Here is a 456,146-nt window from a genome sequence, read left to right on the forward strand (position 1 = left end):
ACTGCTTCGGCTGTGGTGCCCACGGCAACGCCCTGCGGTTCCTGATGGAGTACGACAAGCTGCGCTTCCCCGAGGCCGTCGAGCAGCTGGCCGGCCGGCTCGGCCTGGAGGTGCCCCGGGAGGGGGCCGATGACCCCCGGGCCCAGGCCCGCGAGCGCAAGCGCAAGGAAGGGGTCAACCTGCTGGAACTCTCGGCCAGCTACTTCCGCGAGCGGCTGAAGATGCCGGAGGGCGAGAGCGCCCGCCGCTACCTGGCGGATCGCGGCCTGTCGCCCGAGGTCCAGCAGACCTTCGGCATCGGCTGCGCGCCGGCCGGCTGGGAGGGGCTCAAGCGCCACCTCTCCGAGCGCGGCATCGCCGAGGCGGTGCAGATCGAGTACGGGCTGCTGGTGCATCATGAGGACAGCGGACGTACCTACGACCGCTTTCGCGACCGGGTGATGTTCCCGATCCGCGATATCCGCGGCCGCACCATCGCCTTCGGCGGTCGGGTGCTGGGCGATGCCAAGCCCAAGTACCTCAACTCCCCCGAGACGCCGGTGTTTCACAAGGGGCGCGAGCTCTACGGCCTCTATGAGGCGCGCCAGGCCGATGCGCGCCTCGAGCGGGTGGTGATCGTCGAGGGTTACATGGACGTGGTGGCGCTGGCCCAGTTCGGCATCCGCAACGCCGTGGCGACGCTCGGCACCTCCACCAGTGAGGAGCACCTGAGCCGGCTGTTCCGCATGGTCGGCGAGGTGGTGTTCTGCTTCGATGGCGACCGCGCCGGCCGCCAGGCCGCCACCCGGGCGCTGGAGACGGTGCTGCCGCAGATGATCGACGGTCGCCAGGCGCGCTTCATGTTCCTCCCCGAGGGGGAGGACCCGGACACCCTGGTGCGCCGCGAGGGGCCGGCGGCCTTCGAGGATCGCATCACCTGCGCGAGCCCGCTGTCGGAGTTCCTCTTCGATCACGCGGCCGAGGGGCGCGACCTGGGCACGATCGAGGCGCGCGAGCGCTTCGCCAGCCAGGTCCTCGCGGCCATCGGCAAGCTCCCGGAGGGGGTGCTGAAGTCGCTGCTGCTTGGCGAGCTCTCGCGGCGCACCGGCGTCGACCAGTCGCGCTTCGAGGCGCTGGTCGCCCCCGCCGAGGCGCCTGACGAGCCCCCCCTGGCGCCGGAGCCCGAATGGCGCCCCGAGGACGAATGGCGTCCCGAGGACGAGGGGCATGAGGCGCGTCCGACGCCGGGCAAGGGGCAGCGCTCGCTCGGCCTGATGGGTCGCGTGCTGCAGCTGCTGGTGCACGAGCCGCGCCTGGTGGAGCGCCTGCCCGAGGCGGGCGACTGGTACCCCGAGGCGGACCCGGAGGCGCGGCTCTGCCGGGAGGTCGAGCGGCTGCTGCGGGCGGGGCGCTACCGCAGCGCCCAGGTGCTGCTGGCCCACTTCCACGGCACGCCCGAGGGGGAGCGGCTGGCCGCGCTGGCGCGCCGGGAGCTGCTGATTCCGCCCGGGGCGAGGGCCGCCGAGCTGGACGGGCTGGTCGAGCACTTTCAGCGCCATCGGCTGCGCTCGTCGCGACAGGAGGAAGTCGATGCCCTGCTGTCCAAGCAACAGAGGGGGGAGCGTCTCTCCCAGGAGGAGCGGCAGCGGCTGATGACGCTGCTCGCCGACCCGAGAGGGTAGGGTCGAGGCGCAAGCGCCGGCGTGGCGGGGGTTGAATTTTCTCCCACCACCACTACATACGGAGGAAGCTGCCTTTGGAAGGCGCAACCTCACAACCTAACACACCTGAATGACCGCGCAAATACACCGAACTGGCAGGATGGCGGTCTTACCCGCTATACTGTCTGGCTTATCGAGTTTTCACCGCCTCAGTACTTCAGGTGCTTCATTCTTCTTCGTCGAGATAGGGTTTCTATGGCTGGAAATGCGCAGCAGCAGTCACGTCTGAAGGAGTTGATCGCGCGCGGCAAGGAACAGGGCTTCCTGACCTATGCCGAGGTCAACGACCACCTTCCCGAGGATATCGCCGACCCGGATCAGGTGGAAGATATCATCGGCATGATCAACGACATGGGCATCAACGTCGTCGAGGAAGCCCCCGATGAAGATACCCTGATGATGTCGGACCACTCCACCGACGAGTCGGCCGCCGAAGAGGCGGTTGCCGCGCTCGCCGCGGTGGAGAGCGACGTGGGTCGGACCACCGATCCCGTGCGCATGTACATGCGCGAGATGGGCACCGTCGAGCTCCTGACCCGCGAGGGCGAGATCGAGATCGCCAAGCGGATCGAGGAGGGGACCCGCGAGGTGATGTCGGCACTGGCCTTCCTGCCCGGCGCGGTCGACTCCATCCTCGAGGCCTACGATGCCACCCAGGACGAGGAGGCGCCGGGACGTCTCTCCGACCTGTTCTCGGGGTTCATCGATCCCGATGAGGGGATTCCCGGCGTCGCGGAAGCGGAAGTGCCCGAGGAGGAGCCCCGCGACGAGGCCGAGAGCGACGGCGAGGACGACGACGAGCCCGAGGCGGAGGAAGAGAGCGTCGGCGGTCCCGATCCCGAGGAGGCTCGTGCGCGCTTCGAGCAGATTCGCGAGCAGAATGCCGCGGCCCAGGCGGCCATCGAGGCCCATGGTCGCGCCTCGAAGGCGGCCCAGGAGGAGCTCACCCGCCTGGCGCAGCTGTTCTCGCCGATCAAGCTGGTGCCCAAGCACTTCGAGCGCCTGGTCGGTCAGGTGCGCATCAGCGTCGAGCAGGTGCGCGCCCAGGAGAAGGCCATCATGCAGCTCTGCGTGAAGAAGGCCAAGGTGCCGCGCAAGACCTTCATCAAGGCCTTCCCGGGCAGCGAGTCGCGTCTCGAGTGGATCGACGAGTTTGCCGAGGCCAACCCGAAGTACGCCGCTCGCCTCGAGCCGCTGCGCGTCGACATCCAGCGCTCCCAGCGCAAGATCGCCTTCGAGGAGGAGATGATTCAGCTGGCGGTGACCGAGATCAAGGAGGTCAATCGTCGGCTCTCCATCGGCGAGGCCAAGGCGCGCCGGGCCAAGAAGGAGATGGTCGAGGCCAACCTGCGTCTGGTGATCTCCATCGCCAAGAAGTACACCAACCGCGGCCTGCAGTTCCTGGACCTGATCCAGGAGGGCAACATCGGCCTGATGAAGGCCGTCGACAAGTTCGAATACCGTCGCGGCTACAAGTTCTCGACCTATGCCACCTGGTGGATCCGCCAGGCGATCACCCGCTCGATCGCCGACCAGGCCCGCACCATCCGCATCCCGGTGCACATGATCGAGACCATCAACAAGCTGAACCGCGTGTCGCGGCAGATGCTGCAGGAGATGGGCCGCGAGCCGACCCCCGAGGAGCTCGGCGAGCGTCTCGAGATGCCCGAGGACAAGGTCCGCAAGGTGCTCAAGATCGCCAAGGAGCCGATCTCCATGGAGACGCCCATCGGCGACGATGACGACTCCCACCTGGGCGACTTCATCGAGGACGGCACGATCCTGCTGCCCATCGACTCGGCCACCGGCGAGGGGCTCATCGAGGCCACCCGCAACGTCCTCGGCGGCCTCACCGCCCGCGAGGCCAAGGTGCTGCGGATGCGTTTCGGCATCGACATGAACACCGACCACACCCTCGAGGAGGTCGGCAAGCAGTTCGACGTCACCCGCGAGCGGATTCGCCAGATCGAGGCCAAGGCGCTGCGCAAGCTGCGTCACCCGTCCCGGTCCGAGCCGCTGCGCTCCTTCCTCGACGAGTAAGCCGCTGGCGTAGGGCATCGGCCCCCGCTCACGACGACGCCCGCAGCCATCGGCTGCGGGCGTCGTCGTTTGGAGGACGTCGTCGTTGAGGAGGGAAAGAGCTGTCTCAGTCGGCCTTGAGATGGCGCCAGCGGCGCACCAGCAGCACCAGCTCGACCATGGCGATGCACAGCAGGGTATAGCCGAACAGCTCGGTGACCTCCTCGGCGGCGTCCTTGAAGGTGCGCAGGTAGGCGTCGCCGAGGATCGCCTGCCACATCTCGCTGCGCCCGAAGAGTCGGGAGTAGACGTAGGTGGTCAGGAAGCCCGCGGCGAACAGGCCGAACGAGAAGCTGTTGGCGTAGCGCGCGAACTCCCGGGCGAAGGCGTGGCGGCCGCGGATCACCACGAACAGGATGGGCAGCAGCAGCAGCGCGACCAGCGTCTGCCAGGCGCCGTCGAACACCCCGGCATCCAGCCAGGCATCCTGCTCGCGAATCAGCGAGGCCAGCGGCAGGGCGAACAGCAGCAGGGAGACGTGAGGCAGTCGCGGGCTCGTCAGGCGCACGTAGAGTGCCAGGCCGGCGCTGACGGCGAGCAGCAGCGACTGGGTGGGCTCGACGAAGCCGCGCTCGGAGAATCGCTGCCCCTCGAGGCCGACCGCCTCGAGCAGCACGCCCTGCATCAGCAGGCCGATCAGGACGATATAGAGCAGCGCGCGCAAGCAGGTGGCGCGAAAGTCGATGGGCGCGGGCAGTTCGGGGGGGAGGTGGCGTGGCATGGGCGTCTCGGGGCGAATCACATTCATTGGTGAATGTATATGATACTAGGGTCGCCCGCGGCTGCCTATCGATTCCGAGGCCTCTATTCCGTCCCGTCCGGGGCGCGGCGGGCCTCCTCGACGATCCAGTCGTGCACCGCCGCGACCCGGCGGTCGTCCAGCGCTCCCGGCGCATGGGCGATGCCGTAGCGCATGCCGGTCGGCACGCGCTCGGCGAAGGGCGCGATCAGCGCGCCGCTGCCGAGCTCGCCGCGGATCAGGGTCTGGCGGGCGATGGCCACCCCCATGCCGGCGATGGCCGCCGCCATGGTCAGGTGGTGGCGGTTGAAGGTGTAGCCCCGGCGCAGGTTGAGCGGCGGCGCCGCGATGGCCTCGAGGTAGCGCTCCCACTCGGCATGCTCGTGGCTGCCCCGCCAGGCCGTGACGTCGTGGAGCAGCGGGTACCAGGCCAGGTCCTCGGCCCGCCGCAGCGGCGGCCGGCCGCGCAGCAGGGCGGGGGCGCAGACCGGGAAGATCCGCTCCTCCATCAGCGGCGTGATGGCGAGCCCCGGGACCTGGCCGTCGTTGAGGTCCAGCGCCAGGTCGAAGTCGCCGTCGCGCAGCGAGACGCTGCTGTCCTCGGCGGTGACGTGAAGCTCGATGTCGGGGAAGCGCGCCTGCAGCCGCGGCAGGCGGGGCATCAGCCACTTGTGCAGGAAGGAGGGCACCGAGCGCAGCCGGATCACCCCGCTCATCACGCCGCTGCGCAGCCGCCGCACCTCCAGGCCCACCGCCTGGTAGGCCTCGTCGACCACCGCCGCCAGTCGTCGCCCCTCCTCGGTCAGCTCCAGCCGGCGCGGGCGACGGCGAAACAGCTTGAACCCCAGTCGCTGCTCCAGCTGCTTGATCTGCTGGCTGACGGCGCCGGTGGTCACGTGCAGCTCCTCGGCCGCGCGGGTAAACGAGAGGTGTCGGGCGCTGACGGCGAAGACCTTCAGGCCGGCATGGGTCTGAGCATTGAGGTGCGAGTTCATGGTTTAGTCATTCTATACCATAGGCCAGATATTCTCGATTGTCGGGGCGTGACTCCCCCGCCATGATGAGGCCATCTATCGGCAGGCGTCGAGTGGCTTTAGTTTCACTGTCTGATGAGCGATCAGGCGGCCGCTGGCCCTGGGGGACCGAACATCGATCCGCCGGAGCGCCTGACCGCCGGCTCAGACACGAGGCATCACCATGGCAATCAGCGTCTTCGACCTGTTCAAGATCGGCATCGGGCCGTCCAGCTCCCATACCGTCGGCCCCATGCAGGCGGCCTATGACTTCGTCCAGGCGCTCAAGCGCCAGGAGCTGACCGAGCGCGTGGCGCGCATCGAGGTGCACCTGCACGGCTCGCTCTCCGCGACCGGCAAGGGGCACGGCACCGACCGGGCCGTCATCATGGGCCTGATGGGCGAGCGCCCCCAGCTCATCGACCCGGCGATCGTCTCGCCCTGCATCGAGGAGCTGCTCGAGTCCCAGGCCCTGATGCTCGACGGCCGCCTGGCGATTCCCTTCCGCTGGACCCGCGACCTGCAGTGGCACGACGAGAGCCTGCCCTACCACCCCAACGCCATGACCCTGGTCGCCCACGGCCACGCCGAGGAGCTCTACCGCAACGTCTACTACTCGGTGGGCGGCGGCTTCGTGATCGACGAGGCGCAGGCGGCCAGCGGTGAACTGGACGCCGACACCACGGCGCTGCCCTACGACTTCAACAGCGCCGGCGAGCTGCTGGCGCTGTGCCGACTGCACGGCCTGCGCATCAGCGAGCTGATGATGGAGAACGAGAAGGCCTGGCGCAGCGAGGCCGAGGTGCGCGCCGAGCTGTGGCGGATCTGGGAGGCCATGCAGGCGTGCGTCGAGCAGGGGCTGGCCGCCGAGGGCGTGCTGCCCGGCGGGCTCGAGGTGCGTCGCCGTGCCGCCGCCCTGCATCGGCGCCTCGAGGCCATGGACGACGACCAGAGCCTGATCGCCTCGACCTTCTCGGCGATGGACTGGGTCAACGTCTTCGCCCTGGCGGTCAACGAGGAGAACGCCGCCGGCGGGCGCATGGTCACCGCGCCGACCAACGGCGCGGCGGGCATCATCCCGGCGGTGCTGCACTACTACATGAAGTTCCAGCCCGAGGCCGACGAGCGCTGCGTGGTCGACTTCCTGCTGACCGCCGCCGCGGTGGGCATCCTGTGCAAGAAGAACGCCTCCATCTCCGGCGCCGAGGTGGGCTGCCAGGGCGAGGTCGGCTCGGCCTGCGCCATGGCGGCGGCGGGGCTGACCGAGGTGCTGGGCGGCTCGCCGGGCCAGGTGGAGAATGCCGCCGAGATCGGCCTGGAGCACAACCTCGGGCTCACCTGCGACCCCGTGGGCGGGCTCGTGCAGGTACCCTGCATCGAGCGCAACGCCATCGCCTCGGTCAAGGCGATCAACGCCGCCCAGATGGCCCTGCGCGGCGACGGCGAGCACTTCATCTCGCTGGACAAGGCGATCCGCACCATGCGCGATACCGGCGCCGACATGCAGGAGAAGTACAAGGAGACCTCCAGGGGAGGGCTGGCGGTCAACGCCATCGAGTGCTGATGGCCCGCGGCTCGGTGTGAAACAGGCGCGATGTCCCTCGGGGCATCGCGCCTTTTTTGTTGGGCCGCACTTTGCCTGAACATGATTTGCAAGCTATTGATAGCGCAGGCGTCTACACCATTGGTCGAGTTCCGGCCTTCTCCTGTTGCCCCGCCGCCCCCGCTCCTCTAGCTTACGTTAACGTAAAGTGAAGAGTGTTCTCCGGGGCCGCGTGATGCGCCATCACGGACCCTCGATGCCGGCACCGCCACAACAACGACAACGGCCGACAACAACGACAACAGCATCCACGGCGGATCGCGCCAGCGATCCAGAGAGGACCCACCATGACCCAGGAGTTCATACTGGAAACTCGCGGGTTGACCAAGGAGTTTCGCGGCTTCACCGCCGTGGACGACGTCAATCTGCGGGTCCGGGAGGGGCACATCCACGCCCTGATCGGTCCCAACGGGGCCGGGAAGACCACCGTCTTCAACCTGCTGACCAAGTTCCTGCCGCCCACCCGCGGCGAGATCCTCTATCGCGGCAAGCCGATCACCAGCATGCGGGCCAACGAGATCGCCCGGCTCGGCCTGGTGCGCTCCTTCCAGATCTCGGCGGTGTTCGCCCACATGACCGCCATGGAGAACGTGCGCGTGGCGCTGCAGCGCCGCCTCGGCACCTCCTTCCACTTCTGGAAGTCCGAGAAGAGCCTCGAGCACCTCAATGAGCGCGCCGTCGCGCTGCTCGACGAGGTCGGCCTCAGGGAGTACGCCGACGTGCTCACCGTGGAGATGCCCTACGGGCGCAAGCGGGCGCTGGAGGTGGCGACCACCCTGGCGCTGGATCCCACCCTGATGCTGCTCGACGAGCCGACCCAGGGCATGGGCGCCGAGGACGTCGACCGCATCGTCGAGCTGATCCGGCGGGTCTCCAAGGGGCGTACCGTGCTGATGGTGGAGCACAACCTCAGCGTGGTCAGCCGCCTGTGCGACCGCATCACGGTGCTGGCCCGCGGCAGCGTGCTGGCCGAGGGCGACTACGACGCCGTCTCCCGCGACCCGCAGGTCCGGGAGGCCTACATGGGCAGTGATGCCGCGGCGCAAGCAGAGGAGGCCAGCGCATGAGCCAGGCGGCAACGACACTCGGCCAGACCCCGATGCGGGACGGCGCCGAGATGCTGCGCATCAGCGACCTGCACGCCTTCTACGGCGAGTCGCACATCCTGCACGGCGTCGACTTCGACGTGAAGCGCGGGGAGCTGGTGACCCTGCTGGGGCGCAACGGCGCCGGGCGCAGTACCACCCTCAAGGCGATCATGAACATGGTCGGCCATCGCACCGGGTCCATCGTCATCAATGGCACCGAGACCCTCGGCGTGAAGCCGCACCGCATCCCGCGGCTCGGCGTGGGCTACTGCCCCGAGGAGCGCGGCATCTTCTCGAGCCTCGACGTCGAGGAGAACCTGCTGCTGCCGCCCACGGTGCGCAGCGGCGGCATGGGGATCGACGAGATCTACGCCATGTTCCCCAACCTCTACGAGCGGCGCCGCAGCCAGGGCACCCGGCTCTCCGGCGGCGAGCAGCAGATGCTGGCCATGGCCCGCATCCTGCGCACCGGCGCACGGCTGCTGCTGCTCGACGAGATCACCGAGGGGCTGGCCCCGGTCATCGTCCAGGCCCTGGGCGAGGTGCTGATCAAGCTCAAGGAGCGCGGCATGACCATCGTGCTGGTGGAGCAGAACTTCCGCTTCGCCGCGCCCCTGGCCGACCGCCACTTCGTGATGGAGCACGGCCGCATCATCGAGGAGATCAGCGCCGCCGAGCTGCCCGCCCGGCGCGAGCACCTCAATACCCTGCTGGGGGTCTGACGGCCTCGCCGTCGCGTCCCCGGCCGCCAGCCGCCAGCCGCCAGAGCCACCACCCGCAACGACAACGATCCGTATCGACAACAACAACGGCCCCACCGGGCCACGGAGATGATCATGACCTTCCATCACAAGACGCTCGCCAGCAGCATCGCCCTCGCCGCCGCCACCCTGGTCACCGGCAACGCCCAGGCCCAGATGAGCGACGACGCCGTGCGCATCGGCTACCTCGCCGACATGTCCGGCACCTATCGCGACCTGGCCGGCCCCGGCGGCCTCGAGGCGCTGAAGATGGCCGTCGAGGACGTCGGCGGCGAGGTCAACGGCGTGCCCATCGAGGTGTTCAGCGCCGACGACCGCAACAGCGCCGACGTGGGCGCCAACACCGTGCGCGGCTGGGTCGACCAGGAGAACGTCGACCTGGTCGCCGGCATGGTCGCCTCCTCGGTCTCCATCGCCGTGAGCAAGGTGCTGGAGGAGGCGGGGGGACTGGCGATCATCTCCGGCTCCGCGGCCTCGAGCATCACCAACGAGCACTGCACGCCCAACCACCTCCACTGGGTCTATGACACCTACCCGCTGGCCAACGGCACCGCCAAGGCCGTCGTCGACCAGGGCGGCGAGACCTGGTTCATGCTCACCGCCGACTACGCCTTCGGCCACGCCCTGGAGGCCGATGTCAGCGCGGTGGTGGAGGCCAACGGCGGCGAGATCGTCGGCGGCGTGCGCCATCCCTTCCCGACCAGCGACTTCTCCTCCTATATCCTCCAGGCCCAGGGCTCGGGCGCCGACATCGTCGGCCTGGCCAACGCCGGCTCCGATACCGTCAACGCCATCAAGACCGCCAGCCAGTTCGGCCTGACCCAGACCGGCCAGCAGCTCGCGGGCCTGCTGATCTTCCTCAACGACGTCCACGCCATGGGCCTCGAGGCGACCCAGGGCCTGCTGCTCACCACCGGCTGGTACTGGGACATGGACGAGGCGTCCCGGGAGTGGGCCGAGCGCTACTTCGAGCGCGTGGGCCGCATGCCGACCATGGTCCAGGCCGGCGTCTACTCCAGCACCCTGCACTACCTCAACGCCGTCGAGGCCGCCGGCACCGACGAGGCCCAGGCGGTGCGTGCCCAGATGGCCGAGACCCCCGTCGAAGACTTCTTCGCCCGCAACGGCCGCATCCGCGAGGATGGCCGCATGGTCCACGACATGTACCTCGCCGAGGTGAAGTCGCCGGAGGAGTCCACCGGCGAGTGGGACCTCTACGAGATCAAGAGCACCATCCCCGCCGAGGAGGCCTACCGCCCGCTCGCCGAGAGCCAGTGCAAGCTGGTCAAGAACTGAGCGAGCCGAGGCAGGGCGGCGGCCGCGGCCGCCGCCCCCTGACGGGAGGAGCGTGACATGACGATGATATTCGGGGTGCCGTTGGCGGTGTTCATGGGCCAGCTGATGCTGGGCCTGATCAACGGTGCCTTCTATGCCCTGCTGAGCCTGGGGCTGGCGGTGATCTTCGGGCTGTTGAAGATCATCAACTTCGCCCACGGGGCGCAGTACATGCTGGGCGCCTTCGCGGCGATGCTGGGCCTTCAATACCTGGGCATCAACTACTGGGTCGCGCTGCTGCTGGTGCCGCTGGTGGTGGGGACCCTGGGCGTGGTGATCGAGCGGCTGTTCCTGCGCCGCATCGCCCACCTCGACCACCTCTACGGGCTGCTGCTCACCTACGGCCTGGCGCTGATCTTCGAGGGCACCCTGATCAACCTCTTCGGGGTCTCGGGGGCGAGCTACCCCACCCCGGAGGCCCTGCAGGGCGGCCTGAACCTCGGCTTCATGTTCCTGCCGACCTACCGCGCCTGGGTGCTGGTGGCGGCGCTGGTGGTGTGCGGCGGCACCTGGTTCATCATCGAGCGCACCCGCCTCGGGGCCTACCTGCGGGCCGGCACCGAGAACCCGGCGCTGATGCAGGCCTTCGGCGTGAACGTGCCGCAGCTGATCACCCTGACCTACGGCTTCGGCGTGGCGCTGGCCGCCTTCGCCGGGGTACTGGCGGCACCGCTCTATCCGGTCTCGCCGACCATGGGCTCGAGCCTGCTGATCGTGGTCTTCGCCGTGGTGGTGATCGGCGGCATGGGCTCCATCCTCGGCGCCATCATCACCGGGCTCGCCATGGGCCTGATCGAGGGCCTCACCAAGGTCTACTACCCCGAGGCGGCCAACACCGTGATCTTCCTGGTGATGATCCTGGTGCTGCTGCTGCGCCCCTCGGGACTCTTCGGCAAGGAGGCATGACGTGATGGCCACGACCCAACCCCTGACCCCCGCCATGCAGCGCCAGCGCAGCGCGCGGCGGCGGCGCAACCTGCTCTACCTGGTGCTGCTGGGCCTGGCCCTGCTGGCCCCGCTCGCCATCTACCCGGTGTTCCTGATGAAGGTGCTGTGCTTCGCGCTCTTCGCCTGCGCCTTCAACCTGCTGCTGGGCTATGCCGGGCTGCTCTCCTTCGGCCATGCGGCCTTCCTGGCCACCGGCGGCTACTTCACCGGCATCATGCTCTCGAGCTACCCCGGCCTGACGCCGGAGGCGGGCATCCTGATCGGCACCCTGGCCGCAGTGGTGCTGGGCACCTTCTTCGGCGTGCTGTCGATCCGCCGCCAGGGGATCTACTTCGCCATGGTGACCCTGGCGCTGGCGCAGATGGTGTTCTTCTTCTTCGTCCAGGCGCCCTTCACCGGGGGCGAGGACGGGCTGCACGGCGTGCCGCGCGGCGAGCTGTTCGGACTGATCAGCCTCTCCGACAACCTGCCGATGTACTACTTCGTGCTGGCGATCTTCGTGATCGGCTTCGCGATCATCCAGCGCACCGTGCACTCGCCCTTCGGCCAGGTGCTCAAGGCGATCCGCGAGAACGAGCCCCGGGCGGTCTCGCTGGGCTACAACGTGGACGCCTACAAGCTGGTGGCCTTCGTCATCTCCGCGGGCCTCGCGGGGCTCGCCGGCTCCACCAAGACGGTGGTCTTCCAGCTCGCCTCGCTGACCGATGCCCACTGGCACATGTCCGGCGAGGTGATCCTGATGACCCTGCTGGGCGGGGTGGGCACGCTGTTCGGCCCGGTGGTGGGCGCGGGCCTCGTGGTCAGCCTGCAGACCCAGCTGGCGCAGTCGCCGCTCGGCAACTGGGTGAGCGTGATCCTCGGCGCGATCTTCGTGATCTGCGTGCTGAGCTTTCGCAGCGGCATCGTCGGCGAGATCGACAAGCTGGTGCGCAAGAACTTCAAGTAGGCCCCGGCCATGCCGACGGCGGGCGCCCCTCGGGGCGCCCTTTTTTGGTTCATCGCACTGTGCCGCTTCTGGCGTCAGTGTCGCTGGCCTCGGTGTCGCGGGCGTCTCGGGACGCGCCCGCGAGGCCTTGCTCGCCGCGCCGTCACGGGCTCAGCGCCTCGGTAGCCGATCGGGCAGGCGCTCGACCAGGAAGTCGATGAACTGGCGGATCTTCGGCGAGCGGTGGCGATGGCGCGGGGTGACCGCCCAGACCGCGCTGTCGTCGTGACGGTAGGCGTCGAGCACGCTGATCAGCTCGCCGCTCGCCAGGTGGGGCTCCACGTAGTAGTCCGGCAGCTGGGCGAGCCCCAGGCCCTTGAGGGCGGCGTCCAGCAGCGCCGGTCCCGAGTTGCTCTCCCAGGGCCCCGTGACCCGCACCTCACGTCTCACCCCCGCCACGGCGAAGCGCCAGTGGTCCCGGGAACCGATCAGGCAGCGGTGGTGGGTGAGCTCGGAGAGGGCGTGGGGCTGGGGGCGGTGGGTGAAGTAGGCGGGCGAGCCCACCACGTACTCGCGTCGCTCGCAGAGCCGCCGGGCGACCAGCGAGGAGTCCTCGAGGGCGCCCAGGCGCACGGCGATGTCGAAGCCCTCGTCGATGATGTCCACCTGGCGGTTGGTCAGGTGCAGGCGTACCTCCAGCTGGGGGTGTCGGGCCATGAAGTCGTTGACCAGCGGCGCCAGGTAGCGCTCGCCGAAGGTGGTGGCGCAGGTCAGGCTCAGCAGGCCGATCGGGCGTTCCTGGAGGTCCTTGATCGCGGCCTCGGCCTCGTGGAAGCCCTCGACCAGGTGGCGGCAGTGCTGGTAGTAGACGCGACCGGCCTCGGTGAGGCGGATCCGCCGCGTGGTGCGGTAGAGCAGGGCGGTGCCGAGCTGGTTCTCGAGCTGGCTGACCAGCCGGCTGACGTGGGAGCTCGAGACCTTGAGCCGCTCGGCCGCGGCCTTGAAGGCGCCCAGGCGCACCACCTCGACGAAGGCCTCGACCCGATCCCAGCGCTGCATGATGCCTCCTGTCGGCGTGATTGTTGCTGTGTGACAATAATGTCCTGCGTTTGATGCAGTTTATCCCGGCAGGGCGAATTGCCTAGACTGTCGTCAGGCTCAACACACATCGAACGAGGAAGATGCCATGAAGTCTCGCGCTGCGGTCGCCCTGGAAGCCGGCAAGCCCCTGGAACTGGTCGAGATCGACGTCGAGGGCCCGAAGGCCGGCGAGGTGCTGGTCAAGATGGCCGCCACCAGCGTCTGCCACACCGACGCCTACACGCTCTCTGGCGCCGACCCGGAGGGCAACTTCCCGGCGGTGCTGGGCCACGAGGGTGCCGGCATCGTGCAGGAGGTGGGCGAGGGCGTGACCAGCCTGCGCCCCGGCGATCACGTCATCCCGCTCTATACCGCCGAGTGCGGCGAGTGCAAGTTCTGCCTCTCCGGCAAGACCAACCTGTGCGGCGCGGTGCGCGCCACCCAGGGCAAGGGCGTGATGCCTGACGGCACCTCGCGCTTCTCGCTGGACGGCAAGCCGCTGCACCACTACATGGGCTGCTCGACCTTCAGCGAGTACACCGTGCTGCCCGAGGTGTCGCTGGCGGTGGTCTCCAGGGAGGCGCCGCTCGACAAGATCTGCCTGCTCGGCTGCGGCGTGACCACCGGCATCGGCGCGGTGATGAACACCGCCAAGGTCGAACCGGGTTCGACGGTGGCCGTCTTCGGCCTGGGCGCCATCGGCCTGGCGGTGATCCAGGGCGCGCAGATGGCCAAGGCCAGCCGCATCATCGCCATCGACGTCAATCCGGAGAAGTTCGAGCTGGCGCGCCAGTTCGGCGCCACCGACTTCGTCAATCCCAAGGAGCATGGCGCCAGCATCCAGGAGGTGATCGTCGACATGACCGACGGCGGCGTCGACTACTCCTTCGAGTGCATCGGCAACGTCAACGTCATGCGCCAGGCGCTGGAGTGCTGCCACAAGGGCTGGGGCGAGTCGGTGATCATCGGCGTCGCCGGGGCCGGCGAGGAGATCTCCACGCGGCCGTTCCAGCTGGTCACCGGCCGGGTCTGGAAGGGTTCCGCCTTCGGCGGCGTCAAGGGCCGCACCGAGCTGCCGGGCTACGTCGATCGCTACATGAAGGGCGAGATCAACATCGACGACTTCATCACCCACGACATGCCCTTCGAGAAGATCAACGAGGCCTTCGACCTGCTGCACCGGGGCGAGAGCATCCGCACCGTGCTGCACTATTGACAGGCGCCCGGTGCCGCGCCGTTGATAGGCGACCGGTGCCGCGCCGTTAACAGGCGCCCGGTGCCGCGCCGTTGACCGGCGCCCGGTGCCGTGCCATTGATAGGCGCCCGCTGCCGCGCCATAGATAGGCGCCCGGTGCTGCGCCGTTGACAGGCGCCTGATGCCGCGCCCGCGTCGAGACGCGGGCGCCGCCCCATCGATCGGTGGCCGGCTCGCCCGGCCGACAAGGAGTGTGATCCCATGACCATGACCGAACATCTCGAGCTGGTCTCGGCCAACAAGAGCCACGGCGGCTGGCACAAGCGCTATCGTCACCGCTCCCGGGCGCTGGACTGCGAGATGACCTTCGCCATCTACCTGCCGCCCCAGGCGGAGACCGAGCGCGTGCCGCTGATGTGGTGGCTCTCGGGGCTGACCTGCACCGACGAGAACTTCATGCAGAAGGCCGGCGCGCACCGGGTGGCGGCCGAGCTCGGCATCGCCATCGTCTGCCCGGATACCAGCCCCCGGGGTACCAACCTGCCGGGCGAGGACGACAGCTACGACTTCGGCAGCGGCGCGGGCTTCTACGTCAACGCCACCCGGGAGCCCTGGAAGCAGCACTACCGCATGTACGACTACGTGGCCGAGGAGCTGCCCTCGGTGGTGCGCCAGCACTTCCCGGTCAATGGCCGCGAGTCGATCAGCGGCCACTCCATGGGCGGCCACGGTGCGCTGATCCTGGCGCTGCGCCGTCCCGGCCACTATCGCGCCGTGTCCGCCTTCGCCCCCGTGGTCAATCCCAGCGAGTGCCCCTGGGGGCAGAAGGCCTTCGCCGGCTACCTGGGCGAGGACCGCGGGCTCTGGACCCAGTACGACGCCTGCGAGCTGGTGGCCCGCGGGGCCTCGAGCCAGCCGCTGTTCATCGACCAGGGCGAGGCCGACGACTTCCTCGAGGAGCAGCTCTGTCCCGAGCGCCTCGAGGCCGTGTGCGCCGAGCACGACCACCCGCTGACCCTGCGTCGCCAGCCTGGCTACGACCACAGCTACTACTTCATCGCCACCTTCATCGAGGATCACCTTCGCTACCATGCCGAGCGCCTGAAGAAGCGCTGAGCCCCGAGCCCGCGTCACCCCATGATCGCCTGCCTCCCTTCGGGGAGGCAGCCTCGTTATACTGCCCGTCATTCATGACGAGGCGAGGCGCGCGATGGCCCAGCGAGGCGGACGATGAGACGGGAGTGGCAGCGGTGGGCGTGGCGGGTGCTCTGGCGCACCCTGCTCGGCTTCGTGGTGGCGTCCGTGGTGCTGGTGCTGGTGCTGCGCGTGGTGCCGGTGTTCGGCTCCATGGTGATGGTGGAGCGCAAGGTGCAGGCGTGGAGCGCCGGGGAAGCTCTCGACCTCCGCCACCAGTGGCGGCCCTGGGCGCGCCTCGCCGACTCCGCCAAGCTGGCGGTGATCGCCGCCGAGGACCAGCGCTTTCCCGAGCACCACGGCTTCGACCTCGTGCAGCTGCGCCAGGCCTGGGAAGCCAGCCGCAACGGCGGCCGCCTGCGCGGTGCCAGCACCATCAGCCAGCAGACCGCCAAGAACCTCTTCCTGTGGACCGGGCGCAGCTGGGTGCGCAAGGGGCTGGAGGCCTGGTTCACGCTGCTGATCGAGGCGCTCTGGCCCAAGCAGCGCATCCTCGAGGTCTACCTCAATATCGTCGAGTGGGACAGCGGGGTGTTCGGCCTCGAGGCCGCCGCCCGCCACTACTTCGGCATCTCCGCCGGCGAGCTGAACGCCTATCAGGCCAGCCGCCTGGCGGCCATCCTGCCCGATCCTCGCGGGCGCGACGCGGCGCGCCCCGGCCCCCTGGTGGAGCGGCGCAGCGCCTGGATCCGCCAGCAGATGCGCAATCTCGGTGGCACCCGCTTCCTCGAGCGGCTCTAGGCGCGCCGTGCGCCCCGACCCTTGACGACCAGCACCACCCCGGCAATGGCGATGGCCATGCCGACAAGCGACAGCGGCGGCAGGCGCTCGTCGAACAGCCACCACGCCTCCAGGGCGGTCACCGGGGGCACCAGGTAGAAGAGGCTCGCCACCCGCGACGCCTCTCCGCGCCGGATCAGCGCCATCAGCAGCAGGATGGCGCTGATCGACAGCACCAGCACCAGCCAGCCCAGGGTCAGCACGAAGGTCGAGGTCCACTCGATCTGGCGCGTCTCGAACAGCCACGCCCCCAGTCCCATCAGGGTGCCGGTGGCGAGGTACTGCACCACGGTGCCCCCGAGCAGCGGCATGCCGGTGCAGAAGCGCTTCTGGTAGAGGGTGCCCAGGGAGATGCCCACCAGCGCCACCATCACGCTCGCCAGGGCGCCGAGGCCGAAGCCCTGGAACAGCGCCTCGCCCGGATCGAGCTTGCCGCCCAGCACCAGGGCGATGCCCACCAGGCCCAGTACCAGCCCCAACCACTGCACGGCGCCCAGCCGCTCGTTTAGCAGCGGCCCGGCGAGGGCGGCGGTGAGCAGCGGCTGCAGCCCCACCAGCAGGGCCGTCAGGCCCGCCGGCATGCCCTGGTAGATGCCGTAGAAGACGCCCCCCAGGTAGGCGCCGTGCACCAGCAGCCCCGAGACCGCGATGTGGCCCCACAGCGTCCGTCCCCGGGGCCAGTCGGCCCGCATCACAAGGATCAGCGGCACCAGCAGCGCCAGGGTCAGCGCGCTGCGCACGAAGAGGAAGGTGAAGGGCTCGGCATGGGGCAGGCCGAACTTGGCGCCGATGAAGCCGGTGCTCCACAGCGCCACGAAGAGGAAGGGCATGGCGGCCAGTGCGGCCTGGCGGTGACGTTCCGATGTCATGAAAGATCGTCCAGGTGGTGAGAAGGCGGGTGGGAGCGAGCATCATCCCGGGCCAGCGCCCGGGATGCCAACCGTGGGGCTCGTGCTTTGGTCGTAGGCGTCGGGCCGACGGGAAATTGGTCAGACCAGAGTTTTGCCAATGCCGTCAAGGAATTGCCTCGTCTTGACCGCTGGTCTGACCAGCAAGATCGGTCGGATTGCGTTGAAACGCCGTATTGGCGACGGGCAAGCGTTTCGCTAGCTTTCGCCAGGGAAGACGTTTCCATATCAGCGTCCTCTTCTCAACACGCTTCGGGTCTCGACCCCGGGTCCACCGGGACGGTGAGGCCGGCCTGCCGGTCGATCGCCGACTGTCGGCTGGCCGGCGGACCCGGGGACGACAACAACAAGATCCGGCCATCGCCCGACAGCGGGCGGGCCACACCACTAGGAGTCCATGCCATGCAGGACGACAAGCAGCCGTCATCTTCCTCCTCCGTCGATCGCCAGGGCGCCCGGGATGCCTTCCAGCGCCCCGATCGGCGCAACTTCCTGAAGGCCGCCGCGGTCGGTTCCGCCGCCGCCGTCGCCGCGCCCTGGATCGGCAACGTCCAGGCCCAGTCCGGCATCCGTATCCGCATGCAGTCGTCCTGGCCGCCGGGCACCCCGGGCTATCGCATCTTCGAGCAGTGGGCCGCGGGTGTCGCCGAGGCCACCAGCGGCGAGGTGACCATCGAGCCCTTCCCGGCGGGCGCCGTGGCCGGGGCCTTCGAGGTCGCCGATGCCGTGCGCAACGGGGTGCTCGACGGCCAGAACTGGTTCACCGTCTACTGGCCGGGCAAGATGCCGGCCGGCGTCTTCCTCACCGCCTACCCGATGGGGCTGTCGCTGCCCCACCAGTGGGACATCATGTTCGGCGCCTATGGCGGCTTCGACCTGGCCAAGGACCTGTATCGCAAGCAGGGCCAGGAGCTGCTGGGCTATGTGCACCACGACATGAACCTGATCCACTCCAAGAAGCCGCTGCGCAGCTTCGACGACTTCCAGGGCGTGAAACTGCGCATGCCGGGCGGCATCGTCGCCGAGACCTTCGCCGCCGCCGGCGCCCGCACCACCCTGCTGCCGGGCTCCGAGGTCTATCCGGCGCTGGAGAAGGGCACCATCGACGCCGCCGACTACACCGGCGCGGCCAACAACTACGAGCTGGGCTTCTGGCAGGTCGCCGACTACATCATCATGGGCCCGCCCTCCACGCCCTGCCTGCACCAGGCCGTCGACCTCATGGATATCTCGGTCAACCGCCGCGTCTTCGAGCGCATGTCGCCGCAGACCCAGGACCTGATGCATGACCTGGTGGCCGCCTACTCCCGCGAGCACTACGCGGCGATCCAGAAGGCCAACGCCGAGGCCTGGCCGAAGTTCCGGGAGAAGGGCGTGGAGATCATCCACCTCAGCGAGGACGACGCCGATCGCTTCCGCGAGATCGCCGTGCCGCTGTGGTTCAAGTGGGCCAACAAGGACCCGGACGCCGCGCGCCTCTTCAAGGCACACCTCGACACCATGATGGACCCGGCGGTGGCGCTGATCACCCCGGAAGACATCAAGGACTACGAGCTCAACCTCTGATCCGCCCCGTTCGCCCGTGCCGGGGGTATCGTCCCCGGCACGGGCGTGAGCACGATCTTTCCCGCATCCCGTCGACTCGATGATCCGTTGCCATCGCCGGGAGGCGATGGCGTCGCGGAGGAGCCTTCATGAATCTTGAGATTGATTTCGTCCTGCCACACTGGCTCTACTGGTCGGTGCTGGCGCTGCTGCCCCTGGTGGTGATGATCTGCGTCGACCGCAGCTTCCGCCGCGGGGGGCGCATTTCCGGCGGCGACACCGCCGAGGTGCCCGCCGGCGAGGAGGCCGAGGTCGCCTACCGGCCGCCCGGCAACCTCTTCACCACCGTCGTCGACCGCATTTCCGGGTTTTCCGGTCGCTACGTCGCCTACTGGGCGCTGGTCGCGCCCTTCGCCTTCGCCTACGAGGTGGTGCTGCGCTACGCCTTCAACTCGCCGACCAACTGGGTGCACGAGTCGATGACCCTGATGTTCGGCATGCAGTACCTGGTCGCGGGCGCCTTCGCCCTGCGCGAGGGGGGCCATGTCCGCGTGGATATCCTCTACCAGCGCGCTCGCCCCCTGAACAAGGCGGCGCTGGACCTCACCACCTCGGTGTTCTTCTTCATCTTCACCGTCGCGCTGATGATGACGGGCTGGAAGTTCTTCTCCCAGTCGGTCAGCGACGAATACTTCTTCGGTGCCAGCTACGCCAACGAGACCTCCTTCACCGAGTGGGCCATCCAGTTCTACCCGGTCAAGTTCATGCTCTTCTTCGGCGCGCTGCTGCTGCTGCTCCAGGGGTTCGGCCAGCTGGTCCGCGACGCCCAGTCCTTCCGCTACCACTGGCGGCTGCACGACGGCGGCCGGACCTTCGCCCGCGTGCTGCTGGTCATCGCCGTGGTGCTGGCGGGCTGGACGATCTTCGAGATGGTCAACGTCGCGGTGACCGACTACGAGAGCCTGGCCGGCAGCCTCGAGAACAGCCTCGGCACCGTGGGCATCGGCGGCCTGACCCTGGTGATGTTCGGCGCCCTGATGGTGGTGCTGGTGGCGGGCCTGCCGCTGGCCTTCGTGACCGGTGGCCTGGGGGTGGTCTTCCTCTACCTGGTGGGCGATCAGTTCATGCTCAACCTGATGCCGTCACGCATCTTCCCGATGATGACCAACTACCAGCTCTCGGCCATCCCGCTGTTCATCTTCATGGCCTCGGTGCTGGAGAAGGCCGGCATCATCGAGGAGCTGTTCGACGTCGTCTACAAGTGGATGGGCGGCCTCAAGGCGGGCCTCGCGATTGCCACCATCATCGCCTCCACGCTGCTCGCCGCCATGGTCGGCGTGATCGGGGCCGCGGTGGTGACCATGGGCCTGATCGCCCTGCCGGCGATGCTCAAGCGGAATTACAACCCGGAGATCGCCATCGGCTCGATCATGGCCGGCGGCACCCTGGGTATCCTGATCCCGCCCTCGATCCTCGCCATCATCTACGGCGTCATCGCCCAGCAGTCGGTGGGGGAGCTGTACCTGGGCTCGCTGATCCCCGGCCTGCTGCTGGCCTTCATGTACGGCTTCTACTGCTGGATGCGCGGCACCCTCAACGTCAAGATGGCACCGCCGATGCCGGTCGAGGACCGGGTCGACATGAAGGAGAAGCTGCGCCTGCTGCGCAACATGCTGGCGCCGATCATCCTGGTGATCCTGGTGCTCGGCATCATCTTCACCGGCATCGCCACGCCCGTGGAGGCGGCCGGCATCGGCACCTTCGGCGCGCTGATCGTGGCCGCCATGCACCGGCGCCTGACCTGGCCGAACCTGCACGCCGCCTGCATGACCACCCTGGTCGCCTCGGCGATGGTGATGTGGATCATCTTCGGGGCCAGCATCTTCGTCGGCTTCTACATCCTGCAGGGTGGCCAGCAGTTCGTGCAGGAGCTGATCTCCGGCGCCGGCCTCGGCCCCTATGCGGTGCTGGCGCTGATGATGGTGCTGCTGGTGGCGCTGGGCATGTTCCTCGACTGGGTCGGCATCCTGCTGCTGGCCGTGCCGATCTTCGTGCCGCTGATCCAGGGCCTCTCCTTCAATGGCGTGTTCGGGCTGCCCGGGGTCGACCCGGCGGACGTCTCGCTGTGGTTCGGCGTCATCTACCTGGTCAACATGCAGATGTCCTTCCTGAGTCCGCCGTTCGGCTATGCGCTCTTCTACATCAAGGGGGTGTGCCCGCCGCACATCACCATGGCGCAGATCTTCAAGTCCTCCTTCCCGTTCCTGGGCATCCAGGCGCTGGGGTTGATCCTCGTGATCATGTTCCCGGCACTGGTCACCTGGCTGCCGAACCTGGCCTACGGCTAGCGGCTCGACCCGCGGCCCCACGGGCTGTCACACTGCGCGGCGCTCCCCGAGGGAGCGCCGCTTTTCAAACCGTTACACGACAGTGCTGAACCCTCGCGGCGATCACTCGTCAGAGCGGGGTGCACACACAAGATCCTCAGGAGGTATTCATGCAACGGATGACTGCACTGTTCTCGGCCGCACTGCTCTCGCTCGGCCTCGCCGCCACCCAGGCCCAGGCCCAGCAGGAGACCGCCGCGAACAGCGCCGACCAGCCGCAGGCCGCGACCGCAGCCCAGGACTTCTCCGACGCCCAGCTCCAGCAGTTCGCCGACGCCTCCAAGGAGATCGCCGTGATCTCCCAGGAGTACACCAAGCAGCTGCAGGCCGCGGAAGGTGAGCAGGCGCAGCAGGACGTGCGCAAGGAAGCCAACGACGAGATGGTCAAGGCCGTCGAGGAGAGCGGTCTCGAGGTGAATACCTTCAACGCCATCGGCCAGGCGATCCAGCAGGATCCCGAGCTGATGCAGCGCGTGCAGGAGATGGCCAAGGCCGGCAACGCCGACGCCGACCAGGCCTCCTGATCCGCGCCCGATGCTCGCGGCCGGCGTCCCGGCCGCGAAGGTGCCTCGCAGGGCCGTCCCGTGCCGCACGGGACGGCCCTCGTCGTTGGGGCGGGACGCACCGGTGGCGGCTTTACAGCGCCGTCGGGCCATTCCAGACTTGACGCATTCTCACCGCGCGGAGTCAGGGACATGGATGTGGAACTGCTGGAGATCCGCCAGCACATGGGGCGCTTCCCGCCCTTCGAGGGGCTCTCCGACGACCTGCTCGACGAGGTGGCCGGCCAGGTCGAGGTGGCCTACTTCAAGGCCGGCAGCGACGTCCTGACCCTCGACCAGGAGGTGCACGACTTCTGCTACATCCGCAGCGGCGCGGTGGAGGTCTATCGCCGCGGGGGCGAGCTCTACAACCGCCTCGGCGAGGGCGACATCTTCGGCCACTTCAGCCTGCTGCGAAACCGCCGCGCCCGCTTCCCCGCCAAGGCGATGGAAGACACCCTGATCTACTTCATCCCCGAGGCGGTCTTCTACCAGCTCTGCGAGGCGGACGAGCACTTCGCCGACTTCGTCGAGGTGGAGCGCCCGCGGCTCGAGTCGACGGTGGAGGAGCACAAGAAGCAGAACGACATGATGATTACCCGGGTGCGCAAGCTGGTGTCCCGCTACCCGGTGATGGTGGAGGCCAGCACCACCGTCCAGGAGGCCGCCCGGCTGATCAGCGACTACCAGGCCTCGGCGGTGCTGGTGCTCGACGCGCCCGGCGACAACCCCCGCTACACCTTCCGCGACAGCGAGGGGCGGGCCTGGCAGGTCAAGGGCATCCTCACCGACAGCGACTTCCGCACCCGGGTGGTGGCCGAGGGGCGTCCCGCCGACACCCCGGTAGGGGAGGTGATCGCCCACCAGCTGATCGCCGTGCAGTCCGACGAGTCGGTGCACGAGGCGATGCTCTGCATGCTGCGCAACAACATCCACCACCTGCCGGTGATGCACCGCCGCTCGCCGGTCGGCATCGTCCACCTCTCCGACATCATCCGCTACGAGACCCAGTCGAGCCTCTACCTGGTCAGCAACATCTTCCACCAGTCCAGCAGCGAGGGGCTCGCCCGGCTGACGCCCGACGTCAACGCGGCCTTCGTGCGCCTGGTCGAGGAGGGCGCCGACTCGCGGATGATCGGCGTGGCGCTCTCCACCATCGGGCGCAGCCTGTCGCGGCGCCTGCTGGAGCTGGCCGAGGCCGAGCTGGGGCCGCCGCCGGTACCCTACTGCCTGATGGCCCTGGGCTCCATGGCGCGCAACGAGCAGTCCATCGTCACCGACCAGGACAACGCCCTGGTGCTCTCCGACGACTTCGACCCCGAGCAGCACGACGACTACTTCCTGGCGCTCGCCACGCGCCTGAGCGACGGCCTGGCGGCCTGTGGCTACGCCTACTGCAAGGGCGACATCATGGCCACCAACCCGCGCTGGCGTCAGCCGCTCGCGGTCTGGAAGCGCTACTTCCGCGAGTGGATCCAGGAGCCCACCCCGGAGCGGCTGCTGCACAGCTCGATCTTCTTCGACCTGGACACCGTCTTCGGCGACAACCCGCTCGTCGAGCAGCTCCAGGACCTGGTCGCCGAGCTCGCGCCCAGGCACCCGCGCTTCCTCGCCTCCATGGCGCGCAACGCCCTGGGCCGCACCCCGCCCTTGGGCTTCTTCCGCACCTTCGTGATGGAGAAGGACGGCAAGCACAACAACTCGATCAACCTCAAGCGCCGGGGCACCGCGCCGATGGTCGACCTGATCCGCGTCCACGCCCTGGCCTGCGGGTCCCGCGCCCAGAACAGCTTCGAGCGCCTGGAGGACATCGATCGCACCCAGCTGCTGGCCCCGGGCGTCAGCGACCGGTTGCGCTACGCCCTGGAGTTTCTCAGCATGTCGCGGATTCGCCACCAGGTGATCGACCTGCAGCATGAACTGGCGCCGGACAACAACATCGAGCCGGAGAACGTCTCCGACACCGAGCGCCACAACCTCAAGGATGCTTTCCAGGTGCTGAGCAACGCCCAGAAGTTCCTCAAGTTCCGCTACCCCATGCCGTCGCGGTCGCGCTGAGATGCGCCTTCCCCGAGGCAGGCGCCCCCCGGCGGTGCCGGGCTGGCCGGAGTACCTGGCGAAGCGGGCCACGCTCGCCCAGGACCCCCTGCTGGCGCGCTTCTTCGCCACCGGGATGCCGGGGCCGGAGACGCCCATCGGCGAGGCGCCCATGGTCGCCCTGGACATGGAGACCACCGGGCTCGACGAGCGGCGCCACGCCATCGTCAGCATCGGCCTGGTGCCCTTCACCCTGGGGCGCATCCACCTGGCCGAGCGGCGCTACTGGGTGCTGCGCCCGCCCCGGCCCCTGAACGCCCAGTCGGTGACCTTCCACCACATCACCCATTCGGACATCGCCGGCGCCCCCGACCTCAACGAGATCCTCGAGGAGCTCCTCGCGGCCATCGCCGGCCGCCTGATGGTGGTTCACTACCGCCATATCGAGCGCCCCTTCCTGGAGGCCGCGGTGAAGGCGCGCCGGGGCGAGGGGCTGATGTGCCCGGTCATCGACACCATGTCGCTGGAGGCGCGCTGGCATCGTCAGTCGCTGCTGGCGCGCTTCAAGCGCTGGATCGGCCGGCCGCCGGCCTCCATCCGCCTCTACGACAGCCGTGCCCGCTACGGCCTGCCGGTCTACTCGGGCCATCACGCCCTGATCGACGCCCTGGCCACCGCCGAGCTGCTGCAGGCCCAGGTGGCCACCCACTTCACGCCCGAGACGCCGGTGGGCGAGCTGTGGAGCTAGCCTGATCCCGCCCCGAGAGGCCGGTGGAGATCCCGATGCCAGACATGACATCCAGACACGAAGAAGGCGGCCCGAGGGCCGCCTTCTTCGTGTTGGCCGGCGCGTGCCACCGGGCCGCGCGCCGGGATGAGCGTGGCCGTCAGGCGCCGCGGGGCTCGCTCATCAGGCCCTTGACGATCGCGTAGCAGCCCACCAGCAGCACGATGGTGAAGGGCAGGCCGGTGGTCAGGGCGGCCGTCTGCAGGGCGCCGAGGCCGCCGCCGAGCAGCAGCGCGATGGCCAGCGCCCCCTCGATCAGCGCCCAGAAGATGCGCTGGGGCTTCGGCGCATCGACCTTGCCGCCGGCGGTGATGGAGTCGATCACCAGCGAGCCGGAGTCGGAGGAGGTCACGAAGAACACGATGACCAGCACGATCCCGACGAAGGAGGTGATCGTGGTCAGCGGCAGGGTCTCGAGCATGGTGAACAGCTGCAGCTCGAGCGCGGCATCCTGCACCTTGGTGATGCCCTGGTTGACCACCTGGTCGATGGCGGTGGTGCCGAAGGCGGTCATCCACACCACCGAGGCCAGCGACGGCACCAGCAGCACGGCGATCAGGAACTCACGCACGGTGCGGCCGCGGCTGACGCGGGCGATGAACATGCCGACGAAGGGCGACCAGGCGATCCACCAGGCCCAGTAGAAGGCGGTCCAGCCCTGGCTGAAGTTGGCATCCTCGCGCCCGAAGGGCATCGACAGCGCGGGCAGGTTCTGCACATAGCCCAGCAGGTTGTCGAACACGCCGGTGGCGATCATCAGCGTCGGGCCGACGGCGATCACGAAGGCCAGCAGCAGGAAGGCCAGCGCCATGTTGATCTGCGACAGGCGCTGCACGCCCTTGTCCACCCCCAGCATGATCGAGCCCAGCGCGACCACGGTGATGCCCATGATCAGCAGGATCAGGGTGGTGTTGGTGTCGGGAATGCCGAACAGGTAGTGGAGACCCGCGGACGCCTGGGTGGCGCCGAGGCCCAGCGAGGTGGTCAGGCCGAACAGGGTGGCGAAGACCGCCAGGATATCGATCACATGGCCCGGCCAGCCCCAGACGCGCTCCCCGAGGATCGGGTAGAAGATCGAGCGCATGGTCAGCGGCAGGCCCTTGTTGTAGGCGAAGATCGCCAGCGACAGGCCGACGATGGCATAGGCGCCCCAGGGGTGCAGGCCCCAGTGGAAGATGGTCGCGGCCATGGAGAGATCGATGGCGGCGGCCTGATCGCCCGCGGCGGCGCCCAGCGGCGCCCAGTCGGTGCGCACCCCGTCCTCGACGGTGGTGCCGCCCATGGCGGTGCCGAAGTGCGTCAGCGGTTCCGAGACGCCATAGAACATCAGGCCGATGCCCATGCCCGCGGCGAACAGCATCGCGAACCACCCCAGGTAGCCGAAGTCGGGCGTGGCGTTGGCGCCGCCGATGCGTACCCTGGCCAGTGGCGTGAAGATCAGCACGATCGCCAGCACCACGAAGACGTTGGCGCCCAGCAGGAAGACCCAGCTCAGGTTGGTGGTCAGGAAGCTGAACATCGCATTGAAGATCGGCTCCATCTGGTCCTGGAGGGCCAGGGTGGTGATCACGAAGAACAGGATCACCAGCGAGGAGAAGAGGAAGACCTTGCCGTGCAGGTCCACGTCGATCCCCAGGGGGGATGCGGTGATGTTGTCCTGACCGATCACGTAGTCGGTATCGATCAGGTTGGCCGCGCCTTCGGGCGCCGGAATCCCCTCGATGCCGTTGTCTTCCGGCACCTTGGGGTTGCCGTCGTTGGGTTGTGTAGCCACTAGACGTCTCCCTTGCGGTTATCGATGGGTGTGAGTCTTGTCGCGGTTACTCGCCGGCGCCCGGGCGCACCAGGAAGACCGAGGCCTTGGTGTGCGTCGCCACCTTGCCCCCGTGGGAGGGGATGACCGCATCCACGTGCTTGGGCGGATGGGTCGGCATGACCACCAGGTCGGCCCCCACCTCATCGATGGCCTTGATGAGGTCGTCGTCGAGGTCGGCGATGGGGTCGGGGCTGACGATGGTGTGGGTGCTGACCGGCTGGCCGTGGACCTTGGCGCGCTCCTGGGCGAAGGCCTCGAGCTTCCGGGTGTACTCCTCCGGCGTGCGGGCCACGGCGCCGGGCGTGGCGGCGGTGATGCCGACGTAGCAGACTTCCGCGCCGTAGTGCTTCGCCTGGTCGGCGACGATCCTCAGCGATGGCTCGATCACGTCGAGGTGGGCCAGGTCCACGGGGACCATGATCTTCTTGAACATGCCTGCGCTCCTCCTGATGGGGTCGGCTGTCTTCACGTCAAGTGTGGACGGTCAAGGGGGTTTGGGCTCGGGCCGCTTTCAACGTAGCCTGCCGTCGATCGGCGCCTAGCCTACACCATCGGCCTATCAAGCGTCTGCGAATCGCGACAAGACGTGTGTCCAACAGGGCATTTTAATCAAGTGAGAGGCGTCTGATAACCGCGGGGCATCGCCCGGGGCCGGGCCCACCAACGACAGGGGGGGAGCCCGGCTGGGCTCCCCCCCTGGTCGCTCAGGCGTCAGCGGGTGACGATGCGGCGCGCATCAGCTCTCCGCCGGCAGCCACGCCTGCACCACGTCCTGGTTCTCCTCGACCCACTGCTTGGCGTTCTCGTAGGGGTCGGAGTCTTCCTCCTGGTTCATCAGCATGACCTCGCCCATCTGCTCCGGGGTCCACTCGAAGGCGTCCAGGATGGCGTAGGCCTCCGGCATGTCCTCCTCGAGCCCCTGGCGCACCACGGTGTCGATCTCCTCGGCGCCGCCGTAGACGTTCTGCGGGTCCTCCAGGTACTTGAGATCCCAGCGGGCGAACATCCAGTGCGGCGTCCAGCCGGTCACCACGATCGGCTCGCCGTTGTCGATGGCGGTCTGCAGGGCCGCGGTCATGGTGGCGCCGCTGCCGCTCTGCAGGTCGAGGTCCAGCTCGTAGGCGTCGATCACGTCCTCGGTGAGGCCCATCAGGCCGGCGCCCGGATCGATGCCGGTGATCTTGCCGTCCAGCGCGTCGGCGTGGTCGTTCAGGTCGGGGATGGCCGTCATGTCGCTATCGGCCGGCACCACCAGGCCGAGCTTGGTGCCCTCGAGGTTGGCACCGAGGTTCTCGATCTGGTCGCCCAAGCGCTCGTAGTAGTCGGCGTGGGTGGTCGGCAGCCAGGCGGTGGTCATGGCATCGGCGTCGCCGGTGGCCACGGCCTGCCACATGGCGGCGGCGGACAGCGAGGTCATCTCGACATCGAAGCCGGCCTGCTCCAGGACGGCACGCATCACGTTGGTGGAGGCCACGGCGTCGGACCATTCGACGTAGGAGAGATGGACGGTGCCCTTGTCCTGGGCCTGGGCGGTGGCCACGGTCAGGCCGGCGCCGGCGATCAGGGCCAGGCCGGCGAGGCGCGTCAGTTGCTTCGGCATTGTCACTGCTTCCATGTGGGGTGTGCTCATAAGGATGCTGAGACTGCCCGGCAGTTGCAAACGTGGCCGTCAACGGCGGTGCCGTGTGCCCGGGGAGTCAGCATCAGGCCAAGAGAAAGGGGAGAGCCCGGTCGGACTCTCCCCCTCTCATTCAGGCGTTTCAGGCGTCACGGGGTGACGGCGCGGCGGCGGATCAGCCTTCCGCCGGCAGCCACGCCTGGACCACGTCCTGGTTGTCCGCGACCCACTGCTTGGCCACCTCATAGGGGTCGGCGTCCTCGGCCTGGTTCCCCAGCATGACCTCGCCCATCTGCTCCGGGGTCCACTCGAAGGCATCCAGGATGGCGTAGGCCCCCGGCAGATCCTCTTCCAGGCCATCGCGAGCGATGGTGTGGATCTGCTCGGCACCGCCGTAGACGTTCTTCGGGTCCTCGAGGTACTTGAGGTCCCAGCGAGCGAACATCCAGTGCGGGGTCCAGCTGGTGACCACGATGTCTTCCTGGTTGTCCAGGGCGCTGTCCAGGGCGGCGGTCATGGTGGCGCCGCTGCCGCTCTGCAGGTCCATCTTCTCGAGATCGTAGTCCTCGACCACCTGCTCGGTGAGGCTCATCAGGCCGGCGCCCGGGTCGATGCCGGTGATGGTGCCGTCGAAGGTGTCGGCGTTGGCGTCGAGCTCGGCGATAGAGTCGACGTCGGTGTAGGCCGGCACGACCAGCCCCAGCTTGGTGCCGTCCAGGTTGACGCCCAGGTCGACGACGTCATCGCTGACCCGCTCCAGGTAGTCGGCGTGGGTCGTCGGCAGCCAGGCGGCCACGATGGCGTCGGCATCGCCCGATGCCACGGCCTGCCACATGGCGGCGGCGGAAAGGGAGGTCATCTCGACCTCGTAGCCGGCCTGCTCCAGCACGACGCGCACGACGTTGGTGGAGGCGACTTCGGAGGCCCACTCCACGTAGGCCAGCTCGACGGTGCCCTTCTCCTCGGCCTGAGCGGTGCCGGCCACGAGGCCGGTGCCGGCGATCAGGGCGAGGCTGGCGAAACGGATGCGGCGGCTAAGCGGTTGCTGAGTCATCTGTTGTCCTTCTTTCGCGTGTGAATCGAATAGCCTGAAGCGCCACCCCCATGCTTTCAAGGGTGGCGCCTCCACGACAGGCGTCGCGTTATCAGCCCTTGCGGCCCTTGCGCAGCGACTGCGTCACGCGGTCGAGCAGCATGGCCAGGATCACCACGGCGATGCCGGCCTCGAAGCCGTCGCCCGGACGCAGGCGCTGGATGGCGCGCCACACCTCGCTGCCCAGGCCGTCGGCGCCGATCATGGCGGCGATCACCACCATGGAGAGGGCCAGCATGATGGTCTGGTTGATGCCGGCCATCACCGTGGGCAGCGACAGGGGCAGCTGGACCTTGAGCAGCTTCTGGCCGCGGGTGGCACCGTAGGCGTCGGCGGCCTCGATCAGCTCCTTGGGTACCTGGCGGATGCCCAGGGTGGTGAAGCGGATCGCCGGCGGCATGGAGAAGATCACCGTGGCGAAGATCGCCGACACCGAGCCGATGCCGAAGAAGGGGATCGCCGGGATCAGGTAGACGAAGGCCGGCATGGTCTGCATGAAGTCGAGCACCGGCATGATCGCCCGGTAGAGCCGCTCGGAGAGCGCCGCGGCGATGCCCACCGGCAGGGCGATGACCACCGCGACCAGGGTGGCGATCACCACCAGGGTCAGGGTCTCGATCATCGGGTCCCAGAGATCAAGATTCCAGATCAGCGCCATGCCCAGCGCCGCGCCGATGGCCAGGCGATGGCTCGACACCCACCAGCACAGGCCGACGATGATCAGCAGCAGGGCCCAGGGCGGCAGCCAGAAGAGGGCGTCGTTGAGCCCATCGATGCCGGTCTGGGTGACCCGCGAGATGCCGCGGGTGACGCCGGAGTACTCGGTGGTCAGCCAGTCGAGACCGCCTTCGATCCACTGGCCCAGGGGGATGCTCGGGATTTCGATAGCCATTACTTGTCTCCTGCCTGTGCCAGTTCATCGAGGACCGCGCCCTTGACCACCACGCCCTTCAGCCGCTTGTCGGCGTCCACCACGGCGATGGGGAAGCTCTTCTCGCTGAACATGGCGAAGAGGTTGTGCAGGGGCTCGTCGGGGCTGACGGTGCGGAAGTCCTGGGTCATCAGCTCGCGGATGTGGTCCTTGCCCTGGGTGGCGGCCTGCTCGAGGGCATCGACCTCGACCAGGCCCAGCAGGGTGCGGTCGCGTCCGGTCACGTAGATCGAGTCCAGGCCGTGCTCGCTCATCTTGCGCAGCGTGGTGCGCGGGCCGTCATCCTCGCGGGCGGTGGCCCGCACCGGGCGCATGGCGTGCTCGGCGGTGAGGATCTTCGACATGTCGACGCCCTCGATGAAGCGCTCGACGTACTCGTCGGCTGGGTTGGTGAGGATCTCCTCGGGCGTGCCGATCTGCACGATCTCGCCATCCTTGAGCAGGATGATGCGGTCGCCGATGTTGAGCGCCTCGTCCAGGTCGTGGGTGATGAACACCGTGGTCTTCTGCATGCGGTGCTGCAGCTCGAGCAGCTCCTGCTGCATGTCGCCGCGGATCAGCGGGTCCAGGGCCGAGAAGGCCTCGTCCATCAGCAGCACGGTGGAGTCGTTGGCCAGCGCCCGGGCGAGACCCACGCGCTGCTGCATGCCGCCGGACAGCTGGCTCGGGTAGGCGTCTTCCCAGCCCTCGAGGCCCACCTGCTTGAGCGCCTTCTTGGCGGTGTCGGTGCGTTCGGCGGCCTCCACGCCACGGATCTCGAGGCCGAACTCGGCGTTCTGCTGGACCGTGCGATGCGGGAAGAGGGCGAAGTTCTGGAACACCATGGAGAAGTGCCGGCGACGACACTCGAGCAGTGCCTTGTCCTCCAGCTGGGGGATGTCCTCACCGTCGATGATGATCTCGCCCTCGGTGGGCTCGATCAGGCGGTTGAGGCAGCGAATCAGGGTCGACTTGCCGGACCCGGACAGCCCCATGATCACCAGGAGTTCACCCTCGTAGACATCGAAGTCGATGTTGGACAGGCCCAGCGTCTGACCGGTCTTGTCGAGGATCTCGGGACGCTTGAGTCCCTGGTCGCGCAGTTCGAGGGCCTTCTTGGGCTGGTTGCCGAAGACCTTGCTCAGGTTGCGCACCCGAATCTTGACGTTTCGATTCTCGTTCATTGGCTCTGCCTTTTGTCGGCTCCCGCCGGACGGCGGGGTAGGCCGAAGGGTCGAGTGAAGTGACGCAAAATTAAGACGTAACTGTGCCATACGGTACCGTTGACCGCGGCATCAGGTGACGAAGAGGTGCGATCTACCCTAGCGGTATTTGAATGGCCATTCAAATATAACCCCGTGTAAGGCTAAGCGAAATTAGCCTTTGAGGGCCCGAACAGGGTGGGCAGGAGCCTCAAACCTTAGCAAAAAAAGTGCCCGGATGTGCCCGGCGGGAGGGCGACTTTCGTCGAATGCGCGTCCCACGAGACGACACGGCGCCGGGGGGAAAGGCCCGGGCGGCGGCGCCTGGACGGAGGCGTGGCGATATCACTCGTCGGGTTCCGGCCGCAGCCGGAAGAGGCCGCCGTCGGCGCTGTCGCTCAGCAGCAACAGGCTGCCGTCGGCGGCCAGCCGGACATCGCGGATGCGGCCGATCTCGCCCTCCAGGATCACCTCGCGCTCGACCACGTGATCGCCCGCCAGCGCGAGGCGCACCAGGCGTTCGCTGCGCAGCCCCCCGGCCAGCAGGTCGCCGCGCCAGGCGGGGAAGGCATCGCCCGTGACCTCGGCCAGTCCCGAGGGGGCGAAGCGGCCGGCGAAGACGTGAACGGGGTCGCGCATGCCCGGCGCGCTGTCGCGTCCGATGGGCTGGTTGGTCACGTAGTCGTTGCCGCGGCTGACCTCGGGCCAGCCGTAGTTCTCGCCCGCCACCAGGCGGTTGAGCTCGTCGCCGGTGCGTGGGCCATGCTCGGTGCTCCAGGCGGTGCCGTCCGCCGTCACGGTCAGCCCCTGGGGGTTGCGGTGGCCCAGGGTGAAGATCTCGTCGAGCACCGCCGCATCGTCGACGAAGGGGTTGTCCGCCGGCACGCCGCCGTCCTCGGTGAGGCGCACGACGCTGCCGGTGTGATCGCCGCCGTCCTGGGCGCGTGGCGGGCGGCCGCGCTCGCCGATGCTCATCAGCAGGGTGCCGTCCGGGCGCCAGGCCAGCCGCGAGCCGAAGTGGTGACGGGTCGGCGCGAAGCGGTTCTGGACGAAGAGCGTCTCCAGGTCGACCAGGGCATCGCCCTCGAGGCGCCCGCGGGAGAGGGCGGTGGCATAGCCGTCGGGCCCCGCCCGGCTCCCGGTGAGATAGACCCAGTCCTGGCCGGTCCCTTTGCCAAAGCCCGGGTGCAGGACGACATCCAAGAGCCCGCCCTGGCGTCCGGCGGCGACGTCGGGCACCCCGGCGAGCCGCGTCATGCGGCCGTTCGGGGCGAGGCGCACGAGCCGCCCCGGGCGCTCGGTGACGAGCCAGCCGCCGCCCGGCAGCTCCGCCACCGCCCAGGGGTGCTCGAGCCCCGAGGCGATGCGCTCCAGGCGCAGCGCCTGGTGCTCGGTCACCAGGCTCTCGGCGATCACCTCCGCGGCGAGCGCCGGCCCGGTGAGGGCGAGTCCGGTGATCCAGGCGCCCGCGAGGCGCAGGACGGCGGCAAGCGAGGGGCGAAAGCGCGGCATGCGGGGGCTCCTGGGCGACGGTCATCGGGCGGGGTTTGGTGGGCGTGCGCCTCGCTGCCTCGCGGCCGTCGTGATGCGGCCACGGAGCCTGAGGGTGCGGCAGCCGGGAACGGCGCCGGGAAATAACGGCCCTGTGGCGTGGCCAGGCATGGCGCGACGGACAGGGCCAAGGATCGAAACGCCCGCCTCGTGAGGATAGGTCGGCGGGGGGCGGAAGAGCCAGGACGGATCAGGCCGCCGTCGTCGGCGCGCGCCAGGCCGCGGGCGCCGCGCGGCGCAGGGTATCGAGCAGGGCGGCGACCCGCCGCGGCTGGTGGCCGTAGGCCGAGAGCAGGGAGACCGGCAGCGGCGCCGCCTGCCACTCGGGCAGGCAGGGCACCAGCTCGCCGGGGTGGTGGGCCTCGCGCTGCTCGACCAGCCAGTGGGGCAGCAGGCCGATGCCCCGCCCGCGGGCGATGGCGTCGACATGCAGCAGCGTGAGATCGACGTCCAGCCGCGAGCGCGGCGGGCGAAAGTGCACGCTGCCCTGCGCGGCGTGATGGAGCCATAGCCCCCGGCGGCTGTGGCCGAGCAGGTCGATCCAGGCGTGTTCGGCCAGTGCCCGGGGGTGCGACGGCACGCCGTGGCGGTCGAGGTAGTCCGGGTGGGCGTAGAGCCCGCGCGTCAGCTGCCCGAGCGACTCCGTCCTGAGTTCCGTGGGCGGCACGGGGCCGAGCCAGACGTGCAGGCGGTGGCTGTCGGGGATTCGGGGCGCGACCTCCCGGGCGTGCAGGGAGAGCTCCACGTCGGGATGGCGCGCCAGGAAGGCGTCGATGACCGGCGCCAGCCAGCAGCGGGCCAGGGCGCCATGGACCTCCAGGGTGAGGTGGCCGCTGATCGTCTCGGAGAGTTCGGCCAGGGCCTCGCGGCTGCGGCTGGCCAGGGCCAGCATGTCGCGGCAGTAGTCATGGAACAGCAGCCCCGCCTCGGTGGGAATCAGCCGGTTGGCCTGACGACGCAGCAGCGGCTGGCCCAGGCGCGACTCCAGCTGGCTGATGCGTCGGCTCAGGGTCGACTTGGCCAGGTCCAGCTCGCGGGCACTGAGGGTCAGGCTGCCCGTCGCCATGACGGCGTCGAAGGCCGTCAGTTCGTTGAAGTCGTGCATGCTCGGGCCCTGGAACGGAGCGTGCCGCGGCGGCCGCTCCGGCGTGATGGGGAGATGGAGTAAGAATGAAAACGTTTATCTTATGATATTGAATCTCGTTAGTGAAGGGGCCCGGCGATGCCGGGCCCCGCGAGCGGGCCTATCCGTCACGGCGACGCCGGCTCAGAACGCGTAGCGGGCGGAGAGCCACAGCCGGCGCCCCTCCTCGCTGTTGGCGTAGGCGTTGCCGTACTCGTTGCCATTGTCGTAGGCGCGGTAGTCGACGAAGTCCTTGTCGAGCAGGTTGTAGACGGTGGCGCTGAGGGTCACGCCGTTCGGCAGCGCATAGCTGCCGCCCAGGTGGAAGAGCGCGTAGGCCTCGAAGTCGCCCAGGTCGGCGAAGGAGGGGGCACCGCGAACCCGCTCGCGGGCGCGGTAGCGCTCGCTGCGATACTCGCCGGAGAGCCAGGTGCTGAGTCGCTCACTGGCCTGCCAGCGCAGGGTGGCATTGACGGCGTGTTCCGGCGTGTCGGTCAGCGGCTCGCCCGCCTCGTCGCCGCTCTTCTGCTCGCTGTCGGTGTAGGTGTAGTTGGCGTTCAGGTGCCAGGCCGGGGCGAGCCGCAGGCGGGTCGAGAGCTCGAGGCCCCGGGTCTCGGCCTCGTCGACGTTGATCTCCTGGGCATAGACCCCGTCCGGGATCCGCGGGTCGCCGCTGACGGCGATGTCCGGCCCGGCGGCGATCTTGTCGTCGAAGCGGGTATGGAAGAGGGTGGCGCTGGCCATGAAGCCGTCGCCGTCGTCGAACTGGGCGGAGAGCTCGCTGCTGGTGCTGGTCTCCGGCTCGAGGTCGGGGTTGCCGATGGTCAGCACCGTGCCCTGGCCGGTCACGCCATTGATGCCGGCGTGCAGGGCGTTGAGGGTGGGCGTCTTGTAGCCGCGGCTGACGCCGCCCTTGAGCGTCCACTGGGGTGTGGCGCTCCACACCAGGTAGCCGCGGGGGCTGAACTGGCTGCCGAAGGCATCGTGATGATCGTAGCGCCCGCCCAGGGTCAGCGCCCAGTCGTCGGCGAGCCACCATTCGTCCTCGGCGAACAGCGCCCAGGTGGTCTGCGTGAACGCCTCGGTGGCCAGGCCGTCGGTCAGTTCGGCGTCCATCCACTGGCCGCCGACGGTGGTGACGTGATCGCCCAGCGGCATCACGAACTTGCTGTCGAGCACGGTGTGGGTGGTCTCGAGCTCGCGGGCGTCGCCGCCGACGATCTCCGGGAAGGCCGCGTAGGGCACGCCGACGGCGCCGGGGATGGTGCGCCCCACGGTCTCGGTGGTGTTGCGCATCAGGCTCGATTCCAGGGTGCCGGCGGCGAAGCGTCCGGTATGGCCGATGGCCAGCTGCTCGCGCTCGAAGCGCAGCTCGTCGGCGTAGCCCTTGGCCTGGCCGGGATCGGGCTCGCAGCTCCGGGTGCGGCCATCCAGGGTGCCGAGCTGGCAGTCGTCGTTGGTGTACGCCTGGCGGCTGGCCTCGGCGTCGAGCCACAGGTCGTGATCCTCGGTCGGGGTCAGGCTGAGTCGGCCGCCCAGGCTGTAGACGTCCCCCTCCACCGGGCTCGGGCCGCGCTGGCTGACCGGCACCTCGGTGCCATCCGCCTCCGTGTAGGTCAGGCGTGAGGCGTCACGCTCGAAGAGGCGCCCGCGGACCTGCAGGCCCAGGGTGTCCTCGACCAGCGGACCGCTGGCATAGAGGCTGGTGGCGCGGCTGTCGCCGTAGGCGTCATGCTCGTTGAGCGTGGTCTCCGCCTCGACCGTGCCGCTCCATTCGCGGCCGACCCGTCGGGTGATGATGTTGATCACGCCGCCCATGGCGTCGGAGCCGTAGAGGGTCGACATCGGCCCGCGGATGACCTCGATGCGCTCGATGCTCGACACCGGCGGAAAGAAGCTGGTGGCCGTCTCGCTGAAGCCGTTGGGGGTGACGCTGCCGGCGGTGTTCTGGCGACGGCCGTCGATCAGTATCAGGGTGTAGTCGCTGGGCAGGCCGCGAATGCGGATGTTGCGACCGCCGGTCTTGCCGACCTGGCCGCCCACGTCGACCCCCTCCACCCCGCGCAGCGCGTCGGCGAGGCTCGTCACGCGCTTCTGTTCCAGCTCCTCGCGGGAGATCACCGAGATGCTGGCCGGCGCCTCGCTCATGGCCTGCTCGAAGCCGGCGGCGGTGACCACGATGTCGTCGAGGTGGGCGCTCTCCTCGGCCAGGGCCGGCAGGGCGGTGGTGGCGGCGGCCAGTGCCACGGCGCGGGACAGGGCGTGGGGGGCGAGAGAGGACATGGGACTCCTTGAATGATAGTGATTATCAATGGCAAGGAATTCTAAAGAAGAATGATCCTCATTTGATGCGAACTCTCCCGAAACATCACGTTGCGCATGGCGCAACGGCGCGCGAGGTGACTGGGTGATGGTGCAGGGGTGATGACGAAGGGGGGGATGGCGAAGAGGGTGATGGCGGAGACGGAGGGCGGGCGACGGAGGAGTCTCGCCTGGGGGTTACGCCCGAGGGACAACGACGCGACAGGCCCGGTCGATGGCCGGGCCTGTCGAATCACCAAGGGGCGCGAAGGCGCTACTGGTTGGCGGCGTCCTGGGTCTTCTCGCCGACGTTCTCCAGCGCCTTGCCGATGCGATCCAGGGCGCGCGAGGCGCCTTCCTGGGTGCTTTCCCAGGCGCTGGCGGCGCCCTCCTTGGTCCGCTCCCAGGCCTGCTGGGCGCCCTGGCGGGCGTCCTGCCACCAGTCGTTGGTGTAGGCCGGCTGCTCGGCGAGCTGCGCCTCGTTCAGGTCGACGTTCACCCGGTACTCGATCGCCTCGAGGTCGTGTCCGTTCTGGGTCTCGACGGTGAACTTGCCGGCCTCGATGACGAACTGCTGGTTCCCCTTGAGGTCCAGCAGACTGCCGGTGTCGATGACCAGGGCCCGCACCGTCATGTCGTTGTCGAGCAGGATATCCTCGACCTCGCCGACCTGGGCGCTGCTGCCGGTGGCGTAGACGTCGGCATCGAGCAGCTCATCGGTGGAGTAGAGGCCCTGGGGAGCGGCCGAGGCGGCGCCGGAGACGGCCAGGCCGCCGGCCAGCAGGGCGCCCAGGGTGGCGCGATGGATGGCGCGGTTCAGGGGCTTTCCATGGATCATGCGGTCTCTCCTTGTTCAACGTCGTGAAGCGTCGTCGGTCGCGCGGCGTGCCGAGACGCCGTGCCTCTTTGTCACGGGGGAGGCCGCCCGGGTTCACTCGGGCGCGGTAACGGACTGTTACGGCGTGCGCCCTATCGCGGCGCGCCCTGGCCCATTAGGGTGATCGGCACATCCCACGAGAGGAGGCCTCCTCATGGTCAAGGCGAGCATCCGCCAGCAGGGCACCATCCACTGCTTTCCCGCGGGCCTGCGGGACGCGAAGGGCCGGCTCGTGAACGCCGAGGTCTCGGCGGTGGCCTACGACGGCAAGCGGCTGCTGATGGCCAGCGACAAGCCGATTCCCGGCGAGGCGCGCTCCGCCTGCTTCGCCCTGCCGATCGACGACCAGGGCCCCGACGACACCCGCCTCGACTACTTCACCCAGCCGCTGATCAAGCGGGCCGAGAAGTATGAGGACTTCGCCCTCACCGCCGACGGCCGCCACGTGCTGGCCACCACCGGCTTCGACCGCATCGACGACGAGAGCCACGCGCTCAACGACTACAACCATCTGCTGATCTGGCCGCTGGGCGAGCCGGACCGGGTGCAGGTGGTGGATCCCGATCCCCGCGACGGCGTGGAGGGATCGCTGGAGCTGCGCGGCAAGCTCGGCGGCGCCATCGGCTTCTCCTACTACAAGATCGAGGGACTCGCGGCGATCCCCGGCGAACGCGGCGACGGCCTGCTGCTGTTCGGCATCCGCGAGCAGGGCAACGCCCATGACGACTTCGCCTACGTCAGCCGGGTGATTGGCGCGCACTACCGGATCAGCGAGCGCGGCAACCTCGAGTTCCTCGACGAGATGCGCGAATACTTCGCCTTCGATCCCGATCGCCACGAGGGCGTACGCTTCGCGTGCGGGCTCTCGAGCCTCGAGTATGACCCCTACCACGCCCGGCTCTACCTGCTGACCAGCTTCGAGACCGAGCAGGACGGGGCAGAGCAGATCGGCGGCTACCTGTGGGAGCTGAGCCTCGAGGAGTTCCGTGCCGGCGAACCCCCGCGGCTGGTGACCACCCCGGAGGGCGACCCGCTGGAGTTCGAACACAAGGCCGAGGGGCTGGCCGTGCTCGACCACGACCGCCTGTTCGTCGCCTACGACAACGACCGCCACATGGGGCTCGGCAGCGTGGACGAGCGCGACGAACGCCACGCCTGCGAGGCGCCCTATACCATCCTGAACGTGGTCGGCGGCTGATCCGTTCCCAAATGCGCTGCGCCGAGGGTGGTATCGCCCTCGGCGCTGGCCTCGCCCATCGGCTTTCGCTATCATACGGCGGCGCCGTTCGGCGTTTCCGGAAAGGGCCTATAGCTCAGTTGGTTAGAGCAGGGGACTCATAATCCCTTGGTCGCAGGTTCGAGCCCTGCTGGGCCCACCAGTTCTATCCTCGAGTTTCCATCTCCAAGTACGGCCCGCCAGAAGCGTATCTGACGGCTGTCATCACGTTCAGTGAACGCCGATGCAGTGGCCGCTCACGATGCCCTCTCTCACTCATGCCCGTGACGCCTCGTGGTATCACTGGCGGTCTTCGCCCTCGGCCGGCATGCGCATGGCTGGCATTTTCGCGGCAATGAGGCACGATATGCGCATACAGGGTTCGCCTGCGCGGAGCGCAGGGTGAACCGAGGCCGGAGGCCCGTTCTGTGTCGGGTGCCGGTTCGTCGCTCCGTGGCCAGCTCGTCTACGCCGCGGTCAGAGGGAGGGGGTCATGCATAGCAAGGACGACGGTGATCGAGTCGATGGCATGCTGTGTCGAATGACGCATCAGGCGCTGCTGCTGCTGGATGAGGCGGGATGCGTCCTGCAGGGCAGCCAGGCGGCCTGGGCGCTGATCGGCGTGACCGAGGCCAATGCCCGGGGCCGACGTCTCGCGGAAGTCCTGCCACGCCGCGATGTCGAGTCGGCGGACGACGATGACGAGTGCCTCGACGCGGCCAGGCGGCGGGTCGGGGAGGTGAGCGACCGTCGGCTGCGGTGCCACCGCGATGACCGCCGCTTCTGGTTGGACATGCGCGTCGAGTACCTGCCGCCGGGAGGCGGGAGCCCCGGGGGCTTCGCGATCACCCTGGCGGACGTGACCGATCGCCTCGAGGCCGAGGAGCAGCTGCAGGACAGCCTGCGCATGCTGCACGATGCCGAGCAGACGGCGGGCCTCGGGCATTGGCGAATGGACCTGTCCTCCGAGACGATCACCTGGTCCCCGGGGGTCTACCATATCCACGGTTTCGATCCGCAGCAGGCGGTGGAGCTCCAGGACGCCATCGGTTCCTACATTGCCGAGGACAGGCCCCATATCGAGCAGCTGATCGCGGACGCCATCGCGAGACAGCAGGGCTTCGCCTTTCGCGCCTCGCTGCGTCGTCCCGATGGCACGCTGCGCATGGTGGACGTCAAGGGCAGTGTCGAGACCGACGATCAGGGGCATGCCGTGGCGCTCTTCGGGGTCATCCACGATCGTACCGCCGAGAACCTGGCCACCCGCCAGCTGATCGCCGCGCGTGATGAGGCGGTCAGGGCCGCCGAGGCCAACATGATGCTGTTGGCCACCATGAGTCACGAGATCCGCACCCCGCTCAGCGGGATCATCGGCATGATCGACGCCCAGCTGGCGGGCGATCGTGACGAGGACCGGGAGCAGTCGCTGCGGGCCATGCAGGCGGCCTCGCGCAGCCTGATGGTCTCGCTGAACGACGTGCTGGACCACGCCAAGATGGAGAGTGGTCATTTCGAGCTCGACAACACGGCCTTCGACATGGCCGAGGTGCTGCACGCCACGGCCGACCTGTTCCAGGCCAGTGCCCAGGACAAGCGGCTGGTGCTGCAGCGCGAGGTCCACGGCCCCATCGGCGTCATCGGCGACCCCGCCAGGCTGCAGCAGATCGTGTCGAACTTCCTCAGCAATGCCATCAAGTTCACGACGCGCGGCTCGGTGCGACTGTCGGTCAGGGAGGAGGGCGATGATCGGCTGCTGATCGAGGTCATCGACACCGGGATCGGCGTCGCTCCCTCGGTGCAGGAGGCGCTGTTCACCCCCTTTCATCAGGCCGACCGCTCCATCGCCGGGCGTTTCGGTGGCACGGGGCTGGGGCTCTCCATCTGCCGCCTGCTGGCGGAAGCCATGGGCGGCACCGTGGGCGTCGAGAGTCAGGTCGGGGTCGGCAGCCGCTTCTGGCTGCGCGTCACGCTGCCCCGGGCCAGGATCTCCCAGGAGGCGCAGCCGGACTTCTCGCGTGCCGAGGTGCTGCCGCGCGTGGCGGGGCGGCCCCCTCACGTGCTGGTGGTGGACGATGCCGAGACCAACCGGTTGATCGCCGAGGGTTGCCTGAGGGCTATCGGCGCGACCTGCGAGGAGGCCTGCAGCGGCCTCGAGGCGCTCGAGAAGCTGTGTGCGTCGTCGTTCGATGCGGTGCTGCTGGATAACTCCATGCCGCTCGTCGACGGTGCGACCTGCCTTCGCCTGATACGCCAGCTGCCGACGCCCCTCGCGCATCTTCCGGTGCTCGGGTATACCGCGGGCCGGGAAGCGGACAACGCCACGGGGCTCGATGCGTCGGTCCTCGACGGGACCCTGGGCAAGCCGCTCGACCGCGACCGCCTGCTGGATCTGCTGGCCCCGCTGCTGGAGCGCTGGGCCCGGGATCGCTGTTCGGCCGAGGCGCCGCTCTCCCCCGAGGCAGCCGCGGCCGCCGAGCGCTGCCTGGACGCGCTGATCCCCGCGCTGGGAGAGAAGGAGACGGCACCGGCGCATCGGGCCCTGGCGGCACTCCGGGGGCTGGGGCAGTCGTCGCACGGCGGGGCGCTGCAGCAGCTGGCCGCCTTCGTCGAGGAGTGCCTGGCGGAGCTGGACGCCGCCCTGGCCCAGGCGCTGCTGATGGCCGTCAGGCAGCGGCTGGTCCGCCTTCAGGGGCGGGAGGACGGAGCCCGCGGAGGGGGCGTCGCATGAGCGGTTCGCCGGCCGATGCCGAGACGATTCGGCGCCTCGAGCGCCGCCTGCGCCGTTCCGAGGCCGCGCGGGAAGAGGCCGAGGAGATCCTCGAGCGCCGCAGCCGCGAACTGCTCCGGGTCAATGACCAGCTCATGGCCCGGGAGAGCGAGCTGCGGCAACGCCTCGACAGGGAGAGCCAGTATCTGCTGCGCGCCCAGCGCACGGCACGCATCGCCAGCTTCCATCGCGATCGCGGTCAGCGACTCTCGACCTCGCCGGAATTTCACCGGCTGCTGGGCCTGGATCCCGGGATCCGGCCCGACGAGCAGGCGCTGCTCCGCCATATCCATCCCCTGGATCGTGAGCGCGTGCGGCGCCAGGAGGCCGAGTTCTATGCCTCCGCCGCGCCCGGGGTCGATCACGGCTATGAATTTCGCATCCTGCGTCACGGCGAGACGCGCTGGATGCGCTGGAACATCTGCCGAGAGGATGACGCCGACGGGCGCTTCAAGTCGCTCTTCGGCACCGTGCAGGACATCACCGAGCAGCGGGCGTCGGATCGCCGGGCCCGGGCGCTGGCGCTGATCGCCGATCGCCGGGTCCGCCAGCTGGTGCGCCTCAGCAAGGAGCTGCAGGCGAGTCGTCAGGCGGTGGAGGAGGCGTTCTACGCCAAGGCCGATTTCCTGGCCGCCATGAGCCACGACATCCGCACGCCGCTCAACGGGCTGCTGGGCATGATCGATCTGCTGTCGCTGGGCGAGCTGAACCCGGCCCAGGCCGAGCGACTCGGCGTGGCCCGTGAGGCGGCCCACCAGCTGCAGCGCCATATCGAAGAGATCGTCGACATGGCCCACGCCGATGACGGGGCGCCGGGGATCTCGCTGCAGGAGGTCGAACTGCGGCGCTACTTCGACGGCCTGCTGCAGTTCTGGCGCTACGGGCACGAGCGCATCGGCCGGCGCCTGTCGCTGGAGCTGGCAGCCTCGGCGCCGGAGCGCCTGGTCACCGACCCCACCCGCCTGCGTCAGCTGATGGATGCCTTCATCGAGCGGCTCGGGGAGGGGAGCGCGCCGATTCGCCTGATCGTCGCGACGGAGGATGCGTCCCTGCGCATCGACATCGTCAGCGCCATGGACGGGCGCGTGCTGCAGGAGCGCCGGGATCGTCGCCGCGCGCTGCTCGAGCGCTGGGCGGCGTCGATCGAGGCCGTCGTCGCGCCCTGCATGGCGGCGGGCGTGACCGGGTTCACGCTGCGTCTCCCGCTGCGCCACGAGGTGCCGAACGCCCCCCGCGAGGCGGTGCCGGGCGATGCGCCCGTGCCGGCCACGCCGCTGCCGGATCGGGTTTTCGGCGAGCAGGCGCGCCCGCGGCTGCTGGTGGTCGACGACATCGAGACGAACCGGGTCGTGCTGTGCCAGATGCTCGAGGTGATGGGGTGCGACAGCGACATCGCCTGCGATGGGCGAGAGGCGGTCGACAAGGCGCTGAGCGAGCACTTCGATGGCGTGCTGATGGATATCCTGATGCCGCGGATGTCGGGGCTCGAGGCGGTCGCGGAGCTGCGTCGCCACCCGTCGCTGGCCGCCTTGCCCATCGTTGCGATCACCGCGCACACCAACCGGGAGGAGCTCGGCGAGCTGACCCGCCAGGGCTTCTCGGCCGCGATGGCCAAGCCGGTGGATCGTCAGCGCCTGGCGGCCATTCTGCTGGAGCAGCTGAGCGGCGAGCCCGGCCCTGCCGCGGATCGCCCCCCGGCCCCCTCCGACGCCCTCGAGGCGGCTTCATCGCGCCCTGCCGTGGCGGAGACGCCGGCCTCGGCTCCTGCCGTGGACGAGGCGCACTTCCAGGCGATCTTCACCTCGCTTCCCCCGGCACGCCGCAAGATGCTGCTCCAGGCGGTCGTCGACGATATCGAACGCCTGGTGGCGGAGGTGGTCGCCGCCCATCGGCTCGGCGAGCGCGAGCCGCTGCAGCGGGCGGCTCATAGCCTCAAGGGCGTCGCCGGGAATGTCGGTGCCTTCCCCCTGATGGCCACGGTCAATGCCCTTCGCCATGCCGAACCCGAGCGGGCAGGTGCCCTGCTGGCGGTGCTGGAACAACAGAGCGCGGACGCGATCGTGCGCGCCCGCGAGCTGTTCGAGTCCCTGCCGACCTGAGGCTCAGTAGGCCCCGCGGCTGGTCAGCACCGCCGGTACCGTGCGCAGCATCAGCGCCAGGTCGTGGAAGACGGATTTCCGGCCCAGGTACTCGATGTCCATGGTCACCTGGCGCTCGAAGGGGATGTCGGCGCGCCCCGAGACCTGCCAGGTGCAGGTGATGCCGGGCTTGCCCGCCAGGCGCTGCCAGCTGCTGCCAGCGTAGGTCACCACCTCGTCGGGCAGGGCCGGGCGGGGGCCGACGATCGACATGTCGCCGCGCAGCACGTTGATCAGCTGCGGCAGTTCGTCCAGCGAGGTCTTGCGCAGCCAGGCCCCGATGCGCGTGATGCGCGGGTCCCGCTTCATCTTGAAGCACACGCCGTCGCGCTCGCTCTTGGCCAGCAGCTCGGCGCGGCGCGCCTCGGCGTCCTGCACCATGGAGCGGAACTTGAGCATCGTGAACGGCTTGCCCTGGGCGCCGATGCGCCGCTGGGCGAACAGCGCCGGGCCCCCGTCCTCGCCGCGAATGGCCAGCACGATCAGCGCCAGCAGGGGCGAGAGCAGCAGCAGGGCGGTGCCGGAGATGGCGATGTCCAGCGCTCGCTTGGCGGCGGCATGGGCGACGTGGGTGGGCCGGCGCGCGGCGAGGCCCTGGCCGATGGCGTGGGTCATGAAGGTGACATTGCCCAGCAGGTAGCGCCTGGCGAGGCGACGCGGCTCCTGGGCCAGCCGCCAGAGCCACTCGCCGCCCAGGCGGCGCAGCAGGGCGGGGGCGCGCGACACGTTGCCCGCGTAGTAGTCGAACAGGCCGCCGACCCCCAGGGCCACGGGGGCATTGAGGACCGCGCGATGCTCGGCGATCCACGCTTCCTGGAGCGGCACGCCGAAGCCGACGAACAGCAGCGCCGGCCGGGCCGCGTTGATCCCCTCGATGATTCGCGGGGTATCGTCGGCCGCGAAGTAGCCGTGCTGGGTACCGGCCACGATCAGCCCGGGGAAGCGCCGCTGCATCTCCTCGGCGGCGCGCCGGGCGGTGCCGGGACGGCCGCCCAGCAGGTAGATGGAGAGCCCCTGCCTGGCGGCCCGCTCGCAGAGCATCGGGAAGAGGTCGGTGCCGTTGAGGTTGTCGCCGAGGGAGACGCCCGCCAGGCGAGAGGCCAGGCGCATGCCCGACCCGTCGGGCAGCAGCAGATCCGACTGGCGCAGGTGACCGCGATACCGGGCATCGGTGCGGGCCACGTTGACGCAGTGGGCATTGACGAAGTTGACGACGGCGCGTGCCGGCTGCGTGGCCAGCGCCATGATGCGCGACACGGCCTGGGCCCGGGAGGCGTTCACCAGCGGCAGCCCGAAGAGGCGAGTGGTGGGGAGCGCCTCCCGCCCGGGAGCGACGAAGTCATGGAGCCCGCGGCGAGAGGAAGTGGCGTCGAGGTGGCGAAGGGTATCGGTGAAGACGGTCATGGCAGGCTCCAGCGCGTCGTAGGGTGGACTGCCCATCCCGTATCAAGAACCGTGCCAGTTTTTTTATTTCTTTAATAACAGTGACTTGCGTCTTTGTCCTCGCGGCGTGTCGCGGAAGATTTGCAATCTGCAATGAGGAATGCGATGTCGCGTTGCGTTACGCGATGCAACCGGGGCCGCCATGATGCAGATCGCTCAGGGTGAGTGTTCAAGTTATTGATAAAATTAGAAATGGTGAGGTTGGCCCGGAAATTGAATAACCGTTTCGGTCCCTGATCCCCCGGAGAGCACCATGAACCCTGCCCACCTGATCGCCCGCTGCCGTACCGCCGATATCGGCCAGCTGCTGAGTGGACTCGCCGCCTTCGGCGGGGCCGAGGTGGCGACGCGGCTCATCCGGATCGCCAGCGTGGTCGTCATCGCCCGGCAGGTCTCGCCGACCATCATGGGCGTTGCCGCCCTGGCGCTGAGCCTGTTCGAGGTGGTGCGGGTGCTGGCCAACGCCGGCATCGGCCAGCGCATCATCGCCGAGTCTCCGGAGCAGCTGGCGGCCACCTGCAACACCGCCCATCGCCTCTTCTGGGTCTGGTGCCTGGGCGTGAGCCTGATCCAGCTCACGCTGGCGGCCGTGCTACACGCCTTCGGCATGGGGGAGATCGCGGCGATGCTGGCGGTGCTCTCCGGGGTCTACCTGTTCATGCCCGCGGGACTGGTCCAGGTCTTTCTGCTGATGCGTGACGGCCGCTTCGGCATCATCGCGCGGATCACCGCCGCTCAGGCCATCGCCGATCAGCTGCTGACGCTCGCCTTCGTGCTGCTGTGGCCCAGCGCCTGGGCCATCGTCCTGCCCAAGCTCGTCACCGCCCCGCTGTGGCTGCTGCTGGTACGCCGGGCCAAGGCCTGGCGGCCGCAGGCGGCGGCCGGGCTGACGCCCTGGCGGTCGTTTCTCGGCTTCGCCGCCGGCGTGCTGGTCTCCGAGCTGGTCAACGTCGGACGCACCCAGCTCGACAAGCTGCTGGTCGGGGCGCTGTTCGGCGTGCAGGCGCTGGGCATCTACTACTTCGCCTTCAACGCCGGCCTCGGCATCACCACGTCCTTCATCACGGCCCTGGGGCAGGTGCTGTTCCCCTACATCAGCGCGGCCCAGGCCGCCTCGAGCCGCGCCCGTCGCTGCCGGCAGGGGCTGTGGCTGGGGCTGGGGCTCTTCCTTCCCGTGCTGGCGCTCCAGGTCGGCCTGGCCCCCTGGTACGTGCCTCTGGTGTTCGGCGAGCAGTGGCGGGAAGCCGCGCCCCTGGTCTCGGTCCTGGCACTGGGCGCGGTGCCGATGATCTTCGCCGCCGTGGCCAGCGCCTGGCTGCGTGCCCAGCGCCGCCCCGGCGTCGAGGCGCTGCTCAACAGCGTCGCCGCGGCCGCGGCGCTGGGCGGGTTGACCCTGTTCGCGGGACTCGGCCTCATGGCATCGGCATGGGCCTACGTGATCGGCCTGGCCCTGGCGCTGATTCCCGCGTCGATCCATCTTCTGTCGGGGCGTGAAGGCATCGCGACCCTGGCCGTTTTCCAGAGGGCCTCCGCATGACGTCGCCAAGATTCTCCGTGGTCATCCCCGTCTACAACGGGGGCGAGGCGATCGATGCGACCCTGGGCAGCGTGCTGGACCAGCGCGAGACGGACTTCGAGGTCTGGCTGGTCAACGACGGCTCGACGGACGACACCCTCGAACGGCTCACTCGCTGGCAGCGGCGCGACGCGCGCATCCATGTCATCGATCAGGCCAACGGCGGCGTGGCCCGCGCCCGCAATGCCGGTGCCGCGCATGCCCGCGGCGAGCTGATCGCCTTTCTCGATGCGGATGACCTGTGGGCGCCTGACAAGCTCGAGGCGCACGCGGCCTTTCACGAGCGGCATCGAGGCGTCGAGATCAGCTATGCCCGGATCGCCTTCCTGCATCCGGACGACCCCGGGCTGGAGGCCGCCCGGACCCACTCGACGGTGCCGACGGGGGCGCTCGCCCTCGAGCAGGCGCTGGGGGAGAACCCGGTCTGCACCACCTCCAACCTGGTGGTCACCCGCGCGTGCTGGCAGGCCAGTGGCGGCTTTCGCGAGGGCATGCAGCACGCCGAGGATCAGGAGTGGCTCGCGCGGGTGATCGCCGGCGGGGCAAGGGCCGTCGGGCTGCAGCGCGTGCTGGTGGGGTACCGGCTCTCCACGGGAGGACTGTCGGCCGATCTGCCCGCCATGTACGCCGGCTGGCGGCGGCTGAGCGAGGAGTATGCCGAGGGCTTCGACGTGGCGGCGGCGCGGGCGCTCTACTGTCGCTACCTGGCGCGCCGTGCGCTGCGCGCCGGCGGCTCCTCCACCCAGGCCTGGGGCTTCGCGCTCGAGGGCCTCAAGAGCTCGCCCGGCGCCTTCCTGAAGGACAGGCGGCGGGGAGCGCTGACCGTGATCGGCGCGCTGGTCAGCCCGCTGCTGCCCAGGGCGGCGCGCATGCGCCTGTTCGCCTAGGGCGCCACCCCGGGGCCGGGAAGGTGGGCGATCGTTGCACTTTGCAAAGGCGCCCGTCGCCGAATTGCAGCCTGCATCGCATTGTGGTGACAGGTCGCACGTCGGCGGACGTGGCTATTCGTTATCCTGCTGTTTCTTAAAGAAAAAATAAGTTGGCACGGTTCTTGGAATGTAGATGGCGAACCGCAGCGCTTTCCCCTTTCCAGGAGCCTTCCCATGAGCCACCCCATCTTCTCCGTCGTGATGCCGGTCTACCAGGTCGAAGCCTTCGTCGGTGAGGCGATCGCCTCCGTGCTGGAACAGACCTTTCGTGATTTCGAGCTCATCATCGTCGACGACGGTGGGAGCGATCACAGCATGGAGATCTGCCGCGGCTTCAGCGATGAGCGGATCCGTATCGTCACCCAGCACAACCGTGGCCTGGCCGGCGCGCGCAACACCGGCATCGCCGCCGCCCGCGGCGACTACATCGCGCTGCTGGACTCCGACGATCGCTGGCACCCCACCAAGCTCGCCCTGCACTTCATCCACCTGCGGGCCAGCGGCGAGGTCGACGTCAGCTATGCCGGCTCGCGGCTGATCGATGCGGCGGGGCGCCCCCTGGGGATCGAGCAGCGGCCGCGCCTGACCGGCATCAAGCCTCACCACGTGCTGATGAGAAATCCCGTGGGCAACGGCTCGGCGGCGGTGATCCGCCGCTCGGCGCTGGATCGTGTCGCCTTCCCTCACCCCCGCGAGCCGGAGCGTACCTGCTGGTTCGACGAGAGCTTCCGCCAGTCCGAGGACATCGAGCTGTGGCTGCGGATGAGCGCCGGCGCGGGCTGCGTCTTCGAGGGCATCGAGGGGAGCCTGACCGACTACCGCATCCTCGGCGGTGGCCTGTCGGCCAACATGGTGCGCCAGTTCGAGAGCTGGGAGCGGGCCATCGACAAGGCGCGCGACTACGCGCCGGCCCTGCTGGCGCGCTACGGCCGCCGCGCCAGGGCCTATCAGCTGCGCTACCTGGCCCGCCGCGCGGTGCAGCTGGGCGACGGCGGCTTCGCGGTGTCGTTGATCGGCCAGGCCTTCGCCGCCAGCCCCTCGATCCTGCTTCGCGAGCCGCTCAAGACGCTGGAAACCACCCTCGGGTCGCTGGCGGCACGCTGGCTGCCGCGCCGGGCCTTCCGGGCGCTGGCGGCGCGCCGTCTCGGTGCCGGAGCCGCGGCATGACGCCGATCAGGGTGGTGCACCTGCTGGACGACGTTGCCCCCGGTGGCGTCACCCAGGCCCTGGCGATCTACGACCATCCGGGGCTCGCCGACCTGGTGACCTCGCGGGTGGTCCAGGTGGTGCCAGACCGGCCCCGGGTGCCGCGGCTGGAGGCCGATGTCATCCTGACCCACTTCCCGCCGCGCTGGCGCGCCCTGCCGTTCCTCGCCGCCCTGCGCGCCCGCTACCCGCGTGCGCGCCTGATCCACGTCGAGCACAGCTACACCGGGGCCTGGGAGGCGCACTGCGTGCCTCACCGGCGGCGCTTTCGCACCATGCTGCGTCTCGCCTACCGGCTCTTCGACGACTTGGTGGCGGTCTCCCACGGCCAGCGGGCGTGGCTGGAGCAGGCGGTGGGGATCCCCGGACGCCGCCTCCGCGTGATCTCCCCCTGGAGCGACGTGCCCGACCTGGCGGCGATCACGCCGCCGGACGAGGCGCGCCGGCGGCCGCTGGTGGTCGGCGCCTACGGGCGCTTCGCCGAGCAGAAGGGCTTCGATCGGCTGATCGAGGCCTTCCGGGGGCTCGACCCTGAGCGCTACACGCTGCTGCTGGGTGGTTTCGGCCCTCAGGAGGCGGCCCTCAAGGCCGCCGCGGCGGGCCTGCCCCATGTGCGCTTCGTCGGCCCGGTGTCGGATCGCGCGGCCTTCCTCGCCCGGTGCGACGTCATCGCGGTCCCGTCCCGCTGGGAGGCCTTCGGGCTGGTGGCCACGGAGGCACGCCAGGCGGCGCGGGCCCTGCTGGTGGCCGATGTCGATGGCCTTCCCGAGCAGCTCGGCGAGGCGGGGCTGCGAGTCGACTTCGCCTCCCCGAGCGGACTCCAGGATAGCCTGGCCGCGCTTAGCGAGCGCTCCCTGGCGGAGCTGGGCAGGAGGGCCCGCGCCTCGGTGGCCGGCCTGACCGAGGCGCGCCTCGACGCCTGGCGCCGCCTGCTGAGCGCGGATGCCTGACGCGTCATCCTCAGGACGCCGGCGTTGAGGCATCTCGAGCGGCGACGGCGAGTCGGCGCTTCCGGGAGGCGGTCCTCGCGGCCACGCCGACCAGCAGCAGCGCCGGCCAGTAGAGGTAGCTCAGGATCTCGAGGTTCTCGCCGAAGCTGTAGAGCGTCAGCAGCAGCAGCATCGACAGGGCGACGCGTCCGACGGGGTGCGTGAGCGAGAGCCGCGCCGCCATCCACAGGCTCGCCAGCAGCGGAAGGAGCAGGGCGAACAGGCCGGTGATGCCCTTCACGAACAGCAGGCCGAACCAGCTGTGGTGGCTGCCGATGGGCATGTACTCCACCAGGTGGGGGCCGTTCTCCACCACGCCGTGGCCGAACCAGGGCGCCTCGTTGCGCCAGCGCTCCACCGCGATCCTCCCCAGCGCCGCGCGCACCCGGCTCGAGTCGGCCCGCGCACCAACGAAGCGTGCGATCGCCTGGTCCAGCAGCATCTGCAGCTGCGGTGCGAAGAGCCCCAGCCCCAGTATCGCGGGCGCGGCGGTGAACCAGGTCCAGGGCCGGCGCAGCTGGCTGATGCCGAAGGCCAGCGGCCAGACGATGGCGAGCGCGACCAGCGCCAGGCGCGACTGGCACAGCAGGGCCATCATCAGGCCCGCCCCCACGCCGATGATCTTCCAGCCCAGGTGTTTCTCCTCCAGCGCGCACAGGATGTGCACCACGGCGACCATGCCGGCCGCCGGCGCCCAGGGGGCGAAGAACTGCCAGCGCGGCACCCCCGTGCCGGGCTCCAGGGTGTAGAGGATCACGGCGAAGTACTCGGGCCCCGAGCCGCCCACGATCTTCAGCGGCGAGACGTAGAGCAGGCCCGGCAGGCCGATGAACGGCGCCACCAGAAACAGCGGCAGCAGAATCAGGGTCTGCAGCCCCAGCCGGCAGACCGCGCGGTAGATCACCTCGGGGCGGATGGCGAGCACCGCGCCGGCGAAGGGGAACAGGGCGATCAGCGCCCACCCCTTGGCCCAGCCGATGGAGGACTTGATGGTCTTGCCCAGCCCCAGCCCGTTGAGCACATGGCCCACGATAAGGATCAGCAGCATGGCCAGCATGCCGACCAGCCACAGCAGGATGGTCGGATGCAGCGGCGGCGGCCGCTGGTGCTGGGGCAGCGCGGGGCCGAGGTAGAGGGTGACGGCGGCCATCAGGCCCAGGATCCAGGCCAGTGCCGGTCCGGCGATGTACAGGCCACCGAACGCCCAGAGCAGCCAGGTGCTCTGGATCGCCACCGAGATCAGCTTTTCGGCAGCATTAGCTGGATAAGGGGTTGGCGCAGCCATAGCAGCAGGAAGCCCATGGTGACGAGGATCGAAGCCACCACCGCTCCGGCGACGGCCAGCAGGGTGGAGGGCGAGGAGGGGCCCCGCGGGAGCGAGGGGAACTCGAAGGTCTGCACCAGGGGGTAGGAGGCGAAGGGGTCGGCCTTGTTGGTGTCCAGGCGCGCCAGGGCGGAGGAGAACACCGCCTCGGCGACGCGCTGTTCGCGCAGCAGGTCGGTCAGCTCGGCGGCCTTCTCCACCAGCGCGTTCGCCTCATCGCTCTGCTGGGCGATCTGCTCCCGGACCTCCGCCAGCGCCGCCTGGGCGCCGGCGCCGCTGCCCGCCGTGCGCATCAGCTCGTCGAGCAGTCGCTCGCGGCCATCGCTGACGGAGAGGTCGGCGAAGCCGAGCAGGGTCTCGGGAGACAGCGGGGTCAGGGCGGTGCCACGCTGCACCAGCGACTGGCGCAGGGTACGGCGCTGGGCGCTTAGCTCGGTCAGCGTCAGGTGCTGCTCGCCCAGGGTGGCGCGCGCCTGGGTCCAGTCGGCCAGCACGCCGGCATAGCGGGTCAGCAGCGACTGGAACAGCGGGTCGGCGCGCAGCAGCTGGGCGCTGCGCGCCTCGTCCAGGGAGATATCGAGCATCTCGCCGAGCCGGCGGGCCTGGGCCTCACTGCGCCGCACCGCCTGGCGGAACTCGCGTTCGCTGCCCTGCAGGCCGTCGACCACGTTGAGGCGCTGGTGGAACTGGTCCAGGGTCGCGAGCCCCGTCGTGCCCTGGAACTCGAGGACCCGGCGCTGCGCCTGCTGGAGCTTCTGCTCCAGCTCGTCGAGCCGCGCGAGGTCGGCGGCCTCGCGCTTCGCGGCCTCGTCCTGACGCAGGCGCTCGAGGCCCGACAGGAAGGCGAGCCGGAGGGCCTCCAGGCGCTCCTGCGCCTGCTCGGGGCTGGCCCCGCGCATCGACACCATGATCAGGTTGGTCTGATCGACCAGCTTGACGGTCGGCTCCGGCAGGATCTCGGCGTCCTCCTCCAGCCTGGTCGCCCCCTGACGCAGGATCAGGTCCGCGCCGAGCAGGCGCTTGTAGTTCTGCGTCGGACTGAGCGAGGGACTCGAGAAGGCCGAGGTCGTCTGCGACGTGGCCTGGCCGATGGACTCGAGGTTGATGGAGCCGCCCGTGCCGGAGCCGGGCAGGATCAGCGTCATCGAGCTCTTGTAGCTGACGGGCGCCAGGATGAGGTAGAGCGCCACCAGCCCCCAGATCACGATCAGGCAGGGCAGCAGGGAGAAGGCATAGCGCCGGTAGCGGCCGGCGGAGGGCAGGCCGTCCCGCACCAGGTACCAGAACCGCTGCAGCCGGCGAGGCTGTGTCGAGGTGTCTTCGCTCATTGTGCCAGATCGTCGATCAGGATGGCGGTCGCCGCGGAGCCGAGCGCCTCGCCGAACAGGGTGATGGCGTCGCGCGCGTTCATGGCCCGGCTGTCGTAGCAGGCGATGGCGTCATTGGGCATCAGGTAGGGATTGATGCGGTCCCGCTGGGCATGTTCCAGCATCGCCTCGATATCGCGCTGGATCACGACGCTGTGGCCGTTCAGCGGATTGGCGGAGATCAGCACGGCCTGGCGATGCGCGTTCATGGCCGACCCGCCGATGCAGTTGGCGGAAGCCAGGCCCTGCAGCAGCCGCGTGCCGTAGGGCAGGCTGCTGGCCTCCTTGCCGATGGCCGAGCTGGCATTGCTGGCGGCGGGCCGAGACAGGTTCGACAGGTAGACGCGGATGCCGGGGGGCGTCAGCGGGCTCGGGCGCACCAGTCGCTCATCGAAGCACGCCGTGCTCGGCACGATGACGCGGTCGCCCGGGGAGAGGCGAACGTCGCCCAGACGCGTGCCGTCGAGCAGCCCGCTGAGGTCCAGTTCGGTCCAGCGCTGGCCACGTACCACCCGGATGCGCGTCAGGTCGGCATCGGGCCGCGCGCCCCCGGCGGCGCGAATGGCGGCCGCGACGCTGCGTTCGCTGTTGGCATCGCCGCTGGCCGGTCCCTCGCGCTGGCCCACCAGCGTCTCCCTCGCGCGCTCGCCGATGCGCACCGTGCCGGCCTGGAAGACGGCGCCGCTGACCGGCACCGAGAGGCCGGCGCTTTCCATCAGCGATACGTCGACGACCCTCGGCAAGGGGCGAACCAGGCCGGCCTCCACCAGCCGCTCTGCCAGCGTCGTCTCGACCTGGCGAAGGGTCTTGCCCCGGGTGTCCAGCGGCGCGAGGCCGGGCAGCTCGAGGCGATCGTAATCATCGATCACGTAGGCGCGGGAGAGGCGGCCGTCATCGCCGACCACCTGAATGCGCAGCCTGTCCCCCGGGCCCAGCGTGTCCCCCTCCCGGCGAAGGTCCATGGCCGGGACGTAGTCGAGCGCCGGGTCCACCTGCGCGGGTCGCCCGGGCACGCACTGCTCTCGAGTCGTCTCGAGCTCCGCCTGCTGGGGCATCCACCGCGCCTCCGCCCGGTTGTCGGGGGTCGGCGCCGAGGCGCAGCCGGTGAGGACCAGGCCGAGGATGATCGTGCCGAGGATCGCCCGAGCCCGGCAGACGCTATCGTCCATGCGCTTTCTCCCTCCATTAGAAGACTACTGTAGTAGATTGAATACAAGATTCGGGCCAAGAGGGAAGAAGTATCTCCTTCTGCGAAGTGATCGCTCCGCGTGGCGTCCCGGAGCGTGGCGGCAGACGGGGGGTGAGACCGGGAAGGCGACGGGGCGCCTGACCCGGGGCGGGCGATGGCGCCGGTTCATCGCATTCTGCAACGCCAATCGTTGCAGAATGCCTCTTTTTCGTTGCACTTTGCGAGTGTCGGAGGAAGGCATCCCGGCGTACCGGGGCTCGCGACCTGGCATCTTTCTTGCTTGACCAGTGACATGCATCACGTCACCGGAAACATGCGGGCGTCGTCGTGTGCCGCGGGCGGCACGACAGGCGGTCCGCCAGTGCCCGGTCGATACACCTGTTGAGGGAGCGACTGCCATGAAAGGGATGATCTTTGTCGAGCTGATGAACTTTATGGACGAGAGCTTCGGGGCGGACTTCACCGAGCGCGTCATCGAACAGGCCGACTTGCCCAATGAAGCCGCCTTTACCACGGTGGGCAACTACCCGAGCGAACATGCGGGGGCCCTGGTGGAGGCGGCCTCCCTCCTCGCCGATGCCGACGCCGCCGGGCTCTGTGAGGCCTTCGGGCGCTACCTGTTCCAGCGTTTCGAGGTGCGCTTCCCCCACCTGCTGCATCGTTACGCCTCGGCTCGCGAGTTGCTCGATCACGTTCAGAGTCATATCCACGAGGAGGTCAAGGTCATCTATCCAGGCGCCACGCCGCCGTCGGTGACGACCCACGAGTGCGAGGGGGGATTCATCGTCGCTTACCGCTCCCATCGCGCCTTCGCGCACATCGCCTTCGGTCTGGTTCAGCAGTGCATCGTTTTCTATAGTGAGCACAGTCGCGTGGAGTGGTGTCCCGACAGCGTGTCGGATCAGGCGCGCTTCATCATTCGTCCAGGGACAGACAGCGATGCGATATGAGTGAAAGTACCTATGTGCTGATCATCGAGGACACCGTGTCGCTGGCGCTGACGTTCGCGGGTCAGCTCGAGGCCGCGGGCTGTACCGTGGAAATGGCCGACTCCGGGGCCGAGGCACGCCAGCAGCTGACGCGATCCCCACGGCCCTTCGACGTCATCCTGCTGGACCTCAACCTGCCCGATGGCGACGGCCTGGAGCTGCTGGAATCGACGCCGCAGATGGCGCGAGACACCAGCGTCGTGGTGATTACCGCCGATGGCTCCATCAGTCGCGCGATCCAGGCCATGCGCTCCGGCGCCTATGACTTCCTGGTCAAGCCGGTGGCGCCGGAGCGCCTGACCACCACGGTGGTTCGTGCCGGTCAGCATCGGATGCTCGAGCGCGAAGTGCAGGTGGCGCGCCGGATCAAGAAGCGCGATCGCTTCCAGGGGTTCGTCGGCGGCTCCGATGCCATGCAGGTGGTGTATCGCGCCATCGAGAACGTCGCGAACTCCCGGGCCACCGTGTTCGTGACCGGGGAAAGCGGGACCGGCAAGGAGGTGACGGCGGAGGCGATCCATGCCATCAGCCAGCGCAGCAAGGGCCGTTTCGTGGCCATCAACTGTGGCGCCATTCCCGAAAACCTGCTCGAGTCGGAGCTCTTCGGCCACGTCAAGGGCGCCTTCACCGGCGCGCTGGACAACCGCGTCGGGGCCGCCAAGGAGGCCGACGGCGGCACCCTGTTTCTCGACGAAATCTGCGAAATGGAGCTCAAGCTCCAGGTCAAGCTGCTGCGCTTCCTGCAGACGGGCATGATCCAGCGCGTGGGGAGCTGCCGTCCCGAGGCGGTCAACGTGCGTGTCGTCTGCGCGACCAACCGCGATCCCGCCGCCGAGGTGCAGGCCGGCCGCTTCCGGGAAGACCTGTTCTACCGCCTCTCCGTGCTGCCCATCGAGCTGCCGCCCCTGCGTGAGCGCGGCGATGACGTGGTGCTGCTGGCACAGGCCTTCCTCGATCGTTTCGCCGCCGAGGAGGGCAAGGCGTTCGATCCCCTGGATGCCGCCGCCGTCGATCAGCTCCGGCGCTATGCGTGGCCCGGCAACGTGCGGGAATTGCAGAACACGATGCGCCGCGCGGTGGTCATGAATCCCGGGCCGGCGCTCTCGCTGGCGCCGCTGCTGCCCCGGGAGGCGAGCCCGGTGCCCCAGGCGACGCCCGCGAGCCCGGGAGGCCTCGGCGCCGTGCCCTCGGCCGCGCCTCCCCTCGACGGGCCATCCGTGGACCCGGAGGCCGCCTTCGATGGCATGACGCTTGCCCAGATCGAGCGGCGGGTGATCGAGCGGGCCATCTCGTTGAATCACGGCAGCGTCCCGGGCGCCGCCCGCGCGCTGGCCGTCAGCCCCTCGACGCTCTATCGGAAGCTCGAGCGCTGGTCGAGCGAGGCCACCGTCGATGGCTGAGTCGCGAGGGCCGAGGAGCTTCACCGCTGACCAGGGAGAGCGACATGATCACTGAGCCCGGTGGCAAGGCCAGGGTACTGGTGGTGGGCGGAGCCGGCTACATCGGCTCCCACATGGTCAAGCGGCTGACGCGTTCGGGCTACGCCGTCACGGTGCTCGACAATCTCTCTCGAGGCCATCGCGATGCCGTGAGGGGCGCCGAGCTGATCGTCGGAGACCTGGGGGACCGTGCGCTCCTCGACCAACTGCTCTCGTCGACCGCCTTCGATGCGGTGATGCATTTCGCCGCCCTGATCGAGGTGGGCGAGTCGGTGCGCGACCCCTCGGCCTTCTATCACAACAACGTGGTGCAGACCCTGGCGTTGATGGATGCCATGGTAAGACACGGGATCCCGCGTTTCGTCTTCTCGTCGACCGCCGCGGTCTACGGCATGCCCGGCGAGGGGGACCTGGACGAGACCCTGCCCTGCGATCCCATCAATCCCTATGGCAATACCAAGTACCTGGTCGAGCGGGCGCTGGAGGACTATCGGCGTGCCTACGGGATGCAGGCCGTCTGCCTGCGCTACTTCAATGCCGCCGGCGCCGACCCCGACGGGGTGCTCGGAGAGCGGCACGAGCCCGAGAGCCACCTGATTCCGCTGGTGCTGCAGGCGGCGTCGGGGCGCCGCGAGCGGATCGATGTGTTCGGTGACGACTACCCGACGGCCGACGGCACCTGCGTGCGGGACTTCGTCCACGTCGAGGACCTGTGTCGCGCCCATGAGCTGGCCCTGGAGCGCCTGCTGGCGGGGGGCGAGAGTGAGACCTTCAACCTCGGCTGCGGTGTCGGCTACAGCGTGCTCGAGCTGATCCGGACCGCCAGGGAGGTCACCGGTTGCGAGATCGAGGTCGCGATCTGCCCCAGGCGGCCGGGCGATCCCGATCGCCTGGTGGCCAGCATCGCCAAGGCCGAGCGGGCTCTCGGCTGGACGCCGACCCATGACTTGCGCGATATCGTGACCCATGCGTGGCGGTTCGAGAACCGCCATTTTCTGGGACGCTAGCCGCATCCCTCGCGTCGGCCACGCTTCCTCATGGCGGGCATCCAGGCGTGGGGCCTTCCGTCTGCCTCACGTGCCTCTCCTCTCCTAGAGCACCCATCCGGGCAGCACCACCACGGCGCCGAAGGCCGCTACGCCGGCCGCGACCGGCCAGCCGAGAGTGCGCGTGCGCCACCACACGGCCAGCGTCGCGAGCACGCCGATCCCGGTCGCGAGCCAGGAGATGGCGTCCGGCGCCTTCGGCACCAGCGAGGTGCCGAGCACGGCGGCGATCATCAGCGGCCCCAGGATGCCGAGCCACTGGGGCAGGGCGTCGACGCCGTCATCCTGCTCGAGCCGCCTCAGGCGACGCCGCATCCACAGCATCGGCAGCAGGCGCAGCAGCAGGGTACCGACGGCCGAGGCGAGCACGGCGATCCACATGGCGCTACTCATGACGGCCTCCTGTGGCCGCGGGGCGGCACTTCACGGCCTGGAAGCACAGCGCCCCGCAGGCGGCGGCGAGAGGAATCGCCAGGTTGGTGAAGCCCGCCACGGTCAGCGCGAGGGCGCTCAGGATGGTCAGGACCAGGGCCAGGCTCCAGCGACGGGAGGTAAAGCGGGGCACCACCAGCACGAGGAAGAGGGCCGGCAGGGCGAAGGGCATGATCTCGCCGACCAGCGGCCAGCGCGCGATCAGCTCCTCGCCGGCCAGCGCGCCCAGGGCGGTGCCGGCGATCCAGCTCGCCCAGGCGAACAGGGAGGCGCCGGTGAACCAGCCGAGCCGCTGCGCGTCCGGCAGCTGCGGCAGGCGGGTGTGCGCCAGGGCGAAGACCTGGTCGGTGAGGGCATGCATCAGCCAGGGCCAGGCGCGGCTCGCCGTCAGCCAGGGCGCCAGGTTGGGGGCATAGACCACGTGGCGCACGTTGATCAGCAGCGTCATGACCACCACCAGCCACAGCGGCGAGCCGGCGGCGGCCATGCCGACGAACAGGAACTGCGAGGCGCCCGCGTAGACCAGGGCCGAGATCAGTACCGCCTCCTGGGCGCTGAAGCCGGCCTGGATGGCGACCAGCCCGAACGAGATGGCCACCGGCACGTAGCCGCCGAGCAGGGGGATCGCCTCGCGCACGCCGGTGAGCCAGGGGCGCGGGGACGAGGAGACGGCCTGGTGGCTCATCGCGGTACCTCCCCGTGGTAGACCACGCTGACCAGCAGGGTGGCCCCGTCGTCGCCGGCGCGGTAGCAGTGCGTCCGGTCGGCGGGGAAGGTCAGGGTGTCGCCGGCGGTGAGCCGACGGGTCTCGCCCTCGGGCCCGGCCTCGAGGTGGCCGCTGATCAGGGTCAAAGACTCCCGGGTGCCGGGGGTATGCGGCTCGGCGACGCGGGTGGTGAAGGGCGCGCAGCGCATCCAGTAGGCATCGACCTGGGGGGTGTCCTTGCCCTGATCGATCAGGCGCACCTCCACGCCATCCTCGCCGAGGGGGACGGCGATGGGCGCGACCAGGGTGCCGAAGGGCACCTTCAGCTGCACCGCCAGGCGCCAGATGGTGTCCAGGGTGGGGTTGCCGTTGCCCTGCTCGAGGCGCGACAGGTTCGACTTGGCGATGCCGGCGGCCGCGGCCAGCTGCGACAGCGACCAGCCCTGGGACTTGCGCAGGGACTGCAGGTGTTTCCCCAGCGTGCTGAGGGAGAGGGTATCCATGACAGGCGCTCTCGCTGTTCCATTGAGAGAACGTTCTATATAGAGAACGATTGCCTGTCAACTCGCTGTCGGGGCATCGGCCCCGGCAGACTGCGGCCTGGCATGACGGGGGGCAAGCCGTGCTTCCCCCGCCAACCGGCCGGCGGCGGCGTGCTACCGCGCCCCGGGCGCGGCTGGTAGGCTTGAGGCTTCCCGTCTGCTTCAAGTATCCGCCTGCCATGGAAATTCCCCATCAGCGCCTGATCTATTTCCAGCTGACCGTCGAGACGGGCTCGATCCGCGCCGCGGCGGCGCGGCTTGATATCGCGCCCTCGGCGGTGAGTCGCCAGATCGCGCTGCTGGAGTCGGCGGTGGAGGCCACCCTGCTGGAGCGGCGCCGCGACGGCGTCTGTCCCACCCCGGAAGGGGAGCTGCTGCTCGACTACTGCCATCGCCGCACCCGCCTGGATCGCCACTTCAGCGATGCCCTGGACGCCTACCAGCGCCTGGAGACGGGGCAGATCACCCTGCGCGTGGGGGAGGGCTTCGTCGGCGACCTGATCGGTCATCCGTTGCGCGAATTTACCGAGAGCCATCGCGGCATCCGCCTGAAGATCGACACCGGCAGCACCCGGGAGATCATCGAGGCGGTGGTCAACGATGAGGCGGACATCGGCCTGATGTACCACGAGCAGGTGCATCCACACCTGCGCTTCTGGCAGTCGACCCGCCAGCCGCTGGTGCTGCTGATGGCACCGCAGCATCCGCTGGCTCAGCAGGAGCAGGACCCGATCACTCTGGCGGCGCTGGCCGACCATCCCCTGGCGCTGTGGCACCCGGGGCACGGCGTGCGCGAGCTGGTCGACCTGGCGTTTCGCGAGGCCAGCCAACCGCTCGCGGTCGGCATCCAGACCGGCTCGCTGGAGGTGCTCAAGCACTCGGCGCGGGCCGGGCTCTGCGCGACGCTGCTGCCGCGCTTCGCCGCCGCCCGGGAGCTGGAGGAGGGCTCGCTGGTGGCCCGCGACGTGGTGGGCAAGCACTTCACCCAGGCTAACGCGCACATGGTGACCCGCGTCGGCCGGCGCATGCCTCGGGCGGGGCTGCAGCTGCTGCGCCATCTGCAGCACTGGATGCGCGCCTTCCGATGCGACGGCGCGTCCCCCGACACCTGAGCGCGACCGCGACCGCGACCGCGCCCGGGCCGCCGGGCGCTCAGGGCGTGAAGGAAGGATTAGCGCTAGATCTTGATGTCGTAGTCGACGTACTTGTGCATCAGATCGTCGTAGGTGCCGTCCTGCTTGATCTCGCGCAGCGCCTCGTTGAACTGCTCGGCGAGGGCCTCGTCGCGCGGGTGGAAGGCGACCGCGACGCCGTGTCCGAAATAGCGCTTGGGCTCGCGGATCAGCGGCGAGCTGGTAACGATGCCGCTGCCCTCGGCGTCGACGTCCAGCGCTGAGAGTGCCAGGGGGTAATACATGAAGGCGGCGTCGAGGCGGCCCGTCTTCACGTCAAGGGCCAGGTCCTCGCCGGTGGTGTAGCGGCGTACCTCGACGAGATCGCCGTAGGTGTCGGTGATGTAGTTGTCGCGGATGGTGCCGCGCTGCACGCCCACGGCCAGGCCCTCCAGGGCTTCGCGGTCCTCGATATCGACCTCGCGGCCCGCCTGGGTCACCCAGACGCTGGGGTTGCTGTAGTAGGGCTCGGAGAACAGCACCTTGTCGCGGCGCGCTTCGGTAATCGCCATCGACGACATGATGGCGTCGTACTTGCGGGCCATCAGGCCGGGGATGATGCCGTCCCAACTCTGCTCCACCCACTCGCACTCGCGCTCGATGCGCCGGCATACCTCCTCGCCCAGCTCCACCTCGAAGCCGGTCAGGGTGCCGTCGGGCAGGCGGTACTCGAAGGGCTCGAAGGGGATATCCACGGCGAGCTTGAGGGGATCCTCGGCCTGGGCGGGCAGGGCGATCAGCAGGGTGGCCAGGGTGGCCGCGAGGCCGGTGGCGGGTCGAAACATGGTCGCTTCCTTGTGGTTGTTATGAGAGTGGCGGTTGTTAGGGGCGTGGCGGTTGTTATATGAGGTGTTTCGAAAGTTACCACGCCTCCCGTGGCGGTACCACGGGAGGGCGATCGATGCCGACGCTTATCGGGCGCGCTCCGGGGCGGCCTGGCCGTCGCCGTAGCCCATGGCGGCGGTGGCCTGGGCGGCGGTCTCCACCCAGACGCTGCGCGGCAGGGTGTACTCGCGGAGGCCGTCGAGGCCGCTGGAGCGGCCGTAGCCGCTCTCGCCGAGCCCACCGAAGGGCGACATCACGTTGATGGTCTTGTAGCTGTTGACCCAGACGGTGCCGGCGCGCAGCTGGTGGGCGATGCGCAGGGCCCTGGCGGTGTCGCGGCTCCATACCGCGCCGGCCAGACCGAAGCGGGTCGCGTTGGCGAGCGCCACCGCCTCCTGCTCGTCGCGGAAGGTCATCACCACCAGCACCGGGCCGAACACCTCCTCGTTGGCGATGGTCATCTCCGGGGTGACGTCGGTGAGGATGGTGGGCGCCAGGAAGTAGCCGTCGGCGGTCTCCGCCGGCAGGCCGGCGGGCGCCTGGCCGCCGGTCAGCAGGGTGGCGCCCTGGGCGAGCGCCTCCTCGATCAGCGCGTGGACCCGCCGGTACTGGGCGGCGTTCTGCAGCGGCCCCATGCGGGTGGCATCGTCGGTGGGCAGCCCCACGGCGATCGCCTCGGCCGCGCGGGCCAGGCGCTCGGTGAAGGCGGGCAGCAGGCTCTCCTGGAGCAGCAGGCGCGAGCCCGCCACGCAGCTCTGTCCCGCCCCCGCGAAGATGGCGGCCTGGGCGCCGGCGACGGCGTCGTCCAGGGCGGCATCGTCGAACACGATGTTGGCGGACTTGCCGCCCAGCTCCAGCACGCTCGGCACCAGGCGCTGGGCGCCCGCCTCGGCGATGCGTCGCCCGGTCTCCGGCGAGCCGACGAACACCAGCTTGGCGATGTCCGGGTGGGCGGTCAGCGCCTGGCCGGTGGTGTGGCCCAGGCCGTTGACGATGCCGATCAGGCCCGCCGGCAGCCGGCCGCCGCGCTCGACCAGCATGGCGATCAGTACCGAGGTCAGCGGGGTCAGCTCCGAGGGCTTGAGTACCGCCGCGTTGCCGGCGGCGAGCGCCGGGGCGAGCTGCCAGCCGCAGGTGAACATCGGCGCGTTCCAGGGGGTGATCTGGCCGACCACACCGTAGGGGATGCGCTGCACGTAGTTGAGGTGGCTGGTGGGCACGTCGATCACCTCGCCGTGCTGCTTGTCGCACCAGCCGGCGTAGTACTCGAACATCTCGCGCACCTTGGCCACCTCGCCGCGACAGTCGCCCACCGGCTTGCCGGCGATCAGGCTCTCGAGCCGGGCGAGGGCCTCCTCGTGGCCCTCGAGGCCGCGCGCGGCGTCCTGCAGGCGGCGGCCGCGCTCGCTGGCGCTCAGTGCCATCCACTCGGCCTGGGCGGCGGTGGCCGCCTCGATCGCCTGCTCGACCAGGGCCTGGCCGGCGTCTTGGTAGCTCAGCAGCGGCGCGCCGGTGACGGGATCGATCAGGGGGATCGCCTCGCCGTCGCCCGGGACGAGGCGGCCGGCGATCCAGTTGGCGGCCGGGGCGGCGGGATCGATGCCGTAGGCGTCGAGCAGCGGGGCGATGGCGTCACGGGCGCGCTGGGTCAGGGTGTTGCTCATGATGAGGTCTCCTCGGAATATGCGGTGGTCGCGGACTGTTGGGCGTTGGCGGCGTAGCGCCGGGCGGCGTCGAGCAGCGAGCGGGTGATGGCATTGAAGTCCTCGCTATCGGGCAGGCTCTCGGCGTCGGCGTGCCAGGCCTCGACCACCGTGGCGAGCAGCCCCTCGGGCATCGCAAGCTCGCCGGCGGTCTGGCGGGCCAGGCGCAGGTCCTTGCGCATCAGGCCCATGGTGAAGCCCGAGTCGAAGCCCTCGGAGAGGATCCAGCGCGGGAAGTTGACCTCGCTGACGGCGCTGCGCCCGGAGCCGCTGTTCAGGCCCTGCAGGCAGGCTTCGGGGTCGACGCCGGCGCGGCTCGCCATGGCCACGGCCTCGGCGGTGGTCAGCAGGTGGGCGGCGCACAGGTAGTTGTTGGCGAGCTTGACCACGTGGCCGCTGCCGGGACCGCCGACGTGGGTGGCCCTGGCCGAGAGGGCGTCGAGCACGGGTTGAAGCCTTGCTACGGTGGCGGCGCTGCCGCCCAGCAGCATGCCGAGCTGGCCGCTGATGGCGCCGGCCGGGCCGCCGCTCACCGGGGCGTCGAGCCACTCGAGACCCTTGGCCTCGACCTCCGCGGCGAGCCGGCGGGTCACGCCAGGGTCGCTCGTCGAGGTGTCCATGATCACGCTGCCGGCCGGCGCGAGGTCGAGCAGGCCCGGGGATGCCTTCAGCACGCGCTCGACGTGGGCCGAGGTGGGGAGTGACAGCAGGTAGACATCGCTCTCGCCCAGGGCCTCCGGGGGCTGGGTGGCGATGCCCTCGTCGGCGAGGCGGTGGCGGGCGTCGGCGTCGATGTCGCTGCCCTGCACGGTGAAGCCGGCGCGATGCAGGGTCAGGGCCATGCCGCGGCCCATGTTGCCGAGGCCGATGACGGTAACGGTGAGAGTCATGAGGCGCTCCTCGAGTTGGTCGGTAGCGAAGGGGGCGTCAGGGAAAAGACGCGGCGGTCGGGCGCAGGGGGGCCGACCCGGCCGGGCGGAGCGTCCGGCCGGCCAGGCAGGCGTGAGGGGGCGGCGCCGCTCGGCGGGGAGCGGCGGGAATCAGCCCGCGGGGGGAGCGCCGAGCAGCTGGCGCACCAGCGCTACCCAGTAGTCGACGCCGAGCGGGGTGAGCCGGTCGTCGAAGTCGTAGTGGGGGTTGTGCAGCGCCGCGCTCTCCTCGCCGTTGCCGAGCCAGATATAGGCGCCGGGGCGGGCGTTGAGCATGAAGGCGAAGTCCTCGGAGGCCATGCTCGGCGGCAGGTCGCGGTGGACCCGGGTGATGCCGGGCAGCGACTCGAGCGCCGCGGCGCAGCGCTCGGCGTGCTCGGGCACGTTGATGGTCGCCGGGTAGCGGGGCTGGTAGTCGAGATCCGCGCTCAGGCCGTGGAACTGGGCCAGCGACGCGACGGCCTCCTCGAAGCGCCCCTGCAGGTGCGCGCGCAGCGGCTCGTCGAAGCAGCGCAGGGTGCCGCGCAGCTCCACGGTCTCGGGAATGACGTTGAAGGCGTCGCCGGCGTGGAACTGGGTCACGCTCAGCACCGCCGTCTGGTGGGCCGGCGTCTCGCGGCTGATCAGCCCTTGCAGCTGGGTGACCAGCTGGCAGGCGGCGAGGATCGCATCGGTGCCCAGGTGCGGCATGGCGGCGTGGCAGCCGTGGCCGGTGAGGGTGAGGGTGAAGACGTCGAAGGCCGCCATCACCGCGGTGTCGTGCACCGCCGCCTCGCCGACGGCGAGCCCCGGCCAGTTGTGGACGCCGTAGACGGCCTCCATGGGGAAGCGCTCGAAGAGCCCCTCCTCGACCATCACCCGGCCGCCGCCCTCGCTCTCCTCGGCGGGCTGGAAGATGAAGTGGACGCGGCCGGCGAAGTCGGGGTCGCGGGCCAGCCGACAGGCGGCGCCGAGCAGCATGGTGGTGTGGCCGTCGTGGCCGCAGGCGTGCATCTTGCCGGGCACCTGCGAGGCGTGGTCGGCGTCGTTAAGCTCGGTGACGTCGAGGGCGTCGATGTCGGCGCGCAGGCCGATGCTCGGCCCCGGCCCGCGCCGCCCCTCCAGGGTGGCGACGATGCCGGTGCCGCCGCCGAGGCCGGTGACGATCTCGAGGCCCGCTTCGGTGAGGCGCTCGGCGATGCGCCGGCTGGTGCGGTGCTCCTCGAAGGCGGTCTCCGGGTGTCGGTGGAAGTCCTGGCGCCAGGCACGCAGGGTATCGGCGTCGGGGTAGGTGGTCTCGGTCATGGTCGGGCTCACAGCAGCAGGTCGGCGATCAGGGCGGAGGCGAGGAAGGTGCCGGTGAAGACCAGCATGGCGATGATCACGAGCTTCCAGCCCGCCTGGCGGAACATGCCGAGCTCGCGGGGCGTCAGCGCCAGGCCGGCGTAGGCCAGCACCGGGGTCACGATGGCCAGGAAGTTGACGGCGGCGAGCTGCTCGGTCAGCCAGGCGCTGCCCGGGAACCAGGGCAGCGTCATCACGATGCTGACCAGCGACACCCAGGCGACGCCCGGCAGGTAGAAGGGGGCGAAGCGCGTGATCACCAGGCCGATCATGGTCATGGCGTAGAGGATCAGCATGCCCGGCAGGGCGGTAAGCAGGTCGGTGCCGTTGACCGTGTTGGCCACCCAGCCCACCGCGCAGGCCGCGGCCATGGCCAGGGCGGTCTTCGGCAGGTCGCGCTCGGGACGCTCCTCCTGCGGGGCGTCATCGACGCTCGGCGCGCCGGTCACCTGGGCGCCCACGGCCTGCACGCGGCGCTTGCCGGAGAGCAGGCCATAGAGCTTCTCGGCCAGCGGCAGGGCGATGAACAGCGACAGGTAGAGGCCGGTGGCGTAGGTCATCAGGTTGCTGGCGCCGGCGAAGGCCATCAGCTCGTCCTTCAGCTCGGGCAGGGTGCCGGCGATGGCCGCCGAGCAGGCCGCGACCATGCTGCCGCTGCCGACGCCGCAGGCCATGGCCAGGGCGCGCGGGTCGAAGAGCTCCAGCGAGGTGAGGTAGCCGGCCATCAGCGCGAACCACAGGGTGCCGAACATGGTGCCCACCACGTAGGTGCCCATCACGCCGACGCCCTCCGGGCCCTTGAGGCCGTACTTGTCGGAGATGACGGCGATGTTGGGCTCGCGGGCGATGGAGTAGGTGGCGCCGATCGCCTCGCGGCCCATCTTGAACACCAGCACGGCCAGCGGCATGGCGATCAGCATGGTGCCGAGGTTGCCGAGCTCCTGGAGGATCAGCGCGGGACCGGCGTCGATCAGGTCCTCGATGGCGGGACCGATGGTCGAGCCGAAGCGGGCGATGAACGGCATGATCGACAGCAGGATCAGCGGGCCGGCGGCGTGGCTGACGCGGGCGGGCACGAGCTTGCCGGCGGTGCGCGTCACGTTGGGGTTGAGCAGCACCCCGAGGATGAAGGCGTAGAAGAGCGGCAGCAGCAGCAGGGTGCCGGGGCCCAGCGGGAGGCGCTGGATGCCGATGAGTTCGGAGAGCAGGGCGGTCATGACGACCAGCGCATGCAGGCGCCAGTCGAGCAGGCTGGAGAGGGACATGAAGCATCCTTTATCGGTTGGCATTGTAGTTGTGCTGGATCAGCATCGTCGCCACCCGAGTATTGGTAACTCTCCTGCGCTAATGAAAGATGGATCGTGTACTGATTTTTAGATGCCTCGCCTAGGACGCGCTGTGCCGCTCCGGCGCATCGCGTCCTTCGTCTGGCGACGCGTCGCCGCGGGGCACGCCCGTCAGGGCGTCGCTCGAGACCACGCGATCCCGGCCCGCCGTCTTGGCGCCGTAGAGGCGCCGATCGGCGCGACTGTAGAGGTGCTCGAAGCTGTCGTCATGCCGGGCCTCGCTCACGCCGATACTGACCGTGATTCGGTGGTCGGCGGCCGCGTCCGGCAGCGCCATGGCGCGGGTGGCGGCGAGGATGCGCTCGGCGAGCTGCCGCGCGGCGCGACGGTCGGTGTTCGGCAGCAGCACCGCGAACTCCTCGCCGCCCATGCGTGCCACGGTATCCAGGCCCCGCACCTGCTGACGGAGGGTCTCGGCGAACGAGGAGAGCACCGCGTCCCCGACCGGGTGGCCGTAGGTGTCGTTGATGTACTTGAAGTGATCCAGGTCGATCAGCATCAGGGCGAGCGGCGAGGGGTGGCGACGGCGGCGGGCGAACTCCCGTTCGGCCACCTCCTGCAGGCGTCGTCGGTTGTAGAGCCCGGTCAGCATGTCGGTCTGGCTCTGGAGGCGCATCATGTCTCGCTGGCGCTGCAGGCGCAGCATCATCAGCATCACCGCGCCGACGGCGGCCAGCACCATCACCAGCAGGCCGATCACCGCCAGGGTGAGCCGCCGCATCAGCTGGCGCTGTCCGGCGGAGGCGTTCTGCACCAGCAGGCTGAGCTCGCTGTAGCTCCAGGCGAGCCCCACCTCGATCTCGAAGCCGAGCTCACGCAGCGCATCGATCTCCTCGGCGTCGAGGCCGTCGCGTCGCGCCCGGGAGAAGCGGGTCAGCAGGGTCTCGACCCGTTCCTTCATCAGGCTCATCTCGTCGAGCAGCGGCGTGAAGTCCTGGGGGGGGAGGTCGCTGCGCAGGATCTGTACCCGGAGATTCATGATGCGCCGGGGAATGCGCAGCAGCAGCTCGGCCAGCTCATCCTGGTGGGCGTGGTGATCCGGATGGTCATCCTCGAGCCGCGCCAGGGCCATCAGCAGTTCCTGGGGATCCGACTGGGAGCGGACCACGTCGGCGACCATGGAGGTGTAGTCGGCGCCGACATGCTGGCGCGCCTGGACGGCGTAATACGCGATCGCCACGGTGCAGACCGTGGCGATCAGCCCGAAGGCCAGCAGCAGGCGACGGCGAAGCGCCTTCACCGGGAGCGTCGTCATCTGGCGCGGATTTCCTCGAGCGCCCAGATCCAGCGGTCCATCGGCACCGAGCCGTCCAGGACGGCCTCGGCGTCCTCGGGCACCACCAGCATCAGCGGGCCGAGTCGGTCCACGCCGATCGGCTCGCCGTCGAGCCGGGTCGCCAGCAGGTAGGCCTTCTCCTGGCGCTGGGCCTGGCTGAGGAAGGTGGTGTAGCCGTCATCGGCGATGAAGCGCACGCGCCGGGCGTCCTCCAGGCCATGCTGGGCCAGGAAGGCATCCAGCCAGACGCCCGAGAAGCGCCCCTCGGGGCCCTCGGGGTGCTGCATCCGGATGTGGTGCAGATCGCCGGTGGCCTCGATCGCGTCAAGCGAGAGCGTCTGGCGGTCGCTGCCCTGGGTGAGGGTCAGGATCGGCGCCTCGGTGGCGATGTCGTCCGAGGCCTGGCTACCCATGGCCAGCAGCAGGCAGAGCATCGGAAGAAGGCGCCGCAGAGTCGCCGGGAGAACGCGGTCGAGGCGGCGGGAGGACGGGAGGGTAGGCATGGCGTCGGCACTTCCTGAGTGAACGTGGGCGGTCCCGGTGTCCCATTGTTGGATGCCGGTTACGAAGTGTATCCAGAGGCTCCCACTATCTTAAATGCCGCCGATCTTGTCCATCGTCAGGCGCGATGTTGCCTCAACGCTATCAGACTGAAGAGTGAGCCGTTGATTCATGTTGAGGGTGGTAAACGTCATACCCTGACGGGGCGAGCTGCGGCGGGGTGAGCGAGGGGCGTGGCGATGGCAGGCATCGCCGAGGGCCCGCGGCCCCGTGGCGAGCACGGGACCGAGGCGGAGGGGGCATCCGTCACCCCCGGGCGTTCTCCTCGCGGCGACAGGCGGCCGCGGTGAACAGCACGTCGGTGGAGGAGTTCAGGGCGGTCTCGGTGGAGTCCTGCACCACGCTGATCACGAAGCCGATCGCCACTACCTGCATGGCCACGTCGGTGGAGATGCCGAACAGGTTGCTGGCCATGGGAATCAGCAGCAGCGAGCCGCCGGCCACGCCGGAGACGCCGCAGGCGGCCAGCGCCGAGACGATGCACAGCAGCAGGGCGGTGGGGAAGTCGACGCCGATCCCCAGGGTATGGGCGGCGGAGAGCGTGATCACGGTGATGGTGATGGCCGCGCCGCACATGTTGATCGTGGCGCCCAGCGGAATCGAGATGGCGTAGGTGTCGGCGTGCAGCCGGAGGCGCTTGCAGAGCTCCAGGTTGACCGGGATGTTGGCCGCCGAGCTGCGCGTGAAGAAGGCGGTGATGGCGCTGCCGCGCAGGCAGGTGAAGACCAGCGGGTAGGGGTTCTCGCGGGTCTGCCAGTAGACGATCAGCGGGTTGGTGACCAGGGCGACGAACAGCATGCAGCCGACGATCACCGCCAGCAGGTGGCCGTAGTCGAGCAGGGCGCTCATGCCCGACTCCGCCAGGGTGTTGGCGACCAGGCCGAAGATGCCCAGCGGGGCGAAGCGGATCACCAGGCGCACGATGTTCGAGACGGCCTCGGAGAGGTCGCCGAGCAGGGTGCGGGTGGCATCGCTCGCCTGGCGCAGCATGATGCCGAGGCCGATGGCCCACACCAGGATGGCGATGAAGTTGCCCTCCATGAGCGCCGTGACCGGGTTGGCGACGGCGTTGAGCAGCAGGTTTTGCAGGATCTCGATGATGTCGCCCGGCGGGTTGCCGCTGACCTCGGGGCGATCCAGCGCCAGGGTGGTGGGGAACGCGAAGCTCGCCGCCACGGCCACCAGGGCGGCGACCAGGGTGCCGATCACGTAGAGCACCATCACCGAGCGGATATGGGTCGGCTGCCCCTTCCGGTGGCCGGCGATGGCCGCGGTGACCAGGACGAACACCAGGATCGGGGCGACCGCCTTCAGCGCGGAGATGAACAGCTCGCCCAGCAGCGAGACCGATTGGGCGGTGTCCGGTGCGAGGGTGGCGAGCAGGATGCCGCAGACGATGCCGATGGCGATCTGGGGGATCAGCCCCAGTCGCATCAGCGGGCGGCCGAGGGTGTGCAGGGTGGCGATCATGGAGGATCTCTCGGGCATTGTAATGGGCGGACAGACGCCCCCGGCCGGGACGGGGGCGTCTGCGTGTCGCGCGCGATTCTAGCAGCAATCACTGCCGGGATGGATGAAATATCTGTCCAGAGAGGAATTGGCAGATGTTATGGCTGTATGGGGCCGGGCGGCGAAAAAAAGCGACCCCGCCCGGAGGGGCGGGGTCGCGGGGCGTCACGATAAGCGCGCCCGGGGTGAGCGCGTCGCGGGGGAGGGCGTCAGGCGGGGAGCCGCTCGGCCACGGCGTCCAGGAAGCCCTGCATGTCGACGAGGGTCTCGGCGGCCGGGTCGGTGGTCTTGCCCTTGAGGTCGCCGGTGATGACGCCGTCGGCGACGGTGTCGATCAGCGCGGCCTTGAGGCCGATGGCGTAGTCGACCAGGGCCGCGTTGGCCTCGCGCCCGCCCAGGGTCTCCAGGGCGTTGGCCACGGCGAAGATCAGCGCCGAGGAGTTGAAGTGCGCCTCGCGGCCGTCGCTCTCCAGGTACTTCAGGTAGAGGTCGTGGGCGGTGCCGTGGGGCGCCTCGAAGAGCATGGTGCCGTTCTTGCTCTCGATGATCGAGCTGGCGGTTGCGAGGCTGCCGCCGAGCGCCGCGGAGATGTCCGAGAAGATATCGCCGTCGAGGTTCTGCGCCGGGTAGAGGGCGTTGCGGGGCGGATCGGTGATCATCTTGATGAGCTGACGCGAGGGCCGCATGATCATGAACGACGGGGGCGGGGTGTCGGCCTTGGCCAGCTCCCGGCGCACGTCGGTGATGGCGGTGCTGAAGACGTCGTCGTACTCCATGTACTCGCGCTTGAGGCCGAAGTAGACCTCCTTGTCCTTGTGCGAGGCGTCGCGGAACACCTGGGTGACCCAGTCCTTGATCGCCTCGTGGTCGTTGGACATCAGCAGGATCGGGTCGCCCTGCTTGACGTGGCGGGCGTGCTTCTCCTCGCCGTCGACCACCACCTTGAGGATGCCGTTCTCCAGGGCGGGGGCGTTGTAGCTGCCGTACTGGTCGCCGCCGCCGGCGCTCATCCGCGACAGCGAGACGTGGGCCTTGCGCTTCGGGATGCCGTGGACCTTGAGCTCCTCGACCAGCTTGTAGAGCTTGCGGCCGGTGGTGTTGTCCGGCACGCCCCACAGCGCCCGCTCCGGCGGGTTGGCGACGAGGCGCGCGGCCTGGGCGTCGATCAGCTCGTAGTGGTAGGCGAGCCCCAGTGCCTCGACCTGGGCCTGGTAGTGCTCGCGGTAGATGTCCTCGATGGCGGCCCGCATCACGCCGTCGTAGCCGGCGATCACGGTGTCCTTGAGCCCCAGGTAGATGTCGCGCTTCTCGTCGATGGCGCGCTGGAAGAAGCGGTGCGCCCAGGCCTTGACGTCGTCGATGTCGTTGGTGGCGAGCAGCCAGGGGTCGCCCTTCTTCACCTCGCGGCGGTGCAGCTCCACCGGGTCCCCGCTCTCCCCCACGAACAGCAGCTTGACGATGCCGGTGGCGCTGGAGAGCTCGTTGAAGCTGTCCTTGATGCCGCCGCCGTCCATGGTCTCCACCTCGATGTCGCGGCCGATCCACTCCGGGGTGTTGAACTCCAGGTTGCGGAACTGGATGTCCTCCCGGGTGATGTTGCCGCCGATGCCCTTGCGGATGGCGCCGTTGGGCGACTTGGTGGCCAGCGGGTGCAGGGTGGTGCCGTCGAGCTCGGGATGCTTGGCCAGCAGCTCGCCCAGCTGGGCGCGATTGACGGTCATGCCGGCGTTCTTGACGCCCACGCCGTGCTGCTTGAGGGCCTCGATGGCGTCGATCACCGCCTGGCCGTTGGTGACCAGGCGGTTCTCCGCGGTCAGGTCGATCTCCACGAGGTCGACGTCCAGCCGTGAAGTGACGAAGGTCTCGAGGATGCGTTCGAAGGCGACCTGGGCCATCTCGTCGCCGTGCAGGATGACCAGGGGGGCGGACACGTTGATCTTGCTGCTCATCACGCTTCCTTTGGTTGAGGTGATGGGGTGAAAGGCGTCACGGACGCGCATAGGGTACGCCTGCCATCGATCCTCTGCCAGAGATCGCCCCGCGACGGCGCGCGTCTCCTGACCGAGATCATCCCCCGCCTCGGGGCCCGAGCAGGATGAGGCCGGCACCCGCCAGGCAGAGGGTCGCGCCGGCGAGGTCCCAGCGGTCGGGCAGGCGCTGCTCGACCAGCCACAGCCAGGCCAGCGAGGCGGCGATGTAGACGCCTCCATAGGCAGCATAGGCGCGTCCGGCATAGTCTGCCCCGGAGAGGCTCAGCAGCCAGGCGAAGAGCGCCAGGCTGGCGAGCCCCGGCATCAGCCAGAGGGCCGTCCTGTCCAGCCGCCACCAGGCCCAGACGCTGAAGCAGCCGGCGATCTCGGCCAGGGCGGCGGCGACGTAGATCGCCAGGGTACCCATCTCAGTGCTGGCCCTCGGGGTCGGCGGCCCAGCGCTCGTCGGGATGCACCTCGTTGGCGGGCAGCACCGGATCGTAGCCCTCGGCGCGCAGCGCGGCGATCACCTCGCGGGTGTGGTCGCTGCCGAGCGTCTCCAGGGTCGCCTCCACCTCGGTGGCACGCAGCGAGAGGTCGGTGAAGGTGCGCTGGTGGGCGATCTGGATGACGTTGGCGCGCTGTGCGGCGAGCAGCCGGGTCAGCTCGGCCAGCGAGCCGGGCACGTCGGGGATGCCGACCCGCACCCGCACGATACGACCGGAGCGCACCAGGCCGCGCTGGATCACCGAGGAGAGCGCCAGCATGTCGATGTTGCCGCCGCACAGCACCAGCCCCACCTTGCGGCCCCGGTAGCGCGCCGGGTCGCTGAGCAGGGCGGCTAGCCCCGCGGCGCCGGCGCCCTCGGCCACGCTCTTCTCGATCTCCAGCAGCATCAGGATGGCGCGCTCGATCTCGGGCTCGTCCACCAGCACGATGTCGCTGACCAGCTCGCGCACGATCTCCCGGGTCAGGTGACCGGGCTGCTTGACCGCGATGCCCTCGGCCAGGGTGGCCAGGCCGCAGTGGATCTCCTCGCCGGCCAGCGCCTGCTGCATGGCCGGGAAGCGTCGGGTCTGCACCCCGATCACCTCGATGTCGGGCTTCAGGGCCTTGGCCGCCACGGCGTTGCCGCCGATCAGCCCGCCGCCGCCGATGGGGATCACCAGGCAGTCCAGGTCGGGGGCCGCCTCGAGCATCTCCGGGGCGATGGTGCCCTGGCCGGCGATGACCCTCGCGTCGTCGTAGGGATGCACGAAGACCAGGTCGCGCTCCTCGGCGAGGCGCTGGGCGTAGGCGCCGGCCTCGTCGACGCCGTTGCCCTCCAGGTGCACCTCGGCGCCGAAGTCGCGGGTGTTGCGCACCTTGAGGTTGGGGGTGTGGCGGGGCATGACGATGGTGGCGTGGATGCCCAGCCGGGCGGCGTGGTAGGCCACCGCCTGGGCATGGTTGCCGGCGGACATGGCGATCACGCCTCGGGCGCGCTCCGCCGGCGTCAGCGACAGCAGGTGGTTCAGCGCGCCGCGCTCCTTGAAGGAGGCGGTGAACTGATGGTTCTCGAACTTGATGTAGACCTCGCAGCCGGTGAGCCGGGAGAGGGTCGCGGAGTGCAGGCAGGGGGTGTGCTCCACGCTGCCCTCGAGGCGGGCGGCGGCCTTGCGGATGTCGTCGAGGGTCACGCTCATGGGAAGATCGTCTCCGTGATCTGGGGATCGTGGTCGGGATCGTTGTCGGGATCTCCGGGGCGGTCGGCGCCTGCCGGATGGGGCAGGCGCGCCGCCAGCGCGAACACGTGGGGATCGTCCACGCCGAGTTCGCGCAGGGCCCGGGCCAGGTTGACCAGGTAGTCGCGGTTGGGGCCGCTGGGGCCGTGGGCGGCGGCGATCTGCTCGGCAATGGCGTCGAGGGGCGCGTCGCCGAGAAAGGCGGCGTTCTCCTCGGTGGCCAGGTACAAGAGCCCCTCGGCGCTCGTCGGCCGGTCGCCGTCGTCGAAGTGCAGCCGGGTCAGCTCGCGCAGGTAGCCGTTCTTCTCGCGCACGTCCAGCGGGCCCAGCACCTCCGGGGCGATGCGGTAGGCCATGCCGTGGCAGATCGCCCCCGGCCGACGCACCAGGGTAGCCACCCGGCCGGGGGCCTCGGGGGTGCCGCGGTGGTCGTGGGAGCCCTGCCAGAAGCGACGCTCCCAGCCGTGGATATGGGCGCGGCGACGCTCGAGGAAGGGGAAGTCGGCCTTCCAGATCAGCGAGCCGTAGCCGAACAGCCAGAGCGCCTCGTGGCCGTCGAAGTGGGTCATGCGGCGGTTGCGTGCCGTGGTGTCGTGACTCATGGGCGGGGCGAACGGGGTCGGTGGATGAACGCTCCATGATGCGTCGACCGGCCGCACTTGTCGAAGCCCGACGGCCGCCGGCCGCCGGCCGGTCGGCGTCGACGACGCTGCGCGCCGGGGGTAAGGTGTCGGGCGTTCGGTGCCTGCCCGCGTCGGCGGGTGCCGTGCCGCTGTTCGGTGCCGTTGTTCAGCGTGGCCGTTCAGCGTGATCGTTCAGTGTGGTCGTTCAGTGACAGGGAGCAGGGATGGAGACGCTATTGTTGGCCCTCTCGACGGGGCTGGGCCTGGGGCTCTCGCCCTGGGCCCCGGGAACGCTCGGCGCGCTGCTGGGTCTGCCGCTCGCCTGGTGGCTGCTGGGGCGCTCGCGACGAATGCAGCTCGCCCTCACGGCGGCGCTGATGGTGGCGGCGATGCCGGTCTGCCATCAGGCCGCGAGCGCGCTGGGCCTCAAGGACGACGGGCGCATCGTGCTCGACGAGATCGTCGCCTTTCCGGTGGCGGTGCTCGGCCAGGCCGCGGCTCGCCACCCCGCGGCCCTGGCCGGGGCCTACGTGGTCTACCGTGGCTTCGACATCGCCAAGCCGGCGCCGGTGAGCCGGGCGGAGACGCTGCCCGGCGGCATCGGCATCGTGCTCGACGACGGCGTGGCCGCGGCCATGACCTGGCTGATCATGGCCGCAGGGCTCTCGCTCTGGCGCCGCCGGCGCCCCGGGTGAGGCCGACTCACCCAGGCCGGCGGGGGCCCGGGTCGCCGGATCGCCGAACCGTCGGAACGCCGAACCGTCGGAATGCCGGGCCGGCAACGCGCACGCCGAGGCCGCGGGCGTCGCGCTGGCCGCTGCGCTACCATGTCGCCCTTTCCCTCGGCCGTTCCCGACCATGATCCGAGCGCTCCTCGCTCCTCTCCGTCGTCGACCGGCCGCGCGGCGAGGGCGTGCGTCCTCATGACCCTTCGAGCGAGACTCCCATGAGCAATGCCTCCATCAGTTGCCCCTCCCTCCGACAACGGGCGCAGGATCGCTATCGCGCCGTCTGGCGCTGGCACTTCTATGCCGGGCTGATCGTCCTCCCGTTTCTGATCTCCCTGGCGATCACCGGTGCCCTCTATCTCTTCCACGACGACATCGATCGCTGGTGGCACGCCGACCTGATGACGGTCGAGGCCCGCGAGACGGCCATGGTGGATCCGAGCGTCCAGCGCGACGCGGCGCTGGCCGCGGTCGATGGCGAGGCGTTTCGCTACGTGCCGCCGGCCGGCGAGACCTTCGCCGCCGAGGTCGACGTGAGCCGCCCGGACGGCAGCCGGGTGGCGGTGTTCGTCGATCCCCATGACGGCGAGGTGACCGGCCAGATGCCCTACCGGGGCACCGTTATGTGGTGGGTGCGGCAGCTGCACAGCCTCAGCCTGTTCGGCGACAACGCCAGCCTGCTGATCGAGATCGTCGGCGGCTGGAGCATCCTGCTGGTGCTGACCGGCCTCTATCTGTGGTGGCCGCGGGGCCGGCGCGGGGGCGTGGTGACGGTGCGCGCCAGGCCCGGCAAGCGGGTGTTCTGGCGCGACCTGCACGCGGTGACCGGGCTCTTCGTCGGCGGCGTCATCCTGTTCCTGGCCGTGACCGGCATGCCCTGGTCGGCGCTGTGGGGCAGCAAGGTCAACGAGCTGGCCAACGGCCACAACTTCGGCTACCCGGACGGCGTGCGGGTCAACGTGCCGATGTCCGACGAGCGCCTGGCCGAGCGCGAGGCCACGACCTGGTCGCTGGAGCAGGCGCAACTCCCGATCTCCGAGGTCAATGCCGGCGCGGCCGCGCCGATCGGCCTCGACCGCGCGGTGGCGATCTTCGATGAGCTGGGGCTGGCGCCGGGCTATGCGGTCAACCTGCCGGCCGGACCGACGGGCGTCTACACCGGCTCCGCCTACCCGGACGACCTGAGCCGACAGCGCGTCGTGCACCTCGACCAGTACCGCGGCGAGGCGCTGCTCGACATGCGCTATGCCGACTACGGCCCGCTGGGGCGCGGCCTGGAGTGGGGCATCAACGTGCACCTGGGCCAGCAGTACGGCCTGGCCAACAAGCTGATCCTGGCCCTGGCCTGCGCCGGCATCGTGCTGCTGTGTGTCTCCGCGGCGGTGATGTGGTGGACGCGCCGCCCGACCGGGAGGCTCGGCGTGCCGCCGACGCCCTCCGACCCGCGGCGGCTGCGCGGCGTGCTGGCGCTGCTGGCCATCGGCGGGGCGATCTTCCCGCTGGTCGGCGCCTCGCTGATCCTGATGGCCGCGGTGGATGCGCTGGTGCGGCGCCGGACGGCCGCCCGGCGAGCGGTCTCGGTCTAGTCCGTCTCTGCCTCATCCTTGCCCGGGGGCGGCGGGAAGCGCACGTCGAACCCCCTGGCGTCGAGCTGGCGGATGTCGCTGGGGCGGCCCTCGGCGTCGAGCTCCACCAGGCCGATGCCGGCGCCGTTCCAGAGCCTTTCCCCCGCCTTGGCCCGATCGGGGTCGCGCGGCGAGACCACCATGCGGCGACGCTGGGTGAGCCAGTTGAGCGGCGAGCGTGGCGCATAGAGCCAGCGGTTCAGTCGGTCGAACCAGTCGAGCAGGGTGTCGGGGAAGGCGTTCTTCACGCCGCTGGAGGTGATCTGCCAGAGTCTCGGCCCCTCGCGGCGATGGCGGATGTGGATGTCGTAGGCGAAGGAGTAGTGCACGTCGCCGGAGAGGATCACGTAGTGGCCCGGGGTGCGGGAGTGGCGGAAGATGTTCATCATCACGCTCGCCGCGCCGCGGTGGGCCATCCAGTTCTCGGCATCCACCAGCAGTGGCCGGCCGGCCAGGGTGAAGAGCCGCTGGATGGTCTCGATCAGCTTGACGCCGAACATCGGCGCCGGCGAGACGATCACCACCGACGCCGCCCCCATCACGTTCTGCTGGAGCTCCGAGAGCGCCTCCCAGTCCATCAGGCCGGAAGGGCGGGTGGGGCTTCGCTCGCTGCGCCAGCGCCGGGTGCGGGTGTCGAGGATCACGAGCTTCGGGTCGCCCTCGACCTCGACCTCCCAGCCCTGGAAGCGCAGCAGCCGCTCGAGCACCGCATCCTGCTCCCCGGCGGGCAGCCAGCCCGCCTGGTCGGCGGCGCGCTCGAGCAGCGCGGCGGCGTCGTCGAGCGGCGCGGCCAGGCGTTCCGGGTCGTTGCCCCAGCCCTGGCAGAGCAGGTAGGCGAGCAGGGCGTTGCCGATGATCCGCTTCGAGAAGGGGTGGCCGTAAGCGGTGCTTTCCCAGTCCGCGGTGAGGTTCCAGTCGTCGGTGATGTCGTGGTCGTCGAAGATCATCAGCGAGGGCAGGTGGGCCATCACCCGGGCGGCGGCGGGCAGGCCCGCGGCGAAGCGCTCGATCACCGCCCGCTCGGCACGAAAGCGTTCGGCGTGCGTCTCGTCCAGCGCCGGCGCCTCGAGGTTCACCAGGCGCCACGGGGTCGGCGACCAGGCGAGCAGGTACAAGGCGATCACCTCGGCGAAGCTCATCAGGTGGTTGTGGGCGTTGGCCGAGGTGAACACCGGCTTGCGCGCCCCGCCGAAGAAGCCTTTGCGCACCTTCTCGCTGCTCTCGGCCTCGGGCAGCAGCGCCTCGCGGCGATAGTAGCTCGCGGGGTCGGCGTAGAGCGCCTGGCTGTCGGCCACGGTGGCGCCCTCCAGGGTCTCGTCGAAGAGCCCCAGGCGACGGATCAGGGCATGGATGGCGACCAGCATCGGGCCGGCCACGTCGTCGGTGTAGACCTGGTCGCCGGTCATCAGCAGCCAGGCCGGCCAGGCCTCGGGCGAATCACGGCGCTCGGCGAGCCAGGCGTCGGCGCGCACCAGGCCGTCCGCGCCCTCGTGATGGGGGCGCCGGCAGGAGCCGTGCATCAGCCGGCCGTGGCGCTCGGCGAGCACGAAGCTGGGGTGCGTGGCGCCCTCGTGCAGCAGGTGGGGCGCCCAGTCCGCTATGCCGGTCGAGCCCGCCTCGCCGGGGAGCTTCAGGTCGTAGTCGATGCGCACGCCCCGGGGCAGGGGCGTGTCGAGGCGGACGTCGATCAGGTGCAGCCAGGCATCGCGCCCCAGCGGCAGCCGCCGCAGGCGCGAATCGTTGAGCGTCAGCCGGCGCGGCGTGTGCCCGACCGGGTGCAGCATCAGGCTCGGTGCGAGGGGTCGCGAGCCCACCAGCCAGATCACCAGGCGCTCCGCGCTCAGGCGACGCAGGATGGGGCCGGCGAGGACCTCGGGCAGGGGGGCGGTGTCGGAGGGCATGACAGTCCTTTGCATCGATGAGCCGTGGCGGCCGAGTTCTCTGGTCGTGGTCGAGTCAACCGACTAGGCTGGCGGCGACAAGGTTCCCCTTGTTCCCTTCCCTCGATGGAGACCCCGACCATGATCGTGATGCTGCTCGGCCTGCTGATCTTTCTCGGGACGCACTCGGTGCGCCTCCTGGCCGACGACTGGCGAAGCGCCCGGATCCAGCAGGTGGGCGCGCTGCCCTGGAAGGCGGCCTACTCGGCGGTCTCGCTCCTCGGCCTGGCCCTCGTGATCTGGGGCTACGGCCAGACCCGCCTGGACCCGGTGTGGGTCTGGCAGCCGCCGCTGGGCCTTCGCCATGCCGTCGCGCTGCTCATGATACCCGCCTTCGTGCTGCTGGTGGCGGCCTATGTGCCGCGCAACCACCTCAAGACGAGGCTCGGCCATCCGATGATCCTGGCGGTCAAGCTGTGGGCCTTTTCCCACCTGCTGGCCAACGGCCGGCTGTCGGAAATCGTGCTGTTCGGCGCCTTCCTGCTCTGGGCGGTGGCCGACTTCCGCGCGGCGCGTCGTCGTCCCCGGCCACCGATCGCCGCCCCGAGCGCGCTCGGCACCGCGGCCACGGTGGCGATCGGCCTGGTCGCCTACGGGATCTTCGCTCTCTCCTTGCACGCCTGGCTGATCGGCGTGCCGGTAATCTGATCCTGCCGGATCGGCCTCCATCGCGGCGTCATCTTCTTATCATCGTTCTCTCACTTTCTCGTCACGCGGTGAAAATAAGGTTTGACCTGCCCTCGCTGAGGGCGCACTATGCGTGCAGTTGGTTAGCAATTGGAACGTCCAAGCGGTCATCGAAAGCTCATAGCGTCGATTTCCCGGTGAAAGTTTCTTGTTTTACCCACTGCAACTCGGGTATTTCCCGGCACAATCTCACGCTATTCGAGGAATTCGATCATGGCTACCGGTACCGTCAAGTGGTTCAACGACACCAAAGGCTTCGGCTTCATCTCTCCGGACGATAACGGCGACGACCTGTTCGCCCACTTCTCCGAGATCCAGGCTGACGGCTTCAAGTCCCTGCAGGACGGTCAGAAGGTCTCCTTCGACGTCACCCAGGGCAAGAAAGGCCTCCAGGCTTCCAACATCAAGGCCCTCGACTGATCGTCGACCGACCGTGATGTGACTGCCTGACGGCAGTCGGAAAAGGCCCGCGAACGCGGGCCTTTTTGCGTGGGTGGTATCGCGATCTTTTATTCTGAAAACTTATTTCTAGATTTCCAAAAATAACTTTTTAGAATAACTGGCGGCGGTCACAATGAAGGTCGTTTCGTCGCGACCGGATCCTCCCATGCCGCTGGATGCCTGGCTTTCCCTGGCCATCGTCATCGCCGTCTTCCCGCTGATGGCCCTCTCCCGCGTCGGCCCCGACATCGTGCTGCTCGGTGCGGTGATCCTGCTGCTCACCCTCGGGGTGATCGAGCCGGCCCAGGCGCTGTCGGGCTTCTCGAGCACGGGGCTGTTCACCGTGGCCTTCATGTATGTGCTGGTGACCAGCATCCGCGAGACCGGCGGCATCGACCTGATCCTACGCCACGTGCTGGGGCGGCCGCGCACCGAGGGCCGGGCGCTGCTGCGCCTGCTGCTGCCGGTCGCCTCGCTCAGCGCCCTGCTCAACAACACGCCGGTGGTGGCGACCTTCATCCCGGCGGTGCTGAGCTGGAGTCGCCGGGTCCGCGTGCCGGCGCACCGCCTGCTGATGCCGCTGAGCTTCGCCTCGATTCTCGGCGGCACCATCACCCTGTTCGGCACCAGCACCAATCTGGTGGTCCACGGCCTGCTGGTCGACCGCGACCCCTCCCTGGCCATGGGGCTGTTCGACATCGCCTGGGTCGGTGTGCCGGTGGCCGTGGTGGGGCTGCTCTACTTGCGGCTACTGGCGCCGCGCCTGCTGCCGGCGCGGCGGGGCGCGGCCTCGGCCTTCGACAATCCCCGCGAGTTCACCATCGAGATGGAGGTGGCCCCCGAGGGGCCGCTGGTGGATCGCACGGTCGAGGAGGCCGGCCTGCGCCACCTGCAGGCGCTGTTCCTGGTCGAGATCGAGCGCGACGGCAACGTCGTCAGCGTGGTGGGGCCCGGCGAGCGCCTCAAGGGCGGCGACCGGCTGGTGTTCGCCGGGACCCGCGAGGGTGCCGTGGAGCTGCAGCAGATCCGCGGGCTCGTGCCGACCCGCCAGGGCGTCTCGAGCCTCGAGAAGGACTTCAAGGAGCGTCGACTGGTGGAGGCGGTGGTCTCCGGCCAGTGCCAGTTCATCGGCCGGCGCATCCGCGACGGCCACTTCCGCACCCTCTACGGGGCGGCGGTGCTGGCGGTCTGTCGCGGTGGCGAGCGGGTCGCCGGCAACCTCGGCCAGATCCGCCTGCAGCCCGCCGACGTTCTGCTGCTCGAGGCGCGCCCGCCCTTCATCGAGCGCCACCGCCAGTCCCGGGACTTCCTGCTGATCAGCACCGTCAACGGCGCCGCGCGCCCGGTCCACGAGAAGGCCTGGCTGGCCTGGGCCATCCTGGCGGGGGTGGTGGCGCTGGCGAGCCTCGGGGTGATGAGCCTGATGAAGGCCGCCATGCTCGGTGCGCTGCTGGCGCTGGCCACCGGCTGTTGCTCGGTCGGCGCGGCGCGGCGTGGGCTCGACACTCAGGTGCTGCTGACCATCGCCGCCTCCTTCGGGCTGGGGGCGGCCCTGGAGAGCTCGGGCGCCGCGGCCACGCTGGCCGGTCTGGCGCTGTCGCTCGCGGACGGCAATCCCTGGCTGCTGCTGGTGGGGAGCTACCTGCTGGTGGCGCTGCTCACGGAGCTCGTCACCAACAACGCGGCCGTGGTGATCGCCTTCCCGGTGGTGATGGCCGGGGCCGAGAGCCTGGGGGTGAGCCCCATGCCCTTCGTGGTGGCGGTGATGTTCGCCGCCTCGGCGAGCTTCCTGACGCCGATCGGCTATCAGACCAACCTGATGGTCCATGGTCCAGGCGGCTATCGCCTGGGCGACTTCCTGCGCCTCGGCGGCCCCCTGAACCTGCTCATCGCCCTGGTGGCGCTGACCCTGATCCCGTGGGTCTGGCCCTTCTGAGCGCGCTCGCCGCCGGGCGGCGTTTGCGGTAGGGTGTCGTCCTTCGACCGACCCGATTTCCGGCCCTGGAGGCGACTTCATGAACCATCCCGGCGAACTGATCATCGAGCCGAGGAACGGCCAGCCGGCCGATGCCTGCGTCATCATCCTGCACGGCCTGGGCGCCGACGGCCGTGACTTCGAGCCACTGGTGCCGGCGCTCTCCCTGCCCGACGATGCCGCGGTGCGCTTCATCCTGCCCCATGCGCCTCGCCTCCCGGTCACCGTCAACGGCGGGATGACCATGCCGGCCTGGTACGACATCAAGGAGATGAGCCTCGATCGCCAGATCGACGAGCCGCAGCTGCTGGCCTCCGCCGAGCGCATCCAGGCGATGCTGCGCGAGCAGATCGAGCACGGCATCGACAGCCGCCGGATCATCCTGGCGGGCTTCTCCCAGGGCGGCGCGGTGGCCTACCAGGCGGCGCTCTCCTTCGAGGCGCCGCTGGGCGGCCTGCTGGCGCTCTCCACCTACTTCGCCACGGCGGACAGCGTGACCCTCGCCGAGGGCAACCGCACCCTGCCCATCGAGGTCCACCACGGCAGCTTCGACCCGGTGGTGCCCGAGTCGCTGGGCCGGGCCGGGTACGATCGCGTGCTCTCGCTCGGCTATCCGGCGCACTACCGCCGCTACCCGATGGCCCACGCGCTCTGCCCGCAGCAGATCGGCGATATCGGCCGCTGGCTGGGCGAGCGTCTCGCGCGCTGAGCGGGCGCCGGCCATGCCCGATCGCGACGCCCGCCTGATGGCCGGCTGGCGATGCCGATTCATCCGCCGAAGACCCTGGCTCGCCGCTCCGGCGTGCCGTCAGACCGAGCGGCATGTGGTCACGACCATCCTGGGCTAGGCTGTGTGAGGGAAGAAGGGCGCAAGATCCTTCATCGGCACGCGGGGACTCCCGGGGCGGTGGGCATGGGACGCATCAAGGATCACTGGCGACACTGGGTGTCGTCCGGGCAACAACGGGCCTCGCTGGCCGCGTCGTTGCTGGACGGCTTCCCGGGCGTGGCGATGCTCGTCAATGGAGACGGCGTCATCCTCTATGTCAATCCGGGTTTCGAGCGCTACAGCGGTCACCCGGCGCACACGATGCTGGGCCGTCGCATCACCTGCCTGGACGTGGACCCGCTGCACGGCGATATCGGTCGTGCCCTGGCGCACAGTGTGACGCGACGTGCCGCCTGGCGCGGGGTGTTGACGTGTCGCCGGGCCGATGGGCGGGTCACCCACCAGCAAGGTGTCTTCCAGCCGCTGGAGACGCGCTCCGGGGATCCGCTGCGCCTGCTGGTGACCCTGCAGGACATTACCGCGCTGCACCGAGGCGCCGTCGACGATCATCACCGGCTCTCCGCCCTCCAGGACACGGTGGACCGGCTGCCCGGCGTGGTCTTCCAGCTTCGCCAGTCGGTGCGCGGCGATCTCGCGTTTTGCTACCTCAGTGCCGGACTCCAGGCGCTGGCGGGCCTGTCATCGCGGGACGCGATGGAGAGCGCCGAGACGCTGCTGGCGAGGATTTACGACGAGGATCGCCAGCGCCTCAACACCTCCCTGGCCCAGTCGGCGGTGAGCCTGGCGCCCTGGTCGCTGGAGTTCCGTCTCGCCCAGGGTGACGAGGTCCGCTGGCTCGAGGCGCGGGCCACGCCCCGGCGGCAGCGGGATGGCGATACCCTGTGGGACGGCGTGCTGCTGGACATCACGGCGCGCAAGGAGGAGGAGCAGCGTACCCAGACACTGGTCCGTACCGATATGCTCACCGGGGTGCTCAATCGTCGCGCCTTCTTCGACTACGGCGAGGCCGTGCGGGCCCTGGCCGCGCGCCATGGGCGGTCGGTACCCCTGGCCATGCTCGATATCGATCACTTCAAGCGGCTCAACGATACCCACGGCCATGCCGCCGGCGACCTGGCCCTGCAGGCGTTCGCCACCACCTGTCGCGACTGCCTGCGCCCCTACGACCTCTTCGCGCGCATCGGCGGCGAGGAGTTTGCCGTCATGCTGGTGGATACCTCCCCGGAGGAGGCCCTGGGCGTGCTGGACCGCCTGCGCAGTGCGGTGGAGGCGCTCGAACTGGATGTGCAGGGCGCATGCCTGAGGGTCACGGTGAGCCTGGGGCTGGCGGTGATTCCCCCGCAGGGAAGCCTCGACTTCGCGCTCTCCCAGGCCGATGCCGCGCTCTACCGCGCCAAGCGCGAGGGCCGCAACCGCCTCATCGTGGCGCCGGGCTATCCCACGGCCCCTGAACGCCTGCGTTGATCGGTGGTCCGACGGCTGGAGAAACCTCGCCGAGACCGGCAGGATGGGGATTCCCTACACCGCAACACGAGGAGCCATGCCATGTCGCTATCGGAAGACTTTCGCCTTCCCGTCGCCTGCCCGAGTTGCGGCAGTCACCTGATGCGCGTCTCCAGCGTCAAGAATCCCGATGATCAGGTGCACTGCGCCTCCTGCCACCGCTTCGTCTGCCTGTGGCACGAGGCGCAGGCCGTCGTGAAGAAGGGGCCCGGCAGCGAGAGCGAGGCGCTGATCGAGAAGGCGGTGAACCGCGGCGCCTGAGGCGTTACCCAAGGGCGGAACATCGTCGGGGGAACGAGGCCAGCGCGTGGTCGACCATCGCCAGGCGAGCCATGGCGAGGCGCACCATCACCCGGCGTACTTTCTCCTGGCGTACTTTCTCTCGACGTACGTTCTCTCGACGTACCATCGGGAAGGGCCGGGCCGTGAGGCGCCGGCCCTTCATCGTTTCCGGTCGTCGAGTGACTAGAGCAGCTCCTCGCCGGCCAGGGCCAGGCGCGAGCGCTCGACGCTCTTGAGGGTGACGTGTCCTGCGTGGGGCCAGTCGCGGAAGTTCTGTACCACCGCCGCCATGCCGCAGGTGTTGGCGGTGAGGTAGGGCGTGTCGATCTGGCCGACGTTGCCGAGGCAGACGATCTTGGTGTTGCGCCCGGCCCGGGTGATCAGCGACTTGAGCTGCTTGGGGGTGAAGTTCTGCGCTTCGTCGATGATCAGGAAGGTATCGTTGAGGGTGCGCCCGCGCATGAAGCCGGGGGCGCGGATCTGCACCCGTGAGCCCAGCAGCTGACGAGTGGCATCCTGGTTCCAGGTGCTGCTGCCGTCGTGCTCGTCGCGCAGCAGGTTGTCCATGTTGTCGTGGAAGGCGCCCATCCAGGGCGACATCTTCTCCTCCTCGGTACCGGGCAGGAAGCCGATGTCCTCGCTCATGGAGATCGGCGCCCGGGTGAAGACGATGCGCTCGAAGCGCTTGCTGTCCAGGGTCTGCTGGAAGGCGGCGGCGAGCGTCATGAAGGTCTTTCCGGTGCCGGCACTGCCGGCGATGGTGACCAGGTCGATCTCGTCGTCCATCAGCAGGTTGAGGGTGAAGTTCTGCCGGCTGTCGTGGGCGTGCACGCCCCAGACGCTGGCGCCGTGGCGGTAGTTGGTCAGCAGCTCCAGGTGGGCGTGCTTGGGGCCCATCTCGCGGACGATGGCCTCGAAGCTGGCGCCCTCGTCGCTGTCGGAGACCAGCATGCCCAGGTGCCACTCGCGGGGCATCTCGCCGGCGAGCCGGTAGACGACGCGATGCGCCTGGCGCTCGACCTTCACGTCCGCCGCGAGGCTGTCCCACAGCCCGCTGCCGTCGTGGCCGGCATCGGGGTAGATGCGGGCGCCGTCGGTCATGGCGTCGCTGTCGTCGAAGGCGCGGTCGGTGAGGTAGTCCTCGACCGGCACTTCCAGGGCCGCCGCCTTGACCCGCAGGTTGATGTCCTTGGTGACCAGGATCACCGAGGCGTCGGGGCGCTCGTCGCGCAGCCGACAGGTCTCCGCCAGCAGGCGGTTGTCGGGGCTGTCGTCCAGCGGGTCGAGGGATCTCAGGTCGTGGTAGCAGAGCAGGCGCAGGCGGCCCTCGGGGCCGACCAGCCGCGGGATGGGAATGCCGTCGCGAATCTGGTCGACGTCGACGTTGGCGGTGAGGTCCGAGAGGGTGCGGCTGACTTGGCGGGCGGTGCGGGCGATCTCGCGGATGCCGTTCTTGTGCTTGTCGAGCTCCTCGAGCACGGTCATGGGGATCACGACCTCGTGCTCGTCGAACTGGTAGAGGGCGGCGGGGTCGTGGATCAGGACGTTGGTGTCCAGCACGTAGAGCCGGGTGGCCTTCTTGTCGATGCGTACCATCGGCGCAGTTCTCCTGGTGTCATGGTGTCGACACTGCCGGCGCGCGATGTCAGGGAGGTGACAAGGGCGCAAGCGCTGTCGTCCCGCTTGGTCTCTGTCGTCTCACCTCCTGGTGGCCTGCTGATGAAGGCCGGCGAGGGGCATACGGATCCCCCCCGCCTGGCCAGTACTGACTCAGACGCTAGAGTCGTGGCCTGGTTCGAGCATGGACGCCGTTGGCCGGCGCTGCAATGCAATATCATGATGAGCCATCAACGCTGGCTCAGCGAGCGGACTCGACCTCCTGGAAGATGTGCTCCATATCCAGCGTGGAGTGCTCGCCCAGCGCCGCAAAGTGATCGGCCAGCCAGGCCTCGGTGGCCTCGCGCCCCAGGTCGTACAGATGGCAGAGGAAGGCCCATTCGGCATTGAGCTTGCTGGATACCGAGAGGTGCGACAGCGGCTCATCCCCGCTGAGGTGGTGGAGCCTGGCCTCGCCGTAGCAGCCGATGTCGATGTCGTGCTCGCCGAGAAGCTTCTGCAGCGTCGCGATCATGCGCACTTCCTTGATCAGGGCGGCATTGAAGGTGATCTCGTTGAGCCGGTTGAGGATGTCGGCGGCGCTGGTGGGCAACTCCTCACGGCGCATGGGCGTGATCTGCACCAGCAGGATGTCGCCCGCCGTGCAGTCGTGCAGCAGGGGCGAGAGCGAGGGGTTGCCCATGTAGCCGCCGTCCCAGTAGGCCTCGCCGTCGATCTCCACGGCCTGGAAGACGGTGGGCAGGCAGGCCGAGGCCATCACCGCATCGAGACTCATCTCCTCTCGGGAAAAGATGCGCTGCTTGCCGCTGCGCACATTGGTGGCAGTGACGAAGAGCTTGAGCCGCTCGCAGGCTCGCACTCGATCGAAATCGACCCGCTCGGCGACGATGTCGCGCAGCGGATTGAGATTGAAGGGGTTGAAGTGGTAGGGCGAGACCAGCCGGCTCATCAGGTCCAGGGCGATGTAGCCGGGGGAGTGGTCGAGGCTCCAGTTGCCGGTCATCACGTCCAGCGGGGTGCGGCGCACGGGGCTTGCCATGCCGGCTCGGCTCACCGCTTGCCAGAAGTCACGTAGCGCCTGTCGGGCGGTCGCCTCGTCGCCGCGGGTCAGGGCGTCGGCCATCACCACGCCGTTCATGGCCCCGGCACTGGTGCCACTGATGCCCTCGATCTCGATGCGTTCATCCTCGAGCAGGCGGTCCATCACACCCCACGTGAAGGCGCCGTGGGCGCCGCCACCCTGCAGGGCCAGGTCGAGCCGTTTTCTCTTGCTCATGTCCGCTCCCTCGGTCGTCTAGACGGCACGCGACTGCCTGACGTCACGCCCAGCATAATGCTCGATCGGGGCAGCGGCCAGTCGGCCAATATCTCGCTTTACGACTGCTTTCCCTTCATGAACAGCGCCCTCTTGCCGATAGTGGTCGACGCCTCGTCGGCTGGCTCGCAGGCACTGTAACGTTCGTGAATCACTTTGCTGAGTATGTCTAACCAAATGTTTTTCAAAAGAATAAAAGCGCTATCGGACTTTTTCTCCAGTGCCATGTTCAGCTCACGGAGCACTCACGGTTCTGCAACAAATGGACGGGCGCATCGGTCTGCTGTCTTGGAAGTCCAAGAAATTTATTAATTTGTCTCTTTTACAGTTGCTTACATCGGCGACGCGTCGCCGTTGGCACAGTTCATGCTCATGGCAATACGACTGCGAGCGGGAAGCGTCATTCAAGGGGGTCCAGTACCGGCAAGTCATGGACGCTGGCGCAAGTTCGCAGGCTGCAGCAGACACAACAAATGGAGACATGATCATGAAAAAGCATCTTGTACTCGCGGGTACGCCCCTGCTGGCTCTGGTGTTGGCCATCTCCACGGCGCACGCCAACCCCGGGGTTGGGTATGCCGAGGGTGATGTTGACCAGCAGGTGGACTCGACCGCAAGGGCGGTCGGTGGAAACAGCGGCCATGCCAACGGTGGTGACGGTACCGGTCGGGGCGTTGGTGGACATGCCAATGGAGGAACCAACACCGACGACTCCAATGATGACGAGTCTTCCGGGGCCAATGGCGGCACTGGTGGCTATGGCGCTGGTACCGGCATGGGCGGAGCCGGCGGCTCCACCGGTCGTGGCGGCGACGCCTGGGCCATGAGCGAGTCTCATAACACCTCCACCAACGTCATTTCGATGCAGGAGATGAATTCCGAGGTCAGTGGCATGGCAATCACCATCTATGGTGGCCAGGGCGCCCGTGGTGCTGCCGGTGGCTACGGCGGTGAGGCTTATGCGGAGAGCTTCGGCGAGGGCACCGGCGGCGATGGCGGCGATGGCGACGGTGGTGATGGCGGTCTCGCCAGGGCGCACGTCGGCATGGCAGGCGATGGCGGTGATGGCAACGGCAACGGCACTGGCACCGGTACCGGTACCGGTACCGGCGGACACGCTAACGCCAATAACGCCGATACCTACGCCAATGGCGGAGCGGCCGACGGCTATGCGTCTGTCGATGCCGGTGACTTCGACGACGACAACACCAACGATGCCGCCAACGACAGCACCAATGGTGATGCCAACGCCAGCTCCGCCGCGGCGGGTGGCACCGCGGGCTCCGGCACTGGCACCGGATCAGGCACCGGGTCAGGCACTGGCACCGGTGGCGCTGGCGGTAACGGCGGCACGGCCACGGCAGCCAGCGGCAACGGCGGCGCCGGCAACGGCGGCGGCGGTGGCATGGGTCAGGGCACTGGCGGCAATGCCTATGCCTATGCCGGTAACGGCGGCGCCGGCGGCGACGGCGGCGACGGCGGGGCAGCCAGTCTGGCCACCGGAGCAGCCAACGTCTCCGTGGGAGGCGGTGTGTTCGGTGGTATCAACAACATGAACGTGTCCACTGGCCTTTACAACTCCCAGCTGTCCGGCACCAGCGTGGCGGCTCACAGCAACGTGAGCATCGGCAACTGATCCGGAGCGCATGACGCGTTGAGACGACGCAAGCGTCGGGAGCCGGTGGGGGACACTCCACTGGCTCCTCGATCAAGTGTCCCTGTGGTCGCCGTTCGGGAGTTCACGCCATGAATCACGTCATCACATGCACGACCATCAGTTCCTACCCCGCCCGTAGCCGTCATCGCCGTACGACGCCGATGGCCTTCCTCCTGGCGACGCTGCTGCTGGCGGGGGCATCGAGTAGTCAGGCGGAGACGAGGACCTCCCTGTACCACGAAGCCGCCGTCGTTGGAGGTGGCATCGGTGAACGGGTGAGTGAAGGCTTCGCGGCCATGGAGCGGCTGGATCTCTCCGCGATGGAGGACAGCAGGGCCCGGGAAGGGCAGATGACCGTCAACGTCAACACTGTCAAGAGCGTCCAGAAAATGCAGGCGTCGGTGAACGACACCTCATTTGATGTCGGGGGCAACATGGTGTCGGGGAACATCACCTTCGCGCCGGAAGCGCTGGGCAGCTATAGCGGCACCGGCATCTTCAGTGCCGTGACCGGCAACGGCAATTCCATCAACAGCGCGGTGGGCATCAGCGTGTTCATCGCCAACTGACACGATGCACGTCCGTTGCACGACGCGCCCACCGAGGAACCATTCGCCATGAGTGTGCATCGACACGTCTATTGCGGGCTGGCATCACTGCTGCTCATTGCGGGCAGCGTGGAGGCCCTTGCCGGTCAGGTCTCTATCGCCAACCGGTTCGGCAACTTCCAGGTCGAGGCCAAGAGCCTGCAGGAGAAAGGCTGGGATCGGGTGATTCGACAGCAGTACGACTATAGCTGCGGGTCGGCCGCCGTGGCCACCCTGCTGACGTACCACTACCAGCGCGACACCTCCGAGGCCGAGGTCTTCGAGACGATGATTCGTGCCGGCGATGCCGAGCAGATTCAGCGTCACGGGTTTTCCATGCTGGACATGAAGCGCTATCTGGATCGCCGCGGGCTCAACGCCGACGGCTTCCGGATCTCGCTGGATGATTTCATTCGCGTCGGCGTTCCGGCCATCACCATGGTGAATACCGGAGGCTACAAGCACTTCGTCGTCGTCAAGGGTATCGATGACGACAATATTCTGGTGGGAGATCCCGCTGTCGGGACGCTGGTAGTGCCTCGCGAGCAGTTCGAGCAGCTGTGGAGCGGGACGGTCCTCGGTGCTCGTGCCGAGATCGAAGTGGCCCGCCGGCATTTCAATCATGATCAGGACTGGGCCGTGCGCCCTGACTCTCCGCTCGCCAGGGGCGTGAATCGCTCGAGCGTCGGTGCCAGCCTGCTGACCCTGCCCGCCTACAACGAGCTGGGGCGTTAACGAGGAGATGGCACGATGAACTCTCGAGCTTTGGGAGGAAGGAGGGCGAGCCGGCTGGGCGTCGCCCTCGTGACGGCGCTATGCCTAACGGCGGTCTCCCAGGCGGAGACGCTCTCTTCTGGAGGGCCAACCATGGCGCTCCAACGACAATCGCTGTCCTCGCTCCAGGACGCGGACAGGCTCTATGCCGAGGTCTCGCGTTCTCGGGGTGCTCGGGATGGTTTCCACCGCGGGGCGGTGATCGCGGATGATGAGATGGGCCAGATGCGTGCCGGCTTCAACTTCGGAGGACTCGACGTGGACTTCGGCGCTCGTCTTCAGACCCTGATCGACAACCGCGTCGAGCTGGTGTCCGTTGTGAACTTCACCCGGGCAGGGGCCAATATCGTCTCCCAGACCTTCAGTGATCCTGGCGGGAGCGCGATGCAGGTGGGCAACGGTGCCGTCTCGGTGACCGACGTGACGCCTGTTGGGGTGAATCTGGCGGGCCTGGCCGATTTTTCGGGGATCGCCTTGAACGATACCAAGGGGTTCACCACCGCCCTGCATAATATCACCCGGGACGCCATCGTCAGCGGCGTGGTCAGCAACGCCTCGGGGCGAGATATTCAGCAGCGTCTCGATATCAATGTTCGGCTCAATAACCTCGGTGCCCTGGATGCGGCCAGGAAACGGGCTGCGATAGTGGAGTCCTTCTCCGGTATCCTGCGTTGATATCGGCTATCCCATTTTTATGTCATCGGATGAGAGTACAACACGAGGCTGCTCTTGCGGGGCAGCCTCGTTGTTGTCATCTGCTCATTGCTTGTTGCGATGCGTGTCCATTCCTAGAAGACGTTCATGCCGATGGGCATGCGCAGGGTCAGGGTGGTATCCGGGGCATCCTCGGTAATGCCGAGCTCGAGCCCGAGATTGACGTTCACGTCGGGGCTCAGCGCGTAGTTCCAACCCAGCAGCAGGGACCCCACGTTCAGTGTCTGCGATTCTACCCGGGTCGTGCTGCCATTGTCTGTGTTCACGTATTCGGTCTTGGTCTTGCCGATGAAGTCATTCTTGTAACCCAGGGTGAACGACGTGCGAGGATTGATCGCATAGGCCATGCCGAAGCTCAGGCGTACCGCGTCGCCCGGATCGACGTCGCCCACAACAACATTGACGGGACTGCCATCATTATCCTCGCCAGATAGATTCTGGTTAACATTATCTTCGAGATGAAAGACATAGCCCAGGTTGGCGAAGTAGACCGCCGGCGCCGAGGGCAGCAGCATGGTGATGCTGGGTTCGATCGAGTGAAAGCCGGTGCCGGTCGAGAGCTCCAGCGGGTTGCCCGAGCTGTCTCGATCGATATCGAAGGGGCCAGTGCCGGTGGTGCTCTTGTAGCGCAGGTTGCCGATGAAGAAGGGCATGCCGTTTTGCCCGCGGTTCAGCTGATAGTGGGCCGCCAGTTCGATGTCGCCCAGGCCGTCGCCGGAGAGTTCCCGGTCGAGGCTGAAGACATCATCTTGGCTATCCTCGATGGGGACGTTGACCCTCTCGTTCTCGTCCCGATAGACGTAGGGCACCTTCATCTCGAGCTCCAGTCGGTCGGTGAAGCCCAGGCGGCCGGTGAGAGACGCCGTGTAGTTATCGCGGTCGACGTCCTGGGCCGTGAATACCCCGATCAGCAGCGTGCTGAGCACGCTGACCCCTTCGAAGGTCATGCGGTTGATGCTTTCGTGCGAGTACTGGAATTCGGGCTCCAGAATGAGCCGGCCCTTGGGCGTGAGCACCCCTCCGTACTCGGCGGCGGCCTGGACCTGTGGCCGTCGTGCCTCCTGTGCTTCGGGTTCCTGGCCCACCGGTTGGATCTGAGCGTTCTGTGCTGCCTCCTGGGCTAGGGCCGGCAGGCAGGCAACCATCGTGAGAAGGCCCGCAGCATAGCGGATGGTGGTGTTTCCTGAGCTCATGGCTTCCGTCCTGTTTTCTTGTTGCTTGTCAGGCGCCTCACCGGCGATGCCTCGAGACGCACAGTGATCCCCGTTGCTTGGACCCATTCCCCCTGGGCTTAGCCGACATTCTCCGGCACGAACCGGTCTCGACTAATGTTCAGGTTAGTTGAATCGTCTTGGATGTCGACGGAAAGTCTGATGCCGACTCATCCTGGCCGCCGTTCCTGTCGATGCCATGTTTCTCGAGCAGTCGATACAGGGTGACCCGAGAGATGCCGAGCTCGCGCGACGCGTGCAGTATCTTGTGCTTGTTGCGCGCCAGCGCGGCCTTGATCGCTTCGCACTCTGCTGTATCGCGGGCCTGCTGCAGGGAATCGGCGTCCCGTGAGTGTCCATTGCGCCGTTCCAGCCCCAGGTCGCCGGGGCTGATCAGGCGATGCTCGCACATGATCATGGCGCGCCTGACCCGGTTCACCATCTCGCGGATGTTTCCCGGCCAGCGATGCTGTTGCATCACCACCAGGCTGTCGTGACGGAATCCTCGCACCTTGATCGGCTTGTCGTCGGAGAAGCGGTGAAAGAAGAAATTGGCCAGTGGCTCGATATCTTCCGGGTGCTCCCTGAGCGCGGGCGTCTGCACCTGCAGGACATTGAGCCGGTGGTAGAGGTCTTCCCTGAACTCCCCCTTCTCGACGGCCTGCTCGAGATCGACATGGGTCGCCGCCAGTACCCTGACATCGACGGGGATCTCCTTGAGTCCGCCGACACGAAACACCGTCAGGGTTTCCAGGAACCGCAGCAGATTGACCTGCATGTCCAGGGGAAGGTCGCCGATCTCGTCCAGGAAGAGCGTGCCGTCCTGTGAATTCTCGATGATGCCGGGCTTGCGCTGATTCGCGCCGGTGAAGGCGCCCTTTTCATGGCCGAAGAGCTCCGACTGGATGAGTCCTGCGGGCAGCGCGCCGCAGTTGACGACGTTGAAGGGCCCGTGACGACGCGACGAGAGATCGTGAATGGCCCGAGCCGTGAGCTCCTTGCCGGTGCCGGACTCTCCCGTGATCAGCACGGGGGCGTCGAAGGCGGCCACCTTGTGGATGGTGCGGTAGAGATGCTGCATGACCGGCGTATCGCCCACCATGCGCAAGTCTCCATCATGACAGCCCGCTCGGCAGGCGTCGTGTTGGTCCTTGAGCTTGGCCATGCCCAAGGCGCTCTCCAGGAGCACGCTAACGCTGCGGGCGTCGAGAGGAGCTGCCAGATAGGCAAAGCAGTCGCTATAGATCATATCGCGAGCCTTGTCGCTGAGCCGGTCGATATTCTCCACCAGCACGACCCAGTGAAGGGCTGAGAGCCCGGGGTAGCGTTCCAGCTCGAGCGGAAAGGAGTCGGCTCCTTCCCTGAGAAAGATCAGCCCTATCTTGCAGTCATTCTTGCCGATGAACCCCAGCGCCTCTGTGAGATCGTCGGCCTGGAAAATCGACCAGTCATGGTGGGGGAGCTCCTCGATGATGGCCTGAAACAGCAAGTGATTGCCGATGGCCATGATCTGCCGAGATGATTCCATCATCCGTTGTCCTTTGGGTTGTTCCTGGCAACCATCATTGATGGTGATCAGGGCCCTGCGAAGCCTGTCGTCAGTCGCGGGTATAGTCCCACTTGTCATCATCCCGCAGTGAACCGCATGATTTCCGTCATGTCTCTCCGGGACATGAACATGCCCGCGCCCAACACTGACAGAAGAAGACACGGGGTGTCGTATCGACGACTGCATGATCGCTCACCGGCGCCTGCCGTTCCCAGTGTTGGCGGCTCCCCGTTGATTGTAAAGTCATGTTACAGAGCGGTTTGCGGTCGGTGCTTTTGGAGTGGCTTCTTATGTACGAGAAATCATCGATTTATCATGGGGTTGAATCATCAATGGGAGATGATTCTGAGTGCACGTCAGGCCATTTTTATCATGAAATTGGTACTCGATGCTGACAGGAATAGTCGGCTTAATTCTTGGGTAGGAAGAATCATCATCCCCGCCTATTAGCGGGCCCATCTCGCCGACATGCGTCGTCTCCGAACACATGCATCATCGGGTTTGGCGCGGTACACCTGGGACTGGCTCGTGTCGTTCCACCGACCGGACCGGCTAGGTGTCGTGGAGCGACGCTGTTGCCATGCGGACGGGGTCTCGGTCGACACGCGTGTGCTGTGCTCGACACGCGTGTCGCTCTATGCGGGGCGCGGCGTGGGCACTGCGGCCACCCGTGGCGCAGGTCAGTCGGGAAAAGCTCGCTCGATGAGGGGAGATCCGTGGTGGCGGGAAAGGAGGGCTACTCCACGTCCACGGGGGGCGTGGGGCGAATCAGGATCTCGTTGACGTCCACATGCGCCGGTTGACCCAGGGCATAGATCACCGCGTTGGCGATATCGCGATCCTCGAGGGCGTACTCCGGCGGCTCATCGAAGAATGGGGTGTCCACCATGCCGGGCTCGAGCAGCGTGACCCGAATGCCGCTGCCGCGCAGTTCTTCCCGAAGGTTGTAGCCGATGCCGGTGACCGCCCACTTGGTGGCGCTGTACATGGAGCCGGGAATGGTGGCCCGGCCGGCGGCAGAGCCCGTCAGCAGCACCTGGCCGCGACTGCGGCGCAGCGCCGGCAGGGTCGCCTGCAGGGTCAGGCCCACCCCGTAGACGTTGGTCAGGATCATCTCGCGCCAGGCCTCGTGGTCGGCGCCGCTGAAGCCGCCCGGCGAGCCGCCGCGCCCCGCATTGGCGAACACCGCATCGAGGCGCCCGAAGCGCTCCAGGGCCTGTTCGACCATGGCCTGCTGCTCCTCCAGGGAGGTCACGTCGCAGCCGACGGCGAGGACGTTTTCCGGACCCAGCTCCTCGGCCAGGGCCGTCAACTTCTCACGGCTGCGGGCCGCCAGCACCAGCTTGTAATTCTCTCGGGCGGCGGCCCGTGCCGTGGACGCGCCGATGCCGCTCGACGCCCCGGTAATCAACAATACCCGATCTCTCATCGTCCTCTCCTGTGCCTGTGCCTGTGCCTGTGAGTCGTGAGTCGCCAGTCTCCAGCATGCCCAGTCCCAGTCATGGCGGCAATCTCTCCGCTCAACGCACCGCCATGGGCTCATGGCAGTGTGGCCGGGAGTGGCGCCTGCCGTCAGATCATCGGCGGGGGTGGCCTCAGTTCATGGCCAGCGGCGCCCCGCCGCGGTCGCAGCGCAAGAAGTCCGAGCTTGCCAGCCACGCCGGGTCGGGGTAGTAGGTGAAGAGGTACTGATCCTCCTTGAGGCTGTCGATCAGCGGCGTCGCCACGTCCTGGCGAACCGCCGGACAGCCGTGGCTGCGGCCGAGGCGACCGGTCTGCTCGATGAAATCCTCGCTGACGTAGTCGGCGCCGTGGATGACGATGGCGCGCTCGTAGGCCAGGTCGTTGACGCCGGGTTCCAGCCCCTCGAGCCGCAGGGAGTAGCCGTTGCTGCCCTGGTAGCTGTTCATGGTGCGAAACAGCCCGATGCTGGACTGGTGACTCTCCGGGACGTTGGAGAAGCGGCTGGCCATGGCATTGCCCGAGCCCTGGCCGTGGGAGACCAGCTCCCTGAACAGCAGCTGCCGATTCTGAAGGTCGAAGACCCACAGGCGCGGCTCGCTGGAGGGCAGCGAGAAGTCGATCACCGCCAGCCGCTCGGCGTTGGGGTCGGCGCAGGAGAGCGCGCGGGCCGCCAGGCGCATCACCCGGGCATCGGCGTCGGGTGCCAGCCGCTGCAGGGCCTGGGCGAGGGGGCCCGGGGACGCAGGGGGCGCCGCCTGCGTGTCCTCGCTGGCCGGGGCAGGGAGGGCGTTCAGCAGCAGGGCGACAACGAGAAGCGCGCCGGGCAGCCATCGGCGCGGGGCGAGGATCGGCATTCGGGAAACCTGTCGGGTGGGGCGCGGCCGGCTCGACCTCCGTGCCGGGGCGCCGCGGTGATCGCGCAAACGGGCGAGCGGCTTCCCTGCGGCTCGGGATCAGACACTATGATGATGTGAAGCATCATAATGAACCAGCCACCGACATCAACCTTGCGGAGGTCGCCATGTTCCGGGCCATTGGATGGATTCCGCGAGGTCTCGCGGTGGTGATCCTGCTGAGGTCGATCGCCTCGGCGCCGGCTGAGGCGGAAGCGGACTCCCTGACCGAGCACCTCGCCGAGCGCCTGGCGCAGCAGTCGCCATCCCTGCGGGCGTTCTATGCGGTCCGTGATGGACGGCCGGCCTGGCAGGAGGCTGCCACCGTGGCGGCCCTCGCCAACGCCCTGCATACCCTCGACGCCGACGGCCTGACGCCCCAGGACTATCGGCCGGATACGCTGGTGGCCGCGCATCGCCAGGCCCTCGAGGCGACGAGTCCACCGGAGGCGCGGGTGCGCTTCGAGCTTCGCGCGAGCCAGACCCTGTTGACGGCCCTGCGCCACCTGCAGCGCGGCAAGGTGGACCCCTATCGCATCGATCCGGACTGGGAGGTGCCCATCGCGGCGCCCCCGCTGGACCTTGCCGAGATCTCGCAGTCGGTCGACACCCGGGCGTTCGACCGGGCCTTCGCCGCGGCACGCCCCTCGGCGCCGCCCTACCAGCGCTTGCGAGCGAGCCTTGCGCGCTACCGGCACATCGCCCGACAGGGGGGCTGGCCGATGATGCCGCCCCGCCCGCGGTCGCTGCGCCCGGGGGAGGTCCATGACGATGTGCGGCGGCTGCGCGAGCGCCTGGCGCTGCTGGGGGAGCTGGAGGTGATGGCGGGAGAGCCGTGGTCCGATCCCGCCTCGATGCCGCCCGATCCGCGCCGCTATGACGAGCGTCTGGTCGCGGCCGTGGAGCGCTTCCAGCGCCGCCACCTGCTGGAGGTGGACGGCATCGTCGGGCCCCGCACGCGCTCGGCCCTGAACGTCCCCGTGACCACGCGCATCGACCAGATCCGCGTCAACCTGGAGCGCGCGCGCTGGCTGCTCCACGGCCTGCCGGACTCCTTCGTGCTGGTCGATATCGCGGGCTACCGGATCCGCTACTTCCGCCCGGACGGCGGCGTCTGGCGCTCGCGCATCGTGGTGGGCCGGCCCTATCGCCGCACCCCCTCGCTGCGCTCGCAGATCACCCACCTGACGATCAACCCCACCTGGACGGTGCCGCCGACCATCCTGCGCGAGGACGTGCTGCCCCGGGTTCGTCGCCACCTCGGCTACCTGTGGGAGCAGGACCTGATGGTGCTGAGTCCCTCCGGCCGACGCCTCGACCCGCGGGACGTCGACTGGTGGCGCCCCGGCAACGTCATCCTGCGCCAGCGTGCCGGCCCCCGGAATGCCCTGGGGCGCGTGGTGTTGCGCTTCCCCAACCGGCACCTGGTCTACCTGCACGACACCCCGGCCCAGGGGCTCTTCGAGCGCGAGCAGCGCGCCTTCAGCTCGGGCTGCATCCGCGTGCAGGGGGTGCTAGAGCTCGCCCAGCAGCTCTTCGACGACACCGGCACCGACGCCCGGGTCGGCGCTCTGGTCGCCGCCGGTCGCACCCGCAATATCGACCTGGCGCGTTCCGTGCCGGTCATCCTGCACTACTGGACGGTGCACCCGGACGAGGCGGGCCGGCTGGTCTTCCGCCCCGACATCTACGCGCGTGACGGGGCGCTGCTCGAGGCGTTGGACGCGCCTCTCGCTCCCTAGGTGACCCCTGCCTGTGCGCCTCGAGCCAGCCACCGACGGTCTGACGACCTGGCATCTCGTCTCCTGCGTGGTCGGGCGCAGGTGACACGCCGAGCGGCCAGGGTCACGCCTGGAGCATCACCTCGTCGCCCTCGAGGCGCACCGGCCAGGTGCGCAGGCGGATCGCCTCGTCCTCCAGGCACTGGCCGTCGTCGAGGCGGAAGTGCTGCTTGTAGAGCGGCGAGGCCACCACCGGCTCGCCCCGGGCGTCGCCGACGATGCCGCGGGCGATGACGTTGGCGCCGGAGAAGGGATCGCGATGATCCACGGCGTAGAGCTCGGTGGCGTGGCCAGGCAGGTAGAAGAGGGCCACCTGGGCCGTGCCCTCGGCGGTCTCGATCCAGGCGGCGACGCCGGAGTGGGCCACCAGGTCGGCGCGGGTGCAGAGGGTCTGCCAGGTCGGGGTCATGGTCGGGGCTGCTGCGGTTGCGGTGGTCATGGATATTCCTCGGGAGCGAATGGCCAGGTATCAATGGCGGTCGACTCTCCGGCGACAAGCCACGCGAGGGCGCTATGAACCCATCCCTGGGCGCTACTTTGGCCATCCATGGCCAAAAACCCCTCGCTTAGGCTTGTCCCCGGCGTCGATCCCGCTATCGGAAGCGCGATGCCTTACGCGGGTCTCAACTGGCCGCGCTCTTCGGTGACGATGATGTCCGGGTCGGGGCGCGCATCGTTGACGAAGCTGCGGAAGCGCTTGAGCTTCTCAGGATCGTTGATGGCGCCCGCCCACTCGCACTCGTAGTTGTTGATCACGGTCTGCATCTGGGCCTCGAGCTCCTCGTTGATTCCCAGGCTGTCCTCGAGCACTACGGCCTTGAGGTAGTCGAGGCCGCCCGCCAGGTTCTCGCGCCACACCGAGGTGCGCTGCAGGCGGTCGGCGGTGCGCACGTAGAACATCAGCAGGCGGTCGATGATCGCGATCAGCTGCGCGTCGTCGAGGTCGGTGGCGAAGAGCTCGGCGTGGCGCGGGCGCATGCCGCCGTTGCCGCACACGTAGAGGTTCCAGCCGTGCTCGGTGGCGATCACGCCGATGTCCTTGCTCTGGGCCTCGGCGCATTCGCGGGTGCAGCCGGAGACGGCGAACTTGAGCTTGTGCGGCGAGCGAAGGCCCTTGTAGCGATGCTCGAGCCGGATCGCCATGCCCACGCTGTCGGCCACCCCGTAGCGGCACCAGGTGCTGCCGACGCAGGACTTCACGGTGCGCAGCGACTTGCCGTAGGCGTGGCCGGTCTCGAAGCCGGCCGCGATCAGCTCGCCCCAGATGTCGGGCAGGTCCTCCAGGCGGGCGCCGAACAGGTCGATGCGCTGGCCGCCGGTGACCTTGGTGTAGAGCCCGTATTCTTGCGCCACCTGGCCCAGCACCACCAGCTTGTCCGGGGTGATCTCGCCGCCCGGCACCCGCGGCACCACCGAGTAGGTGCCGTTCTTCTGCATGTTGGCCATGAAGGTGTCGTTGGTGTCCTGCAGCGGGATGTGCGCGGCGTCGGTGATCGGCTCGTTGAAGCAGGAGGCCAAGATCGAGGCCACCGCCGGCTTGCAGATATCGCAGCCCAGGCGATGGTCGTGGGAAGCGCCATGCTTGTCGATCAGCTCGCCGAAGGTCCGGATGCCCTCGACCCGCACGATGTCGTAGAGCTCCTGGCGGGTGTGGGCGAAGTGTTCGCAGATCGAGGTGTCGACCTCCACGCCGCGGGCCTCGAGCTCGTGGTCGACCACGTTCTTGAGCAGCGCCGCGCAGCCGCCGCAGCCGGTGCTGGCCTTGGTCTCGGCCTTGACCGCGCCGAGGTCCATGGCGCCGGCGTCGAGGCTTTCGCAGATCGCGGCCTTGGTGACGTTGTGGCACGAGCAGATGGTGGCGTCGTCGGGCAGGGCGTCGGCGCCGAGCGTCGGCGCGCCCTCGGAGGACGGCACGATCAGCGCCGCCGGATCCTCCGGCAGCTCCAGGCCATTGCTGTAGTACTGCATCAGAGTGTCGTAGGCGTCGTTGTTGCCCACCAGCATGGCGCCGAGCAGCTTCCTGCCGTCGCCGGAGACCACCAGCTTGCGGTATTCCTGCTTGAGCTCGTCGAGGTAGCGGAAGGTCCGGGCGCCGGGGCTGCGGCTGCCGTGGGCGTCGCCGATGGCGCCCACGTCGACGCCGAGCAGCTTGAGCTTGGTGCTCATGTCGGCGCCGTCGAAGGTCAGCTCGCCGCCCAGCAGGGTGTCGGCGGCGGCCTTGGCCATCTGGTAGCCGGGGGCCACCAGGCCGAAGATGCTGTTCTGCCACAGCGCCACCTCGCCGACGGCGAGGATCGCCGGGTCGCTGGTCAGGCAGCGGTCGTCGATCACCACGCCGCCGCGCTCGCCGATCTCCAGCGCGCAGTCGCGGGCCAGCTGGTCGCGGGGGCGGATGCCGGCGGAGAACACGATCAGGTCGGTCTCCAGCACCTTGTCGTCCTGGAACACCATGCGGTGGCGGCTGGCCTGGCCGTCCTCGATGTGCTGGGTGGCGCGGTCGGTGAGCACCTGCACGCCCAGCGCCTCGATCTTCTCGCGCAGCAGCTCGCCGCCCTCGGCGTCGACCTGCATCGGCATCAGCCGGGGGGCGAACTCGACCACGGCGGTGTCGAGATCCAGGCCGCGCAGGGCGTTGGCCGCTTCCAGGCCCAGCAGGCCGCCGCCGACCACCACGCCGGTGGTGGCGTCCACGGCCGCCGCGCGGATGGCGTCGAGATCGTCCAGGGTGCGATAGACCAGGCAGTGGTCGCGCTCGTGGCCGGGAATCGGCGGCACGAAGGGGAAGGAGCCGGTGGCCAGCACCAGCCGCGCATAGGGATAGCGGCCCCGCTCGGTGATCACCTCGCTGGCGTCGCGATCGATGGCGGTGACCTCCTCGGCGAGGCGCAGCTCGATGCCGTGCTCGGCGTAGAAGTCGGCGTCGCACAGGGCCAGGGACTGGGCGTCCCGGCCGGCGAAGTACTCGGACAGGTGAACGCGGTCGTAGGCGCGGTGGCGCTCCTCGCCGAACACCGTGATGCGGTAGTGCTCGGTGGCGCCGCGTTCGATCAGCTGCTCGACCAGATGATGGCCGACCATGCCGTTGCCGATGATGATCAGCGGGGGAGTTGCTTGGCTGGGCGTGTTCATGCGGCTTCCTCCTGCGGGGAGCGGTCCTGGGCGTGGGGCGTGGCGGGATTCGGTGCTTCGGCCTTCGTGGCGTCGAGCAGGGCCCTGGCATCGGCCGGGCCGAACAGCAGCGCCTGACGGCAGGCGTCGAGATGGCGGCCGGACAGCGCCTCGGCGAAGTACCAGGGGCCGGCGGCGGTATCGCCGTAGAGCACGGCGCCCTCGAGGCGGCCGTCGCGCAGCAGCAGCCGGCGATAGTCGCCGTGTTCGGGGTCGTGGTAGGTCAGCACCTCGTGGTCGACGTCGGGCTCGATGGGGCCGAAGGCGTACAGCGAGATGCCGCTGACCTTGAGCTTGGTCGCGGTGGGCGCTTCCACGTAGCCCTCGACGTCCTCGCCGGCCAGCCGGGCGGCCAGCACCTCGACCTGGCGCCAGATCGGCTCGACCAGGCCATAGGTGCGGCCCTCGAACTCGCAGCATTCGCCCAGGGCGTGGATGGCCGGGTCGCTGCTGGTCAGGCGGTCGTCGACGCCGATGCCGCGGTGGACCTCGAGGCCGGCCCGGCGACCCAGTTCGACGCTGGGCGCGATGCCGATGGCCAGCACCACGCAGTCCGCGGGCAGCCGGCGGCCGTCGGCCAGGCGCACGGCGCAGACGCGGCCCCGGCCGTCGTCCTCCAGGCGTTCCAGGTCGGCGCCGGTGACGATCTCGAGCCCGCGGCCCTCGAGCTCGGCCTGGAGCAGGCCGGCGGCGGTGGCGTCGAGCTGGCGGTTCATCAGCCGCGAGGCACGCTGGAGCACGCTCACCGACATACCGGCACGCGCTCTTTTGCGTAGCCCCTCGGCGGCCTCCAGGCCCAGCAGGCCGCCGCCGATCACCACCGCGCGGCCGCCGCGCTCGGCGGCGCGGGTCAGGGCGGCGGCGTCGTCCAGATCGCGGAAGGCGTGCACGCCGTCGAGTTCGAGGCCGTCGACCGGCGGCAGGGCGGGGGTGGAGCCGGTGGCCAGCACTAGGCGATCGTAGGCGATCTCGCGGCCGCCGACGGTGGTCAGGCGGCGGGCGGCGCGATCGATGCGCTCGACCCGTTCGCCGAGCACCAGCTCGACGCCGCGCTCGGCGTACCAGTCGGCGTCGCGCAGGGTCAGCGCCTCGCGTTCCATCTCGCCGGCCAGCAGCGGCGACAGCAGGATGCGGTTGTAGGCGGGGCAGGCCTCCGCGCCGATCAGGGTGATGCGGCGCGGCGCGCCCTCGCGCTGGACCAGCGCCTCGACCAGTCGCTGGCCGGCCATGCCGTTGCCGACGATCACCAGGTGATCGACGGGCGCCGCGGGCGATGGCATGGGGCCATCGGGCAAGGCGACGGTTGTCGGGTCATCGGGACTCATCTCGGATTCCCTCCATAAACGCAGAAGACGCCTCGACGCTCCCCGGCATTGGGGAGCGTGGAGACGTCTTCGTCTGGACTTCGAGGTGCGATCGCCGTTGACCGCCGAAGGGCCGGGCCCTCCGTTCTCGCCTGTTCCTATCAAGGTTCGGGCCAGGACAGGGTGAAAGTCAGAAAACTCAGAAAGTTAAATAATCATCGCCGGGCGATGACCGCCGCCGGGGCGGCCCCTGACGGCGCCGTCATGCACGCTCCTGGTGCGTCGCGGCATCGAAATGCACGGGGCTGTAGCAGGCCTCGACCACGCCGCGCCGGAGGGGGACGTCGAGCTGGCGGGCCAGGTGGTCCACGACCCTTGCCATCTCGCCGACCTCCGGGCGCAGCCCGGTGAGTCGCTGTGCCACCGGCGGCTCGCCCAGCGGCAGCGTCGACAGATGCTCCAGGGCGCGATCCAGATAGGGCGGCAGGGCCAGCCAGCCCCGGGCCTGGCGGCGGTGCTCGGGCGCCTCGGCCAGCCAGTCGGCGGCGGCGACCAGGGCGCGGATCATGGCCGCGAGGGTGGCGGGGTGGCGCCCGGCCCAGTCGCGGGTCACGCCGAGCATCTTCTCGGGATGGTCGGGCCACAGCTGGGCGCCGGTGGCGACGACATGCCCGCCGCCGCGCTGGGCGGCCTGGCTGCCCCAGGGCTCGCCGACGCAGAAGCCGTCGATGCGCCCCTGCTCGAGGGCCTCGACCATGCGCGACGGCGGCAGGGCGACCAGCTCGACGTCGCGATCGGGGTCGAGGCCGCCCAGGGTCAGCCAGTCGCGCAGCTGGTAGTGGTGGCCGGAAAAGGGATGGACCATGGCCAGCCGCGGACGTGGCGCGCCGCGCCGGCGCAGCCGCTCGGCGAAGTCGCGGGCGTTGACGGCTGGGTCCCGGCCGCCGGGCGAGCCGTCGAGGGGCGTCGCCATGCCTTCCGCCCAGTAGGACGACAGCACCAGGGTATTGCCGTTGCGGCCGAGCACCAGCGGCGCCAGGACGTCGCAGGGCGGCCCGGAGGCGCCGAGGCTCATGGCCAGCGGCAGCGGGGCCAGCAGCTGGGCGCCGTCGAGCATGCCGGCGGCCAGCTTGTCGCGCAGGGTCGACCAGGCGCTCTCCCGCGACAGCGTGACGTCGAGCCCTGAGGCGGCGAAGAAGCCGCCTTCCCGAGCGACGATCGGCAGGGCGGCGTCCAGCAGCGGGACGATGCCCAGGGTCAGTCGGGGACGCTCGGGGGCATGGGGCATGCTCATAGGCCTTTCTCCAGTCCTTCGAGGATATCGATCACGTTGCCGGCCACCTCGCCGATGCGCTGGCCGCGGTCCATGGCCAGCTTGCGCAGCGTCTGGTAGGCCTGGGGCTCGTCGCAGTCCTGGTGCTTCATCAGCATGCCCTTGGCCTTCTCGATGCGCTTGCGGTCGGCGAGCTGGGTGCGGGTGCGGTCGAGCTCCTGGCGCATCGACTGGAAGGCGTCGAAGCGGGCCACGGCGACCTCGAGGATCGCCCGGACCCGGGTCGGCACCAGGCCGTCGACCACGTAGGCGCTGACGCCGGCCTTGAGGGCGGCCTGCATGGAGTCAGGGTCGTGCTGGTCGGCGAAGAACACCACCGGCCGCGGGTTCTCCCGGTTCAGCTGCGACATGCTGTCGAGGGTGTCGCGGTCGGGGGATTCCATGTCGATGATGACCACGTCGGGCGCGTGTCGCTCGACCATGTCGTTGAGGCTGGCCGGGCTCTGCAGGTGGCAGATCACTTCGTGCCCCTCCTGGCCGAGGGCCTCCTCGACCATGGCGGCGCGCACGCTCTCGTCGTCGACCAGCAGGATTCGCAAGGGCTGGGGCATGGCATAGGGCTCGTGATGGGGAAACGGTCAGGCCCTGTTCATGCAAGAGCCATTCCAGCCGCATCGGCGCCGAGCGTCGGTGGTGCATCGGTCGCCGGCGCCGTCCTTTTGCACCACGAAGGAGCGGAGCGGGGCAAAAAATGCCGCCGGCTGGTGCGGGCAAGATCGCCGAGACGGCCGCGATGGCTTGAGTGCCGACGCTTTCCTTCCGCCTGGCATGCCGTTTGCTTTTCTCATGGAAAGACATTCCCGAGTCGCCACGGCGGCGACTCACGGCAACGACGCCCACCCCCGTGCCCACCCGGCATGGCGGTGGGCGTCGTCGTGTCGGGACCATGATCGAGGAGAGCAGCATGCAACAGGCGCGCACCACCTGCCCCTACTGCGGCGTCGGCTGCGGCGTCACGGCCGACATCGAGGACGGGCATATCACCGGCGTGGAGGGCGACGGCGACCACCCGGCCAACTACGGGCGGCTGTGCGTCAAGGGCTCGGCGCTGGCCGAGACCCTGGGCGATCACGGCCGCCTGACCCGGCCCCGGGTCGACGGCGTCGAGGTCGACTGGGACACCGCCCTCGAGGCGGTGGCCGGCCGCCTCCAGGCCACCCGCGAGCGCGCCGGCGATCACGCCGTGGCGGCCTACCTGTCCGGCCAGCTGCTGACCGAGGACTATTACGTCGCCAACAAGCTGTTCAAGGGCTTTCTCGGCACGCCGCATCTGGATACCAACTCGCGGCTGTGCATGGCCTCGGCGGTGGCCGCCTACAAGCGCTCGCTGGGCGCCGACGCCGTGCCGTGCAGCTACGAGGACCTGGAGGAGGCCGAGCTGGTGGTGCTGGTGGGGTCCAACCTGGCCTGGAACCATCCGGTGCTCTATCAACGCCTGCGCACCGCCAAGAGTCGCAATCCGCTGATGCGGGTGGTGGTGATCGACCCGCGGGTCACCGACAGCTGCGAGATCGCCGACCTGTACCTGGGGCTCAGGCCCGGCAGCGACGCCCGGCTGTTCACCGGCCTGCTGGCCTGGATGGCCGACAAGGGCCGGCTCGACGACGTCTATCTGGGCAAGCATACCGACGGGCTCGACGCGGCCCTGGCCGCGGCCCGCGAGGACGACGTGTCCATCGCGGCCATCGCCGCCGACTGCGACGTCGACGCCGAGCGGCTGGAGACCTTCTTCTACTGGTTCGCCAGCCAGCTGCACGTGGTGACCCTCTACTCCCAGGGCATCAACCAGTCGTCCAGCGGCACCGACAAGTGCCAGGCGATCATCAACTGCCACCTGGCCGGCGGCAAGATCGGCCTGCCCGGCGCCGGGCCGTTCTCGATCACCGGCCAGCCCAACGCCATGGGCGGCCGCGAGGTGGGCGGGCTGGCCAACCAGCTCGCCGCCCACATGGACTACGACTCCCCCGGCGCGCGCGACCGCGTGACGCGCTTCTGGGCCACCGACCACCTGACGCCGACCCTGCCCGAGGCGCCTGGGCACAAGGCGGTGGCGCTGTTCGAGGCCATCGAGCGCGGCGAGATCCAGGCGCTGTGGGTGATGGCCACCAATCCCGCGGTCAGCCTGCCCGACGCCAATCGGGTGCGGGCGGCGCTCGAGACGTGCCCGCTGGTGATCGTCTCCGAATGCATGGCCGACACCGACCTGCTGCCCTACGCCGATATCGTGCTGCCGGCCTCGTCGTGGTCGGAGAAGGACGGCACCGTGACCAACTCCGAGCGTCGGATCTCGCGCCAGCGCGGGATGCTGCCGCCGCCGGGCGAGGCGCGCCACGACTGGTGGATTGTCTGCGAGGCGGCGCGCCGGCTGGGTTTCGGCGAGGCCTTCGACTACGGCCATCCCGGCGAGATCTTCGCCGAGCACGCCCGGCTCTCCGGCTTCGAGAACGCCCCCGGGCAGCCGGGCCACGAGGCGCGGCCGTTCGACATCTCGGCGCTGGCGGGGCTCGACCGCGCCGGCTACGACGCCCTGGCGCCGATCCAGTGGCCGGTGACCGCCGAGGCCCCCCGCGGCACCGCGCGGCTGTTCGAGGACGGTCGCTTCGCCACCGCGGACGGCCGGGCCCGGCTGCTGCCGGTGCGTCCGCGCGGCCCCGAACAGGCGCTCAGCGCCGCGCGTCCGCTGCGCCTCAACACCGGCCGGGTGCGCGACCAGTGGCACACCATGACCCGCACCGCCCGGGCGCCGCGGCTGATGAATCACCGCGCCGAGCCCTTCATCGAGATCACCCCCGAGGACGCCGCCGCCTTCGGCGTCGGCGACCAGCAGCTGGCGCGGCTGACCGGCGCAGGCGGCGAGTACCGCGCCCGGGTGCGGCTGACTAAGGGCCAGCGCCGCGGCGAGGCCTTCGTGCCGATGCACTGGACCGACCGCTTCACCGGCGCGGCGCGCACCGGCGGCCTGCTCGCCGCCCATCTCGACCCGATCTCCGGCCAGCCCGAAGCCAAGCACGGCGCGGTGAGCCTGGCGCCGCTGGCGGTGGGCTGGGAGGCGACCCTGCTGATCGCCCCGGGCGAAGCCGGCGACTTCGAGGGGCGCGACGACGGCGCCTACTGGGCGCGCATCCCGCTGGACCACTGCCAGCGCTGGCAGCTGGCCGGCGGCGAGCCGGACGATGCGCCGCGCGACTGGCTGGCCTGGGTGCGGCAGTGGCTGCCCACGGCGCCGAGCCTGTGGAGCGATGACCCGGCCGGCGGTCGGCTGCGCGCCGCGGGGCTCGAGAACGGCCGGCTGCGCTGGTGGCTGATGGTGGCGCCGCCCGCCGAGCTGCCGGGGCTTTCCTGGCTCGATGCGCGCTTCGCCGAGGCGACGCTCGAGGGCGACGTGCGTCGCCGGCTGCTGGCCGGCTGCGACGCCGGCGAGGCCGATGCCGGCCCGCTGGTGTGCAGCTGCCATCAGGTGGGCCAGACGACCATCGTCGAGGCCATCCGCGCCGGCGACGCCAGCGTCGAGGCGCTGGGCGCACGGCTCGCCTGCGGCACCCAGTGCGGCAGCTGCATTCCCGAGCTCAAGTCGCTGGTCGAGGAGCATGCTCCGGACACCGTCGACGCCGGCGCCGATGCCCAGGCGCTCGATTCCACGACACAAGAGGAGAGTGGCCATGCGCGCTCCGAGCAAGCCAAGATCCCCGTTCGCGTCGCCTGATGCCCTGCGCCGCGGTTTCTCTGCCCTGGCCCGGCTGGGCTCGGCCAGGCTGGGCCTGTCGCCGCGTGGGAGGGCCGGTCGCGTCGGCGAAGCGGACGATGACGCCGCGCGGGTCTCGCGGCGCGGCGAGTGTCGCCCCGGGCGGGTCCATCTGGTCGGCGCCGGCAGCGGCGACGTCGAGCTGCTGACGCTGAAGGCCGCGCGGCTGCTGGCCCAGGCCGATGCCGTGGTCTATGACCGGCTGGTCGGCGAGGAGGTGCTGGCGCTGATCCCCGCCGGCCGCGAGCGCTACTACGTCGGCAAGGCCAGCGGCCACCACAGCGTGCCCCAGGACGAGATCGGCGCGCTGCTGGTGACGCTGGCGAGGCAGGGCAAGTCGGTGGTGCGTCTCAAGGGCGGCGACCCCGGCGTGTTCGGCCGCATGGGCGAGGAGCTCGCGGCCCTGGCCGAGGCCGACGTCCCGGCGGAGATCGTGCCCGGCATCACCGCCGCCTCGGCGGCCTGCGCCTCGATGGGCATTCCGCTCACCGACCGCGCCCACGCCCAGCAGCTGCGCTTCGTCACTGCGCAGCTGTGCCGCGAGGGCGGCGCGCCGGATTGGCAGGCGCTGGCCCGCCGCGACGAGACCCTGGTGTTCTACATGGGGCTGGCCAAGGTCGAGGCGATCTGTGCCGGGCTTCGTGGCGCCGGTCTGCCCGACGACTGGCCGATCATGCTGGTGGCCAACGCCAGCCTGCCCGAGCAGGCCGCCTTGACCGGCACCCTGGCGGACATGCCGGCGCGCCTCGCCGAGACGCCGCTGCCGTCGCCCTGCCTGATCGTGGTGGGCAGCGTGGTGCGCATGGTCGAGGCCCACCCGGCGGCCATGGCGCGGTCTGAGGCCGGCCCATCCCGGGCGTGACGTTGGCGGCCTTGCCCGGTCAGTCGTTATCGTTGAGGGTGGCGTCCAGAGTCAGCAGCGCCGCCTGCCAGGAGGCGGCATCGGCGGCGGCATCGTAGGCCAGGGGCAGGTCGTGCTGGGCGGCGAAGGCATCGGCCTCGGGGTTCGTGAAGCCGTGACTGGCCCCCGGATAGTTCGTCACCATGACGTCGGCGCCCTGGGCCTTGAGCGCCCCGGCCATCGCCACCAGGTCGTCGCGCGCCACGAAGCCGTCCTCGGCGCCATTATGGATGCGCACGCTGCCCTCGAAGGCCTGGGGCATGTTCACGGCCACCGTCGGCACCCCGTGAAAGCTGATCGCGGCCTCGAGCGGCATGCCGGAGAGCGCCATGTTCATCACCACGCTGCCGCCGAAACAGTAGCCGATCGCCGCCATGCCGCCATCGGCCACCGCCGGATGCTCCCCCAGCCTGGCCATCGCGGCCTCGAGCCTGGCGCGTGCCGCCGGCCAGTCCTGCATCACTCGGCTGGAGAACTCCTTGGCCTCGGCGGGGTGTCCCGCCAGCTTGCCATCGCCGTACATGTCAACGGCCAGGGCCACGAAGCCGAGTGCTGCGAGCTGATCGGCCCGCGCCCGGGCATAGCCGTCCAGTCCCCACCATTCGTGCACCACCAGGACCGCCGGCTGTGGCTGGTCGATGCTGGCATTGCGTGCCAGGTAGCCCTGATAGGTGGTGCCGCCGGTGGCATACTCGAAGACCTCTCCGACCACGCGGGGCCCGGACTGCAGGGCGACCTGCTCCGCCTTGGGCGAGGAGGCGGGCTCGTTCTGGGCCTGAACGCCGATTGCGCCCGTGAACAGGCATGTGCCCAGGCATGCCAGGGTGAATAGGTGTCGCATCAGGGGGTCTCCTTGCCTGTGATCGGGGTCGTCCTCGACATCCGTCGCCTTCGCTCATACCTGCGTTCTTACCATAGCCAGCCCGGAGGTCGAGCGTCACGCGTTTTGTCGCCAAGAGGTGTCGGTGGTTTCCCGGGCGGCGCGCGCCCGCCAGCGCAAACGCCATCGCCGCGGTGAGGCGGCGATGGCGTGGCGAGGGAAGTGGGGCGTCCCTGCCCCCGGAGCGCTGGCTCAGCGCAGCGACAGGGCCGCCGAGGGCGCCGCCCCGGCGGCGTCCTGGTAGGCGGCGTTCTCCTCGGCCTCGACCGCGGGGGAGAAGCGCACCACCAGGGCGCACAGCGAGGCGATGATGACCGCGATGCCGAGATAGAACAGGCCTTCCTGGTAGGTCAGGGCCTCGGAGCGGAACAGGAAGCCCGCCGCTACGGCCCCGGCGTTGCCCCCGGCGCCGACGATGCCGGCCACCGCGCCCAGCGCCTTCTTGTTGACGAAGGGCACCACGCCGAAGGTGGCGCCTTCGGCCATCTGCACGAAGAGGCTGAACACCAGCATGATGCCGATGGCGAGCGCCAGCACCTGCATCTGGGAGAAGAACAGCAGCGCGATGCCCTCGCAGAGCATGGCGATGAACAGCCAGCGCACCCGGCCCTTGAGGCCGGCGTTGCGGGCGAATAGATCGGAGAAGACGCCGCCCAGGGTGCGGGCGAAGAGGTTCATCAGGCCGAACAGGCCGGCAATCAGGCCGGCGGTGGCCAGCGTCAGGTCGAAGTTGTCGAAGAAGTAGATGGCGGCGATATTGTGGAGGGTCAGCTCGACGCCGAAGCAGGCGGCATAGACCACGAACAGCGCCCAGACGCGGATGTCCTTGGCGGCGGTGGCGAAGCTCGCGGCCATGCCGTGCTCGCCATTGGCCTCGGGCAGCTCGCCGCGGGCCCGTAGCTCGTCGAAGTTGCCGTTGGGGGCGTCCTGGGTAAACAGGTAGTAGGCGATGCCGGTGAGGAACAGCACCACGCCGGGCACCACCATGGCTAGGCGCCAGCCGAGGGTTTCGCTCACGCCGAGCATCAGGATGCCGGAGAAGATCAGGGGCATCAGGATCTGGGTGGTGCCGCCGCCGAGGTTGCCCCAGCCGGCCGAGGTGGCATTGGCGGTGCCCACCACGTTGGGCGCAAACATCACCGAGGTGTGGTACTGGGTGATGACGAAGGAGGCGCCGATGGCCCCGATGGCCAGGCGTGCCAGGAAGAAGGACTCGAAGCTGTCGGCGAAGCCGATGCACATCACCGGCACCGAGCCCAGGCACAGCAGCCAGGTATAGGCGCGGCGCGGGCCGATCTTGTCGCACAGCACCCCGATGGCCAGGCGCACGATCACGGTGATGGCCACCGAGGCGATGATGGTGTTGCCGATCTGGGTCTTGGTCAGGCCGAGGTCGTCTCGCACCACCGCCATCAGGGGGGCGATACCGAACCAGCCGAAGAAGCAGATGTGGAAGGCGAACCAGGAGAAGTGGAAGGCGCGCATCTGCGGCGTCTTGCCGTTGAACAGACGTATCCTGTTGGCCTTGTTTTGGATTTCCATGGGGCATACCTCGTCGAATGACGTTCGAACACACGATCTCTTGGGCCTTCGCCGTTGAAGGTCGGGTCCGACGCACTCGTACCCCGGGGGCCTGGTCTACGTCTGGCACTCTCTGTCATTGACTATGCATAAGCAGGGCCATGCCAGGAAGATGTCTTCTTTTTCAGTTCTTTGAGGACTTCTTGGGCGATGGGCGAGCCGGCATGGAGCGCGAAATGGTGCATGTCAGCCGGCTCTGCCGGGTCCCTGCCCCGGCGTGGTGCCTCTTCGCATGGAGGCGCGGCGGTCCCAGCCGAGGGGGAGGAGGCGGGCGCCGGTACTGCGAAAGGCCAGGCAGGCTCCCGGTGCGCCAGGGCTCGAGGGGGCTTTCCCTGGTCGCCTGTCACGCGTAGCCCTTCGCCTGCAGGCGGAACAGCCGCGCGTAGCGGCCGCCCTCGGCCATCAGGCTCGCATGGTCGCCCTGTTCGAGGATCTCGCCGCCGTCGATCACCAGGATCCAGTCGGCGGCACGGACCGTCGAGAAGCGGTGGGAGATCAGCAGGGTCATGCGGTCGCGGCTGTGCTCGCGGAAGTCGGCATAGACGGCGGCCTCCGCCGCGGCGTCCATGGCCGCGGTGGGCTCGTCGAGCACCAGGATGTCGGCGCCCTCGCGCATGTAGGCCCGGGAGAGGGCGATCTTCTGCCACTGGCCGCCGGAGAGCTCCTGGCCGCCCTTGAACCAGCGGCCCAGTTGGGTGTGGTAGCCGCCCGGCATCTCGGCGATGAAGGCGTCGGCCAGGCCGCGGCGCGCCGCCTCCTGCCAGCGTGCCTCGTCGCCGAAGGCCTCGACGTCCCCGGCGCCGAGGTTCTCGCCCACCTTCATCTGGTAGCGCACGAAGTCCTGGAAGATCACCCCGATGCGCCTGCGCAGCGTGGCGATCTCCCAGTCGCGCAGGTCGCTGCCGTCGAGCAGGATGCGCCCCTCGGTCGGCTCGTAGAGCCGGGTCAGCAGCTTGATCAGGGTGGTCTTGCCCGAGCCGTTGGCGCCCACCAGGGCGAGGCTCTCGCCCGGCTGCAGGTGCAGCGAGACCCCTGCGAGCGCCGGCGTCGTGCTGCCCGGATAGGTGAAGCCCACGCCCTCGAAGCGGATGCCGTCGCCCGGCCGCGCGCCCTCGGTCAGGGTGCCGCCCTCGGTGGGCACCGGCTGCTCGAGGTACTCGTAGAGGTTCGAGAGGTAGAGGTTGTCCTCGTACATGCCGCCGATCGCCGTGAGGCTCGCCGAGAGCGCCGCCTGGCCCTGCTTGAAGACCATCAGGTACATGGTCATCTCGCCCAGGGTCAGCGCGCCGGTCACGGTCTCCACCACGACCCAGGCGTAGGCGCCATAGAAGGCGAGGGTGCCCAGCAGGCCGAGCAGGAAGCCCCAGGTCTCCCGGCGGAGGGTCAGGCGTCGGTCCTCGTCGTAGAGGGTGTCAAAGATCGTCCGGTAGCGATCCAGCAGCAGCGGCTCCAGGCCGAACAGCTTGACCTCCTTGATGCTGTCCTCCCGGGCCAGCACCGTCTCCAGGTACATCTGCATGCGGGTCTGGGGGGAGCGCCAGCGGAACAGCCGGAAGGCGTCCCCCGAGAACTTGGCCTCCGAGACGAACACCGGCAGGGCGCCGATCACCAGCACCAGGATCGCCCAGGGCGAGAACTGCACCAGCAGCACCCCGAAGCTCGCCAGCGAGATGGCGTTCTGGGCCAGGCCGAAGGTCTTGTTGACCAGGCCCAGCGGGCGCGTCGAGGCCTCGCGGCGGGCGCGGGTCAGCTTGTCGTAGAACTCGGAGTCCTCGAACTGCGCGAGCGACAGGGTGCCGGCCTTCTCGAGGATCATCACGTTGACCTTCTGGCCGAGCAGGGCGCGCAGCAGCGACTGCTGGGCGGCCAGGCCGCGCTGGGCCAGGGCGATGGTGGCGATCACCCCGGCCTCCGCCAGCACGTAGCGCAGCACTCCCCACCACTCGACGCGGCCGGTCTCGCGATGCAGCGCCATCGCCGCGACCACGGCGTCGACGATCAGCTGGCCGATCCAGGCCGCCACCGCCGGCAGCACGCCGGCGACCAGGGTGCAGAGCGCGAGCCCCAGGGTCAGCGGCCGCGAGGTCTGCCAGACCAGCGCCAGGGCGCGATGGCTGTAGCGAAAGACGCCGAGGAAGCTGGCGAGCATGCCGCCCGGGCGCGGCGCGGAGGAGGCGGGTGCATGAGGTGAGGACAAGCGCGTGGCTCCTGGCAGTGGAAGGGGTGGGGGCGTCAGACCAGCGGCGAGACCCGCCGGGGCTCTTCCTCGAGCAGCGCGGCCAGCCGGCATAGCCCCTCGTCGAGCCGGTCGCGCTCCGCGGGCGGCGTCACGCAGATCCTCACCGCCTGGGGGGCGGGCTGGCTGCCCACGCAGAAGGGATCGGCGCCGAGCAGGGTGACGCCGCGCTCGGCGGCGCGCGCCACCACATCCACCGCCCGCCACGGCTCGGGCAGGCGCAGCCAGGCGTGGAAGCCGCAGGGGTGGGCGATGATCTCATGGCCTTCAAGGCGCTGGGCGAGCAGGTGCTGGCGCGCGGCCACCTCCTGCCACTGCCACGCGATCAGGGTATCGGCCTCGTCGCCGGTCAGCCAGTCGACGGCGGCGTGGGTCATCAGCGCCGGCATCGCCCAGCACTGGGCACGTAGGGCGGCGGTGAGGCGCGGCATCAGGTTGCTCGGCGCCCGCAAGGCGCCCAGGCGCAGCCCCCCGGCGAGCAGCTTGGAGACGCTGAAGATGTAGAGCGCGCGCTCCGGGGCCAGCCGATAGAAGGGCGTGCCGCGGGTCGCGGCGGTAACGAACTGCACGCCGTCCTCGAGCAGCAGCAGGTCATGGCGCCGGGCCACCTCGACGATCGCCTGGCGCCGCGCCTCGCCCATCCGCGCGCCGGTGGGGTTGTTGTGCTCGGGCATGACGTAGAGCAGGCGGATGCGCTGCTGCTGGCAGAGCCGTTCCAGCGCCTCGGGCCGGATGCCCTCGTCGTCCATCGGCACCGCCACGTGCTTGAGGCCCAGCTGGCGGCCGGTGGCGATCATGCCGGGGTAGGTGAGGGCCGCCGAGGCGACCGCCTCGCCGGGCTGCACCAGCGCCTGCAGCGCCAGGAAGTCGGCATGCTGGCCGCCGGCGGTGAGGATCAGCTCCTCGGCCGACATCGGCAGGCCCTGGCGGGTCAGCCAGTCGGCCAGCGCCTCGCGGCAGGCCGGGCTGCCCTGCTCGGAGGGGTAGGCCAGGGCGGCCTCGACGGCGGACGGAGAGTGGCTGAGCCGCGACAGCACCCCGGCGAGCTGCTCGGCCCGCCAGGGGTGGGGGATCGGCACGCTCAGCGAGAGGTCGATGCTGCCCGCCTCCGCCCGGGAGAGGTGGTGGAAGCGGGGCGCCTCGGGGGAGGCCGAGCGTACCCGGGTGCCACTGCCGACCCGGGCCTCGACCAGGCCGCGGCGCTCGGCCTCACGGTAGGCGCGGGTGATGGTGCCGACGGTCACCTTGAGCGCATCGGCCAGCAGGCGCTGGGGCGGCAGGCGCTCGCCGGGGGCGAGGGTGCCGGCAGCGATGTCGGCAGCCAGCTGGTCGACCAGCGCCTGGTAGCGCGGGGTGTCGGCGCCCTCGAGGTCGGGCAGCCAGCGGCAGCGCGCGCGGGCCTGGGCCTGGATGTCCATGGGCGACTCTCCAGCGGATGACGATAGCGGCATGCGCACGGCCTTCGCCGCATGACCGGGCGCGGGCAATGTCTGGGTGACAAAGCGCTCCTTGAACGGCGATGCGGACGACGCATACTGGGATTGTGCGCGCAATTCCCGCCTCTGTCAGGCGGTTTGCGTGAAATTGTACCCCTGCAATCGTCGTTCCTCGCCCCGCCTCGACGCGCTCCCCGAACCCAAGGAGTCCCCATGACCCTCCCGCTGCCCGAGCTGCTTGCCCTGGTCGGCCCGATGATCCTGTTCGCGATCAGCATGTCCGCCACGCCCGGTCCCAACAACATGATGCTGACCGCCTCGGGCGCCAACTTCGGCTTCCTGCGCACCCTGCCGCACATGCTCGGCATCTCGATCGGCGTGATGGGGCTGATGGGCGCCGTGGCGCTGGGGCTCGGTGCGCTGTTCGAGCAGTGGCCGCCGCTGCAGCAGGGGCTGAAGCTCGTCGGCAGCGCCTACCTGCTGTGGCTGGCCTACCGGATCGCTACGGCGCCGCCGCCGAGCGGCGAGGGCGCCGATGCCCGGGCGCGGCCGCTGACCTTCTGGCAGGCCGCGGCCTTCCAGTTCGCCAATCCCAAGGCCTGGGTGATGGCGATCTCGGGGATCGCCTCCTTCACGCTCTCCGGCGATGCCTTCCTGGCCTCGGCGGTGGTGGTGATTGCGGTGATGGGCATGACCAACCTGCCGTCGATCGCGCTCTGGGCGGGCTTCGGGGTGGCCGTCGGCCGCCTGATGACCACCCGGCGCCACTGGCGGATCTTCAACGCCGTGATGGGCCTTCTGACCGCGGCCTGCGTGGTGATGATCCTCGGCTGAACCGGCTCCAGACGACCGCGCCCCGCACGAGGCGGGGCGCGGGGGCGTCGATGGCGAGGGGCGATCAGCCCTCGTCGTCATCCTCGGCCGACGGCTCGGTACTCGCCACCACGGCGCCGGTCTCGCCGCTCGCCAGTGCCGCCAGCATCGGCTCGGCCTGGCGCTGGAAGGCCACCAGGCGCTCGCCCTCGAGGCTCTGGTTGTCCGGCAGGGCGACCTTCATGGCGTTCACCTGTCGGTTGTTGACCAGGACCTCGTAGTGCAGGTGCGGTCCGGTGCTGCGGCCGGTGTTGCCGGAGAGGGCGATGCGCTCGCCCATGGTGACGCGCTGGCCGTTGCTGACCATCGGCCGGGAGAGGTGCAGATAGCGGGTCTTGTAGCCGTTGTCGTGGCGGATCACCACATAGCGGCCCGCCGCCGGATGGTGGCCCACCTTCTCGACGCGGCCGTCCGCCGGGGCGTGCACCGCGGTGCCGATCGGCATGGCGAAATCGGTGCCCTTGTGGGGGCTGATGCGGCCCGTGACCGGATGCAGGCGCCTGGGATTGAAGTGCGAGCTCAGCCGGTAGCGGCCCTCGAAGGGGTAGCGGTTGAAGGCCGGGTCGAGGCTGTCGCCCTCCGGGGTGTAGAAGCGGTTGTCGTCCGGGTTGCGCACCACGGTGAGGTTCATGCGCGCGCCCTCGTAGGCCACCGCGAGCACGCGCGGGTCGAGGCTCTCGCCGTCGATGATGTCGGACTCCACCAGCACCTGGAAACGATCGCCGCGACGAGTGTCGCGGCGAAAGTCGAGTTTCTTTTCCAGGACGCGGGAGAGCTCGGCGACCTCGGCGCTGGTCAGGCCGGTGGCCTTGGCCGATCGTGCGAAGCTGCCGCTGATGGTGCCGGCGAACAGGCGCTGGGTCGCTTCCCCGGCGCGCTCGATGGTGGCGACCTCGAAGGCATTCTCCTGGCGCTCGATGAGGTAGCCGTCGCGGGCGTTCTTCATCATCCTCAGGGCCAGCAGGTCGCCCTGCTCGTCGAGCTGGTACTCGAAACGGTCGCCGACCCGCCAGTGGGTCAGCAGGCGCGGTTCGGGAAGCGTGTCGATCAGGCCCATCACCTCGCTGTAGCCCATCTCGAGATGCTCCTGGGCCATGATCGCGAAGGTGTCGCCGCTCTGCACGGTATAGGTCTGCCACTGCGGGACGTAGGGCTCGTTGGCGGCGATCTCCTGATCGAGGACGATCGGGCCCTCGTCGAACAGCGCCAGCTCGTCCTCGCTGACCTCCTCGTAGGAGGTGGCATCGGCCACCACGCCGTCCTCGAGCTCGAGCATGCCGGCGGCGATGGTGCCGATGACCATGGCCATGTGCTGGGCGCCCTCGTCCAGGCGCACCGCGTCGTCTTCGGCATCGGCCTCGGCACCGCGCGGGGCGGGGCCCGACGCGGCGGGCATGGCGAGGGTCTCGGGCACCCCGGTCTCGGTCCGCTTGGCGCGTGCGGCCTCGATGAAGTCGACGTCGATGATTTCCGAGGCGGTCAGCGAGGAGATCGGCACGTGGCCGCGCGTCGCGTCCAGCGCCTGGTTGGCCCTCGCCAGGGCGCCGCTCACCGCGTCGCGCCTGGCATCGAGGTTGGGCAGGCCGGGGCTGGCGTCGGCCTCGAGGGGAACGTGCACGGTATCGAGCGACTGGCGATCACGTTGAACGTCTTCGAAGGTGGTGAGGACCTTCTGGGCTCCCAGCACGGTTACCATGGTGGCGACGGGTAACAGCAGCAGTTTATGGGTGCGGGGTAGCGAATGAAGGATTCGCATCATGGGAAGTAAGGCCGTGACAGTTGAAGAGGAAATAACGGAAAAATGGCCTTAGAACCATACTCGATGATGTATGAGATGCCTAGTCTGTACGGATATACAGAAAGGCCCGCTCGAGGCGCCAGGGCGGCGGTCCTCGAGCGAGCTTGTGGGGCGTGAACGCCGTTGTCTTAAGCGTATTGAATAGTGCGATGCGCGGATTTTCAACCCGCGCGTGAGCGATCACTCGGCGAGGGTACCCTCGCGGTAGTCCCGAAGCGCCTGATCCAGCTCCTCCTGTCGGTTCATCACGAAGGGGCCGTAGTGGGCGATCGGTTCGCCGTGCGGTTCGCCACCGAGCAGCAGGGCCTCTCCGCCCTCGACGCCGGTGAGGCGCAGCGCGTCCCCGTCGCCCAGGCGCGCGAGCTGCCCCGTCTCGACGCGAGTGCCGGCGACGTCCAGGCTGCCCGAGAAGACGTAGACCAGCAGCATGGTGGCGGGCGCCGCCAGCTCGAGCGTGCCGCCGGACGAGAGCCGCGCATGGGCCACGGCCCCCTGGCCGGCCAGCCGCGCCAGGGGACCGTCGACCCCGTCGCCGGCGAGGGTCTGCCAGTGGCCGCCCAGCGCCGTCAGTGAGGCGCGGTCACCGCTCAGCCGCGGCATCTCCTCGGCACGCACGTCCCGGTAGGTCGGGGCGCTGAGCTTGTCCCTGGCCGCCAGGTTCAGCCACAGCTGGAAGGCATGGAGCCCCCGGTGGTCGGTCAGCGGCATCTCGGAGTGGATGATGCCGCGGCCGGTGTGCATCCACTGGGCATCGCCCGCCTGGATGGTGCTCGCGTGGCCGAGGTGATCCTCGTGGGTCAGGCCGCCGTGGATCAAGTAGGTCAGGGTCTGGATCCCCCGGTGGGGATGCGGCGGGAAGCCGCCGATGTAGTCGTCCGGCCGGTCGGAGCCCAGTTCGTCCAGCATCAGGAAGGGATCCAGTCCGCCGTCGAAGTCGTGCAGGCGCTGGATCTTGACGCCGTCGCCATCCTGGCTGGGCCGGGTGTCCCTCAGGTGCATGACCTGCCGGGTGGTCGCGGGGGTGGTCATGAGCGTGTCTCCATCAGCGGTGGAATGCGTGATCGGTGGAAGGCATGACTGGCATTCTAGGTCGTTTTTTTCGAAGATTAAGCGCAATGTTTCGCCGTTCACGTTCGAGGAATTCGAAATGTCCCGTGTCACTCTGGCCCAATGGCAGATGCTGGCCGCCGTGGTCGATCATGGCGGCTTCGCGCGTGCCGCCGAGGCCATCCACAAGAGTCCGTCGACGCTTAACCATGCGGTGCACAAGCTGGAGCAGCAGCTCGGCGTGAAGGTGCTGGAGCCCGTGGGGCGTCAGGTGCGGCTGACCGAGGCCGGCGCGATGCTGCTGCGACGCGCCCGCCAGCTGATCGAGGGCGCCGAGGCGCTGGAGGATGTCGCCGGCAGCCTGGCCGAGGGGCTGGAGGCCGAGGTGGTGCTGGCGGTGGACCAGGTGTTTCCGTCGGACGCCCTGGCGCGCGCGCTGGCCACCTTCTCGGCGGCCTTTCCTCATGTGCGAGTCCAGCTCCACGAGACGGTGCTCAACGGTGGCATCGAGATGCTCTACGACGGCAGTGCCGACCTGGTGGTCTCCGGGCTTGCCGCACAGGGCTTCCTGGGGGAGCCGCTGGTGACGGTGCGCTTCGTCGCCGTGGCCCACCCCGAGCACCCGCTGCATGGGCTTGGCAGGACCCTGGATCTGCGCGACCTGGTGCAGCATCGCCAGCTGGTGGTGCGCGATTCGGCCCAGCGGCAGTCGCTCGACTCCGGCTGGCTCAAGGCGGAGCAGCGCTGGACCGTGAGCCACCTGGAGACCTCCATCGACATGGTGAAGCGCGGCCTGGGGTTCGCCTGGCTGCCGGAGACCCGCCTCGGCGAGGCGCTCACCGTCGGGCAACTCGTGCCGCTGCCGCTGGCCGCCGGCGGTATCCGCGAGATTCCGGTGCAGCTGATCCATCGCGACCGAGACCGTGCCGGGCCGGCCACCCGAGCCCTGGCCCACCATTTGCAGGAGGCCGTCACGACCTGTGCTCCTGGCGCGGATGGCTGAAAAAATCGAATGGTTTGACGGAAAAAGTGCGCTTGAGCTTCAATTTTATGGAATTAAGCTGGGCCCATCGCATTTCAACCGAGGAGGCCGAGATGGGGCTCTTGATCGACGGGCAGTGGCACGACCAGTGGTACGACACCAAGAAGCATGGCGGCGAGTTCGTGCGGGAATCGGCGAAGCTTCGTGACTGGATCTCGCCCGAGGGTTCTCCGGGGCCCCAGAATCAGCCGGGTCTGCCGGCCGAGGCGGGGCGCTATCATCTCTATGTCTCCCTGGCCTGCCCCTGGGCGCACCGCGTGCTGATCATGCGACGCCTCAAGGGCCTGGAGGGGCTGATCGGCGTCTCCCACACCAGCCCGCTGATGCTCGGTCAGGGCTGGAGCTATCACCGCGAGGAGGGCGCGAGCGGTGACGACGTGAACGGCGTGGACTACCACCACGAGCTCTATACCCTCACCGACCCGCACTACACCGGCCGGGTGACCGTGCCGGCCCTGTGGGACAAGCGGCAGGGGCGCATCGTCAACAACGAGTCGGCCGAGCTGGTCCGCATGTTCAACGGCGCCTTCGACGGCCTCACCGGCAACCGGTTGGACCTCTATCCGGCCGACCTGCGGGAGACCATCGACGCCGTCAATGCCGACGTTTACGAGCACGTCAACAACGGGGTCTACAAGTCGGGCTTCGCGACCGATCAGGGCGTCTACGAGAAGCACGTGATGGCGCTGTTCGACGCCCTGGATCGCCTCGAGGCGCGCCTCGACACGCACCGCTACCTGGCGGGGGAGTGGCTGACCGAGGCCGATATCCGGCTGTTCACCACCCTGGTCCGTTTCGACGCCGTCTATCACGGCCACTTCAAGTGCAACCTGCGGCGCATCGAGGACTACCCGAACCTCGCCCACTACCTGCGCGAGCTCTACCAGTGGCCGGGCATCGCGGAGACGGTGGACTTCGATCATATCAAGCGCCACTACTACTACAGCCACGACACCATCAACCCGACCCGCATCGTGCCCGCCGGTCCGCGCCTCGACCTCGAGCGGCCCCACGACCGCGAGCGCCTGCCGGGGCAGGGTATCCGCGAGAAGGGGTAAGCGACTGTCGCGGGTAGCGTGATCCTGGCAGGCGGAGAGCGGCGCTGGGGACAGAGCGAAGCGGAGGTCTTTTTCCAGGGATGGAAAAAGTAGCGCCCAGGGATGGGTTCACAGCGCCTCCGCGCAGCCTGTCGCCAGGAAAGCCGCTCGCTACTTCTGCCGCGCCAGCCAGCACAATGGGCGCGGCTTCGGCCTCAGCGGTGTTGGTTCTTGGCCAGCCACCGATCCAGGGCGTTGGCGAACTCGCGACGATCGGCGTCGGAGTAGCCGCTGGGGCCGCCGGTGTGTTCGCCGCTGGCCCGCAGGGTCTCCATGAAGTCCCGCATCTGGACCCGCGCGCGGATGTTGTTGGCATCCAGCGCCTCCCCGCGGGTGGTCATCACCCGCGCCTCGCGCTCGATCGCCTCCAGGGCCAGCGGCAGGTCCGAGGTGATCAGCAGGTCGCCTTGCTGGATGCGCTCGACGATCTCGTTGTCGGCGGCGTCGAAGCCCTGGCTCACCGCCAGGCCCTTGACCCACTTCGAGGGCGGCAGCGGCACGGCGTGGTTGGCCACGAACCAGGTCGGCGTGGCGGTGCGCTCGGCGGCGCGGACGATGATCTCGCGGGCTGCCCGGGGGCAGGCGTCGGCATCGACCCAGAGGCTCGGCATGTAGGGCTCCTGAAGGGGGGAACGAATAAGGCTGGCCAGGTCATCGCGACGATGGTAGCATGCGCGCTCCTCGCATGTGTTGACCCCACCATCATGACGACGCGACCTCCCCCGACGGGCGAGGCAAGCGCCGAAGCGGGAAGCCCAGCCACCTGTGCATCATGCATCAAGAGCTGCGCCTCACGCGTTCGAATTGTGTAGATGGAGCGCCACCGAGATCCGCCACCCGGGCGAGATCGGCGCCAACGGTCGCCACAGCGGCTCATGCGGCCATCGATTGCGATGGCATGGGCCGAATGCCAGGTGCGACCGGCGTCCCCGACTCCGATTTACGCTCTGCTCCGCCGCCTTCGGGCCGACGGTCGGCAGGGTGCCTTGATGGCTTTACCGCGTCAGGGGCGCCACCGATGTTACCTGCCGGCGATGCCGGCCTATTAAGGTGTGATTCATGACCTCGACTTCTGTCGTCTCGCCGAGCTTCGGCGAACTGGCCCTGCTGCCTGCCGTTCTTTCTGCTGTTGAATCCCAGGGGTACACCACCCCGTCGCCGATCCAGGCGCAGACCATCCCCGCGCTGCTGGAAGGTCGCGACATGCTGGGCCAGGCCCAGACCGGTACCGGCAAGACCGCGGCCTTCGCCCTGCCGCTGCTCTCGCGCCTCGAGCTGACGCGCCGCGAGCCCCAGGTGCTGGTGATGGCCCCCACCCGGGAACTGGCCCAGCAGGTGGCCGTCTCCTTCAGCAAGTACGGTCAGAACCTCAAGGGCCTGGAAGTCGCCACCCTCTGCGGTGGCCAGGAATACCGCGAGCAGCTCTCCGCCCTGCGCCGCGGCGCCCAGGTCGTGGTCGGCACCCCGGGCCGCATCATCGATCACCTGGATCGCGGCAGCCTGAAGCTCGACGGCCTCTCCGCGCTGGTGCTCGACGAAGCCGACGAGATGCTGCGCATGGGCTTCATCGACGACGTCAAGCGCGTGGTCGCCGACACCCCCCAGAACGCCCAGCGGGTCTTCTTCTCCGCGACCCTGCCGACCGAGATCGAGCGCATCGTCAACCGCTACCTCGTCGACCCGGTCAAGGTCTCCATCGCCGCCAAGGTCGGCACCGCGGCGAGCATCGACCAGCGCATGGTGCGGGTCGACGGCGGCGCCAAGCAGGAGGCGCTGGCGCGCATCCTCGAGGTCGAGCCGGTCGATGGCGCCATCGTCTTCGTGCGCACCCGGGCCGCCTGCACCACCCTGATGGAGCAGCTCTCCGCCCGCGGCCTGAGCGTCGCCAGCCTCTCCGGCGACCTCGACCAGAGCCTGCGCGAGCGCACCATCCAGCGCCTCAAGCGCGGCAAGGTCGACGTGCTGATCGCCACCGACGTGGCCGCCCGCGGCCTCGACGTGCCGCGCATCACCCACGTCATCAACTACGACCTGCCCCAGGATGCCGAGGCCTACACCCACCGCATCGGGCGTACCGGCCGCGCCGGCCGCACCGGCGTCGCGATCACCTTCGTCGGCTTCCGCGAAGGCCGCAAGGTGGGCTGGCTCGAGCAGGCCACCGGCCAGAAGATGAGCGAGATGGCGCTGCCCGACGAGAAGGCCATCCGCGCCCATCGCGACGAGATGTTCCACCAGCGCGTGGTGGCCGCCCTGACCGCCGGTGCCGACGAGCAGCGTGCGCTGATCGAGCGCCTGGTCGAGGAGGGTCACGACCCCATCGAGCTGGCCTGCGCCTTCTCGCGCATGGCGCGTGCCGACGAGCCGCCGATCGGTCGCCTGCAGGCGCCCCGCGCCGAGCGCAACAACGACCGCCACGCGCGTGACGGCAAGCCGAAGCGTCGCGACAGCGCGCCGCGCGAGGGCATGACCCGCTACCGCGTCGCCGTGGGCCACCAGGACGGCGTCAAGCCGGGCCAGCTGGTCGGCGCCCTGGCCAATGAGGGCGGCATCGAGGGCAACCGCATCGGTCGCATCGACATCCGCACCGCCTTCTCCGTGGTCGAGCTGCCGAGTTCGCTGCCGGAGAGCATCCTGGCCAAGATGGCCCGGGCCCGCGTCGCCGGTCGTCCGCTGGAGATCAGCGAGGACAAGGGCGCGCCGGAGCGGGCGCCGCGTCGTCGCCGCGACGACGATGGGCCGGTGAAGCGTCGCGAACGGGCCTGAGCCCTGAAGCGTCGCCGCCCGGGGTGAAGCCCCGGTTCGGCAGGCGTCCGTGACCATGGCAGGCCGGGGATCTCCCCGGCCTGCTTGTCGTTGATGAGATCGAAGGAAAGAGGAGGAACACGAGCATGTGGAAGCGCTTACCGTTCCGGCTGCGGGGCTACCTGATCACCATGACCGGGGTGCTGCTCCTCTCGCCGGACGCCCTGCTGGTCAAGGGGACCAGCGTCTCGCCTGTCACGTTCCTGTTCTGGCGCGGCCTGCTGCTGGGCATCGTGCTGCTGCTGATCGCCCTGGCGCGCTACGGCCACCGCCTGCCCGAGGCGATCCGCGCCTGCGGGCCCGCCGCCTGGTGGTGCCCGCTGGCCTTCGCCGCCAGCGGCTGGGCCTTCGTCATCGCCAACCGCTTCACCTCGGCGGGCAACGTGCTGGTGATGATGAACCTGGCGCCCCTGGTGGCCGGGCTGATCGGCCTGGTGTTCTTCCGCCAGCGCCTGCGGCGCCAGACCTGGGTGGTGATCGCCCTCTGCGTCGCCGGGGCCAGCCTGATGGCGGCCGGCGAGATGGGCCAGGGCAGCCTGCTGGGGCTCGGCGTCGCGCTGTTCGTGCCGATCTCCATCGCCATCAATACCACCGTGGCCAGCGCCCAGAAAGGCGAGCGGCGCCGCGGCATCGACACCACGGTGATCCTGCCGCTGGGCTGCCTGGCGATGCTGCTGCCGGCCGTGCTGGGCGGCGGGGCGACCCTGCCGCCGGCAGAGGACGTGCCGCTGCTGGCGATCATGGCGCTGTTCCTGCCGGCGGCCTACTTCCTGATCCAGACCGGAGCGCGCTACCTGCCCGGCGCCGAGGTCAGCCTGGTGCTGCTGCTGGAGACCCTGCTCGGCTCGCTGCTGGTGTGGTGGTGGGTCGGCGAGGTGCCGACCCGGCTGGCGCTGATCGGTGGCGCCATCATCGTCGTCACCATGATGACGAGCTCGCTGCGCGACCTGCATCGCCAGCGCCGCAAGGCAGCCGGCGGGGCCCCGGACATCGGGCGCATCCAGCAGCAGGCCGTCGAGGAGGAGGCATCCAAGGGCGACGCCGCCGAGGCGTCATCCCGCTAGTCGACGGGCCGCTCGGCATGCCAATACAAGCGCCCCCGCACCGTCCGGTGCGGGGGCGTTTTGGTTGGCGCTTTAGCCAATCAGCTAAGGTTCAGGCGACGCTTGCCGGGCGCACCAGCTGCTCGGCGAAGCGGGCGATCAGGGCGCCGGCCTCGGGGGTGGGCGTGACCGCATCGAGCCGCGCCTCGGGGTCGTCGCCCTGGTCGGCGAGGGCCGCGCGCTGGTGGGCGAGGTAGGCCCGCATCACGGGGGGGCTGAACTCCGGGTGGAACTGCACGCTCCACTGCCGCGGCCCGTGGCGCAGCGCCTGGAAGGGGTCGTGGTCGTTGTCGGCCAGCACCTGGGCCCCCGGCGGGGCGGTGAGCACCGACTGGGAGTGGGTCAGCTGGGCGGTGAAGGTCGCCGGGAGGGCGCCGAACAGCGGGTCCGTCTGCCCTGCCTCGGTGAGGCGCAGTCGGCGGGTGCCGACCTCGCGGCCGGCCGGGTGGTAGCCGCTCACTCCGCCGAAGGCCGCCGCCATCAGCTGGTGGCCGTAGCAGACGCCGAGCATGGCGACGCCGCGCGCGCGGGCCTCGACGAGCCAGGGCTTGAGCGCCTCGCTCCAGGGTTCGGCGTCGCTGACCATGGCGTGGGAGCCGGTGATCACCACGCCGTCCCCGGCGGCCGGCACCGGCGGGACGCCCTCGTGGCGGGCATCGTGGACGGTCAGGGTGAGCGCATCGCGCGCCTCGGCCAGCGGGGCCAGGGCGGCGAGGAAGAGGTCCTCGAAGTCGCCGTGGTCGCGGACCACGTCGGCGAAGCTGTCTCCGGTCTTGAGGATCGTCAGGCGCGGCATGGGGGCTCCGGGCAGGGGCGGGAAGCCGGCATTCTACTGCCGCCGCAGCCGCTCGCCCAGCGCCGCCATGAACTGCGCGCCCGCCTCGAGCTGCTCGCGGTCGATGTACTCGTCGGGCTGATGGGCCTGGCCGATGCTGCCCGGCCCGCAGATCACCGTGGGCAGCCCTTCGCGCTGGAACTGGCCGGCCTCGGTGGCGTAGGCCACGGCCCCGGTGGGGCGCTCGTCGAGCAGCTCGCGGCAGAGCGCCAGCACCTCGGCATTGTTGTCGTCGGCGAGCGCCGGCACCGTGGTGTTGAGCGCCTCGGTGACGATGCCGGCTTCCGGCGCGCGCGTCTTCATCTCGGCCTCGAGCTCGGCGGCGGTGGCGTTGACGCGCTCGAGGAGTGCCTCGAAGCGATCGCTCGGCAGGTGGCGGATCTCCCACTCGAACGTGCACTCCCGGGCCATGATGTTGATCGCCGTGCCGCCGGCGATCTTGCCCACGTGCAGGCTCGAGTGCACCACATTGAAGGCCTCGTCGACCCGGCCCTCGGCCTTGAGCTCGGCCATCACGTCCTCGATGCGGGTGACCAGGCGCGCGGCGACGTGGATCGCCGAGACGCCCTGGTTGACCTGGCTGGAGTGGGAGGCGCGGCCGGTGACGGTGGTGCGCAGGTTGGTGGCGCCCTTGTGGGCCACCACCGGGTGCATCAGGGTCGGCTCGCCGACGATCACCGCCGATGGGCGCGGGTGGTCGGCGAGGAGCCGCTCGATCATGCGCGGGGCGCCGACGCAGCCCACTTCCTCGTCGTAGGAGAGGGCGAGCCAGATCGGCGTGTCGAGCTCGAGGGTCGTCCAGCGCGGGACTTCGGCCAGGGCGCAGGCGAGAAAGCCCTTCATGTCGCAGGTGCCCCGGCCGTAGAGGCGCCCGTCGCCCTTGTCGGTGAGCGTGAAGGGATCGGTGGACCAGGGCTGGCCGTCCACCGGCACTACGTCGGTATGGCCGGAGAGCACCACGCCGCCGGCCACGTCGGGCCCGATGCGCGCCAGCAGGTTGGCCTTGCTGCCATCGTCACTCTCGACGCGCCAGTGCTCCACGCCATGCTCGTCCAGGTAGCCCTCCACGAAGGCGATCAGGTCCAGGTTCGAGTCCCGGGAGACGGTGGCAAAGCCCACCAGGCGGTTCAGCAGCTCGGCGGCATTCATGGCGCGCTCCTTACAGTAATCGGCAGTAATCGGCAGTGATCGGCAGTGATCGTGGCCCGAGCCTATCACGGGCGGCCGGGGCGATATGACCTCCGCCCTCAGGCGGAGGCCAGCCGGTAGCCCTGGGCGGTCAGTCGCTCAGCGAGGGCGGCGATGTGCGCCGGGCTCACCTCGCAGCAGCCGCCGACGATGGTGGCGCCCTGGGCGATCCAGCGGCAGGCGTGTTCGGCATAGCCCTCAGGCCCCAGGTCCTCGCGGGTCTCCAGGCCTTCGACCGTGCCGCCGGGGGCGAGGTCGGCCGCCGCGGTGAAGCCGTTGGCGTAGCCGCCGAAGGGTACGTCGAGGTCGCCAAGCTCGCCCATGGCGGTGGTGAGCGCCTCGGGCACCGAGCAATTGACCAGCACCGCCGCGGCGCCGGCCGCCACCACCGCCCGGGCGGCCTCGGCCAGCGGCTCGCCGGAGCGCAGGCGGGTGCCGTCGCCGTCGCTCACGGTGAAGGCGACCCATACCGGGATGCCCCGCGCCACGGCCGCGCGGGTCGCCGCCAGCGCCTCGCGGGCAAGCGTCATGGTCTCGCAGATGAAGAGGTCGACCCCGTCGGCCTGGGCCTCGACCAGCCGGCCGTAGTCGCGCTCGCAGGTGGCGTCGTCCGGCACCAGTTCGTGGTGGTAGCTCGCCACCAGCGGCGGCAGGCAGCCGGCGATGCGCACTGCCCGGCCGCTCTCGTCGCGGGCCTGGCGGGCGGCCCCCAGCGCGGCGGCATGGAGCGGCGCGAACAGGGCGGGGTCGCCGTCGCGGGCCAGGCGCTGCGGTGTGGCGCTGTAGTTGTTGGTGGTGATGATCCGGGCGCCGGCGTCGATGAAGTCGCGGTGCACCGCGGTGACCAGCGCCGGTTCGTCCAGCATCACCTGCGCGGACCACAGCGGCGTGACGGGGCGCTCGCTGCGCCGCCGGAGTTCCTGTCCCATGCCCCCGTCCAGCAGCACGATGCGGTGTTCTTCAGCGCTCATTGGGTCACTGTCCCTCTGTCGACATGGCCATGGTGCCGCCGGCTCTGCGGCGGCACCTGGACCCTAGCCGTAAATGGCGAGCCGCTCAAGAGGGCAGCGGGGCGTCATGCCCTGCGCTGGTGCAGCCGGCGGCGGAAGAGCGCCAAGGGGGTGAGCTCGCCGCGCAGCCACGGCCCGAGCAGGCGCATGGAGAGGGGGATGAACACGAAGACCATCACCGGGGTGAGCATCAGGGTGGCGATCAGCACCCGTGGCAGCAGGGGCAGCGGGGCGAGCGCCTCGCCGAACAGCGCCTGGAACGCCAGCGAGACCGGGAAGAAGGCCAGCCAGATGGCGATCGCCTGCTTCCAGCGCGGCGGCGCCTGGCCGGTGGCGTCCTGGAACCAGCCCTCCAGGCCGGTGGCACGGTGCTCGTGGGGCGCCTCGAAGAGCCCCTCGCCGCGGGCCAGCCAGGCGCGGCGCGAGGCGGAGTGCTCCCAGGTGGCCAGGGTCTCGGCGTCGCGGAAGCGGAAGATGATCTGGTACTCATCCTCGCCCGGTGGCGGAGCCAGCACACCGGAGCCCAGGTAGCCGGTGAAGTCGCAGGCGAGCTCGCGGCCCTCCTCGAGCCAGGCGGTGAAGTCGCGGTAGCGGCCGCGGGCCACGCGGCGCGCCACCATCAGGGTAACCGGATCGGATGACATCAGGTTTCTCCTTGTTTGGCCCGGCGCCCGGGTAGGGCGCCGTGATCTCTCGGGCCGGGTAGGCCCTCGTGATCTATTAAGCAATAAGCATACCAGGTTATAGGCATACCAGATGCCCTCTTGGTGCAGGTTGATCACCTGTGTGAAGGCTCGATAGGCAGCGGTTTGCCCTGCCTGAAGGGGCGCGACTGGCGAGCGAGCCGACAGGCCGCCGCGGCGCCGACGAAATTGCAATCTCGCTGCCAGCAGGCATCATGAGGGGTTCAGGGCGCACGCTTTCCCGCCAGCTCGTTATCCCGTCAGGTCAGGATCCGATGACATCAGCGCTGCCTCACCGCCATGGGCGACTCATCGAGCCGGATAGCCACGTGCAGGGCTTTCGCAAGGCGCGCGATGCGCGTCGCACCGAGCTGGCGGAGGACTATGTCGAGCTGATCTCGGACCTGATCGCCGACGCCGGCGAGGCCCGGCAGATCGATATCGCGCGTCGCCTCGGCGTCGCCCAGCCCACCGTGGCCAAGATGCTCAAGCGCCTGGCGGAGGAGGGGCTGATCGTCAAGCGCCCCTACCGGGGGATCTCCATGACCGAGGCCGGGGAGCGCCTCGCCGCCGAGAGCCGGCGGCGCCACCGCCTCGTCGAAGCCTGCCTGCGCAAGCTGGGGGTGAGCGCCGAGACGGCTCGACTCGATGCCGAGGGCATCGAGCACCACGTCAGCGGCGAGACCCTGGCCGCCCTCGAGCGCTTCCTCGACGAGGGCTGACACGCCGTCGCGCAGCGAGTCAGGGCGTCGACGGCATCCCTCGCGGCACCCCAGCACGCCATCGCGTCCATGTTGAGAAGGGCACTATCGGGTCGATAAGAAATGTATACTCTGCTGAGATATAGCAAAGGCTATATTGTCGACGGTGATCACGTTCACGGAGAGGGCATATGAGACGCTGGAAGAGCACACTCGGCCTGCTGGCGCCGCTGGCGCTGAGCGGGCAGACCATGGCGGCCGAGCCGCCGGTGACCACCGTGACCACCATTGGCATGATCGCCGACGTGGCCCGCGAGGTGGGCGGCGAGTGCGCCGACGTCTCGGCGATCATGGGGCCCGGGGTCGATCCCCACCTCTACCAGGCGAGCGCCCGGGACGTGGCGACCCTGCAGCAGGCCGAGCAGATCTTCTACTCCGGCTACTCCCTGGAGGGCCAGCTCGGCAACGTGCTGGAACGCTTCGCCGAGATCACCCCGACCGTGGCGGTGGCGCCGTCGTCCATCGACACGGCGAGCCTGATCACCGTGCAGGACGTCTATGGCATCGACCCGCACCTGTGGATGGACGCCTCGCTCTGGGCCCAGATCATTCCCACCCTGGCCGACGCCTTCGTCGAGGTGCGTCCCGACTGCGAGGCCGACATCCGCGCCAACGCCGAGGCTTACGCCACCCAGCTTGAGGCGCTGCACGGGTGGATCGAGGCGAGCATCGCGACCATTCCCGAGGAGCAGCGCATCCTGGTCACCGCCCACGACGCCTTCAACTACTACGGTCGTGCCTACGGCATCGAGGTCGCCGGCATCCAGGGCATCAGCACCGAGACCGAGACCGGCGTGGCGGACATCCGCCGCATGACCCAGGTGGTCATCGAGCGCGAGGTGCCCGCGGTGTTCGTCGAGAGCACCATCAACCCGCGCACCGTCCAGGCGGTGATCGACGCCGCCCGGGAGAAGGGCCACGAGGTCGAGATCGGCGGCCAGCTCTACTCCGATGCCATGGGCGAGGCGGGCACCGTCGGCGGCACCTACATCGGCATGCTCCACGCCAACACCCGGCACATCGTCGAGGCGCTCGGCGGCGAGCCGGTTACGCTGCCCGCGCCCCTCGCGGACTGGGCCGAGCGCTGGGAGATCCCCGCGGACTGACCGCCGTTTTACCTATCACTGCCCCTGGAACCGCCATCCCGCGGGAGAGCCCATGTCGACCACGCTTCACGAACCGGATCTGGCCCTGCACGTCGAGGACCTGACCGTCAGCTACCACAGCAAGCCGGTGCTGTGGGACATCGACTTCGACGTGCCGCCCGGGGTGATGGCGGCCATCGTCGGCCCCAACGGCGCCGGCAAGAGCACCCTGATCAAGAGCGTGCTGGGGCTGGTGCCCACGGTGGCGGGCCACGTCACCCTGCACGGCCGGCCCTACAAGGCCCAGCGCCGCCGGGTGGGCTACGTGCCGCAGCGCTCGAGCGTCGACTGGGACTTCCCCACCACCGCGCTGGACGTCGTCACCATGGGGCTCTATGGCCGGCTGGGCTGGCTGCGCCGCCCCGGCCGCCGCGAGCGCGACGAGGCGATGGCGGCGCTGGAGCTCGTCGGCATGGCCGACTTCGCCCGCCGCCAGATCAGCCAGCTATCCGGCGGCCAGCAGCAGCGGGTGTTCCTGGCCCGGGCGCTGGTGCAGAAGGCCGACGTCTACTTCCTCGACGAGCCCATGGCCGGGGTCGACGCCACCACCGAGCGCGCCATCGTCGACATCCTTCGCCGCCTGCGCGACGAGGGCAAGACGGTGATCGTGGTGCACCACGACCTGCAGACGGTGCGCAGCTACTTCGACTGGCTGCTGATCCTCAACGTGCGGGTCATCGCCCAGGGGCCGGTCGCCGAGGTCTACACCGCCGAGCACCTGCGCCAGGCCTACGGCGGCCAGATCGCCCTGCTCGACCAGGCCACCTTCCCCGCCGGGGACGCGGCCGCCGAGCCCGCGGAGCGGGCCGAATGAGCGTCGTCGAGCTGCTCTCCGACTACACCATCCAGAACGTCGTCGCCGGGGCGGCCCTCTTGGGGCTCGTCAGCGGGGTGCTCGGCACCTTCGCGGTGCTGCGCCGCCAGAGCCTGCTCGGCGACACCATGTCCCACGCGGCGCTGCCCGGGGTCTGCCTGGGCTTCATCATCGCCGGCACCCGGGAGATCGGCAGCATCCTGCTCGGGGCGCTCGCCACCGGGGCGCTGGCCGCCCTGGTGATGCTGCTGCTGACCCGCATGAGCCGGCTCAAGACCGACGCCGGCCTCGGCATCACCCTGAGCGTCTTCTTCGCCATGGGCGTGGTGCTGCTGACCCATATCCAGGGCATGAACAACGCCTCCCAGGGCGGCCTCGACGCCTTCCTGTTCGGCCAGGCGGCGGCGACCCTTCGCTCCGACCTGTGGATCATGGGCGGCATCACCGCCGTGGCCCTCGCGCTGGTCGCGGCGCTGTGGAAGGAGTTCAAGCTGGTCTCCTTCGACCCCGAGTTCGCCACCTCCCTGGGCATGCCGGTGGCCTGGCTCGAGGTGCTGCTCACGGTGATGGTGGCGCTGGCCGTGGTGGTCGGGCTGCAGATGGTCGGGGTGGTGCTGATGGCGGCGATGATCATCGCCCCGGCGGTGGCCGCCCGCCAATGGAGCCGCCGCCTCGAGGACATGGTGCTGCTGGCCGCGCTGATCGGCGTGGCCGGCGGCATCTTCGGCGCGCTGTTGAGCGCGCTCTCCCGGGGGCTCGCCACGGGGCCGCTGATCATCCTCAGCGTCTCCGGCGTGGTGCTGGTGTCGATGACCCTGGCGCCGGAGCGCGGTTTCCTCTGGGAGGCGCTGCGCCGGGTGCGCGCGCGGCGCCGGCTGCGCCATCAGCAGGTGCTGACCACCCTCTACCGGCTCGCCGTGCACCACGACGACCCGGTCTACCGCACGGAGCAGGGCATGCTCGACACCTACCACGGCCTGCGCACCCGCGCCGTGCTGCACCAGCTCGAGCACCGCGGCCTCGCCGCATGGCAGGCCTCGCCGCCCGGCGAGCCGGGCCCGGCCCGGCGCTGGGTGCTGACCCCGGCGGGCATCGCCGAGGCCGAACGGGTGCTGGATGCCCTCGGCCGGGAGGACGCCTGATGCTCGCCGCCCTGCTCGACAACGTGCCTCTGCAGATCATGCTGGTGGGCGCCCTGGTGGGCATCGCCTCCACCCTGGTGGGCACCTTCCTGGTGCTGCGCGGCACCAGCATGCTCTCGGATGCCATCGGCCACTCCATCGTCTTCGGCATCGTCATCGTCTGGCTGATCACCCATCAGCAGAGCGGCCCGGTGCAGATCCTCGGCGCCGCCCTGGCGGGCGTGCTCACGGTGTTTCTCACCGAGCTGTTGGTCAGCACCCGGCGGGTCAAGAAGGACGCCGCCATCGGCCTGGTCTTTCCCGTGCTGTTCTCGATCGGCGTGCTGCTGCTCAACCTCTACGCCCGGGACGTGCACATCGACACCCACACCGTGCTGCTCGGCGAGATCGGCTTCGTGTGGCTCGATACCGTGACTCTCGGCGACTACCGGGTGCCGCGCTCGCTGCTCTCCATGGGCGCCATGACGCTGCTCAACGCCGCCTTCGTGGCGCTGTTCTTCAAGGAGCTCAAGCTCGCCACCTTCGACGAGGCGCTGGCCAAGGCCCTCGGCCTGGCGCCGGGGCTCTTGTTCTACGCGCTGCTGCTGCTGACCAGCGGCACCGCCGTGGCCGCCTTCGACGCGGTGGGGGCGGTGCTCTTCGTCGCCTTCGTCATCGTGCCGCCCTCGACGGCCTACCTGCTCACCGACCGGCTGTGGCTGATGTTCCTCTACGGCATCGCCGTCTCCATCGCCTCGAGCGTCAGCGGCTACGCCCTGGCGGTGGCCTGGGACGTCTCGATCGGCGGCATGATGGCGGTGATGACCGGCGTCTTCCTGATGCTGGCCTTCCTCGCCGGGCCGCGCTACGGCGTGGTCGCCCAGCTGCTGCGCCGCCGCGGCCAGCGTCGCCACAACGAGATCCGCACCCTCGCCGTGCACCTCTTCAACCATGAGGGCGAACCGGAGCAGGGCGAGGAGAACGTCATCCGCGCCCTGCGCGACCACCTGCGCTGGGACGCCGCCAAGGCCGCCCGGGTGGTGCAGCGCGGCAGCGACCAGCGGCTGATCGTGCGCGAGGGCGAGGCCCTGCGGCTCACCTCCCGCGGCCGCGAGATGGCTAGGGAGATCCTCGACCCCAGCGGCCGCCGCTCCGCCTGATGCCTTTCCTCGCGGGCTAGCTCCACTCCTTGTGGGAGCGGTGCTTGCACCGCGAATTGCGCCGCAGGCGCCTGAAGTGCCAACTCGCTTCGACATGTTTACGGAGTGCGTTTGTTTTCGACACGTCACATGGATGTGTCGATGCAGTAAACATGTCGACCAGACATGTTTAAAAAATCCGTTTCCTTCGACATGTCGGTTGGAGTTGTCGATGCCATCGACACGCGCTCACGACCCGCCATATCCAGCAGCGATTGCCCCAGGGGCTACAGCCTCGAGCCGGTAGCCGTATTGCCCTTTAAGCAACCTCGTAGGGTGACAAAGCTAGTCCTCAGCCCGCTTTGGTGTCAGCCTTCATGGCTGCGCCCCCATCCCCCCACGAGCGACAAGAAGCGAGAAAACGGCATGAGCGACGCCACCCCAGTTCCTTCGGTTTCCCAGTGGCTGCGCTACTGGCGCAACTCCCTGGCGGACGCCGAGAGTGGCCGCGGGGCCCTCGGTGAGAAGGAGCTCAAGGCGCTGAGCCCGGTGGAGACGGCCGTCTACAGGAACGGGCGGATCCCGTCGTCGGCCCCGCTGCTGGCCGAGCTGTTCGAGGGCGAGCCGGAGGAGACGCGGCTGGTGCGCGTGGTGCTGCGCCCCGCCGTCTACCGCTCGCGTCAGGAGCATGGCACGCAGAAGCAGGCCCTCTACCCCGAGGTGGTGACGCCGCTGACCTGCGTGCTGTGGGTCTCCCGCCAGGGCGATATGCTGCCGGCCGAGCCGCCGGTGATTCCCCGGGACCTGCTGAGCCCCCAGGCCGACGATCGCTTCACCCTGGGCGAGGTGGAGGCGCAGGACCGGCTGTTGACCCGCGAGGCGGTGAGCGTCTGGTCGGAGCAGGAGGCGACGGCACTGCTCGAGGGAGAGGGCGCCGAGCGCCACGAGATACTCTGGCAGGCCTACTATCGCGTCTCGCGCCGGCTGTTCGAGCAGCTGGTCGACCTCGAGCGCCTCAGGAGCGGCTTCGAGAACCTGGGCGAGGCGCGCCTGCTCAAGGTGGAGCCCCAGGCCAAGGGGGCGGCCCGGCATATCCTCAATCTCTATGACTGGCTCGGCGCCACGCCCCGGGCATGGCCGCTGCTGGAGCGCTATGCGCTGGCATGCCCGGAGGCGCAGTATCGCCCCTGCACCGAGGCGCTGGCTCGGCTGGATACCCGTCTGGGGCATGCCAACACCGCCTATCCCCTGGCCCGCGCGCAGCGCGATGCCCTGGCGCAGGCCATGGCGATGGAGGAGGGCGAGATCCTCGCCATCAACGGGCCACCGGGTACCGGCAAGACCACCTTCGTGCTCTCCGTGGTGGCCTCGCTGTGGGTCGGGGCGGCGCTCGAGGAGGCCGAACCGCCGCTGATCGTGGCGGCCTCGACCAACAATCAGGCGGTCACCAACATCCTCGCGGCCTTCGCCAAGGACTTCGAGGAGGGCGACGGCCCCCTGGGCCGCCGCTGGCTGCCGGGCGTCGACAGCTACGGCGGCTTCTATCCGGCCCGCAGCCGCGAGGACGAGGCCGCCAGGGAGTACCAGACCCCCGCCTTCTACCGCCGTCTCGAGCGCCCCGACTACCTCGAGGGCGCCGAGGGGACCTTCCTGTCGCGGGCCCGGGCGGCCTTCGATGACGAGGCCCTGCAGGACGTGCCCTCGGTGCGTCGACGCCTGCATGGCGAGCTAGTGGCGATGCGAGACCGGCTGGTCGACATCCGGCATCGCTGGGACACGCTCAGCGAGCTGGCGGAGCGCCTGGGCGAGGACGCCGAGGCCAGGCAGCAGGAGGCACGCCGCACGCTCGCGGCGCTGGAGGAGGAGCGGGACGCGATCGAGGCAGCGCTGCGGCAGTGGAAGCGCTTCTGCGCCGACGAGTCGCTGTGGCTCTCGCTGCTCAGCATCCTGCCGCCGGTCGCGAGGCGTCGCCGCCTGCAGCGTGAGCTCTTCATCGACGAGTCCCTCGACGAGCGGGCCAGGGCGATCATCCACGAGGCCGCCCAAGCGTCTCCGGAGGCGGCCCTGCGGGCCTGGCTCGAGGAGCGTCAGGCGCGCGGCGAGCGGCTGCTCGGGGACATCGAGGAGCGCCAGGCGCTGCTGGAGGAGCGCGCCGCCGAGGCCGCGCGGCTGCGCACCCTGCTGCCGGCGGACGTCGCCCCCGACGATCTGGCGGCCATCGACGCGTCGCTGGATACCTCCCTGCGCTACTCGCTGTTTCGTCTGGCCGTCCACTACTGGGAGGCGCGCTGGCTGGAGGACTGTCGTGCCCAGGCACGGGTGCTGGCCGAGGAGGCCCAGCGAGCCGAGAAGACCGGCCTCAAGGCGGTACGTCCCCGCTGGCGTCGGCGCATGAAGCTGACCCCCTGCATCGTCTCGACGCTGCACTCTCTACCCAGCCATATGATGCACTCGGTGTACGAGGGGCCGGATCGCTATCGCCAGGAGTACCTGGAGAACGAGATCGACCTGCTGATCATCGACGAGGCGGGCCAGGTCGCACCCGAGGTGGCCGGGGCCTCCTTCGCGCTGGCCAAGCGCGCCCTGGTGATCGGCGACGTGCATCAGATCCAGCCGGTCTCCACCCAGGTCGAGGCGGTCGACGTGGGTAACCTTCGTCATCAGGCGCTGTTGGAGTGCGTCGAGCACTACGATGAACTTCGCGAGACCGGGCGCAGCGTGGTCGACGGCAGCGTCATGCGCATCGCCCAGCAGGCGAGCCGCTACCGCTACCTCGACGAGGCCGAGCCGGGCATGTTCCTGCAGGAGCATCGGCGCTGCCTGACTGCGATCATCGCCTACTGCAACGACCTCTGCTATCGCGGCCTGCTGCTGCCCAGGCGGGAGACGCCCCCCAGGGACCCCACCTGGCCGCCGTTCTCCTATGTACACGTCGACGGTCGCGTCGAGTCGCTGCCCTCGGGCAGCCGCATCAACCGGCAGGAGGCCGAGACCCTCGCCGAGTGGTTGGCCACGCATCGCGGCGCCCTCGAGGAGCGGCACGGGGCGCCGCTGCAGGAGATCGTGGGGGTGGTGACGCCCTTCAAGGCCCAGGCCCTGCTGATCCAGGCGGCGTGCCGCACCCGCGATATCCCGGTCGCGGGCGACGAGCGCGCCGTGACCGTCGGCACGGTGCACGCCCTGCAGGGAGCCGAGCGCCCGGTGATCCTCTTCTCGGCGGTCTACTCGCGTCACGACGACGGCGGCTTCATCGACCGTGACCCCTCGATGCTCAACGTGGCGGTGTCGCGCGCCAAGGACAGCTTCATGGTGTTCGGCGACATGGACGTGATTGCGGGGGCCGCCCCCGGCTCGCCGCGCCACCTGCTGGGCCGCTACCTGTTCGCCGACGAGGACAACGCCCAGGCCTTCACCATCGATCGCGCGCGCCCCGACCTGCTGGCGCTATGCCGTTCGCCGCAGGTCATCAACGACGCCGAGGCGCACGACCGCTGCATCCGCCAGCTGCTGGAGCGCGTGCGCCTGCGCGTGGCGCTCGTCTCGCCGTGGATCTCCCTCGAGCGGCTGCGCGAGACCGGGCTGCTGCAGTGCCTCACACAGGCGGTCGAGCGTGGGGTGGAGGTCAGCGTCTATGTGGACCACCACTTCAACACCACCAGCGCCAACCGGACGGATGCCCAGAAGGCCGCCCGGCTCGACCAGTGCCGGGACGCCCTGCAGGAGGAGGGAATCAGGGTGCGGGTCGTTAAGGGGGTGCACAGCAAGCTGATCATGGCCGATGATCGCTTCATATGCGTGGGCTCCTTCAACTGGGCCAGCGCCGCGAGGAGCGGGCCCTACAAGAACATGGAGACCTCCATGCTCTACAGCGGCAATCTCTGCGAAGAGATCCAGCTCCAGCTCGAGGCCCTGAACCACCGCGCCCTGCCGGACGCGCGTCACGAGTCGCTCGGCTTCGCGGAAGAGGGGGGCGGTCAGGTGTAGGGCCCCGGATGATTAGTTAGATCAGTGTTCTCGATTGATGGGTAGGATCAAATCAATTGGCAGGCGCTTCGATAGGGCCACTTGAGCGTTTATTCGGGCGCTCGGCTCGGACAGCTTTCTCGTCCCTCCCCAATTGGCGTGAAGAGCTCTGCAAGAACTGGCGGGTAGGCCTCGTCCTGGACATAGCCTGGCGTTTCTTCGTACCAGTAATGACCAAGCATCGTGCTCCCACGTCCGGTCGTCCAAGTGCAGGTCAGCACCAGCGCTCCTTCTGCACGCAAGGTACTGAAGGCGCCGGGAAAGGCCTCGGCTATGGGGTCGTTAGGCATGATCACTCTGCGCAAGATTTCAAATTCCGATATTTCGCCGAGGCTCTGTCGGGTAAGCTGGCCAGGCTCCTTGCGGGTAAGGAACCGCATTTGCAGGGGCCAGTTATCGCGGGCGTCTTTAGGGAGCGGTGGTTCGAAGTCGTCGGGAACGGCGTTCTCCCAATCGATTGTGGTGTAGACACCCTGCGTCCAGCGCCGTGCCCCTTCTGGCGCGGCAGCAACCGTACCACCGGTCGCGCAATCGACCTCCACGCTGCCCCAGCTCCGTGAGGTAAACTCGGGGCGACAAACCTCGTCGGGGATCAAGAACGTTCCCCAGGCCGCGCGGTAGACGCAGTCGGTACGTCCGTCGTCACGCGGGTTTTCTGCGACAAGGCAGGCCGTTGGCTTCTCGCGGTAGGACTCACGCGGATCGCCTGCTCGAAAGTGCTGAGCGGTGCACTCAAAGACGGCGTCTCCGCCGGGCAGCGCGGTAATGCGGTGGATGGGGCTCGCGCCCGCGAACGGGTCGCTGGCGAGCGCGTCGACCGTTGCTTGCGGTGGGGAAAGGCGGTATAGCGTGTCGACATAGCAACCGCACCAGGCGGCGTCCTTTTCCGAGAAGGCTTTGCGGTTACAGTTCCTGATGATCTCGCGATAGGCACCGCCCTCCGCCGTATCGGCGGGCGGCAGTCTGGCAGACCGGAACATTCGGCCAGGTGCTCCGCGGCCGAAATCTCGTAATCCTTCAGCCAGATGCCTTGCCTGAGGAGAGTTGCAGCCATAGCGGTCGAGAAAAAGCGCCACATCCCACCGCGCATCCGGCGATGGCAGTACACCCAAGTCTCTTCGCGCAGCCGAGGCGTCGTCACACATTGCCTGTGCCTGATCGCGCGTCATGGAACCGGAGGAGTCCCAACTGCAGGCGTTAGAAGCATTGATCCCGAGAATCGCCACCCAGCCTGCCTGCAAGATCTCGCTGTCCGATAGGTTGCCTGACTGGAACCGTTCGAATAAGTCAGCGGCGGAGGCAAAGATATAGGGCAGCGCCTCGTGCGATACACTGTCGAGTCCGAGCGCAGGACAGGCGGCTGCTAGGTCGGCCAGCGAGGTTGCCCAGTAGCGGGTGTTGTCGAGGCCGCGCGCCGGCGCCCTATTGAACCGTTCGGCGAAAATCTCGGGCAGAAAATCGGGGCGGCGATACCCGGAAGGGTCGAAATCGGGGAGTTCAGCGGCCCGCTCTGATAAGCGCTCGGTCCAGCCGCGCGGTATCGCCCCATCATCGATCGTCAAGATGCGCGGGCCTTCAACGGTCGCACCCTGCTGGGCGACAGCAGGTGCCGCGCTAAGCTGAGCGAACGCAACAGTAGGGATCCACAGCATGAGCAGAGTCAATTGACCGACCATGCGAGTGATCTCCGAGATGATAATGAGAATAAGCTAGCTTGCGGCAACTAACCCTGCAACCTCACCCAGAGTTACATCGCTTCGACACTGGCAGCAGCTGAACGGTTGGCTATTGGAAGACTTCTTGGCCTGGCTGATAGTGTTCCCCGAGCGTACGCCGTGCTGCCGTTGCACCGGGCAGAGTGTCTTGGTGCTGGAGATGGTCATTACCTTCGAACGGGTGACCGGTTAGCAGGTGCCGTATCGCATTGCCCCGCGCCGCGAGGGCGATCTTGCCGTCCTCTGGGCCGACGCAGCCAAGGCCGAGCTGGCACACCGTGCGCGGCTAGTGGCCAACCAGCTTCGCCCGACTGGTGCCGTTGCCGAGCGGCTCCACCTGGATCTGCACCGGGATGCGTTCGTGCATCTCCTGCACGTGGGAGATCACGCCCACCCGGCGGCCCAGCGCCTGTAGGCCGTCCAGTGCCTCCATGGCCAGCGCCAGGGATTGCGGGTCGAGGCTGCCGAAGCCCTCGTCGATGAACAGCGATTCGATGGTGAGCTCGCCGGAGGCCATGGAGGCGAGCCCCAGTGCCAGGGCCAGCGAGACCAGGAAGGTCTCGCCGCCGGAGAGCGAGTGCACCGAGCGGCGCTCGTCGCCCATGTCGACGTCCACCACCAGCAGGCCCAGGGGGCTGCCGCCCCGCACCAGCCGGTAGCGGCGGCTAAGGCCGCTCAGGTGCGCGTTGGCGTGCTCCAGCAGCTGCTCGAGGTTGTAGGCCTGGGCGATGCGCCGGAAGGCCTTGCCGTCGGCGGAGCCGATCAGCTCGCTGATCTGGCCCCAGCGGCGGAACTCGGCCTGGGCGGCCTCCAGCTCGGCCTGGCCGGCCTTGCGCCGCGCCCGCTTGCGATCGTCATCGCTCAGGGCGAAGGCGGCGGCGTCGCGGGCTTGCTGGGCCTCGTCCAGGCGCGGGGCCAGGTCGGCCTGGGCCTCTTCCAGGGCCTCCCGACGGCGGCGCAGCTCGTCGGCCACGGCGTCGCCGAGCAGCGCCTTGTCGCGGTCGTCTTCGCGACTCACTTCCTCGGTCTCCTCGATCAGGCCTTGGTCGCGGCGATGGCGCAGCAGGGCGTCGCGGCGCTCGGTGAGGGTGGCGGCGGCGCGCTGGTGGGCCTGGTCGGCGGCCTCGATCTGCCGCTCCTCGTCTAGGGCCGCCTCGTCGGACTGGGCGAGCAGCCGCGTGAGGGTGGCGTCGGTCAGCTCGGGGTGCGCCGCGCGCCAGTCGGCAAGCTCCCGGGCGAGGGTGTCGCGCTCCCGGTGAAGCCCCTCGAGCCGCTCGGCCTCGTGCTCGACCCGCTGGGCGAGGCGCTGCTGCGCCTGCTGGGCCGCGTGCCAACGCGCCTGGGCGGCGTCGCGGGCCTGGCGGGCCTGCTCCTGGCGAGCGTCGAGGTGCTGCTGCCAGGCGTCCGGCGAGGCGTGCTCGCCGAGCCGGGCGGCGAGTCCGCGGGCGAGTGTCTCGCGTTCGTCGCGCAGCGGCGGCAGCCGCTCGTCCAGCTCGGCCAGGGCCGTGTCGGCATGCTGCCTCTCGGCTTCCAGGCGCGCCAGGGCGACATGGCCCTCCTGCAGCGCCTGCTCCAGCGGGGCGAGCTCGGCCTCGGCCCGGGCCAGCTCGTCCAGGCGCTCTCGCGCCTCGCGGCGGCGGGTCTCGCTCGCCTCGCGCTCGGCCTCGAGCCACTCCTTCCGCTCGCTCGCATCATTGGCGGCGAGCTCGTGCTGGAGGGGATGCGCCTCCAGGGCCTCCCGGGCGGCGTCGCGCTGCCGCTCGGCCGTTTCATTGTCCTGCCGGTGGCGGGCGAGGGCGGCCTCCACGGCGCGATACTCGCCGAAAAGCTCGTCGCGTTTCTTCTGGGCCGCGTCGCGCGCCTCGCGAGCCGCGTCGAGCTGGCGGGTTTCCTCCGCCTCCTGGGCCTCGAGCTGGGCGGCCTCCGGCGTGGCCGGCGGGTGCTGCCGCCAGGGGTGATCGTGACCGCCACACACCGGGCAGGGCTCGCCCTCGACGAGGGCCTCGCGCAGCCGCGCCACGCTCTCGCTGCGCACGGCGCGGCTGCGATCGATCAGCGCGCCGACGCTGTCGAGGTGGACCTGTGCGCGGTCCAGGGCCTGGCGGGCGCTCTGGCCTTCGGTCAGCAGCGTGTTCCTGCGGGTCTCGTCGTCGCCGAGCCGGCGGGTGAGTTGGGCAAGCTCCTGCTCCGCACGGCCAAGCTCCTGCCAGCGACTGGCGAGCTCGCCCAGCGCCAGGTGGCGCCGGGCCGCCTGGTCGTGTTCTTGCTGAGCGGCCTGGCGAGCGGCATCGAGGCGAGGGTGAGTGCCCACCAACCGCTCGAGGGTCGAGCGCCAGTCGTCGCGCTGTCGCTGACGCGCCTGCTGGGCCTCGCTGGCCGAGCGGTGCGCCTGGCCCAGCCGCTCGGCCTCGGCCTGATGCCGGCTGCGGGCCGCCTCCAGGTCGGCGAGCTGCTTCTCGTGGGTGGCAAGGCGCTGGGCCTCCTCCCGGGCCTCGCGCAGGGCGGGCTCGGCCTCGCGGCGCGCCGCGGTGGCCTCGGTCAGGGCGCGCTCGCGGGCATCAAGGGCCTCGCGGGCCTCGGCCTGCTCGCGCTCGGCGTCGGTGAGCGCTCGCTTTGTCTCGGCGTGGCTCGTTTCCAGACCGGCGATCTCGTCGGGCAGGGCGGCCCGGCGGGCCAGCGCATGGCGCTGCGGGGCGATCAACCGGCGCCACTCGCGGTCGGCGCGCGCCTCGGCCAGCGCCTGCCAGTCGGCCTCGGCGCTCTGCTGTTGGGCCAGGCCCTGGCGATAGGCCTCGTGCAGCCGGGCATCGTCGTCGTGCCAGCGGCACCGGGCCTGGAGCGATGTGGCCTGGCCCTGCAGGTCAGTGAGCGCTCGCTGGGTGGCCTCAGCCGCCTGCTCCAGTTCGGCCCGGGCCTCGGGCTCGGCGGGCCGGTCGTCGGCGAGCCTGGCCTCCAGCGCCTCGACGGCCTTCCTGGCGGTGCTCGCGCGCCGGTAGGCGGCCATGGAGATCGCCGAGTACTCGGCGGTGCCGGTGAGGCGCTCGAGCAGGTCGCTGCGTTCGTTGTCGTCGGCCTGGAGGAAGGCGGCGAACTCGCTCTGGGCGAGCAGCACGGCGCGGGTGAACTGGTCGAAGGTGAGCCCCAGGCGCTCCGGCAGCAGGCGCTCGAACTCGCGCTTCTGGGTGGTGAGCAGGCGGTCGTCGTCGAGGTCGCGCAGCGACTGCTCGGCCTTCTGCAGCTTGCCGGCGACCTTCTCCCGGGCGCGGCGCACCGCCCAGCGGGCGCGGTAGCGCCGCCCGTCGCGGCCCATGAAGTCCACCTCGGCGTAGCCGCTCGCCGTGCCGCGGCGCAGCAGGGTGCGCGGGTCGCTGGTGGTCAGGGTGGAGTCCGGAGTGTCGTCGACCTGGCTGTCCCGGGCCGGCGCCTGGCGCAGCCGCGGCGTGCCGCCGTAGAGCGCCAGGCAGAGCGCATCGAGCAGGGTGCTCTTGCCGGCGCCGGTGGGGCCGGTGATGGCGAAGAGGCCGGCATCGCACAGCGGCGCGGCGGTGAAGTCCAGCGCGAGCGGGCCGGGCAGCGAGGCGAGGTTCTCCAGACGCAGGGCGAGGATCCTCATGACGTTACCTCCTCGTCGCCGTCGAGCACGTCCTGGCAGAGCCGGTCGAAGTCGGCGAGCACGTCCGCCTCCGGCGGCTCGCCCCAGCGGTCGGCCCAGGTGCGCTCGAAGAGCTTGCGCGGGCCGAGGCTCTCCAGGTCGATGCGGGCGGGGGCATCCTCGCCCTCGACCCGGGGCAGGCGACGCTCGAGGCGCAGCAGGCGCAGCGCCTTGCCCTCGAGCGCCGCCTCCACCCGGGCCCGCAGGTCGGGCATCGGGGCCTCGAGTTCGACGCGCACCTCCAGCCAGGGCCAGCGGTCCCTTGGTTGCTCTGGATCGTCCTCGAGGGCCTCGAGCTCGGCCAGCACCCGCTCCAGCGGCGCGGGGCCGACGCGGTGCATGGCCACCGGGCGGGGCACGGGGAGCGCCTCGGTGGTGGCCAGGGCCTCGCCCTCGAGCACCACCTCGACCACCTGATGCGGATAGCTGACCTCGCTGAAGTCCAGCGGCAGGGGGCTGCCGCTGTAGCGAATGCGCGCCTCGCCGACCTGCTGGGCGCGGTGCAGGTGGCCAAGCGCCACGTAGGCGATGTCGTCCGGGAAGAGGGCGGCGGAGATCGACTCCTCGCCGCCGATGACGATGGGCCGTTCGCTCGCCTCTGAGACGGCGGCGCCGTGCAGGTGGGCGTGGCTCATCGCCACCAGCGCCTGGCCGGGCTCGCGACGGGCGCGGGCGGCCTCGATCAGCCGGGTGTGCACGCGGTTGATGCCGGTGACGTAGTCGTTGGGCGCGCCGTCGTCCTCGTCATCGCCCATGTCGGCGCGCATGCCGGCGCCGGTCACCTCGGCGGGTCGCAGGAAGGGCAGCGCCAGGCACCAGGCACGGGTCGCGCCTTCGGCGTCGGTGAGCGGCACCAGCAGCCGCTCGGCATCGAGGTCGCCGTCGTCCTGCCAGTAGACCCGGCCCAGGGCGTGGGTGTTGAGCCTTCGCATCAGCGGGGCGGGCAGCTCGATGCGGTTGCCGCTGTCGTGGTTGCCGGCGATCAGCACGATCTCGAGGCCCGGCAGGCGCCGGTGGGCGTCGACGATGAAGTCGTAGAGCAGCGCCTGGGCGGCGAGCGACGGGTTGACCACGTCGAAGATGTCGCCGGCCACCAGCAGGGCGTCGGCGTCGCGCTCGACCAGAGTATCGAGTAGCCAGGTGAGGAAGGCGCGGTGCTCGGCGTGGCGCTCCTGGCCGTGGAAGCTCTGGCCCAGGTGCCAGTCGGCGGTGTGGATCAGTCTCAAGGTCGGCTCCCCGGTGGTCCGTCACGCGGCAAAAGCCGTAGTCTAACCCGAGCGATGCCGACACTTCAGGGAGCCCCGATGCCCGACACCCCCTTGCACGACTGGAACCTCGCTTCGCGGGAGGCCATCGCCCTGCAGAAGCGCCTGGCGGGATGCGTGGAGCGGGAGGATCGCCTGGACCCGGTGCGCCACCTCGCCGGCGTGGACATCGGCTTCGAGCAGGACGGGGCGATCACCCGGGCCGCGGTGGTAGTGCTGGCCTGGCCGCCGGCGGCCGAGGGCACCTTCACGGTGGTTGAGCGGGTGGTGCATCGCGAGCCGACCCGCATGCCCTACGTGCCGGGGCTGCTGTCGTTTCGCGAGGTGCCGGCGGCGCTCGGTGCCTTCGAGAAGCTCACCACCCGGCCGCAGCTTGCCATGGTCGACGGCCAGGGCATCGCCCATCCGCGGCGGATCGGGGTGGCCAGCCACCTGGGGCTGTGGCTCGACCTGCCGACCATCGGCGTGGCCAAGACGCGGCTCTGCGGCCGCCACGACGAGCCCGGCCCCGCGCGAGGCGACTGGACGCCGCTGGTGGACGGCCCGGACGACGAGACGATCGGCGCGGTGCTGCGCTCGCGGGCGAAGGTGAAGCCGATCTTCGTCTCGCCGGGGCATCGGGTGTCGCTGGCCACCGCGCTCGACTGGGTGGTGGCCTGCCTGGGGCGCACCAAGCTGCCGGAACCGACGCGGCTGGCCGATCGGCTCGCTTCGCGGCGTGACTTCAAGAAAGGGAAGTGACAAGAGGAGCCCGGTCTGCCGCCGACAGGTCTGCGAGAGGGCGCTGTAAACCCGTCCCTGGGCGCTACCGACGCCATCCATGGCGTAGGACCCTCTCTTCGACCTGTCCCCGGCTTATCACTGCGTCGTGGCACCGTGGCTTGCCAACGGCGGTCGGGCGGCGGACCATGGCGGCCCCTTTCCAGCCTGGATGAGCGCCCATGACCGCCAATCGCCCCGATCCCCTCGCGGCCACCCGCGCCTGGGTGGAGACCTTCGTGGTCGCCCGCGACGTCTGCCCCTTCGCCGGCCGCGAGGTGGCCCGCGACAGCATCCGCACCGTGGCGGTGCCGGCCCGCGACCGCGAGGCGGCGCTGCTGGCGCTGTTCGACGAGTGCCGCCACCTGGAGGCGAATCCCGAGGTGGAGACGACCCTGCTGGTGCTCACCGAGGGGCTCGAGGACTTCGACGATTACCTCGACCTGCTCGAGATCGCCGAGGCGCTGCTGGCCGATCAGGGCTACGAGGGCACCTTCCAGCTGGCGAGCTTCCATCCGGACTACGTCTTCGCCGACGCCGAGCCGGACGATCCCGCCAACTTCACCAACCGCTCGCCCTGGCCGATGTGGCACCTGCTGCGCGAGGCGGGCCTGGAGCGGGCCCTCGCGCATCATCCCGACCCCGAGGGCATCCCCGCGCGCAACGTCGAGGCGATGCGCGAGCTGGGCCATGAGGCGCTCGCCGAGGCGCTGGCCCGGCTGCGCGGCTAGGCTCCCGTCGCTCTTGCCGCCCGCCGCCCGTCGCTCGATAGGCCCGCGGCTAGACGATATCCAGCGGCGGCTTGAGGCTCGGCGGCGGGAAGGCGGCATCGAGGCGCGCGCGGCTCGCCTCGTCCAGCTCGACGCACAGGGCGGCGGCGTTCTGGGCCACGTGGTCGAGGCCGGTGGCCTTGGGGATGGCGATCACGTCCCGGGTGGCATCGCCTTGCTGGCCGCGGACGGGGCGGATCGCCCAGGCCAGCAGCAGCTGGGCCGGGGTGATGCCGAGCGCTGCGGCGATATCGGTCACCTCCGGGTGAGTGAGCAGGTCTCGGCGCAGCCCGCCGGCCTGGGCCAGCGGGCAGTAGGCCATGGTGGGGATGCCGTGCTTTCGCTGCCAGGGCAGCAGCGAGTGCTCGATGCCCCGGGAGCCCAGGTGGTAGAGCACCTGATTGACCGCGCAGGCGTCGCCGCCGGGCAGGCTCGTGAGCGTGGCCATCTCGTCGACATCGAAGTTCGAGACCCCGAAGCGGCGGATCTTGCCCGCGTCGCGGAGCCGCTCGAAGGCCTCCAGGGTCTCCGCAAGCGGCACGCCGCCGGGCCAGTGCAGCAGGTAGAGGTCGAGGTGGTCGGTGCCCAGGCGCGCAAGGCTCGCCTCGCAGGCGGCGATGGCGCTGTCGCGCCCGGCGTTCCAGGGGTAGACCTTGGAGACCAGGAAGGCCTGGTCGCGGCGCCCCTGGAGGGCCTCGCCTACCACCTCCTCGGCGCCGCCGTCGCCGTACATCTCGGCGGTGTCGATCAGGCGCAGGCCGCACGCCAGGCCGTGCTGCAGGGCGTGCACCTCGTCGCGGCGCGGGGCCAGCCCCTCGCCCATGAACCAGGTGCCCTGGCCGATGGCCGGCAGCGTGACGGCGGGCTCGTGGTCGGTCGCCGCGAGGGTGACGGAGGGCGTGCTCGACATGGGATCTCCTGTTTCTGGAAGTGTTTTCCAATGATTCTGGTGGCACGCCGTCGACGATACCATCGTGCGGTGTGGCCACGGGCGGCCCTGCGGGGCTATGGTGTAGTGGCTTGCCTGATCGAACCCCTGACCGACGAGGAGAACACATGACCATCAAGAATACCGCGACCGCACAGTGGAAGGGCGGCCTGAAGGATGGTGGCGGCAGCCTGTCCACCGGCAGCGGCACCCTGAAGGACGTCTCCTACGACTTCCGCAAGCGCTTCGAGGGCGCCGAGGGCACCAACCCCGAGGAGCTGATCGGGGCCGCCCACGCCGGCTGCTTCTCCATGGCGTTCTCGCTGGTGCTGGGCGAGGCCGGCTTCACGGCGGACAGCATCGACACCGAGGCGACCGTGACCCTGGACCCGGAGAGCCTCTCCGTGACCGCCGTGCACCTGGTCACCCGCGGCAAGGTGCCGGGCGCCGACCAGGCGGCCTTCGAGGAGGCGGCCAACGGCGCCAAGGAGAACTGCCCGATCTCCAAGCTGCTGAACGCCGAGATCACCCTGGACGCCAAGCTCGAGAACTGAGTCAAGGGGCAAGGGCCCGTCGCCACGGCCGGTGTCAGCGGCGCGGTGGCGAATGAGGAATGCAAGGGGGCCGCCTTCGGGCGGCCCCCTTGCGTGTGGGCACGTGGGAGCGGATGGGCATGGGGCGCGCTCAGGTCGAGCCGGCGTCGGCCGTCTGGGGGGCGGGGCGTCGGACCCGACGGCGACGGGCGGCGTCCACCAGGGCGCGGATCAGGCGCTGCTGGGGGCGGTTGAAGATCAGCCATTCGGGGTGCCACTGCACGCCGATCAGGAAGTCGTGCTCCCGGGACTCGATGCCCTGCACCAGGCCGTCGCGGTCCCGGGCGACGATCTCGATGCCGCGACCGGTCTTCTGCACGGCCTGGTGATGCAGGCTGTTGATGCGGCACCAGGTGACCTCGAGGATGCGGTAGAGCTGGCTGTCGGCGACGATGTCCACGGTCTTGCGCGGCAGCACGGTGCGCCGGCGCTTGAGCCCCTCGTGGGTGGTGTAGATGTCCGGGTCGAGGGTGCCGCCCAGGTGCACGTTGATCAGCTGGGCGCCGCGGCAGATCCCGAGCGTCGGCGTGCCCCGGGGGATGAAGCGTTCCAGCAGCTCCAGTTCCAGCTCGTCGCGCTGGGGGTCGACGCGCACGTCCAGGTGCATCTCTGCGTCGTAGAGGTGGGCCTGGATGTCGTCGCCGCCGCCGATGATCAGGCCGTCGAGGTGGTCGGGCACCGGGCGCGAGGGCGAGAGGCGCTGCGGCCGGCCGCCGTGGCGCCACACGGCGAACCAGTCAAACCACCAGGCGATCCGGCTCTTGGCGTCGGAGGTGGTGATGCCGATCAGCGGGCGCGCCTGACTCATTGCCGTGCCACCCAGCGGCGCAGGCGGATCAGCCAGCGGCGGGGCGCCGAGGGCCGGTGGCGGGCCAGGAACTGCGCGCCGCGCTCGGCCAGGGTCTCCGGGGCGGCGGCCAGCCGCTCAACCTCGAGCCAGCGGTTCCACTCGGTCACCGCGCCCCAGCCCGGCTCCGAGAGCTGGGCGTTGGGCAGCCGGTAGTGGAAGGTCGGCCGCGGCTTGACGAGCCGGTTCTGCAGCAGCTCGTGGGGAAAGTCGGGGGCGAGATGGGCGAACAGCGGCAGCATGTCCAGCTCCCGGTTGCGGGTCGGATTGTCTTCCAGGTAGTCGGCGATCAGCGTCTCGAGGTCCGGGGCGTAGTCCGGGTCGAGGATCTTGAGGGCGTAGGCCCGGGGGAAGGGGTTGGCATGGGGCAGCACCTCCCGGGTGATGTCGACGTGGATCTGCTCGCGCAGCCAGGCGGCGGTGAGCAGGTAGGCGCGCAGGTGGGCCAGCAGGCTGTCGACCCCGAGGCTCGGTACCTCCGGGTTCAGGTGCAGGCCGAAGCCGTAGAGCAGGCTGGCGTCGCTGCCCTTGGCACCGTGCTGGCGCAGCGCCTCGAAGAGTGCGTCGAGCTCGTCCAGCTCGTCCCAGGGCACCGGCGGGCAGACGATCTCGGTGGGTACCAGGCCCGTCACCATGTCGCCGATCAGCTCGCGGGTGCGCGCGTGGAACTCCCGGCGCATGCGCTCCCACTCGCTGTCGAGGGCGTCCTCGGCGGCCATCCGCGCCTGGTCGGGGTGGGCGTACTGGGTGTCGAGCTCGATGCCGAAATCGCCCCAGCGGCCGTCGACGACCTTGAGCCGGTGGGGGCTCAGGACCTCGATCTCGCCGCCGAACAGCGACTGGACCAGCTCGGCGGTGCGCTGCGGGGGCAGGCCAGCGAACTCGATCTCCACCCCGATGCGCCGCGTCTTGCCGTCGGCATTGCGGGGTGCGGGTGGCGGTTGCGGCGTCATGACGGCATCCTGTAGGGCATGTTGTCGGCAGCCTAACATACTGCCTCGAGAATCACGGACGCGACGACCGTCGCGTCCCCCTGCCAGTGGAGAGGGAATCTTGCCTGTAGCGCACCGGATGTACGTTGTCTTTCGCGGCCTGCTGGTCTGGCTGCTGCTGTCGGTGCTGCTGCTGCCCGCGGTGTCGTCGGCCCAGGGCCTGGCGCTCTCCGGGCTCACCAACGGCGGTGAGCAGGCGGGCACCCACGACCCCGAGGCCTTCCAGGCCTCGCTCGACGAGGTGATCGCCACCCTGGAGAACGACGCCCAGCGCCAGGCGCTGCTCGAGAACCTGCGCCAGCTCCAGCAGGCCAACGACGCGGCCGCCGAGCAGGGCGGACTGACCCGGCCCCAGGGCCTGCTCGGGGCGCTGGCGGAGACCATCACCGAGCTCGGCGAGCAGGCCGAGTCCGGCCACTCGCCGATGGATGAGTGGCGCCAGCAGCTGCGCCAGGGCTGGACCGACCTGGTCGACCTGGTGGTCCAGACCGGCAACACCGAGCTGCTGCGCTTCGTCATCGAGTTCGCCGTGCTGCTGGCCATCTGGTCCGGGCTGCTGGTGATCCTGATCGCCCTGGGGCGCAAGTTGGCCCTGCGCCGCGGCTGGCCGCTGGACCTGCCCCGGGAGCCCCGCGGGTGGCTGCTGGCGGTGCACTTCCTGCGTCGCATGCTGCCCTGGGCGCTGGCCTTCCTGTTGGTGCTGGGCATCGCCCAGCTGGTGCCGCCGAGCGCCGGGCGCACCGCGACCCTGGTCACCGCCTACGTGGCCCTGTGCGGGCGCACCCTCTCGGTGGTGGTGGAGACGGTGATCTCGGTGTTCACCAGCGGCCATCGCTACACGGCGGTGCAGATCCTGCAGCACCGGAGCCTGCGCACGCTGTTCGTCATCGGCGCGCTGATCGCGCTGGGCGATGCCTTCAACTCGGCGCGGCTCTCGGGGATCATCGGCGCCGACCTGGCCGGGCTGATGTCGATCCTATCCAACATGCTGGCGGCGTTGATCAGCGCGCGCTTCATCATCCGCTTCAAGCGTCCCATCCAGCACCTGATCCGCAACCGCCCCTACACCCTGCGCCGCGACCGGGGCAGCATCGGCGAGGTGATCCGGCTGGTCGGTGGCCTGTGGCACGTGCCGGCCATGCTGCTGGTGGGCGGCTCGCTGCTGGCCATCTTCATCACCGTGGGCGACGTGGGCACGGCCCTGGCGCGCTCGATCATCTCGGCGTCCCTGCTGGTGCTGACCCTGGTGGTCACCGGCCTGATCCGCCGCCACGGGCAGCGCCGCTCCCAGCAGCGTCGCCAGAGCGACTACCGCCGTCGCCTGGAGCGCTTCGGCTACGCGCTGGCCCACGTGCTGGCCTGGATCGCCTTCGCCGAGCTCTCGCTTCAGGTGTGGGGCGCCTCGCTGATCGGCATCGGCCAGCAGGGCGTGGCCAGCGTGCGCATCGGCCAGGCGCTGCTGGCGATCGGCTTCACCCTGCTGCTGGCCTGGCTGACCTGGATCTTCGCCGACACCGCCATCCAGCGCGCCCTGACGAGCCCGGCCCGCGCCCGGGGGCGGCGGGTCAACCTGGCCCGGGCCCAAACGATCACGCCGATGATCCGCAACATCATCTTCGCCACCATCGTGATCATCGCCGCCATCGTCGGCCTGGCCAACCTCGGCGTGAACGTCACGCCGCTGCTGGCCGGTGCCGGTGTGATCGGCCTGGCCATCGGCTTCGGCGCCCAGACCCTGGTGCAGGACCTGATCACCGGCATCTTCATCCTCATCGAGGACTCGCTGGCGGTGGACGACTTCGTCAAGATCAACGGCCACATGGGCACCGTCGAGGGGCTGACCCTGCGCACCGTGCGGCTGCGCGACCTGGACGGCATCGTGCACATCATCACCTTCAGCCGCATCGAGTCGATCCATAACATGTCGCGCCAGTTCGGCATCGCCCTGATGCGCATCCGCATCCCCTACGACATGAAGATCGACGACGCCACCACCCTGGTGCAGGAGACGGCCCAGCAGCTGCGCCAGGACCCGATGATGCGCCACCACATCTGGTCGCCGCTGGAGATGCAGGGCATCGACAGCTTCCAGGACGGCTGCGCCATCCTGCGCATGCGCTTTCGCACCGCGCCGGAGATGCAGTGGGACGTGGCGCGCGCCTACAACCTGCTGCTCAAGCAGCGCATGGAGGAGCTGTCGGTCGATCTCGGCGTGCCGCGGCTCAGCGTCAGCATGGAGGGCCAGGGTGGCGGCCGCCTGGACGGCACCGGCGAGGGGGCCGAGGGGCGCGACGCCAGCGGCCGCCGGCCCGGCGAGGCGGGCGCCGCCGATCCGGGGCGGGAGACCAGCGCCCGGGGCGCCGCCCCGGATCCGGGGTAAGCCGGCGTGGCGACCCACGAGGTCTCGGTCGAGCGCCGCGACAGCCTGAACCTGCGCATCGCCCGGGTGCTGCGCGAGGAGAGCTCGCACCGGCTCGACGTCTATCTCTTCGTGCCGGCCGAGCTCGGCCTCAACGCCCATGTGCTCTCGGAGGAGGCGTTCTACCACGGCGCGATCCACGTCAAGCGCACCTACTACAGCGATCGCCACCGGCTGCCGCTGGTGATGAGCCGCCTGGCCGGCAAGCGCCTCGACGCCGACCAGTACCGCCTCGGGCTGAGCCTCTACGCCTACCAGTACGTGGTGGCGCTGGAGCGCTCGACCCAGTCGCTGCTCGACGAGGCCCGGCGCACGCGCAAGGCCGAGAAACGGGCCGGCGACAGGGCCGGCGACAGGGCCGGCGACAGGGCCGAGGCGCCCGAGGACCCGCGTCGCGCGAGCGCCTCCGAGGAGGACGCGGCCCAGGCCGGGCGGCTGCGCGACCAGCTCGAGGAGACCCTCGAGCTCTCCCGCGGCATCCTGCGCCGGCTGCGCCGGCAGGAGCCGAGCGACGAGAGCCTGCACCGCTACTACGCCAACATCGACAACTACCTCTCCTGGTTCACCGAGCAGCGGCTGCTGGAGCTGATCGCCCACCTGCCGCGGGGCTACGGCTATCGCGAGATCCGCCAGCGCCTGCTCGATGTCTGCCGGGCCGAGGACGCGCATCGCCGGGCGCGCGAGTACAACGCCGAGCGGGTCACCCGCGACCCGACCCGGATGTCCAACAAGATGCGCCTGCTGCGAAGGCTCATCGAGTATCCCGTGACCCTCAAGCAGCGCAGCCAGGAGCTCGGCGGCGCCGAGGAGAAGGCCGTGAAGGCGCTGGCCACCGCGGTGGTGATGGTCTTCGTCTCCCTGGGCCTGCTGGAGGCGCGGGCGGCGCTCGGCGACATCACGGCGCTGTTCGTGATGGTGCTGGCGCTGATCTACGCGCTGCGCGAGGTGTTCAAGGACGACCTGCGCATGACGCTGTGGCGCCTGCTGCGCCGCGGGCGACCCAAGTGGCGCCGCCAGTACCTGGATGCCCACAGCAACGCCGTGCTGGGGCGCCAGCTCGAGTGGTTCGACTACCAGCGCTATGCACGCCTCGACGAGGAGATCCGTCGGGTACGCAAGCGCAACATGGCCCAGCGCGAGGAGGTGGTGCTGCACTACCGCTCGAGCTCACGGATGTCGCCTACCCGCTTCTTGAGCGGCTACGACCGTACCCGGGAGACCCTGACCCTGGATCTCTCGCCGCTGGCGCGGCTGATGAGCAAGGGCAGCCACCACGTCTACCGGCTCGAGGAGAAGGGACAGGTGGTGCGCGAGCCGGTGGAGAAGCGCCACCTGATCAACCTGGTGATCCGCGAGGTGGAGGGCAGCGGCCCGCCGCTGCTGCAGCGCTGGAAGATCGTGATGAGCCGCTCGAAGATCGTTGACGTCGAGCTGGTGCACGAGGAGGGGCCGGAGGCGGATTCCTGATGCGCCTCGGCCGAGCGGGCGGTGGCTCGCTCGGCCGAGGGGCCGGGGGGCCGGCTCAGCGGCTCAGGTGCTCGGGGGCAAGGTTCTCGGGGCCGAAGGAGTCCGGCAGCAGCGCTTCCATGTCGTAGTCGCGCAGCAGGCGACCCTCGGCGTCGACCACGCGGATGCGGGTCGCGGGGGTGGCGAACTCGCGGATGCGCTGGCGGCAGTCGCCGCAGGGCGTGCAGAGGTGCGCCCCCGGGCCGATCACGTAGACCTCGCGCAGCTCGCGCTCGCCGGCGCTGACCAGGGCGGCGATGGCCGAGGCCTCGGCGCAGAGCCCCTTGTAGTGGGCGACCTCGACGTTGGCGCCGGCGTAGCGGGCGCCGCTCTCGCCGATCACCAGCGCGCCCACCGGATGATGCGAGTAGGGGGCGTAGGCGCGCTCGCGCACCGCGATCAGCGCCGTGACGATCTCCGCTTCGATCTCGCCGTTCATGCCTCGTCCTCCTGGGTGGCGTCGTCGCGCAGCACGCTGTCCAGCGCGATCTGCATCATCTCGTCGAAGGTGCTCTGGCGCTCGGCGCTGGAGAGCGAGTCGCCCTTGAGGATGTGGTCGGAGACCGTGCAGACGGTGGCGGCCCGGGCGCCGAACTCGGCGGCCACCCCGTACAGGCCGGCGGCTTCCATCTCCACGCCGACGATGCCGTAGCGCCTGAGCAACTCGGCGGTCTCCGGGCGCGGGTCGTAGAAGAGATCCGCCGAGAAGAGGTTGCCCACCTTCACCGGCACGCCGAGCGCCGCGGCCGCGTCCACCGCATGGCGGGTCAGCGCGAAGTCGGCGGTGGCGGCGAAGTCCATGCCGGCGAAGCGCGTGCGGTTGACGCCGGAGTCGGTGCAGGCGCCCAGCCCGATCACCACGTCGCGCACCGCCACGTCGTCGCGCACCGCGCCGCAGGAGCCGACGCGGATCAGGCGCTTCACGCCGTACTCGGTGATCAGCTCCTTGGCGTAGATCGATACCGACGGGATGCCCATGCCGTGGCCCATCACCGAGATCGGCCGGCCCCGGTAGGTGCCGGTGTAGCCGGACATGCTGCGCACCGTGTTCACCTCACGGGCGTCCTCGAGGAAGGTCTCGGCAATGTAGCGGGCGCGCAGCGGGTCGCCGGGCATCAGCACGGTATCGGCGAAGTCGCCGGGTTCGGCGTTGATATGGGGGGTCGCCATCACAAGGCTCCTGTGTCGGCAGGGGGGAGGAAGCGCTCACCGTCGTCCATGGGGGGAAGGCCCAGGTGCGCCGACAGGCTCTGGCCGATGTCGGCGAAGCTCGCCCGCACACCCAGCGAGCCGGGGGCGAGCCCGGCGCCGAGCGCGAGCACCGGGACGTGCTCGCGGGTGTGGTCGGTGCCGGCCCAGGTGGGATCGCAGCCGTGGTCGGCGGTGAGGATCAGCAGGTCGTCGTCGCCAAGCCTGTCCAGCACCTCGGGCAGCCGGGCATCGAAGGCCTCCAGGGCGGCGGCATAGCCCGCCACGTCGCGGCGGTGGCCGTAGACCATGTCGAAGTCGACGAAGTTGGTCATGATCAGCGAGCGCTCGCCGGCCTCTTCCATGGCGGCGAGGGTCTCGTCCATCAGGGCGTCGTGGCCGCTTGCCTTGACCGTCCGGGTGATCCCGCAGTGGGCGTAGATGTCGGCGATCTTGCCGATGGCGACCACCGTGCCGCCGTCGTCATCGAGCTTCTGCAGCACCGTGGGGGCGGGCGGCTCGACGCTGTAGTCGCGGCGGTTGGCGGTGCGGACGAAGCTCGCGGCGTCGTCGCCCGTGAACGGCCGCGCGATCACCCGGCCGATGTTGTAGGGCTCGAGCAGCCGCCTTGCGATCTCGCAGACCTCATAGAGGCGCGCCAGGCCGAAGGCCTCCTCGTGGGCGGCGATCTGGAACACCGAGTCCGCCGAGGTGTAGACGATGGGCTTGCCGCTCTCGACATGGGCCTCGCCGAGCCGGGCGATGACCTCGGTACCCGAGGCGTGGCAGTCGCCGAGCACGCCGGGCAGCCCCGCCTCGGCGATCAGCGCCTCGAGCAGTACGGCGGGGAAGCTCTGCTCTCGGTCGGGGAAGTAGCCCCAGTCGAAGCGCACCGGCACGCCGGCGAGCTCCCAGTGGCCGGAAGGGGTGTCCTTGCCCGAGGAGAGCTCCCGGGCGTGGCCGTAGGCGCCGACCACCTCGTCCGGCACCGCGACGCCCTCGGCCCAGTGGCCGGTGCTCTCGCGGTGGGCGTGGAAGAGCCCTAGCCGGGCGAGGTTCGGCAGCGCGAGCGGGCCGCGCGAGGGCGAGTCGGCGCACGCCCGGGCGATATGGCCCAGGGTGTCGGCGCCGGCGTCGCCGAAGCGAGCGGCATCCGGCGTGGCGCCGATGCCGAAGGAGTCGAGGACCAGCACGATGGCGCGGCTCATGGCACCTCCCGACGGATCACGTCGTGGGTCAGTGGGGGCGGGGTGACTCGCGCGTCGCCAACTCGCATGGCGTCGCGCAGTTGTCGCCCGGCGGCTTCAGCATCGTCCACGCTGGCGGCGTGGACCAGCGCCAGGGGACGGTCGGCGTCGACGGCCTCGCCCAGCGAGGCGATGCGCGACAGCCCGACGGCGGGGTCGATGGCCGCCCCCGGGGTGCGGCGCCCTCCGCCGAGTGCCACCACGGCCAGCCCCAGCGCCCGGGTATCGATGGCCTGGACGCGGCCGGGGCGCTCGGCGTGGATGGCGCGCACCACCGGGGCCTGTGGCAGGTGGGCGGCGGGGCGCTCCAGCAGGTCGCTCGGGCCGCCGAGGCCCGCCACCATGCGCGCGAAGCGCTCGGCGGCCGCCCCGGAGGCCAGCGTCGCGTCCAGGCGGGCGACGGCGGCCTCCCGAGAGTCGGCGAGGCGGCCGGCCACCAGCAGCTCGGCGGCGAGCCGCCGGGTGACCTCGAGCAGCCGCCCGTGGCGCTTCTCGCCGCTCAGCAGGCGGATCGCCTCGTGCACCTCGAGGGCATTGCCGGCTCGCGGGGCCAGGGGCTGGCTCATGTCGGTGACCAGCGCCGTGGTGCGGGTGCCGGCGCGGCTCGCCACCTCGGCGATGGTCGTGGCGAGTTCTCGGGCGGCCTCGGCGGTGGGCATGAAGGCGCCGCTGCCCACCTTGACGTCCATCACCAGGCCCTCGAGGCCGCAGGCGAGCTTCTTGCCGAGGATCGAACTCACGATCAGCGGCAGCGACTCCACCGTGGCGGTGACGTCGCGCACCGCGTAGAGGCGGCGGTCGGCCGGGGCGAGGTCGGCGGTCTGGCCGATGATCGCCACGCCGACTTCCTTGACCAGTCGGCGAAAGGTGGCGGTATCGGGGCTCACCGAGTAGCCGGGGATCGCCTCGAGTTTGTCCAGGGTGCCGCCGGTGTGGCCGAGGCCACGCCCCGAGACCATCGGCACGTGGCCGCCGCAGGCGGCGACCCAGGGCCCGAGCACCAGCGAGGCGAGATCGCCCACGCCGCCGGTGGAGTGCTTGTCGAGCACCGGCCCCGGGAGGTCGAGCCCCGACCAGTCGAGCACCTCGCCGGAGTCGCGGATCGCCTCGGTCAGCGCCACCGTCTCGTCGGCGTTCATGCCCTTCAGGAAGATCGCCATGGCGAGCGCGCCCACCTGGGCCTCGGAGAGCCGGCCGTCGGTGATGCCTGCGACCAGTTCCCCGATCGCCGCGCGGTCGAGCACCCGGCCGTCGCGCTTGGCCCGGATCAGCTCCTGGGGGAGCATCAGTAGCCGTCCTCGGGGGCGGCATTGCCCTCGAAGGCGCCCAGGGTGAGCAGCAGGTCGTCGAGCAGGCCCGAGGCGCCGAAGCGGAAGTGGGCCGGGGTGATCCAGGCCGGGCCCATCAGCCGCGCGGCGAGCTCGAGGTAGGCCTGGGCCTCCTCGGCGGTGCGCACGCCGCCGGCGGCCTTGAAGCCGACGTCGCGGCCGCTGTCGCGGATCGCGGTGAGCATCACCTCGGCGGCCTCGAGGGTGGCGTTGATCGCCACCTTGCCGGTGGAGGTCTTGAGGAAGTCGGCGCCGCCCTCGAGGGCCAGCTCGCTGGCGCGGCGGATCATCGCCGGGTCCTTGAGCTCGCCGGTCTCGAGGATCACCTTGAGTACGGCGTCACCGGCGGCCTGCTTGCAGAAGGCGACCAGCTCGCGGCCGGTCTCCTCGTCGCCGGCCAGCAGGGCGCGCCAGGGGAAGACCACATCGACCTCGTCGGCGCCGGAGGCCGCGGCCTCGCGGGTCGCCCGGGCGGCGGCCATGATGTCGTCGCCGCCGGCGGGGAAGTTGCTGACCGTGGCGACCTTGACGGTGCCCGCCAGGCCGTGGGCCTTCAGCGCGCGACAGGCGGTGACCACGAAGTCCGGATAGACGCACACCGCGGCCGGGCTGCCGGCGGGTGTCTTGGCACGCTGGCAGAGGGCCTCGATGGTGGCGTCGGTGTCGTCGTCGTTGAGGCTGGTGAGGTCCATCAGCGCCAGGGCCTGGCGGGCGGCCTGTTGCAGTTCGGTCATGGGAGCTCCGGTACGGCGAGAGAGTTCGCGTGGGGGGTGACGGGTCGAATGGGTGTCGGGCGCCGGGGCGGCCGGCGGGCCGTCGCCGCCCGTGACGGTGCGGGCGGCGACGGCGCGGTCAGGCGGCGGCCAGGGCCAGGAAGAAGCCGGCCAGGGAGGCCGACATCAGGTTCGAGAGGGTGCCGGCCAGCACCGCCTTGAGGCCGAAGCGGGCGATCTCGTGGCGGCGACTCGGGGCGATGCTGCCCAGTCCCCCGAGCAGGATGGCGATCGAGGAGAGGTTGGCGAAGCCGCACAGCGCGAAGGAGAGCACCGCCATGGTATGGGGCGTCATCACCTGCCCGGTGGCGGCCACCACCTGGTCGCCGTCGAGGTAGGGCGCCAGGTTGATGTAGGCCACGAACTCGTTGACCACCAGCTTCTGGCCGATGAAGGAGCCGGCCAGCGTCGCCTCTTCCCAGGGCACGCCGAGCAGGAAGGCGAGCGGCGAGAAGAGCCAGCCGAGGATCAGCTCCAGGCTCAGCGACTCCATGCCGAACCAGCCGCCGATGCCGCCGAGCATGCCGTTGAGCAGGGCGATCAGGCCGATGAAGGCGAGCAGCATGGCGCCGACGTTGGCCGCCAGCATCAGGCCGGAGCTGGCGCCGGCCGCGGCGGCGTCGAGCACGTTGCTGGGATGGTCCTCTTCCTCGTCGAGGCGCTCCTCGGCGGCGGAGACGCTGTCCTCGGGCGTCTCGGTCTCCGGCATCAGCAGCTTGGCGAACAGCAGGCCGCCCGGGGCGGCCATGAAGGAGGCGGCGACCAGGTACTCCATGGGAATGCCCAGCGCGGCGTAGCCGGCCAGCACCGAGCCCGCCACCGAGGCGAGCCCGCCGCACATCACCGCGAACAGCTGCGACCGGGTCATCCTGGCGATGAAGGGGCGGACCACCAGCGGCGCCTCGGTCTGGCCGACGAAGATGTTGGCGGTGGCAGAGAGCGACTCCGTGCGCGAGGTGCCCAGCGCCTTCTGCAGGGCGCCGCCGAGGATCCGGATGATCCACTGCATGATGCCCAGGTAGTAGAGCACGGCGGTCAGCGAGGAGAAGAAGATGATCACCGGCAGCACCTTGAAGGCGAAGACGAAGCCCGAGGCCTCGACGTCGGCCAGCCCGCCGAACACGAAGTCGATGCCGTCGTTGGCGTAGAGCACCACCTGGCTGACGGCGTCGGAGACGGTGGCGAGCACCGCCTGGCCCACCGGTACGTAGAGCACGAAGGCCCCGATGCCGGCCTGGATGGCGAAGGCACCCAGCACGGTGCGCAGGCGAATCGCGCGGCGGTCGGAGGAGAACAGCAGGGCGATGGCGACCAGGGTCACCATGCCGACCACGCTCATGAAGAGGGTCATGGGGCACCTATCCGATGGGGCGGCCTGGAGGGCAGGCATCCGGGTGAATGTGACGCGTGAGTGTGCGGTGAAATTTATCACATTCAGTGTTATTTTTTTAACATTTTCAGCTCACGCGAGCCGTTTTCCAGGGGCGGGAACGGCGCCGGACACCGGCCACGAGGAGAGCCTCGCAGATGAACGAACGCAGCGCCCGGCGCCTCGCCCGGCTGAGCGAGGCCCTCGCCCAGGGTGGCAGCCTGCGGCTTTCCGAAGCCGCGGCGCTGTGCGGCGTCTCGCCGATGACCATCCGCCGCGACCTGGCCGCCTCCGAGGGCGGGCTGCAGCTGATGGGGGGACATCTGGTGCGCAGCGACGATCCGCGCTATGCGCCGGTCTACGACCTGGCCGCCCAGCGGGATCGCCACGCCGCGGCCAAGCGCCGCCTCTGCCGGCGGGCGCTCGAGCGCATCGCCCCGGGCGATACCCTGTTCATCGACTGCGGCACGACCCTGATGCCGCTCGCCGCCAGCCTGCCCCGGGACCAGTCGCTGACCGTGGTGACCTATGCCCTCAACGTGGCCGAGGTCGTGAGCGGGCTTGCAGGCGTGCGCCTGATCCTGCTGGGGGGGCTCTATCACGGCTCGTCGCGCTCCTTCGCCGGCGAGGAGATGGACACCGCCATCCGCCGGCTCGGCATCAACCAGGCCTTCCTCTCCGCCGCCGGCGTGCACGAGCGCCAGGGCCTGACCTGCTTCCATTTCCACGAGGTGGCGCCCAAGCGGGCGGCCATCGCCACCGCGGCGAGACGCCTGCTGGTGGTGGACGAGAGCAAGCTCGGGGTCATCCGTCCGATGCGCTTCGCCGCCCTCGACGACATCGATGAGATCATCACCGACGCCCCGAGCGGCCCCACCCGAGGGCGTTCGCCCGGCGCTGAGGGCGGTCGCAGAGGTCGCGGAAAGCTGTCCGGCGTCAAGGCAGCGGAGGTAAAGGATTGCTAACTTGAAAGGTGAGTCAGCGTAAACCATCACCGCCTTTCGTCTGGAGAGCGCCCTATGCAAGCCGCAGATGTCATGACGACCAACGTGATCACTGTCACGCCCGAGTGCGAGGTCGGCGAGATCGCCAGCCTGCTGCTGGAACACGGCATCAGCGCCGTGCCGGTGGTCGATGCCGACGATCGGGTGCTCGGCATCGTCAGTGAAGGGGACCTGATGGCTCGGGTCGAGCCGGAGGAGAATGCGCATCGCTCCTGGTGGCTCAGGATCTTCAGCGGCGGCGGCGACGCCGTGGACTACGTGAAGACCCACGGGCGCAAGGCGGGCCAGATCATGACGCCCGACCCGCTCACCGTGGGTGAGGACGAGTCGCTGCACCACATCGCCTCGCTGCTCGAGAAGCGCCGCATCAAGCGGGTGCCGGTGGTCCGCGACGGCAAGCTGGTGGGCATCGTCAGTCGCTCCAACCTGCTGCGCGGCTTCTCCGTGGCTCGCCAGCCGTCCGCTGGTGACGACGACCGCGCCATCCGCGACGCCATCCTCAAGGAGGTCGACGAGAACACCGGGGTGCTGGTGGACCGCCTCAACGTCATCGTCGCCGACGGCAAGGTGCAGCTGTGGGGGCTCGTCGAGAGCAAGGAGCAGCGCTGGGCCGTGCAGGTCGCCGCGGAGAACATCGACGGGGTCAAGGAGATCGAGAACAACCTCGGCTTCGTGCCGCGGGGCGTGGGGGCGGTCTGACCCCGCGCGAACCACGCGCCCGCGCCTGAGGTGCTGGCGCGATAGACAATGCGATATCAACGACAGCGGGGCGGCCATCTGGCCGCCCCGCTGTCGTGTCGGTGTCGCTCCGTCGCGCGCTACGCCTCGGCGGCCCGCACCTTGCCGAGCGCCGCTTCCAGGCTCTCCAGGGTGCGCTCCGGGTGGTGGAGCTTGTCGAGGCCGAACAGGCCAATGCGGAAGGTGCGGAAGCTATCGCCCTCGTCGCACATCAGCGGCACGCCGGCGGCGACCTGGACGCCAGCCGCGAGGAACTTGGCGACGATCGCCTCGTCGTCGGTGTAGCTGACCACCACGCCCGGCGCCTCGAAGCCCGGCGCGGCGACGCTCTGGTAGCCGTGCCTGGCGAGCATGTCGCGCACCAGCCGGCCGACCTCGCGCTGCTCTTCGCGGACCCGGTCGAAGCCGTACTGACGGGTCTCGTTCATCACGTCGCGCAGCTGGCGCAGGCCGTCGGTGGGCAGGGTGGCGTGGTAGGCATGCCCGCCGCCCTCGTAGGTCTCCATGATCGAGAGCCACTTCTTCAGGTCGCAGGCGAAGCTGGTGCTGGTGGTCTCCTCGATGATCTCGCGGGCCTGGCGGGAGAGCATCACCATGCCGCAGCAGGGACTGCCGCTCCAGCCCTTCTGGGGGGCGCTGACCAGCACGTCGACGCCGACGTCCTGCATGTCGACCCAGAGGGTGCCGGAGGCGATGCAGTCGAGCACCAGCAGGCCGCCCTCGTCATGGATGGCGTCGGCGATCTTCTGCAAGTAGTCGTCGGGCAGCAGCATGCCCGAGGAGGTCTCGACGTGGGGCACGAAGACGATGTCCGGCTGCTGGTCGCGAATCGCCTCGACCACGTCCTCGATGGGCGGCGGCGCGAAGGGCGAGGTCGCCTCGTTGTCGTCCACCCGGCGGGCCTTGAGCACGTTGACGTCGGAGGGGATCTTGCCCATCGACAGGATCTGGCTCCAGCGGTAGCTGAACCAGCCGTTGCGGATCACCAGGCACCGGCGGTCCTTGGCGAACTGGCGCGCCACGGCCTCCATGGCGAAGGTGCCGCTGCCGGGCACGATCACCGTCGAGTGCGCGTGGTAGACCTCCTTCAGCGTGGCGGACACGTCGCACATCACGCCCTGGAAACTCTTCGACATGTGGTTCAGCGCGCGATCGGTATAGACCACCGAGTACTCCAGCAGTCCATCGGGGTCGACGTCGGGTAGCAGTCCGGCCATTACGGTCTCCCTGTTGTGGTGCGGGCCTTTGCGTATGCCTCAGAGCATATTCGCAATCACGTCGTCAGGCCAGCCGGCCTCCGTGCCCCGAAGCGGCTCAGCGCCCGCCGGCGGCGGCGGGCTGGGCGGCGTCCGACAGCGCCTCGCGATTGATGGCGGCGATCTGCTCGGCGGCACGCTGCAGCGCCGGCAGGCACTCCATCGCCTTCTCCCGGGTCATGCGCATGATCGGCGACTGGATGGCCAGGCCGGTGTTGGAGAGCCCGTCGGGATTGGGGGCCAGCACCGCGATGCACAAGAGCCCCGGCAGGAACTCCTCGTCGTCGAAGGCGTAGCCCTGGCGCCCCACGGTCTCGATCTCGGCCTCGAGGGCCTCGGGATCCACCAGGGTGTTGCGGGTGAAGCCCTCCAGCGTCAGGTCGTTGAGCAGCCGCCGACGCTGGGCGGGCGCCATCTGGGCCAGGAAGAGCTTGCCGCTGGCCGAGCAGTGCACCGGCACCCGGGACCCGGGATGCAGGTAGAAGCGCAGCGGCGCCGAGGTCTCCACGCGATCGAGATAGAGCACCTCGCCGCCGGAGAGCGCCGTGATGTTGCAGCTCTCGCCGACCTCGTCGACCAGCTTGCGCAGGACCGCATGGCGGGCTCCGTGCACGGTGTCGTTGAGCAGCAGGGACTCGGCCAGGCGGCGCAGGCGGCTACCCTTGCTGTAGTGGCGGCCGTCGGCCTCGCGTTGCAGCATGCCCGAGGTCTCGAGCTGCTGGAGCATGCGGTGCAGGGTGGGCTTGGGCAGGCCGGTCTCGTCGACCATGCCCTGCAGCGTGAAGAACTGGTCCTTCCCTGCGATCACCTCGAGCAGGGCCAGGAGGCGTTGGGCCGGCGTATCGCCCTCGAGGCGAGGCATCTCGGATTTGGTCGTCATATGGGCTCTCCCTTTGGTCCCAAGGTAATTTGTTCCTGAAAAGAAATCAATTTGTACCGTTTTATGGAATTTTGTTGACGGGCTGCCGGAGGAGCGCTACTTTTTGATCAGGTTCCAGATATCGGAACCTTTGGTATCAAAAAAGTGGTATCAAAAGAGCAAAGGCACCACACAATAACGCGATGGCGCCCACGCCAGATCCGACACCCAGCGCTCCCATGGAGGTTCCCATGAGCACCGACAACACCGCAGACACCCGCCAGGTCGTGAAAGGCAAGCAGAAGATGACCCCCTCGGAAGCCTTCGTGGAGACCCTGGTCGCCAACGGGGTGACCGACATGTTCGGCATCATGGGCTCGGCCTTCATGGACGCCATGGACATCTTCGCCCCGGCCGGCATCCGCCTGGTCCCGGTGGTCCACGAGCAGGGCGCCGCGCACATGGCCGACGGCTATGCTCGCGTCTCCGGCCGCCACGGCGCCGTGATCGGCCAGAACGGCCCCGGCATCTCCAACTGCGTGACCGGCATCGCCGCGGCCTACTGGGCGCACAGCCCGGTGGTCATCGTGACCCCCGAGACCGGCACCACCGGCATCGGCCTGGGCGGCTTCCAGGAGTGCCACCAGCTGCCGATGTTCCAGGAGTTCACCAAGTACCAGGGCCACGTGACCCACCCGGCGCGCATGGCCGAGTACACCGGTCGCTGCTTCGACCGCGCCATGTCCGAGATGGGCCCGACCCAGCTCAACATCCCGCGCGACTACTTCTACGGCGAGATCGAGTGCGAGATTCCCGAGCCGGCGCGCCTCGACCGCGGCCCGGGCGGTACCAAGACCCTCAACGAGGCTGCCGAGCTGCTGGCCAACGCCAAGTTCCCGGTGATCGTCTCCGGCGGCGGCGTGGTGATGGCCGATGGCGTCGAGGCCTGTAAGGCACTGGCCGAGCGTCTGGGCGCGCCGGTGGTCAACAGCTACCAGCACAACGACTCCTTCCCGGCCAGCCACCCGCTGTGGTGCGGTCCGCTGGGCTATCAGGGCTCCAAGGCCGGCATGAAGCTGATCAGTCAGGCCGACGTGGTGGTGGCACTGGGCACCCGCCTGGGGCCGTTCGGCACCCTGCCGCAGCACGGCATGGACTACTGGCCGAAGGACGCCAAGATCATCCAGATCGACGCCGACCACAAGATGCTGGGCCTGGTGAAGAAGATCGCCGTGGGCATCTGCGGCGATGCCAAGGAAGCCGCCGAGGCGATCACCGAGCGCCTGTCCAGCCGCGACCTGGCCTGCGACGCCACCAAGAGCGAGCGTGCCGAGCAGATCGCCAGCGAGAAGGCCGCCTGGGAGCGCGAGCTCGACGAGTGGACCCACGAGAAGGACCCGTTCAGCCTCGACGCCATCGACGAGGCCAAGGGCGAGACGCCGTTCTCCGGCGGCGAGTACCTGCACCCGCGCCAGGTGCTGCGCGAGCTCGAGAAGGCCATGCCGGACGACGTGATGGTCTCCACCGACATCGGCAACATCAACGCCGTGGCGCACAGCTACCTGCGCTTCGAGAAGCCGCGCAGCTTCTTCGCCCCGATGAGCTTCGGCAACTGCGGCTACGCGCTGCCGACCATCATGGGCGCCAAGGTGGCCGCACCGGAGCGTCCGGCGATCGCCTACGCCGGTGACGGCGCCTGGGGCATGAGCCTGATGGAGATCATGACCGCGGTGCGTCACGAGATCCCGGTGACCGCGGTGGTGTTCCACAACCGTCAGTGGGGCGCCGAGAAGAAGAACCAGGTCGAGTTCTACAACCGTCGCTTCGTGGCCGGTGAGCTGGACAACCAGAGCTTCGCCGAGATCGGCCGGGCGATGGGTGCCGAGGGCATCACCGTGGACCGCCTGGAGGACGTGGGTCCGGCGCTGAAGAAGGCGGTGGACATGCAGATGAACGAGGGCAAGACCTGCGTCATCGAGGTCATGTGCACCCGGGAGCTGGGCGACCCCTTCCGCCGCGACGCGCTGAAGAAGCCGGTGCGCCTGCTCGAGAAGTACCAGGACTACGTCTGATCGATAGGTGCTGCAAGGGTTCCCCCGGCGTTGCCGGGGGCTTTTTTGTCTGAGGACTGCCGCACCATGCGGCAGGCACGAGAGGCCATCGCATGAAAGCCTTGAATCAGATTCTCGAGCGCGCACGCCGCGATCCCCGGCGCATCGTGCTCTGTGAGGGTGAGGACGAGCGCATCCTGCACGCGGCCGCCAAGGCGGCGGAGCAGGGCATCGCCAAGGTCCTCCTGGTGGGCAGCCGGGCAAGCATTGCCGCGGCCGCCGAGCGCCACGGGGTCGACCTGGCCGCGGTCGAGGTGATCGACCCGGCCGACTCGCCGCTGACCGACGAGCTGGAGCGGGCGCTGCTGGCCCTGCGCGAGAAGAAGGGCATGACCCCGGAGCAGGCCGCGACGGCGATCCGTGAGCCGCTCTGCTTCGCCAACATGTTGGTCCGCGAGGGGCACGCCGACGGCACCGTGGCCGGCGCGGTGAACACCACCGCCGACGTGGTGAGAAGCGCCATTCAGCTGCTGGGGCTGGCCCCGGGCAGCAAGCTGGTCTCGAGCTTCTTTCTGATGATGCTCTGCAAGCCGTTCCATAGCCTCAAGGGCGGCATGATCTTCTCCGACTGCGGCCTGGTCATCGAACCCGACGCGGGCGAGCTCGCCCAGATCGCCATGGCCGCCGCCGACAGCGCCCAGGCGCTGCTCGACGAAGACCCCCGGGTGGCCATGCTGTCGTTCTCGACCAGCGGCAGCGCCCGGCACGGCAACGTCGACAAGGTCGTGCAGGCCGCCCGCGAGGTGAAGGCCGCCCGGCCGGCGCTCGCCATCGACGAGGACGTGCAGCTCGATGCCGCCATCGTGGCCGAGATCGCCGAGCGCAAGCTGCCCGACTCCAGGGTCAAGGGCAACGCCAACGTGCTGATCTTCCCGGACCTCGAGGCCGGTAACATCGGCTACAAGCTGGCCGAAAGGATCGGCGGTGCCGAGGCCATCGGCCCGCTGCTGCAGGGCCTGGCCAAGCCGGCCAACGACCTCTCCCGGGGCTGCAGCGTCGACGACGTCTTTCATGTGATCGCGGTGACCACGGTGCAGGCCCAGAGCCTGTCCGCCGCCGCCGAGTCGTGAGGGACATCGCCGGTCGCGCCCCGCGGTCCCGGGGGCGCTGAGGATGGAGCTCGGAGGACTCGCGGCGACGCTCGCCATCATGGCCGTGGCCGGCTACCTGCACACGGTATCCGGCTTCGGCCTCGGCATGATCGTGATGGGCGCCGCCGGAGGGCTCGGCGTGGCCTCGGTGCCGGTGCTGGCCGCGGTGGTCAGCCTGGTGACCCTGGTCAACAGCGCCGTCGCCCTGCCGGGCAGCGGGCGCAGCCTCGGCGCACCGCGGATCCTGGCGCTCGCCGTCGGCATCGCGCCCTCCATCGTGCTGGGCGTCTGGCTGCTGTCGTGGCTCGACGCCACCTTCACGGCACTGCTCACCCTGCTGCTGGGGGCCCTCGTGCTCTCCGGGGGCATCAGCATCGGCCTGCAGCCGCAACCCCGCCGCGCCGAGTCTCCCCCCTGGTCCTTCGCCGTGAGTGGCGCGCTGACCGGCATGTGCGGCGGGCTCTTCGGCGTCCCCGGGCCGCCGGTCATCTATCACTGCTATCGCCAGCCGCTGCCGCTGGAGACGATCCGCCTGCTGCTGATCCTCTGCTTCGCGATCACCTCCGGGGTGCGCACCCTCTACGTCGCCAGTCAGGGCGGGCTGACCGCCGATGTCTGGCAGCTGGCCCTATGGTCGATGCCGGTGGTCGGCGGCGCCACCTGGCTCGGGCGTCGCTATCCCCTGCCGTGCTCCGCCGGGCTGATGCGCCGGCTGGCCATGCTGACCCTGGTCGGGCTCGGCGTGGCGATCCTGCTCAAAGGTACCTTTTTGCTGATCACGGGCTAGCATTATTGGCGCGGCCCTGGCATATTACGCCGCCTTTTTTCAGGGCAAGGACGAGACCCGTGACGACGCCTGCCGCGAGGGAACGCCGTCAGGGCGAGCCGGGCCGAGGCCCGGCACACGGAGTCATCGTCTGTCCGCTCGTCCCATCATGCGCCGGCCGGCGCGTGGCCGCGTTCCATTCCCCGATCGATTCGCGTCAGGAGGGGAGCCACACAGGATCGACAGCACCATGACCCTCGAGGTACTCCTCTCCTTCATCGCCATCGCCGCCATCGCCGGCTACTTCCAGACGGTCACCGGCTTCGGGCTGGGCATGATCGTGATGGGCGCCACCAGCGGACTGGACGTCGCGCCCGTGGCCTCGGTGGCCGCGGTGGTCAGCCTGATGATGCTGACCAACAGCGCGGTGGCCCTGCCGGGCAAGTTGAAGCATCTCGACAGGGCCGTGGTCCTGGCGACCGTGCTCGGCATCGTGCCGGCGACCGTGATCGGCGTGCTGCTGCTCGAGCTGATGAGCAGCCGTGCCGAGAGCGTGCTGCGCATCGCCCTGGGGCTGCTGGTCTGCTACGGCGGGCTCAGCCTGGTGCTGCGCCCGCGCCAGCGCGAGACCCTCTCCTCGCGGATCAGCTTCTTCATAAGCGGCGTGCTGTCGGGACTCTGCGGCGGGCTCTTCGGCATCGCCGGGCCGCCGGTGATCTACCAGTGCTATCGCCAGCCGCTGAAGCCGGTGGCGATCCGCAACATGCTGATCCTGCTCTTCGCCTGCACGTCGAGCATGCGGACCCTGTTCGTCGCCGCCACGGGCGGGCTCAACCTCGAGATCCTGGTGCTGACCGCCTGGGCGATTCCCGCCGTGGCGGTGGCCACCTATGCCGGTCGGCGCTGGCCGCCCCGGCTCTCACCGCTGGCCATGCGCCGCATCGCCTTCGTGACGCTGATGGTGATCGGCGGCGGGCTGATCGCCACCGAGCTCGTCTGAGCCTCACGCTTCCCCCATGAGGGGCTGCCGTGAGTGCTGCTGCCAGGCCTCGAGTCCGGCCTCGAGGTAGGGCAGGAAGCGCTGGCAGTGCCGGGAGGGCGGGTGAAAGCGCGAGGTGATCAGGGCGATCTCCAGGTCGATGGCCGGTTCGAAGGGGACGACCGTGACCCGGCAATCGCGTCGCTTGAGAAAGCTGTCGGCCGATACCGGATCGACCAGGGCATGGCCCAGGCCCGCATTGACCAGGCTGATGGCCGAGGGAAACAGGTGGGTCTCGATCACGGCCCGGCAACGTGCCCCCTCGGCGCGAAAGGCATCCCTCAGCTTCAGGGTGCTCTGATGATGCTCGTTCAGGGTGATCATCGGCCGGTCGTGAAGGTCCTTCGGGGTGATCACGCGGCGCCTGGCCAGCGGACTCTCGGGCGGCAGGGCGACGTGCATGCGCAGCCGATAGGGCGTGACCTCCAGTTCGTGCAGGTCGTCCTGGGTCTCGATGACCCCCAGGTCGAACTGGCCTTCGGCCACCCAGTCGTGAATCTTCGTCGAGCTGAAGGTCTGCAGGGAGAGCTGGCTGTCGGGATGGTCACGCAGATAGTCCGCCATGATCTGGGGCATGGCGGTGGGGGAGAGCCCCGGCATGCAGCCGAGGGTCAGCTTGCCGGCCTGGCCCTGACGCAGGCCCTCGGAGAGCTCGCCGAGGTGCTTGACCGACGCCAGCACCTTGTCGACCCCCTCGGCCAGGTGCTGCGCCTCGGCGGTCAGTTCGGTGCCGTAGTGGTTGCGCCGGAAGAGCAGGAAGCCGACTTCCTCCTCGAGGTTCGCGATCGCGGTGCTGACCGCCGGCTGGCTGAGTTCCAGCCGGCGCGCCGCCTTGGAGAGGCTGCCGGTCCGCACGACCTCCTGGAAGATCTGCAGCTGCCGCAGGTTGTGGCGTATCTTCATGGGGTGGGGTCTAAATTGTAGTTATGACTTCATAGGTTTGCTTCAGTTGTCTTTATAGCATGAAGCGAAGAAGCTGACCGCACCTACAACAGAAACAAAGGTGTCCCCTCCATGAACTCGATCGACCTCCTGGGTCTTCTCGTGTACTTCGCGATACTGATCGTGATCGGCTATCGCAGTGCCAAGAAGGTCTCCGACAGCTCGGACTTCGCCGTGGCCGGCAACAAGATCATCTGGCCGGTGCTCTTCGCCACCCTGGCCGCCTCCTTCCTGGGCGGTGGCGCCTCCATGGGGCGTGCCGGCAAGTCCTTCGACGAAGGCTACGCCTTCATGTTCGCGGCCTCGGCCTTCCCTATCGCCACCGTGCTGGCCGGGCTCTATATCGCGCCGCGCCTGAAGCGCTACACCAACGCCCAGACGGTGGGCGACATCATGGCGCATCACTTCGGCAGCAGCGCCCGGCTGTTCACCGGTATCTTCTCGCTGGTGTTCTGCATCGGCATCCTCGGCGCCCAGGCGCTGGCCGTGGGTACCGTCTTCCATGCCATCCTCGGCATCGAGGTCTCCACCGGCATCCTCATCGGCATGGCGGTGGTGCTGCTCTATTCCACCGTCGGCGGCATGTGGGCGGTGATCCAGACCGACGTGGTGCAGTTCCTGATGCTGGCGATCTTCCTGCCGATGACCATGTTGATCGGCATCAACGACCTGGGCGGCCCCGCCGCGCTGGTGGAGCGACTGCCCGAGGCGCACTTCAGCATCATGGGCGACTACTCCATCGGGATGTTCGTGAGCCTCTTCATTGCCTTCCTGCTAGGCGAGACCCTGGTGCCGCCCTACACCCAGCGGGCCCTGTCGGCGCCGGACTCGCGCCACGCGCGCATCGGCTACACGGTGGCCGGCGGCTTCGGCTTCCTGTTCTACTTCGTCAGCGCCACCATCGGCCTGATCGCCCTGGTGCTCTACCCGAACATCACCCCCGACCAGGCCATGCCGACGCTGATCCGCGATGCCCTGCCGATCGGCATCACCGGCCTGGTGCTGGCCTCCCTGCTGGCGGTGGTGATGTCCACGGCGGACTCCTACCTCAACTCGGCGGCGGTGATCTTCGTCGGTGACATCTACAAGCCCTTCATCGAGCCCGACGTCAGCGAGACGAAGCGGCTGTGGATCGAGCGCGTGGTCAACCTGTTGATCGGCCTCGGGGCGGTGGTCTTCGCCCTCTACGCCACCTCCATCGTCGATGCGCTGCTGATGAGCTACGCGCTCTGGGCGCCGACCATCCTGCTGCCGTTCGTCTTCGCCGTGCTCTTCGACCTGCGCTGCTCGCGCTCGGCGATCGCCGCCATGCTGGCCGGGGCCCTGGTGACCATCCTCTGGAAGTGGGGACCCTTCGACCTGCAGGCCGCCACCGGCCTCACCGCCCTGATCGCCGGTGTGATCGCCAATATCGCGGTGTTCACCCTCGTCTATCGCCGCTTCCGCGCGGTGCCCGACGCCCCGGCCCCCTACGCTCAGTGAGGAGACGACCATGACTGCCTATGCCTTCGCCCTCTATGCCGTCAGCGCGATCAGCGTGATCGCCGCCGTCGGGGTGGGAATCGCCTCCTGGCGTTTCTATCGCGACAACTGAGTGGCACCCGCCAGGCCCTGTTCAGGGCCTGGCCTCGTCGACTCACGCCATGTCGCACTACCGCCTGCCGTCGACCATCCCCCCGCTTTCATCGATCACGTCATCGTAGGACTCGAACCGGACCATGGCCCTCATGTCCGGTCCGGGCCCGACGCCTTTAGAAGGATCAACGGAAATGAATCACCGCATCCTGCCCGGAGGTCAGCGCTACACCGACACCCCGCTGGGCGTGCTTTGCCTGGAGTCCTGGTTTGCCAAGCCGCTCGGCCACCTGCGCCATCCCCGCAGCTTCGACTACCCGGTGGTCTACGAGGTCATGGAAGGGGTCGACATTCCGGGGCTGTTGCACCATCCCGGCGATGAACTGCTGGAGCTGCTGATCGATCGTGCCCGTTTCCTCGAGGAGGGCGGTGTCCGGGTCGTCTCCGGAAGCTGCGGCTTCATGGCTCGCTATCAGCGGCAGGTCGCCGAGGCGGTCTCCGTGCCCGTCGTGCTGTCGAGCCTGACCCTCCTGCCCTGGCTCGAGATCGTGCATGGCCCGTCGGCCCGACTGGGCGTCCTGACCGCGGATGCCGACGCCCTCGGGGAGGCTCACCTGCGCGGCGCCGGGCGTGCCTCGGGGACCGACGGCCTCGGCATCGAGGGGCTGCAAGCGGCGCCCGAATTCCGTGAGGTCATCCTGGAGGGACGACGCCATGATCTCGACATGGCGCTCATCGCCGAGGAGGTGGCCGCGGCCACGCGTCGCCTGATGGCGCGAGGCCCCCTCGAGGCCATCGTGCTGGAGTGCACCGACCTCTCCGCCTTCGCGGACGTGGTCAGGGAGGTCTCGGGCCTGCCGGTGTATGACATCGTGCAGGCGATCGACCTGGTGGTCGCGGGCCAGCCCAGTCCCTCGACCCGTCGGGAGTGCCGCCCATGACCAGCGTTGCCGTGATCGGCGCGGGGATCGTCGGGCTCGCCGTCAGCCATGCCCTGCGCGCGCGAGGGCACGAGGTCAGGCTCGTGGATCCCGAGCCGCCGGGGGAGGGCACCTCCTTCGGCAACGCCGGCCTGATCGCCAACTACGCCACGGCGCCCATGGCCAGCCCCGAGACCCTTCGCCAGCTGCCGGCCATGCTGGCCCGGTCCGACCGTTCCATCGGCATCGATCCGGGCTACACGCCGGCCCTCGCCGGCTTCGGCTGGCGGTTCCTGCGTGCCGCGAGGCCGGCACGCTTCGCTCGTCACAAGGCCGACCTGGTGCAGCTGATCGATCGGGCGATCACGGGCCAGCATGCGCTGCTCGATGCGCTCGGGGGCGAGCGGCTCTATCGGGCCGCCGGCTGTCTGCAGGTCTTCCGTGACGCGCCCTGTTCGCCGTCGGCCCTGGACGCCATGGCCGCGGCCAAGCGCGCTGACGGCGTGGCCTGCGAGGCGCTCGGTCCGGCGGACGTGCTGGGGCTGGAGCCCGAGCTGAGTGCCGAAGGGCTCGGCGGCGCCCTCTACTTCCCCGAGACCCGTTCGCTGCGCGACCCGCTGAACTTCAGCCGGTGCCTGCATCGGGCCCTGGAGGGCGAGGGCTTCACCCATGTGTCCGCTCGCGTCGAGGCGCTCACGCCGCTCGCCACGGGAGGCTGGCGGCTGCAGGCCGGCGAGACCCGCCTGGAGGTGGAGCGGGTGGTCCTCTGTGCGGGCATCGCCAACAACGATCTGCTCCGGTCGCTGGGCATGCGCCTGCCGGTGGTCAGCGAGCGCGGTTACCACGTGATGCTGGAGACGCCGCTGGCCCTCAACCGGCCGGTCGGCTGGCTGACCCACCATTTCTATGCCACGCCGATGCAGGAGGGGATACGGCTGGCCGGGACCACCGAGTTCTGCCCGCCTGGCAAGGCGCCGAACGGACGCCGCTGGTCGCGGCTCGCCGACTGGGGCACGACGCTGTTCGGCCGCCCGGTCGAGGTGGCCAAGGAGTGGGTGGGGGTTCGGCACTCGACGCCGGATGGCCTGCCGGTGATCGGCGAGGTGCCGGGGCAGCCGGGGCTGATGCTGGCCTTCGGGCATGGGCATCTGGGGCTCACGCTGTCGGCCGAGACGGGACGTCTGGTGGCCGGCCTGGTCGATGGCGAGGCACTGCCCGAAGACGCCCAGGCACTCTCGCCACAGCGCTTCCTGAACGCGTCCTGAGCGGGGCAGGGGCCGCCGAGCGGCGCTCGGCGGCCCCAGTGGCGTGGCTCAGCGGTCGTGGTCGCAGAGCCGCCAGACGCCCTCCTCGAGGGGCAGCAGGGCGGCGATGGCGGCGGTGGCGACCACGTGGGTGGTCTCCTGCACGGGGTCGTGGACGTTGAGCCCGCCGTGCACCACGCGCACCTCGGCGCGGCCCCGGGGCAGCTCGGCCGCCACCACCTCTGTGTCGACCCGGTCGGGGGCCTGCACGCCGATGGTCACCTGGACCCGCATCTCGCGATGGTCGATGCCCAGCGACTTGAACAGCACGATGGAGGAGTGGTGCAGGGCATCGTGCACGGCGCGGCAGGCCGCCTTGGTGTAGTCCTCGCCGTAGAGGTCGTTGCCGGTGCCCATTTCCAGGATGATGCGTCGCTCAGTCATGATCGGGCTCCATGTCGAAGGAGACGACGATGGCGGCGTTGGCGATCACGCTGGTGCCGCTGCCGTCGGGTTTGTCCACGTCCAGCCCGCCCTTGACCAGGCGCACCGTCGGCTGCCCGTAGGGGAAGATGCGAAGCAGGGCCGCCGGGTCGACGGCGGCGGGGTCCTGCACCCCGATCTCCACGTCGATCAGCATGGCCTCCTTGGGGAAGCCGAAGGCGTCGGCGACGTTGAGCGAGTTGTGCCACAGGGCATCGCGGATCGCCCGGGCGGCGGCCTCGGTATAGTTGCGGCTGCGGATCGAGGTGCCCATGCCGAACTGGGTCACCATGCGGGTCTTGGCCATGCGCTCTCTCCGTCGTCAGTCGCTGTCGTGGTGGCGGATCACGAAGTGCTTGGTGGTCGTCTCGATCACTTCCCAGTAGCCGCGGAAACCGTCGGGAATCAGGAAGGCGTCGCCGGTGCGGTAGGTCTGGGCGCTGCCGTCCTCGGCGATCAGCCGCACGTGGCCTTCGAGGATGTAGCAGAACTCGTCGCGACCGGTGAAGGCGTGCCACTTGCCGGGGGTGCTGGTCCAGGTGCCGGCGATCAGTCGGCCGTCGGGGCTCTGAAAGTTCAGCGTGGCGTCGTGGTGCGGGTCGCCCTCGACCACGCGGTCCGGCAGGTCGGCCAGGCGCCGGTGGGTTTGCGTCTCGGGATCATGGCCGATGTCGATGACCTTGACGGGCATGGGGCTCTCCTCTGGAAGATCGGGCGTCGAGGATCAGCGCCGGTGGCGGCCGCCGATCAGCTCGACGATCTCGTCGAACAGGTGGGTATCCAGCGCCTGGGCCATGTCGGTGGCCAGGCAGCGGCGGTAGAAGGGGCTCAGGTCCAGGCCCACGCCGAGGCCGAGCACCTCCACCTGGCCCTCGCGGGTGCGCCGGGCGACGACCTCCTTGAGGTGGTTGTCCAGGTAGTAGGGATCGTTGGCCAGGTTGGTGGCGCTGTCCGCCGGGCAGCCGTCGGAGATCACGATCAGGATGCGGCGCTTCTCGGGGCGGGCGAGCAGGCGCTCGCAGGCCCAGTCCACCGCCTCGCCGTCGATCCCCTCGCGGAACAGGTCGGGCTTGAGCAGCGCGGCGATGTCGGTGCGCGCGCGTCGCCAGCTGCGCTCGGCATCCTTGAACACCATGTGGCACACCTCGTTGAGGCGGCCCGGGCCACGGGGGCGGCCGCCGCTCATCCAGGCCTTGTAGGCGCGGCCGCCGTTCCAGGCGCCGGTGGTGAAGCCGAGCAGCTCGGTGCTCGCCCCGATCATCTCCAGGGCGCGGATCAGGCTCTCGGCCATCAGGGTCACCGGCACGATGTGGTGCTTCATCGAGCCGGAGCAGTCGATCAGCAGGCTGACGGCGCAGTCGGTGCCGAGCTTCACCTGGTCGCGATAGAAGAGGCGGCGCTCGGTGGGCGAGCTGACCAGCTGGGCGAGGCGCCGACCGTCGATGCGGCCCTCCTCCTCGCCGAAGGCGCGGCCGTCGACGCGCGGCTCCCAGAGCACGCTGCCCAGCCGACGGGCCAGGCGCGGCAGGTTGATGGCCTGCTCGGCGGTGGCCTGGTCGAGCGTCTCGCGGTACTCGCGCAGCAGGGCGCGGCGCACCAGGCTGCCCGCTGCGACCTCGCGGTCGAAGCGGGTGGTGAAGACCCGATAGGCCAGGGCGGCGTCCTCGAAGGTCTTGCTGTGCCCGGTGGTGGCGGCGGCGACCCCGTCCTCGTCGCCCTCGCCATCCTCGAGGTCGAGCAGCAGGGCGAAGGCGTCGCTGGGCGCCTCTTCCGGCTCCTCGTCGTCGTTCTCGCCGGCCTGTTCCCGCTCGTCGCGAACGCGTTTGCCGACGATCCGGGCGATGGCCAGGGCGTGCTCGGCGTAGGCCGCCTGGTCGTGGCGCTGGCGGCGCAGGCCGTAGAGCGCCGTGCCGAGCGCGCGCACCAGGGAGGCGCGGGTGCCCTCGATGTAGTCCTCGGTCTCCTCGAGCACCGGTTTGGCATTCAGCCGCGACCAGCACATCTGGGCCACGGTGTAGAGCAGCAGGCCGATGCTGCCCTCGGTGAGCCCGGAGCGGTAGAAGGCCCGCGACCAGTTCTCGAAGCGCTGCACCAGGTTGTCGGCCATGCCGGGCATGTCGTCGGGGACACGCGTCTCCACGCGCAGCTGCTCGAGCAGCTCGAAGACCAGTCGCTCGACCGGATCCTCCGGGCGGTGCGCGTGGTGCAGGGCCGGATCGGAGTGCAGCAGGCGCAGGGCCATGCCGTCGGCGGCGGCCCGGCAGTCGGCGAAGTCATCCTGGGCGGGATCGACGCGCAGGTGTGGCGCCAGGGTCGACAGGCGCGATTCGCCCCGGTAGAGGCGCCGGCCGCGGTAGTGCAGGTCGGCCTCGCCGGTCAGGGCGCGCAGGCTGGCCGCGCACAGCTCCTCGATCCGCTGTTGGCGGCGCGCCTGCTGCTGGGCGCTCAGGGTCATGAGGCACTCGCCTCCTTCATCCAGGATTCGTCGAGTTCCTCGCCGAAGCAGCGCTGGTAGTATTCGGCGACCAGCGGCCGCTCGGCCTCGTCGCACTTGTTGAGGAAGGAGAGCCGGAAGGCCAGGGCCGGATTGCGGAAGATCTCGCAGTTCTCGGCCCAGGTGATCACCGTGCGCGGCGACATCAGGGTCGAGAGGTCGCCGGCGGCGAAGCCCTGGCGCGTCAGGTTGGCCACCGCCACCATCGAGGCGATCAGCTCGCGGCCCTTCTCGGTGTCCTTGCTGGGCACTCGGCCGAGCACGATGGCCGCCTCCTCCTCGCGGGGCAGGTAGTCGAGCTTGGCGACGATGTTCCAGCGGTCCATCTGGGCGTGGTTGAGCACCTGGGTGCCCTGGTAGAGCCCGGACAGGTTGCCCAGCCCCACCGTGTTGGCGGTGGCGAACAGCCGGAAGTAGGGGTGCGGGTGGATGACCCGGTTCTGGTCGAGCAGCGTGAAGTGGCCATCGCGCTCGAGGATGCGCTGGATGACGAACATCACGTCCGGGCGGCCAGCGTCGTACTCGTCGAAGATCAGCGCCACCGGGCGCTGCAGCGACCAGGGCACGATGCCTTCCTGGAACTCGGTGACCTGCACCCCGTCGCGGATCACGATGGCGTCCTTGCCCACCAGGTCGAGGCGGCTGATATGGCCGTCCAGGTTGACCCTCATGCAGGGCCAGTTGAGGCGTGCCGCCACCTGTTCGATATGGGTCGACTTGCCGGTACCGTGCAGCCCCTGAACCATCACCCGGCGGTTGCGGGTGAAGCCGGCGAGGATCGCCAGGGTCACGTCGGGGTTGAAGCGATAGGCCTCGTCGACCTCGGGCACGTACTCGTCGCGCCAGCTGAAGGCCGGGACCTCGAGATCGCTGTCGATGCCGAAGAGGTCGCGCACCGACACCTGGATGTCGGGCTGGGCATTCATGGGGTCTGTCATCACCGTCTCCTCGGCCCGTGGGACCGTTGACCTTGGGCGTCCCTGATCGAAACCGCTGGCAGGGGACGTCGCTGCCGGAGCGTACGCTGAGCATAGATCAGTTTCGCAAAAAGAATCAAATTGTATCGTTTTATGGAATTTGTCCTTGACGGGGGGTGCCTGGCTGCCTAGAGTCTCTCCGTATTCCGGAAGCCGGAATAAATCATCTCATATAAGACAACCCGGATGACGGGCTCGGAGGACACCCCATGAGCACCCAAGACACCACAGATACCCGCCAGGTCGTGAAAGGCAAGCAGAAGATGACCCCCTCGGAAGCCTTCGTGGAGACCCTGGTCGCCAACGGGGTGACCGACATGTTCGGCATCATGGGCTCGGCCTTCATGGACGCCATGGACATCTTCGCCCCGGCCGGCATCCGCCTGGTCCCGGTGGTCCACGAGCAGGGCGCCGCGCACATGGCCGACGGCTATGCTCGCGTCTCCGGCCGCCACGGCGCCGTGATCGGCCAGAACGGCCCCGGCATCTCCAACTGCGTGACCGGCATCGCCGCGGCCTACTGGGCGCACAGCCCGGTGGTCATCGTGACCCCCGAGACCGGCACCACCGGCATCGGCCTGGGCGGCTTCCAGGAGTGCCACCAGCTGCCGATGTTCCAGGAGTTCACCAAGTACCAGGGCCACGTGACCCACCCGGCGCGCATGGCCGAGTACACCGGTCGCTGCTTCGACCGCGCCATGTCCGAGATGGGCCCGACCCAGCTCAACATCCCGCGCGACTACTTCTACGGCGAGATCGAGTGCGAGATTCCCGAGCCGGCGCGCCTCGACCGCGGCCCGGGCGGTACCAAGACCCTCAACGAGGCTGCCGAGCTGCTGGCCAACGCCAAGTTCCCGGTGATCGTCTCCGGCGGCGGCGTGGTGATGGCCGACGGCGTCGAGGCCTGTAAGGCGCTGGCCGAGCGTCTGGGCGCGCCGGTGGTCAACAGCTACCAGCACAACGACTCCTTCCCGGCCAGCCACCCGCTGTGGTGCGGTCCGCTGGGCTACCAGGGCTCCAAGGCCGGCATGAAGCTGATCAGTCAGGCCGACGTGGTGGTGGCACTGGGCACCCGCCTGGGGCCGTTCGGCACCCTGCCGCAGCACGGCATGGACTACTGGCCGAAGGACGCCAAGATCATCCAGATCGACGCCGACCACAAGATGCTGGGCCTGGTGAAGAAGATCGCCGTGGGCATCTGCGGCGACGCCAAGGAAGCCGCCGAGGCGATCACCGAGCGCCTGTCCAGCCGCGACCTGGCCTGCGACGCCACCAAGGCCGAGCGCGCCGAGCAGATCGCCAGCGAGAAGGCCGCCTGGGAGCGCGAGCTCGACGAGTGGACCCACGAGAAGGACCCGTTCAGCCTCGACGCCATCGACGAGGCCAAGGGCGAGACGCCGTTCTCCGGCGGCGAGTACCTGCACCCGCGCCAGGTGCTGCGCGAGCTCGAGAAGGCCATGCCGGACGACGTGATGGTCTCCACCGACATCGGCAACATCAACGCCGTGGCGCACAGCTACCTGCGCTTCGAGAAGCCGCGCAGCTTCTTCGCCCCGATGAGCTTCGGCAACTGCGGCTACGCGCTGCCGACCATCATGGGCGCCAAGGTGGCCGCACCGGAGCGTCCGGCGATCGCCTACGCCGGTGACGGCGCCTGGGGCATGAGCCTGATGGAGATCATGACCGCGGTGCGTCACGAGATCCCGGTGACCGCGGTGGTGTTCCACAACCGCCAGTGGGGCGCCGAGAAGAAGAACCAGGTCGAGTTCTACAACCGTCGCTTCGTGGCCGGTGAGCTGGACAACCAGAGCTTCGCCGAGATCGGCCGGGCGATGGGTGCCGAGGGCATCACCGTGGACCGCCTGGAGGACGTGGGTCCGGCGCTGAAGAAGGCGGTGGACATGCAGATGAACGAGGGCAAGACCTGCGTCATCGAGGTCATGTGCACCCGCGAGCTTGGCGACCCCTTCCGCCGCGACGCGCTGAAGAAGCCGGTGCGCCTGCTCGAGAAGTACCAGGACTACGTCTGATCGAACCTCCAACCGAACGTGCTGCAACGTGTTTCCCCCGGCCTTGCCGGGGGTTTTTTTTGGTTCTTCGCAGATCAGCGTGAAACAGGCAGGGCTTGAGGCGAGGGCTGGATAGAGAAACGGCGGTGAATCCGAGTAAGCTGATATTCGCCAAAACGTCAGCCTACGGACACCGCCGTTGCCATGGATGCTACCCCGCTCAGCCTGTTCTGGAAAGGGTTCACTGTCGCCCACCACGAGTTCCTGGATCCTCAGACGCTACGGCTCCAGTTGGAGCCCGATGACCTGACCCCGCCTGTCTGCAGCGGCTGTGACCACGCCTGTTGCCTGGTCCATGACGTGCATCGCCGGCGCGTCCGCGAGGCGCCGCTGCTGATCTACCGAGTGGAGCTGGATGTCCCGGTGCGGCGCCTGCGCTGCCCGACCTGTGGTCCGACACGAGAGCGCATCGACTGGCTACCCGGGCGCTCGCCGGTCACCACCACACTGCGCCAGTGGGTGGAGCGCCTGGTCACGTTGCTGCCGATCCGGCATGTCGCGGATCTGGTCGGCTTGCACTGGCATACCGTCAAGACCATCGACAAGCAGCGCCTGCAACGCGACCTGCCGGCACCGGATCCGACACGCTTGCGGCGGCTGATGATGGACGAGTTTGCCCTGCACAAGGGACACCGCTACGCCACCGTGGTCGCCTGCGCCGACACTCAGCAGGTGGTATGGATCGGCGAAGGCCGCTCCCGCGAGTCGATCCGCCCCTTCTTCGCGTGGCTGGGCGAGGCACGAGAGCTGATCGAGGCCGTGGCCATGGACATGAACTCGGCCTTCGATTGTGAGGTGAAGGACCAGTGCCCCAACGCCGAGGTGGTCTACGACCGCTTCCACGTGGTGGCCAAGTACGGGCGCGAAGTGATGGATCGGGTACGCGTCGATCAGGCTAACCAGCTGCGCGACGACAAGGCGGCCCGCAAGGTGATCAAGGGCAGTCGTTGGCTGCTGCTGCGCAACGCCGACAATCTCAAGCCCGAGCAGGCGGTGAAGCTGGAGGAGCTGCTGGCGGCCAATGCGTCACTGACCACGGCGTACCTGCTCAAGGATCAGCTCAAGACCCTGTGGTTTGCCGACGACGAAGCCACCGCCCGAAACGCCTGGCAGGAGTGGCATGCCATGGCGACCAGCAGTGGCATCGAGGCCTTGGAACGTTTCGCCAAGCGGTTGGTCCCGTACCTCGAAGGGATCCTGTCCAGCGCCCGGCACCGGCTGAACACCAGCGTGCTGGAGGGCATGAACAACCGGATCAAGGTCATCAAGCGGATGGCCTACGGGTATCGCGACACGGCGTACTTCTTCCTGAAGATCCGTGCCGCATTTCCCGGCAAAGTGCGATGAACCTTTTTTTTGCCCGTCTCACGGCACTCGCGCCGGGATCTTCGTCGTGGCCGCCCTGGTCCAACCGCCGGGATGCATCTGGCGCTAATGCCCCCTCGGCTTTGGCAGTACGCTGGATTCGTTCGCGGCCTATGTGCCGCCGTGATGCCTCAACCGCATCCGTTATCCGAGACAGACTCAACAACCATAACCCTCAGGAGCCCGACATGAGCCAACCGACTACCGCACTCCTCGAAGCCTTCAGCGACGCCCTGAACCGTCACGACATCGATGCCGTCATGAGCATGATGACCGACGACTGCGTCTTCCACGCCATCGCCGGCCCGGAGCTGCAGGGCAAGAGCTTTGTCGGCCAGGCCGAGGTCCGCCAGGGCCTCGAGAACGCCTGGAAGACCGCCCCCGACGCCAGCTGGACCGATGCCGAGCACCACGTGATCGGCGACAAGGGCTTCACCGAGTCCACCTACCAGGGCACCACCACCGATGGCGTGCGCTCCGAGGCGCGCATGATCGATGCCTTCACCTTCCGCGACGGCAAGATCGCCGTGAAGAACGCCTTCCGCAAGAACCGTCCCCCGGTCAACGCCTGATCGCTTCGGGTTCGAGTAAGGCATCTAGACTGTGAGGAGTCCGATCATGGAGACAACAATGCCAAGAAGCAGGGCGGAGACCGAGGCGACCAGTACCTCACCCTCCCAGCCATATGATCCGGCCTATGACCCCCTGAAGAGCACCACCCCGGGGGCGGGTCGTGACTATGCGCCGACCTACTGGATCGGCACCGCCGGCGAGCCGCCGGCCGATGACGGGCCCATCACCCAGGACACGGACGCCGATGTGGTCATCATCGGCTCCGGCTTCACGGGGCTGACGGCGGCGATCTTCCTGGCCCAGGAGTACGGCATCAAGGCCACGGTGCTCGAGGCCAACCGCGCCAGCTGGGGCTGCTCGACCCGTAACGGCGGCCAGGCCCAGTGTGCCTCCGGGCGCCTCAAGCGCTCCCAGTGGATCCAGCGCTATGGCCTGGACACCGCCCTGAAGCTGCATCGCGAGTGCCTCGACGGCATGGCGACCTTCAAGGAGCTGATCAAGGACATCGACTGCGATCCCCAGCCCGGCGGCCATCTCTATGTGGCCCATCGCGACAAGGTGATGCCGACCCTCGAGAAGGAAGCGAAGCTGCTGCGCGAGACCTTCGACTACGACGCGCGGATCCTCGATGCCGACACGGTGAAGCGTGACTGGATCGGCGATCAGGAGGCGGCCGGCGCCATGCACGAGCCGGAGGGCATCGGCATCCACGCCGGCAAGCTGGCCTTCGGCTACCACCGCAAGGCTCGCGCGCTGGGCGTGAAGATTCACCCGGCGAGCCCGGTGCAGGGCTTCGAGACCCGCGGCGGCGTGCACTACCTCAAGACCCCGGGTGGGGTGGTCAAGGCACGGGCGGTGGGCATCGCCACCGGCGGCTACACCTCCCAGAGCCTGCATCGCGAGCTCAAGAACCGCCTGCTGCCGATCCTCTCGAACTCCATCGTCACCCGGCCGCTGACCGACGACGAGATCGAGGCCTGCAGCCTGCGTACGCGCCAGGTGATCACCGATACCCGGATCCTGCGCCACTACTACCGCCTGCTGCCGGACAACCGACTGCAGATCGGCAGCCGCAGCGCCATCACCGGCCGCGATGCGCCGCAGAAGAAGTACGAGTCGATGCTGATCGGCGATATGCACCGCAAGTTCCCGACGCTCAAGGGGGTCGACATCGACTACTCCTGGTGGGGCTGGGTGGACGTCAGTCACGACATGATGCCGCGCATCCATCAGCCCGATGCCAAGGAGACGGTCTACTACGCCCTGGGCTACGGCGGCAACGGCGTGATGTACTCGGCCCAGGCCGGTAAGCGCCTGGCGCAGTGGATCGCCGGGCACGGCCAGGAGCTGGACCTGCCGATCTTCACCTCCCGGCTGCCGTTCCCCAACCTGCGCGAGAAGGTCGAGTCCGAGGCGTTCGCCCCCTTCCGGCGCTTCGGCCAGCGCTTCCTCTACCGCTGGTACCACCTGAAGGACGAGGTGATCTAGGCATCATCTTGCCCAGCGATTGAAGCCGCCCTCGGGGCGGCTTTCTTGTGGGCGGGGACATCGAGCGGGCGGTGTCGAGATGGCCTGAGGAGAGCGCTGTTCAGGCGGCGGTGACCGCCTGCGGAATCAGCGCCGCCAGCCGCTCGATGCCGGCCTCGATGCGGTCCTCGGGAATCGCCGAGAAGCCCAGCCGGAAGTACTCGAGGTGGGGGCCGTCGAAGAAGTGGATGTCACCGCACTCGATCAGAATGCTCTGCTCGGCGGCCAGGCGGCGCAGCGCGTGGCAGTCGAGTCCCTCGGGGCCCTTCACCCAGAAGCACGAGCCTCCATAGGTCGAGGGGACGAAGGCGTGGGGCAGGTGCCGGGCCAGCGCCTCGTTCATGCGCTGCCAGCGGCTATGGAACACCTGGTGGATCTGGCGCAGCAGGGCATCGTGATAGCCGCGATCCAGGAACAGCGCCACGGCGCGCTGGTTGTTGGTGGGCGGGTGGCGCAGCATCAGCCGCCGTAGCGCCCTGGCCTCGCGGATCAGCGCCGGTGGGCCGACCATGTAGCCCAGTCGCAGGCCCGGCGCCAGGGTCTTGGAGAGGCTGCCCACGTAGATCACCCGGTTGTGGCGATCCAGGCTCTTCAGCGCCGGCGTGGGATTCTCCAGGTAGTTGGTCTCGCTCTCGTAGTCGTCCTCGATGATCAGGAAGTTGTCGACCTCGGCCATGTCGAGCAACTGGCGGCGTCGCTCCAGCGGCATGGTGACCGTGGTCGGCGCCTGGTGGCTCGGGGTCACGTAGAGCAGCTGGCAGTCGGCGATGTCGGGGTCGAGGCGCATGCCCCGGTCATCGACCGGCAGCAGGTGGATGTCGTCGGTGAAGGTGCGGGCGATGTTGTAGACGTCGACGTAGCCGGGATTCTCCATCCCGAAGCGCCGGCCGGCCTTGAGCAGCAGCATGCAGGTGATCCAGAGCGCCTGCTGGGCGCCGACCGTCACCAGGATCTCCTCGGGCTTGGCCCATACGCCCCGGCGCGGCAGCAGCCGCTTGTGGATCTGGTCGATCAGCAGCGGGTCGTCGTCGTTGAGGTGGTCCACCGACCAGCTGCGGATCGCCGGCACGCTCATCGAATCGCGGCTGCACTCCCGCCAGTGCTGGGTCGGGAAGAGCTCGGGATCGATCTGGCCGTAGAGGAACGGAAACTCGTAGCGATGCCAGTCGCTGGGCTTGTTGATGGTCTGCTGCCGGGAGGGGTGCATGGTCAGCAGCTCCTCCCAGGGGAGGCGCTCGGCGTCGATATCGTTCAGCCGTACCGGCTTCTCGGCCCGCCCCTCGAGGATCTCGGGATTGACGAAGTAGCCGCTGCGCTTGCGGGCGATGAGGTAGCCGTCATCGAGGAGGTGCTCATAGGCCAGCATCACGGTGTTGCGGGCGACGTGCAGTTCCTTGGCCAGCTTGCGGCTCGACGGCAGCGCCTTTTCCAGGGGCAGGTGACCATCGAGGATGGCGCGGGCGATCTGTTCCCTGAGCTGGCGTTGGAGGCTTTCCGGTCGGTCGGGGTCGAGGTGGAAGAGTAGCTCGATCATTTGGGGCTCAGGCCAAGATGCCACGGGTCGCCATCAAGCGCCGCGGCAAGGGAAAGTAACAGCCCGACGATCATGCCAAGGACATGTCAGGAATGCCAGTGGATTATTCCGCCCTCGGGGCCGTGCCCGAGGGCGGCGTTCACGCCTCCCGGGCGGCCCGGACGCGGCAGCGATGCAGCTTCAGATTGCTCTGATGGGACACGGGGTCCAGGGTGCCATCCGTGAGGTCGTTGACCGATCCCCAGGGGTGGAAGGGTTGTCGTGTGTCCCAGCCGATGGGGATGAAGATCACGTCCGGATGAATGCCCGAGGTCACCCAGGCCCTGGCCTCGAGGCGGCCCTGGGGAGACTCGACGATCAGCAATTCACCGTCCCGGATGCCCTTGGGAGTCGCCTTGTCGGGGTGAATCTGGCAATAGAGATCCGGCCACATTTCCTGGGCCTGCCAGAAGTAGTGCGTCCAGGAATGAAAGTGCGACGCGGTGGGGCGTCCGGTCACCAGCTGGGTGTCCCACTCCGTCCCGTCGTCTTCCGTCGATGCTTGCAGCGAGACGGCGTCGGCCAGGGTGGGAGAGTGGAAGAAAGGCGATGTCTCGGCGGCACGATCCTCGAGAACGACCCCCGGATGACCGGCGTTTGCTTCCGCCTCGGTGTAGAAATAGGGCAGCGACGACAGGCCCAGTGCGCGGAACTTCGCCTCGATCGTCGGGTTCCAGAACTCCAGCTGCCCGCTGGGCGTGGGGAAGCGCTTGCCCGGCTCGCAGCCGAAGGCGGTCGTGCCTTCCAGGTAGAGCGTATCTGGCTCGGTAGCGGTCTCTTCCGCCACGGGGATGCGGACCCAGCGATAGGGGGTGGAGGTCAGGCGCTTCATGGTCACGCCCTTCAGTGACGGGGTGGCTTGACGCAGCACCTCGTCCCAGAAGACCGCGGGGTCCTTGTAGCGCTCCTGGAGCACCGACTGGTAGCCCAGTCGCTTGCCGAGCTCGATCCAGAACCAATGGTCCGAGCGGGCCTCCCCGGGAGGGTCCATGAGGCGGTCGTTCCAGACGATTCGCCGGTCTTCCGCCAGGCGGCTGATGCCCCCCTTCTCCACCCCGGTGGCGGCGGGCAGGACATAATCCGCCAGCGCCGAGGTCTCGTTGAAGAAGAGGTCCATGTGCACCAGCAGGTCCAGGGAGCCCAGGGCCTCCTTGACCCGCTGCTGGTCGGGCCAGTGCGCGGCGGGATTGTTGCCGGTGATCAGGCCGCGAATGGCATAGGGCTCGCCGTCCAGCATGCCCTGCAGCCACCGGCGAGGGCTATTGCCCAGCGCCGGGCGATCGATCGGTGACCGGTGATCCTCCGGGACCTGGACGCGTCCCCAGTCCGGTTCGGAAGCCACATTGAAGTAGCCGCCTCCACGGCGTCCCCAGTTACCGGTGATGGCGGCCAGGAACATCAAGGTCCGGTTGGCCTGTGTCCCGTTGCTGTGCTGGTTGATGCCGCGGCTGGCAAAGATCATGCAACCATCGGCATGGGCGATGTCCCTGGCAAGCTGCCGAATGTGCCCGGCGTCGAGGCCGGTGAGATCACTGGCCCAGTCGACGGTGTAGCCTTGCGCCTGGATGAAATCTCGCCAGACTTCCCAGCCCGCGACCCACTCTTCGCAGAACGGGCGATCATGCCAGCCTTGACGGAAGATCTCATGGATCAGCCCCAGCGCCAGGGCCATGTCGGTGCCGGGACGGATGGCCAGCCAGCGATCGGCCTTGCTGGCGGTAGCGGTCAGCCGAGGATCGATGACCACCATCCCGGCGCCGCGGCGCAATCGCCAGTCATTGACCATGCCGAAGTTGACCGGCCGCGTCTCGGCCTGGTTGTCGCCGAAGTACACATGCAGGTCGGCGCTGCCGATATCCTCCGGCGTGTAGACATTGGGCTGACAGGTGGAGCCCAGGGTCAGCTCCAGGGCGACGACCTTGCTCGCATCGCAGAACGGCTCGGTGGTCAAGAAGTTCGGTGTTCCCCACAGCTGGGTGAACATGGGAACGAAGCCCATGATGTTGAGCACCCCGGTGCGGGTGCCCATGTGGATGGCCAGGGCCTCGCTGCCCTGGCGCTCGCGGATGGCCAGCAGCCGCTTGGCGATGTCATCCAGGGCCTCCTCCCAGCTGACGCGTTCGAACGTCTCGCTGCCGGGGGGGCCGCGGCGCCGGAGGGGGTGAGTCAGGCGACTCGGATTCCGGTAGAGCTGCAGCGTCATCTGTGACTTCGCGCAGATACGACCCTGGAAAACGGGGTCCTCGTCGTTGCCGAGGATGCGGACTACCTCGCCGTCCTTCATGCCGAACTTCAGGGTGCAGCCGTTGAAGCAGATATTGCAGCCGCCCGGCTTGATCTCGTCCGGCTGCTCATCGTCGACCTTGCGGTAGGGGATCTGGACCCACTTCGAGGTGGGGGCTGCCCCCGAGGGAGGTGCCCCCTGAACGGCCGGCGGGTGCTTGTCGACCAGCGGGTCCTTGGGGGCCGCGCCTCCCACATCCACGGCGCGATCCAGATAGAGCGTGGACGGGCCCTGCAGGAAGTGGTCGTGGTCGCGAATGGGCTTGTCGGCCTCATGGGCCAGGTTCACCAGGTCCTCTCGCTTGCCGAAGGTGATGGCGCGGGTCGGGCAGACGCTGGCGCAGGCGGGCATCTCGCCGCGGGCGCGCCGGGGCGCGCAGAGGTCGCATTTCACCGCGTGATTGTCCACCGGGTCATAGCCCATGGCGCCGTAGGGGCAGGCCAGCACGCACTCTCCGCAGCCGGTGCAGAGCGACTCATCGACGCTCACCACCCCGGTGTCCGGATCCTTGCTCAGCGCCTTGGGAACCACCGGACAGGCCCTCAGGCAGGCCGGGCGTTCGCACTGCTGACAGGTCACGGTCAGGAAGTCCAGCTCGGGCAGCGAGGGATCGCCCAGCCACATGACCTTGTTGCGATACTCATCGGGACCGAGGCCGTTGACCTGCTTGCAGGCGGCCTCGCAGCTCTTGCAGCCGGTGCAGCGCTCCAGATCGATGCTCAGGCATAGCTGGCTCATGTTTCTCCTCCCCATGTGGCCAGGTGCCACCAGTAGATAGCGTCATCGCCCGCCACATAGCCGGCGAAGAAGGTCACGAGCACCAAGTGAAGGACGATGCCTGCCAGGAACAGGCAGGCCGCGAGGATATGCAGGCGACGCCACATCGACAGCGGACGACCGGCGCGGCGACGCGCCCCCACCAGGCGAGCCTCCCGAGACGCCAGGCGCACATAGCGACACGTCAGCAGGGGATGCCTCACGGCATGGCGCAGGTTGGGCGAGAACAAGGCCTCGCTGGCCTGGGGATCGAGACGCGTCAACAGACGGCTCTTGGCCGCGATCACCTCGGCGAGTTCACGGCGCGTTGCATCCGTGACGGTGAAGCTGGATTCCCGCGAGCCGAACTGCCGGGAAAACTGCCGGGACAGAAAGACCCGCGCCACGACGCCCTGAACGATCAGGAACACCAGGAGCAGATAGAGCACGCCTGGCGTGCTGAACAGGTCTCCAGCGGCGACATGCAGGCTGATGAAGATGAAGCCGGCCATGCTGGCCAGGACGTGGGCGGCAAACCAGCGGGGCGGGCTGACCGACAACGGGCTGCGCTTGGCAAGACTGAACAGCAGGGGCGTCATGAGCAGACACCCTCCGGCCACGGCCGACAGCTGAAGCCAGGGCGTGCCGGGTCGGTCCCCCAGGGCCCCGGAGAGTTGCAGGATCAGTGTGAGGACAAGGACGCAACCGATGCCGGCGAGCCCTTGCAGCAGTCGCCGGTGGCCGATTCTGGGCGGCGCGGCGTGCCGTCCTTCGAGGGATGTGAGTAAGGGCATGGTCGTGAAACGTCTCTCGGAGTGTCTGGCGTGAGGTCAGGGGGAGGAGGGCGGAGGTCGGCCATGGGGCTCGGCAATGTGGTCATTGCGCGTTGAGCCCCAGGCCGGTGGGATCAGGCGGAGACCGTCTCAGTCGAAGAGTTCCGGTAGCCAGATCGCGATCTGGGGGAACAGGAAGACGAGGCCCAGGCCGAGCAGCTGCAGCATCACGAAGGGACCCACGGATCCGTATACATCACTCCAGCCGACGTCCTTGGGCAGGATGCTCTTGATCCAGAACAGCACGAAGCCGAAAGGCGGCGTCAGGTAGGCAATCTGGATGTTGACGATGAAGAGGACCCCGAACCAGATCTTGTCGACGCCCAGGGCCTCGATGATCGGCAGGAAGAGGGGGGTACACAGCATGATGATGGCCCAGTCATCCATGACCATCCCGAGCATGAGGATGATCAGCATCATCAACAACAGGATGCCAGTGGTACCACCAGGCATGGCGAGTACCATCTCCGTGATCAAGTCCTGACTTCCCAATGTATTGAAGACATTGAGAAAGATGCTGGCCCCGATCAGGATCCAGAGCCCCATGCCCGTCAGCTTGACGGTGGTGCTCAACGAGTCCTTGAACACTTTCATGGTCAGGCGACCGTTCGCCATGTTGATCAACAAGGCGCTGGTGGCACCGAAGGCCGCGGCCTCGGAGGGCGTGGCGATCCCTCCCCAGATGGTGCCCAGAACGATAACGATCAGCAGGATGAAGGGCCAGATCCCGACCAGGGAGCGCAACTTTTCACGGCGGGAGAACTTCTGGTCGTCAGGCAGTGCCGGTCCCATGACCGGTTGATACTTGCAGCGTAGCCAGATGTAGATGGTATAGAAGACGGCCAGCATCAGTCCCGGAAGCAGGCCGGCCAGAAAGAGCTTGCCGATGGAGGCGTTTGCCAGCAGGCCATAGAAGATGAAGGGCACGCTGGGAGGAATGAGAGCACCCAGTGCACCGCCCGCCCCAATGGCGCCAATCGCGATCTTGCGATTGTATCCGTACTTCATCATCGAGGGATAGGCGATCTGGCCCATGGTGATCGTCGCCGGAGGGGTGATGCCGGTGACCGCGGCAAAGATGGTACTGACTTGTACGGTACCGATGGCGAGGCCGCCAGGGACATGGCCGATCAGTTTATAGACGGCTTCATAGGCGGCGTCTGCAATGCCTGAGTAGCGGATCAGGCTTCCCATGAACAAGAAGAGGGGCACCGTGACCAGCACCGAGTTCCAGGGGGTGGAGTAGAAGGCACTGGGAATGGCCAGCAAGGCATTCGGGTCGATCACGGCAGCGAACACAACAGCCGTGCCGCCCAGCGCGAACGCAACGGGTAACCCCAGGAACAAAGCGCCAAAGAGGCACACGAAGTAGAGAAGCGTTATGAGTTCAAGGCTCATGAGGTAACCTTATTCTTGGAGATTGTCGGGCTGCCTTGTCAACAAACTGTCCCGCGAGTAGGCCTTCGTTGGATGGTTCAGACGTCAAGCACTGGTTCCCTAGCGTTGGCCGAGCGCAGTGGTCGGTGTCCTGGTGCCAGATGCCGCACTCCGGCCTCGCCGCGAGGCGCTGTCAGTAAAATCCCGATCTTCAAGCGACAGCCAAAAGATCGGGAGTGTGAGTCGCCCTATGGCAGGTCTGCTGAGTCTTTCAGGACTCAGTAGTATCCCTTGTCCTTCATGAACTGCTTGAAGATCTCCACGCCCTGGGCATTGCGTTCAGAGGTCGCCGCCACCTTGGGCCAGACTTCGTTGATGGAGAACTCACGCATCCTCTCCACCTCTTCGTCCGAGAAGGTGATCACTTCGCCGCCCTCGTCCTTCAGGGACTGAAGTGCGATATCGACCTGATCGGCATGCAGTTGGCTCGTCTCGAAGTAGGTGTCCTTGAACACGCCCTCGATCTGTTCGCGCTGCCAGTCGGTCAAGGCATTCCAGGCGTCGAGGTTGACGAAGGTTTCCTGATGCTGGGCAGGGTTCCAGCCCGGCTGGATGGCATAGTCGACGACTTCATCGAACGACATGTCGTCGATACCGCCGGTGTCCCAATAGGTGCCTTCGATCGTGCCGAGGCGAATGGCCGTATAGATGTCGCCGGCGCCCATGGAGACCGCCGTTCCGCCCAGCGCCTCGTGAAACAGCGCCTGAGGGCCACCGGCACGCATCTTCTTGCCCGCCAGGTCCTCGAACTTCTCGACGGGGAACTTGGTGAACATGGCGTTCGTGCCCTGGTCGGTCCAGCCGATCCAGTGGAGGTTGCGCTCATGGGCCGCCTCCTGCACGAGATCACCGACTCGGTAGTCCTCTCCCCACATGACCTCCCAGGCCTCTTCAGGGCTGTTGGCCCCCATCGCCAGGCCGAACGCCAGCATGCCTTCGGGCAGGTCGCCACCATAGACCGACGCCCAGCCGGCGTACCCGTCGGTCATGCCGGCGGCGGCTGCCATGAAGGCTTCGGAGCCGCTGGTCAGTGAGCCGGCAGGCATCAGCTTGATCTTCACCGTCCCCTCAGTCGCCTCCTCCACTGCCTCGATCCATGGAATCAGGCCGTTGTCCCAGCCGGCATCCGACGAGTCGAAGGCGGGCTGGAAGGTCCAGGTGGTGACCTCGTCCGGGGGGCCATCCTCTTGCGCCTGGGCGACGGAGTGCGTAAAGGCCATGACCCCTGCACAGATCAAGGTCTTGGCGAAAATGGTATGTTTTGTAGTTGTCATGTGTTCTCTCCTTTTTCTACCTTTCTGCGGGTATCGCGGCTGTTGTCGCCGTCGAATTCGTTGTTATTTATTCTTTCGAACCTTTGATAACGGTCTTAACATCCTGGACGAATTGCTGGATCACTATCAGAAGTACGACACATGCGGCCAGGGGGATCACGGTTTTCACCGGATAGATCGGAATGGGAATGGCCGTGGGTGTTGTCTGGTTGAACTTAATGGACAACAGGGCGGCATCCATTCCCTTCCAAATCAGTACGCCAAGAAAAGCGAAAGTCAGTGAGGAGGTGATGATGTCGCAGATTGCCTTCTTTCTGGCGGAGAACTTCTCGTAGAAGAGGTCGAGCTTGATAAAGGCGCCATGCTTCAGGGCATAGGCTCCCCCCATGCAGGCGATAAGCACCATGGCGGCCTGGATGGTGGCGCCGATCCATTGGGATGCGGAATTCAGGGCATATCTCAGGAAGACATCCGTGACGCCGAAGATCATGCAGTAGAGAATCAGCAGGGAACCAATCAGGCCCATGATCTCGGCTATTGAATTGATGATCTTGTCGTAAATCTTGCCTATCACTTTTTCAGCTCCTTGTTGTTATTTGCTTGAGTGAGCTTTTCGGCTTGCTGAGTTTTACTTGCTTCTTTCTGACCCGGTCGCTCCGGTGTCAAGTTTCCTGTCCATTTCTATCCAGCTTCTTATGCCATGAATCCTAGCCTACGGAGGGAGAATTTGACAGGGATAGGGCCAGTTGCGCTCCGGTGATGGTGCCAGAATCAGGGTTGTCGACAATATTGGGCATTCGCCGGGTGCCCGGGCATGGCGGAGGCGCCGTCCTTTTCGACACGCTTTGCCCTGTTATAGGGCATTTCCACCCGGTGGATTGCCGTGATGCGCTCTTATCGCCCATTGGGTAAACGGGGCCAGCTACCGATCGCCGGGCTGGACCAATCGATGTCGAAAGACTGGCTCTAGTGACCCTCGAGGGGAGGGCGTAGAACGTGATGGACAGGTTACGGTGAATGCCCCGTATCCCCACGACAGGCGACGGATGAGATCGCGAAGTCGAGGCAGACACGGTGAGAAACACCATCATCTCACCATGAATTGTCGCCTGACGCCGCCTTCCCGGACGACCCGCTCGCCGTCATGCAGGATCGCCTTGCCCGGGGCTGGCATCCTGCCTTTCCGACAATAACAAGCAGTGGAGATCACAATGCGAATCCAGAAACACCTCCTCCCCATGGCAGTATCCGCGGCTACCCTGGTCCTGAGCGGTCAAGCCATGGCCGAGACCTGGAAGATGGCCCTGGGTGACGCCGCGGGCGGCACCCAATACGAACTGGGCACGACCTTTGCCGATCTCGTCGAGGAAAAGACCGGGGGCGAGGTCACCATCGATCTGTTCCCCAACGGCCAGCTGGGCAGCGAACAGGACACCGTCAACAATGCCAGCATGGGGCTGCTCGACCTCTCGGTGCTGGCCATCAACAACATCACGCCGTTCTCGCCCACCGTGGGCGTGATGACCCTGCCCTACGTGATCCAGAGCCCCGAGGATGCCAAGACGCTGACTCAGGGCGAGGTCGGCAAGGAACTGACCGAGAACACCATTCGCGACGCCGGCGTGCGCATCCTGGGCTGGGCCTACTCCGGCTGCCGCCGACTGACCAACTCCGCGCGTCCCGTGGCCTCCCCCGAGGATCTCGACGGCCTGGTGATCCGGGTGCCGAAGAACGAGATCATGATCGCCGCCTACCAGTCCTGGGGCATCAACCCCAACCCGCTGGCCTGGTCCGAGACCTTCACCGCGCTGCAGCAGGGCGTCGTCGACGGTCAGGATAATCCCTATATCACCATCGACGCGATGAAGTTCTACGAGGTCCAGGACCACGTCACCGAGAGCTGCTACGTCTTCTCGATGGAGCCGCTGATCATCAGCGAGGGCAAGTTCCAGAGCCTCAGCCCCGAGATGCAGGAGCTGGTGCTGGAAGCCGGTCAGGAAGCCACCGACCACAGCTACGACTATCTGCTCGATACCGAAGCCTCCATCAAGGAACGCCTGGTGGAAGAGCACGGCATGGAGATTACCCAGCCTGCCAACGACGAGCAGGAGTGGATCGAGATGGCCACCAGCATCTGGCCCGACTTCTACGACAGCATCGGCGGCAAGGAGAAGCTCGACGAAGTGCTCGCCGTCCTGGGTCGCGATCCCGCCCCGCAGCAGTAACCACGACCACCTCGGCATGCAGTGTCACCCCGCACCGGCCCCGGCCGGTGTGGGGAGCTGCCCATCGGGAGTCTGATCGCAAGGGGCCACTCTCATGAAATCGCTTCTCTTCAAGATCATCGACAACCTGGAGAGCGTCCTCTGTCAGCTGCTCCTGGTGTCCTTCGTCTTACTGCTGTTCGCCCAGATCGTGCTCAGGAACCTCTTCAGCTATTCGCTGCCCTGGGGCGATGAGCTGGCGACCTACGCCTTCGTCTGGTTCGCCTACCTGGGGGCGGTATACGCCACCAAGATGTCGGCGCACAACCGCGTCACCTTCCAGTTCAAGTTCTTTCCGCGCTGGGTCGAGACGTTCTGCAGCGTGCTCACCGACCTGATCTGGATCGGCTTCAACGCCGTCTTCATCTACCTGAGCTACGACTTCGTCTTCAACAAGATGAACCTCTTCTGGAAGTCCCAGACCCTGGGCATTCCGATGAAATACTTCTACCTGATCCTGCCCATCGCCTTCGTCGCCATGACGCTGCGAATCCTGCAGAACAACTACCTGAAGTTCGTCAAGAAGGTGGACCTCGTGGACCCCGAGTCCCGGGAGGTCGAGAAACTCAAGCACAACGACGACGCGGCGGGTGACGGCCCGACGCCGCGGGAGCACTGAGTATGGATGCCTCGATTATCTACATACTGTTCGGCACCTTCTTCCTGCTGCTGATCCTCGGCGCACCCATCACGGTGTCGCTGGGTGTCGCGGCCCTGACGACCTTCCTCAGCCTGGGCGAGAACCCCATGGCGTTCGTGCAGATCGCCTTCACCTCGGTGGGTTCCTTCCCGCTCATGGCCCTGCCGGCGTTCATCCTGGCCGGGGCGCTGATGGAGGCCTCCGGCATCTCCAAGCGCCTGGTCGACATCGCCGAGGCCTTCGCCGGGCCGGTGACCGGCGGCCTCGCCGCGGCGACGGTGTTTGCCTGCATGTTCTTCGGCGCGATCTCCGGCTCCGGGCCGGCGACCACGGCGGCGGTGGGCATGCTGATGATTCCGGCCATGGCCAATCGCGGCTACGACCGCGGCTACGGTTCGGCCATCACCGCCTCCTCGGGCGGGCTCGGGGTGGTGATCCCGCCCTCGATCCCGATGGTGATCTTCGGCATCTCCGGCATGGGCCTGCAGCCGCCGCCCGAGGCCGTCGCCGAGCATGGCGCCTTCCAGACGCTGTCGATTCCCAAGCTGTTCATCGCCGGCATCCTTCCGGGGGTGGTCATCGCCGGTTGCCTGCTGACCATCAACTACTCCATCTCGAAGAAGCGCGGCTATCGCGGACTGACCGATCACTGGTCCTGGCCGCAGATCCGCGGCACCCTGCGCAAGGGCATCTGGTCGATGCTGGCGCCGATCATCATCCTCGGCGGCATCTACAGCGGGCTCTTCACCCCCACCGAGTCGGCTATCGTCGCGATCTTCTACACCCTGATCGTGGGGGTCTTCCTGCACCGGGAGCTGGCCTGGAAACCGGCCCTGCGCACGCTGCAGACCACCACCTGGATCACCGGGAGGGTGCTGCTGATCCTCTTCACCGCCACGGTGTTCGGTCGGCTGCTGGTCGAGCAGCGGGTCCCCGCCATCATCGCCGAGGCGATGCTCGGGTTCACCGACAGCATCTACCTGATCTGGGCGATGGTCATCTTCTTCCTGCTGTTCGTGGGAATGTTCATGGAGACCCTGGCGGCGATCATGATCCTCACCCCGGTGCTGCTGCCGATCATGTACATGCTGGGCATGGATCCGGTGCACGTGGGCATCGTGGTGGTCTGCGCCCTGGCCATCGGCTTCCAGACGCCGCCCCTCGGGGAGAACCTCTTCGTCGCCTCGGGCATCGGCGGCGCCTCGATCGAGGAGATCTCGCTGAAGGCACTGCCCTTCGCCGCCGGCTCCATCGTGGCGCTGTTCATCATCGCCTACTTCCCGCAGATATCGCTCTGGCTGCCCCGCGTGATGGGCTACTAGTCGCGGTCGATCGCTGATATCGGCGCGGCGGCCTGGCCGCCGCGCCCAGGAGGACTCAACATGACGCATGGCATCCGTCGCATCCTCTGCTGTGTGGGGCTGCGCAACGACTGCGATCCGGTGCTGGGCCGGGCGGTGGACCTCGCCCTGGCCACCGGCGCCGAGCTCTATGTGCTGCACGCGGTCAAGTCACTCTCCGACGATGTGCTCAACACCCTCAAGATCAACATCCAGGATCGCCAGGCCCTCGAGACCCTGATGACGCAGCGCCTCGACGAGGCGCATCGGGAACTCGACCGGCGCCTCGACGCCTTCTGGGCCCGCCATCCCGAGCGTCGCGCCGCCCTCGGCGAGCGCGAGGTGACGCGCAGCGTGCTCGAGGGCTATCCCGCCTCGGTGATCAGCCACTACGCCACGCGCATCGGCAGCGACATGATCGTCATGGCGGCCAACAAGCGCAGCTTTCCCGCCTCCTACTCCGGCAAGGTCACCAAGGGGGTGATCAAGCGCGCCAAGGTGCCTGTCGTCGTCGTGCCACCGGGCAACTGACGCGACGCTGCCGCCGATGTCGCGTCGCAGGATCACCGCGATGGCTCGCCTGGCACAACGGCTCGCCGCATGACAAAAGGCGCCGCTCCTGAACGGGAGCGGCGCCTTCTTTGTCACGTGACACCGCCTGGCCGCGAGGCGAAGGTCTTTCGTTGGAAAGGATTTCCATTCGTCAATCATCCCTTGGTCCATGTGGCCCAGTGTCAGGAGACAACTGGTCCTATTCAGCCCTCGGGCGTCGCTCTACTGTTACGTGCTGGAATTCTTATGGAGGGGGAGGCGCCAGGCAGAGTACCTTATGGCGGGTATTTTCCGCGCGCCTTCGCTTCGCCGACCCGCTGTGCCATCCGCGCAGTCGGGTCGGGTGAGACAAGAACAAGCGTGATCAAGAGATTTCGACGAGATGCCTGACAAGACAGCCATCGCTGCGACAACACGGCATCTCAAGGACGTTGGAGAGACGACATGGAACCATCCAATACACTCAAGAAATGCCTGAAGCCGCACTGGGTATGGGCCATCGCCTTCGGCTCCGCCATCGGCTGGGGAAGCTTTGTCTTGCCGGCGGACTGGATCGCCATGGCGGGCCCGATGGGCGCCATCATCGGTCTGGCCATCGGTGCGCTGCTGATGATCGTGATCGGCGTCAGCTATGGGTTTCTGATCAAGATCTTTCCGGTGGCCGGGGGAGGGTTTTCCTACGCCTACCTGGGGTTCGGGCGGCGGCATGCCTTCTTCTGCGGCTGGTTCCTGACCCTGGGCTACATCTCCATCGTGGCATTGAACGCCTCGGCGCTGGCGCTACTGGCGAAGTTCCTGGTGCCGGAGATCGCGACCTTCGGTGAGATGTATACCATTGCCGGCTGGGAGGTGTATTTCGGCGAAGTGGCCATCGCCAGCCTGGCGCTGATTCTCTTCGCCTGGATCAATGTCCGCGGCGGCAGCCTCTCCGGCAAGAGTCAGTTCGTCTTCTGCATGCTGCTGGTCACCGGCGCACTGCTGGTGGCGACCGGGTTGCTGGTGTCGCCGTCCACCTCCTTCGATAATGTGGTGCCCCTGTTCCAGCCGGACAAGGCGACCTGGTCGGCGATCTTCTCCATCGTGGCGATCGCCCCCTGGGCCTATGTGGGCTTCGACAGCGTGCCCCAGGCGGCGGAAGAGTTCGACTTCTCGCCGGCCAAGGCCTTCACCCTGATCGTCCTGGCCCTGGTCATGGCGGCCGTGCACTACTCGATCCTGATCGTCGCCACCTCGATCGCCATGCCCTGGACCGAGCTCGTGGCCGGCTCGCCGGTGTGGGGCACCGGCGAGGTGGTTCAGGGGGTGCTCGGTAACCTCGGGCTGGCGGTGCTGGCGGTGGCCTTGCTGATGGGCATCGCGACCGGACTCAACGGCTTCTACATCTCCACCAGCCGGCTGCTGTTCGCCCAGGGGCGCGCGACCTTCCTGCCCGAGGTCTTCGCCCGCCTGCATCCCGTTTACGGCACGCCGTCCGCCGGCATCCTGTTCACCTGTGGGGTCTGCCTGCTGGCGCCCTGGTTCGGTCGCGAGGTGCTGCTGTGGATCGTCGACATGGCCGCGACCGGGGTGGCCATCGCCTACTTCTATTGCTGTGCCGTGGCCTACAAGTGCTTCAAGTGGTCGCCGGCCGGCAAGGGAGAGGATTACGAGGGCTGTGTCTCGCCCTTCAAGAAGGTGCTGTCGCTGCTGGGAGCGCTGAGCAGCCTGCTGTTCCTGTCCCTGCTGCTGATTCCCGGCTCGCCGGGGGCGCTCGGGCTGCCGTCCTGGATCGCCCTGATCGGGTGGGGCGCCCTGGGCATCGTGCTCTACGCCGCTCGCCGCTTCCATATTCATGGTATCCCCAAGCAGCAGCTCGATCGCTTGATCCTGGCCGCCGGCGAGGGGTAGGACGGCCTGCCTTCCCGCCTCGGCCGTGGAGGCCGGGGCGCCGGCCCGGGTATGGCACTCGGGCCGGCATGGCCGAGCCGGCTGGCTCGGTCTCCCTTCTAGAGACTCTCCTCGAGTTCCGCGGCGATCTGGCGCATCAGCGGGGCCCACTCCAGCAGCGAGTCGATGGAGTGGCGCAGCCGTGGTGCGTGGACCGCGAGCGTGGCCTGCATGTGGCCCACCTGATCGAAGATCGGCACCGCGATCGCGACCATGCCCTGGAGAAACTCCTCGTTGTCGGTGCTGAGGTTATCCCGGGCGATCTGGACGAGCTGCTCCTCCAGGGTCGCGAGCGACGTGATGGTATAGGGCGTATGCGCTTCCAGCGTCAGGGTCGAGAGCAGCGCACGGCGACGGTGGGGCGGCATCAGGGCCAGAAACAGCTTGCCACTGGCCGTGCAGTGCAGGGGAAGGCGTGAGCCTGGGGTCAGCTGGATCCGTACCGGCCAGTTGGTCTCCACCCGGTCGTAGTAGAGCAGCTGATGACCATCGAGCAGCGACAGGTTGCAGGTCTCGCCGACCTCCCGGGCCAGGCGCTCCAGGAGCAGCCGGCGCGGTGCCTTCAGGCTCTCGTTGGCCAGCGTGCCCATGGCCATGCGGTGCAGGCGCGGTCCGGGCAGCAGGTGTCGGCCGTCGAGTTCCCGGGTGACCAGCTGTTCCTCCTCGAGCTGCTTCAGGAGCCGATGGATGGTGGGCTTGGGGATCTCCAATCGCCGGTCGAGGTCCGCGGCACTGATGGCATGATCTGCGGTGGCGATCTCCTCGAGCAGGCTGATCGCTCGCAGGAGGGTGGTGTTGGGAGGGGATTCTTTGGGCATGATCACTCCTTGCGGCGAGCATTCTGGCGATGGCCGTCCCGATAATAACGCAGCAGGTCCGTGAGGACCTGCTGCGTGTCGGTGAGGTCACAGGTTGACCAGGAACATCGACAGTGGGGGCCACAGGGAGATGGCCAGCCAGCAGGTGATCAGCGCGATGAAGTACGGGATCACGAACTTCACCAGCCGGAGATAGGGAATCCCGGTGATGCTGCTGGCGACGTAGAGGTTGAGGCCGAACGGCGGGGTCACGAAGCCGATGGCCGCCCCGACCAGGAAGATCACCGAGAAGTGGATCGGATCCACGCCCGCGTTCTGGGCAATCGGTGCCAGGATCGGTGCCAGGATGATGGTCACGGGCAGGCTTTCCAGGATCATCCCGGCCAGCAGGATCATGATCATGCAGGCGCCGAGGATGACATAGTAGTTGCCGAGCCCGTTCAGGAAGCCTTCCAGGATCTGGCCGGCTCCCAGCACCGACAGCAGCTGCTGCATCACCACCGAGATCGCGATGAGCGGGGCCAGCATGCCGGCGATCTGTCCCGAGCGCAGCATGATCGAGGGCAGCCGCACGATGCTGATCTCCCGGGTGATGATCAGGCCCGCGATCAGGGTGAAGCCGACGGTGATGGCGGCGGCCTCGGTCGGCGAGAACTTCCCGGAATAGATGCCGTAGAGCACCACGCCGATGGTCGCGAAGCCCAGGTAGGCCTTGCGTGCGAAGCCGGCGCTTTCCTTGATCTTGAAGGGAATCAGGGTGCCCCAGCCGTGGCGACGGGCCACCAGGTGGCAAGCCACCATCATCCCCAGCACCATCATCGCCCCGGGGATCATGCCGGCAATGAACAGGTCGCTGATCGACAGGTTCATCATGAAGCCGTAGACGATGAAGATGATGCTGGGCGGGATGATGATCCCGACGGTACCGCCGGAGGCCGCGGTGGCCGCCGAGAAGCGATCATCGTAGCCGTTCTTCTTCATCTCGGGCTGCATGATCGAGCCGATGGTCGCCGTGGTCCCCGCATTGGAGCCCGAAATGGCCGCGAACAGGCCACAGGCCCCCAGCGTCGCCATGCCCATGCCGCCCCGCAACCAGCCGAGCACCGAGTAGGCGAAGTCGGAGAGTCGCTTGGCGATCCCCGCCGCATTGATCAGGTCACCCGTCAGGATGAACAGCGGCAGGGCCAGCAGGCCGAAGAAGCTCAGTCCCTGGAAGAGGGTGACGCCGATATTGGCCAGGGTGAAGTCGATGACCAGGCTGGTGCCCACGACCCACAGGCCGATGACCAGGAAGATCGGCACGCCCAGCAGGAAGAAGAGGGTAACGCCTGTCGTGATCAGGCCGATAAGAAGACCGTCTGTCATGATATGTCCTCCTAATCCATTATCGAGGGTTGGAGGTTGAAAGGCTCACGCAGGCGGTAGCGTTGCCAGTCAGCGTAGAGATTCTGCAGCACGCGATAGATGATCAGCACCCAAGCGGTCGGCGTGGCCAGGTAGAACCACCACTGCATGACGTTGTCGGTGCCCGGCACGATCGCGAAGTTGTTGTAGGCCAGCTGGACCTGATCGATGGTGAAATGGATCACCATGGCCCCGAAGCCGATCCACAGCACGGCATCCAGGATGAGGCACAGGAACTGGCCGGTATAGGGCAGCCGCATGCGAATCTCGTTGAGCGACAGGTGCGTGCGATTCTTCACGTTGAGCGACGCGCCGAACCAGGTCAGCCAGAGGAACAGCAGCACGGGGATGCTGGTGCTCCAGGGCGCCTGGAGGCTGAAGAAGAAACGGCGAATGACCTCCACGAAGATGATGCCGGACATCCCGGCGTAGGAGAGCAGGATGATGCACTTCTCGATGTTCTCATCCAGCCAGCGGAGGGGAACCAGCCACCGAGTGGCTGGTTGCGCATGTTGATAGTTGTGGTTTGCCATCATGAGCCTCCGATTCAGCCTTTCCACCAGCGCTGAGGCTTCACATTGACGGCCGCCATGTCACGGGGGATCTCGCGGGCAATGCCGTGAATTTCCTTGTAGATGTCCACGCCGCCGGCCCAGCCGTTCAGGCGCTCACGCCACTGCTCCCAGGGCCCCGGATTGAACTCCGGCGAGCACAGCTGCTCGGCCTTGCTGCGCTCCTCGTCCGACAGAGGCGCCACCCGGACGTTGTTCTGGGCGAAGACCGTGTTCTCGCCGGGGTGCTCGGTGGCCCCGACGATCTGGTAGCGACCGGCCTCGTTCATGCCCTGTGTGAAGATCTGGGCACAGTAGGCCGACTCCATGACCTGCTCCTGAAGCTCGCTGCCGAGGCTCTCGAACTTGGAGAGGTTCATGGCGGTGTGCTCGGTGCCGGCAAAGAAGCGCAGGTCGACCGCCTGGGACACCACCGGCGCCATGCCCGCGTAGGCCACCGCGCTCATCCAGGTCTCGGCGCCATCCAGAAGCCCCTGGCGCAGCCCGTCCAGCGTCTCCTCCCAGGCCACGGGCACGGGGTTCAGCCCCAGCTGCTCCATCGCGATCCGCCCGAGCTGGGTGCCGGTCACCCGGTTCTTGGTGCCCTGGAGCTGCTCCAGGCTGGTGATCAGCGGCTGGTCCTGGTACTTCAGGCCCAGCATGATGCCGCGCAGGTCACAGTGCGTGAACAGGAACTGCAGGTTGTGGCGCTGGCGAAGCGGCTCGCGCAGCAGGGTTTCGCTACGCTTGTCGTAGAAGAAGTGAAACATCGACGCGACGCTCGGGAACATGTAGGCGAAGTCGAGGATGTTGAGGTAGGGCGCGCCCCCCGCGGAATTCTGCGTCGAGGCCGAGAAGATATCGACGATGCCCTGTTGGGCCTTGCTGACGCAGTCGAGCTGGTTGCAGACCTCGTTGCTGCCCATGAACTCGACGCGAATCGCGCCGTTGGTGCGCTCCTCGAGATCGCGGGCAAAGAACAGCTGGCCTGATTTCTGGATGTCCAGGTTGCGCTCGTTGAAGCCCGAGGCGCCGAAGCGCAGCTGGAATTTCGGTTCGGTCTGGTAGCGACGCTGCTGTTCGCCCTCGGCGGCACGGGCCAGGCTGCTGGCGGTGAGGCCGGCGCCCAGCCCGGAGGCGGCGATCAGCGTGGAGGTCAGGCCGAAGCGGCCCGAGATATTCAGAAAATCCCGCCGGGATACGTTATGGATCGGTGATTTCATGAGCAGGGCTCCCGCATTGTGTTTGGATTTCTGGTGGGATGCTGAGTGGCGTTTGCCGGCCTCCACGCGGCGCTGACTGGGCGAGCGTGCGAGAGGCGCAGGTTCAACCTAGGCTAGCCGACGATATCTTTCAAGACTTTTCGAGACTAAAAATATCGTTATTGACAGGATGGGGGGTTGGGGGCAAAACTAGTGAGACAAAAAGTATCATTATGGTGAATCTGCAATGAAATCAACAACTAATCAGCAAGATACCTTCGATTATGTCGTCGTCGGGGCCGGTTCGGCGGGTTGCGTGCTGGCCAACCGGCTCAGCGAGGACCCCTCGGTGAGGGTCCTGCTGCTCGAGGCCGGGGGCGCCGACTGGAACCCCTGGATCCACGTGCCCGTCGGCTATTTCAAGACCATGCACAACCCCGCGACGGACTGGTGCTACCTCACCGACGAGGACGCGGGCATCAACGGGCGTCGCCTGCAGTGGCCGCGAGGCAAGGTGCTGGGGGGCTCGAGTTCGCTCAACGGGCTGCTCTACATCCGCGGCCAGCGCGAGGACTATGACGACTGGGCCGCGGCCGGCAATGAAGGTTGGGATTACGACTCGATCCTTCCCTATTTCAAGAAGTCCGAGTGCCAGGAGCGCGGCGCGGACGCCTACCACGGCGTGGACGGCCCGCTGAAGGTCTCCGACCTGCGGCTGCGCCGCGAGATCGCAGAGCGCTTCATCGAGGCGGCCAAGGCGGCGGGGATTCCCGAGAACCGTGACGTCAACGGGGCGACCCAGGAAGGCGTGGGCTACTTCCAGCAGACCTCCTACAAGGGCTTTCGCTGCTCGACCGCCAAGGCCTTCCTGCGGCCGGCCCAGAAGCGCCCCAACCTGACCGTCATCAAGCGCGCGCACTGCCAGCGGCTGCTGCTCGAAGGCAAGCGGGTCGTGGGGGTCGAGTATCGCCGTGGAGAGCAGCTGGCGCGGGTCCGGGCCAACCACGAGGTGCTGCTCTCGAGTGGCGCCATCGGCTCACCGCAGATCCTGCAGTGCTCCGGTATCGGGGATCCCGAGCACCTCAAGTCGGTGGGCGTCGAGTGCCAGCATGAACTGCCCGGGGTAGGGGAGAACCTCCAGGATCACCTGCAGGTCCGCCTGGTCTTCAAGACCCGCTGCCGCACGCTCAACGACGAGGTGCGACACCCGCTGAAGAAGCTGGCGGTCGGCACCCAGTACGTGCTGACGCGCACCGGGCCCCTGACCCTCGCCGCCAGCCAGGTGTGCGTGTTCACCCAGTCCCGGGAAGGCCTCGATCGCCCGGATATCCAGTTCCACATGCAGCCGCTCTCCGCCGACAAGCCGGCCGAGGGGGTTCACCCCTTCTCGGCCTTCACCTCCTCGGTCTGCCAGCTGCGTCCGACCAGCCGCGGGTCGATTCGCATCACCAGCCCCGATCCCGCCGTCTATCCCTCGATCCAGCCCAACTATCTGAGTACCGAGGAGGACTGCCGGGTGGCGGTGGATGCCATCAAGGTCGCGCGGCGGATCGCCGAGCAGTCGCCGCTGGCCTCGGTGATCACCGGGGAATACGTGCCGGGCACGCAGTTCCAGAGCGACGAGGAACTCCTCGAGGCGGCTCGTCAGTACAGCCAGACGATCTACCACCCGGCCGGGACCTGCAAGATGGGCCACGACCCCATGGCGGTGGTGGACGACCAGCTGCGCGTGCACGGCCTGGAGGGCCTTCGGGTGGTGGACGCGTCGATCATGCCGGTGATCGTCTCCGGCAACACCAACGCCCCGACCATCATGATCGCCGAGAAGGCCGCCGACATGATCAAGGCCGCCCGCAGCGAGCAGGCGAGCCACTCGACGGTGGCGTGAGCGTTGGCCTCAAGGGCGGCCGGCAACTGGTCCTAACCCCGCTTGCCCCGCCCCGTCACCATGGTGCCCAGGCCGGCCGGCGGGATAGGCCGCGGCCGGCACCGGCGTCCCGAGAGGGCGTCGTCGGCACGCCTGCCGAGCGCCAGTGACTCCCCATTCCAACAATGAAGGGCCGAGGCCGTCGCCGGATGCGACGCTCGTCCCATAGCTTAATCGAGGTGGCGATATGACTCGTCGAGACGCCGACGCGGCAACCGATCCGTCGACCCTCCAGGCTGACAAGCGGGTCCTGCCCCGTCGCCTGGAACCCCTCCAGCGTGTGCTTCCCGGGCTGATGATCTGCGTCACCATCGCCCTGGCCACGACCTTCATCGCCGACCACTATGGTGGCCCGACGCTGCTCTATGCGCTGCTGTTCGGCATGACCCTGCACTTCCTCTCCGAGGAGGGCAAGTGCCTGGCCGGCGTCGAGTTCGCCGCCAAGAAGGTGCTGCGCATCGGCGTGGCGCTGCTCGGCGTGCGCATCACCATCGAGCAGGTCGCCGAGCTCGGCATCGGGCCGGTGCTGACCGTGGTCTGCGGGGTGATGATGACCATCGCCCTGGGCGCCCTGCTGGCGCGCCTGCTGGGGCTGGACAAGGACATGGGCCTGCTGACCGGCGGCTCGGTGGCGATCTGCGGCGCCTCGGCGGCGCTGGCCCTGTCGGCGGTGATGCCGCGCCACGAGAATCACGAGCGCAACACCATCATGACGGTGGTGGGGGTGACCACGCTCTCCACCATGGCGATGGTGATCTACCCGCTGATCGTCGGGGTGCTGGGCCTCGGCGATACCGAGGCGGGGATCTTCCTCGGCGGCACCATCCATGACGTGGCCCAGGTGGTCGGCGCCGGCTACATGATCTCCGAGGGCACCGGCGACGTCTCCACCTTCGTCAAGCTGCTGCGGGTGGCGATGCTGGTGCCGGCGGTGATGGTCTTCATGTTCCTGTTCCGTCGCGAGCGGCGCCAGGAGGAGGGCTCCAGCAAGGTCCCGATGCTGCCGACCTTCCTGGTCGCCTTCGTGGCGCTGGTGATCATCAACAGCCTCGGCTGGATCCCGCCGGTGGTCACCGAGGGCTTCACCGACCTGTCGCGCTGGTGCCTGGTCACGGCCATCGCCGCGCTCGGCATCAAGACCTCCTTCCAGAAGCTCGCCGTGGTCGGCTGGAAGCCGGTGGTGCTGATGGTGGCGGAGACCGTCTTCCTGCTGCTGCTGGTGCTGGCCTTCATCTACTTCGGCGTGGCGAGCATCTGATCACGCCCTGACGGCAGCCCACCATTCGCGGGCGCCCCCTCGAGCGATCGAGCGGGGCGCCCGCGGCGTTTGGGGCCAGCGGCCTGCGCCGGGCGCGGCCTCAGGCCGTCGCGGCGGCCTGGATGGCGGTCAGGGCGATGGTGTAGACGATGTCGTCGACCCGCGCGCCCCGGGAGAGGTCGTTCACCGGCTTGTTGAGCCCCTGCAGCATGGGGCCGACGCTGACCACTCCGGCACTTCTCTGCACCGCCTTGTAGGTGGTGTTGCCGGTATTGAGGTCGGGGAAGACGAAGACGGTGGCGCGACCGGCCACCGGCGAGCCCGGCGCCTTCTGGCGGCCGACGCTCTCGATGGCCGCGGCGTCGTACTGCAGCGGCCCGTCGATGCAGAGCCCGGGGTCTCGCTCCCGGGCGAGGCGCGTCGCCTCGCGCACCTTGTCGACGTCGGCGCCGTGGCCGGAGGCGCCGGTGGAGTAGCTGATCATCGCCACCCGCGGCTCGATGCCGAAGGCCGCGGCGGAGCGGGCGCTCTGGATGGCGATCTCGGCCAGCGCCTCGGCGTCCGGATCCGGGATCACCGCGCAGTCGCCGTAGACCACCACCTGATCGGGCAGCAGCATGAAGAAGATCGACGACACCTGGCGATAGCCCGGCGCCGTCCTGATCAGCTGGAAGGCGGGGCGCACGGTGTTGGCGGTGGTGTGCACTGCCCCCGAGACCAGCCCATCCACCGCGCCCTCGGCGAGCATCATGGTGCCGAGCACCACGCTGTCCTGGAGCTGGTCCGCGGCGGTCAGGGCGTTGAGCTTGCCGGGGCGACGCCTGACCATCGGCTTGACGTAGGCGAGGCGCTGCTCGGCCGGATCGAGGATCTCGAGCTCCTCGGGGAGCGTCAGGCCGCGGCGCCGAGCCACCGCCTCGACCTCCTCGCGCCGGGCCAGCAGCACGCAGCGGGCGATGCCGCGCCGCTGGCAGATCACCGCGGCCTCCACGGTGCGCGGCTCGCTGCCCTCGGGCAGCACGATGCGCTGGCTCGCCTGCTGGGCCAGCCGCACCAGCCGATGGCGGAAGGCGGCGGGGGAGAGCCGGCTCGGGTAGCCGCGGCTGAGGGTCTCCTTGAGCCAGCCCAGGTCGAGGTGGTCGGCGACGAAGCGGGTCACCTGCTCGGCCCGCTCCGGGTCGTCGATGGGGATGTCGTTGGCCATGCGGTCGAGCTGCCGGGCCGTCGTGTAGCTGTCGGACTCCACGGCCAGTACCGGCAGGCCGCTGGCCAGCGCCGGGCGGCAGAAGTCGATCATCGCCTCCTTTGGCAGCTCGCCGTGGGTCAGCAGCAGGCCCGCGAGCGGCACCCCGTTCGTGGCCGCCAGCGAGGCGGCGAGCAGGATGTCGTCGCGATCCCCCGGGGTGACCAGCAGCCGCCCGGCACGGAAGACCTGCAGGGCATGGGAGGCGCTTTGCGCACACAGGCTGGTGCCCAGTACCCGGCGTCGGTCGGCCTCGCCCTGGTGGAGGATGCGGGCCTGGAGGGCCCGGGCGACGTCGAGCACCCGGGGAGCGGAGAGGGTGGCGTGCCAAGGCACCGCGCCGATCAGGTGGAAGCGGTCGTCGTCCAGCGCCGGCAGGTGATGTCGCAGGCGCGCGAGCTGCGGGTCGTCGAGCCCGCTCGTGGGGTCGGGCGCCGCCAGCGGCGCGGTGGCCTCCTCGTCGGGGTGCGGGCGCAGGCGCATCAGGATGCAGCCGAGGGTGCGCGGGGAGTCGACGCCCCCGAAGGGCTGGGCGTGGAGGTCGAGGCGCTCGGCCAGGTCGCGCGGGTCGCTCAGGTCGCCGTCGGCCACCAGGATGACCCGCGCGTTCAGGGCGTGGGCCAGCGCCTCGTTGAGCCGGCTCGCATAGCTGCTGTGGGGGCTGGGCGCGAGTCCCTCGATCACGACGAGCTCCGGGGCGTCGCCCGCCGCCGGCAGGGCGACCCGGGTGTGGCGCTCTACCGTCTCCTCCATCAGCTCGTCGGCGCGCTCCTCGCGCAGCAGGCGCTCGAGGCGCGCCTGGGGCAGCGGCGGGGGCGGGGCGAGGCCCAGGGTGCTGGCGGCCAGGGCGCAGGAGCGGTCGGGCCCCTGGCCATTGATCTCGTCCTGGCGGAACGGCTTCATGAAACCGGCCTTGAGCCCGAGGGTGTCCAGGGCGCGGAGCAGGCCCAGGCAGGCCGAGGTCAGGCCGACGCCGCCGTCGGTGGGCACCAGCAGCAGGTTGCGGGGTTCGGGACGCCGGTCCCTCGAATGGCCACCGTGGCGATCACGTCGTTTCATGGGGAACGGCCTCTTCCTGGAGCAGCTGGCGGGTTTCCTCGGCGATGCGCCCCTCCTCGTCGGTGGGAATGACCCACAGCTCGGGCGCCTGGTCCTCCCGGCCGGGATCGATGCGGCCCTCGCGGCCGCCCACCGCCGCGGCGTTGGCCGAGGCGTCCACGCGCAGGCCGAAGTGGCGCAGCTGCTCGACGACCCGGGCGCGCACCGCGCTGTCGTTCTCGCCGATGCCGCCGGTGAAAACGACGCCGTCCAGGCGCGGCAGGGCACAGGTGAGGCCCGCCATCGACTTGGCCAGGCGGTAGCAGAAGACCTCGATGGCGAGCTCCGCCCCCGCGTGGTGCTCGGCGGCGGCCTGGTGCAGGCGGCGCATGTCGTTGGAGAGCCCGGAGAGGCCGAGCAGGCCGCTCTCCTTGTTGAGCAGGGTGTCGATACGCTCCAGCGACCATCCCAGCTGGCGGGCCAGGTGGAGGTGCAGGCCGGGATCGACGTCGCCGCTGCGGGTGCCCATCACCAGGCCCTCCAGCGGCGTCAGGCCCATGCTGGTGTCGACGCTCGCCCCCTGCCACACCGCGCAGGTCGAGCAGCCGTTGCCCAGGTGGGCGATCAGCCAGCCGCCGTCGCGGCGCTCGCTCAGGGCCGCGACCCGCGCGCTTACATAGGCGTGGCTGCTGCCGTGGAAGCCGTAGCGGCGGATGCCGTGGCGGCGGTAGAGGGTATCCGGCAGGGCATAGCGATAGGCGCGCGGGGGCAGGCTCTGGTGGAAGGCGGTATCGAAGACCGCCACCTGGGGCAGGTCGGGGAACAGCGCCTCGGTGGCCGCCAGGCCCGCCAGGTTGGCCGGGTTGTGCAGCGGCGCCATGGCCACGGTGGCCTCGATGGCGCGCTTCACGGCGGCGTCGATGCGGGTGGCGCGGGTGAAGCGCTCGCCGCCGTGGACGACGCGATGGCCCACCGCCCCGGGGCGCTGCCCCTCGAGGCCCTCGAGGATCGCCGCCATGGCCTCGACATGGCCGGCTCCGTGCAGCGGACGCGAGAAGGTGCGCCCGTCGCTGTCCACGCCGACGAGGCGGGCGTCCTCGTCGCCCAGGCGCTCGGCCAGGCCGGAGAGGCGCGGCGCGCCGGGGGAGGCGGGCACCAGGGCGTACTTGATCGAGGAGGAGCCGCAGTTGATGACCAGTACCGGGTCGTTCATCACACATCCTTACGACAGCGTGGGGCGCCGGGCGAACGCGCGTCGGCGAGCGGGCGGGCACGGCGCCTGATGCTCGCGAAATTAACACGTTGCGCGATGTGAAACAGTGACGTAGATCGCGAACGGCGATGCCGTCGCGGCGCATCTTCTTGCCCCCTATCGCGACCCACCGCCTCGAGCATTGCACCTTGGTCTAAGCTGTACCAGAATGAAGCGGTGAATGAAAACAGTGTTTTCTAACTGGAGAGCTGCCATGAAGACCCTCACGATCTCTGCCGTCTCCACCGCCCTGCTGCTGGCCGGCACCAGCGCCCTGGCTCAGGGCAGCCCGATGACCTACGACCCGAGCCCCTACCTCGGCGGCGACGCCCTGTTCTGGGAGCTGGATCCGGACCGCGGCCCCGGCAAGGCCGACAGCACCGGCCTGCGCCTGCGCGGCGGCGTGGCCTTCAACGACTACTTCGCCCTCGAGGGCCACCTCGGCGGCGGTGGCTCCGACGACGGCGTCGAGCTCGACTACCTGGCCGGCGCCTATGCCAAGGGCATCCTGCCCATCACGCCGGACTTCCGCCTCTACGGCCTGGCCGGTTTCACCGAGGTGGACTTCGATGTCGACGACGAGACCGGCTTCTCCTGGGGCGGTGGCGCCGAGTTCGACGTGGCCCCGAACCTCGCCCTCGGGGCCGACTACGTCCGCTACCTGGACGAGTCGAACTACACCTTCGACGCCGCGAGCGTCGGGATGACGTTCCGCTTCTAAGCGCCGGGCGCACGTTCGCCGCGCCATGCAAAAAACGCCCCCGCTGACTAACCGGCGGGGGCGTTTGCGTGTGTATAGGGCAGCTCGCGACCGTCACGGACGGTGACGGTCGCGGCGTTGCCTCAGACCTCCTGGTAGATCTCGGCCCCCTCCTGGCGGAACTTCTCGGCCTGCTCCTGCATGCCTCGCTCCACCGTCTCTCGTTCTACCAACTCGGGGTTGCCGTCGATGCCCTTGTCCTTGGCCTCGCTCTTCAAGAACGAGTCGCGGACCTCCTGGCTGATCTTCATCGAGCAGAACTTCGGCCCGCACATCGAGCAGAAGTGCGCCACCTTGGCGGAGTCCTTGGGCAGGGTCTCGTCGTGGTACTCCCGGGCGGTGTCGGGGTCGAGGCCGAGGTTGAACTGGTCCTCCCAACGGAACTCGAAGCGCGCCTTCGACAGCGCATTGTCGCGGCGCTGGGCGGCCGGGTGACCCTTGGCGAGGTCGGCGGCGTGGGCGGCGATCTTGTAGGTGATGATGCCGGTCTTGACGTCGTCCTTGTTGGGCAGGCCCAGGTGCTCCTTGGGCGTGACGTAGCAGAGCATGGCGCAGCCGTACCAGCCGATCATGGCAGCACCGATGCCTGAGGTGATGTGGTCGTAGCCCGGCGCGATGTCGGTGGTCAGCGGCCCGAGGGTGTAGAAGGGCGCCTCATCGCACTCGGTGAGCTGCTTGTCCATGTTCTCCTTGATCAGGTGCATGGGCACGTGGCCGGGGCCCTCGATCATCACCTGGACGTCGTGCCGCCAGGCGATGCGGGTCAGCTCACCGAGGGTCTCGAGCTCGGCGAACTGCGCCTCGTCGTTGGCGTCGGCCACCGAGCCCGGGCGCAGGCCGTCGCCCAGCGAGAAGGCGACGTCATACTGCTTGCAGATCTCGCAGATCTCCTCGAAGTGGGTGTAGAGGAAGCTCTCCCGGTGGTGGTAGAGGCACCACTTGGCCATGATCGACCCGCCCCGGGAGACGATGCCGGTGACCCGCTTGGCGGTCAGCGGCACGTAGCGCAGCAGCACGCCGGCGTGGATGGTGAAGTAGTCCACGCCCTGCTCGGCCTGCTCGATCAGGGTGTCGCGGAACACCTCCCAGGTCAGATCCTCGGCCACGCCGCCCACCTTCTCCAGCGCCTGGTAGATCGGCACGGTGCCGATCGGCACCGGGGCGTTGCGGATGATCCACTCCCGGGTCTCGTGGATGTTCTGCCCGGTGGAGAGGTCCATGATGGTGTCCGAGCCCCAGCGGATGCCCCAGGTCATCTTGTCGACCTCGTCCTCGATGGAGGAAGTGACCGCCGAGTTGCCGAGGTTGCCGTTGATCTTCACCAGGAAATTGCGGCCGATGATCATCGGCTCGGACTCCGGGTGGTTGATGTTGCAGGGGATGATCGCCCGGCCGGCGGCCACCTCATCGCGCACGAACTCCGGGGTGATCTCCTCGGGCAGGCGCGCGCCGAAGCCCTGGCCGGCGTGCTGGTGGCCGAGGATGCGCTCGACCTCCTCGGTGCCAGAGTACTTTGCAGAAAGCGCCTGGCGACGCTGGTTCTCGCGGATGGCGATGAACTCCATCTCCGGGGTGACGATGCCCTGGCGGGCGTAGTGGAGCTGGGTGACGTTCTTGCCTGCCTTGGCGCGACGGGGCGTGCGGGTCAGGTCGAAGCGCAGGTTGGCGAGCATCGGGTCGTTGGCCCGGCGGCGGCCGTACTCGGAGGTCGGCCCGTCGAGAAGTTCGGTGTCGCCGCGCTCCTCGATCCAGGCGCGGCGAAGCTCGGGAAGGCCTTGTCGCAGATCGATCTCGGCGTCGGGGTCGGTGTAGGGGCCGGAGGTGTCGTAGACCAGCAGCGGCGGGTTGGCCTCGTCCTCCCCGGAGGTGCGGGTCGGCGAGAGGCTGATCTCGCGGAACGGGACCCGGATATCGGGGCGCGAGCCCGTGACAAAGACCTTGCGCGAGCCGGGCAGCGGCTGGATGGCGGCCTCGTCGACGCGGGCGCTCTCGGCGAGGAAATGGGCGGTCTTGCTCATGGTGTTCTCCCTTGGATTGTCGGGGTCTTGTGCAGGGAGGACACAGGTGGGAAGGACAGGGGCCGGGTGCCGGGAGGCACGCGGCCTGTCGCTTGATCCCTACGCTGGTCCTAGCCAGTTCAGGTTCAACGGGATCCATGCTGGCAAGCGCATGGTCTCAGCCGTCATCAACGGCGCCCCGTCAAGCGTGGTGGTGCCCGCCGTGATGGCGGGCCGTGTCATCATCTTTTATCTCGTTTATCTAGCCCGGGGCCGATCCGGGGGCAGCTGATTCACTCGGCAGATATCTCTCAGTCCGCGCGATCCAGCCCCATCTGCCAGAAGTCGATCTCGAGCCGGGTGGCGTCGCGGAACACGTCGGTGAGCTGGGCGAAGCGCGCCGGCGTCACCTCCGCCAGGCGGGCGTCGAGCCAGGCGCGCTCGTCCGCCATGGCCTGCTGGTACGCCTCGCTCTCGTACATGGCGATCCAGGCGTCATAGGGGTTCGCCGCGCCGCGCACCGTGGTGGCCCGGCCGCTGAGCCAGCGGGCGATCTCGCCGTAGCCGACCAGGCAGGGGGCCAGGGCCACGCGCAGGTCGAGCAGGTCGCCACGGTGGCCGGTGTCCAGCACGTAGCGGGTGTAGGCCATCGTCGCGCGGGCCTCGGGCAGGCGCGCCAGGTCCTCTTCGGTGATGCCCCAGCCGCGGCAGTACTCAACGTGCAGCCCCAGCTCCACGTCGACGATGGTCTTCATGCCCTCGAAGGCGTGGCGAAGCTCGCCCAGGTCGCGGCTCTTGTAGGCGGCCAGGGCGTAGGCCCGGGCGAAGTGGATCAGGAACAGGTAGTCCTGCTGGAGATAGTGGCGAAAGGCGCCCTCCTCGAGGGTGGCGTCGCCGAGTCGGCACACGAAGGCGTGCTCGATATAGTCCCGCCAGTCGTTCTGGCTGGCCGCGGTAAGGTCGTCGAAACGGTAGCCCATCATGCCTCCGGTCAAGGGGCGATCCGGAAGCGGGGCGGGAGAGGGTGGCCAGGGGGAATGCCGGCAGGGCACTGGTCACCGCTTGATTCCTACGCCGGTGCTAGCCGGATCAGGTTCCACGGGACCAGCGCTCGGTGTCGTCCGTTGTCTCGACACCCTGCGCCATCTCAGCCGGTTCTACCGGCACCCCGTCAAGCGAAGTGCCTACTCTAGCATCCCGGCGAGGATTTACCAGCCGTCGCCGAGTCTTGCCTGGTCTCAGTATAGCCGGAAGCGCTTCCAGCCGGGCCTTCCCTCGGCCTCCTCGGGGGTCTTGCGATAGCGCTTGTACTCCCACTGGTACTGGACCGGGTCCAGGGCGATGGTCGACTCCACGCAGGCGTTGACCCCGGCGGCCGAGACCGCCTCGTCGGGGTCGTGGACCCGCTCGTCGGCGGCCAGGAAGTGCAGGGCGTAGCCCCGGCCGGGCAGGCGCAGGGCGACGCCGGTGACGACCCGCGCCTCGGTGCGGGCCACCAGCTTGGGCAGCAGGGTGGCGGTGTAGGCGGGCCGGCCGAAGAAGGGCGCGAAGACACCGCTGCCCCAGCTGGGCACCTGGTCGGGCAGGATGCCCACCGCCTCCGAGCGCTTGAGCGCCTTGAGCAGCGCGGCCACGCCGCGGGGGTTGGTGGGCACCAGGCGGGCGCCGCGGCGCTCGCGGCCCCGGCGGATGACCGGGTCCAGTCCGGCGAGCTTGGGCGGCTCGTACATGGCGGTGAAGGGGAAGTGGCCGGAGAGCCAGAAGTTCAGCACCTCCCAGTTGCCGAAATGGGGCGCCAGTACGATCACGCCGCGCCCCTGGGCACGGGCCTCGTCCAGGAGCTCGCGGCCGTGCACCTCGACGATCGATGCCTCGACCCGCTCGGGGTCGCCCATCCAGGCGAAGCCGAGCTCCAGCATGGTGGCGGCGGAGTGGGTCAGGCTCGCTCGCGCCATCCGGCGCCGCTCGGCGTCACCGCGGGAGGGGTAGGCCTCGGCCAGGTTGATGCGGGTGACCCGGCGCTCGCGGCGGCTGACGCTTTCGACCAGCGGGCCGATGACCCGGGCCAGTCGCCACAGGGTGGTCAGGCGTCGGTTCGCGAGGCCGTGCCATAGGGTCGCGATGGCGCGAGCCTGAAGGGCCGGCAGGTGGGAGTCACCGTCGCTCATGGCTCACACCCACCAGGTGTCGACGTTGTCCGGTGCCCGCTTCTCGTTGAGCGCCTTGAGCCCCTTCACGCAGCGGATCACCAGCCACACCACGGCGGCCAGCCAGGTCAGAAAGCCGATCAGCACCAGGGTGAGCAGGCCGGAGACGCCGAAGAACAGCAGGGCCAGCCAGAAGGTGCGAATCTGGTAGCGGTAGTGCTCGTCGAGCCAGTGGGGCCCGTTGCCGCGGTAGACGTAGGCGATCACCACGGCCACCAGCGAGGTCAGCCCGCCGGTGACCATGCCGGCCAGGTGCAGCACGTAGACCACGATGGGAATGGTCGTGTCGGGGGCGCCGCCGGGCTCGGCGACGGCCCGGTCGTCTTCTCGGGGGAGGGGATCGTTCATGGCTCGTCCCTGATGGTGGCTTGGCTGGGGCCAATGATACCGACCGGGGCCGACAATGACACCGGGTCGCCCCGGTCGCGGTCCCAGGCCGGCGGCGGCGTCAGGGAGCGCTGGCGGGCTGCGGCTTCACGGGGCGGCTGATCTCGATGAGGTTGCCGTCGGGGTCGCGCAGGTAGAGCGAGCTGAGCTCGCCCGTGGCGCCCTGGCGGGGCACCGGGCCGAGCTCCACCTCCACGTCCAGCGCCTCCAGGTGACGCTGGACCTCGTCCAGCGGCAGCAGGCTGCGCACGCAGAGATCCACGCTGCCGGGGGTCGGCGTGGCGGCCCGGGGCACGATGTCGGTGGCGGTCCAGTGCAGGCGCAGGGCCATGTCGCCCAGCATCAGGTCGACGCGTTCACGGTCGCGGTAGCGGACCTCGAGCCCCAGGACGCGGGAGTAGAAATCCACGGCGCGGGAAATGTCGGTCACGGTGATGACCAGGTGGTCCAGACCTGACAGCATGCATGTCTCCTCGGAATGATGGCCTGGCAAGAGAATACGATGATGCTGATCTGTCCGCTATGCGCGTCGGTCGATACCGCGCCCTTTCACCGCGACGCCCGGCGCGACTATCAGCGCTGCGGCCGCTGCGCGCTGGTCTTCGTGCCGCCGGCCCAGCGCCTCGACCCCGCGGCGGAGCGGGCGGTCTACGACCAGCACGAGAACTCCCCCGACGACCCCGGCTATCGGCGCTTCCTGTCGCGGCTCTTCGACCCGCTGCGCGAGCGGCTCGCCCCGGGCGCGCCCGGCCTCGACTTCGGGTCGGGCCCCGGGCCGACCCTCTCGGTGATGTTCGAGGAGGCCGGCCACCCGATGGCCATCTATGACCCCTTCTTCGCGCCCGACGAGGGCGTCTTCGCGCGTCGCTACGCCTTCATCACCGCCACCGAGGTAGTGGAGCACCTCTTCGCCCCCGGCGAGGAGCTCGTGCGGCTGGTCGACCGGCTCGAGCCCGGCGGCTGGCTGGGGCTGATGACCAAGCGCGTCACGACCCGCGAGGCCTTCGCCGACTGGCACTACATCCTCGACCCCACCCACGTCTGTTTCTTCAGCGAGGCGACCTTCATCTGGCTCGCCCGGCACCACGATCTGGGCGTGCACTTTCCCGCCGACGACGTGGTATTGCTGCAGCGGGGGGCATCGGGCCAGGTTCGATAACCTGCCGTTATCATGAGGAAAAAAGCCGCCAATCGGCCTCGCCGAGGGGATTGGCGGCGCTTGGCGGCGGGCGTATATTCGATCCTGCGAGTCCCTGCTGCCCGGCCGCGGCGGCGCCCTTCCATCCCGTTCGTTGCGAGTTTCGCCCATGTCTCGGCAGCTGCTGCTCATGGCCCTGGCACCCTTGCTGGGGCTCTTCATTTTGGGGATCGGCAACGGTTTCCTGGCCACCGTGATCACCCTGCGCCTGGACGCCGCCGGCGAGTCGCCGGTGGTGATCGGCTGGGTCTCCTCCGCCTACTTCGTCGGCCTGGCATTGGGCGCCATGCTCAACGATCGGCTGCTGCTGGCGATCGGCCATATCCGCGCCTACGGTAGCTTCGCCTCGCTGGTGGCGGTCACCGTGCTGCTGCAGGGGCTGGTGGACGAGCCCTGGGCCTGGTTCGCGCTGCGCCTGATCGGCGGCTGGGCCACGGTGGGGGTCTACCTGGTCATCGAGAGCTGGCTGCTGGCCTCCGGCGATGCCGGGGTGCGCGGTCGCCTGCTGGCGCTCTACATGATCGCCCTCTACGCCGCCGGCGTGCTCGGCCAGCTGCTGCTGGGCATCACCGAGGCGATGGGCGGGTCGGCCTCGTTCATGGTGATCGGCCTGCTGGCCTCGCTCTCGGTGCTGCCCATGGCGATGATCCCGCGGGTCTCGCCGCTGATCGAGAAGGCCGAGCCGCTCTCGCCGCTGCGCCTGGTCACCCTGACGCCCACCGGGGTGATGGGCAGCTTCGGCTCGGGGCTGGCGGTGGCCGCCGCCTACTCGCTGCTGCCGCTCTACCTGCAGCGCACGGGGCTCTCCGTCGACCGGGTCGGCCAGATGATGGCGGTGGTAGTGCTCGGCGCCATGCTGCTGCAGTACCCGGTCGGGCGCTGGTCGGATCGCCACGACCGCCAGCTGGTGCTGATCCTGATCGGCGCCTTCTGCACCCTGATCTCTGCGGCGGTGATCTGGCTGCCGATGAACGTGTCGGTACTGGCGGTGCTGCTGTTCCTGCTCGGCGGCGGCATCTTCTCGCTCTATCCGGTGGCGGTGGGGCACGCCGCCGACCGCGCCCCGGCCGGCGCCCTGGTCCCCATGAGCCAGGGCCTGCTGATGATCAACGCCGTCGGCTCGGCGGTGAGCCCGCCGCTGGCCTCGCCGTTGATGAGCCTCGCCGGCGATACCGGCCTGTTCTGGGCCTTCGGCGGACTGGGGCTGTTCCTGGTGCTCTTCTTCGGCTGGCGGCGCAGCGTGCGCCCGGCGCCGCTGCCGGTGGCGCCGTTCTCCGCCACCACCCCGATGTCCTCGGTGGGCGCCGAGCTCGCCGTGACCGAGGAGTGGGTGCAGGGCGCCATCGGGCACGAGCACGTGGAGGATCTCTCCGATGCCGTGCCGGAGGTCGAGGTGGCCGAGCCGCTGGTGGGCCCGCCGCCGCCCGACGAGCCGCACATCGTCTACTTCGAGGAGCCCGAGCCCGAGCCGGTTCCGAGCCAGGCGGAGCTGGAACTGGAGTGGGAGCCCGTCGAGGGGCGTTGAGGGGCGTTGAGGAGAGGGGCGACCTTGGGCTAATGGCCAACGAAAAGTAGGGAATCTACTATCGTGGCTATCATTTTTCCTAGAGGTGCCCCCATGACGCCCTATGCCGCTCCCGTCCGCGATCTCCGCTTCGTGCTGGAGGAACTGCTCGAGCACGGCTCGCTGGCCCTGCCCGGCTTCGAGGAGGCCAGCCCCGACCTGGTCGAGGCGGTGCTCGAGGAGGCGGCGAAGCTCGCCGGCGACGTCTGGGCCCCGCTCAATGCCAGCGGCGACCGCCAGGGCTGCACCCGCCGCCAGGACGGCTCGGTCGGCGTGCCCGATGGCTTCATCGAGGCCTACCGCGCCTACGCCGAGGGCGGCTGGAACGGCATCGGCGTCAGCGAGGCGCGGGGCGGCCAGGGCCTGCCCGAGGTAGTGGCGAGCGCCGTGCAAGAGATGCTCCACGGCGCCAACATGGCCCTCGGGCTCTGCCCGATGCTCACCGCGGGCGCCATCGAGGCGCTGGCCCACCACGGCAGCGAGGAACTCCAGGCCCGCTACCTGCCGAAGCTGGTCGAGGGCACCTGGACCGGCACCATGAACCTCACCGAGCCCCAGGCCGGCTCCGACCTCTCCAAGGTGCGTACCCGCGCCGTGCCCCAGGAGGACGGCAGCTATCGGCTCTTCGGCCAGAAGATCTACATCACCTGGGGCGAGCACGACGCCGCCGAGAACATCCTGCACCTGGTGCTGGCGCGCACCCCGGACGCCCCCGAGGGCAACAAGGGCATCTCGCTGTTCCTGGTGCCGAAGTATCTGGTGGGCGAGGACGGCGCGCTCGGCGAGCGCAACGACGTCACCTGCGCCTCCATCGAGCACAAGCTGGGCATCCACGGCTCGCCGACCTGCACCCTCGCCTTCGGCGAGCACGCCGGCGCCATCGGCTACCTGGTGGGCGAGCCGGGGCGCGGCCTCAACCACATGTTCACCATGATGAACGAGGCGCGCCACAAGGTCGGGGTGCAGGGCATCGGCGTGGCCGAGCGTGCCTGCCAGCACGCCTTCGCCTACGCCCTGGACCGCGTGCAGGGCAAGCGCCCGGCGCACCGCGGCGGGGGCGAGTGCCCCATCGGCGACCACCTGGACGTGCGGCGCATGCTGCTCTCCATGCGTGCCCGCACCGATGCACTGCGCGCGCTGGCCCTCACCTGCGCAGCCCAGCTCGACGTGGCTCGCCACGCCGCGGAGGAGGGCGAGCGCCAGGCCGCCCAGGCCCGGGCCGAGGTGCTGATCCCGGTGGTCAAGGCCTTCTCCACCGACCAGGCCGTGGAGATCGCTTCCCTCGGCGTGCAGGTGCACGGCGGCATGGGCTTCATCGAGGAGACCGGCGCCGCCCAGCTGCTGCGCGACGCGCGGATCGCGCCCATCTACGAGGGCACCAACGGCATCCAGGCCCTGGACCTGGCCGGGCGCAAGCTGCAGCGCGACGGCGGCCGGGCGCTGGGGGGGCTGATCGACGAGGTGGAGGGCACCGCCCGGGCGCTGTGTGCCGCACCTGGCCTGGCGCCGCTCGGCGAGGCGCTGGCCGCCGGGGCCGCCGACCTCACCGCGGTGCTTGCCGTGCTGCTCGAGCAGGGCGGTGATCCCGAGCGCGGCCCCGATGCCGTCCAGGCCTACGCCACCCCCTTCCTGAGCCTCGCCGGCCACGTGCTCTGCGCCTGGCAGATGGGGCGCTCGGCGCTGGCGGCCACCGCCGCCCGCGAGGCCGGCAGCGACGACCCCTTCTACCAGGCCAAGCTGGCGAGCGCCGACTTCGCCCTGCGCCAGTGGCTGCCCGTGGGGCGCGCCCAGCGCGCGGTGATCGAGGCCGGCATGGAGAGCCTCGTCGCCTTCGCGCCTGGTGCCCGGTAAGTCTTGCGTCCTCAGCCTCCCCGTCGCCGGCCCCGCGCCGGCGACGAACCAACGGAACCCCGTGGAGCCCATCATGACCCAGAGCATCTTCGAGCAGGGCCTGCCCCAGACGCCGGCCAACCACGTGGCGCTCTCGCCGCTGACCTTCATCGAGCGCAGCGCCAGCGTCTACCCGGACTACCCGGCGGTGGTGCACGGCGAGACCCGCCGCACCTGGGCCGAGACCTGGACGCGCTGTCGGCGTCTCGCCTCGGCGCTGGAGCGCCGCGGCATCAAGCCCGGCCAGACCGTGGCCGCCATGCTGCCCAACGTGCCGGCGATGTTCGAGGCGCACTTCGGCGTGCCGCTGGCGGGCTGTGTGCTCAACACCCTGAACATCCGCCTGGACGCCGACGCCATCGGCTACATGCTCGAGCACGGCGAGGCCAAGGCCGTGCTGGTCGACCCCGAGTTCGCCGATGTGATCGAGGCGGCGGTGGCCGGGCTTGAGCACCCGCCGCTGCTGATCGACGTCGACGATGCGCTCTTCGAGGGCGAGGCGCGCCGCATCGGCGAGGTGGAGTACGAGGCCCTGCTGGCCGAGGGCGACCCCGACACCGCCTACGTGCTGCCCCAGGACGAGTGGCAGGCGATCTCGCTCAACTACACCTCCGGCACCACGGGCAAGCCCAAGGGCGTGGTCTACCACCATCGCGGCGCCTACCTGAATGCGGTGAGCAACATCCTCGAGTGGGCCATGCCCCACCACCCGGTCTACCTGTGGACCCTGCCGATGTTCCACTGCAACGGCTGGTGCTTCCCCTGGACCCTCGCCGCCCGCGCCGGCGTCAGCGTCTGCCTGCGCCGGGTCGATCCGAGGAAGGTCATGGACCTGCTCGCCGACGAGGGGGTGACCCACTTCAGTGGCGCGCCGATCATCCTCAACGGCCTGGTCAACCTGCCCGACGAGCAGAAGCGCGACTTCGACCACCCGGTGAAGGTCACCACCGCCGGCGCCGCGCCGCCTGCCTCGGTGATCGCCGGGGTCGAGGAGCTCGGCATCGAGGTGACCCACGTCTATGGCCTGACCGAGGTCTACGGCCCGGTCACCGTGTGCGCCTGGCGCGAGGCCTGGAACGCGCTGTCCCTGGAGCAGCGCGCCCGGATCAAGGCCCGCCAGGGCGTGCGTTACCACATGCTCGAGGCGCTCTGCGTGGCTGACCCGACCACCCTCGAGCCGGTGCCCAGGGACGGCGAGACCATCGGCGAGATCCTGATGCGCGGCAACAACGTCATGAAGGGCTACCTCAAGAACGAGGCGGCCACCGAGCAGGCGCTGGAGGGCGGCTGGTACCATACCGGCGACCTGGCGGTCTGGCACCCGGACGGCTACCTCGAGATCAAGGACCGCTCCAAGGACATCATCATCTCCGGGGGCGAGAACATCTCCACCATCGAGGTGGAGGACGCCGTCTACTCGCATCCGGCGGTGGAGGAGGCCGCGGTGGTGGCCAAGCCCGACGAGAAGTGGGGCGAGACGCCCTGCGCCTTCGTCAAGCTCAAGGTGGGGTACGGCGAGGTCACCGAGCAGGAGATCATCGAGCACTGCCGCAAGCACCTGGCCCGCTTCAAGGTGCCGAAGACGGTGATCTTCACCGAGCTGCCCAAGACCTCCACCGGCAAGATCCAGAAGTTCGTGCTGCGCGACGAAGCGCGCAAGCAGTAATCCGACAGGATGCACGGTTCAGTGCCTGCAGCGAGAGGCGTCGGGAACAGGCCGAAGAGGAGGTCTTTTGCCAGGGAAGGCAAAGGTAGCGCCCAGGGACGGGTTTACAGCGCCTCCTTGGAGGTCTGTTGCCGGAAATGCCTCGAGCGAGCCGTACAATTGCAGTGGTCCTGCCAATCACACCTAAGGAGAGTGCAATGAGTGAGCAACCGATCGGCGTGGTCGGCGCCGGTACCATGGGCCAGGGCATCGCCCAGGTGCTGGCGGCGAGCGGCTTCGAGGTCAAGCTCTACGACGTCGCCGACGAGCAGCTCGGCCGCGCCACGGCGGCCATCGACAAGGGGCTTTCCAAGCTGGTGGCCAAGGAGAAGCTCGGTGAGGCCGACAAGGCGGCCGCCATGGCGCGCCTGGACACCACCACGGCGCTCGACGCCCTGCGCGAGTGCGAGGTGATCATCGAGGCCGCGCCCGAGCAGCCCGCGCTCAAGGAGAAGCTCTTCCGCGACCTGAGCCGCCTTACCCACGACGCGATACTGGCCTCCAACACCTCCTCGCTGTCGCTGACCCGCCTGGCGGGTGTGTGCGAGCGTCCCGAGCGGGTGGTCGGCATGCACTTCTTCAATCCGGTGCCGGTGTTGAAGCTGGTCGAGGTGATTCGCGCCGAGCAGACCAGTGACGCCACCGTGGCGCGCATCGAGGCGCTGGCCGAGGCGCTCGGCAAGACCGCCGTGCCGGTGGGCGACTCCCCGGGCTTCGCGGTGAATCGCCTGCTGGTGCCGATGATCAACGAGGCGGCCTTCCTGGTGCAGGAGGGCGCGGCCACCCCCGAGGCCATCGACGAGGCGATGAAGCTCGGCGCCGCCCACCCCATGGGGCCGCTGGCGCTCGCCGACCTGATCGGCCTGGACGTCTGCCTGTCGATCATGGAGGTGCTGCAGGACGGCTTCGGCGATCCCAAGTACCGCCCCTGCCCGCTGCTCAAGCGCATGGTCGATGCCGGTTACCTGGGGCGCAAGTCCGGCCGCGGCTTCCACGTCTATCAATAAGGCGCCGGCGATGGGCGCCGGAACGCGAGGCCGTCGAGGAGGCGCTGTGAATACCTCCCTGTACGCTACCGACGCCTTCCCTGGCGTAGGACCTGCTCTTCAGCCTGCCCCCGGCGCCCCTTTACTTTACGGGTAGCCGGCCCCGACAAAAGAGGGGATTGCCGCCCAACCAAGCGTTCGCTAGGGTTGGGCGGTCTGCTATCAATAACGCCTACCCCCCCCCCCAACAACAATCCCAGGAGCCCTTCCATGAGCGAGACCCTGATCGAGGTCGCCGACAACGCCGGCGTCGTGCGCCTGACAATCAGCCGCCCCAAGGCGCTGAACGCCCTCAACAGCGCCGTGATCGGCGAGCTGGCCAGCGTGCTCGACGACCTGGAGCAGCGCGACGACCTGCGCGCCGTGCTGATCACCGGGGCCGGCGAGAAGTCCTTCGTCGCCGGCGCCGACATCGCCGAGATGCGCGACAAGACTCCGGAGCAGGCCCGCGCCTTCGCCGGCCAGGCGCTCAAGACCATCAAGCGCCTGGAGACCCTGCCGGTGCCGGTGGTGGCGCTGGTCAACGGCTTCTGCCTCGGCGGCGGCTGCGAGCTGGCCCTGGCCTGCGACTGGGCGGTGGCCAGCGACAACGCCATCTTCGGCCAGCCCGAGGTGCTGCTCGGCGTGATCCCCGGCTTCGGCGGCACCCAGCGCCTGCCGCGTCGCGTCGGCCCGGCCATGGCCATCGACCTGGTGACCACCGGCCGCAAGATCGATGCCCAGGAGGCGCTGCGCATCGGCCTGGTCAATCGCGTCATGCCCCAGGACGAGCTCGAGGCCTACGCCGAGGAGCTCACCAAGCAGCTCGGCGGCAACGGCCCCGAGGCGGTGCGCGGCGCCAAGCAGGCGGTCCACGACGGCCTCGACCAGGACCTCGACAGCGCGCTGGCGCTGGAGACCAGCCTGTTCGCGCTCTGCTTCGCCGGCGAGGAGCAGCGTGAGGGGATGAGCGCCTTCGTCGAGAAGCGCAAGCCGAACTTCTGAGCCCGCGCTTCCCGCCGCCATGAAAACGGCCGTGACGCTCGCGTCACGGCCGTTGTCGTTTAAGCCGGGCTGAGCGTGTGGCCGACCGCTCAGCGCAGCGGCTCGACCCCCTGGCCCGAGAGCTCCGGGAAGTCGTCGTGCATGGTCAGCGGCTCGACGTGCTCGCGGGCCGCCAGGTACTCGGGCCGCCGCGTGGGCGCCGCATAGGGCTCCTCCAGGGTGTTGTCCACGCTGTTGTAGACGAAGAACAGGTTGGAGCGCGGCCAGGGCGACATGTTCTCGTTCGAGGCGTGCAGGGTGTTGCACTCGAAGAGCAGCAGCGAGCCCGCCGGCCCCTTGGGCGCCTGGATGCCGCCATGCTCGGCGAGCCGCGCCAGGGCCTGCTGGTCCGGCACCCCGACCTGCTGGGCCTTCAGCGACTGCTGCCAGTTGGCCTCGGGGGTCTCGCCCAGGCAGGGCACGAAGTGGCGATGCGAGCCGGGAATCAGCATCAGAGGGCCGTTGAACTCGTTGTTGTCGGTCAGCATCAGCGAGGCGCTGACCGCACGCATGCCCGGCATGCCGTCCTCGGCGTGCCAGGTCTCGAAGTCCGAGTGCCAGTCGAAGCCGCTGCCCTGGAAGCCGTACTTGTCGTTGATGCGCGATTGATGAATGTAGACCTCGCTGCCCAGCAGCTGGCGCACCATGCCGAGGATGCGCGGGTCGCGGGTCAGGCGGTCGAAGTGTTCCGAGAAGCGGTGCATGCCGAACACCGAGCGGATGGCGCCGCTGCTGGGGTCCTGGATGACCTGCTCGGAGCGCATCAGCGCCTCGTCCCTGGCCATCTCCTTGAGCTCCTCGAAGAACGGCTCGATGCGATCCCGCGAGAAGAAGCCGTCGAACCAGAGGAAGCCGTCCCGTTCGTAGCGCGAGAGCGCGACCTCGTCCAGCGGGCCCTCCCAGCGACGCTGGTTGCGGGCATGCACCACCGGCTCGCGGCGGGGCAGGGGGGCGCGGTGGTGGTTCAGCCGGGTGGGATAGGGATCTGCCAACATGAGAAAACCTCCTCGTGAAGTCAGTTGCACTAAACCCGCCGTACCATGTTCAGTAAATCGAATATGACTTCAACCCCCGACCGGCCGGGGCGGGGCGATCATGCCGCCCGGGAAGTCCCGCCGGCGCGGTGTTGGCCGGCCCGTGGCGCGATCGCCCGGGTCGCCTTGCGTTGGGCATAGACTTATGGATAATCGCGACCGCAAACGTTTGCGTCCTACGCTGAAGCTCATTATCGCGATACCTCGCCTGGATGTGTCATGAAACGCCACGGCCTTCTGAATGCCCCCCTCGCCACGCTCATCGCCGAGCTTGGCCATACCGACACCCTCGTGATCGCCGATGCCGGGCTGCCGATTCCCCCGGGCGTGCCCCGGGTCGATCTGGCGCTGCGCCCGGGCCTGCCCGGCTTTCTCGAGGTGTTCGATGCGCTGGCCGACGAGCTCTGCCTGGAGGGGGTGACCCTGGCCAGCGAGCTCGCCGAGGTGAGCCCCGACCTGCATGACCGGCTCGCGGCGCGCCTCGATGCCCTGGACGCCCGGGAAAAGGCCCCGCTCACGCGCACCCGCGTCTCCCACGAGGCCTTCAAGGGGCTGGTGCCCGAGGCGCGCTTCGTGGTGCGCACCGGCGAGTGCACGCCCTTCGCCAACGTCGTGCTGCGCAGTGGGGTGCCGTTTTGAGTGCCGCGGAGAAGCCGATCGAGGCCGCGCAGCCGCGCATGGCGCTGCAGGGGATCGGCAAGTCGTTCGGGGCGGTCACCGTGCTGCAGGACGTCGACCTGGACCTCTATGCCGGCCACGTGCTGGCGCTGGCCGGGGAGAACGGGGCCGGCAAGTCGACCCTGATGAAGGTGCTCAGCGGCGTCCACCAGGCCGACGCCGGCGTGATCCGGCTGCACGGCCGCGAGGTGCGCTTTACCACCCCGCGCCAGGCCATGGACGCCGGCATCGCCATCATTCACCAGGAGCTCAACCTGGTGCCGACCCTCTCCGCCGGCGAGAACATCTTCCTCGGCCGCGAGCCGCTCACCGCCTGGGGCAGCGTCGACTGGCGCCGCCTGTTCCGCGAGGCGGCGGCGCTGCTCGAGGAGCTCGAGCAGCCCATCGACCCGCGCGCGCCGGTCTCCGAGCTGAGCATCGGCCAGCAGCAGATGGTCGAGATCGCCCGGGCGCTGTCGCTGGATGCCGAGATCATCGTCATGGACGAGCCCACCGACGCCCTGACCGACGTCGAGACGGCGGTGCTCGAGCGGGTGGTCGCCACTCTGCGCGCCGCCGGCAAGTCGCTGGTTCTGATCACCCACCGGCTGGCCGAGATCTTCCGCATGTGCGACGACGTCGCCGTGCTGCGTGACGGCCGCCTGGTGCATCAGGGCCCCACGGCGGAGTCCAACGAGGATCGGCTGATCCAGCAGATGGTCGGCCGGGAGCTCGCCGACCGCTACCCCTATGAGCCGCCCGAGGCCGGCGACGTGGTGCTCGAGGTCGAGCACCTGGCGGCGCCGGGCGTCGACGGCGTCTCCTTCACCGCCCGCGCCGGCGAGGTGCTGGGCTTCGGCGGCCTGATGGGCGCCGGGCGCACCGAGATGTGCCGCGCCCTGTGCGGCGACGTGGCGCGTCGCGGCGGGCGGGTCCGGGTCAAGGGACGCGAGGTGCGGTTCGCCTCGCCCCGCCAGGGCCTCGAGGCGGGCCTCGTCTACGTGCCGGAGGATCGCAAGCAGTCGGGCCTGGTGCTCGATCACTCGGTGGCCGACAACATGTCGCTGACCGCGCTGCCGGCGTTCTGTGGCCCGCTGGGCGTCGTCCGCCACGGCCGCGAGCGCCGCGCCATCGACCACTACATCGAGGCCTTCCGCATCAAGCTGAGCGATGCCGGCCAGCCGGTGACGACCCTCTCCGGCGGCAACCAGCAGAAGGTGTCGCTGGCCAAGGCGCTGATGCCCGAGCCCGAGATCGTGATCCTCGACGAGCCCACCCGCGGGGTCGACGTCGGCGCCAAGCGCGAGATCTATCTGCTGATCAACCGCCTCAAGCGCGAGGGCAAGTGCGTGCTGCTGATCTCCTCGGAGATGCCGGAGCTGATCGGCCTGTCCGATCGCATCCTCGTGCTGGCCAACGGCCATGTCAGCGGCGAGTTCACCCGCGACGAGGCCACCCAGGAAAAGATCATGACCGCGGCGGCACATGTCGCCACGCCGATGGAGACTTGAGAGACCATGACTGCTACCCCCATGAAGCGATCGGCGGTGCGCCTGCTGATCGACAACAAGGCCTTCCTGGCCCTCGTGCTGCTGGTCGTGGTGAGTGCCGCCATGAGCGACAACTTCCTGACCGGGGACAACCTGCTCAACGTCCTGCGCCAGACCAGCATCAACGCCATCATCGCGATGGGCGTGACCTTCGTCATCCTGACCGCCGGCATCGACCTCTCGGTGGGCGCCGTGCTGGCGCTGAGCGGCGCCTTCGCCGCCTCGATGACCGCCTCGGGGCTCGCCCCCTGGCTCAGCGTGCCCGGCTCCCTCGCCGCCGGCGCGGCGATGGGCATGGTATCGGGGCTGTTCGTGGCCTACGGGCGCATCCAGGCCTTCGTGGTCACCCTGGTCGCCATGACCGTGGTGCGCGGGGCGACCCTGGTCTACACCGACGGCCGGCCGATCTCCATCGGCGGCGGTGACGTCGCCGACGCCTTCTGGCAGCTCGGCGGCGGCTACTGGATGGGCATCCCGATCCCGATCTACCTGATGTTCTTCGTCTTCGTGCTCTGCTGGGCCGTGCTGCACCACACCCGCTTCGGCCGCCACGTCTACGCCGTGGGCGGCAACGAGCAGGTCGCGCGGCTCTCGGGCATCAACGTCAACCGCATCAAGGTCAGCGTCTACGCCATCGCCGGGGCCTGCGCGGCCCTGGCCGGGGTGGTGCTGACCGCGCGCCTGGGCTCCGCCCAGCCCACCGCCGGCATGACCTACGAGCTCGACGCCATCGCCGCGGTGGTGATCGGCGGCACCAGCCTGATGGGCGGGCGCGGGCGCATCTTCGGCACCCTGGTCGGGGCGCTGGTGATCGGGGTGCTCAACAACGCCCTGAACATCCTCGGCGTCTCGTCCTACTTCCAGATGATCGCCAAGGGCGCGGTCATCCTGCTGGCGGTGCTGATCGACAGCCGCTCGCAGTCCTCGTCCTGACTCGCACTGAGCCCGGACACTCGACAACAAGACCGCAGGAGCCTTGCCACATGAAAAAGCTGATCCTGGCCACCGCCGTGGCCGCCACCGTGGGCCTCGGCACGGCCCAGAACGCCATGGCCGACCGTATCGCCCTGGTGATCTCGACCCTCAACAACCCCTTCTTCGTGACCCTTCAGGAGGGCGCCCAGGCCCAGGCGGAGGCGCTCGGCCACGAGCTGATCGTGCTCGACTCCAGCAACGACGCCGCCCGCGAGCTCTCCAACGTCGAGGACGCCCTGTCCCGTGACGTCGACGTGCTGCTGATCAACCCCACCGACTCCGACGCCGTGGTCTCCAGCGTGCGTACCGCCAACGCCCAGGACGTGCCGGTGATCACCCTGGACCGCAGCGCCAACGGCGGCAGCGTGGTCTCCCACATCGCCTCCGACAACGTGGCGGGCGGCGAGCTGGCCGGCGAGTTCATCATCGACCAGCTCGGCGGCGAGGGTAAGGTCGTGCAGCTCGAGGGCGTGCCCGGCGCCTCGGCGACCCGCGACCGCGGCGAAGGCTTCATGACCGCCATCGAGGCGATGGACGGCATCGAGCTGGTGGCCACCCAGCCGGCCAACTTCAACCGCAGCGAAGGCCTCAACGTCATGGAGAACCTGCTCCAGGCGCACCCGCAGATCGACGCGGTGTTCGCCCAGAACGACGAGATGGCCCTGGGCGCCCAGCGCGCGCTGCAGGCGAGCGGCCTCGACGACGTCGTGCTGGTCGGCTTCGACGGCACCGACGATGGCATCCAGGCCGTCAACGACGGCAAGATGAGCGCCACCATCGCCCAGCAGCCGGCGCGCATCGGCGAGTTCGGCGTGACCGCGGCCGACCGCCTGCTCAAGGGCGAGAGCGTCGAGGCCAGCGTGCCGGTGCCGCTGCAGCTGGTGGTCCAGGAATAACGCGTGACCGACGGGCCGGGCGCCGCACCATGATCCGCCTCAAGGACGTCGCCCGGCAGTCGGGCGTCTCGGTGACCACGGTCTCCCACGTGGTCAACGGGACGCGGCGCGTGGCCCCCGCCACCCAGGTGCGGGTGCAGCGCGCCATCGCCGAGCTCGGCTATCGGCCCGACAGCATCGCCAGGGCCCTGAAGTCGAACCGCAGCCGCACCATCGGCATGATCGTGACGGCGGCGAACAACCCCTTCTTCGCCGAGATCATCCGCGGCGTCGAGGATCATGGCTTCGCCCACGGCTACAGCCTGATGCTGTGCAACACGGGCGACGCCGACGCCCGGCAGCTCACCTACCTGCAGGCCCTGCGCGACAAGCGCGTCGACGGCCTGATCGTGATGACCGCCCACAGCGGTCCCGACTTCCTGGCGGCGCTGGCGAGCCAGCCGCTGCCCACCGTGCTGATGGATGCCGACCCGACCAGCGGCGAGGAGATCGCCGTGGTCAACGACGACTCCCGCCTGGGGGCGCGGCTCGCCATCCGGCACCTGCTCGAACGCGGCCTGACCGATATCGCCCTGCTGACGGGTCCCGACTCGCACCCCCGCTCCCGGGAGCGCCTGACCGGCGCCCTGGAGACGCTCGAGGCGGCGGGCCTGCGTCCGCCCGCGTCGCGCATCGTCGCGACCAACCTCTTGGCCGACGGCGGCCACGCCGCCATGCGCCAACTGCTCGAGGCCTCGCCGCCGCCCCAGGCGCTCTTCGCCTTCAACGACCTGGTGGCCATCGGCGCCATGCGCGCGGCCCGGGAGCACGGGCTCGCGCTTCCCGACGACCTCTCGGTGGTCGGCTACGACGACATCGAGCTCGGCCGCTATCTCTCCCCGGCCCTGACCACTGTGCACCAGCCGGTCTACGAGCTGGGGGCGATGGCCAGCGCCCAGCTCATCGACCGCCTGGAGCACGGCCGCCCCCTGCAGCCGGTGCTGCGCCTCGACCCCAGCCTGGTCGTCAGAGAGTCGGTGAGAGAGCCGACCAGGGAGTCGGCGGGCGCGTCGTTCAGCGCCCGCCCTTCCTGAGCCCTCGCCGCCCGCCGCGTGATGTCACGCGCAAGCGGGCGGCCCCGCCGGGCGCGGGACAGCGGGTCGTTCAGCCGGTCATGGAAGCGACGCTGGACCTCGGCCATGGCGCCTTCGTCGTCGGAGGGGGCTCCGCTCAGTCCAGGCCAGCCGTCTAGACCAGGGAGCCTCGTCCCAGCCGGATCATCCGCGTGGCGATGGCGGTGCCCGCCAGGGTGATCGCCATGCCGGCGAGGATCTGCAGGCTGAGCCCCTCGTCGAGCAGCAGGTACCCCCACAGCAGGGCGCTGACCGGCACCAGGAAGGTGACGGTGGAGGTCGCGGTGGCCCCGGCGCTCGCGATCAGGCCGAAGTAGAGCAGGAAGGCGACGGCGGTGCTCAGCACCGCCAGCGCCAGGCCGTTGCCCCAGGCCAGGCCGCTGATCGGCGCCTCGGGCCAGAGCAGCAGCCCCGGCACCAGCAGGATCAGCGCCGAGGCGGCGGTGCTGCCGGCCGCCAGCACCCGCACCGGCAGGTGCGAGAGGTGGCGCCGGGCGTAGTTGCCGGCGATGCCGTAGCAGAAGGTGGCGCCCAGCACCGCGAGGATGAACCAGCCGTCGCCGCCCAGCGCGAAGTCCAGCCGGTCCGCCGAGAGCACGTACACGCCGAACAATGCCAGGGCGAGCCCCAGGTACTGCTGGCGCTGTACCGGGGTGGCGAAGCACAGCGCCCCGATCAGCGCGGTGAAGATCGGCGTGGTGGCGTTGATCAGCGAGGTGAAGCCCGCCTCCAGCCGGGTGGTGGCGAGCGCCAGCAGCGAGAAGGGCAGCACGTGGTTGATCAGGCCGAGCAGCAGCAGCCGGCCCGCGTGCTCACGCACCAGGCGCAGGTAGCGCAGGCTCCACAGCAGCGGCAGCAGCAGCAGCGCCCCGATGCCCATGCGCAGCAGGATCAGCGGCACGGGGCCGAATTCGGGCACCGCCACCCGCATGAAGATGAACGACATGCCCCACAGGGTGGAGAGCAGGATCAGGCGCAGGGTATCGGCCGGTGACATTCGACGTCCTTGGTGTTGGGGCAGGGGAGGGGATGGCCCGGGGCGCGAATCCACGCATCCTTGATGTCCATCATGGGCAAGAGCGGCACAGGGCTGCTATAGCTTAACCGCTTATATGCTAATGCACGCAAGGAGTCCTGCATGCCTGCCATGATGAAAGCCGCCATCTTCGTCGAACCCGGCCGCATCGAGATCGATGACAAGCCGGTGCCGGAGATCGGGCCCGACGACGCCCTGATCCGGGTGACCACCACCACCATCTGCGGCACCGACGTGCACATCCTCAAGGGCGAGTACCCGGTGGAGCGGGGCCTGACCGTGGGCCACGAGCCGGTGGGGGTGATCGAGAAGCTCGGGGCCAATGTCAAGGGCTACCAGGAAGGCCAGCGAGTGATCGCCGGGGCGATCTGCCCGAGCTTCACCTCCTACGCCTGCCAGGACGGCTGCAGCGCCCAGGACGGCGGCCACCACGCCCACGGCTACAAGCCCATGGGCGGCTGGCGCTTCGGCAACACCATCGACGGCGCCCAGGCCGAGTACCTGCGCGTGCCGGATGCCCAGGCCAACCTCTCGCCGGTGCCCGATGGCTTGAGCGACGATCAGGTGCTGATGTGCCCGGACATCATGTCCACCGGTTTCGCCGGGGCGGAGTCCGCCAATATCAAGATCGGCGACAGCGTGGTGGTCTTCGCCCAGGGGCCCATCGGCCTGTGCGCCACCGCCGGCGCTCGGCTGCGCGGTGCCGGGCTGATCATCGCCGTGGACGGCGTCGACGAGCGGCTCGAGATGGCCCGCAGGATGGGCGCCGATGTGGTCATCGACTACCGCAAGGTCGACGTGGTCTCCGAGGTCCTCAAGCTGACCGGCGGGCGCGGCGTGGATGCCTCCATCGAGGCGCTGGGGCTGCAGCAGACCTTCGAGTCCGCGCTGCGGGTGCTCAAGCCCGGCGGCACCCTGTCGAGCCTGGGCGTCTACTCCGAGGATCTCACCATTCCCCTGGACGCCTTCAGTGCGGGCCTGGGCGACAACCGGATCGTCACCTCGCTCTGCCCCGGCGGCAAGGAGCGCATGCGCCGGCTGATGCAGATCATCGACAGCGGCCGCCTGGACCTCGGCCCCATGGTCACCCATCGCTACCCGCTGGAGCAGATCGTCGACGCCTACGACCTCTTCTCCCACCAGCGCGACGGCGTGCTCAAGATCGCCCTCGAGGTGTCCTGACCTCCATCGCCCTGCGCGACCGGGCGGCGGCCTCCCGCCGCCCGACGCCTGCTGACAGCCCCTGTCCGCCCGCCCCGGCCATGGCGGGCTGTCATGTCGCGCCATTGGCCCGTCCGCCAGTCACCAACCGAGGGGTTTCACTGGACGAGAGGGGACGATAAGCTGTCGATCTTCACTACCCCTTGTGGTGCACCGTGGCGTTATACTAGCGCCCCGCGATGCAGGCCCTTGATGTGGCGCGCCCACGGGCGGCCCCTTGCCTCTGCATCGGCACGATCTTTCGATAGGCACGCTTTCGACAGGCAATCTCGCCCGGACGACGCCTGAGCGCGCGTCCAGCCGACGGCCGGTAGGCGTGAGCCGTGCGACCCCCGTCATGATGGCTCGCCACCCCGCCATCGCAGCGCGCGCCGGCTCCCCTGTCATGGCGCGTCGAACCGGCACTGTCGAGCGATGGATGCCGTCCCCTTTGATGACCCGCCGCATGTGCCCATGCGGCCCACGGAGCAACGATGGAAACGGAACTGAGCGAATTCGAACAGGTGATGCGTCGCCAGATCGAGGACTTCATGAGCCCCAAGAAGGGCGAGGCGAAGCGCCGCGATACCAAGGCGACGCCCGCCGCTCCGGCGCCCAAGGCACCCCGCAGCAAGGCCGCCGGCGCGCCGAAGACCGGCCACCGCATCAAGCTGGCGGTGCGCACCAAGCCGCTGGAGATGGACACCGAGTTCGAGCATATCTCCACCAGCATCTCCAAGGTCGAGGCCCAGCTCGAGGCCGAGAAGGCCGCCAAGAAGGCCGGCTACCCGATCATCGGCTACGTGATCGAGACCCAGCGACTCTGAGGCCCTGCCCTCGAGAGGCCTGTCGACACCCTGACTTCTTGCACCGGCCGCCCGTTGACGCCTCCGCGCGCGCGCCCCTATGCCCGGCCGCCTCGGCAGGGCACGATAGGGGCCCCATCGGCGAGAGGCAGGACCCGTGAAGATCACCCAGCTCACTATCTATCCGGTGAAGTCGCTGCGCGGCATCTCCCTCCAGTGCGCCGAGCTCACCGAGCGCGGCCTGGCCCACGACCGGCAGTGGATGGTGGTCGACGACATCGGCCGCTTCGTTACCCAGCGCCAGCTCCCCGGCATGGCCCGGATCAGCGTGCGCCTGACCGACGAGGCGCTGGTGCTCGAGCACCCGGACGCCGCGCCGCTCGCCGTTCCCCTCGAGCATGCGGACCGGCCGCGCCTGCCGGTCTACGTCTGGGACGACCTGTGCCAGGCGCTGGACGAGGGCGCCGAGGCCGCCGCCTGGCTCGGCGCCGTGCTCGGCGACTTCAAGGGCAGCGGCCTGCGCCTGGTGCGATTCGCCCCGGACCAGCGCCGCGACGTCGAGGCCCACTACCTGGCCCCCGACGAGCGGGCCCACACCGCCTTCGCCGACGGCTATCCCTTCCTGGTGGTCACCGAGGGGTCGCTTGCCGAGGTGAACCGCCGCCTCGCGGCCAAGGGCCTCGCCCCGGTGCCCATGGAACGCTTCCGGCCCAGCATCGTGGTGGACGCCGCCGAGCCCTTCGCCGAGGACGGCTGGGACGCGCTCGCCCTGCACGAGGGCAAGGTGCGTCTCGGCCTGCGCAAGCCCTGCCAGCGCTGCAAGATCACCACTGTCGACCAGGCGAGCGGCGAGATCGCCGTGCCCGGCGAGCCGCTGCGCACCCTGGTGGAGATGAACACCCGCCTTGCCCCGGGCGGCTACTTCGGCCAGAACGCCATCCTGCTGGCCGGCGATGGCGACACGCTCGCCGTCGGCGACGAGCTGGTGCCCACCCCGCGCTGAGCCGGGCCGCCCGTCGCCGCACCGCGGCGGGGCTATACTCCGAAGAGGGGCGGGCAACCCGACGTCCGCCGGTTCTCTCCGACGCCTCTGCCCGCCTGTTTCCGCTCCCATCGGGAGGGAGGTAGGGGAGGGCGCACGATGAACGATACGGCGATGACCCGGGAGATCGAGGCCGCCCGCGCCTACGAGGCGCTCTTCGTGCCCGCGCTCTTTCGGCAGTGGGCCACGCCGCTGCTCGACCTGGCGCGGGTCGCGACCGCCGATCGCGTGCTGGACGTGGCCTGCGGCACCGGCATCCTCGCCCGTGAGGCGCGACTCCGCGTCGCCCCCTGCGGGCTGGTGGTCGGCCTGGACGCCATGGCCGGCATGCTCGAGGTGGCCCGCGAGCTCGCCCCGGAGATCGTCTGGCGCCAGGGCGACGCCCAAAAGCTCCCCTTCGATAACGAGGCGTTCGACGCCGTGCTCTCCCAGTTCGGGCTGATGTTCTTCGCCGACCCGCCGGCGGCGCTTGGCGAGATGCAGCGCGTGCTGGTGCCGGCGGGGCGGCTCGCCGTGGCGGTGTTCGACGGCCTGGATGGCAACCCCACCTACGCCCGCGAGGTCGCCCTGCTGGAGCGCATCGCCGGCCCCGCCGCCGCGGACGCGCTGCGCGCCCCCTTCGTGCTCGGCGACGCCGCGGCGCTTACGGCCATGGCCCGCGAGGCCGGCTTCGAGGACGTGGCGGTGACCACCCGCCAGGGCATCGCCGACTTCCCCAGCATCACCTCCCTGCTCGAGGCGGACCTGCGCGGCTGGCTGCCGGTGATGGGCGTGCACCTCGACGAGGCCACCATCCAGCAAGTGCTCTCCGAGGCCCAGGTCGAGCTGGGCGACGTCATCGACCCCCGCGGCCGCGCGGTGTTCGAGGTCTCCGCGCACCTGCTCAGCGGCCGTCGCGGCTAGGGCCGCTGCCCTCCACGGCGACTACCACCGCACGCCAGGACATTCTCCTCTACGACCTATGCATTAGCACCCGTTCACGCATCCCAAAGGAATCTTTGGTAGCCTCGGTGTTACCAGATGTATCCGCGTGGATGTGTGCCGTCGCCGGATGGCGACGCTATTCGCCCACAGCGGCCAGGAAGGCGGCACCTTACGGGCCTGTCTTAGCGGTAGCGTGGCGCAGGCTCTCAACCTTTATCTCGTTGCAACGGTATTCGCGTGGGCTGGTAATGGTTCGCGCTGAATCTTGAGTGGTGGGTAATTACTGCCGCAGAGGCAGCTATCGACCCAAAGCGGCCCTGCCGGCAAACGCGGCATGCTCGTTCAGGCGTGTTATGCAGCCGGCACGATGATCGATGTTATACTGCCGAGTTTTAATTAGCTTCTTTGAATTTCAAGGGGATAGATCGTGAATGGGATGCGGTATAACCCGAATGAACGTGCCAGCGCATTCAAGTCAATAAGTGGTTCGGCAGTCTAATACCTGTTAGGTTTTGGAGTAGACAGTGAACGTCGAAAAAGAATTATCTCAGTGGCTGGATGCAAATATTCCCCAAAGGAGGGCAAACAAGTCTAGGGACGCCCAAGCTGTTCTGCTTCACTATGGGTTTGGTGACATTGCTTGGCCCACTCTTGAGCAAATAGGTGAGCAGCTATCAATCGGAACCAGAGAACGAGTCCGGCAGGTTCTTAACTCTACCTTCAAGACCAAAGCATCGATCGAACATTTCCCAGTGCTTCAGGTTGCGCTAGAGGAAATTAGTAAAATTGATTTCGAATCCATACCGGATGTTCGTAAAAGGCTCACAAGCTTGGGGGTTATTTCTCCGAGTACTCGAATTCGGGGACTGTTGAACTTAGGGAACGACCTCGGGGCGATCGGCAACTACGAGTTCGTGGATCACAATCTGACGAAGCTGTCTCGTTCTGAAGCAGAGTTTGACGAAAAAACTTTTCTGGGAACGAAGTCAGCCACAGCAGATCTCAAGAAGTTTTTCAAAAAAGCGAAGACCTTGCCTGGGCTTCTTGGGTTGGCCTCCAAGGCGTACCTTGAAGATGAAATTGGGTCCGAAGCGGCTGATCGCATATGGCGATTTATGGAGCTAGGTGCCGAGGCTGAGGTTATTCAGGACGGTGATCAACAGTGGTATATCTTCGAGGATCGAGATAACACACTTATAAATAGCTGCGAGAAAATAGCCTCAATTTCTACTGCTAATAATGCTCAAGTTCTTGCTGAGACGCTCCGAAATTCTTTACGTCGCCGGACTCAAAAGTATGAGTACCCTAGTTCTGAAGTTATTAACAAATGGATATATCAATCAAAGTGGTTTGAAATTACTGGTGGTGTTGCGATTTTTCTCGGTTCGCCTGAGTCCTTAACCAAAGTTGAACAGGCTGTAGTCCAGTATCTAGAAGGCAAAGGGCCGAGCAAGTATCCGCCGCTGAAGGACTACTTGCTCGGGCTTGGATTTAGCAAGCCAAATGTTGATAAGGCGGTCACTGCGTCTCCTCTAGTATACGTCGACAAAACCGATACTCGTAAGAAGTACACCTACACGCTCGTTTCAGAAGTTGGATATTCGAGCAAATCATCAGCAGATCTTGATGAAAGATATAGAATTTTCAGCAACCGCTTGAAGAGGCTGTTAACTACTGGTGGCCCCGAAGTCTCTAGAGAAGTCCTTGTAAGACGGGAGCAATCGATTCTCCGGGAATGGCTGTTCAATGGGAAGTTGACCGAGATCTGTGCGATTTGTGGGAAAGAATATTCCGTTGCAGCGTTGGTTACTGCTCATAAGAAGAAGCGCGCTGACTGTACTGATTCAGAAAAGACGGACCCGAGAATAGTCTTTCCTCTATGCTTATTTGGGTGCGACTTTCTGTATGAAGCTGGGATGGTCAGGATAATTAATGGAAAGGTTGTGAGCTCCCGCAAAGACGCAGAGCAAACGACTGACATTTTAATAGCCAATGCAGTGGATGGGAATGCTGTAGATGAGAGATGGGTTGAAGGTAAGGCCTCATATTTTGGAGCAACCTAACAAGTTGTTGCACGCGGATAAATTACTCGCTGCGCTCCCAATTTATCGGTGAGCAAAGCGTTATACTCTGGATAGAGACAGCCAATGATCCACTGGTACTTATCTGTCAAGAATGTCATGCGAGCCATTGAGCAAAAGGCGAGTGACGCTTTGCCCTTGTATGAAGAGGGAGGCGAAGACGCAGCCGCTGCCATAAACGGCTATATGAAAGCAGACTACGAACAACTGTGGGATCTTTAGCGCCAGAAATTCCCTGACGAGCGGCTGGGGAACCTGGGGCGTCACATACATTTTGGGATGGATTGTGATTGTCGCGACATTATTAACCACGATTTGCCCGAGCTGGAGAGGAGGGCAGAAGCGCATCTATTAAATTCGGTGGGGGAAGAAGAGCCTGAGCAGGAATTAGGATTCGAGCACCTGCTGCATCCAGTTATACTCGAAAATGCCTATCAGTTATTCCGAAACGGTCATCTTCGGGAGGCAGTTTTCAACTCCGTAACTGCCGTCTTCGAATTGATTCGCGAGAGAACCGGTTCAGGAGAAGATGGTGACAGAATCATAGGCCAGGTGATGTCTGTTGTAACTCCTCGGCTTATTCTCTCTGAGCTTGAAACTGAATCTGGGAAAAGCGATCAGAAAGGTTTCATGCAAATTTATAAAGGAGTGTTTCAGGGAATTAGAAGTCCGAAAGCTCACAGCCTTGCCCATGATCTAACAGAACATAAGGCAGCACAGTATTTGGTGTTTTTAAGCCTTTTGGCACGGCGCATAGAAGAGGCGACTGTTGTCGATGCAAACAAGTGCATCAATCGAAACACGGGATTCTCCCGCTCCAGTTATGCACCGCGTCATATTAACTCACACTGAACGTCCGCTTCTGGCCGTTTCCTGCCGATTACTGGGCGGCGGCTTGATGTCTGCGAACCCTGACCCGCCTGCTCAAGCGAGCGCCGACGATGATCCTCCAAAACACAGAAGGGCCCGCAATATCGCGGGCCCTTTTCGTTGCGCTGCCTGACGCCTTACTTACGCGACGTCGGCGGCCGCCTGGAAGTGCGCCCTGGCGTGGTGGTAGAGCACGCCGGCGTAGCCGTTGCGCTGCATGACCTTGAGGATCTTCGCCGGGTTGTTGTCCTCCAGCGCCTTGTGCAATTTTGCCCGCTGCTCGGCATCGAGGTCTTCGTACCAGTGGAAGGGCTCGCCGCGCGCGTCGCCGTCCTCGGCCTTGGCGATCAGGTCCATCTCGACGCGACCGCCGTGGCGGTAGAGGATGTCGTAGCCCTCCTGCAGGAGAGACGACGGCACGTCGCTCGGCTTCTCGAGACCTTCCAGCACGTTGTAGTAGTAATAGCTCAGCGGTTGCATTTGGCTTCTCCGGGGGTAGGCCATGGATCCGTCCCTGGCATGTTCTCCTGATCCTTCATCCTGCCCTAGCCATGGCGAGGCGCTCAATAGAAAAATGCACCCGCCGCTGCCCCCGTTGCCTCACCCCCCGAAGATGTTCGGCCAGTGGGCGTCGGCCGCCTCGATGAAGCCGGGAATGTCGCGCTCCCAGCGCCGCTGGATGCCATGGCTGTAGTTCAGGTAGAGCCTGTCGTCGACGATCTTCCACGCCTCGGGCACGGTCGAGGCGGCGTCGCCCCGGGCCGCTGCCCAGGCGCACCAGCCGCCGTACTGCGGGGCGTAGGCCTCGGGATCGGCCTGGAAGAGGTCGCGATGCTCCGCCGAGGCGAACTGCCAGGTGGCGTTCTGCCACTCCCACTGGAACTCGGGCGAGCCCGCCACCGGCTCGCCCTCGGTGAAGTAGGCCACCGGGTCGGTGCCGCCGATGGCGAGGTCGTCCCGGGTGAAGATGCGTCCGTCGGCGGCGGCGCCCAGCGAACCGCTCAGGCCGATCGCCAGGGCGAGGGCCGCCCACCAGCGTGCATGCGTCATGATTGCTCTCCTCTCGAGCCTGTATGCATGGCGCTCTGTCGGCCCGCGGCCCACGGCCTTACAACGCGGCACGGCGCTCGTCCTGTTGAATATGGAAGGGATTTCCACTCGCGGCGTGGCTGGGCTACCATGGCGCTTTCCCTTCCCTGTCCCTGGAGCCCGCATGAGCTTTACCGTCTACCTCTCCGGCGAGATCCACACCGACTGGCGCGACGAGATCCAGCGCGGCGCCGAGGCCGCCGGCCTCGACGTCGTCTTCACCGCGCCGGTCACCGATCATGACGCCAGCGACGCCGCCGGCGACCACCTGGGCCCGCAGAGCGAGGGCTTCTGGCGCGACCACAAGTCGTCCAAGGTGAACGGCATCCGCACCAAGACGCTGATCGAGCAGAGCGATCTCGTGGTGGTGCGCTTCGGCGACCAGTACAAGCAGTGGAACGCGGCCTTCGATGCCGGCTACTGCGCGGCGCTGGGCAAGCCCTACGTCACCCTCCACGGCGAGTCGATCATCCACCCGCTGAAGGAGGTCGACGCCTCGGCCATGGCCTGGGCCACCACCACCGAGCAGGTGGTCGAGATCCTGCGCTACGTGCTCAAGGCCTGAGGCCGCTGCGCCTGCGCTCGACCGGGCCCACGCTCGCCTGGTCGGGCGTGGGCGCTGTGCTAGCTTGAAGGAACTGGGCAGGGACGCCTGCCGCTCACCGCGAGGTGGCCCTTCATGCTCTTCATCACCAATCGCTTTCCCACCCAGAGCATCCGCACCCGGGCGAACCGCCCCTTCGATTTCGACCTCAGGAACAACGCGGCCAGCAACTCCGTCTTCTACTGCGAGGAGATCGGCGCGGGTCAGTACCTGGAGGTCGGCAGTGCGGCCTTCCTGCAGCGCCTGAAGGAGGCGAGGGCGCGGCAGGTGCTGATCTACCTCCACGGCTTCTCCAACCTGCCCGAGGACGTCTTCGCCGCGGCCCGCGAGTTCCAGGACCTCTGCGAGGCCCGCGATCCCGGCGAGGTGCTGGTGGTGCCGCTGATCTGGCCCTGCGACAACGACCTGGGCATCGTCAAGGACTACTGGGACGACCAGGAGTCGGCCGATCTGAGCGCCTTCTCCTTCGCCCGGGTGCTGCAGCGCTTCCTCGACTGGCGCGAGGGCGAGCAGTTCGCGGTGGACCCCGCGCCCTGCCTCAAGCGCATCAACGTGCTGGCCCACTCCATGGGAAACCGGGTGCTGCGCGAGACGCTGCGGGTATGGCGCAAGTACCACCTGCCGGGCGGCGTGCCGCTGCTGTTCCGCAACACCTTCCTGGTCGCCGCCGATATCGTCAACGAGTCCCTGGAGGAGGGGCGCGCCGGCGAGCCCATCATTCACGCCTCGCGCAACGTCAACGTCTACTTCGCCTCCGATGACCTGGCGCTGCGGGCGAGCAAGGCCTCGAACCTGCGCCATCGCATCGCCTCGCGGCGCCTCGGCCACTCCGGCCCCGAGGACATGGCGAAGGTCTCGCGCAGCGTCTTCGCCGTGGACTGCGACGACGTCAACACCCGCTACGACTTCCCCAAGGGGCACTCCTACTTCCGCTCGGGGGAGGTCTTCGGCGAGCCCGGGGTGGTGTTCCTGCACCTGTTTGCCGCCCTGAAGAGCGGCCGCGTCTTCCCCGAGGACGAGACACGGCGCATGACCATCCTGCGCGACTGAGGCGTGCCGCGGGGCTTCACCTCAGGGCGATTTACCTCACAGCTTGGCCGCCTGCACGTGCATCCAGTCGAAGTTGCGCGTGCGGCCGAGGCTGACCCAGCCCTCCTCCCAGAGCCGCCACCAGGTGTCGTACTCCGGCCGCGCCAGGCGGGCGCGGTCGCGTCCCCACTTGAGCTTGTTGTGGGCGGGGTCCCAGTCGATGGCGATGCCCCAGGCGTGGGTCGACCAGGCGGTGCCGCCGCGCTTGCGCCGCTTGTTGTAGCAGCCCCCGTAGCAGTGCAGCCCCATCTCCCTGAGCCGCTCGGGGCCGTAGTGATCGTTCACTCGCACGAGGATGCGCGCCAGGCTCTCCGCCACCCGCTCGTGGCAGCCGATGCCGCTCGGGTGGGTGCCGAGGTCCCAGGCGAGGCAGAGCTGCCAGGGGCAGGGGACCACCACCATCGGCGGCTTGCGGGTCGGCGAGCCGAGCGCCTGGTGAAGCTCCGCCTCGCGGACCCAGCCGTTGGGGTTGGCGTCGAGCGGCTGCTGGTCCCGCCAGGGGGCGGGGGGCTTGCCGGTCGCCTGGATCGTCGCCAGCACCTCGGCCGCATGCTCGGTCTGCGGGCCCCAGAAGCCGTCGATGGGGCCGACCTGGATCTTCTTCAGGCGACAGGCGATCTGCAGGCAGGCGACGGCTCGTCGTCGATCGCTCCAGGTCTCGGCCCCCGCCGGCAGCCTCTCGGCGTGGGCTTCGAGGGTCGCATTTACCGCGGCGCGGGTCTTCGGGCCGCGCAGGCCGTCGATCTCGCCCCGGTAGCTGCTGTCCTTCGCGAGGAATCGCTGAAGGGTCCTGACGTCCGTTCGGTTCATCTCGATCTCCCCCTTTTTCCTGGGCAGGGCATCCGCCTGTCGTCGGGTGCCTGAACGCAGTGTAGGTAGGGATGCCGAGACCCTCCTCGTCGGCGCGTCGCGTCGTATCGGGAGGCCAGAACGCTCGCCCTGCCGGCGACCGTGTGCGGTGGCGTTGTAACAGTGGGTGTTAATTTAGGCGCTTCATCGGGCAATATGCGCCAAGGGACTACAGGAGAGGCGGAGATACGGCCATGGATTTTGCAACCATCATCGGCATGCTGGGTGCCGCGACCCTGATCGCGGGGGCGATCGGGCTCGGCGATTCGCCGATGATCTTCCTCAACCCCGTCAGCCTGCTGATCGTCTTCGGGGGCAGCCTGATGGTGGTGCTGTCGCAGCTGCGCTTCAGCGAGTGCCGCATGGCGCTGAACGCGGCGAGCCGCGCCTTTCGCAATACCCTGCCGGATACCTCCGAGACCATCGAGGAGATGCTCGAGGTGTCGAGGCTGGCGCGCAAGGGGGGCCTGCTGGCCCTGGAGGGATTCGAGACACGCTCGCGCTATCTCCAGCAGGGCCTTCAGATGCTGGCGGACGGGTTCGATCAGAAGGTGGTCAAGGAGATGCTCGACAAGGAGCGCCTGATGACCCTGGATCGCAACCAGACGGGGGCCAAGGCCTTCCGTCTCTTGACCGATGTGGCGCCGGCCATGGGCATGGTGGGTACCCTGATCGGCCTCATCCAGATGCTCTCCAACATGGATGACCCCTCATCGATCGGCCCGGCCATGGCCGTGGCGCTGCTGACAACGCTCTATGGCGTGCTGCTGGCCAACATCGTCGCCAAGCCGATCGCCGAGAAGCTGGAGGCCCGCATGGATCATCAGGAGAAGATCCAGTCGCTGTGGACGGATGCCCTGATAGCGATCCAGGAGGGCAAGAACCCGCGGATCGTGGAGCAGATGCTGCTCACCTACCTGCCGGATGACGTTCGCGATCGTAGAAAGGGGGGCGGCGAGGGCGATGCCACGCCGGGCGAGGAACCGGCCCAGCAGGGTGCGTCCAATGGCTAGGCAGACGTCGCGCCGCAACAACGAGATCCCGGCCTGGATGGTGACCTACGCCGATCTGATGTCGCTGCTGCTCTGCTTCTTCGTGCTGCTGCTCTCCTTCGCCGAGATCGACCTGGAGCGCTTCAAGCAACTGGCCGGGGAGATGTCCAAGGCGTTCGGTGTCCAGCGGGAGGTGCCGGCCGAGGTCATCCCCATGGGGAGCAGCGCGGTGATGGATCGCTTCTCGCCGGCCGAGCCCGAGCCGACGCTGCGGGATGAAGTGCGCCAGACCACGACCCTGGAACGCCCCTGGCTCGATACCCATCGCGCGCGGCAGGAGCAGCGACTCGAGGCGCTTAAGCGCAGTCTTGAGGAGCGGCTTCGTCCGGCCATCGAGGAGGGAGGCGTCAAGGTCGCGCGGGACGGCAACCGCGTGGTGATTCGCGTCAATGAGCAGGCCTCCTTCCCATCGGGGTCGGCGGAGGTGACGCCCTCCTTCGCCAAGTTGCTGGGCGAACTGTCCGCCACCCTGGCGGATGCGCCGGGCAGCATCGCCGTGCGTGGCCACACCGACAACGTGCCGGTGCGCAGCTCGCGCTATGCCAGCAACTGGAACCTCTCGGCGATGCGCTCGGCGGTGGTAGCGAACCGGCTGCTGCAGAACGAGGCGCTGGCGGCCGAGCGACTGACGGTGACCGGCCACGCCGACACGCGCCCGATCGCCTCGAATGACACCGTCGAGGGACGCGCCCGCAACCGCCGCGTGGAGATCATCATCCGGCTGGGCGACGGCGAGGTGGCGGATTTGCCGTCCTCGCTGTCGGGCCCGGCCGTCTCGCATCAGACTCTGCCGGGCCAGGCCCTGTCGTATCAGCCCTCCTCGGGATAGCAATCCACCAGCGCCAGCGCCACGCAGAGGCGCACCAGCTCGGCCAGGTTGGCCGCGCCCAGCGCCTTCATGGCGCGCAGCCGATAGACCTCCACCGTCTTGGCGCTGATGCTGAGCTCGACCGCGATCTCGCGGCTGGTCAGCCCCTCGGCCACGTGCACGAGGATCTGCTGCTCCTTGGGCCGCAGGTCGGCGTAGCGCGCGCGCAGCGTCTCGAGGCGGGCCTGCGCCTCACGATGACGGCGGTGCCGGGCCAGGGCCTGCTGCACGGTGTCGATCAGCTGCTGATGGTTGAAGGGCTTCTCGATGAAGTCGCAGGCGCCCGCCTTGAGCGCCTGCACGGCCATGGGCACGTCGCCGTGGCCGGTCATGAAGATCACCGGCGTGTCGTCGCCGCGCTCGGCGAGCCGCTGCTGTACCTGCAGGCCGGAGAGGCCGGGCATGCGCACGTCGAGCAGGATGACGTCGTGGCGCTCGGGCTCGGCCGCCAGCAGCGCCTCGCCGTCGCTGTAGGCGAGGGTCGAAAGGCCCACCGAGTCGAGCAGCCAGGTGAGGGAGTCGCGCAGGGCCTGGTCGTCGTCGACCACGGCGATACGGGGCTTGTCGGGCACGGGCCTCTCCGGGGGATGAACGAAGACAGTGGGATGAACGGAAGCGGGGTGAACGAAGCCGCTCAGCGGGCCGGCGGCAGCGGCCCGGGCTCGGCGAGCAGTGTACCGGCAAAGGTGGCGCCGCCGGAACCGCCGGCCGGGGCCAGCTCGAGCCGCCCGCCCATCGCCTCCATCAGCGAGTGGCTGATGGCGAGCCCCATGCCGAGGCCCTCGGGGCGCCCCGAGTGGAAGGGCGCGAAGATCCGCTCGCGCTCGGCCCCGGGCACGCCGGGGCCACGATCACGGATCGTGAAGCGCACCTCCCGCGGGCCGCTCTGCCGGGCATCGAGCGTCACCCGGTCGGCGCCGGGGTGGGCGCGGCTCGCCTCCAGGGCGTTCAACAGCAGGTTGACCAGCACCTGCTCCAGGGCCACGGGGTCGGCCTGCACCCGGGGCAGGGCCTCGGGCAGGGCGGCGTCCAGCGCGATGCCGGCCTGCTGGAACTGCCAGTCGCAGAGCCGGCAGGCGGCCTTCACGACCTCGGGCAGCGCCACCGGCCTAGGCCGGGTCTGGCCCTTGCGCACGAAGGTGCGGATGTGGCGCAGCCGTTCGGCGAGGCGCTGCACCTGCTCGCTGATCCGCTCGATCGGCACCGCCAGCTCGCCGGCCGGGGCCGTGGGGTCGGCCTCGAGGCGCATCAGCGCGCCGCTGGCGTAGTTGGCGATGGCGCCCAGCGGCTGGTTGAGCTCGTGGGCGATGTTGGAGGCGAGCTCGCCGGTGGTGGCCAGGCGGTTGGCGTGGGCGATCTGCTCCTGGTGGCGCCGCTCCTGGGCCTCGGCGGCCTTGCGCAGGCCGATGTCGCGGTTGATCAGCGAGAGGTGATCGGCCTCGGCGGCGGGGCCGTGGTGGGCCATCACCACGCTGAGCACCGGCACGGAGCCGCGCGGGCCGCGCATCGCGAGCTCGCCGCTCCAGGAGCCGTAGCGGGCCACGGCGGGCAGCACGACCTCGCGCAGCACGGCCAGCGACTCGGCGGTATAGGCCTGCTCGAGGCGCAGGGCGTCTTCCTCTCTCTGGTCGCGGTCCGGGTGGTCGCGTCCCGGACGGGCGCGTCCCGGACGGTTCAGCAGCCGCCGGGCCGCCTCGTTGGCGGTGAAGATGCGCTCCTCGCCGTCGAGGAACAGCACGTAGTCGGTGGTCGACTCCACCACCCGGGCGAGGCGCTCGCGGTGGGCCTCGGCCTCGAGGCGCCGCCCGACGTCCCGGGAGACGCAGAGCACGTCCAGCAGTTCCCCGGTGGCGGGGTCGCGGCGGGTGCGGCTGGTGGTCTCGAACCAGACGTAGTGGCCGTCCTTGGCGCGGAAGCGGTAGGTCTGCTGGTAGAAACCGTCGTGGTAGTAGATGCGCGGCGACTTCTCGAGCAGCTCCTTCAAGTCCGCAGGGTGGAAGAGGTCGTAGGCCGAGACGCCGATCAGCTCCTCGGGGGCGTAGCCGAGCAGGTCCCGGGCCGCCGCCGAGGCGAACAGGAAGGTGCCGTCCCGGGCGTGGCGGGAGATCAGGTCGGTGGTGCTGTCGGCCAGCCACTGGTAGTGGCGCTTCTCGGCGTCCAGCGCCGCGGCCTGGGCCTCGAGGGCCGCGTTTTTCTCGATAAGCGCGGCGTTGTCTGCCTCCAGCGCCTGGCAGCGCGCCCTGAGCCGCTCGACCTCTGCCTGGTCGCCCGGGGTCGCCATCAGCGTGCCGGGTCCACCAGGCCGCCCAGCGAGGCGTTGCGCCGGAACCAGCCGGCGATGCTCGCGCGGGGCAGGCGGGTCGGCAGCACCTCGTGGGGCACGCTGTCGGAGAGGAAGCAGGCGAAGGTGCCGGCCTCGGGGCGCACCCGGGCCACCTCGCGCTCCGGGTCGTCGGCGGCGAAGATCACCATCTCGCCGCCGCCGTCCGCGGGCCAGTCGGGATTCAGGTAGCCCACGGTGGAGATCACCCGGTTGGCGCGGCCGCGGAAGCTGTCGAGGTGGCGCTTGTAGAAGGCGCCGGGCGGGTAGTGGGCGAAGTGCGCCTCGTACTCGAAGAGCCCGAGGAAGAGCGCCCGGTTGAGCTCCTGCTGCAGCTCGGCCATGGCCTCCAGGTACTGCCGCCGGGCCTGGCTCTCGCGGTCGAGCCAGCGGATGGCGTCGCCGCGGATGTCGCGGCGCAGGGCGTGCTCCTGGCCGCGGCCGATGCCGGCGGCCTCCAGGGCCTCGTGGTCGGCCATGGCGCCGAGCTCGTGGTGCAGCGCCGCGCAGAGCTCGGCGGGAATGAAGCCCTCGCCGACGTACCAGCCCTGTTCCACCAGGGCGTCGACCAGCTCGGCCAGGCGGGCGCGGGGCAGGGCGGTGGCGAAGGCGTCGGGTGTCGGGATCATGGGCGGGAGACTCGGCGTTCGGGAAGGTGGATCAACTCGCCCGAGGGGCGTTCGAAGAGGCTGATCGGCATGGCGAAGCCCTCGGCGAGCAGCTCCACCAGCATCATCGCGGAGAGCCCCCAGATCACGTGACCGTCGGTGGTGTAGCTGGGCACGTAGTAGTCCCGGCCATCCACGCGGATCACGTCGGTGTGGGTGCGCCGGTCCTCGAGGAAGTGGGTGAGCGGCACCTCGAAGATGGCGTCGAGCTCGCCGGGGTCGGGCACTAGCGGCAGGTCGGGCGGGATCAGCCCCACCCAGGGCGTGACGCGCAGGCCGTGCAGCGAGAGCACGTCCGAGAGCCGGCCGAGCAGCGTCACCCGTTCGGGCGACAGGGCGATCTCCTCCTGGGACTCGCGCAGCGCCGTGGCCAGCAGGTCGGCGTCGTCCGCTTCGCGCTTGCCGCCGGGAAAGGCGACCTGGCCGCTGTGGGTGGCGAGGTGGCCCGCACGGCGGGTGAACAGCAGGGTCGGCTCGGGACGGTCGACGATGGGGATCAGTACCGACGCCTCGGGCAGGCGCAGCCCGATCCGGCGCGGGCGGTGTGCTTGCAGGCGTTCACGAAGGTTCTCTAACATGGGGCGTCCATCGGGTTTGATTCCTTCTACTCGGCCGCCATGAGCGGCGTCAAGCCCTGACCGGGCGGCCGTCATGCCGCCCTTCGGCCTGCCAGGGAGCGCCATGAACTTCTGTAGTCACTGTGGGCATACCGTGCGCTTCACGATCCCGGACGGCGACGATCGCCCCCGCCACTGCTGCGACGCCTGCGGCACTATCCACTACCAGAACCCGCGCATCGTCGCCGGCACCCTGCCGGTGAGCGGCAGCCGGGTGCTGCTGTGTCGCCGCGCCATCGCCCCGCGCAAGGGCTTCTGGACCCTGCCGGCGGGCTACATGGAGAACGCCGAGACCACCGTCGAGGCGGCGGCCCGGGAGACCCGCGAGGAGGCCTGCGCCGAGGTCGAGATCCACGGCCTCTACACCCTGATCAACCTGCCGCATATCGACCAGGTCTACATGATCTTCCGCGCCGATCTGGCCGGTGGCTTCGACGCGGGGCCCGAGAGCCTCGAGGTGGCGCTCTTCGAGGAGCACGAGATCCCCTGGGAGGAGCTCGCCTTCCCGACCATCGAGCGCACCCTGCGCCACTTCTACGCCGACCGGCGAGAGGCCGCCTTCCCGCTGCACGTCAGCGACATCACCGCCGAGGATCGCGAACGCTACTTCGGCAGCGCCTAGGGGCGCAAGCCCTGGACGCCCGCGACACGCCACGTCGGCCGCGCCCCCGCCAGGGGCGCGGCCGTTTCGTCTGCGCGCCGTGCTAGAGGCTCGATCCCGCCGGGCGCGCTCAGTCCCGCTCGATATGGGTCGGTGACCAGCTCTGGCGCGTCGGCATGATCTCGAGGAAGTTGATGTTGATGTGCGCGGGCAGCGTCGCCACGTGGACGATCTGCTCGGCGACGTCCTCGGCCTGCAGCGGCGTGGTGGTGTCGTACAGGGCGTCGGAGGCGCCCTGGTCGCCCTTGGTGCGCACCAGGGTGAACTCGGTCTCGGCCAGGCCCGGGGCGATGTCGGTGACCCGCACGCCGGTGCCCTTGAGATCGCAGCGCAGGTTGTAGCTGAACTGCTCGACGAACGCCTTGGTGGCGCCGTAGACGTGGCCGCCGGCGTAGGGCCACTTGGCCGCCGCCGAGCCGATGTTGATGATGCTCGCCCCCGCGCCGGTGGCGATCAGCAGCGGCAGCATGGCGTGGGTGACGTTGACCAGGCCGGTGACGTTGGTGTCGATCATGGTGTGCCAGTCGGCCAGGTCGACCTCTTGCGAGGGCTTGGGCGCCAGCGCCAGGCCGGCGTTGTTGACCAGGCAGGTGACCCCGCGAAACGCCTCTGGCAGCGTGTCGACGGCTTGCTTCACCGCCTCGGCGTCGCGCACGTCCAGGGCCAGGGTCAGCACCTCGACGCGCTCGGCGAGCTCCTGCTCGAGGGCGTCGAGCCGCTCCTGGCGGCGACCGGTGAGGATCAGCGACCAGCCGGCCTCGGCGAAGCGCCGGGCGGCGGCGCGGCCGAAGCCGGACGTGGCGCCGGTGATCATGGCGATGGGCATGGGGGTAACCTCCTGAAGATGAACGGAACCTGCGGCCTCGCATCATAGGCCGAGCGGCGGCGCGTCTCCAGCCGTCGGCTTTCTTGGCAGGGCTATCGCATTAGCTGTCGCTTGGGACTTGTCCGTCGACAGGTCTGCGAGGGGGCGCTGTGAACCCCTCCCTGGGCACTACCGACGCCATCCCTGGCGTAGGACCCCCTCTTCGACCTGTCCCCGGCGCCCTGCGCCAGCGCACACCGGGATGCCTTGCCTCCTCAAGGAGCATGTCGCTCACCAGCTCTCCAGCCGCCAGACGTCGAAGGCCGGCTCCTCGTAGGGGTGGGCGCGACGGAGGGCGGCCACTGCCTCGCGGATCAGCGCATCCTCGCAGACCAGCTCCACCTTGAGCTCCTCGACCCGCTCCAGGTCGCCGACCCGGCCGATGTGCGGGTCGGCGCCCGGCAGCGGGCGGAACTGCCCGGTGCCCGACGTCTGGAAGCAGCACGCCTCGTAGTCGCCGATGCGCCCGGCCCCGGTGGCGAAGACGGCTTCCTTGACGGCCTCGGCGTCGGCCATCGGCACGAAGAAGGCCAGCTTGTACATGATCGTGACTCCTCGGTGTCGGTTTCACCTCCCGTTGTGCCATATCGTGCCGGCAGCGTCAGCCGCGGCGGCAGGGTGAAAATAATACTTGTCCAATAGCTATACATAGTCTAGGTTCTGTACAGGTTGAGGCGGAGAGGCCTCCGCCGGATGTCCATGACCAGCATGACGAGAGAGATTGCCAACGGGCGCGATGCGTCCGCGACCAAAAAGAGGAAGTGCCCCATGAAGACCCCTATCACCGCCACTGCCGCCCCCCTTTCCACGCCCATGACCCGCGCCCTCGGCGCCGGCCTGCTGGGCCTGATGCTCGCCGGCGGCGTGCAGGCCGACCATCACGGCATGAAGAAGGACATCGTCGACACCGCGGCGGGTGCCGGCCAGTTCGAGACCCTGGTCGCCGCGGTCCAGGCCGCCGAGCTGGTCGAGACCCTCAAGGGCGAGGGGCCCTTCACCGTCTTCGCCCCCACCGACGAGGCCTTCGCCGCGCTGCCCGAGGGCACCGTCGACGACCTGCTCAAGCCCGAGAACCAGGAGACCCTGCAGGCCGTGCTCACCTACCACGTGGTGCCCGGCAAGATCATGGCCGAGGACGCCATGGCCGCCGACAGCGCCACCACCGTGCAGGGCCAGGACATCACCATCACCACCATGGACGGCAGCGTGATGATCGATGACGCCACCGTCATCCAAGTGGACATCGAGGCGAGCAACGGCATCATCCACGTGATCGACGGCGTGCTGATGCCGGAATAAGCCCGCCGACATGCTTCACCGTGTTATCTCCCGCTCGTGATTCTTGGCCGCCCTCCGGGCGGTCTTTTTTGGTTCCTCGCACCTGGCCGCCCGCGTCTTGACCGTACCGGGGCCTTGATCACGTCGGCGGGGCTGGCGACCCTGGGGGCAGGCGAGACGACACAGGAGGCAGGCGCCATGGAACGGACCCTCGAACGACTGCTGGACGCGGCGGCCCTGGTGCCCCGCGGTGTACCCACCCCGCTCGGCGGTGGCGACATCGCCCAGGTCCAGCGCCTGGAGACCGACCAGGGGGCGGTGGTGGTCAAGCGCGACGACCCCGCCCGGCTGGCCGGGGAGGCCGACGGCCTGCGCGCCCTGCGCCAGGCCGACACGCCGCTGATCGTGCCCGAGGTGCTGGCCGAGGGCGATGGCTGGCTGGTGATGGAGGCCCTGGATCACGGACAGGAGCGCGGGCGCGCGGGTAACGATGCGGCGCGCCTGGGCGATGGCCTGCGGGCTCTGCACGCCGATACCGGCGACGCCCATGGCTGGCCGAACGACAACGCCTGCGGCCGCACGCCCCAGCCCAATGCGCCGCTGGTCGACGGCCGCGCCTTCCAGCGCGAGCGGCGCCTGCTGCCCCTGGCCGAGGCCTGCCACGCCCGCGGGTTGCTGGACGACGCGCTGCGCCGGCGCCTCGAGGCCATCGCTTTCGGGCTCGAGGCCTGGCTGCCGGACGCCCCGGCGAGCCTGGTGCACGGCGATCTCTGGTCGGGCAACGTGCTCTTCACCCCACAGGGGCCGGCGATCATCGACCCGGCGGTCTATCGTCACTACCCGGAGGTGGATCTCGCCATGCTGACGCTGTTCGGCGCGCCGGGCGAGGCCTTCTTCGCCGCTTACTGGAACGGCCGCGCCCCGGCCGACTGGCCGCGGCGCGAGGCGCTGTTCCAGCTCTATCCGCTGCTCAACCACCTGCTGCTGTTCGGCGGTAGCTACCGCGGGGCGGTCGAGCGCACGGTGGCGCGGGTGGAATCTGGAACGTGTTGAACGCTACTGCAGCGAGCGCCGCAGACGTGATAGCGCTAGCAGGAAGACGGTACCGCCGATGGCGGCCAGCGCCAGCAGTTGCGGCCAGATCACCGAGATACCGGCGCCGCGGAACAGTACCGCCTGTGCGAGCTGGATGAAGTGGGTCGTTGGTGCGATCAGCATGATCTGCTGCACCACCTCTGGCATGCTTTCCCGCGGGGTCATGCCGCCGGAGAGGATCTGCAGGGGAATCAGCACCAGAATGATCAGCAGCCCCAACTGGGGCATGGAACGGGCGATGGTGCCGAATAGGATGCCCATCGAGGTAGTGGCGAAGAGGTGCAGGGTGGCGCCGAACAGGAATAGCGGTACTGAGCCGCGCACGGGTACCTCGAGCCAGCCCTGGACCACCAGGTACAAGGCCAGCGCCGAAGCTATCAGCACCACCAGCGCCATCGACCACACCTTGGCCAGCATGATCTGCAGAGGAGTCACTGGCATCACCAGCAGGTGCTCGATGGTCCCGTGTTCTCGTTCGCGTATCAGGGCAGCACCGGTCAGGATGATCGACAGCATGGTGATCTGGTCGATCACCGCGTTGATGGCCCCGAACCAGGCTCGCTCCAGATTGGGGTTATAGGCGGAACGCACGACGGCTTCGACCGGCATGGCGGATTCGGCGCGATGTCGGGTCAGGAACTCGCTGACCTCGCTGGCGATGATCTGCTGGATATGTGCGGCGCCCGTAAAGGCCTGGGAGACTTGGGTGGCATCGACATTCAACTGTATCTCGGCGCCCCGGCCGCCGAGTAAGTCGCGCTGGAAGTCGGGTGGAATATCCAGGGTAAAGGTGAAGCGTCCGCTATCCATGCCGCTGTCCAGTTGCTCCCGAGTGATCGGCTCAGGGGGCAGGAAATAGGGTAACTGGAAGGCATCCGCTAGTCGCCAGGAGAGGGTCGAGGCATCCTCGTTCACGATACCGATGGTGGCGCGGTGGGGAGACTCGGGAACCGCCGTGGCGCTGATATGTATGCTCAGGCTGAACGCATAGAGGATCAGCAGCAGCATGCCCGGATCTTGAGTCAAGCTGCGCAGTTCCTTGATGCCCAACTGCAGGATTTTCCCCAGTGATGACATCTCAACGCTCCTGATCACGGAGTCCGGCCACGCTGGCCAAGGTTAACAGCGGAATCGCCATCAACAGCGGCAAGAAGTAGGTCCAGAGGTCGGCGAAGCCCAGCGCCTTGGAGAACACGCCACGTGTGATGATCAGGAAGTGCGAGGTGGGATAGATGTGCCCAATCAGGGCACTGACGCCCTCCATGGCGGAAACCGGGTGCAGCATGCCCGAGAACTGCACAGCGGGAACCAGGGTGACTACCGCGGTGCCGAAGATGGCGGCGATCTGGCTGCGCAGCAGGGAGGAGATCAGCAGCCCCATGCCGGTGGCGCACAGCAGGTAGAGCAGGGCGGCCAGGCTCAGGGTCATCAGGCTGCCGCTGACCGGCACCCGGAAGACCCACACCGAAAGCGCGACCAGGGTGGCGAAGTTGATCATGCCCATGGCCACATAGGGCATCTGCTTGCCGAGCAGGAACTCGGTGCGCGTCACCGGTGTGACATAAAAGTTGGTGATCGAGCCCATCTCCTTCTCGCGCACGACGCCCAGTGCCGTCAGCATGGCGGGAATCATCATCAGCAACAGCGGGATGACGGCCGGGACCATGGCGGGCAGGCTCTGGACATCGGGGTTGTAGCGATAGCGCAGCGCGACCTCCACCCCCGCAGGGCCGTCGGCGACTCCCGCTTCCCTGGCCAGGGTCGTCAGATAGTGGAGATGCAGCCCCTGTACGTAGCCCTTGATGGTATCGGCTCGGGTCGGCATGGCGCCGTCGACCCAGAAGGCGACCTCGGGCGCGGCACCACGCTTGAGGTCACGCCCGAAGCCGGGGGGAATCTCCACCGCCAGGCTGATGTCGCCGCTGCGCATCCGCGCCTCCATCTCGGCCTGGCTGGTCAACGGCGGGCGCTCGGTGAAGTACCGGGAGCCGGCCAGGTTGAGGCTGTAGGCCTGGCTGGTGGTCGTCCGGTCATGGTCGAGCACCGCGTAGCTCAGGTTCTCCACGTCGAGACTGATCCCGTAGCCGATGATGAACATCAGGATCACGCTGCCCAACAGCGCAAGGGTCCCTCGCAGTGGGTCGCGGCGAAGTTCCGTGGCTTCACGTCGGGTATAGCTCATCAGTCGCTTGAGACTGAAGGCAGGTGGCTTGCGATACGGGCTATTGTCGTTGGTTTCCGGCTGACTGCTAGCCTCTGCATCGACCGGCGGTTCGTCGGCGGCTTCCTCCAGCCAGGCGATAAAGGCCTGCTCGAGGGTGTCGGTGCCGCGACGTTCGCGCAGGGTAGCGGGGCTGTCGCAGGCCAGCACCCGCCCGGCATGCATCAGCGAGATGCGGTCGCAGCGCTGGGCCTCATTCATGAAGTGGGTGGAGATGAAGATGGTCACCTCTTCTTCCCTGGAAAGTCTGACCAGTTCGCGCCAGAAGGCATCCCGGGCCACCGGGTCGACGCCGGAGGTGGGCTCGTCGAGGATCAGGATCTCGGGGCGGTGCAGCACTGCCACCGCCAGGGAAAGACGCTGGCGGATGCCTAGCGGCAGCCCGCCTGACAGGCTTTCCGCCATCGTTGTCAGGTCGAAGCGGTCGAGCATCTCCTCGATGCGCGCCTGCTGCTCGGTTTGGGGGAGCTGGAAGAGGCGTGCATGGAGGGCAAGATTCTGGCGTACGCTGAGCTCGCCATAGAGAGAGAAGGCCTGTGACATGTACCCCACCCGACGTCGGGTCGCCATGTCTCGCGGATCGATCGGCTGACCGAACAGTTCGGCTTCGCCTTCGCTGGCCGGCAGCAGGCCGGTCAGCATCTTCATGGTGGTACTCTTGCCGCAGCCGTTGGAGCCTAGAAAGCCAAATATTTCACCGCGGGCGATACGGAAGTCGACTTGGTCGACGGCGGTGAAGTCGCCGAATCGCTTGGTCAGGTCGCGCGCCTCGATGGCGATGGCATCGCTGTGCTGGCGCGGCGGGATGATCACCGGTCGGTGCTGGCGCTGCCTGGCGTCGGGCAGTAGTCGGATGAAGGCGCTCTCCAGATCATCGGTCCCGGTGCGTTCCAGCAGCTCTGCGGGCGAGCCGCTGGCCAGCGGCTGTCCGGCATCCATGGCCACCAGGAAGTCGAACTGCTGAGCCTCGTCCATGTAGGCGGTGGCCACGATTACGCTCATTCCAGGGCGTGTGGCCCGTATACGCGAGATCAGAGTCCAGAACTGACTGCGCGACAGCGGATCGACCCCGGTCGTGGGCTCATCCAGAATCAACAGATCCGGGTCGTGGATCAGCGCGCAACACAGCCCCAGCTTCTGCTTCATGCCGCCGGACAGTTTTCCCGCCGGGCGCTCGGTAAAACGGCCAAGCCCGGTCGCGCCAGTCAAAGCGTCAATGCGCCGTGCTCGCTCGGCACTGCTCTGGCCGAACAGCCGTCCGAAGAACTCGAGGTTCTCGCGTACCGAGAGGGTCGGGTAGAGATTTCTGCCCAGTCCCTGGGGCATGTAGGCGATGCGTGGGCAGCTTATCCGGCGATGGTGGGCGTCGCTCATGTCGCCGCCCAGAACTTCCACTCGACCCTCTTGCAAGCGTCGCGCACCGGCGAGCAGTGCCAGCAGGCTTGACTTGCCAACTCCATCCGGGCCGATCAGGCCGACCATCTGCCCGGCAGGAAGTGTCAAGGTGACGCCATCCAGGGCGAGGGTGTCAGCGTAGCGCAGCGTGACATCACGGATGAGGGCGATCGACGACGTGGCAGACTGGCTCATGGCGTGATCCGGATCTCGAGATGCTCTGGCCAGGTGGTCTCGGGGTCGAGTTTGAGATAGGCCATGCCCGGCAGCCCGGTCTTGACCTGCTCGATATGGCGGCGCAGCAGCTCGGGCTCGATCCTGGCGCGAATGCGGAACATCAGCTTCTCGCGCTCACTCTCGGTCTCTACGCTCTTGGGCGTGAACTGGGCGACGCTGGCCACGTAGTTGACGTAGGCGGGAATCACATAATCAGGAACAGCATCCAGTACCAGCCGGACTTCGTCGCCGATGGCGACGCGCCCGGCCTCGCGAGTCGGCAGGAAGAAGCTCATGTAGACGTTGGTGAGGTCGACCAGGTTGAGCACCTTGCCTCCGGCACCCAGTACTTCCCCCGGCTCTGTTATCCGGTACTGTACTCGAGCAAGGCGATCTGCAGTGAGTTCGCTGTCGTTCAGGTCGGCCTGGATGCGGCCCAACGTCGCCACGGCCGCCTCCACCTCTGACTCCGCCTCGGTGATCTGAGACTCGGCCGCACGGATGGCGGCCCGCGCGGAGAGTACATGAGCGTTGGCCGAGGCCAGGGCAGCTTGCTGGCTCTGCCACGCAGCCAGGCTGTCATCGAACTGCTGACGCGAAATGGCGTTGCGCTCCACCAGGCTGGCGGCACGCTCATAGCGCTTGCGAGCCGCCTCGAGCTCGGCCTGGCGCTGTTTGACCACGGCCTCAGCGGCGGTCAGTTCGCTTTCTCGCAGGGCCACCATGGCGCGTGCAGTCTCCAGGGCATTTTCGGCTCGATGCCGTTGTGCTCGGGCCTGAGCCATGTCCGCCTCCAGGGTGGCGGTATCCATGCGGGCCACGACCTGGCCGGCTTCCACGAACTCCCCTTCATCGACCAGGACCTCGATCAAGCGCCCGGGCACCCGTGTGGCGACGTCGATCTCGGTGGCCTCGAGGCGTCCATTACCCATCGTTAGGCCGGGCTCCTCGGCGCCCGACTGGAGGAATCGCCAGCCGATCCCGGCCAGCAGCACGACCGCCGTCAGGATCACGATTATCTTCAGTCGGCGTGTGACGACGCTCTTGTCCATGAGGGCTCTCCTGAAAGAAACGCACCTATTCTGTGCGGGGGCGGCGATGGCTGGATTGATCAGTATCAAGTCTCGATGACATTCGCTTGACGCGCCTTCAGGGAAGGGTCCCCAGCGTCCAGTCGACCACCTCGCCGGCGAGCCGGTCGGCGGCGCGGCCGAAGGCCCCGACCACGGCCTCTAGGCTCGCGTCCTCGCTTCTCACGACCGTCTCGAAGCGCCGGCTCGCCTGCACCCCGCGGTGGGCGTCGTCGAGCCGCTGGACGTCGAGGCGCACCACCACCTCGGCGCGGCCCGCGCGATAGCGGACGTGGAAGGCCCCCAGGTGGCCGGTCAGGGCCGCGTCGCTCTGCGCCCGGCTGGCGTCATCGATCACCGCGGCCAGGCGGCCGTCGCGGCGCAGGGCCTCGATCAGGTGGTCGCGCACCAGCCGCGGGATATCGTCGCGCCAGCGCGCCCCGGCGTAGGCCTGGAACTCGTCGGGGCTTGGCTTGATCAGCAAGCGCCGGCCGTCCAGCGGCGCGCCGGCGCCGGGCGTGTCGACCCGTAGGGTCAGCGCGCGAGGGGCCTCCCGGGAGGCGCTCAGCGTCGGTTCCGGCAGCGTGAAGAGCCGCACCGGCTCGCCCGCGGGGATCACGCTGCAGCCGGCGAGCAGTCCGGCCAGCGCCAGGGGCAGCAGTCGGCGGGCGAGGCGAGCGGGAAGAGCGCGGCGGGTGAATGGATCGAGCGAGCTCATGGGCGAAACTCCTGGATCTCGTCGCCGCCGAGCAGGGTCTCGGCGGGGTTCTGCTCGAGGCGCTGCAGTAGCCGGTTGAGGCGGCGCAGCGCGCCGTGCAGCTCGCGCATCGCCGGGTCGAGCTCGCCGACGCCCTGCAGGCCGCGCTCCAGCGAGCCCGCGTGGCGAGCGGTCAGGCGATCCAGTCGCGCGGCAGTGGCGGAGAGCGAGCGCATCGCGTCGCCGGCGTCCTTGAGCGCGACGGCGCCCTGGTCGTCGAGCAGGCGGTTGGCCCGCTCGCCGAGGCGCTCGAAGCGCGCGAGGGTCGCCGTCGCCTGGTCGCCGGCGCGCCCGAGCCCGATCATGACCTGTCCGAGAGTGTCACGCTCGTCGGCCAGGGTGCCGGTGAGCGCCTCCAGGTGGGCCAGTGTGCGCGTCAGGTGCTCGGCATTCTGCGCGGAGAGCACCCGGTTGGCGTTGGTCAGCAGCCGGTCCAGCTTGGCGAACAGCGCCTCGCTGCCGGAGAGCAGCGAGCTCAGCGGCGAGGGCTCGGCCTGGATCAGCGGGGGCGCGTCGCGGTCGCCCTCGAGGCGCGGGCTCTGGGGGCTGCCGCCGGAGAGCTGCAGGTGCTTGCTGCCGGTGATGTTGGCCAGCGCCAGGCTGGCGCGGGTGTTCTCGCGGATCGGCACCTCGCTGTCGACGCGGATCAGCGCCCGCACCCGGCGCGGGTCCTCGGGGTCGAGGCGCAGGCGCACCACGTCGCCGACCTCGATGCCGCTGTAGAGCACCGCGCTGCCCTCGTAGAGTCCGCCGACGGCGCGGTTGAAGGCGATCTCGTACCAGGCGTAGTCGCGATCGACGCTCGACTTGCCGAGCCACAGGGCGAACAGCAGGGCGCTGCCCAGGGTGAGTACCGTGAACAGCCCGATCAGCACGTGGTGGGCGCGGGGTTCCATGGTCAGGGCTCCTTCGCCGGGTGGGCCGCCCGCTGGGCGGCACGGCCACGAGGACCGTGGAAGTAGTCGTGGATCCAGGCGTCGTTGGTGGCTTCGACGGCGGCCAGGCGGTCGGCGACCAGAACCCGTCGTTGCGATAGAACGGCCACCCGGTCGCAGGCGGTGTAGAGGGTGTCCAGGTCGTGGGTGACCAGGAAGACGCTCAGGCCCAGGGCGTCGCGCAGGGTCAGCAGCAGGCGGTCGAAGGCCGCCGCGCCGATCGGGTCGAGGCCCGCCGTCGGCTCGTCGAGGAACAGCACCTCCGGGTCCAGCGCCAGGGCGCGGGCCAGGGCGGCGCGCTTGATCATGCCGCCGGAGAGCGAGGCGGGATACTGGCGGGCGGCCGCGGCGGGCAGCCCGGCGAGGGCCAGCTTGACCCGGGCCAGGGCCTCGGCGTCGGCGCGGGACAGCCCGGCATGTTCGATCAACGCCACGGCGACGTTCTCCTCGAGGGTCAGCGAGGTGAAGAGCGCGCCGCGCTGGAAGAGCACCCCGAAGCGGCGCTCGAGCCGCGAACGCGCCGCCGGGGAGAGCCGCTGGAGGTCCTCGCCGAAGACCTCGATGCGTCCCTCGGCCGGGCGCAGCAGGCCGACGATGCTGCGCAGCAGCACCGATTTGCCGGTGCCCGAGCCGCCCACCACGCCGAGGATCTCGCCGCGGTTGAGGTCGAGGTCCAGCTCCTCGTGGACGACGTGGCGGCCGAAGCGGTTGGCGAGCCCGCGGACGCGAATCAGCGGCTCGTCGTTGCCCGGCGCCTGGCGCCGGGAGGGCGTCATCGCGTCGCTCACCAGCCCATCTCCATGAAGAAGAGGGCGGCCACGGCGTCGAGCAGGATCACCACGAAGATCGACTGCACCACGCTCGAGGTGGTGTGCTCGCCCACCGACTGGGCGCTGCCGCTCACCTTGAAGCCCTCCAGGCAGCCGATCACCGCGACCAGGAAGGCGAACAGCGGCGCCTTGGCCAGGCCGACCAGGAAGTGGTTGAGGGGAATGTCGCGCTGCAGGATGGCGACGAACTGGAACAGCGAGATGTCCAGCGCCAGCTCACAGATCAGGGCGCCGCCGAGGATGCCGCTGAGCATGCCGACGAAGGTGAGGATCGGCAGCGTCAGCATCAGCGCCAGCACCCGCGGCAGCACCAGCAGCTCGACCGGGTCGAGGCCTAGGGTGCGCACCGCGTCGAGCTCCTCGTTGGCCTTCATGGCGCCGAGCTGGGCCGTGAAGGCGCTGGCGGTACGCCCGGCGAGCAGGATGGCGGCCAGCAGCACGCCGAACTCGCGCAGGAAGGCGAAGGCGACCAGGTTGACCGTGTAGATGGTGGCGCCGAAGTCGCGCAGCACCGTGGCGCCGAGGAAGGCCACCACGGCGCCCACCAGGAAGGTCAGCAGGGCGACGATGGGCAGGGCGTTGAGGCCGGTCTGGTGAAGCTGGGCGACCACCGAGGTGAGGCGCCAGCGGCCCGGCCGCCAGGCGGTAGCGGCCAGGGTGGCGAGCACCAGGCCGATGAAGCCGAGCAGCGCTCGCTGCTGTTGGAAGAGGTCCTCGACGCGCTGGCCGACCCGGGCCAGGCCGTCGCGCAGCGGCCGGCGGGGCGGGGGCTCCGGGGCCGGGCGGTCGGCCATCGCCTCGCCCAGGGTGCGCAGCAGGGCGCGGCGCGGCGCGGGAAGCTCGGGCGCCCAGTCGTCGATCGCGGCGAGGCGCTCGGCGCCGGTCAGCTCCATCAGCAGCACCGCGCCGGCGGTGTCCAGGGCGGCCAGCGGCGAGAGGTCGATGCTCCGGGCGGAGGGCTCGCGCTCCCTGGCCAGGCGTTGGACCTGGCGCTTGAGGCTCGCGTGGTGCGCCAGCGTCCAGTCGCCGCGGATGGCCAGGCGCTCGCCCTGCGGGTCGATCCGGCCGGGCTCGTTCACAGGCGCTGTCGCCTTGGCGGTCATGGGCTCGGGCATGGCGTTCGGTCGTGGGAGCGCGTCATGGGCGTCGATAGTATCATGCCAGGGAGGGGTATATTAGCTTACCCTTTTTTCTCTGATGCCGACGCGCCACGCGGTGGCGATGTTGCGTCGCACGGGGCCATCAGGCGTCGATCAACTACCATTAGCGCTGTGGGAAGCGTCGCGAGCCTAGCGCCCCAGGCGCCCGACCAGGCGTTGCCACCAGGGCAGGTCCGCGGCCTCGTCGCTCGGTGAGTCGGCCAGGAAGGCGGCGATGGGCGCGACCTGGTCGCGTCCATCGAGCATCGGGGCGTGGCCGCAGCCGGGGACCTCGTGGCTGACGAGCCCGGGCTGCGCCTCGGCCATGCGTGTCACGCTCTCGGCCTTGAGCAGCGGCGAGTGCCGGCCGCGCACGACCATCAGCGGGCAGCGGATCGCCGCCCAGTCGGCCCAGGTGTCGCGGGGCGTGTCGTGGACGAATTGCTCGACGATGCGCGGATCGAAGTGATAGGTCCAGCTGCCGTCGGGCAGCCGGCGGGCGCTGCCCAGCGCCAGGCGGCGCCAGGCATCGTCGCCGGCGATGCCGAAGCCGGCGTAGTGGCGCCTGAGCTCGGCCTCGAGCTCGCTGAAGTGCGCGAAGCGATGGGGCACGCCGAAGTAGCGGGCGAGCTCGGCCAGGCCCTCGGGGGCGAGTTCCGGCCCCACGTCGTTGAGCACCAGGCGTTCGATGCGTGCCGCGCTCGCCGGCTCGGCGGCCAGCAGCATGCCCAGCAGGCCGCCCATGGAGGTGCCGACCCAGGGCACGCGCGCGAGGCCGAAATGATCCATCACCGCGGCGGCCAGGGTCATGTAATGGGCATAGACATAGTGGCAGGATGGCGTGGCGGACCAGCTCGAGAGGCCGCGGCCCGGGGTGTCGGGCGCCAGCACCCGCCACTGGGGGCCGAGCTCCCGGGCGAAGTCGGCGAAGTCGCCACCGTGACGGGCCAGGCCGTGCCAGGCGATCACGGTGCGGGGCGCCTCGGGGTGCCAGATCCGCACGGCGACCTCCAGCGCGTTCACCTTGACGATTTCCAGGGCGTCCATGAGCGGGCTTCCTGAACGGGGCCTGAGCGGAGATCGACCGCGTGGCGGCCGGCCAGCGGCGGAGGCCGGCCCGTTGGCCCCGCGGATGGCGCTTGCTGCAGGGCAGCATAGCGGACAGCGAGGCCCCTCGGCCATCACCGTTAGTCGTAGGCGGACGGTGGACTCGATCAACAAACATGCGACAATGTATGTAAACATCCCCATCACGATATCGAGGATCTACCGATGATGCGTCCCCGTTCCCTTCGCGGCACCGGCACGCGGCTCGCTCGCCGTGTGCTGCCGGCTCTGGTGGCCGCGGCCTGCGCCGCCCCGGTGCAGGCCGCGGACCTATTGACCATCGCCCGCGACGCCCTGCAGAACAACGCCGAGCTGGCCTCGGCCCGCGCCCAGACGAGCGGCGTCGAGGCGGGGCGGGACGTCCAGCAGGGCGACCTGCTGCCCCAGGTCGACGTCTCGGGCAACCTGACCCATAACCGCCAGTACGAGACCCAGACCAGCGGCTTCCAGACCGCCGGCGACGACGACTACAACGGCGCCAGCCTGACCCTGGAGGCGACCCAGGCGCTCTTCGACGCCCGCAATGCGCGGGAGCTCGACCGGGCCGAGCGCGAGATCGACCAGCAGCTCTATCGGCTGGCCGCTACCGAGCAGCAGGTGCTGATCGATGTCTCCTCGGCCTACTTCGAGATCCTGCGCGCCTTCGAGGTGCTCGAGGCGCGGCGCGCCCAGGAGCGGGCCATCGGTCGCCAGCTCGAGCAGGCCCGGGAGCAGTTCGAGGTGGGGCTGATCGCCATCACCGAAGTGGAGGAGGCCCAGGCGGCCTTCGACCAGGCGCGGGCCGAGCGCATCACGGCGCAGAGCAACCTGCAGGTCAGCTTCGAGGCCCTGGAGCGGCTGACCGGGCAGCGCTACGCCAGCATCGATTCGCTGGGCGAGGAGATTCCCATCGTGCCGCCGACCCCGAGCGATCGCGACCAGTGGGTGGCGCTGGCCATGGAGAACAATCCCCAGGTGCTGGCCAGCCAGGCCGGGGTCGAGGTCTCGCGCAGCGACGTCGATATCGCCCGCGCGGATCGCCTGCCGACGCTCAACGCCTTCGCCAGCTACAACTACGCCGACGATGACCGGGACGCCGTCGAGGGGCACACCTCGGCCAGCCAGGTGGGGCTCGGGGTCAACCTGCCGCTCTACACCGGCGGGCGCACCTCGGCCAGCATCCGCCAGAACACCTACCTGCTGGAGGCCAGCCAGTACGACTTCGAGGCCCAGCGCCGCGACACCGTCCAGCAGGTGCGCTCCTTCTATACCCAGGTCAGCAACGACGTGGCCACCGTGGAGGCGCGCGCCCAGGCGATCGTCTCCAACCAGAGCGCCCTGGATGCCACGCGTGCCGGTTACGAGGTGGGCACCCGCAACATCGTCGACGTGCTCAACGCCGAGCAGAACCTCTATAACGCCGTCGCCGATCATGCCAGCGCCCGCTACGACTACGTGATCGACCTGCTGACCCTGCGCCAGCAGTCGGGGACCCTGGACGTGCCGGCGGTCGAGGAGGTGAACGCCTGGCTCGACGGCGACAGCGTCTCCTTCACGCTGCCCGAGACGGCCGGGTCGCGGGATGCGGTCATGGAGATCGGGGCGCCGCCGCGTCTCGAGGGGGAGTGAGCATCCTGCAAAATTTACAAACATTCATGGATGAATGTAAGATTCATCCCTCCTCTGACGCGCCTATTGGAAAGCACCCATGACAACCTTCATCAAACGAGGCCGCGGCGGCCTGGTGGCGCTGGCCGCGGGCCTCGTGCTCGCCGCCTGCGGCCAGCAAGAGTCTTCCGAGCAGCAGGCGTCCGCCCAGGGGGAGGCCCCCCCGACGCCCAAGCCGGTCATGGAGATGGCCCGCCAGGACCTGCCGCTCGAAAAGTCCTATCCCGCCAAGCTGCGCAGCGACGACGAGGTGACGCTGGTGGCCCGCGTCACCGGTTTCCTCGAGGAGCGCCACTTCGAGCCGGGCGAGATGGTGGAGCAGGGCGATAGCCTCTACTCCATCGAGCCGGACCTCTACGAGGCCGCCGTGGCCCAACGCGAGGCCGACCTGGAGAGCGCCCGCGCCGAGCTCGCCCGCGCCCAGCGCGACGCCACGCGCTTCCAGCAGCTGCTTAGCCAGAACTCGGTGAGCCGCCAGCAGGTCGACCAGGCCCAGGCCGAGCTGAACGTGGCCCGCGCCTCGGTCTCCCAGGCCGAGGCGGCGCTGGCCAGCGCCCGCATCGACCTCGGCTACGCCGACGTGACCGCGCCGGTGTCCGGCATGATCGGCCTGAGCGAGGTCAACCTGGGCAACCTGGTCCAGCCCGGCACCTCCCTGGCGACCATCACCCCGCTGGATCCCCTGGAGGTGCGCTTCCAGCTGCCCCAGGAGGACGCCTTCGCGCTGCGCCAGCAGCTGCGCGACCAGCCCATCGATGCGGTCGACGCCTGGCTGAACCTGCCCGGTGAGGGGGGCGAGCGCCTCGCGGGCCACCTGGACTTCCTCGGCTCGCGGGTCGACGAGGCCACCAGCACCGTCCAGGCCAACGCGACCTTCGCCAATCCCGATGCGCGGGTGCTGCCCGGCCAGTTCGTGCGCGTGCAGCTCGAGGGCATGAAGCGCTTCGAGGTGCTGGCGGTTCCCGAGCTCGCCCTGACCCAGGGGCTCATGGGACCGCAGGTCTACGTGCTCGACGAGGACGACAAGGCCCGGGCGCGCACCGTGCAGCTCGGCGAGATCGCCGGCCCCTGGCAGATCCTCACCAGCGGCGTCGAGCCCGGCGAGCGGGTGGTGGTGGGTGACCCCGCCGGCCTGCAGCCCGGCACGACGATCGCCCCGCAACCCTTCGAGGGCGTCGAGCAGATCGTCGAGAAGAACGCCGAGCAGGGCGCCGAGCAGGGCGCGTCGGCCCAGGGTGCCAAGCCCGAGGCCGAGGGAGACGCCGGGGCATGAACTTCTCTAACTTCTTCATCAAGCGCCCGATCTTCGCGACGGTGCTGGCGATCATCCTCACGGTGGTCGGCCTGATGAGCATGCGGGTGCTGCCCATCGAGCAGTACCCGAGCGTGGTGCCGCCCACGGTCTCGGTCAACGCCACCTTCCCGGGGGCCGACGCCGAGACCGTGGCCCAGACCGTGGCCGCGCCGCTCGCCGAGGCCGTCAATGGCGTCGAGGACATGCTCTACATGACCTCGACCAGCGCCGACAACGGCACGATGAGCCTGAACGTGTCGTTCGGCATCGGCTCCGATGGCGACATCAACACCATCAACGTCAACAACCGGGTGCAGGGCGCGCTCTCGCAGCTGCCCGAGGCGGTGCAGGCCCAGGGCGTGACGGTGGAGCTGGAGTCCAGCTCGATCCTGATGGTGGTGTCGTTGCTCTCCCCCGAGGACGACTACAGCAAGATCTACATGCAGAACTACGCCTCCCTCAACATCCTCGACGAGCTGCGCCAGGTGCCCGGCGTCGGCGGTGCCGAGGTGCTGGGGGGCGGCGACTTTGCCATGCGGGTCTGGATGAATCCCGACAAGCTGGCGCAGTACGACCTGACGCCGTCCGAGGTGGCCAGCGCGATCCGCGCCCAGAACACCGAGGTGCCGGCCGGTAGCCTGGCGTCGACGCCCCAGGATGAGGCGCGGGCCTTCACCTACACCATCACCGCCGGCGGCCGCCTGAGCGACGTCGACGACTTCCGCGATATCTTCCTGCGGACCAATCCGGACGGCTCGGCCCTGCGGCTGGACGACGTGGCCCGCATCGAGCTGGGGGCCTCGTCCTACGGCGTCGATGCGCAGCTCAACGGCGGCACCATGGCGCCGATCATGATCACCCAGCAGCCCGGCGCCAATGCCCTCGAGACGGCCAACGCGGTCAAGGCGAAGATGGACGAGCTCTCCGGGCGCTTCCCGCCGGGGCTCGATTACGCCACGCCCTACGACACGACGCTGTTCATCGACGCCTCCGTGGAGACCGTGCTTCACACCTTCATCGAGGCCTTCCTGATCGTCGGCGTGATCCTGTTCATCTTCCTGCAGAACTGGCGCTTCACGGTGATCGCCATGTCGGTGGTGCCGGTCTCGGTGCTGGCGACCTTCGCCGGCTTCTACGCCTTCGGCTTCTCGATCAACCTGCTGACGCTGTTCGCCCTGGTGCTCTCCATCGGGATCGTGGTCGACGATGCCATCCTGGTGGTGGAGAACGTCGAGCGCGTCCTCGGCGAGGACGAGGACACCACCGTCCTGCAGGCCACGATCCAGGCCATGCGCGAGGTCGGTGGCCCGGTCATCGCCACCTCGCTGATCATGGCGGCGGTGTTCGTGCCGGTGGCCTTCCTGGGCGGCTTCAGCGGGCAGATCTACCAGCAGTTCGCGCTGACCGTGGCCGTCTCGGTGGCCTTCTCGGCGCTGATGGCGCTGACCTTCACCCCGGCGCTGTCGGCGATCTTCATCAAGCACGACCTGCACACCAGGGAAACGGCCTTCAGCCGCGCGGTGCGCACGCCGCTGCGCCTGTTCGATCGCTTCTTCGCCGGCACCACCGCCGTCTACATGTGGGTGGTGAAGAAGCTGGTACGGTTCTGGGGGCTGGCGCTGCTGCTGACCGCCCTGGTGGGCGCCGGCTCCTGGTGGCTCTATCAGAACACGCCCTCGACGCTGGTACCCGAGACCGACCAGGGCATCGTGATCACCGCCGTGCAGCTGCCGGACTCGGCCTCGCTGGAGCGGACCCGCACCTACATGAGCGAGCTCAGCGCGTCCATCCAGGAGATCCCGGGCGTGAAGTACGCCACCTCGGTGGCGGGCTACGACATGCTGACCAGCTCGGTGAACACCGCGCGCGGGGTGATCTTCGTCACCATGGAGCCCTGGGAAGAGCGTGACATCACGGCCACCGACCTGATCGGCCAGATCATGGGCCTCGGTGCGAAGACGCCGGGCGGCTCGGCGATGGCCTTCAACATGCCGCCGATCATCGGCCTGTCGACCACCGGCGGCTTTACCGGCTACCTGCAGTCCTACGACGGCGCGACGCCCGAGGAGCTCTACCAGGCCTCGCTCAAGGTCATGCAGGCGGCCGGCCAGAACCCCGTGCTGAACCGGGTGTTTACCACCTTCAACGTCAACGTGCCGTCCTTCAGCGCCGAGATCGATCAGCAGAAGGCGCTGAGCTACGGCGTGTCGCTGGAGGCGCTGAACTCGACCCTGGGCAACACCTTCGGCAACGGTTTCGTGAACTACTTCAGCTACAAGGGCCGCAACTTCCAGGTCTACCTGCAGAACGAGGACGAGTATCGCGACACGCCGGACGACATCAACAATGTCTACGTGCGCGGCGGCGACGGCGAGCGGATTCCGCTGTCCGAGTTCGTGACCCTGGAGCGCCAGGTGGCGCCGGCGGTGGTGACACGCTTCGGCGTCTATCCCGGGGCCCAGTTCCAGGGCGGTCCCGCGCCGGGCTACAGCTCCGGCCAGGCGATCGATGCCATGGAGCAGATCGTCGACGAGGAGCTCGGCGACGGCTGGGGCATGGGCTGGACCGGCACCGCCTATCAGGAGAGCGAGGCGGGCAGCGCGGCGACCCTGGCCATCGTCTTCGGCCTGCTGATGGTGTTCTTGATCCTGGCCGCCCAGTACGAGAGCTGGTCGCTGCCGCTGGCGGTGCTCACGGCCACGCCCTTCGCCTTCCTGGGGGGCATCGGCGGCATTGCGCTGCGCTCGCTGGATACCAGCGTCTATGTGCAGATCGGCATGCTGGTGGTGGTCGGCCTGGCGGCCAAGAACGCCATCCTGATCGTCGAGTTCGCCGAGCTGCAGCGCCGCGAGATGGGCAAGACCATTCGCGAGGCGGCCATCACCGCCGCGGAGCTGCGTTTCCGCCCGATCGTGATGACCTCCCTGGCGTTCATCTTCGGCACCCTGCCGCTGGCCATGGCGACCGGGGCGAGCGATACCAGCAGCCAGCACATCGGTACCACGGTGGCGATGGGCATGGCCTCGGTGGCGATCCTCGGCAGCCTCTTCGTGCCGACCTTCTACGCCATGATCGCCGCGGTGTCGGCCCGGCTGCAGCGCAGGCCGCAGCGCGATGATGAGGCCTCCGAGTCGACGGCCGAGTCACGCGGCAACGCCTGACGCACCGTGGATGGGCGGGCCGCGCCGGCTCGCCCAGCAATCAGGGGCGCCCCCTTCCTTTTATGCTGGGGGCGCCCCTTTTTCATGCCGCAGGCACCGCTGATACATGCCGCCGGCGATCCGTCTCCAGGCCGGGACGATCGCGCGTCATGCCACCAACGAGCTGGGTTCGCGTCGAGGACGGGCGACGTGAGCCATCCGGATCGACGGGGCTCCCCTTGATCGGGATCAGGAAGGCGCCGTCGCGATGGTCTAGAGTGGGAGGGGAAGACTCATTCGTCGGCTAAGCGTTATCGGGAGGCACGCCACATGGAGACCCTCATCGCGATCGTCCTCGACTTCCCCATGGTCCTCTTCACCGTCCTGCTGGCGCTGGTCGCCGGCTACTGGCTGCTGGTGGCGCTGCGCCTGGCGCCTGTCGAGCTGTTCGAGCACGACAGCCTGCGCAACGACACCCTGGCCAGCGCCCTGGTCTCGCTGGGCTTCATCGGCGTGCCGGTCTCGCTGTCGCTGACCCTGCTGATCGTGCTGGCGGGCCTGTTCACGCTGGCCCTCGAGCTCGCGGTGCTTCGCTGGCTGCCGCTGGGATTCTTCCGAATCCCGCTGGGGATCCTGGTGATCTGGGGGGCCTTCGCTCTGGCGTCGCCGCTGGCCGCCTGGCTCTGCCATCGACTGCATCGGCGCCTTCACCGGCGGGGGGGCGGCGCGCCGGAGCCCCTGCCGCGCTGCCTGCTGGGGGAGGCGGTGCGTATCACCGCCGTCTCGGCCGAGGAGGTGACGGCCGTGCTGAGGGAGGCGCCCCGCCACGAGGTGAGCCTCGCCATCAAGTCGGGGGATGCGCCTCGGGTCGGGGAGTATCGGGTGCTGGTGAAGTACCTGCCGCGGGACGGTCGCTACCGGGCCGTGCCCGAGAGCGACTACCTGGATGCCCGCACGCGGCTTCGGCGGCTGCATCTGCTGCACGGCGACCCTCAGCACAACGGCTCGTCGGCCTGAGGCGCTATCGCCCCGCGATCAGGCCGCTTCGGTCTGATCGCGGCCGATCAGTGCCAGCTGGGCATCGACCAGGGCCATGCCGCGGGCGTGGATGGAGTAGGCGTCGGGGTCACGCAGCCAGTCGTGGAAGAGGCCGCTGAGGATCGCCTGCAGCAGGCGCGTGGCGATCTCGGGATCGACCCCCTCCTTGAGCAGGCCCAGGCGGTGGGCCTCGGCGAAGTAGCCGCCCAGGGCGTCCAGGCATTCGCCGGCCATCTCCGCCTGGATGGCGCAGGGGTCGATGTCGTCGAAGAACTCGCAGCGGTGGATCAGGATGGCGAGGACCCGTCGGCGGCGGGGCTGCTCCAGTCGCAGCAGGCTCTCCTGGAACCCCAGGCGGACGGTCTCCAGCGGCGAGGCGTGCACGGCACCGGCCTCCGCCACCAGTGCCTCGAAGGGCATGCGCACCCGGTCGAGCATGGCGCGAAAGAGGTCGGCCTTGTTCTTGAAGTGCCAGTAGACCGCGCCGCGGGTCAGGCCGGCGTGACGGGCGATCTGTTCGAGCGAGGTGCGAGCGACGCCATTGTCGAAGAAGACCTCCTCGGCGGCGTCGAGCAGTGCCTCGCGGGTGGCTTCGGCTTCGGCCTTGGTGCGTCTGGCCATGGCGGGGCTCTCAACATGTCACGGTTTTGCATATTCTACCCGAGTGGTCCGTTTTTTACATTCATCCATGTATGGATATGTAAGCGGTGGGCGGTGCGCCGGGCTCGTCTTCCACGGATCAGGCGCGTATAAGAAACGTCTGAAAACACCGTTTCGTGATGCAAGGAGCGCCGCATGGCCCGTTCCCCCTTCGAGATCGCCGGCACCAGGGTGGCGCCGGGATCGCGCACCCAGATCGACGTGCCCGTGGCACGCCTCTATACCCATGCGCCGCTCTACATCCCCCTGGAGGTGGTGCACGGCCGGCAGTTGGGGCCGGTGCTGCTGGTCTGCGGCGGCATCCACGGCGACGAGATCAACGGCGTGGAGATCGTGCGCCGCCTGCTGCGCTCCAAGCAGCTGCAGGGGCTGCGCGGCACGCTGATCGGCGTGCCCATCGTCAATGTCTTCGGCTTCGTGCAGCACAGCCGCTACCTGCCGGATCGGCGCGACCTCAATCGCTGCTTTCCGGGCAGCGAATCGGGCTCGCTGGGTGGCCGGGTGGCGGCGCTGTTTCGCGAACAGATCGTCGATCAGGCCAGCCACATCATCGACCTGCACACCGGGGCGATCCATCGGACCAACCTGCCCCAGATCCGGGCCCAGCTGGTTCCCGGCGGCGAGACCGAGCGCATGGCCAACGCCTTCGGCGCGCCGGTGATCCTCAACGCCGACCTGCGCGAGGGCAGCCTGCGCCACTACGCGCAGCACCGCGGGATTCCAGTGCTGACCTACGAGGCGGGGGAGGCGCTGCGCTTCGATCAGTGGGCGATCACGCCGGGGGTACGGGGCGTGCTGCGCGTGATGCGCCGGCTCGGCATGCTGACCGGCGAGCATCGAAGGCGTCCGGTGCCGGCCGCCGAGGTGGCCAACGGCTCGAGCTGGGCGCGGGCCCCCATCGACGGCATCCTGCGCCCGCAGGTGCGTCTCGGGGCTCGGGTGGCCCGCGGCGAGCTGCTGGGGCGGGTGGCCGATCCCTTCGGCAACGCCGAGGGCGAGGTGCGGGCGGTGGCGGACGGCATCGTCATCGGCATGAGTCGTCTGCCGCTGGCCAACGAGGGGGAGGCGCTCTTCCATATCGCCCGCTTCGATGCCATCGAGGAGGCCGAGAGCGCCATCGAGGACTTCCAGTCGAGCCTCGAGCCGCCCCCCGACGCCCTCTACTGAGCCGCCGGGCCGCTGCGCTCCCATATCGAGCGCCCCCATGCGACGACGGCGCCGATCGCTCGGCGCCGTCGTCGTGTCCCGCGAAGCCCGCCGTCGGGGCTAGGCCACCTCGGCCGGCTCGCGCTCGGCGACCAGGCCCAGGGCATCGTCGAAGACCTGCAGGCCCGCGCCCTCGCGATGGGCATGCTCGGAGAGGTGACGGCGGAACTTGCGCCCGCCCGGCTGGCCCTGGAAGAGGCCCAGCAGGTGGCGGGTCACATGATTGAGCTTGGCGCCCTCCTCCAGGCGGCGGGCGATGTAGGGGCGCAGCGCGCGGGCCGCGGCGTGGCGGCTCTCGGCCGGGCCGGTCTCGCCGTAGAGGGCGGCGTCTACGCCGGCCAGCAGCCAGGGGTTCTGGTAGGCCTCGCGGCCGACCATCACGCTGTCGACGTGGTCGAGCTGCGCGCGGCACTCGTCCAGGGTCTTGATGCCGCCGTTGATGCCGATGTGAAGCTCCGGGCGACTCGCCTTGAGGCGGTGCACCCGCGGGTAGTTGAGCGGCGGCACGTCGCGGTTCTCCTTGGGGGAGAGCCCCTCGAGCCAGGCCTTGCGGGCGTGCACGATGAAGGTGTCGCAGCCGCCGTCGGCCACCGTGGCGATGAAGCGCGAGAGGTCGGCGTCCTCGTCCTGGTCGTCGATGCCGATCCGGCACTTCACGGTGACCGGGATCGACACCGCGTCCTGCATGGCGCGCACGGCGGCGGCGACCCTCTCCGGGTGGCCCATCAGGCAGGCGCCGATCAGGTTGTTCTGCACCCGGTCGCTCGGGCAGCCGACGTTGAGGTTGACCTCGTCATAGCCCCATTCCTCGGCGATGGCCGCGCACTCGGCGAGCTCACGGGCGTCGCTGCCGCCGAGCTGAAGGGCGAGGGGATGCTCGACCTCGTCATAACCGAGGAAGCGCTCCCGCGGGCTGCCATGCAGGATGGCGCCGGTGGTCACCATCTCGGTGTAGAGCAGGGCGCGGCGCGTCAGGGTTCGGGCGAACGCGCGGTAGTCGTGGGTCGTCCAGTCCATCATCGGGGCCACGGAGAAGGTGCGGTCGAGCGCTTGCATCGGCATCACGGGGTGTCGGTCGGAAGGGCGCCTAGTCTACCAGCCCTGGTCACTTTCTGCCCAATCCTGCCCCACTCAGGCACCCAGATACAGCAAGGCCCGCATCAGCGGGCCTTGGTGCTCGATGCCTTGCGGCTCGAGAGGGCTGTCCGATCGGTGATCAGACGGCTTCGACGTTGGACGCCTGCAGGCCTTTCTTGCCCTGGACGACGTCGAAGGAGACCTGCTGGCCGTCCTGCAGGGATTTGAAGCCCTCGGCCTTGATCTCGGAGAAGTGCACGAAGAGGTCATCGCCGCCGTCGGCCGGGGTGATGAAGCCGAAGCCTTTTGCGTCGTTGAACCACTTGACGGTGCCAGTAGCCATGTCATGACTCCTTTCTTTGGCGCGCTGCGCCGGATACGAAATTACCGGGTGTAGCCCCGAATGCTAGTGGGTAAAACAAGGGGATATAACCAGACAACCGAAAGGATTCGACTACTACTGACAATATGCATCTTGCTAACCAACTGGCGCACACGGTGGCATGACGAGCGCCCGGCGTCAACACCCTGGCGGTGCGCGACGCCATCGCTGGGTCGCGGGCTCGGCCCGGCGACTCGTCGAGGCGTGATCCGGATCAGCGCACCGGACGGGAAAGCCCTGCTATAAAGAAGGACGATGAAGGAAGGGCTATTCAGCCAGGCCTGTTGGGCAGGGGCCTGGAGGATGAACGCCGGGCGAGGCCGGCCGCCGAGGTCGGTGTGCCCACGATGCGACGAAAGGAGAGCCGTCATGGCGGATCGCAAGCAGGAACTCGAGGCGCTGCGCGAGGAGCTGGTCGCGCGGCTCGATCGCTACCAGGCCCACAGGGAGCAGAAGGGCGCTCCGCTGGACAAGGACACCGAGGACGCGTCGACCGAGACCGTCAACGACGAGGTCATCCAGGCCCTGCAGCAGGAGGCCGAGGACGAGCTTCGCCAGGTGCTCCATGCGCTGAAGCGCCTCGCGGCGGGGGAGGGCGACGCCTGTGAGCAGTGCGGCGAGCCCATCGGCGACGCGCGCCTGCGGGCGCTGCCCTACACGACGCACTGCCGCCGCTGTGCGGAGCGCTTGTGAGCCTTCCGGCCCTGGCCAGGAGTGGTAGTCTGGTCGCTCATCGACGAGGCGGGAGGCGTGCATGACAGCGTGGTGTCGAGGGATCGGGGCAGGCGTGGTGCTGATCTGGCTGGCGGGCTGCGGTGGCAGCGAGGAAGAGGTGAGTGGCGCGCCGGACGACCCGGCGCCGGTAGCCGAGACGACGCAGGCGCCCTCGGCGCCCGCCCCGACCGAGAAGGTCGCCCCCTTCGAGGAGCCGGTGACGATCGATGTCTCGTCGCGTCTGGGCAGCGACCGGCGCCTGACGGTCGATGGCGAGACCAACCTGCCCCCCGAGACTCGCCTGCAGGTGCTGGTGGAGCGCGAACTCAGCGGCGTGCGCTGGCGGGCGCGGGTGTCGGTGGCCGAGGGCGGCTTCGTGGCCGGGCCCTTCGGCCCCGGCAGCGGCCTGCCCGACGGTGACTACCTGGTAGTGGTGGAGGTGCAAGAGGGCAGTGTGCAGCCGGCCGCCGTGCGCGCCCGGCTGGGCGAGGAGAACGAGCACCTTCGGGGACCGCTGGTCGAGCAGTCGCGTCACGGCCTGGGCCAGGTGGCTCGCTACGCCAAGCGCTTCCTGGTGGGCGACGAGACGCGCCGCACTCGGGATCGTGTCGAGGTCATGGAGATCGAGTAGCGCCTCAGAGCGGCTGGGCGCGCCAGTGGGCCACCAGCTTGCCGATCAGCCGGCAGCTGGGCGCGTACGGGATGAGTTCGTCGCTGTCCTGGCGCTGGAAGATCAGCTCTCCGGTGGGCCCCTGGGTGACTCGCCGGATCGCCAGCTCGCCGTCGTTCTCGATGAGGTAGAGGCCGGGCTGGCGGAAGATGTCGCTGGTCGCGATGGCCACCAGGTCGCCCTCCACCAGGAAGTCGAAGTGCTCGCCCGGTGCCGGGGTCACCAGGTGGCAGTCGCCGTCCCAGCGCTGCCCGGGCACCATCTCGATCGGCAGCTCGATGACGCGCTGCTTGCCGTCCTGCCAGGGCAGCGGGAGCTGGCGGCGCAGGTAGAGGGGCGAGGCGCTGGGCCCCTCGTCCTCGAGCAGCCGCGACAGCGGGCAGTTGAGCGCCTGGGCCAGGGCCACCAGGCGCTCATGGCCGATCTGCTTGATGGCACCCGATTCCCAGTAGGAGATCGTGACGTCTGACACCCCGACCCTGCGTGCCAGGGCCGCCTTGTTGAGCTTGGCCTCCAGCCGTAGTGTCTTGATGCGCGGGCCGAGTGTTTCCATTACGTCATCCTGTGGTCAAAAAGCGTCATGTGGATCTTCCGGGCTCGGGTTTTGCCGAGCAACGAGGGTAATCAACGGTAATTCTGCCCTAATCCCCGCGGCGTCACCATGCCACCCGCTCGCCGGCCCAGTCGAGGAAGATGCCGCTCTCCTCGGGCGTGCAGGCATCGAGTACCTCCAGCAGCCGCTCGGCCACGAAGGCCGGGGTGAACAGCTTGCCGTCGGGCACCCGGGCCTGAAAGGGCGCCGAGAGCGGGGTATCCGTGGTGCCGGGGTGCAGGCAGGCGATCGCGGCCTGGGGATTGAGGCGGCGCATCTCCACGGCGGCAGTCTTCATCAGCATGTTATGGGCGGCCTTGCTGGCCCGGTAGGCGTACCAGCCGCCGAGCCGGTTGTCGCCGATGGAGCCGACGCGCGCCGAGAGGCTGGCGAACAGCGCCGGGTGGCGCCCCTTGAGGCTTGGCTGCAGGGCCTTGAGCAGCAGCGCCGGGGTGATGGCGTTGACGTGGTAGAGCCGGGCCATGGCCCCGGCGTCCAGGTCGTCGAGCTTCTTCTCCGGGCCGATGCCGAGCTGCTCGTCGTGCAGCATGCCGATGGCATTGAACACCAGGTGCACGGGGGTGGCGCCCAGGGCGTCGGCGAGGGCCTCGCCACCCTCCTCGGTGGTGAGGTCCAGGGCCAGGGCATCGACCCGTGGATCCGGGTGCGGGTGACCGCCGCGGCTGACGGCGATCACCCGACCGGGGCGGTCGCTGTCGAGCAGGGCCTCCACCACGGCGCTGCCGATGCCGCCGGAGGCGCCGGTGACCAGGGCGGTGAAGTCGTCGGGGAGTCGCGTGAGCATGGCATTCCTTGTTCACCGGGGAGCGGGTTCTGCGTGGACCGCATCGCCGGGGAATGATTCCCGGCCACGGCTGCCCGGCGCTGGTCAGGTGCGTATAATGCGGCCATTCGCCCGCCAAGCCAGGGCGGCCTCCCTCCATCGACAGGACCTAGGACGACATGACCGTACGCACTCGCATCGCGCCGTCACCCACCGGCGATCCCCACGTGGGCACCGCCTATATCGCCCTGTTCAACCTCTGTTTCGCTCGCCAGCACGGCGGCCAGTTCATCCTGCGCATCGAGGACACCGACCGCGCGCGCTCCACGCCCGAGTCCGAGCAGATGATCCTCGACTCCCTGAGCTGGCTGGGGCTCGAGTGGGACGAGGGGCCCGACGTCGGTGGTCCCCACGGGCCCTATCGCCAGAGCGAGCGCGGCGATATCTATGGCGAGTACGCCCGCCAGCTGATCGCCTCCGGCCACGCCTTCAAGTGCTACCGGACCACCGAGGAGCTCGACGAGCTGCGCGAGGCGCGCAAGGCGGCCGGCATGCACCTGGCCCTGAAGCCCGCCGACCTGGCGCTGCCCGCCGAGGAGCAGGCCCGTCGCGAGCGGGAGGGCTGGCCCTACGTGGTACGCATGACCGTGCCGGCCAGCGGTACCTGCGTGGTCGAGGACATGCTGCGCGGGGTGATCGAGGTGGACTGGGCCCAGGTGGATGCCCAGGTGCTGCTCAAGTCCGACGGCATGCCGACCTATCACCTGGCCAATGTGGTCGACGATCACCTGATGGGCATCACCCACGTGCTGCGCGGCGAGGAATGGATCAACTCGGCGCCCAAGCATCAGCTGCTCTACGAGTACTTCGGCTGGCAGATGCCCGTGCTCTGCCACATGCCGCTGCTGCGCAACCCCGACAAGTCGAAGCTCTCCAAGCGCAAGAACCCGACCTCCATCAACTACTACCGGCGCATGGGCTTCCTGCCCCAGGCCGTGACCAACTATCTCGGCCGCATGGGCTGGTCGATGCCCGACGAGCGCGAGAAGTTCAGCCTCGACGAGATGATGGCCCACTTCGATATCCAGCGGGTCTCGCTGGGCGGGCCGGTGTTCGACCTCGACAAGCTGACCTGGCTCAACGGCGTCTACATCCGCGAGGACCTCGACGATGCGGCGCTGCTCAAGGCGCTGATGGAGTGGGCCTTCAACGAGGAGTACGTCGGTCAGATCCTGCCCCAGGTGCGCCCCCGGGTGGAGACGCTTTCCCAGGTGATGCCGCTGGCCGGCCACTTCTTCTCCGGCCTGCCGGCCATCACGGAGGAGGACTTCGATGCGGTGAAGCTGTCCCGCGAGGAGCTGCTGAAGCTGCTGCAGTTCCTGGTCTGGCGCTTCGAGCTCGTGCCGGCCTGGCACAAGGAGGCCCTGCTCGGCGAGGTCAAGGCGCTGGCCGCCCACTTCGAGCTGAAGATGAAGGCCTTCCTGGCACCGGTGTTCATCGCCGTGACGGGCTCCTCTTCGAGCACCTCGGTGATGGACGCCATGGCGATCCTGGGCTCCGATGTCACCCGGGCACGGCTGCGCCACGCCATCGAGGTGCTGGGCGGCGTCTCCAAGAAGCAGGCCAAGCGCTTCGAGAAGGAATTTCGCGAGCTCGCGTGATTTCCTGTTGACGAAGGCGGGGCTTATCAGTAACATACGCCCCGTCTTCGAGAGAACGGGGCCTTAGCTCAGCTGGGAGAGCGCGACACTGGCAGTGTCGAGGTCAGCGGTTCGATCCCGCTAGGCTCCACCATCGCTCCGATGGTAGTCGTCTCTTCGCAAGACGTTGCGTCCCATTCGTCTAGTGGTCCAGGACACCGCCCTTTCACGGCGGTAACAGGGGTTCGAACCCCCTATGGGACGCCACTTCCAATTCTTTCCCCTCATACTTTCTTCTGACCAGCCGGCCCTCAAGCCAGCCTGGCCGTTTTCGCCTCGTTGTTCCCTCCGGTGGCCTGCCGGCGGCGAATCGTGCCAACTTTGACGTGAATTTTCCTTGACTTGTCCACGTGTGCTGCTTAGTGCGGCGGGGCTGTGCATAGTCGCGGCGCCCAGCCCCCTGGTTGCCGACTTTCTTATATAACCCTTTTATTTCAATGACTTACGATAGGTTAAAAAATAACCAATCTAAGGCGGTGCCGCTATTCATGGCGGTTCAGAGGCCTTTTCGAGAGGTTGTGAACAGGGTTATCCACAGAATGTGTGGAAAACGGGCGACGCCCCCGGCGTGGGCGTGTCGCGGGGTAAGTCAACCTGAAATGATGAGAATTCTAGTTCTCTGGTATCGGGGCGACGGATGGTCCGCCGGACCGTCCGGCGAGCCACGCATACCGAGGGGTGTCGCTGCCGGTGTCGAGGGCGAGGGGCGTGCGCCCCTCTCGCGGGACGACTCGCGAGGCGCTGGCTCTCGAGGCGCTTGCTCCAGGGGTGCCGGCTATCGTGGCGCTGGGCCGTGCCGTGGGTGTCCGTTTCCGCCTCGAGCGCTGAGCGCCCGTCACGGGCGTTTCGGCGGGCATGAAAAAGGCCGCCCCTCGGGGCGGCCCTTGCGGTACCGGCGGTCGCGCTCTCGGCTCAGCTGGCCGGATAGTCGCGCTGGTCGTGGCCGGTGTAGAGCTGGCGCGGGCGACCGATCTTGTAGCTGTCGCTGAGCATCTCGTGCCAGTGGGAGATCCAGCCGATGGTGCGGGAGACGGCGAAGATCACGGTGAACATGTTCTTCGGAATGCCCATGGCCTTGAGGATGATGCCGGAGTAGAAGTCGACGTTCGGGTAGAGCTTGCGCTCGATGAAGTACTCGTCTTCCAGGGCGATCTGCTCCAGGCGCTTGGCGATCTTCAGCTGCGGGTCGTCGGCGAGGCCCAGCTCGGCCAGCACCTCGTCGCAGGTCTCCTTCATCACCTTGGCGCGCGGGTCGAAGTTGCGGTAGACGCGGTGACCGAAGCCCATCAGCTTGAAGGGGTCATCCTTGTCCTTCGCCTTGTCGATGAAGCGCTGGATGTTTTCCTCGGAGTCGTCACCGATCTCGTCGAGCATGTTCAGCACCGCCTCGTTGGCGCCGCCGTGCGCCGGGCCCCAGAGCGCGGCGATGCCGGCGCTGATGCAGGCGAAGGGGTTCGCGCCGGTGGAGCCGGCCAGGCGCACCGTGGAGGTGGAGGCGTTCTGCTCGTGGTCGGCATGGAGCATGAAGATGCGGTCCATGGCCTTGGCGTAGACCGGATTGATCTGGTAGTCCTCGCACGGGTTGCTGAACATCATGTAGAGGAAGTTCTCTGCATAGTTCAGGTCGTTGCGGGGATAGTTGAACGGCTGGCCGACGTTGTACTTGTGAGACATCGCCGCCAGGGTCGGCATCTTGGCGATCAGTCGCACGGCGCTGATCTCGCGGTCTTCCTGCTTGGTGATGTCCAGGTGGTCGTGATAGAAGGCGGCCAGGCCACCGACCACACCACACAGGATCGACATCGGGTGGGCGTCGCGGCGGAAGCCCTTGAAGAAGTTGTTGATCTGGTCGTGGACCATGGTGTGGTTGGTCACGCGCGACTTGAAGTCTTCGTACTGCGCGTCGTTCGGCAGCTCGCCGAACAGCAGCAGATAGCAGGTCTCGACGAAGTTGGAGTGCTTGGCCAGCTGGTCGATCGGATAGCCGCGGTGCAGCAGTACGCCCTTGCCGCCATCGATGTAGGTGATCGCCGACTGGCAGGAAGAGGTGGCCATGAAACCGGGGTCATAGGTGAAGAGGCCTTGGGCGCCGAGGCCGCGGACGTCGATGACGTCGGGGCCCAGGGAGCCGGAGTAGATCGGCAGGTCAATCGGATTCTCCAGGCCGTCTACCGTCAATGTCGCTTTCCTGTCAGCCATAACTGGCCTCCTCTCGAGTTCATGGGGACGTTTTTGCTTTGTTTCGCTGCAGGTGCCGGCGAAAAGGTTCGCCCACTATAGAAGCGTCTTCGAGATTGTCAATTCCACCATTGGGCGCCGATGGCTGTACAATGCGCAGTGTTTTGGTATGGTCTTGTATAATAAATGGTGCCTTGCACCATCGCCGAGCGCGAGGGGGTCAGGCGATGCCTCGGGCCCGGGGTCACCCCGCGCCAAGGCCGATAACTCGGCCTTCCACCATGGTCGACCCGGTCCTGGGTTCATTTGTCATGAAGGGGTGATGACCCTATAATCTCAGCGCGCGACTGGCAGGAGTCGGTGGTCGTGTCCAACTCGGCCACGATCGTGTCCCTTCCCGTAACCACCGCCCGCTCGGGCCTTGTCGGACGAAGAAGAGCGGGCCAAGAGAGTGTGTAGAGCCGTGAATAGCAAACGACCCGTAAATCTGGATCTGTCCACGATACAGTTCCCCCTTCCCGCCCTGACGTCGATCGCCCACCGCATCACCGGCGTCATCCTCTTCATCGGCCTGATCTTCGCCTTCTGGGCGCTGGATGCATCACTGTCCTCACCGGCTGGCTTCGCGGCCGTGAGCGATGCCCTGGCCCACAACTTCCTGGCCAAGCTGGTCGCCTGGGGCCTGCTTTCCGCCCTGGCCTTCCACTTCGTGGCCGGCATCAAGCACCTGCTGATGGACATGGATATCGGCGTGACCCTGGAGGGTGGCGTCAAGAAGGCACAGATCACCGTGGTGGTGAGTGCGGTCCTGATCATTCTGGCTGGAGTCTGGGTATGGTAACCAACATTACGAACTTCGGGCGCAGCGGCCTCTCCGACTGGCTGTTGCAGCGCGTCTCTGCCGTCATCCTGGCGCTCTACTCTCTCTTTATCGTCGGTTTCCTGCTGTTCAGCCCGGGCCTCGACTATGCGGCCTGGAGCGGGCTCTTCGCCCAGACCTGGATGCGCATCTTCTCGCTGCTGGCCTTCATCTCGCTGGCCGCCCACGCCTGGGTCGGGCTGTGGACCGTGACCACCGACTATCTCAAGCCGACCGGTATTCGCATCGGTGCGCAGCTCATCATCATCCTGGCCATCTTCGTGTTCCTGGTCTGGGGCATCACCGTTCTGTGGGGAGCCTGATTCATGTCCAACATGCGTAGCCTGTCTTTCGACGCCATCATCATCGGCGGCGGCGGCGCCGGCCTGAGGGCCGCCCTGGAGCTGGCCAAGTCCGGCAAGAAGACCGCCGTGCTGTCCAAGGTCTTCCCGACCCGCTCGCACACCGTCTCCGCCCAGGGCGGCATCACCTGCGCCATCGCCTCCGCCGACCCGAACGACGACTGGCGCTGGCACATGTACGACACCGTCAAGGGCGGCGACTACATCGCCGACCAGGACGCCTCCGAGTACATGTGCTCCGAGGGCCCGAAGGCGGTCTTCGAGCTCGAGCACATGGGCCTGCCGTTCTCCCGCTTCGACAATGGCCGCATCTACCAGCGCCCGTTCGGCGGCCAGTCCAAGGACTTCGGCAAGGGTGGTCAGGCGGCCCGTACCTGCGCCGCGGCCGACCGTACCGGCCACGCCCTGCTGCACACGCTCTACCAGAACAACCTGAAGAACAACACCACCTTCCTCAACGAGTGGTACGCCGTCGATCTGGTCAAGAACGCCAACGGCGACGTGGTGGGCTGCATCGCCATGGACATCGAGACCGGCGAAGTGGTGCACGTGAAGTCCAAGGCCACCGTGCTCGCCACCGGCGGTTCCGGCCGTATCTTCGCCTCCACCACCAATGCCCTGATCAACACCGGTGACGGCATCGGCATGGCGCTGCGCGCCGGCTTCCCGATGCAGGACATGGAGATGTGGCAGTTCCACCCGACCGGCATCTACGGTGCGGGCACCCTGGTGACCGAGGGCTGCCGCGGCGAGGGCGGCTACCTGGTCAACAAGGACGGCGAGCGCTTCATGGAGCGCTACGCGCCCAACGCCAAGGACCTGGCCGGCCGCGACGTGGTCGCGCGCTCCATGGTCATGGAGATCCTCGAGGGCCGCGGCTGCGGCGAGAAGGGCGACCACGTCTACCTCAAGCTGGATCACCTCGGCGAGGAGGTCCTCGGCAAGCGCCTGCCCGGCATCGTCGAGCTCTCCAAGACCTTCGCCCACGTCGATCCGGCCAAGGAGCCGATCCCGGTGGTGCCGACCTGCCACTACATGATGGGCGGGATCCCGACCAACGTGCACGGCCAGGCGATCATGCAGGACGCCGACGGCAACGACCAGATCGTCAACGGCCTCTATGCCTGCGGCGAGGCGGCCTGCGTGTCGGTCCACGGCGCCAACCGCCTGGGCGGCAACTCGCTGCTCGACCTGGTGGTCTTCGGTCGCGCGGCCGGCATGTACATTGAGGGCGCGCTCAACGAGGGCATCGAGTACCTCGAGGCCTCCGAGTCCGACGTCGAGTCGGCGATGAAGCGCATCACCCGCTGGAACGAGTCCGAGGACGGCGAGACCGTGCCCGACCTCAAGCGCGAGCTGCAGGACATTATGCAGACCTCCTTCGGCGTGTTCCGCGAGGAGAAGAACATGGTCGAGGGCGTCAAGCGCCTGGAAGAGCTGCGGACGCGCATCGAGAACGCCTACCTGCCGGACAAGTCCAGCACCTTCAACACCGCGCGCGTCGAGGCGCTGGAGCTGGACAACCTGATGGAAGTGGCCGAGGCCACCGCCATCGCGGCCCTGGAGCGCAAGGAGAGTCGTGGCGCCCACTCCCGCTACGACTACCCGGATCGCGACGACGTCAACTGGCTGAAGCACTCGCTCTACTTCCCGGCCGATAAGCGCCTGGGCAAGCGCGACGTCAACTTCGCGCCCAAGACCGTCGAGATGTTCGAGCCGAAAGTCCGCACCTACTAAGGGGGAGTCACGATGTCCAAGCTTCAGGTATCCCTGTACCGCTACAACCCGGAAACCGACTCCGCGCCCTATATGCAGGAGTTCCAGGTCGACACCCAGGGTCGCGACCTGATGGTGCTCGACGTCCTGCACCTGGCCAAGGAGCAGGACAACGGCCTGGCCTACCGTCGCAGCTGCCGCGAGGGCGTGTGCGGCTCCGACGGCATGAACATGAACGGCAAGAACGGCCTGGCCTGCATCACCCCGCTCTCCGAGGTGGTCAAGGGCAACAAGCTGACCCTGCGCCCGCTGCCGGGCCTGCCGGTCATCCGCGACCTGGTGGTCGACATGGGGCTGTTCTACAAGCAGTACGAGCGCATCCAGCCGTACCTGCAGAACGACGAGCCGGCGCCGGCCATCGAGCGCCTGCAGTCGCCGGAAGAGCGCGACAAGCTCGACGGCCTCTACGAGTGCATCCTGTGCGCCTGCTGCTCGACCTCCTGCCCGTCCTTCTGGTGGAACCCGGACAAGTTCGTCGGCCCGGCCGGCCTGCTGCAGGCCTATCGCTTCCTCGCCGACTCGCGTGACGACGCGACCCGCGAGCGCCTGGCCGAGCTGGAGGATCCGTTCTCCGTGTTCCGCTGCCGCGGGATCATGAACTGCGTCGCGGTCTGCCCGAAGGGGCTGAACCCGACCCGCGCGATCGGCAAGATTCGCGAGATGCTGCTGGCCGATGCCACTTAAATCGTGGCTTCCAGCTTGTTATCATGTGCATCGCTCTCGGGCTGCGGCAAGCTGCCGCAGCCGAGTCCGGTGCGGAGCGTGATGTAAAGAGCCGGTGCCCTGGGCACCGGCTCTTGACCATGGAATTCATGATGCTCTTCCTCCGGCAGGGCATCAGCGATGTCGATGCGCTCGAGTCGTGTCGACGCCGATACCACCCCATCAGTGCAGGGTGACCAAGAGATGCAACAAGGCATAATGGAGTTGATGTGGCGCTCCTCCCACGTGAGTGGCGGCAATGCCCACTATGTGGAAGCGCTCTACGAGCAGTACCTCGATGACCCTTCCGCCGTTCCCGACGAATGGCGCCAGTACTTCGACCAGCTGCCGCGGCCCGAGGGCGGGGCCAGCCAGGATGTTCCTCTCACCCCGGTTCGCGACCAGTTCTACCAGCTGGGCCAGCAGCGTCGTACGGCACACGTCGCCGCCGAGAGCGGGGAGAACAAGAAGCAGGTCAAGGTACTCCAGCTGATCAACGCCTACCGCTTCCGCGGGCACCAGAAGGCCGACATCGACCCCCTCGGCCTGCGCAGTCCCACCCCGGTTCCCGACCTCGATCTCTCCTTCCACCAGCTCTCCAAGGCGGACCTGGACACCGAGTTCCAGACCGGCTCCTTCTTCATGGGGCTGGACAAGGCGCCGCTGAAGGAGATCGTCGGTGCGCTGGAGCAGACCTACTGCCGCTCCATCGGCTGCGAGGTCATGCACATCGTCGATACCGAGGAGAAGCGCTGGCTGCAGCAGCGCTTCGAGTCGGTGCGCAGCGCCCCGAACTTCAGCCCCGACGTGCGCAAGCACGTGCTCGAGCGGCTGACCGCCGCCGAGGGCCTGGAGAGTTACCTGGCCTCCAAGTACCCGGGCACCAAGCGCTTCGGCCTCGAGGGCGGCGAGTCCTTCATTCCGATGATGGACGAGCTGATCCAGCGCGCCGGCAGCTACGGCACCAAGGAAGTGGTCATCGGCATGGCCCACCGCGGGCGTCTCAACATGCTGGTCAACATCCTGGGCAAGAACCCCTCCGAGCTGATCGACGAGTTCGACGGCAAGAAGGTGGTCGAGCGCGGCTCCGGTGACGTCAAGTACCACCAGGGCTTCAGCTCGAATGTCATGACCCCGGGCGGCGAGGTCCACCTGGCGCTGTCGTTCAACCCCTCCCACCTGGAGATCGTCGCGCCGGTGGTCGAGGGCTCGGTGCGGGCCCGCCAGGATCGCCGCAACGACCCGGTCGGCGACAAGGTGCTGCCGATCAACGTCCACGGCGACGCGGCCTTCGCCGGCCAGGGCGTGGTCATGGAGACCTTCCAGATGTCGCAGACCCGTGCCTACCGGACCGGCGGCACGGTGCACATCGTGATCAACAACCAGGTGGGCTTCACCACCTCGCACCCGCAGGACTCGCGTTCCACCGAGTACTGCACCGACATCGCCAAGATGGTTCAGGCGCCGATCTTCCACGTCAACGGCGACGACCCGGATGCCGTGCTGCATGCCACCCAGGTGGCGCTGGATTACCGCCAGCAGTTCAAGAAGGACGTGGTCATCGACCTGGTCTGCTATCGCCGCCGCGGCCACAACGAGGCCGACGAGCCGTCCGGCACCCAGCCGATGATGTACAGCAAGATCAAGGACCATCCGTCCTCGCGGACCCGCTATGTCGAGCGCCTGGTCAAGGAGGGGCTGCTCTCCGACGACGACGCCAAGGCGATGATGGAGAAGTACCGCGACGATCTGCTGGCCGGCAACCACGTGGCCAACGCCCTGGTGCAGAAGCCCAACAAGTCGCTGTTCGTCGACTGGACGCCCTACCTGGGCCACGAGTGGAGCGGCTACGCCGACACTCGGGTCGAGATGAAGCGCCTGCAGCGCCTCGCCGGCAAGATGTGCGAGATCCCCGACGGCGTGACCGTGCAGCGCCAGGTGGCCAAGATCTACGAGGACCGCCGCAAGATGCAGGCCGGCGGCATGGCCATCAACTGGGGCTTCGCCGAGACGCTGGCCTACGCCACCCTGCTCGACGAGGGCCACCCGGTGCGCCTCACCGGCCAGGACGTGGGTCGCGGCACCTTCTCCCACCGCCACGCGGTGGTGCACAACCAGAAGGACGGCAGCGTTCACGTGCCGCTGCAGCACATGGCCGACGGCCAGCCGAGCTTCACCATCCACGACTCTTTCCTGTCGGAAGAGGCCGTGCTGGCCTTCGAGTACGGCTACGCGACCACCGCGCCCAACGATCTGGTGATCTGGGAAGCCCAGTTCGGCGACTTCTTCAACGGTGCCCAGGTGGTGGTGGACCAGTTCATCTCCTCCGGCGAGACCAAGTGGGAGCGTCTGTGCGGGCTGACCATGCTGCTGCCCCACGGCTACGAGGGCCAGGGCCCCGAGCACTCCTCGGCCCGCCTGGAGCGCTTCCTGCAGCTGTGCGCCGAGCACAACATGCAGGTCTGCGTGCCGACCACCCCGGCGCAGATCTTCCACCTGCTGCGCCGCCAGGTGATCCGTCCGCTGCGCAAGCCGCTGGTGGTGATGTCGCCCAAGAGCCTGCTGCGCCACAAGTCGGCGACCTCGAGCCTCGACGAGCTGGCCCAGGGCAGCTTCCAGATGGTGCTGCCCGACCAGGGCAACCTCGAGGCCCAGAAGGTCGAGCGCATCATCCTGTGTGCCGGCAAGGTCTACTACGACCTGGCCAACTGGCGCGACGAGAATGCCCGTGACGACGTGGCCATCCTGCGCGTCGAGCAGCTCTACCCCTTCCCCAAGGAGGAGCTCCTCGCCGCGATCCAGGACTACACCAACGTCACCGACGTGGTCTGGTGCCAGGAAGAGCCGCTCAACCAGGGCGCCTGGTACTCGAGCCAGCACCACATGCGGGCCGTGGCCGACCTGCTGCGCGATGGCCTGGGCGGCAAGCTCAAGTTCGCCGGTCGCCCGGCATCGGCGGCTCCCGCGGCGGGCTACATGTCCGTGCATACCGAACAGCAGCGCCAGCTGGTGGAAGACGCCTTCAACCTGTAAGGCGTCCCACCGGGACGAGAGAGAACACACAAGGGATACGACATGGCTACCGATATCAAGGCACCCACCTTTCCGGAATCCGTTGCCGAAGGCAGCGTGGCCGCCTGGCACAAGAAGCCCGGCGACAGCGTCGAGCGTGACGAGCTGATCGTCGAGATCGAGACCGACAAGGTGGTGCTCGAGGTCGTGGCACCCGAGGCCGGCACCCTCGCCGAGGTGCTGGCGGAAGAGGGCGATACCGTGGCGTCCGAGCAGCTGCTGGGTCGCCTCGGTGCGGGCGAGGCCAAGGGCGAGGCGCCGGCCGACCAGCAGGAGGCGCCGAAGGGCGAGGCCAAGGCCGAGGCACCGGCCGCCGGTGGCAAGACCCACGAGGTCAAGGCCCCGACCTTCCCCGAGTCCATCCAGGAAGGCACCGTCGCCAGCTGGGCCAAGCAGGTCGGCGAATCGGTCAAGCGCGACGAGGTGCTGGCCGAGATCGAGACCGACAAGGTGGTCCTCGAGGTCGTCGCCCCGGCCGACGGCGCGCTGACCGAGATCCAGGCCGAGGAGGGCAGCCAGGTGACCTCCGAGCAGGTGCTGGCCACCTTCACCGAGGGCGCCGGCGGCGGCGCCGCACCGGCCACCAAGGGTGAGGAGAAGCCGGCGGCCTCCGCCGATGATGGCGCCAGCGACGAGAAGGTCGGCGGCAAGATCCTCGCGCCGGCCGCCCGCAAGCTGGTCGCCGAGCACGACCTCGACGTGGCGAAGATCGAGGGCACCGGCAAGGGTGGCCGGATCCTCAAGGAGGACGTGCAGAAGGCCGTGAAGGATGGCAGCGCCAAGAAGGCGGCCAAGTCGGCCGGTGGCGCCCAGGCCGCCGCCGCGGCGGCCCCGGTCGTCGAGGGCGAGCGTCCCGAGAAGCGCGTGCCGATGAGCCGCCTGCGCCAGACCATCGCCAAGCGCCTGGTCGAGGCCCAGCAGACCGCCGCCATGCTCACCACCTACAACGAGGTGGACATGAGCGCGGTGATGGAGCTGCGTGCCCAGTACAAGGAGACCTTCCAGAAGGCGCACGACGTCAAGCTCGGCTTCATGGGCTTCTTCGTCAAGGCCGCCTCCGAGGCCCTCAAGCGCTTCCCGGACGTCAACGCCTCCATCGACGGCACCGACATCGTCTACCACGGCTACCAGGACATCGGCGTGGCGGTCTCCACCGATCGCGGCCTGGTCGTGCCGGTGCTGCGCGACACCGACAGCATGAAGCTCGCCGACGTCGAGAAGGGCATCGTCGACTTCGGCAAGCGGGCCCGTGACGGCAAGCTCGGCATCGACGAGATGCAGGGCGGCACCTTCACCATCACCAACGGCGGCACCTTCGGCTCGCTGATGTCGACGCCGATCCTCAACCCGCCGCAGACCGCGATCCTGGGCATGCACAAGATCCAGGAGCGTCCGATGGCCGTGAACGGCAAGGTCGAGATCCGCCCGATGATGTACCTGGCCGTCTCCTACGACCACCGCATGATCGACGGCAAGGACGCGGTCCGCTTCCTGGTGACCATCAAGGAACTGCTCGAAGACCCGGCACGCCTGCTGCTCGACATCTGATTCGCGAAGCCGGCAACGTCTTCCAGCAACAAGCCACAAAGGAGCCAACATGGCTGACAAGTTTGATGTGATCGTGATCGGCGCGGGCCCCGGCGGCTACGTGGCCGCCATCCGTGCCGCCCAGATGGGCCTGAAGACCGCCTGCGTCGAGAAGTGGATCGGCAAGGAAGGCAAGGTCGTGCACGGCGGCACCTGCCTCAACGTGGGCTGCATCCCGTCCAAGGCGCTGCTCGAGGCCTCCCACAAGTTCGTCGAGGCCAAGCACGACTTCGACGACATGGGCATCGAGGCCGGTGACGTCACCATGGACGTCAAGAAGATGATGGCCCGCAAGGACAAGATCGTGAAGAACCTGACCGGCGGCATCTCCGGTCTGTTCAAGGCCAACGGCGTGACCGCCATCGAGGGCACCGGCAAGGTCACCTCCGCCAAGCAGGTCGAGGTCACCGATCACGACGGCAACGCCACCACCTATGACGCCGACAGCATCGTCGTGGCGGCCGGCTCCGTGCCGGTGGAGATCCCGCCGACTCCGCTGAAGGACGGCCTGGTGGTCGATTCCACCGGCGCCTTGGAATTCCAGGAGACCCCGAAGCGTCTGGGCGTGATCGGCGCCGGCGTGATCGGCCTGGAGCTCGGCAGCGTCTGGAACCGCCTGGGCTCCGAGGTCACCGTGCTCGAGGCCATGGACAGCTTCCTGCCGATGGTCGACGGCGCCGTGGCCAAGGAGACCCAGAAGCTGCTCAAGAAGCAGGGCCTGGACATCAAGCTGGGCGCGCGAGTGACCGGCTCCGAGGTCAAGGGTGAGGAAGTCGTCGTCAAGTACACCGACGCCGATGGCGACCAGGAGATCACCTTCGACAAGCTGATCGTCTGCGTCGGCCGCAAGCCCTACACCCAGGGCGTGATCGCCGACGGCGTGGGCGTGGACACCGACGAGCGCGGCTTCATCCACGTCGACGACCAGTGCCGCACCAGCGTGCCGGGCGTCTACGCCATCGGCGACTGCGTGCGTGGCCCGATGCTCGCGCACAAGGCCTCCGAAGAGGGCATCATGGTCGCCGACATCATCGCCGGCCATAAGGCCGAGATGAACTACGACGCCATCCCCAACGTCATCTACACCTTCCCCGAGGTGGCCTGGGTCGGCATGACCGAGCAGGACGCCAAGGCGGCCGGCATCGAGGTCAAGGTCGGCGCCTTCCCGTTCGCGGCCAGCGGCCGGGCCATGGCCAACAACGCCACCGAAGGCATGGCGCGCATCATCGCCGACGCCGAGACGGATCGCGTGCTGGGCGTGCACATCGTCGGCCAGCATGCCGGCGAGATGATCGCCCAGGGCGTCATCGCGCTCGAGTTCGGCTCCAGCGCCGAGGACCTGGCGCTGACCTGCTACGCGCACCCGACCATGTCGGAAGCGGTGCACGAGGCGGCACTCGCCGTCGAGGGCCACGCCATCCACATGGCCAACCGCAGGAAGAAGAAGTAAAGACAACAAGCGCCACCGCCAGGTGGCGCATCGCTTCCGACCATGTATCGGAGGCGAACGGTGGTGACACCTGCCCGCCCCCTCGAGGAGGCGGGCCATGTCACCGTTCGAGTCACATGCAACCAATGGCATGAATCGATGAACCTTCACGAGTATCAGAGCAAGCAGCTGTTTGCCGATTACGGCCTGCCGGTGTCCAAGGGCTTCGCCGTCGACACCCCCGAGGAGGCCGCCGAGGCCTGCAAGAAGATCGGTGGCGACATGTGGGTGGTCAAGGCCCAGGTCCACGCCGGCGGCCGCGGCAAGGCCGGTGGCGTCAAGCTGATCAAGGATCCGGAGGAGGCCAAGACCTTCGCCGAGTCCTGGCTGGGCAAGAACCTGGTGACCTTCCAGACCGACGAGAAGGGCCAGCCGGTCACCAAGATCCTGGTCGAGACCTGCACCGACATTGCCAACGAGCTCTATCTCGGCGCCGTGGTCGATCGCGGCACCCAGCGCGTGGTCTTCATGGCCTCCACCGAAGGCGGCGTGGAGATCGAGAAGGTCGCAGAAGAGACCCCCGAGAAGATCCTCAAGGCCGAGATCGACCCGCTGGTCGGCGCGCAGCCCTACCAGGCGCGTGAGCTGGCCTTCGCCCTGGGCCTCGAAGGCGCCCAGGTGAAGCAGTTCACCAAGATCTTCCTGGGCCTGTCCAAGCTGTTCCACGACAAGGACCTGGCGCTGCTCGAGATCAACCCGCTGGTGGTGACAGACGAGGGCAACCTGCACTGCCTGGACGCCAAGATCGGCCTGGACGGCAACGCCCTGTACCGTCACCCGGACCTGCAGGCCATGCGCGACCCGTCCCAGGAAGACGCGCGCGAGGCCGAGGCCGCGGCCTGGGACCTCAACTACGTGGCCCTGGACGGCAACATCGGCTGCATGGTCAACGGCGCCGGCCTGGCGATGGGCACCATGGACATCGTCAACCTGAACGGCGGCAGCCCGGCCAACTTCCTCGACGTGGGCGGCGGCGCCACCAAGGAGCGCGTGGCGGAAGCGTTCAAGATCATCCTGTCCGACGACAACGTCAAGGCCGTGCTGGTCAACATCTTCGGCGGCATCGTGCGTTGCGACATGATCGCCGAGGGCATCATCGGTGCCGTCGAGCAGGTCGGTGTCAACGTGCCGGTCGTGGTGCGTCTGGAAGGTAACAACGCCGAGCTGGGTGCCGAGAAACTGGCCTCCAGCGGTCTGAACATCATCGCTGCTACCAGCCTGACCGATGCGGCTCAGCAGGTCGTCAAGGCAGCGGAGGGCAAGTAATGAGCATCCTGATCGACAAGAACACCAAGGTCATCTGCCAGGGCTTCACCGGCGGCCAGGGGACCTTCCATTCCGAGCAGGCGATCGCCTACGGCACCCAGATGGTCGGCGGCGTGACCCCGGGCAAGGGCGGCCAGGAGCACCTGGGCCTGCCGGTGTTCAACACCGTCAAGGAAGCCGTCGAGCAGACCGGCGCCGAGGCCAGCGTGATCTACGTGCCGGCCCCGTTCTGCAAGGATTCCATCCTGGAAGCCGCCAATGCCGGCATCAAGCTGATCGTCTGCATCACCGAGGGCATCCCGACCCTGGACATGCTCGACGTCAAGGTGAAGTGCGACGAGCTGGGCGTGCGCCTGATCGGCCCGAACTGCCCCGGCGTGATCACCCCGGGCGAGTGCAAGATCGGCATCATGCCGGGTCACATCCACAAGCCGGGCAAGGTCGGCATCGTGTCGCGCTCCGGCACCCTGACCTATGAAGCCGTCAAGCAGACCACCGACCACGGCTTCGGCCAGTCCACCTGCGTGGGCATCGGCGGCGACCCGATCCCGGGCTCCAACTTCATCGACATCCTCGAGATGTTCGAGAAGGACCCGGCGACCGAGGCAATCGTGATGATCGGCGAGATCGGCGGCACCGCCGAGGAAGAGGCCGCGGCCTACATCAAGGAGAACGTCTCCAAGCCGGTCGTCTCCTACATCGCCGGCGTGACCGCCCCTCCGGGCAAGCGCATGGGCCATGCCGGGGCGATCATCGCCGGCGGCAAGGGCACCGCGGACGAGAAGTTCGGCGCCCTCGAGGCGGCGGGCGTCAAGACCGTGCGCTCCCTGGCCGAGATCGGCGATGCCCTGAAGGAAGCCACCGGCTGGTAAGCCGCTGCCTTCGGGACGCGACGCGAAAAGGGCACCCCTCGGGGTGCCCTTTTTCGTGTCCGTCTGCCGGGTTCGTCAGCGACGGTCGTCACTGGGCCAGGACGGCGAGGGCGGCGCCTAGCCGGCCACCTCTTCCACGCTGGTGTTGCCCAGGCCGAGCACCTGAAACTCGAGGGCCTGGCCCGATCCGGTCTCGGCGCTCATCTCGGCCGGCAGCTCGTCGTCGCCGTAGGCCTTGAAGCTGAAGCGCCAGCCCTCGCCTGGGGCCAGGGTGTTGGCGTTGTTGTCCTGCACCCGCGTGCCGCCGTCGCCTTCGCTGGGGATGCCGTTCCACAGGGTGTCGAGATCGGCAGGCAGATCGAAGCCAAGCTCAGGGTCGACGATGTCGTCATCGGAGACGTTCTCGACGAAGACCTCCGCCACGTAGCCCGAGGACCACTGGCTGGTGACGTTGCCGGTCACCAGCAGCTCGGCGTCGTCCTCCAGGATGGCGGGCCTGACGCCGTCGCCGCCGAGGATCTCGCCGGGCTCTGGCGCGTCGATGGACTCGCCGCGGAACAGGTTCCCCGACGCCGTGTGCAGGGTGGTGCCATCGCCGAAGACCGCGAATTCCACGTCGGTGAGGGTGTCCTCGCTGCCCTTGCCGGTGATGATCACGCCGTCGTGGGACATCGCGAGCTCATGCTCGTCGAGGCTGCCGGTGTAGCGCGCGGTGTCGACGCCCTCGCCGCCGTCCAGCCGATCGTCGCCGTCGTACCAGTCGTCGCCCGGCCCGCCCTGGAGCAGGTCGTTGCCGCTGCCGCCCTGGAGGTGGTCATGGCCCAGGCCGCCGTTCAGGTAGACGCCGTCGTCCGAGCCCTGTACCTCGTCCGAGCGCCGGGTGCCGATCAGGTAGTCGAAGAGGACCTCGTTGGCGTCGGGGTCGGTGGGGGCGCCGAAGCTCTCGCCGTCCTCGTTGACGTACAGCGCCGGCGACAGCTCGTCCGCCTCCGGATCGCGGATCGACTGCAGCACGTGCACGCTGTTGTCGTGATCCCGGCCGCCGTGGAAGTTGACGTCGCGGTCGGTCGAGGCGATCTCGACCTCGTTGCCGACCGAGGAGCGCCAGGAGGCGAACACCAGGCCGTGGCGCATGCCGCTGTCCTCGAGTCCGGTGAAGGTGCCGTCGTAGCTTTCGTGAAGCTCGAAGGCGTAACCGTTGCCGTTGCCGCCCTTGTTGAGGGCGCCATGGGCCTCCAGCTCCTCGCCGCGGGTGTCCAGGGCACGGGAGAGGCGAAAGGCGGTGGAGGGGCCCTCGATGACCCGAAGGTCGTCGAGCCGGGCGTTGACTGTACCTTCGAGATGCACGGCGTGATAGTCGCTCAGGTCATCCCGGACGTTCTCGAAGCGCGACGGGTCGGCCTCGCCCAGCTCGAAGTTCAGGCTGAAGCCTTCCAGGGTGACGTCATCGACGCTCTCCAGGCGCTCGACCCGCGTCTCTCCGGCCGCGAAATCGAAGCGTACTCCCCGATCAAGCGTGATCTGGTCGCCATCGATATCGGCGACCTTGGCCATGCTGGTACGCAGTTCGGCGTGCTCGACCTTGCGCCAGGAGCTGTCACCGATGTCATCGAAAAAGGCGTCATCGTTGTCCTGCCACAGGCGGAGCGTATCGCCTACGGAAAGGTCAGGATGGTCTTTCAGCGTCAGCCGTCTATCACCGCTGTCGGCATCCGCCGACAGGGTGCCGATATCGGTATTCTCGCTGCCGTCCAGGTGAATCGCCTGGTCGTTGTCCCGCGACAGTGCCTCATCGGTGAAGGTCAGGCGCGTCTCGCCGGATCCCGCACCCACCAGGGAGATGTCGGAACGTTCGATGGTGATCGAGTCGTCGAAGCGAAAGTCACCCGCGGCAAGCCGAAGGGTCGTGCCCGAGTCGGCCTCCCGTACCAGGCTCTCGAGCGCCTCGGCGGAGGTCGAAGTGTCTACCTCTATCGTCGAACTCATTGATTGAATCCTCCTGTCATGAGATGGCGACATTTCGGGATATACATGCCCTGAATCCTCGCGAGATATTTATCGAAATTACGAGTTCTTTCTGTCGTCATTTTGAGACGAATTCCATGGGTTGATATGAGGGTTTGGTGGCGGTTATTTTTCCACTATCTGACGCCATGAAGGCGTCATTTTTAGTGTTGTATAAGAAGAAAATAGCGTCAATCTTGCGGCCGATGAGTGAGGTCGTGGCACGGCATGGGAGAGCCACTGAGGTGTTGAACGGTCGAAGGATGCGTCAGGAGGGTGCCGAGACGCCGCTGGACAGCGCGCGCCAGGCGTGCCGCGGTTCGCTGCTGTGGGTGGCGGGTTTCAGCCTGTGTCTCAACCTGCTGTTGCTGACGCCCGCGCTGTACATGCTGCAGGTGTACGACCGGGTGATCACCTCGGGCAGCGAGGCCACCCTGCTGATGCTGACGCTGCTGGCGGTGTTCCTGTTCGTGGTGATCGGCGGGCTGGAGTGGGTGCGAGCGGGCGTGCTGGTGCGCCTCGCCAACCGCCTCGACGAGCGTGTCGTCGGCCCCCTGCACGCGGCGATGTTCCGCCGCGGACTGCGCCAGGCGGGCGGGCAGGGAGCCGGGCCGCTGGACGATCTCGACAGCCTGCGCCAGGGGCTGGCGGGCGGCGCGCTGCTGGCCTTCTTCGATGTGCTCTGGGTGCCGGTCTATCTGGCCCTGCTGTTCCTGTTCGATCCCTGGTTCGGCGTCTTCGCCACCGTGGCCGGCCTGCTGCTGCTGGCGCTGGTGGTCATCAGCGAGAAGGCCACCCGCGGCTGGCTGGAGGGCGCCGGGCAGGAGATGGCGGCCTCCCGTCAGCGGGCGGCGGAAAACCTGCGCAACGCCGAGGCCCTCGAGGCCATGGGCATGCTGTCGAGCATCGCCGGGCGCTGGCTGTCGCACCATCGCCGCGGGTTGTGGCAGCAGTCGAAGGCCAGCGACCGGGCGGCCATGCTGTCGAGCCTCACCCGGGCGCTGCGGCTGCTGCTGCAGTCGATGATCCTGGGGCTCGGCGCCTGGCTGGTGCTCGAGGAGCGCATCACCGCCGGCATGATGATCGCCGGCTCCATCCTGCTGGGCCGTGTGCTGTCGCCGGTCGATCAGCTGGTCGGCGGCTGGCGCAGCATCGTGGCGGCCCGGGCCGCCTACCGTCGGCTCCAGGCGATCTTCCGCGAGGCGCCGCCGCCCGCGCCTCCCATGTCGCTGCCGGCCCCCCGGGGGCGGCTGACGCTGGAGGGCGTGACCGCCGGGCCGCCGGGCGGACGGCGGCCCATCCTGTCCGGCATCGATCTCGATATCGCCCCGGGGCAGCAGGTCGGCATCATCGGCCCCAGCGCCGCCGGCAAGTCGACCCTGGCGCGCCTGGCGCTTGGCGTATGGCCGGCCCAGGAAGGCTGCGTGCGGCTGGACGGCGCCGATATCGCGCGCTGGGACCGCGGCGTCCTGGGCCCCCACCTCGGCTACCTGCCCCAGGACGTCGAGCTGTTTGCCGGCACCATCGCGGAGAACATCGCCCGCTTCGCCGAGGTCGATGGCGAGCGGGTGATCGCGGCGGCGCGCCGCGCCGGGGTCCACGACATGATCCTGCGGCTGCAAGACGGCTACGACACCTGGCTGGCGCCGGGCGGCGGCCTGCTCTCGGCCGGCCAGCGCCAGCGCATCGGCCTGGCGCGGGCGCTGCATGGCGATCCGGTGCTGGTGGTGCTCGACGAGCCGAATGCCAACCTGGACCACCGCGGCGAACAGGCCCTGGCCGAGGCCATGGAGGCCCTGCGGCAGGATGGCGTGACCCTGCTGGTGATCAGTCATCGCAGCGGCGTGCTGAAGCGGGTCGACCGCTTGCTGGTGCTGGACGACGGGCGGGTGTCGCTGTTCGGCCCCCGGGACCGGGTGCTGGAGCGGATGGCGGCCCGGCGACAGGAACGACGCGAAGCCACCACCCAGGGAGGCGCCCATGCAGCCGACACATGATGATCCCCGGCCACCGGTCGACGACCGGCGGCATCGCCTCGCGGGGCTGGCGCTGGTGCTGGTCTGCGTGCTCGGCTTCGGCGGCTGGGCGGTCTCGGCCGAGCTGGCCGTGTCGGTCATCGCCTCCGGCCGGGTCGAGGTGGCCTCGTTGAAGAAGACGGTGCAGCACCTGGAAGGCGGCATCGTGCGACGCATCGCGGTCGAGGAGGGCGATCGCGTCGAGGAGGGACAGACGCTGCTGGTGCTCGACCCGACCCAGGTCGAGTCGAGGCTGCAGATCGCACGCTCGCAGTTCCTGATCAATCGCGCCGCCGAGACCCGGCTGATGGCCGAGCAGGCCGGCGACGAGCGCCTGACGTTCCCCGATCAGCTCGCCGACGCCGAGTCGCCGCGCATCGCACAGCTCAAGGCGGTCCAGCGCGGGCTCTTCCTCTCGCGGCGCGAGGCCCTCGAGGGGGCGCTGGCGTCGCTGGAGGAGCAGAGCGAGCAGCTGCGCCAGCGCATCGAGGGGCGCGAGGCGATGATTCGGGTCAGCCGCGAGCAGCTTGCCTCGCTGCGCGAGGATGCCGAGGCCTATCGTTCGCTGTTCAAGGACGGGCTGGGCGACAACCGCCGGCTGAGGGAGCTGGAGCGCGAGGTGCTGCAGTATCAGGGTGAGATCGAGCAGCATCGCACCGAGATCGCGCGGCTGAGATCGCAGATCAGCGAGAACGACCTGAAGAAGCGGGTGCGCGTCGAGGAGTTCCGCCAGGAGGTGGGCGAGCGCCTGCGCGAGACCCGGCGCCAGATCGCCGACGCCGAGGAGCGCATGACCGCGCTGCGCGACCAGCGGCGCCGCACCACGGTCGAGGCGCCGGCCGCGGGCACGGTGGTCGGCCTGGCCGTGCATACCCGCGGCGCGGTGATCGAGCCCGGCACCACGCTGCTGGAGATCGTCCCGGGCGGCGGAGATTTCGTGGTCGAGGCCCGGGTCGACGACCGCGACATCGACAGCGTCTATCCCGGCCAGTCGGCGGAGATCCGCTTCAGCGCTTTCAACCGTCGCCGCTCGAGGCTCCTCGATGGCACCGTGCAGCGGGTGTCCGCCGACAGCTTCACCGACGAGCGCAGCGGTCAGCGCTACTACGAGGTGCGGATCCGGGTCAGCGAGGCGGAGCGCCAGTCGATGCCGGATTCGATGCGACTGCAGGCGGGCATGCCCGCCGAGGTGCGGCTGCAGACCGCCAGTCGCACCTTCGCCAGCTACCTGGCCAAGCCGGTGAGCGACATGCTGGCGCGGGCCATGCGGGCCGACTGAGCCCGCCGATCAGGCCGCGCGCGAGTCACGCCCTCGCCGCCGCAGCGCCCGGCCAAGCAGGGCCAGGAAGACCGGCGCCCCGGCGAGCAGGTAGAGGTGGTAGCTGACCAGGCGCCACACCACCACGGCGGCGGCCGCCTGGTCGCGGGCCAGCAGCGGCAGCAGCAGGGCGCCGACGCTGAGCTCGGCGGCACCGGCGCCGCCGGGCAACACGCTGAACTGGCTGGCCGCCATGGCCAGCATCTGCACCACGAAGGTCCAGGCCCAGTCGCCCAGCGTCTCGTCCTGGCCGGCGATGCCGAGCACTGCCAGGTAGAGCAGGCTGTAGCGCAGCAGCCAGTGCAGGCAGCACAGGGCGAAGATCGCCGCCAGTATCCGCGGCGGCAGGCGAAGGGTAGCGATCAGGGTGCGGCGACCGCTCAGCAGCTGGCGGGCGATACGCCGCCGCCGCGTAAGGCCCGGCCAGGCGAGCCAGGGGCGACGCCGCAGCAGCCGGGGCAGCCAGGCCAGTATCGCCCCCAGGCCGACCAGCAGCAGGCCGAGGCCGAGCAGGGCGGCGCCGATCAGCAGGCGATGCGGCCAGTCGACGGCGCCGACCAGGGTCGCGGCCACCAGCAGTGCGAGCATCACGGCGAAGAACAACAGGTCGCAGCACTGGTCGACCAGGTAGATGGCCGTGGCCCGCGCCGGGGGGTAGCCGCGCCGAGCCAGCAGCAGCAGGAAGGTGGCGGCGCCGCCGGTGCCGCCCGGCGTGGCACACAGTGCGAACTTGGCGGCCATCTCGAGGGCCAGGGCGCCACGCTGTCCCAGGCGTCCGGCGCGTCCCGAGAGCAGCAGGCGCCAGCGGAGGGCGTTGAGGTTCCAGCACACCACGGCGATGCCGACCATCAGGGCCAGCAGGGTGGCGGGGAAGTCGCCGAGGGTCGCGAGGGTGCCCCGCCCCCCGAGCCACCCGGTCACCAGGAGGGGGGCGAGCAGCGCCAGGCCCAGCAGGCCGAGGTGGCGCCGTCGCCAGGCGATCGCCCTGGCCGGCCCGCTCATGCCCGTTCGGCACGCGCGACGGCGGCGCCGGCCTCGTCGTCGACCAGACCGGCGTAGTGTCGGCACAGGTCGTCGATGACGGTGTCCCAGTGGAAGTGACGCTCCACGTGGCGTCGCGCGTGGCGGCCCATGGCGGCGGGATCGTTGAGGAAGAGCTCCCGCACGGCGCGGGCCATGTCGTCGGGATCCCCCGGGCGGCAGAGGACCCCGGCCCCGAGCGGCACGTACTCCTTGAGCGCCCCCGCCCGGGCCGCGACCACCGGCACGCCGCAGGCCATCGCCTCCTGGGCCACCAGGCCGAAGGTCTCGCGGGTGCCGGCATGCAGCATGGCGTCGGCGCTGGCGAGCGCCCGGGCCACCTCGGCGGGAGGGCAGTAGCGGGGCACCACGCTGACGTTCCCGGGCGCCCGGCTCGGCATGCCGGGGCCCATCAGCAGCAGGTGGTAGCGAGGTCCCAGGCGGGCCATGGTGGCCATCAGCACGTCGATGCGCTTCTCCGGGGAGTGACGGCCGGCGAAGACCAGCAGGCGCTTCCGGTCGTGCACGCCCAGCGCCTGGCGCAGCGTCGGGTCGCGATGACGGGGGTGAAAGGCCGCCAGGTCGACGCCCAGCGGCTGCACCCGCACCCGCGCCACGCCCCAGTCGGCCAGGCGCTCCGCCATGGCCGTGCAGGGGGCCAGCACGCTGTCGAAGCGGCCGTAGAGCTCGCCCACGTAGCGCTGCAGGCGCCGGCGCACCGCGGCCCCGAAACGATCGCCCATGAGCCGCGGCAGGTCGGAGTGGAAGAAGCCCACCGTGGGCACGCCCAGGGCCTGGCCGGCCTCCACGGCGGCCCAGGCGGTGACGTAGGGGTCGCCGGCCTCGATCAGGTCGGGGCGCATCGCCACCAGGGCCTCGCGCCAGGGACCGCGGCGCAGCGGGAAGCGATAGCCCTGGCCGAGGGGAATCCGCGGGGCGGGGAGGGTATGCACCACGCCCAGGGCACCGCGCTCGGCGCCGGGCACCAGCAGGCTGCCACGCAGGCCCGGTCGGTTGGCCAGCCCCCGCCGCTTGGCCTCGAGGTAGGTGCGCACCCCGCCGCTGGCGGGCGCATGGAACATGGTGACGTCGACGATGTGCAAGGAGCCCTCCTGGCGCTGGCGTGTCCTGCCAGCCTAGGGCCCTCCTGCGACAGTTTTGCGACAGCCCAACGCAGGACGGCGACCCGAGGGTCGCCGTCCTGCGTGTCGCCTGCGGGTCACGCCCGCCGGGAGGGGATCAGACCGCGGGGCGACCCACCAGCGAGCGGGTCTCCTCGCGGGCCTCGGTCAGCGCCACGCGGATCACGTCGCCGAGCTTGAAGCGCTCCTCGCCCTCGATCTGGATGCGGCCGTCCTTGTCGTCGATCGCCACCTTCTTGCGGTCGCTGTGCATCAGCGGGGCCGGGACGAAGGCGGTGGCGCCGTTGGCGGTCAGCCGGACCCGCATGCCGCCGCGGTTGATGGCGATGATCTCGGCCTCGAAGGTCTCGCCGGCCTCGGCCGCGGGCGTCAGGTAGCGCACGTAGAGCCAGTCCTTGACGTCGCGCTCGGCCATGCGGTTGAGCCGGCGGCGCTCGGTGAGCTGCTCGGTCAGCGCCTGGCTGGCCTCGGCCGGGGCCTGCTCGCCCTTGAGCACCCGCTTGATCAGGCGGTGGTTGACCATGTCGCCATACTTGCGGATCGGCGAGGTCCAGGTGGCGTAGGCGGCGAGGCCGAGGCCGAAGTGCGGGCCAGGCTGTGCCGACATGCTGGTGAAGCCCTGGAAGCGGCGCAGGCGGGCGTCGAGCCAGGCGTCGTCGCGGCCCTCGAGCTCGCGCTTGAGCTCGGTGTAGCGGGAGAGCTCGGTGAGCTGCTCATGCTCGACCTGGATGTCCTGCTCGGCCAGGAACTCCTGGGCGGCCTCGGCCTTCTCGGGCTCGAAGGCGCGGTGGACGTTGAAGATGCCGTGGCCGACGTGCTCGGCGAGCAGGTGCGCGCAGCAGGCGTTGGCGGCGATCATCGACTCCTCGATCATGCGGTTGGCGATGCGCCGATGCTCGGTGCGGATGTCCAGCACGTTGCCGGCGTCGTCCAGGTCGAAGACGAAGTCCGGGCGGTCCTTGAAGACCAGGGCGTGGGCCGCGCGCCAGGCGCTGCGCGCCTCGGTCATGGCCTCAAGCGCCTTGAGCTGCTCGCCGATCGCCGCCTCCGGCGCCCAGTCGCCCTGGCCCTCGAGCCAGTCGGAGACCCGGTCGTAGGCCAGCTTGGCGTGGGAACGGGCGGTGGCGGCGAAGAAGCGGTAGTCGCCGAGGCTGCCGTCGGCGCCGATCTCCAGGGTGCAGGCCAGCACCGGGCGGTCCCGGTCCTGCCACAGCGAGCAGAGGTCATCGGCCAGCTGCTCGGGCAGCATGGTGACGTTCTGGCCCGGCAGGTAGACGGTAAAGGCGCGGGTGCGTGCCTCGAGGTCGGCGGCGTGACCCTCCTCCACGTAGGCGGTGGGGTCGGCGATGGCCACGGTCAGCGACCAGCCGCCATCCTCGCGGGGCCGGATGCGCAGGGCGTCATCCATGTCCCGGGTCTTCTCGCCGTCGATGGTGAAGAAGGGCTCGGCGGTCAGGTCCTCGCGCTCAAGGCCCTCGTCGCGCAGCGGCCAGTCGTCGCCGGCGTCCGGGCACTCCTGCTCGAGGGCATGACGCGCCAGGGTCACGCGCCACGGCACGGCAGGGTCGTCGGTCTTGGCCACCAGCTCGTCGATCTGGGTGAAGAAGGCGCGATCATCGGGCTTCAAGGGGTGGCGGACCAGGCGGGCCACCACCCAGTCGCCGTCGCCGATGCTCGCCTCGTCGAGGCTGCGCTTGATGCGTGCCTTGAGCGGGGCGTTCATCGACGGATGGTCGGGGATCACCGCCAGGCGACCGTCGCGCTTCTGCACGCGGGCGATGAAGCGCTCCATGCCGGTCTCGATCAGGGTATCGGGCTCGACGGACGTCTTGTCGCCCTCCTCATGGAGGATGGCCTCGACGCGATCGCCGTGCAGCACCTGCTTCATGGCGGGGGGCGGCACGAAATAGGAGTCACCGTCGTCGGTCTCGAGGAAGCCGAAGCCCCGGTCGGTGGCCTTGATCACACCCTCGACGCGAGGGGTGTTGTCGCGGATCTGTTGCTTGAGCTGAGCAAGCGCCGAATTGTTCTGCAGCATGGTCACGATCGGTTGGCGAGTAGGGGGGCCACTATACGGATTCGCGCCCCCGGCGCCAAACGCCACGGGGCGCGCCCACGGCGAATCAAGCGCTTGCGTCGCGCCTCTCTCGGCGCCCCTTCTCAGCGCACCGTGATCACGCTGCAGTCGGCGGCGTGGCCGACCTTGTGGGAGACGCTGCCGACGACCAGTCCCTGGAGATCGCCCAGGCCCCGGCTGCCCATCACGATGGCGTCGACGTCGCGCCGCCGCGCCTCGTCGAGGATGGTGCGGGTCGGGTCACCCTGGGTAATCATCGTCTCGACATGGTGGATGCCGGCGTCCCGGGCGACCTCCTCGGCGCGGTCCACGACCTGGCGGCCGGCCGCCTCGAGCTCCGCTTCGGAGGCCTTGAGGTCGACGGCGCCGATGCCCCAGACCATCAGCGTCTCGTGGGCGAGCTTCTCGGGAATGTGCAGCAGGATCAGCGCCGCCTGCGCCGGCTTGGCCAGCTGGCAGGCCACGGAGAGGGCCTTCTTGGCGTGCTCGGAACCGTCGATGGGGACCAGGATGGAGTGAAACATGGGCGGACCTCCAGGCGAGACGAGAGTGGGCTTCCTACCGATGAGCCTAGTCCTCTCACGGGCGGCCGCCATGATTCGGGTCAAGCATCGCGTGGCGTCTCCCGGGGGCGCTCGTCGCTGGCCTCCAGGCGCCTCAGCTGGCGCCAGAGGTCGCGGCGCAGGTCGGCGAGGCGAGGCGCCTCGTCCGGGGCGAAGGCGAGCGGGCGCGCCAGGCGCTGGGTGCGCAGCCCCAGCCGCGCGCCGAGCAGCCCGATGCCGAGCCCCTGGGCGGCGCGGGTCGAGAGCTTGCCGGCGAGGTTCATCGTCAGCATCTCCATGCTGGCCTCGCCGGCGATCTCGCTGGCGCCGGCGAAGGCCATCTGGTAGAGCACGCGGCGCAGCAGCCGCAGGCGCGCGGCGTAGCCGAGCTCCAGGCCATAGAGCCGGCACAGCCGGTCGACCATCGCCAGGTGGCGCCAGGCCACCAGGGCCATGTCGACCAGGGTCAGGGGGCTCACCGCCACCATGATCGCCGTCTCGCCGGACATCCGCGAGATCAGCCGGCTCGCCTCGCGATCCCGGGGCGCGAGGAGGTGGTGGTCGAGCAGGGCCTGCACGTCGCGCCCGTCGTGGTGGGGCTCCCGGGCCGCCAGGAAGGCCTGCCAGTGGGGATGGTCGTCGTCCAGGGCCATGCCGCGGCGCAGCCGCTCGGCGAGCGCCTGCGCCTGGGCCGGGGAGGCCTCGGGCAGCGCCGCCAGGCGCGCGCGCAGCGTGGCGTGGCGGCTCAGGCGGCGAAGACGTGCGAGCTCGCGCGCCAGCGCCGTGCCGCCGAGGGCCAGTGCCAGCACGAGCAGCAGGCTCCAGGCGCCGGCCAGCCAGTCGCCGCCGAGGCTCGCGGCATACAGGCGATGGCCGGCCTCCAGCGCGCCGAGGCCGAGGCTGCCGCCGAGCAGGGCGAGCAGTCCCCAGCGGCGCTTGCGCGGGCGCATCAGGCCGGCCTCCAGCGCCTGAGCCTCGCGCTCTGCCTGGGGCTCCGGTGCGGTCGGTGGGCGGCTCGGCGCCGCCTGATCGAACGATCGGCCGGGTCGCGGGTCGGCGGGGCCGGTGTCGTCGTGGGGCGCGCCGTCGTGCGCCTCATCGAGGGCGAAGTGCTCTCCGGGGCGCGGGTCGGGCTCGCGGGGCGGGGTCATGGCAGCTTGTCTCCGATCAGCCAGTCCAGGGCGGCGTCCATGCGGATGTGGGGCAGGGGCGTGCCGGGCTCCCGGGGCAGCGGGCGAAAGGCGGTGAAGGCGAAGCCCTGGCGGGCCCAGAAGTCGGCCCGGGGCAGGCGTGCGGGGAGCTCGCCGGGAAACAGCAGCCGCGCCTCGCCGTCCAGCGTCGTGCCGCGCAGGGCCGGCGAGGGCTGCCCCCGGTGGTGGACCTCGCGGTGCTCGGTGGCGCGAATCGCCGCCAGCGACAGGGCACGCACCGGCACATCGGCGAAGCGCAGGTCCTTCAGGGGCTCGGCCAGCAGCGCCTCGAGCAGGGCGACCAGGCGGTCGTGCTGCTCGGGCGTGACGTGGTCGGCCTTGGTGGCGGCGATGGCCAGGCGATCGATGCGCGGCGCGAAGAGGCGCGTCAGCAGGCTGCGCCGGCCGTAGTCGAAGCTCTGCATCAGTCGCGTCAGCGCCCGGGAGAGGTCCTCGAAGCGCTCGGGGCCGGCGTTGAGGGCACCGAGCACGTCAACCAGCACGATCTGGCGATCGAAGCGCCGGAAGTGCTCGCGGTAGAAGGGGCGCACGATATGCTGCTGGTAGTGGCGAAAGCGCCGCGCCAGAGTGGCGTAGAGGCTCTCGGCCGGGAGGGCGGCGAGGGTCTCGCGGTCGACCTCTTTGATGCCGGGCAGCGGGAAGAACTGCAGCACGGGGGCCCCCTCGAGCTCGCCGGGCAACAGGAAGCGCCCCGGCTGCAGGTCGGCGAAGCCGGCCTCCCGGGCGGCCTTGAGCCCGCTCGCGTAGCGCTCGGCGATCTCGGCCAGGCGCGCCTCGTCGACCTCCTCGGCGGGGTCGAGGCCGTCCACCGCCGCCCGCCAGTCGGCGAACAGGGCGGCGCGCGCGCTGCCCTCGTCGTGGCGCTGGGCCTCGCTCCAGCTCAGGTAGTCGTGGTCGAGCAGCGGCAGGTCGAGCAGCCACTCGCCGGGATAGTCGAACAGGTCCAGGGTCAGCTGGCGGGTCTCGCCGCCGAGCAGGCCGCTGCGCGTGGGGCGATAGCGCAGGGTCAGGCGCAGCTCGCTGATGCCGCGGGTCGGCTCGGGCCAGCGCGGTGGCTCGCCGTCCAGGGCCGCCATGGCCTGGTCGTAGGGGAAACGCGGCACGCCCAGGTCCTGCTGCTGGACCCGGCGGGCGCCGAGCAGCCGCCCCTCCCGGGCGGCGGGCATCAGGTCGAGGCGCGCCTCCAGGCCGGCGTGGCGCAGCTGGTTGACCAGCGAGGTCAGGAAGGCCGTCTTGCCCGCCCGCGACAGGCCGGTCACCGCCAGGCGCAGCTGGCGGTCGCGGCCGCGCTCAAGCAGGTCTTGGAGGTCACGGGGCAGGGAGGGGCGCATCGGCTATCCTGGCAGGCGGCTTGGGTCGCCCTAATGTGCGGGTCGTGACGGCCCCTGACAAGGGACGCGTCGATGAAACGCCCGCGGTGGCGCCGTCGGGCTAGCGCGGCGGTATCGCCCCCGCGGGGACCGGCTGGACCAGCCCGAACAGCTGCAGCAGCAGGGGGGTGGCGGCGATCACGAACCCCAGCACCGCCAGGCCGCGACCGAGCACGCGCTGCTCCGGGCGCCGGGCCAGGGTCAGCCCGCCGATGCAGATCAGCAGGCCGAGGATGTTGAAGACATAACCGAGCATCTGCAGCAGTTCGAAGGCGGTCATGGGACTCCCTGGTGGTGGGTGAGAAGGGGGACGGCTACCCTCTGATGGTATCAGCTTCGTCCCGGTGCATGAGGAGGATCCTATGGAAGAGCATCGTCCCGAGACGGTGATCGACTTCTGGTTCGGGGAGCTCAAGCCCGCCCAGTGGTTTCGCAAGGACGCGGGCCTGGACGCCGAGATCGCGCGGCGCTTCGAGCCGCTGCTCACGGCGGCCGGGCGCGGCGAGCTGTGGCAGTGGCGGGCCTCGGCCCGGGGGCGCCTGGCCGAGGTGATCGTGCTCGACCAGTTCCCTCGCCATATCCATCGCGACTCAGGGCGGGCCTTCGCCTGGGACCCGCTGGCCCTGGTGCTGGCGCAGGAGGCCGTCGCTCACCAGGCGGATCGCCTGCTCGACGTGCCCTGGCGCGCCTTCCTCTTCATGCCCTACATGCACAGCGAGTCGCTGCGCATCCACGACGAGGCGCTGCGCCTGTTCGCCCAGCCGGGCCTCGAGGAGAACCTGCGCCACGAGCAGCGTCATCGCGACGTGCTCGAGCGCTTCGGACGCTATCCCCATCGCAACGACGCCCTGGGGCGCGACTCGACGCCCGCGGAGCGCGCCTTCCTCGATCGGCCCGGATCGCGGTTCTAGCGGCCGCGATCGACGGGGCCGGCACGCCGGGCTTTTCTCCCGCCCGCCGCCGAGGCACCATCGAGGCCTCGTGGCCTTCGCGCCATCCCGCAGAAAAGGAGTGTGTTCCATGGGTATCATCGCCTGGCTCATCATCGGGGGCCTGGCCGGCTGGATCGCCGGCCATATCATGCGCGGCGGCGGTTTCGGCCTGCTCGGCAACATCGGCGTCGGCGTGGTCGGCGCGGTGGTGGGCGGCGGGCTTTTCAACCTGCTGGGCCTGCATGCCGGCGGCTTCGTCGGTTCGCTGGTCACCGCCATCGTCGGCGCCGTGGTGCTGCTGTGGGTCATCGCCAAGGTCAAGAAGGCATGACGCGCTAGCCGCCCGGCCGGGGCCGTTCAGGGCCCCGGCGGGCGGCCGATCCACATGGCCCCGTCGGGCCTGGCAATCGCAAGGGCCTCGCATGTACGTACTGAAACGCCTCGGCGCCGTGCTGATTCGCGGCATCGCCGACATGGGCTGGCGGGTGCTCGGGCTGCTGCTGCTGGCTTACCTGCTGCTTTCCTGGCTCGGCCTCACCCTCGCCGGGGAGACGGCGCTGGTCGCCTCGCCAACCGCCTTCCTCTATTACATGGTCGTCACCACCTCCACCGTGGGCTACGGGGACGCCTCCCCGGTGACCCGCGGGGGACAGCTGATGGTCGTGTGCTTCATCATTCCGGTGGGGATCGGGCTCTTCGCCACCCTGCTGGGCAAGGCCTCCGCCTCGGTGATCGCGCAGTTCACCCGGCGACTCAACGGGGAGCAATCGATCGTGCAGAAGGATCATATCGTCATCGTCGGCTACAACGCCTATACGGCCTCGCTGGTCGAGCAGGTGCGCGAGGAGGCGCGGCCGGGTCAACTGGTCGCGCTCTGCGTCGATGGCGGCGCGCCGTCCCGCAACCCCTTCCTCGAGCAGGGCGTGGAGTACTTCCGCGCCGCCTCGCTGTCGGACGAGTCGCTCTACGAGCGCGCCGCGGTCAAGGACGCCTCCCTGGTGGTGGTCGATGTCGAGGACGACAGCGAGACCAACCTCGTCTGCATGCACCTGTCGGCGCTGGTCGGTACGCACTGTCGGATCACCGCCTACGTGAAGAACCAGATGGTGGGGCGGCTGCTCGAGACTCACTGTCCCAGGGTCAATGTCATTCCCTCCCTGCACCAGCAGATGCTGGTCAAGGCCGCCGTCGACCCCGGCAGCGAGGAGGTCATCCGCCTGCTGGTCGACGCCGACCAGGCACAGACCCAGTACTCGACCCGCCTGCCGAGCCTGCCGGCCCCCCAGTCGGTCGCCTCGGTGGCGAGTCGCCTGCGTCGGGGCTGCCGTGCCTCGCTGATCGCGATTCGTCAGGGCGAGGCGCCCTACCCGGTGCTCAACCCCGACGACGAGGTGCTGCTGGCGGCGGGGGACGAGGTCTTCTACATCGCCGGGCGCCGGCTCTCCCCCGAGGAGATCGCCGAGTACCTGGCCGCCGAGCTGACCGGGGAGCCGGCGGGGTGACGCGGCGCTTCCCGCGGTCGGCTCAGTCGGCCGGTGCAGGCAGGATGCGCCGGTAGCGATCCAGGCAGCGATCCAGCCAGTCGCCCTCGAGCCGGATGTCGCTGGGGGCGGCGGGCAGCCTGAGCTCGAGCAGGAAGAGGCCGTGACGCTCGCTGTCGGGCGTGGCAAGGCGGCCGCCGAGCCCCCCGGCGAGGTCCGCCGGGAGCGATGCGAGGCGCCGCCAGGTGAGACGCAGGGCCTCGCGTTCCTCCAGGTACTGGAAGCGCGCCGCGTCCTTCAGCACCGCCATGCCGCCCTGCACCAGCCCCTGGGAGAGGCTCTCCAGGGTCCGGTAGCCCGGGGCGCCGGCGGCCCGGCAGGCGTGGCCGCCCTCCACGTAGCAGCGCTCCCGCGCCTCCGGATCCGCCGGCCAGCGGCCGCCGCGGCGCCGCTCGGGGGTGGCGACGAAGGGCACCATCACCGGCACGGCCGGGGTGCCGTCATCGAGCCGCGTCGCCCGCGGGACGATCACCCCGTGGGGCAGCTGGCTCGCCAGCCAGCGGTAGTCGCAGGCCTGCTGGATCCGGGCCCGGGCATCCTGGGTGGTGTGATGGGCGCCCTGCAGGGAGCGCAGCAGGGAGAGAGTTCTGAGTAGCACGCCATGACCTCGCGTTGGACGCCACTATCTTCCCGACCGGGCGGTGGCCTGGCAAGCGTCTCGTCCCCAAACGAGAGGCGCCGGGGACAGGTCGAAGGGGAGGTCCTATGCCAGGGATGGCATCGGAAGCGCCCAAGGATGGGTTTACAGCGCCTCCCCGATGGTCCGACAGTTCGGGACCTGTCACCGGATTGGCCTCGAGTGACGTGACTGGATTCGCCGGGCCTAACGAGCACCGCCCGACTGTCTCCAGCCGGGCGGTGAGGGCGTGCCGTCTTCCCCGTCGGGGAAATCAGGCGGTGGCGGGCTGGCCGACCAGCTCCTTGAGGGACGCCTCGACGATGGCCAGGCCCTCCTCGAGCACCTCGTCCTCGATGGTCACCGGCATCAGGAAGCGGATGGTGTTGCCGTAGAGGCCGCAGGAGAGCAGGATCAGCCCCTTCTCGCGGGCCTTCTTGCACAGCGCGGCGGCGAGGTCGGCGTCCGGGGTGTGGTTGGCCTTGTCGGCGACCAGGTCGATGGCGGCCATGGCGCCCATGTTGCGGCCGTTGTCGACGCAGTCGAAGTCCTGCTGCCACCGGGCGAAGCGCTTGGCCAGCTTGTCGCCGAGCGCCTGGCTCTTGCCGAGGATGTCCTCCTCCTCGAACACCTCGAGCACCGCCAGGGTCGCCGCGCAGGAAACCGGGCTGCCGGTGTAGGTGCCGCCCAGCGAGTTGCCGCCGGAGGCGTCCATGTGCTTGTCGGTGCCGACCACGGCGGAGATCGGCATGCCGTCGGCCATGCTCTTGGCCATGGTGATGATGTCCGGCTCGACGCCGCTGTGTTCGATGGCGAATAGCTTGCCGGTGCGACCGAAGCCGGACTGCACCTCGTCGATGATCATCAGGATGCCGTGCTCGTCACAGATCTCGCGGATCGCCTTGAGGAAGCTGGCCGGTGCCGGGTAGAAGCCGCCCTCGCCGAGCACCGGTTCGAGCACGATCGCCGCGGTGTCGCGGGGGTTGGCATCGGTCTTCAGCGCCATCTTCAGGCCGCGCAGGGCCTCGTCCTCGCTGACGCCGTGGTAGGGCACCGGATAGGGCGCGCGGAAGACGTTGCCCGGCATGGTGCCGAAGTCGGTGGCGTAGGGCGCCACCTTGCCGTTCATGGCCATGGTCATGAAGGTACGGCCGTGGTAGCCGCCGTCGAAGCAGATGACGTTGTTCTTGCCGGTGGCCGCACGGGCGACCTTGACCGCGTTCTCCAGCGCCTCGGCGCCGGAGTTGGCGAGCATCACCTTGGCATGGCCGCGCACCGGGGTGACCTGGCTGAGCTTCTCGGCCACCTTCACGTAGCCCTCATAGGGCATCACGGTCTGGCAGGTGTGCATGACCTTGTCCAGCTGGTCCTTCACCGCCTGGACCACCTTGGGGTGGCGGTGGCCGATGTTGAGCACGCCGATGCCGCCGGCGAAGTCGATGATGCGGTTGCCGTCGGCATCCCAGATCAGGGCGTTCTCGGCGCGGTCGGCGAACTGGGTGGCCGGGCTCGCGGCACCGCTGGCCACGTAACGCTGCTTGAGGTCGTTGAGTTGGGCGTTATTCATGAATCTCTCCTGTCAGGATCACCTGGCGCTCAGAGGCCGCCAATGCAGACGTACTTCAGTTCAGTGTAGTCGTCCAGTCCGTGGCGCGAGCCCTCGCGGCCCAGCCCCGATTCCTTGATGCCGCCGAAGGGCGCCAGTTCGGTAGAGAGGATCCCCTCGTTGACGCCCACCATGCCATACTCCAGCGCCTCCATGACATGCCAGATGCGGGCATAGTCGCGGGCATAGAAGTAGGCCGCCAGCCCGAACTCGGTGGCATTGGCCATGGCGATGGCCTCGGCATCGTCATGGAAGCGGAACACCGGGGCCAGGGGGCCGAAGGTTTCCTCCCGAGCGACCCGCATCTCGGGGGTCACATCGGCGATCACCGTGGGTTGATAGAAGGTGCCCCCCAGGGCGTGGCTGTCGCCACCGCACACCAGCCGGCCGCCCTGCGCCAGGGCGTCCTGCACGTGCGCGTTCACCTTGTCCACGGCCGCGTCGTTGATCAGCGGCCCCTGCACGACCCCCTCCTCGAGGCCGTTGCCCACCTTGAGCTCGGCGACCCGCGCGGCGAGCTTCTCGACGAAGGCGTCATAGACCCCGTCCTGCACCAGCAGGCGGTTGGTGCAGACGCAGGTCTGGCCGGAGTTGCGGAACTTGGAGGCGATGGCGCCCTCCACGGCGGCATCCAGGTCGGCATCGTCGAAGACGATGAAGGGGGCGTTGCCGCCGAGTTCCATGGAGGCCTTCTTGACGGTGCCGGCGCACTGCGCGAGCAGCGTCTTGCCGACCGGGGTGGAGCCGGTGAAGGAGACCTTGCGCACCCGCGGGTCGGTGGTCAGCACCTCGCCGATCACCGCCGGCTGGCTGGTGGTGACCACGTTCAGCACGCCGGCCGGCAGGCCCACGTCCTCGGCCAGCTTGGCCAGCGCCAGGGCGGTCAGCGGGGTCGCCTCGGCGGGCTTGATGACCACCGTGCAGCCGGCGGCCAGGGCGGGGCCGACCTTGCGGGTGATCATGGCCAGCGGGAAGTTCCAGGGCGTGATGGCGGCCACCACGCCGACCGGCTCGCGCACCACCAGCAGCCGCTTGTCGGCGCCGTGGCTGGGCAGCGTCTCGCCGGCCATGCGCTTGGCTTCCTCGGCGTAGTATTCGATGAAGTTGGCGCCATAGGCCACCTCGCCCATCGCTTCGGCCAGCGGCTTGCCCTGCTCGAGGGTCATCAGGCGTGCCAGCGGTTCCTGGTGGGCCATGATGGCGTCGAACCAGCGACGCAGCAGGGCCGAGCGCTCCTTGGCGTGACGCTTGCGCCAGGCCGGCAGGGCGGCATCGGCGGCGGCCACGGCCTCGCGGGCCTGCTCGCCGGAGAGATCCGGGACCTCGGCGAGGCATTCGCCGGTGGCGGGGTTGGTCACGGCGAAGCGGCGGTCGCCGTCACGCCATTGGCCGGCCACGTAGGCCTTGTCGATCAGCAGTTCAGGGGGGGTAGTCATCGGGGCTCCTCGTGTCTTGATCATCTTGTTGGACGAGTGTGCATTATTTAAAACATTTCGCCAAGCGTGCGTCCAGCGCGTTTTTCTCCCACGCCACGGCGATGGCCATCGGCGCTGGCACGGCTTTCCGGTACACTATGCCGCCGACTTGCTGCGCTAGGCAGCTCTGCATGTTCCTGTTCCGGATGATGGCGAGGTGAGCCTTGGTCGATCCCCTTAATGCCTGGTGGGCCCAGCAGCTGGTGCTGTGTGACTGGGCCTTCGCCCCCGACCCCCTCACGGTGGACGCCGAGACGGCGGTCGCCCGCCTGACGGCGCTGGGCGTCGTCGACCGAGGGGAGCTGGGCTGGTGCCTGCTGGAGACCCTCGGCACCGGGGGACATCCCGATCCGGCTCGCCTGCTGGCCGGCCTGGAGATCATCGCCCTGGCCGGCGGCGCCGGCTGGCTCGGCGAGGCGCGCGCCCGCGGCTGGGCCCAGCGACTGGCCGAGGAGGTCTTCGCGCACTATGGCAGCCTCGATGCCTGGCTGTCGTCGCTGCTGCATGCCCGCAGCGCCGAGGGCTGGACACGCGGAGACGACGGCTTCCATGAGGCCTGCGAGGCGCTGGCGGCCCTCGAACACGACGGCGCCGGGGTGACCTGGGAGATGCTTCAGGAGTGGCTCGCCCACCACCCCCGGGAGGCCTCACTGTGGCCGTCGGCGCCCGAGCATCAGGTGTGGCGCCTGCGCGCCGCTTTCTCGCCGGTGCTCGCGCTGCCGGCCGGCGCCCACGACTGGGACCGCCTCGAGGCCTGGCTGCATGAGGCGTGGCAGATCCGCGATCGCGACGACCTGGTACGCAGCCTGCTCTGGCTGGCCGCCCAGGGCGACCGCCACGGCTGGGACCTGGACGCCTCGCGCCTGCTCGAGGCGGATGACGCGGCGCGCCGTCAGTGGCGCGAGGCCCTCGAGGGTGGCGAGCGCGACTACGGCCGGGTGCTGCTCGGCTTCCTCGACCGCGGCGAGCCCCTGGAGTGGGCCGCCTGGGATTGGCTGCGGCTGGTCGACCTGGCCTGGGCCGGGGCCTGCCTGGGCTGGCTCGACGACCAGGAGGCCCAGGATTTCGCCCACCACGGCGCGGACCTGCTGCTGCGGCGCTACAGCGACTGGGCGGCCCTGGCGCGGGCCTATCAGCGCGGCCGCAGCCTGTTCGACGGGCGCAACCTGCTTCCGGCCCTCGAGTCCGACTGGTCGCTGCTGCTGCAGTCGCCGGTCAGCCCCTGGAAGACGCCCCTGCAGGGACTGGTCGCCGACGCGCTGATCGAGGGCTCGAGGGACGCCCTGCGGGCCTGGCGCCGGGATCCGCGCCACTGGGTGCTGGCGCTGGCGGCGGTCCGCGAGCCCGAGTTCACCGCCCGCCAGGGGGCGCTGCCCGAGCTGCCGGCGGTGCGGCGCGAGGAGGCGCGGCACTATCTGGCCGAGACCCTCGACCTGCATGCCGACGAGGGCGTCGAGGCGCTCTCCCGCTACTGGCTGCCGGCGCAGGCCCACCACCTCAACCAGCTGGCCGCGGACGCCGCCCATGGGGCGCTGCCGCCGGCCGAGACGCCCTTCGGCCATGCGCTGCCCAAGGCGCTGGTCGGCCGCGATGGCCTGAAGTCGGCCAGCCGCCACGCCGCCACGATCCACATGGCCGAGAAGTTCGCCTTTCACCTGCAGATGGCCATGGACAGCGGCGCCTTCGATGCGAGCCGCCTGGACGCGCTGGCGCGCGCCCTGCAGGGCTCGCTGTGCCGCTTCTACCCCGACGCCCGCCGCCTGCTCAAGGCCTGGGCCCAGTGGGAGAGCCTGCTCCCCGAGCCGGAGCAGCCGCCGATGACCGCGGAGATCCGCTGGCACCTGGAGGATCCCGGCAGCCTCTTCCACTGGCTCGACTGGCGGGGCGGGGAGTGGCGCGAGCCGGGACCGCGGCCGACCCTCGCCCATTTCACGGCCATGGCGCTGGTCGGCCCGCTCAACAGCCCGGCCTGGAGCCTGCCCCAGCCGGAGAGCGAGCGCGAGTGCGTGGCGATCCGCGAGTGGGTCGACGGCCACTATGCCCTGCACGGCGCCGCCGAGCTCAACGAGTTTCTCGACTACCTGATCGAGGCCGGCGATCGCCAGGAGTATCAGATCAACTATGCCCCCTATACCCTCAACCGGGGACGGCTGGCCTCGGAAATCGCGATTCTCGAGAGCGACGAGTGCAGCGAGGAGGAGGCGGCCCACCTGCTGCGCCTGAAGCGGGTCAGGGACGACGAGGACGGCTGCAACGACATCGACCTGGCGGCCTGGGACATCGCCCAGGCGGTGGATCTGGCCATCGCTGGCCGCCAGCTCGGCTGGCTCGAGCAGGGCGCCTTCCTGGGCCTGCTCGAGCGCGCTCATGCGCTGGCCAGCGAGCACTATGCGGGCTGGGAGGAGTATGCCCGGGGCCTGCACGCCGGTTTCTCCTTCTTCATGGGCGAGACGCCGGAGCGCGAGAGCTTCCTGGCCGGCTTCCGCCAGGCATTGGTCTCCTGGCTCTCCGGGGCCCCCCCGCTGGCGGGCGCCTGGGCGAGTCTCGATTTCCCCGGGGCAAGGCCGCGCCACTGGGCGCCGCTGCACATCGATACGCTGCCGGGCGATCACCGTACCCTCCACTGAGGGCTCGCCCTTTGCCGCGCCTTTGGTTATAGTCGGCCCGTGTCGCGGCGGGCCCCTCCTGCCGCGGCTCGCCGCCATGAGCTAGCCGTGGCCGTGTTCCCGATGTCGTCGGCGCGCGGGTACCGTGTCGCTTCGCATGAGTCGAGCGCCGCATCGCAGGAGCGACTGCGGCTCCAGGAACGAGGTCGTTGCAGGATGCTGGACGCTCGCGCGTATCGTATGGGAACACTGGTGGTTGCCCTGTTTCTGGCCGGCTGTGCCGCCCCGGGGCCAGCCGAGCCGCCGCCGGTGGACGACTACTTCGCCCGGGATCTGCCGGGCCTGCCCGGCGGCCCGCGCATGTCGCCGGTCGAGAACCCCATTCTCGAGGCGCGTGCCCTGCGTCACCCGCCGCCGCGGCTGATTCGTCGCGCCCTGCTCGCCCAGCACGAGCGCTGGGTCGGCACCCCCTATCGACTGGGCGGGGAGAGCCCCCGGGGCGTCGACTGCTCGGCGCTGGTCCAGAACATCTTCAGCGACACCTTCCGCTTCGACCTGCCCCGCACCACCGGAGAGCAGGTGCGCCAGGGCCTCGAGGTCGAGCGGGACGCCCTGCGCCCCGGTGACCTGGTGTTCTTCCGCCCCCCCGGTGCCTACCGTCACGTCGGCATCTACGTGGGCGAGGGGCGCTTCCTCCATGCCTCCACCTCACGGGGCGTGATGATCTCCGACCTCGACAATCGCTACTGGCAGCGCTATTTCTGGCAGGCGCGCCGCACCCTGGAGCCGGTGCTGCTGGCCCGGCGCCTCGACGCCCCGGACGAGGGCTGAGCGGACGGCATGATCGCGGCGCGCACCCCCGCCTGGTGGCGCACCACCCTGGCCCTCTGCCTGGGCTCCTTCCTGGTCTTCATCAACCTCTATGCCCCCCAGCCGCTGCTGCCGGCGCTGCGCGAGGCCTATGGCGTGTCGACGCTGGCGATCAGCCTGATGATGTCCGCCGCCACCCTGTCCCTGGCCGCCTCGCTGCTGGTGTTCGGGCCGCTCTCCGATGCCATCGGCCGCGGCGCGATCATGCGCCTGACCCTGCTGGCGTCTGGCCTGCTCTCCCTCGCCCTAGCGCTGGCGCCGAGCTTCGAGGTGCTGCTGGCGCTCCGGGCGCTGCAGGGGTTCGTGCTGGGGGGCCTGCCGGCGGTGGCCATCGCCTGGATGGGCGACGAGTTCGAGCGTCCGGCGCTGCTCTTGGCGGTGGGGCTCTACATCGGCGCCAACTCCCTGGGCGGCATCGGCGGGCGGGTGATCGGCGGGGCGGTGGCCGAGGTCGGCGGCGCCGCGGCGAGTTTCATGACGGTGGGCGCGGTGACGCTGGTCGGGCTGGCGCTGTTCTGGAGGCTGCTGCCGCCACCCCGGGGCTTCACGCCGCGGCGGTTTGCATGGCGCGCCGCCCTGGCCGACCTGGGCGGGCACCTCGCGACGCCGCGGCTGTTCGGTGCCTACCTGCTCGGTGGGCTCAACTTCATGATCTTCATCAACCAGTACAGCTACCTCACCTTCCGCCTGGCCGAGGCGCCATTCGGGCTGGGGGCGACGTCCATCGGACTGATCTTCCTGACCTACCTGGGCGGGACGCTCGGCTCGTCGCTCTCGGGACGCCTGGCCGCGCGCTGGGCGCAGCCGGCCTGCATGATGCTGGGGATCGGGCTGCTCGCGGTCGGGACCGCCCTGACCCTGGCTGGGTCGCTGGCCTGGATCATCGCCGGGCTCTCGCTCAACGCCTTCGGCTTCTTCCTGGCCCACTCCATGGCCTCGAGCTGGGTGGGGCGCCACGCCCGTCGGGCGCGGGGCAGCGCGTCGGCGCTCTACCTGGTGTTCTACTACGGCGGGGCGAGTCTCGGTGGCCTGTGGCTCGAGCCGTTCTGGCAAAGCGCCGGCTGGCTGGGGGTGGCGCTGGGCTCGTGGCTGGTACTGGGGGGCACCCTGGCGCTCGCCGTCTGGATGTGGCGTGGCGAGCGCCGCGAGGCTCAGGGCGCCGCGCTGGCGCTGGCCTCCTCGCCCCAGACCTCCTCGAGCCGGTCGACGCGGCCGCAGGCCGACTTGTAGAAGTTGTAGCGCACCCGGTTCTCGGCATAGTAGTTCTGGTGGTACTCCTCGGCCGGATAGAAGGCGTCGAAGTCGCTGATCTCGGTGGCGATCTCCCGGTCGAAACGCTCGGCGACGGTCGCCTTGCTGGCTTCGGCCAGGGCGCGCTGCTCGGCGTTCATCGGGAAGATGGCGCTGCGGTAGGAGGCGCCCTTGTCGCAGAACTGGCGATCCTCGGCGAAGGGGTCGACGTTGCGCCAGAACACATAGAGCAGGGTCTCGTAGTCGACCCGCGCGGGATCGTAGTCGACCTTGACCGCCTCGGCATGACCGGTGCCGCCGGCCACCACCTGCTGGTAGGTCGGGTTCTCGGTGTGGCCGCCCGTGTAGCCCGAGGTGGTGGCGGTCACGCCCTCGACCTTGTCGTAGGCCTCTTCCACGCACCAGAAGCAGCCGCCGGCGAAGACCGCGCTGGCCGATTCGGCGTTGGCCGGTGAGGGCGTCCCCAGCAGGAGGGCGGCCGGCAGGGCCAGCAGCGCCAGCGGCCGCAGGGGAAGAGAGTAGGGCAGGTTCATGGGTGGCTCCGTCGGTGAGAGGTGTTAGGTTGGAGGCAATCGATGGCCCAGGGTTCCGTACCCACGCGTTCGGCGGCGGCGGTGTAAGGGACCCCGCCCCGCGACGACAGAGCGGCGTTATCGCGCCCGGCCCCGTTCGGCCTGGGCGTTTCACTACCCTCGACGTCTCCCCATCCCCTATTCGACCAGGAGCCTCCCTTGACTCGACGACGCCTGATCCTTGCGGCCGTGATCGCCCTGCTGGTAGCGGCCTACTTCCTCACCGGTGCCGATGAGGTCCTGACCCTTTCCCACCTGCAGGCCGAGCAGGACCGTTTCCAGGCCTGGCTGGCCGACGATCCCCTGACCGTCGCCGGCGGCTTCTTCCTGATCTATGTGGCGATCACCGCGGTCTCGCTGCCGGGGGCGGCCCTGTTGACACTGCTCGGCGGGGCGCTGTTCGGGCTCGGCTGGGGACTGCTGCTGATCTCGTTTGCCAGCAGCCTGGGGGCGACGCTCGCTGCGCTGATCGCCCGCACCCTGGCCCGCGAGCCGCTGGAGCGGCGGTTCGCGACCCAGCTTTCGCGCATCAACGCGGGGATCGAGCGCGAGGGGGCCTTCTACCTCTTCACCCTGCGGCTGATCCCGCTCTTTCCCTTCTTCGTGATCAACCTGGTGATGGGCCTGACCCGCATGCGGCTCACGACCTTCTACTGGGTCAGCCAGCTGGGCATGCTGCCCGGCACCGCGGTCTACGTGAATGCGGGCCGGGAGCTCGGCCAGCTGGAGTCGCTGGCCGGCATCCTCTCGCCGGGCCTGATCGGTTCCTTCGTGCTGATCGGCCTCTTCCCCTGGCTGGCCCGGGGCCTGGTGGCCATCGGCAAGCGACGCCAGCTGACTCGTCGCTTCGCGCGGCCGGCCCGCTTCGACCAGGACATCGTGGTGATCGGTGGCGGCTCGGCGGGGCTGGTCGCGAGCTACATCGCCTCGGCGGTGAAGGCGAAGGTGGCGCTGGTCGAGCGCCACCGGCTGGGCGGCGACTGCCTCAATACCGGCTGTGTCCCCTCCAAGGCGCTGATTCGCGCCGCCCGTCTCACCCGCGAGATCCGCGAGGCGCCGGGCTACGGCGTCACCGCCGGCGAGCCCGAGGTGGACTTCCGCGCGGTGATGGATCACGTCCACCGGGCCATCCGCGAGGTGGAGCCCCACGACAGTCGCGAGCGCTACGAGGGGCTCGGGGTGGAGGTGATCGCCGGCGACGCCGTCCTCGACGACCCCTGGCGGGTGCGGATCCGCGAGGGCGAGACGGAGCGGGTCATCACCACGCGCCATGTGATCATCGCCAGCGGGGCCCGTCCCCGGGTGCCGCCGCTGCCGGGGCTCGAGGCCATCGAGGTGCTGACCTCGGACAACCTCTGGCGGCTCGAGGCGCTCCCCGAGCGGCTGGTGGTGCTGGGCGGCGGACCGATCGGCTGCGAACTGGGGCAGAGCTTCGCCCGGCTGGGCAGTCGAGTGTCGCTCGTCGAGATGGGCGAGCAGCTATTGCCTCGGGAGGATCGCGACGTGGCCGATGAGGTCGAGGCGCGCCTCGCCGAGGAGGGCGTCGCGGTGCGCCTCGCCACCCGGGCGCGGCGGGTGTTGCCCGACGATCACGGCGGGCACCTGCTGGAGGTCGAATATCAGGACGACCACGGCGAGGCGCGCCTCGAGCGGCTGCCCTTCAGCCACCTGCTGGTGGCGGTGGGGCGCCAGGCCAACGTCGAGGGGCTGGGCCTCGAGGCGCTGGGGGTCGAGACGCGTGCCAACGGCACCCTGGCCGTGGATGAGGCGCTGCAGAGCGTGCTGCCCAATGTCTGGGCCTGCGGCGACGTCGCCGGTCCCTATCAGCTGACCCACGCCAGCGCCCACCAGGCCTGGCACGCCACGGTCAATGCGCTGTTCGGCGAGTTCAAGCGCTTCCGCGTGAGCTACCGGGCCCTGCCGGCGGTGACCTTCACCGATCCGGAAGTGGCGAGGGTCGGCCTCAACGAGCGCGAGGCCGAGCAGCAGGGCGTGGCGGTCGAGGTGACCCACTACCCGCTGAGCGAGCTGGACCGGGCCATCGCCGAGGGCCAGACCCGCGGCTTCGTCAAGGTGCTGACCGTACCCGGTCGCGATCGCCTGCTGGGCGCGACCATCGTCGGTCCGGGGGCGGGGGAGATGCTGGCCGAGTTCACCCTGGCGATGACCCATGGCATCGGCCTCAACAAGCTGCTGGGCACCATCCATCCCTACCCGACCCACAGCGAGGCGGTGAAGGCCACGGCGGGCGTATGGAAGAACGCCCACAAGCCGGAGCGCGTGCTGGGCTGGCTTGCGCGCTACTTCGCCTGGCGACGCGGCCAGGCGGGGGGCGCGGCCTCAGGGCCCGTCGTCGATGACGCGGTCACGCCCTCGACCGAGCACGCCACCGGGAAGGGGGGGCGCTAATGTTCGATCGCTGGACCATGCCCCTCACCCAGGCGCCGCTGACCCGTCTGGCGCAGGGCCTCGCGAGATGGCGGGTGCGCCCCGACCAGGTGACGGTGGCGGCCTTCCTGGTCGGCATGCTGGCGCTGCCGCTGCTGGCCGTGGAGGCGTACCTGCCGGCCCTGGTCGCGATCCTGCTCAACCGGGTGGGTGACGGTCTCGACGGGGCGCTGGCCCGGCACCTGGGCCGGGCCAGCGACGCCGGGGGCTTTCTCGATATCGGCCTGGACTTCGTCTTCTACGGCGCGGTGGTACTCGGCTTTGCCCTGGCCGACCCGGCCGCTAATGCCCTGGCGGCGGCCCTGCTGCTGTTCGCCTTCATCGGCACCGGCACCTCCTTCCTGGCCTTCGCCATCATGGCGACCCGTCATGGCCTGGAGCGGCCGCGCTTCCAGCAGAAGGCCTTCTACTATCTGCACGGTCTGACCGAGGGCACCGAGACCGTGCTCGCCTTCGTGGTGTTCTGCCTCTTCCCCGAGCACTTCGCGCTGCTCGCCATGCTGTTCGCCGCGGCCTGCCTGCTGACCACCGCCACTCGGCTATGGGGCGGTCACCGCACCCTCCTGACCTTCGAGGCGGAGGCGCGGGAGGAGGGCGACCGCTGAGGTCGTGACCCCGGTGGCCTAGGGCCCGAAACGACGAAGGGGCAGCCCATGGCTGCCCCTTCGCGTTGCTTCATGCCGGGCCGCACGTCGGGTGCGAGGCATGATGCGGTGTCGCGATCAGTGTTCGTGACCGCCTTCACCGTGAACGTGGCCGTGCTCGACCTCTTCCTCGCTGGCCTCGCGAACCTCGGCGATCTCGACATCGAAGTTCAGGGACTGGCCGGCGAGCGGGTGGTTGCCGTCGACGGTGACGGTGTCGCCCTCGACCTGGGTCACGGTGACCATCAGCGGGCCGCCCTGGGTCTGAGCCTGGAACTGCATGCCCGGCTCGACGCTCTCGACGCCCTGGAAGGCATCGCGCGGCACTTCCTGCACCAGCTGGGGCTGGACCTCGCCGTAGCCCTCTTCCGGAGCTACCTGAGCCTGGAGCTTGTCGCCTGCCACGCGGCCTTCCAGCTGCTTCTCGAGGCCCGGAATGATGTTGCCGGCGCCGTGGAGGTAGGTCAGCGGCTCACGGCCTTCCGAGCTGTCCAGCACTTCACCTGCGTCGTTGGTCAGGGTGTAGTGAAACGCGACAACGGAATTCTGCGCAATCTGCATGGATGAACCTTTCGGTGAGTGCATGTGGCCAGCCATGGTAACGCGCCGATCAAGGGGCTGTCAGGGGCATCGAGGAAATTCAGGATGCGTCCGGCGAGCCTGAGCGGCATTCACCCAGGCACGCGGCCGATCCGCCGGGGGACTTTCGGACTGTTGCGTGGTCTATCGGGCGGGGATACCCTTGCAGACCACGGTTTCTGCCCCTTTTCGTTCGCCCCTTTCCTGGAGAATGCCATGACCCCGATCCTGATCTGGCTGATCGCCTTCGCCGTCGTCCTGACGCTGTTGCTGAAACGCTGGGACGCCTCGATCAACCGCGGACTCGATGGGCTGCTGCCCGCCGTGCTGCGCAGCGAGGACGACCGCTGGGTCTGGTGCCCGGCGCTGGCGGTGCTGGTCGCGACGGCCGTGGTGCAGCCGGTCGACCTGCTGCTCACCCTGATCGTCATCGGCGTGCTGGCGCTGGTCGGCACCAAGCTGGCTTGCTGGGCCATGAACAAGGTCCAGCACTGAGCCGGCCGGGGGGAGTGCGGCGCTCGCGCCGACACGCCTCCCGCCTCGAGGCATCGAAAAAGGCCCGCGGAGCGATCCGCGGGCCTTCTTCATGTTGGGCTTGCCCCCGTTCCGGAAGCCGAGAGGGGGCGAGCGCCTCGTGCTCAGTAGGGCGCGACGCTGGCGCTGGTGCCGCTGCCGATGATGCGCACGCGTTGGCCCACCTGGAGGGCCTGGTCGGCCTTCTGGACGACGACCACGTTCTGGCCGTTGTCCTGGCGGATCTCGATCTCCCAGGCGGGGATCAGGTTGCTGGACTCCTCGATCCGGGAGCCGGCCAGGCTGCCGGCGATCACCCCGGCCGCCGTGGCGAGGGTGCGGCCCGAGCCGCCGCCGACCTGGTTGCCCAGCAGGCCACCGATCACCGCACCGCCGCCGGTGCCGATCAGCCCGCCGGCCCGGCTGTCGGCCTGGATCTGCACCCGACGCAGGGCGGTGATGGTGCCGAAGGTGACGGACTGGGCCGCCTTGGCCTGGTTGCCGCTGTAGACGTTGCCGGAGTAGGGCGAGGTGTTGGCACAGCCGGCCAGCGTCAGGGCGCCCAGGGCGAGGACGGGAAGAAGGCGCTTCATGAGGAGATCTCCTTGATGTCCGTGGGGCTACTCGGCCATGCGGACCGAAGGTTAGTGGACAGTGTTCGCTAACGAGTCTACCCATCTCGAGGGGGCTTGGCCAGCGTGTCGGCCGCGGTGGGAAGCGTGTCGCGCCGGGGGCGGTCAGCCCTATGACAACCATCGGCGGAAAACGGTTCGCATGCAAAAAGGGGAGGCCGTGATGGCCTCCCCGAGGTCGGTGGCGAGGGGGCGATCGGCCCGGGAGTATCCCGGGCGACCGGCCCCGTCGGCTCAGCCGAACTGGTTCATGGTGTTGTCCTTGCCGCCGGCCTTCAGTGCCGCCTCGCCGTGGAAGAACTCCTTGTGGTCATCGCCGATGTTGGAGCCGGCCATGTCCTGGTGCTTGACGGTCGCGATGCCCTCGCGGATCTCCTTGCGCTGCACGCCTGCCACGTAGGCCAGCATGCCCTGGTCGCCGAAGTAGCCCTTGGCCAGGTTGTCGGTGGACAGGGCCGCGGTGTGGTAGGTCGGCAGGGTGATGAGGTGGTGGAAGATACCGGCCTCGCGGGCACCGTCGCGCTGGAAGTTGCGTGTCCACTCGTCGGCCAGCTGGCCGAGCTCGGTCTCGTCGTACTTGGCGTTCATCAGGTCGGCGCGATCGTAGGCGGAGACGTCCTTGCCTTCCTGCTCCCAGGCGTCGAACACCTGCTGGCGGAAGTTCAGGGTCCAGTTGAAGGACGGCGAGTTGTTGTAGACCAGCTTGGCCTCGGGGCAGACCTCGCGGATGCGGTCGACCATGCCCTTGATCTGGCCGACGTGGGGCTTCTCGGTCTCGATCCACAAGAGGTCGGCACCGTTCTGCAGGCTGGTGATGCAGTCCAGCACCACGCGGTCCTCGCCGGTGCCCGGCTTGAACTGGTAGAGGCCGGAGGCCAGGCGCTTGACCTTGACCAGCTTGCCGTTCTGCTTGATCACCACGTCGCCGTTATCGATGTCGGAGGCGCTGGCGATCTCGTCGCCGTCCAGGTAGCTGTTGTACTGGTCGCCCAGATCGCCCGGCTCGTTGGTCACGGCGATCTTCTGGGTCAGGCCGGCACCCAGGGAGTCGGTACGGGCGACGATCACGCCGTCTTCGACGCCGAGCTCCAGGAAGGCGTAACGCACGGCGTTGATCTTGGCGATGAAGTCCTCGTGGGGCACGGTGACCTTGCCGTCCTGGTGACCGCACTGCTTCTCGTCGGAGACCTGGTTCTCGAGCTGGATGCAGCAGGCACCCGCCTCGATCATCTTCTTGGCCAGCAGGTAGGTCGCCTCGGCGTTGCCGAAACCGGCGTCGATGTCGGCGATGATCGGCACCACATGGGTCTCATGGTTGTCGATCTTGGCGATCAGCTCCTCGGCCTTCTTCTCGTCGCCGGCCTTCTGGGCCTCTTCCAGGTCGCGGAACAGGTGGTTCAGTTCCCAGGTGTCGGCCTGGCGCAGGAAGGTGTAGAGCTCCTCGATCAGCGACGGCACGCTGGTCTTCTCGTGCATGGACTGGTCGGGCAGCGGGCCGAACTCGGAGCGCAGCGCGGCAACCATCCAGCCGGAGAGGTAGAGGTAGGAGCGCTTGGTGGTGTTGAAGTGCTTCTTGATGGAGATCAGCTTCTGCTGACCGATGAAGCCGTGCCAGCAGCCCAGGGACTGGGTGTACTGGGAGCTGTCGGCGTCGTAGGCGGCCATGTCCTCGCGCATGATCTTCGCGGTGTAGCGGGCGATATCGAGGCCGGTCTGAAAGCGGTTCTGTACCCGCATGCGGGCGGCGTGCTCAGGATTGACGTTGTCCCACTTGCCCTTCTGGGCTTCGCGCAGTTGAGCCAGTGCCTTGAGTTCGTCTTTGAATGTCGTCATGGGGCCATCCTTTCAGGTCGGATTGGAAGCTCGCGATCGCAGCGGTGCTCTGCTGCGGGTCGCCAAGGTCGCCTGCTGCATCATTCGGCCGAGCCGTTAGGATCGGTAAATCCTTATGCTGCACCTGCGAAGTGTCTTCAGGTTCTATCAGGGCCGCGCGCTTGTCTCTACGGCTTTGGTCGAACCCTGGCGAGGGCTGAAGGGATGGTCGGGCCTGCCGCCGAAGCGGCGGGTCGACACACTGCCTCCCTCGCCATGGCGTTTACTATGGCCCCGCATGACGGGCTTTCACCATTCCCCCTTGGGGGCAGAAGGGGTTGTAGCTCGACTACAGACAGGCGGCAGGCAGCGCCCTTCCTGTAGTCGAATGCCGGGGGAGGGCGTGGCGGGAGGGCGTCACTCTAGGAGGGAGAGGTGCATGTTGCGGTGCGCAATACCGGCGTCGAGGAACTCGTCGCCGGTGGCCTCGAAGCCCAGCCGCTCATAGAAGGCCAGGGCGTGGGTCTGGGCGGCGAGCTCCACCCGCGGGTGGCCGTCGCGGCGGGCGGCCTCGATGGCGGCCCGCATCAGCGCCACCCCGACGCCGAGGCCGCGGGCCTCATCGAGTACCGCCACCCGGCCGATATGGGCGTCGGGCAGCAGCCGGGCGGTGCCGATCGGCCGCCCGTCCAGGACGGCCAGGAAGTGGCGGCAGTCGCCATCGCGCCCGTCCCACTCCTCCTCGACGGGCACGCGCTGCTCCTCGACGAAGACCACTCGGCGGATCTCGGTGGCCGCGTCGCCGAGGGCGGCCCAGTCGCCCTCGCGAATCTCCAGCTTGGCTTTTTGCATGTCATCCCTTCCCATGTTCGGGGCTGATCCAGCGGCAGGCCCCGGGGCGCCGGACCGTCGAGGAGGCGCCATGAATACTTCCCTGTAGGCTACCGACGCCATCCCTGGCGTCGGTCCTCCTCTTTTGCCTGCCCCCGGCGCCTCTCGCGTGAAACTAGCGAACCGATTTCCACTTTCTACTTGCTACTGCTCTTCGAACTCATCGGGCCAGGCGAGGCTGCCGGCGTCGCGCAGGGCGCCGAGCAGCGCGGGCGCCTCCTCGAAGGCCAGCAGGGCCGCGTCCAGGGGGGCGTCGGACGCCAGGGTGCGGGCCAGTGGCAGGGCGCATGCCACGCCGTCGCCGTCGGCGAACAGGGTCGCCCGGGTCTCGTCCAGGGCGCGCCAGGCGAAGCGCGAGCCGGGGCTTCTCACCAGGGCCTCGCCCTCCTGTAGTGCAGCGACAAGGTCGTCGGGGTCGGTGGGCGTCTCGGTGGGCACCAGCTGGTCGGCGTACTTCGGCTGGGTCATGACACGACCGAACCATTGGGCCATCTGGGCCGGGTCGTCGAGGGTCTCGAGGATCAGCGCGCGCATGCGCGCGAGGGCGGCGTCGTCGAGCTCGGCGGGGTCCGCGGGGGGCGCCATGCCGGCGTCGCCGTAGCGCTTTGATGCCGGCAGCTGCTCGCCGAGGTAGTCGGCGAAGGACGTCACGGCCTCGTCGGCAGAGGGGGCGCGAAAGCCCACCGAGAAGGTCATGCAATCGGTGGACTGGCTGACGCCGTGATGGGCCCAGCCCGGCGGCAGATAGAGCATGTCGCCCGGCTCCAGCACCCAGTCCTGGTCGGCCTCGACCTCGAAGGTCTCGAGGATGCGCAGGTCGATGCCGGCGAGGATCGGGGCGTCGTCGGCGACCTTGCCGCCGAGCTGCCAGCGGCGGCTGCCGCGGCCCTGGAGCAGGAAGACGTCGTACTGGTCGACGTGGGGACCGACGCTGCCGCCGGGCGGCGCATAGCTGACCATGATGTCGTCCAGCCGCCAGCGTGGCAGGAAGGTGAAGGGCTCGAGCAGGGCGGCGACCTCGGGGACGTAGTGGTCCACGGCCTGCACCAGCAGGGTCCAGTCGCGCTCGGGGAGCCGGGCGAAGGTGGCCTCATCGAAGGGGCCGTGGCTGACCTGCCAGGGACCCTCGGGGCCGCGCTCCTCGACCAGGCGCGCCTCGATGTTCTCCTCGCAGGCCAGGCCGGCGAGCTCCTCGGGGGCGAGGGGGCACTCGAAGTCGGGGAAGGCGCCGCGGATCAGCAGCGGCTTGCGCTGCCAGTGGTCGCGCAGGAAGTCGGCGGCGGAGAGGCCGCCGAGCAGGGTGAGAGGGGTCTCTGGTGACATGGTCTCGCGCTCGCGAAGGGTGAAACGGCGACAGGCGCCGTCGGGCGCCTGTCGGGATACTAGCATGTGGCTGGCTCGGCGCCTTACAGGTTGCGCGCCTGGGCCTCGGCGTTGCCGATGTAGCTGGCCGGGCTGAGCGCCTTGAGCTCGCTCTTCACCTCGGCGGGCAGCTCGAGGGTATCGATGAAGGCGGCGAAGCCGGTCTGGTCGATGCGCTTGCCCCGGGTCAGCTCCTTGAGCTTCTCGTAGGGCTTCTCGATGCCGTAGCGACGCATCACGGTCTGGATCGGCTCGGCGAGCACCTCCCAGCTGTTGTCGAGGTCCTCGGCCAGGCGCGCCGGGTTGGCCTCGAGCTTGGAGATGCCCTTGAGCGAGGCCTGATAGGCGATCATGCCGTAGGCCAGACCAACGCCGAGGTTCCGGAGCACCGTGGAGTCGGTGAGGTCGCGCTGCCAGCGGGAGATGGGCAGCTTCTGGGCCAGGTGACCCAGCACGGCGTTGGCGAGCCCCAGGTTGCCCTCGGAGTTCTCGAAGTCGATCGGGTTGACCTTGTGGGGCATGGTCGAGGAGCCGATCTCGCCGGCCACGGTCTTCTGCTTGAAGTAACCCAGCGAGATGTAGCCCCAGACGTCGCGGTCGAAGTCGATCAGGATGGTGTTGAAGCGGCACACCGCGTCGAACAGCTCGGCGATGTAGTCATGGGGCTCGATCTGGGTGGTGTAGGGGTTGAAGGTCAGCCCCAGGCCCTCGACGAAGCGCTGGGCGTTGGCCTCCCAGTCCACCTCGGGGTAGGTCGCGAGATGGGCGTTGTAGTTGCCCACCGCGCCGTTGATCTTGCCGAAGATCTCCACCGCCTCGATCTGCTTGAGCTGGCGACGCAGGCGGTATGCGACGTTGGCCATCTCCTTGCCGAGCGTCGTCGGGCTCGCGGTCTGGCCGTGGGTGCGCGAGAGCATCGGCTGGGCGGCGTGCTCCTCGGCCAGGCGGGCCACCTCGTCGGCGACCCGCTGCATCATCGGCAGAAGCGCCTTGAGGCCGTCGGTCAGCATCACGCCGTGGGAGAGGTTGTTGATGTCCTCGCTGGTGCAGGCGAAGTGCACGAACTCGGTGACCGCATGCAGCTCCGGCTGGTCGGCGATCTTCTCCTTGATGAAGTACTCCACCGCCTTGACGTCGTGGTTGGTGGTGCGCTCGATCTCCTTGATGCGCTCGGCGTCTTCCAGGGAGAAGTCGCGCAGCAGCGCCTCGAGGTGGGCGGTGGCCTCGGCGGAGAGCCGCGGCACCTCGGTGATCTGCGGGTGTTCGGCGAGGCACTCGAGCCAGCGGATCTCGACGATGACCCGGGCGCGGATCAGGCCGAACTCGCTGAAGTGCTCGCGCAGGTCGGCGGCCTTGGACGCGTAGCGGCCATCGACGGGAGAGAGGGCGGTGAGGGCGGACAGGGGCAGGGGAGCGGCTTGCATGGGTCGGGTTCCGGTCACGAGGGTGGTAATAAAGGGATCAGCCCAGCTGGTCCAGGGCTTTCTTCAGGGCGCCGCGCTGGAAGACCAGCTTCCAGCGCCGGCCCCCCTGCTGGTGCCAGAGCAGGGCGAAGCGGATGCCGGCGAGCAGGATGGCGCGCACGCGCTCCGGCATCATGCGGCTCTGCAGCAGCGAGGGGTCGCCCTGGACGACGATGCGTGTCTTGAGCGTCGAGAGCGTCTCCTGGTAGGCCTCGCCGAGGCTCGAGATGACGTTCTCGTGGGTCTCGCCGAAGTGCTCGGCCTGGCCCTGGATGCGCGTCAGGCGCGTGCCCAGGTCGTCCATCATGGCGTCGTTGCCGCGCAGCTGGTTCATCAGCATCAGCAGCGAGAAGCCGTAGCGCAGCACGACCGGGTTGGCCTGCTGGCGGCCGACCACGCCCTCGAGCACCTCGAGGCCCTTTCGCAGGTTGTTGGGGTGGCCGCCGTAGATCGCCTCGAAGCTCTCGGGCTGGGTGTCCAGGGTGGCGCGGATCAGGGTCTCCCAGGCGCGCTGGTCGACCTGCCCGGTGCGCGCGAGCTCGTCGACCAGGTGGGCGGCCTGGAAGACCCCGGCCAGCGCCAGGGCCTGGCGGGCGGCCGGCGTCTCGGGGGCGCGGTGGATCGGGGTCGAGGCGGTCATTGGCCGGGCTCCGTGGCGTTCCAGGTGGCGCGGATCACGCCGCCGCCCAGGCAGATCTCGCCATCGTAGAGCACCAGCGACTGCCCGGGCGTCACGGCGCGCTGGGGCTCGTCGAAGCGCACCCGCACGCCGCCGTCCTCGGTGGTCTCGAAGCGGCAGGCCACGTCTTCCTGGCGATAGCGGGTCTTGGCGGTGAGGCGGCCCTCGGCGGCGGGCGGCTCACCGGCTACCCAGTCCATGGCCTCGGTGGCGAGGGTGTCGGTGTAGAGCAGCGGGTGGTGCTTGCCCTGCACGGCGACGAGCACGTTGCGCTCGAGGTCCTTGGCGGCCACGTACCAGGGCGCATCGGGATGGTGGGCGAGCCCGCCGATGCCGAGCCCCTGGCGCTGGCCGAGGGTGTAGTACATCAGCCCCATGTGTTCGCCGATCACCTCACCCTCGGGCGTCTCGATCACGCCGGGCTGGGCGGGCAGGTACTGCTTGAGGAAGTCGCTGAAGCGGCGCTCGCCGATGAAGCAGATGCCGGTCGAGTCCTTCTTGCGGGCGGTGACCAGGCCGTGGCGTTCGGCGATGGCGCGTACCTCGGGCTTCTCGAGCTCGCCCACCGGGAAGAGGGTGCGGGCGATGGCGGCCTCCGGCACGGCGTGCAGGAAGTAGCTCTGGTCCTTGTTGGGATCGAGGCCCTTGAGCAGCCGCGGGCGCTCCTCACCATCGAGATGGCCGCGCACATGCCCCTCCCGGACATAGTGACCGGTGGCGATCTTCTCGGCACCGAGCATCTCGGCGTACTCGAGGAACACCTTGAACTTGATCTCGCGGTTGCAGAGGATGTCGGGGTTCGGCGTGCGTCCCGCCTGGTACTCGGCCAGGAAGTGCTCGAAGACGTTGTCCCAGTACTCGGCGGCGAAGTTGGCGGTGTGCAGCCGGATGCCGAGCTTCTGGCAGACGGCCTCGGCATCCGCCAAGTCCTCCTTCGCGGTGCAGTACTCCGTGCCGTCGTCCTCGTCCCAGTTCTTCATGAACAGGCCTTCGACCTCGTAGCCCTGCTCGAGCAGCAGCAGGGCGGATACGGAGGAGTCGACGCCGCCGGACATGCCGACGATCACCTTGCCTGTGGTGGCGGTCATGAGCGCCCTCGAAAACGGTGTGACATAAATGGGGCGCGATTATACATGATGTCGGCGCCCGGCGCCGAGCTGCCACTACGGAATGGGGGCGAGCACGGAATGGGGTCAGACCCTTAAGCCAGCTTAGACATGGCCACGTCTAAGTTGGCTTAAGGGTCTGACCCCGATGGCCCCGCTCGGCGCTTATCTTTCGTGGATCACGTCCATGGGGTAGAAGCGGCTCGCCAGGGCATCGCGGATGCGGCGCATCACCAGGGGGCTTCTGAGCCGCCCCTCGCGCTCCAGCGCCTCGAGCTCCTCGAGGGTCAGCCAGTGCGCGGCGAGGATGGCCGGGTCCAGCTCGTTGCCGAGGTGGGCCAGGGCCATGCCGAAGAAGCCGTGGCTGTGGAAGGTGGCGCCGTCCGGCGCGTGGTAGACGTACATGCCTAGGTAGTCGGTGATGCCGACCTGCCAGGCGGTCTCCTCGCGCAGCTCGCGCAGGGCGGCGTCGCGGATGCGCTCACCGGGCTCCAGGTGGCCGGCGGGCTGGTTGAACAGGGTCTCGGGCCCGCCGCGGTCCTCCTCGACGACGAGGAAGCGGCCGGCGCGTTCGACCACGGTGGCCACGGTGACGAAGGGTTGCCAGCGGCTCATCGCCTGCCTCCTTTGCCTCGGTGTCGCCGCCCCGGCGCGGGCTTGCGCGGGGCGTGCAGGGTCTCGCGGCGCCACTCGCCGGGGGCCAGGCCGTCCAGCCGCCAGGGTCCGATGGCCGTCCGCACCAGGCGCAGGGTGGGGTGGCCGACATGGGCGGTCATGCGCCGCACCTGGCGGTTGCGCCCCTCGCTGATGGTCAGCTGCAGCCAGGTGGTGACCGGGTGGCGGCGGGCGTACAGGGGCGGGTCGCGCTCGGGCAGGCCGCCCTCGTCCAGGCGGCGTACCTTCGCCGGCCGGGTCCGGCCGTCCTTCAGCTCGACGCCGTCGCGCAGCGCCCGCAGGGCGTCCTCGTCGGGGATGCCCTCGACCTGCACGCGATAGGTCTTGGGCTGCTTGTGGCGGGGATGGCTGATGCGGTGGATCAGCTCGCCGTCGTCGCTGAGCAGCAGCAGGCCCTCGGAGTCGTAGTCGAGTCGGCCGGCCGGATAGATGCCCGGCACGTCGATCGCGTCGGCCAGGGTGGCGCGGCGCTCCCCCTCGTCGCTCACCCGGTCGGTGAACTGGGAGAGCATGCGGTAGGGCTTGTTCAACAGGTAAAGGTTCATCGTAGCCATCACTATACCGGGCGTCCGACACCGCGCAATGCCCGGTGCCGAAACGCAGCGGCTCCCGCCCGCCAGGGGCGGACGGGAGCCGACGGGGTCGCCTGGGGAGGGCGGCCAGGGCCGCCCTCGGGCTCGCCTCAGGCCTGCGCGACCAGGGCCAGGGCCTCGTTCAGGGTCTTGCTGGGGCGCATGACGCCGCGAGCCAGCTCGGGGTCGGCATGGTAGTAGCCGCCGATCTCGACCGGATGGCCCTGCACGCCGTTGAGCTCCTCGAGGATGGTGGCCTCGTTGGCCTTGAGAGTCTCGGCCAGGCGGGCGAACAGCGCCTTGAGGTCGGCATCCGCGTCCTGGGCGGCCAGGGCCTCGGCCCAGTAAAGCGCCAGGTAGAAGTGGCTGCCGCGGTTGTCGAGCTCGCCTGCCTTGCGCGAGGGCGACTTGTTCTGCTCGAGGAACTCGCCGGTGGCCTTGTCCAGGGCGTCTGCCAGCAGGGCCGCGCGGTCGTTATCGAACTGCTTGGCGAGGTGCTCCAGGGAGGCGCCCATGGCGAGGAACTCGCCGAGGCTGTCCCAGCGCAGGTGGTTCTCCTCGACGAGCTGCTGCACGTGCTTGGGCGCGGAGCCGCCGGCGCCGGTCTCGAACATGCCGCCACCGGCCATCAGCGGCACGATGGAGAGCATCTTGGCGCTGGTGCCCAGCTCCAGGATCGGGAACAGGTCGGTGAGGTAGTCGCGCAGGATGTTACCGGTCACCGAGATGGTGTCGAGGCCGCGCACGACGCGCTCGAGGGTGTAGCGCATGGCCCGGACCTGGGACATGATCTGGATGTCCAGGCCCTCGGTGTCATGCTCCTCGAGGTAGGCCCGGACCTTCTTGATCAGCTCGTTCTCGTGCGGACGGTAGGGGTCGAGCCAGAACACGGCCGGCATGCCGGAGTCGCGGCAGCGCTCCACGGCGAGCTTGACCCAGTCGCGGATCGGCGCGTCCTTGACCTGGCACATGCGCCAGATGTCGCCCTCCTCGATGGTCTGGGAGAGCAGCACCTCGCCGGTCTCCAGATCGGTGATGTTGGCGATGCCGGCTTCCGGGGCCTCGAAGGTCTTGTCGTGGGAGCCGTACTCCTCGGCCTTCTGGGCCATCAGGCCGACGTTGGGCACGGTGCCCATGGTGGCGGGGTCGAAGGCGCCGTGCCACTTGCAGAAGTTGATCATCTCCTGGTAGATGCGGGCGAAGGTCGAGTCCGGCACCACCGCCTTGACGTCCTTCATGCGGCCATCGGCGCCGTACATCTTGCCGCCGGCGCGGATCATGGCCGGCATCGAGGCGTCCACGATCACGTCGCTGGGCGAGTGGAAGTTGGTGATGCCGCGGGCCGAATCCACCATCGCCAGCTCCGGACGCGCGTCGTGGCAGGCGTGCAGGTCGCGGACGATCTCGTCACGCTGGCTCTCGGGCAGGGTGTCGATCTTCTCATAGAGGTTGGACATGCCGTTGTTGACGTCGACGCCGAGCTCGTCGAACAGCGCGCCGTGCTTCTCGAAGGCCTCCTTGTAGAACATCCGCACGCAGTGACCGAAGACGATGGGATGCGAGACCTTCATCATGGTCGCCTTGACGTGCAGGGAGAACATCACGCCGGTCTTGCGCGCATCCTCGATCTCCCGCTCGCAGAATTCGAGCAGCGCCTTCTTGCTCATGAACATGCTGTCGATGACCTCGCCTTCCTGCAGCGAGACCTCGGGCTTGAGCAGGTGGGTCTGGCCACTGTTGGCGATCAGCTCCATCTTCACCTTGCGGGGGCGGTCCAGGGTCATCGACTTCTCGCCGTGGTAGAAGTCGCCGCCGTGCATGTGGGAGACGTGAGTGCGCGAGGCCTGGCTCCACTCGCCCATGTGGTGCGGGTACTTGCGAGCGTAGGCCTTGACCGCCTTGGGGGCGCGGCGGTCGGAGTTGCCCTCGCGCAGCACCGGGTTGACGGCGCTGCCCTTGACCCGGTTGTAGCGTGCCTGGATATCACGCTCTTCGTCGTTCTGCGGCTCGTGGGGGTAGTCCGGCAGGGCGTAGCCCTGGCCCTGCAGCTCCTTGATGGCCTCGTGCAGCTGCGGCATGGAGGCGCTGATGTTGGGCAGCTTGATGATGTTGGCTTCCGGCGTCTTGGCCAGGGCCCCCAGCTCGGCCAGGTGATCCTCGACGCGCTGGTCCTCGGTCAGGTAGTCGGGGAACTGGGAGAGGATGCGGGCCGCCAGGGAGATGTCGCGGGTTTCCACCTCGATGCCGGCGGCGTCGGTGAAGGCATCGATGATCGGCAGCAGCGAGTGGGTCGCCAGCGCGGGGGCTTCATCGGTGAACGTGTAGATAATCTTCGGCGTGGTGGGCATGGCGCGTTGATCTCTCTGGTCGCTATGGTGGCAAGAGGTGGGGGCCAGCCAGGGGCCCCGGGCAAATCGCGGCGAGTCTAGCAAGATTGTCGACAAGTGTCCCGCGCCGCTTACTCCCACCAGGGGGGAGTGCTACACTCCGGACTCCACTGAACAGACCAGCAAAGGGGAGTTCGCCATGGGGTTCAACAAGATCGTCGTTCCAGAGAGTGGCCAGAAGATAACCGCCAACGCCGACCATACCCTGAACGTGCCGAACAATCCGATCATCCCGTACATCGAGGGTGACGGCATCGGTATCGACGTGACCCCGGCGATGATGATCGCCATCGACGCCGCCGTGGAGAAGGCCTACGGCGGCGAGCGCAAGATCCACTGGATGGAGGTCTATGCCGGCGAGAAGGCCACTCACGTCTACGATGCCGATACCTGGATGCCCGAGGAGACCCTGGAGGCGGTCAAGGAGTACATCGTCTCCATCAAGGGGCCGCTGACCACCCCGGTGGGCGGTGGCATCCGCTCACTCAACGTCGCCCTGCGCCAGAAGCTCGACCTCTATGTCTGCCAGCGTCCGGTGCGCTGGTTCGAGGGCGTGCCGAGCCCGGTCAAGAAGCCCGCCGACGTCGACATGGTGATCTTCCGCGAGAACTCCGAGGACATCTACGCCGGCATCGAGTGGAAGGCCGGTACCCCGGAGGCCGACAAGGTCATCAAGTTCCTGCGTGAAGAGATGGGCGTCACCAATATCCGCTTCCCCGAGAACTGCGGTATCGGTGTCAAGCCGGTCTCCGTGGAGGGCACCAAGCGCCTGGTGCGCCAGGCCCTGCAGTACACTATCGACAACGACCGCGAGTCGCTGACCCTGGTGCACAAGGGCAACATCATGAAATTCACCGAGGGGTCCTTCAAGGACTGGGGCTACGAACTCGCCAGGGAAGAGTTCGGCGCCGAGCTGCTCGACGGCGGTCCCTGGATGACCATGAAGAACCCCAAGACCGGCAAGGAGATCGTCATCAAGGACGTCATCGCCGACGCGATGCTGCAGCAGATCCTGCTGCGTCCGGCCGAGTATGACGTGATCGCCACCCTGAACTTGAACGGCGACTATCTCTCCGATGCCCTGGCGGCGGAAGTGGGCGGCATCGGCATCGCGCCGGGCGCCAACATCTCCGACACCACCGCCATGTTCGAGGCCACCCACGGCACCGCGCCCAAGTACGCCGGCCAGGACAAGGTGAATCCGGGCTCGCTGATCCTCTCCGCCGAGATGATGCTGCGCCACATGGGCTGGACCGAGGCCGCCGATCTGGTGCTCAAGGGCATGGAGAAGGCCATCTCCAAGGGTGAGGTCACCTACGACTTCCATCGCCTGATGGACGATGCCAAGCTGCTCAAGTGCTCCGAGTTCGGTCAGGCCGTCGCCGATAACATGTAATCGCGTTGCCGGATCCGGGGCCCCCGTCCGCCACCAGGCGGGCGGGGGTCCTTTGCGTTCGGCTTTTCCCATTCCACCATGGTGATGAACCCTGCCGGCGCGGTGGCGTCCAAACACGGTTGAGATGTTCGCCGCGCGCGGCTTGTCGAGATGGATAGTGGCTCTTATGTTCTGTAGAGACGATGAGGTACCAGGGCGAGCGTGGCGGCCCTTCCCGACGGCCGGCATGACGCGCCCGCCCGGGCCGGATACGACCGGCCCCCAGGGCCCCGGAGGCGCCGAGGAAGACGATGGCGACCTGGCGGTGCAGAGTGCCGACCCTGAGGTGGCGCGCCCCTCCATGTACAAGGTGGTGCTGCACAACGACGACTTCACCCCCATGGAGTTCGTGGTCGAGGTGCTGCAGACCTTCTTCCACATGGATAGCGAGACGGCGGTGCAGGTCATGCTGACCGTGCACACCCGCGGCAAGGCGACCTGTGGCGTCTTTACTCGCGACATCGCGGAAACCAAAAGCCATCAGGTCAATCAATATGCAAGAGAGTGTCAGCACCCGCTGCTGTGCGACATCGAGGCGGCGGACTGAGCGGCATGGTCGAGGAGGACGTGCGACGGGCAAGCGTTGACGGGAGACTTGCAACGCTGCCGTTTGTACCCGAATGTTGATGATGCCGGACCATGAACGATCCGACGCGAAGCCCTGAGCGGCGAGAAGGGGACTGCCATGCTGAGTAAAGAACTTGAACTGACCCTGAACACGGCCTTTACCGTGGCCCGCTCCAAGCGCCACGAGTTCATGACCGTGGAGCACCTGCTGCTGGCGCTGCTCGACAATGCCTCGGCGGCCGACGTGCTGCGCGCCTGCGGGGCCAACCTCGACAAGCTGCGGACCGACCTGCAGGACTTCATCAATTCCACCACGCCGCTGATTCCCGAGGACCAGTCCGATCGGGAGACGCAGCCGACCCTGGGTTTCCAGCGCGTGCTGCAGCGCGCGGTCTTCCACGTCCAGTCGTCCGGCAAGAGCGAGGTCACCGGCGCCAACGTGCTGGTGGCGATCTTCTCCGAGCAGGAGAGCCAGGCGGTCTACTTCCTCAAGCAGCAGAATGTGGCGCGGGTCGATGCCGTCAACTATATCGCCCACGGCATCTCCAAGGTGTCGGGGCACGGCCAGAGCCCGGCCTCGCCGTCGCCCGAGGCCGAGGAGGCCGAGGAAGGCGCTGCCGAGACCGGCTCCAGCCCGCTGACCAGCTACGCCACCAACCTCAACGAGCAGGCGCGGATGGGCAAGATCGATCCGCTGATCGGTCGCGACCACGAGCTCGAGCGGGTGGTGCAGATCCTGGCGCGCCGGCGCAAGAACAATCCGCTGCTGGTCGGCGAGGCCGGCGTCGGCAAGACCGCCATCGCCGAGGGGCTGGCCAAGCGGGTCGTCGAGGAGGACGTGCCCGAGGTGATCAGCGATGCCGTGGTCTATTCGCTGGACATGGGAGCGCTGCTGGCCGGCACCAAGTACCGCGGCGACTTCGAGAAGCGCCTGAAGAACCTGCTGGCCGAGCTGCGCAAGCAGCCCAACGCCATCCTGTTCATCGACGAGATCCACACGGTGATCGGGGCGGGCGCCGCCTCGGGCGGGGTGATGGATGCCTCCAACCTGCTCAAGCCGCTGCTCTCCTCGGGCGAGCTGCGCTGCATCGGCTCCACCACCTTCCAGGAGTATCGCGGCATCTTCGAGAAGGACCGTGCCCTGGCCCGGCGCTTCCAGAAGGTCGACGTGCTGGCGCCCTCGGTGGAGGACACCACGCGGATCCTCAAGGGACTGCGCTCGCGCTTCGAGGAGCATCACCAGCTGAAGTACACTGACGCGGCCCTGGAGAGCGCGGCGCGGCTGTCGGATCGCTACATCAACGACCGCCACCTGCCCGACAAGGCCATCGACGTGATCGACGAGGCCGGCGCCCACCAGCGGCTGCTGCCGCCGGAGGTGCGCGTCGATACCATCGACGTGGACCAGGTCGAGGCGGTGGTGGCGTCCATCGCGCGGATTCCGCCGAAGAGCGTCTCCAGCTCCGACCGCCAGCTGCTGGCCAACATCGACCGTGACCTCAAGATGCTGGTGTTCGGCCAGGACGAGGCGATCGACAGCCTGGCCGCGGCGATCAAGCTGTCCCGGGCCGGCCTCAAGTCGCCGGACAAGCCGGTGGGCAGCTTCCTGTTCGCCGGCCCGACCGGGGTGGGCAAGACCGAGGTGGCCCGCCAGCTCTCGCACATCATGGGCATCGAGCTGGTGCGTTTCGACATGTCCGAGTACATGGAGCGCCACACCGTGTCGCGGCTGATCGGCGCGCCTCCCGGCTACGTCGGCTACGACCAGGGCGGGCTGCTCACCGAGGCGATCACCAAGCAGCCCCACTGCGTGCTGCTGCTCGACGAGATCGAGAAGGCGCACCCCGAGGTCTTCAACCTGCTGCTGCAGGTGATGGACCACGGCCGCCTGACCGACAACAACGGCCGCGAGGCGGACTTCCGTCACGTGATCCTGATCATGACCTCCAATGCCGGGGTCGAGCAGGCCACGCGGCGCTCCATCGGCTTCCAGAGCCAGGACCACTCCACCGACGCCATGGAGGTGATCCGCAAGACCTTCTCGCCCGAGTTCCGCAACCGCCTGGACGGCATCATCCAGTTCCACGCCCTGCCCACCTCGGTGGTGCGCAACGTGGTGGACAAGTTCCTGGTGGAGCTGCAGGCGCAGCTCGACGAGAAGCGGGTCCAGCTGGACGTGGACGATGCGGCGCGGGCATGGCTGGCCGAGAAGGGCTACGATCCCGACATGGGGGCTCGCCCGATGGCGCGCCTGATCCAGGAGAAGCTCAAGAAGCCGCTGGCCGAGCTGATCCTGTTCGGCGAGCTCGCCGAGCACGGCGGTGTGGTGCACGTCAGCGTGGAGGACGGCGAGCTGCATCTGGCCACGGAGGCGGAGCTGGCCGACGCGCCCTGACGCGGGTCAGGAGCGGTCAGACCCACACAGCGCCCTGTCTTCGGACGGGGCGTTGTTCGTTCGGGCGAGATACGAGAGAGTGGTGTCGGGCGCGGAGGCGACCGGCACTCGAGCGGCGTCCGGGCCCTGGCGGCCCGATCGGCGCTCAGCGGGCGCGGTAGACGATACGGCCCTTGGACAGGTCGTAGGGGGTCAGTTCGACCTTGACCTTGTCGCCGGTGAGGATGCGGATGTAGTGCTTGCGCATCTTGCCGGAGATGTGGGCAGTCACCACGTGGCCGTTCTCGAGCTCGACGCGGAACATGGTGTTGGGAAGGGTATCGACGACGACGCCTTCCATTTCGATATGGTCTTCGCGTGCCATATAGGCGGTTCCTCGCTGATGATGACAAAAAACAGGCGGCACGATGTCACGGCGGGCCACCCGTGTCGACAGAATAGCGCGATATTGTGCCGCATGCCGCCCGTCAAGGCAAAGGAAGCCCGGCTCGTCGTCGCCTATCGCGTCGTGATCAGGCGCCGCCAGTGGCGACCATCGAGCATCTCCAGCGGCTGGAACGCCTGCTTGTAGGCCATCTTGCGGCACTCGCGGATCCAGTAGCCGAGATAGACATGGGGCAGCCCCAGCGCGAGGGCGCGGCGCACCAGTTCGAGCACGGCCAGGGTGCCCAGCGAGCGGCGCTCCAGCGCCGGTGACGGATCGAAGAAGGTATAGATGGCCGACAGGCCGTGCTCGAGCTGGTCGAAGGCGGAGACCGCCACCAGGCGGCCGTCGAGGCGAAATTCCAGCAGCCGGGCGTAGGGCTGGTCGAGGGTCAGGAAGGTGCGGTACTGCTCGTGGCTCGGCGGGTACATGTCGCCATCGGCGTGACGGGTCCTGACGTAGTGCGCATAGAGGGCATAGTGCTCGGCATCGAAGAGGGCGGGACGCACCTGCAGGCTGAGGTCGGCATTGCGGTTCAGCAGCTTGCGCTGGGTGCGACTCGGCGAGAACTCCTCCACCGGGATGCGCACCGAGATGCAGGCGTTGCAGGCATCGCAGTGGGGGCGATAGAGGTGGCGACCGCTGCGGCGAAAGCCGAGCAGCGCCAGGGCGTCATATACGCCTTGTCCCGGTGACTCCTGGGGGTCGAGAAACAGCGTGGTGGCCTCGCGCCCGGCCAGGTAGCTGCAGGCGTGGGGCACGGTCAAGAAGAAGCGCAGGTCCCTGACCGGCTGTCGGGGGGCGTTGCTGCTCAAGGCGGCCATCTCCTCTGCATCGTGCAACCGGGACTCCCCGGCCCGGTCACCCTGAGGTGCCGATCGTTGTGAAGGACCAGGCGGGTGGCGGCGCGCTTGAGGCCCCGCCCCGGCGGCCATGCACGGGGTCACCCAGCCACTGATCAAGATAGCCGATGAACTCGCTCCGGGCGATGTCCCGGGCGCCCAGGCTCGCCAGGTGGCCGGTGTGCATCTGGCAGTCGATCAGCCGGCCGCCGCCGGCGGCCATGGCGCGTACCAGCCGTACCAGGGCGACCTTGGAGGCATCGGGCGCCCGGGAGAACATCGATTCGCCGAAGAACACCGGGCCCATCGCGATGCCGTAGAGGCCACCGACCAGGACATCGCCGTGCCAGACCTCCACGGAGTGGGCGGCCCCCAGGGCGTGCAGCCGCGCATAGGCCTCTCGCATCTCGTCGGTGATCCAGGTGCCCGGCTGGCCATCCCGCGGCGCCGCGCAGGCCGCCATCACCGCCTCGAAGGCGCGGTCGGCGGTGACGGCAAAGCCGGCGTTGCGCAGCCGCTTGGCGAGGCTTCGCCGCACGCGGATCTCGCTGGGGAACAGCACCATGCGGGGGTCCGGGCTCCACCAGAGGATCGGCTGGTCGTCGCTGTACCAGGGAAAGATGCCGTGACGGTAGGCGGCCAGCAGCCAGGCCGGGGTCAGGTCGCCGCCCGCGGCGAGCAGGCCATCGGGGTCGCGCAGTGCCGACTCGACGGGGGGAAACCGGACATCGTGGGCGGGGAGCCAGGGCAGCATGGGGCCTCTTCCTCGTGGATGGTTCGCTCAGTCTGCCCCGCACCGGGGCGGGGCTCAAGGCATGCCGGCCCCTGTGATGGTGAGCGCTTGCTCGGTATGATTGATGACCATGACATCCGCAATACGCCATGTGGGCGCAAGGGAGGTGGCCGCTTGAGTGACAAGAAGAGGTCCTCGTCGCGTCGGGCGACGGCGGCGAATGCCAGGGAGACGGCCAAGCGCTTTGGCCTGCGGCTGCAGGGGGCGACCCGCGAAGGCGTGGTGATCCTGCTGCTGGCCGCCTGCGTGTTTCTGCTGCTGGCGCTCTACAGCTTTCGCCGGGACGACCCCGGCTGGTCGAGCAGCGGGCCGGAGACCGAGGTCGCCAACTGGATGGGCGCCGTCGGCGCCTGGCTGGCCGACGTGCTCTATTCGCTGTTCGGCGTCAGTGCCCTCTGGTGGCCCGGCATGCTGGGATTTGCCGCCTGGTGGCTGATCCGCTCGCGCCAGGTGCGTTTCGAGTGGGATCCCACGGCCCTGGCGGTGCGCTGCGGGGGGCTGGTGCTGCTGCTGCTGGGTACCACCACCCTGGGAGCGCTGCACTTCTACCGACCCGACGGCCCCTTGCCCTACTCGACGGGCGGCATCCTCGGCGAGGGGCTGGTCGGCGCGCTGCTGCCCCTGGTGGGGGCGGGCGGTACCGGCCTGCTCTCAGTGGCAGCCATGCTCTGCGGCTTTCCCCTGTTCACCGGGCTCTCCTGGCTGACCGTGATGGACGAGCTGGGCCGACGCAGCCTGCTGGGATGGCGCTGGGTGGTCGACCGCTTCGGGTTCTCCCGGGAGCGACGCGCCGAGCGGCGCGACCTCGACCAGCAGGCCCGCGAGACCCAGGCGGACAAGTCGCCGGCGACCGACGGCCAGGCCGAGGCACGGCCTTCCTGGTGGCGGAGGCTGGGCCGTGGTCGCTCCCGTGAGGAGGCGCCGGCGCTGGCGACCGATCCCGGCTTCGGCGATGACGGCGAGACCGATATCCCCTGGGAGGTACCCGCGCGCACCCCCTCGGCCAAGCGCCCCGAAGCCGCCTATACGGCGCGCATGGCCCAGGAGCCCCGGGTCGACGTCACGCCCCCCCAGGCGCCGCGCCGAGAGTCGCCGCCGCCCGCCACCGACGAGACGCCCGAGAGGGCCCGCGCGCCGCGCCCGGAGTCGAGTGTGCAGGCGACTCCGGTGCCCGCCGAGCTTCGCGAGCAGGAGGGGCGTCACGCCACGCGCCGCCATGCCACCGAGGCGCCCGTCGCGCCGCGTCGGCCGGAGGCGATCCCGGAGCCGGTGCTGCCCGATGACGACGAGGTGGTGCCGGCCTGGCAGGGGCCGGCGCTGCGGGCCCAGCGTGACGACGAGGCGCACGCAGACGCCTCCCGTGAAGCGCCCGCCACGGCCGAGGACACCGCCGAGGCGCTCGACGCGCCGCCCGTGGCGCGGGCCTCCTCGGGGGCCTCGCCGCACTCGCCTGCGCGCGACACCCGGCGGCACGAGCCGAGGCTCGCCGACTGGCAGGGCGACGATGACGAGTTCGACGAGGCGGACTCGGAGCCGTCTCTCGCGCTCGGGCCCCAGGCGGATGACGCGCCTGCCCAGGCGACCCGCGACCCCGCGCCGGCGGAGGAGGAGGCCAGCCGCGTCACGGCCGAGACGCCGTTGAAGCGGGATCCCGGCGTGGCGCCCCCCGAGCCCGCCGAGGAGGAGGACGCGCCGGTCATGGGCGATGTCGAGGACGACGCGCCCCGGGTGGCGAGCGCCGAGCAGGCTCGCGAGGCCGCCGATGAGCCCGAGGGCCCGACGCTCTGGACCGTGGAACACCTGCAGAACCAGCGTCCGGACATGGAAGCGCTGGCCGAGCCCGAGGGCGCACTGCCCAGCCTGCGGCTGCTCACGCCGCCCCAGTCTCACCAGCCCAACTACACCGATGAGCAACTGGCCGAGATGGCCGAGCTGCTGGAAGTGCGGCTGCGCGAGTACGGCGTCAAGGCCGAGGTGGTCGACACCTGGCCGGGGCCGGTGATCACGCGCTTCGAGATCAAGCCGGCGGCCGGGGTGAAGGTCTCCAAGATCAGCAACCTGGCCAAGGACCTGGCGCGCTCGCTGATGGTCAAGAGCGTGCGGGTGGTGGAGGTAATCCCGGGGCGGCCCACGGTGGGCATCGAGATTCCCAACCCCAAGCGCGAGATGATCCGTCTGCGCGAGGTGATCGACTCCGACCGCTATCAGCACGAGGCCTCGGCGCTGACCCTGGCGCTCGGCCAGGACATCGGCGGCGGCCCGGTGGTGGCCAACCTCGGCAAGATGCCCCACCTGCTGGTGGCCGGTACCACCGGCTCGGGCAAGTCGGTGGGCGTCAACGCCATGCTGATCTCCATGCTGCTCAAGGCGACACCCGACGAGGTGCGCATGATCATGGTCGACCCCAAGATGCTGGAGCTCTCGGTCTACGACGGCATCCCGCACCTGCTGGCACCGGTGGTCACCGACATGAAGGAGGCGGCCAACGCCCTGCGCTGGTGCGTGGCCGAGATGGAGCGCCGCTACAAGCTGATGGCCGCCATGGGCGTGCGCAACATCGCCGGCTTCAACGCCAAGCTCGACGAGGCCGAGCGCGCCGGTGCCCAGGTCGCCGACCCGCTGTGGGAACCGCAGCCCTGGGAGATGCATCAGGCGCCGCCGGTGCTCGAGAAGCTGCCCTATATCGTGGTGGTGATCGACGAGTTCGCCGACATGTTCATGATCGTCGGCAAGAAGGTCGAGGAGCTGATCGCGCGCCTGGCCCAGAAGGCCCGGGCCGCCGGCATCCACCTGATCCTCGCCACCCAGCGCCCGTCGGTGGACGTGGTGACCGGCCTGATCAAGGCCAACATCCCCACCCGCATGGCATTCCAGGTCTCCTCCCGGGTCGACTCGCGCACCATCCTCGACCAGGGGGGCGCCGAGAACCTGCTGGGCCACGGCGACATGCTCTACCTGCCCGCCGGGTCCGGCATGCCGACCCGCGTCCACGGCGCCTTCGTCGACGATGACGAGGTGCATCGAGTGGTCGAGGACTGGAAGCGCCGCGGCGAGCCGGAGTACATCGACGAGATCCTCTCCGGTGGCGTCTCCGCCGAGGCCCTGGCCGGGCTCGAGGCCGAGGGGGGCGGCGGTAGCGACGGCGATGCCGAGCAGGATGCCCTCTACGATGAAGCGGTGGCCTTCGTCACCGAGAGCCGTCGCGCCTCGATCTCGGCGGTCCAGCGGCGCTTCAAGATCGGCTACAACCGCGCCGCGCGCCTGGTCGAGTCCATGGAGATGGCCGGCGTGGTCTCCACCATGGGCACCAACGGCGGCCGCGAGGTGCTGGCGCCGCCCCCGGTGAGCGACTGACGCGCCGCCAATCATGCAGCAATGATGGAAGCCCCGGCGGGGATGCAACCCGCCGGAGCCCCTCCGGTCCGAATGGCAGGAAGTCAGGATGGACCCGTCCAGGGAGACAGAGACGATGAGCATCAAGAAGACCCTCGCCGCGCTGACCCTTGCGCTGGCCACGCCGATCTCGGCGCTCGCCAGCGAGGGGGCCGACCGCCTGGCGACCCTCCTCGAGCCGCTCAAGACCTACGCGGCCGACTTCGAGCAGCAGATTCTCGACGGCAGCGGCCAGCGTCTGCAGGAGGCGCGTGGCCGCATCTGGCTGTCGCGCCCCGGCAAGTTCCGCTGGGAAGTGGAGGCGCCCTACGAGCAGCTGGTGGTCTCCGGCGGGGAGGAGGTCATCCTCTATGACCCCGACCTCGAGCAGGCCACGGTGCAGCCCCTCGACCAGCGCGTGACCCACACCCCGGCCCTGCTGCTCTCCGGCAGCGCCGACGAGCTGACCGACAGCTACGAGGTCACCCGCCAGCAGCAGGGCGCCAGCGAGACCTTCATCCTGCTGCCCAGGGATCCCGACACCCTCTTCGAGGAACTCAAGATGACCTTCCGCGGCGAGGCCCTGGCCATGCTGCAGATGACCGACAGCACCGGCCAGCGCACCGCCATCGGCTTCGACAATGTGCGCATGAACGAGCGGCTGGAGGCCGATCGCTTCGATTTCGCCATTCCCGACGGCACCGACGTGATCCGCGAGTCGCGGTAGAGCGCCAAGCGGAAAGCGCCGAGCCGCCAAGCTGTTCGGTGGTAGGCGGCAGGCCTCGAGGCAATACATGACAACCCCCGGCGGACATGATGTCTGCCGGGGGTTCTCTTTGGGGCCAGGGTATCCTGCTTGGCTGCTTGGCTGCTTGGCTGCTTGGCTGCTTGGCTGCTTGGCTGCTTGGCTGCTTGGCTGCTTGGCTGCTTGGCTGCTTGGCCGCTTGGCCGCTTGGCCGCTCGGCGCTACCCGCCGCCGTCCGCCTCGGCATCCCGCTGTGCCCGCCAGGCCATGATCTGGGCGTAGCGCTTTTCCTGGCCGTGGTCGGTGGGCTCGAAGAGCGGGCGGCGGGGCACCTCCTCGGGCCAGCAGTCGTGGGCGCTGCCCGCCGGATAGCCGTCGGGCTCGTTGTGGGCGTAGCGATAGCCCTCGCCGTGGCCCAGGGATTCCATCAGCTTGGTGGGGGCGTTGCGCAGGTAGGTGGGCACCTCGAGCTGGGGCTGCGAGGCCGCGAGCGCCTTGGCCTGCTTCCAGGCCTGATCGATGGCGTTGCTCTTCGGGGCCACCGCCAGGTGGATGGCGGCCTGGGCGATGGCCCGCTGGCCCTCGTAGTCGCCCAGGCGCAGGTAGGCGTCCCAGGCGGCCATCACCAGCGGCAGGGCGCGCGGGTCGGCGTTGCCGACATCCTCCGAGGCGATGGCCGCCAGGCGGCGAATCACGTCCAGGGGGTCGCCGCCGCCCTGCATGAAGCGCGCCATGTAGAGCAGGGCGGCGTCGGGGCGCGAGGAGCGGATCGACTTGTGGATCGCCGAGAGCAGGTCATAGTAGTGGTCGCCCTGCTTGTCGAAGGCGCTGGCGGTGTGGCCGATCACGTCCTCCAGCGCCTCACGGGGCAGGCGTTCGCCGTCCCCCTCGGCCAGCGTGAAGTCGCAGGCGGTCTCCAGCAGGCCCAGCGCCCGGCGGGCATCGCCGGCGGCGGCGCGGGCCAGCAGCGCCAGCACCTCCTCGTCCACCCGGATCCGTCGGGCGCCCAGGCCGCGGTCTTCGTCCGCCAGGGCCCGGCGCATCACCTCGACGAGCTCCCCCTCGTCGAGGGACTTGAGCACGTGGACCCGGGCCCGGGAGAGCAGCGCCGAGTTGACCTCGAAGGAGGGGTTCTCCGTGGTGGCGCCGATCAGCGTCAAGAGCCCCGACTCCACGTGGGGCAGCAGGGCGTCCTGCTGGCTCTTGTTGAGGCGATGGATCTCGTCGAGAAACAGCAGGGTAGGGCGCTCCCGGGCCTGGGCATCGCGGGCGCGATCGACCGCGGCGCGGATCTCCTTCACGCCGGCCATCACCGCCGAGAGATGCTCCAGGTGGGCGCCGGAGACCTCGGCGAGGATCTCGGCCAGGGTGGTCTTGCCGGTGCCGGGAGGGCCCCAGAGGATCATCGAACGCACCACGCCGCTCTCGGCCATGCGGGCCAGCGGCTTGCCGGGCCCCACCAGCGCCTGCTGCCCCACGTAGTCCTCGAGGCGGCGCGGGCGCATGCGATAGGCCAGGGGGGCCGCGTCGTCGGCGGCGTGGCGCTGGAAGAGGTCCATGTCTGACTCCTTGGCGCGTGGCTGCTAGAGTGGGTGTGTCGTCGCAGGCAATACGACCTTGGGGGACAGGCAAGATTCGCTCCGGGCGTCTAGCCTGAGGCAGTCCGCTTCGGCGTGGAACGCCGCTCGGTGAACCCGATACGCCGTGGCGAATCGAAGGGGGATAGGCATCCGTTCCCTCTGCCGCCCGATCCACCGCTCGTGACCCATTTCGCCATGGAGGAGATGACCGCCATGCCCAAGCTGAACCAGTTGCGTCAGGATCATGCCAACATGGCGCGCATGTTGCACGTTCTGCAGCTCAAGCAGAAGACCCTGGCCCAGGGGGAGCGCCCCAACTTCCAGCTGGTCAGGGAGGTCGTGGACTACATCCTCGACTACCAGGAGGGGTTCACCCGGCCCCTCGAGAAGGTCTGCAGCGAGCGGCTCAAGGAACTGGACCCGTCAAGCGCCGAGGTCACCGAGCAGCTCGCCAGGGACTATCGCGCGCTGAAGGCCCGGCTGCATCGCCTCTCCGACGACCTCGACATGATCCTCATGGATTCGGTCGTGCCGATGGACACCTTCGCCGAGGACCTCAAGTCCTACCTGGAGAGCCACCGCGCCTACCTCCGCGAGGAGCGGGAGAAGCTCTTCCCGCTGATCCGCCAGAACTTCAGCGACGAGGACTTCAAGGCGCTGCAGGAGGCCCTGCCGGAGGGGGCCCAGGACCAGGTCGCGCGACTCGAGGAGGCCTATCCCGAGCTCTATCACGAGCTGCGTGACGCGCCCGTGCCCGAGACCTGAGCCCGGATGTTCCCTGGGGCCTCCCCGGGCGAGGCCCCGTTGGCTGCTGCCCCTACGGCAGCGGTCGTCGCCCTTCGGCTTGGCGGCGACTCTGGGGTAGAATGGCCGCCTTCGTCCGCGACCGTCGTCCCGCCATGCCTCTGCCCTTGCCACACGCCTCCCCGCTGTCACGCTCGGTGCCCCTGTCGGGGGCGCGTGGCTGATGGCGGCACCGATCCTGGTCTTCGATTCCGGCGTGGGCGGGCTCTCGGTGGTGCAGGCGCTGCGCCATCGCCTGCCCGGGGCCGCCCTGGCCTACGCCTGCGATAACGCCATGCTGCCCTATGGGCGGCGAGAGGACGCTTGGCTGGTCGAGCGGATCCAGGCGGTCTGCCAGGCGGCGGTGGCCGCCAGCGGCGCCCGGGCGCTGGTGGTGGCCTGCAACACGGCCAGTACGCTGGCGCTGGACGCCCTGCGCGAGGGCCTGGCCGTTCCCGTGATCGGTACCGTGCCGGCCATCAAGCCGGCTGCCGCCGTCAGTGCCACGCGCCATATCGGCCTGTTGGCGACCAGTGCTACCGTGTCGCGTCCCTATACCCTGCGGCTGATCCGCGACTTCGCCGCCGACTGCCGCGTCACCCGGGTGGCCGCCGATGCCCTGGTGGGCGAGGCGGAGCGCCTGGTGATCGGGGAGTCGCCGGATCTCGCGGCGATTCGCCGGACCCTCGCCCCCCTCTGGACGCCGGCGTCGTGCGGCGAGCCGGTCCTGGATACCGTGGTGCTGGGCTGCACCCATTTCCCGCTGCTGCGCCGTCAGCTGGTGGATGCCGCCCCCCGCGAGGTGGCCTGGATCGACTCGGGAGAGGCCATCGCGCGCCGCGTGGCCCAGGTCGTGACGGCGCCCGATCATGACGCCTCTGCCGGGCCGAGCTTCGTCACGGCGCCCGACCGGCGCCTTGCCACGGGACTGGCCGCCTTCGGCTTCGCCCCGCCGCGGACGCTGCAGCCGGCCTGAGCCGCCCGCGTTCACGTCGTCTTCGCCCCTTCATCACCGACTTTCTTCACAGGAGCCACCGTGGCCATTCCCGTCGTCGATCCCGCCCGCTATGACCAGCAGCTCGAGGCCAAGCGCGAGCGCATCACCCGCGACTTCGCGCACTTCGCGCCGCCGGCGCTCGAGGTCTTCCCCTCGCCGCCGAGCCACTATCGCCAGCGCTGCGAGTTTCGCCTCTGGCACGAGGGGGACGATCTCTTCTACGCCATGTTCGAGGTGGATCCCGAGGATCCCAAGAACAAGACCGTGGTCCGCCTCGACGAGTACCCGGTGGCCAGCCGGCAGATCAACGACCTGATGCCCCGCCTGCTCGAGGCACTGCGCGACAACGACCTGCTGCGCCGGCGACTCTTCCAGGTCGAGTTCCTCACCACCCTCACCGGCGAGGCGCTGGTGACGCTGATCTACCATCGTCGCCTCGACGAGGCCTGGGAGGCAGAGGCGCGGGCCCTGCAGGAGCGGCTCGGCATCATGATCATCGGGCGGGCCCGAAAGCAGCGCCTGGTGCTGGAACGTGACCACGTCTGGGAGCGCCTGACGGTGGGCGATGATGCGCTGGTCTACCAGCAGGTGGAGAACAGCTTCACCCAGCCCAACGCCGAGATCTGCCGCGCGATGCTCGCCTGGGCGCGGGACGTCACCCAGGGGAGCCAAAAGGGCGACCTGGTGGAGCTCTACTGCGGCAACGGCAACTTCACCGTGGCACTCGCCGGCAACTTCCGCCGGGTGCTGGCCACGGAGATCTCGCGCACCTCGGTGGCCAGCGCGCGGATCAACCTCGAGGCCAACGGCATCGACAACGCCGAGGTCGGGCGCATGTCCGCCGAGGAGTTCGCCCAGGCCCTGAAGGGCGAGAAGGGCGGTCGCCGGGTCGCCGAGATGTCCCTCGACGACTACGCCTTCTCCACCGTGCTGGTGGACCCGCCCCGGGCCGGCCTCGACGAGGCGAGCTGCCGGCAGCTCAGCGAATATGAGCGCATCGTCTATATTTCATGCAATCCCGAGACCCTGGCGGAGAACCTCGAGACGCTGACCCGCACCCACGAGATTCGCCGCTTCGCGCTCTTCGACCAGTTTCCCTGGACCCATCACTGCGAATGCGGGGTCCTGCTGGTGCGCCGCGACTGATTCGACCTTGGTCGAAGGCATGGCGGGATTGTCAAGCGGCGATGCGTAACCGACATGCTCCATGAGCGAAAAGGCATGTGGTTGGGGGCGGCTCGGGAAGTGACGTAAGCTGAACGGCGATGCGGCCGGCAGGCCGCCACGTCAAGTTCTCCCGGCCGCTCCCGGCGGCCGCTGGCAGCCGAGGTGATGGATGCAACATGTCTCACACGAGGAGACCCGCGAGGATCTGCTCAAGCAACTCGAGGAGCGGCTGCAAGGCCGTCTGGACGAGGACAAGGCCGCCCAGGTCCATGCCTTCGCCCGCCACTTCTATGCCACGATCCCGCTCGACGACCTGGCCGATCGCCGTCTCGACGACATCTACGGCGCCACGCTCTCCGTGTGGCACTTCCTGCAGCAGTTCGACCCCGCCGATCCCAAGGTGCGGGTCTTCAACCCCGATTTCGAGCAGAACGGCTGGCAGTCCACCCATACCTTCATCGCCGTGCTGCATGAGGACATGCCCTTCCTGGTCGACTCGGTGCGCATCGAGCTGAACCGCCGCGGCATGACCGTGCACGCCATCCACAACGCGGTGCTGGCGACCCAGCGCGATGGCGAGCACCGCCTGGCGCGGGTCACGCCGACCCAGCAGGCCGATGCCCCCGCCAGCCGCGAGTCGCTGATCGCCATCGAGGTGGATCGCCACTCCGACCCGGCGGTGCTCGAGGAGATCGAGGCCAGCCTGCAGGAGGTGCTCTGCGACGTGCGCACCGCCGTGGCCGACTTCGAGCCGATGCGCGACCAGGCCCGGGCGGCCCTGGCCGAGCTCAAGGCCTCGCGACCCGAGCAGATCGACGTCGAGGAGCACCAGGAGGCCACGGCCTTCATCGAGTGGCTGCTCCACGACAACTTCACCTTCCTTGGCTACGACGAATACGTGGTCCATGAGGAGCAGGGGCGGCAGAGCCTCGATCGGGTCGAGCAGAGCGAGCTCGGGGTCTTTCGCCTCGACCAGCCCCGTTACCAGGAGCGCATCCGCACCGACCAGGGCGTCGAAGGCGATCGCTTCGTGCTGGTCCCCCAGCTGCTGTCCTTCGCCAAGAGCGCCCACCACGCGCGCATCCACCGTCCCACCTATCCCGACTACATCTCCATCGATCGCTACGACGATCAGGGGCGGGTGATCGGCGAACGGCGCTTCCTGGGCCTGTTCACCGCCACGGTCTACAACGAGTCGCCGCGCAACGTCCCGATCCTGCGCCGCAAGCTCCAGACCGTGATGGCCAACTCCGGCTTCAATCCCAAGGGCCACAACGGCAAGCACCTGCTGCACATCCTCGAGGTCTATCCCCGCGACGACCTGTTCCAGATCGACACCGACGAGCTGACCCAGACGGCGCTCGGGATCCTCGACATGCGCGAGCGGCGCCGGGTGCGGCTGTTCATCCGCGAGGACCGCTCCGGGCGCTTCTACTCCTGCCTGGCCTTCGTGCCGCGAGACGTCTTCTCCACCGAGCTGCGCCAGCGCATCCAGCAGCTGCTCTGCGAGGAGCTCGATGCCACCTTCGGCGACTTCAACACCTACCTCTCCGAGTCGGTGCTGGCGCGCATCCAGTTCATCCTGCGCTTCAAGGGTGACCGGCCGACCGAGTACGACCTGCGTCGCCTGGAGGCCAAGCTGGCGACCCTGGCGCGCAACTGGCGCGACGACCTGCAGGGCGCGGCCATCGAGGGCTTCGGCGAGGAGCAGGCCAACCTGCTGATGGACCGCTTCCGCGACGCCTTCCCGGCGAGCTATCGCGACGACTTCTCGGCGCGCACCGCGGTCTACGACCTGCAGCACATCAGCGAGCTGGACGACGGCGCCCCGCTGGCCCTCTCCCTCTATCGCCTGGTGGAAGAGGAGGGCAGCGGCGTCAACCTCAAGCTGTTCCACCGCGACCGGCCGATCCCGCTCTCCGACGTGCTGCCGATGATGGAGAACCTGGGACTGCGCGTGATCGGCGAGCGCCCCTATGAGGTGCAGGCCCAGGACGCCAGCTACTGGATCCACGACTTCGACCTGGAGCACCACACCAGCAGCGAGGTCAACCTCCAGGAGATGCGTGCGCCCTTCATCGAGGCCTTCCAGCGCATCTGGAACGGCGAGGCGGACAACGACCCGTTCAACCGGCTGATCATCGGCGCCAACCTCGACTGGCGCGAGGTCGCCATGCTGCGCGGCTACGCCCGCTACCTGAAGCAGATCCGCTTCGGCGTCTCCCAGGACTACATGGCCACCACCCTGGTCAACCATCCGGAGATCACCCGCGAGCTCGTCACCCTGTTCGAGCTGCGCTTCGATCCCAGCGAGCGCCCGCCGGAGGGCGAGGTCGAGGCCTGCACCGCCCGCATCCTGACGCTGCTCGACGACGTCGCCAGCCTCAACGACGACCAGCTGCTGCGCCGCTACATGGAGATGATCCAGGCGACCCAGCGCACCAACTACTACCAGACCGCGCCCGACGGCCGGCAGAAGGACTACATGGCCTTCAAGCTGGAGCCGGCCCGCATCACCGGCATGCCCAAGCCGCGGCCGGCCCACGAGATCTTCGTCTGCTCGCCGCGGGTCGAGGGCGTGCACCTGCGCGGCGGCAAGGTCGCCCGCGGCGGGCTGCGCTGGTCCGATCGCTTCGAGGACTTCCGCACCGAGGTGCTGGGCCTGGTCAAGGCGCAGCAGGTCAAGAACGCGGTGATCGTGCCGGTGGGCGCCAAGGGGGGCTTCGTCTGCAAGCGGATGCCCGAGGGGGCCGATCGCGACGCCATCCAGCAGGAGGGCATCGCCTGCTACAAGATCTTCATCCGCGCGCTGCTCGACGTCACCGACAACCGGGTGGGCGGCGAGATCGTGCCGCCCAGGGACGTGGTGCGCCACGACGATGACGACGCCTACCTGGTGGTGGCCGCCGACAAGGGCACCGCGACCTTCTCCGACATCGCCAACGAGATCTCCGCCGAGTACGGCCACTGGCTGGGCGACGCCTTCGCCTCGGGCGGCGCCAACGGGTACGACCACAAGAAGATGGGCATCACCGCCAAGGGCGCCTGGGAGTCGGTCAAGCGCCACTTCCGCGGCCTGGGGCTGAACACCCAGCAGGACGAGTTCACGGTGGTCGGCATCGGCGACATGGCCGGCGACGTCTTCGGCAACGGCATGCTGCTCTCCGACAAGATCCGCCTGGTGGGCGCCTTCAACCACCTGCACATCTTCGTCGATCCCAATCCGGACGTGGCGGCGAGCTTCGCCGAGCGGCAACGCCTGTTCGACCTGCCGCGCTCCAGCTGGCAGGACTACGATGCCGCGCTGATCTCCGAGGGCGGCGGCATCTTCAGCCGCGCCGCCAAGACCATCCCCATCTCCCGGCAGATGAAGGCGCTGTTCGGCATCAAGGAGGACAAGCTCTCGCCCAACGAGCTGATCCGCGCGATGCTCAAGTCGCACGTCGACCTGCTTTGGAACGGCGGCATCGGCACCTACGTGAAGTGCAGCGAGGAGACCGACGCCCAGGTCGGCGACAAGGCCAACGACGGCCTGCGCATCGACGGTCGCGAGCTCAACTGCCGCGTGGTCGGCGAGGGTGGCAACCTCGGCCTGACCCAGCGGGGCCGCATGGAGGCCGCCGCCAAGGGCGTGCGGGTCAACACCGACTTCATCGACAACGCCGGCGGGGTCAACTGCTCCGACCATGAGGTCAACATCAAGATCCTCATCGACGAGGTGGTCAAGCGCGGCGACATGACCGAGAAGCAGCGCAACAAGCTGCTCGCCGACATGACCGGCGAGGTCTCGGACCTGGTGCTCAAGGACAACTATCGCCAGACCCAGGCGCTGGATCTCGCCGAGCGACTCTCCCGGCAGGGCATCGGGCCCTTCCGGCGCTTCATCAGCGAGCTGGAGGCGGCCGGCCAGATCGACCGCGAGCTGGAGTTCCTGCCCGACGACGAGCAGCTCCAGGAGCGGGCCGCCAACGAGCAGGGCATGCTGCTGCCGGAGCTCTCGGTGCTGATCTCCTACGCCAAGAGCGTGCTCAAGGGCGACCTGATCGCCTCGGACGTGCCGGATGACCCGACCATCGTCAAGTTCGTCGAGCGGATCTTCCCGGCGGTGCTGGTCGAGCGCTACCGCGACGAGGTCTACGAGCACCGGCTGACCCGCGAGATCGTCGCCACCCAGGTGGCCAACGACCTGGTCGACCACATGGGCATCGTCTTCGTGCGCCGGCTGATCGACTCCACCGGCGCCGACCGCGCCGCCATCGCCCGGGCCTACGTGATCGCCCGCGACAGCTTCGCGCTGCCGCGCCTCTGGGAGCAGATCGAGGCGCTGGACAACCAGGTCTCGAGCGCCGTGCAGTACGACATGATGCTCGACCTGATGCGCATGCTGCGGCGCGCGACCCGCTGGTTCCTGCGCAATCGCACCGGCATGAGCACCCAGGAGGCGATCGACTTCTTCGCGCCGCGCCTCGCGCAGCTGCAGGAGAACATCGGCAAGCGCCTGCGCGGCGAGGAGCGCGAGGCCTGGGAGGCCCGTCGCCAGGCGCTGGTGGAGGCCGGCGTGCCGGAGGCCCTGGCCGCCACCGTGGCCGCGGCGAACAGCCTCTACGCGGCGCTGGGCATCATCCAGACGGCGCGCCAGACCCAGGAGAAGCCCCAGCGCGTGGCCGAGGTCTTCTACGAGATCGGCGACCGCCTGGAGCTGCCGTGGATGATCCAGCAGATCACCGAGCTCAAGGTGCGCGACAGCTGGCAGGCCCAGGCCCGGGAAACCTTCCGCGACGACATCGACCGCCAGCAGCTGGCGCTGACCACCAGCGTGCTGGGCATGGAGAACGGGGCCAAGGACTCCACCGAGCGGGTCAGCCAGTGGCTGTCGCTCCACCAGGGCATGCACCAGCGCTGGTGCCGCCTGGTCGAGGAGGTGAGCAGCGGCGCCCACGGTGGCTTCCCGCTGTTCGCGGTGGCGGTGCGCGAGCTGGTCGACCTGGCCGAGAGCAACCGTGCCTGATCCGTCCCCTCGCGCCTGACGACGTCAGGCCCCGAAGACACGAAACCCCGCCGCCGGCGGGGTTTCGTGCGTCTGGGGGCGGCGCCTCGGTGCGATGCCCTGGCGCCGGCCTCAGAGCAGGAAGACGGTGGCGAGCCCCAGGAAGGACATGAAGCCCACCACGTCGGTCACCGTGGTCAGGATCACCGAGCCCGACAGGGCCGGGTCGATGCCCGCGCGCTTGAGCAGCAGCGGGATGACGATGCCGGCGATGCCGGCCGCCAGCATGTTGATGATCAGTGCGGCCGCGATGATGCCGCCGATGGCGACGCTCTCGAACCACACCACCGCCAGGATGGCCACCACCAGCGACCACAGCACGCCGTTGAGGGCGGCGATGCCGATCTCCTTGCGCAGCAGCCATTGGCTGTTGGTGCGGCTGATCTGGCCCAGCGCCAGGCCGCGGATCGCCAGCGTCAGGGTCTGGCTTCCGGCGATGCCGCCCATGCTGGCGACGATCGGCATCAGCACCGCCAGGGCGACGATCTGGTCCAGGGCCGCCTCAAAGCGGCCGATCACCCAGGCGGCCAGGAAGGCCGTCAGCAGGTTGATGCCGAGCCACACGGCGCGGCGCTTGGCGCTGGGCATCACCGGGGCGAAGAGGTCCTCCTCCTCGTCGAGGCCCGCCATGTTCATCAGCGCCTGCTCGGAGTCTTCGCGGATGACGTCGACGATGTCATCGATCAGGATGCGGCCGAGCAGCAGCCCCTGCTCGTCGACCACTGGCGCCGAGACCAGGTCGTGGGTCTGGAAGAGGGTGGCGACATCGCGGGACTTCATGGTCACCTGGATGCTGTCCACCTCGCTGTCCATCAGGTCCGCCACGGCCATCTCCGGATCGTGGGCGACCAGCCGGGCCAGCGGCAGCACGCCGACGAAGCGGCCGTCGCGGTCCACCACCATCAGCAGGTGGGTGTTGTCGGGGACGGCCTCCTTCCAGCGCAGGAAGCGCTGCACCGTCTCCAGGCTGACGTCGGCGCGCACGGCGATGGTATCGGTGCGCATCAGGCGACCGGCGCTGTCCTCCTCGAAGGAGAGGGTCTCCTGGAGCCGGGAGCGCTGCAGCGCGTCCATCGAGCGCAGCATGTCCGCGGCGACCTGCTGGGGCAGGTCCTCGAAGATCTCGGCGAGGTCGGTGGTGTCCAGGCCGGTGGTGGCGGCGACGATCTCGGCGTGGTCCATGTCGTCGATCAGGGTGCCGCGCACCTCGTCGTGCACGTGCAGCAGCACCTCGCCGTCGATCTCGCCCGGTACGCGCTCCCACAGGCGGATACGCGCCTCCGGGGGCAGCGACTCCAGCAGCAGGGCCACTTCCGCGGGCTCGAGGTCTGAGAGGACGTCGTCGACCTGCTCCAGTTGCTCCTTTTCCAGCGCCAGGTGGATCCGCGACAGGCGGTGCTCGAGTGTCTCGGTGGTATCGTTCATGGGCGCTTCCTGGCAAGGGTGCATCGAGGCGGGCGAGCCGCCTCGCGGTGTCCTGAGTCGGAGACTCGTGAGCGCCCAGTAGAGCATAAATGGCGCGGATGATGGAGCCGTGACCCATGACAGAGTTCGCCCGCTGGCGCGTCGTCTCGCGATGGCGGGGCTGGTATACTCTCGCCCCGCTCGCCGCCGCACCAGCCGGTGGCCTCGCGCCCGCCCCATCGCTCGCCACTGCCCAGGAGCCGCCATGTACTCGCTTGCCCGTTCGCTGCTGTTTCGTCTCGATGCCGAGACCGCCCACGGCATGGCGCTCTCCGCCCTGGACCTGGCCGGCCGCGCGGGCCTGGCCTCGCGCCTGGGCGGGGGGCGGGTCGAGGACCCGGTCGAGGTGATGGGGCTGCGCTTTCCCAATCGCGTGGGCCTGGCCGCCGGGCTCGACAAGAACGCCGACCACCTCGATGCCCTGGGCGCGCTGGGCTTTGGCTTCGTCGAGGTGGGCACCGTGACGCCGAGGCCCCAGGACGGCAACCCGAAGCCGCGGCTGTTCCGGCTGCCCGAGGCCGGCGCCATCATCAACCGCATGGGCTTCAACAACGCCGGTGTCGACCACCTGGTGGCCCGGGTCAGGGCGAGCCGCTACGACGGCGTGATCGGCATCAACATCGGCAAGAACCTGACCACGCCGGTGGAGCAGGCGGTGGATGACTACCTGGCCTGCCTCGGCAAGGTGCATGCCCACGCCCACTACATCGCGGTGAACATCTCCTCGCCCAACACCCCCGGGCTTCGCAACCTGCAGTTCGGCGAGCACCTCGATGCGCTGCTCGGGGCCCTGCGCGAGGAGGGGCGCCGGCTCGATCGCCAGAGCGGTCGGCGCGTGCCCCTGGCGGTCAAGATCGCCCCGGACATGAGCGCCGACGAGGTCGGGCTGGTGGCCGGGGCGCTCCAGGCCAACGCCATCGACGCGGTGATCGCCACCAACACCACGATCTCCCGCGAGGCGGTGGCGGGGCTCGAGCATGCCGACGAGCAGGGCGGGCTCTCCGGGCGACCGGTGCTCGAGCCCTCCAACGCGGTGATCCGCGAGCTGCGCCGTCGGCTGCCCGACATGCCGATCATCGGCGTGGGCGGCATCGACAGCGGCGAGGCGGCGCTTTGCAAGATGGCTGCCGGTGCCGACCTGGTGCAGCTCTACTCGGGCTTCATCTATCGCGGCCCGGCGCTGGTGGGCGAGTGCGCCCGGGCGCTCCGGGACCGCGCGGGCCAGGCCTGAGGGGCGGGTGGCATGGGCGGCACCCGCGCACGAAAAAGCCCATGGCAGGGCCATGGGCTTGAGGGGTTCGTCGTCATCGCCGACGAAGGGTTGTTGACCCGGGGAGTCGGGGTCACACCACCATGGGGTTCTTGTGAATGCCTGAGACACCCGTCATGCCGGACCATTGATCCCCACGACCTTCACGCCAACCGCTCATCCAGTATTCGCGTAGATTGATATCCTGGCTGGGACACTCATCGCGGGAACGACCCGAGAGACCCGCCTTGTACCCATGAACATAGGCACGCTGGAAGCGATCACGTTTCTGTCGTTTCATTGGACTACCTCTTGATGAAGGTACCGACGAGAACCCGGTCTCGAGACCGGATTCGTGTTGCTCGGGAGACGTGAATCAGGGCGCGACCAGCGGGCTAGTTCATGCACGGTGATGCTCATGTTCATCGAAGATCCTTTTCTGCGAAAACATGTCGTGCTGAAGCCACGCTGTGAAGGTTGAGACACCGTGCGAACACGGCAGCGCCAAGACACGCTACCCGATGACAGGAACGCATGCGTCATTCAGTAGCTACTCAGTCATTGATAGCCCAGGATGACGACGATTGTCGACTGATGATTTGTAACAAGGCGTTCACCTTTATCGTTACGCCACCATGCCGGCCCGACGCCGCGCCGACGGATATGCCATGACCGAACCGCAAGCTTCACACTCCCTCCGCTTCCTGGCGACCTGCCCCAAGGGCATCGAGCTGCTGCTGGCCGACGAGCTGTCGGCGCTCGGCGCCACCCCCGGCAAGACCACGGTGGCCGGGGTGTTCTTCCAGGCTAGCCTCGAGACGGCCTACCGCGCCTGCCTCTGGTCGCGCCTGGCCAACCGGGTGGTGCTCTGCCTGGCCCGGGAGGAGGGCATCGAGACCCCCGAGGCGCTGCGCGCCGCCGCCGCGGCCATCGACTGGCGCGACCACCTCGCCCCCGGGAAGACCCTGGCGGTGGACTTCCACGGCCGCGCCGAGGCGATCCGGCACACCCGCTTCGGCGCCCAGACCGTCAAGGACGGGGTGGTGGATCGCCTCCACGCCGAGGGGCGGCCGCGGCCCGATATCGACACCCGCCGTCCCGACCTGCGCCTCTACGCGCACCTGCACCGGGGCCGGATGACCCTGGGCGTCGACCTCTCCGGCGACAGCCTGCACCGCCGCGGCTACCGGCGCGACGTCGGTCATGCCCCGCTCAAGGAGAACCTGGCCGCCGCCCTGCTGGTGCGCGCCGGCTGGCCGGCGCTGGCCCGGGAGGGTGCGCCGCTGGTCGACCCGCTGTGCGGCGCCGGCACGCTGCTGATCGAGGCCGCCCTGATGGCCGCCGACATCGCTCCGGGGCTCGCCCGGGAGCGCTTCGGCTTCCACGGCTGGGCCGGCCACGACGAGGGCTGCTGGCGCGAGCTCAGGCGCGAGGCCGAGGCCCGGGCGAGCATCGGGCGCAAGCGCTGCCGCTCGCGGCTCTTCGGCTTCGACGAAAGCCCCCCCGCGCTGGCGGCGGCCAAGGCCAACGCCATGCGCGCCGGCGTGCCGGCGCTGATCGAGCTGACGGGCGCCGCCCTGACCGGGCTTGCGCGCCCCGAGGGGCTGCCCGAGTCGCCCACGGGACTGGTGATGACCAACCCGCCCTACGGCGAGCGCCTGGGCGAGCTGCCGCAGCTGGTGTCGCTCTACGCCCAGCTCGGCGAGCGGGCCAGGGCGGCCTTCCCCGGCTGGCGACTGGCGGTGTTCACCGCCAATCCGGACCTGGGGCATCGCATCGGGCTGCGCGCCCACAAGCACTACTCGCTGAAGAACGGGCCCCTGGACGCCCGGCTCCTGCTGATGGCGGTTCCCGAGCGGGGCGAGGGCGACGCCGGGGCGCGTGGCGAAGGGGCAGGCTCGGGCGCGCCGGCCGCCGCCGAGGCCCCCCCGGCACGCTCCGAGGGCGCGCAGATGTTCGCCAATCGCCTGGAGAAGAACCGCAAGCGGTTGAAGAAGTGGCTCAAGAAGAGCGGCGAGAGCTGCTACCGGCTCTATGACGCCGACATGCCCGAGTACGCCCTGGCCATCGATGTCTACGGGGATCGCGTGCACGTCCAGGAGTACGCGCCGCCCCGCTCCGTGGATGCCGCCCAGGCCCAGAAGCGCCTCTTCGAGGCGCTGGGCGTGGTTCCCGAGGTGCTCGGCATCGACCCGGGCCGCATCGTGATCAAGCGGCGCGAGCGCCAGAGCGGCAAGGAGCAGTACCGCAAGCAGGCGGCCAGCGGCGAGCGCTTCGAGGTGCGCGAGGGAAGGGCGCGGCTGTGGGTCAACCTGCGCGACTACCTCGATACCGGCCTGTTCCTCGACCACCGGCCCGTGCGGCGCATGCTCGGCGAGATGGCCGTCGGCAAGCGCTTCCTCAACCTCTTCTGCTATACCGCCACGGCCACCGTGCAGGCGGCCCTGGGGCCACAGCAGGAGGGCGCCGAGCCGGGCGGCGCCAGCGACAGCATCAGCGTCGATCTCTCCAACACCTACCTGGAGTGGGCGCGGGACAATTTCGCCCTTAACCGGCTCGACCCGAGCCGCCACCGGGTGGTGCGCGACGACTGCCTGCGCTGGCTCGAGACGGCCGGCGGCGAATTCGACCTGATCTTCATGGACCCGCCGACCTTCTCGAACTCGAAGAAGATGACCGACACCCTGGACGTGCAGCGCGACCACGGCCGGCTGGTGCGCCTGGCCATGGCGCGCCTGGCGCCCGGCGGTACCCTGGTGTTCTCCAACAACCAGCGTCGCTTCAGGCTCGATGCGGATCTCGCCGAGCAGTATCGGGTCGAGGAGATCTCGGCGAAGACCTTCGATCCGGATTTCTCTCGTAACCCGGACCTGCACCACTGCTTCTTGATCCGTCACCGGGAGGACGCATGATTCGCCTCAAGCTCTACACCACCCTGGGGTGTCATCTCTGCGAGCAGCTCGAGGCGCTGCTCGCGATGCTCTGCGCCGTGCCGTATCGGCTCGAGCGGGTCGAGATCAGCGACGATGACGCCCTGGTCGAGCGCTACGGGGTGCGTATCCCGGTGCTGGTGGACGAGGCGGGGGAGGAGCTGGATCGCGGCATGGCGCCCGAGCGCCTGGCCGCCTGGCTGGCGGCGCGGGGCTGGCGGGACGAGGCGGCCTGGCAGGCGCTCGAGCGTCGGCTGAACGGCGAGGCGATGCCCGAGGCGGCGACGAGAACGGCGCCGGAAGAGACGAAGGGGGCGACCCTGCGCGGCGGGCGGCGCTACCTGGGTTAGGCGCGGCCGCTGCGGTCGGCGGCCAGGGGCTGGGCGGGCGCGCCTAGAGCGAGTCCAGCAGCGAGAGCTGGCTGACGGCGTCGCGCCCCTCGGCGCTCTCGGCCTCCACCTCCAGCACCTTGTGGAAGCCCCGGGAGCTGAGGATGGTGGCCTCGTCGGCCAGCCACATCATCGCCTGCCCGTGGTCGTCGGCCAGGCGGTGCTTCAGGCCGCCGAACTGGGTGCCGATCTGGCCCCAGGCGCGGCTGAAGATCCAGTCGCCGAACATGTCCTGATGGACATGCACCAGCACATAGTCATGGTCGGTTTCCCAGCGGACGATCACGGCGGCTCCCGAGGTGGCGGGTCGCGCGTTCGGCGCGGCCCGGTTGTCGTATGGCGATATTGTAAGGGCTTGGGCACACTGAACAAGTCGCAGCGCCGTGGAAGTCAGGAGTCCCCCATGAAAATCGTCGTCGATGCCAATGTTCCCGCCGCCGAGGCCTGCTTCGGCGCCCTGGGCGAGGTGGTCCGCGTGCCGGGGCGCGAGATCGTCCCGGCGACGCTCGCCGCGGCCGATGCCCTGGTGGTGCGCTCCATCACCCGGGTCGATGCGGCCCTGATCGGCGAGGCGAGGCGCGCGGGCTCGCCGCTGCGTTTCGTCGGCACCTGTACCATCGGCACCGACCACGTCGACCGCCGTGCCCTGGCGGATCACGACATCGCCTTCGAGAGCGCCCCCGGCTGCAACGCCGAGGCGGTAGTGGACTACGTGCTGGCAAGCCTTGCAACCCTGGCCGAGCGCCAGGATTTTCGACTCCTCGAGCGCCGCGTCGGCATCGTCGGCGTGGGCAACGTCGGCGGGCGCCTGCTGTCGCGGCTCACCGCCATGGGCGTCGACTGCCTGGCCTGCGACCCGCCTAGGGTGGAAGCAGGGAGCGTCGAGTCGGAGGGCCTGGCCGGCTTCCACGACCTGGATACCCTGATCGACGAGTGTGACGTGCTCTGCCTGCATACGCCGCTGGTCAGTGACGGCCCCCACGCCACCCATCACCTGCTGGATGCCCAGCGTATCGCCGCCCTGGCGCCGGGCACGCTGCTGCTCAATGCCGGGCGCGGCGACTGCGTGGACGGCCGGGCCCTGCGACAGCGCCTGGCGGGGCAGGGCGATATCACGGCGGTGCTCGACGTCTGGGAGCAGGAGCCCGCCATCGACGCCGCCCTGGCCGATCTCGCCGAGATCGCCACGCCGCACATCGCCGGCTACAGCCTGGACGGCAAGCTGCGCGGCACCCACCACATCTACCGCGCCCTGGCCCATCACGTCGGCCTGCCGGCGCGCCTGAGCCTTGACGACCTGGCCCCGCCACCGCCGGTGACGCGGCTCGCACTCGAGGGAGGCCTCTCGCCCGAGGAGGCGCTGCGGCTCTGCCTGCGCGCCGTCTACGACCCGCGCCGCGACCACGACAGCCTGCATCGCGAGGCGCGCCGCCAGGGCATGGCCAAGGGCTTCGACGGCTGCCGGGCCCGCTATCCGCTGCGCCGGGAGGCGTCCTCCCTCGAGATCGCCCTGGGCGAGGGCGCGCGGGAATTCGAGCCGCTGCTGGCGGGGGCGGGGTTTCGGGTGGAGAGTTAGCGCCGAGCCGGCCGGTGACGGGCGGCGGGTAACGAGGCACAAACGAAAAACCCCACCGGGCTGGCTCCCTGGTGGGGTGTCGTGCTCCCTGCGGGTTGTCACTCGAGCCTGAGGCCCGCTTGGCCGCTTACTGCCGGTAGGCGGCTTCCTTGAGGGCGCGGATACGATCGTCCAGCGGCGGGTGGCTGGCGAACAGCCGCTCCATCAGCGAGCGGGTCTGGCCCTTGGTGATGGCCATGGCGCGCAGGGTGTCGGGCATCTGGTCGGGCATCTCGGTCTCGGCCTTGAGCCGTGCCAGGGCGTTGATCATGGCGCCGCTGCCGGCCAGCTGAGCGCCGGCGCTGTCGGCCCGGTACTCCCGGAAGCGCGAGAACCAGGCGACGATGGCCGAGGCGATCAGGCCGAAGACGACCTCGGCGACCATCACCACCGCGAAGTAGCCCATGAAGCCGAGACCACCCTCGCCGTCGCTGCGGCTCTTGAGGAAGCCGTCGATCAGGTGGGCGACCACCCGCGCGAAGAACATCACGAAGGTGTTGAGCACCCCCTGCACCAGCGCCAGGGTCACCATGTCGCCATTGGCCACGTGGCCGATCTCGTGGGCCAGCACCGCGCGCACCTCCTCGGGGCGCATGCGGTTGAGCAGGCCGGCGGAGACCGCCACCAGGGCGTCGTCCTTGTTCCAGCCGGTGGCGAAGGCGTTGGACTGCTGGGCCGGGAAGATGCCGACCTCGGGCATCTTGATGCCGGCGTCCCGGGCGAGCTCGCCCACCGTGTCGATGAGCCACTGCTCGGTGCTGTTGGAGGGCTGCTCGATGATCACCGTGCCGGTGCTGCGCTTGGCCATCCACTTGGAGATGAACAGCGAGACCAGCGAGCCGGCCATGCCGAAGATGAAGCAGAAGATCAGCAGGGCATTGAAGTTCATGCCCTGGGCGGTCAGGTAGCTCTCCACGCCCAGCAGGCGCAGGGTGATGCTGGCCACCAGGATCACCGCCAGGTTGGTGCCCAGGAACAGCAGGATTCTCATCATTGCCGGAATTCTCCAGTCGTCGGTAGGAGGGGGGCCGCGGTCGCGGCCTGGACAAGCTGTTGCTTAGATACGGGCTGGCCCGCCGGGTTTCAAGCGGCGGGCTAGTATCGCCTCGGCTACTGGCGATAGCGCGACAGGAAGCGCGCGAAACGGTCCAGGGCATCCTCCAGCTGGTCGGCCCAGGGCAGGGTGACGATGCGCACGTGATCGGGCTCGGGCCAGTTGAAGGCCGTGCCCTGGACCAGCAGGATCTTCTCCTGCAGCAGCAGGTCGAGCACCAGCTGCTGGTCGTCCTGGATGTTGAACACCTTGGGGTCGAGCCTCGGGAAGGCGTAGAGCGCCCCCTTGGGCCGGGTGCAGCTGACCCCGGGAATCGCATTGAGCTTCTCGACGGTGATGTCGCGCTGGGCGAGCAGGCGCCCGCCGGGCAGGATCAGGTCGTTGATCGACTGGTAGCCGCCGAGCGCCGTCTGGATGGCATGCTGCGCCGGCACGTTGGCGCACAGGCGCATCGAGGCCAGCATGGTCAGCCCCTGGATGAAGTCGGCGGCGCGCTGCTTGGCGATGTTGCCCGAGAGGATCATCCAGCCGCTGCGAAAGCCGGCGCAGCGGTAGCTCTTGGAGAGCCCGTTCATGGTCACCACCAGCTGGTCGTCGCCGGCCAGTGCCCCGGTGGAGACGTGCTCGACCCCATCGTAGAGGATCTTGTCGTAGATCTCGTCGGAGAACACCACCAGGTCGTGCTCCCGGGCGATCTCGAGGAGTTCGCGTACCACCGCCGGCGGGTAGACGGCGCCGGTGGGGTTGTTGGGGTTGATGATCACGATGGCCCGGGTGTGGGCGGTCACCTTGGCGCGGATATCGTCCATGTCCGGCGCCCAGTCGGCCTGCTCGTCGCACCGGTAGTGCACGGCGTGGCCGCCCGAGAGATTGGCGGCGGCGGTCCACAGCGGGTAGTCCGGGGCCGGGATCAGCACCTCGTCGCCGTCGTTGAGCAGCGACTGTAGCGCCATCACGATCAGTTCCGAGACGCCGTTGCCGATGTAGATGTCCTCGATGCCGACCCCGGGAATGGCCTTGCGCTGGCACTCCTGCATGATCGCCTTGCGCGCCGAGTAGAGCCCCTTGGAATCGCAGTAGCCCTGGGCGGTGGGAAGGTTGCGCATCACGTCCTGGAGGATCTCCTCCGGTGCCTCGAAGCCGAACGGCGCGGGGTTGCCGATGTTCAGCTTGAGGATGCGCTGGCCTTCCTCCTCCAGCCGCTTGGCGTGCTCGAGCACCGGGCCGCGGATGTCGTAGCAGACGTTCTCGAGCTTGTGCGATTTCCTGATCGGGGGGGTATCCATGGGCGCTGAATCCAGTGATGTCCGTGTGCCGCCTCTGGCGGGCGGTCGTTGTTCGTCGGCGTCGCCTGCGATTATGCGGGTTCGGCCTCGTCGCCACCATCCTCGCGGGGTGCTTCCTCCGGCTCCGGCTCGGGCGGGATGTCCGCCGGGGTCTCCAGGGTCAGGCGGCCGAGCTTGCCGTCGCGCAGCTCGTGGAGCAGTACCTCGGCGCCGCGGTGCAGGTCGACCTCGCCGCCGGCGCGCAGGCCGCCGCGCTTTGACGCGATCTCGCTGAGGATGGCATGGCCGTCGTAGCCGCACAGGGCCAGCAGGTCGACTCGCTCGGGGCCGTCGGCCTCCACCTGGTCGGCGTCGGGGTGCGCCGTATAGGCCGGCAGCGACTTGAGCTTGTAGCGCGCGCTGAGCGCCTCGGGATAGCGGCGGGCCAGCTCGGCGGCGGCGACCACGGCGACGTCGACGTAGTCGATGGCGGTGTCGCGGATGGCGCCGCTCGCCGCCAGGCGGTGGGCGCTCGCCTGATCCTCGATCTTCGGCCACAGCACCCCGGGGGTATCGATCAGCGCTACCCGGCCGCCGATGCGCACCTTCTGCTGGCGCTTGGTGACGGCAGGCTCGTTGCCGGTCTTGGCGATGGTGCGCCCGGCCAGGCCGTTGATCAGCGTCGACTTGCCGACGTTGGGGATGCCCATGACCATCACCCGCACGTCGCGGTCGGCGCGCACCTGGCCGGCCAGCTCGTGGCACAGCTTGGGGATGCGCTTGAGCTCGCGGGCCTGGGTGGTGGTCACGGCCAGGGCCCGGGTGTCGGCCTGGGCGTCGAAGAAGGCCGTCCACTCGCGGGTGCGCTCGGGGTCGGCCAGGTCGGCGCGCGAGAGGATCTTGAGTACCGGCTTGTGGCGCGTCAGCTCGGCGAGCATGGGGTTGGCGCTGGAGTAGGGCAGACGGGCGTCGAGCACCTCGATCACCACGTCGATCTCCGGCAGCGCCTCGAGGATCTGCCGGCGCGCCTTGTTCATGTGTCCCGGAAACCAGCCGAGCATCGAGCCTCTCCTGCGTGAGCGTGAATAAAAACGGCCGCCCATCATAGCAGATGGACGGCCGTCGCCGAGCGGGGCGCTCGAGGGGCTGGGCTACTCGCCGGCGTGGAAGGCGATCGCCACCGAGTTGATGCAGTAGCGAAGCCCGGTGGTCTCCGGCGGGCCGTCGGGGAAGACGTGGCCGAGGTGGGCGTCGCAGCGGGCGCAGGTCACCTCGGTGCGCTGCATGCCGTGGCTGGTGTCGGCGTGCTCCTCGACGCACTTCGGCGTGAAGGGGCGGTCGAAGCTCGGCCAGCCGCAGCCGGCGTTGAACTTGTGCTCGTTCTCGAACAGCGGCGCATTGCAGCACACGCAGTGGTAGATGCCGTGCTCGTCGCTCACATGGTACTTGCCGCTGAATGCCGGTTCGGTGCCTTTCTCGCGGGTGACGCGGTACTGCTCCGGCGTCAGCTGCTCACGCCACTCGGCGTCGCTCTTGTGGATCTTGCTGCGCATGGCCTCTCTCCTCATTGCGTCGTGGAGCCGGCGGCAGGCTCGGCGTCTCGCCCTCATTCTGACATCTCACGGGGCGGGGGTTTCCAGTCGCGGCCCGTGACAGGTCACGCGATATCAACGAGCGACGAGAGGTGCTTGACACACCCCGGGGGTGTCGGTAATATTCGCCGCACCTCGACGAGGCGAGCCAATGCGTCCCATTCGTCTAGTGGTCCAGGACACCGCCCTTTCACGGCGGTAACAGGGGTTCGAACCCCCTATGGGACGCCACTCGATTCGTTCAGGTGCCGGAGTGCGGGAATAGCTCAGTGGTAGAGCATCGCCTTGCCAAGGCGAGGGTCGGGAGTTCGAATCTCCTTTCCCGCTCCATCTTTCCTCGGGAAGAGCGTAGTTTGAAGGTACAATTTGCGTCCCATTCGTCTAGTGGTCTAGGACACCGCCCTTTCACGGCGGTAACAGGGGTTCGAACCCCCTATGGGACGCCACCTTCGACATCCGGTGGCAACACAGTGCGAGAAGACCAAGCGGGAATAGCTCAGTGGTAGAGCATCGCCTTGCCAAGGCGAGGGTCGGGAGTTCGAATCTCCTTTCCCGCTCCATTCGCTCTTTCGAGTGATGATTGCGTCCCATTCGTCTAGTGGCCTAGGACACCGCCCTTTCACGGCGGTAACAGGGGTTCGAACCCCCTATGGGACGCCACTTCTCTCAAGCACGTACCAGATAAGCGGGAATAGCTCAGTGGTAGAGCATCGCCTTGCCAAGGCGAGGGTCGGGAGTTCGAATCTCCTTTCCCGCTCCAATCTTGTTAAGTACTCCCTATCGGTTAGGCCAAGGCTCGGGTCATGAGCTGGGGCGCCAGTCCGATCGAATCTCCTTTCCCGCTCCAATCTTGTTAAGTACTCCCTATCGGACAAGCCAAGGCTCGCGTCGTGAGCTGGGGCGCCAGTCCGATCGCATCTCCTTTCCCGCTCCAATCTTGTTAAGTACTCCCTATCGGATAGGCCAAGGCTCGGGTCATGAGCTGGGGCGCCAGTCCGGCTGATGGCAGCCCCATCGCATCTCCTTTCCCGCTCCAATCTTGCATGACCCTCCCAGATATCGATCATGAGTCAAGGCGCCCGCCTGGCTGGTGATGTTTCGTCGTATCTCGTTTTCCGCATCCACCAGATGCCATGACCTCTCCGGTCAGACCACGTCGCCCGTCACGAGCCATCACGCCACCCCGGCTGTTGCTGCCTGTCCGAATGCGCTATGGTGGCCCCAGACACGGGGTGCGGCCACGGCCGCTGAGATGATACCCGTCGAACCTGATCCAGTTCACACTGGCGAAGGGATGTCGGCCGGCTCCAGCGCGGCGTCCCTTGCCGCGTCGCAAGGAGTTCTCATGGCCGTTTCCTCTCTCCCCCTCGATCAGCAGGTGGTGCTCGTCACCGGCGGCGCCCGCGGTCTCGGTGCCCGACTGACCCGGGCCTTCCTCGATCAGGGCGCCCGCGTGGTGATCAACTACTACCAGAGCCGTGAGGCCGCCGAGACGCTGGTGAAGGAAGCCCCGGAGCGGGCCCTGGCCGTGCAGGCCGACGTGCGCGATCCCGAGGCGGTCAAGGAGCTGTTCGAGCAGGCGCAGGCCCACTTCGGCGCCCCGGTCACCACCGTGGTCAACAACGCCCTGCCCGACTTCACCTTCAACGGCGATGCGCGGCCCGGCGCCGACGCGCTGGACTGGTCGCACCTCCAGCAGCAGCTCGAGGGGGTCAACCGGGGCGCGCTCAATACCATCCAGGCGGCGCTGGCCGGCATGCGCGAGCAGGGCGGCGGGCGCATCATCAACGTCGGCACCAACCTCTTCCAGAATCCCGTCGTGCCCTATCACGACTACACCGCCGGCAAGGCCGCGCTGCTCTCGCTGACCCGCACCCTCGCCAATGACCTGGGGCCCGACAACATCACCGTGAACATGATCTCCGGCGGCCTGCTGCGCACCACCGATGCGTCCAGCGCGACCCCGGAGGCGGTCTTCGATCTGATCGCCCAGAACACCCCGCTGCGCCGGGTGACCACGCCGGAGGAGTTCGCCGACGCGGCGCTGTTCTTCGCCTCGCCCTGGGCGAGGGCGGTCACCGGTCAGAACCTGATCGTCGACGGCGGGCTGGTGAAAGGATGATGCAACCACGAAGCCCCGACGAGACGCTGCACCTCAACCTGTTCGTGATGGGCGCCGGCCACCACCGCGCGGCCTGGCGCCACCCCGACTCCAGCGCCGAGCGGCTCGGCGACATCGCCTACTACGAGTCCCTGGCCCGCACCGCCGAGCGCGGCAAGCTGGATGCGGTGTTCTTCGCCGACGGCATGAGCGCCGGCAGCGTGGAGGACGGCTTCAACTGGCATCTCGAGCCGCTGACCGCGCTCTCCGCCATGAGTCGCGCCACCCGACATATCGGCCTGATCAGCACGCTCTCCAGCACCTTCTACACGCCCTTCCACGCGGCCCGGCTGGTGGGCTCGCTGGACCACATCTCCGGTGGGCGCGTGGGCTGGAACGTGGTGACCTCGATGTTCGACAGCGAGGCGCGCAACCACGGCTATCAAGCCATGCCAGCGCACGCCGAGCGCTACGCCCGCGCCGAGGAGTTCGTGCAGACGGTGCTGGCTCTCTGGGACAGCTGGGCCGATGACGCCATCGAGCGCGACCGACACGGGCGCTATGCCGACCCGGACAAGGTGCAGAAGATCCACCATCACGGCAAGCACTTCCTGGTGGACGGGCCCCTGAATCTGCCGCGCCCGCCCCAGGGCCATCCGGTGCTGGTGCAGGCGGGCGCCTCCTCCCAGGGGCGCGACCTGGCGGCGCGCTATGCCGAGGCGATCTACGCGGTCGCCTACGACCTCGCGACCGCCCAGGACTACTACCGAGACATCAAGGATCGGGTGGCGGCGGCCGGGCGTACCGCGCCGGTGCCGATCCTGCCGGGACTCGTCACCTACGTCGGCTCCACCATGGAGGAGGCCCGGGCCAAGCAGCGCGCGCTGGACGAGTGCCTGCCGGTGGCGGCCTCGCTGCGCCAGCTGGGGCTGTTCATCGAGCAGGACTGCAGTGACTGGGAGCTGGACGCGCCGGTGCCGCCGCTGCCGCCGCTCGCCGAGTTCCGCGGCCCCCAGGGCCGCTACGCCACCATCCTGCGCATCATCGAGACCGAGCGGCCGACCCTGCGCCAGCTGCTCGGGCGGCTCGCCGCCGGCGGCGGCCACTGCACCATGATCGGCACCCCGGAGAGCATCGTCGACGAGATGGAGCGCTGGTTCCACGGCCGCGGCGCGGACGGCTTCAACCTGATGCCGCCGTCGCTGCCCGGCGGGATCGAGGACTTCGTCGACCAGGTGGTGCCGGAGCTGCAGCGCCGCGGCCTCTTCCGCGAGGCGTACACCACCACCACCCTGCGCGGCCACCTCGGCCTCGAACGCCCGCCGGGCTGAACCTCCTGGCGATCCGCTCACGATAGCGGTTCCCCAAAATAAAAGGTTCATCGCACTTTGCCGGGAAATGCGGCACGGATCTTCAGGAAGAAGTACGCCGTGTCGCGATACCCGTAGGCCATCCGCTTGATGACCTTGATCCGGTTGTTCATGCCCTCCAGCACGCTGGTGTTCAGCCGGTGCCGGGCGCTGGACAGGATCCCTTCGAGGTACGGGACCAACCGCTTGGCGAAACGTTCCAAGGCCTCGATGCCACTGCTGGTCGCCATGGCATGCCACTCCTGCCAGGCGTTTCGGGCGGTGGCTTCGTCGTCGGCAAACCACAGGGTCTTGAGCTGATCCTTGAGCAGGTACGCCGTGGTCAGTGACGCATTGGCCGCCAGCAGCTCCTCCAGCTTCACCGCCTGCTCGGGCTTGAGATTGTCGGCGTTGCGCAGCAGCAGCCAACGACTGCCCTTGATCACCTTGCGGGCCGCCTTGTCGTCGCGCAGCTGGTTAGCCTGATCGACGCGTACCCGATCCATCACTTCGCGCCCGTACTTGGCCACCACGTGGAAGCGGTCGTAGACCACCTCGGCGTTGGGGCACTGGTCCTTCACCTCACAATCGAAGGCCGAGTTCATGTCCATGGCCACGGCCTCGATCAGCTCTCGTGCCTCGCCCAGCCACGCGAAGAAGGGGCGGATCGACTCGCGGGAGCGGCCTTCGCCGATCCATACCACCTGCTGAGTGTCGGCGCAGGCGACCACGGTGGCGTAGCGGTGTCCCTTGTGCAGGGCAAACTCGTCCATCATCAGCCGCCGCAAGCGTGTCGGATCCGGTGCCGGCAGGTCGCGTTGCAGGCGCTGCTTGTCGATGGTCTTGACGGTATGCCAGTGCAAGCCGACCAGATCCGCGACATGCCGGATCGGCAGCAACGTGACCAGGCGCTCCACCCACTGGCGCAGTGTGGTGGTGACCGGCGAGCGCCCGGGTAGCCAGTCGATGCGCTCTCGTGTCGGACCACAGGTCGGGCAGCGCAGGCGCCGCACCGGGACATCCAGCTCCACTCGGTAGATCAGCAGCGGCGCCTCGCGGACGCGCCGGCGATGCACGTCATGGACCAGGCAACAGGCGTGGTCACAGCCGCTGCAGACAGGCGGGGTCAGGTCATCGGGCTCCAACTGGAGCCGTAGCGTCTGAGGATCCAGGAACTCGTGGTGGGCGACAGTGAACCCTTTCCAGAACAGGCTGAGCGGGGTAGCATCCATGGCAACGGCGGTGTCCGTAGGCTGACGTTTTGGCGAATATCAGCTTACTCGGATTCACCGCCGTTTCTCTATCCAGCCCTCGCCTCAAGCCCTGCCTGTTTCACGCTGATCTGCGAAGAACCATAAAAAAACGCCCCGTTCGAGGGGCGTTGTCGTGTGAGGCGAAAGGTGCTTACCCCTCGAAGCGTCGCGCGCCGGCGCTCAGCACCGCGAAGTCGAAGCGCTGCTTGGCCGGAAGCACTACCAGCAGCGCCAGGCCCGTCACGACCGGCATGAAGGTGGCGAGCAGGAAGGACTCCATGAGCGTGGTCAGGGCATCGCCCGGGGCCGGGAAGAGGGTGAGGCCGGCGATCAGGCCGCTGACGGTGGCGAGCACCGCGGCACGCCCATCGAAGCGGCGGTTGAAGAGCCCGAAGAAGACCGGGAAGGCCGCCGCGCAGCAGAGAAGGTCGGCCAGCAGGAAGAGGTAGAGCACGCTGTAGCCCTGGGCGGCGACGAAGGTCACCGGCAGCGCCAGCAGCAGGATCAGCCACCGCGACAGGCGCATCAGCCGCTGGTCGCTGGCGCCGGGCAGCAGCCGTCCGCCGTCGACGGCGATCATGCTCGAGGCGGCGCTCAGGGTGGTGTCGGCGCTGCTCATGACCAGCGCCAGGCCGAGGAAGATCAGGCCCACGGCGAACCAGCCGGGGATGTCGGCGAGCAGCACGCTGAACAGCGCCACCGAGCCGTCGCCGGGCAGCCCCAGCCCCACGAACGCCAGCCCGAACAGCCCCATCACGAAGATCATCGGCGCGCTCAAAAGGCCCCCGAGCAAAAAGCCCAGGGCCACCGCGCGGTTGCTCTGGGCGGCGTAGACCCGCTGCCAGTTGCCCTGGTAGAAGAGCCCGGTCAGCATCACGGCCAAAAAGAAGGTGAGGCCGGCCTTGAGCCCGCCCAGGTCGGTGATGTCAAGAAGCCGCGGCGCCGTCGCCTCGAGGCCGGCGAGGGTGGGGGTGAGGCCGCCGGCGGCCTGCCAGCCGACGATCAGTAGCACGGCGAGCAGCGGCAGGATCACGACCATCTGCACCTTGTCGGTGAAGATCGAGGCGCGCAGGCCGCCGTACAGGGTGTAGAGCAGGGTGGCGGCCATCACCACCGAGCTGGTCGCCCAGAGCGGGACCGGCGCCAGCAGCCCGACCATCTTGGCGATGGCGGTGACCCCCGCGGCCAGGGAGATGAACAGGTAGAACAGCATGATCACCAGGGTGAAGGCGTACATGGGGCGCCCGTAGCGGCTCATCACGAACTCGGTGAGCGTGTGGCCGCCCGGCGAGAGCTCGCGCAGGCGCCGCCCCAGCGGAATCATCACCAGCCTGGGGGCCAGCGAGCCGAGCGCATAGCCGGCGATGGCGCCCAGCCCGCCCCAGGTGGCCGCCTGGGCGGGGCCGAACAGGATCCAGGTGCCCAGCGTCGAGGCCATCAGGGTCAGCACCGTGGCGGTGGCGCCCTGGCTGTTGCGGGCGATGATGAAGTCCTCGAGGCTCTCGTTGTGGCGGCGGGCGTAGAGCAGGCCCGGCACGGCAAACAGCGCCGCGAAGGCGATGAGCCACCAGAAGGCGTGGGCGGTCGACAGCATGGCGTTCTCCCTAGCATAGAATGGCCCGGCGCGATGCCGAGCGTCGCTACGAGAGGACGCAATTGCGTTGGGTGAGAAGCGTTGCCGGATGGCACTTCCTTCCCTTCGCCGGCATGATCCGGATCAGGTTCGAAGGGTTACCGGTCGTGCCGCCGAGGCACGGGGCCGGAATCTCAGTCCGCGTGGACTCCCCCAGGAATGCATCCTAGCGTAGGGCCCCGGCGTCACCGGGTCAACACGGCCCGCGCCGCCCGCGGCAACGATGAGCATGCGAACTGTCATGCCGGTGGCGTAAGATGGTAGGCCGCGACGGGGCGCAGGCACCGGTCGCTGCCTGACGTGTGGCTCGAGCGGCGGAAGGGCCGCGGCTTGAATTGCGCGGCGCCGCCCCCATGTCAGCGCCCCGTGTGTTCGGGCCGCGCGCCCTTTTCCGGCGAGTGCCGGCATGGCACCTCATTCATCTTCAGTACGGGATCTTTCATGGCCGAACCGGCTCTCTCCATCCGTGGGTTGACCAAGGTCTACGGCAATGGCTTCCAGGCCCTCAAGGGCATCGACCTCGACGTCGCCCAGGGCGACTTCTACGCCCTGCTGGGCCCCAACGGCGCCGGCAAGTCGACCACCCTGGGCGTGGTGTGCTCGCTGGTGCAGAAGACCGCGGGGAAGGTCTCGATCTTCGGCATCGACATCGACACCGACTTCGCCCGGGCCAAGTACCACCTCGGCGTGGTGCCCCAGGAATTCAACTTCAGTCAGTTCGAGAAGGTCATCGACATCGTGCTGGCCCAGGCGGGCTACTATGGCATGTCGCGCCACGAGGCGCTGCCCCGCGCCGAGCAGCTGCTGCGCGATCTCGGCCTCTGGGACAAGCGCCACGACAGCGCGCGGATGCTCTCCGGCGGCATGAAGCGCCGGCTGATGATCGCTCGCGCCCTGATGCACCGCCCGAAGCTCCTGATCCTCGACGAGCCCACCGCCGGCGTCGACATCGAGCTGCGTCGCAGCATGTGGGAGTACATGCGCCGCATCAACCGGGAGGAGGGCACCACCATCATCCTTACCACCCACTACCTCGAGGAGGCCGAGAGCCTCTGTCGCCGCGTGGGCATCATCAACCACGGCGAGATCATCCGCGACACCAGCGTTCGCGAGCTGCTCGCCGAGCTCGACACCGAGACCTTCCTGCTCGATCTCGCCCATCCGGTCGAGGCGGCCCCCGAGGTCGAGGGCTTCGAGATCCATCGGGTCGACGACGCCCAGCTCGCCGTGGTGGTGCATCGCGGGCAGCGCCTCAACGACGTCTTCGAGGCGCTCACCGAGCGAGGCATGCAGGTGATGTCGATGCGCAACCGCGCCAATCGCCTCGAGGAGATGTTCGTCTCCATGGTGGAGGACGGCCAGCAGAAGGAAGCGCGCTCATGAGTCCCAAGCAGATCGTCATCGCCCTCTGGACCCTGGTGATCAAGGAGATCAAGCGCTTCACGCGGATCTGGCCCCAGACCCTGCTGCCGCCGTCGATCACCATGACGATGTACTTCATCATCTTCGGCAACCTGATCGGCTCGCGGATCGGCGAGATGGACGGCTACAGCTACATGGACTTCATCGTCCCGGGGCTGATCATGATGGCCGTGATCACCAACAGCTACTCCAACGTGGCATCATCCTTCTTCTCCAACAAGTTCCAGCGTTCGATCGAGGAGATGATGGTCTCGCCGATGCCCAACTGGGTGATCCTCTCCGGCTTCGTGCTCGGCGGCATGGCCCGCGGCCTCGGTGTGGGGCTGATCGTCACCGGCGTGTCGCTGTTCTTCACCCGCATCGAGATGGCCCATCCGCTGCTGACGCTGTTCGTGGTGGTGCTCACCTCGGCGCTGTTCGCCATCGGCGGCTTCATCAACGCCCTGCTGGGCAAGAAGTTCGACGACATCTCCATCGTGCCGACCTTCGTGCTGACGCCGCTGACCTACCTGGGCGGCGTCTTCTACTCGATCTCGCTGTTGCCGGACTTCTGGCAGGGCGTCTCGATGCTCAATCCCATCCTCTACATGGTCAACGTCTTCCGCTACGGCTTCCTCGGGGTCTCCGACATCCCGGTGGGCTGGGCGCTGGCGGCCGTGCTGGCCTTCATCAGCGTGCTCTACGGCGTGGCGCTGTGGATGCTGAAGCATGGCAAGGGCATCAGGAGCTGACATGACCCACCATCGACCCGACACTCTCGCCCAGGCCCCCCTGGGGCGCGAGTCCGCCTATCCCGAGTACTACGACGCCGGGCTGCTCTATCCCATTCCCCGGGCCGCCAACCGCGCGCCGCTGGGCATCGAGGAGGGTGCCTTGCCCTTCGTCGGCGAGGATGAGTGGCACGCCTTCGAGGTCTCCTGGCTCAATGCCCGGGGCAAGCCGCTGGTCGCCGTGGCGCGCTTCCGGCTGCCGGCCGAATCGCCCTACCTGATCGAGTCCAAGTCCTGGAAGCTCTACCTCAATGGCTTCAACCAGACCCGCTTCGAGAACCGCCAGGCGGTGATCGACACCCTGCTGCGCGACCTGGCCCAGGCGGCCGGCGCGCCGGTGGCGGTCGAGCTGCTCGGCCTGGACGACGCCGCGCTGGCGGTGAAGCGCCTGCCCGGCGAGTGCCTGGACGACCTGGACATCGAGGTGACCGACTACACCCCCAGCGCCGAGCACCTGGCGGTAGGGGAGGAGATCGTCGAAGAGACGCTGCACTCTCACCTGCTCAAGTCCAACTGCCCGGTCACCGGCCAGCCCGACTGGGGCAGCGTGCTGATCCGCTACCGCGGCCCCAAGCTCGACCGCGAGGGACTGCTGCGCTACCTGATCGGCTATCGCCAGCACCAGGACTTCCACGAGCACTGCGTGGAGCACATCTTCACCGACCTGATGGCCCGCGCCCGGCCGGAGCGGCTGCTGGTGCTGGCGCGCTACGTGCGTCGCGGCGGGCTCGACATCAGCCCCTGGCGCGCCACCCCCGGCGAGCGGCCGCCCGAGCCGCTGCGGCTCTCTCGGCAATGAGGGCGTGAGGCAGTGAGGGGCGAGGCGGGCACCTGGCACGACAGGCGCCCGGGCAGCTGATAGAGTGTCGAGAAAGATTCTCGTCTAGTGACCTCAAGGGAGAGACTCAATGGATGCGCTGACGCTGCTGCACGAACGCAGCTCCATGGGCAAGCTGATGGGCCCGCCACCGAGCCCCGAACAGCTCGAGGCGATCTACCGGGCGGCCCTGCGAGCGCCGGATCACAAGGAGCTGCGCCCCTGGCGCTTCATCGAGTTCTCCGGCGAGGGCCTCGAGTGCCTCGGCGAGCTGTTCGCCGAAGCCGAGTTCCGCGAGGATCCCCACGCCAGTGACGCCACCCTCAACGCGGCCCGCAAGAAGCCGCTGCGCGCGCCGATGATCATCGCGGTGATCGCCAAGGTCACCCCGGACGAGCCCAAGGTGCCGAAGATCGAGCAGGTGATCTCCGCCGGCTGTGCCGCCCACGGCATCCTGCTCGCCGCCCACGCCCAGGGGCTCGGCGCCATGTGGCGCAGCGGCAAGTACGCCTTCGATCCCACCGTGCGCAAGGGGCTGGGGCTCGCCGAGGACGACGAGGTGGTGGCCTTCCTCTACCTGGGCACCCTGGGCGGGCGCCACAAGCCGCTGCCCGCGCACGACATCGACGCCTTCGTCGAGCGCTGGGACTGAGCCATGCGCGAGATCGGCGTCCCCCATCCGCGCCTGCCGCTGCCCCACGCTGGCGGCGAGGACGACATGGCCGCCTTCCTCGCCTGGCTGGGCGAGGCGATCCCCATGGTGGGGACGCTCGGCATCCGCGAGATGACCCGCGACGACCAGCGCCTCACCTGGCAGCTCGCGCTCACACCTAACCTCAACGACAAGGGCACCGGCTTCGGCGGCGCGCTCGCCGCCCAGACGACCCTGCTCGGCTGGTGCTGGACCACGCTCTGGCTGCGTCGCCGTGGCCTCGCCCGGGACGTGGTGGTGGCCGAAGCCACCCAGCGCTTCCTCGCGCCCGTGACCGGCGACTACCGCCTGGTCTGCGAGCCCGAGGCGGACGACGGCCCCGCGCGTCTCGAAGAGCGGCTGGCGCAGCGGGGCAGGGGGCGCATCGCCCTGGTCCAGCGGCTCTGGTGCGGCGACACCCTCTGCCTGGAGGCCCGGGGTGACTACGCGGTGCTGCCCGAGGCCTGAGCCGGGTCGCGTGAAAAGCGCGAAACCGGCTTGCATTCGCGGACTTAAGTCGTTAGTATATGCGCCGTTCTTGAGCAAAAGGCCACGCGCCCAAGTGATAGAACCACAATGCGGAGGGGTGTCCGAGTGGTCGAAGGAGCACGCCTGGAAAGTGTGTAAGTCGAAAGGCTTCGAGGGTTCGAATCCCTCCCCCTCCGCCACGAATTTTGATTAAGCCGCTGATTTCAGCGGCTTTTTCTTTTTCTGGGTAATCATGGCCCATACTTCAGCCCATACTTTGCGCGTAGCTTCCCCTGAACCATTCAGGACTCCGTTGGACAAATCGATCCAGTGATCAAACCTTTGAGTCCTGCTCCGAGGCTTTCTGCGTCCTGCATCCGTGGCGCTGAGCGTCATTTGCTCTGGCCAAGCGCGGGGCACTAATACCCCGTGCTCGACCTCCTGCAGCAGCACTGTTGGTTTCGTGTCTGGATTGACCTTCCACTCAGTACCTGCCACCTCCCCTTTGCTACTCTGAGAAGGTGATCAGCACGGAGGCCAGTCACCATGTCACGGGTCGAGACGCTTGCCAGGCAGGCTTGGCAGCTCAAGGAGCAAGGGTACGCCATCGACGATATCGCCGATGCGATGGGCAAGCCGACCAGCGCCATCGAACGCTGGATCAGTAGATGGATCGATATCGCCCAACAGATGCCACCTTGGCACGAAGGTCTGAACGTCCATACCGTCCACTGCCTCCGGAAGGCTGGCATCACCAGCCGAGATGCTCTAGCGGAGGCATGGGAGAGTGGCAGAATTCGACGCGGTCAGCCGTCTGGAATCGGCGTGTCTCGACTTGTTGAGCTCCGGCACTGGCTCGAGACCACAGGCACTGAGATTCCCAAAGCAGCAGCGCCCAGGGCCATGATCATCGACCTGACGCCCGAAGCCGAGGCCGCCCTCAACCATCTCCGGAGGAGAACTGGGCAGAGTGCCTCCCAGCTGATCAGCCGCCTGCTGGTCGATGCCGATGACATCGACAGGAATACCTGAGCCATGTGTGGTCGTTTCGCGCTTTTTTCGGATCTTCCTCGCGTCGCGCGGCGACTCGGCCTGCCCGAGCCAGAGGCGCAATGGCAGCCTCGCTACAACGTCTCCCCCGGCACTTGGATCACCGGCGTTCGCAGGTCCGATCCCGACGTCGATGCGCACTTCGATAGCCCGTGGTGGGGGTACCGGCCTCATTGGGCAGGGCAGAGCGGGCCGGAGCCGATCAATGCCCGGGCCGAGCGGCTGGATAGCTCACGTTACTTCCGCGGGGCGTTTCACAGGCACCGCTGCCTGATTCCCGCAGACGGCTGGTACGAGTGGCTGCCGGGGGAGGACGGTAAGCAGCCGTACTTCTTCGCCCGTGAGGACCGCGAGCCGCTGTTCCTGGGTGCGATCTGGGAGCCCTACGCCGACGACACCGCCTGCTGCGCCATCATCACCGAGCCGGCCCGTGGCATCGCCAGAGAGATTCACGACCGCATGCCCCTGGTGCTGGATGACCAAAGCCTCGAGGCATGGCTGAATCCTGATCTGGGGGAGCGTGATGCCATCCGCGCCGCCGTGCATCACCTGGAGGCGGCAGCGTTGACGGCCTGGCCGGTGTCGACGCGGGTCAATCGGTCGGATCAGGAGGGGGCTGGCCTGATGGAGCCCTTGGCGCCATAGCGCAGCCGGTGCTCCATGCGGCGCCCGCAGGCTCGGCAGGTGACCCGGTAGCGATCCCTCGGCAGCATCGTCGCCTCGAATTCATGCCATGCCTTCACGCCGCGTCCGCGGATCTCGGTCTGCCCGCAGGGGCAGATCATGATCCAGGTGCCACCGGGGGCCGGCATCATCTCGATCTCGTCCATGACCATTCTCGCGCCCATGTCAGCCCACCGTAGCGCGGACGTCATGTTGCCGCCGCAAGCCAGCGCCGACGGTGGCTATGCGTTTCCATTGATCCTGATCCCTGCGGAAGCGACGATACCCTTTTTAATCAGGAGGTTTGAATGCTCGTACGCTGGCTTCTGTCACTGGTGATCGTGGTCCCGGGCCTGGCTCAGGCCGACGCACTGATCGGCAGCTGGAACATCAAGCACCTCGGCTGGAACAACGACAAGGCATTTGAGCAGGTGGCCCATGTGGCTAACCACTTCGACCTGCTGGCGATTCAGGAGTTAATGGACACGTCGGCCATGGCACGACTGGAACGCGAGGTGGAGGCTCTCTCTGGTGAGCCATGGTCGTCCATGGCGAGTCGAGATCTGGGCCGGTCCACGTACACCGAGCACTATGCGTTCTTGTGGCGCGAGAGCGAGGTGGCCTATGCGGACAGCGCGGTGGTGTTCCTGGATCACGGCGACACCTTCAGCCGTGAGCCCTATGCGGCGCGATTTCGGGACGTGGAGACCGGTGACCTCTTCACCGCCGCCACGGTGCATGTCGTCTACGGTGACAACGTTGGTGATCGGCTGCCGGAGATCGACGCCCTGGCCGACTACTGGCAGTGGCTGGACGAGATCGCCAAGGGTACGCCTCGGCTGCTGATGGGCGACTTCAACCTCGCCCCGGATCACGAGGCCTGGGCGCCGTTGCGGGCGCTCGGCGCAGTGCCAGCGATCACCGATGGCCAGTCTACCCTGGCGACCACGGCCGCATAGTACTCCAATCTTTACGACAACCTCTGGTATGAAAGTGGTGGTCTCGAGTTAAGCGACCGGGGCATCCTGCGCTTTCCGGATCTACTGGCGTTGGATCACCTGGCGGCGCGCGCCCGCGTCTCTGATCATGCCCCGGTCTACTTCGGCATCAATGGTGCACGCCTTGAGTCGCAGTTGGTCGACGGCGCGGACGCCACGACCGGCAGCGTGAGTTTGAACTGCATCGACCTCAATGCTGCCACGCCCTCGCGGCTCGAGGATCTGCCGCATGTCGGGCCTGCCCGGGCCGAAGCCATCGTGTCGGGGCGTCCCTGGTCAGCCCCGGGGGAGCTTACCCAGGTGAACGAAATGGAGGGTGGCCGCTTGGAGGAGATCCGGGCAAGCGATCTGCTATGCGGAGCCTAAGCCGCAACGCTTGCGGTGTACGTGATCGCTTACACCGCACTACTGAGATGTCGTCTGGCGCCTGGGCACTTGGCGACTCATGGTGAAGGCGTGTTGGGCCTCCTTCAGCGAGTTGCCGCACCGGCTTCAGGACGAGCGCCACGGATGGCATGCCCAGGGATGGGCCCTGTTTCGAATATCGCCCCGGCCTCGGCCGGGGCGAGGTCTTTCCACATCTGCACTGTCGTTCTGGATCATGGAGCCGGGTATGCACATCTCCATACGGGTCTTGATGCTGGGCATGGTTTTGCTGCTGTCGGGCTGCTCGGAGCCTACCGTGGATGCGTCCAGTGAAGATGCCTTCTACCGCTCCACCGGCAGTATGGCCGAGGCACTGCAGGCCGAGGAGCGTGACGTCTTTACAGACGCACTGATGACTGTGGTCATGGCCGGTGTCGACTTCTCGTCAGCGCCGGGAGAGCCCGGTCAGCTTGACCTGGCAGAGGCAATGACCCGGTTGGACGGTATGACCATCGATCAGGTGATGGCTGAGGCCGAAGCACTGCACAGGCGTCAAGGAGCGGCCGTGCGCAGTGGTGCCTCCCGGCATGACGGCCCGCTCGATCGCCCCGAGTGACTCATGCGGATCATTAGCAGACTGGTCCTCGGCGGGACTGCCAAGCGGCTGGCTGCCGGGCACCTACACTGCCTTGTGCAGCAACAGCCATTTCACCAATCCAGAGTTGAAGGCCCCGAGTGACTGCGGCGATAGCCTCGATTTCCTCATCTGTCTGGCGGGTAACAAGACGTTGGCACCCAAGTCCGAGCCATCGCACCCCAAGGTGCACAACCTGCAACCTTAACGCGGTGAGGATGCACGCCGGTTGCAACAGGTTGATCTGGGCGCCCCCGGCTTACGGCGATGTGGACTACTAGATTGGCTATGCCTTCCGCATAAGGTGTGTTCATCGGTCATATACTTCTGAAAACGCTCAAGACTGAGCGAAAGATCTACTTCTGCGGAGCGTGTCCTGAATCGCTTGGGCAGTAATTGCGCAAGCGGCCTGCGGCTTGTAGCCGCTGATGTTGAGTACCAGATTGGCATGAGTATTGAGTTCTTCCGACACCCGCTGACGAAAGTCCGGGGCCAACGACTCGAGATCCTCTACGGTTGCCCCTCTGCCATGGAGGCGACGTTGTCGCTCTGTTTCATCTAGTATTAATAGAACGGTCAAATCAGGCTGGATAAGGCTCTTGCCCAACTGATCCAGTTCGGCGGTGACACCTCGGGCCTTGGCATATGCCAACGTGGATGCCCAGTAGCGATCCATGAACACCCATTCGCCACGTTTTGCCAGGTTACCTGCCTTTCTTCCCTGGCTGGATACGCTGGCGGTATAGAACAATGCTTTTGCCAGTTCGTCCCCCGCGAAAGCTTGCAGTACAGCCTCTCGGCAATCAAAAAGCTCAGGGCCCGGCGTACTCATGGCGTGACCGGAAAAGTGTTTTGCCAACTGTTGCACCACAGTGCTTTTGCCAACGCCGTCCAGGCCCTCAATTGCAACAAAACCGCCCATTTCAGTTCTCCTCAAGCGCCAGAGCGATGCGTTCCATCTCGGCATTATCTGCCTCGGTAAAGCTGTGGCTGGACACCACAACCGGAATGCGCTGGTCGAAGCTTTCCTTAAACCCGTAGCGCTCTTTCTGGGCGTAGAGCGGTGTGCCGCGCAGCAGCATCAACGGCCAAGCCCTCACGCGTGGAACATGCTGCTGCAGGCACCAATCAACGCTGGTTTGGAAACTCTCCAGTGTCTGATGGGGTAAGCCATAGATCAGGGAAACCTCGAAGTCGATGTTACGTTCATGGAGTTCCCGGATTTTATCGCTAACGATTTGCATATGGTTAGGACGGTCGACAGCACGATATTCGGCCTCTACGGTTGTCTGCAGTCCAAACTCCAGCGTTACGTCTAGGCCATCAAGCGCATCGAGGAATTCGGAGTAGCAGGTCTCGAAACGGCACTGTAACGACAGCTGGGCTGATACACCGGCAGCCTTGATGCTGTTCACTACGCCGATAGCACGTGACGGGTTGGTGTGGAAGATCGGATCCAGTACCGAAATCCGCTCCACCCCTGCAGCAGCAAACAACGCCAGTTCCCGTTCGAGGCGCTGGCTATCGAACCTCTGGTGCTTGAGCCGGTTGCCCGGTTCGCGGTGCTGGCAGAAGGCACACTTGAAAGGGCAGCCCCTCTGGGTTTCCCAGCGAATGTTGGCTCGTGGTTCGACAGTGCCTTGCAGGTACGGTGACGGCAGTACCAGCAGATCATGATCCGCCTTGCGGCCCAGATCGGGAGTCCCGGCGACATGGATGCCACAGTCATCGGGCAAGGCACCATGTGCAAGCTCCAGCATTGCCATCTCGCCTTGACCACGGACGAAATAGTCCGCTTCTGGGTAGGTTCCTTCTAGCTGCCCTCCGGCCATGTAGGAGATTTGCGGCCCACCAAGCACGATCTTTGCGCCAGTGTCCTTGATCCTGCTGATCAGTTCCTGCACCTCCGGATCGTTCCACACATAGGTGCCGAAACCAACAAGGCATCCCGGGCCTTCTTCGGAAATTGCCAGCAGCAACTCACAGAGCACCTTCTCCAGAGAGAAGTCGGTGCTGTTGACCTGTGTTTCGATTATACGATATGGCACACGGTCAGCCTGCAGAGCCGCGGCAATCGAGCCGATACCCAAGCCGGTCTTGCCGTCCTGTGGCCGTCGCCAATCCAGCGACACTAGAATGACCGGGCTCATGACGTGACCTCCTGGCGACCATATTGGTCTCGCGCGGCATGTCCGCGCAGGCGTTGTCGCACATCTCGTCGGAAGTTCTGGAAGGCACGCCGGTCACTCGGTGTCGTTGGCACGATGACCATGCCACAGCCATTGGGCGGGTAGAGCTTATAGTGCCGTCCTTTGGCATAGGTCCAGCCAAGCCGAAGCAGTTTTACCGCGAGCTGATTGATGTCCTTGTCCTTGCTGAAGTACATGGTGGTTCCTCTGCTGCATGGGGTTGATCGGAGAATGCAGCAGAGGGAATGACGAAGCCCGACAGGCGGACGAAAGAAAAATCCAAAAATGACTGATCATCGAGTGAAGCGCTAAGGCAGCAGCCTCAGCAGGTGCTCGACTACAGCTTGTTGCTGGTAAGAAACGGCAACCCACAGCGCGTTTTTTTCACTCGAGGGAGAGTCTTCCTCCAGCGAGGCCCAAGGGTCACCACCCGCAGCGAGCATAGCCTTGAGTACCTCCAGATCCCCGACTTCGGCGGCAAATAGCGTGGGAGTCCAGCGGTATCGGTGGCTATTGATGCCTGCATAGCGCCGATTCGGATCGGCGCCATTTTCTAGCAGCGCCATGATTACCTGACGGCGCGCATCGACAGGATAGCTGAAGTACTGTGCTACAGCCGCAAAGACATTCCTTTTCCACGGTTCATCGAGTTTTTCCATCCTGGCCTTGCGCAGGGCGGACAACTCGCAGTCCAATATAGCGCCGCCCTTGGCATCGAACACCTCTGCTGGGACACGCCCCTCAAGATAGGCGATGTGTTGGGCAGGGTCGCTTGCATGGGTGCTGTCATGCAGCAACGCCATGGCATAGACCAAAGCGCTGGGTGAATTGCAACATGAACGCTCGACATCCGCGCCCAGATCGATCAGCCGGCCGACAATCTCGGCATGACCCATTTCCAAGGCAATCTTTAGCGGCGTTTCTCGCTTGGTGGAGGCCGGACGATTGGCCGTAGCCTGACTGACACTCAGCGTCAGTAGATACTGCAGAATATCCTGATCCTTCCGGTCTCGGGCCCGGCGTAGGGCAATGATCAGAGCATTCTCACCGGACTCGCGAATGAACACATTCGGGTCACCACCGGCTTGTACTGCTTTCTTTACGTCCTCGAGAGAACCCTCCCTCACCGCATCCATCAGGGGTGTAAAGCGGACACGCCCTTCGGCCCGGCCGCGCTTGCGATTCGGATTGGCAAGGTCTTTTGAGGTCAGGGAGAAGGGCTTGTCCATCACCTCGAACCGCATGGCAGGGGGAATGCGGTGTCTGGCCTTTTGTGATGGGAACAGCCGTTCGAACTCGAACGAGAGGCGGCGCATCTCCTGGTCATCCAGCTTCCGCTTCGGTGGGCTGTTGAGACCAAGTAGAAAGCATTTGTCCCAGTAACGATTGGCGCGAGTCTTGTCGCCCACGCCTACAGCGTGGCACAGGGCCTCGTGAAGAATCGAATGCTGATGACGGCCAGCTCGCCACCAGGCCTGTTCACAGGCGGCATCATACAGCTCAAGTGCTTCCTTTTCTTCGCCGACATTGGCTTCCAGGCGAGCCGAGAGCCACAACCACAGGTATTCATGGGCTACACGATGAGCTGGGCTACCCCGATCATAAAGCGAACGGAACCAGTCGAGTCGCTGACGAATGGACTGCTCGTTGCTCCGGGGAGCCGCAAAAAGCCTCTGAATCTTGGCTAGCACGGGGGCCACCTGATCACGCAAAGGTAGACTGCTACGGTCGGCTGCTTCTCTCTTCAACTCTATTCGAACCTGCTTCTCGCTTTTCAGTTGACTCAGATCATGCTCATCAAAGTCGCGCTTTATGCTCCTTCGCAACTCTATCGGTACCGATTGCACAGCCACTGCCATAACTAGCCAGCCGGTAAGCCTCTCAGCCTGGTTCTCCGCCAGGCTGCTGCCGGCAAACATCTGCTGCGCCGTTCTCCTGTAAGGCCACAGTCTTTTTCCCACGGGATGGCCATGCTGCCAGCGTTCCAGTGTGCGCTGGTCGATTTCCAGATGATTGGCAAGCCGCTCCCGCAGCTGATTCTCGGACACGCCGCTATACCTGGCTGCTGCGTGTAGCCAGGCAAAAAAAGGTGCTTCCCACCAAGTTGTTACGTCGAGCAGCGGGATTTGGACGCTGGCACGGCGAATGAAGCCTGATACCTCTGGAATCACTAGTAGACGCTGCAGTGCATCCCGGGCTGGTTCCGACATCATCCCGGTGGTATTGGTGTCGCGGGCGAAGGATCGTAAAAAGTCGCTATGCCGCTGCCAGGCCGAGTCGACCAGGTCGTGCCAGTTTGCGCCACAATCCTCGCGAATAGCCTGTAACCACTTAATCTGACAATCCTGTAGCAGTTCGAAGTTGCTTGCCCCTCGCTTCTCTAGAGCCTGATCTTCCAGGTCTTGGATTAACCCTTTATCCACGAAGAAGGGGCGATAGCCGGAGGCGGTGACCAGACTGCGTAGGATCTCTCCAGGAGCGCGAAGAATTATAAGTTCTTTCATGGTGCGGCATGTTCCTTCTGCCCGTTTGTTTATGCAAAGTCTCACAGAAATTTTACGGATGCACCTGATTTGTATTGATAATTATTAAGTGAAAGAGTAACAGAAACCCAGATTTCCTATTCTGAGGGCTTCAGTCGGTAGCTGTCCCCACCGGACAGGTAGATGTGCAAGTGAGCGATCAGCGTACCTTCGGTAGCTCGTCCCAGCGGGTCGTCCACCTCGGCGTGCGATTGGCACAGCGCAGGTGCCAGGCAGCATCGGGCGAGGCACGCCCGAAAGTCACGGTGCCGCGTCCCATTCTGCCGTTGAGTCTGTCTAGGGTCGCCATCAGGCGGTCATTGCGCTCTCGTTCGGCTCGACTCTCCGGCGTATCCAGCAGCGAGAGCTGTTGCCGGTTGGCATCTACCAGGTCGACCAGCATCACCCCGGCCTTCATGAATCGGTAGTGGGGGCGATAAATGGCATCGAAGGCCTGGCTGGCGGCATGCAGGATGGCGCGGCTGTCGTCGGTGGGCAGCGGCAGTTCCACGATCGCACTGGGCGAGTACTGCGGCAGATCGGGACGATGACGGTTGGTCTTCAGGAACACGTAGACGGCACGTGCCAGACTGTCCTGAGTCCGCAACTTCTCGGCACTGCGCTGGGCATACTGACGGATCGCCTGGTGGATCTCCTGCCGGTTGTCGGTCAGGCGGCCAAAGGAGCGCGAGGTCATGATGCGCTGGCGAGCCTCGCCCCGGTCGTTCATCTCGATGCAGGGAATGCCCTTCAGCTCCAGGCAAGTGCGCTCCAGGGTCACCGAGAAGCGCTGGCGGATCTGTTTAGAGTCCGCCTGGGCCAGATCTCGGGCCGTGTGCATGCCCATCAGGGCAAGGCGCTCGACCAGCCGTCGCCCCACCCCCCAGACGTCATCCAGCGCCACCTGCTGGAGCAACGCCTCGCATTCGTTGCTGTCGGGCCTCAGCACGCAGACGCCGCCGTAAGCGGGAAGCTTCTTGGCCACCCGGTTGGCCAGCTTTGCTTGATACTACAGAGCAGACTCTTTCTGACTGATGATGCTATAACACAGTCATCGGACACGTGCAGGTAGCATTAGTACGCCTTCCCTGATGAGGTAACCTCTCTCATGCCGGTTTATCGGGTCCTACGTGCCGAAGGGGACTTTCCCTTTCATGTTGTAGATCGAGAAGGGTTGCCGCACCCAGAGCTGACCCTCTATGCCTGCATGTCCGTGCGTCACCATGCATCGCTGACGGCAAGAGCCTACACGAGGGAAGTGGTTTCCTTTGCTTCATGGGCGACAGATCATCCCGTCGTGATTCGACAGGGTTGGCAGTTGCTGGGGCCACCGGCTCAAGTGCGGGCACTGTTGGCTTTTTTCCTGGCTTCGGAAATGAAGTGCATCGTGGCGTTAGGTCGAGATCGCGGTGGATTCGAAACCCGTCGGATCGAACCGACTTGGCAGACTGGCCGGCGCCTAGAACGGCTCCTGGCGGCGCTGAGATCGTTCTACACGGTACTGCATGAGCACGGTCACTATCACCATGGCAATCCGATGGATGCCGACGGTGCCCGCCGTTAAATCGAAGAGGAGCGCCGCCGGCAACTCCGAGCGTTTGTCGATGCCCATGGTCGAATGCCCATGCCTGCTGACAGTGGCGTAGACGGCGTTCGAGAGATGCGCCTTTCTGCCAGTTATTTCCGGCTGAAAGGGAATCAATGGTTACCCGAGATCCTGGATGAACCAGCCCTGATGAACAGGGTCATGTCAGCTGGTGAGCAGTGGGGGTGGACACTACGTGAAACCGCCTTGGTACGTATCCTCTTTGATAGCGGCTGCCGTGTGCACGAGGCGTGTCAACTCAGCGTGGCGGACTGGGTACAGAGTGGTTTTATGCGAGAGATGCTAGCGATCAGCAAGGGAAGTCATGGACGCCGAGTGAAACGGCTGTTCATTACCGACCGCACGGCCAAGGTCTTGCGACGATATGTGGACGAGCAGCGTGCTCGGCTAGATCCCCGAGGATATGGGCTGTCGGAACTCGCTGAACTCCCTGTGGAAGCCCTTCACCGCATTCCACTGTTTCTGACGCGACGTGGCACATCAATGAACCCGGACCACTTCCGCCGCGACTATTGGGCACCGGCGCTAAACGCCGCGGGCCTACAAGTGCGTTGCCATCAGGTCCGCCACTGGTTCGTAACACAGGCGCTCAATGACATCCACCAGCGTGCCCGATCCGCCGAGGAACTGCAGAGCCTGCGTGGTGCCCTACGTGAGCTCATGGCCTGGACAAGCGACATGCTGCCAATCTATGACCAAGCTATCCGCCGGCATAACCTGCCGGAGTTGGCTCATCACATTCATGCGCGCATCGAACGTGAGCACCGGCGGGATAGGGCTCGCCGTTCCCAACCGGATCCTCGTCCCGAGTCAATAACCGAGAGCCAGCAAATGTTAGATGAGATGCTGAAACCATGACGCCGTCGGCCCGGCAACAACGCGCCGATCCAGAGTGTCGACGGCTTACGATACGTGCCGAGCTTGATCGTCGACGCGAGCTGGGTGAGGCTTTCGTGAACCAGGAAGTGATGGTGGTAACCGGCTACGATCGCAAGACGATCAGTGGCGTTACCCAGCGTTATGTCCGTGAACTGGCAGCGGAGTTGTTGGACACGGCAGTCGAGAATCAAGAAGCTTATGCACGCTGGGTACGTGACTACCGCACCTTTCGCTCCTTTATCACACGCACGGAGAGTGGGCCGGCGCTGTTCCGACGCTTTGCGCGGCTGGTCATCGAACAGCTGCATCGCGAGAACGCGTTGATGACGGTGAACGCAGTTGAAGGCATTACGGGTGGACGAAGACGGATACTGAATGAAGAGCTGGTTATCTGGGAGCAGGAGACCGGCCATCAAGTAGCGCGCACGGTTGCCTGGAAATCTCTCGACACCTACGGTACTACCTTCCTCGTGGGCGAAAATCATGCGCTGAACCAGCGAAACGAATCGATCAGGGCGGAACTGGACCGTCGTCGCCGGCTCGGCACTCCCTTCAAGCTGGCCGACATCAGTAGATGCTTAGGATTCAGCGTAGCCACCGTGTCGGGGTATTCGCGCCACTATGTGGCAACATTGGCCGATGAGCTCTTGAGCGCCCCGGTCGACAGTCGTGAGGCCTATGAGGGCTGGCGTCGGGACTTCAATACCTTTCGCTATTCGCTTCCCAATACGCGGCGTTCACGTGAAGTGCTCACGCGGCTCACACGTCTGACCATTGAGCACCTACACCGCGAGGGACATACGGTAGCCTACAGCGAGGTACTGCGGATTTCCGAGCACAATGATCGTCACATTAAACAAGAAATCCGGCGTTGGGAAGAAGAAACGGGGCATCAGGCCAGGCCGCTGCGAGCATGGAAGGAGATCACGCTAGAGATGGTGCTCGACAGGGTATCGCCGGCGCTCCATCACCTACCGATGACCTTTCTGGAATCACCGACCATGGGACGGCCCTTCAATGAATCCCAAAGACGGATGATCCACTCCATTTCGCAGCCGAAACTTCGGGATGTGGCATTTTTTGTCATGACCTTCGCCGACGGAAATCGACTTAACGATATCACCTTTTTTGCCAGCATATCGCGTTATCTGAAACGGTTGAAGCTACCGGATATCGATGCACTAGATCCCGACATGTTCTACCGAAGATACCATGACGGAGAGGTGCTCCCCGAAGAGGGCACACCCAAACGCGGTCGGTTCCTGCAGACCTACTTTCGCTTGCTGCGCAAGCAAGAGGATTATCTACTCAGATTGACGCCCGAGCAGCGCCGGGCCGTGGCGCCTTGGCGTCTCAGTGGACTGAAGGATGACCACTTCTGGCACCGCTCCACCATCCACAGAGACGTGAGGAGCGAGCAGAGGAGGCGTCGTAAGGCCGCGACCGCCGTTGTACACGATCGATTCTATCTGCTTCGTGATGTGGCCGAGCGTCGGTGTATTCAGGTTGAGCGCCTGCATACAGCCTTCTTGGATGCCATATCTCACCATAAGCAAGTGGGAGAATCGCTGCCGATGTCATTTTCGATCACCGATGAGATGGTATCAACATCAGGTCGAGTTCAGCCCACACAGCAGCATTTCAGGCTCTGGGATTCCGCAACATTGCGTTCTGTGCATGAGCCCGTGGCAGAAGACTTCTATTATCATCAGGATCAACGCCAGCGTATACGTGCGAAGGTAGGTGACCAGGCACGTTACTTCCTAAGCTATGAGGATGGCCATGCTCGCGATGATGCCACTTTGATAGAGCCCTACTGGTTCATCGAGCTGCTGCAAGCCAATGTACTGAAGTCTCAAGTTACCCATTCTGACTTTCTGACGCACAATGGCTACTCAAAGGGGGCATTCCAACTTCCACCACAATCAACTTGGGGGCTGTCTACATCCCATTGGTTGGAGCGAATCTCGCGGGACCTTGGCATAACCTTTATTCCACTGGAGGCACTCAGGCTAGCCGCTCTCGTCGGGCATGCGGCCATTCAGATCATGACCAAGACTGGCGCTCGCATGAACGAATTCCTGCAGATTAGATTGAGCCCAGAGCATTTATCACGAGTGCTGCTTGCGAAGGAACGTGAAGCGATTGCCTTCCGCGCGATTCCCAAGGGACGCCGGGAAGAGGAGCCCTATTATATTGACGAGCGCTGCATGAAGGCGCTACACGCCTGGTGGAAGTTTCAACGTGAGCGGGGGCAGAACCTTGAGACTATTCCGCCTACCAGAAGCTTGCGTCACAAGCTTCGTCCGGCGCCCTACATATGGCAGAATGCCGGAAGGCATTTCAGTCATAAGGATGTCAACGCGACGATGTCCATTATGTTGCACGGCATCTCGTTGCAAACTGCTACCGGTGAGGCCGTGCGGGTCACGTCCCACCTGCTGCGCCACGGCTTTGCCACTGAAATGCGGGCGTTAAACACGCCCGTGGATGTGATCGCACTACTCATGAAGCAGCGAGATGTGCGAGTGACCGAGTACTATTCCCAGCCGACGCCGGCCCGGCTAATGGAGTTGCAACAAAAGATTTTTGAAAGTCGTGTGGATCTGTCTCGTACCCATGTGCGATCCCCAGGACAGATCCGACGACAGGTCGAAGCCGCACAGGAGCAGGTGGGCGCACTGATACCAGTTATCGGTGGACGGTGCACCGTGGCCAGTCAGTGTCCCATCAAGTTCGCCTGCATTGGCTGTGCCGGGAATGCGCCCGACTGGCACAAGCGTGACCAAGTCATTGTCTACCGGCAGGCCTGTGCGCAGATGGCGGAGATGGCAGAAGCACAGAACCTGCCCGCCGAAGGGCGCAAGGCAAAGGAAGCCATGGCGAGCTGCGACGATGTATTGGCCGAGATGGAACTGCTGGAACAAGCTGATCAGGCGGCTGCCGATCCCGTCATACTGACCATCGGGAGGGAGGAGAGGTGACACCACAATCCCATAAGGCGCGTCCAGAGGCTGCAATGGCCGGTTTGAAGCGCAGTCATCAGCAGCGACGCAATCGAAGCGTAACGATCGTGCGTCGAGCGATCAGTCGGTTGCAGGAGATCGGAAGTCCCGTGACGCTGGGACGAATTGCGAGAATATCGCGTGAACTCTCCGACACGGGAATGGGTATCTCCGAGTCCACTATTCTTCGAAATCCCGAATGCCATCAATTATACGAAGAAGCCGCCCAACCCGTTCGCCGGCGGCGTGCTGTTGGTCGGTCGCTTGCTCGCGAAGTGGAAAGTCCCACCGATGCGGAGCGGCGACGTATGCATTATTTGATGCGCCAAACCAAAGCTGAACTGGCCGTTCGAATTATCGCTGTTGAGCGGGAGCTGGCTTGCTCAGAAAAATCGAATGGAGTCCTGCGCGACCGGATCATCCAGGAAAAACTGGGTCTAGAGTCATCTTTTTAAAGAAGATATAGATATAACAGTTTAGAGCCTTCTAGCTATCCAGGAAGTGTTGGGAAATGATAAAACTTCATGCTTTTGCTCAACGCGATGTTACGCACTATTTTATCAGCCTAGTCGGCACCCAGCGCAGGAAGGCCACCATGCCGAACAGTTCCACCAGCGACTGCAAAACGATCACAACGACTGCTGCGCTCCAGGCCTCAGGCAAGGAGAGTGCCAGTGGCAGCATGACGAAGGAGTTGCGTGTGCCGAGGCTGAAGGTGAGCGTGCGGCCCGTGGCAGCAGGAAGCCGGAACGCCTGGCTCAACAGCTTGCCGAGGGCCGCCGCGACCACCAGGTAGAGCACGAAAACCGCTACAACCCGCCACAGTAGCATGCCGTTGTCGACCACCAGGCTGACTTGGGAGCCGGCAATCAGGAACACCACCAGTGCCAGCAGGGGGATGGGGAGCCAGCCCAGCTCATCGACGACTTCCTCGATGACGATGTGTCGCTCGGCCACCCGTTCGGTCAGCCAGGCTAGTATCAGGGGGGTGACAATCAGGCCAGAGAAGGCCGCCAGCAGGTGGCTGCCGGCTGTCAGTTCGATGGCCAGATCGCCCATCAACCACCAAACATACAGCGGCAGCATCACCAGTTGAACCAGCAGCAGCAACGGGGCGGCTGCAATCGCCCGCGCACTATCTCCTCTACCCAGATGGGCAAAACTGATAAACCAATCCGTGCAGGGGACCAACAGTACCAGGAGCACACCGAGTCGAATGGCAGGCTGTTCTGGCAACAGCAGCGACAAGGCAGCAACGGCCAGCGGAACCAGCAGGAAATTGCCCACCATTAGCGCCATCATGAATCGCCGGTCGCGAAATGCCCGGGTCAGATGAAGCAGGGGCACCTGGGTAAAGGTGGTATAGAGCAGCACGCCAAGCAGTGGCCAGAGCCATATCTCCCAACGCTGGGTCGTATCCGGCGATCCCCAGCCGATTGCCAGGCCGACCAGGATCGCGGTGAGATAGATCCAGACCTGATGCTGCTCCAGTGTGGCGCGCATGATGTGAACGGTAGCCTCGTCGCGGACTGAGCTGCTGCAGATGAGAGCCAGTCACCCTAGGCCTCGCCGGTCAACCTTTCAAGGTCGGCAACCACGGCCTTCATGGGGTCGCTGTCGCGGATCAGCAGGCGCGCCTCTCCCTGCGCATTGAAGGCGAAGACAGCGCTGGAGTGCGACACATCATAGTTGCCTTCGCTGTCTTCTTCGCCATACCCGTAGGTCACCCGATAGCGGCGTGTCAGCTTATCGAGTGCCGCTTTATCCCCCGTGAGGCCGACGAACTGGGGGCCGAAGGCGTCGGTGTAGCTATCCAGCGTCTCGGCATCATCGCGGCGAGGATCCACCGAAACGAAGAGCACCTGGATTTCATCGCGCGCGGTCTCATCCATGCGTTGGGTGGCCGCGTCGAGACGCGCAAGAGTGGTCGGACAGATATCGGGGCAATGGGTGAAGCCGAAGAACAGCAGCGTCGTCTTGCCGAGGAACTGATCGGCGCTCACCGTATTCCCCTTCTCGTCGATGAGTTCGAACGCCAGGGACGGCATCAGCCCCGAGATATCCTTGGTCTGCCAGTCTGGATCGCTGCAGCCCGCAACCCATAGCGTCACGAATAGTGCCATGATGCATCGGCGCATCCTGCTCCCCCTACTGTGCTGTCGGCGCCACGGCGCGGAACGTGACACGCTGTCGCTGATTGCCGGCGAAATGAAGGTTCACCTCGACGTCGTCACCAACGACGAGGGGGCGAGCCCGCTTCATGAGCATGAGATGGTAGCCACCCGGAGCGAATTCGACCTGCTCCCCAGCCGCCAGCTCCAGCTGGGCGACGGGCTCCATGCGGGTGACGCCATCCTGATTGACACTGCGGTGCATCATGACATTACCGAAAGCGGAGCTATCCGCTCCTGTCAGGGTGACGCCCTTTTCGCTGGTATTGGTGAGGGTGAAGTAGCCTGCCGCGGGCAGGTCCCCGGGCAGGAGCCTAAGACGCGCCTCGCTGACCTCCAGTTCGGCAGCCGCCAGCGTGCCGGACGTCGCGATCAGCAGCAGGAAGGTCGAGCACCAGTGTTTCGCTAGTCGCGGCAGACTAGGGTGTGGCGTGAGAGACATCAGCAGCATCCTCCTTGCGGGCATCACGGAACAGAAAGCTGAGAATGATCAGAACCCCGATGGCACTCATCATCGTGGCCGGTACCCAAGTCAACAGGCCACCGAGGAGCTGGTCAGTCAGAGGGTCCAGCGGCCAGGCACGCCCGCACACCTCATAGACATCGAAAATGACATTCCGGCTGAAGACGATATAGGCCCCCAGCACGATCTGCGGCGGAATCACCACCAGCAGGATGGCGATGCGCTTGCCGTAACCGAGGCCGCCCTGCTGCGGCGTGCGGCGATCCAGAATCAACCACCAGAACAGCAACCCATCCAGCGCCATGCTCCAGTTCATCACTTGATACAGGTCGGTACTCAGCATCGCATCGAAGTGGACCTCGGGAATCAACCAGAAATAGATCAGCCCGACGAACAGTACGGGAGCGATCAGTGGATGCTGAAGCGTCAGGTATAGGGGGCGCAGCAGGCGCGCGACCGGCCTCCATCCTGAAAAGTGCCTGATTCGGGTCGGCAAGCCGTCTGTCAGTACCGGCAGGGGGGCGGCCAGGGCAATCAGGAAGGGACCGGCGTGATGCAATACCAGATGCTGTGCCCGGTGGGTAAAGAACATGTACTGGGCGAGGTAGTCGTAATGGGTCTGGGTGACGCCATAGATGGTGGCGACACCCAGCAGGTAGGCAAGGACTCGGCCTGCGCCGGTGGCCTCGCCACGCCGTCGGCGCTGCCGGAGGCCACGCAGGTAGAGCGCGATGGCCAGCAGGCAGGCCCCCGACCAGGCCAGCGAGAACTCCCACGGCAGCAGGTAGCCCAGAGCAACGTCGAGGTCGATAGCCCTTCCCTCCCCAGAATCGGCATGCCAACGGTGAGACTAGGAGCCCACCGTGGCATGCGGCAAGGTGGGACTATAAACGCAGACGAAGTCAGAGCCCGCACCTCGGTGCCTGGGAGGCGAGGAAGGCCGCGCCCCAAGGCACGGCACCAGTTCAGTGGTTGGGTATACCGCCAACGCGCCGCCAGTGACCCTGCACAGGGCGATAGGTCCTGTATCAGCCACGACTGAAGTCAACATCACGAGACTGACAGGACCCGACATGTTGTCGTCGTCATGGCCTGCGCAGCGCAATTTCTGCGTAGATACCCTGGTAGTCAGGGTCAGGTGTTTTATCCGGCTCCGGCTTGGGATTCAGGGCTACCATGCGACCGCTGGGGTCATCCAACAGGCCACGAAGCTGTTCATAATCGAAGTTCCAGCCCTCGGCCTTGCGCTGGTTGAGGCGTGTGACGGTCTCTACCAACGTGGACATGCTGTGCCCCTCCCCCTCAAGGGGCGGGAATGCCTGAACCAGCGGTTGCCCTTCATGCCAGCCGATCTTGATGGGCTGGTTGACGATTCGGACCTGGGTGCCGGCGGGCACGCGGTCGAAGATCGACTCGATGTCCCCAGGGAACATGCGAATACAGCCACGACTGGCACGCATGCCGATACCATCCGGCTGGTTGGTCCCATGGATCAAGTAGCCATCGAATCCAAGGATAATGGCATGGTCTCCCAGCGGATTGTCCGGGCCTGGGGGCACCACACTGGGCGCCTCTTCACCGCGTGCCCTGGCTTCGCGCTGAACCGACTCGGGTGGATACCAGGCGGGGTTCTTGATGTTCATGGTGGTCTTGGTCACACCGAGGGGGGTATCGAAGCCCTCGCGACCGATGCCGATAGGATAGGTCTCGACACGTGATGTCTCGTCGTCATCCACCTCGGGATAGTAATAAAGGCGCAGCTCGGCGATGTTGATGACGATCCCGGTGCGCTCTGCGGCGGGCAGGATGAAGCGCCCGGGTATGGTCACCTCGGTACCCTCGCCGGGAATCCAGATGCTCACGTCCGGGTTGGCGCGCACGATCTCCCTGTACCCCAGGTTGTGTCGCCTGGCGATATCGAGCAGGGTATCCTCGCGATCCTCCACCGCTATGCGGTAGGTGTCGCCGATCACATTGCCTTTTTCAGGCAGCGGATAGTGGCCGAGTGGCCACTTGTTCTCCTCCTGGGCCTGAGCAACGCCAATGAACACAAGCCAGCCTGCCAGCACTCCCATCAGCGTGCGTGTTCGAAGCTGCCAGCATGGAGATTTCCTCGCTGTGCCAGAGTGGGATTCGGATAACGCCATCATTCTCTCCCTTTTCGGCTGGACCCTTATCATCCAGACCGACGTGTGTTGAATCGCCATCCAGGCAGCACCAGTAAGGCGGCCAACAGCCAGGTGGGCCAGCTACCAATTCGGGTGAACGGCGTGTTTCCCACCATGGGCAGCACCTCGCCGCGAAGGCTCGTCGCCTGGAACTGTGGTGCACGGGCCATGAGACGGCCCTGAGGATCGACGATGGCGGTCACGCCGTTGCTGGTGGCGCGGATCAGGTACCGGCCGTTCTCCAGCGCACGCAGGCGGGCCATCTGCAGATGCTGCAGGGGGCCGATGGAGCGGCCGAACCAAGTGTCGTTGGAGACCGTCAGCAACAGCTCGGCATCGCGCGCCTGCTCGGCGACACGATCGGCATAGATGATCTCGTAGCAGATGGCGTTACCGATGGTGGTTCCGGCGGCGTGGATCGGCCCCTGAGCCTCGGCCCCGGGGGTCATGGTCGGCATGGGCAGGTCGAAGAAGGCGATGGTGTCGGCGAGCAGGCGCTTCAGCGGCAGGTACTCGCCGAAAGGCACCAGACGCACCTTACGATACTGGCCCTCGGCGTTACCCAGGCCGATCACGCCGTTGTAGTTGTCGCCGCCGTCGCGCTGCAGGATGCCGGTGAGCAGGGCGGTGTCGGGCGACAGGTTGGACTGTACCCGCTCCAGTATGGGCCGCGCGTTCTCCTCGAACATCGGCAGGGCCGCCTCGGGCCAGACCATCAGGTCGAGGTCGTCGGGCTGCTTCCGTGTTAACGACGTGTAGATGTTGACCGCCTCGCGCTGGCCTTCGGGCTTCCACTTGATCGACTGAGCCAGGTTGCCCTGCAGCAGGGCGACCCGCAGCGGCTCGCCGGCCGGCGAGGTCCACTGGGACGGCAGGGCCAAGGGAGTCAGCCAGAGAGCGGCGATGGGCGCCGCGGCCCACCAGCGGCGGCGCAGGAGCTCCACGCCCAGGGTGCCGGTCAGGGCGGTGATCAGCGACAGCAGATAGACGCCGCCCACCGGGGCCCAGGCCGCCAGCGGCGAGTCCACCTGAGAGGTGCCCAGCAGCAGCCAGGGAAACCCGGTAAACAGCCAGGTGCGCAGCCACTCGCTGAGTACCCAGGCGCCGGCGAAGCTGAGGAAGGCCAGGCGTGGGCCCGCGACGCGGCGATAGAGCCAGAAGGGCACGGCATAGAACAGCGCCAGGCCGGCCACGAACAGACCAGTGAGGAAGAGCGCCAGGGGGACCCCGGTATCACCATAGTCGTGGATTGCGACAAAGACCCAGGAGGTCCCCGAGCCGAACAGGCCCACGCCATAGCACCAGCCGCGGAGGGCGGCCTGAGCAGATGTCAGGGCATGGATGCTGACATAGACCAGAGCCACCGCTATCGGGCCCAGCCACCACAGCGTGAAGGGCGCGGCGCTAAGGGTGGTCAACCCTCCGGCGGTCAGGGCCAACAAACAGCCGAGGACCGGAGAGAGCCGTCCGACAGGCGTCATGTCCCGGACTGGCGGGTTCTGTGCATCCATGCCGTCACTCAGACAATCTGGGGGAGGGACGTTCATGCAAGGCCGCCATCGCAAAGGCGATGACACCCAGGAACAGGGCGATATCCGCCAGGTTGAAGGCGGGCCAGTGCCACTCTCGCCAGTAGATGTCCAGGTAGTCCACCACATACCCTCGCGCCAGGCGGTCGATACCATTACCCAGCGCGCCACCCAGCATCAAGCTGTACCCCAGCGCCTCCAGGCGGGGCTTGGGCCTGCACAACAGGAACGTCAGCACGATAGCCGCCATTCCTGTCAGGCACAGGAAGAGGTAGCGCTGCCAGCCACCTGAGTCGGCGAGGAAACTGAAGGCCGCCCCCGTGTTCCACCAGTGACCCCAGTTGAAGAATGGGGTCAGCGGGATGGTCTGGCCATAAGGCATCAGCGCCTGCACCAGCCCCTTGATGACCTGGTCGGCCAGGCCGACCATAACGGCCAGTGCCAACCAGTAGCGGCTCTGCGGCGCCATCGCTATCCGTTTCGTTCTCATGACGTGGCTGCCTGGTAGCGCGGGCTTGCCGAGCCAGTCGTGGCATTGCCTGGGGAGAAGCGATATCCCAGCAGCCGCATGGCGTTCAGGGTCACCAGCACGGTGGCGCCGGTATCCGCCATCACCGCGATCCACATGCCGGTGATGCCCAATGCCGTGGTCACCAGGAAGATGGCCTTCAGGCCCAGCGCCAGGGCGACGTTGGTCTTGACGTTGCGCAGCGTGGCCCGGGACAGGTCGATCAGCTCGGCGATGCCGCCGACGCGGTTCTTGAGCAGCGCCGCATCCGCCGTTTCCAGTGCCACGTCGGTGCCGCCGCCCATGGCGATGCCGACATCGGCTGCCGCCAATGCCGGGGCATCGTTGATCCCGTCACCCACCTTGCCGACGGGGCCTCGGCCGTCGGCCTGCCAGTCACGAACGCGCTGCGCCTTGTCCTCGGGCATCAGCTCGCCATGCGCCTCGATGCCCAGGCTGTCACCGATGGCAGCGGCGGTACGCGCATTGTCACCGCTGAGCATCACTGCCTGCACACCCAGGCGTGACAGCGCCGTCAGCCCCTCCCGGGCGTCCTCACGCGGCTCATCGCGTACGGCGATCAGCCCCAAGGGACGCTCATTCTCGACCAGCAGGGCGAGACTCTTGCCGGCATGTTCCAGCTCGGCGATTCGGGCACGCAGACCATCATCGAGAGCAGTCGGCGCTGTCAGGTGCCGAGGGGCGACCAGGCTCAGCTCACGTCCCTCGATCCAGCCGGCGACGCCACGCCCCGAAAGGGCGCGGTTACCGTTCGTCTGGGGGATGGAAAGGCCCAGTTTCTGTGCATGCGAGAAGATGGCCGTCGCGATGGGATGGCTAGAATCACGTTCCATCGCGGCTGCCAGTCTCAGGATCTCGTTTTCGCCCTGGCCGGTAGCCCAGTCCTCCACGTCGGTGACCTGGGGAGTGCCGGCGGTGAGGGTGCCGGTCTTGTCCAACGCCACCGTGCGCAGCTTGCCCAGCTGTTCGAGCACCGCGCCGCCCTTGATCAGCAGGCCCCGCCGGGCGCCCGCCGAGAGGCCGGCAGCGATCGCCGCGGGGGTCGAGATCACCAGGGCACAGGGGCAGGCGATCAACAGCAGGGCCAGGGCGCGATAGACCGATTCCGACCAGGCCATGGTCGAGACCAGCGGCGGCACCACCGCCATCAGCAGGGCGAGCCCCACCACCGCCGGCATGTAGTAGAAAGCGAAGCGATCGATGAAGCGGGCCACCGGTGCCTTGGCGGCCTGGGCCTCCTCCACCAGGCGGATGACCCGCGCGATGGTGTTGTCCTCGGCGCCGCGGGTGACCTCCACCTCCAGGGCGGCATCGAGGTTGACCGTGCCGGCGAAGACGTCGTCACCCGGGGCACGCGAGCGGGGCACCGACTCACCGTTGATCGGTGACTCATCTAGATCGGACTCGCCGACCAGGATGCGTCCATCGCAGGGCACGCGATCGCCCGGTCGCACCTGCACCCGCTGACCGGGCGTGAGCGTGGCGGCCGGGACCTCCCGGGTCTCACCCTCCTCCAACAGCCTCGCGGTGGAGGGCGTCAGGTCGGCCAGGGCCGAGATGCTGCGTCGCGCCCGTGAGGCGGCCACGCCCTCCAGCAGTTCGCCCACGGCAAACAGGAAGACCACCACCGCCGCCTCGGCCGCGGCATCGATGGCCAGGGCGCCCAGGGCGGCAATGGTCATCAGCATCTCGATGGTGAAGGGGTTGCGCATCTTCAGAGCGCCCCAGGCGCCCTGTGCGATGGGCACCAGGCCCACCAGGGTGGCGGCGACGAAGGGCCAGCCCCCCAGGACCGGCCAGGTCATGCGAAGGACCAAGGCCAGAGCCAGCAGGCCCCCCGTGACGAGGACCAGGCGTCCCTTGGCGGTCTGCCACCAGGGCGCTGGAGGGGTATCTGACCCATCCTTCTCGGTATCGGCGGCAAGCCGGTAGCCAAGCTCGTTAAGGATCCGCTCGATCGACTGATGAGACGGAGCCCTGTGTGGTTCGGGGTGTATGGTGACCGATCCGGTCACCGAGCTGGCCGACACCTCCTCGATGCCTTCCAGCCGACCCAGCGCGGCCACCACCTTGCGCTCGCAGCCGCCACAGTCCATGCCCTCAACGCGGAGCTTAAAGGGTGATGAATCCTCAAAGCGTGTCGATTTCGTCATGGTGTGGCTCCGTAAGATGATGTACTCTTCAAAAGTATAAACTCTGTAGCAGCTATAGCTTCAAGCCCCGTCGGTTCCATCCCAACGGGCTGTTCTCTGGGAGGGAGGGTGCTTTGGAATCCTTGTCGTCCATTGGCTTGCTGGGCGCCTTCGCGGGTGGCCTAGTCTCATTCTTTTCCCCCTGTACCCTGCCCTTGCTCCCGGCATACCTGTCGGTGGTCACGGGAGGAAGCGCCGGGAAAACGGACAAGCGACTGGAAGCCCTGATTCTCAGTTCTTTCTTCATCCTGGGGTTCACCATGATCTTTATCATGCTGGGCTTGGGGGCCAGCAGCATAGGTCAGTTGCTTCGAGGCTATCGGAACGAGTTCAACTGGATTACGGGAGGCGTGGTCATCCTCCTAGGCGTCTTCATGACCGGTATACTTCGCTTGCCACTGCTGCAACGAACGCTGCAGTTTTCACCCAATGTCCAGGGTGGCTCACCGCTATCGGCAACCATCTTTGGCGTGTCCTTCGCCATTGGCTGGACACCCTGTATCGGTCCCATCCTGGGAGCCATCCTGATGGCGACCGGCAGTGCTGTCAGCGCCCAGGCCGGCATGGTCTATCTGACAAGCTATTCGCTTGGTCTGGCACTTCCTTTCTTGGCTAGCACGATCTTTCTGAACGTCATGACGCAAAACAGCCGGAAGCTCGGTAGGTGGAGTGCCTATACAAGACCTGTGGCGGGCACGATCGTGATCGTCATGGGGATTGCGATCGCGACAGGAACCATGACCCAGCTTTCAAGTTTCATGGTGGGACTCTTTCCTTCCCTTGCAACTCTGGGGTAGTTCAGACGCTGATGGTTTTTACGGAGATGCCACCATGACCAACTCTGTCGACACGTCCCACGTCCCGGATAGGAATATCGGCATCGGCGAACTGGCCCGGCGTGCCGGCTGCAAGCCCGAAACGGTTCGCTATTACGAGAGCATCGGGCTGGTGAGCGACGCGACACGTACCGAGGGCGGTCAACGCCGCTACGGAGAGGAAGCCGTCAGGCGGCTGACCTTCATCCGCCATGCCCGGGACTTCGGCTTCTCGGTGGAAGCGGTGCGTGAACTGCTGGCCATGTCAGACCAGCCCGACATGCCGTGTCAGGAGGTCGACGCCATTGCCAAGCACCACCTGGAGGAGGTCGAGTCGCGGTTGCAGCGGCTCTCCGCACTGCGTGACGAGCTCAAACGGATGGTCAGCCAGTGTGCCGGGGGGAAGGTCGAAAGCTGCCGGATCATCGAAGTGTTGAGCGATCATCAGCTTTGTATCAGCGACCGGGCCCACGGAGGCGCTCACGATCTGGGGTAGGCATCTGGACGGATCGGCATGCTAGCCCAGCGAGACATCCAGGAACAGCATGAGTACCAATCCCACCGAGAGCCCCAGCGTTGCCTTGTTCTGGTGGCCGCTTCGGTGGGTCTCGGGAATGATCTCATGGCTGATGACATAGAGCATGGCGCCGGCGGCGAAGGCCAGCCCCCAGGGGAGCAGCACTTGTGACATGCTGACGACTCCCGCACCTAGCAGGCCACCCAGCGGCTCTACCAGCCCGGTGAGGGAGGCAATGGTCCAGGATCGCCAGCGTGAATAGCCTTCACCCAGCAATGCCACTGCCACCGCCAGGCCTTCCGGCGCATTCTGCAGGCCGATACCGATGGCAAGGGGAAGTCCCCCTTCGCTTCCCCCTGCTCCAAAGGCCACACCAACCGCCAGACCCTCTGGCAGGTTGTGGATCGTGATGGCAATGATGAACAGCCAGATTCGGCGAAGCGATGCCGCCTGTGGCCCTTCACGCCCCTGCTCGAAATGCTCGTGGGGGAGTCGCTCATTCAGCAGGGCGACCAGCCCCATCCCCATCAGTATCGACGCGCAGGCAATGGCGGCAGGCAAGACGCTACCGCCATAGCGCAGTCCAGAGGCTTCCAGGGAGGGAATGATCAGTGAAAAGAAGGACGCCGCCAGCATGACACCGGCGGCGAATCCGAGTGCCAGGTCGCGAACGGCACGATCGGGCGCCTTGCTGATCAGGATAGGTAGCGCTCCGATCGCGGTCATCGAACCGGCGGCAAGACTACCCAAAAACCCCAGCGTGACTGGAGAGACACCTTCCATAGACCCTTCCCCTTTGGAGGATTGGTACTGCAGGGAATGTTGAGTCACACGACGATAGCCATTACATGGCCACCGCTGCGTCTCATACAACAAGCCAGCCTGGCGGCCTATCGATTATCCAAGGCGACCAGACCAGACGTACCGATGGCTTTTTTCAGACGACCACGAGCCTCGAAGAGCGCGCTTCGATAATCCTGGGGTGTCGGTGACTCCCCCAGAATGATGCGCTGCCCCTCCTCCAGGGGATCGACAGGTCGGTCACCCACTCTCACTTCGTAGTGCAGGTTGGGCCCCGTGGTGAGTCCGGAGGCCCCGACTTCACCCAGCGTGTCGCCGGCATTGATGGCGTCCCCGACCGACAGGCCGGAGGCGAAGCGACTGAGATGCGTATAGCGACTGAGAGTGCCCATCTCGTGCTCTACCTCCACGACACGACCATAACCTCCACGGCGACCGACGAAGGAGACCCGCCCCGGCGCCGTCGCCATGACCGTGGTGCCGCGAGGGGCGGCAAGGTCGACACCGTCATGACGACGTACCCCACCGTAAACGGGATGGCGTCGATTGCCGAAGGCGGACGTCAGGCGTGCGCCGAGCACCGGGAACCGCTTCGTTTCCACAAGGCTACCGTCCTTGAAGAGCATCACGGCGGCTCTCTGGTCCTTCGGCCACACCATCTCCAGTCGTGCCGACGGGTCAGCCAATCCCATATAGGTCAGACGGGGAGGCCCGACTCGCGTGCCATCCTCTCGGCGATCCTCTTCCCACAGTAACTGCAGGCGCTCCGCGCCCGAAATATCTCGGGCTGTGTCCATGAGTCCGCCTAGCAGCACCTCGAGGTCCATGGCGAAACGCGTGGGTATCCCCTCTGTCGCCAAGGCGGCATAGAGGGACGTTTCGATGTCCACTTCACGGCCCAGAGTCAGGGTGTCGAGACGAGGCGGGACAATCCGCGTCGACGGCCGCTCCCCCAGCGTAACGACGTATTGAATACCCGAGTCACGCTCGATGGCCACCGACACCGGCTGTCCGGTCGTCAGAGAGGTGACAGTGAGACGGTCTCCAGGCCGCAAGCGTCTTGGGTCGAACCTCTCCGCCAGCGATGTCGACGCTTGGGTGCGCGTCTCGGCATTCACGCCAAGCTGCTGCAGCAGTGCGTTCAGGGTATCCCCAGGCGCCACAGTTAGCTCCTGGGCGACGCTCTCAGGTGGCTGAACGGCCAAGGGCGCTGAGCCCCTCTGTGCGAGAGCCTGTGCCCTGGCCGATGCCGGTTCGCTCGGGGATAGCAAGGTGTTCTCTTGCCAATGGGCCTCGGCCAGCAGAGGGCCCAGACCCACCAATCCTAGCAGCAACCAGCGCCGTGTCATGACGCATCGTCCTCGCCAGCGACCTCGGTCACCTCACGATTGACGGCGTCGACCAGTTCCTGCATGCCGAAGGGGTCCAACAGCTCACCATTGACGAAAAAGGTCGGCGTCTGGCGGATCTGGTTGGCCTTGACGTCTTCCTTGTCCTGGTCAATGACCGCTTGTACCTCAGGGGAGTCAAGTTGTTCCTCTGCTGCAGCCCTGTCCAGACCGGCCTCGCTGGCGATATCCAGAATAGCGGCCTCATCGAAGCTGCCATGAGCCGCCCACTGGCTCTGCCGGGCCAGCAACGCTTCCAGCACCGGCTGGAAGACGTCCTGGCGCCTGGCGACTTCCAGCACGCGAATGGCGGTATCGGACACGTCTCCGTGGAAGGGCGTGTAGCGCACCACCAACCGCACTTGGTCGGGATACTCTTCCTGGATGCGCTTGGTCAGCGGATAGAAGGCACGGCAGGCCTCACAGGCCGGGTCGAAGAACTCCACGATGGTCACCGGCGCTTCTTCCGGCCCCAGAACAGGCGAGTGTGAGCGCACCAACGAATTGTCGGCCTGAGCGCCATCTTGGCTGGCCGCCTCGGCGCCCATGCCCAACAGCGAGGGTCTCGCTACGATCACGATAAGGGCGATCAGCATCAACGCACCAACCAGGATAAACGTCGCTTTTTTGTACATTGACTTCTCCAATTCAAATGGTTAAGCGGAAAGCACGACCAGAGGACTGCTGAGTGGGTCTCAACCGCTGATGGGTGCCTAATTCGGGGAATAGTGGCGTATCATCCATGCCCATAAAGATTGGCTCCCTCGTGCGCATGATCAATATGCTCGAATTCCAAGCTGGAGTGGCCAATGTCAAAGCGCGCTTTCAGTTGAGCCTTGATATCCGCCTTGATCGCCTCGAGCTGCTGCCAGCCTTCTTCCGTCGTCACCACGTGGCAATCAAGTGCGGCGGTATTCTCCTGCATTTGCCATAGGTGAACATGATGCACATCCTCAACCCCTTCGACGCTGCGCAGGAGATCAATGACTGATTGACCATCGACATCGGGTGGCGAGCCCAGCATCAGTGTCCGGATAGGGGTACCTATCTCCGTAAAGGCAAGATAGAGAATATAGAGTGCAATACCGATCGTAATCGCGGGGTCTACCCAGCGCATATCGTAAAGCAGAATCAGCGAGCCCCCAATGATCACCGCGATGGACGCAAACGCATCAGACAGGTTGTGCAGGAAGAGAGCCCGAATGTTGACACTATGTTTTTGCATCGACCAGGTGAGCAAGGCCGTTAGCGCGTCGACAAGAAGAGCGACAATGCCGATGATGACGACTATCCAGCCCTGAATCTCTGGCGGATCGATCATGCGCATGACGCCTTCATAAATTAGATAAAGCCCAACAAGAATGAGGGTCGTGTAGTTGATCAGCGCTGCGACAATCTCGATTCGTCCATAGCCAAACGTCATCTGAGAGTCAGGAGGTCGCCTCGCGATCTTGCGGGCCGCAAAGGCAATGACAAGGGCAGCCATGTCGGAAAAATTATGCAGCGCATCCGCGATCAGCGCGAGGCTTCCGGCCAGGATACCCCCAACAATCTGAGCAACGGTCAATATCCCGTTGGCCCAGATGGCAATGCTCACCCGACGGTCACCAGAGGTGGGGTCAAGATGGGGATGATCGTGATGATGTCCCATGCGTCATCCTTGTGGTGTCACCTGATGACGCGATAGTATAAAACCTATACCAACTCAAGGTTCAAGCTCGAATTATAATGAATGCCGAGCCAGGGCTAGGCGTGGTGGAACTTTGCATAGTGGGCGCTGTACCAGACATGGTTACCATCTCCCATGCCCCGGAAGGAGCTCATTGTGATACCCAAGCCTCACTCGCACACCTGGCTGATGAGCCTAGCTTTACTCTTGATGCTGTCGACGCCAGTCCTCGCCGAGCCACGGCTGCCAGACTTCACGGAACTGGTCGACAAGGCCGCGCCAGCCGTCGTCAACATCTCCACCTCACGGAAGATCGAGAGGTCCATGACGTCCTCTCGGCAGTTTGGGGGGCAGGAGGTGCCGGAGATCTTTCGAGAGTTCTTCGGTGACCGCATCCCGATGCCACCCGGCGGTGCGCCCAATCGCAATGAGGAGCCACGTCAGTCACTGGGATCGGGCTTCATCTTCGATGAAGACGGCTACATCATGACCAACGCCCACGTGGTCAAGGGCGCCGACAAGATCCTGGTGCGACTAAACGACCGTCGCGAACTCGAGGCCGAGCTCGTGGGGGCCGACGAGAAGACTGATGTGGCGGTGCTCAAGGTCGACACCGACAACCTGCCTACCCTGGAGCTGGGCAACTCCGACGACCTTCAAGTCGGCCAATGGGTCGCTGCCATCGGCTCCCCCTTCGGCTTCGACCACTCGGTGACCTCCGGCATCATCAGCGCTATCAACCGCACCCTGCCCCAGGACGTCTACGTTCCTTTCATCCAGACCGACGTGGCGATCAACCCGGGCAACTCCGGCGGACCGTTGTTCAACCTTGATGGCGAGGTTGTGGGCATCAACTCCCAGATCCTGACCCGCAGCGGCGGCTACATGGGCCTCTCCTTCGCCATTCCCATTGATGTGGCGCTGGACGTGGCCAACCAGCTCCGCGAAGAGGGCTATGTGAGCCGCGGCTGGCTGGGCGTCAGCATACAGCCGGTATCAAAGGACCTGGCGGAGTCCTTCGGCATGGAACAGGCCGAGGGTGCCCTGATCGCCCAGGTCGAGCCCGGCAGCCCTGCGGCGAAAGGCGGGATCAAGGCAGGTGATGTCATTCTCGAGGTCAACAGTCAGGAAGTAGACCACTCCACCACGCTGCCGCGCCTGGTCGGTCAGACGAGTCCTGGTGAGGAGGTCGACCTCAGAGTGTTGCGCGATGGCCAGCGAGAGCGCATCACGTTAGAGGTCGGCGAGTGGCCGGATGCTGGCCCCGAGCAATCCGATGGCGACTCGGTTCGACTCGGCATCGCGGTCCAGCCCTTAACCGAGATGGAGAAGCGCCGGCTCGGTATCGAGCACGGGGTGCGCATTGCAAAGGTCGACCCGACCGGCCTCGCCGCGGCAGCCGGTATCCGCCCCGGCGATGTACTCGTCAGCCTAGGCCAGCAGTCGATAGAGAGCCCGCAACAGCTGACGGAGTTGCTGGCCAACCTGCCGGACGACCAAACGGTGCCGGTTCTGCTCAACCGCGACGGCCGTGCCTACTTCGTGGCCCTGCGAGTGGGCAATGGCGACTGAGCAAGATCACTGTTTCCCTACCAGACCATAGTGGAGGGGCTCAAGCTCAGCGCTCAGACTTTCACCAAGGAAGTGACGCAGTTGTTTTGCTTTGCCTGGTGAACGGGCTGGGGCTGGGCTTGAGGTTCTAGTGAATATCACTACTTGCACAAGTCAGGACACACACTTGATAGAGCTTTTAGTCAAGTTTGCGTTTCTACGGATAAGGCCAGGGTGCGGGTCGGCGCTATGCCCACACTGACCGGAATATGCGTGAAGCGCCGCACCTTGGTGAACAGTTCCTGGGCATGATCATGCATCTGTTCCGGCGTAAAGCCATCGAAGCGCACGAACATCTCGTCAATGGAGTAAGGCTCGACCCCAGCAGAGAACTCCTCAAGTACTTGCTGTACCCGTGAGGACATGTCGCCATACAGCTCATAGTTGGACGACAGCAGCTCGATCCGCCGCTGACGCAGCAGCGGGCGCAACTCGAAGACCGGGGTGCCCATCGCCACGCCGAGTGACTTGAGCTCATTGGAGCGAGCAATCACACAGCCATCGTTATTGGACATCACCCCCACGGGCACGCCCTCCAGCCGAGGCTGGAAGGCGCGCTCGCAGCTGACATAGAAGTTGTTGCAGTCGACCAGACCGATCATGACCCTTTTTGCTCCGCTAGACCGAATACTCATGCACCACCGCCTTCACCACGCCCCAGGCCTGGCACTCCAGGTCTGCGGCGGGGATCGGGCGGTAGTCAGGATTACCCGAGGTCAGGTAGGGGCGATGGCCCAACAGTTCATAGCGCTTCACCACCAGCTCACCCTCGACCGAGGCCACCAAAATGTGTCCCGGTCGTGGATCGATGGCACTGTCGACCACCAGCAGGTCGCCTGCGCCGATACCCAGCGCCTCCATGCTGTCGCCAGTCACCGTCATGAAGAAGGTTGAGGCCGGACGCTTCACCAGGCGTTCGTTGAGGTCCAGGGTGCGCCCTTCGTAGTCCTGGGCGGGGCTGGGAAAGCCCGATAGCCCCGCCCGTGTCAGCGGTAAAGGAAACGGAAGCGGCAGCGACGGTGGCTCCGGGTGAGCCGGGATCAGGGTGTCATGTGGCATGGTGGGCTCCTCTCGAAAAAACTGAACATATATACACTATCAGGCAAGGTGCCACGCCTGCCAAGCCCACACCGCCACGAAGGTCGCACGCATCCTCAGGATGATGATGCTAACCTGACTGAGGTTTTGAGATAGCAAGGGAGTGCGAAATGGCGGCCAGTTATTGTCAATCGATGACCCGGATACAGGTTCCGGGTGTATGTCCGCTGACGACCCAAAGCGGCCATGCCGGAAGAGCCAACGAGCACATAAATCGGTATTTTGCAGATTGCGCGGAGATTGCCATTATGTTGTCGATATTTAAGGATGTTAGGAAGGCTTCAAGAGCGCGGCATTATATTGTTGAATGCATGTAATCGTTCAGGCCATTAAGCGAGCAGGCCGTCTAGTTTATTTTAGGAGTGGTTAAAGACGATGGAGCCAATTGAGCAATTCCGAGTCAATATCGACGCGGCAAGAAAATATTTGGATATGTACAGAGAGCTCCGCCAGCTCAGGAATTTGGGAGTTAGGGGGCCGCTGAATGCGGGTAACAAGTACCTTCTATGGCTACCGCGTGCCTCGATTGTTAGTTCCATGAGTTCTCTTGATGCCTATGTCCATCAAGTTCTCTATCGTTATATTCCACAGTTTTTGAAGCAAGCGGATAGTATCCCGGAAAAACTAGGCGACATGGTTGTTCGAGTGTCGCCAATTAAGAACGCATCTCATGTTGGAGGTGCTATTCAGTATGTACGGTCTCCGACTGGCCCGGAGCGGCTAGCGGATGCAATTCGTGAGAACGTTCTTAATTTTCAAGCTTATCAGGCGCCGGACAAAGTTGTTGAAGCTTATCGAGTTATCGGTGTTACAGATGTAATCCAAGAGGTCGCAGATAGATGGCGAGGGCCAAATACCGATAGAGGCCATATTGCCAGCCGATTAGAAAGATATGCTAAACGACGCAACCAAATAGCTCATGAAGGCGATCTAGACAATAATCATGAACCCCGTGAAATCACTCCAGAACTTGGAGCAACCTGCGTAGATTTTATTGAAAACGTAGTGTCGCGCATGGATCAGATTTCAATTAATCCTAATCAGTAGGTCAAGCGGCCGCTCGTAGCCTAGCGGCACGTACCTTTATCTTTATGGAGGCGGTCTGAAGGTCCGCTTCTGGCCGAAAGCGGCCCTGCCCGCTGAATATGTCAGGCAGGGCTTGCAACGGTCAGTCTTCTGTTTTCACCAACCAGCCTTCGACTGTCTCAGCACCATATTCTTCTTTCCACGCTTTCAGAGTCTTCTGGTTGCCACCGCGGGTCTCGACGGTTTCGCCAGTGTGGGGGTTCTGGTAGACCTTCAGCTTGCGCTTGGCCCGGCCCGTTTTCGTGGCGCTGCTGGAGGCTTTACCGGTGTCCTGGGTCGGGTCCAGCAGCTTGATGACGTCGGCGGCGGACTTGTCAAATTCACGCATCAGGGTCTCGAGGCGGTTCTTGAAGTCCAACTCGGCCTTGAGGCGCTCATCGTTCTCCATTTTCTTCAGCTCTTCCTGAAGCTGCTTGAACTGCTGTTCTTTCTGCAGGTAAGTATTGAGAAATGACACAATTTGGCTCCTCTGATGATCGTTGGTGCTGATTATGAAACCAACCCTCTTATAGTTCAATCTGTAAGATATGGCCATCTTGTCGAGGCATCCCTGATGTCATCTTTAAGCTTAACGTGGCAGAGGACTCTGACTGGCTGAGCTAGTATTGGCTGGGTCCTCGTTGGGACTCGTGTCCCTCGCGAAAATATTGATCGTCCGTTCGCCGAGAACCGTTCTGCAATCAAAAAAATGGAGAGCCACCAGGAAACCGGTGCCGCCCCTGAGGGGCGGCACCGGTGTTATGCCGTGACGCTGGAGGACGATTACAGGTATCCCCGCTCCGCAAAGGACTCGCAGCCTTCGCCACCGACCACGATATGGTCGATGACCCGCACTTCGACCAGAGCCAGCGCGTCCTTGAGGCGCTGAGTGATGCGCCGGTCGGCATCGCTGGGCTCTGGATCACCGCTGGGATGGTTGTGGACGAAGATCACCGCCGCGGCGTTGTGGGCCAATGCGCGCTTGACCACTTCGCGTGGATAGACGCTGGCCGAGTCGATGGTGCCCCGGAACAGCGTCTCGAAATGGATGACGCGATGCTGGCTGTTGAGGAACAGGGCGCTGAACACCTCATGCTCGTAGCCCTGGAACAGCACCTGCAGGTAGTCGAAGGCGAGTCCCGGCTGGGTGATCTTGCGCCCCCTGGCCAGCTTTCGCTTGGCAAACGCCTGGGCGATGCCCAGCAGCTCCGCCTCGGTGATCGGGGCGGTGATGTCATAGGTGCCGGCGACTTCGCCGGCCTTTAGCTTGCGGTGGTTCATGATCGTTCTCCTTAGGCCGCCATCACCAGCGCCATGCGGCGCTCCAGTTCCTCATAGAACGCCTCGACCCGCTCGGCGAGGGTGCGGATCATCACCTCGTCCCGGTAGGCCCGCTTCACGAACAGCGGCATGCCCGGCCAGTAGCTGACGAAGTCGATCCACTCCCGATCGCTGACCCATAGGCCGCCCTGGCACTGCGCCACGTGTTCCTGGGGTAGCTCGTCGGCAAGCAACAGCTCGATCTGGTACTTGGGCAGCTTGGTCTTGATCTCCACCAGGCCGTTGCTGTCCACCAGGCAGTCGGGCGAATAGCCCACACCGTGGTTGAGGATGATGCCGACCTGCTCCAGCCAGGGCAGGCCGGTGGCCTCCTGGTAGAGCTCGCGGGCTACCGGCTCCAGTTCATGGCCGCGCTGGGTGTGGGCATTGCCCGAGAAGGCATCGGAGGGCTCGCCGGTGATGCGCTCACCGATCAGTTGATGCATGTAGCTCAGCGCGCCGGCGCCGAAGCCAGCCGGCCCTTTGCCCTTGACCAGCAGGGTCTTCAGCTCGGACATGGTGATGATGCCGAGGCGTGCTGCATGCCACTCGGGCGTGCCCTGTTCCAGTGTCAGAATCTGCATGACGATCTCCTCGTGAAGGGGGCTTTCCCTACCTAGGGAAAACGGCATAAGCAGCGAGGGGCTGCCCCCTCGCTGACCGTTCAGTGACGTTGACGGTTGGGCTGTGCCCGCTTCTGCAGGGAGGCGCGCAACTTGTCGAAGTCGCTGCGCGGCACCTGCTTGGCCTCGCCGTACTTGCCGACGAACCATTCCTGGGTGGCAGGAGGACAGATGGCGATCAGCTGTCTGATCTGACCCGCCTGGAAGGGCGTGATCAGCTTCACCGGGGCCGCGGCATGGCCGTTGTCGTCCTGGCCCCGGGTGGTGATGTTGAGCAAGGCGCACAGCACGTAGCGTTTGCCGTAGCTGGTGGAGGAGCCGAAGGCCTGCACGGCGTTCTTGCTGCCGCTGGTATCCGCCGGCAGCAGCATGCTGGTCTCCTCGCGGTGACCGTCCTGATGCATCAGCACCCCGGTGACCTGGATGGCTCGCTCCTGGGTCTGGATCCGGAAGCTCACCGCGAAGCCGTGCTTCTGCATGATCGGGCGCAGGGTGTCGACGATGTCCTCCAGCGTGGCGTAGGCGCCGTTGTTGCCCTGGCCTCGCTCGGCAATGCTCGGCAGCTCGGTCTGCATGGCTGCCATGGCGGCGCTATAGGCCATCAACGCCTGGCGGTCGAGCACGCGCTCCTGCATCTGCAGCAGACGCTCCATCTTGTCGATGTCGACCTCGGGATTGAGGGCGGCCCGCTCGATCACCTGGATGATCGCGGTGCTTTCTTGAAGGGGCTGGGTGACGGGTGTCTTGCCATTGGCATCGGGGTGGATGGGAGTGGCCATGGTGACCTCCTTACTGGTAACGGTTGATGACGTCCTGCAGCTGGTCAGCGGGGACCGGCTCCAGCGACACGACCACGCGGTAGAGATGACCCTTGGCCAGCACGTGGGTCTGGGCTTGGTGCTCCCTGGCCTCCAGCAGCTGACGAGTCAGCTGCGTCAGGGCGCGGCAGATCTCGAAAGTCATGGGCGGTTGCATCGGTACCTCCAGAAACGCAAACGCCCGGCCGTGGTGGGCCGGGCGCTATGCCGTGGTGTGGGAACGTGGATTGTGACGGTGAGACGGGGAGCGAGCCGTGACGCAAGGCTCCCTGCGGATCAGCCGACCAATGCCATGGCGGACGCCAGGGCCTTGTCCTTGAGGCTGGCTCCCTGGCCGAACCAGGCTGAATCCATGCGGTAGTCGTTGCTGCGTGCGCGCTTGTCATGGTCGACGTACTCGGTGATGGCGTTGAGCAGGCCCCAGGCGGTGCCCTGGGCGGTGCACAGCCGGGCGCCACGCCCTTCGCCATGGAAAAGCTTCTGCACGCGGTTGAGCGCCCGCACGTTGGGCAGCTTGGAAGGATCGTCCAGTGGCGCCTCGGCGTTGCAGATCACCGACTGGAAGTAGGTCTTGATCTCCTCCTGGCTGACCTTGCGCTCGGCCAGGGTCTTCATGCGGTACATGAAGTCGTCCCACTGCGAGACCGAGATGCCCAGCTGCTGCTTGACCCGCTGGGGATCGAACTCGGTGCTGTGCGGCACCTTTACGCCCTGAGCCATGCCGTCCACGGCGATGGTCAGCGTGTTGTTGCAGACCACCCGTACCGAGGTCGGGGTCGCCACTGTCGCCAGCGAGCCGTCACAGGAGGTCGCCAGCAGCAGGTAGGCATTGACCTGGTCCTGGCCCTTGAGGGCGGTGCCCAGGCCGCTGCGGGCCAGCGCCCAGAACTTGCGCCCGCCCTTGAGCACGCCGGCGGTCTCCAGCTCATAACCGGCGTACTCGGTCAGGTCGCGGTAGAACTCCAGCACCTCCTCGGGCTGGACCACCTTGTAGCGCTGGGAGACCACCGACAGCGGGGCCCGGGTATCCGAGCGATAGAGCACCTTCTGCTCCGGGAAGGAGTGGATGCTGCCCAGGTGGCCCGCGCCATCGGCGATGAAGCGCACCGGGGAGGCCTCAATGTGCCAGTCCATGCCGGCCTGCTGCCGCCAGACCTCCAGCGGTTGATGACGCGACAGTTGCTGCCCCAGGCCATGCCAGGGGATATCGCCGACGTAAGCCATGTGTTCGATCTGATGTGCCATGAGAAATCTCCAAGATGAAAAAACCGCCAGAGGTACCGGCGGAAGGAAAGACGGAGGATGTGTGGCGCTGTGTCATGCCAGCTCACGGAAGGCGTGGCCACAGCCCAGGCAGAGCCAGGGAGTGCCTTCTCCGGGAGGAAACAGGTGCTGGACCATCTGATGGCCAGCCGCTGCCCCGGCGATACCGCTCGACGCAGCGGCTACCACGGCAACGGCGACTCGACTTAGGGGAAACTGGGCAGGGGAAGCCGGTAACCGACCAGGCGTGTAGAGCGCTGCATAGGCGCCCTTGAGGGAGCCGGCCAACGCGCCGGTCGCTGTCCCCAACTTGCGGGCGGTCTCGAGGTTGATCACGCGCTGCGAGACACAGCGCGAGCAGGGTGGGGGCATGTCATGTCTCCTGTGGCGATGCAGCAAGCCTGGGAATGGCTGGGCTCACAGGAGTGATATAGGTCTCAAAAAAACTGGAACATAACCTCTACAGAAAACCTGCTATTTTAGTGAATACCACCTCTCCGATGGACCTTTCGACAGCGTGTCAGTGCTGCTTCTGGACATGCTTGTCAGGAGCGGGAGGCCGGGCAGCGGTCATCGCAACTGGCCAACACGATGCTAAGGGGGTTCCTCTGAGCACGACATCACGACGTTGAACACCAGGTTTTTCGAAAAAACAGCCTCAGGAGTGGACAACAGACAAGATTTTCAGCAGCGAACGTCGTCTTGTCATGGACGTCTCGTATATGTCCAGTGAACACACATCCGGATCTCAAGTCCTGGATCGTGGCAGATTGCCTGCAGCACGATACCTCGATTGTCTAGGTCGCCCAGCAGCAGGGGCTCCATATCAAACTTGGACAAGCATTGACTCGCAAGGCCAGGCGGCAGAGCTGGATGTTGGCCGCGCCGCCTCTCCCGGTCCGGCAGAAATCAGTAACCAATCGATGCCCCTGCCTTATTCTGAGGAGTCGTTCTCAGGACTCGTCGGCATGGGGCTCGATGACGCGAGCGGCTAGCAGGGCTCGACCGTGCGGAGTGAGACGGGCATTCTTATGGGTGTTCATCCGGGCCTCCTGGAGCGATTGGTTGGTTCGCATCTCCAGTCTTCCGGGTGGGTTCCGGATGAACAACCTACCGAGAGATCACAGCTAGGCTGCCGACGTAGAAAGCCTGCCAGGTCCACCAACTCCTCCTCCAAACTGGCAGGTAACCGCCTTAGTCTCGACATGAGCTGAATGCCGATCGTTGTCAGAAATGCTGCATGGCAAGCCCTGTTGGGCCGATCACCCAATGGCGTTTCGAGCCACGTTTGCCGTTGCTGTAGCAAGTTATGCCCTGGGCATCGAGCAGCGGGGCGGCACGCTTGAAGGCCGCGCCAAGGCCACGCGCCTCACGCGGCCATTGGCTATCCGAGACCCAGGTCGGCCGATACTCGGTCAAGATGGCCAGCCAGACCCCCGCTGGATTTTCGACGGCTTCCGTGATGCCGTTGATCCTCAGATATTCAACAACTGCCTTGGCGATCGGCTCCTCTTCAGTCATCTCGCAGAGCCGCTCATTGCGATATGCCTCGTACTGCGCCCAAAAGGCCTCTGCGCTGCCGGTCAGTGTGTCGGCAACAATCATTCCGATTCGACAGAGATCGTGCCAGCCTTCTGGTACTCTCCGATCTAAGACCACTTGGTCGATATTGGCATGTGCTTTACCGAGCAATCCCAGCAGTGCGTTGAAGACGCGACTCTGATCTTCGCCTGGTAAACTCTCCTGCGTATGGCATTGGGAAGACGCCTTGCCCGTCTTATCTGTTGACGGTGATGGCATTTCCAGACTCAAGGTGAGTTCCACTAGTTCAGGTTGTGTGATGACCGGCTCCAGACTGCTCAGCAAAAAAGCACGCCTCACAGCGAGACTCGATGTGATTTCATGGCAACCAATAGCTTTCCATTCCAGCCGGCTTTTGCAGAGCAACTCAAACATACGTCGCTGTACCGCCGAACTCAGCCCGTCTTCGACGTATTCCAGATTGAGCACATGGTGCCGCCAGGCTTTCTGATCCACGTCCCTGACCTTTGGGGGTGTATCACGAATCGCATTCTCCTTGATCACCGGATCGACTATGCGCTTGATGACATCCTGTAGTTGTGCCATCCCAGATTTAAGCTCTCCTGTGAGTTCCAGGACCAGCTGCTGACGTTCTGGCATTAGGCAAAGCACCATGAACGTATAGATCAGCAGGTCTCGATCCTTCGGAATCGGCACATATGACTCGATGATGCGCACGCCTGAGAGGTCCATCGCACTGTGACCCTGAATATACATCGTGTGAAAGGGACGACTATTGGCGGGATGCCAGTAAGGATAGGCTAGCTCTGGCTGAATCATGTTCTCCTGTTTCGGCGGGAGCATCATCACTTTGCCATTCAGTGCGATATATCGATTATCGTAATTGTCCAGCCAGGTTCGGCCATTGCCGATTGTCGCAAAATCCGAGTAATCCCCCCGAATGATTTCCAGCGCGTCCCGGACATTTTGGTCCGAAACGTCGCGGTTGTTAGTGCTCGCTGCTATGTGCTTGATGATCGGTGCAATCATCTCCGCTTCCAACATCAGTACGGGACCGCCGAAGTTCGGTACAAGGAAATATACGCCGTTAGGATCAGCTACAAGGCGATAGGCTTGGTGAAGGATCTGCCGGATGAGATTGGCCTTGCAGGGCTTGGGTGGCCGTCCCACACGGTAAAAAGACCGTTGCTGGCTCGAGTTGTGCAGACCGGTGCTCTCGGAGGAGATTGCCTGATAGTCCATCTGGGGATACGCGGATGGATGGGGGAGACATGCACCGTTCCCTGTTGAGGGTTGGTTGAGGGGATATGGATTATCGTACATTAGGCTGAGTCCTTAGCTTGCTTTTAGGGTATGAGATTCGTGCTTTTTACTTGCCTTCTCATTTTTTTCGTAGCGGTATCTGTGCGCTCGGGGACTATCAGGGTGTAGCGTATTTGCATATAAATGTTCCTGTCAGTTGAATTTAATTTTCCGTTTGAAGCTGGAGCCGTCGCGTTGCTTTATTGATTCTATGCCTCCCATTAGCCCAGGCTGAAAGTGCTATAGAGTATCGCCTTGATTCTGCCAAAGGTTGTTGATCCTTTTGTGCAGGATATTCGTAAGTATGAGCATGCCGACGCTCAGGTTTTTCATGAATCTAGTGGGTGATGAATATCGCCAGTGAAGCCCGGATCTCATTAGCATTGAACAGTTTTGGCTTCGTTAATGGAGCATTTATCCTGCCTGGCTCGTCCTCTGTAAATTACTTCATTTTGCATCTCCTTCATTGCTTATATTGGAAAATTTAGCAGGTTTTAAAGGGAGTGGATAATGAGATTTTTTAAAAAATGGATTTGAATGTCGTTAGATAATAAAAGATGCTTTTGGATGCTTCTGGACATCCATGGTAACCATGCTCATATGAGTATTTTTCAAGAAGCCCGTCCCGAGCGGCGCCTGAAGTCCAGTAACTGGGGCTTCAGGCACCCCGCCACGAACTCGGTATCAGCAAGAATACCGTCAAGCGCTATCTGCGCCAGGGTGGGGGTCGCGACAGGCCAGCCTGCAGCACGCCGACAATGCCGACGTCATGCTGCAAGTCCTTCACTCGAACATGGTCTTACCGTCAGCCTGCGGACGGTGTAACGCGCCTGCGAGCCCCTCTGCTAGGCGCCGGGCCGAAGACAAGGCGACGATGAGGTTCGAGACTCCACCCCGCAAGCCGCTTCCGATCGATTTTGGCAGCCGCCATATCACCATTGATGGAGAGTCGGTCAAGGTCTTCCTGTTTGTCGCCACCCTCGGCTACTCCCGCCGCCACTGCGTCCGCGCCTTCTGTCACGAGCACCAGTCGGCGTGGTTTGCCGGCCTGGAAGGCGCCTTCCGCCACTTCAACGGGGTGCCGGAGCAGGTGCTGCTGGATAACGCCCGGGCGCTGGTTGATCACCACAACGAGGCGAACCGCGAAGTGGTGTTCAACGAGCGGCTGTCGGCCTTTGCGCGCTACTGGGGGTTCCGGCCGGTGGCCTGTGCGCCGTACCGCGCCCGTACCAAAGGCAAGGACGAGCGTGGCGTTGACTACGTGAAGCGTAACGCCATCGCCGGCAGGACCTTCGCCTCCTGGGCGGCGCTGGAAGCCCACCTGATCTGGTGGATGCGTGAGATTGCCGACCAGCGGGTACACGGCACCACCGGAGAGCTGCCAGCGGTGCGCTTCGTTGCCGAGCAGGCCAGCCTGCAGCCGCTGAACGATCGGGTGCCCTTCGAGCAGGCCCGTGAACTGAGCCGTCGGGTCCAGCGCGATGCCACTGTGGAGGTCGACATCAACCGCTACAGCGTGCCCTGGCGCCTGATCGGTGACCCCGTCCAGGTCAGCGTGACCGACGGCGAACTGCGGGTGCACCACGTCGTTCCGTGAGGTGGCCCGCCACCCGGAGCTGGGTGGGCACCCCCAGGTGCGCTGTCTGCCGGAGCACGTGCAGGGCATCGTCGGCTACCGATCGCCCAAGGCGAATACCGAGGACACCGTGGCGTCCAGCGAGATCGTGGCCACCTTGCCGCCGGCCCCGCTGCAGCGCGACCTGACAGAATATGAGGCCGTGGTGGGAGGTGGCTGATGATGACTACGCCGGCTACTGAACGTCTGGACGCCATGCTGACGCGCCTCAAGCTGACCGCCATCCGCGAGCGGCTCGACACCTTGCTCGACGAGGCTGCACGCCGGGAGCTGACCCGGAGCGAGACGCTGACCTACCTGTGCGAGCAGGAGGTGGCCCACAAGGAGCAGCGACGTATCCAGATGGGGTTGAGCATCGCCCGCTGCACGTTCCTGCGCACCTTGGAGGGCTTCGACTTCAGCGCTCAGCCTGCCGTGGACCTCGGCCAGATCCGCGAACTGGCCGGCGGAGGCTGGATCGCCAACGGCGATGCCCTGCTGCTGCTCACCCCGCCGGGCGTGGGCAAGAGCCACCTCGCCGTGGCTCTGGGCAGGGAAGCGGTCAAGGCCGGCTACTCAGTGCTGTTCACCACCGCCACGGCACTGATCACCCAGCTGGTCCAGGCTCATGCCAATGGCGCCCTGGAGGAGCTCCTGAGGCTCTTCGCCAAGCCCAAGCTATTAATCATCGACGAGCTGGGCTACCTGCCGCTGGAGCCGGGCGCGGCCAATCTGTTCTTCCAGCTGGTCTCCCGGCGCTACGAACGCGGCAGCCTGTTGGTCACCAGCAACCGGGCAGTCAGCGAGTGGGGCGAGGTGTTCGGTGACGCCGTGGTCGCCACCTCCATCCTCGACCGGCTGCTGCATCGCAGTCACGTAATCACCATCCGTGATGACAGTTACCGACTGTGTGCCAAGCGCAAGGCCGGGCTGATTAAGCCCGATGGCATCCACCATCCCGAGCAGGTCGCCAGAGGGGTAAGGGGTCAGATTTCACTGTCGGAGTTAGGCAGGTTCTGGTGTCGCTTGACAGCAATGTGGTCGGCTAGCTGCCCGAGGCACGCTAAACGCCGAATCCTGCTTGTATGCGCACCGCATTGGCGTCTGTCTGACCATGCAGATGTGCCTGTAGGCATGACACCGGCGGAGGGGGGCAGGGTCAGTAATATTTTGCATTAGGTAGGCACTAATACACACCCTTCAGTAAGTCATTGAAAAATATAACATAAATATGCTTTCCATCGCACTGGATGATTGGTTTCTGAATCTATGTACAGTATTTGAGCCCGGTTTTTGAATAGGTGCCAAGTCGGCTCGATTATCTAACAGGTTCCTATAAAATTCGTAATGTAAGTTGATTGATATGGAGAACTTGACGATGAGCAACGATAGAACCCTGAAAATCCTGAGAATGGGGCAGTTGGTAGAGAAACTAGGCATCAGCCGATCTTCCATCTATGCGAAGATGAATCCTCGGATGAAACAATATGATCCAACATTTCCTCTGCCGATCAATCTTGGTGCTAGATCTAAAGGCTGGTCCGAGCCGGATGTCGACAGGTGGTTACTTGCAAACCAAGGGGGAATCCAAGAATGATCCTGATATTGCCTAGAGATTTTTCAATTTCTTGAAGGTCTCATTGACTTCTTTGTTCTTGTTCATCCAGTTGGTGATCATTCGTTGAATGTCACTTTCATTGAGCTTTATCACTGACCGCTGATCGCTCTGCTCGTGGAATTGGAGTACTTTTTCATGCAGTTTGTATGCGGCAACTTTTACTGACGGCCACCCATTATCTGGACAGTCTTCATACAGGAGGTCTATGAGGTAAAACTTCAGGTGTTTTAGCTTTTGGTTGGCCAACCTTCCATATTCTTGCTGGAGGAGTTTTTCCCAGCGATTTTGTTCGGCTATGCATGCTTGTTCAAGGCTTGACTCTAGCGAGGCAAGCTCAACCAGTGCAGCCCATGCCTGATCTCTTAGGCCTTCTTTGGCCAGGAGGTCAGCGCAGACTAGCCACATAAAGGAGGTAGAGAATAGCTTTGTTATTTTCTCATCAATGTTTTCGCACAGCGTGAGTTCCAAAATCTTTTGATACTCGCTAGCTGGCGTGCCAGAAGATAATGCACTTTCAGCTGAAGAGTATTCTTGGTGGAAGAGCTTGTTTGCTAATTCTTCTTCATTTTTTTTCGGTGGAGGTGAGCCAATGGTTGGAGGTTTTTGCGATATATGGAAATAGGTTTCGCAAAGCGTGCTTTTCAGCCTCTCAATGTAGTCTTCAAGCGGGATGGAAGAGATCTGGTGGTAATAGTCAGGGATGGTGAGGTTTCTGTTTGTGAGGTGCTGGTTGTATTCTCCTCCTTTCTTTTCTGAAATGGAGGTGGTGGCTGGTAAGGGATTATTGCTCATTGCGGATTTCCTTTGATCGAAAATTCAGAATTGAAAAATTATGCCATAAATTTATCACAGGTTCTAGAGCTTGAGATTCACCATGTGATTATTTGTAGCTGAAGTTATTTTAACGTTATTTTATTGGCAAAGAAAGCTCTGATATTTTGCTGCAACCCTTGCTATGTCTGCAATGTCGAAGAGGAGGTGGTTAGGTTTATTTTTGCTTTATATGTTATACCAAGGTAGTAGTGGTAGCTATGTACTATATCAATGGAAGTGCTAGTGGAAGAGCTCACAATAGGAGGGTAATGAACTAGCACTTACCATATGGCTCAGTTGTATGTGGGTAGATGACACTTATAAGGCAGAAATTGGATGCTCGAGGTAGAGCAGAGAGGCTGTGCCTTATATCCATGATGAGATGCTCAACCGTGAAGTCGATGATGGAGTGGTGTATGGGATATGAAACATGCCAAGGTGAGTCTTCGCATCCTTTTGACCAAGACTGGAATCTTTATTGGGGCTGGGAGGCGAATCAGTCTTCTTGCGATGATGATGTACCGTGGTGGGAGGTAGAGGAGCGTCTGGCAAGAGATGAGGACTTACAACAAAGGGATATGGAAGATGAAGAGAGATTCTTTGAGGAGGAGATGCCTGATGATCAAGAAGAGCTGCTTACAGAAGATGATAAGCAGTTTGCTGCGCACCTGCGTCGTGCAGAAGCGGTAATAAAAGGAATATCTGACTCTCGGAAAGATCACTTCGAGGTGGTGGAGAAAAAGAATGGGAAGCTAAAGCTCTTCAAATCCTTACATGGCAAAGAGTTCTTAAAGCTGGTGAAGAAGGGCTGTGATGATAGGTGCGCTCAGTTGCGTGTTGTGAATCAGAACCCTTACGTGGGCATTTACCATAAGGTCACCAGGAAATGGCAATATGAGTTGAGGAAAATGGTGGAGTATGGAGTGCTGGAAGGGGGTGTCACCAGAACAGTACTCATCATGAATACGGTCATGGAAGACATCAAGGCAGAGGCCAGCAGGCCGATTATACAGGACTTTTCACGGCGTGCTGATCGAGCGGCTAAAGACAGAAAAGAGAAAGCGATATCAATTATCGATCAGTGCTTTTCTGAGCGGGCTCGTCTACTGGTGCTCAGGGTGGATTTGGGGTATCGAAAGGGCAAGTTTGTTGAGTCGGAAGATTTTCTACAAGACATGGAAATGGTGAAGAATGAATGGAGGATAATGAGTGATCGTATTAAGTCGGGAAAGGTCATACCGAATGTGATGGCGGTTTTTGGCAAGCTGGAATACGGGGTCCTGGCTGGCTTTCACTACCATCTGGTCGTCATCATGAAAGGATCCGACCATCGACAGGACATTAACTTTGCCAAGATGGTGGGGCAGTATTGGTACAGCGAAGTGACATGTGGCGAAGGCAGATATTTTAACTGCAATCGAATCAAGCACCTCTACAAAAAGCTGGGGATCGGGACGATCAACTACCATGAAAAAAACAAAGTCGATGCGCTGAAAGGGGTGGTGATCGATTACGTTGTCAAGAGCGATTACTACATGAGTGCTCTGCTACCTGCCAGAAAAACCTTTGTCCAGCTGTCGTGCACCAAAAAGGAGAAGAAGGGCAGGCGCGGGCGGCCACGGCGTTATCCTTCCCGAGTGTGAGGCATGAGCTGCTGTTCGATAAGATAACAAGCCAGGAAACGCTGCAGGCATAAGGGGTTGGAGCAAACAAATGCAAATGGGTGATCCAGGGGAGTTATTAGCACCTATCGCATATCGACATTAGTCTGGATGTGCCGGTGACGCTGCTAGTAGTCCATAATGGCCAGAGTAATCCCCATTGTGCTGGGTTCGCTTGTGGTCTAGTTGGGCTTCCTGGTAAGCGCCTTCAACATGGACAAGGACTGACAAATCGTGCGGTCGGATGCCCGCCACTAGCGTGAGGGTTTTTAGTAAGGGTAAGCAGTACCTAGCCTGGATTAACGTCTGTTCGAAATGAAGTCCGGATATTGCACTGGTAGTGTCAGCGTTATCGGGGGCTCCTGTCCTCCGTAAAACTGTTCGATCGACGCAATTTGCAATATGCCCGGTATTCTGTGGATTAGGAGCTAGTAGGCTATCAAGAGATTTAACTGGTTGGGAGCTGCGCCTCCAAGGAGAGTTATGGCCTTTCGATTTCAACGCCGTATCACCCTCGCACCGGGCATTCGACTCAATCGCCGCAAGCGGGGCCGGGGCCCCCCGTGGTGTCAGTCTCAGTGTGGGGCCCAGTGGAGTCCATGGGCATGCTGACATACCCGGCACAAGCTTGACCTAAATCAGGGGGAAGGTCACACCGGCGATGCTGTAGTCCAGGCAGGCGATATGGCGGTTGAGCGGCCCCGGCGTGCCATTTAGCCAGTAGTGGCCGACGAACAGCGGCTTGTCGCCTTCTTAGCCGGGAAGCACATCCTCGGGGAAGGGCACGTGAGGAATATCATTGATGGCCTCGGCCGGTACCATGGCCAAGTCACGGTAGGTCAGTCGCTCCACTTCCCACCATTGGGTGCGGATGTGATGACGCGGGTTGCCATCCTTATCGAAAAACTCATAGCCGGTAGGCAGAGGGACTTCTAACCCCTTGAGGAGGGATTCCAGCGCCTCGAAGCCAGCCCCTCCCTTGCGTGCCAGGTCGGGCCAGGCGTGAGGCAGGATGCGCTGGTTCGCATCGAGGTAGGGATGGAGATCCCCCAGAGAGGGCGGGTGCCAGCAGGCGTGCACCCCGCGCAGGCCGTCCAGATCGAGATAAAGCGGCAGCGTCTTGAACCAGGCGATGTGTTGCTGATGCAGCTCGCTGCCTTCTCCGACCTGGTCCAGATAGGCCTGGTGCTGCCTACGGTGCTTGTCGCTGTGCGAGCACAGATGCTCGCCGGGCCGCTCGGGATCCGGTGTGGCCCAGGACGCGGCATTGAACTCATGGTTGCCCATCACGGCAGGCGCCGTGCCGGCATCGACCATGGCGCTGGCGATTCGCACGGTTTCCACCTGCTCGGGGCACCGGTCGACGAAGTCACCGAGGAAGATCACCTGGCGCTGCTCAGGATGTGACCAGATCCCGCTGGATTCCCGATAGCCGATAGTCTCGAGCAGTTGCTTCAGCGGCTCAGCGTGGCCGTGGATATCGCCGTTGAGGTCATACATGCAGGCCTCGCTGCGACAGCGCTGGTTGCGCGACTGGATGGCCGGGGCCTTCTTGCGCCGGGTGGCTCGTTTCATCGGCTTGGGCTTCAGCGGACAAGTGCGCTTCATGACAGCACCGCCCTGGCTTCGATCAGCGTCAGGAGACCGGTAGAGAAGGCCCCGGTGTCGATGTAGTGAACGTTTCCGAGGGTCTCCGGTTGCTCGAGGATGGTATGACCGACTACCACCGCGTCGACATTGGCCACCAGTGTCGTATCCATCTGCCTGATGCGTTTGCGGGCCCAGACCAAGGACTCGAGTCCGGCCGAGTGGTTCTCCAGCTGGAGCAGGTGCCAGTCGTGTGGCGGTTCCGCGTGCACCATGCCGATATGCTTGCCCTCTACCTCGACCTCTCGGACATAGGGCAGGTGTTCCAGGGCCGCATTGAGGATGGTGCGCACCTCATGGACGCCATGGAGATAAACCCAGCTGCCGCCATTGATCTGCCAGAGATCCCAGGCCTGGCCGGCTCCCTCGTTCAGGGCGTCATAGGCCATCATCTCATGGTTACCCCGCACCCCGTAGAACCACGGCTCGAAGGCAAGCGACAGGCACTCGAAGGATTCAGACCCTCGGTCAATCAGATCGCCCACAGAGAAGAGTCGGTCGCGCGTCTTGTCAAACCCGATACGGGCCATGGCCTCCATCAGCAGGGCATATTGCCCATGGATGTCGCCGACAAAGAAGTCTCGGCCGTTCGTGTTCACCTCGTGTTTCGTGATCAGGCTCATGTGGCCTCCTTATACTCGTCGGAGGCCTTCAGCGCAGGCCAGCTCCACGAACTACTGCCCCACAACGCCTGGCCATCGACAAGCGGAGATGACAGCCTTTCATGATGGGCAACCTTCTCATTCAAAAGGATGAGATAGAAGACCTTTCGCATGCCCCCCGAAGTAGGTTTAATGGTTGGCAACATTAACCGCATCCCTCCGCTCTGGATAGACTGCACTAAACGGCTCTGCTGGGGGCTTGGCGCCTAGTAGAGCGTTAGAACGGTCTCATCGCCTTACGACCCCTGAAAGCCATGAGGGTGGCTTGAGGGTGGGGGGGAGGAGGTGGCGTGCCTTGCCAAACAGGTTGAGCGGACGTACGGTCGGTACAGGAGCGAAAAGTATCAGCGGCGCTGGGATGGGAAGCAGGTGTTGCCAAATTGCAAGCAGAGGTCCGTAGTTCTAGGAGCGTCATACATCAGATTCGCTAGAAGATTACTATCAGGACCTTTCTTCTGCAGCTAGGGGCACTGCAATCAGCAGGCTCTTGGATTGCCATCGTTCGCTTGAGTATGTAGCTACGCCACCTCGGCTGCCTAGAGTGAGTTTTGAGAGAGGGTGGCGCTTTATGACGCGCTAGAGGACTAGTCAACTAAAGCACATGTCAGTCTCTGCGGGTGTTGCACCGTGATGATTGAGACTCGATTAAAGATTAGGTCCGGCATAGAAGGGACGAATGAGATCATACGAACATTGCGGATTCGAACACGAGCGCAAGGCTTTCGCGCGCCTTGAACAAAAAGTGCCGGAGCGGGAGGGTCTTGAACTTTACCCAAGCGTATATATACCGGATAATAGCCGAAATGTATATCACGAGTGTGACTTGCTGGTCATTGCCGAGAGCTTCGCTGCAGTGGTGGAGCTCAAGCACTGGCAAGGCGAGATCGACATTGGTCATAACGTTTGGCGGCGCAACGGTACAGCCATCCGCGACCCACACGAAGTCAACCTGCCAAAAGCGAAAGTATTTAAAAGTTTGCTGGAGCAAACGCTTCCGGCAGCAAGAATCCCGTTCGTGCAGTCCATTGTCGTGCTGACTGCCGATAATGCGAGCGTCAGCGGCGCGCATGCAGCGTTTGACATCATCAAGTTGCTTGACGAGACCAAGGGCAAAATTGGTGATCATCTTACCTTCGATGGCATCGATGAGCTAGCCAAGTATCTGCGTGAGCGAATAAAGCGCGATTTTGCTGCCGGGCGCCAGCAGGTAAGCCCACAGGACTTCGGAAAGCTCAAGAAAAAGCTTGATGAGCGCTTTGTTGATGGTCTGCGGCGCAAGGACTTTTCTGATCAGATCTCTGGCTTTAAGATCCGCCAAGAAATCGAGCACACGGCGCGTTTTGTTAGCTACCTAGCCGAAGCTAATCCGTCCCGGGGCGACATGCTTTACCGCTTGCGGGTATTCGGTTCGGCGAGTATCGATCCAGCTGTGCAAGCCCGACAGTTCCGTAGCCTCGACGCGCTCGAGCGGCTGTCGCCTCACCCGCATATCCGACCAACCCATCGTCACCCCAATGAGCGTAACCTTGTGGTTGAGGTCTGTCCTTGGGGTGACGTTCAGACGTTGGATCAGGTGCTTGAGAGCGGCACGACCCTGAGCCACGAGTTCACCGTACGGGTGGTTCGTGATCTAGCCTTCGCGCTGGCCCACGTGCATGCCGACGCCACACTTATACACCGTAACCTGACCCCGCGCAGCGTAATTGTTGGCCGTGACGATCACGTCGAGCTGACCGATTTTGATCTAGCTTTCGATGCTGGTGCTGATTACACGGTTATCAGCGATGACTTGACCAAGCTTGAACGGCACTACCTCGCGCCGGAAGCTCTCGCCGGAAAATTCGATTTTGCCTCAGACATATTCAGCTTAGGACGGTTATTTCAAGATCTGCTCGACGCCGGTGATCTGGACGAGGCATCGGCTGAAGAGCTGTGTGCCCTGGCCGAAACCATGTGCAGTTTGGAGCCGGCCGAGCGACCCACAGCCGAAGCTGTCGCACATCAGCTGTCGGAGTATCTAGGCGAACAGACCAGCACCGCTATGCCGGCTACTGAGCCGCAGGCGCCTAAAGAGCCGGAAGTGGGTGATACTTACGATACTTGGGAGCTGTTACGCGAGCTCGGCCATGGTGGGTCCAGTCGGGTTTTCTATGCTGAAAGCCACCGTTTTCCCGCCGCACTGAAGATCTTTCATGCTGACGTTCCGCGTGATCGCTGCCTTGCCGAGCGTGACTTCCTTCACTACACAAAAAATCCTTTCATCGCCGGTTTCCATAGTTTTACACAGTGGGCCGGTCATTATTGGTGCATCGCGCAAGAGTATGCCGAAGGGGAAAGCCTGCGCACGCTCATTTCCCAGCATTACCGCCCTGACGCCGGTTTGTTCGCTGAAGTCGCACGGCAGATGTTGACCGCGCTTGAAGCGCTGCATACACCACTGGCCTCGGTCGGCGAGGAGGATGGCCCGGGCAAGGTGATACACAACGACGTAACTCCCGGCAATATTGTGCTCAACCTTGATCGACGCGTGGCCAAGCTGATCGACTTTGGCATGGCGAGCACGCCCGGCCTCACCGTAATTGGTGGCACTCCTGGATATGTGGCTCAGGACTTGGTGAATAAAGACGGCTATAGGGCCGTCCCACAGGGTGATCTCTATGCCTTAGCAATGACCTTGGTCGAGTGGGCAACCGGGCAGCGACCAGAAAATGCAGAGGCGGTGCCGCCGCTATTTGCCAACGAAGTAGAAACGACAGTGTCAGAACAGGTTGCGGCAGTGCTAAGGTGCGCCTTGGGGCCTAGCGACGCACGCTTTACAAGCGCTCGAGTAATGCGCCAGGCACTAGACGAGGCCTTGGCCGAACCCGAAGCAGTCGTCGCCGAGCAGACGCCCGTCGACGATGAGCTTAAGGTGCCAGTCGCAGAGATAGCGCCTGAGCGGCCCGCTAGCGCGATGGGAGTGAGCGACGTTCAGGTCTTCGTTGAGTACCTCAACACCATCCATAACCTCTCGGCCGATAATCGGCATGCGCTCGCAGAGGCGCAGGCCACAAGTAGATACTTCAGCGAGTTGCACGTCGAACTCAAGCTTACCAAGAGCATTGTAAACATATTCTCGCGTGAAGAAGACGCAGTGGTAATGCTCACGGGGCATGCAGGTGACGGCAAATCGACCGTGGCTGTGGAGCTACTCAAACGTGCACGAGGCCTGCCTGCTGGCACACCGCTGCCACAGGCGCCAGACGAGGTCGAGCTCGTTCAGCTCTATGGCCGCCCTTTGGCGATCGTCAAGGATATGAGCGAGCTGCCGGCGAGCGAGCGTCTTGAAAAACTGCGTGATGCGATAACAGGTGCCGGAAACGCCTTGATTGTCAGTAATACTGGGCCGTTGCTGAGCGCCTTCAGCGACTATTTCTCACAACTGAAGGCGAAGGAGGAGGTTGAGCAGAAAGTGCTGCATCGGCTCGATCAGCCATTGCACAACGGAGAGCTGGGTGATAACAATTGCTTGCCTGAAAGCGGTGGTAAGAAGGTCTATATCGCCAATCTGAGTATGCTCAGTAACGTTGATACAGCTGTCGAGTTCCTAGACAAGCTTGTGGCCCACCCTATCTGGGACGAATGCGCTGCTTGCAATGCCGCACCGACTTGTCCCATCAAACTTAACGTCGAGTTGCTACGCGAGTCGGGTCAGGTCGCGCAAGAGCGTGTACGCTTCGTTTATGAGCGGATGACCGCTTACGGTAGACGCATGACAATGCGGCAGCTGACGGCTCATTTGAGCTTTAGCTTGACCGGCGGATTATCGTGTCAGGACGTGCGGACGAGTACCACCGGCGAGCGTCCACTATCGCTATTCAGCGAGAGCTTCTTCGGTCATGTTGGCCCACTCACGGAGCAAGCTGTCGATGCACTCTTTTGCCTGAAGCAAATGGCCGATCTGCATTTCGGCGCTAACTCGAACCCTAAGTTTGACCAGCTCGTTTATGAGGGAAGGCTCGGCGAAGCCTTAGAGCTTCCTAGTCGAGTCGAGCGTAATGTTCTGCGCTGGCAGAAAGAAGCCCGCGATCCGGCAGGTGGCGAAGCACGACGTCGTCTGCGGAGGTTGGTCTACATGTTAGGGCAGCCACGCAGCTCCTATGGTGAGTTTAAATCCGTACTCATTGATGACTTCTTACACTCGCCAATGCTGCGCACCCTTGGCGATTGGGTTAATCAAGGCAGTGTCGACACGGGTCTCGCAAAGCGAAAATTCATCAAGAAGACCCTTGGTGTGCTAATGGAGGAATACATTGGTTGCATGGTCCCAGGCACAGCGCTCGAACGGCTCTTCATCACCTTGCGCCGCCCGGATGAGAGTCTATTTCAGCCCGTGCAAATAGTCCTGAAGACAATTCCTGTTGACGAGTTCGAGTTGACTTTTGATCGCGAGCGCGCGCTGCCAGTGTTGGTGCACAACTCTGCGCGGTTGGGGCTCACTCTGCCGCTACTAGACTACATCGTCAGTCGCAGTCGTGGCGAGATTACCGGTGAACTAGATGCGATCCACCGCGCTAGCCTTGATCAATTCCGTGGCGCGTTGCTCGGCACTGGACACGCTCATCAAGACGTCATCACGGTGCTGCAGATCGATGCCGATGGTGAGGTTATGACCCATAAGTTCAGCGCGAACAGCGATGGACAGAGACTGGTTTATCAATGATGGACAGTAATAGCCGCTTTCCCGACATAGGCCTCACGAAGAGTACTGACTCAAATCGTGCAGTACGCGCCTTTGGGCGCCGCTTCTATCGGGACCAAACCCCGCTGGAATATTTGGCTGAGTTTCTACTCTGCTTTAGCTCGGAGAAGACGCTTTCCGGTGACGTAAAAGCGAGCGGACTTCCTCTTCTCGATGCGCTACCGCGGCAAACGCTAGAGTACTGGCCAGAGAGTCGCTTGGCGCTCAAGCTATTCTCCTTTTTTCCGTCGTCAAAGCTTGAGACACGACACCCAACCCACGTCGAGCGTTTTAAGCAGCTCATCTCCGATCTCGAGGCAACGGTTGATGCCGAGCATGACGATGACAAACGCAAAGCCGTCGCGGTGCTACAGCAGCTGTTTTCGGGATTTGTTGGCGTGGCAGGGCAGCGTACCTGGGCAACTCATAGCTTTATTCCTGCTTCACGGTTTTTGCTGTCGCGAGAGGTGGATTGGCGCCATACCCAAGCCGTTAAGGAAAAGGTCCAGACGTGGGGAGCAGCACAGGCGTTTTTTACAACTGGCTCGCACAACTTTATGGCACGCGGCGGAGAAGTGCTGTTTTTACAGCTATGGCACGTCTTGCGTGTAATGGAAATAGACAAGCTAGAAAAATGGCTGCAGGACAACAACTACCATCATATTGCCCACGCCTGGTCGAAGGTTGGAGAGCGGGTCGAGGCCGGCCTCAATGGCCTTATGGCCGCGATTGACGATCCCCTAGCTAGGCTTGGTAACGCTGTTGAATGGGCTGCGGGACAGGACCCGACAATCCAAGAACTGGCTAGTAGCCAAAGCTTTGGCTGGGTGCCACGTGCGTCGTGGCAAGAGGCTGCGTTGTTTGCATGGGAGCTGAGCAATATTACCTCCTCTCAGCAGGATCCTTTACGTCAAGTCAGGGTTATGCAGGATCTTTGCTGCCTGCATGTGCTTCGTAGTCTCTGCTTCCAATCTGTCCGACTATTGCGCGAGGATGTCTATGATCAGGCAACAAAATTCGCTGGCGGCTATGCTTGGATTACAGTGGCACCACAGGCTGGTTTAGGTACAGATCTGGGCAAGGTCTCGCACGCCTCGCAAGGTGCTACGGAGGAACTATTGTTCAAGGCAATCCGCTCTGAAGCGGTGCCAGAGTTGTCCTCTACCGTTCCAATAGAGGAAACGAAAGGTAACCCTGATGATCACGGTTTTAAATTATTTCGAAGTTTAGGAAAGCAGATCGGGCTGATTGTGCCTCGTAATGGTCCTATGCGCTTTACCCTTTCGAGCTCGTTGGTAGAGACTGCTGTTTTGGCATTAATCTCGCCGGGAGAGCGCGTGCGGTTCGACGTATTCCTTTGGCGGTTATACCGACACTTCGGTATTGCAGTGGGTGCGAGCCAGATTGAGGCGGCATTAGTGACTCTAAACCACGGAGTTCGACTCTCACCACAAAGTGATTGCGCCGCTTGGCTCGAAGATGAGCTTAAACGGGGAGGGTTCCTCATTCCGCTCTCCGATGCGACTCCGCTCGTCGAAAACTCCAAATAAAGCATAAAATATGAAACTGTTCACCAAAGCCATCGTAGATTACATTACCACACTAGCCGATGAGACACTTGCGTCCCGGTCAGCCGGAGATTCGGGGGAGCTTCGCGTATTCACTCAATCTATGCCGCCGGGGGCGGTGTACCAGATATTTCACCAAGTGAACGACTACTTTGGTGGTAAGACCGCGCGTGTTCGCTATGAGATGCGAGTAGCGAAAGGGCTCTATAACCATTGGCGTGAGGCGTCTATCGACCAGGGAGAAGTCAAGCGGCTTGAGCAGCGAGGCTGGATTGATACCGAAGACCGGCTCACTCACTTTCGCAACCTCACACGATCCACCGGCGATGACTTGCTACTGATCGTGCTTGTCGGCATCGACCACGCGACTGATCGCGGTGGTCTTGCCGACTTTTATACTCTTACGGACGAAGCGATCTTCCGCGATCGGATGAGTTCGAGCTATCAGGGCTGGGTGGCAAAAATTCTTCAGGAAGCGGGCTTAGCTGATCCCACCGGCGCTGGTGTGCGGGATTTCGATCAGTTTCTGCGGCAACTTTTTCAGCTGCGGCCGCGTAACCTTGTTGCACTATCGGAGTTTCTCTCCGACGTGCTTCTGCAAAAGAGTGATAGTTGCGATAGCGCCAGTGACATACTCGATCTCGCCTTTGAGAATTTGCCATACTGGGGTATCCCGCCGCTATTTTCTCCAGCCAATCCAGCCAAACGAATTCCACATCTACCAGTAGTGGCGAAAATTTTTGATCGCGATATGTTCCGCGACAAGCGTGAGCGAAGTAAGGCTATAGAACGCATTGAGTTATCGAAACCCGACCTAGGAGTGGCTCCTGAGACTCTTGCAGGAGTTAATTATGCTGACGTTGATGACTTTGTCACCACGCTAACTGAGTTCATCGAACTAGGTACTGCTCAAGCAAGTGAAAGATTGCTTCAGACTGATTTCTCTGTTGTTACTAAGATCCTCGAGCGGAAGCGCACAACCAGGCGTAAGTCGCGTCCCCAGCAGACGTCACTTAAGGGACCAAGCCTGCAGGTGTTTTTACAGGCGATTTTCGCCTGCTTGCAAGATTTTGTCGCCGGTTGTGGACGGAACTGGCCGCCCGGACAACTGCAGCGAATAGAAATCGCTATAGAATCGTTCGAGTTTGATGGTGCCGAAGACGATCAGGATGACGAACCAGCCGGAGCAGAGGAGGTCTTTCGTGGTCTAGTAGGCGGGATAGATAAATTCTTGCAGGATCTTAAGATTCCGCTAAATGCAGATCGGAACGAAGGAGGGGAGCTCCTTGAAGTCCCCCTGATCTGTAGCTTTGGCTATTTAGATCGCGACGTCGCAATCAATTCGAAGCGGCTAAAGGAAAGCCGGTTGCGCTTTCGAGTCCACGCTATTGCCGAGACTGGTGATCTCTCCGTTGAACGCTCCTTTCTGTGGGTATTACCGCCGCATCACGAGGAACGTGTGCGGCTGACCAGCGCGCGCATTCTAGACAAGGAGCTGCGCAAACCGAGCATGCGCTTACCTGTGGTGCACCTAGGATCTACTTTGGATGAGCTGTACTTTGCACTTGATGAAGGTGAAGCTCACCGAATGTTTGCTTCCGGGCTGAGCAATGCAGATTATCAGGACGCCCTTGGAGGACTGCCTCCGGGCGCACTCGGTAGTGATGCGGAATCTGCCTTGGCCGAGCTATCGGGAGCCTATCGCGCCTTTATTCAGTCGCTTACAGAGCGCGGGTACTTTGCAACGTTAGATAAGCCGCTGCGATCGCTAATCAAGAGTTATCAAGCTGCAGTCGATATCGCCCTTAGACGCGATGAGGAAAAGCAGGCGTATGGTGAAGAGCTGCTTCGCCGGCTCTATCAGGCCTTTCTCTGTGTCCCTTCCGGCACCTCGGCAACTAGCGCTCATGTCCCGGCAGTGCTTGCTACCGGCGTTACACCAGCAATCGCCGAGACCGTGCAAGCTCGAGAGATTTTTCTTCGTGACGGCTTCCTGCAAGTGGCGCGGAGCTTGTTGGAGAAGGGGGCACGCCCTGGCAAGGCTGATTTCGACCGTCTCCTTGGCCTGGTTGAGCTGCGTCGGCCGCTTTACGGGCTGGTCTTCGACTCATCACGGCGGCTGACTACTAACCTGCGTTCTTTTGGCTTATTACATCGGCTCGGTGAGCGGCCGGGGGTAGCGCCAACATTAGCAGCGCAGGCAGAGATGCGATCGGCAGACAACGATGACGGCGGTAGCCTCTCCGAGCACATGCGTGTCTCGCCTGAGTCTCGGGTGATCACTCAAACACTCGTCGACTATCGGGAGGTACACCCTTACGCTGCAGATCGGCTCGCACTGCTGGCAGCCAATGTTGAGGACTTGCGGCCACTGATCGCCGGTGTCGATTCCTTTCTGAAGCAGGAGCTTACTGGCCAAGACGAAGCCCTCACTGTGCCGTACATGATCAGCATCTGGGTCATCGGTCGCGGGCCTTCGGCGACAGCAGCGCAAGAGATCCTTCGCCGCTGGCAGGAGCGCTGGAGTGAGGAAAGCGGCCTGAAGCAGCGCCCTTGCCAACTTACCTTGGCTTACCGCCCGGCCCGCAGCCGCAAGGAAGTGCTCTCGTTGCTCAATGCAGTGGATAAACAACATGATATCGGTTTCTTATTCGATTTTCTTAATGATCAGACTGGTGGCGATAGCATCGTTCCAGCCTCTCCTTTCGAGCATGATTGGCGTCCGGGTAATATTGGCAAGTTTCCGGTATGCGAACATCCTAGACCGGCGCGACCGACCGATCCGCATTTGCGCCAAGGCTTGGTTAGCAACCGTCGTTTCCAACTCGCCGCCCGGCACGCCGAGGTTACTGCGAGGCTAAAGAACCCCGACCATCCTGGTAAGAATCACTTGATTTTCAATCAGGTAGAGTACGGCGAGGCTGAGCGTCAAATGACTCGTTGCATTCATAAGCGCGCTCGTTGGGTAGCTTGCGTCGACCGCTTTGTCGATAAGGCGCTTATCTTGGATGCAAATAGCGAAACAGCTGCTCATCGCAAACTAGTCGGCTTTACCTCAGGCGTGGGAGCCTACGGCGAGTTCAACCTCACTCTTTCAACTGAGAGCAGCACGGTCGGTGAGTTACTGCAGGGCACGGCGAGGCAGCTCGGCCAAATTTATCGCGAATGGACAGCTGAAGACTGTCAGGTGGCGGCACAGCACTTGGTCGAAGAGGCTCAGGCGATTACCGGATTGTCACTGGTCAGGGCGCTCGGCAATGAGGGTGTGATGCGTGATGTCATTGGCTATGCCATCGCCAATCATCTCTATCTCGGTCCATCCCGCGCCACTTTGTGCGCAGCGATTCCGTTAGACTCATTTCCGCATTGGTTCGCCGGGGCCGAGCACGGATACGTGCCCGACCTCTTGTTGCTCGAGGCACGGCTAAACGGCGAGCGCTTTGCCATTGATGCTACTATTGTTGAGTGTAAAGTTGGAAAACGTTCTCCCGCCCATGTCGAGGAGGCTGTGACACAGGCTGCGTCGGGACTCTTGCACCTGGGGTCGCTGTTCCTTCCCAACAGCGTGACCGAGAGGGCGAGTGACTTCGACCGCCGATACTGGTGGGCTCAGCTTCACCGCGCCCTCGTAGTTCGTAATGTGCGTACGATATCGCCGACTCAAGAACACGATGTGGATCAAGGGCTTGAGCAGCTAGCCGAAGGGTCCTTTGATATACATTGGCGGGCTGTCGGCGCTACCTTTTGGACTGATGATGATGAGGAACCTAAGCTTCGTCATGCTCGCTCTGTAGGCCTTCTTCCGGGTGCGAGCGACACACCGCTCGAGGTTTATCATGCTTCGGTAGGTCAAAGTACTACGCTCGCCGCTCTCAAGAACTCTCAGCAGGATTTACTCGCGCAGATCCGTCCCACCCGTGCGGCCAGTATCACCTTGCCCGGCGCCGCTGAAGGCTCGGCACATGATGCTCCATCGGCACCAAGCGTTGTCTCCACGAAGCGCGATGCGGTGCAACAAAAAGAGCCGGCGGGGATTTTGCAGACCTCGCCGGTGGAGCTTGAGTTGCAAGACGCTGCCGAGATCAACAGCATCAGGCAGGAGAGTAACACTCAGCCTGAGTTGCAAGATGCTGCCGAGATCAGCAGTATCGGGAATGAGAGTGCCGCTCCGCCTGCGCCTCATCTGAGCCAACAGGTCAAGGCGTCTGGGGTTCTAGAGCGAATTCTACTGGGCACCGAGATAAACAGTCATGGTGATTTAGGTGTGCCGGTATATTGGGAGTTCGGCCATCCACAGTTGCCGAACCGTCATTTGCTTGTCTTCGGTGGGTCTGGAGCAGGTAAGACTTATGCGATACAGGCTCTCCTACTCGAAATGGCAAAGGCAGGGCAAGCCTCACTGGTGATCGACTACACTGACGGTTTCTTGCCCAAGCAGCTCGAGGCGGAGCTGCGCGAGACAGCTGTGCCCAATAGCTTCGTCCTGCGGGCGGGGCAAAAACTTCCGCTCGATCCATTCCGTCCACAAAGCGACGAAATTGAGGGCATCGGGCCGATTCTAGATACGCCGTTCGATGTGGCTAAACGGGTGGCGAGTATCTTCACCGTGGTTTATTCCTCGCTCGGAGAGCAGCAACGGGCGACTCTGGTCGATATGATCGAGCAGGGCGTGAGTTTCGGCGGGTATTCACTGCAAGCTCTATATGATCAGCTTCGCGATGAAGGCGAGGATCTGCTTGCTAACAAGATCATGCCGCTAGCGCGCACCGATCCGTTCACGAGCGCCGTAGAGGAGGCGTGGGGTCCTCTTTTCGACGGCGAAGGCAGTCGCGTCAATATATTGCAGCTTGCCCACATACCTGCAGAGGTGCAGCGACTCATTATCGAGTTTGTTCTTTGGGATCTGTGGGATTTTCTGCGCCGAACAGGGAGCAAACAAAATCCGCGTCCGGTGGTGCTTGACGAAGTGCAGAATCTTGATCACAGCAGCGGGTCACCGCTCGAGAAATACCTTCGAGAGGGTCGTAAGTTCGGGGCGTCAATGATTCTTGCGACCCAGACATTAAGTAATTTTCGCAGTGATGAGCGTGACCGGCTATTTCAAGCAGCACATATGCTTTTTTTCGCTCCTGCCGCAACAGAGCTGCGAAGTTTCGCTAGTATCCTTAAGGATCTCGAGCCTGGCTCATCGATAGATGACTGGTCTCGACTCTTATCTTCCTTAAAGAAAGGTGAATGCCTGTCGGTAGGCCTCGAACAACGCTCTGATGGCAGCCTGCGTAGCCAAATTAGACGAGTTGCGATTAGTCCACTATCTGAGCGTGTTGGGGCAGGCTCATGACCTCACTGAAGCCCTCTCGGCTGCCACTAAGCTTTCATATGACGTTTCAGCCCGAGCGGCAGTATCTCAACGCTTTGCTCACCTATGTGCAGAGCATGAGCGGGAGCATGCTCACATCAGTCATGGCGATCTCGGAAGCGACCGGCATTCCCACTGGAAAGAGTACCGGCAAGGTCAAGCCGCTGATACAGTATGCGCAGGGCATGGGACTGCTCGATGTTGAAGCTCGCCGCGGCAGCAAGGAGATAACAATCAGCTTGACACCGTTTGCAAAGACTGTGCTACACGAGGATCCGCACCTGCTTGAGGAAACCACTCAGTGGGCGCTGCATTTGTTGCTGTGTAGACGTAATGGCGGAGCCGAGGCTTGGTATGCGGTATTTGTGGACGCAGCTTTTGTACTTGGTCGTCGTTTTCGAGAGGACCAGTTTGTAGACTTCTTGAATAACCGCTTCGGCTGGAGTCGAGATGCTGTTGGCCCCTTGCTGCGTACTTACACCGACCCTGCTGCTCTAGCTAAGGCCTCCGCCATTGTTGAGGAAGACAACCAAGTATTGCTTCGCAAGGTGCCGTTACAACCAGCGTTTCACGACACGGTCGCAGCGCTTCTGTTCATGGCATGGGACGCGGCAATGGCTAACGACACGCAGGTGGCACTCAGGGAACTTGAGGAAAGCTCAGGCCTGATTACTGCTACTGGGTGGGGGCAAGAAGAGCAGACACAGTTCCTAATCGAACTGGAGAGCGCAGGTTTTGTTCGAGTAGATCGACAGACCGGAGCGCCCATTCTCACAAGATTTGCTTCCACTGCTCACGTGCTACAGGTGATGTATGACCGGCTCGTCTAATACGGCAACTCAGTGTGTTGTCGGTGATGTGGTAAGTTTTCGAAGTGATTTGTTCTTCGAAGGTGCGGTTCAGCTTCGCTGGGTTGATGAAGATCCCGAGCGTGCGCTGAAAGCGGCATCTAATTTTGTTTTCCATGGACCCCGCTATCACGCGACTCGGCGAGAGGACGATAGCGACGGCTATGTATTGCGGGATACCGCTAGCTTCAGTTCCGATCTGGTCGGAGCGTTTGCCAAGGGGGAGCAACAGCAGGGTAATCCCTTCTCGCTTGCGATTGCTGGCTATGGTTCCGGCAAATCGCATCTAGCCGTCACGCTTGCGGAGCTGTTGATTGCGCCTAGCGGGAAGTTGGCCGCACGGGTCCTTCAGAATGTATCTGCCGCTGATTCGGAAGTAGGCAACCGAATGGCAGCAGCGTTGAACGTGCTTGAGAAGCCGGTGTTGACTGTGCCACTAGATGGCATGGCGAACTTCAACCTCGGTGCCGAAATTGCCCGAAGCATTATCTGCAAACTGCGTGAAGCTGGTTGTGACTTATCATCGATCGAGGAACTCTCGCCGCGATTTAAGGCTGCCGAGAATTTTGTGGCACGTAATTTTGAGATACGCAGTGCGGATTTTGAAGAAGCTCTCCCTGGTTATAATGCTGAAGCAGTCATCGCGCTACTGCAAGAGCACGATGAAGCTATTTATAGTGCGGTAGATGCTATTTTTGAACGCGCAAATGGCGCACATATTCCAGTAGAGGGTCGCGAGTCTATTCAGGACCTGATTGCGACTGTGACGACAGTCTACTGTGGTAGTGAAGGGCCTTTTTGTGGCTTATTAATACTTTTCGATGAGTTTGGTCGTTTCCTTGAGTATGCGGCCGAACACCCACACCTTGCAGGTGACTCGGCGCTACAGCAGCTTTTCCAGGGGGTGCAGGACAGCGCCGGTCGTGCGCGTTTTCTCGGCTTTATTCAGTACGATCTGAAAGCCTACATCAGTCGACTTGATCGCCGTGAATTGATGCATTTACAACGCTACATAACGCGGTTTGAGGCGGCCGAAAAGTCGTATCTATCGACCAACCTTGAGACCCTTTTCGCCCATCTAATCGAGAAACGTGAACCGAGCTTTGTGGAGCGGGAAGTTTCTGCAAGCGATGAGATCTCAGTTATGCACCACCTACTCCGGCAGGCCTTGCCGGAGGCCGAGCGTCTCCCAGTGTGGGGCGACCTTGAGCAGTTCCGGCAGGTGATCTGCGCCGGATGTTGGCCTATGGACCCACTCGCAGTTTGGTTTATAACTCGTCAACAAGACGTCGTTCAGTCACGTTCAGCCCTCAACATCGTCAAAGAGTCGATTGAGCGCATTTCCGATCAGCCCGCGCAGACGTCGGCCGGTGGCACAGCATCGATCTCCGCTGCTGACCTCCTGCTGACAGGCATGCTTCCGGAGCTCGTTGCCGCCGAACAGGTGCGTGGCGGTTCTGTAGGCGAAACCCTACAGGCGATCCTCGAGGAGCGATCCGCACAGCTCGAAGGCGACGATCGCCGGGTGCTTGCGGCAGCTGCTGTGTTGCTCAAGTTGCGCGTTCGCTTGCCACAGCGTGAGGGCTACGATCGTTTTTTAGCACTGGCCGCTGGAATGCGAAGTAAGAGCTTGGCTCAGGCGCTGCAGCGACTTACTGAGGAGTTGGGGGTTCTCGAGTGGAATGAAGATTTTGAGCAGTACGAAATTGTTCAGGATGCAGCCACTCGTGGGCAGTTTTCGAAATTGCTTCGAAGCCGCTGCACCGACCCAGCGGCTCAGGCGATCGGACCTCTGTTCACTACCTATGCGCGTAGTCTGTGTAATCTCCAAGCAGTAGATCCGGGTTTTGCCAACGAGCAGCGTATCACTACTCAGGATTGGCGTTTCGAAGCCATGTTTGCAGCCTCGTCAACGGCAATTGATAGCATTTCCCTAGCTTTTAGAGACTGGAGGCAAGCTTCTGATGTCAACGAGGCCAAGGGCAGAATTATCTATGTTTATGTTGAGGGCGATGAACAGCCTGAACTCATCGGTAAGGCTGCGCAACAGGCGTTCAGCGCTGAACTTATTAAGCGTGATGTGGCGCGAGCACCAATCTGGGTTGTTTTGCTGCATGATTCTGATGGTCGTCTTGCCGAGAGCCTGAAGCGCTGGTGGGTGCTCGAGCGTGGTCTGACAGACCAGGAGAAGGAACGCTATCGTCGTTTTGTAGCTGCTGAATCCGATCGTGTAGTGAGTCTTGCTCAAAATGCAGCAGCACATGCCTTGGTTGAAAGGCTTCATTGGGTTGCTGGCTTTGATGATGTCCCTGCCGGACGACGTCTTTCGCAAGTGGGGCGAGAAATCTTTGCGCGAGTTTATCCTAAGGTCGTGCCGTTTCCGTTCGACGGATTCGCCACCGGAACAGGTGCGGGCACCACCGCCAAAAAGGATTGTTTAGAGATTGTCCGCGCGCTTGTAAGTGGCGAGGTCGATGCCGAGTGGATACAGTCCCGTGTGGTGCGGTTGCGGAACCGTGCGAGCCAGCTCTTTGTTCACTCGTGGGGTGTCATTGACCGCGATGGGAATATTGCAACGCAACCTGGTAATGAACGTATCGCAGCGTTACTCGAGGTTATGGACCAATGGCACCTAGATTTTCCCCGTCGTTCACTCGAGCATACACGTAGAGATTTACTATCTGCTCCTTTTGGATGTAACGTCGCCTCTTCTGCCTTGCTTTTAGGACTCTTCATGGCACGCCGTAGGCCGAGGCGGCGTCTATTGATTGATGGTGAAGTACGTCAAAACGCGTCATGGATAAACGAGGCCTTCAAGGCTTCGGATCTAGATAGCAAAGTGCTTGCGCGCACCACCATAGGATTCATCGCTGAGGATGATCAGGCGCGCTGGCAGAACCTCTTTGAGGATTGGCGAAATGCCACGCGCCACAGTGAACGCATTGAGTACCGCAGGCAGGCTAAACTCCTTGAAGAGGAAGGTGTTGTGCCTGAGGAGTACCTCTATCAATACGAGCGTTTAGTTGATGAGGCACGGCGCTCACATGAGGCATTATTGATTTTTGAGCGTAAGTTCGAGCAACTGCAACGGGAGCTTGAGAAGCAGCTTGATAGTGCTAGTTCACTGTCGGCTCTGGCCTTCTGTGATCGCCTCATCGCTCTCCATGACGAAGTCACGAGCGGAGAATGGGAGTCACGCGAGATAGAGGAGGTTGAGCGTCTGTTCTCGATAGTGCGTGAATGGGTGGCGCAGGAGGCATCGAGTTGGATAGAGCGTGCCCATTGTCGTTCTCCTCAAGAGGTGGTTGAGTATAGGCGAAAAATGGAAAAGGCTGCGGTGACCTTCAAGAAGCTTGAACTTGAGTCTTTCGCCGAGTTCGTCGTGCGGCAGAAGAGTCACTCCATCGCCACTGTCGAGGAAAGGTTCAAATTCCAGAGCACTCTATTAGAGGCACGGCAGTTTGCCAGTGTAACGACAGTATCATCAGTGAAAACGATCGCCGAGCTCGAGGCCGTTAAGGCCCAGTTGGATCGATTTACCAGTGCTTTGGAGCAAGCTAAAAAACTGGTAAAGGACGCAGAGCTTGATCATGTAAACAGGCAGTTACAGCTCCGGCGGGGCGAAGCGAATGAAGTGATATCGGAGCATCGACTTCAGCTGCAAGAGCTATATGAGGCGTCGATCGACTCTCTCGACTCAGTTCATGCATTACAAGCAAAAGTGAGCCAGGCCCGGGAGATATTTGCGGGTCAGCGGGACTTCAGCGATATCGAGGATGCTCGCCGGCAGCTTGAAAAGATCTGCTTCGATTTAGAAACGTGGAGTGAGGTAGAAGGTAGTCCTGAAGAAGTGGATAGACAACTCTCCGAGGCGATAGAGGCGCGATGTGTTGAGCTTGATCGCTGGTGTGAAGACGAAGAAGTTGAGCCATTATGGCCGTTTCGCGAGGTGTATAAACGTTTTCGTGAGCGTCATGTTGCTGCCCTGTATGAGCAGTCTTCGCTTTGGGAAAAAAGTTTCCTGCCTCATATCGCGGATATTAGAGTACTGTCGCTCGATCAATGCCATCAGAAGCTACTAGCACTTAAGCGGGAACCACCGCTGTATCTTTCGCACTCAGTCAAAAACTCACTAGAGAGTGCCTGCCATGCATTGCAGGAACGTATCTGCGAGCTGCAAGAACAACAGGAGCGCGCCCAGGCTCAGCGCTGGCTGGAACAGTTCATCGTGGTTAACGAGCAATGTGATCAATTATCAGGTTCGGAGTGTGAACGCCTTCTGCGAAAACTTAGAGAGCCACCAGTCTTTCTTAACGACTCTGAGGCTATTTGGGCTGAGCGGTTAATTATGGTGATTGAGCGTCGACTCGATGAGTTAGACATATCAGATATTTTAGCACGTATCAGAACGCTTAAGCCTGAGGTGTTACAGAAAGTTGCTGAGGCGATTTCAGATATGACCGAAAAACATAAGTAATGTTGTTTTTCATAAGTTGTATCAACAGGATTAAATATTACGCAAAGTTAGTCTCTAAGCTCCTAATTTCATAGAGCACCATTCTGAGAATGGGTTTGAATATGGAAAAGACGAAAACACAAGTGGGGGAGAACCTTGCAACTCGTTCCGGATTACAGCTAGGAAAGCGCGTCGGCGGCTACTTGTACATTCATCGCAGTGCCTGTGATGAGCTTAATGATAGCGCCCAGGCCGCCCTTTCACGCGCAGAGGAACTTGCGGGCGCGGTTAATTGGAACGTTGCTAAGCTCGGACTTAAGTGTGGCAGAGTATCACTGCTTGATTATATGAAATTTTTCGACAACGCGTTCCCCGAGCTGGTTCGTAGCTATCGTATTAATCTCGTAGACGAGACCGTACGGGTGCTGGACTACTCCAAAGTCAGCAATCGACCTGTGTTGCATCGGAAGGAGCTTTTGCTCAGTTCCAGGCACCCGCGCTATCTAGAGTATGCGCAGTTTACGCAGACACTCGAACGCGCCGGCTTATACAAAAACAGCCACGCTGTTGGCTATCAAAGACAGTGGCAAGAGCGTCTGACAACTAGTGGCTTTTGTGTGAAAGGGCATACGCTAGAGATTGTTAATCACGAGGAGCTGCGCGAGCAGGCTGAAGTACAACGCCATCGCACGGCACTGCGCCGCTATTCTTTTTCGCGACCGATGCAAGCGTTAGCCCGCCATGGTTACCTCGACGGTCGCCGCGTTGTGTTCGACTACGGATGCGGCCGAGGCGATGATCTGCGCCTGCTTGAGTTGAACGGCGTGCCAGCTTGCGGCTGGGACCCGCACTTTCGGCCAGGCGCCGAGAAGGTTATGGCCCCCATCGTCAATCTCGGCTTCGTGATCAATGTGATCGAACAACCAGAAGAAAGAGTGCGTGTACTCGCTGATGCGTATGCACATGCGCAGGAACTGCTTGTGGTAGGCGTAATGCTGCAAGGAACCTCGTCTGCAGAGCATGCTGCATTTGGTGACGGGGTGCTAACCAGCCGGGGTACATTTCAGAAGTACTTCACACAGGAAGAGTGCAAGACATTCATCGAGGACGTACTTGATGTCGAGCCGGTGCCGGTTTCACCCGGCGTGTTCTTTGCGTTTCGCGAGGAGCAAGATGCACAGGTCTTTCTTGAGCGCCGAGTAGTCAACCGCGTACACCTAAAGCACTTACGTCAACGTGTTCCTGTATGCAGCCGTAAAGAGCGCGCGGAAGCGGTCTATCGGGAGCATCAGAGTGTGCTCGATCCTGTTTGGGAAGTCTTTCTCAGTCTCGGCCGGGCACCACATCAGGACGAGGTCGATAACCTTGACGGTCTACTAGAGCACTTTGGCACTCTGCGCCGCGCGCTCTCATTTCTGAAGCGTTACCACGGGGATGAGCTGATCACCGAGGCGGGGCAAGCACGCGCTAGCGACCTACGCGTCTACCTCGCTCTACAGCTGTTTCGGTCGCGTCAACGCTTTAGCAAGTACTCTTCGGGTATACAGCGCGATATTAAAGCTTTTTTTGGTTCGCTGCGCATGGCGCGCGAGAGTGCCGCGGACTTACTTTATTCGATCGGCAATCCCGAGAACATACATGCAGACTGCCAAGCGGCCGCCGAAGCCGGTATTGGCTGTCTCGATGATGAGCAGCGCTCCTTGACGCTGTACACGGGCGATGTAGAGCGCCTTCCCGAGCGGCTACGGGTGTATGTTGGCTGCGCGACTCAGCTTTACGGCGACCCTCAGGCGGCAGATCTGGTCAAGATCCACGCCGGGACCGGTAAGCTGTCGTTGATGTCCTACGATGACTTTGAAGGAAGGGTGCTGCCGCTCATGGTGGAGCGTGTGAAGCTAGACTTCCGCAGTCAGTACATCGACTTGTTCGAGTATGGTGATGAATACCCTTCGCCGTATCTGTATAACAAGTCCCGCTACGTCAGTGAAGAGTTTCCGAATTACGAGGAACAGCAGGAATTCGAGCGTCAGCTTGCTGACCTCGAGCTATTCGATTTTTCTGGACATGGGCCTCGAAGAAATAAGTTTGACGCGAAACTGCGTAGTTTACGACTTGAGGTGCAGGGCTTCGAGCTCGTAGGCGCTACCGATTTACCGTCGCTTGACGAGCCCTGTGGTAAGTATCATTGTTTCCGAGATTTTGTCGAATGCGGAGAAACTCAGAATAAATACGATATACCGAACATTCCCAAAGAGCCGGAGACTTACAACGCATTGGTAAATCTTGCCTATGAGGTAATTGACCCGGTTATGGACTACTTTGGGGGGATTAAGCTGACCTATGGATTCTGTAGCGCGGAACTCGCGCGAAAGGTGCCGGGGCGGAATGATCCATCGCGCGATCAGCATGCAGGGTCCGAGTATAGCAGCCGGGGTAATAGGATATGTAAGCGATTAGGGGCGGCGGTGGACTTTCTTATTGAGGAAGAGGATATGGCTGAGGTTGCTTTATGGATTTATGACCACTGTGCTTTTGATAGGCTTTATTTTTATGGGCATGATCGTCCTCTTCATGTGAGCATTGGTCCAGAAGCGAATAAGCTCGTTGTGGAAATGGTGACAACTTGTGACTGTAAAAAAATCCCTAATGTTAAAAGAGATCCGTGTGCCTGGCTGAATGAGTTGTTAAAAAAAGGAGGAAGGTAAGGATCGCCCTTACCCTCTTCTTCCTCCCTCTTTCTAAGGGCTTCAATGATTTTCTGTATTATATTTACAAGAATTATCGAAAATTTTTCTCTTGAACGCTCTTATGTCTTGATTGTTAAAGATGACAGATAGCGCAACCATCGACTTCGTCTGGCGCCTTCACTTCATACTGTCGGGGATCTTTTTCAAGATCCTCAAGAGTGCGTCCTTCGACCCAGGTGAATTGCGCACCGTTTACAGGGTTCTCATACATCTTTGCGCGAGCGAAGAGATCGGGGTGGTTGCGCTTAAGCGCCTGCCACTCGCCTTTTTGCTGGTAGAAACAAAAGTAACAGCCAGAACGCGAGCGCCAGTTGTAGTACTTAGGCAGACCTAGCCCTGATTCTTCCAACAGGCGCTGGATGTCTGTCAGTCCCATCTTGTGCTCTTTGAATGGATAGATGGGCAAAATGTTAGGTTTATCAGAGAGAGCAGGCGGTTTATTCGACTGTTGTGTGTATCCTTCACGGTTCTCGTCGTGGCGAATACCGATATAACTATATGCGGTATTTGCACCAACGTAGTCCTCGAATGGCTGGATCTTAAGCACCCGAGTGCACCAGCGTGAGCGAGGGCTCGGGAGGTAGCCACCATAAACTTCAAGCCAAAGATCAAAAGGATTACGGTTACCCTTTTTTTTTGCGCCGAGCTTATCAAGTGCATTGAGGCGGACAATCTCTGTGCCGAGTACTGCCTCAAGTCGCTCGAGGTATTCGTCTGTTTCCGGTAGTTCGACGCCGGTATCACAAAATACGTATTCGACGGGAAGCTCGGGGTAATGCTCTCGCATAAAGAGCGCGAGTGCTGTTGAATCTTTACCACCGGATAGGCTGACGATATGTTTAACGCTAGTATCGTTAGCTTTGGCTAAGGCTTCATCCAGAGTCGCCATGTTTAGCCTCCTCAGTTTGGTCTATTAGATGGCGTAGCTGTGCTTGGGCATCAGAATGACCGATTAGCTGTGAAAGGTTGCCCATCAAGGTTTCGATGCGATTAGTGTACAGTTTTGCAATGGCAGCACGACCCTCTGCGCTCGGGGGATGATCGGAGTCGAGTGCGAGCGCTTGGGTTTCGATCTGGCCTACTAACGCTGCGAAGTTGTTACGGAAGCGAACGAGGTCGCTGTCGGTCCAACGCTGCGGTTTTTTCTCAGCAACGATGGCAGCAAGCGCGTCGGCAAATGCGTAATCATCTGAGAACCGGGCCAGGGGCAGTGTGAGTACCGCCTTTGCGAGACCTGAAAGCTGCTTACGAACATACTGCGGTATGGTTTGGCGCCAGCGCTCAAATCGCGCCATTGTGCTGCTGTCTAGTGCGGCATCCGTTATTAGCCGGAGGTTGTCATCGACCGTAGCGAGGATGCTTTCACGATAGCGATCGACGACGCTAGCCAGTCTACTTGTGGCAGAAGCAGCCCAACGAACTATACCGTCATAGTCCTTGGTATCAACTCCGGCGAGCTGTGGGAAACGGTGGAAGAATAATTGTACTGGACTGACCTCACCGGACAGCGAATGCTGTAGTCCCCGAACGTCGGCTGGTACCTCAGAGGTGTCCAAGGCGCCGGGGGGGAGCTTCACCCTCCAAGCCTCGACACCGTCATACACCGCACGAATCAAGTCACTTGCCCTAAAGAAGTCGGCACCGAAAACTTCGCCTAGATTGATAAGATAGCGGCGTGTTTCCGAGTCGAGCATCATGACTCTCAGCGTGAAAGCACTCGGCTGGCGGCAAATGCTCTCGATATGCCTAGGAAGTAGATCCTCCAGGTAGTTGCCTTTCTCATCGCTTATAGAGAGCGCAGAGGGAAAAGCTTTGAGCGCTGCCGCAAATAAAATTGGCATGACGCCATCACGCATTCCATAGGGGGGCGCCGCTAGCTCAGAGAAGAAACCAGCAAGATCCTTAGGCTGCTCATCCGGGATTGTTAGAAGATCCCTGAACTTCTGCCAAACTTCGGCAAGCGCCGGGTCTTTAAGGTCTGTCGGCTGTTTATAGACGTAGACGTCCTCGCCATCGGTTGCTTTTGTATATAAACCAGTATTGGAAAGTACCGTCCGGAATATAGAAGCATCTGCATATTCTCCGGCGATGCCGAGCCTTTCCTCACCATGGCGCTCAAGAATCCCCATTATCACTTTGCGCCGTGCATTGACGAGTTGTGGCGACGGTTTATGGCGTACAATCATCTCATTCTTGATGACAGGAGTGCTTCTAAAGAGATTCTCGCAGATATCGGATAGTGTGGTTAACAGATCTGCGCGATCTGTGATATGAAGCGCTTCACCACCATTAAACCAAAGTGCCTCAAATCCGGGTTGGGTGAGACGGGTTAGCTGGTTGTGCAGATGAATCTGAGTCTCATCAAGCATCTGCTGTAGTTCAGTGCTGATGAGTGGGTCTTCGGCGAGCAGTGCCTCATCATCTTGCATTCGGGTCAAGCAAATCAGCTCCGCCGCGGCGGCACGGATATCGATCATCTGGCTTGGTACCGCGATGACCGTCAGAGGATCATCATTATTTAATGCCGCCTGGCAAGCTGCATCGTAATCTTTCTCGTTCTGTGGCACGACGTAAAGGACCCGACCATCGGCCTGCGCACAGCTTTGCGTTGAGCCACTATTGCTGCTGATCAGATCTTGCGCAGGGATGTACTCACACTCGAAGTAGCGGCGGATGCTGTACTTGTCATTGTAACGCACCGGCCGCCAGACAGAAGGGCGAAACTCCTTGTTGAGCAGCGCGAGGATGTCAAAGTCGCCCTCAAGGCGCGCGAGCTCCTCCTCAAGCCGGCTGCGGAGATCGACATCGGTGCCGTGCCAGAGTGAGACTTGATCGCTGCGGCGACGATGCAGTAGTAGCTTACGTTCGATTAGTTGGTCTATAGTGCGCTTAGACTTGGGAGTATCACCGAGCGCGAACTCTAACAATGAGCGACTGACACGGCTGCGCTCGCCAGAGAGACCGAGCTCGAGGATGCTCGCAGTCTTTAGGGCGCGGGCCTCGAGTTTGTCGTCGACTTTAGAGAGCGCGCTTTCGGTTTCGAGCCACTTACGGTACGTACCGCCGACGCCAGTATCAGCCTGCATTGCGACTGCGAAGTAGTCATATAAATGTTCGGGTGTGACAGATTGTTCTAAATCCGCTGAGAGCACGAACCCAAAGAGAGTGCGCTCATGCTGTGCGGCACGGGCGGCAAGGCGCGGCAAGATATGGAGCGCAGCCGGATGAAGGGGGTAAGCGCGTGAAAGCAGGTCTGGCAGTTCGCCTTCAAGGTCCGTCAGTAAACCCACTTCTAGGGCCCGGTCGGCTATGTGTTTGTCGGAGTGTGAAAGTGAAAGCTCGCGCGGTTTTTGCGTGTCGATAATATTACCGATAAGACGGTAAAGTTCGCGGCTGTCATCAACGTACTGGATGGGCTCGAAGCGGCCTTCGATCTTTCGCCATTCGCCCAGCATGGATTGGCTGAGGCCCGTCGCGTATTGCAGCAGCCCTTGATGCATGAGGAGGCCGAGCGTGACCGGCAATTTCTGAGTGCGTGCTGCGTACTCGGCCAAAGTCTGAATATCAGCCAGGCGCTGGGGGTGGCCATTGCGGATGAGCTGCTCGACATGGCGGCCAAACTCATCCCATAGCAGGACAACACGATCAATTTGGCATGGTTCGGATTTTGAGAGTGTGCTTTTGTCCTTGAGATAATCTAAGACCGCAAGTGCCCCGGCGATACCGCTGGCATCTATCTGCTTGAGTGCTTGGGCAAGATCTTGCATACCCAAGCGCTGCAGCGAAGCGCACGCAGCATCGCGTATGGCGAGGCCAACGTCTTGTATGGCACCTTCGAGCGCAATTACAACACCATGGATATTTCCATGAGCGAGCCGTTTCTGTGCAAAGTCGCCGAGCTGTGGCTCAACCCGCTGCAGACGCTGGCCCACCGCCTCGAGCGTCGTCCAGGCGTGCTTGCGATTTTCCACTAACTGCAGGAGATAGGTGGCGCTGATGGATTTTCCCGAACCGTAAGGGGCGATAACGAAAAAGGCGCGACTATCACTATGGCCGCTGACGCCTTGCAGAAAGGCAATGGCCTTGGACGTCGGCTCGTAGTGGCCGATACGCTCAGGTTCGCTAGCGTCGAAGACGACGTTGATGGAACGCAGAAATGGGGTTTCTTGTTGCATGGCTATGCTGCGACTACCTGAGCTTGGGTTCGATGGTAATAGGCTTCGATCCACTTGATGGGAGGGAGTGCGGCAACATGTAGCTTGCGCTCTCCGGCTGAGCTGATCACCCTTACGGTGCCTTCTGAAAGCTCCGACTCTGCCTTTTCGACGACATCGATAAAGGCATCGAGGCTGAGTTGTAGACAACGGCCCAGGCCACCTTCGATGAAGCATGCCTCCCGCAACGGTAGGCCTCCCTCTTTTAGCGCACCGTTGACGCTTAATGCGTAGCCGAGCATTTCCACCGGGATGGTGGCGACGTCTAGCTCGTTACGCCGATACATGTGTGAGTCCCGGAAGTATGTCAGGAGGCCCAGGCGCCGGAAGGGAGAGTCGGAGGCATCTTCTGGATCAGCATGTTCATTCGGAACTGGCACGGCGTAGGTAGAGAGCAAGCAGGCGACATCGCGTTGCAGAGTTCTCAGGACCGGCGAGCGCTGCTGTGAAGCATCCAGATGACGCTTGAGGGCCTCTGAACAGGCAATCCGATCGAAGCGATGAGCGCTGTAACGAGAGAAAAACCAGTGCCAACTCTGGGCCTCATCCGGATTGTTCACGAGATTGATATGCAGTGCGATCCAGGTTCCGATCTGCAGGAAATATCGGTCATGTTTCAAAATCAGCCTGCCAAGCTCGGTGGGCACCAAAACCTTGCTCTTCTTTCCCTTTTGTCCAGGTTGCGTCTTAGCTAGCCCTGTAGCAATGAGCCAATGGCGAATTGATTTAGCCATATTACGGCCTACGCCTAGAGTGTCAGCAACATAGGGGTCGCTGAACGCTTCCTCTTTGTCCTCGATCAGAGTTAGGCCCTTATGGAGCCAACCTTCGCGGACGGGAAACGTCTCGTGTCCGCCAAATCTCATGCGAAAATCCTCTTCAGATGCTCGGCTTCGGCAGCGACAATGGTCGCGGCGAGCTCCGCTTCTTGATATGTATTAGTAACTCCGAACGAAAAGCGAACGCTAGCGTATGCCTGGGCCTCACTCAGGCCCATTGCACGTAGCACGTGGGAAGGCTCTGGTCGGCCGGTTGTACAGGCAGAGCTTTGCGAACAGTAGATGCCTAATGTATCAAGGCGGCCAACTAATGCTTGCCCGTCGATGCCCTCGAAGCAAAGATTCGATGTGTTACAGACTCGCTTATCGCGGTTCCCATTAATGAGCACCCATGAGCACCGGCCAAGCACTGTCTTCTCAAAGATGTCACGAAGTTTAGCCATATGAGCAATGGCTTCATGGTGCTTGCTGTAGCGCAGCTCAAGTGCACGCTGCAGTCCGGCGATACCGGCCGTATTTTCGGTGCCGGCATGCCAACCGCCTTGTTGGCCACCTCCGACACAAAGAGGGTCGATGAGCGTTGGTTGCCGTGCGTAGAGGGCGCCAACGCCGGCTGGACCATTAAACTTATGGGCAGTCAGACTGAGGAAGTCGGGGTCGAGCTCCTCTATAAAATTTGTATCGATTTTTCCTATTGCCTGAGCTGCATCGATATGCAAGAGCGCACCATGCTCGCGCGCTAAAGCCGTAATCTCGCGGACCGGTTGAATAACACCGGTTTCATTATTGATCCATTGAATTGAGACAGCCGCATGGCGGTGGGCCAACAGTTGCTGACGCAGCACGCACAAGTCTACCTCACCCTCTGCGGTGGCCGTTATGACTTCTGTAGGTAATCCCTCAGCTTGTAGACGCGTTGCACAGCTTAAGATTGATGAATGCTCGATCGCAGTGGTAATGATGCAACTGCCATGACGGGCGAGAGAGCGTAGGGCGAGGTTGTTCGCCTCCGTGCCACTTCCAGTAAAAAAGAATTTATCATCAGGCGTGCTGAGATAGCCTTGTAGCGTCTCGCGTGCGCGCTGCAGGAGACGACGTGCCGGCTCGCCCTGCCGATGTCCGCTCGACGGGTTGCCGTATGCGGTACGGAGAGCCTCGCACACGGTTTCGACCACTTCCGGTAGAGGAGGGGTCGTTGCGTTGTGGTCCAAGTAGATTTGCTGTGCGGGCTTTTTCATAGCGACAAAGGTATACGTTCTTCTTCAGCTGGACAAGGTCTTCCATGTGGATCCAGCAGTCACCGTTGCCGAGAGTAGCTACTGATTGTTTTCTTGGTCTGCTGAAGCCTGTGATTCGTAAGTCTTTGAAATAAAAGATATTAATGGCTTGGTCCAGTTTTGACATCTGGCGGAAGCCCTTCCTAGGCCTTCTGACGTCAGCTCTCGGCTTGTGGTGTCGTCATCGAGTCACCGGGTAAACTCGGGTTATGTTCGTAATACCTCAGAGAGTGCCCCGTCACTTGCGTAGCTGGCGCGCGTCTGCTGCTGTGGCAAACGTAAGGTGGTCGCAGACTGCAGCGACTCTACGTTGTTTGTGTAAGCAGAAAACGTATGTAAGTGTCTGATCTGTAAGAAAACCTGTAGAGAGAGCTGCCTAGAGTTGTCGAAAAAATGGATTCTTCCCTCGCCGTATCAGCGGCCAATCCATCTCGCAGGGCTCCATCCGTATTACGTTCTCGGTCGGCAGTGTTTAGATCAGCTGAATTGCGTCACGGTGGCCCTCAGCCAGGGTAGCGTTGATGCTGACGGCATCGTGACGCTGCGAGGTAGGCGTACCTCCCGGCTCGCGCCCCAGCCCTCGGACAAGGTTAAGTGAACACCGAACCTGACTGGCAACGGCCACGAGCGGTCATGTGCTCCGGGCAGCAGCGCTTCCACGGTAGGTATTGAGAAATTGAGCTTCTCCAAGGTGGCCCGGATGTCGTCATCCGTGATCCACCGACGCCAGCTGGGCAGGCCATCGGAGATGGCCTCCAGGTCCTTCTATAGGGGGGCAGCCAGGAGACCAGGTGGTCCGGCCTTGGCGGACCAGTGGGGGCCATGCGCATCGACGGCCCACAGCATCCAGGTGCTGAGATCTGTGGACCAGCCGAGCAAGAGGTGGTACGCCATGCAGCGTTCGCGCATCTCCAGATTCAACCCCAGCGACATGCAGGGGATCACGCTCTGCAGACCGTCAGCCATCGCCATGACTCGATGGCGGTCGTCATCCTTACTGATGATGTCGGCGTGCAGCATAGAAGCCTCCCTGGGCAAGGCTGGTCCGCCACCGTCCGTGGTGGGCCGGTCATCCTTAACGGGTTGCCACCACTCGTCCATCGCATCGGAGAGCCCGTCTAGCTGGCGGGCTCCGAGTACCATCTGGGGCAGGCGCTGTTGGTCCGGCGGCGTTCGACGTGCCACGCGCGCTGCGTCCTGTAGCTGGCGGATCTGCGGCATCTCTTTCCAGGGTGACCGGATGTCATCCCTCCCGAAGTGACCGTAGGCTACGGTGTCGTAGTAGGGCTGAAACTGAAGGCTAAGGTCGTTGAGGATGCCGGCAATCGAAAAGTCGAAGGCCTTGTGCATGGAGCGCTCCAGCGTTCTCATCGAGCACCGTGCCGGTGGCGTGGGTATCCACCAGCAGCGAGACGGGGTCGGGGCGCCCGATGGCATAGGCCAGCTGCAGCGTTGCCTGTCGCCACCAGATGCTTGGCGACCCTGGGCGCGGCATAGGCACCACGATTCATCTTGGTGGGGTTCTTGCCTTAGAAGGCACCGCCTTGGGGCAGCGACCGCCATAGCTGTCGACGATGACCTTGCGCCCAGTTAGGCCGGCATCGGCCTGGGGCCGCGGATCTCGAAGCGCCCGGCCGGGTTGATCAGGTAGCGGATCGAGTGGCCGCGCAGCCCCTCGGGAATCATCGGTTCGATGAGCTCATGAGGCAGCATCTCCTCGACGGTCTCGCTGACACGCTTTCGTCATGCTGGGTCGACAGCACCTCCGTTCCCACGGCGACTGGCTCCTCGTCCTCGTAGCGCATGGTAACCTGGGCTTTGGCATCCGGTCGCAGCCCCAGGGAAGAGTGCGGCTCTTGCGCAGCTCTCGGTGGCGCATCATCAGCTGGTGAGCGAGAAGGATCGGCAGCAGCATCAGCGTCGGGCTCTCGTCACAGCCGTAGCCGTCCATCAGCCCCCTCGGTCTCCGGCGCCGTACTCTTCGTCTCGCTCCACTGCTTGCGCAATCTGCAGTGACTGCTGGTTCACGCGGACCACTATCTTGCACTTGTCGGGATCGATTCCGAGGAAGGTCTCGCTGTAGACGGTGTCGAGCAGGGCGTTGCGCACGATGCCTGGAATCTTCTCAAGCACTTGGTTCATGACGCAGTTTGGTGGGAAAGCCGATCTCACCGGCACCAGATGGGAGCGATCAGGGGCTCTCAGGCGACCCGGGCCATCGGCTCGATCTCGAAGTAGCGATCCAGGATTACGTCGGAGATGGGATTGACGAGCTTATTGGGATGGCCGTCGCAGACGGATTCTGAGTGGCGGGTCATGAGCAGTCCCCCTTGCGTTGGTGCGCCAATGCCTCCAACTCGGCGGTGCCTCCTTTCACTCGGCAGTAGCCGCAACCAAACTGATCAGACCTGCTGCTGACCATCAGTCGGTGGCTCTTTCCGGGGCAGTCGGCGTACCAGGTGGAAGGCGATCGGCCGGCGGGCTCGGGCCGCAGGCCCAGCCTGCGGGCCAACACGAGGATCGGTGCCTGGGACTGCACTTCGGCCTCCTGGCGGTTGCGCTCGATTTCGGCCTCCAACTCGCCGACGATGCGGTGATGGGTCAACTCGGTGATCAGGGGACCCTCGCGAAAATCTTCGGGCCAGACATGGCCGTGGCGGGCGGCGGTAAGGGCACGAAACAGGATCTCCGCCCCCGTGGCGCGGGCACCCTGGCTGCCGGCATAGGCCACGCGACCCTGTTGATAGGCAGTGGCTAGTTGCTCCTCCCGCGGCTTGCCGGGGGCATCGTGGTTTAGAGCGGCGGACCACAGCTCGTCCCTTCCGGCGTGTCGCCGGAAGAAGAGCGCCTCGGGGATCACGTCAACGGCGCCGAGGTTGATCTCCTGCATGCAGGCAAGCTCGGCATCGTCGGGTACGGAGATGCGGTTCTCGGGCTGTTTGAGCCAGACATCCAGCGTGAGGTCGCGGGGTGGCTGATGAAGGTAGGGCATGTAATCTCCTTGTTCCACCCTTGGGATCGCTCGACAAGCGCCGACTCAGGGGGGAAGGGAGTCACGGCGCCGCTTTAGCTGCATTTGTATTCCGCCCGCAAGTTGGTGCTTAAATCGGCGGTAGCCTGTTGGCCAGGCAACAAAAAACCGCTCAGCACGTGCTAAAGCGGGCCTCTTAGCGTCGCTTTAGCGGCATTTGTAGAGCGCCCGCAAGCTGAGGTTCAAATCGGCGCTGACTCAACGGTAGACAGCGAGGGCCAGGCATGTCAACGGGGCATGGGACACCGCGGACCTCGGTGTCGGCGGGATGGTTGTCCGGTCGGCACCGGGAGGCCTGCTAACGTCTCCCTGAACTATTCTATCGTCAGGTAGAGTTGTGATGTGATTGGACCACGTTGGTATCGGAGCGGATGAGGGCGATGTCATGCCGATAAAGGCGCGGCGGCGCCAGCGGCGGGATGCCTTCGAACTCCTGTCCCTCTGGGTGACAGGATACGACGTGCAGGTTGAGCTGGGGGTGAATGGCCGCCTAAGAATGAAGCCCCTGTGGGGAGACCTCGATACGCCGGTGATGCTAGCGCGTAGCTGGCTGGAAGTGCGCGGTAAATGCGTGTATCCCGAGGAGCGCCAGGGGGAGAAGTTCGTCTTCACGATGGTGGGCGAGCAGAGCCCGCCGGGCTTTGCTAAAATCGTGGCCGACATCCAGCAGCGTGACCCGCATGGCATGCCTCAGTACCTAACGTACCGAGGTTCAACAGTGCCGGTCTTCGAGTGTCCGAAGGGGGTGACGCAGCTGCTTCGCCAGCGTCGGGACGATTCTTGGAGTGCGTGGATGGATGTCCCCGCCGGGTATCTCAGAGATTGCCTTACCGTGCTGAGCACCAAGGCCGTGCATTACATCTCTCTTCATGAACACATCGTCGAGAAGGAGCACTGGCTCAACAGCTTCGCGCTCCAGTCGAACGATCCCGCTGAATAAATCTCGACGAGCTGGCATGCCGACAAGGCCATCTCCGTTTCAAGCTACTCAGCGGGTGGCCCTATGCAGTTAGGGCAGAGCAGGGAGGCCGGCGTCAGAAGTTCAGGCAAGATAGTCTGCCCACTCTTGCATCATTGCTCGTCGCTTCTCGAAGAGGTCGCCTCGGCGGTAGGCCGCTTCGACCTTGTTCTCGATGGTGTGGGCCAGTGCCATTTCGGCTACATCACGGGGATAGCTGGTGACTTCGCCGGTCCAGTCACGAAAGCTCGACCGAAAACCGTGGGGGACATAGTCGCCATGCTCGCCATCCGGCCCATAACCTATGCCTCGCATCAACTGCAGCATGGCCATATTGGAGAGGGGGCGACCCTGGCGAGCTCCGGGAAAGACATACGGATTGCCATTCACACGTGGCAGCTGGGTCAGCAGCGTCATCGCCTGACGAGACAGCGGCACTCGATGCTCTCGACGTGCCTTCATTCGTTCGGCGGGGATCGTCCATGTCTCGTTGTCGAGATCTATCTCCGACCACTCCGAGCGCAGTACTTCTGAGGTTCGTGTCGCTGTCAGTATCAGGAACTGCAACGCTTTGGAGGAGATACTGGAGTAGCCCTGGAGCACGGCCATGAAGGCAGCGGCCTCGTCGTAAGGCATGGCCGGGTGGTGGGTCACCTTCTTGACCCTTGATGGCTTGGCCAAAAGCTTATCGAGGTGGCCACGCCAGCGGGCTGGGTTCACTGGGTCACGGTAGTTATGCGCCGCGGCGTAGTCGAGGACGTTCTCGATCCGCCCCTGCACCCGCTTGGCCGTCTCGGTTTTGCTGGTCCAGATCGGTGACAGTATCTTCAGGACATCCTGGGTGGTGACCTCATTGACCGGCTTGGTGCCGATTATCGGGCGGGCATAGGCCTTCAGGGTGCTGACCCACTGCCGCGCATGCTTGGCGTTCCGCCAGCTGCGGCGATGGGACTTGATATAGCGCGCGGCACAGTTGGTGAAGGAGGGAGTTGTCTCGTCTGCTTGCTCTTCCTCTACCTTGGCCTCAAGGGGGTCAAGGCCCTCCTTGACCAGGCTGCGGTTTTTGCCGGCACGAGCACGCGCTTCAGCAAGGTTGACGTCCGAATAGCTACCAAGGCCCATGTCGCGAAGCTTGCCATTTCGCCGGAACCGATAGATCCAGCTTGCTCCCCTCTTCTTGCCGATCTTGAGATACAGGCCCTCGCCATCGTTGGTTAATCCAGGCTTGGCCTCCCTGACCAGCTTCTGTACTCCACGTGTGGTGAGCTTGCCCATGGCCGCCTCCTCGTTGTCGATGAAATCAGCGTACCATACCCTAGCCCATACTCTAGCCCATACTTTTACTCTGCAATCAGCGATACAGCTTTGGATGTTTTTGGACAGAAAGACAAAAAAAGGCATGTAAAACAGATGGTAAATAAACTGTTCTGGATTTTATTGTATCTTAAAGCAGCGGACTCCCCCTCCGCCACGAATATCGAGAAAGCCGCTGAGCAATCAGCGGCTTTTTTGTTTTCTATCCTGCCTTAGCCGGTCCGGAACTGACTCTGACTTACATCATGGAACCTCTCTTGAGACGCCGGATGGCATCCGAGACGAAGACCGTCAGCGAAGGCGATTGATGTTTGGCGATATTCGGTAACGCCCCGGTTTAGGAGTGCCATCCTGAACCGGGCCTTGTTATGTCAGGTGGGAGCCAGTAGCGAGTTTCCCAACTGGTATCAACCCCACTCCGCAGACCGGCATTAGAAGTTGACGGGCCCATGCGGGAGGTATGCCTCTAACTCTTCTGCCTTTTCTCTCAAGACGTTGCGGTGTTGCTCCAGCGCTTCGGTAAAGCGCTCGCGAGGCCCGGAAAGTGCCAGGGCACCCAACAGCTCCCCATTAGGACGACGAATAGCGATGGCGGCGGCTGCCACCGAGGGCTCTCGTTCACCCATCGATACCTGGACGTCACCGGGCTCACCATTACCTCTTAACACTCGCGCCGCGGCCCCCCGGTCCAGGGTAAGACGCGCTCCTTGCTCCAGGTGATGGCGGACCTCGTGTCGCCCATTCTCCCTATACAGGCATACCCGTTCCTCGCCGTCGCGGATATAGAAAGATGCCGTTTCACCGCTGGCATCACGCAATGCGACGAGTACTGGGCGTACCAATCCCTCGAGCCGCACACCTTCCCCGGCCAAGGGGGCCAGGCGCGCACATGCGGGCCCAATGCGGTAGATCCCGCGCTCATCCCGAACCACGAATCCAAACACCTCTAGAGACGCCATGAGGCGCAAGATAGTGCTTTTGTAATAACCGGTAGCTTGGGACAGTTCTGTCAGTGAAAACTCACGGCGATGTTCATTGAAGGCTTCCAGCAGAGTGAGTGCTCGCTCTACCGCCTCTACACGTCGTTGCGCCACGGGTGCCTCCATAGTGTGCGACCAAAGGATGATGTTGCGACAGGCGAAACCAGGTTGCAACACTGCCAAGGGCTAACTATTCTCTCTAAGGAAACAGGTTCTATTGGAGGCAACAACATGTCGATGCCACTCAAGGGCTACCGGGTCCTCGACCTAACCAATGTCCTAGCGGGGCCATTCTGCTGTCACCAGCTCGCCCACCTGGGCGCCGAGGTGATCAAGGTGGAGCGGCCCGGTGGCGGAGACCTGGCCAGGCAGCTGGGTGCTGATGCCGAGCTGAATCGCGAGCACATGGGTGTGTCCTTCTTGGCACAGAACGCAGGCAAGGGATCCGTCACCCTGGATCTGAAACAGTCTGAGGACCGCGAGAAATTCATCAGCTTGGTCAAGGACGCCGACGTGCTGGTGGAAAACTTTCGCCCTGGTGTGATGGCACGGCTGGGTCTCGAGTTCGACAAGCTCAAGGAAGTTAACCCTCGCCTCGTCTACTGTGCCATTTCCGGGTTTGGGCAAGACGGCCCGCTATCCACCTTTCCCGCCTATGACCAGATCATTCAGGGCATGGCGGGAGTGATGAGCGTGACAGGGGACGCCGAGCATTCGCCTTACCGGGTTGGTTATCCGCTGGCCGATACCATTGGAGGGCTGACGGCAGCCATGGCGATCAATGCCGCTTTGGCTGAGAAAGAACGCCAGGCCAGGTTCATCGATGTCTCGATGCTCGAGTCCGTGCTCGCGACCATGGGGTGGGCGGTCTCCAACTTGCTGGTGGCAGGTCGCTCCCCGGCCCCTATCGGTAATGACAACGTCACCGCCAGTCCTTCGGGGACCTTCCGCACCGGTGATGGCCTGCTCAATATCGCCGCCAACAAGCAGGAACAGTTCGAGGCTCTGAGCCGGTTGCTACAGCATCCGGAGTGGATTGAGGACCCGCGTTTCGCCGAGCGTCAGGCGCGGCTCGAACATCGTCAAGAACTGAAGGATCTGATCGAGTCCGCCTTGAGCGAGAACACCACCGAACACTGGTGGCACGCCCTCGTGGCTGCGGGCGTGCCTGCCGGGCCTGTCTACAGCGTCGAGGAAGCACTCAACCATCCTCAGGTTCGCGACAGGGGGTTGATCGAGCGCTTCGACGAGGCCGGCATTGGCCGCCCTCTTGAGATCGTGAGCGGCGGTTACCGGTTTGATGGCCAGGCCCCTCGCGTACCGACGCCCCCGCCCTTGCTGGGCGCCGACAATGATCGCTGGTTCGGGCCGCGCACCACCAATCACGTTGAGGAGTCAGACGCATGACCCAGGATTCTCTCGATACCCAGGCCGCGGAGTGGTGGCACACCGAGATCATCGATATGAAGCCCGGGGAGATCCGCTATCGCGGCTATCCCATCGAAGCGCTGATCGGCCGCATTGGTTTCGCCGAGATGATCTGGTTGATGACCCGCGGCGAACTGCCGACTCAGGCCCAGTCGACTTTGCTGGAGGCGGCCCTGATGAGCGCAGTGGACCATGGCCCCCAGGCGCCGAGCATCGCCATCGCGCGCATGGCCATGACCTGTGGCAGCAGCCTCAACAACGCGATGGCCTCGGCCGTCAACGTGCTCGACGACGTCCATGGTGGCGCAGGTGAGCAGGCAGTAGAGCTCTATCAGTCTATCGAGGAGCGCCTCTCAGGCGGCATGCCCTTGGTCGAGGCCACAGAAGCGGAGCTGAACGCCTGGCGTGAGCGCCACGGCAAGATCGTGCCTGGTTTCGGGCACCGCTTTCACCCCGTCGACCCGCGAGCACCGCGTCTTTTGCAGTTGATCGATGAGGCGGCCGAACGTCATGAGGTCGATGGTCGCTATGCCGCTATCGCCCGCGAGATCGAACGCCAGCTGGCAGAAGCGAAAGGGAAACCGATCCCGCTGAATATCGATGGGGCCACGGCGGCGATCTATGCCGAACTGGCATTCCCCGCACCGCTGGCCAGAGGGCTGTTCTGTCTGTCCCGCTCCGTGGGCATCCTCGCCCACGCCTGGGAGCAGAAGTGTCAGGGAGGACGCAACAAGGGGCCTATGCCCAAGGGATGGCTGTGGCACTACGACGGCCACCCTCCCCGCCGCGTCGGCGACGCGACCCCCGAAACGTCAGCTTAGGTTGCTGACAAACGTAGCACGCTATCCTCGAAACGGAGATGACATCATGTACAACAATTCTTTCAAACATTTGGTTGCCTTCACCGCTATCACCTCATGCCTGGCCAGCGCCAGCGCCGTTGCCGAAGACCTGGTCGTCAGCGCTACCTCTCAGACCTCTGACGACTATGCGCTGGCGGTGGCCTGGTCGAACCAACTGGCCGATGCCGAAGGTGGTCTGCGTTTGACGGTGGTGGATAACGGAAGCGTCAAGGGGCTTCGGCAACTGGCGGCCTCGCGCGTAGACGTTGCCGTCATTGGCGCCCCTCATTACCTCGATGCGGTAGAGGGAAAGGGCAACTTCAGTGAAGACCCGGAGCGCTATACCAGTGCCTATCAGAACTTCAAGAGCCTGTTCGCCATCAGCACCAGTGCCGGCCAGTACGTGGTACGCGCGGATGCCGGTATCGAAGGCTTCGACGATCTGGCAGGCCACAGCCTCGCCATCGGTCGCCCGGGCGGCAATGCTGGGCGCGTTTCCAGCGCCTTCCTTGAAGCTTATGACCTGAGTCCCGAGGAGGACGTGGATACCCAGTTCATCGATTACAGTGATGCCTTCAATCAGATGGCCAACAATCGCCTGGACGGTACCTTCGTGTGGGGCGGTCTGCCCCAGGCGGCCATCGACAATGCTTCCCGCACCATGGATCTGCAATTCATCTCACCGGATGAGACTCACATGCAGGCCTTCCGCGAGCACATCACGGCCGGTGAACACTATCGCCTGAAAACGATCACCGCCGAGGAAATCGAGGAGGCCTATCAGGGACGTGTCAGTGCGGAGGGTGACATCCACTTCTGGAGCTTCCCCTACATGTTCGTCGTCGATGCCGACATAGATGACGATACCGCCTATGAACTGACCAAATCCCTCTGGGGCAATCTGGACGAGATCAAGAAGACCAGCAGTGCCCTGAACCTGCTGCGCCTGAACGAAGCGGCTTCAGGCTTGACCGCCGATATGCATCCAGGGGCGGCCCGCTACTTCCGCGAGATCGGTCTGATCGAATAACACTGGCCCTGGGGCCAGGAGGTTTCCATGTCGGTATCCCCCTCCCACACTTCAGGGCCCGCGCTGCGGGCCCTAGGCTTGACCGCCTGCGCAGCACTGACGGCTTTCATCGTCTGGACGACTGTCGGGGTCCGCTATCCCGGTCAGATCATGTACGGCATCAGCCTAATGCTCGGCCTGGTGGCGACTTTCGCCCTCAAACCCGGACTGCTCGCGCAGCGCCTTCCCGCTGCGGACGAGGCACTGTCGTGGCTCCTGATCGTCCTGACATTGGCCAGCAGCGGCTACTACCTGCTCGAATACCAAGACATTGCGGCCTTTCGTGAAGGGTTGCCCAATCGTCAAGACATGCTGTGCTACGCCGTCGGTACGCTACTGGTCCTCGAGGGCGCTCGTCGAGTCGAAGGCTGGACCCTGGTCGCCATTACCGGTGGCGCCATCCTTTACCTGCTCTATGGTCATTGGCTCCCCGGTGTCATGGGACACCGCGAGTTCTGGCTCGATGAGGTCTTGGAGGTCAGCTATAGCTATCAAGGCATCTACGGTATTGCCTTGGCGGCCGTGGTCGACGTGGTGCTCATGTTCGTGATTCTCGGGGCCGCGCTTCGGCATACCGGGGCGGGAGACTTCTTCAACTTCCTGGCCCTTCGCCTGGCAAAAGGCAAGCGATCCGGGGCGGCTCAGGCTGCCATCATCGGTTCGGCCATGTTCGGCTCGGTGAATGGATCGGCTCCAGCGAACGTCATGTCGACCGGCGTGTTGACGATTCCCATGATGAAGCGGGCAGGTTATCAAAACCGTTTCGCCGGCGCCGTGGAGGCCGTGGCTTCCTGTTCGGGACAGTTGATGCCGCCCATCATGGGGGTCGGCGCTTTCATCATGGCCGAGATCACCGGCATTCCCTATCCGAGCATCGTTCTGGCCGCGGTGATACCTGCCTTCCTGTACCTACTGGCCCTGTCCGGGGCTGTCGCTTTCGAAGCCGGTCGCCTCAACCTGAAGCCCGAACAGAGCGGTGATGAGCCTTTCGATGCCAAGCGTCGTTCACAAGGCATAGTACTGATAGCCGGCTTCACGACACTGATCGGTCTGCTGTTGGCGGGCTATTCTCCCACCTGGTGTGGTATGAGCGCTGCCGCCGTGGTGCTGGTGGTCGCCATGCTGCTGCCTAGCACACGGCTCAGCCTGAGCGGACTGCGGGATGTGCTGGTCGACGGTGGTCGAGACGGCCTCGCGGTGCTGGTTTCCTGTGCTGCCATCGGCATCGTCATTGGTGCTGTCAGCGTGACTGGCCTCGGCGTGACGCTTAACCAAGCCATCGTCAGTCTGGGCGAAAACAATTTGGTCCTAGCGCTGATTCTTGCGGCCTGCTGCTCGATCCTGCTGGGCATGGGATTGCCGACGGCCGCCTCTTATCTGATGGTCATCTTCGTCGCCGGGCCCGCGATCTTGGACTTGGGTATCGGTCTGCTCCAGACGCACCTGTTCGTGTTCTACTATGCCGTGCTCTCGGCGATTACGCCGCCAGTGGCACTGGCCGTATTCGCTGCCGCAGCCATCACGGGAGATCGGTCTATCAGTATTGCCTTCAGTGCCCTTCGCTTGTCGGTGGTCGCCTTCCTGCTGCCGTTTGCCTGGGTGTTCCATCCCGAAATCAATCTCGAGGCATTATCGGTCGGCAGCCTTCCCATGCTTGTCCTGACCGTCGCAATGATGGCATTGGCCACGCTCGCGATCAGTGCCGCCAACGTGGGCTTCTTCAAGCGTTCGCTCAAGGGTTGGGAGCGTCTCGTGTTGGCGGGGGCGAGTATCGCAGCGCTAACACAAGGACTGGCAATTTCGCTGGCAGCCACCCTGATCATATTGCTGGTCGCCGCCCAGGTACGGCATTCGGCAATGATCGCGAAAACGGATTCGGAGGCATCATCATGAGCTTGTATGCTCCCCCTGAAACTCGCTATTGCGAAGTGTTCAGTCAGGTGCCGGAAGAGCTAAAACTTTACGATGCGCCGTCCGGCTGGATCGACGCCAATAAACCAGGGCAGCAGGTGCCGAGCTTTCTGGAAGGACCGGTGTTTGATGACCAGGGAAACCTCTATCTCACTGATATTCCCCACGGTCGCATCTTGTGCGTATCACCCGATGGCTGCTGGCGAGTCGTCAGCCAATACGATGGTTGGCCGAATGGCATGACCTTTGGGCCGGATGGTCGGTTGTGGATCGCCGACTATCGCCACGGCATCCTGGCACTATCGACAGAGGGGGGCTCCCCGGAGCCCATCCTCACCCATTGCGGCAGTGAGAGCTTCAAGGGCGTCAACGATCTGTTCTTCGATCGACGCGGCAGACTCTACTTCACCGATCAGGGACAGACGGGGCTGCAGGATCCCACCGGCAGAGTCTACCGATTCGAGCCTGACACGGGCCGCCTGGATCGGCTGCTGGCAAACGGGATCAGCCCCAACGGACTGGTCTGCGATCTCGAGGAAAAGGCCCTGTACGTGGCCATGACCCGAGGCAACGGCGTCTGGCGGCTGCCGTTGCGCGACGACGGCCCCATTGGAAAAGTGGGGCTCTTCGTGGCTCTGGCGGGTGGTGTCTCCGGCGCCGATGGCCTCGCGCTCGATGAGGCCGGCAACCTTTTCGTATGTGACGCGGGTAATGGCTGCGTATGGGTGTTTGATCGTCATGGTGTGCCACTTTGGCGCCTGCGTTCCCCGACCGAGGGGCGAACGCTCACCAATCTGGCCTTCGGTGGCCCGGACCGGCGAACGCTCTATATGACGGAATCAGCAACGGGTTCACTGTTAACGATTCAGGTAGACACGCCTGGGAAGTTGTGCATGTACAGCTAAACGGATTGGCTAGGTTTTCGCCTGGTTATTGTTTGACTGATAGTCAGGCGATATTTGAGAAAAAAGCCCCATACGTTGACCACTAAGCTTGTTTATGAAGGTTTAAGTGGCTCGATGCTCGATTTCTAACGAACTTGTAAAGCGCTTTCTATATTCACGAGGCGAAATCTCCAGGTGGCGTTCGAAAGCAAGTAATAGCCCATCTGATGTATCGTAGCCGCACCAGTTGGCGATTCTTGAAATCGGTTCGTGAGTGCTTTCAAGGTACTGCCGCGCGCGATCTACTCGACGTTGCTCAATGAAGCGACCCGGAGGAATACCCACTCGTTCTCGAAATTTTCGGTTGAAGCTCCTCAGGCTAAGATTGAAGTGATCAGCGAGTTTTTCAAGGCGCAAGTCACCTTCAAGATGATCCACGATATATTGCACGAAAGGATCCGCGGGGGTATCAAAATCGTGGGGAGCCGTTTGGGCATGGAATTGAGCCTGGTTGCCGGGACGCTTCATGAACATCACCATCGCCTGAGCAACCCTTCGTGCCAATTCGGGGCCGAGATCTTCTTCAATCAATGCGATAGCGAGATCTATAGCAGCCGTGACGCCAGCCGCCGTATAAACACCGTCATCCCTGATATACATACGTTCCGGAATGAGTTTGACCTTGGGGTACCGCTTCCGGAAGTCGTTAGCCGCGGCCCAGTGCGTGGTTGCTGACTTTCCATCGAGAAGCCCCGCCTCAGCCAGGATGAACGCCCCGGTGCAGGCACTGACGGTGCGGCGAACGCGCGGCACCATCTTCCTGATCCAGTCAATGAAGTCGGTGTCATTTAGGCATTCATCGTCATCATCGGCAGCCTGGACGATCAGTGTGTCCACTGCGCCCTCGAGCTCATCATAGGCTTTGGATGCCACGATGCTGAGCCCTTGGACGTTGTAAATCGTTCCCTTTCCACGTGATACGACTTCCACTTGATAGGCGGGAGGTTGACCGGCCTGTTCCAAAAAGAACGTCGTTTCTGAAAAAGTTCTTATAAAATCAATATATTCCAAAGAAGAAGAGGCATGGTTGGTGACAATGACGACACGTCGTGGGAAGCCCTCTCCATTCAACGTGGTTTGTAGCGTGGGAACTTGGTAGTGAGGCATGGGCAATCCAAAGGGGGGGGAGCAATATGGCACGATCGTCGGGATATCTGTCATTGTGACACGGCTTTGACAGTTACACCATCTAGGATTGAAAAACGCAGTTACTGAGAGGGCGAGAAATGCCGACACAGCTGGAGAAAGCTCAGACAATGAAGGCCCTTCACGAAGGTTCTGAGACCTTCCTGATACCAGGGCCGTGGGATGTTGCCTCGGCGCGCGTATTCGAGGCACTCGGATTTCAGGCGCTGGCCACGACGAGCGGTGGGCTGGCGTACGCCCTGGGCAAGCTTGATGGGGAAGTCACTCTCGATGAGAAGCTGGCCCATTGCCGCGCTCTTTCAGCGGCTACCCAGATCCCGATCACGGCCGATTTGGAGAATGGCTACTCTCACCACCCGGACGGTGTTGCGGAAACGATTCGCCGGATTGCAGAAACGGGCGTTGTTGGTGGGTCTATAGAGGACTGGAGTGGTGAGGGCATCTACGACTTCAACCATGCTGTCGAACGGATCGAGGCAGCGGTCGAGGCTGCGAGGACGCTCGATATTCCGTTTGCCGTCATTGGCCGCTGTGAGAATTTGCTTCGCGGGAAGAATGACATGGACGATACCATTCGCCGCTTGAAAGCCTATGAAGCTGCAGGCGCTGATGTCTTGTTTGCTCCCGGTTTGCGCACGGCGGAGGAAGTCAAAGCGGTGGTGGATGAGATCAAGACTCCGCTGAGCGTTGTGGCAATGTCGCCCGATCTCTCGGTTGCCAAGCTGGCCGAGGCCGGTGCAAGAAGGGTAAGTATCGGAGCCGCCATGGCGATGGCTGCCTACGCCGCCCTGATCGAGGGGGCGCGCGAGATGAAGGAAGAGGGCACTTTCGATTGGATGAAAAATCTCTCATCGGAAAACGCTATAGAGCCGTTGCTCACGTCTCGGCGTTAATTCGAAGCAATCACAAAGCGCATGCATCTAACGTTGTTTTATCTGAAGTTATAATAACTTGGAGTTATGCAGTCGTAGGCCTTCTAATGCGGCTTGAAGATGATGAATGACTATTAAGGGTCAAGCCTGAAGCGCCAAAATTAACTGCCGGTCTATTTTGTCTCATTATGTCAAGAAGTTTGGGTGATTATCGTTTCACTGGCACGTCCATATCTGAGATAGTTGAAGCACCAGGAGTAAGCCGATGAATGACGTTCAAAAGAAAATCCGTGATGAAATTTTCAGGCTCGAACGCGCTGCCAATGAACACTGGCAAAAAGGCGATCTCGATTTTTTAGATAATGAAATCATTATTCCTGAAACTGTTCAGCTTACTCCCGGAATGGCGTTAATGGACGGCACTGGCTACTCCAACTGGATGCGGGAAATTTCTGCGGTTGAAGGTCTCAACTTCAGCTTCGAGCCTACGAACATTGAAGTCAGTGAGTCTGGCGAAATGGCTTACGTCATCGGTGAAACCAAGTTGGAGCAAGCCGGGGAGCACGCCCGTATCGGGAAATTCGTTTCCATTTGGCGAGATATCGATGGAAACGGAAAGTGGCGCTGTGTTGTTGAGGCCAATAATTTCAACGACGCATAGCCTGGCAGAGATATTTACAGGGTTGAGCGACCGCCGAGAAAAAATGGAGAAGGTTGAGATGACAGACCAAATTGATACTGCAGACCACATCCTGGAATTGGAACGCATGACCTCGAGGCTGTTGGCGACGGGGGATGTGGACAAGATGATGGAATACATGGCTGAAGACGTGAAGCTCCTTAACCCGGGAATGGAACTTCTTGTCGGTAATCACCACGAAAAAGAAGGCCTGGAGGCGGCCCGGGACACCGAAGGCTTGGACATGTCATTCCAACCTACGGGTGCCGAGATCAGCTCATCCGGTGACATGGCCTTCGCCTACGGTGAAATTTCCATGAAACTTCCTGACGGAAGCCAGCAGACAGAAAAAT

At 66.6% G+C, this 456,146-nt stretch carries 383 protein-coding genes, 10 tRNA genes, 2 pseudogenes and 4 riboswitches (2 of these 399 running past the window's edge); of the genes and pseudogenes, 194 read left to right on the plus strand and 201 right to left on the minus strand.

What is annotated here, in order from left to right; translation table 11 throughout:
- Window positions 1–1,661: the 3' portion of a DNA primase gene (dnaG, locus tag FIU83_RS03365; RefSeq protein ID WP_152482757.1), read on the plus strand. 178 nt of this gene lie to the left of the window's left edge; the window shows 1,661 of its 1,839 coding nt (coding positions 179–1,839); the start codon falls outside the window, past its left edge; the stop codon is at window positions 1,659–1,661.
- 234 nt (window positions 1,662–1,895) lie between these two features.
- Window positions 1,896–3,740, plus strand: a complete 1,845-nt coding sequence (gene rpoD, locus FIU83_RS03370) for an RNA polymerase sigma factor RpoD (protein WP_152482758.1) — start codon at window positions 1,896–1,898, stop codon at window positions 3,738–3,740.
- Window positions 3,741–3,846: 106 nt separating this feature from the next.
- Here rpoD and FIU83_RS03375 read toward each other — a convergent pair whose 3' ends face one another.
- Together FIU83_RS03375 and FIU83_RS03380 are read right to left on the minus strand one after the other, a co-directional pair.
- The gene (locus tag FIU83_RS03375) at window positions 3,847–4,500 is read right to left on the minus strand and encodes a hypothetical protein (protein WP_152482759.1); all 654 of its coding nucleotides are present in this window, start codon (window positions 4,498–4,500) and stop codon (window positions 3,847–3,849) included.
- Between the two features lie 83 nt (window positions 4,501–4,583).
- Entirely contained in the window at window positions 4,584–5,513 is a 930-nt protein-coding gene (locus FIU83_RS03380) for a LysR substrate-binding domain-containing protein (RefSeq protein WP_152482760.1), read from the minus strand.
- Window positions 5,514–5,715: 202 nt separating this feature from the next.
- On the opposite strand from FIU83_RS03380, the gene FIU83_RS03385 reads away from it, so the two are divergent.
- From FIU83_RS03385 to FIU83_RS03410, 6 genes are all read left to right on the plus strand, one after another.
- Complete coding sequence (locus FIU83_RS03385) at window positions 5,716–7,095, plus strand: L-serine ammonia-lyase (RefSeq protein ID WP_152482761.1); 1,380 nt, start codon at window positions 5,716–5,718, stop codon at window positions 7,093–7,095.
- Window positions 7,096–7,421: 326 nt separating this feature from the next.
- Window positions 7,422–8,201: an ABC transporter ATP-binding protein gene (locus FIU83_RS03390; protein WP_152482762.1), complete on the plus strand. Its 780-nt coding sequence runs from the start codon at window positions 7,422–7,424 to the stop codon at window positions 8,199–8,201.
- A complete protein-coding gene (locus tag FIU83_RS03395) occupies window positions 8,198–8,944 on the plus strand; it encodes an ABC transporter ATP-binding protein (RefSeq protein WP_152482763.1) in 747 nt (248 codons plus the stop codon). The genes FIU83_RS03390 and FIU83_RS03395 overlap by 4 nt, the downstream gene beginning before the upstream one ends.
- A gap of 114 nt (window positions 8,945–9,058) precedes the next feature.
- The gene (locus FIU83_RS03400; RefSeq protein ID WP_152482764.1) at window positions 9,059–10,279 is read left to right on the plus strand and encodes an ABC transporter substrate-binding protein; all 1,221 of its coding nucleotides are present in this window, start codon (window positions 9,059–9,061) and stop codon (window positions 10,277–10,279) included.
- A gap of 57 nt (window positions 10,280–10,336) precedes the next feature.
- A complete protein-coding gene (locus FIU83_RS03405; RefSeq protein ID WP_152482765.1) occupies window positions 10,337–11,224 on the plus strand; it encodes a branched-chain amino acid ABC transporter permease in 888 nt (295 codons plus the stop codon).
- 4 nt (window positions 11,225–11,228) lie between these two features.
- Window positions 11,229–12,212, plus strand: coding sequence for a branched-chain amino acid ABC transporter permease (locus tag FIU83_RS03410; protein ID WP_152482766.1), 984 nt, complete (start codon window positions 11,229–11,231; stop codon window positions 12,210–12,212).
- Between the two features lie 150 nt (window positions 12,213–12,362).
- Here the strand turns inward: FIU83_RS03410 and FIU83_RS03415 are convergent, their stop codons facing one another.
- A complete protein-coding gene (locus tag FIU83_RS03415; RefSeq protein ID WP_152482767.1) occupies window positions 12,363–13,250 on the minus strand; it encodes a LysR family transcriptional regulator in 888 nt (295 codons plus the stop codon).
- Between the two features lie 127 nt (window positions 13,251–13,377).
- Here FIU83_RS03415 and FIU83_RS03420 point away from each other — a divergent pair, with 127 nt between their 5' ends.
- From FIU83_RS03420 to mtgA, 3 genes are all read left to right on the plus strand, one after another.
- Window positions 13,378–14,487 (plus strand): S-(hydroxymethyl)glutathione dehydrogenase/class III alcohol dehydrogenase, encoded by a 1,110-nt coding sequence (locus FIU83_RS03420; RefSeq protein ID WP_152482768.1) that lies wholly within the window; start codon window positions 13,378–13,380, stop codon window positions 14,485–14,487.
- 240 nt (window positions 14,488–14,727) lie between these two features.
- Window positions 14,728–15,582, plus strand: coding sequence for an S-formylglutathione hydrolase (gene fghA, locus FIU83_RS03425; RefSeq protein WP_152482769.1), 855 nt, complete (start codon window positions 14,728–14,730; stop codon window positions 15,580–15,582).
- 114 nt (window positions 15,583–15,696) lie between these two features.
- Complete coding sequence (gene mtgA, locus FIU83_RS03430) at window positions 15,697–16,401, plus strand: monofunctional biosynthetic peptidoglycan transglycosylase (RefSeq protein WP_152482770.1); 705 nt, start codon at window positions 15,697–15,699, stop codon at window positions 16,399–16,401.
- Here mtgA and FIU83_RS03435 read toward each other — a convergent pair.
- A complete protein-coding gene (locus tag FIU83_RS03435; protein ID WP_152482771.1) occupies window positions 16,398–17,309 on the minus strand; it encodes a DMT family transporter in 912 nt (303 codons plus the stop codon). The genes mtgA and FIU83_RS03435 overlap by 4 nt on opposite strands.
- Before the next feature lie 441 nt (window positions 17,310–17,750).
- Between FIU83_RS03435 and dctP the strand changes: the two genes are divergently transcribed.
- The 5 genes from dctP (at window position 17,751) to FIU83_RS03460 (ending at window position 24,607) form a co-directional block, all read left to right on the plus strand.
- Complete coding sequence (dctP, locus tag FIU83_RS03440; protein WP_152482772.1) at window positions 17,751–18,914, plus strand: TRAP transporter substrate-binding protein DctP; 1,164 nt, start codon at window positions 17,751–17,753, stop codon at window positions 18,912–18,914.
- A gap of 128 nt (window positions 18,915–19,042) precedes the next feature.
- Window positions 19,043–21,241 carry a TRAP transporter large permease subunit gene (locus FIU83_RS03445; protein ID WP_152482773.1) on the plus strand — a complete coding sequence of 733 codons (2,199 nt, stop codon included), beginning with the start codon at window positions 19,043–19,045 and terminating at the stop codon, window positions 21,239–21,241.
- Window positions 21,242–21,390: 149 nt separating this feature from the next.
- Entirely contained in the window at window positions 21,391–21,804 is a 414-nt protein-coding gene (locus FIU83_RS03450) for a DUF4168 domain-containing protein (protein ID WP_152482774.1), read from the plus strand.
- A gap of 171 nt (window positions 21,805–21,975) precedes the next feature.
- A complete protein-coding gene (locus tag FIU83_RS03455) occupies window positions 21,976–23,880 on the plus strand; it encodes a DUF294 nucleotidyltransferase-like domain-containing protein (RefSeq protein ID WP_152482775.1) in 1,905 nt (634 codons plus the stop codon).
- A 1-nt stretch (window position 23,881) separates the two neighbouring features.
- Window positions 23,882–24,607 carry a 3'-5' exonuclease gene (locus FIU83_RS03460; RefSeq protein WP_152482776.1) on the plus strand — a complete coding sequence of 242 codons (726 nt, stop codon included), beginning with the start codon at window positions 23,882–23,884 and terminating at the stop codon, window positions 24,605–24,607.
- A gap of 139 nt (window positions 24,608–24,746) precedes the next feature.
- Here FIU83_RS03460 and FIU83_RS03465 read toward each other — a convergent pair whose 3' ends face one another.
- The 10 genes from FIU83_RS03465 to FIU83_RS03510 form a co-directional block, all read right to left on the minus strand.
- Window positions 24,747–26,420: a BCCT family transporter gene (locus FIU83_RS03465; RefSeq protein ID WP_152482777.1), complete on the minus strand. Its 1,674-nt coding sequence runs from the start codon at window positions 26,418–26,420 to the stop codon at window positions 24,747–24,749.
- A 46-nt stretch (window positions 26,421–26,466) separates the two neighbouring features.
- Window positions 26,467–26,895, minus strand: a complete 429-nt coding sequence (locus FIU83_RS03470; RefSeq protein ID WP_152482778.1) for a universal stress protein — start codon at window positions 26,893–26,895, stop codon at window positions 26,467–26,469.
- A gap of 303 nt (window positions 26,896–27,198) precedes the next feature.
- A complete protein-coding gene (locus FIU83_RS03475) occupies window positions 27,199–28,077 on the minus strand; it encodes a glycine betaine ABC transporter substrate-binding protein (RefSeq protein WP_152482779.1) in 879 nt (292 codons plus the stop codon).
- A 178-nt stretch (window positions 28,078–28,255) separates the two neighbouring features.
- The gene (locus FIU83_RS03480) at window positions 28,256–29,134 is read right to left on the minus strand and encodes a glycine betaine ABC transporter substrate-binding protein (protein ID WP_152482780.1); all 879 of its coding nucleotides are present in this window, start codon (window positions 29,132–29,134) and stop codon (window positions 28,256–28,258) included.
- A gap of 91 nt (window positions 29,135–29,225) precedes the next feature.
- Window positions 29,226–30,059 carry a proline/glycine betaine ABC transporter permease gene (locus FIU83_RS03485; RefSeq protein WP_152485224.1) on the minus strand — a complete coding sequence of 278 codons (834 nt, stop codon included), beginning with the start codon at window positions 30,057–30,059 and terminating at the stop codon, window positions 29,226–29,228.
- 5 nt (window positions 30,060–30,064) lie between these two features.
- Complete coding sequence (locus FIU83_RS03490; RefSeq protein ID WP_152482781.1) at window positions 30,065–31,267, minus strand: glycine betaine/L-proline ABC transporter ATP-binding protein; 1,203 nt, start codon at window positions 31,265–31,267, stop codon at window positions 30,065–30,067.
- A gap of 363 nt (window positions 31,268–31,630) precedes the next feature.
- Entirely contained in the window at window positions 31,631–32,797 is a 1,167-nt protein-coding gene (locus FIU83_RS03495; RefSeq protein WP_152482782.1) for a PQQ-dependent sugar dehydrogenase, read from the minus strand.
- 229 nt (window positions 32,798–33,026) lie between these two features.
- Window positions 33,027–33,941, minus strand: a complete 915-nt coding sequence (locus FIU83_RS03500; protein ID WP_152482783.1) for a LysR family transcriptional regulator — start codon at window positions 33,939–33,941, stop codon at window positions 33,027–33,029.
- A 162-nt stretch (window positions 33,942–34,103) separates the two neighbouring features.
- The gene (locus tag FIU83_RS03505) at window positions 34,104–36,242 is read right to left on the minus strand and encodes a TonB-dependent receptor (protein ID WP_152482784.1); all 2,139 of its coding nucleotides are present in this window, start codon (window positions 36,240–36,242) and stop codon (window positions 34,104–34,106) included.
- A gap of 292 nt (window positions 36,243–36,534) precedes the next feature.
- Window positions 36,535–37,098 carry a PRC-barrel domain-containing protein gene (locus FIU83_RS03510; protein ID WP_152482785.1) on the minus strand — a complete coding sequence of 188 codons (564 nt, stop codon included), beginning with the start codon at window positions 37,096–37,098 and terminating at the stop codon, window positions 36,535–36,537.
- Between the two features lie 193 nt (window positions 37,099–37,291).
- On the opposite strand from FIU83_RS03510, the gene FIU83_RS03515 reads away from it, so the two are divergent.
- From FIU83_RS03515 to FIU83_RS03530, 4 genes are all read left to right on the plus strand, one after another.
- Window positions 37,292–38,335, plus strand: coding sequence for a hypothetical protein (locus FIU83_RS03515; protein ID WP_152482786.1), 1,044 nt, complete (start codon window positions 37,292–37,294; stop codon window positions 38,333–38,335).
- Between the two features lie 104 nt (window positions 38,336–38,439).
- A tRNA-Ile gene (locus tag FIU83_RS03520) sits at window positions 38,440–38,516 on the plus strand.
- Between the two features lie 330 nt (window positions 38,517–38,846).
- Complete coding sequence (locus FIU83_RS03525) at window positions 38,847–41,081, plus strand: hybrid sensor histidine kinase/response regulator (RefSeq protein ID WP_152482787.1); 2,235 nt, start codon at window positions 38,847–38,849, stop codon at window positions 41,079–41,081.
- Window positions 41,078–43,219, plus strand: a complete 2,142-nt coding sequence (locus FIU83_RS03530; protein WP_152482788.1) for a response regulator — start codon at window positions 41,078–41,080, stop codon at window positions 43,217–43,219. Before FIU83_RS03525 ends, FIU83_RS03530 begins: the two co-directional genes overlap by 4 nt.
- Window positions 43,220–43,222: 3 nt before the next feature.
- Here FIU83_RS03530 and FIU83_RS03535 read toward each other — a convergent pair whose 3' ends face one another.
- Window positions 43,223–44,662: a WecB/TagA/CpsF family glycosyltransferase gene (locus tag FIU83_RS03535; RefSeq protein WP_152482789.1), complete on the minus strand. Its 1,440-nt coding sequence runs from the start codon at window positions 44,660–44,662 to the stop codon at window positions 43,223–43,225.
- Window positions 44,663–44,954: 292 nt separating this feature from the next.
- On the opposite strand from FIU83_RS03535, the gene FIU83_RS03540 reads away from it, so the two are divergent.
- The 4 genes from FIU83_RS03540 (at window position 44,955) to FIU83_RS03555 (ending at window position 49,362) form a co-directional block, all read left to right on the plus strand.
- Window positions 44,955–46,238, plus strand: a complete 1,284-nt coding sequence (locus FIU83_RS03540) for an oligosaccharide flippase family protein (RefSeq protein ID WP_152482790.1) — start codon at window positions 44,955–44,957, stop codon at window positions 46,236–46,238.
- Window positions 46,235–47,164 carry a glycosyltransferase family A protein gene (locus FIU83_RS03545; protein WP_152482791.1) on the plus strand — a complete coding sequence of 310 codons (930 nt, stop codon included), beginning with the start codon at window positions 46,235–46,237 and terminating at the stop codon, window positions 47,162–47,164. The genes FIU83_RS03540 and FIU83_RS03545 overlap by 4 nt, the downstream gene beginning before the upstream one ends.
- A gap of 216 nt (window positions 47,165–47,380) precedes the next feature.
- A complete protein-coding gene (locus FIU83_RS03550) occupies window positions 47,381–48,373 on the plus strand; it encodes a glycosyltransferase (protein WP_152482792.1) in 993 nt (330 codons plus the stop codon).
- A complete protein-coding gene (locus FIU83_RS03555) occupies window positions 48,370–49,362 on the plus strand; it encodes a glycosyltransferase family 4 protein (protein WP_152482793.1) in 993 nt (330 codons plus the stop codon). The genes FIU83_RS03550 and FIU83_RS03555 overlap by 4 nt, the downstream gene beginning before the upstream one ends.
- 10 nt (window positions 49,363–49,372) lie before the next feature.
- Here the strand turns inward: FIU83_RS03555 and FIU83_RS03560 are convergent, their stop codons facing one another.
- Genes FIU83_RS03560 through FIU83_RS03570 form a run of 3 tightly spaced genes read right to left on the minus strand, consistent with a single transcriptional unit; the run spans window position 49,373 to window position 53,261 of the window.
- On the minus strand, window positions 49,373–50,635 hold the full coding sequence (locus tag FIU83_RS03560) for an O-antigen ligase domain-containing protein (protein WP_216645050.1): 1,263 nt from the start codon (window positions 50,633–50,635) through the stop codon (window positions 49,373–49,375).
- Between the two features lie 5 nt (window positions 50,636–50,640).
- On the minus strand, window positions 50,641–52,053 hold the full coding sequence (locus FIU83_RS03565) for a hypothetical protein (protein WP_152482795.1): 1,413 nt from the start codon (window positions 52,051–52,053) through the stop codon (window positions 50,641–50,643).
- Window positions 52,050–53,261: a polysaccharide biosynthesis/export family protein gene (locus tag FIU83_RS03570; RefSeq protein WP_152482796.1), complete on the minus strand. Its 1,212-nt coding sequence runs from the start codon at window positions 53,259–53,261 to the stop codon at window positions 52,050–52,052. Before FIU83_RS03570 ends, FIU83_RS03565 begins: the two co-directional genes overlap by 4 nt.
- Before the next feature lie 418 nt (window positions 53,262–53,679).
- Here FIU83_RS03570 and FIU83_RS03575 point away from each other — a divergent pair, with 418 nt between their 5' ends.
- Genes FIU83_RS03575 through galE form a run of 3 tightly spaced genes read left to right on the plus strand, consistent with a single transcriptional unit; the run spans window position 53,680 to window position 56,716 of the window.
- Window positions 53,680–54,231: a heme NO-binding domain-containing protein gene (locus tag FIU83_RS03575; RefSeq protein ID WP_152482797.1), complete on the plus strand. Its 552-nt coding sequence runs from the start codon at window positions 53,680–53,682 to the stop codon at window positions 54,229–54,231.
- On the plus strand, window positions 54,228–55,670 hold the full coding sequence (locus FIU83_RS03580) for a sigma-54 dependent transcriptional regulator (protein WP_172976005.1): 1,443 nt from the start codon (window positions 54,228–54,230) through the stop codon (window positions 55,668–55,670). Before FIU83_RS03575 ends, FIU83_RS03580 begins: the two co-directional genes overlap by 4 nt.
- A gap of 44 nt (window positions 55,671–55,714) precedes the next feature.
- Complete coding sequence (gene galE, locus FIU83_RS03585; protein ID WP_152482798.1) at window positions 55,715–56,716, plus strand: UDP-glucose 4-epimerase GalE; 1,002 nt, start codon at window positions 55,715–55,717, stop codon at window positions 56,714–56,716.
- Between the two features lie 84 nt (window positions 56,717–56,800).
- On the opposite strand, the gene FIU83_RS03590 is transcribed toward galE, so the two are convergent.
- From FIU83_RS03590 to FIU83_RS03600, 3 genes are read right to left on the minus strand one after another with little or no spacing between them, the layout of a single operon-like run.
- A complete protein-coding gene (locus tag FIU83_RS03590; protein ID WP_152482799.1) occupies window positions 56,801–57,148 on the minus strand; it encodes an AzlD domain-containing protein in 348 nt (115 codons plus the stop codon).
- Window positions 57,141–57,872, minus strand: coding sequence for an AzlC family ABC transporter permease (locus tag FIU83_RS03595; RefSeq protein ID WP_152482800.1), 732 nt, complete (start codon window positions 57,870–57,872; stop codon window positions 57,141–57,143). The genes FIU83_RS03590 and FIU83_RS03595 overlap by 8 nt, the downstream gene beginning before the upstream one ends.
- Entirely contained in the window at window positions 57,869–58,396 is a 528-nt protein-coding gene (locus FIU83_RS03600; RefSeq protein ID WP_152482801.1) for a helix-turn-helix domain-containing protein, read from the minus strand. The genes FIU83_RS03595 and FIU83_RS03600 overlap by 4 nt, the downstream gene beginning before the upstream one ends.
- Window positions 58,397–58,614: 218 nt before the next feature.
- Between FIU83_RS03600 and FIU83_RS03605 the strand changes: the two genes are divergently transcribed.
- Window positions 58,615–59,547, plus strand: coding sequence for a LysR family transcriptional regulator (locus tag FIU83_RS03605; protein WP_152482802.1), 933 nt, complete (start codon window positions 58,615–58,617; stop codon window positions 59,545–59,547).
- A 65-nt stretch (window positions 59,548–59,612) separates the two neighbouring features.
- Here the strand turns inward: FIU83_RS03605 and FIU83_RS03610 are convergent, their stop codons facing one another.
- The 12 genes from FIU83_RS03610 to FIU83_RS03665 all read right to left on the minus strand — a co-directional run bounded on the left by FIU83_RS03610 (window position 59,613) and on the right by FIU83_RS03665 (window position 73,375).
- The gene (locus FIU83_RS03610) at window positions 59,613–60,392 is read right to left on the minus strand and encodes a transporter substrate-binding domain-containing protein (RefSeq protein WP_152482803.1); all 780 of its coding nucleotides are present in this window, start codon (window positions 60,390–60,392) and stop codon (window positions 59,613–59,615) included.
- A gap of 126 nt (window positions 60,393–60,518) precedes the next feature.
- Window positions 60,519–62,096: an aldehyde dehydrogenase family protein gene (locus tag FIU83_RS03615; protein ID WP_152482804.1), complete on the minus strand. Its 1,578-nt coding sequence runs from the start codon at window positions 62,094–62,096 to the stop codon at window positions 60,519–60,521.
- A complete protein-coding gene (locus FIU83_RS03620; protein ID WP_152482805.1) occupies window positions 62,093–63,025 on the minus strand; it encodes an NAD(P)-dependent oxidoreductase in 933 nt (310 codons plus the stop codon). Before FIU83_RS03620 ends, FIU83_RS03615 begins: the two co-directional genes overlap by 4 nt.
- A gap of 150 nt (window positions 63,026–63,175) precedes the next feature.
- Complete coding sequence (locus FIU83_RS03625; RefSeq protein WP_152482806.1) at window positions 63,176–64,348, minus strand: M20 aminoacylase family protein; 1,173 nt, start codon at window positions 64,346–64,348, stop codon at window positions 63,176–63,178.
- 8 nt (window positions 64,349–64,356) lie between these two features.
- Window positions 64,357–65,652 (minus strand): DUF3100 domain-containing protein, encoded by a 1,296-nt coding sequence (locus FIU83_RS03630; protein ID WP_152482807.1) that lies wholly within the window; start codon window positions 65,650–65,652, stop codon window positions 64,357–64,359.
- Between the two features lie 121 nt (window positions 65,653–65,773).
- Window positions 65,774–66,988 (minus strand): GGDEF domain-containing protein, encoded by a 1,215-nt coding sequence (locus tag FIU83_RS03635; RefSeq protein ID WP_152482808.1) that lies wholly within the window; start codon window positions 66,986–66,988, stop codon window positions 65,774–65,776.
- Complete coding sequence (locus tag FIU83_RS03640) at window positions 66,985–67,512, minus strand: molybdopterin-dependent oxidoreductase (protein WP_152482809.1); 528 nt, start codon at window positions 67,510–67,512, stop codon at window positions 66,985–66,987. The genes FIU83_RS03635 and FIU83_RS03640 overlap by 4 nt, the downstream gene beginning before the upstream one ends.
- A gap of 304 nt (window positions 67,513–67,816) precedes the next feature.
- A complete protein-coding gene (gene sstT, locus FIU83_RS03645) occupies window positions 67,817–69,040 on the minus strand; it encodes a serine/threonine transporter SstT (protein WP_152482810.1) in 1,224 nt (407 codons plus the stop codon).
- 248 nt (window positions 69,041–69,288) lie between these two features.
- Entirely contained in the window at window positions 69,289–71,028 is a 1,740-nt protein-coding gene (locus FIU83_RS03650; protein WP_152482811.1) for an isocitrate/isopropylmalate family dehydrogenase, read from the minus strand.
- 118 nt (window positions 71,029–71,146) lie between these two features.
- On the minus strand, window positions 71,147–71,476 hold the full coding sequence (locus FIU83_RS03655; protein WP_152482812.1) for a YnfA family protein: 330 nt from the start codon (window positions 71,474–71,476) through the stop codon (window positions 71,147–71,149).
- 1 nt (window position 71,477) lies between these two features.
- Window positions 71,478–72,734, minus strand: coding sequence for a threonine ammonia-lyase (locus FIU83_RS03660; protein ID WP_152482813.1), 1,257 nt, complete (start codon window positions 72,732–72,734; stop codon window positions 71,478–71,480).
- Complete coding sequence (locus FIU83_RS03665; protein WP_152482814.1) at window positions 72,731–73,375, minus strand: gamma-glutamylcyclotransferase; 645 nt, start codon at window positions 73,373–73,375, stop codon at window positions 72,731–72,733. The genes FIU83_RS03660 and FIU83_RS03665 overlap by 4 nt, the downstream gene beginning before the upstream one ends.
- 245 nt (window positions 73,376–73,620) lie before the next feature.
- Here FIU83_RS03665 and FIU83_RS03670 point away from each other — a divergent pair, with 245 nt between their 5' ends.
- Both FIU83_RS03670 and FIU83_RS03675 read left to right on the plus strand, forming a co-directional pair.
- Window positions 73,621–74,091: a phosphatidylglycerophosphatase A gene (locus FIU83_RS03670; RefSeq protein WP_152482815.1), complete on the plus strand. Its 471-nt coding sequence runs from the start codon at window positions 73,621–73,623 to the stop codon at window positions 74,089–74,091.
- Between the two features lie 251 nt (window positions 74,092–74,342).
- Window positions 74,343–75,710: a PepSY domain-containing protein gene (locus FIU83_RS03675; protein ID WP_152482816.1), complete on the plus strand. Its 1,368-nt coding sequence runs from the start codon at window positions 74,343–74,345 to the stop codon at window positions 75,708–75,710.
- Here FIU83_RS03675 and FIU83_RS03680 read toward each other — a convergent pair.
- The gene (locus FIU83_RS03680; protein WP_152482817.1) at window positions 75,707–77,650 is read right to left on the minus strand and encodes an alkaline phosphatase family protein; all 1,944 of its coding nucleotides are present in this window, start codon (window positions 77,648–77,650) and stop codon (window positions 75,707–75,709) included. The two genes, FIU83_RS03675 and FIU83_RS03680, sit on opposite strands and share 4 nt — an antisense overlap.
- Window positions 77,651–77,770: 120 nt before the next feature.
- On the opposite strand from FIU83_RS03680, the gene FIU83_RS03685 reads away from it, so the two are divergent.
- From FIU83_RS03685 to FIU83_RS03710, 6 genes are all read left to right on the plus strand, one after another.
- Window positions 77,771–78,337 (plus strand): NnrU family protein, encoded by a 567-nt coding sequence (locus FIU83_RS03685; protein WP_152482818.1) that lies wholly within the window; start codon window positions 77,771–77,773, stop codon window positions 78,335–78,337.
- A 252-nt stretch (window positions 78,338–78,589) separates the two neighbouring features.
- Complete coding sequence (locus FIU83_RS03690; RefSeq protein WP_152482819.1) at window positions 78,590–78,796, plus strand: cold-shock protein; 207 nt, start codon at window positions 78,590–78,592, stop codon at window positions 78,794–78,796.
- 187 nt (window positions 78,797–78,983) lie between these two features.
- A complete protein-coding gene (locus tag FIU83_RS03695; RefSeq protein ID WP_152482820.1) occupies window positions 78,984–80,753 on the plus strand; it encodes an SLC13 family permease in 1,770 nt (589 codons plus the stop codon).
- 79 nt (window positions 80,754–80,832) lie between these two features.
- On the plus strand, window positions 80,833–81,501 hold the full coding sequence (locus tag FIU83_RS03700) for an alpha/beta hydrolase (protein WP_152482821.1): 669 nt from the start codon (window positions 80,833–80,835) through the stop codon (window positions 81,499–81,501).
- Between the two features lie 204 nt (window positions 81,502–81,705).
- Window positions 81,706–83,046 (plus strand): GGDEF domain-containing protein, encoded by a 1,341-nt coding sequence (locus tag FIU83_RS03705; protein WP_172976006.1) that lies wholly within the window; start codon window positions 81,706–81,708, stop codon window positions 83,044–83,046.
- Between the two features lie 81 nt (window positions 83,047–83,127).
- Window positions 83,128–83,346, plus strand: a complete 219-nt coding sequence (locus FIU83_RS03710) for a hypothetical protein (protein ID WP_152482823.1) — start codon at window positions 83,128–83,130, stop codon at window positions 83,344–83,346.
- Between the two features lie 204 nt (window positions 83,347–83,550).
- Here FIU83_RS03710 and FIU83_RS03715 read toward each other — a convergent pair whose 3' ends face one another.
- Both FIU83_RS03715 and FIU83_RS03720 read right to left on the minus strand, forming a co-directional pair.
- Complete coding sequence (locus FIU83_RS03715) at window positions 83,551–84,963, minus strand: PhoH family protein (protein WP_152482824.1); 1,413 nt, start codon at window positions 84,961–84,963, stop codon at window positions 83,551–83,553.
- 262 nt (window positions 84,964–85,225) lie between these two features.
- Complete coding sequence (locus FIU83_RS03720; protein ID WP_152482825.1) at window positions 85,226–86,260, minus strand: patatin-like phospholipase family protein; 1,035 nt, start codon at window positions 86,258–86,260, stop codon at window positions 85,226–85,228.
- Window positions 86,261–86,786: 526 nt separating this feature from the next.
- Here FIU83_RS03720 and FIU83_RS03725 point away from each other — a divergent pair.
- The 4 genes from FIU83_RS03725 (at window position 86,787) to FIU83_RS03740 (ending at window position 89,992) form a co-directional block, all read left to right on the plus strand.
- A complete protein-coding gene (locus FIU83_RS03725) occupies window positions 86,787–87,935 on the plus strand; it encodes a hypothetical protein (protein WP_152482826.1) in 1,149 nt (382 codons plus the stop codon).
- Between the two features lie 110 nt (window positions 87,936–88,045).
- On the plus strand, window positions 88,046–88,525 hold the full coding sequence (locus FIU83_RS03730; protein WP_152482827.1) for a hypothetical protein: 480 nt from the start codon (window positions 88,046–88,048) through the stop codon (window positions 88,523–88,525).
- Window positions 88,526–88,573: 48 nt separating this feature from the next.
- Window positions 88,574–89,278 (plus strand): C39 family peptidase, encoded by a 705-nt coding sequence (locus tag FIU83_RS03735; protein WP_152482828.1) that lies wholly within the window; start codon window positions 88,574–88,576, stop codon window positions 89,276–89,278.
- A gap of 132 nt (window positions 89,279–89,410) precedes the next feature.
- Window positions 89,411–89,992 carry a hypothetical protein gene (locus FIU83_RS03740; protein WP_152482829.1) on the plus strand — a complete coding sequence of 194 codons (582 nt, stop codon included), beginning with the start codon at window positions 89,411–89,413 and terminating at the stop codon, window positions 89,990–89,992.
- A 113-nt stretch (window positions 89,993–90,105) separates the two neighbouring features.
- Here the strand turns inward: FIU83_RS03740 and FIU83_RS03745 are convergent, their stop codons facing one another.
- The 4 genes from FIU83_RS03745 to FIU83_RS03760 form a co-directional block, all read right to left on the minus strand.
- Window positions 90,106–91,224, minus strand: a complete 1,119-nt coding sequence (locus FIU83_RS03745) for a transporter (RefSeq protein ID WP_253939528.1) — start codon at window positions 91,222–91,224, stop codon at window positions 90,106–90,108.
- Window positions 91,225–91,363: 139 nt separating this feature from the next.
- A complete protein-coding gene (locus tag FIU83_RS03750; protein WP_253939529.1) occupies window positions 91,364–92,773 on the minus strand; it encodes a sigma-54-dependent Fis family transcriptional regulator in 1,410 nt (469 codons plus the stop codon).
- Between the two features lie 754 nt (window positions 92,774–93,527).
- Window positions 93,528–94,220 carry an SDR family oxidoreductase gene (locus FIU83_RS03755; protein WP_152482830.1) on the minus strand — a complete coding sequence of 231 codons (693 nt, stop codon included), beginning with the start codon at window positions 94,218–94,220 and terminating at the stop codon, window positions 93,528–93,530.
- Window positions 94,221–94,386: 166 nt separating this feature from the next.
- Window positions 94,387–95,109 (minus strand): murein L,D-transpeptidase catalytic domain family protein, encoded by a 723-nt coding sequence (locus FIU83_RS03760; RefSeq protein WP_152482831.1) that lies wholly within the window; start codon window positions 95,107–95,109, stop codon window positions 94,387–94,389.
- A gap of 167 nt (window positions 95,110–95,276) precedes the next feature.
- Here FIU83_RS03760 and FIU83_RS03765 point away from each other — a divergent pair, with 167 nt between their 5' ends.
- The gene (locus tag FIU83_RS03765) at window positions 95,277–96,890 is read left to right on the plus strand and encodes a murein L,D-transpeptidase (RefSeq protein ID WP_152482832.1); all 1,614 of its coding nucleotides are present in this window, start codon (window positions 95,277–95,279) and stop codon (window positions 96,888–96,890) included.
- Window positions 96,891–96,993: 103 nt separating this feature from the next.
- On the opposite strand, the gene nirD is transcribed toward FIU83_RS03765, so the two are convergent.
- From nirD to FIU83_RS03790, 5 genes are all read right to left on the minus strand, one after another.
- On the minus strand, window positions 96,994–97,368 hold the full coding sequence (gene nirD, locus FIU83_RS03770) for a nitrite reductase small subunit NirD (RefSeq protein ID WP_152482833.1): 375 nt from the start codon (window positions 97,366–97,368) through the stop codon (window positions 96,994–96,996).
- Window positions 97,369–97,541: 173 nt separating this feature from the next.
- Complete coding sequence (nirB, locus tag FIU83_RS03775; RefSeq protein WP_152482834.1) at window positions 97,542–100,058, minus strand: nitrite reductase large subunit NirB; 2,517 nt, start codon at window positions 100,056–100,058, stop codon at window positions 97,542–97,544.
- Complete coding sequence (locus tag FIU83_RS03780) at window positions 100,055–101,377, minus strand: NAD(P)/FAD-dependent oxidoreductase (RefSeq protein WP_152482835.1); 1,323 nt, start codon at window positions 101,375–101,377, stop codon at window positions 100,055–100,057. Before FIU83_RS03780 ends, nirB begins: the two co-directional genes overlap by 4 nt.
- A gap of 286 nt (window positions 101,378–101,663) precedes the next feature.
- Window positions 101,664–102,695: a CmpA/NrtA family ABC transporter substrate-binding protein gene (locus tag FIU83_RS03785; protein WP_152482836.1), complete on the minus strand. Its 1,032-nt coding sequence runs from the start codon at window positions 102,693–102,695 to the stop codon at window positions 101,664–101,666.
- Window positions 102,692–103,285 carry an ANTAR domain-containing response regulator gene (locus tag FIU83_RS03790; RefSeq protein ID WP_152482837.1) on the minus strand — a complete coding sequence of 198 codons (594 nt, stop codon included), beginning with the start codon at window positions 103,283–103,285 and terminating at the stop codon, window positions 102,692–102,694. Before FIU83_RS03790 ends, FIU83_RS03785 begins: the two co-directional genes overlap by 4 nt.
- 353 nt (window positions 103,286–103,638) lie before the next feature.
- Here FIU83_RS03790 and FIU83_RS03795 point away from each other — a divergent pair, with 353 nt between their 5' ends.
- Window positions 103,639–106,437 carry a nitrate reductase gene (locus tag FIU83_RS03795; RefSeq protein WP_152482838.1) on the plus strand — a complete coding sequence of 933 codons (2,799 nt, stop codon included), beginning with the start codon at window positions 103,639–103,641 and terminating at the stop codon, window positions 106,435–106,437.
- The gene (gene cobA / locus FIU83_RS03800) at window positions 106,394–107,338 is read left to right on the plus strand and encodes a uroporphyrinogen-III C-methyltransferase (protein WP_253939530.1); all 945 of its coding nucleotides are present in this window, start codon (window positions 106,394–106,396) and stop codon (window positions 107,336–107,338) included. The genes FIU83_RS03795 and cobA overlap by 44 nt, the downstream gene beginning before the upstream one ends.
- Before the next feature lie 19 nt (window positions 107,339–107,357).
- On the opposite strand, the gene FIU83_RS03805 is transcribed toward cobA, so the two are convergent.
- The 4 genes from FIU83_RS03805 to FIU83_RS03820 form a co-directional block, all read right to left on the minus strand.
- Window positions 107,358–108,218, minus strand: coding sequence for a dienelactone hydrolase family protein (locus FIU83_RS03805; protein WP_152482839.1), 861 nt, complete (start codon window positions 108,216–108,218; stop codon window positions 107,358–107,360).
- Window positions 108,219–108,449: 231 nt separating this feature from the next.
- Entirely contained in the window at window positions 108,450–109,799 is a 1,350-nt protein-coding gene (locus FIU83_RS03810; protein ID WP_152482840.1) for a NarK family nitrate/nitrite MFS transporter, read from the minus strand.
- A gap of 382 nt (window positions 109,800–110,181) precedes the next feature.
- Entirely contained in the window at window positions 110,182–111,987 is a 1,806-nt protein-coding gene (locus FIU83_RS03815; protein WP_152485229.1) for an ABC transporter ATP-binding protein, read from the minus strand.
- A gap of 83 nt (window positions 111,988–112,070) precedes the next feature.
- Complete coding sequence (locus FIU83_RS03820; protein WP_152482841.1) at window positions 112,071–113,492, minus strand: PLP-dependent aminotransferase family protein; 1,422 nt, start codon at window positions 113,490–113,492, stop codon at window positions 112,071–112,073.
- A 231-nt stretch (window positions 113,493–113,723) separates the two neighbouring features.
- Between FIU83_RS03820 and FIU83_RS03825 the strand changes: the two genes are divergently transcribed.
- A complete protein-coding gene (locus FIU83_RS03825) occupies window positions 113,724–114,344 on the plus strand; it encodes a LysE family translocator (RefSeq protein ID WP_152482842.1) in 621 nt (206 codons plus the stop codon).
- 64 nt (window positions 114,345–114,408) lie between these two features.
- On the opposite strand, the gene FIU83_RS03830 is transcribed toward FIU83_RS03825, so the two are convergent.
- Window positions 114,409–116,142, minus strand: a complete 1,734-nt coding sequence (locus FIU83_RS03830; protein ID WP_152482843.1) for a peptidoglycan DD-metalloendopeptidase family protein — start codon at window positions 116,140–116,142, stop codon at window positions 114,409–114,411.
- Window positions 116,143–116,361: 219 nt separating this feature from the next.
- Window positions 116,362–117,210 carry a pirin family protein gene (locus tag FIU83_RS03835; protein WP_152482844.1) on the minus strand — a complete coding sequence of 283 codons (849 nt, stop codon included), beginning with the start codon at window positions 117,208–117,210 and terminating at the stop codon, window positions 116,362–116,364.
- A 118-nt stretch (window positions 117,211–117,328) separates the two neighbouring features.
- Here FIU83_RS03835 and FIU83_RS03840 point away from each other — a divergent pair, with 118 nt between their 5' ends.
- Together FIU83_RS03840 and FIU83_RS03845 are read left to right on the plus strand one after the other, a co-directional pair.
- Window positions 117,329–118,231 (plus strand): LysR family transcriptional regulator, encoded by a 903-nt coding sequence (locus tag FIU83_RS03840; RefSeq protein ID WP_152482845.1) that lies wholly within the window; start codon window positions 117,329–117,331, stop codon window positions 118,229–118,231.
- Window positions 118,232–118,323: 92 nt separating this feature from the next.
- Entirely contained in the window at window positions 118,324–119,328 is a 1,005-nt protein-coding gene (locus tag FIU83_RS03845) for a glutathione S-transferase family protein (RefSeq protein WP_152482846.1), read from the plus strand.
- 194 nt (window positions 119,329–119,522) lie between these two features.
- On the opposite strand, the gene FIU83_RS03850 is transcribed toward FIU83_RS03845, so the two are convergent.
- Window positions 119,523–119,978: a YaiI/YqxD family protein gene (locus tag FIU83_RS03850; protein ID WP_152482847.1), complete on the minus strand. Its 456-nt coding sequence runs from the start codon at window positions 119,976–119,978 to the stop codon at window positions 119,523–119,525.
- Between the two features lie 448 nt (window positions 119,979–120,426).
- On the opposite strand from FIU83_RS03850, the gene FIU83_RS03855 reads away from it, so the two are divergent.
- Both FIU83_RS03855 and FIU83_RS03860 read left to right on the plus strand, forming a co-directional pair.
- Complete coding sequence (locus tag FIU83_RS03855) at window positions 120,427–122,130, plus strand: DEAD/DEAH box helicase (RefSeq protein ID WP_152482848.1); 1,704 nt, start codon at window positions 120,427–120,429, stop codon at window positions 122,128–122,130.
- A 125-nt stretch (window positions 122,131–122,255) separates the two neighbouring features.
- Window positions 122,256–123,233 (plus strand): DMT family transporter, encoded by a 978-nt coding sequence (locus FIU83_RS03860; protein WP_152482849.1) that lies wholly within the window; start codon window positions 122,256–122,258, stop codon window positions 123,231–123,233.
- 91 nt (window positions 123,234–123,324) lie between these two features.
- On the opposite strand, the gene FIU83_RS03865 is transcribed toward FIU83_RS03860, so the two are convergent.
- The 4 genes from FIU83_RS03865 to FIU83_RS03880 form a co-directional block, all read right to left on the minus strand.
- Window positions 123,325–124,068: a glutamine amidotransferase gene (locus FIU83_RS03865; RefSeq protein ID WP_152482850.1), complete on the minus strand. Its 744-nt coding sequence runs from the start codon at window positions 124,066–124,068 to the stop codon at window positions 123,325–123,327.
- Window positions 124,069–124,101: 33 nt separating this feature from the next.
- Window positions 124,102–125,256, minus strand: coding sequence for an acetylornithine deacetylase (gene argE / locus FIU83_RS03870; protein WP_152482851.1), 1,155 nt, complete (start codon window positions 125,254–125,256; stop codon window positions 124,102–124,104).
- A 98-nt stretch (window positions 125,257–125,354) separates the two neighbouring features.
- Window positions 125,355–126,266, minus strand: a complete 912-nt coding sequence (locus FIU83_RS03875) for a homocysteine S-methyltransferase family protein (protein WP_152482852.1) — start codon at window positions 126,264–126,266, stop codon at window positions 125,355–125,357.
- A 104-nt stretch (window positions 126,267–126,370) separates the two neighbouring features.
- On the minus strand, window positions 126,371–126,949 hold the full coding sequence (locus tag FIU83_RS03880) for an antibiotic biosynthesis monooxygenase (protein WP_172976007.1): 579 nt from the start codon (window positions 126,947–126,949) through the stop codon (window positions 126,371–126,373).
- Between the two features lie 314 nt (window positions 126,950–127,263).
- On the opposite strand from FIU83_RS03880, the gene mntR reads away from it, so the two are divergent.
- The 6 genes from mntR (at window position 127,264) to FIU83_RS03910 (ending at window position 135,952) form a co-directional block, all read left to right on the plus strand.
- Window positions 127,264–127,710 carry a manganese-binding transcriptional regulator MntR gene (mntR, locus tag FIU83_RS03885; RefSeq protein WP_152482853.1) on the plus strand — a complete coding sequence of 149 codons (447 nt, stop codon included), beginning with the start codon at window positions 127,264–127,266 and terminating at the stop codon, window positions 127,708–127,710.
- Between the two features lie 170 nt (window positions 127,711–127,880).
- Window positions 127,881–128,855, plus strand: coding sequence for a zinc ABC transporter substrate-binding protein (locus FIU83_RS03890; protein WP_152482854.1), 975 nt, complete (start codon window positions 127,881–127,883; stop codon window positions 128,853–128,855).
- Between the two features lie 52 nt (window positions 128,856–128,907).
- Window positions 128,908–129,708, plus strand: a complete 801-nt coding sequence (locus tag FIU83_RS03895) for a metal ABC transporter ATP-binding protein (protein WP_152482855.1) — start codon at window positions 128,908–128,910, stop codon at window positions 129,706–129,708.
- The gene (locus FIU83_RS03900) at window positions 129,705–130,850 is read left to right on the plus strand and encodes a metal ABC transporter permease (protein WP_152482856.1); all 1,146 of its coding nucleotides are present in this window, start codon (window positions 129,705–129,707) and stop codon (window positions 130,848–130,850) included. The genes FIU83_RS03895 and FIU83_RS03900 overlap by 4 nt, the downstream gene beginning before the upstream one ends.
- Window positions 130,850–131,989, plus strand: coding sequence for a metal ABC transporter permease (locus FIU83_RS03905; protein ID WP_152482857.1), 1,140 nt, complete (start codon window positions 130,850–130,852; stop codon window positions 131,987–131,989). Before FIU83_RS03900 ends, FIU83_RS03905 begins: the two co-directional genes overlap by 1 nt.
- 405 nt (window positions 131,990–132,394) lie before the next feature.
- Window positions 132,395–135,952, plus strand: coding sequence for an AAA domain-containing protein (locus FIU83_RS03910; RefSeq protein ID WP_172976008.1), 3,558 nt, complete (start codon window positions 132,395–132,397; stop codon window positions 135,950–135,952).
- A gap of 89 nt (window positions 135,953–136,041) precedes the next feature.
- Here FIU83_RS03910 and FIU83_RS03915 read toward each other — a convergent pair whose 3' ends face one another.
- From FIU83_RS03915 to FIU83_RS03925, 3 genes are all read right to left on the minus strand, one after another.
- Entirely contained in the window at window positions 136,042–137,667 is a 1,626-nt protein-coding gene (locus FIU83_RS03915) for a hypothetical protein (RefSeq protein ID WP_152482859.1), read from the minus strand.
- Window positions 137,668–137,992: 325 nt separating this feature from the next.
- Window positions 137,993–141,319: an AAA family ATPase gene (locus FIU83_RS03920; RefSeq protein ID WP_152482860.1), complete on the minus strand. Its 3,327-nt coding sequence runs from the start codon at window positions 141,317–141,319 to the stop codon at window positions 137,993–137,995.
- Window positions 141,316–142,584 carry an exonuclease SbcCD subunit D C-terminal domain-containing protein gene (locus FIU83_RS03925; RefSeq protein ID WP_152482861.1) on the minus strand — a complete coding sequence of 423 codons (1,269 nt, stop codon included), beginning with the start codon at window positions 142,582–142,584 and terminating at the stop codon, window positions 141,316–141,318. Before FIU83_RS03925 ends, FIU83_RS03920 begins: the two co-directional genes overlap by 4 nt.
- A gap of 78 nt (window positions 142,585–142,662) precedes the next feature.
- On the opposite strand from FIU83_RS03925, the gene nfi reads away from it, so the two are divergent.
- Window positions 142,663–143,364, plus strand: a complete 702-nt coding sequence (nfi, locus tag FIU83_RS03930; protein WP_152482862.1) for a deoxyribonuclease V — start codon at window positions 142,663–142,665, stop codon at window positions 143,362–143,364.
- A gap of 200 nt (window positions 143,365–143,564) precedes the next feature.
- Window positions 143,565–144,113, plus strand: a complete 549-nt coding sequence (locus FIU83_RS03935; protein ID WP_152482863.1) for a DUF1415 domain-containing protein — start codon at window positions 143,565–143,567, stop codon at window positions 144,111–144,113.
- A gap of 49 nt (window positions 144,114–144,162) precedes the next feature.
- Here the strand turns inward: FIU83_RS03935 and FIU83_RS03940 are convergent, their stop codons facing one another.
- Window positions 144,163–145,062 carry an aldo/keto reductase gene (locus FIU83_RS03940; RefSeq protein ID WP_152482864.1) on the minus strand — a complete coding sequence of 300 codons (900 nt, stop codon included), beginning with the start codon at window positions 145,060–145,062 and terminating at the stop codon, window positions 144,163–144,165.
- 146 nt (window positions 145,063–145,208) lie between these two features.
- Between FIU83_RS03940 and FIU83_RS03945 the strand changes: the two genes are divergently transcribed.
- On the plus strand, window positions 145,209–145,634 hold the full coding sequence (locus FIU83_RS03945) for an OsmC family protein (protein ID WP_152482865.1): 426 nt from the start codon (window positions 145,209–145,211) through the stop codon (window positions 145,632–145,634).
- A 130-nt stretch (window positions 145,635–145,764) separates the two neighbouring features.
- Here the strand turns inward: FIU83_RS03945 and FIU83_RS03950 are convergent, their stop codons facing one another.
- Together FIU83_RS03950 and FIU83_RS03955 are read right to left on the minus strand one after the other, a co-directional pair.
- Complete coding sequence (locus FIU83_RS03950; RefSeq protein ID WP_152482866.1) at window positions 145,765–146,481, minus strand: gamma-glutamyl-gamma-aminobutyrate hydrolase family protein; 717 nt, start codon at window positions 146,479–146,481, stop codon at window positions 145,765–145,767.
- Complete coding sequence (locus FIU83_RS03955; protein WP_152482867.1) at window positions 146,478–147,473, minus strand: amidoligase family protein; 996 nt, start codon at window positions 147,471–147,473, stop codon at window positions 146,478–146,480. Before FIU83_RS03955 ends, FIU83_RS03950 begins: the two co-directional genes overlap by 4 nt.
- Window positions 147,474–147,591: 118 nt before the next feature.
- Between FIU83_RS03955 and FIU83_RS03960 the strand changes: the two genes are divergently transcribed.
- Window positions 147,592–149,892, plus strand: coding sequence for a mechanosensitive ion channel family protein (locus FIU83_RS03960; protein WP_152482868.1), 2,301 nt, complete (start codon window positions 147,592–147,594; stop codon window positions 149,890–149,892).
- A gap of 6 nt (window positions 149,893–149,898) precedes the next feature.
- Window positions 149,899–151,398 carry a hypothetical protein gene (locus FIU83_RS03965; RefSeq protein ID WP_152482869.1) on the plus strand — a complete coding sequence of 500 codons (1,500 nt, stop codon included), beginning with the start codon at window positions 149,899–149,901 and terminating at the stop codon, window positions 151,396–151,398.
- A gap of 55 nt (window positions 151,399–151,453) precedes the next feature.
- On the opposite strand, the gene FIU83_RS03970 is transcribed toward FIU83_RS03965, so the two are convergent.
- The 6 genes from FIU83_RS03970 to FIU83_RS03995 form a co-directional block, all read right to left on the minus strand.
- Window positions 151,454–151,876 (minus strand): cytidine deaminase, encoded by a 423-nt coding sequence (locus FIU83_RS03970; protein WP_152482870.1) that lies wholly within the window; start codon window positions 151,874–151,876, stop codon window positions 151,454–151,456.
- Window positions 151,873–152,607, minus strand: a complete 735-nt coding sequence (gene deoD, locus FIU83_RS03975) for a purine-nucleoside phosphorylase (protein WP_152482871.1) — start codon at window positions 152,605–152,607, stop codon at window positions 151,873–151,875. The genes FIU83_RS03970 and deoD overlap by 4 nt, the downstream gene beginning before the upstream one ends.
- A complete protein-coding gene (locus tag FIU83_RS03980) occupies window positions 152,607–153,833 on the minus strand; it encodes a phosphopentomutase (protein ID WP_152482872.1) in 1,227 nt (408 codons plus the stop codon). The genes deoD and FIU83_RS03980 overlap by 1 nt, the downstream gene beginning before the upstream one ends.
- Window positions 153,830–155,158 carry a thymidine phosphorylase gene (gene deoA / locus FIU83_RS03985; RefSeq protein ID WP_152482873.1) on the minus strand — a complete coding sequence of 443 codons (1,329 nt, stop codon included), beginning with the start codon at window positions 155,156–155,158 and terminating at the stop codon, window positions 153,830–153,832. Before deoA ends, FIU83_RS03980 begins: the two co-directional genes overlap by 4 nt.
- Complete coding sequence (deoC, locus tag FIU83_RS03990) at window positions 155,158–155,934, minus strand: deoxyribose-phosphate aldolase (RefSeq protein ID WP_152482874.1); 777 nt, start codon at window positions 155,932–155,934, stop codon at window positions 155,158–155,160. The genes deoA and deoC overlap by 1 nt, the downstream gene beginning before the upstream one ends.
- Before the next feature lie 118 nt (window positions 155,935–156,052).
- The gene (locus FIU83_RS03995; protein ID WP_152482875.1) at window positions 156,053–157,324 is read right to left on the minus strand and encodes a NupC/NupG family nucleoside CNT transporter; all 1,272 of its coding nucleotides are present in this window, start codon (window positions 157,322–157,324) and stop codon (window positions 156,053–156,055) included.
- Window positions 157,325–157,500: 176 nt separating this feature from the next.
- On the opposite strand from FIU83_RS03995, the gene FIU83_RS04000 reads away from it, so the two are divergent.
- Together FIU83_RS04000 and FIU83_RS04005 are read left to right on the plus strand one after the other, a co-directional pair.
- On the plus strand, window positions 157,501–158,307 hold the full coding sequence (locus FIU83_RS04000; RefSeq protein ID WP_152482876.1) for a DeoR/GlpR family DNA-binding transcription regulator: 807 nt from the start codon (window positions 157,501–157,503) through the stop codon (window positions 158,305–158,307).
- A gap of 54 nt (window positions 158,308–158,361) precedes the next feature.
- On the plus strand, window positions 158,362–159,045 hold the full coding sequence (locus FIU83_RS04005; RefSeq protein WP_152482877.1) for a CBS domain-containing protein: 684 nt from the start codon (window positions 158,362–158,364) through the stop codon (window positions 159,043–159,045).
- Window positions 159,046–159,164: 119 nt separating this feature from the next.
- Here FIU83_RS04005 and FIU83_RS04010 read toward each other — a convergent pair whose 3' ends face one another.
- Both FIU83_RS04010 and FIU83_RS04015 read right to left on the minus strand, forming a co-directional pair.
- A complete protein-coding gene (locus tag FIU83_RS04010; RefSeq protein WP_152482878.1) occupies window positions 159,165–160,301 on the minus strand; it encodes an aminotransferase class V-fold PLP-dependent enzyme in 1,137 nt (378 codons plus the stop codon).
- Between the two features lie 97 nt (window positions 160,302–160,398).
- Window positions 160,399–161,220 carry an IclR family transcriptional regulator gene (locus tag FIU83_RS04015; RefSeq protein WP_152482879.1) on the minus strand — a complete coding sequence of 274 codons (822 nt, stop codon included), beginning with the start codon at window positions 161,218–161,220 and terminating at the stop codon, window positions 160,399–160,401.
- Between the two features lie 230 nt (window positions 161,221–161,450).
- Between FIU83_RS04015 and xsc (FIU83_RS04020) the strand changes: the two genes are divergently transcribed.
- The 4 genes from xsc (FIU83_RS04020) (at window position 161,451) to FIU83_RS04035 (ending at window position 166,167) form a co-directional block, all read left to right on the plus strand.
- Entirely contained in the window at window positions 161,451–163,271 is a 1,821-nt protein-coding gene (xsc, locus tag FIU83_RS04020) for a sulfoacetaldehyde acetyltransferase (RefSeq protein ID WP_253939531.1), read from the plus strand.
- Between the two features lie 92 nt (window positions 163,272–163,363).
- Complete coding sequence (gene pta / locus FIU83_RS04025; RefSeq protein ID WP_152482880.1) at window positions 163,364–164,380, plus strand: phosphate acetyltransferase; 1,017 nt, start codon at window positions 163,364–163,366, stop codon at window positions 164,378–164,380.
- A gap of 43 nt (window positions 164,381–164,423) precedes the next feature.
- Window positions 164,424–165,188 (plus strand): TSUP family transporter, encoded by a 765-nt coding sequence (locus FIU83_RS04030; protein ID WP_152482881.1) that lies wholly within the window; start codon window positions 164,424–164,426, stop codon window positions 165,186–165,188.
- Window positions 165,189–165,417: 229 nt separating this feature from the next.
- On the plus strand, window positions 165,418–166,167 hold the full coding sequence (locus tag FIU83_RS04035; RefSeq protein ID WP_152482882.1) for a sulfite exporter TauE/SafE family protein: 750 nt from the start codon (window positions 165,418–165,420) through the stop codon (window positions 166,165–166,167).
- A gap of 3 nt (window positions 166,168–166,170) precedes the next feature.
- Here the strand turns inward: FIU83_RS04035 and FIU83_RS04040 are convergent, their stop codons facing one another.
- Complete coding sequence (locus tag FIU83_RS04040; RefSeq protein ID WP_152482883.1) at window positions 166,171–167,109, minus strand: LysR family transcriptional regulator; 939 nt, start codon at window positions 167,107–167,109, stop codon at window positions 166,171–166,173.
- 111 nt (window positions 167,110–167,220) lie between these two features.
- Here FIU83_RS04040 and FIU83_RS04045 point away from each other — a divergent pair, with 111 nt between their 5' ends.
- The 3 genes from FIU83_RS04045 to FIU83_RS04055 all read left to right on the plus strand — a co-directional run bounded on the left by FIU83_RS04045 (window position 167,221) and on the right by FIU83_RS04055 (window position 170,908).
- Window positions 167,221–168,630: a sodium:solute symporter gene (locus FIU83_RS04045; RefSeq protein WP_216645051.1), complete on the plus strand. Its 1,410-nt coding sequence runs from the start codon at window positions 167,221–167,223 to the stop codon at window positions 168,628–168,630.
- Between the two features lie 287 nt (window positions 168,631–168,917).
- Complete coding sequence (locus FIU83_RS04050) at window positions 168,918–169,664, plus strand: aspartate/glutamate racemase family protein (RefSeq protein WP_216645052.1); 747 nt, start codon at window positions 168,918–168,920, stop codon at window positions 169,662–169,664.
- Entirely contained in the window at window positions 169,661–170,908 is a 1,248-nt protein-coding gene (locus FIU83_RS04055; RefSeq protein ID WP_152482884.1) for an FAD-binding oxidoreductase, read from the plus strand. Before FIU83_RS04050 ends, FIU83_RS04055 begins: the two co-directional genes overlap by 4 nt.
- Before the next feature lie 48 nt (window positions 170,909–170,956).
- On the opposite strand, the gene FIU83_RS04060 is transcribed toward FIU83_RS04055, so the two are convergent.
- From FIU83_RS04060 to FIU83_RS04080, 5 genes are read right to left on the minus strand one after another with little or no spacing between them, the layout of a single operon-like run.
- Entirely contained in the window at window positions 170,957–171,331 is a 375-nt protein-coding gene (locus FIU83_RS04060) for a Lin0512 family protein (RefSeq protein ID WP_152482885.1), read from the minus strand.
- Window positions 171,324–171,677, minus strand: a complete 354-nt coding sequence (locus FIU83_RS04065) for a Lin0512 family protein (RefSeq protein ID WP_152482886.1) — start codon at window positions 171,675–171,677, stop codon at window positions 171,324–171,326. The genes FIU83_RS04060 and FIU83_RS04065 overlap by 8 nt, the downstream gene beginning before the upstream one ends.
- A 15-nt stretch (window positions 171,678–171,692) precedes the next feature.
- Window positions 171,693–172,061 carry a cupin domain-containing protein gene (locus FIU83_RS04070; protein ID WP_152482887.1) on the minus strand — a complete coding sequence of 123 codons (369 nt, stop codon included), beginning with the start codon at window positions 172,059–172,061 and terminating at the stop codon, window positions 171,693–171,695.
- Window positions 172,062–172,094: 33 nt separating this feature from the next.
- Window positions 172,095–173,825 (minus strand): cobalt chelatase, encoded by a 1,731-nt coding sequence (locus tag FIU83_RS04075; RefSeq protein ID WP_152482888.1) that lies wholly within the window; start codon window positions 173,823–173,825, stop codon window positions 172,095–172,097.
- On the minus strand, window positions 173,822–174,802 hold the full coding sequence (locus FIU83_RS04080) for an AAA family ATPase (RefSeq protein WP_152482889.1): 981 nt from the start codon (window positions 174,800–174,802) through the stop codon (window positions 173,822–173,824). Before FIU83_RS04080 ends, FIU83_RS04075 begins: the two co-directional genes overlap by 4 nt.
- A gap of 248 nt (window positions 174,803–175,050) precedes the next feature.
- Here FIU83_RS04080 and xsc (FIU83_RS04085) point away from each other — a divergent pair, with 248 nt between their 5' ends.
- The 4 genes from xsc (FIU83_RS04085) (at window position 175,051) to FIU83_RS04100 (ending at window position 180,336) form a co-directional block, all read left to right on the plus strand.
- Window positions 175,051–176,871 carry a sulfoacetaldehyde acetyltransferase gene (xsc, locus tag FIU83_RS04085; RefSeq protein ID WP_253939532.1) on the plus strand — a complete coding sequence of 607 codons (1,821 nt, stop codon included), beginning with the start codon at window positions 175,051–175,053 and terminating at the stop codon, window positions 176,869–176,871.
- Window positions 176,872–177,054: 183 nt separating this feature from the next.
- Complete coding sequence (locus tag FIU83_RS04090) at window positions 177,055–178,257, plus strand: ISL3 family transposase (RefSeq protein ID WP_152482218.1); 1,203 nt, start codon at window positions 177,055–177,057, stop codon at window positions 178,255–178,257.
- 206 nt (window positions 178,258–178,463) lie between these two features.
- On the plus strand, window positions 178,464–178,847 hold the full coding sequence (locus FIU83_RS04095) for a nuclear transport factor 2 family protein (RefSeq protein WP_152482890.1): 384 nt from the start codon (window positions 178,464–178,466) through the stop codon (window positions 178,845–178,847).
- Between the two features lie 58 nt (window positions 178,848–178,905).
- A complete protein-coding gene (locus tag FIU83_RS04100) occupies window positions 178,906–180,336 on the plus strand; it encodes an FAD-binding oxidoreductase (RefSeq protein WP_152482891.1) in 1,431 nt (476 codons plus the stop codon).
- Between the two features lie 100 nt (window positions 180,337–180,436).
- Here the strand turns inward: FIU83_RS04100 and FIU83_RS04105 are convergent, their stop codons facing one another.
- The 6 genes from FIU83_RS04105 to FIU83_RS04130 all read right to left on the minus strand — a co-directional run bounded on the left by FIU83_RS04105 (window position 180,437) and on the right by FIU83_RS04130 (window position 189,106).
- Window positions 180,437–181,909: a PLP-dependent aminotransferase family protein gene (locus tag FIU83_RS04105; RefSeq protein WP_152482892.1), complete on the minus strand. Its 1,473-nt coding sequence runs from the start codon at window positions 181,907–181,909 to the stop codon at window positions 180,437–180,439.
- A gap of 139 nt (window positions 181,910–182,048) precedes the next feature.
- Entirely contained in the window at window positions 182,049–184,970 is a 2,922-nt protein-coding gene (locus FIU83_RS04110; protein WP_152482893.1) for a molybdopterin-dependent oxidoreductase, read from the minus strand.
- Window positions 184,967–185,587, minus strand: a complete 621-nt coding sequence (locus tag FIU83_RS04115) for a hypothetical protein (RefSeq protein ID WP_152482894.1) — start codon at window positions 185,585–185,587, stop codon at window positions 184,967–184,969. The genes FIU83_RS04110 and FIU83_RS04115 overlap by 4 nt, the downstream gene beginning before the upstream one ends.
- A 324-nt stretch (window positions 185,588–185,911) precedes the next feature.
- Window positions 185,912–187,219, minus strand: a complete 1,308-nt coding sequence (locus tag FIU83_RS04120; protein ID WP_152482895.1) for a TRAP transporter large permease subunit — start codon at window positions 187,217–187,219, stop codon at window positions 185,912–185,914.
- A 257-nt stretch (window positions 187,220–187,476) separates the two neighbouring features.
- The gene (locus FIU83_RS04125) at window positions 187,477–188,532 is read right to left on the minus strand and encodes a TRAP transporter substrate-binding protein (protein WP_152482896.1); all 1,056 of its coding nucleotides are present in this window, start codon (window positions 188,530–188,532) and stop codon (window positions 187,477–187,479) included.
- Between the two features lie 67 nt (window positions 188,533–188,599).
- A complete protein-coding gene (locus tag FIU83_RS04130) occupies window positions 188,600–189,106 on the minus strand; it encodes a TRAP transporter small permease subunit (RefSeq protein WP_152482897.1) in 507 nt (168 codons plus the stop codon).
- Window positions 189,107–189,770: 664 nt separating this feature from the next.
- Here FIU83_RS04130 and FIU83_RS04135 point away from each other — a divergent pair.
- From FIU83_RS04135 to FIU83_RS04155, 5 genes are all read left to right on the plus strand, one after another.
- Window positions 189,771–190,757, plus strand: a complete 987-nt coding sequence (locus tag FIU83_RS04135) for a TRAP transporter substrate-binding protein (RefSeq protein WP_216645053.1) — start codon at window positions 189,771–189,773, stop codon at window positions 190,755–190,757.
- Window positions 190,758–190,851: 94 nt separating this feature from the next.
- Window positions 190,852–191,415 (plus strand): TRAP transporter small permease, encoded by a 564-nt coding sequence (locus tag FIU83_RS04140; protein ID WP_152482899.1) that lies wholly within the window; start codon window positions 190,852–190,854, stop codon window positions 191,413–191,415.
- 2 nt (window positions 191,416–191,417) lie between these two features.
- Window positions 191,418–192,758 carry a TRAP transporter large permease gene (locus tag FIU83_RS04145; RefSeq protein ID WP_152482900.1) on the plus strand — a complete coding sequence of 447 codons (1,341 nt, stop codon included), beginning with the start codon at window positions 191,418–191,420 and terminating at the stop codon, window positions 192,756–192,758.
- A 60-nt stretch (window positions 192,759–192,818) separates the two neighbouring features.
- Entirely contained in the window at window positions 192,819–193,307 is a 489-nt protein-coding gene (locus FIU83_RS04150; protein WP_152482901.1) for a universal stress protein, read from the plus strand.
- A 465-nt stretch (window positions 193,308–193,772) separates the two neighbouring features.
- On the plus strand, window positions 193,773–195,215 hold the full coding sequence (locus FIU83_RS04155) for an APC family permease (RefSeq protein WP_152482902.1): 1,443 nt from the start codon (window positions 193,773–193,775) through the stop codon (window positions 195,213–195,215).
- A gap of 98 nt (window positions 195,216–195,313) precedes the next feature.
- Here FIU83_RS04155 and FIU83_RS04160 read toward each other — a convergent pair whose 3' ends face one another.
- The 4 genes from FIU83_RS04160 to FIU83_RS04175 all read right to left on the minus strand — a co-directional run bounded on the left by FIU83_RS04160 (window position 195,314) and on the right by FIU83_RS04175 (window position 199,250).
- On the minus strand, window positions 195,314–196,072 hold the full coding sequence (locus FIU83_RS04160; RefSeq protein ID WP_152482903.1) for an IclR family transcriptional regulator: 759 nt from the start codon (window positions 196,070–196,072) through the stop codon (window positions 195,314–195,316).
- 87 nt (window positions 196,073–196,159) lie between these two features.
- A complete protein-coding gene (locus FIU83_RS04165; RefSeq protein ID WP_152482904.1) occupies window positions 196,160–197,437 on the minus strand; it encodes a TRAP transporter large permease in 1,278 nt (425 codons plus the stop codon).
- Between the two features lie 11 nt (window positions 197,438–197,448).
- Window positions 197,449–198,012 (minus strand): TRAP transporter small permease, encoded by a 564-nt coding sequence (locus tag FIU83_RS04170; protein ID WP_216645054.1) that lies wholly within the window; start codon window positions 198,010–198,012, stop codon window positions 197,449–197,451.
- 11 nt (window positions 198,013–198,023) lie between these two features.
- On the minus strand, window positions 198,024–199,250 hold the full coding sequence (locus FIU83_RS04175) for a TRAP transporter substrate-binding protein (protein WP_172976010.1): 1,227 nt from the start codon (window positions 199,248–199,250) through the stop codon (window positions 198,024–198,026).
- A gap of 226 nt (window positions 199,251–199,476) precedes the next feature.
- Between FIU83_RS04175 and FIU83_RS04180 the strand changes: the two genes are divergently transcribed.
- Both FIU83_RS04180 and FIU83_RS04185 read left to right on the plus strand, forming a co-directional pair.
- Window positions 199,477–201,117, plus strand: a complete 1,641-nt coding sequence (locus FIU83_RS04180) for a GMC family oxidoreductase (protein ID WP_152482905.1) — start codon at window positions 199,477–199,479, stop codon at window positions 201,115–201,117.
- Window positions 201,118–201,343: 226 nt separating this feature from the next.
- Window positions 201,344–202,414, plus strand: coding sequence for a YeiH family protein (locus FIU83_RS04185; RefSeq protein WP_152482906.1), 1,071 nt, complete (start codon window positions 201,344–201,346; stop codon window positions 202,412–202,414).
- A 100-nt stretch (window positions 202,415–202,514) separates the two neighbouring features.
- Here the strand turns inward: FIU83_RS04185 and pta (FIU83_RS04190) are convergent, their stop codons facing one another.
- Window positions 202,515–204,716, minus strand: a complete 2,202-nt coding sequence (gene pta, locus FIU83_RS04190) for a phosphate acetyltransferase (RefSeq protein ID WP_152482907.1) — start codon at window positions 204,714–204,716, stop codon at window positions 202,515–202,517.
- On the minus strand, window positions 204,703–205,908 hold the full coding sequence (locus FIU83_RS04195) for an acetate/propionate family kinase (RefSeq protein WP_152482908.1): 1,206 nt from the start codon (window positions 205,906–205,908) through the stop codon (window positions 204,703–204,705). Before FIU83_RS04195 ends, pta (FIU83_RS04190) begins: the two co-directional genes overlap by 14 nt.
- Window positions 205,909–206,161: 253 nt before the next feature.
- On the opposite strand from FIU83_RS04195, the gene FIU83_RS04200 reads away from it, so the two are divergent.
- Window positions 206,162–206,668 (plus strand): porin family protein, encoded by a 507-nt coding sequence (locus FIU83_RS04200; RefSeq protein WP_152482909.1) that lies wholly within the window; start codon window positions 206,162–206,164, stop codon window positions 206,666–206,668.
- A gap of 122 nt (window positions 206,669–206,790) precedes the next feature.
- On the opposite strand, the gene thiC is transcribed toward FIU83_RS04200, so the two are convergent.
- From thiC to FIU83_RS04225, 5 genes are all read right to left on the minus strand, one after another.
- Window positions 206,791–208,725, minus strand: a complete 1,935-nt coding sequence (thiC, locus tag FIU83_RS04205) for a phosphomethylpyrimidine synthase ThiC (RefSeq protein WP_152482910.1) — start codon at window positions 208,723–208,725, stop codon at window positions 206,791–206,793.
- Between the two features lie 79 nt (window positions 208,726–208,804).
- A riboswitch (TPP riboswitch) is annotated at window positions 208,805–208,916 on the minus strand.
- Between the two features lie 99 nt (window positions 208,917–209,015).
- The gene (tenA, locus tag FIU83_RS04210) at window positions 209,016–209,684 is read right to left on the minus strand and encodes a thiaminase II (RefSeq protein ID WP_152485235.1); all 669 of its coding nucleotides are present in this window, start codon (window positions 209,682–209,684) and stop codon (window positions 209,016–209,018) included.
- Between the two features lie 69 nt (window positions 209,685–209,753).
- A riboswitch (TPP riboswitch) is annotated at window positions 209,754–209,885 on the minus strand.
- 57 nt (window positions 209,886–209,942) lie between these two features.
- Complete coding sequence (locus tag FIU83_RS04215; RefSeq protein WP_152482911.1) at window positions 209,943–210,872, minus strand: lysophospholipid acyltransferase family protein; 930 nt, start codon at window positions 210,870–210,872, stop codon at window positions 209,943–209,945.
- 3 nt (window positions 210,873–210,875) lie between these two features.
- Window positions 210,876–211,259: a hypothetical protein gene (locus FIU83_RS04220; protein WP_152482912.1), complete on the minus strand. Its 384-nt coding sequence runs from the start codon at window positions 211,257–211,259 to the stop codon at window positions 210,876–210,878.
- Window positions 211,260–211,359: 100 nt separating this feature from the next.
- On the minus strand, window positions 211,360–211,761 hold the full coding sequence (locus FIU83_RS04225; protein ID WP_152482913.1) for a VOC family protein: 402 nt from the start codon (window positions 211,759–211,761) through the stop codon (window positions 211,360–211,362).
- 39 nt (window positions 211,762–211,800) lie between these two features.
- On the opposite strand from FIU83_RS04225, the gene FIU83_RS04230 reads away from it, so the two are divergent.
- The 6 genes from FIU83_RS04230 to FIU83_RS04255 all read left to right on the plus strand — a co-directional run bounded on the left by FIU83_RS04230 (window position 211,801) and on the right by FIU83_RS04255 (window position 219,685).
- Window positions 211,801–212,457 carry a class I SAM-dependent methyltransferase gene (locus tag FIU83_RS04230; RefSeq protein WP_152482914.1) on the plus strand — a complete coding sequence of 219 codons (657 nt, stop codon included), beginning with the start codon at window positions 211,801–211,803 and terminating at the stop codon, window positions 212,455–212,457.
- A gap of 148 nt (window positions 212,458–212,605) precedes the next feature.
- Entirely contained in the window at window positions 212,606–214,021 is a 1,416-nt protein-coding gene (locus FIU83_RS04235; protein WP_152482915.1) for an MFS transporter, read from the plus strand.
- 93 nt (window positions 214,022–214,114) lie between these two features.
- Window positions 214,115–215,911: an acyl-CoA dehydrogenase gene (locus FIU83_RS04240; RefSeq protein WP_152482916.1), complete on the plus strand. Its 1,797-nt coding sequence runs from the start codon at window positions 214,115–214,117 to the stop codon at window positions 215,909–215,911.
- Between the two features lie 73 nt (window positions 215,912–215,984).
- Window positions 215,985–217,616, plus strand: coding sequence for an acyl-CoA synthetase (locus FIU83_RS04245; RefSeq protein WP_152482917.1), 1,632 nt, complete (start codon window positions 215,985–215,987; stop codon window positions 217,614–217,616).
- Between the two features lie 197 nt (window positions 217,617–217,813).
- Entirely contained in the window at window positions 217,814–218,662 is an 849-nt protein-coding gene (locus FIU83_RS04250) for a 3-hydroxybutyryl-CoA dehydrogenase (RefSeq protein ID WP_152482918.1), read from the plus strand.
- Between the two features lie 249 nt (window positions 218,663–218,911).
- Window positions 218,912–219,685, plus strand: coding sequence for an enoyl-CoA hydratase-related protein (locus FIU83_RS04255; protein ID WP_152482919.1), 774 nt, complete (start codon window positions 218,912–218,914; stop codon window positions 219,683–219,685).
- A gap of 89 nt (window positions 219,686–219,774) precedes the next feature.
- Here FIU83_RS04255 and thpD read toward each other — a convergent pair whose 3' ends face one another.
- A complete protein-coding gene (thpD, locus tag FIU83_RS04260; protein ID WP_152482920.1) occupies window positions 219,775–220,719 on the minus strand; it encodes an ectoine hydroxylase in 945 nt (314 codons plus the stop codon).
- A 258-nt stretch (window positions 220,720–220,977) separates the two neighbouring features.
- Between thpD and rbsD the strand changes: the two genes are divergently transcribed.
- Genes rbsD through FIU83_RS04285 form a run of 5 tightly spaced genes read left to right on the plus strand, consistent with a single transcriptional unit; the run spans window position 220,978 to window position 225,909 of the window.
- Window positions 220,978–221,397, plus strand: a complete 420-nt coding sequence (gene rbsD, locus FIU83_RS04265; RefSeq protein WP_152482921.1) for a D-ribose pyranase — start codon at window positions 220,978–220,980, stop codon at window positions 221,395–221,397.
- Window positions 221,394–222,926: a sugar ABC transporter ATP-binding protein gene (locus FIU83_RS04270; protein ID WP_253939534.1), complete on the plus strand. Its 1,533-nt coding sequence runs from the start codon at window positions 221,394–221,396 to the stop codon at window positions 222,924–222,926. The genes rbsD and FIU83_RS04270 overlap by 4 nt, the downstream gene beginning before the upstream one ends.
- Before the next feature lie 6 nt (window positions 222,927–222,932).
- Complete coding sequence (gene rbsC, locus FIU83_RS04275; RefSeq protein ID WP_152482922.1) at window positions 222,933–223,898, plus strand: ribose ABC transporter permease; 966 nt, start codon at window positions 222,933–222,935, stop codon at window positions 223,896–223,898.
- Between the two features lie 50 nt (window positions 223,899–223,948).
- Window positions 223,949–224,836 carry a ribose ABC transporter substrate-binding protein RbsB gene (gene rbsB / locus FIU83_RS04280; RefSeq protein ID WP_152482923.1) on the plus strand — a complete coding sequence of 296 codons (888 nt, stop codon included), beginning with the start codon at window positions 223,949–223,951 and terminating at the stop codon, window positions 224,834–224,836.
- Window positions 224,837–224,865: 29 nt separating this feature from the next.
- Window positions 224,866–225,909, plus strand: a complete 1,044-nt coding sequence (locus FIU83_RS04285) for a LacI family DNA-binding transcriptional regulator (RefSeq protein WP_152482924.1) — start codon at window positions 224,866–224,868, stop codon at window positions 225,907–225,909.
- A 154-nt stretch (window positions 225,910–226,063) separates the two neighbouring features.
- Here the strand turns inward: FIU83_RS04285 and FIU83_RS04290 are convergent, their stop codons facing one another.
- Window positions 226,064–226,945: a DMT family transporter gene (locus tag FIU83_RS04290; RefSeq protein WP_152482925.1), complete on the minus strand. Its 882-nt coding sequence runs from the start codon at window positions 226,943–226,945 to the stop codon at window positions 226,064–226,066.
- 141 nt (window positions 226,946–227,086) lie between these two features.
- On the opposite strand from FIU83_RS04290, the gene FIU83_RS04295 reads away from it, so the two are divergent.
- The 7 genes from FIU83_RS04295 to FIU83_RS04320 all read left to right on the plus strand — a co-directional run bounded on the left by FIU83_RS04295 (window position 227,087) and on the right by FIU83_RS04320 (window position 233,889).
- On the plus strand, window positions 227,087–228,166 hold the full coding sequence (locus FIU83_RS04295) for an NAD(P)-dependent alcohol dehydrogenase (protein WP_152482926.1): 1,080 nt from the start codon (window positions 227,087–227,089) through the stop codon (window positions 228,164–228,166).
- 512 nt (window positions 228,167–228,678) lie between these two features.
- Window positions 228,679–229,011, plus strand: coding sequence for a hypothetical protein (locus FIU83_RS04300; protein ID WP_152482927.1), 333 nt, complete (start codon window positions 228,679–228,681; stop codon window positions 229,009–229,011).
- Window positions 229,012–229,147: 136 nt separating this feature from the next.
- On the plus strand, window positions 229,148–229,993 hold the full coding sequence (locus FIU83_RS04305; protein ID WP_152482928.1) for an MOSC domain-containing protein: 846 nt from the start codon (window positions 229,148–229,150) through the stop codon (window positions 229,991–229,993).
- A gap of 138 nt (window positions 229,994–230,131) precedes the next feature.
- The gene (locus FIU83_RS04310) at window positions 230,132–230,935 is read left to right on the plus strand and encodes a methyltransferase domain-containing protein (RefSeq protein ID WP_152482929.1); all 804 of its coding nucleotides are present in this window, start codon (window positions 230,132–230,134) and stop codon (window positions 230,933–230,935) included.
- Between the two features lie 545 nt (window positions 230,936–231,480).
- A complete protein-coding gene (locus tag FIU83_RS04315) occupies window positions 231,481–233,019 on the plus strand; it encodes a hypothetical protein (RefSeq protein WP_152482930.1) in 1,539 nt (512 codons plus the stop codon).
- A gap of 84 nt (window positions 233,020–233,103) precedes the next feature.
- The gene (locus FIU83_RS17520; RefSeq protein WP_216645055.1) at window positions 233,104–233,259 is read left to right on the plus strand and encodes a hypothetical protein; all 156 of its coding nucleotides are present in this window, start codon (window positions 233,104–233,106) and stop codon (window positions 233,257–233,259) included.
- Window positions 233,260–233,352: 93 nt separating this feature from the next.
- Window positions 233,353–233,889 carry a TIGR02391 family protein gene (locus FIU83_RS04320; RefSeq protein WP_216645056.1) on the plus strand — a complete coding sequence of 179 codons (537 nt, stop codon included), beginning with the start codon at window positions 233,353–233,355 and terminating at the stop codon, window positions 233,887–233,889.
- 159 nt (window positions 233,890–234,048) lie between these two features.
- Here FIU83_RS04320 and FIU83_RS04325 read toward each other — a convergent pair whose 3' ends face one another.
- A complete protein-coding gene (locus FIU83_RS04325; protein ID WP_152482931.1) occupies window positions 234,049–234,387 on the minus strand; it encodes a hypothetical protein in 339 nt (112 codons plus the stop codon).
- A 120-nt stretch (window positions 234,388–234,507) separates the two neighbouring features.
- Window positions 234,508–234,957 (minus strand): YHS domain-containing (seleno)protein, encoded by a 450-nt coding sequence (locus FIU83_RS04330; RefSeq protein WP_152482932.1) that lies wholly within the window; start codon window positions 234,955–234,957, stop codon window positions 234,508–234,510.
- A gap of 163 nt (window positions 234,958–235,120) precedes the next feature.
- Between FIU83_RS04330 and FIU83_RS04335 the strand changes: the two genes are divergently transcribed.
- The gene (locus FIU83_RS04335; protein ID WP_152482933.1) at window positions 235,121–235,561 is read left to right on the plus strand and encodes a YtoQ family protein; all 441 of its coding nucleotides are present in this window, start codon (window positions 235,121–235,123) and stop codon (window positions 235,559–235,561) included.
- Window positions 235,562–235,675: 114 nt separating this feature from the next.
- The gene (locus FIU83_RS04340) at window positions 235,676–236,650 is read left to right on the plus strand and encodes an alpha/beta hydrolase (RefSeq protein ID WP_152482934.1); all 975 of its coding nucleotides are present in this window, start codon (window positions 235,676–235,678) and stop codon (window positions 236,648–236,650) included.
- A 36-nt stretch (window positions 236,651–236,686) separates the two neighbouring features.
- On the opposite strand, the gene FIU83_RS04345 is transcribed toward FIU83_RS04340, so the two are convergent.
- Window positions 236,687–237,499 carry a peptidoglycan-binding protein gene (locus FIU83_RS04345; RefSeq protein ID WP_152482935.1) on the minus strand — a complete coding sequence of 271 codons (813 nt, stop codon included), beginning with the start codon at window positions 237,497–237,499 and terminating at the stop codon, window positions 236,687–236,689.
- A 233-nt stretch (window positions 237,500–237,732) separates the two neighbouring features.
- Between FIU83_RS04345 and FIU83_RS04350 the strand changes: the two genes are divergently transcribed.
- Entirely contained in the window at window positions 237,733–238,551 is an 819-nt protein-coding gene (locus FIU83_RS04350) for a MotA/TolQ/ExbB proton channel family protein (protein ID WP_152482936.1), read from the plus strand.
- A complete protein-coding gene (locus FIU83_RS04355) occupies window positions 238,544–239,419 on the plus strand; it encodes a flagellar motor protein MotB (protein ID WP_172976011.1) in 876 nt (291 codons plus the stop codon). The genes FIU83_RS04350 and FIU83_RS04355 overlap by 8 nt, the downstream gene beginning before the upstream one ends.
- Here the strand turns inward: FIU83_RS04355 and FIU83_RS04360 are convergent.
- The 4 genes from FIU83_RS04360 to FIU83_RS04375 form a co-directional block, all read right to left on the minus strand.
- Entirely contained in the window at window positions 239,401–240,030 is a 630-nt protein-coding gene (locus FIU83_RS04360; protein ID WP_152482937.1) for a response regulator transcription factor, read from the minus strand. The genes FIU83_RS04355 and FIU83_RS04360 overlap by 19 nt on opposite strands.
- Before the next feature lie 62 nt (window positions 240,031–240,092).
- Window positions 240,093–241,739, minus strand: a complete 1,647-nt coding sequence (locus FIU83_RS04365) for an ATP-binding protein (RefSeq protein WP_152482938.1) — start codon at window positions 241,737–241,739, stop codon at window positions 240,093–240,095.
- Window positions 241,739–242,407: a 2OG-Fe(II) oxygenase gene (locus FIU83_RS04370; protein WP_152482939.1), complete on the minus strand. Its 669-nt coding sequence runs from the start codon at window positions 242,405–242,407 to the stop codon at window positions 241,739–241,741. The genes FIU83_RS04365 and FIU83_RS04370 overlap by 1 nt, the downstream gene beginning before the upstream one ends.
- Entirely contained in the window at window positions 242,404–243,024 is a 621-nt protein-coding gene (locus FIU83_RS04375; RefSeq protein WP_152482940.1) for a CoA pyrophosphatase, read from the minus strand. Before FIU83_RS04375 ends, FIU83_RS04370 begins: the two co-directional genes overlap by 4 nt.
- 103 nt (window positions 243,025–243,127) lie before the next feature.
- On the opposite strand from FIU83_RS04375, the gene FIU83_RS04380 reads away from it, so the two are divergent.
- Window positions 243,128–243,685, plus strand: a complete 558-nt coding sequence (locus tag FIU83_RS04380) for an NUDIX hydrolase (protein ID WP_152482941.1) — start codon at window positions 243,128–243,130, stop codon at window positions 243,683–243,685.
- A gap of 109 nt (window positions 243,686–243,794) precedes the next feature.
- On the opposite strand, the gene FIU83_RS04385 is transcribed toward FIU83_RS04380, so the two are convergent.
- Together FIU83_RS04385 and FIU83_RS04390 are read right to left on the minus strand one after the other, a co-directional pair.
- Complete coding sequence (locus FIU83_RS04385; RefSeq protein ID WP_152482942.1) at window positions 243,795–244,550, minus strand: SDR family NAD(P)-dependent oxidoreductase; 756 nt, start codon at window positions 244,548–244,550, stop codon at window positions 243,795–243,797.
- A 270-nt stretch (window positions 244,551–244,820) separates the two neighbouring features.
- Entirely contained in the window at window positions 244,821–245,132 is a 312-nt protein-coding gene (locus tag FIU83_RS04390; RefSeq protein WP_152482943.1) for a YqfO family protein, read from the minus strand.
- Between the two features lie 225 nt (window positions 245,133–245,357).
- Here FIU83_RS04390 and FIU83_RS04395 point away from each other — a divergent pair, with 225 nt between their 5' ends.
- On the plus strand, window positions 245,358–245,888 hold the full coding sequence (locus FIU83_RS04395) for a fasciclin domain-containing protein (RefSeq protein WP_253939535.1): 531 nt from the start codon (window positions 245,358–245,360) through the stop codon (window positions 245,886–245,888).
- Window positions 245,889–246,065: 177 nt separating this feature from the next.
- Entirely contained in the window at window positions 246,066–246,920 is an 855-nt protein-coding gene (locus tag FIU83_RS04400; RefSeq protein ID WP_152482944.1) for a fructosamine kinase family protein, read from the plus strand.
- A gap of 3 nt (window positions 246,921–246,923) precedes the next feature.
- Here the strand turns inward: FIU83_RS04400 and FIU83_RS04405 are convergent, their stop codons facing one another.
- The 8 genes from FIU83_RS04405 to FIU83_RS04440 form a co-directional block, all read right to left on the minus strand.
- Window positions 246,924–248,039 carry an ABC transporter permease gene (locus FIU83_RS04405; RefSeq protein WP_152482945.1) on the minus strand — a complete coding sequence of 372 codons (1,116 nt, stop codon included), beginning with the start codon at window positions 248,037–248,039 and terminating at the stop codon, window positions 246,924–246,926.
- A 1-nt stretch (window position 248,040) separates the two neighbouring features.
- Complete coding sequence (gene rbbA / locus FIU83_RS04410) at window positions 248,041–250,773, minus strand: ribosome-associated ATPase/putative transporter RbbA (protein WP_152482946.1); 2,733 nt, start codon at window positions 250,771–250,773, stop codon at window positions 248,041–248,043.
- Window positions 250,770–251,846, minus strand: coding sequence for an HlyD family secretion protein (locus FIU83_RS04415; RefSeq protein ID WP_152482947.1), 1,077 nt, complete (start codon window positions 251,844–251,846; stop codon window positions 250,770–250,772). The genes rbbA and FIU83_RS04415 overlap by 4 nt, the downstream gene beginning before the upstream one ends.
- A 97-nt stretch (window positions 251,847–251,943) precedes the next feature.
- Window positions 251,944–252,582 (minus strand): ABC-type transport auxiliary lipoprotein family protein, encoded by a 639-nt coding sequence (locus FIU83_RS04420; protein WP_152482948.1) that lies wholly within the window; start codon window positions 252,580–252,582, stop codon window positions 251,944–251,946.
- A complete protein-coding gene (locus tag FIU83_RS04425; protein ID WP_152482949.1) occupies window positions 252,579–253,517 on the minus strand; it encodes an MlaD family protein in 939 nt (312 codons plus the stop codon). Before FIU83_RS04425 ends, FIU83_RS04420 begins: the two co-directional genes overlap by 4 nt.
- 2 nt (window positions 253,518–253,519) lie before the next feature.
- Complete coding sequence (locus tag FIU83_RS04430) at window positions 253,520–254,332, minus strand: ABC transporter ATP-binding protein (protein WP_152485239.1); 813 nt, start codon at window positions 254,330–254,332, stop codon at window positions 253,520–253,522.
- Window positions 254,333–254,340: 8 nt separating this feature from the next.
- Window positions 254,341–255,489 (minus strand): ABC transporter permease, encoded by a 1,149-nt coding sequence (locus tag FIU83_RS04435; protein ID WP_152485240.1) that lies wholly within the window; start codon window positions 255,487–255,489, stop codon window positions 254,341–254,343.
- A 186-nt stretch (window positions 255,490–255,675) separates the two neighbouring features.
- A complete protein-coding gene (locus tag FIU83_RS04440; protein ID WP_152482950.1) occupies window positions 255,676–256,572 on the minus strand; it encodes an alpha/beta fold hydrolase in 897 nt (298 codons plus the stop codon).
- A 228-nt stretch (window positions 256,573–256,800) separates the two neighbouring features.
- Between FIU83_RS04440 and FIU83_RS04445 the strand changes: the two genes are divergently transcribed.
- The 4 genes from FIU83_RS04445 (at window position 256,801) to FIU83_RS04460 (ending at window position 263,730) form a co-directional block, all read left to right on the plus strand.
- Window positions 256,801–258,240, plus strand: coding sequence for a TolC family outer membrane protein (locus FIU83_RS04445; protein WP_152485241.1), 1,440 nt, complete (start codon window positions 256,801–256,803; stop codon window positions 258,238–258,240).
- A gap of 79 nt (window positions 258,241–258,319) precedes the next feature.
- A complete protein-coding gene (locus FIU83_RS04450; protein ID WP_152482951.1) occupies window positions 258,320–259,552 on the plus strand; it encodes an efflux RND transporter periplasmic adaptor subunit in 1,233 nt (410 codons plus the stop codon).
- A complete protein-coding gene (locus tag FIU83_RS04455) occupies window positions 259,549–262,734 on the plus strand; it encodes an efflux RND transporter permease subunit (RefSeq protein WP_152482952.1) in 3,186 nt (1,061 codons plus the stop codon). The genes FIU83_RS04450 and FIU83_RS04455 overlap by 4 nt, the downstream gene beginning before the upstream one ends.
- A 309-nt stretch (window positions 262,735–263,043) precedes the next feature.
- Window positions 263,044–263,730: a hypothetical protein gene (locus FIU83_RS04460; protein ID WP_152482953.1), complete on the plus strand. Its 687-nt coding sequence runs from the start codon at window positions 263,044–263,046 to the stop codon at window positions 263,728–263,730.
- A gap of 18 nt (window positions 263,731–263,748) precedes the next feature.
- Here the strand turns inward: FIU83_RS04460 and FIU83_RS04465 are convergent, their stop codons facing one another.
- Window positions 263,749–264,372: a TetR family transcriptional regulator gene (locus tag FIU83_RS04465; protein WP_152482954.1), complete on the minus strand. Its 624-nt coding sequence runs from the start codon at window positions 264,370–264,372 to the stop codon at window positions 263,749–263,751.
- 174 nt (window positions 264,373–264,546) lie between these two features.
- Between FIU83_RS04465 and FIU83_RS04470 the strand changes: the two genes are divergently transcribed.
- Complete coding sequence (locus FIU83_RS04470) at window positions 264,547–265,578, plus strand: succinylglutamate desuccinylase/aspartoacylase family protein (protein ID WP_152482955.1); 1,032 nt, start codon at window positions 264,547–264,549, stop codon at window positions 265,576–265,578.
- A gap of 99 nt (window positions 265,579–265,677) precedes the next feature.
- Here FIU83_RS04470 and dusA read toward each other — a convergent pair whose 3' ends face one another.
- Entirely contained in the window at window positions 265,678–266,673 is a 996-nt protein-coding gene (gene dusA, locus FIU83_RS04475) for a tRNA dihydrouridine(20/20a) synthase DusA (protein WP_152485242.1), read from the minus strand.
- 160 nt (window positions 266,674–266,833) lie between these two features.
- A complete protein-coding gene (locus FIU83_RS04480) occupies window positions 266,834–267,037 on the minus strand; it encodes a cold-shock protein (protein ID WP_152482956.1) in 204 nt (67 codons plus the stop codon).
- A gap of 408 nt (window positions 267,038–267,445) precedes the next feature.
- Here FIU83_RS04480 and FIU83_RS04485 point away from each other — a divergent pair, with 408 nt between their 5' ends.
- Window positions 267,446–267,769 carry a TraR/DksA C4-type zinc finger protein gene (locus FIU83_RS04485; protein ID WP_152482957.1) on the plus strand — a complete coding sequence of 108 codons (324 nt, stop codon included), beginning with the start codon at window positions 267,446–267,448 and terminating at the stop codon, window positions 267,767–267,769.
- Window positions 267,770–267,830: 61 nt separating this feature from the next.
- Window positions 267,831–268,421 (plus strand): hypothetical protein, encoded by a 591-nt coding sequence (locus FIU83_RS04490; RefSeq protein ID WP_152482958.1) that lies wholly within the window; start codon window positions 267,831–267,833, stop codon window positions 268,419–268,421.
- Between the two features lie 4 nt (window positions 268,422–268,425).
- On the opposite strand, the gene FIU83_RS04495 is transcribed toward FIU83_RS04490, so the two are convergent.
- Together FIU83_RS04495 and FIU83_RS04500 are read right to left on the minus strand one after the other, a co-directional pair.
- Window positions 268,426–269,013, minus strand: coding sequence for a helix-turn-helix domain-containing protein (locus tag FIU83_RS04495; RefSeq protein WP_152482959.1), 588 nt, complete (start codon window positions 269,011–269,013; stop codon window positions 268,426–268,428).
- Window positions 269,014–269,116: 103 nt separating this feature from the next.
- Window positions 269,117–269,857: an SDR family NAD(P)-dependent oxidoreductase gene (locus tag FIU83_RS04500; protein ID WP_152482960.1), complete on the minus strand. Its 741-nt coding sequence runs from the start codon at window positions 269,855–269,857 to the stop codon at window positions 269,117–269,119.
- Window positions 269,858–270,015: 158 nt separating this feature from the next.
- Between FIU83_RS04500 and gltX the strand changes: the two genes are divergently transcribed.
- The 3 genes from gltX to FIU83_RS04515 all read left to right on the plus strand — a co-directional run bounded on the left by gltX (window position 270,016) and on the right by FIU83_RS04515 (window position 271,743).
- Window positions 270,016–271,497, plus strand: coding sequence for a glutamate--tRNA ligase (gltX, locus tag FIU83_RS04505; protein WP_152482961.1), 1,482 nt, complete (start codon window positions 270,016–270,018; stop codon window positions 271,495–271,497).
- 57 nt (window positions 271,498–271,554) lie between these two features.
- Window positions 271,555–271,630: transfer RNA gene (locus tag FIU83_RS04510), tRNA-Ala, on the plus strand.
- 37 nt (window positions 271,631–271,667) lie between these two features.
- Window positions 271,668–271,743: transfer RNA gene (locus FIU83_RS04515), tRNA-Glu, on the plus strand.
- A 705-nt stretch (window positions 271,744–272,448) separates the two neighbouring features.
- On the opposite strand, the gene gltA is transcribed toward FIU83_RS04515, so the two are convergent.
- Entirely contained in the window at window positions 272,449–273,735 is a 1,287-nt protein-coding gene (gene gltA / locus FIU83_RS04520) for a citrate synthase (RefSeq protein ID WP_152482962.1), read from the minus strand.
- A 442-nt stretch (window positions 273,736–274,177) separates the two neighbouring features.
- Here gltA and sdhC point away from each other — a divergent pair, with 442 nt between their 5' ends.
- The 9 genes from sdhC to sucD all read left to right on the plus strand — a co-directional run bounded on the left by sdhC (window position 274,178) and on the right by sucD (window position 285,699).
- A complete protein-coding gene (sdhC, locus tag FIU83_RS04525) occupies window positions 274,178–274,555 on the plus strand; it encodes a succinate dehydrogenase, cytochrome b556 subunit (protein WP_211310892.1) in 378 nt (125 codons plus the stop codon).
- Complete coding sequence (gene sdhD, locus FIU83_RS04530; protein WP_152482963.1) at window positions 274,549–274,896, plus strand: succinate dehydrogenase, hydrophobic membrane anchor protein; 348 nt, start codon at window positions 274,549–274,551, stop codon at window positions 274,894–274,896. The genes sdhC and sdhD overlap by 7 nt, the downstream gene beginning before the upstream one ends.
- Window positions 274,897–274,899: 3 nt before the next feature.
- The gene (sdhA, locus tag FIU83_RS04535) at window positions 274,900–276,672 is read left to right on the plus strand and encodes a succinate dehydrogenase flavoprotein subunit (protein ID WP_152482964.1); all 1,773 of its coding nucleotides are present in this window, start codon (window positions 274,900–274,902) and stop codon (window positions 276,670–276,672) included.
- A 12-nt stretch (window positions 276,673–276,684) separates the two neighbouring features.
- Window positions 276,685–277,395: a succinate dehydrogenase iron-sulfur subunit gene (locus FIU83_RS04540; protein ID WP_152482965.1), complete on the plus strand. Its 711-nt coding sequence runs from the start codon at window positions 276,685–276,687 to the stop codon at window positions 277,393–277,395.
- Window positions 277,396–277,617: 222 nt separating this feature from the next.
- Window positions 277,618–280,446, plus strand: coding sequence for a 2-oxoglutarate dehydrogenase E1 component (locus tag FIU83_RS04545; protein ID WP_152482966.1), 2,829 nt, complete (start codon window positions 277,618–277,620; stop codon window positions 280,444–280,446).
- A gap of 42 nt (window positions 280,447–280,488) precedes the next feature.
- Window positions 280,489–282,033 carry a 2-oxoglutarate dehydrogenase complex dihydrolipoyllysine-residue succinyltransferase gene (odhB, locus tag FIU83_RS04550; protein ID WP_152482967.1) on the plus strand — a complete coding sequence of 515 codons (1,545 nt, stop codon included), beginning with the start codon at window positions 280,489–280,491 and terminating at the stop codon, window positions 282,031–282,033.
- Between the two features lie 49 nt (window positions 282,034–282,082).
- The gene (gene lpdA, locus FIU83_RS04555; protein ID WP_152482968.1) at window positions 282,083–283,522 is read left to right on the plus strand and encodes a dihydrolipoyl dehydrogenase; all 1,440 of its coding nucleotides are present in this window, start codon (window positions 282,083–282,085) and stop codon (window positions 283,520–283,522) included.
- 138 nt (window positions 283,523–283,660) lie between these two features.
- On the plus strand, window positions 283,661–284,827 hold the full coding sequence (gene sucC, locus FIU83_RS04560; protein ID WP_089847805.1) for an ADP-forming succinate--CoA ligase subunit beta: 1,167 nt from the start codon (window positions 283,661–283,663) through the stop codon (window positions 284,825–284,827).
- Complete coding sequence (gene sucD, locus FIU83_RS04565; RefSeq protein ID WP_152482969.1) at window positions 284,827–285,699, plus strand: succinate--CoA ligase subunit alpha; 873 nt, start codon at window positions 284,827–284,829, stop codon at window positions 285,697–285,699. The genes sucC and sucD overlap by 1 nt, the downstream gene beginning before the upstream one ends.
- Before the next feature lie 117 nt (window positions 285,700–285,816).
- On the opposite strand, the gene FIU83_RS04570 is transcribed toward sucD, so the two are convergent.
- A complete protein-coding gene (locus FIU83_RS04570) occupies window positions 285,817–287,685 on the minus strand; it encodes a cellulose binding domain-containing protein (protein ID WP_152482970.1) in 1,869 nt (622 codons plus the stop codon).
- A 263-nt stretch (window positions 287,686–287,948) separates the two neighbouring features.
- On the opposite strand from FIU83_RS04570, the gene FIU83_RS04575 reads away from it, so the two are divergent.
- Both FIU83_RS04575 and FIU83_RS04580 read left to right on the plus strand, forming a co-directional pair.
- Window positions 287,949–289,700 (plus strand): type I secretion system permease/ATPase, encoded by a 1,752-nt coding sequence (locus FIU83_RS04575; RefSeq protein WP_253939536.1) that lies wholly within the window; start codon window positions 287,949–287,951, stop codon window positions 289,698–289,700.
- On the plus strand, window positions 289,684–290,997 hold the full coding sequence (locus tag FIU83_RS04580) for an HlyD family type I secretion periplasmic adaptor subunit (RefSeq protein ID WP_152482971.1): 1,314 nt from the start codon (window positions 289,684–289,686) through the stop codon (window positions 290,995–290,997). Before FIU83_RS04575 ends, FIU83_RS04580 begins: the two co-directional genes overlap by 17 nt.
- Before the next feature lie 9 nt (window positions 290,998–291,006).
- Here the strand turns inward: FIU83_RS04580 and FIU83_RS04585 are convergent, their stop codons facing one another.
- From FIU83_RS04585 to FIU83_RS04615, 7 genes are all read right to left on the minus strand, one after another.
- The gene (locus FIU83_RS04585) at window positions 291,007–292,038 is read right to left on the minus strand and encodes a lysylphosphatidylglycerol synthase transmembrane domain-containing protein (protein ID WP_152482972.1); all 1,032 of its coding nucleotides are present in this window, start codon (window positions 292,036–292,038) and stop codon (window positions 291,007–291,009) included.
- Window positions 292,035–293,159 (minus strand): glycosyltransferase, encoded by a 1,125-nt coding sequence (locus tag FIU83_RS04590; RefSeq protein ID WP_152482973.1) that lies wholly within the window; start codon window positions 293,157–293,159, stop codon window positions 292,035–292,037. The genes FIU83_RS04585 and FIU83_RS04590 overlap by 4 nt, the downstream gene beginning before the upstream one ends.
- A gap of 136 nt (window positions 293,160–293,295) precedes the next feature.
- Window positions 293,296–295,236, minus strand: a complete 1,941-nt coding sequence (locus tag FIU83_RS04595; RefSeq protein ID WP_152482974.1) for an exoribonuclease II — start codon at window positions 295,234–295,236, stop codon at window positions 293,296–293,298.
- A gap of 122 nt (window positions 295,237–295,358) precedes the next feature.
- A complete protein-coding gene (locus tag FIU83_RS04600) occupies window positions 295,359–295,799 on the minus strand; it encodes a universal stress protein (RefSeq protein ID WP_152482975.1) in 441 nt (146 codons plus the stop codon).
- A gap of 80 nt (window positions 295,800–295,879) precedes the next feature.
- Window positions 295,880–296,968, minus strand: coding sequence for a TIGR01620 family protein (locus tag FIU83_RS04605; protein WP_152482976.1), 1,089 nt, complete (start codon window positions 296,966–296,968; stop codon window positions 295,880–295,882).
- A complete protein-coding gene (locus FIU83_RS04610) occupies window positions 296,965–298,359 on the minus strand; it encodes a YcjX family protein (RefSeq protein WP_152482977.1) in 1,395 nt (464 codons plus the stop codon). The genes FIU83_RS04605 and FIU83_RS04610 overlap by 4 nt, the downstream gene beginning before the upstream one ends.
- A 100-nt stretch (window positions 298,360–298,459) precedes the next feature.
- Complete coding sequence (locus tag FIU83_RS04615) at window positions 298,460–298,678, minus strand: hypothetical protein (RefSeq protein ID WP_152482978.1); 219 nt, start codon at window positions 298,676–298,678, stop codon at window positions 298,460–298,462.
- A gap of 82 nt (window positions 298,679–298,760) precedes the next feature.
- On the opposite strand from FIU83_RS04615, the gene FIU83_RS04620 reads away from it, so the two are divergent.
- The 3 genes from FIU83_RS04620 (at window position 298,761) to FIU83_RS04630 (ending at window position 300,832) form a co-directional block, all read left to right on the plus strand.
- Complete coding sequence (locus FIU83_RS04620) at window positions 298,761–299,309, plus strand: DUF924 family protein (RefSeq protein WP_152482979.1); 549 nt, start codon at window positions 298,761–298,763, stop codon at window positions 299,307–299,309.
- A 109-nt stretch (window positions 299,310–299,418) separates the two neighbouring features.
- Entirely contained in the window at window positions 299,419–299,661 is a 243-nt protein-coding gene (locus tag FIU83_RS04625; RefSeq protein WP_108444788.1) for a GlsB/YeaQ/YmgE family stress response membrane protein, read from the plus strand.
- 91 nt (window positions 299,662–299,752) lie between these two features.
- Window positions 299,753–300,832, plus strand: a complete 1,080-nt coding sequence (locus FIU83_RS04630) for an ion channel (RefSeq protein ID WP_172976013.1) — start codon at window positions 299,753–299,755, stop codon at window positions 300,830–300,832.
- A 22-nt stretch (window positions 300,833–300,854) separates the two neighbouring features.
- On the opposite strand, the gene FIU83_RS04635 is transcribed toward FIU83_RS04630, so the two are convergent.
- From FIU83_RS04635 to FIU83_RS04645, 3 genes are all read right to left on the minus strand, one after another.
- Window positions 300,855–301,469 (minus strand): hypothetical protein, encoded by a 615-nt coding sequence (locus FIU83_RS04635; RefSeq protein ID WP_152482981.1) that lies wholly within the window; start codon window positions 301,467–301,469, stop codon window positions 300,855–300,857.
- A 292-nt stretch (window positions 301,470–301,761) separates the two neighbouring features.
- Window positions 301,762–303,054: a 4-aminobutyrate--2-oxoglutarate transaminase gene (gene gabT / locus FIU83_RS04640; RefSeq protein ID WP_152482982.1), complete on the minus strand. Its 1,293-nt coding sequence runs from the start codon at window positions 303,052–303,054 to the stop codon at window positions 301,762–301,764.
- Window positions 303,055–303,083: 29 nt separating this feature from the next.
- The gene (locus FIU83_RS04645) at window positions 303,084–304,529 is read right to left on the minus strand and encodes an NAD-dependent succinate-semialdehyde dehydrogenase (RefSeq protein WP_152482983.1); all 1,446 of its coding nucleotides are present in this window, start codon (window positions 304,527–304,529) and stop codon (window positions 303,084–303,086) included.
- Window positions 304,530–304,732: 203 nt separating this feature from the next.
- Here FIU83_RS04645 and FIU83_RS04650 point away from each other — a divergent pair, with 203 nt between their 5' ends.
- The 3 genes from FIU83_RS04650 to FIU83_RS04660 all read left to right on the plus strand — a co-directional run bounded on the left by FIU83_RS04650 (window position 304,733) and on the right by FIU83_RS04660 (window position 309,274).
- Window positions 304,733–307,195, plus strand: coding sequence for a DUF1266 domain-containing protein (locus tag FIU83_RS04650; protein WP_152482984.1), 2,463 nt, complete (start codon window positions 304,733–304,735; stop codon window positions 307,193–307,195).
- Between the two features lie 231 nt (window positions 307,196–307,426).
- Window positions 307,427–308,005 carry a C40 family peptidase gene (locus tag FIU83_RS04655; protein ID WP_253939537.1) on the plus strand — a complete coding sequence of 193 codons (579 nt, stop codon included), beginning with the start codon at window positions 307,427–307,429 and terminating at the stop codon, window positions 308,003–308,005.
- 9 nt (window positions 308,006–308,014) lie between these two features.
- Window positions 308,015–309,274 carry an MFS transporter gene (locus tag FIU83_RS04660; RefSeq protein WP_152482986.1) on the plus strand — a complete coding sequence of 420 codons (1,260 nt, stop codon included), beginning with the start codon at window positions 308,015–308,017 and terminating at the stop codon, window positions 309,272–309,274.
- On the opposite strand, the gene msrA is transcribed toward FIU83_RS04660, so the two are convergent.
- Entirely contained in the window at window positions 309,196–309,828 is a 633-nt protein-coding gene (msrA, locus tag FIU83_RS04665) for a peptide-methionine (S)-S-oxide reductase MsrA (RefSeq protein WP_152482987.1), read from the minus strand. The genes FIU83_RS04660 and msrA overlap by 79 nt on opposite strands.
- Window positions 309,829–310,026: 198 nt before the next feature.
- Between msrA and FIU83_RS04670 the strand changes: the two genes are divergently transcribed.
- Window positions 310,027–312,276, plus strand: coding sequence for an FAD-dependent oxidoreductase (locus FIU83_RS04670; RefSeq protein ID WP_253939538.1), 2,250 nt, complete (start codon window positions 310,027–310,029; stop codon window positions 312,274–312,276).
- Window positions 312,276–312,920, plus strand: a complete 645-nt coding sequence (locus tag FIU83_RS04675) for a CDP-alcohol phosphatidyltransferase family protein (RefSeq protein ID WP_152482988.1) — start codon at window positions 312,276–312,278, stop codon at window positions 312,918–312,920. Before FIU83_RS04670 ends, FIU83_RS04675 begins: the two co-directional genes overlap by 1 nt.
- 117 nt (window positions 312,921–313,037) lie before the next feature.
- Here the strand turns inward: FIU83_RS04675 and FIU83_RS04680 are convergent, their stop codons facing one another.
- Window positions 313,038–313,520 (minus strand): peptidylprolyl isomerase, encoded by a 483-nt coding sequence (locus tag FIU83_RS04680; RefSeq protein WP_152482989.1) that lies wholly within the window; start codon window positions 313,518–313,520, stop codon window positions 313,038–313,040.
- 234 nt (window positions 313,521–313,754) lie between these two features.
- Here FIU83_RS04680 and FIU83_RS04685 point away from each other — a divergent pair, with 234 nt between their 5' ends.
- Entirely contained in the window at window positions 313,755–314,033 is a 279-nt protein-coding gene (locus FIU83_RS04685; protein ID WP_152482990.1) for a hypothetical protein, read from the plus strand.
- 143 nt (window positions 314,034–314,176) lie between these two features.
- Here FIU83_RS04685 and FIU83_RS04690 read toward each other — a convergent pair whose 3' ends face one another.
- The 10 genes from FIU83_RS04690 to FIU83_RS04735 form a co-directional block, all read right to left on the minus strand.
- Complete coding sequence (locus FIU83_RS04690; protein ID WP_152482991.1) at window positions 314,177–314,644, minus strand: glycine zipper 2TM domain-containing protein; 468 nt, start codon at window positions 314,642–314,644, stop codon at window positions 314,177–314,179.
- 273 nt (window positions 314,645–314,917) lie between these two features.
- On the minus strand, window positions 314,918–316,516 hold the full coding sequence (locus tag FIU83_RS04695; RefSeq protein WP_152482992.1) for an isocitrate lyase: 1,599 nt from the start codon (window positions 316,514–316,516) through the stop codon (window positions 314,918–314,920).
- Window positions 316,517–316,912: 396 nt separating this feature from the next.
- On the minus strand, window positions 316,913–317,347 hold the full coding sequence (locus tag FIU83_RS04700) for a GNAT family N-acetyltransferase (RefSeq protein WP_152482993.1): 435 nt from the start codon (window positions 317,345–317,347) through the stop codon (window positions 316,913–316,915).
- Between the two features lie 183 nt (window positions 317,348–317,530).
- The gene (locus FIU83_RS04705; RefSeq protein ID WP_152485244.1) at window positions 317,531–318,709 is read right to left on the minus strand and encodes a cupin domain-containing protein; all 1,179 of its coding nucleotides are present in this window, start codon (window positions 318,707–318,709) and stop codon (window positions 317,531–317,533) included.
- Between the two features lie 83 nt (window positions 318,710–318,792).
- Window positions 318,793–320,157, minus strand: coding sequence for an adenylosuccinate lyase (gene purB / locus FIU83_RS04710; RefSeq protein ID WP_152485245.1), 1,365 nt, complete (start codon window positions 320,155–320,157; stop codon window positions 318,793–318,795).
- A gap of 52 nt (window positions 320,158–320,209) precedes the next feature.
- Entirely contained in the window at window positions 320,210–320,851 is a 642-nt protein-coding gene (gene hflD / locus FIU83_RS04715) for a high frequency lysogenization protein HflD (RefSeq protein ID WP_152482994.1), read from the minus strand.
- Window positions 320,848–321,978, minus strand: a complete 1,131-nt coding sequence (gene mnmA, locus FIU83_RS04720; protein WP_152482995.1) for a tRNA 2-thiouridine(34) synthase MnmA — start codon at window positions 321,976–321,978, stop codon at window positions 320,848–320,850. The genes hflD and mnmA overlap by 4 nt, the downstream gene beginning before the upstream one ends.
- 183 nt (window positions 321,979–322,161) lie before the next feature.
- Window positions 322,162–322,611, minus strand: a complete 450-nt coding sequence (locus FIU83_RS04725) for an NUDIX domain-containing protein (protein WP_152482996.1) — start codon at window positions 322,609–322,611, stop codon at window positions 322,162–322,164.
- Window positions 322,608–323,225 carry a pseudouridine synthase gene (locus FIU83_RS04730; RefSeq protein WP_152482997.1) on the minus strand — a complete coding sequence of 206 codons (618 nt, stop codon included), beginning with the start codon at window positions 323,223–323,225 and terminating at the stop codon, window positions 322,608–322,610. The genes FIU83_RS04725 and FIU83_RS04730 overlap by 4 nt, the downstream gene beginning before the upstream one ends.
- A 128-nt stretch (window positions 323,226–323,353) precedes the next feature.
- Window positions 323,354–325,591 (minus strand): NADP-dependent isocitrate dehydrogenase, encoded by a 2,238-nt coding sequence (locus tag FIU83_RS04735; RefSeq protein ID WP_152482998.1) that lies wholly within the window; start codon window positions 325,589–325,591, stop codon window positions 323,354–323,356.
- Window positions 325,592–325,769: 178 nt separating this feature from the next.
- On the opposite strand from FIU83_RS04735, the gene icd reads away from it, so the two are divergent.
- The 3 genes from icd to clpA all read left to right on the plus strand — a co-directional run bounded on the left by icd (window position 325,770) and on the right by clpA (window position 330,027).
- The gene (icd, locus tag FIU83_RS04740; protein WP_152482999.1) at window positions 325,770–327,026 is read left to right on the plus strand and encodes an NADP-dependent isocitrate dehydrogenase; all 1,257 of its coding nucleotides are present in this window, start codon (window positions 325,770–325,772) and stop codon (window positions 327,024–327,026) included.
- A gap of 226 nt (window positions 327,027–327,252) precedes the next feature.
- Entirely contained in the window at window positions 327,253–327,612 is a 360-nt protein-coding gene (gene clpS, locus FIU83_RS04745; protein ID WP_152483000.1) for an ATP-dependent Clp protease adapter ClpS, read from the plus strand.
- Between the two features lie 138 nt (window positions 327,613–327,750).
- Window positions 327,751–330,027 carry an ATP-dependent Clp protease ATP-binding subunit ClpA gene (gene clpA / locus FIU83_RS04750; RefSeq protein WP_152483001.1) on the plus strand — a complete coding sequence of 759 codons (2,277 nt, stop codon included), beginning with the start codon at window positions 327,751–327,753 and terminating at the stop codon, window positions 330,025–330,027.
- Window positions 330,028–330,172: 145 nt separating this feature from the next.
- Here clpA and infA read toward each other — a convergent pair whose 3' ends face one another.
- The 3 genes from infA to aat all read right to left on the minus strand — a co-directional run bounded on the left by infA (window position 330,173) and on the right by aat (window position 332,047).
- A complete protein-coding gene (infA, locus tag FIU83_RS04755) occupies window positions 330,173–330,391 on the minus strand; it encodes a translation initiation factor IF-1 (protein WP_040185975.1) in 219 nt (72 codons plus the stop codon).
- A 134-nt stretch (window positions 330,392–330,525) separates the two neighbouring features.
- A complete protein-coding gene (locus FIU83_RS04760; protein ID WP_152483002.1) occupies window positions 330,526–331,266 on the minus strand; it encodes an arginyltransferase in 741 nt (246 codons plus the stop codon).
- Window positions 331,267–331,312: 46 nt separating this feature from the next.
- On the minus strand, window positions 331,313–332,047 hold the full coding sequence (gene aat, locus FIU83_RS04765; protein ID WP_152483003.1) for a leucyl/phenylalanyl-tRNA--protein transferase: 735 nt from the start codon (window positions 332,045–332,047) through the stop codon (window positions 331,313–331,315).
- Window positions 332,048–332,200: 153 nt separating this feature from the next.
- Here aat and FIU83_RS04770 point away from each other — a divergent pair, with 153 nt between their 5' ends.
- Together FIU83_RS04770 and lolA are read left to right on the plus strand one after the other, a co-directional pair.
- A complete protein-coding gene (locus FIU83_RS04770) occupies window positions 332,201–335,440 on the plus strand; it encodes a DNA translocase FtsK 4TM domain-containing protein (RefSeq protein ID WP_253939539.1) in 3,240 nt (1,079 codons plus the stop codon).
- Window positions 335,441–335,555: 115 nt separating this feature from the next.
- The gene (gene lolA / locus FIU83_RS04775; protein WP_152483004.1) at window positions 335,556–336,185 is read left to right on the plus strand and encodes an outer membrane lipoprotein chaperone LolA; all 630 of its coding nucleotides are present in this window, start codon (window positions 335,556–335,558) and stop codon (window positions 336,183–336,185) included.
- A gap of 239 nt (window positions 336,186–336,424) precedes the next feature.
- Here the strand turns inward: lolA and FIU83_RS04780 are convergent, their stop codons facing one another.
- Window positions 336,425–337,762 (minus strand): replication-associated recombination protein A, encoded by a 1,338-nt coding sequence (locus FIU83_RS04780; protein WP_152483005.1) that lies wholly within the window; start codon window positions 337,760–337,762, stop codon window positions 336,425–336,427.
- A gap of 234 nt (window positions 337,763–337,996) precedes the next feature.
- Between FIU83_RS04780 and FIU83_RS04785 the strand changes: the two genes are divergently transcribed.
- From FIU83_RS04785 to FIU83_RS04800, 4 genes are all read left to right on the plus strand, one after another.
- Window positions 337,997–338,548: a hemerythrin domain-containing protein gene (locus tag FIU83_RS04785; RefSeq protein WP_152483006.1), complete on the plus strand. Its 552-nt coding sequence runs from the start codon at window positions 337,997–337,999 to the stop codon at window positions 338,546–338,548.
- A gap of 202 nt (window positions 338,549–338,750) precedes the next feature.
- Window positions 338,751–339,542 carry a glutamate racemase gene (gene murI, locus FIU83_RS04790; RefSeq protein ID WP_152483007.1) on the plus strand — a complete coding sequence of 264 codons (792 nt, stop codon included), beginning with the start codon at window positions 338,751–338,753 and terminating at the stop codon, window positions 339,540–339,542.
- Between the two features lie 60 nt (window positions 339,543–339,602).
- The gene (gene trmA, locus FIU83_RS04795) at window positions 339,603–340,709 is read left to right on the plus strand and encodes a tRNA (uridine(54)-C5)-methyltransferase TrmA (RefSeq protein ID WP_152483008.1); all 1,107 of its coding nucleotides are present in this window, start codon (window positions 339,603–339,605) and stop codon (window positions 340,707–340,709) included.
- Window positions 340,710–340,899: 190 nt separating this feature from the next.
- Window positions 340,900–345,738: an NAD-glutamate dehydrogenase gene (locus FIU83_RS04800; protein WP_152483009.1), complete on the plus strand. Its 4,839-nt coding sequence runs from the start codon at window positions 340,900–340,902 to the stop codon at window positions 345,736–345,738.
- Window positions 345,739–345,849: 111 nt separating this feature from the next.
- Here FIU83_RS04800 and mgtE read toward each other — a convergent pair whose 3' ends face one another.
- Window positions 345,850–347,202 (minus strand): magnesium transporter, encoded by a 1,353-nt coding sequence (gene mgtE / locus FIU83_RS04805; RefSeq protein WP_152483010.1) that lies wholly within the window; start codon window positions 347,200–347,202, stop codon window positions 345,850–345,852.
- Window positions 347,203–347,446: 244 nt separating this feature from the next.
- Here mgtE and FIU83_RS04810 point away from each other — a divergent pair, with 244 nt between their 5' ends.
- Window positions 347,447–348,472 (plus strand): quinone-dependent dihydroorotate dehydrogenase, encoded by a 1,026-nt coding sequence (locus tag FIU83_RS04810; protein ID WP_152483011.1) that lies wholly within the window; start codon window positions 347,447–347,449, stop codon window positions 348,470–348,472.
- 112 nt (window positions 348,473–348,584) lie between these two features.
- On the opposite strand, the gene rmf is transcribed toward FIU83_RS04810, so the two are convergent.
- Window positions 348,585–348,791, minus strand: a complete 207-nt coding sequence (gene rmf / locus FIU83_RS04815) for a ribosome modulation factor (RefSeq protein ID WP_089847892.1) — start codon at window positions 348,789–348,791, stop codon at window positions 348,585–348,587.
- 367 nt (window positions 348,792–349,158) lie between these two features.
- Here rmf and rlmKL point away from each other — a divergent pair, with 367 nt between their 5' ends.
- Both rlmKL and FIU83_RS04825 read left to right on the plus strand, forming a co-directional pair.
- Window positions 349,159–351,402: a bifunctional 23S rRNA (guanine(2069)-N(7))-methyltransferase RlmK/23S rRNA (guanine(2445)-N(2))-methyltransferase RlmL gene (gene rlmKL, locus FIU83_RS04820; RefSeq protein WP_152483012.1), complete on the plus strand. Its 2,244-nt coding sequence runs from the start codon at window positions 349,159–349,161 to the stop codon at window positions 351,400–351,402.
- Window positions 351,399–351,770 (plus strand): glutaredoxin family protein, encoded by a 372-nt coding sequence (locus tag FIU83_RS04825; RefSeq protein WP_152483013.1) that lies wholly within the window; start codon window positions 351,399–351,401, stop codon window positions 351,768–351,770. Before rlmKL ends, FIU83_RS04825 begins: the two co-directional genes overlap by 4 nt.
- 43 nt (window positions 351,771–351,813) lie before the next feature.
- Here the strand turns inward: FIU83_RS04825 and FIU83_RS04830 are convergent, their stop codons facing one another.
- Window positions 351,814–352,095: a hypothetical protein gene (locus tag FIU83_RS04830; protein WP_152483014.1), complete on the minus strand. Its 282-nt coding sequence runs from the start codon at window positions 352,093–352,095 to the stop codon at window positions 351,814–351,816.
- A gap of 117 nt (window positions 352,096–352,212) precedes the next feature.
- Here FIU83_RS04830 and pdxB point away from each other — a divergent pair, with 117 nt between their 5' ends.
- Entirely contained in the window at window positions 352,213–353,385 is a 1,173-nt protein-coding gene (gene pdxB / locus FIU83_RS04835; protein WP_152483015.1) for a 4-phosphoerythronate dehydrogenase PdxB, read from the plus strand.
- 127 nt (window positions 353,386–353,512) lie between these two features.
- Here the strand turns inward: pdxB and htpX are convergent, their stop codons facing one another.
- From htpX to msrB, 4 genes are all read right to left on the minus strand, one after another.
- Window positions 353,513–354,418, minus strand: a complete 906-nt coding sequence (htpX, locus tag FIU83_RS04840) for a protease HtpX (RefSeq protein WP_152483016.1) — start codon at window positions 354,416–354,418, stop codon at window positions 353,513–353,515.
- A gap of 116 nt (window positions 354,419–354,534) precedes the next feature.
- A complete protein-coding gene (locus FIU83_RS04845; RefSeq protein WP_152483017.1) occupies window positions 354,535–355,764 on the minus strand; it encodes a pyridoxal phosphate-dependent aminotransferase in 1,230 nt (409 codons plus the stop codon).
- A 71-nt stretch (window positions 355,765–355,835) separates the two neighbouring features.
- Window positions 355,836–356,804 carry a ribosome biogenesis GTPase YlqF gene (ylqF, locus tag FIU83_RS04850; protein WP_152483018.1) on the minus strand — a complete coding sequence of 323 codons (969 nt, stop codon included), beginning with the start codon at window positions 356,802–356,804 and terminating at the stop codon, window positions 355,836–355,838.
- Between the two features lie 90 nt (window positions 356,805–356,894).
- Window positions 356,895–357,296: a peptide-methionine (R)-S-oxide reductase MsrB gene (gene msrB, locus FIU83_RS04855; protein WP_152483019.1), complete on the minus strand. Its 402-nt coding sequence runs from the start codon at window positions 357,294–357,296 to the stop codon at window positions 356,895–356,897.
- Between the two features lie 194 nt (window positions 357,297–357,490).
- Between msrB and FIU83_RS04860 the strand changes: the two genes are divergently transcribed.
- From FIU83_RS04860 to FIU83_RS04895, 8 genes are all read left to right on the plus strand, one after another.
- Window positions 357,491–357,566: transfer RNA gene (locus FIU83_RS04860), tRNA-Glu, on the plus strand.
- 24 nt (window positions 357,567–357,590) lie between these two features.
- Window positions 357,591–357,665: transfer RNA gene (locus FIU83_RS04865), tRNA-Gly, on the plus strand.
- Between the two features lie 40 nt (window positions 357,666–357,705).
- A tRNA-Glu gene (locus FIU83_RS04870) sits at window positions 357,706–357,781 on the plus strand.
- Window positions 357,782–357,820: 39 nt separating this feature from the next.
- A tRNA-Gly gene (locus FIU83_RS04875) sits at window positions 357,821–357,895 on the plus strand.
- A 24-nt stretch (window positions 357,896–357,919) separates the two neighbouring features.
- Window positions 357,920–357,995: transfer RNA gene (locus FIU83_RS04880), tRNA-Glu, on the plus strand.
- Between the two features lie 25 nt (window positions 357,996–358,020).
- Window positions 358,021–358,095 (plus strand) — tRNA-Gly (locus tag FIU83_RS04885).
- A 458-nt stretch (window positions 358,096–358,553) separates the two neighbouring features.
- Window positions 358,554–358,647: riboswitch (TPP riboswitch) on the plus strand.
- 33 nt (window positions 358,648–358,680) lie between these two features.
- Window positions 358,681–359,457: a 3-oxoacyl-ACP reductase gene (locus FIU83_RS04890; protein ID WP_152483020.1), complete on the plus strand. Its 777-nt coding sequence runs from the start codon at window positions 358,681–358,683 to the stop codon at window positions 359,455–359,457.
- A complete protein-coding gene (locus FIU83_RS04895) occupies window positions 359,454–360,767 on the plus strand; it encodes an LLM class flavin-dependent oxidoreductase (protein WP_253939540.1) in 1,314 nt (437 codons plus the stop codon). The genes FIU83_RS04890 and FIU83_RS04895 overlap by 4 nt, the downstream gene beginning before the upstream one ends.
- Window positions 360,768–360,814: 47 nt before the next feature.
- On the opposite strand, the gene FIU83_RS04900 is transcribed toward FIU83_RS04895, so the two are convergent.
- Both FIU83_RS04900 and FIU83_RS04905 read right to left on the minus strand, forming a co-directional pair.
- Complete coding sequence (locus tag FIU83_RS04900; RefSeq protein WP_152482218.1) at window positions 360,815–362,017, minus strand: ISL3 family transposase; 1,203 nt, start codon at window positions 362,015–362,017, stop codon at window positions 360,815–360,817.
- Window positions 362,018–362,189: 172 nt separating this feature from the next.
- Window positions 362,190–363,632: a sodium:solute symporter gene (locus FIU83_RS04905; protein WP_152483021.1), complete on the minus strand. Its 1,443-nt coding sequence runs from the start codon at window positions 363,630–363,632 to the stop codon at window positions 362,190–362,192.
- 83 nt (window positions 363,633–363,715) lie between these two features.
- A riboswitch (TPP riboswitch) is annotated at window positions 363,716–363,836 on the minus strand.
- A gap of 276 nt (window positions 363,837–364,112) precedes the next feature.
- On the opposite strand from FIU83_RS04905, the gene FIU83_RS04910 reads away from it, so the two are divergent.
- From FIU83_RS04910 to FIU83_RS04945, 8 genes are all read left to right on the plus strand, one after another.
- Window positions 364,113–365,054 carry an ABC transporter ATP-binding protein gene (locus tag FIU83_RS04910; protein WP_152483022.1) on the plus strand — a complete coding sequence of 314 codons (942 nt, stop codon included), beginning with the start codon at window positions 364,113–364,115 and terminating at the stop codon, window positions 365,052–365,054.
- Entirely contained in the window at window positions 365,051–365,824 is a 774-nt protein-coding gene (locus FIU83_RS04915) for an ABC transporter permease (RefSeq protein WP_152483023.1), read from the plus strand. Before FIU83_RS04910 ends, FIU83_RS04915 begins: the two co-directional genes overlap by 4 nt.
- A gap of 1 nt (window position 365,825) precedes the next feature.
- Window positions 365,826–366,662 (plus strand): NADPH-dependent 7-cyano-7-deazaguanine reductase QueF, encoded by an 837-nt coding sequence (gene queF / locus FIU83_RS04920; protein WP_152483024.1) that lies wholly within the window; start codon window positions 365,826–365,828, stop codon window positions 366,660–366,662.
- Between the two features lie 109 nt (window positions 366,663–366,771).
- Window positions 366,772–367,332: a nitroreductase gene (locus FIU83_RS04925; RefSeq protein WP_152483025.1), complete on the plus strand. Its 561-nt coding sequence runs from the start codon at window positions 366,772–366,774 to the stop codon at window positions 367,330–367,332.
- A 3-nt stretch (window positions 367,333–367,335) separates the two neighbouring features.
- A complete protein-coding gene (locus FIU83_RS04930; protein WP_152483026.1) occupies window positions 367,336–367,839 on the plus strand; it encodes a YiiD C-terminal domain-containing protein in 504 nt (167 codons plus the stop codon).
- 112 nt (window positions 367,840–367,951) lie between these two features.
- Window positions 367,952–368,039 (plus strand) — tRNA-Ser (locus FIU83_RS04935).
- 346 nt (window positions 368,040–368,385) lie between these two features.
- Window positions 368,386–368,871 carry a hypothetical protein gene (locus FIU83_RS04940; protein ID WP_152483027.1) on the plus strand — a complete coding sequence of 162 codons (486 nt, stop codon included), beginning with the start codon at window positions 368,386–368,388 and terminating at the stop codon, window positions 368,869–368,871.
- Window positions 368,872–368,874: 3 nt separating this feature from the next.
- Window positions 368,875–369,534: an SOS response-associated peptidase gene (locus FIU83_RS04945; protein WP_152483028.1), complete on the plus strand. Its 660-nt coding sequence runs from the start codon at window positions 368,875–368,877 to the stop codon at window positions 369,532–369,534.
- Here FIU83_RS04945 and FIU83_RS04950 read toward each other — a convergent pair.
- Window positions 369,495–369,719 carry a hypothetical protein gene (locus FIU83_RS04950; protein WP_152483029.1) on the minus strand — a complete coding sequence of 75 codons (225 nt, stop codon included), beginning with the start codon at window positions 369,717–369,719 and terminating at the stop codon, window positions 369,495–369,497. The genes FIU83_RS04945 and FIU83_RS04950 overlap by 40 nt on opposite strands.
- A 141-nt stretch (window positions 369,720–369,860) precedes the next feature.
- Here FIU83_RS04950 and FIU83_RS17615 point away from each other — a divergent pair, with 141 nt between their 5' ends.
- The 3 genes from FIU83_RS17615 to FIU83_RS04960 all read left to right on the plus strand — a co-directional run bounded on the left by FIU83_RS17615 (window position 369,861) and on the right by FIU83_RS04960 (window position 371,532).
- Entirely contained in the window at window positions 369,861–370,511 is a 651-nt protein-coding gene (locus FIU83_RS17615) for an endonuclease/exonuclease/phosphatase family protein (RefSeq protein ID WP_253939541.1), read from the plus strand.
- A gap of 90 nt (window positions 370,512–370,601) precedes the next feature.
- Window positions 370,602–370,916 (plus strand): helix-hairpin-helix domain-containing protein, encoded by a 315-nt coding sequence (locus FIU83_RS17620; RefSeq protein ID WP_253939542.1) that lies wholly within the window; start codon window positions 370,602–370,604, stop codon window positions 370,914–370,916.
- Between the two features lie 247 nt (window positions 370,917–371,163).
- Window positions 371,164–371,532: a DUF6694 family lipoprotein gene (locus tag FIU83_RS04960; protein WP_152483030.1), complete on the plus strand. Its 369-nt coding sequence runs from the start codon at window positions 371,164–371,166 to the stop codon at window positions 371,530–371,532.
- 355 nt (window positions 371,533–371,887) lie between these two features.
- Here FIU83_RS04960 and FIU83_RS04965 read toward each other — a convergent pair whose 3' ends face one another.
- The 6 genes from FIU83_RS04965 to FIU83_RS17420 form a co-directional block, all read right to left on the minus strand.
- The gene (locus FIU83_RS04965; protein WP_172976014.1) at window positions 371,888–372,472 is read right to left on the minus strand and encodes an AAA family ATPase; all 585 of its coding nucleotides are present in this window, start codon (window positions 372,470–372,472) and stop codon (window positions 371,888–371,890) included.
- 1 nt (window position 372,473) lies between these two features.
- Window positions 372,474–373,700 (minus strand): radical SAM protein, encoded by a 1,227-nt coding sequence (locus FIU83_RS04970; protein ID WP_152483032.1) that lies wholly within the window; start codon window positions 373,698–373,700, stop codon window positions 372,474–372,476.
- A complete protein-coding gene (locus FIU83_RS04975; protein WP_152483033.1) occupies window positions 373,697–373,936 on the minus strand; it encodes a phosphoribosylglycinamide formyltransferase in 240 nt (79 codons plus the stop codon). Before FIU83_RS04975 ends, FIU83_RS04970 begins: the two co-directional genes overlap by 4 nt.
- A gap of 111 nt (window positions 373,937–374,047) precedes the next feature.
- On the minus strand, window positions 374,048–376,243 hold the full coding sequence (locus tag FIU83_RS04980; RefSeq protein ID WP_152483034.1) for an ankyrin repeat domain-containing protein: 2,196 nt from the start codon (window positions 376,241–376,243) through the stop codon (window positions 374,048–374,050).
- Window positions 376,244–376,421: 178 nt separating this feature from the next.
- Window positions 376,422–377,246, minus strand: a complete 825-nt coding sequence (locus FIU83_RS04985; protein WP_253939543.1) for a DUF4113 domain-containing protein — start codon at window positions 377,244–377,246, stop codon at window positions 376,422–376,424.
- Between the two features lie 474 nt (window positions 377,247–377,720).
- Window positions 377,721–377,873 carry a hypothetical protein gene (locus FIU83_RS17420; RefSeq protein WP_172976015.1) on the minus strand — a complete coding sequence of 51 codons (153 nt, stop codon included), beginning with the start codon at window positions 377,871–377,873 and terminating at the stop codon, window positions 377,721–377,723.
- A gap of 12 nt (window positions 377,874–377,885) precedes the next feature.
- On the opposite strand from FIU83_RS17420, the gene FIU83_RS04990 reads away from it, so the two are divergent.
- The 3 genes from FIU83_RS04990 to FIU83_RS05000 are packed head-to-tail and all read left to right on the plus strand — an operon-like array spanning window position 377,886 to window position 382,206.
- Entirely contained in the window at window positions 377,886–378,725 is an 840-nt protein-coding gene (locus FIU83_RS04990; protein WP_172976016.1) for a site-specific integrase, read from the plus strand.
- Window positions 378,722–381,730, plus strand: a complete 3,009-nt coding sequence (locus tag FIU83_RS04995) for a tyrosine-type recombinase/integrase (protein ID WP_152483037.1) — start codon at window positions 378,722–378,724, stop codon at window positions 381,728–381,730. The genes FIU83_RS04990 and FIU83_RS04995 overlap by 4 nt, the downstream gene beginning before the upstream one ends.
- Window positions 381,727–382,206 (plus strand): hypothetical protein, encoded by a 480-nt coding sequence (locus tag FIU83_RS05000; RefSeq protein WP_152483038.1) that lies wholly within the window; start codon window positions 381,727–381,729, stop codon window positions 382,204–382,206. The genes FIU83_RS04995 and FIU83_RS05000 overlap by 4 nt, the downstream gene beginning before the upstream one ends.
- A 97-nt stretch (window positions 382,207–382,303) precedes the next feature.
- Here FIU83_RS05000 and FIU83_RS05005 read toward each other — a convergent pair whose 3' ends face one another.
- From FIU83_RS05005 to FIU83_RS05040, 8 genes are all read right to left on the minus strand, one after another.
- Window positions 382,304–383,254 carry an arsenic resistance protein gene (locus FIU83_RS05005; protein WP_152483039.1) on the minus strand — a complete coding sequence of 317 codons (951 nt, stop codon included), beginning with the start codon at window positions 383,252–383,254 and terminating at the stop codon, window positions 382,304–382,306.
- 56 nt (window positions 383,255–383,310) lie between these two features.
- Window positions 383,311–383,874: an SCO family protein gene (locus FIU83_RS05010; RefSeq protein ID WP_253939544.1), complete on the minus strand. Its 564-nt coding sequence runs from the start codon at window positions 383,872–383,874 to the stop codon at window positions 383,311–383,313.
- Between the two features lie 25 nt (window positions 383,875–383,899).
- Window positions 383,900–384,373, minus strand: a complete 474-nt coding sequence (locus tag FIU83_RS05015; protein ID WP_253939545.1) for a copper chaperone PCu(A)C — start codon at window positions 384,371–384,373, stop codon at window positions 383,900–383,902.
- Entirely contained in the window at window positions 384,342–385,196 is an 855-nt protein-coding gene (locus tag FIU83_RS05020) for a cytochrome c oxidase assembly protein (RefSeq protein ID WP_216645083.1), read from the minus strand. Before FIU83_RS05020 ends, FIU83_RS05015 begins: the two co-directional genes overlap by 32 nt.
- Before the next feature lie 274 nt (window positions 385,197–385,470).
- Complete coding sequence (locus tag FIU83_RS05025; protein WP_152485249.1) at window positions 385,471–386,532, minus strand: L,D-transpeptidase family protein; 1,062 nt, start codon at window positions 386,530–386,532, stop codon at window positions 385,471–385,473.
- A 29-nt stretch (window positions 386,533–386,561) separates the two neighbouring features.
- Window positions 386,562–388,034 (minus strand): apolipoprotein N-acyltransferase, encoded by a 1,473-nt coding sequence (lnt, locus tag FIU83_RS05030; RefSeq protein ID WP_152483042.1) that lies wholly within the window; start codon window positions 388,032–388,034, stop codon window positions 386,562–386,564.
- 34 nt (window positions 388,035–388,068) lie between these two features.
- Window positions 388,069–388,551, minus strand: coding sequence for a signal peptidase II (gene lspA / locus FIU83_RS05035; protein WP_253939546.1), 483 nt, complete (start codon window positions 388,549–388,551; stop codon window positions 388,069–388,071).
- A 17-nt stretch (window positions 388,552–388,568) separates the two neighbouring features.
- A complete protein-coding gene (locus FIU83_RS05040; RefSeq protein WP_152483044.1) occupies window positions 388,569–390,764 on the minus strand; it encodes a heavy metal translocating P-type ATPase in 2,196 nt (731 codons plus the stop codon).
- Window positions 390,765–390,877: 113 nt separating this feature from the next.
- On the opposite strand from FIU83_RS05040, the gene FIU83_RS05045 reads away from it, so the two are divergent.
- Both FIU83_RS05045 and FIU83_RS05050 read left to right on the plus strand, forming a co-directional pair.
- Entirely contained in the window at window positions 390,878–391,600 is a 723-nt protein-coding gene (locus tag FIU83_RS05045) for a cytochrome c biogenesis CcdA family protein (protein WP_152483045.1), read from the plus strand.
- Window positions 391,601–391,634: 34 nt separating this feature from the next.
- Window positions 391,635–392,114, plus strand: coding sequence for a helix-turn-helix domain-containing protein (locus tag FIU83_RS05050; protein WP_152483046.1), 480 nt, complete (start codon window positions 391,635–391,637; stop codon window positions 392,112–392,114).
- A gap of 21 nt (window positions 392,115–392,135) precedes the next feature.
- Here FIU83_RS05050 and FIU83_RS05055 read toward each other — a convergent pair whose 3' ends face one another.
- The 4 genes from FIU83_RS05055 to FIU83_RS05070 form a co-directional block, all read right to left on the minus strand.
- On the minus strand, window positions 392,136–392,918 hold the full coding sequence (locus FIU83_RS05055) for a ZIP family metal transporter (protein WP_152483047.1): 783 nt from the start codon (window positions 392,916–392,918) through the stop codon (window positions 392,136–392,138).
- 107 nt (window positions 392,919–393,025) lie between these two features.
- Window positions 393,026–394,099, minus strand: coding sequence for a M23 family metallopeptidase (locus tag FIU83_RS05060; protein ID WP_172976017.1), 1,074 nt, complete (start codon window positions 394,097–394,099; stop codon window positions 393,026–393,028).
- A gap of 182 nt (window positions 394,100–394,281) precedes the next feature.
- Window positions 394,282–394,959, minus strand: a complete 678-nt coding sequence (locus tag FIU83_RS05065; protein WP_089680905.1) for a thioredoxin domain-containing protein — start codon at window positions 394,957–394,959, stop codon at window positions 394,282–394,284.
- A gap of 101 nt (window positions 394,960–395,060) precedes the next feature.
- On the minus strand, window positions 395,061–395,975 hold the full coding sequence (locus FIU83_RS05070; protein WP_152483049.1) for a cation diffusion facilitator family transporter: 915 nt from the start codon (window positions 395,973–395,975) through the stop codon (window positions 395,061–395,063).
- 207 nt (window positions 395,976–396,182) lie between these two features.
- On the opposite strand from FIU83_RS05070, the gene FIU83_RS05075 reads away from it, so the two are divergent.
- On the plus strand, window positions 396,183–397,565 hold the full coding sequence (locus FIU83_RS05075) for a DegQ family serine endoprotease (RefSeq protein WP_253939583.1): 1,383 nt from the start codon (window positions 396,183–396,185) through the stop codon (window positions 397,563–397,565).
- A 182-nt stretch (window positions 397,566–397,747) separates the two neighbouring features.
- On the opposite strand, the gene FIU83_RS05080 is transcribed toward FIU83_RS05075, so the two are convergent.
- Both FIU83_RS05080 and FIU83_RS05085 read right to left on the minus strand, forming a co-directional pair.
- On the minus strand, window positions 397,748–398,206 hold the full coding sequence (locus tag FIU83_RS05080) for a hypothetical protein (protein WP_152483051.1): 459 nt from the start codon (window positions 398,204–398,206) through the stop codon (window positions 397,748–397,750).
- 16 nt (window positions 398,207–398,222) lie between these two features.
- Window positions 398,223–398,663, minus strand: coding sequence for a LexA family transcriptional regulator (locus tag FIU83_RS05085; protein WP_152483052.1), 441 nt, complete (start codon window positions 398,661–398,663; stop codon window positions 398,223–398,225).
- A gap of 414 nt (window positions 398,664–399,077) precedes the next feature.
- Between FIU83_RS05085 and FIU83_RS05090 the strand changes: the two genes are divergently transcribed.
- A complete protein-coding gene (locus FIU83_RS05090; protein ID WP_152483053.1) occupies window positions 399,078–399,749 on the plus strand; it encodes a HEPN domain-containing protein in 672 nt (223 codons plus the stop codon).
- Between the two features lie 121 nt (window positions 399,750–399,870).
- On the opposite strand, the gene FIU83_RS05095 is transcribed toward FIU83_RS05090, so the two are convergent.
- The 8 genes from FIU83_RS05095 to FIU83_RS05130 form a co-directional block, all read right to left on the minus strand.
- The gene (locus FIU83_RS05095) at window positions 399,871–400,245 is read right to left on the minus strand and encodes a histone-like nucleoid-structuring protein, MvaT/MvaU family (RefSeq protein ID WP_152483054.1); all 375 of its coding nucleotides are present in this window, start codon (window positions 400,243–400,245) and stop codon (window positions 399,871–399,873) included.
- A gap of 305 nt (window positions 400,246–400,550) precedes the next feature.
- Window positions 400,551–401,048: a DNA repair protein RadC gene (gene radC / locus FIU83_RS05100; protein ID WP_152483055.1), complete on the minus strand. Its 498-nt coding sequence runs from the start codon at window positions 401,046–401,048 to the stop codon at window positions 400,551–400,553.
- Window positions 401,049–401,059: 11 nt separating this feature from the next.
- Window positions 401,060–401,671 carry a lambda exonuclease family protein gene (locus tag FIU83_RS05105; protein WP_152483056.1) on the minus strand — a complete coding sequence of 204 codons (612 nt, stop codon included), beginning with the start codon at window positions 401,669–401,671 and terminating at the stop codon, window positions 401,060–401,062.
- 80 nt (window positions 401,672–401,751) lie between these two features.
- The gene (locus FIU83_RS05110; protein WP_152483057.1) at window positions 401,752–402,489 is read right to left on the minus strand and encodes an ERF family protein; all 738 of its coding nucleotides are present in this window, start codon (window positions 402,487–402,489) and stop codon (window positions 401,752–401,754) included.
- A 10-nt stretch (window positions 402,490–402,499) separates the two neighbouring features.
- Entirely contained in the window at window positions 402,500–402,685 is a 186-nt protein-coding gene (locus FIU83_RS05115) for a hypothetical protein (RefSeq protein WP_152483058.1), read from the minus strand.
- Window positions 402,686–402,804: 119 nt separating this feature from the next.
- A complete protein-coding gene (locus FIU83_RS05120; RefSeq protein ID WP_152483059.1) occupies window positions 402,805–403,773 on the minus strand; it encodes a DUF932 domain-containing protein in 969 nt (322 codons plus the stop codon).
- A gap of 971 nt (window positions 403,774–404,744) precedes the next feature.
- Window positions 404,745–404,867 (minus strand): leucine zipper domain-containing protein, encoded by a 123-nt coding sequence (locus FIU83_RS17735; protein WP_152483060.1) that lies wholly within the window; start codon window positions 404,865–404,867, stop codon window positions 404,745–404,747.
- Between the two features lie 151 nt (window positions 404,868–405,018).
- The gene (locus FIU83_RS05130) at window positions 405,019–406,575 is read right to left on the minus strand and encodes a hypothetical protein (RefSeq protein ID WP_152483061.1); all 1,557 of its coding nucleotides are present in this window, start codon (window positions 406,573–406,575) and stop codon (window positions 405,019–405,021) included.
- Window positions 406,576–407,428: 853 nt separating this feature from the next.
- On the opposite strand from FIU83_RS05130, the gene istA reads away from it, so the two are divergent.
- The 4 genes from istA to FIU83_RS05150 all read left to right on the plus strand — a co-directional run bounded on the left by istA (window position 407,429) and on the right by FIU83_RS05150 (window position 409,847).
- Window positions 407,429–408,232, plus strand: coding sequence for an IS21 family transposase (gene istA, locus FIU83_RS05135; RefSeq protein WP_301538576.1), 804 nt, complete (start codon window positions 407,429–407,431; stop codon window positions 408,230–408,232).
- 1 nt (window position 408,233) lies between these two features.
- Window positions 408,234–408,431: a hypothetical protein gene (locus tag FIU83_RS05140; RefSeq protein ID WP_152483063.1), complete on the plus strand. Its 198-nt coding sequence runs from the start codon at window positions 408,234–408,236 to the stop codon at window positions 408,429–408,431.
- The gene (istB, locus tag FIU83_RS05145) at window positions 408,431–409,429 is read left to right on the plus strand and encodes an IS21-like element helper ATPase IstB (protein WP_301538569.1); all 999 of its coding nucleotides are present in this window, start codon (window positions 408,431–408,433) and stop codon (window positions 409,427–409,429) included. The genes FIU83_RS05140 and istB overlap by 1 nt, the downstream gene beginning before the upstream one ends.
- A gap of 199 nt (window positions 409,430–409,628) precedes the next feature.
- Window positions 409,629–409,847, plus strand: coding sequence for an AlpA family transcriptional regulator (locus FIU83_RS05150; RefSeq protein WP_216645058.1), 219 nt, complete (start codon window positions 409,629–409,631; stop codon window positions 409,845–409,847).
- Window positions 409,848–409,859: 12 nt separating this feature from the next.
- Here the strand turns inward: FIU83_RS05150 and FIU83_RS05155 are convergent, their stop codons facing one another.
- Entirely contained in the window at window positions 409,860–410,660 is an 801-nt protein-coding gene (locus tag FIU83_RS05155; RefSeq protein WP_152483065.1) for a hypothetical protein, read from the minus strand.
- Between the two features lie 413 nt (window positions 410,661–411,073).
- Between FIU83_RS05155 and FIU83_RS05160 the strand changes: the two genes are divergently transcribed.
- A complete protein-coding gene (locus FIU83_RS05160) occupies window positions 411,074–412,324 on the plus strand; it encodes an inovirus-type Gp2 protein (protein WP_172976020.1) in 1,251 nt (416 codons plus the stop codon).
- 771 nt (window positions 412,325–413,095) lie between these two features.
- On the opposite strand, the gene FIU83_RS05165 is transcribed toward FIU83_RS05160, so the two are convergent.
- Together FIU83_RS05165 and FIU83_RS05170 are read right to left on the minus strand one after the other, a co-directional pair.
- A complete protein-coding gene (locus tag FIU83_RS05165) occupies window positions 413,096–413,950 on the minus strand; it encodes a metallophosphoesterase (RefSeq protein WP_216645059.1) in 855 nt (284 codons plus the stop codon).
- Window positions 413,947–414,612: a metallophosphoesterase gene (locus FIU83_RS05170; protein ID WP_152483067.1), complete on the minus strand. Its 666-nt coding sequence runs from the start codon at window positions 414,610–414,612 to the stop codon at window positions 413,947–413,949. Before FIU83_RS05170 ends, FIU83_RS05165 begins: the two co-directional genes overlap by 4 nt.
- Before the next feature lie 715 nt (window positions 414,613–415,327).
- Between FIU83_RS05170 and FIU83_RS05175 the strand changes: the two genes are divergently transcribed.
- From FIU83_RS05175 to FIU83_RS05200, 6 genes are all read left to right on the plus strand, one after another.
- The gene (locus tag FIU83_RS05175) at window positions 415,328–419,353 is read left to right on the plus strand and encodes a protein kinase (protein ID WP_152483068.1); all 4,026 of its coding nucleotides are present in this window, start codon (window positions 415,328–415,330) and stop codon (window positions 419,351–419,353) included.
- Window positions 419,350–420,921, plus strand: a complete 1,572-nt coding sequence (locus tag FIU83_RS05180; protein WP_152483069.1) for a hypothetical protein — start codon at window positions 419,350–419,352, stop codon at window positions 420,919–420,921. The genes FIU83_RS05175 and FIU83_RS05180 overlap by 4 nt, the downstream gene beginning before the upstream one ends.
- Window positions 420,922–420,931: 10 nt before the next feature.
- Window positions 420,932–426,280: an ATP-binding protein gene (locus tag FIU83_RS05185; protein ID WP_152483070.1), complete on the plus strand. Its 5,349-nt coding sequence runs from the start codon at window positions 420,932–420,934 to the stop codon at window positions 426,278–426,280.
- Window positions 426,277–427,128 (plus strand): DUF4007 family protein, encoded by an 852-nt coding sequence (locus tag FIU83_RS05190; protein WP_152483071.1) that lies wholly within the window; start codon window positions 426,277–426,279, stop codon window positions 427,126–427,128. Before FIU83_RS05185 ends, FIU83_RS05190 begins: the two co-directional genes overlap by 4 nt.
- Complete coding sequence (locus FIU83_RS05195) at window positions 427,112–431,623, plus strand: hypothetical protein (protein ID WP_152483072.1); 4,512 nt, start codon at window positions 427,112–427,114, stop codon at window positions 431,621–431,623. The genes FIU83_RS05190 and FIU83_RS05195 overlap by 17 nt, the downstream gene beginning before the upstream one ends.
- Window positions 431,624–431,724: 101 nt before the next feature.
- On the plus strand, window positions 431,725–434,307 hold the full coding sequence (locus FIU83_RS05200; protein WP_172976021.1) for a DNA phosphorothioation-associated putative methyltransferase: 2,583 nt from the start codon (window positions 431,725–431,727) through the stop codon (window positions 434,305–434,307).
- 115 nt (window positions 434,308–434,422) lie between these two features.
- On the opposite strand, the gene FIU83_RS05205 is transcribed toward FIU83_RS05200, so the two are convergent.
- From FIU83_RS05205 to FIU83_RS05230, 12 genes and pseudogenes are all read right to left on the minus strand, one after another.
- The gene (locus tag FIU83_RS05205) at window positions 434,423–435,238 is read right to left on the minus strand and encodes a phosphoadenosine phosphosulfate reductase family protein (RefSeq protein ID WP_152483074.1); all 816 of its coding nucleotides are present in this window, start codon (window positions 435,236–435,238) and stop codon (window positions 434,423–434,425) included.
- On the minus strand, window positions 435,222–438,524 hold the full coding sequence (locus FIU83_RS05210; protein ID WP_152483075.1) for a hypothetical protein: 3,303 nt from the start codon (window positions 438,522–438,524) through the stop codon (window positions 435,222–435,224). Before FIU83_RS05210 ends, FIU83_RS05205 begins: the two co-directional genes overlap by 17 nt.
- Window positions 438,525–438,526: 2 nt before the next feature.
- Window positions 438,527–439,429 (minus strand): DUF4007 family protein, encoded by a 903-nt coding sequence (locus tag FIU83_RS05215; RefSeq protein ID WP_152483076.1) that lies wholly within the window; start codon window positions 439,427–439,429, stop codon window positions 438,527–438,529.
- On the minus strand, window positions 439,426–440,553 hold the full coding sequence (locus FIU83_RS05220) for a cysteine desulfurase family protein (RefSeq protein ID WP_172976022.1): 1,128 nt from the start codon (window positions 440,551–440,553) through the stop codon (window positions 439,426–439,428). Before FIU83_RS05220 ends, FIU83_RS05215 begins: the two co-directional genes overlap by 4 nt.
- An 831-nt stretch (window positions 440,554–441,384) precedes the next feature.
- Window positions 441,385–442,056 carry a methionine adenosyltransferase domain-containing protein gene (locus FIU83_RS17525; RefSeq protein ID WP_367642283.1) on the minus strand — a complete coding sequence of 224 codons (672 nt, stop codon included), beginning with the start codon at window positions 442,054–442,056 and terminating at the stop codon, window positions 441,385–441,387.
- 70 nt (window positions 442,057–442,126) lie between these two features.
- Window positions 442,127–442,201: pseudogene (locus tag FIU83_RS17740) on the minus strand (hypothetical protein); the annotation flags it as partial.
- A gap of 8 nt (window positions 442,202–442,209) precedes the next feature.
- A complete protein-coding gene (locus tag FIU83_RS17700; RefSeq protein ID WP_301538571.1) occupies window positions 442,210–442,332 on the minus strand; it encodes a hypothetical protein in 123 nt (40 codons plus the stop codon).
- Window positions 442,302–442,460, minus strand: coding sequence for a hypothetical protein (locus FIU83_RS17745; protein ID WP_367642287.1), 159 nt, complete (start codon window positions 442,458–442,460; stop codon window positions 442,302–442,304). Before FIU83_RS17745 ends, FIU83_RS17700 begins: the two co-directional genes overlap by 31 nt.
- Before the next feature lie 53 nt (window positions 442,461–442,513).
- Window positions 442,514–442,570 (minus strand): annotated as a pseudogene (locus tag FIU83_RS17750) (hypothetical protein); the annotation flags it as partial.
- The gene (locus FIU83_RS17540; RefSeq protein WP_216645062.1) at window positions 442,570–442,761 is read right to left on the minus strand and encodes a hypothetical protein; all 192 of its coding nucleotides are present in this window, start codon (window positions 442,759–442,761) and stop codon (window positions 442,570–442,572) included. The gene FIU83_RS17540 and the pseudogene FIU83_RS17750, both read right to left, overlap by 1 nt.
- Before the next feature lie 59 nt (window positions 442,762–442,820).
- Complete coding sequence (locus FIU83_RS17545; protein WP_216645063.1) at window positions 442,821–442,937, minus strand: S-adenosylmethionine synthetase N-terminal domain-containing protein; 117 nt, start codon at window positions 442,935–442,937, stop codon at window positions 442,821–442,823.
- Entirely contained in the window at window positions 442,934–443,611 is a 678-nt protein-coding gene (locus tag FIU83_RS05230) for a hypothetical protein (RefSeq protein WP_152483078.1), read from the minus strand. The genes FIU83_RS17545 and FIU83_RS05230 overlap by 4 nt, the downstream gene beginning before the upstream one ends.
- A 499-nt stretch (window positions 443,612–444,110) precedes the next feature.
- On the opposite strand from FIU83_RS05230, the gene FIU83_RS05235 reads away from it, so the two are divergent.
- Entirely contained in the window at window positions 444,111–444,590 is a 480-nt protein-coding gene (locus FIU83_RS05235; RefSeq protein WP_172976023.1) for a hypothetical protein, read from the plus strand.
- Between the two features lie 102 nt (window positions 444,591–444,692).
- On the opposite strand, the gene FIU83_RS05240 is transcribed toward FIU83_RS05235, so the two are convergent.
- Complete coding sequence (locus tag FIU83_RS05240) at window positions 444,693–445,883, minus strand: site-specific integrase (protein WP_152483080.1); 1,191 nt, start codon at window positions 445,881–445,883, stop codon at window positions 444,693–444,695.
- A 470-nt stretch (window positions 445,884–446,353) separates the two neighbouring features.
- Window positions 446,354–447,016: an IclR family transcriptional regulator gene (locus tag FIU83_RS05245; protein ID WP_152483081.1), complete on the minus strand. Its 663-nt coding sequence runs from the start codon at window positions 447,014–447,016 to the stop codon at window positions 446,354–446,356.
- A 117-nt stretch (window positions 447,017–447,133) separates the two neighbouring features.
- Here FIU83_RS05245 and FIU83_RS05250 point away from each other — a divergent pair, with 117 nt between their 5' ends.
- From FIU83_RS05250 to FIU83_RS05270, 5 genes are read left to right on the plus strand one after another with little or no spacing between them, the layout of a single operon-like run.
- Window positions 447,134–448,309 carry a CaiB/BaiF CoA-transferase family protein gene (locus FIU83_RS05250; RefSeq protein ID WP_253939547.1) on the plus strand — a complete coding sequence of 392 codons (1,176 nt, stop codon included), beginning with the start codon at window positions 447,134–447,136 and terminating at the stop codon, window positions 448,307–448,309.
- Complete coding sequence (locus tag FIU83_RS05255) at window positions 448,306–449,151, plus strand: citryl-CoA lyase (RefSeq protein ID WP_152483082.1); 846 nt, start codon at window positions 448,306–448,308, stop codon at window positions 449,149–449,151. Before FIU83_RS05250 ends, FIU83_RS05255 begins: the two co-directional genes overlap by 4 nt.
- Before the next feature lie 46 nt (window positions 449,152–449,197).
- Window positions 449,198–450,202 (plus strand): TAXI family TRAP transporter solute-binding subunit, encoded by a 1,005-nt coding sequence (locus FIU83_RS05260; protein ID WP_152483083.1) that lies wholly within the window; start codon window positions 449,198–449,200, stop codon window positions 450,200–450,202.
- 27 nt (window positions 450,203–450,229) lie between these two features.
- On the plus strand, window positions 450,230–452,134 hold the full coding sequence (locus FIU83_RS05265; protein WP_152483084.1) for a TRAP transporter fused permease subunit: 1,905 nt from the start codon (window positions 450,230–450,232) through the stop codon (window positions 452,132–452,134).
- Complete coding sequence (locus FIU83_RS05270) at window positions 452,131–453,057, plus strand: SMP-30/gluconolactonase/LRE family protein (RefSeq protein ID WP_172976024.1); 927 nt, start codon at window positions 452,131–452,133, stop codon at window positions 453,055–453,057. Before FIU83_RS05265 ends, FIU83_RS05270 begins: the two co-directional genes overlap by 4 nt.
- A 102-nt stretch (window positions 453,058–453,159) precedes the next feature.
- Here the strand turns inward: FIU83_RS05270 and FIU83_RS05275 are convergent, their stop codons facing one another.
- On the minus strand, window positions 453,160–454,203 hold the full coding sequence (locus tag FIU83_RS05275) for a GlxA family transcriptional regulator (RefSeq protein ID WP_172976025.1): 1,044 nt from the start codon (window positions 454,201–454,203) through the stop codon (window positions 453,160–453,162).
- Window positions 454,204–454,322: 119 nt separating this feature from the next.
- On the opposite strand from FIU83_RS05275, the gene FIU83_RS05280 reads away from it, so the two are divergent.
- The 3 genes from FIU83_RS05280 to FIU83_RS05290 all read left to right on the plus strand — a co-directional run.
- Window positions 454,323–455,135: an isocitrate lyase/phosphoenolpyruvate mutase family protein gene (locus FIU83_RS05280; RefSeq protein ID WP_016856018.1), complete on the plus strand. Its 813-nt coding sequence runs from the start codon at window positions 454,323–454,325 to the stop codon at window positions 455,133–455,135.
- A 244-nt stretch (window positions 455,136–455,379) separates the two neighbouring features.
- Complete coding sequence (locus FIU83_RS05285) at window positions 455,380–455,775, plus strand: DUF4440 domain-containing protein (protein ID WP_152483086.1); 396 nt, start codon at window positions 455,380–455,382, stop codon at window positions 455,773–455,775.
- 58 nt (window positions 455,776–455,833) lie between these two features.
- A protein-coding gene (locus FIU83_RS05290) for a DUF4440 domain-containing protein (protein WP_172976026.1) crosses the window boundary here: on the plus strand, window positions 455,834–456,146 show its 5' portion. It continues 71 nt past the right edge of the window; only the first 313 of its 384 coding nucleotides appear in the window; the start codon lies at window positions 455,834–455,836; the stop codon falls past the right edge of the window.

Origin of the sequence: Halomonas sp. THAF5a, assembly GCF_009363755.1 — a bacterium.
GTDB lineage: Bacteria > Pseudomonadota > Gammaproteobacteria > Pseudomonadales > Halomonadaceae > Halomonas.

What these genes read in the sequence shown, in the direction of transcription:
- FIU83_RS04785 (WP_152483006.1), top strand. Translation starts at nt 337,997, where the DNA reads ATGCCCAAGCTGAACCAGTTGCGTCAGGATCATGCCAACATGGCGCGC.
- FIU83_RS03835 (WP_152482844.1), bottom strand. Translation starts at nt 117,210, where the DNA reads ATGACCACCCCCGCGACCACCCGGCAGGTCATGCACCTGAGGGACACC.
- FIU83_RS03970 (WP_152482870.1), bottom strand. Translation starts at nt 151,876, where the DNA reads ATGAACGGCGAGATCGAAGCGGAGATCGTCACGGCGCTGATCGCGGTG.
- FIU83_RS05055 (WP_152483047.1), bottom strand. Translation starts at nt 392,918, where the DNA reads ATGGAAGGTGTCTCTCCAGTCACGCTGGGGTTTTTGGGTAGTCTTGCC.
- FIU83_RS05050 (WP_152483046.1), top strand. Translation starts at nt 391,635, where the DNA reads ATGACCAACTCTGTCGACACGTCCCACGTCCCGGATAGGAATATCGGC.
- FIU83_RS05205 (WP_152483074.1), bottom strand. Translation starts at nt 435,238, where the DNA reads ATGGCGACTCTGGATGAAGCCTTAGCCAAAGCTAACGATACTAGCGTT.
- FIU83_RS03850 (WP_152482847.1), bottom strand. Translation starts at nt 119,978, where the DNA reads ATGCCGAGCCTCTGGGTCGATGCCGACGCCTGCCCCCGGGCAGCCCGC.
- FIU83_RS03490 (WP_152482781.1), bottom strand. Translation starts at nt 31,267, where the DNA reads ATGAACGAGAATCGAAACGTCAAGATTCGGGTGCGCAACCTGAGCAAG.
- FIU83_RS04950 (WP_152483029.1), bottom strand. Translation starts at nt 369,719, where the DNA reads ATGGACGAGATCGAGATGATGCCGGCCCCCGGTGGCACCTGGATCATG.
- FIU83_RS04620 (WP_152482979.1), top strand. Translation starts at nt 298,761, where the DNA reads ATGGAAGAGCATCGTCCCGAGACGGTGATCGACTTCTGGTTCGGGGAG.
- FIU83_RS04385 (WP_152482942.1), bottom strand. Translation starts at nt 244,550, where the DNA reads ATGCCCATCGCCATGATCACCGGCGCCACGTCCGGCTTCGGCCGCGCC.
- FIU83_RS05015 (WP_253939545.1), bottom strand. Translation starts at nt 384,373, where the DNA reads ATGCTGCTGATGTCTCTCACGCCACACCCTAGTCTGCCGCGACTAGCG.
- FIU83_RS04295 (WP_152482926.1), top strand. Translation starts at nt 227,087, where the DNA reads ATGCCTGCCATGATGAAAGCCGCCATCTTCGTCGAACCCGGCCGCATC.
- queF (WP_152483024.1), top strand. Translation starts at nt 365,826, where the DNA reads ATGACCCACCATCGACCCGACACTCTCGCCCAGGCCCCCCTGGGGCGC.
- FIU83_RS05250 (WP_253939547.1), top strand. Translation starts at nt 447,134, where the DNA reads ATGTCGATGCCACTCAAGGGCTACCGGGTCCTCGACCTAACCAATGTC.
- FIU83_RS05240 (WP_152483080.1), bottom strand. Translation starts at nt 445,883, where the DNA reads ATGGGCAAGCTCACCACACGTGGAGTACAGAAGCTGGTCAGGGAGGCC.
- FIU83_RS04460 (WP_152482953.1), top strand. Translation starts at nt 263,044, where the DNA reads ATGGAGACCCTCATCGCGATCGTCCTCGACTTCCCCATGGTCCTCTTC.
- FIU83_RS03675 (WP_152482816.1), top strand. Translation starts at nt 74,343, where the DNA reads ATGAGCAATGCCTCCATCAGTTGCCCCTCCCTCCGACAACGGGCGCAG.
- FIU83_RS03735 (WP_152482828.1), top strand. Translation starts at nt 88,574, where the DNA reads ATGAGTGTGCATCGACACGTCTATTGCGGGCTGGCATCACTGCTGCTC.
- FIU83_RS04325 (WP_152482931.1), bottom strand. Translation starts at nt 234,387, where the DNA reads ATGCAACCGCTGAGCTATTACTACTACAACGTGCTGGAAGGTCTCGAG.
- FIU83_RS03695 (WP_152482820.1), top strand. Translation starts at nt 78,984, where the DNA reads ATGCCGCTGGATGCCTGGCTTTCCCTGGCCATCGTCATCGCCGTCTTC.
- FIU83_RS05230 (WP_152483078.1), bottom strand. Translation starts at nt 443,611, where the DNA reads ATGCCCTACCTTCATCAGCCACCCCGCGACCTCACGCTGGATGTCTGG.
- FIU83_RS03410 (WP_152482766.1), top strand. Translation starts at nt 11,229, where the DNA reads ATGGCCACGACCCAACCCCTGACCCCCGCCATGCAGCGCCAGCGCAGC.
- FIU83_RS03810 (WP_152482840.1), bottom strand. Translation starts at nt 109,799, where the DNA reads ATGGAAATCCAAAACAAGGCCAACAGGATACGTCTGTTCAACGGCAAG.
- FIU83_RS03790 (WP_152482837.1), bottom strand. Translation starts at nt 103,285, where the DNA reads ATGCCCCAGCCCTTGCGAATCCTGCTGGTCGACGACGAGAGCGTGCGC.
- FIU83_RS04005 (WP_152482877.1), top strand. Translation starts at nt 158,362, where the DNA reads ATGCAAGCCGCAGATGTCATGACGACCAACGTGATCACTGTCACGCCC.
- FIU83_RS03815 (WP_152485229.1), bottom strand. Translation starts at nt 111,987, where the DNA reads ATGCTCGCCAGCTTCCTCGGCGTCTTTCGCTACAGCCATCGCGCCCTG.
- FIU83_RS03610 (WP_152482803.1), bottom strand. Translation starts at nt 60,392, where the DNA reads ATGTTTCGACCCGCCACCGGCCTCGCGGCCACCCTGGCCACCCTGCTG.
- FIU83_RS03995 (WP_152482875.1), bottom strand. Translation starts at nt 157,324, where the DNA reads ATGACCCTCTTCATGAGCGTGGTCGGCATGGTGACCCTGGTCGCCATC.
- FIU83_RS03895 (WP_152482855.1), top strand. Translation starts at nt 128,908, where the DNA reads ATGTCGACCACGCTTCACGAACCGGATCTGGCCCTGCACGTCGAGGAC.
- FIU83_RS03650 (WP_152482811.1), bottom strand. Translation starts at nt 71,028, where the DNA reads ATGAGCAGCAAGATCAACGTGTCCGCCCCCCTGGTCATCCTGCACGGC.
- FIU83_RS04095 (WP_152482890.1), top strand. Translation starts at nt 178,464, where the DNA reads ATGAGCCAACCGACTACCGCACTCCTCGAAGCCTTCAGCGACGCCCTG.
- FIU83_RS04160 (WP_152482903.1), bottom strand. Translation starts at nt 196,072, where the DNA reads ATGCCCAAAGAATCCCCTCCCAACACCACCCTCCTGCGAGCGATCAGC.
- FIU83_RS03830 (WP_152482843.1), bottom strand. Translation starts at nt 116,142, where the DNA reads ATGATGCGAATCCTTCATTCGCTACCCCGCACCCATAAACTGCTGCTG.
- FIU83_RS04050 (WP_216645052.1), top strand. Translation starts at nt 168,918, where the DNA reads ATGAATCACCGCATCCTGCCCGGAGGTCAGCGCTACACCGACACCCCG.
- FIU83_RS04340 (WP_152482934.1), top strand. Translation starts at nt 235,676, where the DNA reads ATGCTCTTCATCACCAATCGCTTTCCCACCCAGAGCATCCGCACCCGG.
- FIU83_RS05165 (WP_216645059.1), bottom strand. Translation starts at nt 413,950, where the DNA reads ATGAAGCGCACTTGTCCGCTGAAGCCCAAGCCGATGAAACGAGCCACC.
- FIU83_RS05120 (WP_152483059.1), bottom strand. Translation starts at nt 403,773, where the DNA reads ATGGCACATCAGATCGAACACATGGCTTACGTCGGCGATATCCCCTGG.
- FIU83_RS04485 (WP_152482957.1), top strand. Translation starts at nt 267,446, where the DNA reads ATGGCGGATCGCAAGCAGGAACTCGAGGCGCTGCGCGAGGAGCTGGTC.
- FIU83_RS03530 (WP_152482788.1), top strand. Translation starts at nt 41,078, where the DNA reads ATGAGCGGTTCGCCGGCCGATGCCGAGACGATTCGGCGCCTCGAGCGC.
- FIU83_RS04300 (WP_152482927.1), top strand. Translation starts at nt 228,679, where the DNA reads ATGGAAACGGAACTGAGCGAATTCGAACAGGTGATGCGTCGCCAGATC.
- FIU83_RS03785 (WP_152482836.1), bottom strand. Translation starts at nt 102,695, where the DNA reads ATGAGCATGCCCCATGCCCCCGAGCGTCCCCGACTGACCCTGGGCATC.
- FIU83_RS04140 (WP_152482899.1), top strand. Translation starts at nt 190,852, where the DNA reads ATGAAATCGCTTCTCTTCAAGATCATCGACAACCTGGAGAGCGTCCTC.
- FIU83_RS04400 (WP_152482944.1), top strand. Translation starts at nt 246,066, where the DNA reads ATGGAACGGACCCTCGAACGACTGCTGGACGCGGCGGCCCTGGTGCCC.
- FIU83_RS17520 (WP_216645055.1), top strand. Translation starts at nt 233,104, where the DNA reads ATGATCCACTGGTACTTATCTGTCAAGAATGTCATGCGAGCCATTGAG.
- FIU83_RS04540 (WP_152482965.1), top strand. Translation starts at nt 276,685, where the DNA reads ATGTCCAAGCTTCAGGTATCCCTGTACCGCTACAACCCGGAAACCGAC.
- dusA (WP_152485242.1), bottom strand. Translation starts at nt 266,673, where the DNA reads ATGCAAGCGCTCGACCGCACCTTCTCCGTGGCCCCGATGATGGACTGG.
- FIU83_RS04445 (WP_152485241.1), top strand. Translation starts at nt 256,801, where the DNA reads ATGCGTCCCCGTTCCCTTCGCGGCACCGGCACGCGGCTCGCTCGCCGT.
- FIU83_RS03400 (WP_152482764.1), top strand. Translation starts at nt 9,059, where the DNA reads ATGACCTTCCATCACAAGACGCTCGCCAGCAGCATCGCCCTCGCCGCC.
- sdhA (WP_152482964.1), top strand. Translation starts at nt 274,900, where the DNA reads ATGTCCAACATGCGTAGCCTGTCTTTCGACGCCATCATCATCGGCGGC.
- FIU83_RS03500 (WP_152482783.1), bottom strand. Translation starts at nt 33,941, where the DNA reads ATGCACGACTTCAACGAACTGACGGCCTTCGACGCCGTCATGGCGACG.
- FIU83_RS03375 (WP_152482759.1), bottom strand. Translation starts at nt 4,500, where the DNA reads ATGCCACGCCACCTCCCCCCCGAACTGCCCGCGCCCATCGACTTTCGC.
- FIU83_RS04250 (WP_152482918.1), top strand. Translation starts at nt 217,814, where the DNA reads ATGAGTGAGCAACCGATCGGCGTGGTCGGCGCCGGTACCATGGGCCAG.
- pta (WP_152482907.1), bottom strand. Translation starts at nt 204,716, where the DNA reads ATGAAACGACGTGATCGCCACGGTGGCCATTCGAGGGACCGGCGTCCC.
- FIU83_RS04480 (WP_152482956.1), bottom strand. Translation starts at nt 267,037, where the DNA reads ATGGCTACTGGCACCGTCAAGTGGTTCAACGACGCAAAAGGCTTCGGC.
- infA (WP_040185975.1), bottom strand. Translation starts at nt 330,391, where the DNA reads ATGGCACGCGAAGACCATATCGAAATGGAAGGCGTCGTCGTCGATACC.
- FIU83_RS04365 (WP_152482938.1), bottom strand. Translation starts at nt 241,739, where the DNA reads ATGGCGACCCCGGGCGACCAGGCAGAGGTCGAGCGGCTCAGGGCGCGC.
- FIU83_RS04075 (WP_152482888.1), bottom strand. Translation starts at nt 173,825, where the DNA reads ATGACCCTGAGCGCCCAGCAGCAGGCGCGCCGCCAACAGCGGATCGAG.
- thiC (WP_152482910.1), bottom strand. Translation starts at nt 208,725, where the DNA reads ATGAGCAAGACCGCCCATTTCCTCGCCGAGAGCGCCCGCGTCGACGAG.
- FIU83_RS04055 (WP_152482884.1), top strand. Translation starts at nt 169,661, where the DNA reads ATGACCAGCGTTGCCGTGATCGGCGCGGGGATCGTCGGGCTCGCCGTC.
- FIU83_RS03820 (WP_152482841.1), bottom strand. Translation starts at nt 113,492, where the DNA reads ATGGACATCCAGGCCCAGGCCCGCGCGCGCTGCCGCTGGCTGCCCGAC.
- FIU83_RS04800 (WP_152483009.1), top strand. Translation starts at nt 340,900, where the DNA reads ATGCAACATGTCTCACACGAGGAGACCCGCGAGGATCTGCTCAAGCAA.
- pdxB (WP_152483015.1), top strand. Translation starts at nt 352,213, where the DNA reads ATGAAAATCGTCGTCGATGCCAATGTTCCCGCCGCCGAGGCCTGCTTC.
- aat (WP_152483003.1), bottom strand. Translation starts at nt 332,047, where the DNA reads ATGCTGCCCTGGCTCCCCGCCCACGATGTCCGGTTTCCCCCCGTCGAG.
- FIU83_RS03780 (WP_152482835.1), bottom strand. Translation starts at nt 101,377, where the DNA reads ATGCCATCGCCCGCGGCGCCCGTCGATCACCTGGTGATCGTCGGCAAC.
- FIU83_RS04435 (WP_152485240.1), bottom strand. Translation starts at nt 255,489, where the DNA reads ATGACCGCCAAGGCGACAGCGCCTGTGAACGAGCCCGGCCGGATCGAC.
- clpS (WP_152483000.1), top strand. Translation starts at nt 327,253, where the DNA reads ATGACGCGCCCGCCCGGGCCGGATACGACCGGCCCCCAGGGCCCCGGA.
- FIU83_RS03980 (WP_152482872.1), bottom strand. Translation starts at nt 153,833, where the DNA reads ATGAGCCGCGCCATCGTGCTGGTCCTCGACTCCTTCGGCATCGGCGCC.
- FIU83_RS05200 (WP_172976021.1), top strand. Translation starts at nt 431,725, where the DNA reads ATGGAAAAGACGAAAACACAAGTGGGGGAGAACCTTGCAACTCGTTCC.
- FIU83_RS03630 (WP_152482807.1), bottom strand. Translation starts at nt 65,652, where the DNA reads ATGTCCCTCTCCAGCCTGCTCGACTGGCGCCTGCATGCGCTGGTCGTC.
- FIU83_RS04100 (WP_152482891.1), top strand. Translation starts at nt 178,906, where the DNA reads ATGCCAAGAAGCAGGGCGGAGACCGAGGCGACCAGTACCTCACCCTCC.
- deoC (WP_152482874.1), bottom strand. Translation starts at nt 155,934, where the DNA reads ATGACCGAACTGCAACAGGCCGCCCGCCAGGCCCTGGCGCTGATGGAC.
- FIU83_RS05150 (WP_216645058.1), top strand. Translation starts at nt 409,629, where the DNA reads ATGAGCAACGATAGAACCCTGAAAATCCTGAGAATGGGGCAGTTGGTA.
- FIU83_RS04925 (WP_152483025.1), top strand. Translation starts at nt 366,772, where the DNA reads ATGGATGCGCTGACGCTGCTGCACGAACGCAGCTCCATGGGCAAGCTG.
- FIU83_RS03730 (WP_152482827.1), top strand. Translation starts at nt 88,046, where the DNA reads ATGAATCACGTCATCACATGCACGACCATCAGTTCCTACCCCGCCCGT.
- FIU83_RS04240 (WP_152482916.1), top strand. Translation starts at nt 214,115, where the DNA reads ATGACGCCCTATGCCGCTCCCGTCCGCGATCTCCGCTTCGTGCTGGAG.
- FIU83_RS04030 (WP_152482881.1), top strand. Translation starts at nt 164,424, where the DNA reads ATGGAGCTCGGAGGACTCGCGGCGACGCTCGCCATCATGGCCGTGGCC.
- FIU83_RS04890 (WP_152483020.1), top strand. Translation starts at nt 358,681, where the DNA reads ATGGCCGTTTCCTCTCTCCCCCTCGATCAGCAGGTGGTGCTCGTCACC.
- FIU83_RS04045 (WP_216645051.1), top strand. Translation starts at nt 167,221, where the DNA reads ATGAACTCGATCGACCTCCTGGGTCTTCTCGTGTACTTCGCGATACTG.
- FIU83_RS04780 (WP_152483005.1), bottom strand. Translation starts at nt 337,762, where the DNA reads ATGGACCTCTTCCAGCGCCACGCCGCCGACGACGCGGCCCCCCTGGCC.
- istB (WP_301538569.1), top strand. Translation starts at nt 408,431, where the DNA reads ATGATGACTACGCCGGCTACTGAACGTCTGGACGCCATGCTGACGCGC.
- FIU83_RS03710 (WP_152482823.1), top strand. Translation starts at nt 83,128, where the DNA reads ATGTCGCTATCGGAAGACTTTCGCCTTCCCGTCGCCTGCCCGAGTTGC.
- FIU83_RS04500 (WP_152482960.1), bottom strand. Translation starts at nt 269,857, where the DNA reads ATGCTCACGCGACTCCCCGACGACTTCACCGCCCTGGTCACCGGCGCC.
- FIU83_RS04845 (WP_152483017.1), bottom strand. Translation starts at nt 355,764, where the DNA reads ATGGATACCCCCCCGATCAGGAAATCGCACAAGCTCGAGAACGTCTGC.
- argE (WP_152482851.1), bottom strand. Translation starts at nt 125,256, where the DNA reads ATGAATGCCGCCGAGCTGCTGAACCGCCTGGTGGGCTTTGCCACCGTC.
- nirB (WP_152482834.1), bottom strand. Translation starts at nt 100,058, where the DNA reads ATGAACACGCCCAGCCAAGCAACTCCCCCGCTGATCATCATCGGCAAC.
- FIU83_RS04605 (WP_152482976.1), bottom strand. Translation starts at nt 296,968, where the DNA reads ATGACCCCGCCCCGCGAGCCCGACCCGCGCCCCGGAGAGCACTTCGCC.
- FIU83_RS03445 (WP_152482773.1), top strand. Translation starts at nt 19,043, where the DNA reads ATGAATCTTGAGATTGATTTCGTCCTGCCACACTGGCTCTACTGGTCG.
- FIU83_RS03625 (WP_152482806.1), bottom strand. Translation starts at nt 64,348, where the DNA reads ATGACCGAGACCACCTACCCCGACGCCGATACCCTGCGTGCCTGGCGC.
- FIU83_RS03655 (WP_152482812.1), bottom strand. Translation starts at nt 71,476, where the DNA reads ATGGGTACCCTGGCGATCTACGTCGCCGCCGCCCTGGCCGAGATCGCC.
- FIU83_RS03920 (WP_152482860.1), bottom strand. Translation starts at nt 141,319, where the DNA reads ATGAGGATCCTCGCCCTGCGTCTGGAGAACCTCGCCTCGCTGCCCGGC.
- FIU83_RS04330 (WP_152482932.1), bottom strand. Translation starts at nt 234,957, where the DNA reads ATGACGCATGCACGCTGGTGGGCGGCCCTCGCCCTGGCGATCGGCCTG.
- gltX (WP_152482961.1), top strand. Translation starts at nt 270,016, where the DNA reads ATGACCGTACGCACTCGCATCGCGCCGTCACCCACCGGCGATCCCCAC.
- FIU83_RS04585 (WP_152482972.1), bottom strand. Translation starts at nt 292,038, where the DNA reads ATGAGCGGGCCGGCCAGGGCGATCGCCTGGCGACGGCGCCACCTCGGC.
- FIU83_RS04350 (WP_152482936.1), top strand. Translation starts at nt 237,733, where the DNA reads ATGGATTTTGCAACCATCATCGGCATGCTGGGTGCCGCGACCCTGATC.
- FIU83_RS04735 (WP_152482998.1), bottom strand. Translation starts at nt 325,591, where the DNA reads ATGCCCACCACGCCGAAGATTATCTACACGTTCACCGATGAAGCCCCC.
- lpdA (WP_152482968.1), top strand. Translation starts at nt 282,083, where the DNA reads ATGGCTGACAAGTTTGATGTGATCGTGATCGGCGCGGGCCCCGGCGGC.
- FIU83_RS04375 (WP_152482940.1), bottom strand. Translation starts at nt 243,024, where the DNA reads ATGTTAGAGAACCTTCGTGAACGCCTGCAAGCACACCGCCCGCGCCGG.
- FIU83_RS03905 (WP_152482857.1), top strand. Translation starts at nt 130,850, where the DNA reads ATGCTCGCCGCCCTGCTCGACAACGTGCCTCTGCAGATCATGCTGGTG.
- FIU83_RS03745 (WP_253939528.1), bottom strand. Translation starts at nt 91,224, where the DNA reads ATGAGCTCAGGAAACACCACCATCCGCTATGCTGCGGGCCTTCTCACG.
- FIU83_RS03575 (WP_152482797.1), top strand. Translation starts at nt 53,680, where the DNA reads ATGAAAGGGATGATCTTTGTCGAGCTGATGAACTTTATGGACGAGAGC.
- FIU83_RS04165 (WP_152482904.1), bottom strand. Translation starts at nt 197,437, where the DNA reads ATGACAGACGGTCTTCTTATCGGCCTGATCACGACAGGCGTTACCCTC.
- FIU83_RS05065 (WP_089680905.1), bottom strand. Translation starts at nt 394,959, where the DNA reads ATGTACAAAAAAGCGACGTTTATCCTGGTTGGTGCGTTGATGCTGATC.
- FIU83_RS04685 (WP_152482990.1), top strand. Translation starts at nt 313,755, where the DNA reads ATGACCCCGATCCTGATCTGGCTGATCGCCTTCGCCGTCGTCCTGACG.
- FIU83_RS03565 (WP_152482795.1), bottom strand. Translation starts at nt 52,053, where the DNA reads ATGAGCGAAGACACCTCGACACAGCCTCGCCGGCTGCAGCGGTTCTGG.
- FIU83_RS04170 (WP_216645054.1), bottom strand. Translation starts at nt 198,012, where the DNA reads ATGATGGCAAACCACAACTATCAACATGCGCAACCAGCCACTCGGTGG.
- mtgA (WP_152482770.1), top strand. Translation starts at nt 15,697, where the DNA reads ATGAGACGGGAGTGGCAGCGGTGGGCGTGGCGGGTGCTCTGGCGCACC.
- FIU83_RS04235 (WP_152482915.1), top strand. Translation starts at nt 212,606, where the DNA reads ATGTCTCGGCAGCTGCTGCTCATGGCCCTGGCACCCTTGCTGGGGCTC.
- FIU83_RS03910 (WP_172976008.1), top strand. Translation starts at nt 132,395, where the DNA reads ATGAGCGACGCCACCCCAGTTCCTTCGGTTTCCCAGTGGCTGCGCTAC.
- FIU83_RS05025 (WP_152485249.1), bottom strand. Translation starts at nt 386,532, where the DNA reads ATGGCGTTATCCGAATCCCACTCTGGCACAGCGAGGAAATCTCCATGC.
- FIU83_RS03495 (WP_152482782.1), bottom strand. Translation starts at nt 32,797, where the DNA reads ATGCCGCGCTTTCGCCCCTCGCTTGCCGCCGTCCTGCGCCTCGCGGGC.
- FIU83_RS04625 (WP_108444788.1), top strand. Translation starts at nt 299,419, where the DNA reads ATGGGTATCATCGCCTGGCTCATCATCGGGGGCCTGGCCGGCTGGATC.
- FIU83_RS04690 (WP_152482991.1), bottom strand. Translation starts at nt 314,644, where the DNA reads ATGAAGCGCCTTCTTCCCGTCCTCGCCCTGGGCGCCCTGACGCTGGCC.
- FIU83_RS05090 (WP_152483053.1), top strand. Translation starts at nt 399,078, where the DNA reads ATGGAGCCAATTGAGCAATTCCGAGTCAATATCGACGCGGCAAGAAAA.
- FIU83_RS03540 (WP_152482790.1), top strand. Translation starts at nt 44,955, where the DNA reads ATGAACCCTGCCCACCTGATCGCCCGCTGCCGTACCGCCGATATCGGC.
- FIU83_RS03515 (WP_152482786.1), top strand. Translation starts at nt 37,292, where the DNA reads ATGGTCAAGGCGAGCATCCGCCAGCAGGGCACCATCCACTGCTTTCCC.
- FIU83_RS03915 (WP_152482859.1), bottom strand. Translation starts at nt 137,667, where the DNA reads ATGGTCGGTCAATTGACTCTGCTCATGCTGTGGATCCCTACTGTTGCG.
- FIU83_RS04645 (WP_152482983.1), bottom strand. Translation starts at nt 304,529, where the DNA reads ATGACTACCCCCCCTGAACTGCTGATCGACAAGGCCTACGTGGCCGGC.
- xsc (WP_253939532.1), top strand. Translation starts at nt 175,051, where the DNA reads ATGAGCACCCAAGACACCACAGATACCCGCCAGGTCGTGAAAGGCAAG.
- lspA (WP_253939546.1), bottom strand. Translation starts at nt 388,551, where the DNA reads ATGGCGCCGCAGAGCCGCTACTGGTTGGCACTGGCCGTTATGGTCGGC.
- FIU83_RS04345 (WP_152482935.1), bottom strand. Translation starts at nt 237,499, where the DNA reads ATGAACCGAACGGACGTCAGGACCCTTCAGCGATTCCTCGCGAAGGAC.
- FIU83_RS04155 (WP_152482902.1), top strand. Translation starts at nt 193,773, where the DNA reads ATGGAACCATCCAATACACTCAAGAAATGCCTGAAGCCGCACTGGGTA.
- FIU83_RS03900 (WP_152482856.1), top strand. Translation starts at nt 129,705, where the DNA reads ATGAGCGTCGTCGAGCTGCTCTCCGACTACACCATCCAGAACGTCGTC.
- FIU83_RS04900 (WP_152482218.1), bottom strand. Translation starts at nt 362,017, where the DNA reads ATGGATGCTACCCCGCTCAGCCTGTTCTGGAAAGGGTTCACTGTCGCC.
- rmf (WP_089847892.1), bottom strand. Translation starts at nt 348,791, where the DNA reads ATGAAACGACAGAAACGTGATCGCTTCCAGCGTGCCTATGTTCATGGG.
- FIU83_RS03760 (WP_152482831.1), bottom strand. Translation starts at nt 95,109, where the DNA reads ATGCCGATCCTCGCCCCGCGCCGATGGCTGCCCGGCGCGCTTCTCGTT.
- FIU83_RS17545 (WP_216645063.1), bottom strand. Translation starts at nt 442,937, where the DNA reads ATGACCCGCCACTCAGAATCCGTCTGCGACGGCCATCCCAATAAGCTC.
- rbsB (WP_152482923.1), top strand. Translation starts at nt 223,949, where the DNA reads ATGAAAAAGCTGATCCTGGCCACCGCCGTGGCCGCCACCGTGGGCCTC.
- FIU83_RS05155 (WP_152483065.1), bottom strand. Translation starts at nt 410,660, where the DNA reads ATGAGCAATAATCCCTTACCAGCCACCACCTCCATTTCAGAAAAGAAA.
- FIU83_RS17525 (WP_367642283.1), bottom strand. Translation starts at nt 442,056, where the DNA reads ATGCCATCGGGCGCCCCGACCCCGTCTCGCTGCTGGTGGATACCCACG.
- FIU83_RS04200 (WP_152482909.1), top strand. Translation starts at nt 206,162, where the DNA reads ATGAAGACCCTCACGATCTCTGCCGTCTCCACCGCCCTGCTGCTGGCC.
- FIU83_RS04255 (WP_152482919.1), top strand. Translation starts at nt 218,912, where the DNA reads ATGAGCGAGACCCTGATCGAGGTCGCCGACAACGCCGGCGTCGTGCGC.
- FIU83_RS03750 (WP_253939529.1), bottom strand. Translation starts at nt 92,773, where the DNA reads ATGATGGAATCATCTCGGCAGATCATGGCCATCGGCAATCACTTGCTG.
- FIU83_RS04980 (WP_152483034.1), bottom strand. Translation starts at nt 376,243, where the DNA reads ATGAAAGAACTTATAATTCTTCGCGCTCCTGGAGAGATCCTACGCAGT.
- FIU83_RS04065 (WP_152482886.1), bottom strand. Translation starts at nt 171,677, where the DNA reads ATGGCCAAGACCCGCATGGTGACCCAGTTCGGCATGGGCACCTCGATC.
- dctP (WP_152482772.1), top strand. Translation starts at nt 17,751, where the DNA reads ATGCAGGACGACAAGCAGCCGTCATCTTCCTCCTCCGTCGATCGCCAG.
- FIU83_RS04725 (WP_152482996.1), bottom strand. Translation starts at nt 322,611, where the DNA reads ATGAGCCGCTGGCAACCCTTCGTCACCGTGGCCACCGTGGTCGAACGC.
- FIU83_RS04940 (WP_152483027.1), top strand. Translation starts at nt 368,386, where the DNA reads ATGTCACGGGTCGAGACGCTTGCCAGGCAGGCTTGGCAGCTCAAGGAG.
- FIU83_RS04105 (WP_152482892.1), bottom strand. Translation starts at nt 181,909, where the DNA reads ATGATCGAGCTACTCTTCCACCTCGACCCCGACCGACCGGAAAGCCTC.
- FIU83_RS03395 (WP_152482763.1), top strand. Translation starts at nt 8,198, where the DNA reads ATGAGCCAGGCGGCAACGACACTCGGCCAGACCCCGATGCGGGACGGC.
- sstT (WP_152482810.1), bottom strand. Translation starts at nt 69,040, where the DNA reads ATGATCGCCACCCTGCACACCCTCGGCCGCCCGCTGATGCGACTGGGG.
- FIU83_RS03860 (WP_152482849.1), top strand. Translation starts at nt 122,256, where the DNA reads ATGTGGAAGCGCTTACCGTTCCGGCTGCGGGGCTACCTGATCACCATG.
- FIU83_RS04370 (WP_152482939.1), bottom strand. Translation starts at nt 242,407, where the DNA reads ATGATCCCGACACCCGACGCCTTCGCCACCGCCCTGCCCCGCGCCCGC.
- FIU83_RS04180 (WP_152482905.1), top strand. Translation starts at nt 199,477, where the DNA reads ATGAAATCAACAACTAATCAGCAAGATACCTTCGATTATGTCGTCGTC.
- FIU83_RS05075 (WP_253939583.1), top strand. Translation starts at nt 396,183, where the DNA reads ATGAGCCTAGCTTTACTCTTGATGCTGTCGACGCCAGTCCTCGCCGAG.
- FIU83_RS04035 (WP_152482882.1), top strand. Translation starts at nt 165,418, where the DNA reads ATGACCCTCGAGGTACTCCTCTCCTTCATCGCCATCGCCGCCATCGCC.
- FIU83_RS04415 (WP_152482947.1), bottom strand. Translation starts at nt 251,846, where the DNA reads ATGGACAAGAGCGTCGTCACACGCCGACTGAAGATAATCGTGATCCTG.
- FIU83_RS04610 (WP_152482977.1), bottom strand. Translation starts at nt 298,359, where the DNA reads ATGCGCCCCTCCCTGCCCCGTGACCTCCAAGACCTGCTTGAGCGCGGC.
- FIU83_RS04430 (WP_152485239.1), bottom strand. Translation starts at nt 254,332, where the DNA reads ATGACGCCCTCCCGGCGCCAGGCGCCGGGCAACGACGAGCCGCTGATT.
- FIU83_RS05270 (WP_172976024.1), top strand. Translation starts at nt 452,131, where the DNA reads ATGAGCTTGTATGCTCCCCCTGAAACTCGCTATTGCGAAGTGTTCAGT.
- nfi (WP_152482862.1), top strand. Translation starts at nt 142,663, where the DNA reads ATGCCCGACACCCCCTTGCACGACTGGAACCTCGCTTCGCGGGAGGCC.
- FIU83_RS03435 (WP_152482771.1), bottom strand. Translation starts at nt 17,309, where the DNA reads ATGACATCGGAACGTCACCGCCAGGCCGCACTGGCCGCCATGCCCTTC.
- mgtE (WP_152483010.1), bottom strand. Translation starts at nt 347,202, where the DNA reads ATGAACGATACCACCGAGACACTCGAGCACCGCCTGTCGCGGATCCAC.
- FIU83_RS05280 (WP_016856018.1), top strand. Translation starts at nt 454,323, where the DNA reads ATGCCGACACAGCTGGAGAAAGCTCAGACAATGAAGGCCCTTCACGAA.
- FIU83_RS03875 (WP_152482852.1), bottom strand. Translation starts at nt 126,266, where the DNA reads ATGAGCGCTGAAGAACACCGCATCGTGCTGCTGGACGGGGGCATGGGA.
- rpoD (WP_152482758.1), top strand. Translation starts at nt 1,896, where the DNA reads ATGGCTGGAAATGCGCAGCAGCAGTCACGTCTGAAGGAGTTGATCGCG.
- FIU83_RS04285 (WP_152482924.1), top strand. Translation starts at nt 224,866, where the DNA reads ATGATCCGCCTCAAGGACGTCGCCCGGCAGTCGGGCGTCTCGGTGACC.
- FIU83_RS04545 (WP_152482966.1), top strand. Translation starts at nt 277,618, where the DNA reads ATGCAACAAGGCATAATGGAGTTGATGTGGCGCTCCTCCCACGTGAGT.
- FIU83_RS04230 (WP_152482914.1), top strand. Translation starts at nt 211,801, where the DNA reads ATGATGCTGATCTGTCCGCTATGCGCGTCGGTCGATACCGCGCCCTTT.
- FIU83_RS04495 (WP_152482959.1), bottom strand. Translation starts at nt 269,013, where the DNA reads ATGGAAACACTCGGCCCGCGCATCAAGACACTACGGCTGGAGGCCAAG.
- nirD (WP_152482833.1), bottom strand. Translation starts at nt 97,368, where the DNA reads ATGACCACCGCAACCGCAGCAGCCCCGACCATGACCCCGACCTGGCAG.
- mnmA (WP_152482995.1), bottom strand. Translation starts at nt 321,978, where the DNA reads ATGACCGCCACCACAGGCAAGGTGATCGTCGGCATGTCCGGCGGCGTC.
- mntR (WP_152482853.1), top strand. Translation starts at nt 127,264, where the DNA reads ATGACATCAGCGCTGCCTCACCGCCATGGGCGACTCATCGAGCCGGAT.
- gltA (WP_152482962.1), bottom strand. Translation starts at nt 273,735, where the DNA reads ATGGCTGACAGGAAAGCGACATTGACGGTAGACGGCCTGGAGAATCCG.
- murI (WP_152483007.1), top strand. Translation starts at nt 338,751, where the DNA reads ATGGCGGCACCGATCCTGGTCTTCGATTCCGGCGTGGGCGGGCTCTCG.
- FIU83_RS04380 (WP_152482941.1), top strand. Translation starts at nt 243,128, where the DNA reads ATGAACTTCTGTAGTCACTGTGGGCATACCGTGCGCTTCACGATCCCG.
- FIU83_RS04700 (WP_152482993.1), bottom strand. Translation starts at nt 317,347, where the DNA reads ATGCAAAAAGCCAAGCTGGAGATTCGCGAGGGCGACTGGGCCGCCCTC.
- FIU83_RS03825 (WP_152482842.1), top strand. Translation starts at nt 113,724, where the DNA reads ATGACCCTCCCGCTGCCCGAGCTGCTTGCCCTGGTCGGCCCGATGATC.
- FIU83_RS05190 (WP_152483071.1), top strand. Translation starts at nt 426,277, where the DNA reads ATGACCTCACTGAAGCCCTCTCGGCTGCCACTAAGCTTTCATATGACG.
- FIU83_RS04425 (WP_152482949.1), bottom strand. Translation starts at nt 253,517, where the DNA reads ATGGAACCCCGCGCCCACCACGTGCTGATCGGGCTGTTCACGGTACTC.
- FIU83_RS04335 (WP_152482933.1), top strand. Translation starts at nt 235,121, where the DNA reads ATGAGCTTTACCGTCTACCTCTCCGGCGAGATCCACACCGACTGGCGC.
- pta (WP_152482880.1), top strand. Translation starts at nt 163,364, where the DNA reads ATGAAAGCCTTGAATCAGATTCTCGAGCGCGCACGCCGCGATCCCCGG.
- FIU83_RS03690 (WP_152482819.1), top strand. Translation starts at nt 78,590, where the DNA reads ATGGCTACCGGTACCGTCAAGTGGTTCAACGACACCAAAGGCTTCGGC.
- FIU83_RS03455 (WP_152482775.1), top strand. Translation starts at nt 21,976, where the DNA reads ATGGATGTGGAACTGCTGGAGATCCGCCAGCACATGGGGCGCTTCCCG.
- FIU83_RS04310 (WP_152482929.1), top strand. Translation starts at nt 230,132, where the DNA reads ATGAACGATACGGCGATGACCCGGGAGATCGAGGCCGCCCGCGCCTAC.
- FIU83_RS04905 (WP_152483021.1), bottom strand. Translation starts at nt 363,632, where the DNA reads ATGCTGTCGACCGCCCACGCCTTCTGGTGGCTCATCGCCTTCGCGGCG.
- FIU83_RS04390 (WP_152482943.1), bottom strand. Translation starts at nt 245,132, where the DNA reads ATGTACAAGCTGGCCTTCTTCGTGCCGATGGCCGACGCCGAGGCCGTC.
- FIU83_RS04675 (WP_152482988.1), top strand. Translation starts at nt 312,276, where the DNA reads ATGTTCGATCGCTGGACCATGCCCCTCACCCAGGCGCCGCTGACCCGT.
- FIU83_RS03665 (WP_152482814.1), bottom strand. Translation starts at nt 73,375, where the DNA reads ATGAGTCACGACACCACGGCACGCAACCGCCGCATGACCCACTTCGAC.
- FIU83_RS03615 (WP_152482804.1), bottom strand. Translation starts at nt 62,096, where the DNA reads ATGAGCAACACCCTGACCCAGCGCGCCCGTGACGCCATCGCCCCGCTG.
- fghA (WP_152482769.1), top strand. Translation starts at nt 14,728, where the DNA reads ATGACCATGACCGAACATCTCGAGCTGGTCTCGGCCAACAAGAGCCAC.
- FIU83_RS05085 (WP_152483052.1), bottom strand. Translation starts at nt 398,663, where the DNA reads ATGCCACATGACACCCTGATCCCGGCTCACCCGGAGCCACCGTCGCTG.
- FIU83_RS03715 (WP_152482824.1), bottom strand. Translation starts at nt 84,963, where the DNA reads ATGGTACGCATCGACAAGAAGGCCACCCGGCTCTACGTGCTGGACACC.
- FIU83_RS04015 (WP_152482879.1), bottom strand. Translation starts at nt 161,220, where the DNA reads ATGACGACCAAATCCGAGATGCCTCGCCTCGAGGGCGATACGCCGGCC.
- FIU83_RS04965 (WP_172976014.1), bottom strand. Translation starts at nt 372,472, where the DNA reads ATGGGCGGTTTTGTTGCAATTGAGGGCCTGGACGGCGTTGGCAAAAGC.
- FIU83_RS04420 (WP_152482948.1), bottom strand. Translation starts at nt 252,582, where the DNA reads ATGAGCTCGCTCGATCCATTCACCCGCCGCGCTCTTCCCGCTCGCCTC.
- FIU83_RS04040 (WP_152482883.1), bottom strand. Translation starts at nt 167,109, where the DNA reads ATGAAGATACGCCACAACCTGCGGCAGCTGCAGATCTTCCAGGAGGTC.
- FIU83_RS03670 (WP_152482815.1), top strand. Translation starts at nt 73,621, where the DNA reads ATGGAGACGCTATTGTTGGCCCTCTCGACGGGGCTGGGCCTGGGGCTC.
- FIU83_RS03805 (WP_152482839.1), bottom strand. Translation starts at nt 108,218, where the DNA reads ATGCGACACCTATTCACCCTGGCATGCCTGGGCACATGCCTGTTCACG.
- FIU83_RS04570 (WP_152482970.1), bottom strand. Translation starts at nt 287,685, where the DNA reads ATGAGTTCGACGATAGAGGTAGACACTTCGACCTCCGCCGAGGCGCTC.
- FIU83_RS04600 (WP_152482975.1), bottom strand. Translation starts at nt 295,799, where the DNA reads ATGTTTCACTCCATCCTGGTCCCCATCGACGGTTCCGAGCACGCCAAG.
- FIU83_RS03795 (WP_152482838.1), top strand. Translation starts at nt 103,639, where the DNA reads ATGCAACAGGCGCGCACCACCTGCCCCTACTGCGGCGTCGGCTGCGGC.
- FIU83_RS03950 (WP_152482866.1), bottom strand. Translation starts at nt 146,481, where the DNA reads ATGAGTCAGGCGCGCCCGCTGATCGGCATCACCACCTCCGACGCCAAG.
- icd (WP_152482999.1), top strand. Translation starts at nt 325,770, where the DNA reads ATGGGGTTCAACAAGATCGTCGTTCCAGAGAGTGGCCAGAAGATAACC.
- FIU83_RS17735 (WP_152483060.1), bottom strand. Translation starts at nt 404,867, where the DNA reads ATGCGAACCAACCAATCGCTCCAGGAGGCCCGGATGAACACCCATAAG.
- FIU83_RS03720 (WP_152482825.1), bottom strand. Translation starts at nt 86,260, where the DNA reads ATGAGCAAGAGAAAACGGCTCGACCTGGCCCTGCAGGGTGGCGGCGCC.
- gabT (WP_152482982.1), bottom strand. Translation starts at nt 303,054, where the DNA reads ATGAATAACGCCCAACTCAACGACCTCAAGCAGCGTTACGTGGCCAGC.
- FIU83_RS03660 (WP_152482813.1), bottom strand. Translation starts at nt 72,734, where the DNA reads ATGAGCGTGACCCTCGACGACATCCGCAAGGCCGCCGCCCGCCTCGAG.
- FIU83_RS03405 (WP_152482765.1), top strand. Translation starts at nt 10,337, where the DNA reads ATGACGATGATATTCGGGGTGCCGTTGGCGGTGTTCATGGGCCAGCTG.
- FIU83_RS04115 (WP_152482894.1), bottom strand. Translation starts at nt 185,587, where the DNA reads ATGACGCCCCTGCTGTTCAGTCTTGCCAAGCGCAGCCCGTTGTCGGTC.
- FIU83_RS04630 (WP_172976013.1), top strand. Translation starts at nt 299,753, where the DNA reads ATGTACGTACTGAAACGCCTCGGCGCCGTGCTGATTCGCGGCATCGCC.
- FIU83_RS03510 (WP_152482785.1), bottom strand. Translation starts at nt 37,098, where the DNA reads ATGATCCATGGAAAGCCCCTGAACCGCGCCATCCATCGCGCCACCCTG.
- FIU83_RS04090 (WP_152482218.1), top strand. Translation starts at nt 177,055, where the DNA reads ATGGATGCTACCCCGCTCAGCCTGTTCTGGAAAGGGTTCACTGTCGCC.
- rbsD (WP_152482921.1), top strand. Translation starts at nt 220,978, where the DNA reads ATGAAACGCCACGGCCTTCTGAATGCCCCCCTCGCCACGCTCATCGCC.
- FIU83_RS17615 (WP_253939541.1), top strand. Translation starts at nt 369,861, where the DNA reads ATGCTCGTACGCTGGCTTCTGTCACTGGTGATCGTGGTCCCGGGCCTG.
- FIU83_RS17540 (WP_216645062.1), bottom strand. Translation starts at nt 442,761, where the DNA reads ATGAACCAAGTGCTTGAGAAGATTCCAGGCATCGTGCGCAACGCCCTG.
- sucD (WP_152482969.1), top strand. Translation starts at nt 284,827, where the DNA reads ATGAGCATCCTGATCGACAAGAACACCAAGGTCATCTGCCAGGGCTTC.
- FIU83_RS03600 (WP_152482801.1), bottom strand. Translation starts at nt 58,396, where the DNA reads ATGGATACCCTCTCCCTCAGCACGCTGGGGAAACACCTGCAGTCCCTG.
- FIU83_RS03595 (WP_152482800.1), bottom strand. Translation starts at nt 57,872, where the DNA reads ATGAGCCACCAGGCCGTCTCCTCGTCCCCGCGCCCCTGGCTCACCGGC.
- FIU83_RS04970 (WP_152483032.1), bottom strand. Translation starts at nt 373,700, where the DNA reads ATGAGCCCGGTCATTCTAGTGTCGCTGGATTGGCGACGGCCACAGGAC.
- FIU83_RS04150 (WP_152482901.1), top strand. Translation starts at nt 192,819, where the DNA reads ATGACGCATGGCATCCGTCGCATCCTCTGCTGTGTGGGGCTGCGCAAC.
- FIU83_RS03840 (WP_152482845.1), top strand. Translation starts at nt 117,329, where the DNA reads ATGTCCCGTGTCACTCTGGCCCAATGGCAGATGCTGGCCGCCGTGGTC.
- FIU83_RS03580 (WP_172976005.1), top strand. Translation starts at nt 54,228, where the DNA reads ATGAGTGAAAGTACCTATGTGCTGATCATCGAGGACACCGTGTCGCTG.
- FIU83_RS03390 (WP_152482762.1), top strand. Translation starts at nt 7,422, where the DNA reads ATGACCCAGGAGTTCATACTGGAAACTCGCGGGTTGACCAAGGAGTTT.
- FIU83_RS03755 (WP_152482830.1), bottom strand. Translation starts at nt 94,220, where the DNA reads ATGAGAGATCGGGTATTGTTGATTACCGGGGCGTCGAGCGGCATCGGC.
- FIU83_RS05005 (WP_152483039.1), bottom strand. Translation starts at nt 383,254, where the DNA reads ATGCGCGCCACACTGGAGCAGCATCAGGTCTGGATCTATCTCACCGCG.
- deoD (WP_152482871.1), bottom strand. Translation starts at nt 152,607, where the DNA reads ATGGCGACCCCCCATATCAACGCCGAACCCGGCGACTTCGCCGATACC.
- FIU83_RS17420 (WP_172976015.1), bottom strand. Translation starts at nt 377,873, where the DNA reads ATGGGCATCGACAAACGCTCGGAGTTGCCGGCGGCGCTCCTCTTCGAT.
- xsc (WP_253939531.1), top strand. Translation starts at nt 161,451, where the DNA reads ATGAGCACCGACAACACCGCAGACACCCGCCAGGTCGTGAAAGGCAAG.
- FIU83_RS04810 (WP_152483011.1), top strand. Translation starts at nt 347,447, where the DNA reads ATGTACTCGCTTGCCCGTTCGCTGCTGTTTCGTCTCGATGCCGAGACC.
- FIU83_RS03685 (WP_152482818.1), top strand. Translation starts at nt 77,771, where the DNA reads ATGATCGTGATGCTGCTCGGCCTGCTGATCTTTCTCGGGACGCACTCG.
- FIU83_RS04185 (WP_152482906.1), top strand. Translation starts at nt 201,344, where the DNA reads ATGACTCGTCGAGACGCCGACGCGGCAACCGATCCGTCGACCCTCCAG.
- lolA (WP_152483004.1), top strand. Translation starts at nt 335,556, where the DNA reads ATGAGCATCAAGAAGACCCTCGCCGCGCTGACCCTTGCGCTGGCCACG.
- FIU83_RS03460 (WP_152482776.1), top strand. Translation starts at nt 23,882, where the DNA reads ATGCGCCTTCCCCGAGGCAGGCGCCCCCCGGCGGTGCCGGGCTGGCCG.
- FIU83_RS05195 (WP_152483072.1), top strand. Translation starts at nt 427,112, where the DNA reads ATGACCGGCTCGTCTAATACGGCAACTCAGTGTGTTGTCGGTGATGTG.
- FIU83_RS05070 (WP_152483049.1), bottom strand. Translation starts at nt 395,975, where the DNA reads ATGGGACATCATCACGATCATCCCCATCTTGACCCCACCTCTGGTGAC.
- FIU83_RS03890 (WP_152482854.1), top strand. Translation starts at nt 127,881, where the DNA reads ATGAGACGCTGGAAGAGCACACTCGGCCTGCTGGCGCCGCTGGCGCTG.
- FIU83_RS04120 (WP_152482895.1), bottom strand. Translation starts at nt 187,219, where the DNA reads ATGAGCCTTGAACTCATAACGCTTCTCTACTTCGTGTGCCTCTTTGGC.
- FIU83_RS04215 (WP_152482911.1), bottom strand. Translation starts at nt 210,872, where the DNA reads ATGAGCGACGGTGACTCCCACCTGCCGGCCCTTCAGGCTCGCGCCATC.
- FIU83_RS04580 (WP_152482971.1), top strand. Translation starts at nt 289,684, where the DNA reads ATGCAGCCGACACATGATGATCCCCGGCCACCGGTCGACGACCGGCGG.
- FIU83_RS03880 (WP_172976007.1), bottom strand. Translation starts at nt 126,949, where the DNA reads ATGTCATCCGATCCGGTTACCCTGATGGTGGCGCGCCGCGTGGCCCGC.
- FIU83_RS04455 (WP_152482952.1), top strand. Translation starts at nt 259,549, where the DNA reads ATGAACTTCTCTAACTTCTTCATCAAGCGCCCGATCTTCGCGACGGTG.
- FIU83_RS04450 (WP_152482951.1), top strand. Translation starts at nt 258,320, where the DNA reads ATGACAACCTTCATCAAACGAGGCCGCGGCGGCCTGGTGGCGCTGGCC.
- msrA (WP_152482987.1), bottom strand. Translation starts at nt 309,828, where the DNA reads ATGAACCTGCCCTACTCTCTTCCCCTGCGGCCGCTGGCGCTGCTGGCC.
- FIU83_RS03555 (WP_152482793.1), top strand. Translation starts at nt 48,370, where the DNA reads ATGACGCCGATCAGGGTGGTGCACCTGCTGGACGACGTTGCCCCCGGT.
- FIU83_RS03605 (WP_152482802.1), top strand. Translation starts at nt 58,615, where the DNA reads ATGGAAATTCCCCATCAGCGCCTGATCTATTTCCAGCTGACCGTCGAG.
- FIU83_RS04245 (WP_152482917.1), top strand. Translation starts at nt 215,985, where the DNA reads ATGACCCAGAGCATCTTCGAGCAGGGCCTGCCCCAGACGCCGGCCAAC.
- FIU83_RS03945 (WP_152482865.1), top strand. Translation starts at nt 145,209, where the DNA reads ATGACCATCAAGAATACCGCGACCGCACAGTGGAAGGGCGGCCTGAAG.
- FIU83_RS04060 (WP_152482885.1), bottom strand. Translation starts at nt 171,331, where the DNA reads ATGACTGAGCGACGCATCATCCTGGAAATGGGCACCGGCAACGACCTC.
- FIU83_RS04490 (WP_152482958.1), top strand. Translation starts at nt 267,831, where the DNA reads ATGACAGCGTGGTGTCGAGGGATCGGGGCAGGCGTGGTGCTGATCTGG.
- FIU83_RS04995 (WP_152483037.1), top strand. Translation starts at nt 378,722, where the DNA reads ATGACGCCGTCGGCCCGGCAACAACGCGCCGATCCAGAGTGTCGACGG.
- FIU83_RS17700 (WP_301538571.1), bottom strand. Translation starts at nt 442,332, where the DNA reads ATGCTGCCTCATGAGCTCATCGAACCGATGATTCCCGAGGGGCTGCGC.
- FIU83_RS04915 (WP_152483023.1), top strand. Translation starts at nt 365,051, where the DNA reads ATGAGTCCCAAGCAGATCGTCATCGCCCTCTGGACCCTGGTGATCAAG.
- FIU83_RS04705 (WP_152485244.1), bottom strand. Translation starts at nt 318,709, where the DNA reads ATGTCACCAGAGACCCCTCTCACCCTGCTCGGCGGCCTCTCCGCCGCC.
- FIU83_RS05170 (WP_152483067.1), bottom strand. Translation starts at nt 414,612, where the DNA reads ATGAGCCTGATCACGAAACACGAGGTGAACACGAACGGCCGAGACTTC.
- FIU83_RS03640 (WP_152482809.1), bottom strand. Translation starts at nt 67,512, where the DNA reads ATGCCTACCCTCCCGTCCTCCCGCCGCCTCGACCGCGTTCTCCCGGCG.
- FIU83_RS04010 (WP_152482878.1), bottom strand. Translation starts at nt 160,301, where the DNA reads ATGGCCGGACTGCTACCCGACGTCGACCCCGATGGACTGCTGGAGTAC.
- deoA (WP_152482873.1), bottom strand. Translation starts at nt 155,158, where the DNA reads ATGCTCCCCCAGGAGCTGATCCGGGCCAAGCGCGACGGCCGGGTGCTC.
- FIU83_RS04220 (WP_152482912.1), bottom strand. Translation starts at nt 211,259, where the DNA reads ATGAACGATCCCCTCCCCCGAGAAGACGACCGGGCCGTCGCCGAGCCC.
- sdhD (WP_152482963.1), top strand. Translation starts at nt 274,549, where the DNA reads ATGGTAACCAACATTACGAACTTCGGGCGCAGCGGCCTCTCCGACTGG.
- FIU83_RS05260 (WP_152483083.1), top strand. Translation starts at nt 449,198, where the DNA reads ATGTACAACAATTCTTTCAAACATTTGGTTGCCTTCACCGCTATCACC.
- FIU83_RS04930 (WP_152483026.1), top strand. Translation starts at nt 367,336, where the DNA reads ATGCGCGAGATCGGCGTCCCCCATCCGCGCCTGCCGCTGCCCCACGCT.
- FIU83_RS03505 (WP_152482784.1), bottom strand. Translation starts at nt 36,242, where the DNA reads ATGTCCTCTCTCGCCCCCCACGCCCTGTCCCGCGCCGTGGCACTGGCC.
- FIU83_RS03940 (WP_152482864.1), bottom strand. Translation starts at nt 145,062, where the DNA reads ATGTCGAGCACGCCCTCCGTCACCCTCGCGGCGACCGACCACGAGCCC.
- FIU83_RS05265 (WP_152483084.1), top strand. Translation starts at nt 450,230, where the DNA reads ATGTCGGTATCCCCCTCCCACACTTCAGGGCCCGCGCTGCGGGCCCTA.
- FIU83_RS04405 (WP_152482945.1), bottom strand. Translation starts at nt 248,039, where the DNA reads ATGTCATCACTGGGGAAAATCCTGCAGTTGGGCATCAAGGAACTGCGC.
- FIU83_RS04125 (WP_152482896.1), bottom strand. Translation starts at nt 188,532, where the DNA reads ATGACAACTACAAAACATACCATTTTCGCCAAGACCTTGATCTGTGCA.
- FIU83_RS04070 (WP_152482887.1), bottom strand. Translation starts at nt 172,061, where the DNA reads ATGCCCGTCAAGGTCATCGACATCGGCCATGATCCCGAGACGCAAACC.
- FIU83_RS04175 (WP_172976010.1), bottom strand. Translation starts at nt 199,250, where the DNA reads ATGAAATCACCGATCCATAACGTATCCCGGCGGGATTTTCTGAATATC.
- sucC (WP_089847805.1), top strand. Translation starts at nt 283,661, where the DNA reads ATGAACCTTCACGAGTATCAGAGCAAGCAGCTGTTTGCCGATTACGGC.
- FIU83_RS03700 (WP_152482821.1), top strand. Translation starts at nt 80,833, where the DNA reads ATGAACCATCCCGGCGAACTGATCATCGAGCCGAGGAACGGCCAGCCG.
- FIU83_RS03470 (WP_152482778.1), bottom strand. Translation starts at nt 26,895, where the DNA reads ATGTTCAAGAAGATCATGGTCCCCGTGGACCTGGCCCACCTCGACGTG.
- FIU83_RS03450 (WP_152482774.1), top strand. Translation starts at nt 21,391, where the DNA reads ATGCAACGGATGACTGCACTGTTCTCGGCCGCACTGCTCTCGCTCGGC.
- cobA (WP_253939530.1), top strand. Translation starts at nt 106,394, where the DNA reads ATGCGCGCTCCGAGCAAGCCAAGATCCCCGTTCGCGTCGCCTGATGCC.
- FIU83_RS03960 (WP_152482868.1), top strand. Translation starts at nt 147,592, where the DNA reads ATGTACGTTGTCTTTCGCGGCCTGCTGGTCTGGCTGCTGCTGTCGGTG.
- FIU83_RS04825 (WP_152483013.1), top strand. Translation starts at nt 351,399, where the DNA reads ATGATTCGCCTCAAGCTCTACACCACCCTGGGGTGTCATCTCTGCGAG.
- FIU83_RS03705 (WP_172976006.1), top strand. Translation starts at nt 81,706, where the DNA reads ATGGGACGCATCAAGGATCACTGGCGACACTGGGTGTCGTCCGGGCAA.
- FIU83_RS03620 (WP_152482805.1), bottom strand. Translation starts at nt 63,025, where the DNA reads ATGACTCTCACCGTTACCGTCATCGGCCTCGGCAACATGGGCCGCGGC.
- FIU83_RS04080 (WP_152482889.1), bottom strand. Translation starts at nt 174,802, where the DNA reads ATGACAGACCCCATGAATGCCCAGCCCGACATCCAGGTGTCGGTGCGC.
- odhB (WP_152482967.1), top strand. Translation starts at nt 280,489, where the DNA reads ATGGCTACCGATATCAAGGCACCCACCTTTCCGGAATCCGTTGCCGAA.
- FIU83_RS05215 (WP_152483076.1), bottom strand. Translation starts at nt 439,429, where the DNA reads ATGAGATTTGGCGGACACGAGACGTTTCCCGTCCGCGAAGGTTGGCTC.
- FIU83_RS05115 (WP_152483058.1), bottom strand. Translation starts at nt 402,685, where the DNA reads ATGCAACCGCCCATGACTTTCGAGATCTGCCGCGCCCTGACGCAGCTG.
- FIU83_RS04910 (WP_152483022.1), top strand. Translation starts at nt 364,113, where the DNA reads ATGGCCGAACCGGCTCTCTCCATCCGTGGGTTGACCAAGGTCTACGGC.
- FIU83_RS03680 (WP_152482817.1), bottom strand. Translation starts at nt 77,650, where the DNA reads ATGCCCTCCGACACCGCCCCCCTGCCCGAGGTCCTCGCCGGCCCCATC.
- FIU83_RS05210 (WP_152483075.1), bottom strand. Translation starts at nt 438,524, where the DNA reads ATGCAACAAGAAACCCCATTTCTGCGTTCCATCAACGTCGTCTTCGAC.
- FIU83_RS03955 (WP_152482867.1), bottom strand. Translation starts at nt 147,473, where the DNA reads ATGACGCCGCAACCGCCACCCGCACCCCGCAATGCCGACGGCAAGACG.
- FIU83_RS03415 (WP_152482767.1), bottom strand. Translation starts at nt 13,250, where the DNA reads ATGCAGCGCTGGGATCGGGTCGAGGCCTTCGTCGAGGTGGTGCGCCTG.
- FIU83_RS04945 (WP_152483028.1), top strand. Translation starts at nt 368,875, where the DNA reads ATGTGTGGTCGTTTCGCGCTTTTTTCGGATCTTCCTCGCGTCGCGCGG.
- FIU83_RS05110 (WP_152483057.1), bottom strand. Translation starts at nt 402,489, where the DNA reads ATGGCCACTCCCATCCACCCCGATGCCAATGGCAAGACACCCGTCACC.
- ylqF (WP_152483018.1), bottom strand. Translation starts at nt 356,804, where the DNA reads ATGCTCGGCTGGTTTCCGGGACACATGAACAAGGCGCGCCGGCAGATC.
- galE (WP_152482798.1), top strand. Translation starts at nt 55,715, where the DNA reads ATGATCACTGAGCCCGGTGGCAAGGCCAGGGTACTGGTGGTGGGCGGA.
- FIU83_RS04895 (WP_253939540.1), top strand. Translation starts at nt 359,454, where the DNA reads ATGATGCAACCACGAAGCCCCGACGAGACGCTGCACCTCAACCTGTTC.
- FIU83_RS04145 (WP_152482900.1), top strand. Translation starts at nt 191,418, where the DNA reads ATGGATGCCTCGATTATCTACATACTGTTCGGCACCTTCTTCCTGCTG.
- FIU83_RS04660 (WP_152482986.1), top strand. Translation starts at nt 308,015, where the DNA reads ATGATCGCGGCGCGCACCCCCGCCTGGTGGCGCACCACCCTGGCCCTC.
- FIU83_RS04615 (WP_152482978.1), bottom strand. Translation starts at nt 298,678, where the DNA reads ATGACCGCCTTCGAACTGCTGCAGATGCTCGGTTATGTCTTCAACATC.
- FIU83_RS04595 (WP_152482974.1), bottom strand. Translation starts at nt 295,236, where the DNA reads ATGCTGCAGAACAATTCGGCGCTTGCTCAGCTCAAGCAACAGATCCGC.
- FIU83_RS04465 (WP_152482954.1), bottom strand. Translation starts at nt 264,372, where the DNA reads ATGGCCAGACGCACCAAGGCCGAAGCCGAAGCCACCCGCGAGGCACTG.
- FIU83_RS05185 (WP_152483070.1), top strand. Translation starts at nt 420,932, where the DNA reads ATGAAACTGTTCACCAAAGCCATCGTAGATTACATTACCACACTAGCC.
- FIU83_RS05105 (WP_152483056.1), bottom strand. Translation starts at nt 401,671, where the DNA reads ATGCAGATTCTGACACTGGAACAGGGCACGCCCGAGTGGCATGCAGCA.
- FIU83_RS04680 (WP_152482989.1), bottom strand. Translation starts at nt 313,520, where the DNA reads ATGCAGATTGCGCAGAATTCCGTTGTCGCGTTTCACTACACCCTGACC.
- istA (WP_301538576.1), top strand. Translation starts at nt 407,429, where the DNA reads ATGGTCTTACCGTCAGCCTGCGGACGGTGTAACGCGCCTGCGAGCCCC.
- FIU83_RS04395 (WP_253939535.1), top strand. Translation starts at nt 245,358, where the DNA reads ATGAAGACCCCTATCACCGCCACTGCCGCCCCCCTTTCCACGCCCATG.
- htpX (WP_152483016.1), bottom strand. Translation starts at nt 354,418, where the DNA reads ATGATGAGAATCCTGCTGTTCCTGGGCACCAACCTGGCGGTGATCCTG.
- FIU83_RS03525 (WP_152482787.1), top strand. Translation starts at nt 38,847, where the DNA reads ATGCATAGCAAGGACGACGGTGATCGAGTCGATGGCATGCTGTGTCGA.
- FIU83_RS03935 (WP_152482863.1), top strand. Translation starts at nt 143,565, where the DNA reads ATGACCGCCAATCGCCCCGATCCCCTCGCGGCCACCCGCGCCTGGGTG.
- FIU83_RS03635 (WP_152482808.1), bottom strand. Translation starts at nt 66,988, where the DNA reads ATGACGACGCTCCCGGTGAAGGCGCTTCGCCGTCGCCTGCTGCTGGCC.
- tenA (WP_152485235.1), bottom strand. Translation starts at nt 209,684, where the DNA reads ATGGGCTACCGTTTCGACGACCTTACCGCGGCCAGCCAGAACGACTGG.
- clpA (WP_152483001.1), top strand. Translation starts at nt 327,751, where the DNA reads ATGCTGAGTAAAGAACTTGAACTGACCCTGAACACGGCCTTTACCGTG.
- FIU83_RS03545 (WP_152482791.1), top strand. Translation starts at nt 46,235, where the DNA reads ATGACGTCGCCAAGATTCTCCGTGGTCATCCCCGTCTACAACGGGGGC.
- radC (WP_152483055.1), bottom strand. Translation starts at nt 401,048, where the DNA reads ATGAACCACCGCAAGCTAAAGGCCGGCGAAGTCGCCGGCACCTATGAC.
- FIU83_RS04110 (WP_152482893.1), bottom strand. Translation starts at nt 184,970, where the DNA reads ATGAGCCAGCTATGCCTGAGCATCGATCTGGAGCGCTGCACCGGCTGC.
- FIU83_RS05130 (WP_152483061.1), bottom strand. Translation starts at nt 406,575, where the DNA reads ATGGACTATCAGGCAATCTCCTCCGAGAGCACCGGTCTGCACAACTCG.
- FIU83_RS04440 (WP_152482950.1), bottom strand. Translation starts at nt 256,572, where the DNA reads ATGGACGCCCTGGAAATCGTCAAGGTGAACGCGCTGGAGGTCGCCGTG.
- FIU83_RS04695 (WP_152482992.1), bottom strand. Translation starts at nt 316,516, where the DNA reads ATGACGACATTCAAAGACGAACTCAAGGCACTGGCTCAACTGCGCGAA.
- FIU83_RS05275 (WP_172976025.1), bottom strand. Translation starts at nt 454,203, where the DNA reads ATGCCTCACTACCAAGTTCCCACGCTACAAACCACGTTGAATGGAGAG.
- FIU83_RS04975 (WP_152483033.1), bottom strand. Translation starts at nt 373,936, where the DNA reads ATGTACTTCAGCAAGGACAAGGACATCAATCAGCTCGCGGTAAAACTG.
- FIU83_RS04990 (WP_172976016.1), top strand. Translation starts at nt 377,886, where the DNA reads ATGCCTGCTGACAGTGGCGTAGACGGCGTTCGAGAGATGCGCCTTTCT.
- thpD (WP_152482920.1), bottom strand. Translation starts at nt 220,719, where the DNA reads ATGTTGGCAGATCCCTATCCCACCCGGCTGAACCACCACCGCGCCCCC.
- FIU83_RS04135 (WP_216645053.1), top strand. Translation starts at nt 189,771, where the DNA reads ATGGCAGTATCCGCGGCTACCCTGGTCCTGAGCGGTCAAGCCATGGCC.
- FIU83_RS04470 (WP_152482955.1), top strand. Translation starts at nt 264,547, where the DNA reads ATGGCCCGTTCCCCCTTCGAGATCGCCGGCACCAGGGTGGCGCCGGGA.
- FIU83_RS03845 (WP_152482846.1), top strand. Translation starts at nt 118,324, where the DNA reads ATGGGGCTCTTGATCGACGGGCAGTGGCACGACCAGTGGTACGACACC.
- rbsC (WP_152482922.1), top strand. Translation starts at nt 222,933, where the DNA reads ATGACTGCTACCCCCATGAAGCGATCGGCGGTGCGCCTGCTGATCGAC.
- FIU83_RS03385 (WP_152482761.1), top strand. Translation starts at nt 5,716, where the DNA reads ATGGCAATCAGCGTCTTCGACCTGTTCAAGATCGGCATCGGGCCGTCC.
- FIU83_RS05080 (WP_152483051.1), bottom strand. Translation starts at nt 398,206, where the DNA reads ATGATCGGTCTGGTCGACTGCAACAACTTCTATGTCAGCTGCGAGCGC.
- hflD (WP_152482994.1), bottom strand. Translation starts at nt 320,851, where the DNA reads ATGACCGCCTCGACCCCGATCCACCGCGCCCCCGAGACGCCGGCCGCC.
- lnt (WP_152483042.1), bottom strand. Translation starts at nt 388,034, where the DNA reads ATGACGCCTGTCGGACGGCTCTCTCCGGTCCTCGGCTGTTTGTTGGCC.
- rlmKL (WP_152483012.1), top strand. Translation starts at nt 349,159, where the DNA reads ATGACCGAACCGCAAGCTTCACACTCCCTCCGCTTCCTGGCGACCTGC.
- FIU83_RS04730 (WP_152482997.1), bottom strand. Translation starts at nt 323,225, where the DNA reads ATGGCTACGATGAACCTTTACCTGTTGAACAAGCCCTACCGCATGCTC.
- FIU83_RS03855 (WP_152482848.1), top strand. Translation starts at nt 120,427, where the DNA reads ATGACCTCGACTTCTGTCGTCTCGCCGAGCTTCGGCGAACTGGCCCTG.
- FIU83_RS03380 (WP_152482760.1), bottom strand. Translation starts at nt 5,513, where the DNA reads ATGAACTCGCACCTCAATGCTCAGACCCATGCCGGCCTGAAGGTCTTC.
- FIU83_RS03740 (WP_152482829.1), top strand. Translation starts at nt 89,411, where the DNA reads ATGGCGCTCCAACGACAATCGCTGTCCTCGCTCCAGGACGCGGACAGG.
- FIU83_RS03590 (WP_152482799.1), bottom strand. Translation starts at nt 57,148, where the DNA reads ATGAGTAGCGCCATGTGGATCGCCGTGCTCGCCTCGGCCGTCGGTACC.
- FIU83_RS03475 (WP_152482779.1), bottom strand. Translation starts at nt 28,077, where the DNA reads ATGGAAGCAGTGACAATGCCGAAGCAACTGACGCGCCTCGCCGGCCTG.
- FIU83_RS04225 (WP_152482913.1), bottom strand. Translation starts at nt 211,761, where the DNA reads ATGCTGTCAGGTCTGGACCACCTGGTCATCACCGTGACCGACATTTCC.
- FIU83_RS03550 (WP_152482792.1), top strand. Translation starts at nt 47,381, where the DNA reads ATGAGCCACCCCATCTTCTCCGTCGTGATGCCGGTCTACCAGGTCGAA.
- FIU83_RS04195 (WP_152482908.1), bottom strand. Translation starts at nt 205,908, where the DNA reads ATGAACGACCCGGTACTGGTCATCAACTGCGGCTCCTCCTCGATCAAG.
- FIU83_RS05255 (WP_152483082.1), top strand. Translation starts at nt 448,306, where the DNA reads ATGACCCAGGATTCTCTCGATACCCAGGCCGCGGAGTGGTGGCACACC.
- rbbA (WP_152482946.1), bottom strand. Translation starts at nt 250,773, where the DNA reads ATGAGCCAGTCTGCCACGTCGTCGATCGCCCTCATCCGTGATGTCACG.
- FIU83_RS03480 (WP_152482780.1), bottom strand. Translation starts at nt 29,134, where the DNA reads ATGACTCAGCAACCGCTTAGCCGCCGCATCCGTTTCGCCAGCCTCGCC.
- FIU83_RS03420 (WP_152482768.1), top strand. Translation starts at nt 13,378, where the DNA reads ATGAAGTCTCGCGCTGCGGTCGCCCTGGAAGCCGGCAAGCCCCTGGAA.
- FIU83_RS03765 (WP_152482832.1), top strand. Translation starts at nt 95,277, where the DNA reads ATGTTCCGGGCCATTGGATGGATTCCGCGAGGTCTCGCGGTGGTGATC.
- FIU83_RS03725 (WP_152482826.1), top strand. Translation starts at nt 86,787, where the DNA reads ATGAAAAAGCATCTTGTACTCGCGGGTACGCCCCTGCTGGCTCTGGTG.
- msrB (WP_152483019.1), bottom strand. Translation starts at nt 357,296, where the DNA reads ATGCGCAGCAAGATCCACAAGAGCGACGCCGAGTGGCGTGAGCAGCTG.
- FIU83_RS04000 (WP_152482876.1), top strand. Translation starts at nt 157,501, where the DNA reads ATGAACGAACGCAGCGCCCGGCGCCTCGCCCGGCTGAGCGAGGCCCTC.
- FIU83_RS05175 (WP_152483068.1), top strand. Translation starts at nt 415,328, where the DNA reads ATGAGATCATACGAACATTGCGGATTCGAACACGAGCGCAAGGCTTTC.
- FIU83_RS05040 (WP_152483044.1), bottom strand. Translation starts at nt 390,764, where the DNA reads ATGACGAAATCGACACGCTTTGAGGATTCATCACCCTTTAAGCTCCGC.
- FIU83_RS05285 (WP_152483086.1), top strand. Translation starts at nt 455,380, where the DNA reads ATGAATGACGTTCAAAAGAAAATCCGTGATGAAATTTTCAGGCTCGAA.
- FIU83_RS03865 (WP_152482850.1), bottom strand. Translation starts at nt 124,068, where the DNA reads ATGCCGCGCCTGACGATCCTCAAGACCGGAGACAGCTTCGCCGACGTG.
- FIU83_RS03570 (WP_152482796.1), bottom strand. Translation starts at nt 53,261, where the DNA reads ATGGACGATAGCGTCTGCCGGGCTCGGGCGATCCTCGGCACGATCATC.
- FIU83_RS03535 (WP_152482789.1), bottom strand. Translation starts at nt 44,662, where the DNA reads ATGACCGTCTTCACCGATACCCTTCGCCACCTCGACGCCACTTCCTCT.
- FIU83_RS04290 (WP_152482925.1), bottom strand. Translation starts at nt 226,945, where the DNA reads ATGTCACCGGCCGATACCCTGCGCCTGATCCTGCTCTCCACCCTGTGG.
- FIU83_RS05180 (WP_152483069.1), top strand. Translation starts at nt 419,350, where the DNA reads ATGATGGACAGTAATAGCCGCTTTCCCGACATAGGCCTCACGAAGAGT.
- FIU83_RS04960 (WP_152483030.1), top strand. Translation starts at nt 371,164, where the DNA reads ATGCACATCTCCATACGGGTCTTGATGCTGGGCATGGTTTTGCTGCTG.
- FIU83_RS04355 (WP_172976011.1), top strand. Translation starts at nt 238,544, where the DNA reads ATGGCTAGGCAGACGTCGCGCCGCAACAACGAGATCCCGGCCTGGATG.
- FIU83_RS05010 (WP_253939544.1), bottom strand. Translation starts at nt 383,874, where the DNA reads ATGGCACTATTCGTGACGCTATGGGTTGCGGGCTGCAGCGATCCAGAC.